Raw genomic sequence first — 461,373 nt, 5'->3', positions numbered from 1 at the left:
CACTATGCCAATGCGTGTTGATTACATAAGAAGCCTTTCTACCCGTGAGGTACTCAGCGGCTGCTTGCAAATCCTCTGCAGCCTGTATCGTCGTAAATGTGTCCACAACTAGCGTTTCATCGCCTAAGTCAACGATTGTGGCATTGCCCAATGAACCTGTACCGGGAACTGCAATCGCAGCAAATACACCCTCGGTAACCTCATTCAATCGGAAATGCCTTGAACCTGTGAATGCCCCTATTCCGCGCATTATGGATACCTCTCCTTTCTGAATCAAACGTCATTATATACTAAAACGATCGATTAACCCAGTCTGAATCGACAGCGGTTTTCTCAACCTCTTTCTGGTATAGCCATAGGCTATAGCTAGATATAACTTAATGGAATTACATTATAACTCCGGATATGTGGTAACTTTTTGGTAACATATTGTAGAGGAGTTTTACGTCATGGCAAAAAGCAGTGTATTGGGATATCCACGAATTGGTGCGGATCGGGAATGGAAGAAAGCCTTGGAGGCATTCTGGTCAGGTAAGCTCGAAGAAACAGATTTTCAAGCAAAATTGCAGGAGATTCGGTTAGATCACCTGCGCAAGCAGCAAGAAAAAGGTATCGATCTTATTCCTGTCAATGATTTCAGTTACTATGATCACATTCTGGATACTGCCGTTATGTTCGGAATTGTTCCAAAACGGTTTGCATATGACGGTGGCGCTGTACCTTTGTCCGTCTATTACGGAATTGCACGGGGAACGAAAGATGCAGCAGCAAGTGAAATGACAAAATGGTTTAACACGAACTATCACTATATCGTGCCTGAACTGGACGGTGCTTCCCCTGCCCTTACGGAAAATAAACCACTTATTGCTTATCGCGAAGCTAAAGAGAAGCTCGGTATTGAAGGAAAACCGGTTCTTGTCGGACCGTTGACCTTCCTGAAGCTGTCCAAAGGATATGATAAATCCGAAACGAACGCTTGGCTGGACCGCCTGCTTCCGCTCTATGTACAAGTGCTTCAAGAGCTTGCAAATGAAGGAGTTCAGTGGGTACAGATTGACGAGCCAATCCTCGTTACCAAAACAAGTGATGCTGACCTAGAGCTGCTGAGTAAAATTTATGAGACGTTTGCATCTGCTGTACCAGGTCTGAACATTATGCTGCAAACCTACTTTGAATCCGTAGAGAACTATAGCAACATTGTTGCCCTACCGGTTCAAGGTATCGGACTTGATTTTGTACATGGAGCTACGGGTAACATTCAGTCCATTCAAGCGTCCGGTTTCCCAGCGGATAAAGTTTTGGGTGCTGGGGTTATTGACGGCCGTGGGATCTGGAAAGCCTCTTTGCCAGGAAAACTGAAGCTGTTGGATGAACTGGCTGAACTCGTGACACCTGAACGTTTAATCGTGCAATCCTCATGCAGTTTGCTTCATGTTCCGGTAACGACAGAGCGTGAAACTAAACTCACATCCGAACTGAAAAATGCTCTGGCGTTTGCAGATGAAAAGTTGGACGAGATCGTTCTGTTGACGAAAGCATTGTCTTCAAGAAACGCTGAAATCATCGCTGAAATTGAAAATTCCGATCGTACGATCCAGGCTCTCCAGCAATCTGAAGAGCGCAATCGTGTTGCTGTTCAAGAAGCCGTGGCTACACTCAGCGTTCAACAGCCGGAACGTTCCCGTCCGTTTGCCGAGCGTCATATCGCGCAGCAGGACAAATGGAAATTGCCACTTTTCCCAACAACGACTATCGGCAGCTTCCCACAATCCGCAGAAGTGCGTAAAGCACGTCAATTGTGGCGTAAGGGTGAGTTGAACAATGAGCAGTATGCTGCCTTCATCCGGGATCAAATTGATATCTGGATCAAAATTCAGGAAGACATCGAGATCGATGTTCTCGTACATGGTGAGTTTGAGCGTACCGACATGGTAGAGTTCTTTGGCGAAAAACTTGCAGGGTTTGCCTTTACACAATTCGGATGGGTTCAATCATACGGTTCCCGTTGCGTAAAACCACCAATTATTTTCGGAGACGTTGCATTTACCGGAGAAATGACCGTTGAAGAAACCAAATATGCACAGTCCCAGACACAACGTCCTGTAAAAGGTATGCTGACTGGACCGATCACCATCATGAACTGGTCATTTGTACGGGAAGACATTCCGCGCGAGCATATCGCATATCAATTGGCGTATGCACTGAGACAAGAAGTCGAAGCGTTGGAACAAGCAGGTATTGGTATGATCCAGGTCGATGAGCCAGCGGTTCGCGAAGGACTGCCGTTGAAGGAAAACGAGCAAGCCGATTATCTGGCTTGGGCTGTCAAAGCTTTCCGTATTTCCACTTGCACGGTTCAAGACACGACTCAAATTCACACACATATGTGCTATTGCGAATTCCATGACATGATCGATTCCATCGAAGCGATGGATGCCGATGTTATTTCGATCGAGACATCCCGCAGTCACGGTGAACTGATTCACAGCTTTGAGTTGAACACTTATAAACTAGGTATTGGACTTGGCGTATATGATATCCATAGCCCACGTGTTCCAAGTGTAGATGAAATGACGAGCATGATTGAACGCGCCTTGCGTGTATTGGACCCTAAATTGTTCTGGATTAATCCGGATTGCGGTCTCAAAACTCGTGGACTCGAAGAAACCGTTGCTTCCTTGCGAAACATGGTTGATGCAACCAAGATTGCTCGTGAAAAGCACGTTGCAACAACGGTTTAATTGGAATAGATAAAGAATTCAAAAATTCGTTTATAAAAGGCGTACATTCCTATGTTATGGAATGTACGCCTTTTAATATCATCTTTTCGCTGTCTGCTCAGCAAAATAATGATCTACTGCGTATTTAAATGAATCAATAAAAACTGAAACTGCCTTTTTACTTACTTCTGCATTGGGTTGAATAATATCAAAGCCATGATAGCAGCCTTTGTAGAGTTCGAAATCAACAGGTACACCTGCTTTTCTTAAGTTTTCTACATATTGAATCGTTTCGTCTCGAAATGGTTCCAAATCACCAACAAAAGTGACTGTCGGAGGAAGATTGCTGTAGTCGGTAGCTCGGGCAGCAGCCGCATAGGGAGGTACATCCTTCCCTACCAATTCGCCAAGATACAATTTCCAAGCCCACTGATTATAATCAGAGTTCCAAATGGGGGCATTATTGTCCTTAGCGGATTCAGTAATCATTCTATCATCGATCATGGGATACAGCGGCATTTGAAATGCAATGTTTACTTCTCCCTTATCTCTGGCGTAAAGAGTAAGTGCAGCGGTTAGACCACCTCCAGCGCTTTCTCCGCCTACCATGAGTTGATCCTCTCTAATCCCAAGTTCTTTCACATGGCTTTTCATCCATAAAAGGGTATCATAACAATCATTTAAAGCTGCTGGATAGGGAGCATCAATCGATAATTGATAATCTGGTGCAACGACTACACAGTTCCCTGCATCAATTAATTTTTTGTAGGTTGCCCCGAATTGCTCCGGGTTTCCCATGGCATATCCCCCTCCATGTATCCAAAGGACACCTGGCGCATTACCTTTGGCGTGTAGAGGTTTATAAATTCGAACACGTATCTTGGAGCCATCACTTGTACGTGGTATCCATTCTTCACTACACTGTAAACCGTCGATGTCTTTCCCCGCTGTTGAATCCGATCTTTTTTTGATTTTCCTCATCGAGTTAAGCCACTTTTCTTCATGAGAAGATTTCATTAATAAATCAATAAGTTTGCCTTTCAATCTTAATTGTTTATCAATCATTTTAGTTGTAACTCTTATCATATTCGCCATCCTTTCAGGAGTTTTCTAAAATCCGGTTCGCAAGTAGTTGAACATGTCATCCAAATATTGATCCAGCGTCATCTCCCTAGGAGAATTTGTTGTCCCTTGCCCTGGAAGCAGCACGTTGATACTTCCATCGAATATCGCGAGGACAGCGCCGTATACAGCCCCCGAAAGAAGATGGGAGTATCCTTGGGGATACCGTCCGTGGGATAAATCGGTTAGTGTTTCCTGAGCCGTAGCTTGCAAACGAGAAAGCACACTGAGAAGATACGGTTCGAGCGTTGGATACTGTTTGGAAAGCAATACGAGTTGACGCATTTTGGAAACATACTCTGCGGTTAGTGATCTCTTTATCAATACATATAGAGCATCCAACGGCAGTATGTTTTGTTGTGTAATTTCATTGAATGGCTCGTCATCGTAATGGTCTGTTGTAAGTATTGCCGCCATGGCTATCGCTTCTTCTTTACAAGAGAAATGGTTGGCAAACGTTTTTCTGGAGTACCCAGCCCTTTGAACGAGATCATCGATAATGAATCCATCCAATCCCCGCTCAACCGCAAGTTCAAACGCTGCGCTGGCCAGCGCTTTTGTGGTTGCCTCTCTTTTGATATCACGCAAACTTGGTTTATTCATCGCTAAATAATGCCCGCCCTTCTGTTAGGGTAGATTTAGTCTTCATTCCTTCATGATAATATGATTACCCATTGTGTATTATTACACAATGGGTAATCAAATATTTCTTTTCAGTTTTATGTTCCACTTGGCCGCTCTCAGTTCTCATCAATGGCAAGCTCTATGAGCTGGTTAAGAATATCTGCATAAGTCATGCCGCTAGCTTGGAGCATGTTAGGATAGCGGGAATTCGACGTGAAACCAGGTATCGTGTTAACTTCATTGAACACCATTCTTCCGTCAGTGGTCAGGAACATATCTACTCGCGCAAACCCTCTGCACCCAAGCGTTTTATAAATAGTCAAGGCACTCTCTTTAACCTTCATTGCAGTGTCCTCATTAATGCGGGCTGGCAAGTGAATCTTCGAACTGATCAAGGAGTACTTTTCCGAGAAGTCAAAAAAGTGCCCCTGTAGTTCAATCTCATCAATCATGCCGATTTTGGGATCAGAATTGCCCAATACAGCACACCCCACTTCAAAACCATTAATATTCTGCTCAATGACAACTTTGCTGTCGTATATGAAGGCGTGTTCAATTCCAGTAATCAACTCTTTCCTATTGTTCACCTTCGATATTCCTAATGACGATCCTGATCTAGCCGGCTTAACAAAGAGTGGGAAACCCAGTGCTTCTGCTTCTGATAGCACTTCTTCCATCCGTTCACTCCTATGTATTGTAAGGGAACTCGGTGTATCTATGCCTGCTGCCTGCACCAGTTTATGAGCCAGTTCCTTGTCCATACACAAAGCAGAGGATAACATGCCACATCCAACAAACGGTATGCCCGACAGTTCCAATAAGCCTTGCAAGGTTCCATCCTCACCGTATTTGCCGTGAAGCACTGGAAATACAACATCAATCGTTGTTACATGATATTCCATATGAACTAGCTCAATGAGTCCTTTGACTTCTCTGCTAGGTGAGAAAAAGGATGGGATACAACTCGGATGCAAATGCCACCGATCATTGCGAATATCCTCAACCGTTCCACTATATCTGAGCCAAGAGCCTTGCTGTGTAATTCCAATTAACACAAGATTGTATTTTTCGGTATCCAAATTTTCAATCACTGAAGCGGCTGAGCTCAAAGAAACGTTATACTCACCTGAACATCCGCCAAACAATACCGCAATCGACTTCTTCTGCATCGTAAAAGCCTCCTAAAATGTGATATGAATCTAAATCACCCTTATTGCTATAACTTAATTTTTGGAGAAAGTCGTAACAATGAATCCTTCACGATTCGTCCCTGATATGCGATAAGAATCACAGCTCAAGATCGGGATATGGCTAGATGTCCCTTTATCCGCGGAAACATAATATATCTGGATTGTCATGTCCTTTTCTTTAATTGTAAGCTGCTCTCCAGAGAACCGATATTGCTGTACAAAATCGATGTACTCCTCTAAACATAGCTTGTTTTCTTCCATGATTTTGGAATGGGGATATCCTACATATCTAAAATGCCAGGGCTCATAAGCAATACGAGTGATCGATTCTTTTTCTTGTTTATATCGAAGGATAAAACCGAATTGTATGGCATGTTGTCTGAAGGACTTGTAAATGCCCGTGTCCGGAAAGGAAGGAGCAATAAAATCGATATTCGATTTCAATTTACCCACATCGATAGCCAACCCCGTTTGGTGTTCACTATGGTCAGGCAAGGCAACGTATTTGGAAGTATATTCCGAACCCTGTTCTATCAAACAATCTTGATAGATCTGGACTTGATCTTCTTTTGTTCGATATGCGCTGACGGCGACAATTTCATCCGTCCCCCCACAAGCTTTAAGCAGAGCATGAAATTGATTGAAACACTGCTTCTCCAGAAGCATCTCCTTATTTAACTTCTTTATTGAAGGCAAGGAATCCAGTGACTCTAGTTGATGGACTTGTACTTGCCTTCTGATTGGGTTTTGATCATTTATTAACACTAAGTGTCCTTGAAACCGTTCTTCGTTACTTACGCTGATTTCAATATGTTTTTGTACGACTTCCCGTGATTTCATGATGAACTTCCCCACCTTCTTTATAAATTCGTAACACTCTGTCCGTGATGGAACTCGTTATTTCTTGAGAGACACCACCGATATGATTGGCCAGTACCTGAATCGGAATTTCCTGCTCACCTGAATAGCCAATGAAGGTCAACTTTGATCCTTCCGGAAAATACATGGGAAGCTTGACCATCAATTGATCCATGGAGATTTTCCCTATAATTTCTGCACGAACCCCTTCCACCAACACCTCCGTATTTTGCATTCTCTGCGACCATCCATCGGCATAGCCGATAGGCACTGTTCCGATCCATTGATCTGAGTCTGTTTGATAAGCATTGTTGTAACCCACATATTCGCCTTTTTTTAATCTTTTCGTTTGCAAGAGTCTACTGTGTAAACTGAATGCTGGTTTTAGTTGGATGTTAGGTACTAATTTTTCCGGATAAAAGCCATAGATTGCAGCTCCTATTCGAGCCATATCCATGCACAATTCCGGAAATCGAAGTGCTGCCACACTTCCCGCACAGTGATAATGATTGATTGGAATCCGTGACATACTGCTCCACTCTTTCATTTCCAGGAAGCGTTGAATCTGAAGCTGTAGATAACAGTTGTCTGCCTCACCTGCAGTCGCGAAGTGGGTATAGAACCCGTCGAATACTACATCTGATGCTCTGAGCCAAGGAACCATTTCTTGCCACTCTTCTTGCGTGCGTATACCGATTCGCCCAAGTCCAGTATCCATTTTCACATGCACAGATAACTTATGCGGGGTATGAACAGGCTTGTATTTTCTCATCTCCTGAAACCAAGACGCTTGTGTAACGGTAAGCATCAAATCATGTTCCAGAGCCAAAGGTACAAATTCAGGACGAATCGGAGTCAAAATAAGAATCGGTTGTTTTAAGCCCGCATTCCTTAGGCGGATGGCTTCTTCAATGAAGGCACACGCTAAATAATCCGCGCCTGCCTCTACTGCTTCTTTGCTCGTCTCGATATCTCCATGGCCGTATGCATTTGCTTTAACAACGGCCATTAGTTTGGTCGAACGTGGTAGAAATTTGCGGATCTCTATGATATTTTTGCGAATTTGCGTTAAATCTATTTCAGCCCAAGTATCTCGGTACATCCGAATGATTTCCTCAACCGAATAGATAGCTTGTTTTTACTTAATATTTTCAGTAGATCCGCATATGCACTTTTCATTGTTTGGCCTCCTAAAGGTGTAAATGTAGTGCGTTGAATTGATTTAAGTGTATATTAAGGCCACTTCAGCTCCTATCGATCAAACTTACACAAAACTGACAACGATGTAAGATTACAGATTTACACTTCTCATAGTTACAACAAAAAAAGTCGCCAAAAGGGCGACTCGTAAAAGATAACGGAAATGAACTTCAATAATAAAGTCTACAAGAAGAAGCCTGCGTTAAGGCAGGCCACTTTCATTATTGCGGATTTTCATTACTCATCCAGCTGTCGACATGCAGTGGTTCACTGTATTCTTCTCGGTCAGTAAATTCTTTCAGGTGTTTCTCTGCATCTGCCCGGTTATCGAAGGCACCCATAACGACGGTGAATTTTCCATTTTGGGTCTGCACAACGCTGCTGCCATCGGCAGAATACTGTTCAGCCAACATAGCCAGTGCTTCACCCTGCTCCATGTCTTCGCTCCGTACAAAGAAAAGTTCATGCGATTGCGTTGTCTTCCCGTCTGAAAAAAGCTTCAACTGAATATATCCAGGTTGCTGATACTCTGACACGGAATAATCCACATCATCTTTAAGTTCAACCACAAAGCCAATCGCAGAATCATCCAAAATGATATTTTGATAGACATCTTTTACATTCTTAAGTGCTTTAATATCCTTCTCCAACTTGTCATAATCCAGATGACGTACCCCATTGAAGGTGAAGATCAGACGATTCGGCCCTTCTTTGTGATCCACAGTATACGATGGAGCAGAGGTGATCTGTTCACCATCGATCTGAAAATTAATGTTTAGTGTATCCGATTCTTTGGTCGTTGTAACCGAAACACCATCTGTGCGCTCCCCGCCCCCACCAACTTGCAAAATTTTGACGACAGAACCTATAACAGGTACATCGGATAATGCCTTGGCTACACCCGGAACGTTAGCTGTTATCATCACCGCAGCACAGGCAGCAACCAGGGATGAACTACGCCAGATCATCATTTTTCTTCGCTTTTGGTTTCGTGCGCGCTGACGGGCTTGCTGAATAACTCCGGAAAGGCCGGATGGGATATTGATCTGTTCATATCGTTCTTTTCCTGTCATGTAAAATCAACCTCTTCCTTGGTCAGATATTTTTTGAGTTTGTTTAAGATCTTATAGAACCTGGTCTTCACCGTGCTTTCCGGCAGGGACAGTACCTCCGCCATATCCTTGAATCGCTGATCCTGGAAAAATTTCAAAACGATAAATGCCCTATCTTCGGGATGCAGATGATCAAGTGCTTCGTATAAATCCCATTGCTCTTCAAGCCCCATGGAACTCTCCTCGGCTGCAAACGGTATTGTACTGTCTTCCATATACGTGTATTTCTTCTTTCGTCTGATGTGATCCAGAGAACAGTTGATGACGATCCGGGTCATCCAGGTTTCAAAATAATCAGGACTTTTCACTTTTTCATAAGATAGAAAACCTTTATAAGATGCCTCAGATATAATTTCCAAGGCTTCCTGTTCATTTTTCACATAAGAGAACGCGAAGCGATAAAGCTTTTCTTTACATGCCTCCAGACGATCACTGAACTGCTGTTCAGTTAGTGCTGTACTTTCCTTACTCAGTTTGTCCACCCCCGTTGCGACTGTATATTTTGATTATTGCCGCATTTTTAATAAAGCTTACTTTGTATGTTGTTTCGCATGTTAGACAGCTGAGAGTCGAAAATAGTTTTAAAGAAATGAATTTTTTTTATTTGGGAACAAGAACTTATATCGTCCCAAACGAAAAAAAGCCGCCAATAGGCGACTTCTTTTCTCTTTCTTCATTAGGGAGACCAGCAATTGAAAATCAGACTGAAACAGCTGTTTTCATATTGTTATGGAGGTCTTATCTAACGTCTTCTCTTTTTGAAAATGACTTATACCCGGGCGATCCAGCCCAAGATGATCACGAAGCGTGCTGCCCGTATAATCCGTGCGGAAGAGTCCACGTGCTTGAAGAATCGGCACCACATGATCCACAAATTCATTCAAATCTCCCGGCAGAACAGGTGGCATGATGTTAAATCCGTCGCAACCATATTCTTCAAACCATTGTTGCATCAAATCAGCCAGTTGTTCATAGGTCCCCACAAACTGCATGTGCCCTCTTGCCCCTATCAGCCTCCGACCCAGCTCAAGAATGGACAACTTATCTTTTCGTGCCATGTCCATAATCAGCTGTACCCGGCTTTTCATGCCATTGGAAGCTTCCACGGGATCAGGAATGTCAGGCAGTTGGCCTTCGACAGGATATTCCGAAAGGTCAAACTTAAGCATCCCGGATAACATACCAACTGCAGCCGCCGGAGGGATCAACTCCTGCAGTTCTTGATATTTCCTCTGAGCTTCCTCCTCCGTCTTACCCAGAATCGGTGATAAACCAGGCATTATTTTCATACTGCTTTGTTCGCGTCCATATAGAGCGAGTTTGGATTTGACGTTATTATAGAACTCTTTCGCAGCATTCAGAGACTGTTGGGCCGTGAAAATCACTTCACCATAGTTGGCAGCAAAATCCTGTCCCGGTCCGGATGATCCAGCTTGGATGAGTACAGGGTATCCTTGCGGCGAACGAGGTACATTGATCGTACCTTGGGTGGAATACCACTGCCCTTTATATGAAACTTCCTTTAATTTAGATGGGTCTGCAAATAGTCCAGCCTGCCGATCCACAATTAAGGAGTGATCTTCCCAACTATCCCAGAGCAGAGTGGCTACTTCGACAAATTCCCGCGCCATTTTATATCGAAGCCCATGCTCAGGATGCTCTGTTCGTCCATAGTTATTTGCTTCAACATCCAATTGGGAGGTCACGATGTTCCATCCTGCGCGTCCTTCACTGATATGGTCCAATGTGGCAAATTTTCGAGCTACGTTATACGGCTCGTTATAGGTAGTCGACACCGTGGCGGTCAAACCCAGCTTTTCTGTATCCGTAGCCAATGCCGACAGGAGCGTTAGCGGGTCCAGCATCCCTGCAGCCGATTGATCAGCACCCATTACATAGAGAAGATCAGCCAGAAACATCATATCAAACTTGCCTCGTTCAGCTGTCTGTGCGATGGATCGGTAAAATTTATAATCAAAAATCTGTTCAGCTCCTGAATCCGAGCGGCGCCAGCCATAGTGATGATGACCTGTATAATAAATGAATGCCCCTAGATGAAGCTGCTCTTGTCTAGTCCCCATATATATCTTCCCTTCTTGTTTCGATTTTTGGATTATCCCTTGAACGTATCTCGCCAGCTTAGCCATCTGTCTTCAAGCAGTCGCACAGCCGAATCCGAGAGCTTGCCTACAACCGCAAAGACTACAATACCGACAAATACAATATCCGTTTGTGAGTAAGCACGAGCATCCTGTATCATGTAGCCGACGCCTGCACTGGTTCCCATCATTTCAGCAACAACAAGGACTAGCCACGCCGCGCCCAAAGACAGTCTCACTCCTAGCAGAATATTAGGAAGTGCCGCAGGGATAATGAGCTTGCCAAGGAGCTCCCATCTTGAATACTGGTAAATCCGGGAGACTTCAATCAGCTTCATATCAACGTTTCGTATACCGAGAAATGTATTCACATAAACAGGAAAAAACGCGCCTAGCGAGATCATTAGAATTTTTGAAAACTCTCCTACACCAAACCATAAAATGAATAATGGAATGAGGGAAAGAAGCGGGATCATCCGCAGCATTTGTAATGAGGGGTCAAGTGTGCGCTCCGCTAATTTCCCAAGCCCTGTAGATAGACCAAGCATGAGCCCGGTAGCTGTTCCAAGCAGAAAACCCAAGCCCGCTCGATAGGAGCTGATCCCGAGATGTTCCAGCAACTCGCCGTTCAAGATTAGACGGATGAACTGCTCTGCAATCTTGGAAGGAGCAGGTAGCATGGTCGCTGAAACCAGCTGAAGGGCAGAAGACAATTCCCAGATGAGGAGAATAGCCAACGGAATAATCCACCCGTGAAGACGACCCGGAATTCTGCTCAGCCAATCTCCTGCTCGTTCGGTTTGTTTATCAATCTCCAGCTTGCTCATTTTGCTTCTTCTCCTTTAAAACCGTCATGCCACCGTAGCGCTCTCGCCTCCAGAAGCTTAATGATAGAATCTGACAGTTTGCCGACGACAGCAAAAACAATGATTCCCACGAACACTACAGTGGTGAGTGAGAACGATCTAGCATCATTGATCAGATATCCCAAGCCTGCACTAGAACCCATCAATTCGGCAACGACCAGACCCAGCCAGGCGACACTGACGGATAAACGTATCCCCAGAAAGATATTCGGCAGAGATGCTGGAAGAATTAACTTCGTGATCATCTGCCATTTGCTGAATTGCAGCACCTTTCCTACATCAAATAACTTGCTGTCAACGGATCGGATACCCAGAAAAGTATTAACATACAGTGGAAAGAAAGAGCCTTTGGCTATCAGCAGCAATTTTGAAGTTTCACCGAAACCGAACCACAAAATGAACAAGGGGGCAATGGCCAAGTGCGGCAGCGTCCGCAGCATTTGAAAAGAAGGGTCCAACAGTCGCTCTGTCTTGTAAGAAAATCCGACCCACAAGCCCATGCTTAGACCAAGACCGCCTCCAATCAGAAAACCAAGCAGAGCTCTCCACGTCGATATGCCCAAATGCCTCACAAGTTCACCCGTCTCCGTCATGCTGACAAGCTCTTTCCATATGCTGCTTGGCGTTGGAAGCAGAACCGGGTTCAAATATCCCATAGCCCCGGCTACTTCCCACACGATTAACAAAGACACCGGAACGATAAGCCCTAGTACCATATTGCTAGCTCTTAAGTAAAGCTTTCGCCTCTTAACCGAGTTTTTCTTTTGAATTAAAGGGGGAATAACTGCCTTTTCTGCACGCATTTGCATCTAGTGAACGCCTCTCTTCTATAGGGGTCATTATGTTTATTTCAGTGGATCCTTGAGAGCTGCGTCGATATATTGATTGTCCGTTATAGTTTTGATCACAACCTGATTCCGAATGTTCTTCACTTTATATTGAAAATCCGCTGTTTGCTGCATTTCATCTACGATATCTTCATTAACTGGCGTGTTAATCATCCGGGAACGTTCGAATGTCCCACTAATAACACTGGCAGGAACATTACGTTCAGCTGCATATCTGTCGATCGCTTCGGTTTCATGCTCGCTTTCCCACTTCAATGCTTTATTAACTACCTTCAAGTACAGAGTAACAAGCTCTGGATGCTCCTCTGCAAAATCAGATCCCGCGATCGTAAACGAAGGAGACAATACGCCAAGCTGCTCTCCGTCAGACAACACTTTTCCTTTTCCCGTTAAGGTATTAAGTGTAATGTAAGGGTCCCATGTCGCCCAGGCATCCACACTGCCGGTTTCAAACGCAGACTGTGTCTCGTCGGGCTGTAGCTGAATGATTTCAAAATCTTTATCTGTTAAACCGGACTTCTCCAAGCCACGGTATAGAAAGTTATATGCATTGCTTCCTTTTGTCACGGCAATCTTCTTGCCTTTCAAGTCACTAAGTGACTTGGCGGTACTACCGGCAGGTACAATAATTGCAACGTTATTTTTTCCGTCTAGAACTTGCGATACGATTTTGAAAGGAATATTCGCTGCTTGTGCTGCGATAATTGGCATGTTCCCCAGGCTGGCGATATCCAGCTTATTGGAAGCAATAGCCTCTGTCATGGGCGGTCCGCTCTGAAACTCAATCCACTCCACTTTGGCCCCTGTTTTTTCAAATTCTTGTTCAAACCATTTTTCTTCACGTGCTTTACCGAATAAGCCCCCACTTCCCTGAATCCCAATTTTGACGGTTACATTTTGGCTCTTGCCTGAACCACTTGCGTTTTCATTTGAACTTTTGGTTGCACAAGCCATAGTCAATAAAGACAACGCGAGCACCATAACAAGAACTAGATGAGATTTTTTCATATAAACCACTCTCCCTTTAATATGCTGTACATTCTTCTTATCCTTTGGACAATGCTATATACCGCCGCCTACATCATATAAAGGCTCATCCACTTTTTCGAACTCATTTAATACCAGTCTCCGCATCTCCTGAAATGCACTGCTTGATCTTTTTCGAGGAAAAGGTAAATCAATCGAGAGAATACTCCGAATATGACCTGGACGCGGATTCATAATGACGACTCGTTCCCCTAGGAAGACGGCTTCATCGAGATCGTGGGTTACAAACAACATTGTTGTTCCATTGCGTTGCCAAATATCAAGCAGTACTTCCTGCAAATGAGACCGAGTAAATGCGTCGAGCGCTCCAAAAGGCTCATCCAGCAACAATACATCCGGGTTACGCAGCAAAGCTCTGGCAATGGCGACGCGCTGTGCCATACCTCCTGACAATTCACGAGGATATGATTTTTCAAACCCTTTTAAACGGACCAGTTCAATTAGTTCCTCCACCTTTCGGCGGACAACAGGATCTCTAAGAGAGAGATTGGCTGCAATGTTTTTCTCCACCGTTAACCATGGAAATAGCCGGGGCTCCTGAAAAATGAATCCTTTCTCTATGCTGGGGCCTGCAATCGGTTTGCCGTTGAGCAGCACAGTTCCCGTATACTGTGTATCTAAGCCAGCCACAATTTTAAGCAAAGTGCTTTTTCCACATCCGCTCGGACCAATGATAGTTACTAATTCACCTTTTCGAACTTTGAGCTGAATGTTGTTTAACGCAATGATTTCGCCTACAGGGGCGACAAACGTTTTGTTCAGGTCACTGATCATAAGCATATCCCCAGACATTAAAGACACCCTTTCACATTTAATCAATAATACTTACATGTTTACTTGGTTTTGAGGCAAAAAAAAGAGATTTACCCCTTTCCACTGCAAATAAAGCGGGGCAGTGTAAATCTCTACGATTGCAAATCAACAAAGTGAATTTCGGTTCGTTTTGTTATACGATATATTACCAATACCATTTCTTACCTGTCAAACATTTTTTTATTTATGTAACTTAAATCGTTATTTCCTTCAAATAGACCAGCGGTTGATACCACTGTTTCTGGTTCCATAAAAAGACGAACAATTTTTTGGGGGTCAATATCTACTTGTATTTCATAACCGGGAGCGAGCTGCAAGGTCAGACCTTGAATCAGACTTACAAAATAAAATGCAAGTTGTCGAGTATCTCCTTGTATGATGCCGCCCGCCTCCTGTCCTTGGCGAAAAATCTCTGCCAAAGGTTCCAGATTGTCCGTAAATCTCTGGGTTGCAGCTTGTTTTATTTCAGTGCTGACGGCATGATTTGTTCGTATACTTTGGAGCATGATGGTGAAGGCCCAGTTACTCTCGTTTGATAACCACCCTTTGCTAATCTCGAATAGTTTTTCACGAGGATCTATATCCATGTCTGCTATTTGTGCAATAGTCCTCCCATACATCGTTTGTCCTCGACGCAGAACCTCACTGAAAATTTCGTCCTTCGAAGTAAAGTAGGTATAGATATTGCCTACGCTAAGTTTTGCTTCCTTGGCAATATCTTTAATATTGGTTGAATCAATCCCACGTTTCGCCATGGTTTGCAAGGCTGAATTTAAGATATGCTCAATGCGTTCCTTTCTCATTTGTTGGTCCTTCAGAATGTTTCTGGGTGACATTTGAATCCTCCTCGTTTTATTACCAATTATTGATCTATGATTATTAATTCTACGCCCAGTTACCGTTACGAAACACAGGTTCCAGGCCTCCATTTGCAAGTTCTCCGTCAATGTCCATATTAGCCGATCCAATCATAAAATCGACATGAATGAGGCTTGAGTTCACACCGTTCGCCGCCTTTTCCGCTTCAGTCATTTCGTTCCCTCCCTCAAGACAGAATGGATAAGCATTACCGATCGCGAGATGGTTGGATGCATTTTCGTCAAAGAGAGAGTTGTAAAAAACAAGCCCTGAGTCTGAAATCGGAGAATGATGCGGCACCAACGCAATCTCGCCCAGATAGACCGCACCTTCGTCGATGCTAATTAATCTTTTTAGCACCTCAAGCCCTTGCGTTGCTTGAATATTAATAATTTTCCCATTTTCAAACGTCAAGGAGAAATCATCAATTAGATATCCTTCATAACTTAGCGGCTTAGTACTGCGAACCGTGCCGTTCACCCCTTGCTTTAACGGAACAGTCCATACTTCTTCTGACGGAATGTTTGCCAAAAATGAAACACCCTTTTCGTTGATGTTATCCGCATCACTTACCCAGATATGTTTAGGCGACAGTTCTATCCGCAGATCCGTACCAGGTCCACGGTACCGAAGTGCTCGATACTTTTTACGATTAAGCTGCTCCGTCTTGTTTCTAAGCAGCTCAAGATGTGTCTTCCATGCCTCAACGGGGTCTTCCGAATTAATCCGCGTAACGTTAAAGATAGCTTTCCACATCGTATCAATCAAATGCTCCTCGGCAACATCAGGAAACACCTTGGCTGCCCAAGCCGTTGATGGAACCGTAACTATAGACCAACTGACCTTGTTGGACATGCCGTAGCTGCGAAATTTGGCTAATGCCTTACCTTTGGATGCATTCAAATTCATGATCCGCTGTGGATCTATTCCATGTAGAAGATCGGGATTGGGTGCTGTGATCGTCAGGAAAGCAGCATTATTTTCGGCAAAATTCTCCCAACCGGCTGCACGGAACACCGGATATTCATGGAACACCGAATCAGGAGCAAGTTCATATTTTAAACGCGTAATCTCATCGTCATTCCACTCGATATAGACATCATGAGCGCCGGCCTCATAAGCATGTTTCACAACAAGTCGAACAAACGGAGCAGCCGATATTGGCGCGGTTATGACAAGCGTTTGTCCCCTCTGAACATGAACACCCACGTTGACCACGAGTGCTGCGTAACGCTCTAATTGTTCACGGAAGTCCAATCGCATTCTCCTCCTCCTGACTAAAATTAATATACCTGTTTTAATTATTACTCTTCATAATATCATTCGTTAATATTCCAGCCTATGATTTACTACCCTGCCAATATAAATCCTTCGAACCAAATAGAAAATCAGAAGTTTCTGTCCGAAGGGACAATTATTGCTCCGCCCATTTAATCCAACAATTAGGCGTATACATAAGTATACAGAGCATGATTAACATATGTTGAAATAAAATTGATTCTCGGGGTGACGTCGTGGCCAAAGGCAAAAGAAATAACCTGATGAACGAGGAGCTAACTTCCTTGGAATTAGCTAAAATCGGACTAACGTTAAACGTGATCGGGGATATACTTGGTTATTTCTCGATCCTCAAAGCGGAGGAAGAAGCAGCGAATCTGGCTGCCGATACGAATAAAATGGGTAATACCACAGCTGTAAAATGAGCATTCAACTTCCTCTGATTTCATTCCCTTTAAAAATAAAAAAATGGAAATGCGATTATGCGCAAAGAAACCGAAATTGTACGAATTTCCGTTTCTTTGCGTATTTACTTTAACCCATCATATCTTGTAATTGGAACTCTATGAAAATTTTGCTATACTATTTTATGCTAGATTACGATTCAGATGAGATGCAATTCTACTATATTTGATGAGTTGGAGGAATGCAAAAAACATGTTACATACACGAATAGGAAAGACTGCTGCTGCCACTATTCTTGCCATATCCTTACTCGGAACCACTGCAAACCTTAATGATGCCTATGCTGCACCGGCCATTTCGGTCTTGCTAGATGATGTTCCTCTGAAATTCGATGCAGCCCCTCTGATTGATAAAGGTGTTACCTATGTCCCTTTCCGGACGGTTGGCGAAGCCCTGGGAATTAGCATTACATGGAACAGTAAGGCGCAAACCGTGAAAGCGATTGGAAAGGTAAAAGGTCAAGCGACAGAAGTCCTTCTTCAAGTGGGAAGCACCACAGCAACCGTCAATGGAGAAAAAGTTAAGCTCGCAGCGCCACCCGTTCAGCGGGAAGGTCGTGTGCTTATTCCACTTAGTTCGTTCAGTAGTCAGTTCGGTGTTAATGTAGGCTGGAACCAGTCAACTCGTACCGTCTCTCTTGTTTCACCTCAACGTGAAATGCATTTGAGAGCCTTCTATGCGCTGCAATCCTATAAGGAAATCGATTTGGTACCATCCATGAACTCCGTCGCTTTTGGCTGGAGTCGCATCGATCGTGAAGGTCAATTTACGCTTCAGGGTGATGAGTATCAAATTCCTGCTGCTGCCGGTGACGTTACACCTAAATCCATCGTTGCTGATACAGCGAAACAGAGTATTAAACCGTATCTTATGGTTTATTCTTTGGATGGAAACGGGGAACTGACCAAGGTGTTGAGTGACAGCAGCATGCGCCAGAAGTCCATTGAGGGCATAACTGCTGCCATAGCTGAGAATGGTTTCGGAGGGGTTGTTCTTGATTTTGAAGGACTAGGTTTTAAGCTAGACGCAGTAGAGCAGCAGAAGCTGCTGAACAATTATGTCAAACAATTGAAGGATTCCTTGCCTAAAGACATCGCTTTATCTTTGGCTGTACCTCCATTAAATAGTGCATATAAAGGCTATGATTACAAAACGCTCGCTTCGTTGGCAGACGACATCATCATTATGGCTTACCAATATAATCCGGTCGGCACCAAATCGCAGGTTCCTGAGCCAAACAGTCTTGTGGATCAGGCCATCCAGCTTGCGTTAGATGCTGGCGTTTCCAAACAAAAGCTTTTGCTCGGTATTAGCTTAAATAGTGAAACCTCATCTTCCATAGATGATAAACTGGGTCTTGCCAAGCGGTATGATCTAAAAGGGGCAGCCTTTTGGCGCCTTGGCTTATTCCGTACCTACAATAATCAGATGGAAGACGCTGTCAATGCCTCTGTTATAAAAGAGTAAAGGAATTTAGATATTCTTGATTCCATTAACTTTTCACACACCAAAAAAACGAACCGAAATCTCTGGATGCTGACAAGAGATTTCGGTTCGTTTGTTATAGATGATATCTATGCGTTCAATGAGGAATGCTCGTTTCTTTGGGTTGCACTGAGTACCAGATCTTTCTGATAAGCAAGTACTCGATCCCAATCCCCGTGAAAAATCGGTATCCGATAGTACCCAACTCTTTCATAAAGGGCCGCCGCCTCAGGCTGTTTGGGGCCAGTCTGCAGCTTCAGATTGGTGTAGCCGAATTCGAGCGCAAGACGTTCTGCTTCGGCCAGAATGGCCTGGGCCACACCTTTACGACGGAAATCCGAACGTGTATACATACGCTTGACCTCCACAGATGTATCATCAAGGGGCCTGATGGCTCCGCAGCCTACCGGATATCCATCCAAACGCGCGACAATAAAGGCTGCTCGCGGTGTCTCCACATCGGATGGCTGAAATCCCGCTGTCCCATCGCCGCCATATAACAATCCCAGTTCTTCGCTTAGCTCCTTGATTAAAAGTTCCGAATCCTCGCTTCGAATATCTTCGGCGGCAGCAAGTACGATCGACGACATTGCGTAAAACCCCTTTCCCTCATTGGATTTATTGGATTTTGTGATTTATATAAATTATCACGAACAGGTCCTAAGCGTCAATTCCCCATCGATTGAATATTTCAATAAGCAAACTGACGAATAGATTCAGAACAAAAAAGTCGCCAGATTGGCGACTCTCCCGACACTTTTATGGTTACAATTGACGGATGACTTCATTCCAAGCCTCTGCTTACCCTTCAACCACATCGGATCGCAAATCCGTTGCAACTTCAATCATTTGCGGAACGACAGCTTCATTGACAATGGCAACATACAGATCTCCCATATACAGACGAAATGGAATCTGCAGGTTCTCATACGTCCACATGAAGAAATCCCCATCGATGGACATGACGCTCTCCGGTCCCTGGACGGTAAGAACAGGTGAGTACGTGAAGTCCGGTTTGGATGCAAAATACTGTTTGCATTCTTCCAAGGAGATGGATTGCTCCTCGTTATTTTCTTGCATGGATCGAGTGATCCGAAAACGTTGATTCATGAAATATGCCTCCAATTAGAATTTGTGCAGAACCTGTCCCAGAATTTCGATGCCCTTCACAATTTGCTCATCGGAAGGTGTTGAGAAATTAAGTCTGATGGCATTGCAGGGTTCGTTCTCATCGACGAGAAAAGCTGTTCCCGGAACAACCGCTACACCTTCCGCAGCAGCTGTTTTGGCATAATCCAGCATCGGGATATGAGCCGGCAGATCACACCAGAGGAACAGCCCTCCATCCGGTTGAGTAAAGGTAATGGACTCACCCATATGCTCCTGCAGCTTGTCAATCATCAAGGCAGACTTCCTGCGATAAATCGCACGGATACTGCTGATATGCTCTGCATAGTTATACTCAGTCATGAACTTGTGTGCCAGAATCTGCGGCAGCATGGCTGTATGTACATCCTCTCCCTGTTTGGCAACAACCATCTTCTGAACAACCTCGGAAGGAGCCAGAACATAACCAACACGCAAGCCAGCGGACAGAATCTTGGAGAAGGAACCTACGTAAATAACCAGACCTTCATCATCCATCGACTTAATTGTCGCTACATCTTCTCCACGAAACCGAAGTTCTCCGTAAGGGTTATCTTCTAGGATCATAACTCCATACTTCTTGGCAAGATCATAAATTGCCTTGCGCTTCTCCAGGCTGGTGGTAAAACCTGTAGGGTTTTGGAAGCTCGGAATCACATAGATCATCTTTACATTCTGCTCGGTTTGCAGGGCATGCTCCAGCTTCCCGATATCCATACCGTCCGTCTCCATCGGAACGCCGACCAGGTTTGCACCTGAAGCCCGGAAAGAGTTCAGTGAACCGATAAAGCTCGGGCTCTCACAGATAATCGTATCGCCTTCATTGCAGAATACTTTACAAGCAAGTTCAATTCCTTGCTGTGCTCCAGATACAATGAACAGTTCATCCGATGCTTTGCCCGTGTCAAAGCCTGTCTTCAGATGTGTAGTCAATGTATCACGCAGCGGGGCATAGCCTTCGGTAATTCCGTATTGCAGTGCTGTTACCGGGTCCTGTTCCAGAATCGATTGAGTGAATGTGCGAATCGCCTCAATAGGGAACGTCTCCGGAGCGGGATTCCCCGCAGAGAACGGAATTACATTTTGGCCCGAAGAAGCCTTCAGGATCTCACGAATGATGGAAGGCTGCAATGCAGCAATCCGGTTGGAAAATGAATAGTTCATCTTAAAATAATGCCTCCCGAATTCAAGTCTAACTCTTGTCTCTATAACTACAATTAGATTCTATTATACGAGTATTTGGCAGAATTCTAAACGGTCTCGTCAAAATCGGCAAAGAAACAACAAAAAGAGGCAGGCATAAGCCGCCCCCTACTCCTACGGATTTTACTTTATGGATGTCACTTTGCTGCCATCTATGATCGATGGACAAGATTGATTTCTGATAACCGTGTTGCCTTCACCAGATAAGTCGCCAGACCAGGTACCATCCGGGCCAAACCAGGATAGAATTTATTCGTTTTGGCAAAAGCCAGCTTCTGAATTCTTCGTGCACGCCGGAGCAGTCGGGAGAATTCAAGATTGGCTTCTTTCGAATACTCTTGCTGCCATTGCGTAAAGCTGATCTTCCTTTGAAGATACCTGTCAGTCCATTCAGCACACAGCAGTGAGGAACGAAGTGCAATGGACATCCCGTCACCACACAGGGGAGGGATCATCAGCATCGCATCCCCAATATGAGGATATTGGGACCACGGTTCAGGAACATTGGATAGATGGAGTGGTGCAATCGAGACCTGTGTTCCTGGAACTGGGCTTCCCTCAGCAAGCCTCGCGGCCAATCTTTCGTTGGTTAGGGACGCTGCCTGCAAAATATCCTCTACAGACTTGCCGCTTCCCCGCACCGTATCAAGTGTCAGCAATGCAGCTACATTTGCGATACCCTCCTCAATCGGTGAAATGCCGACATACCCTCCCTTGCAAAAATATAACTCTACCCGTTGCGGGATGGTGATCCCCCGATAGTGTGATTTGACACCAACATATGCTGTTTTATCCCGCAGCTCTGCTGGCGAGGTCATCCCGCGCGGCTTCTTCGCGCCATGGGCTCCAATAACGGTTTTTGCTCTATACTGAATTCGTTCATGTCCTTGTTTGGCTTCGATTTCATAGCTACAATCATCTAACTGCTGAATGTTGGTTATCGTTGCCTTCGTAACGATCTCAACGCCTGCGGCTGTAGCCTGCTCGTGTAAAATCCGATCCAGCTCATATCTGCTAATCCCATAGGCCAATCCCGGCAAAGGCGCCACGATCTCCCCGCCCTGAGGCATAATGATCTTGGCATGATCCAGCGTACTCGGCTTTATCTCTTGTTCACTAAGGTTGATCCCCAAATAATCCAGCATCTCCGTTGTCTCAGGCGACATAAATTCACCGCATGTTTTGTGACGTGGAAATTCCTGCCGATCCAGCAGCAGTGTCCGATGCCCTTGCCTGGCAAGCTGCAACGCACAGGTACTGCCGGCAATTCCCGCTCCGATGACTATGGCATCCAATGGTGTAGACACGTAAGAACACCCGCCTTTCATTGTCCATTTATGATAACTGCCTATTGATGTAATGATGCTATGATAACGTCCCTTGATGGGGTATCACGACAGAATAGCGGAACAACGGCTTCCATTCATAGGTCAGCGTGTCATGGTTCAACTGCTGTTTCAATTCTCGCCAATCCCTTCCCGTGAAGCCTTTTGCAACAGACAGCGGTCCATCATGACGAATATACCGATTGCGTGAGATAATTCGAGTGGTTACCCAGACAGCCGCATAAGATATGGGATGCCGATGGATATCGTTAATGACAACGCCATATTTGGAGGCACGCAGCATATGCGAGACCATCTCCACGAGTTGCTTTCCTTCAAAATGATGGACAAATTGCGAGCCGGTTACGATGTCTGCTGAGGCATCCGGCAATTCCTTGACATCGGCACGCCGAACCTTGATTCTCGGTTCATTCCGGAAAAGGTTTCTCGCTTGCTCACATGCCTCCTCTGTCAGATCGACCAGAGTAATCTCAAGCTTAACTCCCTTCTGGTCCGCCCAGCGCAATAACTTCTGGTTTACATCACCTGAACCTGCTCCCACATCAAGAAGGGTCAGCGTAGTTGGACTGCCAATCGCTTTCCATAACTTTTCCACCCCTGCGCGGGTTGGAGCGGGAGCAGCAAATATTTTGTTCAGCCTTCTCAGATGTTTGAGCGCTTCGCTCAATTCTTCTCCCCCCATGGAGAAATCGTCCATCAACTCGTCTTCCTTTGCCCGTACGGAAAGTGTTCTAAAGAAGGACATGATCCCGCTCCTTTACAGCTGTATATTGTGAATGATTTTCTCCAATTAACAATTATCCCCTTAACCAAGCCTTATAATCGTAAGCACTGCGATATGTTATTTTACGAAGACTTCCTCCATCTCAGAATGCTTAATTCCATTACACTCTAAAACGAATTTATTCGATGCTGCATTGCCAGATAAAAAATAAAGAAGCCGCCAATTAGGCGACTTCTGTTTGTATATGTGATGAACCTGTTAATTTACGTTTTTTCCATCTTCCTTATCCAATCATCTTGATTATTGATGACCAACAATTCGGTGAGGCACATAGGGTTCTTCTAACGATGCTATTTCTTCAGGTGTTAGCTTAATCGAAAGAGCGGCTACGCCATCCTCCAGATGCGATATTTTGGTAGCACCAATGATGGGAGCTGTGACTGGTTCCTTTTGCAGTAACCAGGCAAGTGCGATTTGTACACGAGGAACCCCATGCTTCTCAGCAATCGCGGCAACCTGATCAATGATCAATCGGTCGGTATCTGCAGTTGCATCATATTTTTGCTTTGCAATCTGATCGGTTTCGGAACGATGTGTTTTTTCCTGAGGGTCTCTTGTCAATCGGCCTCCCGCAAGCGGACTATACGGAATCACACCGATTTTCTCAGCTTTACAGAGCGGAAGCATCTCTCTTTCTTCCTCACGATAGATAAGATTGTAGTGATCCTGCATGGATACAAAGCGGGTCCACCCATTTTGCTCAGCTACATGTAACGCTTTCAAAAACTGCCACGCGTACATCGCAGAAGCGCCTATGTATCTTACCTTTCCTGCTTTGACCACATCATGTAAGGCTTCCATCGTCTCTTCAATGGGTGTAGTGTAATCCCAACGATGGATCTGATACAAATCCACATAATCTGTTTCCAGCCGCTTCAGGCTTTTATCTATCTCACTCATAATGGCCTTACGGGAAAGTCCGGCACCATTTGGGCCTTGGTGCATACGACCATTAATTTTCGTTGCAAGTACAATTTCATCTCGATTGGCATAGTCACGTAAGGTGCGCCCAATCACTTCCTCGCTGGTTCCAGCTGAATATACATTTGCTGTATCAAAAAAATTGATGCCTAAATCCAACGCCTTTTTAATAACGGGACGACTGTTCTCTTCATTAATGACCCATTGATGGCCTCCAGGAACGGCTGTACCAAATCCCATACAGCCCAAGCACAGACGGGACACATCCAGACCTGTATTGCCAAGCTTCACATAATCCATTTGCGTATTCCTCGCTTTCGGATGGTTTTTGCTACCTTTGCAGATAGCTCTGATGCCTGCATAAGATACACACGGAAGAATAACTATTCTTGAGTATAGTATTAAGCATGAGAAAAAATCTCGCAATTCCCAAATGGCTATAAAACGTGCATTAGTAAACAACACGATGGGAAATGTTCATTATGTGGTAAGCAAGATGATGAATAATGAACATTTCCCTTTTGTGTATGTCACTTAAGGTTGCTTAGCTTACATGTTGTTTTTTACGGGGTCAAATAATCGAATTCTCAGCAAAATGGATAACAGACTTAGTACCAGGAACAATACACCTCCAAGCACGATGTACTGTGTGCCAATCCCCGAGATGAACAGCCCGCCTACAGCAGTTCCCAAGGTTATTCCCAAATTACCGCATGAAAGGAACAAACCATTCGAGAAATCGGGCGCTTCTGGCGCGGCAGAGGTGATCCAATACTGACCAATTAGATTGCTTATTGCATAACATACTCCCCATAAAATCACGGTTAAAATCATAGGTCCAGTGGACGTGCCCGTCCAAAAGGATAAAAGATATACGATGCCCAATACTACGGGAAAAAGTATAACGGTTTTACGTGTGTTTTTAGAAAGCAGCCTGCCTCCCACCACGTTTCCCACTAGACTGGCTAAACCATATATAAATAACACGATACTCAATGTTTTTCCCGAAATATGAGTGATAGAGCCCAAGTACTCTGCGATGTAACTATTCACACTTGCTGGTGCCGAAGCCATAAGGATCACTGCAGCGATGGCTAGCCAAGTGATACCTCTTTTTAAGATTCCCAATTGTGTTCCATACGCAAGTTTTTCCTTAACAGGCATAGAGGGGATAAATATCCATGTACCCAGAAATGCCAACGCGTTTACGATCGCAAAGAATACCATTGCCATTTCTACCGATGTTCCATTCGCGATATAGTTTGTGATTGGTACGCCAAGTACCATTCCTGCGGTGACTCCAAGCATTACTTTAGATACCGCTTTGGGAGCTTCTTCACAGCTTACAGAGGTCGCTGCTACGGTCAAAGCCAATGAACAATAAATGGGATGGAAAAAGCCCGGAATGATACGAGCCACGAGGGCAACGGTGAACGTTGGTGCAAAGATGGAAATAATATTACATACAACAAAAATACCGAGCACGAGTAACATCACTGTTTTACGGTTTATACCGGAAAATAATAAAGGCATCGTAGGACCCGCAATCGCAACAGCGAGTGCAAAGAGACTCACGAGCAAGCCAGCCTTGGAAACACTGACATGAAAATAATCAGCTATTTGAGGTAATATCCCAATGACGCCCATCTCTGTAGTTAGGATGCCGAAAACACCGATAATTAATATATACATGAGTACATGATTTGATTTGACCACAAGCAAAACTCCTTCACTATTTCTGATTCATTCTCTAAACTTACGAATGGCGCAGATAAAAAATAAATGCACAAGAATGTATTTTTGCGCTTATGTGTATTATTATAGAAAGTACGTCTTATCTACAATGACTAAAAGATGATGATTTGTGCATTAGTGCACAGATCGTGGAAATTTGGATACAAACAGAGGAAAGTCAGGTGACTCGAAATGCCCAAAGTGGATCGAAGAATACTCAAATCTCAAGATGCCATTAAAAAAGCGTTGATTGAACTTATGTCTCAAAAGCATTTTGACCAGATTACGATTCAGGATATTTCCGACACAGCGAATGTTAGCCGCAGAACCATCTATCTTCACTATCTGGATAAGTATGATTTACTGGATAAGCTCATCGAGGAACATGTGAACGAACTACAGGTATTGTGTGAATCCGAATCTGAAACGAATGCTACAGATGGGGGAATGAGCTGGTTTGAATACTTTGAGAGCAACTATTTATTCTTTTCAGCTATGTTAACAAGTAAAGGAGCACCCTTCTTTCGCAGCCGTTTTCTCCAATTTGTCATCGAGGATATAAAGAACGGATGGGACATGAAAGAGGGAAAAAATCGCGGGATAAGTGAAGATATTTTGCTTCAATTCTTTGCGCCAGCGTATGTGGGAATTGTGGAATGGTGGTTTATAAACCAAATGCCCTATCCACCTCATGTCATGGAAGAACAAGTAAATACGTTATTGGAGCTGAATCTTTCATAAATAAAAACTCACGCTGAACCTTTCTGATATTATAAAAAAAGTCGCCACCAGGGCGACTTCATAACGGTATAGCATTTTCCTCGCTTATAGCGGAGTTAACAATGCTAAGCTATTTTTTTAACATTTGCCCCTGACTATCATTATCATTGGCATTTTCTTTAAAATAAATTTCGTTCAGAACGTTGACACGAACGTTGATCTTTTGCTCCAGCTTCGGAAACCACTTGGTTTTCCATTCCTTTAATTTCCCCTCCGACAGTTGGGGTCGAAATATCATGCCTACACCCAATACATCCGATTTAAAAGATTGAACCTTCCTTACCGTTTCATTAAACTGTTGGCTGATCTGTTCTTTCATTTCTTTCTCAATCACCGCGTTACCCTTACTTTCAGGGCTTTCCGTAATCACTACATTGAGAAGAATATCCGTCAGGATGGATGGCCCGTTCTCCGACCAGGAGGTCTTGTGTTTGATTTTGGTGTCTTGAATAAGAACACTCGTGTTCTGTGCCACTTCAATGGTTCCCCCTGAATATTTGCCTTTAAATAAATTAAACAAAAGTGTCTCTTCCTGATTGAGCGTTCCTACCATGCGGTCATCCCGCATCACGGCCGTGCCTTTAAAGGTGAACAAAGTTCGATCGCCGTTTTTGAGCATGGGGATGGCCATGTCTTCCGTATATGAATTTTGGTTTTGATAAGCTTCCCATATTCGGACGATGGATTGATTGGGCGTCCACCCGGCATCCTGGCTAAAAAAGTCGTAGGAAGAAATTTCAGGTGTTGGCGAAATTTGATGATACATCGTCTTCTCAAAATCACCGTCAATAACCCCTACCAAGCCTTTAATCGAGATATCATTCGCTCTCACAGCAAAATTGATGATGTTATCAATTCCCTGCTCTGCGACTTTCCTGTCGATTAGCAATAATCTCAAATGTACCAATTCGATGCTTTTTTCGGAATCCGTGCGAATCAAATCAATGGCTTTACTGATGGATTTCGCTTCTTTGTCAAGAATTTGGGTTTTGCCTGATGCATCGGGTATTTGGAGAATGATCCTGTATTTTTCCGTGTTTCCCTTTCCCACTCCCATGACAACAGGCAGATATTGTTTGTTAATATCCTTGGTATCCCAACATCCCGGAAGTAACATCATCATAGATAAGCCTACAATCAGAGTCTTGATGATGCGCATGTTCATGTACTCACCCTCTTTCGCTGCCATTGCGCCGCGAGGAATACAATGATTGGAAAACCGATAACGCTATAAACGCAAAAGAAAGAATTCAGGTACAGGTATGAATTCAAAGCGTTGACATCCGGTATCATGAGACTGAACACGTACAAGGTGAAGCACACCACGGAAAGAACCCATAATCGATTGATTTTCGGCATAAATAACTGATTCAGCAGGGACACCAGAATCCAGAGTAAAACGGAAACCTTTAGAACACCCAGCGCACTGGAGGCTACCACGTAGAAGCTTGGAAGCCAGTCAAATACAACCCACTCTAGATCAATGGTATCCGATGCCATAAGCATGGGATATTGCAAATGAATTACCGTTTCCTGACCGAATACGAGAAGCGGAACATATACAGATCCCAAAGCAAACACAAATATGATACCAACCGCAGCAGCTGCTTTACCAAAACTAAGCCGTTGCTTGGAGGGAATCATGCCAAGGAATAGGAACCCGGCTGAAATGACCGTACATACATAGAAATCCGAATTGGAGAAAAACGACATTCCACTATCCCAAATCGGAAAAATGTAGCTGATTCTGAAATTCTGGATGCTGATCATCATGGAGAAAAAAATGAATGGCATCAAGAGAATACACAATCCGATGCTCGCCCGAATCATGACCTCGAGTCCCTTCCAAACAGCATAGAAACACAGAACGATAAAGAGAGCTGATGTTGCTACTGGCGGTGTTCTCTGTAGTAATACAGCTTTGATTTCGACAGACTGGAAGTACATAAGCAATAACAGCTCGATATATAGGAAGATCAACATCGGCAGAACGATCAGTCTCGTTAGCCATTTGCCCAGTGATTCATTACAGATATCCACCACTGTTTTCCCCGGAAACTGCGACAACGCTTTTAAGTACATCCATAGAACCAGTAGCTCTGCCAAGAAGAGGATCGTTATGGGTTCCCAGTGTCCTTTTGAAGTCGCAGAGATGATCCGTTCAGGAAAGATGGCAAAGATCGAAGCGAGGTGAAGCAGAACAAACATAGTAAGAATCTGGGCTTTATTCATCCTGAGCCTTTCCTTTCACACTTAAACTTAAGTAGGGAACGGAGCAAGTACTCAACGAGGAAAAATACAATATAATCCAAATCATCGCAGCCTCAAGACCCCATATCCCAAAGAAGGAACTGATGATCATGACAACATATTTATACATTCGTATACCCGTCGTATTCATATAACCCGCCAGCACAAAATTAGCGATCGCAGAGGCAACTAGAATAATAATTAATAGATTACTGACAAGTTTAGCTTGGACAATGGCTTGACCCAACAGAATACCGCCAATCATGGTTATGGTGGGTCCGATGTTCTTTGGTAGTCGAATCGTGGCTTCGATAATCATCTCCAGAAGCAACATTACCAGCAGCATTTCGATCAACGAAGGATAAGGGACCCCTTCCCTGCTCTTGGCTACCGTGATGGCTAACTGGATTCGCAACAGTTCCGGGTTTACCGAATTAAGCACAATATACAGACCTGGAAGTGTGATAGCCAAAAGTGCACCAATCGCCCGGATGGTTCGTAAAAACACCTGAAATAGATACGGGTAGTTGACGTCCAACGTAGTTGACCACAAATCCGTTATGATCGCTGGGAAAGCAAAAGCAAACGAATATTGGTCAATCAAAATAACCACTTTTCCGTTCATCATATTCTGTACCATCTCACCCGGTAGCTCCGAAGAGATATACGTTGGCGTTATTGAGAATCTGGGATGCCCCAGTATACTAAGCAGGTCCCTTACCGTATTCAGTTCCTTATCTTTATTTTGTTCCAGCTTATCCCGAATTGCCGCAATGACTTTCGGTTGCGCAACTCCCTCAATGTACACCATGGCAATTTTCTTGGTAGACTGAACCCCTGTCTCTCTGCTTTCGATCACCAACTGGTCGGATATCATTTTTTTTCGCAACAAACCTATATTTTTATCAATATCTTCTGTAAAAGCATCGAATGCAGATTGAAGGGGATTTTCGCTCTCTGGCGAGCTTACGGACCGTGAAATTCCAGGAGGTTCCGGTTCAATGACTGCTGCTAATCCTTTTGTGCTGAACAACACAAGTTTCCCATGCAGGAGATTGTTGCATAGTTCGTCCAATGACATGGATGCTTCTTCTTCAAAAGGACTGAACATTTTCAGAAAAGATTCGTTCTCATTACCACTTGCCGCTTGATTTATTGTGGACAACGTTGTCGGAAGATCGACTAGCGTTTTCACGAAGTATGCTCTGAATTTCTGATTGGCGATAAGCACGTCTTTATTGCTGAAATCCGTGCTCTTTTCGAAACGGTCATAGAGTTGCTTTTCAATATCGTGAAGATCCTGTTCATGGATTCGCTGCAAATTTTACCACCTCTTCTGAAGTAGTATGTCGTTAAGAAAAAAGTTTATTCAGAAATTAACCTTGATTTACACTGTAATTTAGAAGCTTTTGTCTCTCTTTTATCACGTATAGATCCCTTCCTAAATAATTGTTTTCAATATTTTTGAACTGGAAACCAAAATTGAATATAATATTGTAATGCACCAATGGGTGGGAGGATAGGCCATGAATAAAGAGGAACAGGTCTTAGTGGGTTTCAGGGACTTATATAACAAGCTGGTTTGGCTTAATAAAGATAAGATGGAAGAAAGTCTTAAGGGGTATAAACCTTCTGAAGTACATTGCATCGAATACATTGAAAAAAATGCAGATTCCAATGTAACAAAGCTTGCAGAGTCCTTTTATATGACTAGAGGTGCGATAAGTAAATTAACGAAGAAGCTCATAGAAAAAGGCCTGATCGAAAGCTATCAGAAATCGGATAACAAGAAAGAGATCTATTTTAGGCTTACAGAGCAAGGGAAAGTCATTTATCAAATCCATGAGGATCTTCACAACGAGTTTCAAGAGCGAGATAAAGTTGTATTCGAACAGGTAACCGACGAACAATTTGACAGTATGCTTAACTTCGTGGACAAGTATAATCGGCATCTGGATGCAGAAATAAAGAAGCTGGGTACAGATCTGAAGTCGGAATAAATCTCAATAATGAAAGTTAAACTAAAGGCAGCCGGACTCTATTTGAGAACAGGCTGTTTTTTTATTGTTATTATTTTGTTGACAAGGAAACAAAGCAGTTGTACGATATTAATGTTTCCAAGGAAATAAAATCACGACGTTTGAGAGGAGAATTTAATGTTTAAATCACGATCACATCATACACAGAACACAGAACAAACCATAGACAAACACGCTTTATTATTCGGTCTGATCTCTGTGTTTCTTTGCGGAATAGGCTTCAGTATTATCGCGCCTGTTGTCCCATTTCTAGTACAGCCTTATACAAGCAGTCCAGGAGAACAAGCTATCGTTGTTACGCTGCTGACCTCTGTTTATGCCTTTTGCGTATTTTTTGCGTCTCCCGTGCTTGGAGCTCTGAGCGATAAATATGGCCGTCGTCCATTGCTCCTGGTATGCCTTTTGGGTTCCGTAATTGGATACTTGGTTTTCGGCATAGGCGGAGCCCTATGGGTACTCTTTGCGGGGCGTATAATCGAGGGTATCACAGGAGGAAGCATAGGTACAATCTTCGCATATTTTGCGGACATCATCCCACCCGAACAGAGAACCAAATACTTTGGATGGGTGAGTGCGGTTGTAGGTGTAGGCACCGTCATTGGCCCGACTGTAGGCGGATTACTCGCCAAGATTGATTATTCTGCACCCATGTATTTTGGAGCCATCATAACTTTGGTGAATGTTATATATGGATTCTTTTTTATGCCTGAGAGTCTTGCTAAGACACATAGACTGAAAGAAATTACTTTGGTGAGACTTAATCCATTCATACAGCTTGCAAACCTGCTTTCCATGAAAAACTTAAACAGACTACTTATCTCAGCCTTCTTACTTTGGATACCCAACGGATCTTTACAGGCCGTTTTCTCACAATTTTCAATGGATACTTTCAATTGGAAGCCTGCAATCATCGGACTTATGTTCTCAATTATGGGTGTCCAGGATATCATCTCACAAGGTCTCATCATGCCTAAGCTTTTGAAAAAGCTTAGCGATAAACAGATCGCCATTCTTGGAATGATTTCAGAGATAATAGGCTACAGTCTCATTGCGTTATCTACTTTGTTCTCATTCTATCCACTGTTTATCGTGGGCATGTTTATCTTTGGTTTTGGTGATTCGATCTTCGGGCCTTCCTTCAATGGCATGCTCTCCAAATCTGTCGATTCTAGTGAACAAGGCAGGGTTCAAGGCGGTAGCCAATCTATTCAGGCTTTAGCTAGAATGATTGGTCCTATCATTGGAGGTCAAATCTATGTATCGCTTGGTCATGCTGCACCCGCCATTATGGGTGTGATCCTTATAGCAGCGGCAATACCCGTTTTGTATAAGCGAAAACAAGTAATTATTTAAAATGCCTGCTTTCATCAGGCAAATATCGGATTGATTGGTAGTCAAGACACCATAGAACAGAGAATAGGGTTTCAGAACTTAGGTACAGGTTCTGAAACCCTATTTGTCTACAGTCCGGGATGTCGAGACAATCGGTCTACCTTTCCAAACTCCAGTACATAGATGGATGAAGGACGTAATGCGTAACCACGCTGCCAATCCTCGGTCAAAACACTCCGTTCTGTGCACTTGATATGATTGGGTTGAAACACGGAGTTGATGTTATTGTACGAATCGCTGGTAATCTCATATAAGGTCCCCTCTTCACTCGCATCGAAAACTTGTAAATCCAGCTCAACCGATACTTCCTCCAAGCTTCGGTTCACAATAAACAAGGTGACCCTGCTGCCATCAACATTCGTTCCGGCTACAACATCCAGATCGGGGAGTGCATCCAGCTCTACAGGCGTTTTTTGGTTTGAAGTTACAGAGAATGTTCCACATTCAGCTTCTACAGGCAGGATATGATGAATATCCCGATTCGCGTAAAGCTTTAATACTTCATAGGTTGGAGTTCCATAGATCGTGAGTGGGTGTCCACTCCATCCAGCATGCTTGCCCCGATATTGATCCGCATAGAAATCCCCGACACGGATACATCCCCCAAGCCAACCATTGACCAGATCGGAGAAACTGCCAATTTGCACGCTATCGCTGCAACGAATCATTTCATTCAGATTGGCGGCATTCGCCACGGCTGCTCCAAGGGTATGCTCGTCTGGCAGTCCTTTTCGCACAGTGTTTGGATAGTACATCGTGTTATATTCGGTGATGGCCAGCTTCACATGCTGATGTTTGATGTCGGAATGAATGACCTCCATTGTTTGGTGTATATAGTGCCGGGTCCACTCGGGATAACTAGCCATTGCTTTATACCGATCCTCAGCCGGTGTATCCCGATTCATGCCAAAGGGACCGTAGCCGTGGTATAAATGTAATGTTAAATAATCGATATACTCCCCTGCCAGAGCAAGCACAGTTTTATTCCAATCCTGCTCGTAATGTCCACAGGCCAGCAATACAATGGAAGGATCTGCTTCCTTCATCGTTTTGGCAAACTGCACGGTCCGCTCCGCAAATTGCTCCGCAGAGCAAGCTCCAACTTGCCATTGCCCCCACACCTCGTTGCCGATCTCCCAATACTTCACATGATATGGTTCCGGAGATCCGTTCTTCGCCCGAAGAGCCCCCATTGGGGTATCTACACTTCCATTACAATATTCAATCCATTGGGCGGCCTCTTGAGGTGTACCCGATCCATCGTTCACACAAATCAGAGGTTCCACCTGCAGCTCGTAACAAAAGCGGATAAATTCATCCGTTCCGAAATATTTGCTGGTCCATCCTCCCCATGCCTCGTTGTACATGACTGGCCTCTCCAGAATCGGCCCAACGCCATGCTCCCAGTGATAGGCGCTAATGTAGTTCCCTGCAAGTCTCATCATGCCTGCGTTTAGTTCTCTGGTCATCTCTATTATTTCGCTTTTTACCAGAGCAATATGATCCACAGGCAATAAAGACACATGGTCCAGCCAGAGCATTCCCGTGGAGACATGATCGATCCATCTTGGATGCTCTGTCGGAACATACACCCGAATCTCTGCATCTGAACAAGCACGTAGGATCGTCAGCCGTCCTTCATAATCCTGCCAGTTATGGCTGTGCAATTCGATTTTCAACTGACCGAGCACTTCTTCCGTACGTCTATCGACCGCCTCCACCATCAAATACTGGAGTTCGATGGAGGATCGCGCAACTATACGAACGGTGTAGTCCATAGGCCCTTTCAATGCGCAGCTTTGTACAATCCCGGCGTACGCTTCATCATCACTAAAGATACGAATACGCTGAGCGCGACCCGAATGTCTGGGAGCCGGGGCTTCCATTGCATATTGCGTATTTCTTCCGTTGGTGTAGGTACTCCAGCTTCCCGATACAGAAGCGCTTGATTCAGCCTCGCTTTCAAAGTCCATATCCTTCAATGGAAATGCAAGCATCGCTTCCATATGGTCTCGGATGTCTTCCACAAAATGCCCAAACAAAAAAGGGTTGACCGTGTGTTCGCTTACACGACTACAATCTATACTAATTCTGGCGTTTGATTTCAACATAAGTCCTCCATCATTGTGGTTGATATGGATTTAACCTTTAATCGATCCAATCATGACCCCTTTAACAAAATGGCGCTGCACAAAAGGATACATCAACAGTACAGGCAAACTGGAGACGATAATCACCGCATACTTGATGCTCTCCGCGAGCAGGATTTTGTCTTCCAATCCAAGGCTGCCGTCCACGGCATCGGATTGGCTGATCAGCAGAATTTCGCGCAGTACCAACTGAAGCGGATGCAGATTTTCGTTACGAATATAGATGAGCGCGTTAAAAAAAGAATTCCAATGGCCTACGGCATAGAACAGCACCATTACGGCCAGAATCGGCTTGGACAGGGGCAGGATAATGCTCACAAGCAACCGCCAATTGGAGCACCCATCCATATGGGCAGCTTCTTGCAGCTCCCAAGGAATACTCGACTGAAAATATGTTCTCATCACGATCAGATTGTACGTGGCGATTACGCCGGGAATGATCAGAGCCCACATCGTATCCACCATGCCCAGATTTTTGACCAATAGATACGTTGGAATTAATCCTCCACTGAAGAACATTGTTAGCGTGATGAAAACCATGATTACATTACGTCCAGGAAGGTCAGGTCTGGAAAGAGGATATGCGGCCAATACGGTCATGATAATGTTAATCACAGTGCCCACAACCGTATAAAATATCGTATTACGATACCCCAGCCAAATCTTCTCGTTGTGTAGAATATTCGTGTAAGCATCCAGCGTCAGTCCTTTGGGTAGTAACCAGACTTCTCCGTTTAATACTTTTGTGGGATCACTGAACGAAGCACTCACGATAAAAATCAGTGGGTACAGCACAGCGATGATAATGATTGAGGCTATGATGTAGATGATTACATCGAAAATCCGTTCATTGGAACTGGTTTGTATTGTCGCCTGCTTGGACATGGGATCTTACCCTCCTTTACCATAAGCTCGTCTCAGACGTCTTGCGCGCAATCCGATTGACCAGTAAAAGTAACAGCAGATTAATGATTGAATTAAAAAGCCCGATAGCAGCTGTATAACTGTATTCTCCCTTGAGAATACCTGTCGTATAGACAAACGTGGAAATGACGTCGCTCGATTCCAGATTGAGATTGTTTTGCATCAACAAAATTTTCTCAAACCCGATGTTCATGAAATGACCGATATCCAATATGAGCAAAATGATGACGACTGGAGCGATGCCGGGCAGCGAAATATGCCAAATGCGCCGCAGCCTTGATGCTCCGTCCATCTTGGCAGCTTCATACAGATGCGGATTCACTCCGCTCAAAGCTGCAATATAGATGATGGATTGCCAGCCCATGTTCTGCCATATATTCGAACTGATAAAAATGGTTTTAAACCAACCTGCTTCCTCAAGAAAACGGATCGGTGTACCTCCGAAAGCCTCAATCAACAGATTGACTGGACCCGTATGAGGCGAGAGAAACACATTCAGTATGCCAACGATAACGACCACTGAAATAAAGTGGGGAATATACGTAATATTTTGCAGCCACTTGCTGAAGGTTTTATTGCGAATTTCGTTAATAATTAGTGCTAGCAGAATCGGAATCGGAAAAGCAATTAATAAGGAGAACAAGTTAATTGACAATGTATTCCATAGAAGTCTCCAGAAATAATAGGAATCAAAGAATCGTTCGAAGTGTCCAAAGCCTTCCCAGCTGCTGCCCAGAATCCCTTTAGCCGGATTGAAATTTTTGAACGCAATTTGCAGTCCATACAGAGGGGCATAGTGGAATACCACATACCAAGTGACTGGCAGAAGCAGCATAAGGTACAGGTCCAATCTTTTACCCATTTGTCTTAACAGGCCTGAACTCTTTTTCGGATGGCTTCGTGGCATCGTCATCGTTGTATCGGTTTTGACGCTTTTCATAGGCAACTGCTCCTCATCCATGATGTTTCAGCATTATTTCTGCATCTTGTCAAAGGCATCCTGATACAACTTCTCCAGTTCCTCAACTCTCATCTTTTTGAGCGTGGCCTGGAATTGCTCCCACTTGTCAAAACCGATTGCACCGACTATAAATTTTGTACTCTGTTCTTCGTAATATTTATCGATATCATTTCGAAGGATGTTAACTTCCTGGGCGGTTTGCTCATCAAACATCGGAGCCGCATAGCGAACTTTTGGCATGAACGGATCGAGCTTTTGCTGCGCCTCCTGCACCTGAGGTGGATTGATAAAGGAAGCAACCTGTTCACTGATGAGATGTGGCGCGCCTCCGCCGGCATAAGGCGTAATTTTGGCCTGGTTACTGATTTCTTTTAGGAAGTCCTCTTTATAGTAAGGAATACCATCCTTCATCTCGTAATGCTCGCCTTCTCTTCCGAATCGGAGCAGGGTAGAACCCTCGTCACTGTAGAAATAATCAATCCAACGCATCGTGACTTCAGGATATTTATTGACGGATGTGATTGCAAAGGCTCCAAAATCCCTGGCTACTGGCAGAGCATGACTCTGTAAACGGTCACCTTGTGGACCTTCCAGTGGGGCGATACCAGTATATTGGTCTTTGATCGACAAGAAGTTATTATTCGTCTGGTCAAAGAAAAAACCTGTATTTCCCGATCCCTGCTTGGCCAGATATTGCGCTTCCGTATGTGAAAATATTTCCTGATCCAGCAGCTTTTCCTTATACAGCTTATTTAAGTACATCAGCATTTCTTTATTCTGGTCGCTGCCCATCCAGATACTAACTTTGTCATTTTCAATATTAATGTTATAGCCGAGCTGTGAATCCAATCCGAATGACCCACTCATCGCGTTTACAACAGCCAATCCTACGCGGGCTGTCATCGGAAGTTCATCCTGTTTGCCGTTTCCATTCGGATCACCATCACGGAAGGCAAGCAATACATTGTAAAGTTCTTCGGTGGTCTCCGGCACTTTCAGATTCAGCTTGTCCAGCCACATCTGATTGATCCATTTCTTATCCGTACGCGCCGCACTTAGCGTAACAATACCCGGAATTGTATAAATGTGGCCCTCTGGTGTAGTAATACCCGAGCGAATTTCGGGATATTGTTCCATTAATTTCTTCAAATTCGGAGCATATTCATCGATAAGACCTTCCAGTGGGATCAATTGGCCGGCAGAGCCATAGCGGATGGCTTCAAGCGGGGAAATACCTGAACGGAACAGGGCATCCGGCAGTTCATTCGAAGCAAACAACAGATTTTTTTTCTCCTGAAAACCATCCGTCTGCGCTTCAATGAATTCCACCTTTACATGGCTTAATTTCTCGTAATCCTGGAAAACCGGCATCTCCTTGAAAGGGCCATTTACGGGTGCAATGCGGGTAAACATCTTGAGATTCACCGGTTCGTCCACAATCGGAAACCCGTTCGTATGAACGTCGTTCTTCGAAACCTCTGGTGAAGCTTCGTTATTGCTTCCACCGGAATTGCATCCAGCCAGCATCAAACTGGAAGCGATCATCATCATGATCATATTTCTTCCCCAGCGTTTGCGCATAAAGTTGTGCCCCCCACAATTCTTTATCACCAACGTAATTTGTAAGCGTTCACGGTTGGTGTGTGCTCATTATAATTCACCGGGCATGGAAGGTAATTACAATAATATGACCCTTTACTCCACATATTTTACGAGTTTAGAGTTCTGCTCTTATCTGCCTAGTTTCCCAAGTGCAAAGTCGGGAGTTTCGTTTCGTTCTTCCTTTTTCCTGGATTGCTCAAATACGCTTGCGGTGTTAAACCCGTTATTTCTTTGAATACTTTGAAAAAGTAGTTGTGTGTCGTAAATCCCACTTGCAAGCTTATTTCTTTAATCGAGTATCGGCCGCTGTCCAGCAGCTTGCACCCTGCGTCAATCCGAACCTGATTCAGATATTCTGAAAAAGTCCGCTGCGTCTCCTCCTTGAATATTCTGCTTAAATAGGAGGCATTCAGGCCGATAACGCTTGCCGCAATCTCCAATGTGACATAACCGGAATACCTCTCCAGAATGAATTGGATCGTCTGCGTGACATGGCGAGAATAGGAACCGATTACACGATGTTGATTCAACAAATGAAACAGACTGGAGAAAAAGGACTGCAGGCCTTGCTCCAGTTCTCTTATCGTTTTCATGCGCCCAAGCTCGCTTCTTGAAGGCAGATTAGCTACCGCTGGATCTGTGGAAGGCAAGCAGGTCCTCCATGCTTTATCACCCGTTTGCATGAGCTCGCTGACAATCATCTGAACCGTATGTGAATGGATAGGCAAGTGGTCAATCGAAGCAATAATAGTGGAAATCAATTGATGCACGCCTTGCTTGTCAAACCTTTCAATGGATAACAGAAGCTGCTTGTGCTCCTCAATGGTCAGAGAAACTCGTTGACTCTGATCGTTTTCATGTGAACGCTTGTCCGAACATGGACTTTTAACTTGGAGGGTATGGCTTCTGAGCGTTTTCACAGACGAAGATCCATCGAGTTCGTATTCGGCGGAGCAGTAACTGGATGCAAGCTGTGATAGACTGGTGCATATTGGCCCTACTGCGGTTACACTTTGCAGATTCAGGAACAGTTCCAACGCATGCTGAATCTTCCGCAGTTGTCCATCTACCTCACGCTGCATGATGTGCTCGCTTCGTTCCCTGAAAGAAAACACGATAACAAATCGCCCTTCCTCAACGTACACCGCTGTCCGCTCATGGATATCACCCAGGCTCTGCTGCATCATATCGACCACCTGCTGAACCAGACCATTGGTCTGCACGTCACTGTACGACTCTGTCAGCAGCAGGAACGGAACAATCTGTAAAGCTGCGGTTGCATATCTGGACGCATGCGGATACAGATTGTCTTTCTGGGAAACGTCTTCAAACCCGTACGTTGTCTTCGTCTGTCTTTTGAGTAAATACAGCAAATACTCGCGCATAACCTCGGGACTCACTTTCTCGGCCATGGCACTCTCGGCGACCTGTTTCTCACGCAACCGATCTTCCTGCTGCAATTCCGATACGGCTTTATTCAGGATGTTGAGCAGCGTTGACTCATCCAATCGATGCTTGAGCAAATAATCAATGGAGCCATTGTTCAGGCAATCTCGCACATAGTCATAATCGTCATAACTGCTGAGCATAACGGTCTTAATCCACGGAAAACGTTCCTTGATAGCCCGATTGAGCTCTACACCGTTCATTTCAGGCATATCTACATCAATAATGACAATATGCGGTGGCGACTGCTCAATCATCGTTAAAGCAATTAACCCATTATGCGCCTGACCGCATAATTCAAATCCATAGTCAGCCCAGTCCAATAATGTCCATAGATTATGGTATACTAAGGGTTCATCATCGACGAGTAGCACCTGAAACATGGCTTATATCACCTCTCGTTTGGTATTTTCCATACTTTTCTCCAGTTTGGGGAGCCAAATTTCAGCTTTGGTGTACACCCCCGGTTCACTGCACAAATGGACACCATATGAGTCGCCGTATGTGCGAACGATTCGTTCGTGTACATTACGTACACCCATTCCACTAAAACGTGATGTTTCTCCGTTTGTACCCGTACCTTTCAGTAAATACTCCCGTTGCTCCTCCGTGATCCCCTTTCCGTTGTCCACCACATCAATATTGAGATTGTTTCCTTCTTCATACACCCGGATCAACACGAATCCATCCTGTTCAAGTGGTCCGATTCCATGAATAATTGCATTTTCAACCAGGGGCTGCAGCATCAGCTTCAGCACCCGACATTCCAGCAATGCGTCATCCTCAATTTCGGTAATCATCCGAATCGGCTTCATATATCTGTACTTCATGATGGAAATGTAGTGCTCAACATAAGCCAATTCTTCACGTACCGTAAGAAATTCGCTTGAATTACCAAGGACACTTCGCATGAGCTCAATCAACGATCCTGAGACCGCTTCAATGTTTGGAACTCCGTTTAGCCTGGCCAGATACTTGATCGTATTGAGCGAATTGTATAAAAAATGAGGATGGATTTGTGCTTGGAGCGCAGTAAGCTCAGCTTCCCGCTTCTCTTTCTCGCTGACGCGGATTCCTTCGAGCAGATCTTTCAATTCTTCCACCATACCGATAAAGACATGGTACAGTTGTCCTGTCTCATCTTCACTTTTAATCTCATTTTGGGGAAGTGTCAGATTTCCGTCCTTCACCAACATCATCAGTGATTTTAGTTTTCGGATATTCAGGGTAATTCGGGAAGAGACTTGAAGTGAAACGATCAGTACAACGACAAACACAATAATGGACACCTCTGCCAGCAGGTTGCGCAGCTTCACTGATTCGGTCAGCAGAGAATCCATCGGAACCAAAGAAATAGTACTCCACCCAGTATAGTCGGATTGACGGCGAACAACGATATATTCTTTTCCATCAATGTAGCGCCTGACCGCTTCACCATTCGTTGTAAATTGCTGATTGATCTTCTTAATTTGCTGATAAGATGGAGTAAGAGGTGAGTCAGTTCGGGTTTCATAGATGAATTGATTTCCCTTGTCCAGCACATAGATCATGCTATCTGTAGTTGGTCTCACGTCATATGTTTTCTGGATAAACTCATAATTAAGATCCACCATGACAAACCCTATGGTCGCACGGTTATAACGAATCTCCCGACCAATGGTAACCGCATTTGATACTCCTGTCTGCTTGAAATATGCGTGCTTTGATCCATTTTGCAGCATGTAATTCATCATTGGCGTACCCAAGATGGTCCTGTCCAGCCAAGGTCCACCTGAGAAAAAAACTTTCCCGCTCAGGCCCACAACGGCTATCCGTGAAATGTAAGCTTTATAATCGATCAGCGACGATAGAAATTCATCCATCCGCTTCTGTTCCTGAAACCACTCATAGCTGATCTCTTCATTCGGACTGAGCAAAGTGTCAATGACCGTGTTTTTGTTAGTCACCACGACCGTATTCAGACGGTCGATCTCTTCCAGCATTATATTCAATGATTCATCCGCCTGCCTTATGCTGTCCGAAACCGAAGTAATCGCATTTTGCGTAATCGTTTCACGCATGCTCATATAAACAATGACCGTAATTAAAATAATGGATACTAGGGTAACGGCAATAAAAGCGATAAAAATTTTCCCTTGAATGCTGCGTTTCGGTGAAATCCATCTCTGCAATGTAGAGAGCTTCATTGTGGGAGTCTCCTTTTTCAAGATCCAATAAAAAAGTAAGCGTTCTCCGTACTGGACATGCGTTTTTTCAGGATCAGCTTGAGGCTCTCCGCATCATGATTGGAGGTACTTTATAATAGATTTTGAATGCTCTGGTAAATGAATATAAATTCGGATAACCGAGAGACAAAGCAATCTCCGTAACGGTAGCATCCGTATCCTTTAGAAGCTGTTTGGCCTTATCCATTCGTATTCTCTGCATGAATTTTAACGGAGGCAGTCCAACCTGAGTGGTAAACATGTTGGAGAAGTATGAACGATGTACCCCTGCGAAGTCGGCGACCTGCTGCACGGAAATACCCTCTGTTGCATGCAATTCCATGTAATCCATGCATTCATGAATCCAGCCCGCTAGTTCTGTAGGCTGTGCGTAGTTGGTGTCTGGAACAAGGCTGGCTAACAATCCATATACCAACCCATGCAACTCCAGCGATACTGCTGGCTTCCACCGTTCCACACATGCTAATGCATGAATCAGTCGTTCGGACGTTTCCTGGACCTGTGGAGAAAACATCTGTTTGCCAAACGGACTTTCCGGAGTTAAACCAGCCAGCTCCAATAAAGGTTTGACTTTAGGCCCATCCAATGCCAGCCAGTTCATTTTCAGCGGAGATTCCGAGGGAAGCATGTGATAGTAATAGGTTCTGCCGGGAAACAGACAAAACAGATCATTCTTCTGCAGGTCCACTCGCTTGCCATCAAATTCAAGCCTGACCCTACCTTCATGCACAAAATGAAGACTGTAACACTCGATACGTTTGGGGCCAACTCGGTAATTGGATTTGGCTATACTTCGCCCTGCCCGGACTGGCCAGATGTGTTCTTCTTTATCCAAATAACCTGGCTTATAGTAGATGAATTCTGCATGCTCATACTCATATTCCTGCATCGTAGGGAGTTCCCTCCTTCTCCTATTTTGTTTGATCATAACAAAATGACAATAAAAATATAACACCGGGCTATTTTTATAACTCGTTTTTTTCAATATCATCTTACTAGGAGGCGATTACACTTGTCGAGAACACCTAACATTTTGCTAATCACTAGTGACCAGCAGCACTGGAACACGATCGGAGCTTTTCAGTCTGAGATTTCCACGCCCAATCTGGACCGTCTTGCCCGGCAAGGAACAACGTTTGATCGGGCTTATTGCCCAAACCCTACCTGTACCCCTAGCCGTGCTTCTATTATTACAGGTATGTATCCCAGTCAGCATGGAGCCTGGACGTTAGGCACAAAACTGCTTGAAGACCGTCATACCGTCGGGGACAGTTTCCAGGAGGCAGGTTACCGCACTGCCCTAGTAGGTAAGGCACATTTTCAGCCTTTGAAATCTACGGAGGAATACCCGTCGGCAGAAGCGTATCCCATCTTACAGGATTTGGAGTACTGGAGACATTTCCACGGTCCATTTTACGGCTTTGACCACGTAGAGTTAACACGTAATCATACGAATGAAGCGCATGTCGGTCAGCATTACGCGCTATGGCTGGAAGAACAGGGATGTACGAACTGGAGGGATTACTTCCTTCCCCCAACTGGGACGATGGACCCTTCCGTAACGTATACGTGGCCCATCCCTGAGAAATATCACTACAACACCTGGATAGCCGAACGAACCAATTCCCTTTTGGAGCAATACACCCATGCTGATGATCCATTTTTTCTGTGGGCCAGCTTTTTCGATCCGCATCCGGAATATCTGGTACCGGAACCTTGGGATTCGATGTATGACCCCGATGATCTGACGATTCCGTCGATAACACCTGGAGAGCATGATCGTAACCCACCCCATTTTCAACTGACCCAGGAGGAGAATCCGAATTTTGAGCATCTGGTTGAAACCGGCTTCGGCATTCACGGTTACCGTTCCCATCATTATTATGAATATGGCGACAAATCCCGGCTAACGGCGTATGACAAGAAAAAATTGGTCAGCGTGTATTACGGAATGATCAGCATGATGGATAAATATATTGGCAAAATTCTCGATAAGCTGGATGAGTTGGGTATTGCAGACGATACAATCGTCGTTTTCACAACCGATCATGGTCATTTCTTCGGACAGCATGGTCTTCAGGCCAAGGGTGGATTCCATTACGAAGATCTTATCAAAATCCCATTTATCGTAAGATACCCTGGTGAGGTGCCTGCTGCGAAAAAATCAAATGCCATACAATCGCTGGTCGATCTGGCTCCTACCTTCTTGTCTCTTTGCAACATTGCAATTCCGCACGCCATGACGGGCATCGATCAGAAGAAAGTGTGGATGGGCGCCAATGAAGCCGTGCGTAATCATGCTCTCTGCGAATTCCGACATGAACCCACGACGATTCATCAAAAAACATATGTCGAACAGCGGTATAAAATCACCGTCTATTACAATCAAATCTATGGTGAACTTTTCGATCTTGAACAGGATCCCGATGAACGTTTTAACTTGTGGAATGAACCTGAGTACACCCAGCTCAAGTCTGAGCTTCTGCTCAAATACATCTGGGCTGAGCTTGGCAAGGAGTCCATGCCGATGCCTCGAATTCATCATGCGTGATGGAAAGGATAAGGGTAGCATCCAAAACCTGAAAGAACAATTTATGTTACTGATCCAGCTTTTTTGGACTTTCTTTTGCATCGGTCCTTCCACATTTGGAGGCGGATATGCGATGCTGCCAATTATTGAACGCGAAGTGGTGAACAAGAAAAAATGGATGCAAGAGGACGAGATCGGTGAGCTTATATCGCTTGCCGGCTCTGCTCCCGGAGGAGTTGGCGTCAATGCCGCTGCGATGATCGGACATCGCCAGGCAGGAATTGCGGGAGCTGTGTCTGCCGTCATGGGCGTGACATGTCCCACGTTTTTGATTGTGATCCTGATCAGCGTGTTCGCCATCCTATTTCGTAACCAACCCAAAGTTGAAGCTGCTTTAAAAGGAATGAACGGTGGAATTATTGCACTAATTAGCATGGCAGCTTATCGGACGGCCAGGTATTCTATCTTAGATACAACAACAGCGATAGCTGCCATTGTGACCGTAGCTGTTCTTCTGTTTGCAGGAATTCATCCCCTCTATCTTATTATTACGGGATTGATATGCGGCATGGCCGTGATTCGGATCAAAAAACGGCTGGGCCTTCAAGTGAAAATGGAGAAGAAGTCTGTAACAGGCAGCTACCCGGAACTCGAATATTACATTTAAGTAAGACGAATCGGAGCGATTGAGATGTACTGGGACCTGTTCATGATGTTTATACGTGTAGGCCTCGTTTCATTTGGTGGCGGTTACGCCGTTATCCCGATCATTCAACACGAGGTAACGGAAAAAGGATGGCTGACAAGCGCTGAATTCCAACAAACCGTAGCGCTGGCCGGTATGGCGCCAGGCTCGATTGCAACCAATGCCGCAACGTTGATTGGTTATCGGACGGCAGGTTATATCGGAGCCGCTGTCTCTACTGCAGGTATGATTTTGCCTTCACTCGTGGTAATTGTGCTACTCTCCGCCTTATTTTATCGGATGCACGACAATTCATGGGTAAAGTCCTCTTTATATGGCTTGCGCCCCGTAACGACGGGACTCATTATCTATGCTGCCATTCATTTTGGATATCCAAGTGAAAACTCAGGCATAAGCTGGGTATGGATTGCGACACTACTTATTAGCGGAGTTTGTTTGTTTCTTCTGCTCAAGTACAAGCTTCATCCCCTTCTGATTCTTAGTGTGGCTGGAGCAGCAGGCATTATCTTATTTTAAATTCACTTTGGCGACGACAGGCTGAATTCACTTCCTTCAATGGTTTTTAAAAGGAGCAGCGATCACAGCATTAGCTGTCCTGGCTGCTCCCCTTCATCTTTATTTTTACGAATGACGCAGATATAATCTGCTCGTTTCCTCCCAGATTTCTCCCGGCTGCAAACTAAATAATCCAGCTTCCTCGGCCTGCATACCCAGATTTGGTGCATTCACAAGATTAATCTGTGGTTCGGGACAGAAAAACCCTTCTTCCGCATGATTGTTCCAGATCATCCATTGTTTATAGGAAGTTCCCACATCGTAGATCAGTGTCATTCCATTCCTCGTATCCTGAAGCTCCATCCGGTTTCTCCCATTTTGCGGTACAGCAGTATAATGATTATCCATTTCTGCAAAGAACGGATATACCCCGGAGTCACGCATCTGCTCTTCCTCCTGAATCAGGGGCTGAAAACGTGTCGTTGGCAGCATACGTTGATCTAATTCCCATCTGTCTCCAATGGTTAGCTTGAGCTTGTAATCACGAGCCGCTCCCCCCGAATTAAATGGAGCGTTAATTGAAGTATGAAAAGCGATCAGGCACGGCATGCTGGAGCTTCCATGATTGCGAATGCGGACATGCTGCATTAGTCCATCACTGCTCAGCGAGTAGCGTAATGTAATACTGAATTGAAAAGGAAAGCATACGTATATCGGATGAGTTGCGTCAACAGTTATGGACACCGAGACATGGCTTTCATTCTCGGTATACCCATACTCATCCACAACCCAGGGCGTATTATACAAAAATCCATGCAAATGATTGCCTGTTGCATCCTCATTGACCGGAAACTGAAGCGTCTGCCCGTTCCAGGCAAACCGCCCGTCCTCATAGCGATTTGGCGGAAACAGAACCGGGATCCCGTGAATCATGGGTCTTGCCTTGAATGAATCCATCTCTTCCGCTGAAGGTTCATGAAGGAAGCGAAGCCCCCGCTCAAGATCACGATAAGCGACCAGATTACCACCGATCTCCGGCAGCATAACTGCCTCACTGGAACCAAAGCGAAGGTAAATGGCCTTTTCCCCTTGAAAATCGCCTTCCCAGGATCTACTTGTCTCCTTTGTGTTCAACACATATTCCCCTCCTTATTCGCCGGTCGACGATGGATAATGTCCTTCAATAATCGCCCGAATCTGCTCCATCGGCATCTTGGGCTGTCTGTCATACGTCAGCAGACCGTTAATCTCCTGTTCCACGTCCGTCAGCTGTGTGTAACAAAATCCTTCTACAACTGGAGAATCCAATAGCGGCTGTACTACGGCATGTAATCGCTGTGCAAAATCCTCGTCATTTTCCGCTCCGGAGTAACCCCAGCCCTCCCAGTCACTTTTCTTATACCCGATTCCACCGAATTCGGTAATTAATATGGGCTGTCCTTCATAACGATAGTTACCCACGCTAAGCTTTCGACTGCCCGGAAGGGCGTTTACCGCATTTTCACGAGTGCGGTAGCGTTCCTCCAGAACCTCTCTTCTCCATTCATAATCATGGATGTTATACAAGTCGGTCTGAACCATCTCCCAGCCATCATTGGAAATGACCGGACGGGTAGAATCCAGTGACTTGGTCAAATAATACATCGACAAGGCATGATACTGCTGCTCCTTGCTGGTCAGGATGTTCGGAACACCCCAGCTTTCATTAAGAGGTACCCAGACCACAACACATGGATGGTTGTAGTCCCTTTCCAGCGCCTCCTGCCATTCCCTTGTTATCTGGGCGACGTATTGATCCGAGAAATCGTACGCATTCGCCATCTCTCCCCACACCAGCAGTCCCAGTTGATCACACCAGTACAGATATCTCGGATCTTCAATCTTCTGGTGTTTTCTGGCGCCGTTAAACCCCAGTTCCTTCGTTAATTCCACATCACGCTGGATGGCCTCGTCACTCGGTGGAGTCAGATTTCCATCCGGGAAATACCCTTGATCCAGAACAAGCTTCATATAATAAGGACGGTTATTCAGAAACAGCTTACCTTGTTCAATAGAGATTTTGCGCATGCCGAAATAGCTATCGACCTCATCGACAGGCACACCATCCACCAATACAGTGAAATGAATGTCATACAGATTGGGCTGCTCTGGTGACCACAGCCTGCCAAGGCCATGCTCGTTAAAGGTGTGAAGTCCGATGGTACGGGTCTCTGTCCTGCCGCTAATCCGATATTCATCCTCAGACAGCTGCTCTCCTTGATAGGCAATTTGTACACGGAGCCTGACATCCTGTGCGTGCCAATCCCTTGGTTCTGTTTGCGCCCTCTGAAGATGAGCAGTAACTTCGATCTCGTTGCGATCAACATCGGGAGTCATGCGCACCTTCTGCAGATGAACGGGTGCGACAGCTTCGAGCCACACCGATTGCCATATTCCAGTTGTTCGGGTATAGAAAATTTGGGCAGATTGCTCCTGCCAGAACTGCTTCCCGCGCGGTAATGTTACATCCCTGCTATAATCTATCGCTTGTACGGTCAGCGTATTGTTTCCTTCCAGCAGAGCATCCGTAATGTCGGCATGAAAAGGGGTGTGTCCCCCTTCATGCCGGACCACCAGTTTTCCGTTCACCCATACAGAGGCTTCATAGTCCACGGCTCCGAAGTGCAGCAGCAGCCGTTTGCCAGTGAAGCTCTCCGGAATGTCAAAGGTTCGTTTATACCATACATTATCGTGGAATTCCGGATCTTCAATGCCACTAAGTTGACTTTGAAAAGCAAATGGCACTTGGATTCGGCGGCTGAATGCTTGCTTGCCCTCACTCCATTTTTCCGAACGTCCCTTGTTATCATCATCGAATTCAAATTCCCATTCCCCATTCAAACTCAGCCAATCTTTACGTACAAATTGAGGCCTTGGATAATCCTGTCGTAGCATGATGTTCAGCTCTCCTGTCACCCCAGATTTATCTTGCGGATCACTTCCAGTGGCACTTTCGGTTTACGGTCTTCCGTCAACAGACCATTAATCTCCTGCTGCACATCGGTGACTTGTGTATAACAATAGCCCGAGATATAGGGAATGGCTTTGATCGCTTCGGTGATGGATCGGAAACGTTCAATAAAGGCTTCAACTGAGTCCACCTGATTGCCATAACCCCAGCCTTTATCCGATTGGAAAGCAATACCGCCGAATTCACTGATGATAATGGGTTGTCCTTTATAGTGGTAACCTTCAGCAAATGCAAACTTCCATCGATTGGAAGCAATCTTGTTATTTACGATCAAGTCCTTATCCTGATAGCGTTCCAGAAAAGCTTCTCCCGTCTCCACATAATCATGGATTGTCAAAATATCCGATACCGTATGCTCCCATCCGTCGTTGGTAATGACCGGACGATACGGATCAATGGCTTTGGTTAGATGGTAAATGGATTGCGTGAATTGCTGCTGCCTTACCTCGTGACCAATCGTCGGTATTCCCCACGATTCATTAAATGGCACCCAGGTAATGATGCTGGGATGATTGTATTGCTGGGGAACAATTTCAAGCCATTCTTTGGTGAATCGGCTCACTGCCTCATCATTAAACTCGAAAGTTGCTGCCATCTCTGACCAGACCAACATGCCTTTTACATCACACCAATACAAAAAGCGTGGATCTTCCAGTTTCATATGTTTACGGATTCCGTTATATCCCATCTCGGCAATTTTATCGATATCCTCAATCAGCGCTTCCACTGAAGGTGGGGTCAAATGGCTCTCTGTCCAATAGCCCTGATCCAGAATCATTCTTTGGTACAACGGAGCATTGTTCAGCAGAATCTGCCCATTTTCAATCGATATTTTTCGCATACCAAAATAGGAATGAACCCGATCGATTTCTTTCTCATCTTCGTACATCACAAACTCGATATCGTACAGGTTCGGTGAGCCCGGTGACCATAACGACTGTTTCCACGGACCGCCTGCTTCATGTTTGACACTAGCTTCCACGGTCATCCAGGGTCTGTCTGGAGATAGGATAATGGTTTGTACGTGCTGACCCTTTAACTCAATCCGTGTCTCCAAACGCAAGTTGTTCTTGCCTTCAATCCCATTCAATTGAAAGTCCAAACGAATCATATGACGATCGATATCCGGTGTCATCTTAACTGCTTCAACCCTCGCTTCACTCACATGCTCCAGCCAGACACTTTTCCATATCCCGGTACTTTGCACATAAAAACATTCAAAATTGTCATCCACCCAGCGTTGTTTCCCCCGAGGCTGCATCGCGCTCTGACTGTCTTCTACTTCAAGCACAATGTTATTCTCCGATCCGTAAGTGATATAAGGGGTAATGTCGAATGAAAACGCTGCGTACCCACCTTCATGTTCACCAACAACCGTTCCGTTCACCCAACATTTTGCGCGATAATCCACTCCCTGAAAATGCAGAATGCTCCGTTTTCCTTTTGCTTCCTGGGGAATCTGAACACTTCTGCGGTACCAGACCAGAGGATGAAATGTCTCGATTCCGATACCGCTCGCTTGGGTCTCATAGGTAAAGGGAACCTTAATTTTCGTCCCTTCCGGAAACTGATTCTGGTCGTACCACTGCTCGCTTTCACCCGCCTGATTATCATCAAAACTAAAATCCCATTCTCCATTCAAATCCAACCACTCATTGCGTACAAATTGCGGTCTTGGATAATCCTTGTTATAAAATTTAGTTGTCATCTTGTTCTCTCCGATCTCCTCTGTATTTGGCTCATAGGCCTGAAAAAGTGTTAACCCTTAATACCAGACATGCTGATGCCTTTAACAATCTGTTTCTCAAAAATGATAAACAATATAATGATGGGAACAGAGGCCACTGCATTGATAACCATTGGTTTGACGTAATCTTCTGAATACTGACCCATTAGCGTTGGGATACCCATTGGCAGCGTAAACAGATTATCATCGGTTATGGAAAGGAATGGCCATAAGAAATTGTTCCACGAACCAATAAATGTCAGAATCGCCATCGATGCCATGGCCGGACGTGTCAAAGGCAGCATGATGCTGGTAAAGATTCGCCAAAAGCCTCCCCCGTCAATTTGCACACTCTCCAGCAGATCATTGGGAACCCCATCGAAGAAGCTTTTGAGCACGATGACAGCTACTGGTGAAGCCAAAGCAGGAATAATCAATCCACTGTATGAGTTCAGCAAATGCAAATCCTTGGCTACCTGATAGAGCGGAATAATGGTTGCTTCACCCGGAATCAGCAGTCCGCCAAGAATGAAGAAAAAAACAAATGTACGGAAACGAAACGGTACTTTGGACAGAGCGAATCCAGCCATGGCAGCGAAAATCACAGTCAGTACTGTTACAACTACAGCGACGAACAGACTGTTAACCACCCACTGTGACAGCTTTGTCGTTGTCAGAATTTCGTTATAGACGGCAAGTGAATATGGCGGTTTAAACCAGTCCAGGACCGTAATAATCTTCATGCCTTCTTCTTTGATGGAGACCATCAGCATCCACACAAGTGGGGCCGCAAACATAACCGCCATCAACGCAGAACCTGTGCGATATAACCATTTCATCAGTATTCCGCCCCTTTCCGGTTAGTCATCCAGTATTGCAGCGCCGACAGCACCAGCAGGATCACGAATAAAATATAGGACATCGTTGCGGCATAGCCCAGGTTGTTGTTCTTGAATCCGGTCTGATAGATTAACTGAATAATCGGACGTGTCTGATCCAGCGGTCCCCCGCCTGTAATGACATAAATCTGCATAAAGACCTTGTAGGAAGCGATAATCTGCAACATGGTAATGGTTTTGGTCAGTGGCTTCAGATAAGGAAGAGTAATCCTCCAAAATATTTGTGTATCACTCGCACCATCCAGCCTTGCTGCTTCATAAATTTCATCCGGTATTTCCTGCATGGCGGAAAGATACAAAATAAAGTTAAATCCGACTGTCCACCACAAGGTAATTACGGTAATAACGACCCAGGCGAGCCCCGTTTCCGTCAGCCAGAATATTTCGGAATTTTGAGGCAATAACCTGACAAGATGCAGGACGGAATTGACGAATCCCGTATAAGGCTGAAATACGAATAAACCCAGATAAGCTGCGACGGCAACGGAGAGTACGCTTGGTATAAAGAAGATGATGCGGTAGAACTTTTGTAAAGACGATTTTCGGTTGGCAATCAAAGCCAGCAGAATCGCGAGTATAATCATGGTCGGTGTACTCAAGAAAACAAAGAAGGTTGAATGCCAGATCGCTTCCCAAACCTCTCTGTCCTGAAAAACTTTTCGGAAGTTATCCAGGCCAACAAAATCCATTTTCTTGATCAACGTCCATTTGTAGAAGGTCATCTCCACACCTTTAATCATGGGCCAGATCGTAAATAAACCATAAATAATTAAGAATGGAAGCAGAAATACCAGCGCTTGCATATCCGCTCTCATTTTTTTGATCTTCATATGCGTCTCCCCTTTGATTGGCACGCAAGCCGGCGATTTCTTGTCTAGAGATGGTGATTACGCAGGCTTGCGTGACCCGTCTTCCTTCTATTCGCTCAGTATTTTCTGAATGGCTGTCTCCATGTTGTTCATGGCATCCGCAGGAGTCATTTTGTTCATCCATACTTCATTCAAAAATTTAAAGGCAGCTTCATCGCGGATTTGTGCATTTTTGGTGGAATGTTTGCTGAATTTAACTACACTCGCAACTTCGGAATAATCACTGCGGTATGGCAGATCCTTGAATTCCTGTTTTTCCAGCACGGATGGCTTGGATGGAATATGTCCGGCTTTCGCCCACACTTGACCATTGTCAGCAACCCAGTCGGCGAAAGTCATCGCTGCTTTGCGTTTAGCCGGGTCCTCATCCTTAGTCAGTGGCAAAACAATGGTATGAGAATCTCCCCATGTTGCTTCCTGGTCGTAGAATTTCGGAATTGGCATAGCACCAAACTCAAGTCCTTTGGTGGATTCCCACGTTCCTGTCGTCCAGACCCCTGTCATGATAATAGCGGCTGTTCCACTTTGAAAATTTTTATAGAAGTCCGGATCATTCTTCTTGATATAGCCTTCGGTATAAAGCTTCTGGATATAGTCAGCGGCTTTGATGCCTTTCTCTTTATCAATGGCTGCGGACTTCAGATCATCCGACACCACGTCGTTACCACCCAACTGGGAGTACAGCGACCACCACAAGCGGTAAGGGTCATCATTATTATTGGACAATGCAAACGGGGTCGTTTTGGCAGGCAACTTCTCTTTTAAAGTTTGAAGGAAACTCAAAAATCCGTCAGCCGATTGCTCCAGAATCGGTTTTCCGTCTTCACCAAGCAAGCCTGCATCTTTTAGCAGTTTTTTGTTGTAGAACATGATAAAGGGATGTGTGTCAATGGGGACTGCATAATGTTGACCTTCTACAGTAACCGCATCCAAGAGATTCTGGTTATAGGTGCTCCAATCCACACCTGCATCCGTAGCCGGAGTATCAAGCTCTGTGACAACCCCCTGATTGATCAGATCGGGCAGTCTGGAGGAATGGGAAATCCCAATGTCCGGTCCATTACCGTTACCAACAGCAGTAACGAGCTTCGTATAATACTCGCCCCAGGCCAATTTGGTATTCTTCACTTCTATGTCCGGATGGGTTTTGTTGAATTCATCGACTAATGTCTGCATGTTTGCGCCATCACCACCATCGAACAATGTCCAGAATGACAATGTCACTTTTCCATCACCAGTGCCACTCTCACCCGCCTCATTACTGCCTCCGCTACATGCACTTAACACGGTTGAGAATGAGAGCAATAATGTCAGTGCTAACCTGCCGATCTTTTTTTTCATGCGAGTATCCCCTTTACTCTAATTTGTAGATACAAACGATATAATTGTTTTATTACATTATTACTGTATCTATAGGGGATTATATAAGGGTAATTATCTCTTGTCAACGCTTTCAAACATATTTAGTGTAATTATTAAATAAAAAAAGACCTTAGTTACATAATATCTGCAACCAAGGCCTTTCTTCTTCATCTCATTCTAATGAACAGCATAATGTACAGTCATCTTGATATTTTGGTCATAATCTCCAAATTGTCTCCCAAAGAGATTTACGCCTCCTTGATGAACCGCATCCGGCTTCATACCGATCCGCACCCTTAACTTATGGCTGTTTTGAAGGTTAAGCTGAGCCAGATCCACTGCTGAAATTCTCTCCATATCCAGCGTCGTCTTATTTTTGTCCACCCGCCATGTCTTTAATAAACCATACTGTGTTGACCATTCAAACCACCACGCCGGGTTGAGCTTGCCGCGCCGATCTCCAAAGTCACCAGGACATGTCCACATACCAATTTCCACACCGTTAATCCATACGGAAATATCGGAAGGCCAATTATGATCATAGTTTGGCGCTTCAGAACATATTTCCATGGACAGTTCCAGCGATTCGATTACCGCTTCTGCCGGAATCTCCAGTGGCATCAAATATTCGACATATCCCTTACGAAACCACATAATCTGCGCTCCGACATGCTTCGGATGATAAAAGCTGGCGGGTTCATCCTCACGAATAATCATGCCCTCGCCATTCGCCATGCCGCAAGTGGGTGACACTTCACAATCACTATAATGACCGATAGGCATATCCACTTCGTATACCTGAATGTCGCCTTTGGGAATTGCTTTCTCCAGATTAAGAGCAATATGAATATCATCGTAATTGCGGCTGCATACCTTCATCGCCCCGCGAGAGGCAGGCAGCAGTTCGGTATTAATCAGCCTTGCTGCTTCCAAAACCTTGATGTTGCTGGCTACTGTGGATACGGGAAGTTTGAGAGCTTCCGCGATTTCAACGATATTCAGGTTTTGGGAGATCAATAGTCGGAGAATATCCACTCTGGATCGAGTCGATAACGCATGCGTGACCGTGACCAGTTCATCCGGATTATCAAAACTCAGCTCAAGCATTCGTTCACCACCTCTTATGTATTTAAGAAACAGGAAATTTAAACGTAAAGTTTAATTCAGTCGATAATATTGTAACAAATCATTTATTTTGTATCAAATTGCTTTTCACTTCATCATTCTTCTTCGTTTTTCATACAATTTCCGGGTAATGTGCGCAAACCAATATGAAAATCCCTTATATCAGCAAGATAAAGAACATCGTATCCGATGCCTCTTTCAATTTATCACTCATCAGGTGCCAGGCTTCTTCTGCAACAGCCAGATCACCAAAATGTGTGAACCCATGAGGTGCACCCTCGTATTCCTTATGAAAAACCTTCACACCGGCTTGTTTTAACCGTTCTGCATAGCTTCTTCCTTCTGCTGCAAGTGAATCTTTTTCTGCTGTAATGATCAACGCTTCTGGAAGACCCTCAAGAGATTCTGCCATTACAGGCGAAGCGAGCGGATTGTGAGCGTCTTTTGCCGTTTCAACATACATGGCGTTAAAGGTTTTGGCTATTTCCGCCGGAATCGCTTCTTCGAAACTTGGCTTCTCCGCTGGATCAGTAACTAAATCCAGCGGTGCATAATCAAGAATTTGCAGTACAATCGGAATTCCCGCCCCGTGCTGTTGATTGAGTAAACATACTGCTGCCGCCAAGTTTCCACCCGCACTATGCCCTCCGATGGCAATAAGGTCGGCATGGGTGGAGAACTGCGCCGGATGTTCATGAACCCATGTTAATACATCGTAACACTCATACACAGCAGATGGAAACTTATGCTCAGGAGCAAGACGGTAATCCACATTTATGACCACACAGCCCGCTTGATCGGCAATCAGGCGGCACCAGGGATCATCCATCTCTGCTTTTCCGAAGATAAAACCTCCACCATGCATATTGATATATACAGGTAGTGGAGTAGACAGATCAGAGTCAGGTCTGTACACCAGTACCCGAGTACCCCCTGTCCTAGTTGGAATGATCACTTCTTCCGTTCCTACAGAAAAACTCGAGCTTGGCTGAAGTGCCGAGCCTGTACCTACAACATTTTCACGTAATTGTTGTACCATTTTGAGTTGTTGATGATGATTCATCATATAACCTCCATTGTTTTTAACTATTCATACGTCGATATCTTGTGAGGGATTATTTCGTGTTTTTCGCAATCAGATCCTGCAAACGGATACTGGAATGGTTGATTTTGCCCATGAATTCGTAGATGACGTCCATATTGCTTTTCTGCTCCTGAGCTGTTACCAGGACGTCTTCAGTCGCTGCAGCATGCTTCTGCGAGATATTAGAAATATGATCCACTTGTTGACGAACTCGATTAAAGATTAGGCTCATCTGATCCGTCATATCCAATTCCTTCGCTATGTATTGATCAATATGCTCAAATGTAGACTTGATATTGTCAAAGCTTTCAAGTACCTGAATAGAGATGGCTTTACCTTCTTGCACTGCTTCACTTCCGTTCGTCGCTTTTTCAACCACAAGCTGTGTCTTCCGCTTGATATTATGAATGATTTCGTCGATTTGTTTAACCGTGTTGGAACATTCCTGCGCGAGCTTTTTGACCTCGTTGGCTACGACGGCAAACCCCGCTCCTGCTTCCCCTGCTCTGGAGGCTTCAATATTTGCGTTTAAGGCCAGCAGGTTGGTCTGATCAGAGATTTGGTTGATGGCTGTTAGGAAGGTATTCACTTCATCCATGCTTTTGTTCAATTCCTCAACGGTCGTCATTGACTCTGTAACTGTGGCATTAATAATAGCCATCTGATTGCCCATTTGAACAATTCGATCCGAGCTTTGGCGAACAACCAGACCATTTTGTTCTGAGATGTCGGCGAGCAGATGTGACATTTGATAGATTTCGGACATTTTCCCATCAGCCTTGTTTACCTCTTCACTAATTTGTCCAATGCTCCCGGATTGATCGCGTATGCCTTCCGTCACTCCCTGAATATTCGTGGTTATCGTATTGCTCATATTTTTCAACATACGAATATCATTATTGCAGCTCGCAATATCCGTGTTCAGCATGGATGTGTTCTCACGAATGACCCCTACCATAGTATCCAGTGCCGTCACAAGCTCTCTTGCTTCCGCTTCCTTGTTAAGAGCAACCTGAATCAGATCTCTGCCGCGTTTACATACAAAATATAGAGCAACGATCGTCAGTTCGATGAACCCAATCGTCATGAAAAAAGTCGAATCATATTGCTGATGGCCTGAATAATACATCACTATATAAGCAATGTTGTACATCGCCCCAAACCCGTATAGCAGAACTCTATTCAAATAAAGAGAAATCACACAGAGAACAACCATAATGAGCATGCCTGCAGCAGGTGATTCAATATATGGCGTCGTACAGGTCAGTATGGCAATCATCAGAACGACCATCGTCAAGACTGGTTTTTTGCGAATAATTAATACGGTGGCAATAGACAGCTCAATTAACAGGGAGCACACGACTTCGAGTTGAACCTCATTGCTGGCAATGAAGAAACAGAATGATAGCAGGGTTAACCATAAAATCGTGACGATAATGTTGTTTATTTTAGTTGTATTGTTTCTAAAAAAGCTGTTGTCCATGATGGTCATGGTTTGTTCCCCCTCAGCGACTTGTGAACTTCTCTTTGATGATTTTTATCAGGATTAGACAGATGTTAAGCAGGATTACATACCATAGTTCCATGTTCATCCCTCCGTTACAGGCTCTTTTTTCTTATGGAGCATCATCCGTACCCCGATAAAACAAAACATCACACTGCACCCCATGCCAAAGCAGGCACTCGTGTTTATTGCATGAGGTGAGCCTTCCATCGTCAGCAACGTGGCTTGAGTGACAACAATGGATACCATGGCATCGGTAAAGTTAATCAATTTCAATGTGGAGATCAAGGGATTTTTCAGATGCCGATTAGCGATTGTTCCGGAAATACCAAAAGCCAGCTTGGTAAAAGCAACGGCGGCTACAAGATACACGATATAACCTTTAAATACAAAAGCTTCACCAAGCAAATACATTCTTAGACAAACCAACAGATAGGAAACGCCCAGTATACACAGCAGAATTCCTCCGCGTTTATACACTTGAATCTCCAATACAACCCTTTCCTGAGGGGATTCGATTCTTTTGGCTACGTTATATTGATGGAGCACTTGTGCTTTGGCAACACAAAGGATCAGATAATATACCGCATTCGTAATAAACCATCCGGAAAGGAGATATAAACCAAGGATTAACTTGCCTATGCCGATCAAAGCGTTGATGACAAGAGAGGCAGCGTTAGACATGGCAGCTCGATCTTGCTTGTTTTCGAGGTACTGAACAAAGATTGCCTTAATATCTATCTTCCTTTCCGAATGCATTTTTCTTACTTGGCCAGCAAACCATTGGCCTTCTCGCATACTTCATAGATTTCGTCATACTTCTTGTCAATAAAAGGGGTTACTTTATCTGTCTTTTTACGCCGAATACCACTGAAACTAAAATACGGAATGATCCAGCCCGCAAAACCGGGAATGGCAAGAATGACAGACAGTGGTAGCATATTGTCCAGATAGGCAAATACGGAGCCAGCCATACATGCCGTTCCTACGAGACCGATTCCATAGGCAACGATAGAAGCACTCGTGAACTTTGAACGTTCCAACGTTTCAATGTCGGTCACACAGGCTTCAAACTGGCGCTGAAGACGAGTCAGCTCCGCCTTATTGCGGATTTTGCGATCACGCTTGAATTTCATTGTTACGGAACCCACATTCTGAAAGGGCGTCGAGGTGCCTTCCAACTTCCAGCCAAAATGGGTATAGCCATCGGCATAAACGGACTCGGAGTCCTTTTTTACCGTAATGTCCTTGTATTCATAGCCTACAAAGTTATGTTCATTTTTAGTTAGTTCATTCATGGTTTTTCAACACTCCTTCAAGTTTTTTGCTTCATCCTGTATTGGATGTTCCTATCGTAGCGGTAAGTTGTTTATAAGTTGCTTATGAAATGTTAACGAAATATTAATAAGGGCAGCCTGAATTCGGATTGTATCGAATTCAGGCTGCCCTTCTGCATTGCATATCAACGTTTAACTTGTAATTGGACTGTAAATGTCGTGCCTTTGTGAGGTTCACTTTTGACGGATATAACGCCTCCTACCAGCTCAATAACGCGGAGCGAAAGAGCAAGCCCCAAGCCGTTCCCCTCCGCATGATGGGAAGCATCGCCCTGATAGAATTTATCAAAGATATGCCTCATCGTTTCCTCATCCATCCCGCAGCCTGTATCGGATACCATAACCGTGATCGTATCTTCATCCGAACTCTGCTTCAAGGTAATTGTTCCACCGGAGGGTGTAAATTTAAGCGCATTGGAAATCAGGTTATGCCATACGATTTCCAGCATACTCTCTTCAGCATGAATCATCGCACGATCCTCAATATCGACCACAAATTCAATATTTTTTTCTTCCCATGCATTTTCAAAATATATTGCGCAATCTACTAGCTGCCTACATACATCATACGGCTCGGCAGCAGGCAGAATCTCCTGGTTCTCCAGCTTGTTCAGCTTGAGGATGTTGACGACGAGCGTCGCCAGCTTATTGGTAGAGGAAATAATAGTATCCGTATATTCCTTTCGAAGATCGGGTTCCAAATCATCCTGCTGCAGGGCCGTGGCGTAGCCATGAATGACCGACAACGGTGTCTTGATTTCATGGGATACATTCGATATAAAGTCGTTTTTCAACGTCTCAATGCTGTTCAATTCCTCCACCATCTTGTTAAAGTCCTCAAACATGACATCCACATAGTTCAGCTTGTCCGCTCTATGAATCGGTTCGAGATATACTGAGAAGTCGCCTTCTGCCACCTGCTTTGCAGCCTCACTGAGTTTTCGCATAGGCTTATCAAACGTTTTGTACCTTTGTCGTGCGGTAACCAGGCAAAAAATGAGACTCACAATGCTCCAATATCCCGAGATTCCGAAAATGTATTGCCACGGCACAACTTCCACCGGTAAATACGCATCATAGATTAGCGCTTGACCCGCCGTCAGGATCGACAGCAAAAGGTAGGTAAATAGGAACTCTTTCCATGAAAAAAGATGGGACTTGATTCGTGCATCAGGTTTCTGCTTCTTGTTCATTGCAGTACGGCCTTATAACCCAGACCATGTACCGTCATGATCTTGAAATCTTCACAACTGGAGAACTTGTCGCGAAGTTTGACAATATATACGTCCACGGCACGCAGGCTCGTCTGACTTTCGATACCCCAGAACTCATCCATAAGCTGAGCTCGTGAGAAGGTATGTTTCGGATAAGATAACAATTTATATAGAATGTTGAATTCCCGGACTGTCACAGGAATTTCTTTGCCATCCACCGTGGTCGTCATATCATTAGCGTCCATCAGCAGACTGCCTACAATCAATTTCTTCTCATGTGCGATATTGGCCCGCCGCAGGAGAGCACCCACACGCAGAACCAATTCGTCCAGATCCACCGGTTTGACCATGTAATCGTCGATGCCTGCAAGGAAACCTCTTTGTTTGGAGGAAATATCATCACGGGCGGTAATAAAAAGAATGGGAATGTTCTTATTGATGCCTCTTACGGTCTCCGCAAATTCAAAGCCATCAATCTCTGGCATCATCACATCGGAAATGAGAAGATCGTACATCTGGTTATACATCAAATCATATGCCTCACGTGGATTAAAGCAGCCTTTGGCCTCGTACCCATTATTCGATAGATAGGTGCAAATAATTCGATTGAGTTTGGTATCGTCTTCCACAACAAGTATATGGATCATATAAAAAACATCCTTTCCAGCTGACTGAATGGGGTCATTATAATAAAAAGTTGTTAACAAATTGTTTATGGCGGTGCACACCGCTCTATTATTTTCAATTCATCATTTTAATTCATATCTCTCAAACATCTTGCTAACAACTTGGAAACATCCGTACTTCATGATTGTCCTATCGAATCGTTCATAGGCAGCATCAGCAAATGGACGATAATCAGTCATAAGGAGTGAAGTCATGATGAAAGCAGCCATCTATTATGGTAAAAATGATATTCGTGTTGAAGAAAGATCAATCCCGGTCGTAGGTCCCCGAGATGTTCTGGTCAGAAATGTGCGGGCCGGCATCTGCGGCACTGATATTAATATTGTAAAGGCTGGCAAAGGTGACATGGGCATCAGCCTTGGTTCAGAATTTGGACATGAAATGGTTGGTGATATTGTCGAAATTGGCTCAGAAGTTTCTCCAATGATAGAAATCGGAATGCGCGTCGGGATCAATCCCATCACTGCCAAAAAAGCAGGAAGACGCAAATCCCTGGAATGCTCCGGATTTTCCCAGTATGTATTAATAGAAGACGCCGAGCTTGATTATAACCTGTACAAAATGGGTAAAACGGTACCCGCAGAAGTCGCTTCACTGATTGAACCAATGAGTGTTGGGCGACACGGCGCTTTCAGTACCAGCCCTGAGCCCGAAGACCACATTGTCGTGATGGGTGCAGGTCCGATCGGCTTGCTGGCCGCTGCCAGTTTGATTGCTGAAGGTATGAAACATGTCTGCGTAGTTGATATGGACGAATGGCGCTTGGCTAAAGCTGCCGGACTTGGGGCTCTAACCGTGAATACAGGTGAAACTGCACTTGAAGAAGGGTTGATTGGACATTACGGTTCTGTGAATGTTTACGGTGTTGACGTCCCGGATGTCGATGTATTTATTGATGCGGCAGGCGCTCCGGCTTTGTTTGAGAACATGATGAAGATCGTCAAACCTAAAGCCAAAATATCGATTATTGCCGTGTATAAATCCGAAGTACCGATCAGTTTACATCAGGTCATGTCCAAAGAAGTTCAGATCAAAGGCTCCAGTGGCTACACCCACGAGGATTTTAGCAAGGTGGTGGAGTATCTGACCAGCTTCCAAGAAGAACTGTCCACACTGGTCACTCATGTATATAAGCTGGATGATATTCAGGAAGCCTTTACTACGGCCATTGAAGCCAAAGAAACCGTTAAAGTGGTAATCGATCTAGCATAATATCAAACAGCTTTATTCCTGGAGTGTTGCCTATCGTCATAAAACTTATAGCCTAACCCAAGAAATCCGCCAAACATGGCGGATTTTTTGGGTATATATTTTTTTCTTGCCGATAGAAGCTAGCTCTAACTCTTGCTGCTAAAATGCGACAGGTAAGGCAGCCAGGCTCTGCGAACTTAGCGCCAAATGCCACTCAATGTTTTCCCGAGGAATATTAAGTCGCAGATTAGGCATGCGTCTTAACAATGTTGTAAAGGCGATATCTCCCTCCACACGAGCAAGTGGAGCTCCCAAGCAGGAATGAATGCCATGACCAAAAGCCAGATGACGATTAATATGACGTGTAACATCCAGATCCTCTGGCTGTTCAAATTGAAGTTCATCCCGATTGGCTGATTTCAGCACGGGGATGACCATATCTCCCTTTTTGATCTGTTGCCCTGCCAGCTCTATATCCTGAGTCGCAAAACGAGGTCCAGCAATGGTTGCAGGCCCGTTAAAACGCAGCAATTCTTCAACAGCAGAAGGTGCCAGACTAAGATCAGCCTTAAGCTTCTCCAATTGTTCAGGATGATCCAATAACATCATTGCACCCGTAGCAATCAGATTGGATGTCGTCTCATGGCCAGCAAAGATCAATAACGTAATCATGGATAGCAGTTCTGGTTCACTTAGTCGATCGCCCTCTTCTTCTATAGCAATCAATTGACTGATCAAATCATCCGCAGGATGTTTGCGTTTCTCAGCTACCAGTTGTGCGGTATAGTCACCGAAGGCTTTGAGGTGTTCCTCCACTCCTGGTTCACGCACTCCGAGGCCCAGACCGTGTGCAATCGCGGAGGACCAGGTCTGGATCTGCGGGCGATCTGCTTTAGGTACTCCCAGCATATCGGATATCACATGAATCGGTAAGGGAAAGGCGTAGTCCTTGACCAAGTCCATCTCACCCTGGGATTGAACCTGATCCAGTAACTCATCAGCGATCTGCTGCACACGTGGACGAAGACTTTCCATATATTTGGGGGTAAAGGCTTTGGAGACCAGTCGACGTAATCTCCGATGATCAGGATCATCTACAGAGAGCATTGATTTTCCGGTAAAGAACGTTGGAGGAGCATCTGGATCTACGTTTTCCACATAGGCTTTCAGAATATTCTCATTGCCGTCGATGGAGAGTGGGTCTACCGTGAAGTGGGCATGATCTTTGAGTACCTGTGACGCTTCTTCCATTCGTGTGACCAACCATTGCCCGCGATCTGTACCACCCATTGGCAAGGATACTGGAATAACAGGACCTGTTTCACGCAATTGCTTGATCAGTGAAAACGGATTTTCACCACTTTCCCCACTAAACAGGCTCAGTGCTGCTTTTTGTGAAACATTAAGATCTAACTCACTCATAATTACCATCCCTTCGCTTCGACCATTTTATTGGTTTACATTAATGAATTTATCCAATCATCTACTGTCAGCACATCAGCTTGTTTGGGGAATACGCTCTCTACGAGAACTCGATGAACTTCAGGGTCCCTATCCAGACAAGCATCAGAAAGTACAGTCAGCGCGTAATCCTTATCCGCCGCCTCACACAAGGTAGACAGCACTACTCCACTTGTTGCGATACCGCTAAGAATAAGTGTATTAATGCCATGGGATTGAAGAAGGTTTTCCAGGTTGCTTCCTGAGAATCCACTGACGCGGAACTTGTCCACAATGTGCTCTCCTGGAAGCGGCTGTACCGATTCGTGAATGTCCATTGCCATTTTCATCGCCGGATTGGCTGCGTTCTCTCCACCACGGCTCGACTTTTTTCCAAACAATTTGTTGCGCTCACTGATTGGAGGGGAATCCTGGCGATGACCAACCTTCACAAAAATCACAGGTACGTTATGTCTGCGAGCTGCTTCTATCGCTTTCTGAAAAGGGAACAGTGCATCCTCGTGCTTCGCATATTGCGATACAATGATGTTCTGCATATCCATGACCAGAAGTGCAGCTTGGTTATGATGACTCTCCATGGGTTGCACATTCCTCTCGTTTTGATTAAGATTAAAAGGAGAACTCTCCGCTTAACCTCTTCTTGATATTAAACGGAGGGTTCTCCCCTTGTCAAATTTTGGACGTTGAAGGATAGGAAGTGACAGACAGTGGATAAAACCAATACAACCTCTCGTTCGGAGCGACGGGATGCTGCCGAGAATCGCCAACGTATCTTGGATGTGGCTAGCACATTATTCGAGCTGCACGGCGTGGAGCGGGTCAGCATGAATCAGATCGCTTCCGAAGCGCAGATTGGAGCGGGTACCTTATACCGCCGATACCGCAATAAAAGTGAGTTATGTATGGACTTGATCAAAGATAACGCAGCGCTGTTCTTCGATGATGTGGAGATATATTTGCAGGAAAACGCACAGTATCCACCAACTGAGCGATTGCGGGGTCTGCTGACGTTGTTTATCCAGTTTAGAGAGAAAAATGCGGAGCTGCTCTCGGGCATCGAGAATGCAGTATATCAAGGATCAGAGTCCAGAACCTCAAGTCCTCTTTATGACCAATTGCATCAACAGCTATTTGGATTATTCGAAGAGATGGCAACAGAGAGCGACGAATCGCAGGCCATCAGCTTGTTCAAAACGGACATGCTTCTGACTGCCATGAGTAATGATTCGTATCTGTTTCAAAAAAACGTACGCGGCAACTCTCCTGACCGCATTGTAGAGCAGCTCTGTTTGACGTTTCTTTAACGTAAATGGGTATATAAAATGCTCAAAAAGCCTAATTCATCGTCGGCAATCTGCCGCTTGAACTAGGCTCTTTGGCATGAGTTGTGGAATTTATAATGTTTTGATATACCATGCATCACAAGCAAAATGCTCCGTTGCATTTAACGGTTCTTCTAAAGGAATAAAACCGTTCTTGATATAGAACTTGTTGGCCGCAACCATATTGTTAAGCGTCTCAAGATAACATTGTTCATAGTGTTCTTTGGCAAAATCAAGGGAAATCTGAAGCAATTCATATGAGATTCCGGTGCCTCGTGCTTCTTTTAAGGCATACATCTTCTGCAACTCACAAATATGTGAAAATCCCTCCACGGGTCCGATACCGCAGCCAGCTACAACGGTTGAGTTATGCTCAACCACCCAATACCTGGAGCCCTCGCGTTGATAAAGATGATAAAAATCGCCCAGATTCGGATCAGCCCACGCTGTCCCAGATTTATTGGCCCCGAATTCGATCAAACAACTTCGAATCAGAGACTCTACTTCTTGATTATCTCTTTCTTCTATCTCTCTAATGAACATGCAGTAAGCCTCCGCATCCTGAAATAATTGCTGCTCTTAACTGCACAAATTATACTACAAATTTGATTTAACACACTACCATTCAACTACAATGAAACGGAATCACTCGTTTTGGCAGGCAGTGTCTGTTTGATTTTCAACAACCGTCTTACGTAGATCATGAAAAGCAGAAAAGAAACCAGGACCGACAAGGCACTAACCATAAACAATATGTGATAGCTCATGTATTCAGAGACCAGACCCAAGACCATCGCACCCAGTCCGATACCGAGATCAGTCGCCGTTGAAAAGAAAGCATTGGCTGCCCCTTTCCGATCCTCGGGGGCAAGGCGGAGCGTAATGGCCTGAAGAGCTGGCTGAGCGGAACCAAAGCCGATCCCGTACAGAACTGCTGAAGCGAGCACGCCAAGTAAACTGGTTGCAAAGCTAAGCACAATCAAAGCAATGATCGTAATGATAAGGGCCGGGAGAATGACTGCTGTCTCTCCTTTCTTATCGGACAGCTTCCCCGCAATGGGCCGGGATAGTGCAAGTGTCGCGGCATAGACCAGAAAGAATGTGCCAGAATTGACTTTGATCTGCTCCGCAAACAAGGGTACAAATGTAGTAATTCCACCATATGCAATGAAAAGAAAAAAGATTGGCGCCATCACAGGCAGGACTGATTTTTCGAAGATTTGGATTTTCTTTCTGTCCGTATGTGGTTGAAATGGCATTTTGGCTCCTAGCGTCAAAAGCAGGGCCACGACGGACAAACCAACAGCAAAGAGAAACATCGTCTGATATGATGTGCCTTGCATAATCCCCAGACCAATCATGGGGCCAACCGCCATTGCCAGCGTCATGGAGGTGCTAAACCACCCCATACCTTCCCCGCGCCGAGCCGATGGAATCATGTCAGTCACAGCTGTCATCATGGAAGTTGTGGATACAGCCCAGCTCATTCCATGCACGATACGAAGTCCAATCAGCATGATAATTCCACCAACCCAGTTGTACATGTACATCGCCAATATAAATAAAATCAACCCTCCGATCATAAACGGACGTCTGCCGAATCGATCCAGTAGTCCACCAACAAAAGGACGAAGGATGACGGAAGATAACATTAAAGCTCCCATAGCCAAGCCCAGCTGTTTTTCATTGCCACCCATCTCTTTAATGAAAAGTGGCAGTGTGGGATACAGCATATAAAATGCAGTAAATAAAAAAAGCAAACCCAGCGTCATTAGAATAAATGACTTTGTCCATAAACGTTGCATCATTCATCCCCCACTCTAGTTATGAAATCTATGTTTTGACCTGTTTTTGTATAAAAACAAATATTGATATATTAATGAACATCTGTTAATAATTATAGACAGAATAAGAAAGCTTACCATTGTTAATTGAACGCGTTTCGTTAATTAGTGAACATTAAACATAAATTTGTTTATTATCTTTAGAAAGTTTGGTGAGAATCACATGACCAAAGTGGATCGAAGAATTCGAAAATCACAAGAAGCCATCAAAGCAGCAGTGATTGAATTGATGTCAGAAAAAAATTTCGATGATATTACTCTACAGGATATTTCCGATAGAGCGGACGTTAGCAGAGGCACCATTTATCTGCACTACGTCGATAAGTATGATCTGTTGGACAAGCTCATTGACGGGCATATCCAAGAATTAAGTGAAATTTGTCATTCGGTTTCCGACTTGGAATGGAAAGAATCCATCGTTCCCTGGTTTACCTATTTGGAACAGAATTACTTGTTCTTCTCGACGATGATGGCCAGTAAGGGAGCGGGACAATTCCGCAACCGCTTGGTTGAATTTCTTAATGAGGATTTTAAGGAGGAAGTACACTTATCTCAGGCCAGAAAATCCGGATTAAGTGAGGATATCATTCTCCAATATGTGGTCATGTCTTATGTGGGGGTCGTTGAGTGGTGGATCAAGAACGAAATGCCCTATCCACCCGAAGTCATGTCTGAGCAATTAGGAGAATTAATCAAAATGAATTTGGGATAACTTGCAATGTGCACGTAACTAAAATAGCGGTAGTCTCAGGATACGAAGTTAACACCCTGGGACTACCGCTATTACTTTTGAAAAAAAGCTGATTTTTCTGCAATTGGCGCCGACCACCTGCTGTCTAAATTGTTATTGCATGTGGTCTAATTAAGATATGTGGATTCCAAAAGACTCTTGGACAGCGTTTTGACAACCAAATCGTACGAATGATCAATCATGACAAAGATATCCTGCTCCGACAAGGAGCCATCTAGAATAATGGTATTCCAATGCTTTTTGTTCATATGATACCCCGGTTGAACAGCTTCATGCTGCTCTCTCAGGTTTTCGGCAATGATCGGATCACATTTTAAGTTCAAGCGAACGTTTTCCGCCTTGTCCTCAAAAATAAGCGCAAACATTTTCCCTGCAATTTTCATAGCAACAGGATCGGCTCCGAAGGGATAATCCTTTGTTGCACCTTTTTTCTTCAAACAGTACTCTATAATCTTATTCTTCAATTCAGTATCTCTCCTTTGCGCAGAAGACAACAACTTTCCCTACCCAATCTAATGATACCGAATGTACGTTTGCATGTAAATATCAAGCATTTCATTTTCAACTATTCTTCCTGTATCACAGGCATCATCTTCTCAGACAGCTTCCTTGATCGCTACGCAACTTATATGGACATACAACAAAAAAAACCGACTCCATGAAATAATTCATGAAATCGGTTTTTCATCATTCGAACTATGCATTCGATACTCTAGCTGTCTTCACTTTCTGTACTTCGTACATATTTACCGTAGTGCTAATCAGATACTCGGGTTTCTCCTGTCCTCTTTTCTCCTTATGACCTTTAATATGCACATCGCTTTTCTCCCAATTCTTCCAGTCTTCTTCCGACTCCCAACGAATCAGCACCATCACTTCTTCGTGTTCTTTACTCTTTTTGTTAACCATTACACTGAAATCAATCAGTCCCGGCATTTCCTCTACAGGGCTAGGGGCACTGAAACGTTCCACCAGTTTATGACTATGGCCTTTTTCGACTACCATAACGCGAGTTTGAATGAACATGAATTACGCCTCCTGATTGCCTCAAGTCACTGCTTGGATACAATGGCCTTGGGACATTTTTTAAGTTCCTCTCTATTATTCTATTCTTATTGAAAATGATTATCAATATCGTATCGATTTTGTGTTCATAAAAAAAACCTCCTCCACGAAATGGAGAAGGCATTTGCTCGTTATTTTAGAGAGCTTTATTCACTTTGCTGCTCTTTGGTTTACTGTGACTTGTGCTATTGTGGTTTGGTTTACCGCTATTTGGCTTACTACCGTTTGGCTTACTGTGATTAGCTTTACCGCTCTTCTTAAACCACTCGGATTTAGGTTTGCGAGCCGGATTCGCTTTTGACTTCGCGGGTTTATCGGCTGCAGATTTATGAGATGCAGACTTCGATGTTTGATTCGATTTTACAAAAGCAGGCACACTTGTCATCGGATAAGGATGATTTTTCACTTCAGGAATGGTCTTCTTGATTACTTTCTCGATATCCTTCAGGAACGGAAGCTCTTCCTTTTCACAAAAGGAAATCGCCATTCCGCTATGCCCTGCTCTACCTGTACGGCCAATTCGGTGGACATACGTTTCCGGAATATTAGGAAGGTTGAAGTTGATTACATGTGACAGCTCTTCAACATCAATGCCCCTTGCCGCTATATCCGTCGCCACCAGTACTCGTGTAACTCCACTTTTGAAATTATTCAAGGCTCTTTGACGCTCATTTTGAGATTTGTTGCCATGAATGGCCTGAGCCGTAATATTCACTTTGGACAAATCGCGAGTTACACGGTCAGCTCCACGCTTTGTACGAGTGAATACCAATGCCGAAACAATAGATTTATCCTGCAAGATATGATTCAACAGACTCTGTTTTTTGCCATTTTCTAATAAATACACAGACTGTTCAATTCGATCCACAGTGGAGGAGACGGGTGTAATTTCTACTTTTACCGGATCAACGAGCAGTGTTTTTACCATTTTTGTAATTTCCGGAGGCATTGTAGCTGAGAAGAATAACGTCTGTTTCTTGCTCGGCATCTTCGCAATGATTCGCTTCACATCATGAATGAAGCCCATATCCAACATGCGGTCTGCTTCATCAAGAACCAGTATTTGCACATGTTTCAGATCAATACGCTTTTGATTGACCAAGTCAATCAGTCTACCAGGCGTTGCAATAATAATATCTGCACCTTGATTGAGCGCACGCTCCTGGACTTTTTGTGAAACGCCTCCCACGATTGCGGCACAACGAATATCGGTAAAACGGCTATATGCCTTAATATTATCTGAAATCTGAATCGCAAGTTCTCTTGTTGGTGTTAAAATCAATGAGCGAATATGGCGTGCGGCTTTGGGGCCGTTCGACTTTTCGCTTAATAACTGAATGATAGGCACAGAAAATGCTGCCGTCTTGCCTGTACCTGTTTGCGCACAGCCAAGTAAATCTCTGCCTGCCAATACGGCCGGAATCGCCTGTTCCTGTATAGGTGTAGGGGCAGTATAGTTTGCTTTGCTTAAGCCTTCCAAAATTGCGGGTATAATATTCAAGTCTTTAAATGTCATTAGGTCTCCTTAATTTACGCAACAAATATTCATTTGACGTATATCTCATTTCAAAACGTAACACATAAGGATAACATTAAAAAGCACTTCTGTATATTAATATTTTGAAAATCCCGCCCTAAATACCATTTTGGCTGAACATACATTAGCTCTGAACAAACGATGAAACATCAATCGATTAACTTACCAGTTTCAACCCTACTGCTGATCCAAGCACCATGGCAATAAACAGAATTCTTAACGCATTTCGAGGTTCTCCATAAAATATCATGCCGAGAATAGCTCCCCCGGAAGCTCCGATTCCCGTCCATACAGCGTATGCCGTTCCCATCGGAAGAGTCTTCATCGCCAGCGATAGGAACAGAAAGCTTAGTCCAAAACCTGCAACCAACAGTATGATTGACATCAGGTTACGATCTTTGTGCAATTTATTAATCATCAAAACCCCAATCATTTCAAAGACACCTGCCAAAATAAGAAATACCCAATTCATGATTCATGTACCTCCTTTGTTTTTCCTTTGCTAAGCATTTTAAGACCGATTACGCCCAGTAAAAGAACCCCAATGAGCAGCATTTTCCCGGATTGAATCGCCGCATCAAACAATATAATCTCTGCCAGTACAGTCCCTGCTGTACCCAGTCCAACGAATACCGCATATACAGTCCCTACATCAAGTGAGCGGGAAGCCGCAATCATCAAGGTGAAACTGACAATAATCGCGATCAGTGTAGCCCCCCACTCCAGAAAACCACTGGCATGTTTCAATCCAATGACCCAACCGACCTCAAATAAAGCTGCAATAACGACGGACAACCATGTTTTGTTCATTTCTGTCACACTCCTTATCAAATTTTGCTACGTGTATTATTAGTTACATGAAGCCAAAATAAAAAAGCCCGGGAAACAAACTGCATTAAGCAGTTCATCTCCCAGGCTTTTGTCCCTCCGTGACACAACCAATAGGTTGTGAGTTTTCTCTCGGACCAGACCGACATAACTGTCGCGGAACCCTAGAAAACATTTGAGTATTTTGATGTGACTCCAATTATACACAATTCTTTTTGATTGGCAACCCTTTTTCGCTACTGGGCTAGAGGGAACTTACATGCCATATATTTTGTGTGGTACGTAGTATTCCTCCAAGCTTGCAATCTCCTGCGCATCTAGCTTTACGGACAAGGCTGCTACGGCATCCTCCAGATGATGTTCTTTCGTTGCACCCACAATTGGTGCGGTGACACCTTCTTTTTGCAATAACCATGCCAGTGCAACGGTTGCTCTGGAAACACCTCGTTTGTTCGCAATATCAGCGACAGTCTCCACTATTTTACGATCGGCATCAACCATTCCCGCAGCAAGTCGGTCTCCTGCTTCGTCGTTCGATGAACGGGCTGTTTTCTCATCCCAATCCCGAGTAAGACGCCCTTTGGCAAGAGGACTCCATGGAATTACACCCACTCCCTCTTCACGACAGAGAGGCAGCATTTCCCGCTCTTCTTCCCGATACATCAGATTCAATAGATTCTGCATGGAGACAAATGGGGTCCAGCCGTTGCGTTCCGCCGTATGCTGAGCCTTCATAAACTGCCAGGCGTACATTGAAGAAGCTCCTATATAACGGACTTTCCCCGCCTTAACAACATCATGAAGGGCCTCCATCGTTTCTTCTATTGGAGTACTGCTGTCCCATCGATGGATCTGATACAGATCCACATAATCGGTGCCTAGGCGCTTCAAGCTGTTATCAATCTCATTCATAATGGCTTTTCTCGACAAACCTGCACCATTTGGCCCCGGCTTCATGCGGAAGTAAACCTTTGTTGCAATAACAACCTCATCACGACGAGCAAAATCCTTCAACGCACGACCCACGATTTCTTCGCTTGTACCATCCGAATAGACGTTGGCTGTATCAAAGAAGTTAATACCCAAGTCCAGCGCTTTTTGTATAAAAGGACGACTCTCTTCCTCATTCAACGACCATGGAGCGATTCCGCGTTCAGGAACTCCATAGCTCATGCAACCAAGACATAATCTCGAAACGTCCAGTCCGGTACGACCCAATTTTACATATTCCATGTTAAAACACTCCTTTATGAAGTTAATTTTATCCAATAACTGAGATACAATTCTTTGAAAATCGGATTTTCTTCCCATTTGATCTGGGACTCCAATCTCTCGATTACAATTTGTTTCACTTGGTTAGATAAGCGTTTACTCAACCTTTCCACCCATCTTTCTGGCATACTAAAATGGATCAAAGACCCGTTCTTCTCTCCAATTCTTCCGTATATCTAGAACCCATCAGGGTGATTTTTGAAGCTGCTTCATTAATGCTCTGTACATCTTCGGGTGTAAGTTCAATGTCCGCCGCACCCATATTTTCTTTGAGACGACTTGACTTGCGCGTTCCCGGGATCGGTACAATCCATGGTTTTTGGGCCAGCAACCAAGCAAGTGCGATTTGCGCAGGGGTAGCTTGCATCTTCTCCGCCTTCTCTTTCAACAGATCAACCAGCACTTGATTGGCCTCGAGCGCCTCGGGCGTGAAGCGTGGCAGAATATTACGCAAATCCCCCTGATCAAACGTTGTTTTTGCATTAAAACTTCCCGTGAGATATCCTTTACCCAAAGGACTAAAAGGGACAAACCCAATACCGAGCTCCTCAAGCGCTGGAATCAGTTCTTCTTCCGGACGTCTCCACCATAAGGAATATTCGCTCTGAACAGCAGCGACCGGCTGAACGGCATGTGCACGTCGAATCGTGTTCACGCCAGCTTCCGATAACCCCCAATGCTTCACTTTACCTTCTCGAATCAGATCCTGCACGGCTCCGGCAACCTCTTCAATCGGTACATCCGGATCAACACGGTGCTGGTAAAACAAATCAATTTCCTCGATCTTAAGTCGTTTAAGAGACTCTTCAGCAACTTTCCTGATCTGCTCAGGACGGCTATTCATCCCGCTCTGTTTGCCACCTTGAATGTCAAATCCGAACTTTGTCGCTATGACAACCTGATCACGTACAGGGGAAAGTGCTTCGCCAACGAGTTCTTCATTGATATATGGACCATAGACTTCGGCGGTATCAAAGAAAGTTACACCGCGTTCAACAGCTTCCCGTATGACCGCAATCATTTCCGTTTTGTCCGAAGCTGGACCATACCCGTAACTCATTCCCATACAACCAAGCCCAATTGCCGAAACTTCCAATCCGCTATTTCCCAGTGTTCGTTTTTGCATCATAAAACTTCCTTTCTTCATTCAAATGATGTGAATGTGAACTAACGTACATGAATTTATTATCTCCATTTAGGAGTACACTGAATTAATGGGGTTTACTCACACCAAGACTGCGTCGTATTTCCAGTTCTGGTGACTCTGCCAGCTTAACCACCAGAGCGGCCACGCTTTTGCAGGATACTTCGCTTCCTTTGAAAGGCTCGCCTTTCTGGGTTATTTCATAATCAATCTCGTTTGATCTGGTAAACCACGCTGGCCGTAAGACTGTATAATCTAGATCTGAAGCTTCAACAATGGAAGCTGCTTTACGATAAGGGTCCAATATACTGCTGTACTTCTGTCCAGGCAATTCATCGTAGATCCCCATAGAACTGATAAAAATTAGTCGTTTCACTCCTGCAGATTTCATCGTTTCCACGATGGTTCTGGCGTACTGTTCCAGATCACCTGCAAGATTGACATAGACAACGTCCACGCCATTCATGGCGTCTTTCAATTTGACTTGATCCATCACGTCACCGTCGATCACACGCGCACGATTCGAATCGATATTTCCAAGCCTGCTGGATTTCCGCAAATAGAGTGTTAGCCTGACATCGGTTTCCTTGAGAAACAAGTCTATCGCTTCGCGGGCGATTTGACCGTTGGCACCCAAAACTAATACATGACTCATTCCCATACCTCCTTTTGTTCAGGATAAATTTTCTGTTTTCGTAGAAGTACTACAGGTTTGCTGGCTGATTGCCTTTTTGCGTCCCCTTGCTTGATTCTGCGAGCCTAATATTATTATGCCGAACTGAAGGAGCGAAGCGGTATATCATTTGTCTTAATTGATTGCCTGATCCTCTCAGTCCCACTTTTGTCTAAGGTCGTTAAGTCTTATAATTAAGCAAGAACAACTTGCAAGGAGGATATGTATGTCCGATAACGCAGTGCAGCAGAAACAGGAACTCACCGAACTAATCAAGCGCCATTCCATTCATAACAGCTCTAAGGAAACGGTAATCCCTTCCCTGTATGTCTATCAGCATTCCAGCATAAGTGAGCCTGCTTACAGGGTTTACAAGCCTTCCTTTTGTGTGATCGTTCAAGGCTTGAAAGAAATCTTGCTGGCACAGGAAAGATTCGAATACGGACCATCCAATTATCTAATTGCTTCCATGAACCTTCCAGTGATTGGTCAGATTATAAAAGCATCCACTGATATGCCTTACCTGAGTCTGAAGCTTGAGTTTACACAGAACCAGATTCTTGAAGTACTGAATGAATGTAATATTAAGGTCACGTCTAAAGAAAACGCCAGACGCGCCCTATTTGTTGGACAGATGGAGCCCTCCATTCAAGATGCTGTACTTCGATTGGTTCGGCTGCTGGATACACCAGGAGAAATCCCGTTCCTTGCCCCACTCTATACGCGGGAGATCCTGTACCGGCTTTTGCAGGGACCTTATGGAGCTGAACTGGCCCAGATTGCAGTGGAAGGCAGCAGTAGCTACCGGATTCGGGAAGCCATTGAGCATATTGTTCGACATTGGGAGCAGCCTTTTCGAATCGAAGATCTTGCGGAGACAGCCAATATGAGTGTGTCCTCGTTCCATCGACATTTCAAAGAAATTACCGCCATGAGCCCACTTCAGTTTCAGAAGCAGCTGAGGCTTCAGGAAGCACGTCGTCTCCTTATGGCTGAGTCAGCTGATGCTGCGGATGTAGCATTCCGGGTTGGTTACGAGAGTGCGTCGCAATTCAGCCGGGAGTACTCCCGCATGTTCGGCGCGCCGCCGAGAGCAGATATCAAACGTTTGAAGGAAAAATATGATCATGTTATGAGTGAATAAGTACACCGGCTGAGAAGTTGAAATGTTAGGGAAATGGATAGCATTATGCTATCCATTTTTTAATTTAAAGAGTGAATATCTAATTCTATTCCCATCCTTATATTGACAACTTGTGATTCATGGAACTATAATCCATACTAAACCAAGTTACATACAATGTTTTATAAAGGAGAGGTATCGGATGGCTAATGTTCAGACTTTCAAAGCTACTGCACACCTACAAGATGGGGTTAAAGTAATCACCAAAGCAAGACAATTCGAACTGATCATCGATGAGCCAACAAACCTCGGTGGTACGGATACAGGAATGAATCCTGTAGAAGCTTTACTTGCCTCCCTTGGCGCATGTCAATCCATTGTGGCCCGGATCTATGCATCCAAATTCGATGTCGTCCTTGATGATTTCAGAGTTGAAGTTGAAGGTGAACTGGATCTTGACGGATTTTTTAACCGATCTGATGTACGCCCCGGTTATTCCGATATCCGATACACGTTTTATATCAAAACCAGCTCATCTGAAGAAAAAGTTGAATCATTTGTACAATTTCTAGAAAGTAAATGTCCTGTGGGTGATACGATTTCCAATCCGGTGAATACCAAGCTCAATCGCGTCATTATCGAAAATGGGATATCATTGTAACAAAACGAATGAACCAGGTACAAAAAGATATAAGCAATACAAAAACATACAAACAATACAGAAAGGCTGCTTCCCAGCAAGTTAAACTTGCTGGAGAGCAGCCTTTTTAAAATCTTGGATTTATTTTGTGAATTGTTTTGTCAATTGAATAGTTCTTTCGATGAGTCCAGCGGCTTCTGCGCGAGTTGTATTCCCTTTTGGCTTCAATGTTCCGTCTGGATAACCGTTAACAAGCCCATTAGTAATGGCGGCAGCAAGTGCTGAACGTGCCCAACCGGATATTTCAGCGCCGTCGGAGAAGCTGATATTACTGTCTGAATCAGCGATCTGCGCTGCACGAACGACCATTGTCGCCATTTGCTCACGGGTCACCAATTCATCTGGACCAAAGGTGTCATCACTATATCCATTTACAATGCCCAGACCTGCCGCAGTGGAAATTGCGTCTTGCGCCCAATGCGTCGTAGTATCCGCAAATCCTTTGTCAGCAAAGCCTTGCAGATGTAAAGCCTTAATTATAAGAGTAACAAATTCGGCTCTGGTAATTTTTTTATCCGGTCTGAAACTGTTATCCGGATAACCCTGGATCACACCGAGTTCAACCAAATCCATAATACTGCCGGAAGCCCAATGTCCTACGAGATCCGTGAAATTCTTGGTTCCTTCCGGAGCTTGCGTTACGGTCTTATCGGATACCAGAACAGCAAACTTGGTAAAATGATTTATGGTTCCTGATACCGTTCCATTCATTTGATCCACTTTCATATTATCGAGTGAAACCCACTTTTGGGCCTGCTCGTTGAACCAATACAATCCCACTATTAATTTGTCAAAGTCCACCTTGTTCTTGTCGAATGGCAAGGTGACAGTTACCGGTTTGCTGAAATTCCCGCTCTTGCTTGCAGTAATCTCATAGACATCTCCGAGCAGTTTCAATGTGGAATCGGTAAACAGATTCAACGTTTGGCTTACTATATTTACGGAAATGACGATGCTGCTTTCCATCGCTCCGGCTGGCACATTGATTTTGACCCCGCCCAAGCTCAACGATCCACCATTAACACTAATCGTTCCACTGTTGGCATTGGTACCCGTTTGATCACCATTCGTTCCTCCAGTTGGAGTTGAAGGAGTCGAAGACGTTGGTGGAACCGAGGTGGAATCTCCGGCTCTGACGACAGTTATACTGTAAGTCTTGCTTGATCCATTACGTGCTTGCACCGTAATTGGAATTACATTTTTTCCAACAGACAACCCAAAAGATTGATTTATTCCGTTTGCATAGGGTTCACCTTTAGCAGACAAAGTAGCTTGGCTATCCGTAGCCTTCGCCGTAATACTGATGGAGTCTGTTGCTTGTTCAACATTCAGAGTATACGCCGTAATTGCAGGATTGAATGCTGGAGTCAAGGAGCCTTGATCAACAGATAAATTATCCAATGTGGAAACGTCAATCAGCTTCCCTGTTCGCATATCTTCCTTTACAAGCGCAAAATCTGCTGCGACCTGGTGGGAGTAATCCTCCGCTGCATTAAGAATAAAGTTCTGCAAATCATCCCAGATGGGTACGATATTTGTTACAAAACGTTCCTCAAAACGGTAGTTCAACTCATCGGATACCTTGTCCAAGCGCGAGCTTGCATAAGCGTAAGCCTTGGCTGCATCGACCAAATACTGCTCCAGCTCTTGCTTGTTCTTAAACGGCTTATCCGTGTAATCCCCTTTAAAAGGTGAGACTTCCTTGATCAGATACGAGCGATTCATTGCTTCGAGTACACCCAGATAAGAATCGGGATCAACTGAAGTTTTAAGATAAGCATCTTTCGATAAATTGGCGTCCCGGGTCTGCTCTTTCACGTCGAGCAGAATATCATCCGTATTGGCCTCACTTGCTCCTTCGATTAACACATTGTAGCGTTCAACCCCAATGCTGCCAATTCCCTGATGAATGCGGCGTACAATATCCTTTATCTTAAAATAGGCATCGAATTCATCATCGCTCAGATTGAGGAAATTGCTTCTGACTTGCAATTTGTATGCTTCCCAAGCGTCTTGCAGGGAAGATTTCTCCGCATCTGTAGCGGCTTCAAACTTATCGGAGTTGCCGGCAATGTTTAATTTTCCATCAAGTGCCCGCTTCCCGAGCAACTTTTGCAATGCTTCCTCATAAGACACTTTGGAGACTTTGTCCATGACCTCTTTCGTATATGGAGTTACATTGCTTTTGGTCAACTTAGTGTTTTTGGGGCTTATCTCGCTATTAATCTCCATCAGAGTATCCTTATAGGTATCTAGAAAAGTACGAGATACGTCCCGGAAATCGGCGTCCTGCAGATTGGTAATCGCAGAGCTGTCTTTTTCGTATTTGACTACATAAATACTTGTAACAAAGCGAATCAGATCATCATAAAAGCTGCCGATGCCGGAAGAATCCACATCGTTCAAGCTGAACACCATTTGATTAGTACTGTCGTTAAAAGTTCCCACATTCTGAATATGGGCATCGCCTTGCGTGTACGTAAGGATGTCCTTCTCATTCCAGCCTGGAATGACCGAATTCGGTGAAGGAATAAGACCCGCTGCCAGATCAGCCTTGAATAAGGAATGTGTACCACGCAGGAAGGTATATTCATTCGCTCCCATGGCGTCACTTCCATATTTATATTCTTTAGTGGCAGGGTCATTAAAACCTGTATTGTCCGCTATGATGCTGTTTTCAACGACATGTTTGCGATTCTCATCAGCAAGAAGTGGTTGACTGTACCGAAGCAGGGGGACGCTGATCACTTCCGAAGCCAGGCAGTCCGGATCCTGCACAGCCTCAGCCATTAACGTCACATTCAACATGACGGAGTTCATGACAGCAGAAGTGGATATACCCGAAATGGATAGCGTAATTGTACGATCACTGCTTCGGCCCTCAGCCTGGATACTCCAGTCTCCCTCAGGAAGGCCCGTCACACTGTAAGCATTCGAGTCCAATACCCCATCCACGGGAACGCCGGCGCTAAGATTGAGTTGGATCGTGGTATTTAAGTCCTTCGCGCTGTTCATACGAATGTTGGACGATGAGGAGTCCAATGTTGCTACAATCTTATTGGATGGTGTGAATTGAGCCAAAGTTACGGTGTTGCTTCCTTGATACACCGTTAAGGATGAGGTTGGTCTGTGTACTTGATCCCACGCACCAGGATGAATCTCAAATGTCAGAAGACTGTCTGAAACCACATTCCCGGTATCGTCTCCAGTTATGGTCACTTCGATCTGATCTCCGTTCGCATTGGCTTCAGCAGTGAATCCTGCCGGGAGGCCGAGCACACTGAAGTCATCGGATGACCATGGTCCCTGCTTTACCAAGCCTCCAAATGCATTCAACACAATCTTGTTATGTACAGGATCTACGCTCGAAGCCGATTGCATTTCTAACCTTTGATTACTTTCCAGAATGACATAGGCGGAAGTTGTGCTTGAATTGCGAGCCTTCGCCCCTTTGACCTTCTCAAAGTCATTTCCGTTATTCCGAGTGTCCCAGTTGTTTCCGCGATTCGGAAACGCAGCTTCTTTAGTGGATTTCTCCGGATTTAGCGGATCGAACACCAATCGTTGCATGGTGTTTTGTTTGCCAGCTTGTGGAGCCGGACTTCCCCAATAAGCATCTGCATTATATCCAACAAAATCAACCACATGTTGCTGTAAAGCGTCAGCCATCGGATCATTGGCCGTCAACAGTTGTGTCGTATTCAACAAAACCAGCTTTCCATTGTTGTTATCTAGTTTAAATGAAGCTTCAGTCGCATCCGGCTGTGGAAGCTGCTCCCCGACATTACCATTGCTGCCAAGCGCAATCAGATAATAACCAAATGCCGGAATCTGGGCAGTCATTGTCCCTAGCTGAGCTACTTTCCAGTTATTCTTTTGGTTATCAGCAAATTGTATAGACCAGTCGTTCAGCGAAACAGGTTCTGCTGTCGGATTATATAGTTCTACAAAGTCGTTGCCGTACACGTCGAGTACGTCGTCTTTTTTGCCTCCATAAAAATGGCTGATCACCACGTTTTTCGCTAAATTGCTGGTGTTAAGGTTTTCTGATGCTGCAGCATGTCCGATTCCTGCAAATGTCCAGAATGATTGGATAACCATTACTGCCACAAGGATCGTCGCTACCCAGCGTTGATTGATGTCTTTCAAGTTGTCTAACCCCTCTCCCATATAAAAGCTCAGGCTAGTATATCAACCCAATGTAAGAGGACAGTTAAACTAAAAATTCATAATATTAAAATTGTAAAATCCTTGAATATGTAAAAATCACAACAAATGTATACGATGGATGATCTTTAAATAAAAACAAATGAAAAGAGCCGCGACTGCTCGCGGCCCCTAGCTTGTTGGATGCGGGAATCTGAATTCCTGCTACCCCTTAAGAAACATTTCCATTCCATTTATACGTCATAGCGGACTTGCCTGGAATAGTGACAACGAAGCTTTGGCTGCCCCATTGGATCTTCACATTTTTCGACGAGCTGGAAGAGTTGTAGGCAACTACCACTTTGGAACCGTCCGGATTGCGGAAAGCCACATTTTTGACTTCAGATCCAGTGTTGCTGTCAATGCGGTATGCATTGGGTACTACAAATTTACTAAAGTGACCCAGCAAATAATATTGTTTGTGATATGTGACATTATTCTCAGGTGCGTCATTACGGTTGTCCGAGTTGCGGATTGTAATCATGCCTTTGTTCGTGTTGTTCGGTGATAGCAATGCTGGACCGTCTTTTTGATCCAGGGCAGCATTCCAGAGAATGATCGATTTGGACCAGTTTCTCGTAATATTAATGAACTCATTCATCATATTATCGAAACCAGATGAGGTACCATTCTGCGGATCATTCCAGTTGCCGAAACCACCCTCCGTGAACCAAACTTCCTTGTCCGGGTGACTGTTATGCATGGAGGTCATTGTTGATCCGTCCCCACTGTCATAATGGTGGAATGCGCTCCCGGATACGTAACTACCCTTGCCTGCGTTCTTCAGATTCGTAATGACCTGGTTCGGGAAGGTCCAGTTCAGAAAGTTATGGTCGAATGCAATAATCTTGGTGTTGATTCCGGCATTGCGGAGTGTTGGTCCAAGATAATCGCCGATAAAGCCCGTCTGATCCTCTACATTCATACCCATGGAAGGATAATGGGATGGCTCGTACATTGGCTCGTTTTGCAACGTAACAGCATAGATGGGTACCCCTTCAGCCTGGTAGGCTTCAATGTACTTTTTGAAATAATTCGCATATGTTCCGTAGTGTTCTGCTTTCAGTTTGCCGCCGTTCAGATTGTTGGAATATTTCATCCAGGCAGGCGCACTCCATGGGGAACCCATTACTTTGATATTGGGATTCTTGGCGATTGCCGCTTTGACCATGGGCAGTATGTAAGCCTTGTCCCGGTCGATCGTGAATTGGCTGAGTGAAGTATCATTTGCCGTATCGGCATAGGTATAGGCGGCCCAAGCAAAATCGGAGCTTCCGATCGGCTGTCTCAATAAGCTAAGTCCAATGCCTGTGTTGCCAAACAGCCTCTCCATCACTTCCGCGCGCTTATTATTATCCAGCTTGTAGTTCATGAGCCATGCGGAAGCATCCGTTAATGACACCCCAAAACCATCCATCTGCTGATACGTTTGGTTTTCGTTGACCGTAATGGTAACATCCGCATTGCCTGAGTTGCTGCTGAAGTTTTTTGATGCAATCTTGGTGAGTCTGGCATCTGTTCTAAGCCCCACTGCTGGTTCAGAATTAGGGTCTGAAGTTGAAATCCATACCTCCACCTGTTCACCCGCTGCATGCGCAGTCTTGGGCATATATGAACCATATGAACCCGCCGTTACCAGAAAAGTGGACAGCAACACTAACGCACTCTTTTTCCATATCTTCATAAACATATCTCCTTTGATTTATGATAATTTGGACTGCCGAATATCAAATACTACAAAATGAAATCGATTTCATTTTAAAAATCATAAAGTCCTTTTTTCAGTTATTGCATGTCGTAGTACTTTCACCTCCTTTTTGAAGGGTATCGGAGAAAGATGTAGATCAAAATCTTGTAAGCGTTAACAAAGATATTTATACACTTTATTGGAAAAAATTTCAACACTAAATTTTATTTTTTTATATAAAATTGTAGAAAATCCTGAAATGGACTGGATTCTACGCTCATTCTGCTCCTCATTTCCCCCTGATTGCCATCATATAATACAAAAATGACGTCCTCTGGAGGTATCCCTGGAATGAGCCATGTACTGAGCGCAATTGATGAGGAAATAAATCGGATCATGACTTCCTTGCTTCAACAGCAGCAACAAGATGGTTCCTGGCATTTCTGTTTTGAGAACGGTACGGTAATTGATGCTTATGTCATCATTCTCTTTCGGATATTGGAAGTCCCGAATGAAGCGCTGATCCGGGAGTTGCATGATCGTATCCTTAACGAACAGCAACAGGATGGATGCTGGAAATTGTACGCCGATGAAGAGGATGGAAATTTATCCGCATCGGTTGAAGCGTACTACGCCCTGCTATACTCCGGGTACAGCCAGAGTACGGACGAGCCAATCCAGCGGGCCAAACAGTATATTCAGTCCAAAGGAGGTATTGGAAAAGTTAGCAGCATTTTGACCAAAGCCATTCTTGCCGCTACCGGACAAATGAAATGGCCTTTATCCATCTCTATGATCCCCCTGGAAATACTGATGTTCCCTACCTATTTTCCCATCAACTATTTTGAATTTTCCGGTTATTCCAGAGTTCACCTCACTCCCATGCTCATTATGGCCGACTTGCGCTTCGCTCTTACACCCCCCCATGCGCCCGATCTATCTGATCTGACCGACTCACGAAATGTTGGAGATGAGCTAACGACTCCGGGATATCAGGAAATGCAGGACGACATTCTAAGCGGGAGCAGCCGACTGATCGGTAACCCTCGCCACATCCACGACACTGCACGAAAAAAGGCAGAACAGTTCATAATAGAGCGGATTGAGTCTGATGGCACATTATACAGCTACGCCAGCAGTACAATTCTCATGATCTTTGCCCTATTGGCCCTAAAATACGATAAGCAGCATCCCCTGATTACAAAAGCCATAACCGGACTCACGGCAATGCAGTGCCGTTCTTCTGGAGGTCAAACAACGATTCAAAACTCCCCCTCTACCGTATGGGATACGGCCTTAATCACCTACGCATTGCAGGAGGCTTCTCTTACCGATGACCATAAGGCTATTCAACTCGCGGCCTCCTATTTGCTCTCCCGTCAGCAAGATAAAAGAGCCGACTGGAGCATCCATAATCCGAATACCGTCCCTGGAGGATGGGGATTTTCGGAGTCGAATACAATCAATCCAGACGTGGATGATACAACAGCAGCTTTACGGGCTATTCGAAGCTTGTCCACTACTCTTCCAACGTTTCAGGAATCCTGGAATCGTGGGCTGAATTGGGTCCTGTCCATGCAAAATAAAGACGGCGGCTGGCCGGCATTCGAAAAAAATACGAACAAGGAGATGCTCACCTGGCTCGCCATCGATGGTGCCAAATCTGCGGCTACAGACCCTTCAGAGGCTGACCTAACGGGACGTACCTTGGAGTACCTCGGAAACTTTGCCGGGCTTGATACCAGGCTTGAATGGATCAAACGTGGAACAAAATGGCTCATTCGAAACCAGGAGAAAGAAGGCTCATGGTACGGAAGATGGGGCGTATGTTATATCTACGGTACCTGGGCTGCATTAACCGGTCTTACGGCAGTTGGACTACCAGCAAGCCATGTTACATTGCAAAAAGGAGCGCAGTGGCTCTTAAGCATCCAGAACTCCGACGGTGGCTGGGGAGAATCCTGTCAAAGTGACCGACTCTTGCACTATGTGCCATTAGGGGAAAGTACTCCTTCCCAGACCGCTTGGGCACTTGACGCGCTCATTGCAGTTCAACCCAAGCCTACACCTGAGATGAATCAAGGCGTTCTACGGCTTATTGCATCAATGCACGAGAACGATTGGAGAACCTCATATCCCACAGGCGCAGGTCTTCCCGGGAACTTTTATTCCCATTATCACAGCTATACATATATTTGGCCTCTTCTCACGTTAAGTCACTACAGAAGCAAATATGGGGTATCTTAAAAACTTACTTTACGGGCTATTTTTCAATATTTCAGTTCCCGATCAATGTTCACCCATACTTCATTAAATTAACCTAAAAAAACAGGGAACTCATAGAGCTCCCTGTTTTTGTTTGAAATAATTTATTGAATGATCAAATTAAAGCCATTTTGAATCTGATTCACATTAGGGTTGGCAATGTTGCTTGTTGTCAGATTATTGAATGTGGCAGAACCATTACCGGTATAAGTGTATATTGCTGCACCTTTATGTGGGGTTGTGAACCTAGATGTCTCAATTCCGTCCAGACCGGTACCATTAATGTTGATGTTATTAAACACAATATTCTGGAAACCGCCGCCGTATCCGAATTGAACAGCACTGCGCTGCGTATTGAGGATGTCAATATTGGTAAACGTAACGTTCTTGATGGAATCATTGGAAGCTTCAAGATCAATAGCTCCGCGTTCACCATTGTACAGATCTTTACTCGTGCCGCTGTTAATAATCGTTGTATCGGAGAACAGAATACCTGTGTTATCTTGGAAATGGTATCCAGGGAAAACAGTGTTCATCCGGATCGCCGAACCGCCAACCGTGTCAACAATCAGGTTGTTGGTTGCCTTATGTCCACTGCCACCAAAAAATGCAATGCCTGCTGCGCGCCAGTTATTCTCAATCGTGTTGAACGAGAATGTGTTGTTCACACCGGCAGGAGCACCATTCACGTTGCTAGTCCATACGGCCAGACCATCATCACCATTGTTGCGGACACTGCTGTTGCGTACAGTCGAATTGCTCGTGCCTTGGGCAAAGTTGACACCGTCAGCAAGGTTATTCCGAATACGACTGTTCTCGATCACTAGGCCATCGGCAATGATTGCAGGTGTGTGGGCGTAATCCCCTACCCAGAAACCACATTCAAAGTGCTCAACCCATACGTTGCTAACCTTTGAATTTTTACCGAAATTGTCCATAAAACCTTTGTAAACTGCATTCTCGTTATAGCGCGAACGCAGCATGGAATTCATATAAATATTGCTGAAATCCAGCTTACCCTGCACACGGAAAGAAATTCCGCCTGAGGCTGCATTAGGGTTAGTAAACTGAATGTTCGTATGCCAGATGCCTGCACCTACAATGGTGAGGTTGTTAATCATATTCGTCGGCGTACCAATTTTCCACATATTGCCCAGATGGAACGTGCCCTCAGGGATATATAGAGTCTTGCCTGTAGATACCGCGGATTGGACTGCCGCTTCGAATGCGGCAAGGTCATCTTTTCCATCATTTGCAATCGCACCAAAATCGGTTACAGAGACAGAGTTAGCCGGGCGCGGGATCACCGCTTGAACGGGTTCGATTTCGAGGAAATCCACACCGTATTCCAGGTTATCTCCATTGTTTTTCTGAATACGAATGGTATCTCCAGCTTTTAGAGGTGTATCCAGTTTCCAGTGCACTTCATCAAAACGGAACAACGGACGTCCTGCACTTGGCGTATCCCCCGGATGATCACTGGAGAAGTACTGCCAATTGTAGTAGGAGGTCAAAGGAACCGTTTTGGCCTTGGTCCCGTTAACATAAACGTCAAGTGCGCCGTTAAGACCCATGCCATCTGTGGAATCCGGCATCGTGAATCGCATGGTTACACCTGCGCCTCCCTCCCCTTGTCTAACCGTCCATTGAGCATAAGAACCGTTGGAAGGAAGTGCGATATAGCGCTGGCCAGAGGCTTCCGAAGCCGTAAGAGCCTGATCAAAGGTTGGTGCGGATTTCAGTGTGGCACTGCCACCACGCGTAGCATCATCCGTATCATACCGGGTATAAGGCATGCTTGCACCACGAGCTGAATATACGTTCAAACCTGTTGTAACGACGTTATTCGTTTGTTTGACCGGAGCTTCATTGTTGTCCACTGCTACGGTAGTTGTCACATTGTAGTTACCAGTTACTGCAGTCCAGGTACCTACATTGACATTGACCGAAGCTCCAGGTGCCAATGTACCGGTATAGGAACCACTATACGTCTGAAGTGTTGCTCCGGCAGCGTTCTTGAGAACCACTGTAACTCCGTGTGCACCACCTGCGGAGGCCATGTTGCCTTGATTTTTCAGATTAACTGTAAATGTTACTGTGCTGTTTGCTGTAGGGGTTCCTGGACTCCAAGAGACCGTGCCTACCAGATCAGAACTTGTAATCGGTGCAACCACCAAAGAAGAAGCGTGTGTGTAATTATTGTTTCCCTCATTCTCTTCAATGATCTGGTTATTCTCATCCACCTTGGCACTGAGCGTATATGATGCAGCTGCTTTATTGCCAGCATTAAGCGAGACCGTAGTCGAAGCCCCTGCTTGCAAAGCAGCTACTGGTGAGGAACCCGCCAGTTCATTGTTTAGATAGAAGTTGACGCTAGAAGCTGGAGAAGCAGCGGAACCAATGTTTTTGACGATGGCATTAAGGGTGATGGCATTGTTCTCCACTGGAGAAGATGGAGACCAGGACATGCCTGTAATCGTCAGATCAGGATTAGGTGCAGGTGTGCCGATTACCTGAAATTCAGCAATTTGCCCGGCAGGAGCGCCCGAGTTCGTGGTAATGTTCAGTTGCAGACGTTTAACCGTGGCTGTAACGGGAATGGTCACCGTGTTACCTGAAGCCGGGTTGAATGTATATGATTGGGCGGAAACCAGATTGCTGAAGGTGGTTGTATCCTGGTTATGTCCAAGCACTTGAATGGTCTGTGTTCGGGTGCTCCAGACCGGATCCGGGTTTAGTTTAAGTACAATGGATGTAATCTTATGATTGGAGCCGAGATCCAACGTCAGTGAGCTTGGATTGCTGCCCCCTTCCCAGTACGAATTGATATTGTTATCGTTTGCATTCGCAGCTACGAAGGATAAGGTACTGGACGATGCAGTAATCGACTTACCGATGGCGATGTTGCTTCCCTCTGTAGGGATGATTGGGGGATCCACAGGATCGGGGCCAGGTAGCGTTGGTCCCTCACTGGCTGGACCGTAAATTTCAAATGTCGACAGTTGAGCTGCCGGCCACTCGGAATTGCCCGTTACGCTTAAGCGAACGTACCTTGTCTCGACAGCAGGAAAATCGATGGTAACCGAGTTCTCCCCAACGGTTGGATTAAATACATAATCTGCAGAACCCACGATATCCGTGAACGATGAACCGTTGGTGCTACCTTGCACGGTTATCGTTTGGGTTCTCTTTTCCCACACTGTCGGAATCTTCAATACGATTTGGTCAATGTTGGTGCTGGTGCCAAGATCCACTTGAATCCATTGGGGGAACGCGCTATTCGTACTTTCCCAATAGGTTGCTTGGTTACTGTCAATCACATTGGTCGGGCTGTATGTTTGGTTGTACCCGCTCGCGGTAACCTGTTTGCCCTGTGCCAGGTCCGGTCTTTCGGCTGCTGATACAGGAGATGGAAATCCGACAGTCAGGAATACGTTCGAGATCAGCATCGTTAATACGAGTGACCACATAATGTACTTGTTGCGCAAATTCAATACCTCCTCAGGTTATTAGCAAAATGGTTTTTCAATGAAAATGGACGGTTGATCTGCCTTATTTTTTCGCTGCGCCGATCATCACCCCCTTATCAAAGTACATGACAAAAAAATAGCAAAGGCATTCAAAAAGGATTGTGAAACCATAATATTGGGTCGCTACTTACCTTGAGGAGTTTCTTGGATAAAATGATTTGCTTTTCTGCTTGGATTTGTCATCTATGGAATAGATTAAGTATAAACCGCTTCCAATTCTCCTTATCGGACCCCTAGAGACGGTATTCGGACTTCTGATGTTCCATTTTGGATGTTAACGAGCAGCCTTAAGGCTTGCGAGCAGAAAATACATCGTTATCCAGACTTTCCTGTGTGTATTTCGGACGTTTGAACCAAAAGAGGGAAATATTTATAATTTTTCAAGCGATGGATTTATACTATTCCTTTCGTGTTCATTCTGGATCTAATGACCAGCATCTTTCAAACAACAAAAAGCACGCATTGATCCACTTAGGGTCAATGCGTGCTTTTTGTTAACGTCATTTAGGGGAATACCTAAGTTTGAACACACGCCTTAGTTCAGGCCAAAGCCACAAACGAGCATGAAGCCGAGAATGGACAACACAATAGAGCCCAGTAATCCTGCCAAAAAAGGTTTCTTGCCTAGACGACGGAAGGTTGCAATATCCACACCCAACCCCAATCCAGCCATCGCCATCGCCAGCAGCATATAGGACAGAACCAGAAGTCCCGAGATCATCTCTTGTGGAATAATGCCCAGCGTGTTTAATCCACTCATAGCCAGAAACCCGAAAATGAACCAAGGCACTGGCAATTCTCGCCAGCGGATACCTTTAGATGATTTTTGCTCTCCACCACGCGCCTGTCGTGCACTCCACAAACCGATGATCAGTGCAATCGGGACCAGCATAGCGACCCGGGTTAGCTTGACGATAACTGCCATATCTATTGCCGCTTGCCCTCCTGGTGCAGCCCCAGCGATGACGTGTGCCACTTCATGCAGTGTAGCTCCTGTGAATAAGCCATATCCTTTCGCACTTAAACCCAATACCGGGTATAACAATGTGTATGCAAGGGTGAAGATTGTTCCCAATATAGCTACCGTGGCCGCACCTACTGCCGTTTCTTCATCTTTGGCCTTGATCTGTGGCGCAATCGCGACCACTGCCGCTGCACCGCAGATGGCTGTTCCACAAGCAGTCAGCAGCCCTATTCGTTTGTCGATCTTTAACCATTTGCTCAGTCCGTAGACAACAAAAATCGTAACAACAACATTAATTGCCGCTAGCGCAACGACTTTGTAGCCTGCATGGACAATATCCAGAAGGTTCAACTTCAAACCAAGCAGGATGATGCCAAACCGCAGCAATCGTTTTGCCGAAAAGGAGATCCCTGATTGAGCGGTCAGCGGAACGCCACGCACTGCCCGGTACAGGATACCTAGCAGAATTGCAATAACCAATTGACCCATAATATTTAAAAGCGGTAGATAACCCAGCAGCTTGGCGATAAACGAGAGTAATAAAGTCAGTCCGATCCCCTGCAGAAATCCCCTGTTCCTAACACCTTTTATGTTTTTAACGAATCTCAATTGGGTCTGTAAAATCATAGCTCCACACTTCCTTATTGGATAAAGTATATCCTTACTATAGAAGTAGACAGGAAGGAAGTGAAATATGAATCTGCGATCCTAATCATTACAAAAACTTATGATTGATTAGGTATCTTATGCTAAAATGAGCTCAATAGGCTTATAACCAAGAAAATACACTGTTCAAATGAGGAATTCTAATGATAACTGATGCGTTAAAAGTCTTCGCTACCGTTGCGGAACAAAGCCATTTCTCCAAGGCCGCAGAACTGCTGAATCTGTCCCAACCTGGGGTAAGCCTTCATATCAAAAATCTGGAGAATGAGCTGGGAGCCAAGCTGCTGCATCGTTCTCCAAAACAAGTGTCCCTGACTGAAGCGGGGGCAATCCTCTACAGACATGCCAAAGTCATTCAGGCCCGCTACGATGAAGCTCGGCAGGAAATTCAGATGCTGCGGAATGAGGTGACCGGAAGCATTCAGATCGGAGCCAGCTTCACCATCGGTGAATACATTTTGCCTAAGAAATTGGCAGAATTCGCATCACAGTATCCGCAGGTCAACATTCAGGTTACGATTGGCAATACCCAAGAGATTCTGTCTGCGGTTAGGGGAAATCAACTGGATATCGGATTTGTGGAGGGTGAAGCTCAAGCCTCGATTGACCTTGACGTTATCCCTTACATGAAAGATGAGATGATCGTTGTAGCTCCTTCCGGTCATCCCCTCACCGGTTCCGTCGTGGTAGAGCAGAATATGCTTCAGGATCAGGTCTGGGTTCTTCGTGAGTTGGGTTCGGGAACACGCGCGTTTAGCGATCATTTTATGGAACTGACTGCAATCCGTCCCAAGCGGTCCTATGTTTTCACCAGCAGTCAGGGTGTGAAGGAAGCTGTTGCTGCGGGACTCGGAATTGCTATGGTATCCAAGTGGATTGTTCATAAGGAGCTGGCAACCGGGGAAGTCGAAGAACTGCGAATTAGACAGCTACATCTGGAACGCAGCTTCTCCATCATTCGTCACAAGGAACATTCACATTCCATGGCGCTTGATGTTTTCTTGCAAAAGCTTCTTTTTGTCAAAAAAGAGGGTTGAAGGCTATTCGCCATCAACCCTCTTTTGAAATTACACAAGAAGATACATCCTTGCTTCATAAGGACGAAGTGCGTTTTCTGAAACAACGTCCGAATAGTTACTAATTAATAATCTTTTATCCCCTGCAAATTCGCTTGGAAGCTGGAATGGAACAACTTTGCCATAGAAGTTGCACAGGACTAGCAATTTGGTATCACCAAGTGTTCGTGTGTAAGCAAAAAGGTTGGTGTCTTCCGGATACAACAGTTCATAATCCCCATAAATGATCACTTCATGCTCTTTTCGCAGCTGAATCAGTGTTTTATAGTAATGGTAAATGGAATCTGAATCATGTATAGATTCTTCCGCATTAATCTCCGTGTAATTCGGATTTACCAAAATCCATGGTTTGCCTTCCGTAAAACCCGCATTTTCGGAAGCATCCCACTGCATCGGCGTACGTGCGTTATCACGGCCTTTTGCATAAATGGATTCCATCACTTCTTCCTCTGGATACCCATTCTCGACCCGTTCCTTATACAGATTCAGCAACTCAATATCACGGTATTCTTCAATTGGGTAACGTACGTTCGTCATGCCTAACTCTTCACCCTGGTACACATATGGCGTACCTTGCATGCCATGAAGAAGAGTAGCCAGCATTTTGGCAGACTGCACACGATATTCCCCGTCATTTCCCCAACGGGACACGATCCGCGGAAGGTCATGGTTGTTCCAGAACAAGCTGTTCCAGGCTTCTCCTTTCAGTTCGGTCTGCCATTTGGATAACACTTTCTTTAATTGAAGCAGATCCAGCGGCTGGAGATCCCACTTGCCTTTCCCCTCCTGCTCATCCAGGCTAATATGTTCAAATTGGAAGACCATGGATAGTTCACTGCCGTCCGGGTTGCTATAAAGCTTGGCACTCTCGGGCGTTGCTCCCCAGGTTTCTCCGACGGTTAGCAGATCACCCTTCTGGAATGTCTCTTTACTGAGTTCACGCATATATTGGTGCAGATTTGGCCCATTTCCTGTAATTTTGAGGTCAGGCTGCTTGCCAATCAGATCGATAACATCAAGACGGAAACCACCTACGCCTTTATCCATCCACCATTGAATCATATCGTATATCTCCTGCCGTACCTTGGGGTTCTCCCAGTTAAGATCCGGTTGTTTAGCAGAGAAAAGATGCAGATAATACTGTCCCAACTCGGGGACCCATTCCCAGGCCGATCCACCAAACGTTGAACCTAAATCGTTGGGAGGTGTTCCTTCCACACCATCTCTCCACACATAATAATCGTGGTACGGATTATCCTTGCTTTTCCGGGCTTCCTTGAACCAGGGGTGCTCGTCTGATGAGTGGTTAAGCACCAGATCCATGATAATTCGGATGTCCCGCTTGCCCGCCTCCTGAATTAGCAATTCCATATCTTCAAGTGAACCAAACATCGGATCGATATCCTGATAATCGGAAATGTCATACCCGTTGTCATCTTGCGGAGACTTGCACACTGGTGACAGCCAGATCGCACCGATGCCAAGATCCTTCAGATAATCGAGTCGGGATAATACACCTTTCAGATCCCCGATTCCGTCACCATTGCTATCTTGAAAGCTGCGGGGATAAATTTGATATACGACAATTTCTTTCCACCAATTTTTATTTCCCATAACGCACCACCTTTCTCTTGAACCAGATTCTGCTTATCCAATATCCGTTTCATTCACTATTATTCTTTTACCGACCCCACAACAATTCCGGTTACAAAGTATTTTTGCAGCAGCGGATAAATCAGCAGCAGCGGAATGACAGCCACTACGATTTTGGCTGCATTTAGATTTTTGTTCGAAATCTCAGTCAGATTGCTGAGCTGAGCAGAGTTTGTGCCGGATTGCAGAAGTTCAGCAATATTTACGTTAAGAGACTGTATGTAGGTCATTAACGGATAATTGCTGACTTTGGTCATATAGATCAATCCACTAAAGAAATCATTCCATGTGCCCACGATACTGAATAGGGATACAGTCGCCAGCGCCGGAATAGAGACGGGCACATACACTTTGAACAGAACCTGCAATGCGTTCGCTCCATCGATAAAAGCCGCTTCTTCAAGCGCTTTAGGTACTGCGGCGAAGAAGTTCATAACAAGGATGACACTGAATATCGGGACAGCACCTGGCAGTACAAGCGACCAAATTGTATTGAGCATATCCAGGTTTTTGATCAACAGATAACTAGGGATCATGCCCCCACTGAACAGCATGGCAAAAATCATGACATTCATATATATATTTCTGCCCTTAAACTCCCTTTTCGATTTGGAGAGCGGGTAAGCCATCAAAACAATAAGAATCATGTTGAGTATAAGGGATAGAGCCACACGTAGAACGGAAATGCCAAAGGATCGCCAGAACTGCGCATCCTCAATAATTTTCGAATAAGCGGCTGTTGTAAACTTGACGGGTAACAGACCTACGGCATTGGCCGAGACGGCCTCACTGCTGCTGAATGAAATCGCAACGATATTCCATAATGGAAGGAGGCAGATCAAAGCCAGCAATATAACGATGGCGTAGATGACAAACCGGCCCATTCGGTCTTTCAGGCTTGCGGAATAAGACACAAGTTTCGCCTCCTTAGAATATTTTTCTGTCGGTGTATTTTTTGGCCAATTCGTTGGCGGACAATAATAGAACAATACCGATCACTGACTTGAACAACCCAACAGCCGTACCAAAACTATACTGTCTACCAACGAGACCAATCCGGTATACATAGGTATCCAGAATATCGCCCGACTCATAGACAACCGGGTTATACAGATTGTAGATTTGATCGAAGCCTGCGCTCAAAATATTGGTCAGACTCATGACCCCCATGAGCAGGATAATAGGCAGCATACCCGGCAATGTAATATGCCATACTTTTCTCCACCAGCTCGCTCCATCTATGCCTGACGCTTCATATAGGCCGGGATCAATCGAGGTAATTGCAGCCAAATAAACGATGGAACTATAACCGAATTCCTTCCATACGTCCGTCCCGATAATTAGCGGTTGGAACCAGGTATTGCTTCCGAGAAAATTAATATTTTCCAAGCCGAAAAAGGCTAAAATCTGATTTACACTTCCATCCAGGCTGAACATGTTAACGACCACGGAGGCCAGAACGACCCAAGACAAAAAGTGAGGCAGATATACAATGGTCTGCACGGATTTTTTAACGAATTTAAAACGGATTTCATTTAATAAAATGGAAAAAATGATGGCCATCAGTGTCCCGAGTAGAATCTTGGCGATGGCAATCACCAACGTATTGCTGATCACTTGGCCGATGTCCGGCAGTTTGAACATATAAATAAAATGCTTGAGTCCAACAAACTCGGAGCCAAACATACCTTTGGCTGGTACATAATCCTGAAACGCCGTAATGACACCAACCATTGGAATGTAGCTGAATACCAGCAAAAATAAAATGCCTGGCAACATCATCATATGATACATGGCACCCGTGCCCAAGCGGTTTCTTGCTTTATATTTTTCCTGCTTCATGGATGAACCCCTTTCCTGAAGAAAGGCTGCTTAGCGCAGCCTGTCAGCAGTGTTAGCTTAATTATTTTTGGGATGTGGTCTCGGCTTCGATCTCCTGGATCACTTGATCGCCGCCTTGTTTCTTCCAATTGGTGACGAATGTTTCGAAGTAATCCAGCGGTTCTGCACCCGTTATGATTTTGATGAAAGATTCCTGTTCCATCTTGGTCAGGTTAGCCCACGTCTGTTTCATGCTTGGTGTAGTTCCAGAGAACGCTGGCGTCATCCAGTTAAATTTGCCTTCTTGGGTCAACTTATCAATTAGCCCCACTCCGTTCATACGTGAGTGATATTTCGACCAAGCTGTTACATCATCCGTATCCTGGTCTTTCAAGTACGTTTGGATACTGCCAATATTGTTCTTCGATTCTGTTGTACGAACTTGATCCAAACCGATCTCGCCTTTAATTCCACGAACGACGTCGGAGTAATCATCCAGCAGTGAGGTTGCCGAGTTGACTTCGATATTAAAAGGTCTGGTTGAACCGTCTACGCCGCTTTCCAAATACTTGGCTGCCTCTGGCATGGTAGTTGCGACATCTTTGTCATTTGCCAGTTTATCGTAGAACAGATTTATAATTTTAATCGCGAGTTCCGGGTGTTCATATCCTTTTCTCACTACGATAAACTGACCGGATGGATTGGCGTGTGCCACGTTTACCTTGCCGTCTGCATCTTCCAGCGTGTAAGCCGTGAATTTCGCATGTTTATCCATCTGTTTAACACTGCTCAATCCCCAGTCTGGAATGTGCCACGGTCCAAAAGCAATTCCGCTCTGACCGTTTGTGTATAGTGCATTGATATCGTCAAATGTACGGGTTCCAAATTGCGGGTCAATGATACCTCTCTTGAACCAGTCGGCCATAACACCCAGCATCTGCTTGGTTTCCTCTGTAGTTGAACCATAAACGATGCTGCCGTCTTCACCCTTCATCCAGTATTGAGGATACGCCCCTTCGGTTGAAGCAACACCCAGCATGGTGTAGGCAGAACCATTATAGTCCGTCGTATTCAGGGTGTTCACAAAAGGAATGCCCACCGGTTTCCCGGTTTGCCCAGGATCTTTTTTCAGGAACTCTTCTGCTGTTTTCTCTACATCTTCGAGCTTGATGGCACCGTCTCCGTCAGCATCTAGTTTGATTCCCAGCACATCCAGCCAATCTTGACGAACCCAAACCATAGTTGGTGCGGAGTCCAGAGAGGTTGCTGGAAGGCCCATCAGTCGGCCATCAATCGTGGCATTGTCCAGTGCACGGCCATCGTAGGAGTCGTAAACCTGTTTGATGTTATCGGTGGCATATTGTTTGTATACTTCCGTCAGATCTTCAATCAGATCATTATCAACAAGTTCTTTAAGTTCATCCTTGGAATCGACACGCATCATATCGGGCAGTTCCCCGGAAGCGATTGCAAGAGAAACTTGACGACTGTAATCTTCACCGTTAGCCTCAAATTGGTCCTTAATTTGTGCGTTAAACGATTCTTTAACCAGACGGGTATACGCATTGTTCTCATATGTATCTCCAGCCGGTAATTTCGGGTTCGCCGTCGTAACACGCCCCATCGTTACCGTCACTTCGTCTTTATAGGCACTGAACGGATCTCCAGGTGTTACCTCATATTGGCCTGCATCCTCAGCAGTCGGTGGATTGGAGGATCCCCCACAGGCTGCAAGGACGGAAACCATCAATGCGGACATGGACAGCACAGCCAGTCGTTTCGTCAACAGTTTGCTTTTTATTGACCAATTATTTCTCATCAAATTCAACTCCCCTTCGTTCTGATTATTTCTCTATCATGTTGTTTGCGCTTTCATTATAAAACTTGGAGAAGCTTAATCGAGATAGGGATTAAACGCTAGTTTGGATAGAGAAATGTATACAGTTTTCACTCGGATCAACGAGCAACATGGAGGTTGTGAACATTTATCTTACCTACTGACTTACATTTGTCTATCCTCGTTAATAAGGGAAGGTAGCACAGCGAGTGTGGCACAAAGAAAAACCGACAAACTCCTCAAACAGGAGTCTACCGGCTATGAATGATTGAATTGAGTACAAAAACGTGTGGAATTCAGCGTTGTAAAGGTTAGCTCTTCAGCGTTGATTCTGGGATGCAGTCACTTCAGCAGTTACTTGATCGCCGCCCTGTTCCTTCCACTCCTGTACAAATTGATCGAATGAATCGATCGGTGCAGCGCCTAAAATAATTTTCAAAAACGTATCATGTTCCAATTTGGATAGTTTAACCCACGAGCTCTCCATGGCTGGCGTGCGTTTGTAGGTAAGGCTTCGAACTTTATGAATATTCGGATCAAAGAAGTTTCTTCCACCCACGAGTAATGAATAACCACGCATAAAGTTCTCACTGTGCTGATCCCAATACGAAATGCCAAGTTGATCATAAGGCTTTAGCTTGGTTTGTTTTATCGTCGAAACCGTATTTTCCAACAGCTTATATTCGGACTTGTCCTTGAAATCAGCTGGGGATTTGGTTCCGGTCAGAATCTCCTGCACGGCTTTGGATTCAAATCGTGCTTCATCTGCTGGAGCAAAGAAATTGCGGCTCAGCATAAAACTCGTACCATACTTGAACTCATCCCGGAGGTACAGATTGTTTATTTTAATGATCGCTTCCGGATGAGCATACCCTTTGCGAACCACAAGGAAAGAACTTGAGGGATTATCCACCTTCACACGAAATGCTCCATTTGCATCCAGTGGGAGCGCGTAAGCCTGCCAGTTCGCCTTGGGATCATTCAGCCAAGCGCTTGGGAGCGGCCAGTAGCCTGCAAAGAAACCTTGAAAGAACATCCCCGCCTGTCCGCTAATAACAGTTTCCTCTGGCTCTTTGCGAATGCCCAGATCTGGATCAAGGAGACCTTTGGCATACATATTACGAAGCCTTACCAAAGCGTTCTTTGTCTCTGGTAGAATCGAACCGTATGCAGGTTTTCCATCTTTTTCGAGCCAATATCCGGGGAAAGCTCCATAAGCCGAGAAGATCGGTGTTAGATCAAAAGCAAAAGCACTGTTGTTGAAATCGTTAAACAGACTTGTGCTTGAGGCAAGCCCGATCGTATCCCGTTTTCCGTTCCCATCCGGGTCCTGCTCCACAAAGGCCTTCGCGAACGCTTCCAATTCGTCCACCGTTTTCGGTGGTTTCAACCCAAGACGATCCAACCAGTCCTGCCTGATCCAGAGCATGCTGAAGTCTTCCGCCGTCACAGACGGAACAGCCATCATTTTCCCTTCAAAGGTCACTTGTTCCCGTGCCAATCCATTAGTGCTGTCGATAATTTTCTTCATCTCGGGTGAAGCGCTGCTTGCGTATGCCTTGGTTAGATCTTCAATTTCTCCCGCTTTGACCATCTCATTCAACTGAACCTGATTAACGATCATCGCATCTGGCAAATCATTGCTGGCGATAGCCAAATCAATTTTCTGACCGAAATTCTCTTTGGATACCTGCCACATGACTTCAACATCAATGTTAAGGTTTTGTTTAATCGCCGTTTTCCACATGTTCTTTTCTAATGTCTCTCCTTCAGAGAGATCCGTACCAGTTGGGTCGACCACATATCCCAACCGGATGGAAACGGGATGTTCATATTTGCCAAATGGATCGGTGGAGGCTGTGTCAGGTATAGATGTTGTTGGTCCAATAGGCGATTCCCGAAAGTAAGAAATACTGAAAAATACGATACCTGCAATCAAGCTGACGACAACAACACACGCAGCCATCTTCTTGATCATTGCTTTCCCTTCTTTCACCGGATTGTCAGTCGGTTATGTGGAGCGTACACTATTTGTCCGCTCTGCCTAATTGTCGATATTCACTAGGCAGCACGCCTGTCAGTTCGCGAAAGATTCGGCTGAAATATTTCTCATCCGTATAACCCACCCGCTCTGCAATCCAGAAAATCGTGTTGTTTGTGTTCAATAAATACTCTTTCGACTTCTCCATTCGGATATATCGGGAGTAATCATTAAAGGTTTTTCCCATGATGTCCTTGAAGCATTGGCTGAAATAACTTCGACTAATGTTGAGTTGCTGGGACAGCCCTGAAGCTGTAAAAGCCTGATCCAAATCATTTTGCATAATCATCACGGCTTTTTTCACACCATCTATCATTTCCTGAGAATACGAAGTCTGTTCATCCGCCTTTCGAATACTCTCAGAGGTCTGCTTGATCCATTGTTCCACTTCGTACCAGGATTGAAAAGAATGGATCATTGAGATTCTGCCCAGCGTAGTCTGGGCAAAAAGATGGTTCCACTCCATGACAAGGGAATACAGTAATCCCATCAATTGCCCTTTTTGCAGCCTTAGGGATTTAAACTCTTCAACAAGCTGGTTATAAAAATTGTCGTTATGCGTCCACGGAGATAGAAACCAACTTCGCTTAATTCGATCCATGTCCTCATCCTGAGGTTCTGTTGGAGAAGTGTCTTGTTCATTCAAGGAAACGGCAATAACCGGATCTTGGGGTTCATACGCATAAAATAAGGACGTTTCTGTATAGTTTATAATCCAGTTTTGAATTTGCGACCATGTCCGTTCTTGAACATCAGACAACACAAGTAGGGCTCCTTGGGGAATTTGATCCAAGTATCCCTTCAATCTATCGAATAGCTGATCCTCTCCATCCAGGGATGCCGCCCACATCCAGCTGTTCCGTTCCACTTCAAATAGGACCTCGTCTACATTGGATTCGAGTCCAATGGGCCAATTCTGGCCGGACTTTCGGTCCAGTGAAACCAGAGCATACACTTTACGGTAATGGATATTAGTTTCACCAAGCTGCGGCAGCTTTCGTCTTGTATTCGCGAGCTCACCAATCCGGGTATGTATTCGATTCAACACATGTTCGAACTGCTCCTTCTCGAGCTGAACTTTGGCTATATAATCGATCGCTCCCAGCCTAAGTGCTTCCTGGATATAATCAAAATCCTGATGAAGAGTAAGCACGACAATATGAAGTTCCGGGTAGAGCTGCCTTGCAGCGCGCATCAGTTCAATGCCAGACATCACCGGCATCGCCAGATCCGTTAACATCAGATCTACCGAGTTGGATTCCAGAAAATCCAATGCCTTAGCCCCGTTACTTGCTTCTCCAACTACCTCCATGCCGAACTCGTTCCACGGCATCGCGGAGCTTATTCCTTTTCGTACCAATTTATCGTCATCCACAATCAATACCTTAATCATGCCGAGATATCTTCTCCTTTGATCGGAAGTATAAGCAATATGCTTGTCCCTGTTCCCAATTCACTCTCAATCACCAGTTGAGCTTGATCACCGTATTGTGCTTTTAACATGCGGTGAACGTAATTGAGCCCAATGCCCATCCCTACTTTTTGATGTTCAGCTACACGATTGTTTAGAAGTCTCTCAATCGCTTCCTCCGTCATGCCTGCTCCGTTATCCTGAATCATAATGTTTAGCGTTTCTTTGCGTGTGACTTCAATTTGAATAAAACCTTCGTCGCTCAGTCCGTGATAAAGTGAATTTTCAACCAACGGCTGTAGTATAAAACGAGGTACAGGTATTTGAAGCACTTGCTCATCTGCGGAAATACGCACATCAAATTCAAAATCATATCGGATTTGCTGCAGGATCAAGTACTGTCTAAGCGCGTCAATTTCCTCTTCCATCGTGGAAACCTGTCCTAATTTACCCAAATTGTAGTACAACAACTTATTCAGGGACTGCACCAGCTTGTCAATCTCCCCTTGTCCATTCATTACCGCCAGCCAGTGTACCGTATCCAGCGTATTCATCAAAAAATGAGGATTAATCTGATACAACAGCTTCTCTACTTCAAGGTCTGCACGAATTTTCTCTTTCTGCTGCACCTCTTTAAAGAGGTCACCGATTTGATGCTGCATATTCGAGAATTCGCCTAACAGAAAATCAAATTCGGGAATTTGCGTACGGGTCTGACTGCCTGCCGTTTGTGGATTTTGAGACATTCCGTTGATTTGCGAATGGAACAGACCGAGGGGTTTATAAACCATCTTCCACAGCAACCAAGCCAGAAATACCGTAAATCCAAGGAAAAATAAAGCGACCAGTAATATTTGAAGCAACCATTGGTTTTTCTCCTGTTGATACTTGGCCTGCGAGATCACCGACACAACACTCCAGTTCTGAGTGGAATCCTGTCTGAACCAATGATGACCGCGAGCTATACCGTCCGATGCTGCACCATTCGATAAGCTGGAGAAATTCTCCCCGACTTTCATCGCTTCAGGGATCTCACTGTACACAATGTTTCCCTCTCCATCGAGGATCAAGTGGGATAAATCTCCTTTGTACTGATTGTAACCCAATATATCCTGCGCAAGGTGAAAACCGGATTCAACGTAAATATAAGCATCGTCCCTCTGGGGTAATTTTACCTTCCGCATGGCGGATAAGACGAGTTGATCATCAAACCGGTTCATACTGACATGAGGACCATAGTAGGTGATCCCATATGCTTTGGAGAGCACAGGCAAAGATTCGGGTGAAAAACGGTCCTTTATGGGAAAGTTTCCGAACTGTGTGGAGCCATCCTTCTGAAAATAATACAATGTCAAACCTATATTCGGGTTGGTAAACGTTACGACATTTAATTCGCTCTTTAATTCATCCCGCGTTTCAATCAATTCAAATATATTGGAGGATGGTTTCAACACCTCATCCAACTTTTTACCTAATGTACCACTGTAAGACAATTGCTGAGTAACATGATTCAGGTTGGTGATCGAATTCTCCAGTGAGGAAGTCACCTGCTGTAAATTGCTCCGAATGCCATCATCGATCTTGTTCGCAAAAATGGAATCAATGGTGTAGTAGGAAATTGCAAATATACTAATGAAGGGAATAAACGCACTGAGAAAAAACAGCAAAAAGATCCTTTTTTTAAGTGTCATTCCAACCTATTCTCCTTAACTTCATCCATTCTATGTTGAATGCATAACTCCATAATTATAGATTGATAATTCTATATGTCAAACGCTTTCAAATTGTAATCATGACAAAAAGACCCTGCCAGCGGAATGCCAGCAGAGTTGTTCATAAGGTAAAGGAATTAAACCAGGAACGCTTTAGAGATGATGACCAACAAGATGAACAGAACAAGGATTGCACCGATGGATGTGAAACCACCGTATCCACCAAGACCTCCAACATTTCCATATCCTACTTCACTCATGTAATCTCCTCCTCTTTTGTGTTATGTCATAAGGTATTCAAATCGTTGTGTATTGACAAGGCTTTTGAGCCAATCATCAAAAAAAGGGCGCTATCCGCTTATGCAGCAGACAGAGTCCCCCATCACACACTCATCATTGTCTTCTGACAGTTACTTCAGTTTCATTAAAGAATTCAAGTGCAGAATAGTACCATTTTGGTTTGGGCTGTAACTCGCCATCCACATAGACATCGACTTGCTCATTATAAAACGACATCGATCCAGCAATCTTTGGAATTTCAGGAATTGGATTTAGATAGCTCCACACGATATTCTCATAGGTCTGTCCATTGAGAACAGCCGTCCAGTAGGATGCATCACCTTTATAAGGGCAGGATGTCTGCTTGTCATTTGCGGTGAGCACATTCTGATCCACGTCTTCAATCGGAAGATAATAGCGAACGGGGACGCCCGTTTCAAATACAATCATCGGGCGGCGGCTATCTGCAAGCTTGATGCCATCTAGAACGATCTGAACATGGCGGGAACTTTGGATCGCATCAACTCGCTTGTATGGGTCACGCGGGTGGACGAAGATCTGCTCTTCTTCTTCATACCAGGCGTCCACCTTGTTCCAATAGAAAGCCACAAAACCTTTGATCGACTCGATGTCCTTAAGTGGATTCTCATAACCCCAGACTACATTTTCAGAAATACGCTCACCCACTTGAATGGTCCAGTAAGAAGCATCCCCTTTAATAGGGCAGTGGGTCTGCAACTCGGTCTTCACCAGAAATTGTTGCGACACATCTACTTGTGGAAAATAATATACCGGTAGCTTGCCGCGCTCATGAAGTGTAATAACACGTGTGCTGTCCGCAATAGTCTCACCAGCAAACGTGATGTGGACCCGGCGCGGATTTAGATCTGCCTTCAACATTAGTTTATCTTCCTGACGCAGAGAGCAGGCAATAGATGAATTCAGATGATTTACCATTTCACTTTACCCCCATCCTAAATTGCTGTAAGGAAGGCGATCATCAGCAGATAGGGACCACTTTACTCCATCCACATAGAGCGCATCCACTGACTCATGATAAAAGCATAACAGTCCTTCAACTTCATGAACTTCTGGTAATGGGTCCTTATAGCTCCAAACAAGATTATTGTATTCTCTTTCATTAACTGAAGCAGTCCAATAGCTGGCTATCCCTTTATAAGGGCAAGTTGTGGTTAAATCAACGGGCTTCAACAAATCAAGGCGCACATCCTCCTGATGAAGATAATAACGTGGGGTCAATCCTGTCTCATAGAGAATCACAGGTCGCTTGCTATCAGCAACAATTACTCCATCTAACTCGATTTGAACATGACGTGAGGCTGGAATCGCATCCACCCTGGAATATGGGTCCCGCGCATGAACGAATACTTCTTCCTCTTCTTCATACCAGGCATCTACTTTGTTCCATGAAAAAGAATAATGATTCTGCAAATAGACCTCTTCCTGTTGCACACCCGAATAGCTCCATACCGCATTCTCTACCGTACGTCCACCGCTGCTAATATGCCAAAACAATTGATTTCCTTTATACGGATCATTCACCAGCTTTTCTGAAGGTATGAATACGTCAAGGTTCACATCTTTCTTCGGAAAATAATAAACGGGGAGTCTACCTGTTTCGGTAACAACGAGAACTTCCTTGCTGTCTGCGATAAACTGCCCGTCAAATTTTACGCGAATCCACTTTGGACTGACCTCCGCACGAATTTGCCAGCTCTCATGGGAATGGTCCCGTAAAGACCACTGGGGATCAACATGTGCCATTGTAACTTCCTCCTCTTTCCATCATTATTGAGAGAATTAATTCATCTTCCCACGAACTGCTTTCAGCCATTTCCCTTCCTTAAGCAGAAGGTAAGCACGCTCTATATCTATGGTTTGATTACGGTCTTCTGACAAAAAAGGAACCTCGGAACGCAACAGTTCATAACCTGCTCTTGTCCCCTCACCCAGAGTCATATCCATACGCAGATCAATAGCTTGAGCAGCATGGAGCGCTTCAATCGCCAAAATATAAGTAACACGATCAACAATCTCTCTTACCTTGCTTACAACGTAAGGAGAATTGGCTGCATGATCCTCCATGTCTCCCGCCAGTGAGAAATAATCAGATGAAACCGGATTACTCAAATGACGAATTTCTGCATCCAGTGAGGTTGCTGTTTTCTGAACCGTGCAGAAACCGACGGAGCTGCTCGAATCAGCAGTTAAGAAACGGCTTAACCCTGTAAAGTCCGGGTCACCCAGCTTGATCATGCGATAGCATGAACTTTTGGATACATGATGCAGCGCACTTCCAAGCATCTCGAAGCCTAATGTCCATGTTATGGGATCATAATTGGCGCAGGACAAGATTCTCCGCTCTTCCGTCAGCACACAGGGGTTATCGTCCGAGCTATTGAGATGAACTTCAAGCTGCTGGCGCGCATAGGCATAAGCATCTCTTGCCGCACCATGAATCTGGCAAGCGTCACGGAAGCTCAGCGGGTCTTGCAGCGAATCAGGATTAAAACCATTCCAGAGTCCGCTGCCACGCAGACTACGCCGGACCATGGCCAGGCTCTTTAACTGCCCTGGAAAAGGACGCTTGAGATGAACCGCTTCATCCAACGGACTAATATTTCCCCGGATGGCTTCCAAAGACAGCGCGTATACAGAGTCTGCGGTATCCAGTAATTCTTGGATGTCGAAGAGCGCCAGTGCTCCGTTTCCGGCTGAGAGAGCATTGGAACTGACGATAGCCAGACCGTCCTTGGGGCCAAGGCGCAGGGGTTCCAAACTCATTACCATTAACGCATCGCTCGCTGGTATCCGATTGCCTGCCATGTTCACTTCACCTTTACCAATCATGGCCAGACCGATATGCGAAATCGAGGTAATATCCGCCGCACCCACAGATCCGCGAAGCGGTAGAACCGGGTGAATACCCATATTGAGAAAATCTGCATAACGTTTGGCAATATCGGGCTGAGCACCGGTAGCTCCTGCAAGCAGGCTATTTAACCGGGCAAGCATCACAGCACGAACGACATCTTCTGTAGCCTCCGGCTTCACCCCAGCACTGTGAGATAACAATAAATTCCGGTTATAATCTTCAAAATAATCATCTCCGATGACCTTGTCCTTATTCCAGCCTACTCCACGATTCAGTCCATAGACAGGAACGCCTTCTGCAGCTAGTTCATAAATTACTTTACGTGCAGAGACTAGTCGTTCCCAGGCTTCATCTGCAATCACTACGGATCTCCGCGAACGAGCCACACTCTCCACATCCTCAATGGTCATGCGGCTTCCGTCCAATACAATTTGGTTAGAGCTGAGCAAGAGAATGCTCTCCTCAAGCATAGATTGTTTTCTCCTTGTCAAAAGCATAGCTCTGCAAATCGATGCCCAGCATTTCTTCCACCTCGGGATATACGGTGGGGTCCTTTACACTGGAACTCAGTGGTACCTTGGATTTATCAATGGCGAAGACCGCTATTTCCATACCCTCTTCAACATCTCCTACACTCACAGGCAGACCCTTCTTCAGGTCAAACGTAGTAATTACGTCCGGGAACGTGGTCAGGCGTGTACCTTCATCGTCCTCAACAGCCATATATTCATTCATCACATGAAGTGTAAGCCTACGGTTGGGGATGGATACTTCGATCGTACCCACATCGAAAGCACCTGAATAATGAACATTTTTTGTCGTCACCGTCCCTCTGCCGAGGATTCTTCCATTGGTCTTGTGTACCACGGCCTCTAGCACCGCTTCCGGACCATCCGGCTCTGCCTCCATAATGACACGGCCCAACTCAATCGCTATCGAGATGCCACCGATCGCAGCGTGCTTCTTAATATGTTTGATCGGGAGCGGGTGCCGTGCGGCAGCAATAAACCCACCCGCCATGTCCGAAGCAGTACGCAGTATATTGGAGGTCCGTGCCGGAGTTCCCTTAACCACAAGTTCCATGTAGCTGCCAATCTCTGGTTTGCCGCCAGCCACTGCTTGTATCGTCTCGTAATCAATAGAAGACGCGAGGCCAAGTGAGCCCATCTTGCCTGTCGGATGTGCGCGGATATCTCCAGTAGCATCAATAACAGCAAGACCAAGGGCTGCTGCTGGCAGCCAACCGTTAATGGTGCTGGACATACCATTCTGCGGAGTCATGACCCCGGCTATTTTGCCATCATAGTTTTCAATGATTAGCTGTACAGCCTTAATGTAGTCCTTTCCAAGCATTTGCCAGTCTCGTCCGGCAGGTGCCCCAATTGCGGTACATGTCAATATAATGGCGTCATCCGGCAGTTCATCTACCGACAGGAGCTTCGGTCGTCCGATACTCAGTGCCGCGTGTCCAATCTCCAGTCCATGATCCACCCAGCCTCCGCCGCCGCTGGCAAATACAGAGCCGCCTTTGACAGCAGCGTTTACATCATCTCTTGTTAATTCCCGCATAAAATCTCCTCCTAGATGAAAATTTCGTTGAACCATTTCCCGATGTTATTTTACAGTGGATGAAATGGTTTCATATTGATGGGTATCAATTCGGGCAATCCCCTTTGTTTTAACCTCGGCCAACGATTGCTCATAACCGGCATCCGCATATCGGAGTACGCCAAGACCAGTATCATTGTCAAGCGCTGTACGAAGACGTGCATCACTTGCCTCTGATCCGTCGGCTACAATGGTGACTCCCGCACTTGTCATATAACCAGAGTAGCCCCCTCCGCCGGAATGAATCGCCACCAGATCAGCCATGGATGCACAATTGAGCATGGCATTCAACAACGGCCAGTCCGAAATCGCATCGCTTCCGTCTTTCATTCGCTCGGTCATAATGTTGGGATGAGCCATAGCTGCTGCATCCAGATGATCTCGGGAGAAGGCGACTGGTCCTGCAAGTTTTCCTTCTCGAACCAATTGGTTAACCGCGAGTGCCAGCTTGCTGCGGTCTTTATGCCCAAACCAGCCTATACGGGCCGGCAATCCCTCAAACGGCACATACGTATTCGCGAGTTTGATCCAATTGGATACGATGTCATTATCACTAAATTCTTTCAGGATATAATCGTCAATGATTCGTATATCCTCTGCCTCGCCGCTAAGAGCGATCCAGCGGAAAGGACCGATAGCCCGCGCAAAAAGGGGACGAAGAAAAGCTTCCGTAAATATATCGATCTCAAAAGCATTCGTAACTCCATATTGCACTGCTTGTGAACGGATATTGTTACCATTGTCAAAAACAACCGCGCCCCGTTGTTTGAATTCCAACATCGCCTTTACTTCATTCGCAATTGAAGCTCCGGCAGCGGCTTGAAGCTCCGTCGGATGTTCTCGTCGTGCCACACCAGCGGATTCAGGTGAGTATCCGCTTGGAATATAGCCGTATAACAAATCATGTGCAGATGTTTGGTCAGTCACAATATCCGGCTGGACACCTCTCCGAAGCAGCTCAGGATAAACATCCGCAGCATTTCCGAGCAGTCCAACGGACAGGCTTGTGCCGGTGTTTACAGCTTCATTAATCCATAGCAATGCTTCATCCAGGCTATCTGTCTTTCGCTGTAAATAACCGGAAGTGATTCGTTTGTCTATTCTCTCCTCCGCAACTTCTACACAAAGGATTGCCGCATTAGCCATATAACCTGCTAAAGGCTGCGCGCCCCCCATACCTCCCAAGCCAGCGGTTAGAATGAAACGTCCTCGCAAATCGCCGCCGAAGTGCAGCCTTGCGATACTTTGGAAGATTTCATAGGTTCCCTGTATGACACCCTGTGATCCGATGTATTGCCAAGCAGCCGCAGTAAGGCCTCCCCAAATAATCAGACCTTTATCTTGCAACTCATAGAAATTCTCGCTGGTTGCCCATCGGCCGACCAGATTGCAGTTAGCCATTACGACAAGTGGTGCTTGTCGATGGGTTCTGAATACACCAATCGGTTTGCCTGACTGAATGACCAGTGTTTCGTCTTCCTCCAATTGCTTTAGGGTATCGACAATTGCCAGATAGGAAGACCAGTTACGGGCGGCCTTTCCAAGGGAGGCATAGACGACCAGCTCCTTCTGGTTCTCACCGTTCTCGAGCACGTTCTCCAGCATGCGCAGCAACGCTTCCTGACGCCAGCCTTTGCACCGCAGCACGCCGCCTCGTTCAGCAACAATCCTTTTCACAGTCACTCCTCGCTTTCCGTCTCCTGCTAAATCATCACATTAGAGCTATTTGTACTTCCTCGTTGAGTTATCTTTCTGCCGTTCCTAAAGTAATCTTTTCTTGTGAATAGCGGTTCTCTGGTTTGCTGAGTCCAAAATGGTCCCTCAGTGTAGTTCCTTCATATTCTAGGCGCAACAAACCTCTGTGCTGAAGAATGGGCACTACCTCTGCTACAAAATCATCCAGAGCACCAGGAAGGTGAGTAAAGGCAATATTGAATCCATCCGCAGCACCATTGTTGAACCATTCCTCAATATGATCGGCAATCTGCTCGGGAGTTCCGGCAAAAGCCCGTTTGCTTACAATCCGTTTGGCAAGCTGAATCAGCGTCAAATCTTCTTCCTTGAGGATACGTCGGATACGTTGTAAACCACTTTTACTCTGGTTAAAGCCTTCTACTTCAGGTAGAAAAGGCAGCGGTTCATGCAGCGGATAGCCGGAAACGTCTACCCCGATGTAATGTGATAGCAAGTCCAAAGCCAGTCGGTCTGGAGTAAGATTCTCCACAATAGCAAGCTGCTCTGCTGCCTCTTCCGCAGTAGCACCAATAATGGGCATCAAGGCAGGCAATATCTTGATCTCATCGGGAGAACGTCCATATTTGGAAAGCCTTCCCTTGATGTCTTCATACAGCGCTTTCCCTTCTGCGAATGTGCCACCAGGGGCAAATACAATTTCGGCCGTTGCCGCGGCTACCTCTTTACCGGCTTCCGAAGCTCCGGCTTGGATCAAAACAGGATACCCTTGTGGTGGACGGGAGATATTAAGGGGTCCTTTTACTTTAAAATGAGTACCTTCGTAATCCAGATTGTGCAGCTTGTTCTTGTCTGCAAAGTACCCATTTTCCTTGTCGAACAGCAGTGCATCCTCTTCCCAACTATCCCAAAGTCCTTGCGTTGCCTCTACAAATTCTTTCGCACGTTCATATCGCAGCTCATGCTGCAGATGGCGTTCCTTACCGAAGTTCCGGGCCTCTTCGTCCGTCTGAGACGTCACAATATTCCACGCGGCTCGCCCGCCACTGAAATGATCCAGCGTCGCCAGCTTCCGGGCAATATGATACGGATCGTTATAGGTCGTCGAGATGGTCGCCGCCAAACCAATATGAGACGTTACCGCCGCCAGTGCGGACAGTAGTGTGAACGGCTCCGGCCGAATGCTATTGGCATGGCTAATACCGGATTCGAATCGATCCCAGACGTACAGTTCATCGGCGTAGAAGAACATGTCGAATCTTCCACGCTCCGCCGTCTGCGCAATTCTTTTGTAATAATTGAAATCAAGGAGTCCCTCTGCTTCAGACCCGGGATGTCTCCAACTTGAAATATGCTCACCCGCCGGAAAAAACATCATTGCCCCCAGCGCAAGCTGCCGTTTATCATTACTCACAATGCGTCACCCTCTCTTATTAACTCGTTGTTAGACAACGTAATTACCATTAATTATTGATCTATCATGTAGGAATTCACTTGATTAGCCCTTGGGCTTTCAGCCAGTCCCTCGCAACATCAAGTGCCGGTTTCTGATCCTGTTCCACCTCTGCATTCAACTTTTGCATTGCCTTCTCATCCAGTTTTCCTGCCAACTTGTTGAGGACTTCTTTCAACTCCGGATGTTCATCCAGCGTCTGCTCACGAACCAGTGGAAATGCATCATACGGAATAAACACATGCTTGTCATCCTCCAACGCTACGAGGTCATTGGCCAGGATTTGGCTGTCCGTTGAATACGAGAGCTTCACATCAATCAGCTTTTGCTTTATCGCCTGATACTGCAAGGAAGGGTCCTGAATGGACTTTGTCTTCTTGAACTTTGGTTTGTATATGCTCTCTACATAAGGCCAGGCATCTGGGCGATTCAGAAACTCCTCACTGGCTCCAAAAACCAGTTCACCTGATTTCTCAGCAAGTTGAGAAGCTGTCTTTAGCCCATACTTCTCAGCGGTTTCTCTACGTACTGTAAAGACATAGGTATTGTTGAACCCTAGGGGGTCTAGCGCAATCAATTTGTTCTTTTCCTTGAGTTGGGTTACGACTGTTTTAAATGCTTTATCTGCATCAAATTCTGGTTCCTGCTTCAAAATATTGATCAAGGCCGTCCCGCTGTACTCTACATAGGCATCCACATCCCCTGAGTCAATGGCATTCCAGAGCAGTGTGTTGTCCAGCTTCTTAATCTCTGTCTTCAGCTTCGTGTCATTCTCAACCAAGAGTTTGAAGGCGTTGGCCAAAATATCAGACTCTGCGAATCCTTTCGTGGCCAGTACGATGGTATCGTTACGCCCGGACGCATTGGAATTCGAGCACCCCACTGCTGTCAGCACGGTTGTCAACACCAGCCCAAGGGTGATAAGTAGCCTGCCTCCTTTGGTTACATTCCATCTTTTTTTGTTGGTGGTTGTCATGATTGGTGCCCCTCTCCCTAGGTAAAAGCTTAAAATTTATTCAAATGCCGCAACCCCTTTGGGGTAAGTGCCCTGTTAAGAAGCAGCAAAATGAAGTTAACGGAGATTACCAGCAGCGAGACGGGGATGGCCCCTTCCATAATGGTAACCGTATTGATCATGGCAATGCCTCTTGTGATGATATCTCCCAGTCCTCCTGCGGCAATATAGGTCGCAATTGTCGTAAGACTTATCGTTTGCACCGCGACGAGTCTTACGCCGGCCATGATGACACTACGCGCAATCGGAAGCTGAATCATCTTCATCATCTGCCATTTGGTCATGCCCATCCCGGTTCCTGCCTCAATCAGAGAAGGATGAACTCCATTAATACCGACATAGGTGTTCTGGAGCATCGGAAGCACGGCATATAAGGTCAATGCAATAATGGCAGGTGTTGTGCCGATGCCTACCAGCGGAATCATGAATCCGAACAACGCCAGACTTGGAATGGTCTGGATGGCAGAGACTACAGTAATGATTGTATCCGCCATCCGCTTGCGGCTGGTCAGATAAATACCAAGGGGTATTGCAATGATTCCCCCCATGAGGACGGAAATGAGGGACAGATACATGTGCTCTCCCATTTTCTCAACGATCATCGGCCAGTCAGCAGCTAACGTATCCCATATATGGTTCATGCACTGGTCTCCTCTCGGTGAAAGTGTCGACCAATGGCTTCAATAACACCTGAACGGGTTACCGTACCGATTAAACGGTTCTGATCATCCACGACAGGCAATATTCGTTGACTTTGCATCAGTTCGAATACATCAGAGATCGGTGTGTTCTCAAAGAGGGCGCGGGTCCCATTTTTCACAATATCACCGACCTTCATTTTGCTGTCATGCTGCAGATGTTCGCTGATTTCTTCGATTCCTACAATACCCAGCAGTTCTCCCCAATTCCCGGTCACAGCAAGAGCATCAGCCTGATTCAAGCGCAGGAGTTCAAGTGCCTCTGAGATTGTTGAAATATTACTTATCGAGATACCGTCAATCATAATATGCTGTGCCATCCCACTTGGAAAAGAAGGACGAAACCTCTCCTGGCCGATAAATTCGATCACAAAGTCGTTTGCCGGATGGGCCAGCAGCTCCGCAGGTGTACTGTTCTGAATTACCTCACCCTCCTTCAGTAGAATAATCCGATCAGCGATCTTCAACGCTTCTTCAATGTCGTGGGTGACAAAAATTATCGTTTTATGCAGCCGCTGATTCAGCTGGATCAGTTCTTTTTGAAGCTGGACTCGGCTGATGGGATCAAGTGCGCTAAAGGGTTCGTCCATTAAAATAATGGAAGGGTCTGACGCCAATGCACGGGCTACACCGATCCGTTGCTGCTGCCCGCCACTAAGCTCATGGGGATAACGTTTGCTATATTGTTCAGCTGGGAGACCGATCAGGTTCAGTAATAGATCAACCCTCTCTTTTCGTTCTTCCTTTCTCGCTCCCTTAAGCCTCGGAACAATGCCAATATTCTCTTCTATGGTCATATGTGGAAACAAGCCAATTTGCTGAATTACATATCCGATATCGCGCCGGAGTTGGACTGCATCTGCAGCTCCTACATCTCGCCCTTCGACAAGAACTCTTCCCTGACTCGGCTCCTCAAGACGATTGATCATTTTGAGCAGTGTAGTTTTGCCGCAACCCGAGGGCCCAATAATTGTTACAATCTGACCTTTCGGTACCGTAAGATTAAAATCATGCAGCACACTGCCAGAGCCATAATTTTTATTTACATGCTGGAATTCAACTGCCACTGCTTCAGTCATCGTTCTTCCTCTCCCTCCAAAATACAGTAAACAAATTTGTTAACTCGGATAAACAAATAAATTTTTTACATCCTTCAGTCTTCATTTAACTATTATTGCGAATTCTTGCTAAAAAAGAAGAAGGCCTTATTTCACGCCAATAGGCGAAAAACAAGACCTCCACTGTTATGGTCAGCCATTTATTATTAACATGCGATAATTAAATTTCTTATTTCAATAATATTACCAAGAACATTCTTTTGTCAATCATTAATTCCACTATTTCTATCGGGATTAATTGTGATCAGTGATTTTCTTCTATTCCCCTCCAAGTAGATTGGAGAGATGCTTGGACGATTCCATAACGCTATTAATCATTTCGGGTATCCTCTCTTTCGTCCCGCGAAATAAAGGACCCGCAATAGATAGACTTGCCACGACAAGACCATGACTATCCAATACCGGTGCTCCAATCGCAAATACATCGGGATCATATTCTCCTTCAGTACAAGCGAAGCCCTGTTCCTTGACAGCTTTCAAACTATCAATCAATTCCGATCGGTTCCGATCGTTTGTAATATTCGCTACAACCTGCTCAATCGTCTTCTCATTTTCAAAAGCCAGGATACTTTTTCCAGAAGCTCCTTGATGTAAAGGCAAACGTCTACCGTTTTCGATTACAAATTGAATAAGACCTCGACCTTTCACATGTTGAATGCAAACAGCATCATTTCCAGTTCTAACGAACAATAACGAAGTTTCCTGTGTAGACTCCATCAGATTGATCATAATAGGCAATGCAAGTGACAACAACTCACGATGAATTTGTTGATTCAAGCTACGAGCTAAATCCAGAATACGCAAACCAAGTCCGATCTGATTTTTGCCCCTACGCTCCACAATCCCGTTCTTTTCAAGCGTTTGCAAAAAACGATAGGTTGAGCTTTCTGGAATGCTGACCTTTTCTGCGATCTCACTAACTGATAATGTTCCATTCGCCTCAGATAACGCAAATAAAATATCCAAAGCCCTTCCAAGAGTGTTTGTTCCACTTTTCCGATCCAAAGCGACGCTCCCTTTCATTGAAATCATCCATTTCTTTTATCATATAGTGAAAGATTGCGGAAATCACTATCGTTTTACTCGTTTGTATAAATGACATACAAATAGAATGCATACCCAATAGTTATATACAACTAACATAATGAACAAGTTCAAGATCATAAAATTACATAGTAATTCTAACCGTAGGGAGGCTCCCAATTCTTATGCCTGACAAGATAAAACTACAAAAATTCGTGGATGAACTGCCTATTCCAAACACATTATCTCCTAGGAAGCGAAGCAGTAATAGTTCTTATTACGAAGTGACTATGAAGGAGTTTTCTCAGAAGCTGCATAGAGACCTCGGGCCTACCCGTTTATGGGGTTATGACGGAACATTTCCAGGTCCTACGTTTGAAGTGATGAAGAATGAAACCGTGTTTGTTAAATGGATGAACGACCTGCCCAATAAGCACTTTCTTCCCGTTGATACTACGATTCATGGTTCGGAAATTACTGTTCCAGAGGGTAGGAGCGTTGTGCATTTACATGGAGGAAGAACGCCAGCTCATAGTGATGGCTACCCCGAAGCTTGGTTTACGAGAAATTTTGAGCAAACGGGACCTTTGTTTGAACGAGAGGTTTATACGTATCCAAATATTGAACGAGCTACAATGTTATGGTACCACGATCATACAGTAGGCATTACAAGATTGAACGTCTACGCAGGACTCGCGGGATTTTATTTCATTCGAGACCAAAATGAACAATCCCTTAATCTTCCGAAAGGAAAATATGAAATCCCTCTACTCATTGTGGACCGATCTTTCAATCCGGACGGATCTCTAAACTACCCCAGCAAACCGGATCAAAACGATGCAAACTTGCCTCATCCTTCCCTTGTTCCTCCTTTTGATGCGGATACCATTCTGATAAACGGCAAGGTTTATCCATTTTTGGAGGTAGAACCAAGAAAATACCGTTTTCGAATTTTAAACGCATCCAATAGTCGAATCCTTACATTAAAAATGGAATCCAATCAACCATTTTATCAACTTGGAACCGATAGCGGCTTTCTTGAGACAACAATAAGAATAAACGAATTTGTACTTTTAAGTGCCGAGCGTATAGATGTGATCATTGATTTTTCTCAATATTATGGTCAAACTATTATTCTCAAAAATGTCACCAAGAGTGCGTCCCCTGAAACAATAGATATCATGCAATTCAGAATAAGTGTCCCATTAAAAAGTATAGATACCAGCTCACTTCCATTTTATTTAGAAGCATTCGATCGACTCCCAAAAAGTATGGCAAAGAGAACAAGATATTTAACACTTGTCAGAGTGAAGGATCAATATGGTCGCTCTTTAAATCTATTAGATGGAAAAATGTGGATGGATCGAATTTCCGAAAGAATTGAAGTAAATACGATTGAAATCTGGCGTATCATTAATATCATTGATGATGACCCTCACCCCATTCATATTCATTTGGTTGATTTTCAAATTCTTGATCGTCAACCTTTTGATGTTTCTCATTTTCAGAAAACCGGAAAACTTATTTTCACAGGCCCCCCCACTCCTCCTAATCAGTATGAAATGGGATTAAAAGATACTGTAGCAACCCCCTTCGGTTACGTTACAACGATTATTGCTCGTTTCGGACCTTTTACCGGGCGTTATGTATGGCATTGTCACATGCTTGAGCATGAAGACTACGAAATGATGCGACCGTTTGATATTTTTTAGCTCACTCCAGCACTGCAATGAATGAGTGGACATATCCAAAAAAATCACTAAAAAAGAGATATGTACCAGCTAACGGAACTTATAACGAACAAGTAGTTGTCCGTTGCCACCATCAGGGCCGTTACGATCTAACTGTAAAAAATTGCTGCGGTCAAGTTGTTCTACTTCGTCAAATTGAGCGACAGGTGCCTTCCGAGGTCATAGCCCTGTCACATAGACAATAAAAAAAGATTTTTGAAGCGGCGACTTTTTCCCGGATTCAATTGGGAAGAGGTCGCCCTATTTGTTTTGGGAAGATGACAAAAGTCACCTTAAACGAATTACTTTGTACACTGATATAAATTTTAAATATCCTCGATACTTAGGTTACACAAAAAACAGACGAGGTGCTTACCATGAATCCAATATCTTTAACAATCTCATTATTAATTGTCGTGCTTATCTTAAGGGGCGTTATCCAGGGCAGCAAGAAGCCATTGCACGAATCAGGCCGGAAATTATTAATTCCGATCCTTTATATCTCTTCATCTTTGTTTGAATTGTTCGACCCTACATTGGTGCTTACATCAGGCAGAATGATCAGTTCGATCGCTATAGGTGCAATTCTGTCGATCCCATTAATTCTGGTGACGCAATTCGAGCGGAAATCGGATGGCAAGATGTATTATAAAAGAAACGTATCTCTTTATGTTTTAATTATTGTTATCTTCTCGATCCGATTCTTTGACTTCTTGTTCATCTCAGGCATTGATCCCAAGACTCTTGGATTCCTGAATAATGTAGTTGCCCTGTCCTATATTGCCATTTGGCGAATAGCTAGCTTCATTAAATTTCATAATTCCAAGTCTAGTACGTTCAGAGCTTGGGACAAAACTGCTTAATCGTACGATTAGCTAGAGCTGGTTGACTTGGCATATCAAGCATGTTAACCTAGGCCGAGTATTAACAATGATTGTCAAACCCTCCTACTCTTATAATGATGAAAGGTAATTCAACAAATGATGATTTATAGTCGTCTCGCCATCATGATGCCCCCCTTTCCCTAGCTAGGCTCATATTCTTGTTGTCATAACAGAGTATAAGCTTGTAGGAGGGCTAATATATAATGAAGAAATATGCTGTACCATCTTTGCTTTTAATGATTGTTCTTATCGCTTTTCCACAAATCAGCGAAACCATCTACACTCCATCTCTGCCAGATATCGCAGCAGCACTTGGTGTATCTAATAGTTCCGTACAATTCACGTTAAGCATCTATTTTATAGGATTTGCATTAGGCGTTTTCTGCTGGGGCTGGCTGTCCGACTTGATTGGTCGCAGACCTGCAATGCTGGGCGGTCTCATCGTATATGGGATCGGAAGCTTGATGTGCTTTTATTCGGAATCAATTCAGTTGCTTCTCGTCAGCCGTTTCGTACAGGCTTTCGGTGCCGCAACTGGCTCGATTATCACCCAAACCATGCTTCGCGAAAGTGTATCGGGAGATCGAAGACATGCGATGTTTGCCCAAATCTCTGCTGTCATTGCATTTACACCGGCAGTTGGACCACTGATTGGTGGTTGGATTGATCAGGCCCTTGGCTTCAGATGGGTATTCTTTGCGTTAGTACTGATGAGCGTTTTGTTGTTCATATATGCTTTTATTAAACTGCCGGAGACAACGAACGTTTCTTTACGATCCAAGGTGGCTATACTTCCGGTTGTTAAAAAGATGCTCGCCATGCCGCGCGTAATGGTGTTTGGCGTATTGATCGGTGGTATTAACGGAGTTTTATTCAGTTATTATGCCGAAGCTCCCTTCATCTTCATTGAACACTTTGATCTGTCGCCTGGCGTTTATGGTTTTCTGGGCATTATTGTGGCCTTGGCATCGGTGTTCGGTGCAATGATCTCCAAAAGATTATTGACCGTTTACGCACCGGAAAAGATTATTCGTTTGGGTTGTCTGGTCATGACCAGCGGGGCTCTGCTCCTAACCCTTGGAAGCAGATTGTCTATGCTGCCCAATCTTTTGCAAATCATCTGCATGTTAACTGCCATGTTTGTTCTGTTGATTGGCGCAGGTATTGCTTTGCCCAATTGTCTAAGTCTTGCGCTTGTTCATTTTCAAGATGTAATTGGCACAGCAGGTGCCATATTCAGCTTGGGCTACTATTTGCTGGTAAGCCTTACGACATGGGGAATGGGTGCTCTGCATAACGGTTCATTGCTGATAATGCCCTTATATTTTCTAATCATTAGCGTCGGAATGTTGTGGCTTGGCAAAAGATTTATCTCAGAAGAATAATTTATTAGGGTAATTCATTTGTATTATAAATAATACGAAGAAATGTCCCGGGGCACATTTCAAAAAAATAGAAGCAGTCCAGTACTTTTATCGTATCTGGGCTGCTCTTATTCATATTGTTGAACACCACACCATATTCTGAAAGCCAAATCGGCTTATCAAACGCTTTTTAATGTTTTATATCCATATCTGCAACCTTAACTTTGAAGATTCCACGCATATACGGAAGCAGCGAAATTACACCTACCAAAGCCAACACAACCCCGACCCAGATCGGCGCAACCAGGCCGTAACCGGCACTAATGGCCAAGCCACCAACAGAAGACCCTACCACTACACCAAAGGTGACGATCGCGGTATGAACGGTGTTCACCATCAGACCACTTCCTCCCGCGCGTATCACTCGCGCGACCATAGGCGGATTCATTGGAACCCCGACCAACCCGATGATGACTACAGCAGGAATAACCACGGCAGCTGTATGTACGCCAATGGCGAATGTCAGAAGACCAAACGTCAAGAGAACAAGCCCTATCGTTAGAATCAGCATGGTGTATCGGTCCGCCAGTCGACCAGTAATCAGATTACCAACAACCGTAGCAGCTCCATACACAACAAACAATAGTGGCACCGCGGACGTTGAAAAGCCCGTCAGCTCTGTAAAAATTGGAGCAAAGTAGCTGAATGCTGCAAAGGTAGCTCCTATAATAAGAAAACTTGTCAGGTAAGCCGCCCATAGCTTGCGATTGCGAAAAGATTTCATTTCATGACGCAAACTTGTGGGCTCCGGTCTAGATAATACAGGGATCAACCTCAATGCAGTTACTCCTGACAGTAGAACAAGAATGGCGACCGCCCAAAAACTGAAACGCCAGCCATAAGCATCGGCCACCCACGTTGCAGCAGGTGTACCCAGAACCGTGGCGATCATAAGACCACCGAAGATTATCGACACCGCCCGTCCCCGCTGGTTTTCTTCCACCAGCGAAGCAGAGATCGAGATTGATACGCCAAAAGCAGCCGAGGAAGCAACACCTGCTATGATGCGTGAGGCCATCATAACCTCATAGCTACCTGCGATCGCGCCAAGCAACTGTCCAGCGAGAAACACACCGGTTAGCATAATAAATGCTTTTTTCCTAGGCATATTCAGCAGAGCAGCGGTTAGTAAGGGACCTCCTACGACCATCCCCGCTGAAAAGGCTGTAATCAAATATCCTACTTGCGAGACAGATACTCCAAATTCCCCCGCAAGTGTATTCATCATTCCAGCTACCATAAATTCTGAGGTAGTCATGCAAAAAATAGCCAAGCTAAGCACATAGATTGCCAATGGCATCTTCAATTCCCCTTTTCATATGAGTTATAAAACCACACTATTGTAATGATCGGTACAAAACTAATGCAAAAAAAAGTGCCGGATTACCCGGCTAGTAAATAGCTGCCAATGTACCTTCTACAATACTTTTTGCCAGATCACGGTTCTGTGAAGAACTGTTAAGCACGCGAAGTCCGTAATAGCTGCTTAGGAACAGGCTTGCCAGTTCTTTGGCTGGTCTCCCTGAAGTAATCTCTCCTGTCTGGACACCCTGCTCCATCAGATTATAAAGTGCATCCTCCAACAATCCGATATGCCGTGTCACCACTTCTTCAACCATAGGATCAACCCGTGCCCGTTCCATTGCTGCATTAATTAGGAGACAGCCTCTTCGCCCTGATTCCGAGAAATCTTCCTGTACACCCCACTCCAGCAGGCCGCGTAATCTTTCTTTCAACGGTAAGGGGCTCTGTAAAATCTCGCTTTGCTCCCGTATTCCTTCCTCATGGTAACGCTGGAGTACCTTTTCATATAAATCATGTTTGCTACCAAACGCATTATATAAACTGCCCTTCCCGAGACCGGTCTGTTTACATAGATCCTCAGTAGAGCACCCTTCGTATCCGTTCAACCAAAAGGCATCCATGGCTGCGTCAATCACAGCCGTATCCTTAAATTCTCGTGGTCTTCCACCTCTGGTCACTTCATTTCCTCCCTTCTCAACGAAATAATAAATCTTAGTATAGGTAATTTGTAACGTTCAGTCAAGAAGTTGTTTACAGCTCTATTGTTCTCTGTTACAGTGAAGAGGTCATACCATATTAAATCGGGAAAGGAAGTCGGAATAAATGAAAATCGCAATTATTGGAACGGGAAATATCGGTGGTAATCTCACCCGTCGTCTCACCAAACTTGGTCATGATGTCTCGATTGCTAACTCGCGCGGTCCTCATACCTTGACGGATCTAGCTGAAGAGACAGGCGCAAAACCGCTTGAAGTAACGGACGTCGCCCATGGAGCCGAGCTGGTCATTGTAACGATTCCACAAAAGAATATTCCGGATCTCCCTGATGGTATCTTAGACCAAACTGCACCTGGTGCTGCCATTATTGACACCGGGAACTATTACCCCCGTCAGCGTGACGGCTTTATTGCCGAGATCGAGGGTGGCTTACCTGAAAGCCGCTGGGTCGAGCAATTCTTGAAACATCCTGTCAACAAAGCCTTTAATGGGATTTCCGCTGTTAATCTGCTTGAACGTGGACTGCCTGCCGGCTCACCGGATCGACTTGCTCTCCCGGTAGCTGGTGATGATCCGGATACAAAGAAAATTGTACTTCAACTTGTCGAAGAGTTGGGATTTGACGCCATAGACGCCGGCGGTTTGGACGAATCGTGGCGCCAACAACCGGGGACTCCTAGTTACCAGGAGCATGGAGCGGATAGTCTTCGGCAGGCCTTATCGAATGCTAGTCCTGTACGAAGCGAGGACTTTAAAGCTTGATCATTTGAAATTCCAGGACATTGAATACGTCATCATCCACCGCCCTTTCGGGCGGTTTTTCGTTTGATCATGTCTATTCCATAAAATACAACTGATGCTTCTTGCGGTACTCTCCAGGCGTAAGGGAGGTTTGACGTTTGAACAACCGAGTAAAATAGTTATGGTCCTGCAGTCCACACAACTCGCCGATACGCTTCAGCGGAAGCTCCGAATGTGCCAATAACCGCTTGGCCTTCTCCATTTGCAGGTGATGCCTGTATTGGAGCGGGCTCATCCCCGTACACTGCTTCAGGCAGCGGGCCAGGTAATCAAAATGATAAAGCAGATCACGCTCCATCTGTCCTGAATCAAACGGCTGATCGAGGCGTTGACCAAGATAAGTTGCCACCTTCTCGCTTAGAAAATAGGAACGAGCCTGCGGGCTGTTCTGTCTCATTCCCTTCTGTAATTGCAGTAGGAATTGGCCCAACAGAACATGAAGCTCGAAGGAACGCTGACGGGTGAGTACATGGTGCAGCTCAAGCATTTCTTTCAGTATCGGCTCCAGGTTACGTAGATCCACCGCGGCGAATTTGGGAATTTCAATGACTCCTGGGGGAGCCTCAATATCCTGGTCTGTTTGTTGAAGCAAAGGCTGCTCCCAAGTCGTCTTTTCTTTCAAAATCATCTTTTGCACAGAGGGAAGCTGGAAATGAATCCAGTATACTTCCGTCTGCACATCCGTTGGTCTATAGCCACGGTGGTCTTTGCCAGTTTCAAGAACCAGCATCATACCTTCCGCAATCTCGTAACGGAGGCCATCTTCCTCCATGTACAGCGCTCCTTTGGCGCAAATAATAAGATCGAACACATCAAAGCTACGCTGGGCATGCTGCATCCCCGGTTGCCATTCGGTGTGCCCAATGGCTGCTAATAGCGGAAACGGCGGAACTTGAAGTTCAAGTACAAGCATGAGATCCCTCCTTTGTTCAGAATGTAGAGAATGTGCTATATGTAGTCGTAATTGTCAGCTGTATCGGAGCTGAAGATCGATTAGAGTGGTAGATATAATATGATTCTATCATTTAATGACCAGGGGGATGCAAGCATGAAATTTCGTCAAATTCATCTCGATTTTCATACGTCAGAAGCCATTGAAGGCATTGGCCGTGATTTTTCGAAGCAGCAATTTCAGGAGATGCTTAAGACTGGATACGTCGATTCCATCACCATTTTCTCCAAGTGCCATCATGGCTGGGCCTATCACCCGACAACCGCCAATCAAATGCATCCACATCTGAATTTCGATCTTCTGGGTGCCCAGATTGAAGCTGCTCATGAGATAGGTGTGAAGACACCGGTCTATCTCTCTGCTGGCCTGGATGAGCGACTCGCCCGCAAGCATCCTCAGTGGCTCATCCGCAATCAGCAGGAGCAAATCAGTTGGACAGCCGACTTCATGACACCGGGATATCATCAATTTTGCATGAATACCCCTTATCTTGACGTGCTTACCCTACAGGTCGAGGAAGTCGTAAAGAATTATGATGCGGACGGCATCTTCCTCGATATCGTTGGTGTTCGGGAATGTTATTGTCAATATTGTGTTGCCGAGATTCGCTCACAGGGCTCCGATCCACGAAACATTCAAGATATGAAAAAACTGTGGGAACAGACGTATGCTCGTTATGCTAATCGAATGAACGAGACTGTGCATGCAGTGAAACCCGGATTACCAGTGTTCCACAACAGCAGTCACGTCGACCGAGGGCGGCGGGATCTCGCCCATGTGAATACCCATCTGGAGTTGGAATCGCTACCAACGGGCGGCTGGGGGTACGACCACTTCCCCCTCTCTGCACGTTATGCGCAAACCCTGGGCATGGATTTCCTCGGCATGACCGGAAAATTCCATACTTCCTGGGGCGAATTCGGTGGATACAAGCACCCCAACGCGCTGCGTTATGAAACTGCGCTGAGCCTTGCGAACGGAGCTCGCTGCTCCATTGGAGATCAGCTGCATCCAGGTGGTCAGATGGACATTGCCACGTATTCGTTGATCGGGGAAGCTTACCGTGAGGTAGAAGCAAAGGAAGAATGGTGTCGCGATACTACCGCTATGGCCGATATCGCGTTGCTGTCAGTGGAAGCAGCCTTATGGGAATCCGGAGGCGATCCTCATAACCAGCACAAACACCACGATACCGGTGCTGTAAGAGTTTTGCTGGAAGGCCACTATCTCTTCGATGTAGTAGATCTGCAGGCTGATCTATCCAAATATAAAGTTGTTATTTTGCCGGATGCCATTAGCATTACAGAGTCAATCAAAACCAAACTGACAGCCTTTCTTGCCGGGAGCGGCAAAATTCTCGCCACTGGCCGTTCCGGACTCTCACCGGATGGAACGGGCTTTGAATTCGATTGGGGTGTAGAATATCAGGAGGTTTCCCCATTCCGTCCCTCCTATTTCCGTCCGAGTTTCGAGCTTCCTTCCCTGCGTACAGCCTCTTTTGTCATGTATACCGAAGGACAGAATACAGTGCCAACGAGAGACGGCATTGTACTTGGTAGTAAGGAGAATTCATATTTTAACCGTGACTTGTTCACGTTCTGCTCTCACCAGCATACCCCTTCTGATCTGCAGGAATCGGGAACTGGCATGGCTGAAGGTCAGGATGGAATCTATATCGCGTGGAATGTTTTTGAAGATTATGCGACGAAGGGGAGCTTGGCTGTCAAGGAAATCATCTGTTACGCGCTGGACCGTTTACTGAGTAACAACAAGTCGCTGATGACCAACCTGCCTGCCCAAGGGGTTACGACGCTGCAGGTGCAGAAGAACTCGAACCGTTGGGTGAATCATCTGCTGTATGCCTCTCCAGTACGTAGAGGACAAGGTGTGGAAGTTATCGAGGATATCCCTTCACTTATCAATACAGAGGTGACGGTTGCGGCGGCTGAAAAAGTACAGGACGTGTATCTCGCTCCTCAGAACCATAGTCTCCCATTCAGTCAGGTGAACGGCCTTGTGACCTTCACGATACCGGAGTGGTCCTGTCATCAAATGGTCGTGATTCAATTTTAGAAGTACATTCATGGAACATATAACAGCAAACAAAAAAAGAAGTCGCCATCAACATGGCGACTTCTTCTTTGGCGTTTTACTCCGCCATATATACTAACCTTTAGTGATTAATGATTACACACAAGCTTTCAATTTGTTCAGAGCCTGGGAAATATCACGAATCAGTGAGTCCACATTTTCCCGCTGGGTTGCCCAACTGGTACAAAAACGAACGACGCTGTGTGTATCGGACACCTTTTCCCAGAATGTGAACGAGTAACGGCTGCGTAAATCCTGAAGCAGATCATCTGGCAGAATCGGAAATTGCTGATTGGTTGGTGAATCATATAGGAAAGTAATACCTTGCTCCGCAAGCGAATCATGAATTAACATGGCCATGTCCACCGCATGCTGGGAAATTTCAAGATACAGACCATCTTCAAACAGCGTTTCAAATTGAATCCCCAACAATCTGCCTTTGGCAAGCAGGCCGCCTTTTTGTTTGATCATATAACGAAAATCTGGCTTAAGCTTGTCGTTCAGGATGACTACCGCTTCTCCCATCAATGCTCCGATCTTGGTTCCGCCAATATAGAATACATCACATAGGCGTGCGAGATCAGCGAGAGTCGTATCACAATTCCGGGAAGCAAGAGCATACCCAAGACGCGCCCCATCAATAAAGAACGGGAGACCACACTGTTGGCTCACATTAAATAATGCTTGCAGCTCTGCCTTGCTGTACATCGTACCGTTCTCAGTAGGCTGGGATATGTAAACCATTCCGGGCTGGACACAATGTTCAGGTGCTGCATCATTCCAATGGGCATCATAGACCGCTTTGACCTGATCTGACGTGATCTTCCCATCCTCGCTTGGTACCGTGATCACTTTGTGACCTGTGGCTTCGATCGCTCCCGTCTCATGGACCGCGATGTGGCCCGAAGTCGCTGCAATCACGCCTTGGTATGGACGCAAAATGGAGGCAATAACCGTTGTATTGGTCTGTGTACCACCAACCAAAAAATGCACATCCGCCTGTTCATTTTCACAAGCTTGTCGAATAAGGCTTCTCGCCCGATCACAATGGGCATCTTTACCGTAACCGCTCGTTTGTTCCATGTTCGTTGAAATTAGTCTTTGCAAAATGCGCTCATGCGCGCCTTCGTTGTAATCACATTCGAATCGTATCATCGTCTTGTCTCTCCTGCTCTTTTGTTCAACTTATCCTGAATATTCATCATTGAAGCGTAAACTTCTCTGATCTCTTCCTCATCCAAACCTTGCATTAACTTCACAATCTGCTGATCTGAACGTTCATTCAACTCACCGTAAAGCTCCTGCCCTTTTTCAGTCAGGCGAATCAAACTAACGCGGCTGTCAGCAGCTGAATCCACTTTCATCAGCAGCCCTTCTCGGGTCAGTTTACTTACAATTCGGCTCATGTAGCTGCGATCAATGGTCAGTGTATCCACCAGATTGTTCGCAATGCTCTCCCCTTGAATGCCAATTTCAATAATGACCCTTGCTTCAGCGAAGGAGTATCCCGTTCCCAGGATATGTTTATCGAGTACACCGAGTATATTGGTATAAAAACGGTTAAAACGCCGCATTTCAGTCAACATATCTGCATTTATTTGCTGAGAGTCGATGTGAAACCCTCCCTTTTAGTGGACATTGTCAACATTATAATAATCAGTTTAGTGGACGTTGTCAACAATATATAATATTGATGAACTTTATTGTTCAAATGAATGTCACTTTATTGAAAAACAAAAAAAACAAAAAAACAAACCGCGCAAATGCACGGTTTGTTTTTTGGCTATTAAGAATGGCTGTATTGCACCTGGTGAAGTCTGCTGTATATGCCTCCGGCAGCGACCAGTTCCTCATGGTTACCCTGCTCTGCGATGCCATCCGCATTGACTACAAGGATGCGATCTGCATTCTTGATCGTTGTCAGTCGGTGTGCAATAACAAGGGTTGTTCTGCCCACTGACAGTTCCGCCAAGGACTTCTGGATTAATGCTTCGGTTTCGGTATCCAGAGCGGACGTTGCTTCGTCCAGAATGAGAATCGGTGGATTTTTCAGGAACATCCGAGCAATGGACAGGCGCTGTTTCTGACCTCCGGAAAGTTTGACACCACGCTCACCAATGATCGTATTGATCCCTTCTGGCAAAGTAAGAAGCAACTCTTCCAAAGATGCACGACGGGCTGCATCCCAGATTTGCTCGTCTGTTGCCGTTAAATCGCCATAAGCGATATTTTCCTTAATTGTGCCTGAGAAGAGAAATACATCCTGTTGAACAATACCGATATGTTTGCGCAAAGATTCCAGCTGAACCTCACGAATATCAACTCCATCAACGGTAATCCGACCTTCCTCTACTTCATAGAACCGTGGAAGCAGACTGCAAATGGTCGTTTTACCTGCACCGGAAGGACCCACAAATGCAACGGTTTCCCCTGGATTGATGGACAAACTGATATTATTCAGAATACGTCGATTTTCCTCATAACCGAATGAGACATTTTCGAAGCGAATATCTCCACGGACGCTTTTTAGCTCCACGGCATTTTTCGCATCGGCGATTTCCGGCTCGGTATCAATGATTTCCAGATAACGCTTGAATCCAGCGATCCCTTTCGGATAACTTTCGATTACAGCATTTATTTTCTCAATCGGGCGGAAGAAGATATTAGACAAGAGCAGGAATGCCATGAAATCACCCATATCAATTCTGCCATCGATAAAGAACCAAGCACCGCTGATCATAACGAACACAGTAACCAAACGCATCATCATGTAGCTGACCGATATACTCTTCGCCATCGTTTTGTAAGCAAGCAGCTTTGTTTTACGGAAGTTCTCGTTATCTACGGAAAATAGTTTTTTCTCATGCTCTTCGTTAGCGAACGATTGAACGACACGAATTCCGCCTACGTTGTCTTCGATACGGGAATTGAAATTCCCCACATCTCCGAAGAGACGCCGATAGGTCTTCGTCATGCGACCACCAAACACGATAATGACCCAGGCCATGATAGGAATAATGACAAAGGTGATCAGTGCAAGCTCTAAATTAATGTTCGCCATAAGCCAGAAAGATCCAATTAGAGTCATAATCGCGATGAATACATCCTCAGGTCCATGGTGAGCAACCTCTCCAATATCGTTGAGATCATTGGTAAGGTGACCGATCAGATGACCCGTCTTGCGATTATCGAAAAACCGGAAGGATAACTTTTGTAAATGAGCAAACATCTTCGAACGCATGTTGGTTTCAATGTTAATGCCAAGCATATGTCCCCAGTAGGTCACGACATAATTCAAGACGGTATTCAGCGCATAGATCGACAGCAAGACAATACATGCGAGGATAATGAGTGGCCAATCTTGACCTGGCAGCAACTCATTAATGAACTTGCTTACAGCAAGTGGAAATGCCAGCTCTAGTAAACCAGCTAGTACTGCACAACCAAAATCAATTAAAAATAGTTTTTTGTAAGGACGATAATACGAGAAAAAACGACGAACCATTCTTATTCACTCTCCAGATCCTGATTAGGGCTTTCTTCTTCATTTTGTAATTCAAAAAGTTGGATGTATTCATCAATGACCTGATCAATGGCTTTCAGTTCACCACTTATCATCTGATGAATATTCCAGAACTCCTCCTGACCAAGCTGTCTGGCCAACGTAGCTCTTCGATTCTGCATTTGTTCCAAAAAGACTAAAATTCTTCCACGGCGAAACGTTTGTGCCCCATTGCCCCGTTTTCCGTGATGCTCTCCATGCCCTCTCCCACGTCTTGAACCTTCACCTTGTCGCTCTTCTTCCCCACGACCCCGTCTGGACCGCTCTCCATGGCGATCAGGTTGTTCGTTCACATTTATATGTCTTTCTCTCATTTTTGAAGCACCTCCATCTTCGTATACATTTGTATACAAATTGTTTATGTATACGATTGTATACGTAAGGGATTTTTCTGTCAACCCGTATTTTTCCATTTTATTCTGGCCCAATTCATATTCAGTTCACCGTCCTAGAGTACACTAACTTACGTACCACCACAGAGATACCTAATCTACAGATAAGACAGGAGAAGATGAGATTGACACTGAAAAAACGAACTTCATTAGCCGCTGTAACCCTGGTGTTAACCATGTTAGCCCCAATGAATGCTCTCGCCGCACAGGCAAACAGTAACACCAGTAACCTCACGTATAATATGACCCAAAAAGCGGTGATGGAGAAGGCCAAGCTGCTTACCGAAACATATGGTACAACAAGTGTGCAGTACGCACTCATGGATGAGGGAGAGATCGTAATCTCCGGACAAGTAGGCAAAAACGACCCGGAGAACCGTATCCCCCTTTCTTCTAATACAATGTATGGCATCGGTTCAACCAGTAAAATGGTGCTTACCGCCTCTGTGATGAAGCTGGTTGATGAAGGCAAGATTGATTTGGATGTGCCGGTTGTGAACTATATCCCTGACTTTAAAATGAAAGATAACCGTTACAAACAGATCACACCTCGTATGTTGCTGAATCATTCATCCGGGATTCTTGGAACCTCAAGCAGTAGTGCCATACTGTATGGGGACAATGATACCTATGCACATGATACATTTTTGGATCAATTGGCCGAGCAAAATTTGAAGGCAGATCCGGGAGCCTACTCGGTGTATAGTAACGATAGCTTTACGTTAGCTGAAATTCTGGTCGAAAAGATTAGTGGCATGAGCTTTAGCCATTTCATCCAACAGAATTTCACCGAACCCTTGGGTATGAGCCACACTAAAACGCCGCAGGATCTGGTTGACCCTGACCAAATGGCAGTAACTTATTCGCAGCTGAATAAGGAAGAACTTCCACTAGAGAACACGAACATGATTGGCTCTGGAGGCATTTACTCTACTGCCGAAGACCTCGTCAAATTTTCGCAAATCTTTACGGGAGAGGTCAAAGGTATTCTTTCCAGTGAGTCGTCAAAAGCCATGACGCAAGAAGAGTACAAAAAAGGTGTGTGGCCAGAGGATAGCGATTCATCGATTTCGTACGGGTTAGGTTGGGATAGTGTAGACTTGTTCCCATTTAGCGAATACGGCATCAAGGCAGTTACCAAAGGTGGCAATACGATTGCTTATCATTCGTCATTAATTGTGCTTCCGGAATACAACATGGCTGCAGCCGTTACCTCTTCAGGTGGATCAAGCACAACCGACCAATTGATTGCGAGCGAGCTGTTGCTTAGCGCACTTGAGGAAAAAGATATGATTAAAGAGCGGAAGCCGGAAAAATCATTTGGCGTACCTGTAAAAACAACCATGCCAACGGAACTAACGCAGTATGCAGGCATTTATGGGGCTGTTGGCAGCTCGTTATTGAAGTTGGAAGTGAATGATGAAGGGCAATTAACAACGTCCCTGCTATTGTCGCCGAACAGTACGGAACAAAAGTATACGTATACCGCAGATGGCTCTTTCGTGAATGAGCAAGGTACAGAAAAGTTGAAATTCACTCAAGAGGATAACGGGAATACATACTTGTGGTCCCGTTCGTACCAGTCGGTGCCAGGGCTTGGACAGATCGCCTCCTCGGAATACAAGGCAGAAAAGCTCGAAACCAATTCATTATCCGAAGATGTAACAGCCGCTTGGCAGAAGCGTGAAGGCAACATTTATTACCTGGTGAATGAAAAATACACCTCAACGGTATATGACAGTGCAACGCCGATCATCCCCATTCATATGTTCGATGAAGCACCAGGTTATGTCTATACTAATAAAATTATTGATGCTAATTCGGCCGTGAACCAACTGCAAATTCCAGGCTTGGCGGGCCGGGATACGATGGAGTATAAGTTCTTCGAGAAAAACGGCGTAGAATACGTTTCAGCAGGAGGAAAGGTCTACGTCAGTCAAGAACTAGTGAGACCGCTCTATTCGGGGAAACAATCGAAGACAACGATTCAAACGAATGGTTATGCGACATGGTATTCGGTACCGGCAGCAGCCGCAGGTAAAGTGATGACAGTGAAGATGCCTTCGAAAGGTGCTTTCACTGTATATGACCAGACGGGTATCAGTACGAATCATACTGTGGTTAGTGGTGAAAATGAAGTTACATTGCCTGAAAACGGTACGATTGTATTTGCTGGTGAAGCTGGTTCAAGGTTCGAAATTTCGTTAACAAATCAATAATAATGAGTATGGAAAATACGCCCGTTCCCCTGTGTTCTACTGGGGAACGGGCGTTTCATTCTTTCTGAAATCCATTCTGAAAGATACTACGTTTGTTCTAAGTTTATTTTACTTCATTCATAAACTTCCTGAAGTTTTCGGCTATTTCTTTGGATCGGGTATGGTGTAAATAATGCCCGCCTTCGAATGTCATCACTTTACCATGTACTGAATTTTTAACTTGCTCTTCATGCAAAGGTATCCATCCTTCCGTTTCGGTATCATTCGCTTGTAAAAAGAAAATGACAGGCAGATCTTTGGGGAAAGTCAAGCCTTCAGCAGCTTTGAAATTGGGACCAAAATTTTCGCCTTCACTTAAGTTGTTCGGATTAAACGTATTTTTGAGTGAAAGCATTCTAATTTGTTCTCTGGTTTCATCATCAACAGCTGGTGCAATCAGTTGATCAGGGGCCAGTTTCATTAACAATCGGTAGAACCCTGATTTTTTGAGCAGTTTGTACACATCTGTTGGGAATGGATCATCGTTGCCTCCCTGCGTTGGAACGCTGCTATCAATCCCAACAAAAGCATTTACTTCGTTTGGATATTTGTTTACATAATCTAGTCCGTAGATTCCTGAAATGGAATGACCCATCAGCGTGTAATGAGTAATATTAAGCTGCTGTAGAGCTTCATGAATTTCACTGACCATATTTTCCGTGGTACGCTCTTTTTCAGTTATGTCACTTAATCCATAACCGAAAGGTTCAATGACGACGACTTTGTAAAACGGAGATAGCTCATCAATTAACGGTTTAAAATCGAGGGCTGGGGCAGGTGTTCCGTATCCCGGAAGCAATACCACGGTTTCTTCACCTTTTCCTTGGATCAACACATTCATGTTTTTCCCGTCAACCGCTACGGACTGACCATAGGGTTTTATTTTCCCTGCCTCCGACTTGTTGCTAAATACATTTACAAAATAGACAGTGGCAATAAATAATGCAAAAGCGATAACTATGGCTCCGAATATTTTGAGTAAAATGATTAATATTTTTTTCATCATGATGGTTTTCTCCTGTTGAGTTTGTTTGTCGTACAGCCGTTTGCAAATCCGTTAATTTACTTTTTTATTGAAATTTCAAATTTGGATCCAGCCTCACCTACAAATACAATGCGGCCATTCTCTGGTAAGACAACTTTATTCTTACCGCTGACCACGGTGTGATTAATACAAATTCCGTTCTGATCATAGATAGCAAAGGCTCCATTTGCAGGCAACTTCACTGTCATGACTTTTCCTTTCGCAGTAGCGGGTACCGAAAACCATTTGGCATATCCATCTGCTTGAATGGTTGTTGCGGATTGTTTACCGGAATAGATTGGTTTTACCAATCCCTCACTGGCGAATACATAACCTGAAAATGTAAGATACTCTCCTGCGTTCTTTTTGGAGAAATGAATGTCCATCGGATCTCGTCCGGCAACACCCGGAATCTGCAATTGATTGGCTGCTTCGTCTGCTCCAATAATTTTATTATTGGACATATACCCTGGATTCTCTTTACTCATATGAATAGGCAGGATCGATGAAGCATTCAGATAGACCATTGATGTGTATTTCTCATTCACTAGATAATATTTTTTACCATCGCGCTTTGCCCATGCGGCGTTAATCTCCTTGGATAATGTATTGGCTTCAAGCTTCTCCGCATTATATTCTGAGAAAGCCAGCTGTCCGAGTCCTGGAACAGATATATAAGATCGTGACCACAAGTAGGTTTTCCCATTTTTCTCCACAACGAATTTCAACTTATCTGTACCTTCGTTGTTAACAAAAGTACCATCTGCTGTATATGTGTATTCTTGAACCGGATTACTCGGAGCTGTAAGTGAAGATACAGTCATTTGTCCAGTCTTATTGATGTTGATCTTCGTAACTGAATTATTGCCACCATATATACCTGCAAACTTGGATATTCCCTTAGGCATATTGGCCTTTACGGGTACGCCAAATGATTTTTCCGGCTTCCGTTCTTTAATAACGCCCTTTTCCTCAAGTGCGCTGAGTAATAATTCATTGGCAATGAAATGATTGGTTAAGCTTGACCCGCCTGAGGAGATAACGGCTGCAGCCATGTTGTATTCCGGGAGTACCACTAATGAGGACTGATAAGATAACGTATCTCCTCCTTTCATAATGGCCTTAATGCCGTATTCATTGAATGGGAACAAGTTCACACTATCCCACCCTAACCCGTAAGACATCAGCGTATCGCTATCCTCTGGCCACATTCCTTTTTTATATTCTTCTTGCCCCATTTCTTCTACAGACTTGCTGGAAAGAATTCCATTGACTTCTCCCGTGAAGATTCTAGAAAATTTGACCAAATCTTCAGCGGTGGAATACAGACCTCCAGTACCGATGATATTATAATTCTCTTTTGGAAGTTGTCCCTCATAAAAAGGGGAATAGATTCCCGCCATTTCTGCCGGATTAACTACATCCTGTGGTGTCTTGGTATGGTTCATGTCCAAAGGCTCTGTGAAATACTTGTGTATAAATGCGGTATAACCGATGCCGCTAACTCTTTCGACCAGAATCTCGGCTAACGTAAAGCCATCGTTGCTGTAGACTGAGTATGCGCCGGGATCTGCTTTAAGGTTTTGATTCGCCAATTGCTTCAAAAACGTATCATGTGAATACGTGTCATTATCTCCGTACAATGTGGCATTGCTGGTTGAGGTGCCCAGAAGACCGGCTGAATGATTCAACAGCATACGGGGTGTGATCTGTTTGTATCGGTTATCTTTCATTTTAAAGTCAGGCATATAGTTCATAACAGGCACATCCAAATCAATCTTGCCTTCGTCAACCAGCTTCATTACAGCGGCGGTAAGCATCATTTTACTGGTTGAACCAATGCCATAGATCGTGTTCGAAGTAAGAGGTACCTTGTCGTTTATATCGTTCTTGCCCGTTTGACCGGAGACCACAATCTCTCCATCATCGATGAGCGCATATTGCAGACTCGTCGTACCATACGTCTCAGTCAGTAATTTGGCTTTTTCCATCACGGTTTTCTTCGTTGCCTCATACGTAAGGTTGCTGTTGTTCATGGCAGCCGGTGTGGCCATTGCAGATAATGGGGCTAACATGGTTAACGCTAGCGTTAAAGCTGCAATTGAAGTTCGTTTTTTGACTGTTCTCTTGAGCACTTTCATTTTCTCTTGTTGTATCATTTGCATCTTCTCCTGTCAGTATCTCTTTATTAAAGTATCATAGCTTTGGTACTAAAATAAGCTTAACCAATAGAAATGTACTCTTCGTGACGTCTATATGAACCGAGTATGAATAGGCAAAATAATTTGAGTACATGATGATTCACGATCCTTGATCCTTCCTTTTTACGTCATAAAAATATCCCCTTTAAGTAGACACTTAAAGGGGATAAAGACTTTGTCTATTTCAATGAAATTTCAAATGTGGAACCGACCTCACCTGCAAATACAATACGGCCGTTTTTGGGTAAGACAACCTCATTCTTACCGCTGACCTCGGTGTGATTAATACAAATACCCGTCTGGTCATATACGGCAAAGGCTCCATTTGCAGGCATCTTAACCGTCATAACTTTTCCTTTCACAGATGCGGGTACCGAAAACCATTTTGCATATCCATCTGCTTGAATGGTTGTAGCGGAGTGTTTACCGGAATAGAGTGGTTGTACAATTTCCTCACTGGCGAATACGCTACCTACAGCTGTAATGTACTCCACTCCGTTCTTTTTGGAGAAATAAATTTCCTTTGTATCACGTCCAGCCATGCCAGGGATTTGCAGCTCAGTGACTGCTTCGTTTGCTCCAATAATCTTATTATTAGACATATACCCTGGTGTCTCTTTATTCGAATGAATAGGAATGATTGGTGACGAATGGAGATAAACCGTTGATGTATATTTCTGATTCACCACGTAATATCTTTTACCTTCACGCTTTTCCCACGAGGCGGTAACATCCTGGGATAATTCATTAGCTTCCAGCTTCTCCGCTGTATATTCTGAGAAAGCCAACTGCCCAAGTCCTGGCAAGGAAATATAAGATCGAGACCACAGATAAGTACTTCCATTCTTCTCCGTAACGAATTTCAACTTTTCTGTGCCTTTATCGTTAACAAAAGTACCATCAGCTGTATATGTGTATTTTTGAGCCGAATCACTCGGAGCTGCGAGTGTGGATACAGTCATTTGTCCAGCATGATTCATTTCGATCTTCTTAACCGAATTATTGGCGCCATACATACCTGCATACGTGGATATTTCTTTAGGTATATCTGCCTTTACTGGCACCCCAAATGATTTTTCTGGCTTCCGTTCTGTAATAATACCCTTGTCCTCAAGTGCGCTGAGTAATAATTCACTCGCAATAAACTGATCTTTTGCACTTGTCCCACCTGATGAGGTAACGGCTGCAGCTAAATTGTATTCCGGCAGTACGATTAATGATGAGTGATACGATATGGTATCTCCACCTTTCGTAACGGCCTTGATGCCGTATTCACTGAATGGGTACAAGTTCACACTATCCCAACCTAACCCGTACGAAATAGATGAATCGCTGTCCTCTGGCCACATGCCTCTTTTGTATTCTTCTTGCGCCATGGCTTCTACCGACTTACTGGAAAGAATACCTTCGACCTCTCCCGTGAAGATTTGTGAAAATTTCACAAGATCTTCAGCGGTAGAATAAATACCTCCAGTAGCGATGATATTATAATTCTCTTGTGGAAGCTGGCCTTCATATAAAGGAGAATAGATTCCCGCCATTTCAGCTGGCCCAACCACATCCTGTGGTGTTTTGGTATGATTCATGTCCAGAGGCTCTGTAATATACTTGTGTATAAGAGCAGTAAAGCCCATGCCACTAACTCTTTCGACTAGAATTTCCGCTAATGTAAAACCATCGTTACAATATACGGAGTACTCTCCTGGATCGGCTTTTAGAGTCTGTATCGCCAATTGATCCAGAAAAGTGTCATGTGAATACGTGTCATTATCCCCGTACAGTGTGGCATTGCTGCCGGAGCTGCCCAGCAGACCGGAGGAATGATTCAACAGCATGCGTGGTGTGATTTGTTTGTAGCGCTTATCTTTCATTTTAAAGTCAGGGATATAGTCCACAACAGGCTTATCCAAATCAATCTTACCTTCGTCAACCAGCTTCATTACAGCCGCTGTAAGCACCATTTTACTGGTTGAACCAATGCCATAGATCGTGTTCGAAGTAAGAGGCACCTTGTTATTGATATCGTTCTTGCCCGTTTGACCGGACACCACAATCTCTCCAGCATCGATTAATGCATATTGCACACTGGTCGTACCGTACGTCTCAGTAAGGATCTTCGCTTTCTCCGCTACTATTTTCCTGGTTGGTTCATACGTCAGATCGCTGTTGTTACTCGTAGCTGGTGCGGCCATGACTGACATTGGAGCTAACATCATTAACACCAGAGTTAAGGCGGTGATTGAAGTTCGTTTTCCCGTTTGTCGTCCCATTCACATCATCTCCTGAGTTTAAATTAGAGTTCTTTCGGATCTATAAATTTCACCTCTGGATACAAGTCGCTCGGCCCCTGAATTAGAGTTCCGCCCGATCCTTTCAATTGCTTATTAAAGAAATCAAGTACATATTGATTTACGATGTTTGACCCTCTTTTACCATTGATGTCTCCTGTAATTCCGGACAGTTTAATCAGCTCCGAATAGAATTGAAGATCCGTGAAATTGAAGTGCTGGGTTCCTTCTATATAAATCACATTCCCCCCCTGATTGATAACCGTTTTCATAATGTGCAGCTCATCTGAAAGAAACTTAGTTACTTCGTCATCCGAATTTCTATCACTTTCAAAATTGGCTAACCAGTCTTCAAAATTTCCCGATCTGATAAACATAAACGGCTTGTTTATATCATCTCTATCTTCTACTTCATTCAGTGACCCATCCATATTAACCCCGGCCTTGATTCGTTGATCTAAATACGTTGCATTAAACGCCGTTGCTCCCCCAAAAGAATGTCCCATCGCGCCTATGTTATTTAAATCGATCTTCCCTTTAAATTGACTTTCAATTACACCTGAATTTAGCTTTTCGATTTGATCGATAACAAACTCAACGTCTTTTGTCCATATATCCCCAACTTCACTGCGGTCATCTATGGTTGTCATTTTTGTTGTATAGCCCGTTACACGGCCATCCGGAAAAAGGGTAGCAAAGGTGCTGTACGTATGATCGATTGTGACCACGATAAAACCATGACTGGCCAGATTCTCGGCCTGTGATGCTTGTAGAACTCTACTGGTTCCCATACCATGAGATAGCAGTACCACGGGATAAGGACTTGTGGAAGGTAATATTTCTACATTTTCATAAGAGTTGGTTTGACTATACTTCAAGTAGTCGAGCAAAAATTCGGGCAGTTTTAAAGAAGCAGAGAAGCTCTGAATATACGTTTTGAACATTTCTTTATCATTTGGAAACAGCGTGTCACGCTTGTTGTTATTCATGTTCTCAGTAGGATACCAGAATTGGACCATTAACTCCCTCTTGTCGCTTTGATCTTCAGTTAAGACTTCAGCTCTATTCTGGTCTGTAAAATGAAATGTTTGAGTACCCACTTTCTCTGGACCATCCGGCTTCGGCAAATTAAAAACAGGTAGGTATACAGACAAGGCAGTAGAAACAACCAGCAGAATGACGATTAGGGAAGATAAACTATATTTCAAGAACTTCCCTATTTTTAGATTCACCATCTTTTCGGAATGTCTGAATAAAACGATGAGTATGAATAGCGCCGTCATGATATATACCAAAAGCAGCTGCCATCTGTATCCCTCAACAAATAATTGAACTAATAATATAACGCTACTTCCTATACCCAAACCCAAGCCTAATTTCTTGGCACTTCTTTTAATAAACAATAGATCTACGAGTAAAGCGAAACAGGATAAAACTAAAAGTATTTCAAATAATCTCATTTGAATTCCTCTCTTTCATCACGGACATCGGCCGAATTGGATATACTATGGAAAAACCGCCCCACAGGACGGTTTTTTCATATTCATTTATACACATCTGTAAAATCTCGAGTAGACTTATACAGGATATTTACTTTGCTTCGTTCATGAATGCTCTAAAGTCCTCAGCTATTTCTTTAAATAACGTATGGTGTAAATAATGTTCGCCATCCATTGTGATTACTTTTCCGTGTACCGAATCTTTGATCTGACCTTCATGCAAAGGTATCCAACCTTTTACACCTTCATTATTCGCTTGAATAAAGAGAAGAAGTGGAAGGTCTTTGGGGAAGGTTAAACCTTGAGCATCTTTAAAATTGGAAGCAATATGGTCCATCTCATTTAACATCGTGGAACTATTCGAGTTTTTATTCGACAGCATTTTCATCTGCTCTACGGTGTGCTCATCAAATGCGAGTCCAGCGTAAGGGTCACCACCAAATTTGACTACTAATCTTTGGAGACCTGATTTTTTAAGGAATCCGAACATTTTTGTAGGTAATTTGGCATCCATACCCGGTTGTGTTGAAACACTGCTGTCGATTCCGACAAATGCAGTCACCTCGTTTGGATATTTGTTCACATACTCAATGCCGTAAATGCCTGCAATGGAGTGGCCCATGAGGATATACTGGTTAATGTTAAGCTGTTGTAAAGCTTCATGAACTTCTGTTACGATATTTTCTGCGGTTCGTTCTTTTTCAGTTCCATCACTTAATCCATAACCGAAAGGTTCAACCGCCACAACTTTGTAATATGGAGATAGCTCATCGATGAGCAGCTTAAAATCAAGCGCTGGCGCAGCTGTTCCATAGCCTGGCAGAAGCACGATCGTTTCTTTGCCTTCGCCTTGAATTAACACATTCATATTTTTCCCGTCTACAGATACGTGCTGGCCGTAAGTCTCTATCTTTTTCGCCTCTGAATTGGTACTGATCACATTCGTGATATAAACAATACCTAGAAACAGAACAATGACGATTACGATTGCTCCTAGTACTTTAAGTATATTGTTTCTTACCTTTTTGGCCCTCGAGCCATTCTTCGCTTTCTTTTCCTCTGGTTGTGTCACTCTCATCTTCTCCTGTCTTGAACTGTTTGTTCGGCTTTCTTCTGTGCTACTGATGTAATCTTAACCAATGAAAATGTACTCCCCGTGACGTCAATATGAACTGAATATGAACAACTAAATAAATTAATATTTACTGGGACGTCATAAATGCTCTGAATTTTCCAGCAATTTCTTTGACATGGGAACGATACAAATAATGATTTGCCTCCAGCAGTACCACTTCACCATGTACAGAATCCTTTATTAGCTTCTCGTGCTCAGGGATCCACCTGTCTGTTGCCGGATGATTCTTTTGAATAAAGAAAAGAACAGGGAGATTCACAGGGAACGCCCCACTGTTTCTTCTCTGTTTCATGTGTCACACTCATCTGCTCCTGTTCTCATCTGTTTAATGGCCGTAACAAGCCGTTAAATCAAGCCTAACCAACCAAGATGTCCTCATCATGACGACAATATGAACGAAGTATGAACTAACAAAAAAAGGCCACGTTTCACATGCAAAGAAGCTTGCATGTGAAACGTGGCCTGAACATATGGTTTAGACAATCGGGTGAATATTCTACATATCCACCCCTTATCCCTGTAAGCCTAACTATTCTAGGGGTGGAGTGATTGGCAACGTGACAATAAAGGTTGTTCCCTGACCAGGTTCACTTTCTACTCTAATATCCCCTTGATGAAGCGATACAATCTGTTTAACAATAGCAAGCCCCATACCACTGCCGTCATACTTGCGACTGTGAGAACGATCCGACTTGAAAAATCGTTCGAATATACGCTTCTGGTCTTCAAGAGGGATACCGATACCTGTGTCGGAGATTCGAATAGTCACGTTCTTGATATCCTGCTTGGTGCTGACGTGAATTACGCCGCCATCCTTGGAAAATTTGATACCGTTGCTGAGAATATTCGTCCATACCTGGTTCAACTGATCGTGATCAGCCAAGACTTTAACGCCTTGGAGATCAAGCTCAAAGTGAATGTTGCGAGCAGACCATTGTGGCTGGAGAGTTACAATAACCCGCCTGATCTGTTCATCCAGGCTGAGTGTGCTAAGTCGCGGTTGCTGTGACTGTGATTCAAGCATACTCAACTTGAGCAGATTATCACTCATTTTGGACATCCGCTTCGCCTCGGCGATAATAATCTCAAGATATCGGCTTCGTTCTTGCTCTGAGAGGTTTACTTGTTTCAGTGCTTGAGCATAACCGGATATCGAAGTCAGCGGAGATTGAACCTCGTGCGACACATTCGTTACAAATTCCCTGCGCATCTGTTCCAACTGCTGCAAATCATGCATCATTTCTTCGAAGCTGCGCGCCAGTGTGCCCAGTTCTCCGGTTTGCTTGATATTCAGCTTGACGTTGAAATCTCCAGCAGCGATCCGCTTCGTTGCTTTTGTCAGTTTTTTAATCGGTCTAACCAAGAATATGGAAGCAATCAGAATGATAATACTTCCTGCAACCAATGAACAGGTTGCAAAGATCGAAGCCCATTTGACGACAAACGAGGAAGAAGGTGGAGCGAGCGTCTCCAAAAACATTGCTTTCGTTCCCACTTCCGTTTTCACCGGCAACCCTAAAAGAACTGTAGCAATACCGTTCGGATTGTCCTGGACTACGCCTCCATCTAACACTTTCTTTAGTTGCTCTTTCGTCACGGCGGCCGATTTATGTCCGTTAAGCTTTCCATACGACTGGAACTGACCCGTTGCATCGTAAATTCGAATATGATATGAATTCAGTAGCTTCATTTCACTAACAAACGATTCTGCTTCACTTAATGGAAGGGTCTTGTAAATCTGCACGACATCTTGGCCGAAGTTACGTATGTTAATTTGAGCATTTTCATTCAATTGATCTTCGAATATCATCGTGGACATGAAAAAAGAAATGACCGTGCCGGCGATGACGGAGACCAGAAATGTCAGGACCACACGAATATATAACGATCTAATCATTCGTAAACCTCAAGCCGGTACCCCAGGCCTCGCACCGTTTCGATCCGAAAATCGGGTGTTGATGCGAACCGTTCACGCAGGCGTTTAATATGTACGTCTATCGTTCGATCATCACCGGCGTAATCAATACCCCAGATTTGATCGATCAATTGCTCACGTGTATAGACTTGTCCGGGTGTTCCAGCGAGTTTATAGAGCAATTCGAACTCCTTCAGCGGCAACGTAAGCGACTCTGTTCCGCTCGTCACCTTGTAGGTTTGTCGATCCAGGATGACGTTGCCGAAATGGATCGTCTGTGTGGAGCCGATTTTGTATCGTTTGAGTAATGCTCGGACGCGAGCCGTGAGCTCCAACGGATCAAACGGTTTCGTTAGATAATCATCGGTCCCCAGTTCGAATCCTTTCACCTTTTCCCAGGTCTCACCTCTCGCCGTCAGCATGAGCAGCGGAAGATCAGGATTGGCTCTTCGTAGCTCCTTACATAACGTCCAGCCATCCATGACAGGCATCATGATATCAAGCACAACAAGATCGACATGTGTTGAGCCGTAAACGGTCAGTGCCTCCTTGCCATCCGCAGCTTCAGCCGTTTCAAATCCGTCATTTCTCAAAAATAAACAGACGAGTTCACGAATATTCGGATCATCGTCAGCAACCAGTATTGTAGGCATTTGTTTCCTCTTTTCCTGTTTCCATGTCATGTAGTCGTAATCATTATACTATTATTGAATTTGTAAAAAGCAAGTAAGAAGTTTAATCTCGCCATTCCCTCAGAATGTTCTGCATCCCCGACTTCGTATGAAGAAACTGTTTCACACGAGAGCCATTGGCACCAGATGGATGAGGAAATCCCCATAAAATCTTCTCTTCATCTACCCGATGTTCATCAAGCAATTGATGTAGTACAGCCTCCACCGACTTTCCTAATGGAATAATAAGAGGATGCTTTAACTGTTCCAATTCAGGCAGAAATGACTCAAGTACAGCTTGATACAAAAATTCACTTTGAGGAATGGAAGGCTGATGTCCATTGTAATTTTGCTTATTCACCAAGACTGGATATCGAATCAGAGAAGTTGTATGTAACAATGTACAGTCTGCTTCAAATAACCTTTGTACATGGGGCACTCTTATATATTCATGCAAGCCTATTTCCTGGAGCATTAAAATCAAATTGGTACGCATAGAGCCGGCCATTCTTGCCGCTATTTTGGCTTCTTTACAGGCTTGCTCATATGATTTGTGTGCTTTCAAAGCTTGGATAGCCGTTCTATAAGCAATCTCCATTTGCTGCCAACCTGGTGTGATGCCCACAAGCATGACTTTTGCGGCTGCATTGATATATTCATTATGTGGGGAATAGAACATCTCCACCTCTCCTGAAGAGCTTAATTTCAGCTCATTAATCAGCAGCTGTGCTTTGGAGTACTTGGGTTGTATCGGGAATGATTTCATCACGTCAATCAGACGCTGTTGTTGAGTGGGAGATATCAGCAGAATTGCTCACTCCTTACGGCCTTTATGTATTAGCTACCCTGCAAATTATCGCTTATATACCTTATTTTGTACAATAACAGCCGAATTAATTGAAATAAAAAGGGTAATTGACGGACAACATCCATCGATTACCCTTTTTATTATTATAAATGGACAGGTAGCTGTACAATAAATGTCGCACCTGCTCCTGGTTCACTGAACACGGAGACAGTACCCTCATGCATCTCCACAATTTTATGCACGATGGAGAGGCCCAGTCCACTGCCACCCAAGGCACGTGTGCGGGATTGATCCGCTTTGTAAAAACGTTCGAATATGCGAAGCTGATCCTGCTTGGTGATGCCGGGTCCACTGTCAGAAATACGTACACTGATCTTGCCATCACTTTGTGTAAGGAAAACATCAATTTTTCCGCCTTCTGGCGTGAACTTGATTGCATTATGAATAAGGTTGATCCACAACTGAATCATCAAGTCCTCATCAGCAAAGATTTCAACTTCTTCCAGCTCTACGTTCATATCAATTTTTTTGTCATCCCATTGGGGTTCACAGGCTAGAACCAGAGTTACCAGCTGCCGATCCAAGCGGTAAGATGTTTTATGTGATGCATGCTCGGATGAATCCAGAACGGCGAGCTTCATTAAATTATCACTCAGTCTGGACAAACGAACACATTCCGTCTCAATGATCGTCAGATACTTTTCCCGTTTTTCCTGGTCCATATCTTTATTTTTCAGCGCCCTGGCGAAACCGCTGATTGACGTGAGCGGCGATCCAATCTCATGTGATACATTGGAGATGAATTCCTGACGCAAATCTTCCATCGCTTTGAGATTTGCCGCCATGTCATTGATGCTTTCAACCAACTGCACAAACGGATGGGGATTTCTCTGTCTCCCGTTTCTATTGGCAAATTCCGCATCCAGATTCACACGAAAATCCCCCCGGGAAATGCTTTTCAAAGCCTGAATCATCTCATTAAAAAATTCATATTGCCTGCCTTTAACCAGCGGACCGATCATTGTAATGCATAATCCAAAAAAAATGAACCCCAGCATGGCATTAATCAGAAAAGCAAGCAATTCATGCGGTTCCCATGGGACAAAGGAATACACATATCTCGTAAGGTAGAAAGCTGCTGTCCAGCAGGCAAACAGGGCCAGAGATACCAGAATGACGTTTCTGGAAACATGAAGAAATCCACCCTCCTGCTTCATTGCCTTACCTCTAGGCGATAGCCCAAACCCCGCATAGTACGAATGACGAAAGCATGCTCTTCCTCCGGAAACCGTTCACGAAGTCGCTTGATATGCACATCAATCGTTCTCTCGTCCCCTTCGTAATCATACCCCCAGATCTTTTCGATTAACTGATCACGGGTAAAGGTTTTGCCAGGGTAACTCGCAAGGGTGAATAGCAGTTCAAATTCCTTGCGTGGCAACACAATATCCTGATCACCTTTCTTGCACTCAAACGTATCACCCCGCAGGACCAGTTCACCAAGCAGGATCACTTGTGAAGTCATAATCCGATATCGTTTCAATAAAGCCTTCACCCGAGCAACCAGCACCAGCGGATCAAAAGGCTTCACCAGATAATCATCCGTCCCCAGGGTAAATCCTTTGATGATCTGCGAGGTTTCCCCTTTGGCCGTTAACATCAGGAGCGGCAGATCCGTCTGCTGCCGCAACTGGCGGCATAGTTCCCATCCGTCCATGCCTGGCATCATAATATCGAGAACGACCAGATCTACCTTATGGTCAGCGAGTAATCGCAGTGCATCCAAACCGTCAACAGCCTCGATTACGTGCAAACCCTCCTGCTGTAAAAAATGTCCTACCAGCTCTCGGATATGCGGGTCGTCATCAACGACCAATACGCTTGTCAAAGTGACCACCTCCATTTTTTCAACCTTGCCTTATACTCCACATTCTGTCAAGAAAAAGACCTTATACCATGAAGGCATAACATCTCTTTCCTGACATGCTACACTTGTTTAGCAAAATTTGATGATTTCCAATTACGTTCTGCGCATATATGCCCGCACTGTCAATGGTGCAAAAATGGCTACAATAACCGCTGCTCCGGCAAGGCTGGTCACCAGGTCTGTGCCCATTGTCCCTTGATTCGCCAATTCGCGTACAGCTGAAACCAAATGGGATATCGGATTGACATTAACTACCCACTGAAGCCAATTCGGCATCGTATCTACCGGAACGAAAGCGTTTGAAGCAAAGGTGAGCGGAAACAATACGAGCATGGAAATCCCTTGTACACTGGACGCAGTACGTGCAATAACACCGAGAAAAGCAAAAATCCAACTGATGGCCCAAGCGCAAATAATAACCAGCAATCCTGCCAAGGCAACATGACCCAATCCACCTGCAGGGCTATATCCCAATAAATATCCAATCGTAAAGGTAAGGAACGTTGCAATGGTATAGCGTATAGTGTCTGCCAGCAATGCTCCGGCCAGTGGCGCAATACGTGCTATAGGCAATGATTTGAATCGGTCGAATACCCCTTTATCCATATCCTCACGCAATTGCACACCAGTCACGACGGAGCTTGTAATTACCGTCTGCACAAGTATACCCGGAATAATGACCAACAAATAAGCTTGAATATTTCCCGAGATCGCACCACCAAAAATGTACGTAAACATCAATGTGAAAATGATCGGCTGTAGTGTAACATCGAATAATTGCTCTGGTGTTCGTCTAACCTTCAATATCCCGCGATAAGCCATCGTTAAGGAATTCCGGACGGTTTGCCCAAAGCTTGTGTATTTTCTCAGCTTACGGCTTGGATTTTGTTTCGCTATTGTACTGTTCATACTTGCAACTCCTCCACTGCTTTTGATTCTTGAGACGTATGAGACGCATTGCCACTCGCATCTTGGCCCGTAATGGTGAGAAATACTTCATCAAGTGTAGGTTTCTGGACACTCATCTCTGCCAGATCAATGCCTGCGGAACGAAAGGCAATCAGTAGATCTGCTGCAATATTAGCATTTGCCATCGGTGCAGTAATCTTCCCCGCTTCCGCTGATACGCTGGATTCTGTTCGAAGGATCTGCTCTACAATCTGACGGGCGTGTTCAATCCGTGTCGGTTCCTGGATGCGCAGTTGAAGTGATGCAGTGCCAACGGAGGCTTTCAAATCATCCACCGTACCTTCGGCCACAACATGGCCCTGATCAATTACGGCAACACGGTCGGCCAGTTGATCCGCTTCATCAAGATATTGTGTTGTAAGAAGCACGGTTGAACCAGTCTTGACCAACTGGCGAATCGTATTCCACATCTGTGCACGTGTCCGTGGGTCAAGTCCAGTTGTCGGTTCGTCCAAAAAGATCAGCGGCGGCTGAGCAATAAGGCTTGCTGCGAGATCGAGACGGCGGCGCATGCCTCCGGAGAACCCTTTGATTGGACGTTTCGCCGCCTCCGTCAAGCCGAACTCTTCGAGCAAATCGGCTGTTTTGCGTTTCGCTTCTGCGCGGCCAAGACCCAGCAGCCGTGAAAATATCATCAAATTTTCGTTGGCACTCAGTGACTCGTCAACCGATGCGTATTGTCCTGTAAGTCCAATCAGCTGGCGTACGATATGTGACTCCTTCACCACATCATGCCCAAATATTTTGGCTGATCCTCCATCGGGCCGAAGCAGCGTGCCCAGCATCCGAATGGTTGTTGTTTTCCCTGCTCCATTCGGACCCAGTACGCCATAGATCGTACCTGCCTTTACGTTCAGATTCACACCATCCACTGCACGCTTATCTCCAAAGATTTTTACAAGCCCCTCTGCTTCAATGGCCCAATCTCCAAGTTCATTACCTGTTGTTCTTTGCTGTGTATTATTCAATTGTGGTTCCTCCCATATCGTTTATAGGGGAAGAATATCGTACTTTTATGAACTGAATATGAATGGAATCGGAAAGTTTTCCATTTCAAATCACAAAACCCCGCCAAGGTCCAAATGGACACCGGCGGGGTTCGGATCGGATTATAATACTCTAATTTGCAGGTTTGATATCAAAGAAGTCCAGTTCTCCATATCCTTCACCTTTGGAGAAACGAATTTTGTTCACACCAGCCTTTAGCTGAACTCTCGCTGTGGACAGTCCCCAGTTCTCCCATCCCTTGTTCGTAATGTAGAAAGGACTGGCTGTGCCTCCATTCACACTCAGCAGCAGGTTGGACCAGTTGCCACCTGCTGTGCCATTCGCTGTCCTCGCCAGGAGAATATATGTGCCCGCAGTTGCTGCATTGACGTTAAATTCTACATAGCTGTCCGCCGTATCGATATGACCAGCTTTCATGCCGCCTGAACCAGAAGGACTCTGGGATGCATAAGCGATCCCACCAAAGGTTCCCTCTTCTCCTTCATATCGAACGATTGACTTTTCTCCCGAAGGTAGAGCAATAGGTACGTTGGGATTCACCGGTGTACCCAAATTCGGGGTATTGTCGGCATTCCAGGTGAACTTCTGTAAGCGAATCTCACGATTCCATCCGGAATTATTGGATTTCGCTGTGTGGTACATGATCCAGTCCTCAGTCCCGTCAGGCGATTTCGTAAAAGAATGATGACCCGGACCGTACAAGCCGTTCCCCGATTGGAAGATAGGCTGACTGCGCTTGCTCCAGGATGCCGGATTCAGCAAGTTGCTTGAGGCGTTAGCGGTAATAAGCCCCAGACAATAGTCGTTGGTCCAACTACCACTTGCCGAGTAGACTAGACTGATAACTCCGTTTCGAACGATCACCTGCGGTCCCTCATTTACATTCGGGGAATGATTGGTTTCCCAGGCGTAGGTTGGTCGTGCAATTTCCACGCGATTTGAATCGATCGTCCAGGGATTACTCATATGGGCAATGTACAGATTCTGCCTTACATTCGTATCTGCTTCCCAGCCCGACCAGATGAAGTAGAGCTGTCCGTTTACCTGTAATACCGTCCCGTCGATAGCCCACTTGTTGGTGTGATCCGTAATCTGCCCTTTGTATTGCCAGGTTCCCTGTGTCGGGTCAGCTGACGTGTTTTCCATGACATACATGCGGTGATTGACGTTGTCTCCATCATCCTTCGCATAATAGATGTACCATGCACCGTTGATGTAATGAAGCTCTGGAGCCCAGATGCCGCAGCAGCCGGTATTCACCACAGTGGTTGGAGCCGCATCAATGGTTGTTAATTGAGCTGACTTCCAGATGGTAACGTTACCACCTGTTGTTTTGGTGAAATAATAGAATCCGTCAGTGTGTTTGTAGACCCATGGATCAGCTCCATCCTGCATTACGACATTATAGAAATTATTCTGAACGGTCGCTGCATGCGTCGTCTGTCCCATCGGGAAAATAAGAAATGCACATAAGGCCAGCAACAATTTGTTCCTGTAATTCATTATTTTCATCTACAGTCACGCTCCCTATAGGATTATGAATCATGCGCGTACCTGACCTGCAACGTTCAATCTTCGATGGCAGCCTTGCGGGAATTAATGCGACGAATCGTTTCCGGGTCGAATTTCGGACGGCGGTCATACGTGTACAGTCCATTCACTTCCTGTTCCACATCATATAGCTGGGTATAACAAAACCCGAACATCTTCGGATGGTCCAGCAGGACATTGGTTAGTCCCTCATAACGTGCAATGAAAGCTTCTTCGGATTGTGGTCTGTCCCCGTAACCCCAAGCTTTCTCATCTTGCTGATCCGGATTCCACCAGATACCGCCATACTCACTGATAAAATATGGCTGCCCTTCATACGTCTGCCGCTCTGGAAAGGTATTAAATACTTCCCCACCGCTTTTCATCGGTTCATATCTGGCCCGGAACGTATCCGGGTTCTGATCATAGTCATGCAAATCGAAGATATCCGTCACCACATGAAAGTTACCGCTGGTATCAATGACAGGACGTGTCGGGTCCATACGTTTAGTCATCTCATAGACAATGCGCAGCACGTCGTTATCCTGCCGGGTTCCATCGCGATCCCACGTTTCGTTGAACGGACACCAGCCGATAAGCGAGGGATGATTAAAGTCACGTTCCATACCTTCCATCCATTCCGGTAGGAACCGGGCAAGGCTTTCGGTCGTTGTAATATCCTGTCCCCAGTTGGCATGTTCTCCCCATACCAGGTAACCAAGCTGGTCAGCCCAATATAGGAAACGTGGCTCAAACATCTTTTCGTGCAATCTCGCTCCATTAAAGCCAAGCCCCATGGAGATCTCGATGTCCTTGCGCAGATCTTCGTCGCTAGGTGCCGTGTAGATGCCATCCGGGTAAAAGCCCTGATCTAGTATAAGCCGCTGAAAAACGGACTTCTCATTGATACGAAATGCCATGCCATCCAGCCTTACCGTCCGCAGTCCGAAATACGAGTCTACCGTATCGATGGTCTGATCCTGCCCATGCAGCTTCAACTCCAGATCATACAATTTGGCATGCCCCGGCTCCCATAAATGGATTTCGGATAATGGGACGGTAAGCTTCACAGCAGGTCCATGAACAACCGCCGTTGCCGATCCAACATCCTTGCCGCCAAAGCGGACAGTTGCAGCCAGCTCTCCTCCAGCAGCGTTACCGCATATTTTCACTTCAAGGTGCACACATGCATTATCCGGATCAGCCGCGACTTTCATGTCGGAGAGATACACCTCTGGCACTTGCTCCAGCCACACCGTTTGCCAAATGCCAGTAGTCCGCGTGTAATCGCAGCCATGTGAGTGGAATCGTTCGCTCTGTTTTCCTCGCGGCTGAAGTCCAGAACGCACATCATCTTCCGCATAAACCGTGACTATATTCGTTCCTGACGAAACATGAGATGTGATATCAAAATGGAATGGCGAATAGCCTCCCCGATGTTTGCCAACCGCTTTTCCATTGACCCAGATCTCGGCTTCGTAATCAACAGCGCCAAAATGAAGCAAAATGCGTCCATTCATCCAGGCATCCGGGATAGAGAATTCCCGTTTGTACCATACCGCAGCCATAAAATCGGTATAGGCCACCCCGGACAGTTTACTCTCTGGACAGAACGGAACAGTGATTGTCCCAGAGAGATGATGTTCGGACTGTTCATAACCTCGTTCTTTTCCACTTTTGCCATGATCCATTTCGAACTGCCAAGTTCCGTTCAGATTGATCCAATGGTTACGCACCCACTGAGGGCGAGGGTATTCCGGGCGTGGTGTTAATGTCATCTTGTCTTTATTCATACGTAAATCACTCCTATTAGCCTTTGATTGAACCGGTATATACTCCTTTTACAAAGTACTTTTGCAGGAAAGGGTATACCATCAGTATTGGAATGGTGGACACAACAATGGGGCAATATTTGTTCTGTATTTGAATCAAAGTATAATTACACAATAATTAGATGTCAACGTTTTCAATTTATTTTCTTGTAATAAAATTCGTCTGGTATTATTGCTTAGATTTCCTTCAAACAGCATGGGAAAGTTAATTATCCACCGAATAACACCATTAAAATACTGTTCCAATGCGGAAAAATCCAGTTCAAGCCAAAATAATTATTACTTTCTTCGTCTAATGAGAGCATTCGTTTTCACCAAATCATTTATCTACTCCGCCTTTAATTACAAAATAGTTGTAATTATACGCATACCCAGCCCCTATTCTCGAGTCTTCTGTTTTACTCTCCCGATGGAACTTGGAGCGCATGATCATCGCTGAAAGGCACACCAAAATCAGGTGTTCCATCCCAGTTCCATTCAAATTTTTGAATGCGTGTTGCCCGTAAACGCATAAAATAATAATAACCATCGGAGTGCCTGTAGACCCAAGGGTCCGCGGATTGCAATGCCACCGGATTACAAAATGTACTGGTTGTCATCTCTTTTCTCTCCCTTCATATCGTGCTATTTTCTTATTATCTGGCAGAATTTGTTTGCAGACAATTGCGAAAACGCTTTTATTAAGTTGTAAAAAAAGACAACCTTCAAGCGATTTCGTCGGTCGAAAAAAACCGTCCTGGAGACGGTTTTTTCCTGTTGAAGCTTTACTGAATGCTTTGCATCCGCCATTCCAGTGGGGTAACCCCGACAGATCTGACAAAATAATCATAAAATCGGCTGGACGAAGTAAACCCTACTTCCGAAGATATCATTTCGACTGCCTTGTTGGTTTGTTGTAACATCCGTTTGGCTTCCATTAGACGAAGATTGATAATGTATTGCTTCGGAGAAACCCCCACCGATTCCGTGAATTTCTTTCGCAGATTGCTTTCTGACAGAAAATGTCGAGAGGCCAATTCACTAACCGTAATCGGCGTGTAGTAAGACGAATGGATCTCTTTCAGGACTTCCTAAACGATGCATTGAACCGTTGGATCGTTGACAGCATGAGGAGCTTCGACTGAGCAATTCCGCTGAAACAGTAGCAGTGCAGCATGTGAATGGGATTTGAATAAACCTTCACCCTGCTCCAGATGAAACAAGTTCGGTTTAAAACGCTTGATACTCACGATACATGAGGAACCGTTATTTGGCATATCTCGCATCCTGATCACCCGCATTCATCGTATACCTTACCTGCATAATAATGTTCTGTTCATGATCTCCGAACTCATTGCCAAACAGGTTCATGCCTCCCTGATGCCTAGCATCCGGATGAATTCCAATGCGTAATCTTAACTTGTGTTTATCCTCAAGATGAAGATCTGACAGGGACACATCCGAAATTTTCTCCTTGTCCAGCATGGTCATGTTGTCGTCCACACGCCATTTTTTGAGAATGCCGTATTGTGTGGAACCATCAGACCACCATGCCGGATTCAGTTTACCTCGGCGGTCGCCCAAATCTCCGGGACTAGTCCACATCCCGATCTCAGTGCCATTCACCCAAATGGAAATATCCGAGGGCCAATCATTGTTATAAGTTGCTACTTCAGAACAGATTTCCATGGACAATTCCAAAGATTCAATCGTTGCACCTTGCGGAATATCCATTGGAAGCAAATATTCCAGATAACCTTTTGCCAGCCAAATGATCTGAGCATCAATATGCTTAGGATGATAGAAGCTTGCCGGGTCGTCTTCCTTCAGAATCATCTCCTCCGTGCTCGCCATGCCGCATGTTGGCTCAACTTCACAGTCGCTGTAATGCCCTATCGGCATCTGTACTTCATAAACATTCGTATCCCGTGTGGGAAAGGAAGTCACTCGATCCAGGGCGATATGAATATCATCATAATTGCGGCTGCAAACCTTCATGGCCCCACGAGAGGCTGGGAGCATCTCCGTATGTATTAAATGGGCTGCCTCCAGCACTTTAATATGGTTGGCTACCGTTGACACGGGCAGGTTAAGTGCTTCGGCAATTTCAATAATGTTTAATTTATTGGCATTAAGAAGCTGGAGAATGTCAATCCGGGAACGAGTCGACAAGGCGTGGGTTACAGTTACCAGTTTTTCCGGGTCGTTAAAGCTGAGTTCCAGCACGTATTTGCTCTCCTTTGGAAAATATTAATTAAAATAATTCTACTGAATAACAGGAATAAACACAATGTTGCTATGCTCCATCTTGCTTTCGGAGGAATCCATCTGAGAACATTTTCCACGTAATCTTTCCTATAACGAAGGCAATGAATAGAAGTAATCTGCATTTCTTGTGAAAGGAAGAGTTATACGTGATAAGTGAACTCAATAGCTGGATCAGGCATATTGCCTCTAACTATATATTGATTATTACGGCAGCTGTTATTTTCTTCGCGATTAAGGCTGTAATCGGATTCTACACCTACAAACATTACAACAAACAATTGGACCATTTGCACCATAAAGTCGATCTGCTCATCAAGGAACAGCAGCTTCTAGCTCAGCAGTTCTCCGTTCCCAACGGAAACAGAGACATGATGCACAAAGAAGACCACTTCGAGTCTTCATCGCAACCTCCTCTAATGTGATCTTCTCATTTGTCTTATGTGTGAGATGGCCCTTCCCCTCTGTTAAATCAAATCAAAGCAAAGGCTTCCTCACTCACCGTAAGAGTCGACTACGTTGTTCTGATCAATCTTGTTTTATTTTTCGATTCTTTCCTGACAGAAAAAGGCCTTGAACGTTATAAAAGCCGTTGATCAGATGTTGTTAAACATCCAATCACGGCTTTTTTATATTGTCTGTAACATATCAATCTATATCCTAATGCACAACCTTCATAGGCAAGTACGTCAGCGACTGACCTGGAGCCGAGACGGTAAGGTTGTTTTCCAAATCAAATGATTCAACCGATTCGATGAAAGGTACCCTTTCTACGAATGCTGTCAAAGCAACAATCAACTCCATTCTCGCCAGCGGAGCACCCAGACAGAAATGTGGACCATTTCCAAAGGTAAGGTGTTTTTTGTTATTGGGACGGTGAATGTTCAAGTCGAACGGATTTTCAAATATAGTTTCATCCATATTCGCCGCACTCATCCAGGAAATGACGACATCCCCTTTTTTCAATTCTACACCCAACAGATCATTATCCTTCTTAACGGTCCGGTGTCGCTTGGCGTTATGGAAGCGATAACGAAGCATCTCTTCCACAGCAAGTGGGATCAGCTCAGGGTTCTCTCGTAATTGCACATACAGGTTGGGGTCATCATAGAGAAAAGAATAAAATGTATTAGATACCATGTGACTGGTTGTTTCGATACCGGCCCCGAGCAAAAGCATTGTGGTTCGAACAATCTCATCATCGGAAAACTTCTCGCCGTCTACATCCACTTTCAACAGATCTGTAATGATATCATCGCCAGGCTGACTCCGTTTCTGAACGACAATAGGGTACAGGAATTGGTAATACTCCTGCGCTGCGACCTGCTTTTTCTTTTCCATTGCCTCTGCATTTTCTCTATTGGCAGGTTGAAACAGAATATCTACCCAACTTTTGAAGCGGTGGCTGTCCGTCAGCGGTATGCCCAACAAATCAGACATAACCATGGAAGGCAATGGTGCTGCCAGTGCTTGCACAATGTCGATTGTTGTATTCAGCTCGATATCCTCCACCAGTTGCTTCGCAATGTTCCGAATCCGTGGCTCCCAGTTTTTCAGACTGCGGGGTGTAAAAGCAGCTGAGAGCAACGAACGGCTTTTTTGATGACGTGGAGGATCTATGCTCGAAATATTCATTTTGTCCGGCGGTGTGCCTTCCTTGTTTTTAGCTCCGACTGAAATGGTAGTTCTTGAGCCTTCGGATGAAAAATATTCATGATTGCTTAGTACCTGCTTGACATCGTCATATCTGAACACATTCCATGTGTCCGTATCCTCATGATAGTAGACAGGTTTCTCTGACAACATTTTCCGAAACCAGTGAAGAGGAAAAAACTCTTCCGATCTGGACTGGAAATTGGTAATATCGTGAACACGAATCACTTCTTTGTACATCCAGTACACCGCCTCTCGAACTATTTTATCCAAAGGAAAGAGGGATTTCTTCCATGCCTCTGATAATCATCACCAGCGCCACTTCAGTTCTTCGGCTCCCTTTGATTCCTCCTTTGTTGCACATGAATTGACAGTTCAGCGCACAACCAATTTTATACTAATCGTATATTATTTGGAATGAAACTTTCGAACTATATTCATTTTATGGAAAATTCAAGGCATATTTTTATACCATTCGTATATTTAATGACGAGAATTAAGTTCTTAAGGGTTATGTATTTTTGGGCAAAATAAACAAGCTCAAGAAATGAAAACATCATTAATCTGGGATTACAGATAGGTAGGGATGAACATGTCTAAACCTCATACGTGGACCATATGGTTTACTATGGTATGCTTGAACACTAGACTCATTCTTTGCACATCAGGGTTTCGTTCGGGAGGGATACAGTGAATTGGATACGTCCAGTGAATAGAGGAGAATCTGTTTTTAAAGTTAAAAATAATCGAATTATCTACTTTGCAAAATTATCTATTCCACTTAATGCCCTTATCGCAGTTGGGAAAATACTTTTAGGAATCTTTACGCTCTCCTTCTTTTTATGTATTAACGCCTTTTATAATATTGGCATCGCTGTTGCTAAGTATTACGCAGCCAAAGCACATGAGGACTCGAATCTTGATGATTCCAGCCCGGAGGAAATCCTAAAAAAACAATACGCGGCATACCGATTTATAGGTAATATTGTGCTCGCTTCAAGTGCGGTGTACATCATTTATTGCAGTAAGTTATTATTTGTTACAGGCAGCAGAACGCATTATCCTCACTATGCCGCCTTCATCATTGCTGCCGTTACTTTTACCGAAATCGCAGTATCTCTTGGGGGCGCCATTATGGCGAGACGGAATAATGAACCGGTCATTGAAGCCATCAAACTGACGAACTTCTCTTCATCATTGATCTCACTTTCATTAACACAAACTGCGATCATGTCATTTTCATACAAAGGAGATCCCACCTTTTACAATGGACTGTCCGGCATCATTTTTGGTGCTCTGGCAGCACTCATCGGGCTGTATATGATTTTACGAACTCCGACAGGAGATTAGCCCATTTATAGTCTGTTGAAAAGACATCTGCGTATAGTTGAGTCTAACTAAAGCTGGATGTTTTTTTGTTATATCAAGTCATTGTAAGAATAAGCACGAATTAAAGAGAACTGTTTGGCAAGGAAATGCGGTGCATAGGGCATGTCATTACGAAGCCAGGATACAATGGTACCAATCAGAGCTGAGGAACTGTACCAGATTGCGATCTCCTTATGAATACCCGCTTGTGAAAGAGAGCTTCCCAGCTCCAAGCTTTCGATCTTGGCCGAAACGAGTGTCGTTAGTAATTTCATGAGCCTCTCCGTAAAAATGGGGGTTCGTCTGGAAGCGAGAACGACACGATAGAATTTGGAATGATCAGCAAAGTGTTCAAGCAATTTTACAAGCACTGGCCAACCATCGTCTTTGGCAGCATCTTCAAATTGAGGAGCATATTCGTCCACAATTCGTTCAATGTGCTCGATCATCTCGTCCGCCATTTTCTCCATCATGTCTGTGATGTCACGATAATGCAGATAGAAAGTCACGCGGTTGATCGTCGCACGTTCTGCAATTCGATTGACGGATAGTTTCTCGATGTCCATTTCCTGCAACAGATCTACAAAAGCATCACGAATCAACTGTCTTGTACGAAGTATACGAGGATCTGTAGCAGACTTCTTTTCATTTTTCATGCAATATCACTCCTCAAATTTTAAAAATTACAATTTTAAATGATCAGTCGTTTATTTCCGAATTAGACGACATATTTTATTATTTCGTAAAATAAGCAACGAAAATACCCAAAATCGTAAATTGTAATCTACGGGAATATGTATATAATTCAATAAATACAATGTAAACTATACAACACGTTGTAAATTTAGTCACGTGTGGATTGAAAGGATGGAATGGATTGAGTCAGGCTAGATTAAAAGAAAGAGATGACGTAAAAAAGGGCCCCATACTGTTTGTTATGATTTTGGGTGCATTTCTTGCCACATTGAACCAAACCGTTATGAGCGTGGCAACTCCGGAGCTGATGGGGGATTTTAATATCTCGGCAGCAACAGCCCAATGGTTTACGACAGGCTACATGCTGGTGAATGGTGTACTCATTCCCATCACGGCCTATTTCATGCAACGCTTTTCGACACGGCAATTATTTCAAGCTTCGATGTTTATTTTCCTCATCGGTACGATTATATCTGCCCTTGCGAGTAATTTTGGTACACTGTTGACAGGACGTATGGTTCAAGCAGCCGGTGCTGGTATTATCATGCCATTGTTAATGCATGTCATTCTTACCTTGTTCACTCCTGAGAAAAGGGGCGCCGCGATGGGGATGGTCGGCTTTGCCATCATTTTCGCTCCAGCGATTGGGCCAACCCTTGCTGGATATATTCTTGAGAACTACACATGGCAAACGATGTTTTACGGGATGATCCCACTAACCGTTATTGTTATTGGTTTTGCGTTTGTATATCTCAAAAATGTATCGGAACGAATCAATCTCAAGTTCGACACACTCAGCGTGTTGCTGTCCACGATTGGATTCGGCGCATTGCTGTATGGCTTCAGCCGGGCAGGAACTCTGGGATGGTCAAGCGCAGAAGTAATCATATGCATTGCAGCAGGAGTCATTGCTCTTGGACTGTTCACATGGAGACAACTCGCGTCTGCAAATCCGCTGCTCGATCTGCGGGCTTTCAAGTATAATATGTTCTCACTGACCACAATCATTAATATCGCGATCACGATGATCATGTATGCTGATATGATGTTGCTTCCTTTATACCTCCAAAATGCACGGGGTTACACTGCATTGGAGTCCGGATTATTATTGCTTCCAGGGGCGCTTGTCATGGGCTTCCTGATGCCGATAACGGGTAGATTGTTTGACCGGTTTGGCGCAAAATGGCTGGCGATTATCGGGATGGTCATTACGATTGTAACCACCATCGGGTTCATCGATCTAACGGATTCTACTAGCTATACTTACCTAGTATTGATGTCAACAGGTCGCCGAATTGGTATGGCCTTGCTTATGATGCCTATCCAAACAGCAGGTTTGAATCAACTGCCACCAAGACTAGGACCACACGGTACAGCAATATCAAACACTGTCAGACAGGTAGCTGGCGCTGTGGGTACTTCATTGCTCGTAAGTGTAATGACCAGTCGCACAACAGCACATGTTCAAGATATGGTTGCAACGGGTGCAGCCAAAGGCTTAACCCAGCAGCAGTTGGGAATGGAATCCATGATCCAGGGAATTAATGATGCTTATGTTGTCATTATTGGCATTGCCGTTCTCGGATTGCTCCTTTCCTTCTTCATCAAACGTACCAAACAAGCGACGGAGGAAGACTCCAAGCAGCCTGTAAGACAAAAAGTCTCGATGAATACAAATTAAGAACAATATTTACATGAATTACATCATGTAGAGCCTATTGTATCTTATATAAAAAGCGGCAGATCAGGACACTAAGTTTTATGTCCAATCTGCCGCTTTTTTGTGGTGTATTACATAATATAAATGAACAATTTGCCTGCACACGTAAGTAAGAACAGCTGCGTTAACTCGTTCTCTCCATGAGGATCTGCCTGAATTGTTCGAGATACGATCTGCAATCTTTGACAATCCTGTTTGTCTCACACTGAAGAGAAGACGATTCAAATTCCGTTTGAAACGCCTGTAGCGTTACTTCCAACATGGAGATATTGATCTCTTTCTGCTCAACTAAAACAAGCAGCCCTTTGGTCAGTTCTTTCGCTTTAATAGGTACTTCCAATTGGAGAATAGAATGACTGAATTTCTGAAGACCTGCAATCAGGTTATTTTTATCCAACACAATTTCTTTGGAATCAGGAGCGATCATCAAAAGACTTGGAAAATCAATAATATGCTCTTGTCTTTCCAGCATGGAACGAAGCAAGATTTCAATGTAGTTCAGGATTTTGGGCACAAGATGGTTCCAATCCGGTTGGTCAAGATGGAAGTTTCTCCACATGTTCGAGATTTGATGGATCATGCCAAAACCAAAAATAGCCCCTTCATAAGCAAAAGGTTTTAATTCTTTCCCAAATACCTGTACCAGTCGTTCAGATAACCAATTTAACTGCATGCGAGTCAAGTTTTTCAGATCGCATTCTCCAGAGTAGAAGCCTGTCCAGAATAGCTCCACAACAAGCTTTTTTTCTGGCAAAATCATCGGCACCATAATCTGATCCACCAGTAAATCAAAATCGGAAGCATAGCTTTGGCTCTCCAAATCTTTACGAATCATCATATCTTCCTGTACACGTTGCTCCAGAATGGCAAGAATACAATCATCCTTCGAGCCAAAGAATTTATAAAATGTTCCTTTGGACACACCTGACTCGTCTAGGATCATTTGTATGGAGGTGTTGGTCACTCCATGTTTCCCAAAGAGTACAAGCGCTGAGTCCAATAACATTTGTTTCCGCTTATTCATAAGTTCCCCCTGGATGATTTAGGTGGTTCACGTTACGATATCTAGTAACCTATTGCAAATCCACTGCAAACATCATATGTTCCTTCCAAATCCCCTTGATTTTAATATTCTGCCGGTCCGTCTCCTGAAAGCCCGCCTTGCGAAGCACTCGAATCGATCCGGCATTGTCGGGCAGCGCACCTGCCTCCACTCGTTTTATACCCGCTTCATTCATAGCAAAATCCAGTGCTAGCTGAAGGGCTTCACTCATATATCCCTTGCCATTCTGCACCTGATCGAGCACATAACCAACAATCCATTTGGTGGTGGAATCCAGTTCAAGCTCGAACAGAGAGATCTCCCCAATAAGCTCATGCGTATGGTTCAGAAAGATCCCGAAAGAGTACCGTTTCCCCTCTTCCCTCGCCTTGTTCCAACCTTCGAGAAGGGCTACTTGGCCCTCCAATGTATAGAATGTATCCGATCGTTCGCTTGCCGATATTTCTTCGAAAATAGCCCGGTTACGGAACTGCAAATCCAGTAGCCCAGCAGCGTCTTCCACGTTCAAAAATCGTAAATAGATGCGTTCTCCACGATTGTTCATCTGTATGTTCATCCTTATCTCTGGTTGTAGTAGATTGCATTCATCAGTACGAGAGTTGCCGTTTATAAGCCATATCCCAGAACAGATATTCAAATTCAACACTTCTTCTGAATATGTCTTCAATGGCCTCCAGTTCCGGCTCTGTTTTATGTTCACATAATGCATCCAGTGTATCATAGAACCATTCGAATGAGTCGCGGAATTCATCACTTGCATAATTTTCGATCCAAGTCTGATAGAAATTGCCCTCTAATGAATCTCGATATTGTTCTTTTAATCTTGTGGCATAGTCGTAATACGTCCACGCACAAGGGAAAATGACGGCGATGATTTCAGCAACCCCACCTGTTTGTGCAACACTCATCATATTCGACGTATAGGCCTTGTTATAAAGAGAGGGTTTGACAGCATGATTTTCATCCAGCGTAATCCCAAATTCATTCATATAATTTCGATGCAAATCCATTTCTTCGTACAGAATAGCGTGTTGAATAACCGTAAAGTTCGTCATCATTTTTTCATCTGTCGCCTTGACCGCACCCATGGCAAAAATCTTCGCATATTCAATCAGATATGTATAGTCCTGAAGAAGATAAAACTTAAACGCTTCCTGATCCAGTGTGCCTTTCCCCATTTCATGTAAAAAAGGATGGTTGTATCCATCTTCCCATACGGTTCTGGACTTATCTATTAACGTTCTTGAAAATGACATGATCATTTCTCCTTATATTAAAATTATAATGTTCCCGCTTCACATCCAGCTATCGCGTTCTGTCATCCAAAATGCAGACCAAAAAGCCCTTGTCCTATTTTCGGCAAGGGCAAAATAACATGAGTACATGTCATTTGCTCCCTACGTCAGTATTAACTAACAGGTTCAAAGGGTCAGGTTTTAACCTTCTCAACTGCGAACAGTCCCCCTGCAAATAGCTCAGGCTTATTACAACATGTGTTTTTCCAAATGTCAACTATTCCTATTAATCTTCAAGTTCCTCTAACTCTTCTTGCAAGTTTTTAAGTCGAGTGCGGATATCCTTAATCATACTTTGCAATTTGTTTAACTCATCCACCCATTTTTGCTCATTAGAGACGTTCGTCGCTGAAGTTGCATGATACGCCGGAGACGTCCTTAACTTGTCTAAATCCGATTCGTAACCCCTCCGCTCTTCCTCGGCTTTTGCTAGTTCCTCCTCGGCGATGCCAATCTGGTGCTCCAGATAAATAATGTCTGATGAGTTACCGTGAGTTAAGCGCTGTGAATACGTCATCGTTCACCTCATTTCTGATAATCCATTGCTTTTCCAAGGTCATATGGCTGAATATCGATATCCAAATCCAAACCCATAGCCAACTTGGCCAGTTGACTTCCAATAAAAGGCCCCATCGTGAGACCAGACGCTCCAAGTCCATTGGCTGTGATCAAGCCCTCCCAACCAGGAACAGCACCCATTACCGGAAGAAAACCTGGTGTAAACGGACGGAAACCTACTCTTACTTCCTGAAACGTGCTATCGGCTAAACCTGGAGCCAGTTCCAATCCTTTATTCAAAATTTCCTGCATTCCGCCTGCGGTTACTCTTATATCATAGCCTTCAATATCATTTTCGTGAGTCGCCCCGATCACAATCTTCTGTTGATCAAAGGCTAACAGATATTGATCCGAAGGAGGCATGACCACAGGCCATTTCCCAGTGTCTTCTCGATCATGAACCTGCAAATGCATAATTTGCGCCTTCTGATAATGAACCTTAAAATCAATGCCCAAGGGCTTCAACAGTTCACTAGCCCAAGCGCCGGCACACACAATAACCTCGTCAGCCGATATGACTTGACCGTCAACAACCACTCCAGTTACTCGGTCCGATTCATATTGAAGTGTCGCGTCCCCATTAATCAGGACCGCTCCATTTCGCTGTGCCGATCGGATTAAGGCATCACGCGTTGCACGTCCATCGATACGCGCAGCTCCGCTGATGTAGACGGACTGAAAGTTCTCCTCCAGGAGAGGAAAACGCTCATGGGTTTCTTTTGCATCCAGACGGGTAATATCGGCAATCTCCGGTGCATCTTCTTTACGAAGGTGTGCTCGCTCCTGCATCTTGTTGATTTTCTCTACTTCCGTATGAATACTAAGAGCACCCACTTGAGCGTAACCCGTTTCCGTTTCCCCTTCACTCTTGAGTTCTTCAATTAAACCGGGATAAAAACGTGCACCCGCCTTGGCAAGCTGATACCAATCCTGATTACGGCGCTGAGATAACCAGGGACAGATGATCCCGGCAGCAGCATCCGTAGCCTGCCCTCGATCTTTCCGGTCTATAATAAGAACTTCCGCACCCCGTTTTGCCAATTGATATGCTGTGGAAGCCCCAAGAATTCCTGATCCTACGACGATGACTTTCTTCATGACTGCATCCCTTTCCTAAATCACTGTATCCATTATAGCGTATACTGTTTGGTCTGATAATGGCAAGGCATCGACATGATGATACATAATCCTAAAAGGTTTTCGATAAGTCGTTCATCGAAGTAAATAGTTCGTTTAAATTAATGTTATTTATGTAATATAATTCAAATCAGGTTTCTTTTAACTCTGTATCCGCGCCATTTACGCACACGACCTTTAACGAAATGAGGAATAACACAACGATGCCGAAACCTAGTACGGGGAATTCACTGGATACCGATATGCCGCTTATGATTACAGGTCAAAACCAGCTGACCGTAGATGAATTAATGAATTGGAACGGCCATTCACGGGATTACAGTATTGTGCAGTGTATCGGGGGAACAGGGAAAATTGCAGCCCAAAATCATGAGTTTTCGATTCGGAAAGGAACAGCTCTTATTATGTTCCCGGAGGTCACATACCGTTACGACAATTTGAGTGATTCATTGTTGTTCGATTGTTTGTCCTTTAATGGCTATTTATTGCCCCGGTTTCTGCATACCTTGCAGATCGGGGAGCTGCGCGCCTTCAAGCCGGATGGGATGCTTCATATCCTGTTGCATGAAATAACGTTGGCGCTACAGTCCCGGCACAAGGATCAGATCTGGCACGTATCCGCATTGCTATACATGCTACTGGTCAGGTTAACCATTGATGGAGATCGTTATGGTGCTTATGAACGCTCGGATGCCCGATTAAAGCTGACCGGACTGGTTACTTTTATCAAGCAAAATTATGATCAGGATATCTCGCTCTCCATGCTGGCTCAGCAAATGGACGTCACCGAACAGCATTTGAATCGGATATTCAAAAAGGAATTCCAAATGACTCCGCTTGATTATCTGACACGGTATCGGTTATTGAAAGCCAAAGAAATGCTCGTCCATGACGCCGGAATAACGGCCCACGAGATCGCCCGGGCTGTTGGTTTCAACAGCGCCAGTTATTTTGGATCCGTATTCAAAAAATATGAAGGAATCTCCCCTATCGAGTTACGCAAGCAATACCAGAGTTAAAGGATTTCCATCGTGATCTCTGCCAGCGAGGTTAACCGCAGATCATACTTCGAGAATTCCAGATTACGCGTTACCTCGTTAGGCACAATGACACAGCGAATCCCCGCGGCTTTGGCTGCCTTCAGTCCATTCGGCGAGTCTTCGAACACAACCGCTTCGGATGCCCCGATCCCGAGACTCTCCAGGGCGAGCAGATACAATTCCGGGTCCGGTTTAACCCTCTTGACGTCCTCGGCTGTATGAATGACATCGAATAGTTCGAAAATGCCGAGTGTGCGCAAATAACCATGAACCCAATCCCGGGTAGAGCTGGAAGCAACGGCAAGTTGAATTCCCTTTTTACGGGCAGACCGGAGCAACTCATGCACGCCTGGAAGAATTGCTGCCTGTCCCAGGTATGCTTCGTATTTCTGTTCAGAGAGCAACTTGATATGATCGTGATCGATCGGTTTTTGCAGCGCTTGCTCCAGGTATAGAAAAGGGTGAAATTCTTCAAACGATGTTCCTACGTTTTTCGACCAAAGCTCTAGCCCAAGTTCAAGTCCATGCTCTTTATAAATATCGCGAAAAGCATAGAACCAGGGAGTCTCCGTGTCCACAATAAGTCCATCAAAATCCAAAATAAAAGCTTGTACCATTCCGCTTTTCTCCCTCCAATGATCAGCCGATTGGCGGGAAAATAGGCTTAGAAGCGTGCAGTCACGTCCGGACGGGTAACATTCATCGATAAAAAGTGACAGGTGCATCCCGTTCCGGCTGGTGACTGTCCAACAACTCCAGCCCGGATCTCTCCCTCTATCGGCATGCCGAAATATCGAATTAATTTCCACTCCACCCCATCGGGTGAATAAAAGAATGAAATGCAGTCCTCCACTTTGCGTATGCGCAGATAAGGATTCGTTACGGGAACTTCAACCGAATTGCAATCGTCGGATGAACCTTCCTTCGTTACTACCGACACAATGGTAGCCGCTTTTCCATCATACTCAAAACAAAGCTTGCACCAGTTTCGCTCATCCGCCATCACCATCAAACATCCGGAATCATACTGATGTTGCATGTTCACGGTTAGCTGGGTCGTCATTTCGAAATCATTAGGCACCGGCATCGACAGAAATGGCGCGGTTGCACGGATGTGTTTACCCGCTGGGTCCTGGAAAAAGTCCGTATCAGCCTGAGCTTCTACAATTAGAACGCCTTGATCGGTATAAGACCAGGTCTGTGGCTCATTGATCCAGTTCATTTGGTTTCTTGATTCTGTTGCAAATACGTTTGTCATTTCTATGCCTCCCAGGTTCATTTTCTGTATTATATATTCGTTTCATATACAGAAAACCCCTTCTCCTACATATTTTTGTAAGTACTGATCACTTGGGAGTGTTTCTGGGGATCAGGGAGGAATAACATAATGACCATGAGTACGATGTAAAATATAAGAATAACACTGAATAACAGCACAGGATTATAGTGATACAGTAGCCCTGTCAGGTAACCTGATGGAATCGCGGTTAACGTCATGACGGTCTGCACTGCCGAGAACATATCCGCTTTTTCATGTGTACCCAATCGGTTCATTAGCAGTGAGTCCCGGTACGTTTGTAAGATGAAATTGCCTGCCGCCAGTACAATTAGAGTCAGAAATAACATGGCTATATTTCCCGCAGGGATCAACAGAAAAAGTATTGCCCCCACTGTACTCAAAATGATCGAGAAACTGACATACTTCTCTTCTGAACGCCGTTTCAGACGCGGGATAATGACCAAATACAAGAGCATGACGGTTACAGCGGTGACGACCGGGATAAATGAAATAATCTGATCATTGAATTTTAATTGTTCCTTGAAAAAAATCACCTGAAAAAAGTTCAGCTGCAGGATCAGATTGGAAAGCACCGTGATGAGAATAATCGGTAAAAGTCTCCGTTTGTAGAATGATTTGCCGAAAAGTCGCATACTGGAAGCCAGACTCTGGATCACCCCGGTCTGGCTATGCATTCCCATAAGTTCCTTCCCTACTGCGGTCTCATCCGTATATCGGTTGCGAATGAAGAACATGACGGTCATGAGGATGCCACCGACAAAATAAATACTGGCTAGTGTTGGCACAATGCCAACATCAGCAATCACTACCCCGGCGATCGGTGTCAGTACTCCAGCACCAGTAATGATCATGTTGAGAATGGCGAATACCTTGGATCGTTTATGTTCCTCAACATCCTCAATAATTAGACAGTTGAAGGAAACCGTCACAAATTTGGAGGTTGCATTCAGCAGGTAAGCGATCAGAAACAACCAAAAATTCTGGGAGAAAGCCCAGATGAACATGGGAACACTCCAAGCAATCAGATCAAAAATCAGTGTTGTTCGCTTGCGGCCAAGCTTATTCGTGATTGAACCCGCAAATAACTGAAATATAAAGGCAAAATAAAGATTCACCGAATTGATCAAACCAATTTCAATATCCGAAAGTCCGGCTTCCTTCATATATAAGGGAGCATAAAAAAGAACAATCGTGCCCGGAATGGCCCATACCGGTTCAAGTAAGATGGAGTACCGCGGATTTCTCGGCAAATCCTGTAGCAGCTTCAATCGATATCTCCCCCTTTTCTGCGGTGGTTTTCACCGCTGCGAACTCCTTCTTTTCGCAGCGGCTCACCCGATAATGTCTACATGCTTACAAGATCAGAGCTGTTTTAACCGAATTCATGGGCAATTTCTCTCCGCTACGCAGATGATACCCAATTGTCCCATTGAATGCCTGTTCATAATCACTCAGCAGTTCCTTGGAGGTAACCATTTGCTCCAGTTCCGGAATACTTTGTGCAAATTTCAATGCTGTACTGATCATCGAGTGATTAGCTACCGCACCAATGATACTAATACCATCATTAATTACGGCAGTTGATTTGAACGTCACCTCATAGCTGTCGTCATAACCCATAGGAATGATCTTGCCGCCTTTGGCAATCATCTCAAATCCCACATGAAGCTGGTTACCAACCGCGTCCACTACAATATCAAACTTCTTGTTATTATTGATCTCGTATACTTTATCCAGTATCAGATCCTGAGGATAGAACACATGATCCGCGATCTCTGAAGCGAACTCTTTGCGGAATGGATCAACTTCCGTGCCTACAGTAAGCCTTGCCAATCGTTTGCTCACAAGCTGACACAGAGAACCGATTGCACCAGAACCGAGGACCAGTACAGAGTCACTTGGCTTAGTCCCTGCTTTCATGAACGTCTGAAGTACACATCCCAGTGGTTCGATCATCATAGCGGTTTCCCAGCTCATGGAATCCGGGATGGCATAGATATACTTCTCATCCCCTACGTAATATTCTGCAAATGTACCGTGCGTCGTCATCCCTACTTGATAGTCATCAAAATTCTCGCAATAGATGAAAAGACCTTCACGGCAATAGGAGCAGGTACCGCAAGATTGCGTGGGATCAACCAATACCCGATCACCTATCTTGAAACCACGAACTTCGTCGCCCACCTCAACCACTGTACCTACACCTTCATGACCAATAATCGTTCCTTTATTCGCCGGTACTTTGCCTTTGACAATATTCAGGTCTGTACCGCAGATGCCTGAACCATAGATTTTAATTTTTACCTGGTTTGACTTTTGTATGGTTGGCTCATCAATATCCTGATAAGTCACCTGTTTAAGATCCTGATATACGAGTGCTTTCATTGAATATTCCTCCTAGTCGATGTTCTTATTTGAATAAAATTTTAAACGTTTTCGTAAATCTCAATTCGAAAGGTGTTGCTGTTTCAGCATTTCTTTCCAGTCGGAAAGTGTCTGCAAGAGAGCTTCCTCCACCCACAGTAATTCATCCCGGGTATGAGCATCTGAAAAAATAAAGTACCCTTTGGTAAAAATTCCGAAGTGGGCCATTCTTTTGACCATAAACTCACGGAACGGATCGGTATGAAAGTTTTCCTCCGAAATAGAGCTAATGGAGAAGCTCGCATAGGTACCCTTCAACACCAATTGATCGGTTAATCCAAGAAGTACGAGTTCAGCTTCAATCAGATCCATAATTCGAATGGTGGCCTCGCGCCAGGTAGGCCATACTTTAGCGCTTTTCATCAATCGCTCACATGCAATCGCTGCCGCAAGCGCAGTGGTCTCGCTGGAATGCGCATTGCTGAATCTGACCTGTCCTGATAATGACATCAGATGTTCTGGTCCCATTACGGCTGCGAGTGGCAGTCCATTTGCCATGCCTTTGGAAATACAAAGCAGATCCGGCCAGATGTCATACTCCCCAGCTGTAGCTTGCTTGCCCATTCGAATGCCGGAGGTGACTTCATCAAATATGACAATGATATCCAATGACCGACATAAGGATACAACTTGCGCCAACGGCTCACGTTTCCATTCATTTGGACAAAGGACAATGCAGGCGATATCATCGGGAGAGGATTGGATTTGGGCCCCGATACGCTCTGGTGAGGGCTTATCTATCCAGATTGTTGTGCGTTCGATATCCACGGGGATGCCTCGTTCTTTCGTTTCACGGCCATAGTATCCATACGCAGACCAGTCATGCCAGCCATGATAGGCCGTCGCGATGACCCTGCTTTTTCCACTTCCCGCACGAGCCAGACGTACGGCTCCACTGACTGCATCGGCGCCGCTTTTGGTGAAACGTAATGAGGGGTAGCGGCCTTCAAATCGTTCCAAAATCAGTTCAGCGCATTCAAGTTCAATGTCAGCAGGAATAGAATAACTTGTCCCTTTTTTCAGCTGATGGATGACGGTTAGTTGAACTTCATGCCGTGCATGTCCCCATGGCGCCGTACCCATGGCCATTTCACAATCCAGCCATTCATTTCCGTCGATATCTATAAAACGGGAATTGCGTGCCTCTGCGCAGCATACGGGTGTATATCCCGGAAATAATCGTTCTGGTGCTTTGGCTAACGTACTGCATCCGCTCGGAATAACCTTCTCGACATGTTCCAACCACTCCAGATTCCGTGTAAACCTTACGGCACGATCAAGCGTGCTCTCTTTTGATTTCACCTTTGGTTCCTCCCTGTTTACTTGGTTTGTGAGTTAGCGAACTTTGGAGCCTGGCCAGCAGCCATCATATATGCGATCCATAGTGATGACATTGCCATACAGATCAATAATCAGATCTTTAGCCCGATGAGCATGTCTCATCTCGATCCAGTAACGGTTTTCCAGCAACCGGGCGAAATTGTCCACCAGAAACAATAATCGGTTCTCGCTATGAATCAGCTCCTTGCCCAGAACCTGCGGCAGCCAGATCGCTCCATTAGAGTTAAAACGATTCGAATAGTCACGTACCTCAGCAACAGGTGCAATGTCAGCTTCCTCCAGCTTGGTCCAGAACGTATCCGCGTCACTGCGAACTTCTGCAAGATCAATGCCAACGATCGGCAGATGTTGATATTCACTCTGGCTATCCAGCTGTTCTTTCAGATGACCGAATACGAATGGCCAAACATCGGCCTCAATTTCCCCACCCCACTTTTTCCAGAAACGTGCCAGATTGTTTTTCCGGTTAAAGTTGCGATGAATGCCACTGCTCCGTTCCCAGTGATAGGCGAGAATATTCGGATTAATGACCGTATCATATCCGGCTGCCCGTGCTCGCATCTGATAATCAAAATCCTCATATCCGTTAAAGAACTTCTCATCCAGCTCGCCTACCGTTTCATACACTTCTCTCTTCATGCCGAACATGGCGAATACAACAAGCTGAACTGAAAATGTTTCCTTCGGAATGTCTTCAGGCGAAGCGTTCAGAAATAAGTGGCGACCAAATGTATCGGCAAATGCAATACCACAATGCTGCACACCTCCCGTTTGCGGATAGAGCAGAACACCGCCAATCATACCGATCGTAATGTCGCTGTCCATCGTCTCTTTCATCATTGATTGCCAGTTCGGTTGAAGAATCGTATCGGAATCCAGGAAGAAAATATAATCTCCCTCTGCTCGCCGAAGTGCGCTATTGATTGATACAGCGCAACCGAGTGGAAAATCATGCTGAAGAATTTCAATCGTTACACCTTCTTTAACCTCTTGTTTCAGTTTCTCCAAATGCTGTAAGACAGCAGAACCGGAACCATCGTTGATAAAAATGATTTGAGTGGACGGGCTTACTGTCCGTAGCAATGAGTCCGTGAAAAGGTTCAAAATGTTATAGTCCTGGTTAACTGGCACAATAATGGTGTAAAGCATGGAATCCCTCCTGTTGGATATGATGGAATGAGTGCTAAAGCGAGTTGAAACGTTATCGAGTTCAGCGCAGATTATCGACCTCCTTGTCGCAAATTCACTGTCTTAATTTGGTAATGATTTGAATCTACTAGAAATTTATATCATTTTTTGTAAGTTTGAAATCTTAAATTCTGAACTCTGTTAAAATATGAATATGTACCGAAAAGAAAATATGCACCTTTCAATTAGCGCCGATAGCTAGCTCTCCACGCAAAAAAACACCTCCACAGTGAGTCTCGTATCCAATGACACGACTGACTCCACAATGGGGTGTTATATTGCATTATTGTATGTGGTTATAAGGTAGAGCCTACTTATCTGGCCCTAAAGCCATGATAGAACGTATCCACAACCAGCGAAGCTGCTGATTTACGCGCAATGTCACCACTTACAACCTGCTGCCACGTCAGAAAGAGGATAGAATATAGCACATCTACAATCCAGTTTTTATTGACATCCTGACGAAAATAATTCTTTTGCTGCAACAAGCTGACCGCATGCAGTATAGGCTCTCTCAGCTTCAAATCTGCTCCCTCAATCTCAGGGTTATAGTGTATAGCTGCATCATGGGTAAGGAAAAATATTTTATCTCCTAACGGAATAAGCACTTCAATTAATTGAGGAATATATGTTTCACAGTTTTCCTCATCCAGCTGAATGTTTTGCATGGCCTCACTGACCACCTCGATCGCACGCAAGCCCAGATAAACCATTAATTGTTCACGACTCTCCACGTAACGATGAAGGGTCGCAATGCCGATTTTTGCAGAGTCTGCGATATCATTCATGGACGCATTGGGCTTTTCAATCAGCAGTTTGGTTGCTTCGTCCAGGATGGAATTAAGTCTCGTTTGCTTCATCGATGTCATTTCTTTTTTCAACGGGTTTACACCTCTTGGGGAGTTTATTCTATAAATTGATTCAATGATCCATCATTTGATTAGTTGTGACTATAAAATTATAGCATAGTTGCTCATAATTCCGATGTCTGAACACTAACAAACATCACCTATGATTGGTTATGTATTGCAAAGATAGATGTGATGATTAAAAGCCGCCAAGCGGCGGCTCTTAGAATTTATATCTTTTTTCTTTCCCTGTTGCTTATAGCTCGATAATTCTTGTTGCAATATTTGCGCAAAAATCACTGTCATGCTCTACAAACAGAAGGGTTGGGGAGTACTCCAGCAGCAAGTCTTCAATTTGCATGCGAGAGATGACATCTACAAAATTGAGAGGTTCATCCCAAATGTGCAAATGAGCTTGCTCACTGAGACTTTTAGCAATCAGCACTTTCTTTTTTTGGCCAGCGCTATACGTTGAGATATTCTTCTCCAATTGCAACCTAGAAAAATCCAGCTTTCTTAGGATGGATTTAAACAGGCTTTCATCGATTCCCTGCGTGACAGCATAGTCAGATAAATGGCCGCCGAGATTCGAAGTGTCCTGCGACACATACGAGATTTTAAGCTGGTGATCCTTTCGAAAATAACCTGTATAAGGGATATTCTCATCACAAATCAGTTTAAGGATGCTTGATTTCCCCGATCCGTTTTTACCATAAAGCGCAATACGATCCCCTTGTTCAACTGTGAAATTCACGTCCTTACATACCATATTGGAGCCGTATGCAATCGACACATGTTCCAATTCGACAAGTTCTTTTTTGTGAAAATCCAGTTGATGAATCTGTAGACGTTCTGCACTCTCAATATTTTTCAGAAGTTTGGACTTCTCATGAATGGCGGATTGCTGTCTCTGCTCGATATTTTTGGAACGTTTCATCATTTTGGCAGCCTTGTGTCCAATATAGCCTTTATCCACCTTAGAACCGGAATTTCTCGTACCATTTTTGGTTCTTTCCACTTCATGCGACCATCCACCCGTCCGTTTGGCAGAATCGGATAAACGCTTGATGTCCTTTATTAATTTTTCATTATTTGCAAGTTCAAACTGATCTTGCCTTTGTTTATTTTCCCACCAAGCGGAGAAGTTCCCTTTCTGAATCTCGATGTTATTTTTATTAATGGACAGGATGTGGTCTACGCTGTTATCCAAAAAGGATCGATCATGTGACACCAGAATAAATCCACTTTTGCTGCGAAGATAATTACTAACGAGTTTTCTGGCATGAATATCGAGATGATTGGTAGGTTCATCAATGAGCAAAAATCGATTATCCTTCAGAAACAAGGCAGCCAGCATCACCTTCGTTTGTTCTCCGTTAGACAAGGAATCGAAAGGCCGATACAGGATATCTTCCGAAACTTTTAACAGGTTAAGCTCACGCACAAGCTGCCATTGTAAATATTCAGGATAGACATCTTCAATGATATCGAGGGTCATAGCTCCTTTATTCTCAACCTGAAAAGGAAAGTACTCAAAGCTGACATTCGCAGAAATAGTTCCGCTGTATTCATATTTACCAAGCAGCAGTTGGAGGAATGTCGTTTTACCTCTGCCGTTCCTTCCGGTAAAGCCCAATTTCCAATCGGAGTCCAGCTGAAAACTCACATTTTCAAATATATTATCGTAACTGCCATCATAGGCAAAGGTTAGGTTGGTAACGTTGATTAAAGACATAAAGATCATCCTTTTTATGTGAAATATAAAAGTTAACCGACGGGGTATTTACCACGACATGGTCCCTCACTTTATATTTGAACATAATCAGAATTTCTGTCCGCCCTTGAATGAATGACACATTCCTTCTGTCATAGTGATTAGAATATCCTCAAATGAAAAAACGCAAAAAAGCCCCCATTCACCGGTGCTTTTTTGCGTTACATCAACCTGACTATACGATAAAGAAACCTGGCGTCCAAAAATTTAACGCCAAGATGATCTATGCATAGGAGGATAAAGTGCCGGATTCTGATTAGTTATGTTGTGAACCATGTCAGTGTTCATGTTCGTTGACAGGTTCACATAAACATCTACAACCTCTAATTCAGTCATCGCTCTATCCCCCTTTAAAAGCTCCACAATTTAATATCAGAAACTTAACATGGAATACAGCCATGGGTCAAGGCGAGAAATCATGTCGATCCTTTTAAACTCCACCTTACACCCGACCCTCATGGATTTATAGTCACCATGCGCTGTATTCAATTTATTTCAATTTTTAAACGGCCGCATACAGCGGTTTGTACACCGGATGCCACATGGCAGCTTTTACCGCCTCTTCAACGTCTTTCAGCTCTACACGCGCAACGCCATCTTCCACTGCCGCCTTAGCGACCGCCACTGCAACTTTGTACGAAACAGCATGTAGTTCTTTCACTCTGGGCAGAAGTGGAGCACCTGGTGCAGAGGAATCTACCGAATTAGCTACGGCCACTGCAGCTGCGGTGAACATGTTTTTAGTGAATTTAGATGCTTTTGCAACAATCGCTCCCAGACCCAAACCAGGGAACACAAAAGCATTATTCGATTGACCAATTTCATATAAAGTGTCATTAAACATGACAGATTCAAATGGACTGCCTGTTGCAATCAATGCTTTGCCATCCGTCCATTCAATCAGACTTCTTGGTGCTGCTTCGGCAAGTGAGGTCGGGTTGGACATTGGCATAATGATTGGACGTTCCACATGCTTCGCCATTTCTTTGATAACTTGTTCATTAAAGGCACCTGTCACACCAGAAGTGCCGATCAGAATCGTTGGTTTGATCTGTTTCACAGCTTCCAGCAAGCTGACCTGCCCTTGCTCATTCAATGCCCAATCTTCCACTTCCGCAGCTTTACGCACATATGGTTTCTGGAATTCAAATAGGCCTTCCGTCTCATCGGTAAGGATTCCACGGTAATCGAAAGCCCAGAACCGGTTCTCCGCTTCCTCCCTCTTAAGCCCTTCTTCCATCATGGCGTCAAGAATCTGATCCGCGTTACCAATACCAGCGGCCCCTGGTCCAAATACAAGGATACGATGCTCACGAAGTGGCACACCCGTCACTTGAACTCCGGACATAATCGCCGCAAGTGTAACCGCACCCGTTCCCTGAATATCATCATTAAACGTAAGCAGTTCTTCCCCATATTTCTGTATAATATTTCTGGCATTCACGCTGCCCAGGTCTTCCCAATGAAGCAAGATATCCGGGAACCACTTTGTTGTTTCTTTCACAAAGGCTTCGATAAATTGTTCATATTTTTCCCCGCGAATCCGTTCATGACGGTTGCCCACATACAATGGATCATTCAGTAATTTGGGATTATTGGTTCCAACGTCCAGCACAACAGGCAATACGCGGCTTGGGTCAACGCCTACGGCTGCTGTGTATACCGCAAGTTTACCAATGGCAATTTTAATGCCGCCAACGCCCCAGTCTCCGATGCCCAGAATACTTTCCGAGTCGGTCACCACAATCAAATCCACATCTCCAGCATGTAATCCACTGTTGCGGAAAGCTTCTTCCAGTCCATCCATATCATTAATGGATAAATATAAACCACCCGGTCTGTGGTACTGATGGCTGTATTCCTGGATGGCTTGTCCGACCGTAGGTGTATACACAATCGGCAGCATTTCACTAAGGTGATCCTTCATTAGACGGTAGAATAGTACAATATTTCGGTTGAACAAATCACTAAGCATGATGCTTTTCCGCAAATTATCCGATTCATTCTGCAATTGCTGATATACTCGACTCACTTGTTCTTCAATATTTAAAACCATCGGTGGCAAGATGCCATTCAGGTTGAGCTCTCTTCTTTCTTCTTCGTTAAAGGCAGTACCCTTGTTCAACATGGGATTGGACAGAACATCCTTACCTTTCAAAGAGGTTTTTAAGTTTCCATTGGAATCCACAAAAAATGAGTTCATTTACTAATTGCCTTCTTTCATGATGTCTCTTGACGTTACGTCTTTTTAATGTATTTTTAACACTTAATAACTTTTGGTTAGTTATGGTTCTTCCGATGACAATTATAAAATATTTTCTATGGTATGTAAACGAACTCATGAAACTTTCATGAATGAAATTCAATTTCATTTCGATAAATAAAATTTATCACTTTGTCATTTTTCAACAAATTCATTTTATAATCAGATTATCGTAGAATACAAAAAAAGCCACGAAATTTCGTGGCTTCAGTGGATTTAATTTATAGTTTTCCAAATGATGGACGAGGTCCTTTGGTTGGATCTTCCCCTTCAATGAGACAGTATGCTTCAAGTGTGATTCCACCTGGCGCCTGAAGATAAAAGGTGTAGGAACCATGAACAATAGCCGGGCTTTCTACCTGAATTCCATCGTTCTTGAGACGTTGGTTCAAGTTATCCACCTCTTCCTTACTGTCTTGTGGGAACCCTACATGGAAAGTTTCTGGATATTTGATATCCTTGCCATACATTAAGTTTAATAAAAATCCATCGTCGTCGGTCATAGCCGCAAATGCTTTACCTGCATTGACGTAACAGGTTAATCCAAAATATGTTTCGAGAAAATGTTGAACCTCAATAACGTCAGTTACCGTTAAGTTTAAGTGATTAATTTTCATATGAACTGCCTCGATTCTTCTATCAATTTATCTCGAAAATAAAGTATCTAGATTATCAAGATAAATTAATTCTAAACCAGTTCATACTTCTAGTCAATGTAGAACCTGAATCATTTTAATGGAAGTATTTATCCCAACGCTGCGTTCAACAGTCAAATTCACGGAACATAGGCATCCTCTACCTCAACCTTTCGTTCATTTCCGTATACAATGTATCTTACGTGAATGACATTTCCTTTCTGAAATTGGGGAATATGTGTAACCGGGATATATGTCTCTACAATCGTGGGAAAGGTACGGCCGTCAACTTGGGTTACGGTCAAATCCAGTCGCACTCCAGGCCTTCCATCCATACTGGATGAAGTTTGTGTAATATCATGAATAACCGCCTCTGCGGGAATTCCCTCCGTTAAAATACTTTTTCGAAAATGCTGTTTGTGTTTATTGTTACGAAGCAGTTTAAATATCATAACCATAGTGATTGTGCCTGTTATAATCCCAAAACCAATAACAGCAACAATAGTAATTAATGCAGTCGTCATAATGGCCTCCTTTTATTTGAAACTTATGTTTACTATTCCTTGGTTATATCTCTTATTCCTTCAAAATTTGTTTTAAATGGAAATCATTCATGCCAAAAAAGCCACCTTTTTGGTGGCTTCATACAGTTTATGACGTTTTTAAAGTTTTGAAGTTTCTATAATACTGGCCTAAACTGTAGCAGTATATGTTCAACTTAATCTACTTTCGCACCATAAGAGCGTACAAACAGAACAGCTTGTTCGCGATCCAAACGTACGCCTTTAATATCCAATGATTTCAGATCGATTCCTTCCAGATTAGCGCCTCTAAGATCGGCCCCTTGCAGCTTGGCTCTGCTTAAAACTGCTCTTGTGAGATCACAGTCTCTCAGATCCGCTTTGGTAAAATCCGTGTCCGTAAAGTCGGCTTCAAAGAAACGAATTCCTCGCAAATCCTGTTTGCCCAATCGGGTATGTCTCAGATTCGTATAAGACCAATCACCCTGACTTAGTGTAATACCATCCATTTGTGCACCGGAAAAGTCCGATCCCGTCATCTTGCAGGAGGTGAATTTGGAAGCAAATAGATTAGCACCACCAAATAAGCAGTTTTCAAACGCCGATTCTCTATGAATGGAGCCATTCATGGAAGCACCTTTAAAGTCACATTCGATAAAACGGCAGTTGCTTGTCTCGATTTCTTCCATCGAAGCGTTCATAAAGGTACACTGTTTGAAAACACAGCTGATTAGTTCTCCATAACGCAAATCACGTCCCTCAAAATGTACAGCTTCATATTCCTGATCCTTATATTGATACATCACGTACACCCCATCTTGTATGATTATCATGTGTTCACCATTAAAAGAGCTTTTTATAATATACCATACGGATGTCAAGTACCTGCTTAAACGTCTGCAAAAGTCAAGTCACTTTTTTATAGAAAAAGGAGCTGCTTCAAATAAAAAAACCGCGAAAATCGCGGCTTTTGGCTCCATAAATGTGTTTAGCTAGTACTTTAATCGGATATGAACAGGGATACTTAACGATGTGTCTCTGTCCTTGTCTCTCTGGTCTTTACCTTGTTCTTCTTGCACAATCCACTGTCTGCCAACTAACAATTGCAGCAACTCGGTCTCTTGCAAGGTCAAATGAATATCTTTCAGTGTCAGATCTTCCTGGATATAATCCTGATCTGCCTTGAGATCGAACCGGAAATAGAGCAGTCTTTTCAGGGCGTTAATATGCAAAAATTTGAATTCATAAACCCTGCTGCGTATGGCCTCTTCCCAGTTGTCTCCCACTTCAGCTGCTGTGTCCAGTCTCTCCACCAGATCCATCGTTGGTTCCTTGATCTTGGATAACAACGAAGAGAACTCTTTTCTCTGTAAACGATCAATGATTAATTCGCTCGGTTCACCGCTCGTCAGAACATTTTCGACTAGCAGAGCTACAGGAATGGATAACTGAACACGGCTCATGCTCCGCCCTCTCCATCTTTGAGATATTGATTAAACCAGGCATTGACCTGTTCAAAGCTATCCACGCGAAGCGAGGGTTTTCCGCTTTTGAGCAACGTGTGATTGGAGCCTGGATATCGAATCAGTTTGGTCGTTTTTCCATATCGTTTTAACGTAGTATATAACTCCTCCGCCTGTGCGATCGGTGTACGATAATCCTGCTCTCCATGCATAATCAGAAGTGGCGTTTCAATCTTGTGCGCATGAGCAAGGGGAGAACGGGCCCATAAAATGTCTGCATGTTCTGTCGGATTGCCGCCAATTACCCCCTCCACATAGGAGATTCCAATATCACTGGTTCCATACAGGGACAACCAATTGGATATACAACGCTGCGTTACTGCTGCCTTAAATCGAAGGGTATGAGCTACGATCCAGTTAGTCATGACGCCTCCGTAACTGCCTCCACCAATACCAAGACGTGTTTCATCCAGAAAATCATATGTTGCCAGTGCATAGTCCACCGCCTCAAGCAGATCACGACAGTCTCCCCCGGCAAAATCTCCTCGGCAAGCTCTGGCGAATTCCTGCCCGTATCCCATACTTCCCCGGGGATTTACCCATAGAACGGCATATCCCTGTGCAGCAAGTGTCTGCATTTCGTGGCTGAAGATGCCTGTATACATGGCGTGCGGTCCACCATGAATCTGTAATATCATCGGCACTTTCGTGTCCGATTTCTGCATAACCGGCTTCATCAACCAACCTTGAATGGGCCATCCGTCCGACGATGTAAACTCGACACGCTCAGGTACATTGACTTCCAAGCCTGCCAAAAATTCATCGTTTCGCCAGGTGAGTCTGAACACGTCACCACTGTTCATATCCACACGGTACAATTCTCCAGGGTGATCCTCAGTCAATGCGCCAATGACCAGCGTCTTACCATCAGGTGACAGGGTATATTGGTATACATCCTTCTCCCCACTTCCCGTCACGGCTTGGCAATACCCATCCTCGGTGATTTGATACACGTCCACATTTCCACCCTGTGTACCCAGTACATATGCCTTACGTTGCGCATGATGGTCATCCATCAGTGGCGACGGAGATGGGCTTGCCGATTTCATGTCCCCAAGTGCTGCGTTCCCCAACTGCAAATCAACATCAGGTGCCAGCTGCTTTGGAATACCTCCACTACTCGGCACTTCATATAGTCTGTTGTGACTGCCACTTCCGTACTCTCGGTCGCTGGCGATCAGAATCAGTTGCTCTCCGTCGGGTGAATATGCGAACTGGCTCACCTGAAGACTGGAATCCGTTACTCTGCGCTGCTCACCGCTTGCCAGATTCACGTTATGTACATCCGCAAAGTACAACAGATCGGCATCCAGCCCCTCATCCTGTACCTGCTTGGAAATAAAGGAAATAGCCTGACCGTCTGGCGACCATACCGGAGCAGCAACATTCCATGATCCGGTTGTTACCTGTGTAATGGTTCCATTTCCGATCTCATATACAAACAGATGGCTATACAGACCATCCCACCAGCCGGAGCCTTCTGCCTTGGGTGTCGTGCGCTCAAAGACCTTGCCTCTCAGGGGAGTTACTTTAACTTTAGGTGATTCGTTTGTCTTTAATGGTTTTTCTGTCTTTGATGTTTTGTCAGTTATCGCTTCATCTTTGCCTTCCACAACTTTGCTTGTAAATGCAATATATTGCCCATCCGGGGACCAGACAAATTGTAAAAGCTTGCGCTCAGGCGAGATGAGATTTATAGCCTTTGTATCACCTGACGCAAGGGTCCATAAGCCTTTACCCCCACTTTCCAATCGTAAAAAAGCGAGCTGTGTTCCATCTGGTGACCAAGAAGGAGATGAATCCTTTACGCCGTCTGTAAGCGGCTTGTCCCCACTACCATCAAGTGAAACGCCACGAATTTGCGTAATATATTCATTTTTCTGCTGATCAATCGTCTGTTCAACGTATGCCACCTGACCATCTTGATTCATTACAGGCTGGCTAACCCAGCGGTAATGAACTAAGTCCTGTGGCAAGATCGGTTTTTTATTCATGTCCATGGCTCCCTTCTCCGTTCCTCTTATTTCTTGTTTGTATCCGTACGTGGATCAAGTACATCGCGCAGCCAATCTCCCAGGAAAATGACACCAAGAACCGTCAGCGTAATTGCTAGTCCAGGGAAAGTTGCCACCCACCAGCTTGTTGCAACATATTGTCTTCCATCACTGAGCATGCCTCCCCAGGAAATGTCAGGTGGTTTAATGCCCAGGCCCAGGAAACTGAGCGAAGCTTCCATAATAATCGTGGTCCCAACATTCATACCGCAGATCACGATAAAGGAAGATAAAATATTCGGCAGAATGTGTTTTAGAATCAATCTCCCATTCTTGGCACCGATTGATCTGGCAGCGTGTACAAAGTCCCGTTCCTTGATACTCAACACTTCACTGCGGACCACACGGGTGAAAGGCACCCAGTTCGTCACACCGATAACCAAAATCAGCGTCGTAATCCCTGGCCCTACAATAGCCATCACAACGAGCATAAACAGAATCGTAGGGATAGCCATGAATGCATCACCCACGCGCATAATAACCGCATCCAGCCATTTTCCGTAAAATCCGGACAAGAGACCAAGAATAGCACCAATGATTCCGGACACGATGACTGCTCCCATACCTACAATTAATGAAACCCGCGCACCATATACGATTCGGCTCCACATGTCCCTGCCCAGATTATCCGTACCCAGCCAGTATTCAGCCGTTCCCCCATCAAGCCAAGCTGGCGGTTTAAGACGATTGAGAGGATTCACTGCACCAGGATCATGACCCGTTAACAGAGGTGCACATATGGCGATTAACACAACCAACAATACGAGCACAGCGCCAAATATTCCGGTCTTGCTGATGATCAGTTGTCTCCAGATATAGCGAAGTCCTGTTGGTGTACGTACATTCTCTTGTTCCTGTTCTGCACCCGGAATTGGCTTTTCATTGCTGCCTGTCATCGATTGCACCTCCTTCTAATCGTATTTAATGCGTGGATCAAGCAGTCGGTAGGCCACATCTGTCAAAATATTGGTTACAACGACGATAAACGCAATGACAAAAACGGCGGCCTGTACAATCGCCATGTCATGGGTGTTGACTGCAACAACCAGCAACTGACCTAGCCCGGGCCAGGAGAATACCGTCTCCGTAATCAATGTTCCACCAATTAAGCTTGTGAACTGCAAACTCATAATCGTCACGACCGGAATCAATCCGTTGCGAAACGCATGTTTGCCAATCACGACCATCCGGCCAAGCCCTTTGCTCCGTGCTGTACGGATGTAATCCTGACTCAGAATTTCCAGCATGCTGGAGCGAATCAGACGAGTCATTTGTGCAGCAAGCCCTACCCCTAGCGTAAAGGCTGGCAATATCAGATGTGATACTCCGCCGCGGCCGGATACAGGTAAAACTCCCCACATCACGGAAAATAACAAAATGAGCATGATACCCATCCAAAAATTCGGCATAGCTTTACCAATGACCGATATCCCGGAGATGATCAGATCGGTAAACGTATTTCGTTTGACTGCTGAGGCAACTCCAAGCGGTACAGCCATAACAATGGCAAAAAACATCGCTGCAACAGCCAGTTCAAAGCTGGCCGGCAATCGTTCCAGTACAAGCTGTAAAGCCGGTTCTCCATAACGGAAGGATTGACCAAAGTCTCCCTGCAAGGCGCTGCCAAGGAACTTCATATACTGCGTGTATAACGGCTGGTCCAGTCCGAGTGCCTGCGTTAATACAGCGCGGTCTTCTGCAGTAGCTGTTTCGGGCAGCATCAGAGCTACCGGATCACCCGTGACGCGGACCAATATAAATACGATTAACGAAACAATGAACAGAACCGGTATAACCTGCAGTAGTGACTTCAGTACATATTTGCCCATTTCTCTGTCCACCTCCTTTTAAAAAAGAACGACAGGAACGTGGTGCAGTCCCTGCCGTTCTCGGCTTATCGTTGTCATAACAGGTTGTTCTGTCTGAAGTTACTGTGCAGGTGTAATCTCGTCAGCATAGAACATTTCATCACTACGCGGCTTGAAGTTCACACGGCTATCGGTACCATAAACCCCTTCCATCTGGTACAGATACACAGCTGGGCGATCTTCAGCAAGAATTTGCTGTACTTGCTGGTACTCTTTCTCCCTGGAAGCCGGGTCCATGTTGATCAGTGCAGACTGGAGCAATTTCTCCACTTCCGGATTGTTATAGTCCGACTCACCTTTGGCCTCTTCCAACATGTAACGATTGTAGTTATTTGAAGCATCAAAGAGGGAATTACCAATTCCGATCATGAAGATTTCCTTGAATGACTTGGAACTGTAACGTTCACTGAAAGCGCTTGGTTCCAGCACGTCCAGGTTAATTTTGAAGCCCACTTGCTCCAGCATCGCTGCCACGACTTCGGCAGGCTCTTTGTATTGAGAGGATACCGAGATGGTCATCTCCGCTTCACCTTCTGCATAACCTGCTTCCTGCAACAGTTGCTTCGCCTTCTCTTGATCATAAAGCGATGTTTTGTACAACGAAGGATCTGCCCCAAAGTTGCCAGGCGTTACGGATGTGCGAGTCACAATACCTGCACCTCCGGCAATGCTGTCTACAATGCCCTGCTTGTCAATCGCCAGATCAATGGCCTCCCGAACCTTCGGATCAGCTGTGACGCTGCCCTCTGTTTGGCGGAAAATCAACTGAAGTACACGCTGAATCGGTGCTTTGACGATCTTTTTGTCTGCTTCGCCTTCAATGCGAGCAATATCTGTCGACGGTATGGATGCTGCGATATCAACACCACCAGCCAGCAGTTCCGATACACGTGTGGAAGCTTCCGGGATGACACGGAATACAACCTCATTCCATTTCGGTTCACCATCGAAGTAATTTTCATTTTTCACCACTTCAACGCGATCATCTTTTGTCCATTTGCTGAATTTGTATGGACCTGTGCCAACCGGTTGTTTCAGGAATTTATCGAACCCATTGTCCTTAATATATTTTGCTGGCAAGATGCCTGCCCCCATTTTGGACAGACGGTTAAGCAGCAACGGATCTGGTCCGTCTGTAATAATATCTACCGTATGTTCATCGATCGCTTTCACTTCAACAATGTTTTTGAAGTAGCTGTTTTGTTTCAGTGTGCTGTCTTTAGCTACGCGCTCCAGTGTATACTTCACATCTGCTGATGTGAATGGATCACCGTTATGGAAGGTCACGCCTTCACGGAGCTTAAAGCGCCATGTGGTGTCATTCACTTGCTCCCATGAAGTCGCGAGACCTGGAACCTTCTTCTGTTCACTATCATTTTTGATCAGATAATCATATACGTTGACCAGTACTGCTTCACTGGATGTATTATTGTTGTTGTGCGGGTCAAAGCTCTCAATATCCGTAGCAGCTGCGATTGTAAGTGTAGTGCTGGCAACAGTACCGCTGCCAGATTCACTGGATGCCGAATTGCTATCCGTACTCTTACCACCGCAAGCGCTCAGTACCAGTACTACAGCCAATAATGTGATCCACATGCTAGTCCATTGTCTTTTTTTCATTTTCCATGCTCCCCCTAAGAAGTTGTATGTCTTGCCAAATATTCAAGCGCTACGGCGGACAGCATGCCTACACCATAAGGCATGACCGTCTCATCCAGATCGAACATCGGATGGTGAAGCGGGTAACGGGTTCGCTCTTCCTCGTTCCCTGAACCCAATCGGAAGAAAACACCCGGAATCTGTTCACAATAGAATGCGAAATCTTCGCCACCCGTAGATGGCGGAATACTACTCCATCCCTTCGCCCATTCGAGTCCATCAACGGTCTCCGCAAGCAGGTCCACCATGCCCAGATCGTTAACCACAACGGGGTAGCCATCACCATAGATGACTTCATGGTCCGCCCCGAACGAACTGCACACACCACTTACGACCTGTTCAATCAAGGCTGGCATGCGTTCACGAATGGCAGGGGAGAGTGTTCGAACCGTGCCGATCATCTCAACCTCCGGTGCAATGGCGGTTCCCATGTAGCCTCCAGTTATTTTACCGATCGTTACCACAACCGGCTCCAGCGGGTCTACCATACGACTAGCCAGGTTCTGTAGTGCAGTGATGACCTGAGCAGATACGGCAATGGCATCGATACCTTCATGCGGCCTCGCAGCATGTCCACCCTTGCCAAGTACCCGAATCACCAGACGGTCTGCCGAGGCAAACGCCACACCTTTGCTTACCCCGACGGTACCCGTATCTTGTCCCGGAGTCATATGCAATCCTGCAATCGCGTCCACTTTCGGATTCTCAAGTACTCCATCCTGAATCATGGCACGTGCACCTGCCAATCCTTCCTCCGCAGGCTGAAACACAAATTTGATGTTGCCCGCTTTCGGTCGGCCGAGGCTCGTTAGCAGCTCCGCCGCTCCCATCAGAATGGTTGTATGTGCATCATGCCCGCACAGATGCGCCTTGCCTTCTACTTGCGAACTGTACTCAGCCGACTTCTGATCTTGTATAGGCAATGCGTCCATATCTGCCCGAAGTGCAAAAGTGGGGCCCTCTGTCTCTCCTCTCAACAAGCCTACAACTCCGGTTTTTCCGACATTACGCGTCACTTCAAGACCCAGACTTTCCAAGTGTTTGGCTACGATCTCTGACGTTCTGAATTCTTCATAGCCGATTTCCGGATGGCGATGGAAATCTCTCCGCCAGGCAATGAGTTGGGGCTGCAATGCTTGTGCACGTTGATATAGTTGTGATTGGTCCATTAGTTCTCATTCCCTTCTTTGTCATCCGATTCTGATACCAGTCGGGCATAGATCGCATCAGCCGAGAATTCGATGTGTCTTTTCATGGTCTCCCGGGACTTGATGCTGTCATGTGCTTTCAGTGCTTCAAGAATCTCCATATGTATCCCATGATTGACGGAGCGGATTCGGTCATCATATGGCATTAGGTCCAATGCCGGATTAATTTTTGTTCGGATCTGTCTCACGGCCGCCTCGCAGTATGGATTCCCGGATGCCTTGGCAATGGTTAGATGGAACTTCACATCCAGAGCCCGAAACCATTCCCTTGTACAATGAGGTTCAATGCTTTGCTCCATATAAGCTTCCAGCAGCTCCAGCTCGCCTGCGGTAATCCGCTCAGCAGCCAGAAAAGCCGCTTCCGGCTCAATAATGGTCCGGTATTCAAACACTTTCAGCATCTGTTCCCAATCCCGTTTAATTTCTTCTCTTGTGCGTTTATGAGAATTGGCTGTCAGAGGCAAGACAAACGTTCCACCCTTAGCCCCCACGCGCTTCTCTATCAGACCTTTGTCTTCCAACGTAGATAAAGCCTCACGTACCGTAATGCGACTTGCATTAAAAATCTCGGCCAGTTCTCGTTCCGAAGGAAGCTGTTCTTCACTCATTAATTCTTTGAGTATGATGGCTTCTTCCAGTTGTTCTCTAATAAATTCACTGACCTTTTTGGTAGATACTTTTTCAAAACGAAATGAAAACGTACTGGACATGCAAACACTCCGATCTGTAAATGGTCTAGACCTTATACCATTAATATAATTCCGACTAAACAGATATGCAATACTTTTTTTGAATATATTTAAAAATAGTTTTCAACTCGACCCGTTTTCCAAATAAAAAAGATGCATCTGCATTAGACAGAAACATCTTTTTAATTTGGATTGTTCTCTCTATATACGTACAGAAGTAAGGCACGGTATAGACAAATGGATAGCGTATAAAAGAACAAAAACCTTTATCCTCCTGATGAGGATAAAGGTTTCTGGAATGTATTTTAGGCTTAATTGGATTCGTTCATGTAAACGGCTTTACCTGTACGAGCGGACTCATAGAGTGCCTCCAGGATCTGTGAAACCACCAAAGCCTGTTTAGGAGTTACAACCGGCTCCAGATCTTTATCGATCGCTTCAATCCATTTTCTCATCTCTACATCCGGTGCACTTTCACTTTTTCCATCGTAGAAAGCGACCCCGCCTGCACTCAGTTCAATTTCGTTGGTATACAAACGGCTGAATTTCTCTCCATTGATGCGCAGGCCATTCTTCATATCCGCGCCCGCTTCGCTTCCGCTCAAGCTGCATTTCGCTTCATCCACGTCCAGTGAATTGAGCGCCCAGCTGGATTCCAACATGATCGTCGCGCCATTCTCCATTACAATCATACCAAAAGCGGAATCTTCAACCGAGAATTTTTTCGGGTCCCACGGGCCCCATGCATTCGCTGCATTTTCTCTTTGTGAAAGCTCGTGATGAGTTGTGCCCAGAACAACCTTTGGTTGATAGTTATCCATCATCCACAGCGTCAGGTCAAGTGCATGTGTACCGATGTCAATCAACGGTCCGCCACCTTGTTTCTCCTCATCAAGGAAAACACCCCAAGTAGGTACCGCTCTTCTTCTGATCGCATGTGCTTTGGCAAAGTAAATCGAACCCAGTTCGCCAGCTTCACACAGCTGCTTCAGGTACAAGCTGTCTTCTCTGAAACGGTTATTGTATCCGATGGTCAGTTTTTTACCAGTACGCTCGGCTGCTTCAAGCATTTTTTGCGCTTCAGCAGATGTCTTGGCCATTGGTTTTTCACACATGACGTGTTTTCCGGCTTCAAGTGCAGCAATAGAAATCTCTGCGTGAGAGATATTTGGCGTAAGAACATGAACAATATCAATCGTTTCATCCTGAAGTAATTCTTGATAATCCGTGTATACCTGTGCTTCGGAACTACCATACTTTTCTTTGGCTTCTTCTGCACGTTCCTGAACGATATCACAGAAAGCAACCAGTTCTACATTATCAAGCTTGCTCAAACTTGGCAGATGTTTGCCGTTTGCAATCCCGCCACAGCCAATAATCCCTACACGATACGTTTTACTCATATCTAATCACCCTCACTTTTGGTTTGGTTGTTTCATTTTACGGAAAGCCGATGGGGTCATCCCCAGACGCTTTCGAAAAACAGCATGTAAATAATTAGCATTGGTAAACCCTGAAGCCAGGGCAATTTGTTCGATGGAAACATGACTTTCTTCCAGATTGCGGCACACCGCGCGCAGGCGGATATCCTCCAACACACGGCTGAAAGGCATTTCCGGCTGAACCTGATAAAAGATTCGTTGCAGTTGTCTGCTGCTAATATGTAGCTTCTCCGCTACATTCTCCAGCGTTACTGCTGAGGGATGATTTGCCTCCATATACTGAATGGCATAATCGTACCTGTACACAGACATGTCTCGCACAGGAGCCTCCGCCCGATTCCCCCCGATATCGTAGGCTCGGACGGTCTTCAGCAGAATACTGATCACCTGCTGCTTAATGGACGTGTAATATCCAATTAGTTTACGGTCACAAGCCTCATAAGCTTCCAGGAAACAGTTCATGGCGCGATGATAATCATGTACCGGAGCAAGAGGAAGTGTTCTAAGCTTTTCGATCGTTTCCTCTGACTCTGCTGCCTCCCACGGATCTACACCCTCTCTGGGATGTTCAATGATATCCACATGCAGGCATAGTTCATCCATGGCCTCTTGGGAATCCGCCTCCTGATAATGAACAAGACCCGGACCCGTTAAATACAGCATGCCTTCAGAGAGCGGATGCATCTCATCCCCCAGAATGACTTTTCCTTTCCCTCTCGGGATGAAATGTAACTCGAATTCCGCATGGTTATGAAAATCAACGATTCTGCCTGCTGGAAAAGAAGTCAGATGAAATCGCAGAACTCGTATCTCGTAGTGTCCCCACAGGATCGAGACATCCAATCTTTCCAGGATATCCTGTCGTTCAAGCATCTTCTCAAAAGGATATCGGCTCAATGCGGCACCTCCCAAACCCTATCCCTGTAACTCCTTCAAGGAGATTTTGCGCCCTTCCTTCGCAGAAAGGTTGGCAGCCTCCATCAGGCGAGTCAATTGAGTAGCCGTCTGCAAATTCTCGGTAGCAATCGTATCATTCTGAATATGGGATACCCACTGGCTGAATGCGCTTTCTCTTCTGTCCAGCAAAGGAATCTCTGTCCATTCCTTCTGTTGATCTGAACCAACATTCGTGCGGATTAGCAGCTTATCCTCTGGTGTTCCGTATAAAAGTGTGCCTTCCGTACCATGAACCTCTATCGCAAACGGCGAATGACTGTTCACAAACCCAGCCTCGACTACACCGATTGCTCCGGAATCCGTAAATAACGTAGCAACCGCGTTATCTTCCACTTCTTTTCCAGTAACATATCCGAAATTAGCATTAACCCCAGTCACTTCTTGACCTAGGAACAGATTCGTCAGATACATCGGATGACAACCGAGGTCAATTAATGCCCCGCCCTGACAATCTTCCAGATGATAAAAATGCTCAGGCAGCCAATTGCCAATCGCACCGTTATGCGATAAACGCACACGAACATAAGTCACCTTACCAAGTAGTCCTTGGTTCAGAACATCTTGAATAGTTAATGTATATCCATCGTTCAAACGCGGTAAAGATACCGTCATTTTCACTCCGTTATCCTGTACATCCGAAATGATCGTATTTACTTCTTTAATCGTTGAAGCGATAACTTTTTCTGTGAAAATGTGTTTGCCCGCTTTCGCAGCAGCAGTGATCACATCTTCGTGAAGACGTGTCGGTGCATCCACAATGACGGCATCGATGTTGTCCTGTGCCAGCATATCTTCCAGAGAAGCATAGAATGGCACGTTCAAACGTTCAGCAGCTTCCTGTCCGCGCTCGGCATCTTCATCCCATACAGCAGCCATCACCGTATCTTCGTGCTCCTGAGCCTGTTTAATATAATCCCAGGCATGTACGTGCCATAAGCTTATTTTACCTATTCGAATGGTCACTATGATTAACCTCCATACTATATGATATTCTGACATCTAACTATAAATTAACACAGACCTGATCTAATTTTAATAGGAACTTACGACAATAACTATATAAAATTACGACATGAATTAGAATGACCTTCTTAAGAAAACAAGCAAAAAAGCTTCCTGCTCACCAAGTCGTGATAATAGGAAGCTTTCTCTGCATGTAACAATTCGGAATCAAGGATGTCCAAAGTTAAGCTGAAGATATTTTATGGCTTATGATCTGTATGGCGGAAATACCGAATTACCTTGCGATACATCGTCCTGTCTTTTAATTGTTTAAAAATATAAGGGTCCGGCTTGGCATTCACTTCAATGACCCAAGGTGTCAGACTTTGATCCAGTCCAATATCCACGCCAATTGCCTTCAATCGCTTGTATTTCTTGTTCATATGACGAGCTATCCCAACACCCAGCTTATTCATCTCCTGAATCAGTTCATTTCTGCGCTTTGCGGACACATGAGATTCCAGAAGCTTATGAATATCCATTGGCTGACCGCCGTTATGATAATTGGTTACTATTTTTTTGGAATGTCCAAGTCGACCGATAACCCCCGTTGCTTCCCACTGCTGTTCTGGGCTTAACTGTACCATGACCCGGATGTCAAAGCGCCTGTTGTTGTGTTTTAGCAAATGTATTCCTCTTTGAATGAGATAACTTCGCTGTTTCACAACGTGTGCAAGACTTTTATAGAACGAATCAAAGCTATTAAACGTCAGACGTTTTTGATTCATCTGATACGCAAAATCATGTTGATTTTCCATCTCAGCCTTAATGACGCCCACTCCATGAGTTCCTATTTCAGGCTTGATATATAACATTCCATATCTGGCTATCATGGATTTTAGATTCACCTTGTTAAACTTTTGTGTATCAGGTATGAACGGTTTTATTGAATCATTATTGATAAGCTGCTTTGTTTTTAGCCATTTGCTTCTTAACGGTTGTGATTTCTCAATACCCACAGATCGTTCCTCCAGTCTTCATATTGAACACATATCGCTGTTTCATTAAGTTCATGCATCATATGCAATATCATTGAACGAATCTTAGGCAATACTTCTTGAATTTACATACAAAAAGCCGACAAGCCCCTCTTCTTTGGGCTTGTCGGCTTTTCACTTTACATTTTCAAATCATCGTTTCTGTTTCAATTTGAAGCTGGATTATAAGCATCTCCGTGATGCTTCGATTAAGGTAACAGATTTTCGTCAACTGGCACATTCGTGTCGGGAGCTTCTGCTGCAGATACGAATAACCGTCCTGGCGCTTCCACTTCGACTTTGTTTCCTGCTGCATCCTGAGCACGGATCACGATCACTCCACCCTCAAGCACCAGCGAAGATGCAGTGGTATAGGTCCCTGTATAATGACCAGGTTCCGTTTCCAACAATGGAATCTCTGCGCCAGCCTGTGTGCTCAAATTGGATGGCAGTTCAATCCGGAAAGAGGCCTGTAATTTGGGGATACTGTCGAACGAAACCGTTACAGTTTCTCCTGCCACAATCCGTACATCCTCAGCCGGAGAGATATTGGTCAGTTCAGGCAAAGACGTTTCCACATAAACAGTCCGTGTCACGGTTGTTTTATTGCCTGCAATATCTGTCGCAATGATTGTAATCGTGTTCTTGCCCTCATTCACAAGTACGCGGTGATTAAAACTTCTGTCTTGCTCCAATTTCACCTTCTGTCCGTTAATGGTCACTTTGTCGAGGAATTGGTCCTGTACATCGCCCGTCACATGAACCACTTCTGTGTTAGTTCGACTTGCTTCTTCAGGTGTAAGGACAGTTAACACAGGTGCTGTCTGATCCAAGATGATCACAACTGGAAGGGAGCGATCGGTCGTTTTCCCGTTAACTACCGCCTCGGCAGTAATGGCATTAACCCCTGCACGAAGTTTAACATTCAGCTTAAATTTTCCATTCTCCACTGTCGTTGTTCCCGCTACTTCTTTTCCATTATATACCTTGATCTGGGCTCCTGAAGCTGGAGAAGTTCCAGACACAGTAAATGTCGACTGATTGGTATAGGTGCTCGTCGGTTGTGTGAGTACAGGTGCATTCACTGGATATTTCACGACTGCACGAATCATATAGTTACCCTCTTCTGCTGGTGCAGTACTCCATACGCCACCTACACGCTGCCAGCTCCGCCCTGCATTCACACCGTTTTCATCGGTTGCGAGTCCAGGTGCGCTCGTTCCAACAGCAGTCTGTACATACACGATATAGAAATCGCCTTGTACCACTACTGGCTCAGGAAATTCAACGGTTGTCCACTGATCATTGCGCAATGCCGTACCGTCGAAAGGTCCTGCCAGCAATCGGCCTGGCGCTCCACCCGATCCGGAGGCATCATAGACGGCATATTTGAATGCTGTTCCACCTGGTACAGGCCATTGTGTATTCCAGAATCGAAGTGATGCACCTGTAAGCTGTGCTGTCTCTAGTTCTGGTGTCATACGTACAGCCCATGCGTTATCTGCGGCCACAAAGGCTCTTGCATTTTCAGCCGTTCCATCGTCATAAGCGATTTCACCAGGAAATCCGATAAATGGTTTTAAGGCAACTTTCGCTTCGACTGTACCGTTTCCAGGTACTGTTACATTTACCGTTTTGCTATAGTAGTCCGTCGCGATGATCGATAACGTATAGCTTCCTTCCAGAACATCCAGAGCAAATTTACCGTCTGCTCCTGTGCGTACAGCACCTACTTGAGCATCTTCCAACACGAGGACGGATGCTCCAGCGATAGGTTTCCCTGTCCGTTCATCGCTCACAATACCTTCAATCTTTCCTTGAGGAATGGTTTCCAGATTGAAGTTGGCTGTTGCTCCACTTCCATCCGTGATGGTTACCGTCTTCGTTTGAGGATAATAGCCATAGGCCTCAGCCTTCAACGTGTAATCACCCGCCACGTGAGTGAAACTGTATTTGCCTGTCGTCGGGTCCGTCTTCACTGAACGTCCTGTTTCCAGAACAGTGACCGTTGCACTTGCAGGCAAACTTTGCGGCGTTACAGAACCTGTTCCAGGTTTCTGTACTTCGGGCTGTTCCTGTTTGGTTTTATTAAATTCGGCCTTGTCCGTATTTGAAATTTTGTACCAAGAAGTATCATATTCCGGCTTAGGCTTGTCGCTGTTCAGAACAACTGCCGTATCTTTTGTAACCGTCTCAGCGGCGATACCCAGAATGCGGAAGTCATCGATGTACCAGCCTTGCTTGACGACACTGCTGTCTGAAGTCAATCTGAACCGGAATTGAACTTCATTCCCCTTCAAAGCTGCCAGATCGTAAAATACCGGAGTCCATTGTTTTCCATTTGAAGAATGAGAGAATTTACCGAGCTCCGACCATGTGTTGCCACCGTCTTTCGTGGCTTCAACATAACCGTAATCGTATCCACTTTCGATTTCATACCAATGATTGAACGTCAGCGTAGCTTGATCCACCTGAGTTAGATCCACGACTGGCGATACCAGAGAATAGTTAGAACCGTTCTCATAGGTACTGTCCAGATCAGTTGCCCAAACATTCGGCGGAGAAACCGCACTGGCAGGTCCAACGACAGGTACTCCGCGTTCCCACTCGTCCTTGGTGCCGGAATGAGTCCACTCATTGTCACTGTTGCCATCAAAGTGATCGATGAAGATATCTTCAGGGACCTCCACGGTCACGGATACCTCATTCGACTTGTCACTCTCATTGCCACTATAATCAAGAGCGGCTACCGTATAAAAATAAGTCGAATCTGTTACTGTAGCCGTATCCGTAAATGTCGTTGCAGATGTATTTCCGAGCAATTCATAACCTGTGCCTGAATTCGTTGAACGATATACGTTGTAGGATTCCAGATCCTCATCGTCCGATCCCGTCCAGGACAAGTTTACATTCCCCAGTATGTCGGCAGAAGCGGACAATCCGCTTGGTGCTCCCGGAGCAATATCATCTGGAGCTTGTACTGAAAAGTCATCGATATACCAACCAGCCTTCTGAACGGAATTGTCACTGGTCAGATTAAACTTGATAAATACCTGTTGACCGGCGTATTCACGCAAGTCAATATATTGCGTTTTCCAGCCTCCACCGGCACCTGTAAAGCTCAATGCCTCTTCAAATACGAAGTCACCATCCTCTGTTGCAATGTACACTTTGCCAAAATCGATATTGCTCTCCAAATCATACCAGTGCTTGAAGGATAACAATGCTCCCTCAGGGCTCTGGGTAAGATCAATTGGTGGTGCAAGTAAGTAAGCATTACTGTTGGCTGCATAAGTCCCAGTCAGATTAGTTGCAATCACTTTGTCACCAGAGTAGGCACTTCCCGGTCCACTTGTTGGTGCTCCCCATGCCCAAGTGTTGCCAACTCCACCCGAAGTAAAGCCCAGATTGTCTTCCTCAAAATCTTGCAGATACCCAGGCTGGACTCCATTGGAGACAGCAACCTTGTAAACTTCACTCTCGAATCCGTTGTTGCCATAATCATTGACCCGGATATAGTACTCCAAACCCTGTGACTCGATTAGAAATGCCGGAATTGTCGCTGTATAAGTTCCATCTTTGGCATCCCCAGCTACTCGATTCATCGGCAGATATACGTATTGGCTCGTGCCCGTTGTTTTGGCAAATGCCTCCACTGTGGTTACACCGACATTATCGGTAACACGTGCAGTCAGTGGAATATCAAGCCCCGTAAAGGCAGAATTGACAGGCGTATGTTCCAGAACCGGCGCTTCCAGATCGTCACCAGCTGTGACAACCCTGCCAGATACCGTGCCTATGCCTTCGAGGACAGAGCCCACAGCATCCAGTGCATTGATAATGCCATGACCGTAACCGTTATTTGGCGAATTTGGATACCGGCTGTCTGTTCTCGGTGTAGCTGTATCCATAATGATCTGCTCTAACTGATCAACCGTAAGGGAATGATTAGCTTGAAGCAGGAGTGCGGCCAGTGCAGTGGTATGCGGGCCTGCCATGGACGTGCCGTTCCAGCCACCCTCATATACTCCGCCCGGAACAGAGGAACGGATGTTAACACCTGGAGCCGAAACTTCCGGCTTAATTTCCTCATAAGGGGAAGGACCAAGAAGGGAAAAAGAAGCCAGATTCCCGTTGATATCCGTTGCTCCCGTAGCGAAGCTCTCTGGATAGTTCGCAGGGTTCGCCACCGAACCTGGACCTCCCGGATTCGTCAGTGTCACATTCCCGGCTGAAAATTCCGGAAAGATCTGTGCATCACGCCAAGCCTGTACCATTGGACGGAACCACTCGTCCAATCCTGGACCACCACCCCAGGAATTGTTAACCACATCCGGGGCAAGCTCAGGATGCAAGTTTCCTTCAGCATCCACTGGAGCAATCAGCCATTGACCGCCATCCAGTATAATGGCATCCGTGGTACTCGGATTGAAAATCCGAACGGCAATCCATTTTGCCCCTGGAGCAACCCCAATCTTGTTGGTGCCGTTCGCTTCGGAGCCTACCATCGTACCCATGGTATGTGTACCATGACCGTCTCCATCCGCAGGAAGCGAAGCATTGCTATGGGGATCGTACCAGCTTAGTTCGGGATCAACGATATTTCCCGAAGCATCAAGCCCTCTCCATTTGCTCCGAAGCGCTGGATGCGTGTAATCGACCCCGCTGTCCAGGTTGGCAACAACGATTCCTGTACCGTCGATTCCTTTATCCCAGACTGCTGGCGCGTTGATAGAATCGATATTCCATTCTACGTTCTCTGTCTGCAGGCTCTTATCGTTAGCCGCTGCGCTTTCTTTCGCTGGCGACTCTTTTGCCGGGATCGTTGTAGTGTCTGCCGCAGGGGCTGCGGTTGCTTTTTCATTACTGACCTCGGTTTTTTGCAGAAAACGCTCCTCATTTGGCAATATTTTATCTACCTCAGGCAGAAGTGCAATCTGTTCCATGACTTCTTTGGTGCTCGTTACTGCCAGTGCATTAACGATGAAATAGCTTTTATATTCTTTGACCTTGCCAAGGTCAAGTTCCTTTTCAAGAAAACTTTCAAGTGTGTACTGAGATCGCGAGGCCGTTTCCCGCAGAGAGCTGACAACGGTGCTTCGTACCGACAGTTTCGTTGCCGAAGCCGTTTGCTTTTCGATTGTTGCCTTTTGCATGGCTTGTTTGGAGACAGAGGCAGTATCTACCTGTTCTTTCATTTTCACCAGATAAGTTACATAATCATTACTCTCAAATTCCTTGCTTAATTTGGCGTTGACTTTGGAAGTAGTGATTTTGTCCGAACTGGATTTCATGTCAATCTTCTGCGATGCGGCGTTTTCAGCTGAAACCGGTTGTATGATAGATAATGCAAGGAGAAGCGACAGGCCCATGGACAGCGGCTTGCGTAAACGATTCATCTTTATCAAACTTTTCCACTCCTTTTACCCGGTTTTTGTAATACAGTGATTTACTGTATCCATTTCTAAAAATGAAAACGATGAAACGGCCTCAACATGGGCAGACGTGTTGCGTTCATTTACATCAAGCCTCACCTCCTTTACAGGACAGGTTATTAAATTACATCGCATGTGAAAGATTATAGATAGCCAAATTTAGCGTATATGGAAGAGGTGAATTTCAGATCAATTAATCTTGTGGGTGGAAGTTTATTCGCATTCATTAAGGAGGGTAATCACCGGCGTTAGCAAGAACGCTTACTTTACATGGGAGTATGATTGCTCTGGATAGATCAGGAGATTTCTTGAATATGTACAAACACTCTTAAAATTACATATAATATAAAATTTAGAATCTAATTGTATATTTATGGTATATTATAGAGTCATAAAAAGAGATATACAAGCACTTTTATAGAAAATAATAGAAAATAAGCCTTTTTAATGCTTTCATAAGTCTAATGACTCTCCGTTAACCATATGTTTTTCGCAAATGTGAATACCACGGCTTTTTAATTGATCCAAACAGTTCTTTATAACTATGACTGATTCACTCTGATAGTAAAAAGAACGACGCGAGAAACTTCGCGCCGTTCTTTTGGTGTTCTCCCAAACCAATCGTGTCATGTGCGTTGTTTCAGACGATCCAACACCAGATACACAACGATGGCATCATCCAGATAACCAATCGGAAAGAGATAGTCCGGGATCAGATCCGCAGACGAAATAAAGTATAACAATGCACTTCCAATCAGAGAACGATCGTTCTCTGGTGTAATCTCATCACAGTATTGAATATGCATTTCCTTCAAATGTTCAATGAACGGTCCTGCACCGTTTATCTGATTGATTTTTAGATCAAACTCCTTACATATTATTCGATGCCCTTCATCTGTACGTGCATATTGTTCGTACTTAACCATTTCCTGTTCTATCCGCTCTGTTGTCACATCGAGGTCAAATAATTTCGTATGTTGCAGGACCGTCTTGATCGATTCAAGCGAATCCAGAATCCCCCGCTCTGCCCCTCTTTTTGCGTTATCGATTTTGAAGCCTGCAGCCTCAATGAGATGATCCAGAGATACATCCAAATGTTCGGAAAAGATCTGTAAATGCGTGAGCTTCGGTTGCTGCTTTCCGTTCAGAATCCGAGAAATGGTGGCCGTGTCCATTCCGCACAACGTACTGAATTTGCGCATCGAGAGAGAGCGTCTGGCAAGCAGAGGCTTGATCAAATCTCCGATATGGCAATCCTTTGTTTGATCATTTGCTCTCACCAGCATCCCTCCAGAGATATGATCGATAGTCTAGTATATGGGACAATGTGGTGAAAGTTTACTTTATTCTTTCTTCATCAGCAGCGTTTTGTTGCATTTTTCTCAAGGACGGGCACATGAATCTCAACACGACATACATTAAGAGCAGAATACAGATCATGAGGTGATTGTATGGCGTGGATGCTCATTCTTGCTTTGGCCGTCTCTTCGAGTCTTGACAATCTGGGTGTCGGACTATCGTACGGGATCAGAAAAATCAGAATCAGCCTATTTTCGAATTTTTTGATTGCCGTTGTTTGTTTGTTGTTCAGTTATTCAGGCATTTTGTTCGGAAAATGGATTTCGATCGTACTACCTGGCGTTTTCCCTATACTACTGGGGACATTTATCCTACTCGTTATCGGTTTTCGTATCATCTTGTTATCCGTTCCCCGCAAGAAGAAAGATCACGAAGAGACCGATTCCCAAACCCTCGGGATCGGGTCTATTTTACAAAATCCGGAACGTGTAGATTTGGACAAATCGAATCATATTGGAGTTCTGGAGGCGTTGATTCTGGGTGTTGCCCTTTCGACAAACGCACTGACGAATGGCTTAAGTGCAGGGCTGATGGGCTTATCCCCCTTGTATATTTCCCTTACCGCAGCGATCGGCAGTTTTGTTACCGTATGGTTTGGCGTGTGGATGGGGTCCAAAGCGGCAAACGTTCGTATTGGTTCATTCACATTGGGACAATTCGGAACGCTTGTCAGCGGGGTTCTCTTGTTGCTGATTGCAGCCAATAATTTGTTCTGATCATGTATGCAAATTCCAAAAAGGAGACATCTGATCAGATGTCTCCTTTTTGAGCATGTTAAACCTTTTCTTAACGGATTATTGTCTTGTCCGAATCCTGGGTTATTTACCGGCTCATCTTATTTCAGTGCCGTAACCACTTCTTCACTGGAGCGAATCCGACCCAATCTGGGGAAAATGGTTTTACAAACGTAGTCATGCTCTTCCTTGGTTGCAGCTGTCATTGCATCTTCTACAAAAATCTGTTGATAACCGTGCTGATAAGCTTCTCTGGCTGTAGTATCTACACCGATTGACGTAGAAACGCCACATAATACAATGGTATCTATTCCCCGACGTCGCAACTGGAGGTCCAGATCCGTACCGAAGAAAGCACCCCATTGACGTTTGGCAACCGTATGATAAGGAGTATGGGCAGTCATTTCAGGCACGAATTGATCCCAGTCTGCGCTAAACTGAATCGCTCCCCGTTCCATATCCGTCTTTGGTTTCAACATGTCTTTTCCATCGACTGAAGAGACTTTTACAAGCACCACAAAAGCTCCCTTTTCCGTGAAAGCCTGTGCTAACTTGGCCGCATTCTGCACCACCTGCTCACCTGTATGTGGAGACTGTAGCGGGCTATTCACAATCCCCTTTTGCAAATCAATCACGACCAGCGCTGTTTTTTCAGCTGTAAGCTGTTCAGCTTCTGCTTTTTTCAAGTTTTCCATGATCTTCTCTCCCAATCGTTTCAAGTTTTTTGTATACCTTAAAATACACCCAGCCAGCATTAATCAATATCAATGCACTGGTAATCAAGAACACATATCGTATTCCCATCCAGGCAGCCACTTGTCCGCCTAAAACAGCACCGCCGAATACTCCCAGATATCCTGCTGACATGTTAAAACCGAACATTCTACCAGTCAGGGAAGCTGGTGTAATTTTTTTGATCAGAGTATTCACCGAAGGAATTAGCCCAGCTGCCGCCAATCCCAATAAGAAACGCAGGCCCATCAACTGCCACGGACTCGTTACAAACGCCTGTGCTATGAAGAGAATTCCGGCAGCTAGAAGAGCAACCAATATGACCTTCTGTGCACCTATTTGGTCCGAAAGCTTACCCAGTCTTGGCGCAGCAATGAGATTGGCCAATCCTGATGCCGAGAACACGATTCCAGCCAACAGAGCAACATGCGAAGTGTTACCGGAAAGCTGCGTAATATATACGGTAATGATAGGCTCCACCGAATATAAGGCCACAGTGAGTACAAAAAAAGTAACAAACAAGTTAATCGTCAGACTTTTCTCGGGCACTTTTCGCCATACTTCCCTAAGACCAAGCACCACCTTGTCCTCTCGCGTGAACGATTCTTTCACAAACAAAGCGGTCGTAATAAAGGCAATCATCATCAGCCCACCCGTTATAAAAAACGAATTCTGGAGCCCCCAATTTACCCCTATGAATCCACCAATTGTCGGACCGATCAAGGAACCTGCGATGTTGGCGGTTGAAAGTGTGCCCAAAGCATAGCCCGCATGTTTGGAATCGGTTTGGGTCGCTATCAGCGTTGTACAGGCGGTGCTATATCCTGTGATGACACCCTGTAGCAGCCGAAGTCCAATGAGCATATACACATTTGTTGAGAACCCCATACAACCTACCACTACAGCCATCCCCAAACTGGCTCGAAGCAGCATTGGTTTTCTCCCCCATCGGTCGGCAGCCGCTCCCCATATGGGGGAGAAAATGGCGGAAAGTATAAATGTGATGCCAAAGGCAATTCCGGAGAATTGGGCAATCGCTGCTGAGTCATTCACACCAAGCTGCTTGATGTACAGCGGCAAAATCGGTGCGATCTGACTCATGCCTACTCCGGTCACAAACATTCCGAACCAGCATACAATCAAATTTCTTTTCCACAGCGGCATATCAACAAGCCTTCCTCCCGCTTCAGAATCATATCCTCATCTTAGCGATCAGAACGGCTATGCACCATGCATTATGTTAAACTCCATGGACATTTTTGCTGTAAAATTCCGTTGGACTCATGCCTTCCAATTGTTTAAATAGCCTACTAAAATAGAATTCATCCGTGTAACCGAGTACCTGCGCCACCTCTTTAACTTTGTTGTTTCCTTCCAAAATGATCTCTTTTGCTTTATCCATCTTCAGTTTGTTAAAAAACTCTATGATGGAGTATCCTGTAATCTCTTTGAAAGCTCTTGATAAATACGGGGCTGATAACTGTACCAGCTCAGATAGTTCGGTCAAGGTGACTTTACGATGCAAATGTTGATTCATATAGTTGATGATCTTTTCCACTTTCAAGGATGTCGCATAATTACGATGCCGCTTTTTTATATTTTGGCCGATCGCGATAAGCAATTGCTGTAGTAAGGACTTGGTGCTAAACTCATAACCCGGTAGTTTCGTATGCCAGGTGTCTACCATATGTTTAAATACTTCTTCCAATTGATAATAATCCTGTAATTGCTGGACAGCTGGTAAGGGAAACATCTCGACGTCCTCGTTTACAGTCCATGTATTGTCATTCTGCTCGATTCGGACATAACTGAAGTGAACCGAAAAAAAACTTATGGGATTCTTAAAGTCAATCTCTATCAAGTGAGGCACATCCGGTTGAAGGTAGATCAGGACGCCTTCCTGAATGGTATGTCTTTTACTCTCAATAGTAATCTCCGCTTTGCCGCCTGTAATAAAAATGAGTTCATGATGCTGAAGCGTTCGCACCCCTTTATTGGAAAATGTCCGAAGTTCATTCGGCTTCCTTGAGTTGCAGTATAAAATATGAAAAAAAAGCTGTTCTATATTCATGGTTCCCTCCACGCACATATCGTTCTTGCTGTCTCATTCGCTCTTCCGGTTCACCTGTTCAGGATTTCCAAAGAGTGGCATGTTTAGTATACAGGGGTTTCAGCTGAGGATGGTTTTTCAGTTGATTCATTCAATCCTGTTTGTGACGAAGATAAACCTAAAAGAACAAAAAAACAAGCTGTCTCCAATACAAATGGAGCTCAGCTTGTTTCCTGACTTATTTATTCTCATTGCGTGTTAGTAAATCAAGTAATATTCAAGCCACCACTTGCATAGCCGACAACGGTATTCACAAGTGTGAGTCCGGCAGCTGTCGCCGAGAACACCAGCAACAGACGTGTCTGTGCAGTCACCGGGATAGCCAATCCGGTTGTTATACCATTGGAGATGGTGCCCAATGCGATAATACCTGTAAGTGGAGGTGCCAGTGTCACGACAGCTCCAGGCACAGCCGTAAATGCATTGTCTGGCGTAGGCGAGCTGAACAGTTGTGCTGTGATGGTTACCGTTGAACCGACTAATGACAAGGCTGCGGTTGTGCTAAAATACGCAGCAATGGAAGTTATAACGCCATCCCTTGGAGCCGAAAATGCAAAGTTAATGAGTGGCCCAACTACTGACCCTGTTAAATCAATGGTGCCTCCGACCAAGCTTATTCCCGTTGCCGAGCTACCGAAACCAATCAGGCTTGTAGTACCAACCAATCCACCAACGAGTGTTGTCAAAATGGCTGGACCACCAGAAGCAAACGGAATGATGGCTCCCGAACCTGTAGCTCCCGTTACGCCAGTAACACCAGTTACTCCGGCCAATCCCGTAGCTCCTGTTATACCAGTAACCCCAGCTAATCCTGTCGCTCCTGTGACACCAGTGGCTCCGGCCAATCCTGCGGCTCCCGTATCACCAGTCACACCGGTGACTCCAGCTACTCCTGTCGCTCCAGTCACACCAGTAGCTCCGGCCAATCCTGCGGCTCCCGTATCACCGGTAACGCCAGTAACCCCGGCTGTTCCTGTCGCTCCAGTCACACCAGTGGCTCCGGCCAATCCTGCGGCTCCCGTAGCACCCGTTACTCCCGTCGCACCCGCCACTCCAGGATCACCCGTAGCTCCGGTTACGCCTGGATCACCTGTGGCTCCCGTAACGCCCGCTGCACCGACAGCTCCGGTCGCACCCGTTACGCCTGCCGCTCCTGCAGTTCCTGTCGCTCCAGTCACTCCGGTGGCTCCAGTTGCACCACCTGCTGGACCTGCTGCACCCGTTGCTCCGGTTGCACCCGTAACTCCGTTCAGACCAGCTGCACCTGCTGGACCTTGGCTACCCGCCGGACCGATCGGACCAATGGGTCCCGCAGGCCCAGGGTTACCCTGCGATCCCGCTGGACCTACCGTTCCTTGAGGACCAGCAACACCTTGAGATCCGGCCGGACCGGCAGGTCCTGCTGGTCCAGCGGGTCCAGCAGGACCCGGAATTCCTGAGTTTCTAAGTGCGTTGGCAAGAGCTACCTCTACTGCTCTGATGGCAATGACCAATTGATCTTTGTCCGCAGAATGGATGCATTCCTGTAAAACAACAGACAACAGCGTATCAAGCAACTGCTGCAAGTTGGTGCCTACGCTTATTGGAGAGAATGGGATGACCTCCGCTGAAGCAATGGAAAGTTCCAAGGCAGCTTCCAAGCTGGCCTTGTTTCCTTTCTTTAATTTCAAATGATGAACCAAAGCCAGCAATTTGCGCAGAATTTCAATCAAAACAGAAACATTAACCTGAGTTGGATTAGCAAATACCTGTACTATGGCAGCTTTCAATTCGCCAATTAATTTGAGGAGTAAATGGGCTTCTTCCCCAATACCTGTGAGATGTGATTCTCCTCCACCTTTTCTAAAGCCGCTTCCGCCGTGCACACTGCGTTTCTTGTACTTCATCTTCCATAATCTCCTCCTTGGGAGCCCTGTTAATGTCCGCAGGTCGGGCGAACATCACTTGCTTGATGTCAACAATATATTACCAACATCAAATTTTGTGATGAATTCATCTAAAATTATTGCAATTTAATTAATTCAATTTGTTAAACGACCATCTTTGTGCATCCGTACCGTTATCATTCCATTGCTGGATTGCAGCTCCATCCGCCGTTGAAGAGCTCGAAACATCTACCGCCAATCCATTCACCTTGGAAATGATTTTATAGAAACCGTTACCCGCATCCTGGATGCTCCACCTTTGGGCGTTAGAGCCATTATCATCCCATTGCTGGAGCTGTACGCCGGGTGATGCTGTTGAGTTAGGCACATCCAGAACTTTTCCACTGTGAACCGCCGTGAGTTTATAGAAACCATCCCCTGTGCTGTCGACCCTGAACGTTTGGTTGCTCGCACTGTAGTTGGTCCATTGTTGTACTTTGGCTCCGCTTGCCGTGGATACATCCACAATATCCAACACTTTACCGCTTGCTTTGGAACCGATCGTATAGAGACCCCCGCTGACAATGTTCGGTGTACTCGCTGCTTGATATACCCGCACATAATCCACCAGCATTTGTGATGGGAAAGGTGTCGCATTATTAGGGCTGCCAGGCCAATTCCCACCCACAGCCATATTCAAGAGGAGGAAAAACGGACGTTGGAACTCCTCCGTGTTGCCTGTTCCATTTTCGATGTAAAACTCATTGAACTGTTTGCCATCCACAAACCATCTTATATATTTGGAATCCCATTCGATGCTGTATACATGAAATTGGGAAAAATCAAGATTCTCCGATATCTTTCCATAATCGGCATGCCCGTTAGCATCCCAGTGTACGGTACCGTTTACAAAAGCATTGTTGTTGACCCGCTCCATAATGTCGATCTCTCCGCTCTTAGGCCAGCCGACGGAATTAATGTTGCTTCCCAACATCCAAAAAGCAGGCCACAGCCCCTGACCGGACGGCAGCTTGATGCGTGCTTCAACTTTCCCGTAAGTAAAATCCTTCAAGCCTTGGGTTTTGATTCGTGCGGAGGTATAGCTGCTGCCATTGTAATTTTCTTTGCGTGCAGTGATGACCAGATTGCCACCTGTAACTTGCAGGTTCTCGGTGCGATTCGTATAATACTGCAATTCATTATTTCCCCATCCGCCGCTGCCGGTACCAATCTCTGCAGACCAATTCGACGTATTCAGAGAACTTCCATTGAATTCGTCACTCCACACCAGATTCCAATTGGTCGCTGCGTTTGTCGTCGTGCCAGGCAGTAAAGCGATTAGGAAACTGAACAGCACCAGCGTACTTACGATTTTTCTTTTTCTCAACAATCTTTTCCCTCCCCATATTAACGGACTGATTCTGAACGGGGATACCCCATTTTTCTCAATCCGTAACAACGTTTACATTAAATGTATTCTGTCTGCAACTGGATTATTTCTAACAGCGAACAGGATATTCCATGGACAAGACGGCATTTGAAGTATTTTATCAGGCCTGTGCGAATGAACGGTTCATACCTTGTGACCTTTAATATATTAGGGACATGGCAAATGGTTTGTTCTCAACGTGAGGAAGGAGTAAGCGGTATGAGCAGGCAAGTAATCATTAATGCGGATGATTTCGGGCTGTCGCCCGGCGTTAATCAGGGGATTATTCAAGCATATCAGGCTGGTGGAATTACGAGTACTTCGATGATGGTGAATATGCCGGGCTTTGATCATGCACTGAGTTTAGCCCGATCGCTGCCGGACCTCGGAATCGGATTGCATTTTAACCTGACTTACGGGAGACCCGTATCCGATCCGGCTATCGTGCCTTCTTTGGTGAATCCTGACGGTGCTTTTCATCAAGGCCAGTGTGGATTAATACGAGATTCCACTGATATTGCCAAAGAACTCGATGCTCAATGGAACGTTTTGGCTCAAGCGTCACTTTCCCCTACACATCTCGATTCCCATCAGCTGCTTCATCAAAACGATCCCATCATATTCCAAATCATGGCGGAGAAAGCTGTCCGGGAAAACATCCCGCTTCGGCGATCTCAGGTCCGGCATGCAAGCCCTGAAATGCCAGTGCCTCGGATGACGGATACGATTCTGCTGGATACTTACGGAGATCATGAGGGTTTACAGCGATTGCTACAACATTTATCTAAGCTCCCAGATGGCATTACCGAGATTGTATGTCATCCCGGATATGTCGATGATGCTCTGCGTGAAATTTCCAACTGGCTGGACATCCGCGAGCATGAGCTTGCAGTATTTGTCGATCAGGAAATCCCCCGAACGATACAGACGCTGGGTATTGTGCCGATAAGCTACAGAGCCGTGATGGATACCATGGAAGAACCATGCGAACTGCCACCAATACAAATGACATCACCTTTCAAACCAGTAGAAAAAAGACGACCTCGTCATGTGCGGCAGCGCTTGTTGAAGCGGCAGCGTTTGGCGAAAGTACATCGCTTGTCCAAAAAACGAAGAACACTCCGTCGATCTTCTTCAACCCGTAAACGAGTGTAATCCATTACAGAATCGCACAAAGAATAGGACTATAACCAGTACATATTACTGTTGGTTATAGCCCTTCGATCTCATCTCTTAATCCAGTTCTAATTTAAATACGACGGGTGAGAAGCTATGCACGTTCCTTGTCGTTATCGTCAAGGACTCTTCCGTCCTGCTCCATTCCGGTTCTTCGTCAAAGCCCAATACCTGAATGTCCCTGATCAGTCCATGGAAATGATGAGAATTCTCTTTCAGCGAACGAATATGAACGATTCCGTTCTCCGGGTAAGCCATAACCGTGGCATAAAGGCAGCTTTCTTTTACAGTGAAACGAATGTCCTCACTTGTAAAGATCTTGGTCTCTCCATCTGTAAATTGTCCTTCCTTCACCTCGGTCGGCCCTTCCCCATACGTCCGCCAGAATGTCGTGTCATAAATCGCCTCCCCATTCACGTCCAGCCATTGACCTATGGCAAGCAAAATATCCCTGTCTTCATTCGGGATACTTCCATCTGCCTTTGGTCCAACATTCAGCAGCAGGCTGCCATTTTTACTCACAATATCGACGAGGTCCCTGATGATCTCATCCGCTGTTTTATAGTTGTTGTTTTCTGTATAACACCATGAATTCTTTGCTACAGCGGTATCTGTTTGCCAGAAATACGGTTTCAAATCGGCGAATTGCCCACGCTCCACATCCGGAACGGCACAACCGAGCATAAAGGCATCGTGTTTGTAGTTAATCGCTACCGGAATGCCCCACTCATCACCTTTGTTATAGTAGTAAGCGCTGAACTTTTTCAAGTAAGGTTTGAACGCTGCCGTCTGGATCCACCAGTCAAAATAAAAAATGCTCGGCTGGTATTGATCCACCAGTTCACAGCAACGAAGCAGCCAATCTTCCAGATATTCATCCGTTGGAGGTGAGCCGTATAAATCCTGATGATCCGGTTCAGGCATGGCGGGCCAGTAGAAATCACCGCGTCTGAGCGGCTCCTTGACATCTGAATCAAAGTTTTTTCCATGGGACATGAAAAACCAATGTTCAGCACGGTGTGACGAGACACACAAGATAAGTCCCTGCTTCTCATACGCGACCTTCATCTCACCCAACAGATCCCGTTTGGGTCCCATTTCAACTGTGTTATAGTGAGAGATGGAGCTTTTGTACATTTGAAAGCCATCATGGTGCTCAGCTACAGGCATCACATAACGGGCTCCTGCCTTTTTAAAAAGCACGGCCCACTCATCTGCGTCAAACTTCTCTGCAAGAAACATCGGAATAAAATCTTTATAGCCAAAATCCTTCGGATGACCATAAACGCGAAGGTGATGTTCATAAGCTTTGGAGCCCTCAATATACATATTTCGTGAATACCATTCACTGTCAAACGCAGGGATCGAGTAAAGACCCCAATGAATGAAAATACCGAACTTGGCGTTCTTGTACCACTCGGGCACCTCGAATGCGCTAAGTGAATTCCAGCTGTCCTTATACTTTCCTTCGGCAATGGTCTTTTCGATCTGTTGCAAATATTCATTTTTATCCAGCATTGTTCTCATTCGATTCTCATCCCTTCCGTTATCGGCTGCACTTGTATTGTAGTAGCTGGTTGAGCAGATAGACATGCAGAACGTTAACTTTAGGATGGACAATAATAACCTTTGTAGGGAGTTGAGGATAATGAACCATAAGACGTTGCTCACAAACCACTTATCCAATCTGCAGGTTGATTTGTTCATGGTCAACTTCAATCGCTGCGATACGGATTGGCGAGACCTCGATTACACACCCGATTACAGCAAATTTTATTTGATCTGTGAAGGCGAGGGCTGGCTCAAGATCGGCGATCAGGAGTATTATCCTGCACCGGGACAGCTTTTTTTGATGCCGGAGGGGGTCACGCAGTCTTATTCAGCCATCAGTGATCGTCCTTTTCTCAAATACTGGTGTCATTTCAGCGCGAAGGTTGGAGGGATCAACCTATTTCAAATTCTGAATTTCCCCCACTTCTGTTCATCGGATCGGCCCGAGCTAATACAGGAAATATTCAACAGCATTCTTGATTACGCCCGATCCGATGAAGTCTATGCGCATATGATGGCAAAAAGTAAATTAATAGAATTGTTGTCCCACTACATTATGCATCTGGATCTGGAACAGATCTGTTATACAAATATACCTGTTATGGAGAAAATCTCTGCAATACTGGCCTATATTGATTCCAACATTGAAGAAAATATTTCTGTCCGGGATCTGGCTCAGATTGCCTACATGCATCCTAATTATTTTATTCGTTTCTTCAAACAGCACATCGGCGTTCCACCCATCCACTACATTGCCAGCAAAAAAATGGATAAGGCAAAAGAACTTCTGACCTGTACGCCAAAAACAGTCACAGCAATTGCCGAGAACCTTGGGTTTAGTGACTTATATTATTTCTCAAGGCAATTTAAAAAGCATACAGGTCTGAATCCAACGGAGTATCGCAAACAAATCATGGTATGAATTTCGATAAGCTGGCATGATTGCACTCACCCAAAAACAAATGGAGCCCCACAAAGGGAACTCCATTGTCATAACTTGCTGCGTTTTCTCTCTCCTTGCTCTACCACTCTTTTGACCTCTCTCAAATAGGCGTACCCATAATCGTCATCCGGTTCAAGGTACGCTCCTTCCGCCCACTCATTCCATGCGTTAACAAACAGGAAGCCACTCCCGTTCAATTCCCGGGCTCTCGTCATCTGTCGAGATAAATACAATCCGAATTTTTCAGGTGTTGCGCCTACAGTACTCTGTCCATCAACCGACCGGCGCGGCGTATTGTCCCAATTCACAAATGCACCAGGATATACAACTTCCCCGTTTCGATGAGGTGTTCTTTCGAGAATGGATGACCATACTTTATCGTAGTTCACCACAATGTGCTTCTGCCCCTTGATATCCAGTTCAATCCATATTCTTCCATTCATATGACCATGCGCAAACGTATAGTGGGGCTCAAATTCCATGCTTGCGTCAAAGACGGGACGATTAAAGGTAGGAAATCCACCGATCGTCTGCACAAAATGAATACCTTCCAGCCCATGTTCTATCGCAAGCCTACGCCAATAATGAATCATTTCCTGGCATCGAGGTATGCTTGCAGGCCTATAAATCAGAAATAGTGGTTTTCCCTCTACACAGATGTATCGTTTATCCTTAAACGCTCTGACCAGATAATCGAAATGTTCTTTCCAATCGCTCTCGTCCCCGTAGTCTTGCGAAATAAGAATATCCTCTTCGCGCCCGTCCCATTTGCGTGTCCAGGTTTCATTGGCCCATGACAAACAAAAAGGAAAATCCGGTTCCCCGCTGTGCAAAATCTCATCAAACGGCTTTTCAAGCAATCGTTTTCCTTTAAACCAGTAGTGATAATAACAGAATCCGTATATCCCGTGATTTTTGGCCGTTTCGGCCTGCCATTTGCGTACCTTGGGGTCCGTTAAATCATAGTAGTTCTGATGCAATGGCTTCTTGGGTTGTAAATGGCCTGGATAAAGGGGAGTTGTTTTTTTTACATTGGTCCATTCTGTAAATCCGTCTCCCCACCATTTGTCATTCTCCGCAATCCGATGAAATTGAGGTAAGTGTAAAGCAATAAGCTTCAAGCAGGACTCCTCCAATTAACAGACATATTCATTGGAAAATAATATCCATAAGTTGCAAACTTTTATGAAGATAGGATTGATTGTACTTTATATAAGAAAGTGCCTGGGAGGCAGCCAGTCTTCGTTGATCCACATGGTCCCAATAATGTTCAAGCTTCTGTATGAGTTCTTCAAATGTTGCATAGCGTTGGAAATCATCCGTGTTCGCGGGACCGCTTGAGGAAGCCAAAATAAGTTGAAATGTACCGCACGCAGCTACTTCCATGATACGTCTAGCGGATGAGTTGTCCTGAACAACAAGTTTGGCGCCGTTGTATAACTTTTCCCGAATCTCCTGATGTTGCACGGGCACAAATGCACCGAACCTCTCCCACCCCTGTCCTTCAACTCGCACTCTTTTATCCGATAACCACGCGTGAGTGGCAAGATCAAATAGGCAGCTATCAGGGTGTGCATCCCCAATGATATAAACATCGGATTCATATTCTCTTCCCACCACCTGTGGACAGAACAGTGTGGGGTTCGGTGGAAAAGGTATTTCATGACATGAGATATTCCCCATATGCCGATCGGAGGGAATGTGGGTCGAATGCTGTGTAAACACATAATCAAAAAAAGGGATGATCGATTCCATCTGTTTTACATCCGACTGGTCCGACAACCATATCGCCTTTTGGGCAGAGGAAATCCTCAACGCTTCCAAATTCTGATTCGACAAAGCATCTTCTCCATCCAGTACCAGAATCAAATCCAAATCCTGCCCTGTCGTATGATCTGCAACGGACTGAATCGTTTTGATTTCATTGACATGTTGAACCAAATGCCTCAAGCTCTGTTCAATCAAAATAGAGTTCGCAGAGCCTGCTCGTTCCATAGCAGGAGTAATCAGTAGGACCTTCAGCTGTTTATAATGAACACGGGGAGAATCCAAAACTTTCCCACTGTCTTTACTTTCCATTCTCTGTTCCTTGCCGTCCTGAATCATTTTCATAAGATGCTGCTGCAAATCCGATTGCTGTACCACCAGATGATGCCGGATTGATTTGAGTTTTCGGTTCAATGTAGCGTTCATTTGTCTGAGGTATACCTGATTGGGATGCTGGACAGGACGTCGATTCTTTTGGGACTTGGCTGGCATACGCCTCCTTTTTTTGATGACCATACCCTCCAATCACGAAGCGGATTAACTCTCATTGCCTACAATATGCATCTGCCTTTGGCTAGGTTTCTATCGCCTCATTTTTAGGTGTTTAACTACTCAAAGATGGGCTTCACCCGTGTCTTTAAATGTGCCACAACCCCGTGTCCATCCGGTTCTTGTCCTCATAAAATATATCAAACCAGATAGGAGTTGATATGATTGCCAACATTCGATAGCATTTTTGTCACAGGAAACCAGACCATTAATCAGGATTTGCAGGTAAACGGTAATGAAACGATTGGATTGGACCTGCAGGTGAACGGAGACCAGACGGTTGCTGGCAGCTTGCAGATTAACGATAGCTCCTCCATTACAAATAATCTGGGTGTCGGTGGGGTTATCGAGGCGGGAGACAGTGTAAAAGCAACGACGCAGCTAATGGCCATGAATCAGCCGACTCTTCCAGTTGCCTTGCCACTCATCCAGCAACTGTTATATTATAATCCCGGTATACTGAATCAGCCGGGTCTAGTGTTAACAGGCACTAGTGGGAATAAATATGTTCTGTTTATTGATGAGAGCGGAGGAACACCAAATCTAGCGATCCAAAGAGTATAGACTCACTGGATGCAATATAAAAGGCGATACTCAGAGTTAATTCTCTGAGTATCGCCTTTTCTTTCATTACAACATTATTACCCTTGGTTAATCAAAATGGACAAAGCACTTTTGGATTCGAGTTGGAAACTTAACAATTCTTCTTCTCTTAGCTGAACCTGCACATTTCCTGTCTCTTCTCCGTCATTGAAAAGCACGAGAGCAATCGAACCATCCGTATTTTTGAAGGCTACGGAACGAATGGATGCCTCATTGGAGGACGAGTCAATGCGTACGGCTTTGGGACGAATCAATGCACTGAAATGAGCCAGAGCATAATAGTCCAGTGTATAGGTAAGCTCTTTCGTTTGCTGGTTAACCTTCACAATGCCGCGGCACGTACTTTTCCCGAAGCCAGGAACGGTAGGACCGTTGTTCTCATCCAGTGCCATATTCCAGAGCACAAAAGATTTGCTGTAATTGCGAAGAATCTCAATACCCGTTCTGATCACATTGGAGAAAGCTTGTTCGAATGGAGGGATCCATTCTCCTCCTGATCCTTCGGTGAAGTGTACCTCTTTACCGGCGACAGCTTCATACACCTTTGTTTGTGCCGAGGCTTCGCCCCCATACCAGTGCCAAGCGACTCCATCTACCTCTTCTGCCGCCTCATCAAGTACTGTCAGCGGGTAATCCGGACGATCCCAGTTGTGATCATAACAGAGGATTTTGGACTGAATGTCATTTCTGACCAAAGCCGGCTTGAGATGATTTTTGATAAAGTCTGCTTGCGCTTCAGCTGGCATCAACATGCCGGGATAATGACCTGGTTCATAAAGTGCTTCATTCTGTGGTGTTACTGCATGGATAGGCAATCCATGTGATGTGTAGGCTTGGATATATTTCACAAAGTATTCTGCATACGCCGGATACCACTCATTTTTCAGTTGACCTGTAATCATCGAGCCGCTTGTTTTCATCCAGCCCGGAGCGCTCCAAGGTGAAGCGAATAGCTTCAGCTCAGGATTGAGCTCCAAAGCCTTTTGAGTCAAAGGAATAACATCCGCTTCATCATGTGCAATGCTGAACCCGGATAATTCCGGGTCCGTTTGATTTTCTGGCAGATCATTATAGCTGTATACCGTTCTGGCATAGTCTGAAGCGCCCATCGGATTGCGGATGACCGACAATCCAATGCCTTCCTCGGGATGGAACAACCGAGTCATGACTTCCGCTCTCTGCTCATCGCTTAATACCTGGTTAATCAGATAGGCAGATGAGTCGGTAAAAGAAGCCCCAAAACCATCCATTTCCTGATACGTTTGCTGATCATCCAGAAGGATAGTCGTTGTTTCCTTGGCGGAGTCCTGCGATTTCAATTGATCCTGGGACACGGATACAAACAATGCATCTTCTCCCGTGGATTTGTACATTTTGAATTTCGTCATATGCTTTCCCTCCACATTCCTCTTATTGGATACCCAATTTCTCTTTATTCTGTTTCATTTTCTCACTACGGACCTTCAGGATATCATCCCAACGGTTTTCACCTAAAAATGACTTGTAAGCGGCGAGCGCATTGTCAAAAGAGGCATCATCTTTGGCACGTACCATGCTTACCAGGGTTGAATTCCACTTGGCGTTGATCGCCGACAACGCACGTGCTTCAGGTGTTCCTTGATTCGGACTAATATTCTCCAGAATGAAGTGTGGTTTCAGTTTGCCTTTGCCCCACTCTTGCATTTGTTTAATCGCTTCCGGGAAAGCATCAGCACTCAGTGCTTTGTAACGGTCATGGCCAAAGAACATGAATTCGCCCATCCGGTATTCCTTCTTGAATTTGTCCGCATTATGAAGTTGCAGGTCTTTCACAGCTGGCATCAACTCAACCGTACCATCTGCATTCTTTTTATACGTCTCGCCTTCAATACCATAGTTCATCAGAAGCTGACCTTCTTCACTTAGCAGGTACGTAAAGATTTGAATCGCTTTGGCTGGATCTTTGGCGTCCTTGGAGATGAAGTTGATCATCCAGCCTGTAATACCGGATTGATTAAGTGTCGGTGCATTACCCTTGGTGCTTTGTGGTCCATCAACGGCAACATACTCTTTGCCTTCATTGGCACTCAGATAAATTTGCAGATTTCCTCCCTGTTGAGGTGTACCATCCAGCAGCATCGTTGCATATTTTCCGGATTTCACTTTTTCCTCAAAGGCCGTACCATCATCAGCAAAGCTGTCATCACTGATATTTCCGTCTCTGTATACCTTATTTAAAGTCTTCAGCCATGTAAGATAATCTTCATCCTGATTGCGATCATAGAATTCTCCATTTGCAGTTTCAAGCGGCACGCCAATGAAGTCTTGCAACACGTCTCCGAGTGAACCTGTTCCTTCACCGATAGAGTTAAAACCAAATGGAATCAGCGTTGGGAACTTTTCCTTGATCTGTTTCATCACACTTTCGAATTCCTCTGGTGTTCCCATGACAGGACTTCCCAAAGCTTCGTATACATCTTTACGGATGATAAATGCCGTTTTGGCTGGGATGTTGCCGCTATCATAATCGGCTTGCGTATTGGAGTAGTTTGGATAGCCATACGTCTTGCCATCAGCCTGCTGGAACCAGTTCAGGGTATCGGCAGCTGCGACTTTGTTGAAGTATGGATCATATTTCTCCGCAAGATCATTCAGCGGCATAGCCCAGGTTGCGGCTTTTTGCACCACAGGAGAGTTAGAGTCAAATACTGTCAGCAGGTCAGGCATATCTCCACCGGCAAAGAACGTATTTAACTTCGTGTCATCACCTGTAATGAATTTGATATTGATGTTCAGATCTTCCTTGATCTTTTTGGTTACAATGTCTTTGCCGAAATCCGTGTTCCACCAGTCGGCATTAACATACCAAGTTAGGTCTGTAGCTTCTTCCTTTTTATCCAGCTGCCAAGCTGGTTTTTCCGGATCGACTGTATAGCGATCTTCAATGGAAACCCAGTTTCCTTCGCTCGAACCCCCTGATCCACTACTGCAGCCTGTAATCATGATCACCGCTGTCAGCAATGCCGCGCACAGTTTAACTCCTTTTTTGCCTGCTGCCTTATTCATCTTGAACATATTGTTTCCTCCTTAAAGTTAGGTGAGAAATATTGAATAGAGCGAACTTTCTAACAAGCTTAGATTCCTCTTACTCCTTGACTGCTCCCAGCATCATACCCGAGATAAAGTATCTTTGAAGGATAGGATAGATCAGTATGATCGGCAGAGTAGTAATAACAATCGTAGCCAGTTGCACCCCTTTAGTCGTTGTTTCAATGACTGCCGAGCCGCCCACATTTTGCATGGATTGCGTTTGGGACTGAACAATAATCTCGTACAGCATCATCTGCAGCGGATACAGCGACTGATCGGTAATGTACAACTTAGTTGTCATAAAGTCATTCCATTGCCCTACTCCATTGAACAATGCAATAGTTGCCATCGCTGGCATGGACAGCGGGATGAAGATTTTGAGGAAAATATGCCAGTCTCCTGCACCATCGATTTTGGCTGACTCCTCCAGGGAATCCGGTACATTCCGGAAGAAATTCATCAGAATGACGACATCATAGAAGCTGAACAATGCCGGAATAATGTACACCCAGAAGCTGTTGAGCAGGCCAAGTGATTTGATCAATAAGTACGTTGGGATCATTCCGCCAGAGAAGAACATCGTGATAACTCCCATGGCTACGTACAGTTTACGGCCACGTATGTGCTTTTTGCTCAGACCGTAACCGACCATGGCACAGAAGAATACGTGTGTAACGACTCCGATTGTTGTTTTGGAAACGGAGATGAAGAACGCTTGCCAGATGTTCGAATCGTTGAATACGGCTCTATAATTCTCCAGCGAGAACTCCGGTGACCAGAAGATGAACCCGCCTTCCGCCAAAGCCTTGCCCGAGCTAAAAGAAGAGATAATGACATTCCAGAGCGGAACCACAATAACGACAGTACAAATAGCGAGTAAAATAATATTTAAGGTATCAAAGATCCGACTATCGAGATCTTCTTTAGCCACCTTTCCATTCACACGGGATGCCTCCTTCTACAGCACAGATTGATTATCGTTTAATTTGCTCGTAATTTTGTTCGCGGTGACCAACAGAATAACGGACACGATCGAGACGCCCAGACCAACCGCGGTAGCATACGAAAAGTCACCCTGTGACATCCCCATACGATATACATACGAATTGATAACTTCTGCCTTGTCACGGTTTTGCGAGTTCATCAGAACGAGCGTTTGGTCCAGATTGGAACCAAGTAAACCGCTTACAGTAAGAATCAGATTAAGGCTAATGATTGACTTCATGTTAGGCAATGTGATATTCCAAATTTGTCTGAGACGGCTTGCACCATCAATTTTGGCTGCCTCGTAATACGTAGGATCAATCTTGGACATAATCGCCAAATACAGAATCGTTCCCCAGCCGGCCTCTTTCCAAATATCGGATAAAACTGCAATCCACCAATACTTGCCTGCATCCAGCAAAATGTTCTGCGGTTGCGAGATCACTCCCAAGCTGAGTAGCAGCTGATTAAACAATCCCGTTGTTGAAAACCAGGTGATCAGCATGCCGCCCAATACAATCCAGGACAGAAAGTGAGGTAGATATGAAATCGTTTGCACGAACTTTTTGAAACGTCCGCTGTTTAATTCATAGATCATGATCGCCAGGATAATGGGAATGACAAATCCGATACCCAATTTCAAAAAGCTGATCCCCAGCGTATTCACTACGGCATCCCAGAAGTATTTGTCTGACATAATGATTCTGAAATTTTCCAAACCGACCCATGGTGCGCTAGACAGCGTATCAATAACGGTGTAATTTTTGAATGCAATCGTCAATCCGTATATCGGAATGTAACAAAAAATAATCATAAAAATGATGCCGGGTATAATCATCGATTGAATTTCCCATTGTCTTCGATAATCGATGACGAACTCTTTCATTCTTTGTCCGATTGGCTTCCTTCCCCCCGGTCTTACAGGCTTTTTACCGGTTGACGACGTCTCTACGGCTAATTTACTCACGCTCTTTTTCTCCCCTCCAACTTAAGCATTTCCTCATAAAAACGTTTTTATTTTATGACAAAAAAACCCCCTATTATCAAATCTATAATTAAAAAAGACCGGAAATGATTGAATCAGTTATGTTAAAAAATCACTCCGGTCCATCTTCACATGACTTGAGCCCCGTATGATAAGTTCACCCGCCAGTTTTTGTGAAACCCCATGTTCCTTCTTCTTGATCATGCGAACCAGGTGATTGATCGCCAGGATACCCTGCCTTGCAATCTGGTTTCGTACGGTACTTAATGGCGGGGAAAAATATTGGGCAATATCAATATCATCGAAGCCTACTACACTTACATCTTGAGGAACCTCGAAGCCATGAGACTTCAACGCATGGATGCAGCCGATTGCACTCACATCATTTCCTGCAAGAAAAGCATCAGGCAGCTTGGCAGGATGCAGATGAAGAAAAGATTTTACAGCACTGTAGGTGCCCTCTTCCTCAAAATATCCCTGTAAGATGTAATCATCATCCAACGGAAGCTGGTACTCACGCAAAGCGGCCAAATATCCATCTCTACGCTGATTACTGTCAAACATGGTGTCCACGCCGGATATGTAAGCAATTTTCTTGTGCCCCAGTCCAATTAAATACTTGGTTGCTTCGTAACCCGCTACATAAGAGTCAAATATGACGCTTCCCATAGTATCGCTCTGATAGACCCGATCCAGAAACACAGCCTTAATCTTGTCTTTCTCCATAGCGACAATATCCTGCTCATCAATCCGCAGTTCTTCGTAGATGATAACGCCATCCACACGCCGTCCCAGAATATTACTCATAATGACCTGCTTATCCTTGGTCACAAACACATTCAGCCCGTAGCCCAGACGATCGCATTCGCGAGACATGGATTCAACCAGCTTATAAAAGTATGGACCCGACACACTTGTGGTGAAAAAGCCCAGCATTTTGGTTTGCCCGGATTTTAGCAGCTTGCCGTTCAAGTTGGGAACGTAGTTTAAACGCTCTGCCACCTTCAGGACATGTGATTTGGTCTCTGGGTTTAAGACATCCACGCCGTTCAAGGCGTTGGAAACCGTAGAAATGGATACCCCGGCTTCCCTTGCAACATCTTTAATTGTAATCTTTCCCATAATTTTTTGGTCCTTTGCTATAAAAACGTTTTTATATATTTTAAATTAGCATAAAACCGTTTTCAATACAACACTTATTCACTGATTTTTTTTGCTACTCATTTATTTACGATTTTTGGCATGGTACAAGATACTACGAAAGTATACGTGTAGAGACTAACTATGCGGAAGGAAGATGATAATGGCCTTTATTGAAAGGTATGCGATAAATGAAAATGGTGCAGTGACTTTCACAGGCAATACGCTTGGACTTAGCCGCTCTGAAACTGTTGGTGTTCCCGGGACAGTTGACAGCATCGGGGCTTATATTACGACGGATACCACACAGCAGTTTGGAACATATCCACCAGGAACAACGAATCTTTTTCAGAACAACAGCTCCTCTGCTGTACTACAAATCCCCGCAGGCAGCAGCATCCTGTATGCCGAATTAATCTGGGGGGGTACATACATTGACAATACGGAGAACAATTCCGCCTTTATCAATGATGCTGTACAGTTTACAACTCCAGCAAGTCAGACCAGTGTTTTTCCGGACCCGGCAACCAGTTTTGAAGTCATCTTGTCCACCGCTTCCGGATTCCCCACAACCTATGCCTATGTTCGTTCTGCAAACGTTACAAGTCTAATCTCTGCTGGAGGAGCAGGAACCTATACGACCAGTGGAGTAGTTGGAACACTGTCCATACCCGATCCGACCTCCAACCATGCGGGCTGGACACTTGCGGTAGTGTACCAAAATGCTGCCTTGCCTTTGAGAAACATGTCCATTCGAGTGAATGCCGATGTCATTCTTTCCACTTCGGGTCCTGTCAACATGATTATTGATGGATTTGCCACACCATTCATGGGTCCACTGGCAGGTCGGGCACAATTCAGTACACAGGAGGGTGATGCGAACAAGACCGGGGATCAGGCTCGTTTTGGACCGACCATTGCCACTGTGACGAATCTGTCAGGTCCGAACAACTTCTCCGACAACTTCTTCGCTTCACAGATCAATGATGATGCCGGAAACCTCGATACCTCTGGTACGTTCGGGACAAGGAATCAGATCAATGGAACCCCTGGTACAAACATCGTTGGTGGTCGTCAAGGCTGGGATATTACGAACGTGGACGTCGGATTTACATTGCTCAATACACAGACTCAAGCTGCCTTCCAGCTTACAACGAATGGAGACGGCTATCTTGTTGACGGCAACGGATTACAGATCGATATCAACCTCCCTGCCCTTAATGCCGTCAAAAGTGCCAACGTAACTGATGCTGTCGTCGGAGATACGGTAACATATACCATTATCATCTCTAATACTTCATTGGTTAATGCAACGAACGTTATGTTCTTTGACAATATTCCTGCAGGAAGCTCCTTCGTAACGAATAGCATCACACTCAATGGGGTTTCACTGCCGGGTACAGATCCGGTAACCGGATTTCCGATTGGAGATCTCAACTCGGGAACCTCCGCTACCGTGACCTTCCAGGTATTGGTCACATCCGTACCTGTACCGGCTCAGTTGTTTAACCAAGCCAGAGTCGGTTATACTGCCCCTACCGTACCCGATGGTCCGATTATTAATACTGCGGTTACCTCCAATGCAGTGGTGGTTCCCATCTATGAACCCAATGTGGCTATTGTCAAAAGCGCAGACACAACCAATGCTCTTGTCGGAGATACAGTTACCTACACGTTGGTCGTAACCAATACGGGAAATATTGATGCCACAACAACCGTCCTAGACAATATACCAGACGGTTCCGTCTTTGTACCGGGCAGCGTAACCGTCAATGGTGTTTCTCAACCAGCTTCTGACCCTGTTGCAGGAATACCTATTGGTCCGGTTGCACCCAACGCAACCTCTACAGTCACTTTCCAGGTAAGTGTTGTTAGTCAGCCAGCTGGATTGCAATTGGTCAATCAGGGAACAGCCTCCTATACCTTTCAGCCACCAGATGGCCGTGTAATTCCCGGATCTGTTACATCTAACACGGTTGTCATCCCTGTCTCGCTACCTATGTTGAGTGTTGTGAAATCAACTGCTGCTACAGATGCAGTGGTTGGTGATACCGTTACCTATTCCTTTACAGTTACCAATCAGGATGCCAGCAGCATTACCAACGCTGTACTGACCGATAACATTCCAACGGGTTCCTCGTTTCTAACTGGCAGTGTCACGTTAAATGGTGTACCCCAGCCTACAGCAGATCCTGTTTCTGGTATCTCTGTCGGTACTCTCTTGCCTGGTGCATCAGCCACAGTCACTTTCAGTGTTCAGGTAAATACCCTGCCCTCACCACCTCAACTAACAGATCAGGCCCAGGTGAGCTTCGACAGCGGTACCTTTAGCGGAGTTTCCTTTTCCAATATGGTCATCATTCCTGTGTTCAAGGCCATTATAGCCGTTGCTAAGGCTGCTACACCTACGTTTGCTGTAGTCGGGGAAGCCGTGACCTTTCAGTTTACCGTGACCAATTCAGGAAATATTGGCGCAACAACCACATTAACGGACATCATTCCGCCAGATGCCACCTTTGTTGCCGGAAGTGTACTCGTAAATAGCCTTCCGGTCCCTCTTGCCGATCCGAATGCCGGCATTTCTCTAGGCCTCGTACCGACAGGTAGCTCGACCCTGGTCAGTTTTCAAGTCGTAATTACATCATTACCGGCTTCGTTTCAGATTGTTAACCAAGGTAATGCCAGCTTCACCTTCACTCCACCGGACGGCCGCATTATTCCTGGCAGCAGCAGTTCCAATCTAGTCGTTATTCCCATTTCGGCAGACAATCTGACCGTAGTCAAAACAGCAAGTGAGCTCCAAGCCGTTATTGGGGATATTGTCACATACACGCTAGTTGTTCAGAATAATGATCCGGTTGACGCAACCAATGTCAGTCTCACAGACCCTATTCCTGTTGCTTCTGTTCTGGTTCCGGACAGCGTAACGGTGAACGGTGCATCTCTCCCAGGAGTCGATCCTAGCACAGGGGTCCCTATCGGAACAATTCCAGCCAACGGCTCTGCAACTGTCACGTTCCAGGTCAGTGTGGTCGGAACAGCTCCGCCGGTTCCTTTTCCCCTGTTCCTGGTTGACCAGGCCACCGTTACGTTTACAACCGGAGAATTCACTGGAACGGCCTTATCCAATATCGTCAATGTCCGGGTGTTTGAACCCGTCATTGCGCTGGTAAAATCAGCTGTCCCATCGACTGCTGTTGTGGGTGATATTATTGCGTATACCGTTTTGGTGTCCAATGAAGGTAACTATAACGCTGACGTTATCCTGGTTGACCCATTACCGGCAGGAGAGGCTTTTGTACCGAATAGTGTGCTGATCAGTGGTAACCGTTGGAGCAGTGCCAACCCTATAACCGGAATTAACTTGGGAACGATCCAGCCCAATTTTCCGGTGACGGTTACTTTTCTAGCCACAGTGACATCCGTGCCAACTCCACCCGAGCTTGTCAATCAGGCTACTGGAGATTACACCTATACTCTTCCTGACGGGCGGATCATTCCGGGTTCATCCTTGTCCAATACGGTGACGGTTCCCGTGTCCGAACCGGGGGTTCTGTCCCTTGCCAAATCAGCTGACGTTACCGCCGCGGCCCCAAGAGATATTATTACGTATACGCTGCTCGTTCAGAATCCTACAGAATTGCTGGCAACATCCGTCTTTCTTACGGACCCGATTCCGGCTGGGTCAAGTTTTGTGCCTGACAGCCTCACCCTGAATGGTGTAGCTCAACCTGAGGTTAATCCCTCCACAGGCGTAAGTATCGGCACTATAGGTGCAGGCAGCTCCACGACAGTGACGTTCCAGGTCAACGTCAATGCACTTACACCGCAGCCTGTGACCCAGACGTTAACCAATCAGGGCACCGTTACCTTTGCCATAAACGGAGTAAGTGGAAGTTCGCCGTCCAATGTCGTTTCCATTCCTGTCTATAATCCTGTCATTACCATTCTTAAATCCGGTACCCCCGATGCCGTAGATCTTGGAAATACCGTGTTCTATCAGCTTGTTGTTCAAAATACAGGCAATATTGCAGCCGATGTAACCGTTATTGATCCAATTCCACCTGAATCATTCTTTATACCTGGATCTTTAACCGTAAACGGAGTGGAAATAAGCGATAATCCGGTTAGTGGTATTCCATTGGGGGAAGTGGCACCAGGTGAAACATTCACGATTAACTTTCAGGTAAATATTCTGTCATTCCCATCGAATAATCAGGTTGTGAACACAGCGATAGTCAATTATAATTTCACTCTTCCTGATGGCAATGTCATTTCCAATTCTGTGGAGTCCGATTCAGTCACTACTTTTATCAGCGATCCTCTTCTGGAAATTGTCAAATCTGCTTTGCCGAGTCAGGTCGTCCCGGGAGAAACGATTACGTTCTCCTTCCTGCTGACGAATGGTAACAATGTCCCGTTTAGTTCCATTATATTTACGGATCGAATCCCTGAAGCAACTACTTTTGTTAATAACAGTGTTACGATCAGAGATGTGAGTGTACCCGGAGTCAATCCGATTAATGGATTTGAGGTAGATAATATCGCACCCTTATCCGCGATTCCTATCACCTTCCAAGTCATTGTGAATCAAGGAATTGCATTGGCTCAGATCACCAATCAGGCCAGTGTTTCCTATACATTGGGCGAGGTTTCATTTAACGTTCTGTCCAATGTCGTTCTCATGCAGGTGATTTTCCCAGTTCCACCAGTACCGCCAGTACCACCCGGGCCTCCTGAGCCTCCAACGCCGCCGTTACCACCTGTTAATCCGACTACACCAACAACGCCTGGTTCTTCACAACCGTCCACCCCATCCGTTCCTTCCATACCAATCTCAGCACCTGTGATTCCTGTCCAGAAGACGGCAAGCAAAAGCATTGTTGAGGTAGGAGAAAGCGTTGATTATGTGGTCCTCATTCAGAATACGAGTGCATTTGCAGCCAAAAATCTGGTTCTCACGGATCAACTGCAATCTGGCGTTACTTTGGTTTCTGGTAGTGTCACAATACAGGGTATTGCTCAACATAATTGTAGTTTGGCGAGTGGAATCTCCTTGGGTGATCTGCTGCCAGGAACATCGGTGGAGGTTGGATACACAGCCATAATCAAACATCAGCCATCCAACGGAAAGGTCATGAATCAGGCTACAGTCTCCCTTTCCTTTGTTCTTCCAGACGGCAGTTTAATTCCCATTACGCTGGCTTCCAACAAGGTTATCGTCACTGTTGTTGAGGCCGAAGAGTAAAATTCAATCTCTTTTCTTTTTCCGCTTTGGTGATCGCATATTGCTTTTGCGTCCGGACTTTAAACGACGGTTACCTGTCGTGCCTACACTCCTCTTACTGCGTTGCGGTAAGGGGAGTTTTTTCTCTGGTATTTCACGCTTCTCTTGCCCTAATGTGGGAGACAAGTGTTCCAGATAAAAGGGCTTCTCCAGTCCTTCCTGATCCTGATATTGAATTCTTTGCTCTTTGATGTAATCCGGCTCCTCCAGCAGTTCGCTTGATTGGTATCCAGCAACTTCGGCATCTGAAATCGGCTGCTTTACAACAAGGAGATGATACATAATCTGATAAGCTACATTCAGTTGGGAGTGTCGTAACAGTTCCAGTTCCGTTTCATTGTATAAACCGTGATAGGAAGGGAAATAGAAAAACTCCATGTTGAGCAACCTGAAATCGATAGGGGATTCTACTGTCTCCTCCTGAAGCTGCAGGCGATCTGAACTATACAAAGGTGACTTGTCATCATGTATTTCATTGACCTGAGAGGTCCAGAATTGGGGCATGTATTCATTAAACAACTGCTTGAAATGGGGATTAACCATATGCGAGGTTACATGTGCATAGGGGGCTACGATACAGACAATCGCTTTGTGTGTACTAATCCTATATATTTCCTCCATCACCTGCTGCAAATGATCAACATATTGCAAGCTGTGTGAACACATCACAAATGTGGCACAGTTATCATCAATCGGGAGGGGCGAATTGATATCGTGAACAATGTTAGTCGTGGGATATGCTGTTCGATCAATTCCCGTACAATTTTGGTGTTTATTTTTTCCGCTACCCAAATCGATTCTCAATCCGCTCACTTCTTCCTCATACAATTTAATACTGTATTTTATTCCAAAGTGGGACTACGTGTATAAGCGTTCACCCTATGTTCATGGCATATTATGCAAAAAAAGCAGCTCATATATGAGCTGCCGATAATCATGCTTCTAATTCCCCATTCTGGGTGTACATACGATAAATTTGTTGTACCTGCTCTTCCAATCGATCAAAGCGAACAAAACGATCGGCTCGAATATACTCCTTCTGCTCCACCAACATAATCATCGTGGGAACTGTGAAAATAAGAAACCTGGACGCCACCTCTTCCACTTGGTTAGCATTGATGTGGGCCAAGTGCACCATTGGATACGGTTCAAGTAACTCCCTAATCTTAGGGAGTAAGGCGTGACATACACTGCACTCTGGCCGTGATACGTACAAAAAAACCAATTCATGTTGCTTAATCATTTCTTCGATCATTTCTATGGATGTTAAAGTATGGAGCTCTTTCATAAGGGTCATCCCTTTCGGTCAGTTGGCAACTATAGTTAAACTATAGTTTATCACGAATGATTGACTGTACAAATCTCGCACTCACCTAAACATTTTCTTTTCAAACACAGCCTATCTGCATTAAAATGAAGTTGGAAGATCATCCCAAATGAAAAGAGGTTTTTGTATGAAAAAATCATTTGTTTTTCTGCTTACTGCCCTGATTGCTGTTATCTCCTTCTCCGCGTATGCACCTGCATCTGCATCTGATGCCTCTGGTGATATTGGAGTTAGCCTGCTATCAGATCGTCAGCAAGGCACCGTAAAATAAGCGTTCGCACTCTTTCCAAGAAAGAATTTGTACAGAAAATCAGCAGGCGACCAGTTCGGATAACATCCAGGTTGGTCGCCTGCTGTCATTGTCATTGTTCTTTTCAGCAATCTTTACTTCCAATCCCTCTTGCGAAGATAGGATTCGAATACAAATGTTCCAAAAGGCAATAAGCCTGCTACCAATCCCATGAACCAGCGTGAAGCTTTCCACTTCTTCACAACTGCCAAATGCACAAGTGTAATTAGATATAGCGGAAAAAGAATACCGTGAATCATACCCATAATCATTACTGGGGAAGACATATCGGCTAAATATTTTAGCGGCATGGCTATAAAAATCAACAGCAGCAATGATACACCTTCCCAAATGCCTGCAATTCTGAATCGACCCGTCACTGTCTTCATCCTGTTCAATCTCACCTTTCCAGCGGCTAGTTTGTGAAATGTGTAACTTGTTAAAACATGTTTCAACTTGAAGCCACATCATCTGTAATAATGCAGCTTCTCTTGAAACGTCTTGTTCAGTATACCGCATGGTTCTGGTCCGGAAATGCTTCAATTTTGAATAATTAATGACTGAACTATACGTGAATGAAATGTTGAGTCTTAAATTCAAAAATCGCATCAACAGCATAATGATATCCGCCTGATTTTCGAAAGGATTCCCTCAAATTCGCAGCAGCTTTCTCAAAAGAAGGAGCGCTCAACACATGATCCACAGCTTCACGCAGCTGACTGGCAGTCAAGGTTTGCATTTGTAAACTGATACCTGCTCCTCTACTAACAACCTGCTCTGCGATGATCGGCTGATCCGCGCTTTGAGGGAATATAATGAGGGGAACCCCATAATATAAACCTTCATTGGTACTGTTCATCCCGCCATGTGTAATAAATAATTTAGCGGACTGCAATACATCCATTTGTGGAACATAACGTTTAACCATAAAATTCCCCGGAATTTCTCCCAGATCCGTAATTTGTGTTCTATCCCCTACAGACATGACGATTGTATGATCGGTATTCCCCAATGCTTCCAAGCAAAGCTTATAGAAATCAAGAGCTTGGTTAAAAATTGTACCCAGTGAAATGTAAATAGGTCTTTTCCCTTTAATTGCTGTCAGGTCGAAGTCTTCATGCGTTAATCGCGAGAAGATGGACGGACCTACAAAATGATACGTGTGGTCGAATGCATCTCCATAAGGCTGGAATTCCCTTGTTGTATATACGATGGTAAGCGGCGCGGGATTGCAAAACACTTCGTAGGGAGAAGCAATCTCCACATCATATTTTTCCTGTAACCTGATCGTCAGGCTATGGAATGTATCGTTTATAGGTTGGGCGATTTCGGTAGGAACATTTAAGAAAAAGTGTTGCATCAAATGATCGAAAGATTCTTCGGTCTGCGCAAAAGAAGTGCATGAATTAATTGCAGGCAGCTTCAAAATTTGCGCAAACAAACGTCCGCAGCCAAACATAGAATCATGGATGATGTAGTCAAAATGTTCACCCTGGATCTGTTCAAGCACGCTCGGAATGACGATATCTGCCGTAAGTAAAAGACCGTTGACTCGCTCGAGCACATAATCTCTGCCACCTGAGACAAAGGCTTTAATGAATTTTTGACCGTCAAAGGTTCGGACTATAGCCCCCGTCTTTTCCATACGTTCCCGATAAGCTTCTATAGTGAAGTACACGACCTCTTCCCCGCGTGAAATAAGCTCTTGTACGACGCCAATCGTTGGATTGACATGCCCCTCTGATCCACCGTTAATAAATAAAACACGTGCCATAGCGATCCCTCCTTTGCTATGCTACGTTCTCTAAATGGTGTAAGAATTCGTATGCAATGATGTGCTTTTCCCCAAAAAAATTTAGGTGGTTGCACGTTCTATCAGTTGAAATTCCAATTGCTGAGGCTGTAGCTCCTGCTTGCCAAGGACGGCCCATAATCGATGAAAGGCCTGCGTAGCTTGTTCTGCAATTGGATTATGTATGGTTGTTATTCCAAGCACACGCGACAACTCAATGTCATCGAAACCAACAATAGCAAGTTGTTCGGGAACTTGTATATTCTGTTTGCGTGCTTCGGACCAGATTCCGATTGCTGCATAATCATTCGAACATAACACCGCTTGAGGAAGTTCTGGCCCACTTGCCATTCTTCGCATCGCCTCTTCTCCGTCAGACGAACTGAACACGGAATATTGATAAGCTTCACGTAATACAGGCAGACCCTTATCTTCCATAAATGATTCATAGGCTTCACGCCGACTCTGGGTATTCAGACTTTCTGCTCTGCCAAAGGCATTGGCAATGCGGGTATATCCTTTGGACACCAGATGTTCAAGAGCCAGCTTGTAGCCTTGCGCCTGATCCATAGCCACTGACGGAATTTCGTCATCTCCCATCCGCTGCCAAGATACAATCGGACCATACTCGCAATAGGCTTTCAGTTTGTCTGGATGATTGACACAGGTCATAATCACCAGTCCATCTACTCGTTTACTCCGCAGATCCTCGAACGCCTGCAATTCAATCTCTTTATCTCCACGCGAAGTATAGATCAGGGTCTGGAATCCATAATCCATCGCTGTATCAATGAATTGATTCATGAACGTAATAATAATTTCGTTGGTTGCGGATGTGACAATTCCAATTTGCTTGGTCTGTCCGGTAGATAACGAAACGGCATTTCGGTTCGGGATATAGTTGAGCTGTTTCATGATTTGCGTTATTTTCTGCCGGGCCTCGTCACTCACATGTGGTGAATGATTAATTACTCTGGACACCGTGGCCTTCGAGTAGCCGGACAGCTTCATAATTTCATCGAACTTGGACACATGAAGTCTCCTTTCTTGCTGACTTTCTATGATGATTTACAGTTTGCCTCAAAATAAATAAAAAGTAAAACTTGACGTGTAACCCGTTCCAACGATTAAGCTTTTTTTATGCAGTGCTGCTGTATGTAATATTCACAATGAATTCATAACGATTGGAGCGATACACATGACTCATTCTCAACATCCATCATTTCATTTCCCTGAAAACTTTCTGTGGGGTGGTGCGATTGCCGCCAACCAGGCTGAAGGTGCATATAATCTAGGTGGCAAAGGTTTGTCCACTCAGGATGTGGCTCCCAAAGGTATCATGGGTCCCATTACTGAAGAACCGACTGAAGATAACATGAAACTGATCGGGATTGACCTCTATCACCGTTATAAAGAAGACGTGAAGCTGTTCGCTGAGATGGGATTCAAGGTATTCCGTACTTCCATCGCCTGGTCCCGTATTTTCCCTAAAGGCGATGAGCTGGAACCCAATGAAGAAGGCCTTCAATTCTATGATGATCTCTTTGACGAGTGTCTTAAATACGGAATCGAACCACTGGTCACCCTTTCCCACTACGAGACACCTCTCCATCTCTCCAAGGAATATGATGGCTGGGTTAATCGGAAGATGGTCGGCTTCTACGAGCGTTATGTGACTGCTGTATTTAAACGTTATCAAAATAAAGTGAAATATTGGCTCACGTTCAACGAAATCAATTCGATTCTGGAAGCACCATTCATGAGCGGTGGGATCTACACACCAAAAGAGAAATTGAGCAAGCAGGATCTTTATCAGGCAATACACCATGAGTTTGTAGCCAGCGCTTCTGCTGTGAAACTCTGTCATGAGATCATTCCAACTGCACAGATTGGTTGTATGATGCTCAGTATGCCGACCTATCCACTAACACCGAATCCCGATGACATGATTAAAGTGATGGAATTCGAACACAGCAATTATTTCTTCGGAGATGTACATGTGAGAGGCCGCTATCCTGGATACATGAAACGTTACTTCCGTGAAAATGGAATCCAGATTCAGATGGAAGATGGCGACGAAGACATGTTGCTCCATACCGTCGACTTCATTTCTTTCAGCTATTACATGAGTATCTGCCAAACGGCTGATCCGGATAAACAAGTTGCAGGTGAAGGTAACCTGCTTGGAGGTATACCTAACCCTTACTTGCCTGCAAGTGAATGGGGATGGCAGATCGATCCGCAAGGACTGCGTTATGTTTTGAATATGTTCTATGACCGTTATCAGAAACCACTCTTTATTGTGGAAAATGGGTTGGGCGCTGTGGACGAGCTTATTACCGGATCTGATGGTGAAAAGACAGTTGAAGATGACTATCGCATTCAGTACTTGAATGATCATCTTGTTCAGGTCGGGGAAGCCATTGAAGACGGCGTTGAAGTTATGGGTTATACGTCCTGGGGATGTATTGATGTGGTCAGTGCTTCGTCAGCACAATTGAAAAAGCGTTATGGTTATATCTATGTTGATCGCCATGATGATGGTTCAGGAACACTCGAACGGTATCGCAAAAAGTCGTTCCACTGGTACAAAGATGTCATTGGCAGTAACGGCAAGAGCCTAAAACGTTAAGGAATTGTTACAGCTGTAGCAGGTGCATTCCTGCTCTCCCCCAGCAGAAAACAAGGACATGCATTGGTATACAATGTGATGATGTATTGTTTTCTGCTGAGGGATTTTTATTATTACGGGAGTCCGTCTTCAGTTGAATTGGACCAGGTCCGGTTCCAATGCTTTCAATGTTAACCATCGCATCCCTGCTTCAAAGTCTTCCTGGAAGGAATCGATCAGAATGATGTCAGGATAAGATGGCATCGACAGATCGCCTTGATACATTTGCCACGCTTGAACCACTGCATCTTCTTCAACCATCTTCTGATAAATCACCACCTGGTCTGGAGCAAGAATCGCATTTATTATTTGAATCATTTTGCATACCGTTGCAATAAACGCTTCCTTTTCCACTGTATCATACCAATCAATTCCCATAGGAAGGTATTTGACTTCCCCGGCCATGCCACGTTTTCCTTTGATCACTTTACCGTCCACATAAATGCCCATGCCTGGAGGATATTTGGTTGGAAAATAAATTCCGATGACACACTGATCCTCGTCTAACTCTCTTTTTGCGCAATATCCGCTAATTGCAGCGTTCACATCATTTTCCACCATGACTGGTAATCCGAACTGTGCTTCAAGATCTTCAATCATGCGGACACCTTCTAACTGCCGGTGACTGCTCACCGTAATTTCTCCATTCACGGTTTGCCCCGGAATACCGATACCGATGACTTTAATGGAAGCATGTTGAGCTAGTACGTTCCCAATGATTTCATAGAAGTGTCTCTGGTCAAAGGCGGGCATCGTATATTCTTCTCTGAACACCATGTTATCCTCTAAGTTAATGACAGTGGCTGTGATCAGATCCTGCCCCTGCTTTTCGTTGATATACATGACCAAAGCCAAGCTAAAATCGTAATTATATCTGTAGGTTAATGCAGGTCTCCCCCCGTTGGAAGGTACTGTCTCGTCCTCAAACAGTTCACCCAGTTCACACAACTCTTTGACCAGTGAATTGACGGTTACTACACTGAGCTTGGTCAAGGAGGCCAGTTGTGGCTTCGTTGCTGTTTCTACCCGTTTCATGACCTGGCGTACATGGTTTATATTAATTTCTTTCATCAAATACGCGTTCGCTATTTTCATAAGCACCCCTACTCCATAGTTTCTTCTCCAATGTAGTAACTATACAATATCTCCAAAGGGTTTAAAAACACCCGATGAAAAAACATCGGGCATTCTGAGGGTTCGTATACATTTGTGTTAGCTTTTTCTATACTTCGTTTTGTCTGCTTCCGTTATTTTGCGAATAACTCTGCATGGATTACCCGCAGCAATTACATCCGAAGGAATGTCTCTGGTAACTACACTTCCTGCACCGATGATTGTGTTATCTCCAATGGTCACACCCGCAAGCACAGTCACGCCGCCACCAATCCATACATTATTGCCCACTGTGATGGGACCTACAATTTCAAGTCCTTCGTTACGTTGTTCCACATCATAAGGATGACCAGCAGTGTAGAATCCACAGTTCGGAGCAACAAAAACGTTGTCACCAAACCGGATTTTAGCTCCATCCAGCATAACTATATTATGATTGCTATAGAAGTTCTCGCCAATTTCAATGTTATAGCCGTAATCACATACAAATGGCTGCTCAATCAGGAAACGATTCGTCGTTTTTCCGAGCAACTTTTTGAGCAGCGCCTCTCTCTCAGAGATCTTGCCTGGATGAAGCTGATTGTACTCGTAACAAAGTCCCTTCGCGTACAACCGCTCATCAATTAATTCTTTGTCATAATTCGCATTATACAGTAGTCCCAGTTGTGATTTCTCTTTTTCTGTCATGAATTCTTATGCCTCCAACTCTTCTGTCCAAAATGAATAGATTAAAGCTCTATCTCTCTAATGATTCTAGCAGGATTTCCACCAACAATCCTGTTATCCGGGACATCTTTTGTAACTACGGCACCGGAAGCAATAACGACATTGTTCCCAATGGTGACTCCTGGATTAATAACTGCCCTGCCTCCGATCCATACATTATTTCCTAAGGTTACTGGCTTACCATACTCTGCACCTGTTATCCGTTCGAATGGATTCAAGGGATGGGTAGCGGTATATATGTGAACATCAGGTCCCATTAAACAGTTATCCCCAATGCGCACTTCACATACATCAAGTATCGTACAGTTAAAGTTGGTATAGAAATGCTCTCCAACATGAATGTTGTATCCATAGTCAAAATGAATATTCGGTTCCATGCTCAGGTGTTCACCCGTTGATCCTAATAGCTCTTTTAATAGCTTTGTACGGAGCGCACCATCTGTTTCTGTGGTCTGATTGTACATGCGTGTCATTTTTCTTGCATATTCCCGGTCTTGATACAATTGGGGATCGGAAGCCAAGTACAGCTCACCATCGATCATTTTTTGTTTTTCCGATTTTGTTGTAATACTGCTCATGATTGTTTCCCCTTTACGTCTATATTAATTTTTGAACCGTTAAATTAAGATACTTTATAAAGCTATAATAATTATATGGGATAACCTAAATAAATCAAGTTCCTTTGCAAATTGAATATAGAGATATTATGCCTAATGTTATTAAAAAAACCTCTGCGATCCAATAATTATTGGATCGCAGAGGTTTGCTGAAGTAAAAAAATATATAGCAGTTTGCAAAGACAACTTTTAAATCAACACATTATCCAGCCGCCTGAACAGTTTGCTCCTTGCGACTAATTGCGTAAACGGCCGACACCAGACCCATAAGGATCAGAACCGATCCCACCCATCCTGTATACATAATGGACGAATGATCGATAACCATCCCACCTATATAGGTTCCCAGAGCAATACCAGCATGTGCAATGCCTGAATTGGTGCTAATTAACGTTTCAGCCGTTGCCGGTGAGGTTTTGATAATCAGACTATTCTGTACCGGTGTAACGGTCCAGCTTAATGCACTCCAGATACTTAGCAGAATCAAGAAGGCAATTAAAGGCAACCCGGTACTAAATGGAATAACCGCCATGCTTATGATAAAGGGTATCAGCACGATAATAATGGCTTTGGCTGGGTGCAAGCGATCTGATAATATGCCGCCGATTCCTCCCCCTGCCACAGCAGCGATACCAAACATCATATAGATAAAGGTGACCATTGTTGAGCTGGCTCCCAGCGCTTCCTGGAGAAATGGTGTGAAATAAGCATATAACGTTAAGTGTCCTGCGAGCACAAGCAATGTTGTAACATGGATTGCCAGCATTTTCGGGTTCCATAGAGCAGTAAGCTGCTTCTTCAGGGATACTGCCGGAATCGGCTGCACACGATCCATGGCAATGCCAATGGCAACCATGACTACTGCAGTCAAAATCGCGATCAACATAAACACTTCACGCCATCCTGCGATATTACCCACAAAGATTCCGAGAGGTACCCCCAGAATCAGTGATGCACTTCCTCCCATCGTGATTATTCCCACAGCACGCCCTTTATATTGGGGCTCCACAATACGAGCTGCGAGCGTCAAAGACAGGACAAAAATCAGCGAGCCCGTTGCAGCCCCCAATGCTCTGCCTGCCAAAAGAATATAGAAATTAGCACTGAACGCAGAGATGAGATTGCTGATTAGAAAAACGAATAAAGTGCACATATATACTTTTTTACGTTCGAATCTAGCCGTCATATTTAACAAAATAGGCGCAGATAACGCATAGACAAGGGAGAAGATGGAAATTAAATACCCGGCTTTGGCCAAGGTCAGATGAAGATCTGTTGCAATCAAGTCCAGAATCCCGCCTAAAATGAGTTCAACGGTACCAACCACAAATGCCGCGATTGCCAGGACATATACTTTTTTATTCATTTTTGAAGCCTCCTCGAAAGTTACAACTACGATAGTAACTTAATCAAGAGAAGATTTCAATACAAAAAAGCTATTCTCCGAAAGAATAGCTTTGGAACCATCGTTTTAATAAATTAATCGCGCCAGCAGACGTGCGATTTCTTCGTCCTGAAGCAGCTGGTCACCATATTTTTTGGTAATTTGAGTAAGAGCGACGTCATGATAGAAATAATCCGTCATTGCTTTAACAATCGGTTTGGACGTTGTCTTGATGGCCTTCCATGAATCATGTTCGATTCCTGCAAACAAGAGATAGCCATGGTCAACAATGATTAGCTGCGAGGGCTCAAGATTACTGTCCTCAAGCATCGGAATTAACGAATATTTATGGGTTAGAGACGTTTGCAGTCCTCCTACAGCCAAGACCTCTACATGTACCCCTTCGGCCTCTTTTCTCTCCAGAAGCTCCCGGTATTTCTCCATTTGCTCGTTCCAGGCCAGAAAAAGGATATACGAATCCGCTTCCTCAATGAGCTGTTCAATGTTCGATGCAATGGATGATGCATCCTTCAATGTCCAGATATGTTCATCTGTGAATGTACGTTTGATTTTATATGTCTTTAATTCCTCAATATCCTTCTCAAAGTCAGCCCTAATTTTGAGGATAATGGACTGAAGATCAACCGCCATGTACAATTTTTTCTTCCCATGCATAGTTGTTAGGACGATTCCCTTATCAATAAGCCGATTAAGCACTTCGTATATCTTAGCCTTGGGTACATTGGAGTAATTAACAATGGATGTGGCATCGAGCGGTGCATCCTGCGCAAATATGGCCTCATATACCTGACTTTCATATTGTGTAAAACCGAATTTCTGCAACATGGTTCGATTCGGGCTCCTTCTTGTTTGTATCGTTCTATACAGTTTAGACGCCTGAACTTCCCATGTCCAGTTTATCCCACCGACGTTTCATACTAGTCGTAATGATATTACTGTAAGAGTGGAGCATCCAAATATAATGATCTTCCAATGGTTATATTAAGATTGATTCAGGCTACACATTTTGATTTTCTGAAGGAGGTTTGCTTAAACATGGAGAGCACCCATGATTTTGTAAAGAAAGTGAATGAGAACGCCGAAAAAGCACGTCATAACAAAAACAATGGTAAAGGTACACCAACAGATAAACTGCCGGCGAAGCAGCATAGCACCAATAAGTAAGACTAAAATCAATTGCAGCAAATTAGGGAAATAGCGCTCTTATTTTTTTCAAGCACAAGAAACAAGAAAAAGGATCTCTAGTGAGGTCCTTTTCTTGTTATTTGAGATCTACTCGTTGAAGACATTCAATCTGCTACGTTCGATCCCAAAAGCGTTGCTGGGTCATTGCTTGAATGAATTGCTCTGCAAACGCCGCTGGTTGTTGTTCCACAATGACGCCAGGTTTGCCGATAATACCGACTGGCTGGATCAGTGCCTCCCCCGTCGGTGTAGCTCCTACCGGTTTAAAATGATTGTACGTTTCAATGGCATAGGATCGGGTGTATTTCTGAAAATAATTATCTTCCTTCTGTCCTCCAACAATGAATAACCCATCATATACTAAAGGTGATCCGGTCAAAAAGCTGTCATCCACTTTCAACTCCACACCGCTCGTTCCATGGACCACACCTTGTCTTTCATGAACAATGACTGGACGAAGTCCCGCGCTCTTAAACTCATCCAAAATGTATTGTGTGCTGGGACCATCAAATCCTTCACCGACAATCACCCCGACGCGCAGTGTCTTGGGAGAAAATACGGTATTGGCCATGCTTAGCGCAGGGGAGGATTTTGTCACCGTAGATTCGGAAACCTTAGGTACAGCGACTCCAAGCTCGCGAGCCAGAATGGTTGCCAGCTCTGTGCTGATATTCCCTAACATATCGACGACCTGTTGGCGAATCGAAACATCTTTTACTTTCCCAAGCTCAAACGTGAGTGCCTGAATGATATGACCCTTCTCCACACCAGTCATGCTGTTCCAGAATAAACGTGCCTGTGAGAAATGATCCAGGAAACTAGCTGCCGTTTTTCGTTCCTTGAGACCTTGCACCGTGGAAGGATACGTTACAAACCCACCTTTTGTACCGGGCACAGTATAGGGAGAATTATTGGCAAGAGAGTTATCGTGATAGGCGACTCTTCCTCGATCAATGGTGTAGCGGGAAGCACCGTCTCTCTGGTTGTTATGTACAGGGCACACGGGACGATTGATCGGCAATTCCTGATAATTCGTGCCCACCCTTGCCAATTGTGTATCCGTATACGAGAATAGCCGGCCTTGAAGCAGTGGATCATTGCTGAAATCAATGCCACGTACAATGTTGCCAGGATGGAAAGCCGACTGTTCCGTTTCCGCAAATACATTCTCGACATTTTGGTTAATCGTCATTTTGCCAATGATTCGTACCGGAATGTCTTCTTCTGGCCATAATTTCGTTGCATCCAAAATATCAAAATCAAACTTGAATTCATCCGCTTCCTCCAGCACCTGTATTCCAAGTTCGAACTCAGCAAAGTTACCTGCATTGATATTCTCCCACAGGTCCCTGCGATGAAAATCCGGGTCCGCACCGCCCAGCTTCTGCGCCTCATCCCACACAAAAGAATGCATGCCAAGTACAGGCCTCCAATGAAATTTCACGAATCTGGATTTGCCTTCTTTGTTCACCAGCCGGAAGGTATGTACTCCAAATCCCTGCATCATTCGAAAGCTTCGCGGTATCGTGCGATCCGACATAATCCACATGACCATCGCTGCCGACTCCTGATTATTGGCGATGAAGTCCCAGAAGGTATCGTGCGCAGTGGAGCCTTGTGGAATTTCATTATTGGGTTCCGGCTTCAGTGCATGAATCAAATCCGGGAACTTGATCCCATCCTGAATGAAGAAGATCGGAATATTATTGCCGACCAGATCAAAGTTGCCTTCTTCGGTATAAAACTTCACTGAAAACCCACGCACATCCCGATTCGTTTCGTTCACTCCTTTGGAGCCTGCAACCTCGGAAAAACGAACGAATAGCGGTGTCTTCACACCGGGATCCTGAAGAAAATGTGCCATCGTTAACTCTTCAAGTGACTCATATAACTCAAATTCACCGTAGGCTCCATATCCCCGGGCATGCACAACTCTCTCCGGAATGCGTTCCCGGTCAAAGTGAGACAGTTTCTCACGCATCAGAAAATCTTCAAGCAGCGTGGGTCCGCGATCCCCCGCTTTTAGCGAGTTACTATCATCCGATATTTTAACCCCTTCGTTGGAAGACATCTCTTTTCCGTTATTATCCCGAAGAAAGGCATTTCGCTGTTCTATCTTTTTGTTCTCATCCATGGGTTCCTTGCTCATTCCAATCACCTCCAGCATTATATGTATGGGACTGGAAGTACACTTATGATTGACTGATACACCATACTTTGGTCCGAATCATGTGTGTGAATTACAAATATGAATTGCATGAACTTATCAATGGGTATAACTGGGGATTGTCCCATTTATGAAATATCGCGTCCTTTGTCTAGCACCTTCCTCATTCCCTTTTCATTTACTATAAAGAATCTAATAGAAAAGAGATGATGAGGATGGCTAGTGTAAAAGCTGTTCCACAACCGGATTTGGTATTGATCTACTGGTCCAGAAATCCGCTCGTTCCCGGTTCTGCTCGCCGAATCAGAAGTGTGCGTGTGATTGGGAACACATCCCCTTGTACCTTCACACTGGTGCGTGGTGCATTGCTGATTAATGCCTTAAACTGTTTGCTGGACAATGATATTGGTTTTAAAGTGGTGTATAGCAAAAAAACATCGAGCATCAGTGGCGTTTTATTATTGAAACGCAGATCTTAAACGAACAAACAGGTGCCCTCCTTCAATAAGGAAGTGCACCTGTTTGTTATTTAATCAATGAATGATGTGACTGAACTCCACTCTATTTGACGTTCATATAACGTTCGAAGGCATCATTACGGATGGTCAGTAACTGTTCAAGTCCCATATCATTCAACTTTTTGATATAAGCATCCCAGCCGTCTTCGATGCCGCCTTTGGTTACCCACTGAGCTCGCATCGTCGCTACATAACCGTCAATATCCGTTGTCAGCGTTGGCAGCTCCTGGAACTCTTCAGCATTGTACATAACCTTAGGATAAGGTGTCGTTACATCGGCACTGCCCAACTGATCAATTTGCAGCTTGAGTCCGTCACCAGCCTTCGGATTAAGCTTAATTTTTTCTTCAAAGGAAGGGCTTACATATTTGGGTCCGAAATCACGCAGGGATTGATCCCAGTACCAAGCATCGGCGCTAGTGCCTGCTGGCGGGTCCATCAGCGTATATGTGCCATCATCATTTTTCTTAATTACAGTTCCGATCGCACCCCAGAAATTCTGAATGCTGGCTTCGTTGGAATAGAACTGATCAGCCCAGCGTGCCGCTACTTCTGGAACAGTACATGAACTTGTAATCAGCAGTTCATTACGGGCCAGATTCATACCGCCTGGATCACCTGGTTGATAACGTTTGCCATCAGGTCCGGCAATAGGCGCAATCGCTTCATATTCGTCGCTCCACTTGCCAAATACCGCATCGGGTGTCCACTGGTTGCTGAAGCCGACGATTGGAATGTCTGCATTTTGCCATTTGGCTGATGTCATTGTATTGTCTTGTGTGAACAGTTCCTGATCAATCAACCCTTCTGAATACAGCTTGTGTGTATAAATAAGAGCTTCTTTATAGGCGTCAGTCGTTGGGAAGAAGACCGGTTTACCGTCCTGCACAATCATACTGCTGGCATTAATGTCAGTGATTCCAAATGGATTGAGGAAATCCACATTCAGACCCGTTTCCGTGTACGGAATTTCGTCCTTTTTTCCATTTCCATTCGGATCTTTTTCCTTAAACGCTTTCAACACTTGATACAGTTCTTCTGTTGTCGTTGGTGCTTTCAGCCCCAGCTTATCAAGCCAAGCCTTATTAATTACAGGCTGGTTCCGGCTCTTCGGACGGGCAGGCAGTCTTGTTGGCATGGAATAGATTTTGCCATCAGGAAACGTACTGATTTTCTTCATATCTGGCGTCTCTTGCATAGCAGCCTTCAAGTTGGGCATATACGAGTCAATGTACTCATCCAGTGGACGGAAATAGCTCAGGTTGTTTACAATGTCCGAATCGCTGAACACCTGGTCACCCAAGATAATGTCCGGGAGTGTACCACTGGCAAGCATAATGGATTTCTGCTCCCCCCAGTCATTAGAGGACATGACCTGCCACTCAATCTTCACATTGGAATCCTTCTCCAAATCCTTGAGCCATTGGTTCTGTGTAAAAGTGTCTCCCATATTCCCCCAACGAACCGTCAGTACCTTGAGTGTGACCGGTTTATTGACAATCGGAAGACCTTCCTTGTTAAAATCACTTGAAATCGTAGTCTCCGCAGGTTCACTACTATTTCCACTACTACAACCAACAACGCTGACCAACATGGCCGACACGAGAAGCAGGCTGTTCATTTTGGTGAATAACTTCTTGCCTATCTTTTTCCCCATTTGGGAACCCCCTTGATTCGTAATGAATTTCAACCCGCCTTATTCCTTCACTGCGCCGATCATCACCCCCTGATTGAAATACTTTTGGATGAACGGATACACACACATGATCGGAATTGTAGCGATGATAATAACGGAATACCTCATCAAATTGGCAAGACGCAGGGCAACTTGTGCTGCTTCTCCTGTACCCATGCCAGACTGCATCTGATTCGTGATGAGGATATTACGTAAAATTAGTTGCAGCGGATACAGATTCGGATCTTTTAGATAAATCAGGGCATTAAAATATGAATTCCAATACCCTACAGCAATCCATAGTCCGAGGACGGCGATAATTGCTTTGGACAGCGGTAATACGATGAGTACAAAATACCGCAGGTTACCACAGCCATCGATCTGGGCAGCTTCCCATAAATCTCCCGGAATACTGGTCTGGAAAAATGTCCGGGCGACGATCATGTCGAAAACCACGACGGAGAACGGAAGCACCATCACCAGGAACGTGTTATAGAGATGGAAGTCGCGGATCGTCAGGAAGGTTGGAATCAAGCCGCCGCTGAAGAACATCGTAAAGATAAAGAACAGCGAGAAAAATTTGCGCCCGACCAGATCTTTTCTCGATAATGCGTAAGCCGCCGAAATATTAACGACAAGCCCGAAGAGTGTTCCCACCACCGTATACAGAATGGTATTTCGATATCCGATCCAGATATTTTCGTGTCGCAGCAGTTCCCTATACCCTTCAAGCGTGAAACCTTTGGGGAAAACCCACACCTGTCCGTTAGCCACAGATGAAGGATCACTGAACGAGGCGATGACAATAAAATAGATCGGATAAATGATAGCAATCAGAAAAAGAACAGCAAAGGCATACAGTACAACTTCTGCAACCGTAACACGTGGTCGACGTTTTGTACGGGGAGTTCTGGTCATTGCTGCCGGTTCCATAACGCTCATCTTGTTTGTCTCCCCCCTACCATAGACTGTTTTCACTGTATTTCTTGGACAACTGGTTGACCAGAATAAGCAAAATGAAATTAATGACGGTATTAAACAGGTTTATCGCTGAGGAGAAGCTGTATTGGCTGCTCAGTAACCCGATTTTGTATACATAAGTAGACAGAATCTCACTTGAGAGAATGTTCAGGTCATTCTGCATCAGATACACCTTCTCAAATCCTACGCCCAGTAATCCGCCTACCCGCAGAATAAGCAGCGTGATGGCAGTCGGCAGCAGCATCGGAATATCAATATAACGAACCTTGTGCCATCGACTTGCCCCATCAACCGTGGCCGCTTCATAGAGGCTTGGGTCTACGGCAGACAGCGCGGCAATATAGATAATGCTATCCCAACCGACATGCTGCCACACGTCAGACCATACATACACACTGCTGAACAGAGCTGATGAACCCATTAAGTCCGGTGCTTGTGCTCCAAACAGCTGATACATATTGCCAACGAGCCCTGTACTTGGCGAGAACAGGATCAGCATCAACCCAACCATAACTACCGTTGAAATAAAGTGAGGCATATAGGAGACTGTCTGAAAAAGCCTCTTGAATCTTCCTGCTCTCATCTGGTTCACCAGTAGTGCAAGCATAATTGGGATCGGAAAAGTAGCCAAGCTGTACAGACTGATCACAAGTGTGTTACGTATCGTATTGGTAAATTGATAGGAATGAAAGAATTTCTCAAAGTATTTGAATCCAGCCCAAGGGCTGTCTCCGATTCCCAACGCCGGACTGTAGTCCTTAAAAGCGATTAATACGCCGTACATCGGCTTGTAGGCAAATAAAAGTGTCAACAGAACCGCTGGAAAAAGCAAAACGTAAAGGCCCCAGTTTCGCCTGATTCTCTCCAACGTTCTTCCAATATAAAGTGGATTGGTCCTCATGGTTCTTCCTTCCCTCCTGTAAATATACTGATGCTGCTCTCCCGTAGGACCTGTCATCTCTGGAATAGCTTCAGTATAAACTGCTTCACATTGGGTTTACCGGACCGCTAAGGACGTTATTCGGACTTCTATGGTTCCATCCATGAACTTTACAAGTAACCAAGATGCTTACAAGCAAAAATCATATCGTTATCCAGACTTTCGTGTGTGTAATCCGGACTTCTGAATCAAAAGATGCAAATCTTTATGTTTTTTTCAAATAAAGGTTTTATACTATTCCTGAGATATTAAAGCGTATTCATAACCAAGCAATCAAGAAAGTGGTGCATTGTTCCATGGCAAACCTGAACACCATCAAACCCTACCCCATTCGGCATTATATCCGCATGATGTTCGTCATTTCCTTTGTCGTGCTCATCTTGGATCTTGTGATCAGCATTGCTTCCATATCCATGGTCAAACAGCAATCCACCCAATACTTGCAGGATGCAGCCGATCTGTATATCAATCGCATTAATCACGATTTTGCGTACATTAATCATTTCATGGGGTGGACACTGGCCAATGACGAGAATCTCGACAACATGAATACATATGGCGTGAACAGTATTCCGTTCCTAAAGGCCAACGAGAAATTACATTTGCTCTTTGCCGAACTACAGCGAAACTACGGGCAGTCGTACAATTTCTTTTATTACTTGGAGAATAGTGAATATTTCCTCAACTGCGCTCCAATAAGCATCTCCTATTCGGATTATTCAGAAGTGAAGAAGCAGATCATTACGCTAACCCGTGATAAAGGTGTGTATGAGAAGTTCTATTCCCATTGGACACCAATTCACGTGAACGGCACTTCTTATCTTATCAATATTGTGCCGTACTACAACCGTTATCTTATTGCCTTGATATCCGCAGATGAACTGATCGCCCCTCTCCAGCAGATTAATCTGGGGGCCAACGGATACGCCTCTCTGGTAGACGAGAATGGAGTGCAACTTTCTGGACCTGCCGGCGGGGATCACATACCAGAAGTGAGACATTCATTTCTCGATCTGTTCCAGTCTCATAATATTGTCAGCAGCGACTTCTCCAATGCGGCATTCAGCGTGCGCATGGCCATCAAGTTTGGTGCATTCGAGAAAATTATGGTAGCTCAGCTGCTCATTATGCTGCTTTTTCTGATTGTTACCTCCACATTAAGTGCAATCATCATGTTTTTCAGGAGAAATCTGCTTGTTCCCATTCAGCGATTCTCCAAAAATTTGGCGCGTATTAACGAAGGGGACGAAGCGACAGACTTCAAGAGCAGTCGGATTATGGAACTGGAGCAGGTCAATGCACAGTTTAAAGAACTGGTAGCCCAGATTAAACGGTTCAAGATCGATCGCTACGAGCAGGAATTAGAGAAACAGAAAATACGATTGGATTATATGAAATTGCAGATTAAGCCCCATTTCTTCCTGAACTGTCTGACGAGCATGTACAGTATGGCACAGATGCAGATGTACGAGGAAATTGAGAGTATGGCCCTAGCTACGTCCCGATATTTCCGATATATCTTTCAAAGTGGGGAGAATTTCGTTCTTCTGAAGGATGAGATTGAACATGTGAGGACATTTCTGGATATCCAGAAGTCGCGTTACCGCGATGCTTTTTCCTACCGCATTGAACATCCAGATGTGATCACGGGCATCGCTGTGCCACCACTCGTCATTCAGACATTCATCGAGAATGCCGTCAAATATGGGGTCTCCCGAGATCGGGAATTATGCATTACTTTATCCGTAACGGAACAACGACAGGAAAATGGCGATCATGTGCTGATCCGGATTTCGGATACAGGTCCAGGATTCAGCCCGGATGTTCTTGACGCACTGATGCGTGGAGAAGCGCTGGAACAAACCGGTGGTAACCGGATTGGCATTATGAATACCATACAACGTTTGGAGTTGTTATATCGGGATGAAGCGAATATTACCTTTGCAAACGATGCAAGTGGCGCCCTGATCACGCTTTCCTTGCCTAAAATGATACTGAATTCAGATACTTCGGGAGAGGTGACAAACCATGAATGCATTGCTGGTTGATGATGATTATTTTGTAGTTATGGCTTTGGAAAAGAAAATCGATTGGAAGGCCTTGGGGATTCATACGATATTCACAGCCTACAATATTGCGCAGGCCAAGGAGGTTTTGCAAAATCATCCTGTTCAAATTCTCATATGTGATATTGAGATGCCCCAGGGCAGCGGGCTGGAATTACTCGCATGGGTCCGGGACGAATCGCATAATGTACAGACGATATTTCTGACCAACTATGCCGATTTCAATTATGCCCAGAAAGCAATTGAGCTGCAAAGCTTTGATTATTTTCTGAAGCCTATTGAGTTTGACAAGTTAACGCTTATTATTCAAAAGGCGGTTGCCAAAGCCCGAGACCAGCAGTTCATTGAGAAAGCCATTCATGAGGGTGAACTGTGGCAGAAAAATCGGAGCAAACTGATTGAGGATAGCTGGCGCAGGCTGATCTCTGGTAAAGCCTTTCCTTCCGGCCCTGCCGACGTCTCTGCCTTTTTGACAGAACAAAACCTGCCTTATGAAACAACAGATCTGTTTCTGCCTATCCTGGTTAACCTGTTTCCGTATGATCATACGCTGGGCAAGACCGACAAGAACCTGTTCGATTACGCTTGTTTGAATGTGATGGTTGAACGGTTTCAGGACACTCTCTTCTCCATTGAAGCCATTACCGAGATCAAGGATCATAACTGGATGATTATTCTAAAATGGAACAGAGCGCCGGATGCACAGCTGATCGAATCCATGTGCGGTTCGTTTATCCCGGAGGTTAATAATTACCTGAAGTCGGATGTCTGCTGTAGTATCGGGTTCTCTCTGCCACTGGGTCAGATTCGTCATACCATCAACGAGTTGTTGCTTATGAATGAAGAACGAATCAAACACCGCAACCAAACCTTTTTACTGGAAAACTATAATAGACCTGAATTGAATTACACACCGCCTGATCTGGGATTGCTGGAGAAATTGTTGAATGAAAATCGCTTCCAGGCGTTTCTGGATGAAACGGGGCGTTATATGCATCAACTTGTCCGTGAAGAGGTGGTAGGCACCGCTGTTCTAAGTCTGTTGCGTCTTGATCTGGTGCAACTTGTGTATGCCCAATTGAAGAGTAAGGAGATCGAAGTGCACAAGCTGTATATGGGCAAAACGAATGATCAGTTGTTCATGCAATCTCTGCATTCTATTGAAGACATGCAATCCTATATCGCTTACCTGGTGAATACGGCTGCGGAATATCTGAATGTTGCCGAGCAGCCCAAGTCGGTTGTACATGAGATTACCCATTATATACGCACTCACTATGGAGAAGATCTAACGAGGAATAACCTGGGGGAGATGGTCTATCTTAATCCAGATTATCTAGCAAGACTGTTCAAGAAAGAAATGGGCATTTCACTGGGCCATTATGTCATCCATACTCGTCTTGTGGCGGCCCGACATTTGCTGGAGACCACCGCACAATCGGTGCATACCATTGCTGGAAATGTCGGTTATACCAACTACTCTCACTTCACCAAACTGTTTAAGCAAGAGATGGGCTGCAGCCCCAATGAATATCGCAAAAAGCAGAAAGAAAACTCTCATGAAACAGGATGACCTTTCTCCTGTAATACAAAATGCCACCCTGCGTATCGCACGCAGAGTGGCATTTGCTGTTTTGCTATGCCTTATTTATTCGCATTAATGACTTCATTCACTTCCTGAGTGATCTGGTCTCCGCCAAGCTTTTTCCAATTTGCAACAAATTTATCGAACTCGTCAATAGACAGGTTGCCGTAGATGATTTTCAGAAACGTCTCAGCTCGCAGTTTATCCAAGGTTGCCTGTTTGGTGTTCATGGTTCTCGTCGGGGCGTAGATAAATTCATTCATGACAATGAGATCGTTATCCCGATAATATTTAATGACGCCCTGCGAGCTTTCCGGTCCAAAAATACGTTCCATATGCCACTTATCCAGATTTCCATTGCGGTAATCCATAATATCATCGTAGAACAGCTTTGCTTCGAGCTCTAATCCGGAAGTATCTCCCGTTTTGAGCGCCTGCTCGACTTCATCTTGTGCTTTTACGTTTTTGTTAGCAGGCAGATTGGATACGGTCGCATTCTGAAAACCGAGTCCGGTTACCCCGTTCAAATACGCAGCACGCTCTTCCTTGGCCGACTCACCGAACATTTTCTCTGCTTGGAAATTCAGCAGCTTGATTAAGGCTTCCGGGTGCTCATAGCCTTTACGAACGGCGAATATACCGCCCAAGCTGAGGTGGTTCTGCGTTTTGGCAGGCTGATCATCAATAGATTGAACCGGATAAGGCAGCCAGTCCACGTTCTTATCCTTTTTGATCATGCTGCTGACTTGAAATGGTGCCCATTGTGGCAGGAAGAATATGCCTGACTTACCCCCGTTGACATCCTCCATCATTTTTGCAAAGTCCTTCACTCCAAACTCAGGATCAATAACGCCCTTCTGGTACAGATTTTGCAGTTCTCGCAATCCTTCCTTCACTTCAGGCTGAACGGTACCATTCACGACCTGACCCGATGCGTCCTTGATCCAGGTTTCAAGATAACCATGATAACCGAGCAGGAAGCTGTTGATTGGCAAATCCTTGTTTAATGCAATACCGTAGGTATCATCTTTACCATTTCCGTCCGGATCTTCAAAGGTAAAGGCTTCCGCAATCTTAATGATATCCTGCATAGACTTTGGCGCTTCCAGTCCCACTTTCTTCAGCCAGTCCTGACGAATCCAGACCATATCTGAGGAATCAAGTGAGCCTGGGAAACTCACCATCGCGTAAATTTTCCCATCCTTGGTTACCGGTTTCAAGCCTGCTCCATCCTCAGCAGACATAAATTCCTTGACCAGATCGGATGCATACTTATCATAGACCTCAGTCAAATCTTCCAGCATCCCAGCTTCATGCAGCTGCTCAAACTGCACAGCACTTACTTTCAAAACATCTGGCAAATCGCCACTCGCCAGGGTGACGTTCATTTTGTCGTTGTAATTGGCATCTGGGACAATCCAGTCATAGGTGACATCGATCCCAAGCTCGTCCTTGTATCCTCTGGTCCATATGTTATTGGCGTGTGTATCGCCTTCGGCGAGCGTTTCTTTCCCTGTTTCATTCATAGTTGATGTTAATTTGATGGGTGGATCATATTTCGTAAGCGGGCCTCCCGCATCCTGCTGTTTGTTCGGTTGCGCTTCATTCTCAGCACTACCCGTACCCGATGAACAGGCTGCAAGCGTGGTTGCCAGAACCATGGTTAACGTTAACAATGAGAATTTCTTTAATGACATGTTCATGCGAATCCCCCTTTTTATTCCCCCGTGAGGTATAATTTTATTGTATAAAGAAAGCGCTATCACTTCGAGTGTACCCCGTTGACATCTGGTATCTTTGATTTACCATTTCAGACTTGATCTAACTTTTTTGATCCCGATATTCCTGCGGCGTGCAGCCGGTGGCCTTTTTGAAGAAACGATAAAAATAATGCTGATCACTAAATCCGACCTTAGCGGATATTTCATGCATTTTGCAGGTGGAGCCGAGAAGTAATTCCTTGCTGCGCTCAATGCGCCGGTCATGGATATAGTCGGATATGCCTTTGCCTGTTATGCGCTTGTACCAACGGGACAGATATGACGGATTAAGGGAAACCTCCTGTGCAATTCGGGTTAGCGATAGGTCATCCTCCAGATGGTGCTTGATATAATGATGAATCGCAATTAGAATCTGCGACTGATCATGGATACGTGTAACACTTCTTTTGGAGATAATCCATTCATATGCCGATTGATAGAAAACCACCAGATCAGACCAAGGCGTATGGATGTCAAAATAAAGCATACGAGATAACGCAATTTCCTCCATCGCTGATTCGTACAAGCCCAGTTCATGAAGAAGCTCGATCAGTCCATTACCTGCTCCTGAATAGATCTTCATTCGAAAGAAGGGGTCCTGAAGTCCTTCTTTTGAAGCCTCTGTCCATTTGTGAAACGACTCCATCCACTCCCTGTCTCCTGTTGTAACCCGCTGCCTGATCTGATCCAGATGAAGAGCTGCAACACTCTGCTGATTCAAAATATTGGGGGTGTATGGCGAATCATGCTGCACTTTGACCCGAAGAAGCTTCTCCATCCCAAGTCCAGGGCCCTCATGGATCGACAGGCGCAGCTGTGCAATCGCCTGACTTAACTCCATCCACTCCACCGCCTGTTCGCTCACCATAATGGAGACGGACAGATTCAGACAATCCGCACAGGATTGCTGCACAGACTCCAGCGTTCCATAGACGAAACGTAGTGTCTGTTCCCACTTCTCCTGCTGTCCTGTATGGAAGCTCGATGGCTCCACCTTTGGCTGAACAAAGCAGGCGATCACCTGATAATCCAGATCAATAGCCTTGACCTTGGCCTTATCCTGAAGCAGCTCCTCCGCAACGTTGGCAACCGCATAGCGAATTAAACTTCGGTCCGCCTGGGATTGATAGTTGTTCCACTCCTCAACCCGTATAATGACCGGAATTACAGGCTCGTTGGACATGAAAGGTAACTGGACCGCATCCAACTCTTCCTGAAGCGAGGCGGTATCATGTCTTTCCGTTCGTTTTAGGAGATCCAGCAGTAACTGTCTCTGTAGCTGCGGCAGCGCTCTGGGCAGCTTGCTGCGGAACCAGGCATGCTGGTAACGGAAATCATTTTCCTCCGATATTTGTGTTAACGCCCGCTCTACCGCTGCGCGAATATGACTCATGCCCTCTGTCTTTAACAGGTAATCCACAACACAAGGGTTACGTATTGCTTGGTGTGCATAATCAAATTCGTTATGACCTGTCAGCAATAGCACTTTGCATCGTGGCCAGCGATCCATAATCTTCTCGATCAGTTCCATGCCATCCATGCCTGGCATACAGATGTCGCTGAGCACGATATCAATTTTGACAAAATTCAACCACTCGATTGCTTCAAAGGCAGAGTATGCCTTAATGATCTCCATATCCTGAAAATCCGCTTTTTGAAAGAACGCATAAAGACCATCCAAAATAACCGGTTCATCATCGACAATTAACATGCGCTGCATACGATTACTCCCGTCTCCATGGAATATTTAAAATCATGCATAAACCGCCCAACTCACTACGCTGCGCACAAAGACCATAGCCCGTCCCGAACTTGATCCGTAAACGTTGATTCACATTCATTAGTCCCGTAATCTCTTCATCCCCATGTCTCGGGTTCGCAGATTCCTGAAAGGATGCTTGCAGGCTGCTCAGGATTTCATCCTTTAATTGATCACCATCATCTTCTATCCGAATGGACAATTTGTGATGGTCCACTTGATAGGATAATTTCAGAATTCCTCCCTGACTGCGCTTGGCAAGGGCATGCTCGAAAACGTTCTCCACAATCGGCTGAATGATGACTCGAGGAATGGCGATGTCTCGATACTCCCTACTTAGTTCCTCCAATTGCAGTTGGACTCTTGAGCCAAATCGAATTTTCTGAATAGAAGCATAGACCAAGGCATGGTCCACCTCTTCACCGAGCGATACCTCGGAATGAGAATCCCTGGACATATACCTGAAATATTGACCCAAATAGTCGGTGAATTCCTGAATTAATTCAACATTCTCGACCTCGGCCATTTGCTTGATGCTGAACAGACTGTTATATAGAAAGTGAGGCTGAATCTGGGACTGCAAATGTTTGAGTTCTGCCTCGCTGGTTCGAATCCGGGCAACATAATTTTCATCAATCAAAATATGTAAGCGCTCTATCATGTGGTTGAAGCGAGAGTATAAATAACCGAATTCATCGCGTCTGGATTGCGGAATATGAATATTTGTCTGGCCCTGCTCCGCCATTCTGAACCCGCGAATGAGCACAGATAACGGCTTGTGAATTGACCTGTAGATCGAAAAGGAGAAGATCATAATGATAACAATTGAAATAAGCGTCAACGTCCACAGCCATAGGTTGTATTGTTCCAGCGGAGCTTGGAGCACATCATTAGGGATACTGGCTGTCAGCGTGAACGAGTGATCGGGATCATAAAGCGAATAATACAGATATGGATCGGATTGAAATCTCGTCACTTGCATGGATACAGGTGATACCGGTGATACCCGTTGCAATAATGCCGCCGACGTAGGTTCGTCTGAAGAGGAAATGGCGACATTGTGCTTCTCTCCGAAGCTCAGCGTAATATCACTGCCTCCTGTTTCCGCGAGCTGCTGTAATCTGTGCTTCAGTTCTTCTGCAGACAAGCGTATGCCTAATATAAAATTGGGTGGTTCTTCATGATTCATGTTATACGGATTGCTTTTGAGAAAATAAAGATTGTTATCCGAATAAGACAACTCACCATTCAGATTTCCCATAGTTTCCAGCAGATCCTTCCATTCTGTATCCTCTACATTGCGAATTCCGTCCACCGCGCTTACTCGTTTATGCAGAGCCGGAACGTAATACACAACATCGCTGATATAGGGACTCGTCACCATGATCTGCCCCAGCTTGTTGTGGATATTATTGAGACTGGAAGTCACCTCATATCTACTCATAATCGCAGCTCGTGTACTTAGGGTGGACATCGTTTCATCAAACGAAAATTCGGTAACAAGCCCGCTCATTCGCTCCAGTTCGAATTGCAGATGATTGTGGTAAAAATAAAGCTTTGATTCATGCGCCTTCTCCACTTCCGTCTGCATTTGCTTGGAGCTGGTATGCGTGATCATAATGCTGATCCCATATAGGGGCAGGATGACGAGCACAAAAGCAATCATCAGTTTGACGACGATGGATGCATTTTTCCAGGTGCCCACCGCGAATCTCATTTCACTTCACTCCTCTCCTCAACGGCAAAAAGGAGCCGGAAATCGGCTCCTCCCATTGGTTTTCCTCCATCGATCTTATCCCTTTACACTACCGACAACAAGTCCATGAACGAAATACCTTTGCAGGAACGGATACACGAGCAGAATGGGTATAACAGACAAAAAGATTTGAGATGCCTGGGTCGTTCTATCCGACACCTGACTTAATAGTGTTGCATCTTCAAGGGTCATCATCTCACTTTGAATCATCGTCACTTGCTGAAGCATCGATTGCAAATACGTGGCTAGCGGATAACCTTCCGGACTTTTCATATAAATCATGCCATCAAACCAGGCGTTCCAGTGTCCCACCATGGCAAACAATGTAATGGTTGCGATACTGGGCAATGAAATGGGAAGGTAAATGCTCCATAGCGTACGGAAATGGCCTGCGCCATCCATCCAAGCCGCCTCTTCCAGCTCCTTCGGCAAACCCCGGAAGAAATTCAGCATAAGCAATACATTAAAGATCGGAACCGCTCCCGGTAATATCAGAGCCCAGATGGAATCCAAAAGGCCTGCTTCCTTGACGATCAGATAACCCGGGATTAATCCTCCACTGAATAGCATGGTAAAGACAAAAACCCACGCATAGAACGTTCTGGAACGAAACTTTGCTGCCTCTTTGGAGAGCGGATAGGCTACAAGAATCGTGAAAATCAGGTTGGTCGCAACTCCGAGTACCACACGGAGAAGACTTGTACCGAATGAATTTAGAAACTGCTGATTTTCGAGAATGTATTTATACGAGGAGAAGGTGAAGTCCACCGGCCAGAATGTGACACTCCCCGCCTTGACTGCATCACTTGAACTAAACGAAATTGCCAGAATATTCACAATAGGAAACAGACATAGCAAGGCAAGAAGGGTCAGGATGACATAATTGATTCCCAGAAACCAACGGTAGGCTCTTGAAGCGTGATGCATGTTCTTGCCTCCTTTCTAGAAAATCCGATAATTGGCTAATCGATAGGCTAGGAAATAACCAAGCCCGATAAAGATAAACGAAACGACTGACTTAATGAGACCCAATGCGGTTGATACCGAATACTGCGCATCTTGCAGACCGATCCGATAGATCATCGTATCCAGAATGTCTCCGGATTCATAGACCAGTGGATTGTAGAGGTTGAACACTTGGTCAAAACCACCGTTAAGCACGTTACCCAGACTCAGTGTAACCATTAGAATCACGATGGGACGAATGCCAGGCAGCGTAATATGCCAGGTCTGCTTCCATCTTCCTGCTCCATCCATGACAGATGCTTCGTACAGGGATTTATCAATGTTTGTCAGTGCGGCCAAATATATAATCGTGCCAAATCCGAATTCTTTCCATTGGTCCGTAATGACGAGTATGTAAGGAAACCATTCGTTACTGGCCAGGAATTGAACAGGTTCAACCCCTATCGCCTTAAGCAGCATATTTACAATTCCTGTACTAGGGGACAATACGTCTACAATGATACCGGCCAATATAACCCAGGAAAAGAAATGCGGCATATAGATGACCGTCTGAATTGTTCGTTTAAAACCTGTTTTGCGCACCTCATTCAGCAGCAAGGCCACAAGTACGGGAATGACCAAACCGGACACAATTTTCATCGCGGAAATAAATACCGTATTCCATACGACCTGACCGAACCCCGGCAGATCGAATAGATACCTGAAATTGTCCAGGCCGACCCAGTTCATATTTTTGAATCCGGCAATGGGAGAGAAATTCTGAAAGGCAATGGAGAGTCCCGCCATCGGAATGTAACCGAATACAATAATAATGATCAATCCAGGCAATATCATGAGATGAAGCGGAACGTTTCGTATAAATTGTCTGTAGTTGGAACGCATGAGCTGTCTCCTCCTTCAAATTCATTATAGAATCCGTCAGGAATCGGCAATAGTGTAGGCTATTTACTTTAGGTATCTTTTGTTGACTCTCTTCCCGGAACACCAAAAAACCGCGAGTATCGCGGTTCTAAGGCTGCATCAGGTTACTATTGAAATATTAAAACTTATTATTTCTGGACATCCATAACCAATACATTGACCGAATGAGCAGGAAGCTGCAAAACAACCGAATCCTCCTGCAGATGAATCACTTGTTCTTGTGGAACAATTTTCTCATCATTTTTCTGGTTCACATTAGGAACATGTAGCAATTCTTCATCTCCGCCAAGTGTTATCCATTTCGCAACAGAGGTAACGTTTAGATTTTGAAGGTGAATTTGGGTTGCTTTGTCCACCCCATCTGCGTTCACCAGCTTCACATACACATGCTGCGCATCTCTCGTAACAGAATGGAATACATCCCGGTTGTACGCTTCCAGCTTGTAATCCAGAATTCTGTTGGTCGTGTGACCATCGGTATAAGAGCAGATCAGATTCTTCCCTGTATCGCCACCATAATCGACAGTAATCGTATAATTCGTATCGTTCGCCAGCGGTTCATAGTTGGCTGCCCGGAGATTCCCCGCCGCTGAACTGGAAGAATAATCACCCAGAGTGTAGCCTTCTACACCTTGTTTATATACTTTGACTCCCGTTGCATTGCCGCCATATCCGATTGCGTATTCGATGACATCCTTTTTCTCAGGTGATATATCCGTCAATCCAACACCGATGGTGAAGCCATCCTCACCCGCTATACGCTGAGCCTCGACTTCCACTTTATAATTCGACCATTCATCGTTCAGAAGGAATAATCCATTCAGTCCGCTTGACTGGGCTTTCAAAATCAGTCCTTTTTCCTTCTCCAGCGTGTATCCTGCCGATCCCGGAATCGAATTCCATGCCTCATTCAGAGCTGTCCGCTCCCTGAAATCTTCTGTAAACAGCACGCTGCCATCCTGGTTCGATGTGACCGTAATCCGTTTCACCACAATATCGGCATTGCCTGTCGCAATCTCGATGCCGCCACGTGGAATGAGTTCCATCGGTTGACCCTTGCTGTACGTTGTAAATGAAGTGCCCAGCACCTGCTCACCCACATACTTGGCAAAAAGCTGCTGCACATAATAATTCGGTGTATACCACACCGTTTCATCATCAAACCAGATGCAGTCCGGCGTCCAGCGGTAAGTGCCATCCGTCAGTACTTTGTTGAACAGCGGCGCATAGGCAGCCAGACGAACAACGTCCGCATTATTTTCAAAACCGGTCATGACTGCAGCTTCTGCGATCGCACCTGCCAGTGTATTTTTGTCCGTGGATGCATATTCTCCCACAAATACCTTGGATGTCTCTGTCCAATCCATACTGCCGTCTTCATGATAAGCCCGCTCATAATAGTTGTACCGATCCACGTTGTTCAGCAAATAGTCATTGGAGCGATAGTAGTGCTCATCCGCAATGGTATCCATATAGTTGTCCTGGTTCTCATACCAAGTGACCGTCTCCTCGATGACCTCTTTGCCATCTGCAAAAGCAACCTGAGCTGATCCGGTCAGATTGCCGCTCAGGAATTTCCAGCCCTGTTGGTACGCATCATCGTCCGCCTGGGCGCCGACTGTCGAAATGATATGAAGCTCATGATCAGGATAATTACGTTTCATATACTCATCAATTGACGTCTTGAATACTTCAAAGTTGGCAAAAAATTCGGTTCCCCAGTTCTCATTACCTACGCCAAGATAACGTAGATCGAATGGTTCAGGATGTCCCATGCTGCTTCGAATGGCAGCCCATTCATTATGTTCAATATCCGTGCTGAGCGCGAAATCGATCAGGTCTGTAAAGTTTCGGATATAGTAATCCCTCAAAGCGCCACCCGCCGGATGTGCGTAATCCGATCGAGCCTGGCACAGAACACCACAGGCCATAACCGGAACCGGAGCAGCATTCAAATCTTCTGCCAGTTGGAAATACTCCATATAACCTAGACCCATCGTCATCATGTAACCCCAGACGTTATAGTTCTCTTTGCGAAGCTCTACCGCTCCCACCGAATCCTTCCAGTCATACACATTGTCCCAAATGAACGAACCTTCGGAAATGCATCCACCTGGAAAACGCAGAAACTTTGGATGCAGATCAACAAGGGCTTGAACCAGATCTTTCCTAAGCCGATAGTTCGGATTCCCGGTGTAGTTGGCATGTGCTGAAGCGGATACTCCCTGCTCTTTCGGATCGGCTCCCCATACATCCTGCGGAATCAACGACACCATGTCTATGGAAATGTCTCCTTCAAAGGAAAGTACCAATTGCCCAAGCGCGGTCTCCGTTCCGGTCAAGGTCACGTTTGAATGGGTGATGTTGGGAGAGCTGGAGTGAGTCAATACATGGCTGCCACTTGCATGACCGCTGAATTCGGCATTAGCCACAAGGACACGGGTATCGGAATAGGTGATCCCGTACTTCTTCCATGTGTTACCGCCCTCAACTTGCAGGGTAACAGAATCGCTGATGGCATCACCGTTCCCGTCCTGCAATTGAACCGTAATCGTTCCTGCGGATACTGCCTTGGCCCAGACGGTAAAATCATATGCCTCTCCTTTCTTGATGGACATGGCACAATGCTCATTGGAATCGGAGAATCCGCGATTTCGAATGGTCGCACCCGTCTGAACCGTTACATAATAAGCGTTCACTTCCGGGTCTTCTACGTTAAGATGAGTGTTTATTCCATCGGTATGCTGTACGATCATTTTCTCGGTATCCCCTGACCAGGCAAACAAAGGATCACGGTTCCGGCCTGTCGAACAACCACATTCGCCAGAGTCATGCGAGTACGTATCGAATGCAAAGGATTCGAACGAACGGTTCTGAACTAACTCCGCATAGATTCCCCCATCTGCTGCATTGTTGATATCCTCGTAGAACAGGCCGTACATCACTTCACTAATATCCGCCACATGCTGGTCCCCATGGATTGTAACGGTATAAGGCGGAAGATGTTCTGGCACAACGGACACATCAAAACTTTTGTTCAGCGTATTTCCACCTTTGGTTAAAAGTGCGTTCAAACGAATCTCCTGTGCTGAGCTCAGGGGTTGAACTTGTCCATTCGCTGACAGAACTTCTGGCTGACTTGATTTCCATTGAACGTTTACCTTGCCCCCCAGCAAATCTACAGGCAATGACACGTCTTTGGTAATAATCCGGGCTGGAGCAGACAAATATTTATCTCCTGCCAGCTTCACAATCTCTTCATCCGTCAGGGACTCGCACATGACTTCGATCACTTCATCCATGGACAGAGCCGCCTGATAAATCCGAAAATCAGACAGTGAGCCTGCAAAATCCACATCTGCCACGTACTGAGAACGTCCAATATAATTGCGGCTATAATTCGCAGGATCCACGAACGAATCAAACCATCTGCGCAGCTTGGCATAGTTGCCACTAGACGTCTGACTGATGGAGCCATCCGCTACTTTCTCTCCATTCACATATACAACCGGACCCGCACTGCTGCGTGTGCCGCCCTGACTACCTGCTACTGACAAAGCAACATGCATCCATTCCCCACTGGCAAATCCACGTCCCGGGTCTACAACCAGATCATCGCCTGCATATAACGTGCCTCGCATCTGACGAGTCAGAAATAAATAGGGGCCCTGTTCTCCTTTGCCGAAGTCGAAAATCCGCTCCCACACGTTCGATCCCTTGCCTAAATGGACCCATGCTGCAACAGTTACTCCAGTGTTGTCGCTTACATTTTGCAGCAAATTCGAAGGCAATTCCATATAGGATGTTCCGTTCGATCCTCCAGTAAAAGTAACCGCCCATCTGCCATTCACTTCGGAAATGTCGGGTATTTTCTCTCCTGCGGCGCCTCCAACGTGCCCATTTCCTGAACTATCCTTGCCAATGTCGGCTGCATCTTCAAACTTGTAGTGTGCAATTAGTTGATTATGAAATGTATTCATGTTCATTCCTCCTATGTAGCGTAAATTATCGTAGATAAGCTTTCTTTAATTCGTATAAATATAAATTGATTGATAAATATATAAACACATGATCTAATCGTATAGTATCTTATTCCGAGTAAAGATTTCAATCCCAAAATTACAAAAAATCCGTTATATCATAGGAATTATTTCGAATACATCGACCTTTTGCTTATCTCCCTCTCCATCCTAAAGTCACCCTAACCCTGATATTTATAGTTTACAAATATATAAATTGATTGATAATATAGCAAATGAAAGCGCTTGATAATTTATGAGAACCAAAAGGAGGGCTGTCAGAGCAAATAACGTTTGCGGCAATGAATAGGGTGATTTTTCATTTCAGGTATTGGAAAGGGGAAACGTATGAAACGTTATTGGGTAAGCGTACTTAACATTTCTTTACTGAGCTCTGCATTACTTACGACAACAGCTTTGGCTCCTGTCTCCGTATTCGCGGATAGTCCGGGGGCAATCCGTTCCAACCCGCAAGTTTCCACATCCATTGAGAATGCGGTTCCAGCATTCAGGAATGTTTCCGTTCATGACCCTTCCGTTATTAAGGTGGGTGATACCTTTTATATTTTTGGTTCACATCTTCAAGTGGCAAAGTCCAAAGATTTGATGAATTGGGATTCGGTCGCCTCCGGGGTTACGGATGACAACCCTGTTGTCCCTAATGTAACCAAGGAATTCGCTGAAGCCCTACAATGGGCGCAGACCGATACATTATGGGCAGCAGACGTCATCCAGTTGGCGGATGGAAAATTTTATATGTACTACAATGCGTGCAAAGGGGACTCTCCCCGCTCTGCGTTAGGTGTTGCTGTGGCAGATAACATTGAGGGCCCTTATAAGGATCAGGGTATTCTGCTCAAATCCGGCATGTGGGATGAGATTAGTGAGGATGGCACCATATACGATGCAACCATACATCCGAATGTGGTCGACCCTGATGTATTTTTCGATAAAAACGGCAAGCTCTGGATGGTATACGGTTCCTATTCCGGAGGGATTTTCATTCTGGAGATGGACGAAACAACGGGGAAACCTCTCCCTAATCAGGGGTATGGCAAAAAACTGACCGGAGGCAATCACAGCCGAATTGAAGCACCTTATATGCTCTATAATCCCGAAACCGACTATTATTATCTGTATCTGTCCTATGGCGGATTGGGTGCTGACGGAGGATATAACATTCGCGTAGCTCGCTCCAAAACACCGGACGGCCCTTTCCTCGATGCTGAAGGAAACGATATGATCAACGTCAAGGCGGACAAGGACAAACCCTTGTTTGACGACCGTTCGATCGAGCCTTTTGGCGTCAAATTACTAGGAAACTTCCTGTTTCAAAGACAGATCGGTGACCCCGGCACAGGTCAAGGTATCGGCTATGTATCACCAGGACATAACTCCGCTTATGTTGACGCTGAAACGGGAAAACAATTTCTGATCTTCCATTCCCGCTTTCCAGGACGCGGCGAAGAGCATGAAGTCCGCGTCCATGAGATGCATATGAACTCGGAAGGATGGCCTGTTGTTTCTCCCTATCGCTATGCGGGCTTAGAAGAGGATACTGCCGCATTGAAAACCCAGGATATTGCTGGTCAGTACAAATGGGTGAATCACGGAAAGGAAATCACGGCCGAGATCAAATCTTCACAGACCGTTCAGTTCACAGCAGATGGGCAGATTAGTGGTGCGGTGACGGGAACTTGGAGTCTTAAAGAAGACAATCAGGTGCAAATCACATCGAATAATGTTCTGTATAAAGGAGTCTTCACTCATGAATGGGAGCCAGATTCCCAAAAGACGGTTCTGACCTTTAGCGCTCTCTCCTCCTCGGGCGTGGCAATCTGGGGAAGTCAGATGGCTGCACTGAAGGATCAGGATATTGTTAATGCGGTGAAAAAGGATCTGAGTATCGGCGACACAGGGAACATATTCTTCAACCTGTCCCTCCCGACCAAGGGAACTCGTGATGCAGAGATTACGTGGAAATCTTCCAACACCTCTGCGCTGTCCGCTACCGGAGTAGTGAATCGTCCTCGCACTGGTAAGGGAGATGCCAAGGTGGCATTAACGGCAACGATTCGCAAAGGTAGTGCGGTAAGCTCCAAAACGTTTAACGTTATCATTCCACAGCAAGCGGTTAGTCCTTTGCTTGGAGAATATACGTTTGAACAAAAGAAACTTGCAAAAATCGCACAGGATTTCAGCAAAAATGAATACCATGGCCAAGCCTTTAATGTGGCGACTTCTGCTATTAGCAGCAAGAATCAGGCTGCTGCTTTTAATGGAACCGACAGCTACATCCAGCTGCCTGGTATCATTACCGATACGACGGATTTCACCTTTAGTGCATGGGTCAACTGGAGCGGTGGTGGAGATTGGCAGCGAATTTTCGACTTTGGAAATGGCCTGAACAGACATATGTTCCTTACTCCCGCCCAGCATACTGGAGCTCTGCAATTCACCATTCATGATCAGGGACGGGATCAGAGCCTGATTGCTGCTGAACCGCTGCCCTCCAATCAATGGGTGCATGTCGCTGTTACCCTTCAGGGAGATACCGCCACTCTGTATGTGAATGGAAAATCCGTAGCAAGCAGCACGGAAATCACGTTTAACCCGAAGGATCTGCAAGTAACGGAAGCTTATTTGGGCAAAAGCCGCTATACAGCTGATCCTTTCTATAAAGGCTCAATGGATAACGTAAAAGTATATGATAAAGCGTTAACCTCTACAGAAATTCAGCGTCAGGCAAAAGAAAAGCCTTAATCAGGATACCTGCCGGAGGTGTTGGATCTATAAAACAAATACCAATAAAGCAGCCGATTTCTCAGGCTGTTTTATTGGTATTATCATTTAAATCTTCTGTATTTATTCCTGTGGTCCGGCTGCTGCAATTTCCGCAATTCGTTCGTTTACATTCCCTTCATACCAACCACCGTGATAACAGAGGATTTTTTCGATGTCATATGCAGCAAATTTGCTTAGCGATTCGTAAGCTTGCTTCAAATCCGGTGTCTGCACGGGGTTAGGTCCTTGCAGTTGTCCCCCGCGAATTAACATGGCATCACCAGCAATTAATGTTTTGGAAGCAGGTTGGTACAAACTGATATGCCCAGGTGTATGTCCTGGCGTCTCAATAACAATGACTCCGCCACCGAATGCCAATTCGTCGCCATCTTCAACAGTATCTGTAACGACAGCTCCAGACACTAAAGGGAAATGGGCCGTTTTGAGCTGCACTGTTGGAGGCATTTGTTTTAGAAGGGGAAGCTCTCCATCGATATAAGGACGATCAGCAGCATGTGCATACACCTTTTTACCCGGATAGGTCTTGATGATTTCGGTTAGATTGCCAATATGATCCGGGTCCTGATGCGTGAGCAGAATACCTGTTAACTGTTCAATGGAATATCCAGCTTCCTTCAACTTGGAGGATACTTCTTGCACCATTCCCGCCACGCCTGTGTCCACAAGAATTAATTCATCTTCCGAATATAACAGCGAAGGCGTGAATGTCCACATGCCTTGCGGAAGCTCAATACCGAGTTCGAGAGAAATTACACCTGATTTTTTCATTTTTATGATCTCCTTTTACGCTTGGATTGTGAGTTCATTCATTAGTTCACATAATGCTTCAATGGCATTGTCCGAGAAAAACAATTCCATGTTGGACTGGGTAACGGTTGCCGTTTCCGCCGCGTACTCAAACATCTTGGTTTCATATTCCTGCACGGCTTTGTCAAGATCAGCATGATTTATAATGGAATTGGCAAGCTCGGCAGCATCCAGCATCGCCAGATTGGCCCCTGCTCCCGCAAAGGGAGACATCAGGTGGGCGGCATCGCCTATCAGTGTAACGCCAGATTTATGTTCCCACTGGTGAGGGACAGGCAGCATATATATTCGTCTGGGTGTGATTGCCCCGTTAGCACATCGGATATAACTCTTCAGTTGTTCGTCCCAATCTTCAAATAACGGCAATATCTCTTTCTTCGCTTCTTCCAAGTTCTCAAAAGGAATATTGCTCTGTTCCAGCCAATCTCGTTCCACCTGGAAACCCAGGTAAACCCGAATCCGTTTGTCACCATTCAGCTGTGCCATAATTCCTTTGTGATCGCCCAAGGCATACATACTTCCCATCCCATTAAATGCTGCAAGTTCGGGAAACTGGGCTGCGGCATTCAGGATGTTAAGTTCAATCATGCTCACACCCGAATATTCTGCGGTTGCATCACTGACCAATGGACGAACTTTGGAAAAAGCACCATCTGCTGCAATGACCAGATCAACGGTTTCGGTAAACCCATTTTCAAACCGCAGTTCATGTTTTCCCTGATCAAGCGGTACAGCCTTCAACAATTTATACCCCCATTGAATGGAATTCGGCTGCAGCGAGTCAAGCAGCATCGTCCGCAGCACGGAACGGTCAATTTCAGGACGGTCATGTTCTGTAGGATCAAGGTCTCCCTGGGCATCAAGCAGAATGTTTCCTCTTTTATTCGAAAGTTTTAATGCCTGTCCTTCAAAACGGCAAATGGCATGGAACTGATCGAGTAGTCCGGCCATCTGTAATGCTTTTTGACCGCTCTCCTGATCCAAATCAAGTGTACCTCCTTGTTCGCGAAATGCAGGATATGGATCACTTTCATACACGACAGGACTGTAACCAGCCTGCTGCAAAATTCTTGCCAAAGTGAGTCCGCCAGGACCCGCTCCAATAATAGCGATACGTTTATGTTGATTACTCATAGCAATCACTCCTAGATTTATTATTTAATTTCATGTTGTTTCCTGTTCACAAACTTATCTTAGCGCTTGAAGTTAAACGGAATTTAAATGGATAAAGAAATCAGCATATTCATCTTCTCGTCAGAATGTTTCACATCTGAAGATCTGACGAAAAACCAAAAAAGCACCAGTCGTTAAACGACTGATGCTCCACTAAATCCGATCCCATATTCCACACATTCAATCTAATTTCAGGATTTTTCAGTGATCAGGGGTAAACTCACAACAAATTCCGATCCCTGTCCCAGCTCACTTTTGGCAGTAACTTGTCCGCCATGCATCTTCACAATTTTTTGGACAAGAGACAGCCCAAGTCCATTGCCTCCCAGGGAACGGGTTCGAGCTTTATCCGCCTTGAAAAACCGTTCAAAAATGTGCAGCTGATCTTCTGGTGAGATGCCCACGCCATTGTCCGTAATCGTACATACAACCTCATCTTGATGACAATCAAGCGTTACCCCAATGGTCCCCTCTTCAGGTGTGAATTTGATTGCATTGTGCAGCAGATTGATCCACACCTGACTTAGCAAATCCTCGTTCCCTATAATCGTGGTCACAGGCATAGATACATCCAATTGAATTTGTTTTTCAGCCCATTGGGGTTCCAGCATAAGAAGGATGTTCTCAAGTTGTCTGTCCAAACGATAAGCTTTCTTCTCCATGGAAGTATAATCGGACTCCAATGCGGAAAGACGCAACAAATTACCACTCAGCTTGGATAATCGCTTACTCTCCGTTTCAATAATATCTGCATATAACACGATTTGCTCTTGATTCACACTTTTATTTTTCAGCAACGAGGCATACCCACTGATGGAAGCGAGCGGGGACTGGATCTCATGAGATACATTGGATATAAAATCCTGGCGCATCTTTTCCACCGAGCCAAGTTCTCTAGCCATGGTATTTACGCTGTCCACCACCTCCTGATACGGGCCCTGTTCGACCTCCATCTTCACAGATACATTGAAATCTCCCTTGGCAATCCTGCTCATCGCTTCAAGCAATTCTGTACGTTGTTTATTGAAAATGAATCTGCGATCCTTCCGTTCTTCGCCACGGATCCATGCCCACACGTAACCTACCAACGGCATAAGAGCCAAGCCAACAATCGCAGTAAGAAGATGGGCAATCAGTTCCGGGGGATTCCCAGTCACCTTATAGATCCACTGCATTAGCACATATCCAACACATAGAGATACACAGAAGAGCACCAGGAAGAAAATCGTTCGCCTTATAAACATATCCATCTCCGCTCGATTGAAAGCCCCTTCTTTCTTCAAGGTGTCTCCTCCAATCGATAACCCAATCCTCGAATGGTTGTAATCTTGAAACCTGCCGTCTCCGGTTGATAACGTTCTCTCAACCGATTGATATGTACATCCAGTGTGCGTTCATTTCCTTCAAAATCATACCCCCATAAATCCTCAATCAACTGATTACGGGAGAGTGTTTTATTGGCATTACCCGCAAGCTTAAATAACAATTCAAACTCTTTCATAGGAATCGTATGATTATTCCCCTCCATAATGACAGCATAACTGCTTCTGTCTAGCGTGATTCGTCCAACGGTAACCGATTGGGAGGCATTTATTTTATAACGCTTCAGCAATGCCTTCGTACGGGCTATCAGTTCAGCAGGTTCAAACGGTTTGGTGAGGTAATCATCCGTACCCATTTCAAATCCTTTGACTTTTTGAGTGATATCCTCCTTCGCAGTTAGCATTAAAATCGGAATATCCTCATGATAGCGCCGAAGCTCGCGACACAATTCAAAACCGTCCATATTTGGCATCATAATATCTATAATGCAAAGGCTTGGATTCACTTCTGCTACTTTTTGCAGCGCATCATGTCCATCAACCGCTTCAATTGTAAGAAATCCCTCCTGTTTCAGGATCGTACTTACAAGTTCGCGGATAAAAACATCATCATCGACAATTAGAATTTGATTCATTACCGGACCCCCTTTCACTCATTCAGGAAGATCGTACGACACGAATTTAAACAAAATATAAATAGCGTAGAATCTATTCGTATGACCATCTCATTTTGAATAATGGATGACCATGCTTAATTTATTCGCAGAGGCACCCGAATTTTTATAGCCATGGGGTTTGTCCGCGCGAAAACGGATCGACTCCCCTTGTTTTACCGTATAATCCTCTGCACCAACCCGAATCGTAACTTCCCCTTCAAAAACTGTAATAAATTCCTCTGCTCCTTCTATATGTGGTTCAGCATTCAAAGAAGACTCTTCATCCATTTCCATCATGTACATTTCAAAACGGCGCCCCTCTTCGAAGGGAAAATGGGGATATATCCGAATCTTTCCCTCATCCTCCATCAATGCTTGAATATCACTGCCCGTTACAACTGTAGTGTCCGACTTTGGCTCGTGGATTAAGGCAGTGAACGAAATTTTCAGGCCATTCGCAATTTTCCATACCGTCGCTATTGTAGGGTTGGATTCACCACGTTCTATCTGACCCAGCATCGTCTTGCTAATTCCAGACATCTCAGCAACCTTGTCCAAACTAAGCTTTCTTTGTTCCCTGAGCTGCTTCAAATTCTGAGCCAGAACAACATTAATGTTTTTCAATATACTGTCACCTCTGTTTTAAAAGATTATATTGTGCTATATAGCGTACATATTGTACAATTATAAAGAACGTACGTTATATCGCACGTTTCAGTTAAATATAACATACAACAAGAATGAAATGTGGAGGACTTATGAATATCATTCCGTTACTGACTTACGCAATCGTTGCTTCATTCACACCGGGTCCCAATAACATCATCGCCATGACTCACGCAAGAAACGAAGGATTCAAAAAAATTATTCCGTTTATTGCCGGCGTAGCAGCTGGCTGCCTGCTTATTATGTTCCTGTCTAGTTATTTCAACCTTATTCTGCATCAATACATCCCTAGGATCAAACCGGCCCTGAACATATTGGGGTGTGTATACATGATCTATTTGGCGATCAAAATCATGCGAAGTAAACCTGCAAATGCCAAAGATCCAAAGGTGAATCGTTTTACGTTTCTCTTTGGCTTCACCCTGCAATTCATAAACCCTAAAGTCATTCTGTATGGTCTTACGGCCATCTCGGTATTTGTTATGCCTCTCGGAGACTCTCATGTTCATATGATCGTATTTTCGTTACTTCTAACCATCATTGGCATTAGTGCCAATATGACTTGGGGGTTATGCGGTATGTTATTTCAGAGCTTTTTATTGAAATATGAACGTCCTTTTAATATTCTAATGGGTGTTTTGCTCATCTATAGCGCCCTATCGATTTTAAAATAAATGCAAGAGAAAAAGCGTCCTCCCATCGAATGGCTGGACGCTTTTATGTTTATTTCAAATTACCTCAGTTTGATCTCCACCACGGTTGGCTTGGGTAAGCTCCCGTATGCAGCACAACCTTCTCACCGATTTTGGGTGTTGCAATGGTGACATTCAGGGCATGTGCAGCCTTGGTGATCCGTTCAATCGGCTCGTTCCAGGCATGATAGGCCAACGTAAATGCGGCCCAATGAATCGGGATGAGCAGCCCTCCTCTTACATCCAAATGAGCCTGTACCGTTTCTTCCGGCATCATATGAATGTTGGACCAACGCTCATCATATTGTCCGCATTCCATCAGGGTCAGGTCAAAGGGTCCATACTTACTGCCGATTTCCTTAAAATGAGGACCGTATCCGCTGTCGCCGCTAAAGAAAACCTTCGTTTCTTGTCCAGCAATAACCCACGAACACCACAGTGTCGAATTGCGGTCCAACAACCCTCTGCCCGAGAAATGCCGCGCCGGCGTGCAGGCTAATGTCAGACCTTTGAAGGATAGCTCATCCCACCACTTATGCTCGGTAATCTGTTCCGAGGGCACACCCAGTTGAATTAGTCTTCGACGCACGCCGAGTGGGACGATAAACCGCTGTGTTTTATTTTTCAATCTGCGGATAGAGGAATAGTCCAGATGATCATAATGGTCATGCGATATAATGATCGCATCCAAAGCTGGAAAGTCCTCGGGTTGAATTGGCAGGTTAGTGCTGTATCGTTTCGTACCCGCCCAAGATACAGGAGATGGACGGTTGCCCAGCATTGGATCAAAGAGCAATCTGTGTCCTTCGATCTCAAGCAAAAAAGCCGAATGACCGAACCATGTTACCTGCGGATGATCGGATACATTTAACGATTCCGCTGGTTCATATTTTTCTACGGGAATGTTACCCGCAGGTCTTCGCTCTATACTTTTCCGCATGGAATCTTTCAACATGCTCACGAGGGAGCTGAAGCTCATACCTGCGGATGTCGGAACCTGATTTTCGTATTTTGTCATTATTCATACCTTCTGTTCTCTATAATCAATCATTCGAGCGATCATTCAATCTTGAGTAAAACAGGAGCAATATTAGCCTTTATATTAAATCATTGCTCGTTTATAATCAATTCGCCTTCGGTTATCTGAATGTAATATTTCAATTAACTTCATTTCAATGGAGCCAATGGACCAATTCGAAAATTAAGGTGGAATTAAGACTCTGTTTTCTCTCCAATAAGATTGGGCATATATGATAGAGAAAATACAGAGAGAGTATGTGAGAGATGATGAAAAAATTTCGCAGAAGATTATTTAAGACGTTTATATTCGGAGCAGTGGCTTTACTTCTCCTTCTGGTTACGGGCTTGATCTATCAACAAGTGAGTACCCGTCAGGATCAGAAAACATTTATTCCGCCTGGCAAGCTCTACAGCATACATGGTGACAATATGCATTTATATACGGGTGGTCAAGGAGATGCAACAGTTGTCCTTGCATCCGGGTGGGGCACAGCTGATCCTTATGTAGACTTTTATCCGCTCTACGAAAAGCTTGCACCCTATACGAAATTCGCGGTTTACGATCGCTTTGGTTATGGTTATAGCGATATGACCGATAAGAAACGCGATGTCGATACCGTGGCAGATGAATTGCACGAGTTATTAGAGGTATCTGGGCAAAAGCCACCATACGTTCTGGTGGGCCACTCCCTCGGTTCGCTGGAAACACTCCGGTTTGCGCAAAAATATCCGGATGAAGTTCAAGGTATTGTCATGTTAGATGGGGGAAGTCCGGAATATTACGCCAATGACACTGACGATATAGCAAGTGTGATTGGTGGCTTCATGAACCAATTCCGGATCAAAACCGGTTTATTTCGGTTGACTTTACAATCTGACGCTGTTGTGGAAGCTTCCAATGCCAATCGCAACGGCCTGAAGTTTGTACCAGATGATCTGAAGAAAATAGATACCACGGCTCTATTGCTTAACTATGGGAATGCCAACACCGTGGATGAGTTGCGTGAAATGACAGCCAATGCCAAGGTTGTCGTCGACAACAAAAAGCCCTTCCCGTTTCCGCTTACCATACTGACAGCAGATTACTTCGGAGCCAGTGAGCCGATATGGGATAAAACCCAAGCTGAATTTACGTCCTGGTCGGAACATTCCAAACATGTGACCGTTAAGGATACCGAGCACTATATTCATCAATATCACCCGGATCTTGTTGCCAATGAAATATTGGAACTGGTCAAGAAGTAGATTGCCTGAACAAACGCTAAACAAACAATACAATTCGTTTCAAAATAAAACCCTAACGATTCTGGTAATCGTCAGGGTTTTTATTTCGTTAGTGCCGTTACTGTGCCAGTGCCATCCTCGGTGTTAGCGATCTGAAATTTACTAATGCCTCTTGGACCTCCGTGGTCGTGAGACCGTGTCGATCAAAATAATGCACGATCTCCCCCAGGTCAGCTCCATCACCGCTGTATATCCGCTCAATCTTTCGAATAATCTCTTGTTGTAATCGCTCCCGTATCCGCAGGCAACTAACAGGTTCACATAGCCAAAAATCAGTTCGTTTGACCTCCCTTATGTCAGTCCATAGCAAATTCTCATATCGAATGACATCCCAATCACGATAACCTGCCTGAATCTGCTGAAGTTCTGTTGAAAACATATCATATATTAGATTGTGCGGTATGTGTCCATACGTTGCCCGATATTGTCTCAGATTGAATCCTTCGATCCATTCTGTCAGCACAAATTTCCCAGGAGCGTACGCATACAGTTCGGGAACATGAAGGTTGTTTTGCAATGACAAGAGCGCCTCACATTCCAATTCTCCATCCACTTTTCCACGAGGCGTATATACCTTAAGGCAGTACTCTTGTAAACGATAAACAACCGACTGCTTTCCCATTAGTGAAGCTTGCATGGTCAGATGACCATTTTTCTCATAACGATCTAGCAATTGTTCAATATTCGCAGGAATTGATTTAACGATTCTCATAAAGACGTCTCCTTGATTATAAAATACACTCTAAAACGTTTTCCTCTATCCGTTATCATTCATTAATCTACTCTCTATATTATCTTTAAAATTCCATATGAACATATACAATTTCACCAGAACATGAACTATTTGCTTCCAACATCGAGATTTATTCTTTTCGACTGGCAGGTTTATTTTCACTCTAATGGATGGAACCCGTTTCATGTCAAGGTACAAAAAAACGATGCCCTCTATTGAAGAGAGAGCATCGTTTCATTTCTTATATGACTTTCAATTAATGCATAGGACCTTGTTGGCCCTGCTGAGCACCGACCTTAACTCGTTTTACGAAGAGTGAAGTGATCAGACCAATGATAGCAAGTACCAGTGCGAAAATAAATGCATTTTGTACACCGGATGTGAAACCTGCCAACTGATTCTCTGGGCTCTCAGGATCCGTCACACCGCTCAAGAAGCGGGTCTGACCTGCGCTCAGTATACTTACCGCAACAGCTGTACCAATAGCTCCGGATACCTGCTGCAATGTATTCATAATCGCCGTTCCGTGAGGATAGAAATCAGGTGGCAATTGATTCAAGCCGTTGGTTTGTGCAGGCATCATGATCATTGAAATCCCGATCATCATGAAGATATGCAGCGTAATAATCTTGCCCAGAGTCGTTGTCGGAGTGATTCCAGTGTACAAGAAGAGTACAACAGTTACGATCGCAAGACCGATAATCACAAGCCACTTCGGACCGAATTTGTCAAACAGACGCCCCATAACCGGGGACAAGAATCCATTCAGCAAGCTGCCCGGCAGCAGAACCAGACCGGCAGTCAGAGCCGTGACCGCCATACCTTGTTGCAGGTACATCGGCAGGATCAGCATGGATGACAACATCATCATCATACAAAGGAAGATCAGAATCAAGCCGACTGTAAACATTGGATATTTAAATGCCCGCAGATCCATCATCGGCTGTTTCATTCTCAATTGACGGATGCTGAACAGCAGCAAAGATAATACTCCAATAACCAGTGTGGCTACAACGATAGGACTGGTCCAGCCACCGCCACTTTCCCCATGTCCTCCTGCACTGCTGAATCCGTACACGATACCACCAAAACCAAGTGTGGAAAGCACAATGGAAAGAACATCAATTTTGGGCTTGGTCAGCTTCGAGATATTCGGTAAGAACAGCAAGCCGCATACCAATGAAATAATGAAGAACGGCAAGGAGATCCAGAAAATCCAGTGCCAGCTCAGATTGGCCAGAATCAGACCCGAGATACTCGGTCCACTTGCTGGTGCAAACATGATAACCAAACCGATCAATCCCATGGCAGCGCCACGCTTTTCAATCGGGAAGATAACCAATATAGTGTTGAACATTAGTGGCAGTAACAGAGCTGTACCTATAGCTTGCAATACCCGCGCCACCAACAGAATTTCAAAGCTCGGTGCAATAGCAGCAACTATCGTTCCTGCAATCGAAAAAATCAGAGAAGTCGTGAACAACTGTCTCGTCGAAAACCATTGTAACAGCATACCGGAAACCGGCACCAAAATACCCAAAACGAGCAAATAACCTGTAGTTAACCACTGAATGGTAGTAGGTCCAACTTCGAGCAAGCCCATAAGCGGTGTCAATGCCACATTTAGTGCCGTTTCACCGAACAGACCAATAAAGCCGCTAAGTAACATGGCGAATAAAATCGGAAATACTTTATATTGTTTTGTTTCTTGTTGATCCTGTACAGAACCAGCCTTCATGGAAGCCTCCACGATCCCATCCTCCTCAAACAATCTGACGATTTCTATTTCTCTTTACGAAGCTTATTGCTTCTCTTTTGCATTCTTCGCCACAACGGACAAATAATCAGCAGCCGTCAGCAAAGGCTGTTTGTCCTGGTTGGTCAGGCTGATAATTAATGCGCCCTCCATTAAGGAAATGACGAGTAGTCCCATCTCTTGTGCTTTCTTTTCACCTATGCCATCCAAAATCAGATGTTTCGTAATGATTTGCTGCCATCCTGCAAACACGTCCTGACAGGCAATTCGCAATTGTTGACTGATGCACGAGGTCTCCACGGCTGCCCAGAAACTAAATGGAAGAAAACCCGTAAAACCTGCCGCCTCCGTTTCAATGGCTAAGTCATGAATAAATTGCTGAATGGCATCCCCCGTATTATCATGAGCAGCAAACACTTCTTCAAACTTCTGCAGAATGTTTTCATTGGCTTTTTGAATGCACTCATGAGCGAGCTCTTCTTTGCCATGTGGGAAATAATGATATAACGAGCCTTTTGGCGTACTGCTCTCCTTAATAATCTGATTTAGACCGGTCGCATGATATCCTTGTGAAAAAAACAGTCTGGCTGCTGTGCTGACGATTAGTTCTCTAGCATTAGACTTTTCACTCAATAAAGCCACATCCTTAAATGAATTATAACAATCGGTCTATATAATTAAAACCGTTTCAAAAAACACTGTCAACCCTTATATTTCGGCCAATATTCGTGATAGCGCTATCAATTCAGTGCACGGAAAGAACAGGAGCGAATTATCCTTGATAACATTTTAAAAACATAATATCCTATTGAAATAGTATGCATTAACCATGATATACTGATCATTACAATAATGAATAGAAAGGTGTTTGCCATGGAAATGCGAATGATCAAGACCTTTCAAACGATTGTAAAGCTCGGGAGCTTTCAACAGGCAGCAGAAGCTTTGCAGTATTCACAACCCGCCATTACACTGCATATGCAGAAACTTGAGGCTGATCTGGGTATGAAATTACTGGATAGAGGCAAAAAGATTAAATTGACGGAAGCGGGGAAAATATTTTACGCCAGAGCCGATCAGCTTCTGAAGGAATACGAGTATTTGACAAATACGATCACCGACATTCAACAGGGACAAGCGGGGTTTGTACGAATTGGAGTATCCGAGCCAACAGCCAGCCATCGGCTTCCTGCTATTCTGTCTTCTTTTGTAAAACAGAATCCGAAGATTAAGCTCAGCGTGCGCATCGGGGACAGCAAGCTTCTTAATGAACTGCTAATTGATGAGCAGCTTGACTTTGCCGTCTGCCCTTCTCCTGAGACGAGTATGGAAACCGAGTTTCAACCGCTGCTTTTTGAACCGATGGCATTGCTGTTGTATGATTCACATCCATTTGCTCAGGGTGATGAAATCCATTTGGCAGATCTGAAAGGACAACAATTTCTGTTCACACCCCCCAATTGCCCGATTCGCATCCGTATTGAGCAGCTATTGGCCGAGAAAATCAACAGCGATTATCAGGGAATCGAAATAAGTAATATCCGGTCTCACAAATATTATGTACAAGCCAAATTAGGCATAACTATTGCTCCGATTGCAACAATCTGCCCAGCCATTCCCGGTACTGTTATCCAAAAAATTGCCGATCTCAAGGTTGGGCCCATTGCAGGCATTTTGCGTAAGCGAAATATACCGCTTGGTTCCGCGAGCGAAAAGCTGATGCTCGACATTCGAGCTGCGCTGCTTCAGAGCAATTTATATGTTCCTGAATTTGAACTCCCTTCCCAGCTGGCTATGCCATAGCATTGACTCACCAGCTGCCATTCTATTTTCAGGATGCAAACTGTTACTTGAGTCTGCCTGCCGTGCGTCCACCATCTACTGTTAATATGCTGCCTGTAATAAATGAAGCCTGGTCAGAGGTCAGATACAATATCGCTTGGGGAGCGTCATCCGGACCTGATGTCCGGCCTAGCGGTGTAATGTTGATCATATGTTCTGTATGCTCCTTCGTCATCACACTAACCTCGCTGCCGGGTGCATAACCCGGCACAACCGCATTTACCCGAATGCGATAGGGGGACAACTCCAGGGCAAAGGTTTTGGTCAGCATCTCGATTCCTACTTTCGAAACCGAATAATTCCCCATGCCGACACCTGCGGTGGAAGCTGCCCCAGAACTTATATTAATGAAGGAACCTTCGACCTCGCTCGCAATCATCTGTTTGGCAAAATGCTGAATAAGCAGAAATGGTGCTGCCAGATTTAGATCCATCGTCTCATTCCAATGTTGAAGCGTCATGTTCATGAGTGTGCGGTATGGATATATTCCCGCATTATTGATGACGATATCCGGCGCTTTCCATTGCTGTTCGACCACTTGAACCAATTCATTAATGGACTTTTCATCCACAAGATTCGTTACATGCCAGTGAACATCCACTCCCTCCTGCTTCAGCTTATCTACTGTATTCCTTAGGGCATCCTCGCGGATATCGGACAAATAAAGGCTTGCGCCTTCGGCGGCGTATGCTTGTGCAATCCATTGGCCAAATACACCTGCCGCTCCGGTAATGACTACCTTTTTCCCTGCAAATGTTCGTTCCGGCATGACTGTCGCTCCTCTATACCATGATGTTCTTGCTGTAAACAGGCTGCTTCACCTTGGGTTAATTCCAAACGAGATTCTTTTCGGCCTCCACGACAAGTCGCTCTGCCTGCTTTATCTCATAGCCAATTCGATTCACCTGACGTATAAGTGATGTTTGGAGTCTGAAAAAGGCTTCACTTCCTTCTTCGGCTACCGCCAGAAGCTCGATGTCTGACAGCGCAGGCACAAGTGAATGACTGCCTGCGGCGTCATGATCATACCGGCTGCCTCGAACATAATTAATGGGAACCAGCCATCTGCTAAGTGACAATATCGTTCGGTTCGCTTCTGTAACAGAAGCATCCGGGAGGGACGAGGAACCTATCCGGTTATAGAAATGATCCGTGGCTTTCTGTAGCTGCTGGACCCTGCTTGTTAAGCGCGAAAGATCAAGCTTGTCTCCGATAAGCTCTCTATAATAGCCCATTCGTTCGGAAAGGGTTCGGATCGCGTGTCTCTGATCAATTGGAATAATGGGAGCAGAGGCAGCATTATAGACGGCAGCTACGTACACTTTGCAATCACGGGCCAGATAATCTCCATCAATTTTATCCAGCGTATCCTCTGTCGTATGCCACCACCAGCCAAACCAGCCCTCAGGCTGATAGGACAGCCCCATAAAAGCAGACGGAAGTCCAGCACCCCAGAAAGACTGATCTCCCGACCTTCCAAACGGAGAACCGCGAAAAGGTTCATCCGTTACGGTGCGTATGGCATCAGCACATAGTGTCCGTGTCTCTGACATTGTATTGGCTGCACCGAGGTGACTCGCTCCCTTGGCGCCCACGGAATCAATATTGATATGCAACACCCCGTTTTCGTGCAAATCTTCCCAATGAAGATCGCTGTATAATGCAGAGCCGGCATATCTGCCGTGGGAATGGCCTGACCAAAATGCGAACCGAACGGAGCGCCGCAGCGTGTTACGATGCAATGATAATACCCGTGCCGTCTCCACCATGACGGCATTGGCGGAGCCGTTATCCATCGCCCCATAATGCCATGAATCCACATGTCCGCTAAACAACACAAAGGATTCTGGTTCTTCCGTCCCCTTTATCTCAGCAATCAAGGTCGGAATGTTCACCCAGTCTGTGCGCACTTCCGCGGTCAACGTAATCTCTACATTCTCTCTTTCTTCCACGGCGATTAAAGACTTGATCTGCTCTCCATCTGAATGGTTGACCGACAGAACCGGAATAGACGGATAGCCATCATCCTCTGGTGTCGGATTTCCCCACACGGAGGAAACGATCATTTCATGCGTGTACGGACCGCTATTGATAAATATGACCGCTACTGCACCCAACTGCTGCAAACGATAAATCGTGGGCCCATTCGCAAGCCCATGAACGACCACCGCATGACCTGTCACTTGATTGGCCCAGTCGGTCTGGTCTATATCCATTAGCTCAATGAATCTCAGAAGTGTGCTCAACTGTTCCGTCTTGGCTGACATGGAGTGCGTAATAGCTGCAAAAGAAATGCCGCCGACCTTAAGTTCTGCTCTGACAGGGATACTGATGTAGGCTTTGTTAAACGTAAGCTCGGTGGTCAACCCAAAATCCTCAAGCTGTTCCTTAATATAATGGAAAGCCCGTAGTTCCTCTTCGGAACCCGACAAACGAATCTCCTTCGCAATCTGTCTGTTATATTCAAGCAGGAGATCACGGTCGATCTCATGCAGTATGGAGTGCACCTCCGACTGTTGCTTCAACTCAGTCATGTCGATTCCCTCTCTCCTCATTGCCTGCAGCAACACCCAGGGCAACCCTTGATTCATCATCACTGCTCTGGTTCAAATAACGGATGGCTGTTTCTCCAAGAACCGATATTCCTGTAACAATCGCTTGCTCATCAAAAATAATGGAATCACTGTGAAGGGGAAGCTCTGAACGGGCATCTTCTTCTGTTATTGTGCCGAGTCGGAATATGGCACCCGGCACAAATTCGAGATACGCACCAAAATCTTCGGCGCCCATGGATGGCTCCTTCAGATACACCACGGCCTCCCGGCCAATAGTATCTTCCGCTGCCTGTTCAATCACATCGACGATATAATCATCGTTTATTACAGGAGAACCGCCGCGGTAGTAATCAAATTCCGCTTTACCACCGAACCCTTCGGCAATGGCCTCAATGAGGCGCTTCATATATACGGGCACAGCTTCACGCGTCTCAGGATTGTGCGTACGAATGGTACCTCTGAGTTGAACCTCCCCAGCGATAACGTTATACGCATTGCTATTGCTTTGCAGTTTCGTAATCGAGATGACGGAAGAATCAAGTGGAGACAGGTTTCGGGATACTACCGTTTGCAACGCAGTTATAATCTGGGCAGCAATGATGACCGGATCGATGGTTCGATGTGGATAGGCAGCATGTCCACCTTTTCCCGTCACTCGAATATCAAAAGCATCTGCCGCTGCCAGCATGGCCCCTTTTCTCAAACCAATCTTGCCAGCAGGCAAATCCGGCCACACGTGGAGCGCAATGATCGCATTCACTTCCGGATTATGCAAAACACCTGCAGCAATCAGATCCGTTGCGCCTCCCTGAACTTCCTCTGCAGGCTGGAATATAAACTTCACTGTTCCCTGAAGCTCATCCCTGTGCTCACTTAATGCCGCTGCTGTTCCAAGAAGAATGGCAGTATGCACATCGTGCCCACAAGCATGCATCACCCCTTCGCGAACGCTGGCAAACGGCAATCCTGTCTGCTCTACGATAGGCAGTGCATCCATATCGGCACGAATTCCAATGGTTCTTCCCTCGCGTCCACCTTTCAAAAGCCCAACAACCCCTGTGCCGCCTACACCCGTCTCTACTTCGAGACCAGCATCCTCCAAAAATTGAGCAACCAGCTTGGCTGTTTCAAACTCCTGGTGACCAAGCTCAGGATTCTGGTGAATATGGCGGCGAAGCCGTATAGCCTCGTCCTTCCACTTTTCGGCTGAACTACGAAAACTCATTGTTTCATTCCTCCTCTATTCATCGTATAAATGACACTGCACTTCACGGTCTGGAGCGACGAATCTTTTCTGTGGAACGACCTGTCGGCATGTCTCCATAACGTATGGGCATCGGGTATGAAAAACACAGCCCGCAGGTGGATGAAGTGGCGATGGAATCTCACCGCTTAATACAACTCTTTCCCTTTTGGCACGGGGATTCGGGATCGGTACCGCAGACAATAATGATTTGGTATAAGGATGCAGAGGATCGGCGAACAAGGCTTCCGCGGGCCCCTGCTCCACCATCTCGCCCAAATACATCACACCAATACGGTCGGCAATATGGCGTACAACGCTAAGGTCATGTGCAATGAATAAATAAGAAATGCCGAGCTCTTCTTGGACCTCTTCCAGCAAATTAATGACTTGGGATTGAATCGATACGTCCAGCGCTGATACGGGTTCATCACATATAATGAGCTTCGGTCCAAGGGCCAACGCTTTGGCGATGCCCAGCCTTTGACGCTGACCACCTGAGAATTCATGGGGAAACCGCTCATAATGTTCTTCACTGAATCCAACTTTGCGCAGCAATGACATGGCTGTTTCCATTCTGTCCCGTTTGTTGCCCTTCTTGTGGATTAATAACGGTTCTTCAATGGAATATCCAATGCGTTTACGAGGGTCCAGCGAGGTGTACGGGTCCTGAAATACCATCTGCATATGCTGCCTGTAGCTTCGCAGTTCTTTTTTGCTTAACCCCAGAATATCCGTGCCCTCATAAAATGCTTCCCCTGATGTTGGCTCAACAAGTCTGAGAATCGACCGACCGAGTGTGCTTTTACCGCAGCCGGATTCGCCCACCAGGCCAAAGGTTTGTCCTGTGTGGATGTCAAAGGATACCCCGTTGACGGCCTTGACTTGCCCCTTGGTTCTGCCAAAAGAAGATCGAACAGGGAAATGTTTGTTCAGATTGCTAACCTGTAGCAGCGGCTTCGACTCAACCAATGATTTCGAGTTCATGTGTCTCCTCCTGAATCGTTGCTATTCCGGGATACCAGCAGCGTACCGAATGGTTTTCGTCCACCTGTTTTAAGGAAGGCGCTGCCCGTAAGCATTGTTCATCCGCATAAGCGCATCTTGGAGCGAATCGGCAGCCTGTTGGAACCTGATGTAGCGCGGGTACCGTTCCCTCAATGACGTGAAGCTTGCTGTGCTGTTCGCCATCAATACGAGGAATGGATTTCATTAAACCTGACGTATACGGATGCTGGGGATTGAAAAATAAATCGTCCACGCTTGCCTCCTCCACGACCTGTCCAAGATACATGACAGCCACTCTTGTACACGTCTCTGCGACTACACCCAGGTCATGTGTAATCAGGATGACACCAAGTCCCGTCTTCGCTTGCAGACTTTCGATTAGCTCCAGGATTTGCGCCTGAATCGTCACATCCAGCGCCGTCGTTGGTTCATCCGCGATAAGCAGTTTCGGATTACAGGCAAGTGCCATGGCAATCATGACCCGCTGTCGCATCCCTCCCGAGATTTCATGCGGACGCTCATCTACCCTCTTTTCCGGTGAGGGGATACCAGTCATACGCAGCAGATCCACGGCAGCAAGACGCGCCTGTCTGCCATTCATGCCTTGATGCAGCCTCAAGCTCTCGGCAATTTGTTTGCCAATCGTCTGAACCGGATTCAGGGAAGACATGGGGTCTTGAAAGATCATGGAGAGTTCATTGCCACGTATGCGTTCCATTTGTCTTTTGGACAAGCTTAAGAGATCGGTACCTTCGTAGAGGACTTCACCCGAGTAATCCACGTAATCTTCGTCAAACAGTCTGAGAATGGATTCGGCGGTTACGCTTTTCCCGCAGCCGGACTCACCTACGATGCCCAACGTCTCCCCGGCAAGGACGTGGAAGGAAACGCCTTCCACCGGGTGAATGGTTCCTTTTTCGGTTGAAATGGACACTTTCAGGTCCTTCACCTCAAGCAGCGGTTGTTTTCCCACGACGTCTCCCCCTTTTCACCTTATTCGCATGTGGGTCGAGCAGATCTCTAAGGCCATCGCCGAACAGGTTCAGACCCAGTACAACGAGCACCAGGAAAATACCCGGGAAAACAGTCATCCACCAAGCGTTGTAAATCACCGTTTTCCCGTCAAAAAGCATATTCCCGAGACTTGGGGACGGGGAAGGAATACCTGCTCCAAGAAAACTTAGAGAAGCTTCCGTCAGGATCGATACGGCAAAAATAAAGCTGGATTGGATAATGAGCGGAGACAGCGTATTGGGCGCCATATGAATCCAGATGATGCGCCAGCTGCTTGCTCCCTGCGCATGCAACGCTTCAATATAAGTTAACTCCCGAATGACCAGCGCCTTGGAACGAATAATCCGGGCCATCGATGGAATGAAGATAATACTTAGGGCGATAATGACATTGCCCGGATTCGGGCCAAGAGCCGCCATGATGGAGATGGCAAGCAAAATGGACGGAAAAGCAAACAAACCATCACAGATGCGCATAAAGATGTGATCCAGCACCGAATAACTTGCAGATAAAAGCCCAACAATCATACCGATCAAAGAAGACACAACCGTAACAGCGAAACCAACCGCAACTGAAATACGCAAACCGTAAACGGCGCGAGTGAATACATCACGTCCAAAGTTATCTGTGCCAAATATGTGCTGCCCGTTGGGGCCTTTGAGTCGATTTACCGGATCAATCTGTAACTGCCCGTATGGTGTAAGCATCGGCCCCATGATTACCAGAAGCACAACTACAAGCAGAATTCCCGCCCCTGTGGTTAACAACTGATTATGCATAAAGCGTCTGAATACGATGCACCTGTTCTTCCTTTTGTGAAGTCCTGACGTAGCGATGGTGGTATCCGGATTGGTTATCAAGTTGTCTCCACCCCCTTCATTTCTTGCTTAATCGAACTCGTGGATCGACCAAACCATACAACAAATCAACGATTAGATTTACAAACACATAAGCTACCGTGACTAGCAGCACAGAGCCCTGAATAACCGAGTAATCTCTTCGACTAATCGAATTGACGATGAGCTGCCCCACTCCCGGAATATTGAATAGCGTTTCTATAACCGCTGCACCAGTAACGAGCCCACCGAACGATTCACCAATAACTGTGAGAATAGGGATGAATGCAACGCGTAACGCATGTGTATATACGATCGTTTTTTCTCTGACACCCTTGGCTTTGGCGGTTTTGATAAAATTGCCGGACATCACATCCAGGATGGAGGATCTTGTCATTCGGGTAATGAGCGCTGCCTGAATGATGCCGAGCACGATGCCAGGGAGCAACAGATACTTGATATGCTGCCATAGCCCCTCACTTAACGGTTGATACCCTGCAACGGGAAGCCAGCGCAGCTTCACGCTAAAGAACATGACCAGCAGTGAACCCAACAGAAAACTCGGAATGGAGATGCCCAGCATGGAGAAACCCATCACCGATTGGTCCACGATGGTCCCTCTTCGCTTGACCGCTGTAATGCCGAGGAACAAGGCAAGAAACACACCAATCACCTGGGCAATGATCGCAAGGGACAATGTAGGCGCCAGTCGTTCAAAAAAAGCCTCTGTCACAGGCTTGTCCAGAAAGATGGACTCCCCCAAATTGCCGGATAACAGCCCCAGCAACCAAATACCGAATTGCTCATAGATCGGTCTGTCCAACCCCAGCTTGCTTCTTAGTTCATCGATATCCGCTTTGCTCGCCTCTTCACCCAGTAGAATCGCAGCGGGATCACCAGGTGTGACATGAATGATAGAGAACACAACGATTGCCACCACAAAAAGGACAGGTATCAAGGACAATAACCGACGAACAATATATCCACCCATATGAGGGCCACCTCACTTTCCAATGGCAAACGGAAAGGCGTATTCCTGTGGAAGCGATGCTACGCCTTTTCATCCGCTGCCTTCCTTTTAACTACTTGTTATTGGTTGTATTCCAGAAGATCGGGCCCAATATGTTCTGGAAACCACTGATATTTTTCGATAGCGCTGTAACCTGTTTGGTATGGCCGATCTGAGAGAATGGAACTTCGGTCCATACAAATTGCTGCAATTCATCAATGAGCGGCCTTGCGGCCTCTACTGAATCGGACGTCCGGATTCCTTGAAGTAGCTCGCTCAGTTTCTCGCTTTTTAGCAGCCCTGCACCGCCTCCCCAAAACGCATACTGGTAGAACGTAGGCCGGAATGCATAACTCATCGGGTAGATATCCCACCCTGTGCCTGTCCCGAGTTTTTCTTGCAATGTAGGCCAATCATAGACATCCAGCTTAACCTTGACGCCAATCGACTCCAGCTCCTGCTGCAAAACAACCGCTACGTTATATTGATCCACATAATCTCTCGTCGTGAAAATTTTGATTTCTTCGCCGTTATAGCCTGCTTCTTGTAGCAATTGCTTTGCTTTATCCGCGTTAGCCTGGCTGTACGATTCCTTACCTGCTTCTGAATACCAATTCGGATATTCGGGTAGAACCAGAGAGGATGTCTTCACATAAAATTGTGGATCACGGAATGCCGATGTTAGTATGTCATCGACATTCTGAACGGCATTGACAGCCTGACGAAGTTTGACGTTCTTGAACAAGCCGTCATTACTGTTATAGAAATATCCAATCATGCCTCCCGGACTGAGAAAGGTTTGCAACTCGGGATTGTCCGCGATCTGCTGTTCATTATCCACAGAGATATTCAGTGCAATGTCATATTCCCCGGAAGTAATCCCGGCAAGGCGGGTTGACTCGTCTGTTACGAATCGGAAGTACAGGTCATCGACCAACGCTTCCTTTTTGCCGCCTGCTCCATCACTCGGCTCGGTCCGGGCGGAGTAATCGTCATATTTTTTCAAATGAATATATTGATCCTGCTTCCACTCCTCCAATTGAAACGGACCTGTACCGATGAATGATTTGATACCTTTATCATCTGCTTCATCAACCACTTCTTTCGGATAAATCGCCGCTGAGGGAATCGGATCAGCAAGAAGTTGCAGTGTTAGCAGAAAAGGTGTTTTCAATTGAAGTACGACAGTATACGGGTCCGTTTCTTTGGCCTCGGCACCCACAAAGTTCGCTTTACCATGACTCGACAGTTTGATCCAGCGATTCAGGGAAGCGACAACGTCCTCCGCTTGCAGTTCCTTGCCATTATGAAACTTCACACCTTGGCGCAGATGGAATGTATAGGATAACTTGTCGTCGCTGATCTCATAGGATTCAGCCAGCAGCGGAATAACCTGTGCATCTTTATCCAACGTTACCAACTGCTCGTAGATCTCGCGTGAAATATCCTTAACCGCTGTATTGGAAGACACATGTGCATCCAGTGTGACCGGTTGTGTTGGATAGCCAATGTTCAGCGTCCCGCCTGTCTTTCCTTCAGCCAATGTCTGCTGTACCGGAGTTTCACCGGTTGTTGAAGAGGCCTGAGTATTCTGCTGGCCTTCACCACCTGAAGCGCAACCTGCAAGAAGCAGGAATGCCAGAATCATCATTAAAGCAGGCTTGGTATGTTTTCTCATCATGTAACCCCTCTCGCTCTCATACATAATGTTAAATCCAATTTCACTGTCCTAAATGATATACAAGTGTTCATGTCGGATTAGTAAAAATTGGTATTTTCAGGCTAAGGGAACAGAGGTCTTTTGTAAAATAAGCAATCGTAATGTGTTGATTCATTTTTTGTAATCTACGAAAAAGCGTGATTCTCTGTACTTCCAACTATTCCGATGGTAATATACAACTTAAATTTCATCCTTTATCTGGAAGGAGTCACGAACATGACAACGATACAACGCTTGGATGCTGCACTTGCGGCACATATCGAGAAGGTTGAACATTATAAACAGGTACAAACCCTGCTTGCCTGGGATGCTCGCACAGGGGCACCTCGAAAGGGCGCATCCTACGCCGCACGAGCCAAAGCAACATTGGCTGGAGAACTATTCAAGTTACAGACCGATGCTGATTTCGGTTTGCGACTAGAGGAAGCAGCACAACAAGAGGACCTTGATGAGCTATCCAAGCGAATTATTGCAGAGCATTGGAAAACGTATAAACGCTGGAGTGCCATTCCGATAGAGGAATATCAGGCATTTGTACAGCAGCAAGGTTTTGCAAACGCCGCTTGGCTGGAAGCCAGGGCTGCCAATGATTTTTCCATTTTCGCTCCGCATTTGAAACAGATCTTTGATGCAAGCTTGAAGTTTGCCGGATACTGGGGATACGAGCAGCATGCATATGACCCACTCGTGCAGCAGTTTGATCCTGACCTGGATAAGGTAACGTTGGATCGCATTTTCAGTGAGCTGAAATCCGCTCTAATACCGCTGATCCGTCGTGTCACCTCTTCCGCTAAACAACCGGACACATCCATATTCAACCATCCCTTCCCACTTGAACAGCAGCGGCAGCTTGGGATCGAGCTGTTACAAGCCATTCGCTACGACTTTGATGCCGGGCAATTCGGTGCAACCGTGCACCCATTCAGTTCTGCCATCAATCCGTACGATGCACGTCTCGCAGCCAAATTTGTTGAAAATGACGTTCGCGTTTCCTTGTGGAGTGCTTTACATGAAGGAGGCCACTCGCTCTATACACAGAATATTGACCCCAACCTGATACATACTGGACTTGGGATCTTCACTTCGTACGGCATTCATGAATCCCAATCGATCTTTTTCGAGAAATTCATTGGCAGACATAAAGGCTTCTGGGAAAACAACTATTTTATTTTGCAAAAAATCAAACCTGAAACGTTTGGCCATGTGAGTTTGGATGACTTTTATTTTGCTTTAAACGCAGTAAAACCAACGTTTAACCGTTTTGAGGCCGATGAACTTACCTACAACCTGCATCTCATTATTCGATATGAGTTGGAGCAAGCCATTATTGCTGGAGAAGTGGATTACGAAGGATTGCCTGAAGCATGGAATGATAAATATGAGGAATATCTGGGGATTCGTCCCCCGACTCATCTGGAAGGCATTTTACAGGATGGACACTGGAGCGCAGGATTTGGATTATTCCCTTCCTATACACTCGGGTTTGTCTATGCAGCACAAATACACAAAGTCATCCGCCGCGAACTTCCCGATTATGATCATTTGATTGAATCAGATCATATTGAGACGATTACCGGATGGCTAACTACTCATATTCATCAATATGGTAAATCAAGATCGGCGGACGAGCTAATCAAGTCCATCACCGGTAAAAGAATTGATACCGCTCCATTGATTCATTACTTAACAGATAAATACGAGCAGCTCTATGAACTGTAATGATTGTGTGATTCTGCACAACAAAAAAAGCGAGAGAAGTTCCTCGCTTTTTTTGTGTATCATTTTTTAAATGGAATGTTGTATGGATTGTTACCTCCTACCAGCTCTACCCATTCAAAATCCTTTTCTTCAAAATACGATTCACTTGCTCCGAGCTGGCCAGCATCAGGATAAGGAAAACAAGTACAACCATCGGGAAAAATCCGATATTGGTTTTCGCAGCGAGAACGCCAAAAAGCGGAGGAAGCAAAGTCGTTCCTGTGTACGCCAGTGCCATTTGGTATCCCATCAATCGGGCAGAATTCGCTTTGCCGAATCGAGTTGGAGTTTCATGCAGAAGTCCGGGATAGATGGGTGCAAGCCCCAATCCAATTAGCATAAATCCAGCCAGTGCAAACGAAATCGATAATGGAAGCAATAAAATGATTCCACCCACAATGGCGGTCACTTGACCCGCCAGAATTAACACTCGATTTTTTATTTTTAACGTGATAAAGCCTGTTATCAATCTGCCTATCGTAATACCACCGTAGTATAAGGAGATCCATCCTGCAGCCGTTTCCGCCGAGATGTTTCTTGCTCCTACCAGATAGCTGGCTCCCCATAAACCGACCGTCGTCTCCACGCCACAATAAAACAGAAATGCAATCAGTGAGTTTTTGACTCCCTTAATCTTCAATACATTCCGTTCGGGTCTGTTCTCACTCTGTACTAACGTGTTGTCCGCTTGCACAAGATCTGATTCGTTGTTCATACTTGCACTCTCCCGACTTGCAGCAACACGCTTCCACAACGGCAACGTGGCAAACAAAATCAGGACGAGACAGCACTGGACGACGGCTACAGCTGTATACCCGCTTCTCCAGGAATGATGTTCCGCAATGTAATACGACATAATGATAGGCCCTGTCGTCGCGCCCACACCCCAGAAACAGTGCAGCCAGTTCATATGGTGTGCCTTGTAGTGCTCTGCTACATAATTATTCAGCGCAGCATCAACGGCTCCAGCTCCAAGACCCAGAGGAATGGCAAGAATGACGAGCCATACCAATGAAGGTGCGAAGGAAAATCCAAGGAGTGCTCCGGCAGTCAGACAACAGCTAATTAACGTAACCTTGCCTGTTCCCCATTTTTGAATAACCGTGCCACTGGCCAAGCTTGAAACGATGGTTCCCGCTGCAACAACCATTGACAGAATTCCTGCTGACCCAAACGAAGCGCCAAGTTCAGGCCACATGACGGGCCAGGCTGAACCTAGTAGGGAGTCCGGAATCCCCAGACTGATAAACGCAAGGTAGATAATGATAAGAAACCAAGTTGCCATAAGTAGATCCCTTCCCTGCATATAAATTAAAAGTAAATGAAACACAATAATGCTGATTAAACTTCTTTATTTATATACTTTATAAAGTTCATTTATTATATTGCGTCAAAAATTTTTCTTTGTCAATAGATCGTATCAGCCAAATTAAAACAGCCGCCGATCTGGATGAGAAACTCCAGATCAGCGGCTGTTTTTCGGATAGGTAGCATTATTCAATGATTAATTGATTAATAGGTGACATAGCCCTCATAGGTAACAGTCCACGTATAGCCTGTCTGACCATCGACTGATTTTAATGTAAGTATTCCCCTGTACGGATCAACATTATAACTTGCTGTCACCGGGATATCACCAAGCGTTGGGAATTGAGATTTGGGTAGAATGGTCTGCCAGGTTATATACTTTTGTGCGTAAGGAACTACTTGTGTACTTTCTGGTAAACTACTTGTTGAAGTTGAAGGTACACTAGCTGCAAAAGATGTAGAGCCTAGCGTGAAACATGCAACGACAGTTAAAAGACCGACCATAAGTTTCTTTTTCATCTTCATCATCCTTTCGTTTTGGAGTACAGTTCTATCATATAAGACAGGCTTCTATTAAAATGTAATATTTGTCATATAGTGAAAATATTTGATGTAAAATGTGTGAACTATTATTTGATTTTTAAGTATATAACTTAGTTGATGTGAACACATACTGATCTTTTCTCTTCTCACATCATCCTACAACATAAGAAAAAGGCGGCTTATCGCCGCCTCCATCTTAACGTGTCTCAAATTACAGGAGCTTTAGCCGATTCAACGGGTCTTTTACCTGCCCACACGTCCTGAACGTAACGGCCCTCCGCCTGGAGCTGATTGAGCCAATCTTTTGCCTCCTGAAGGGTTGCACCTTTCGCCTTCTGGTATGCTTGCCTCAAAGTCTCTTCGACGGCGGGAGCCATTTGGCTTCCGTCACCACATACGTAGATTCTCCCTTTTTCATCAAGCAAATGGAGCAACTGCCCCCACTCCTGATTCATCAGATGCTGCACATACGTTTTGGGCTTATCCTCCACACGTGAAAAAGCTGTGTGCAGCTTGACGATGCCTGCCTGTTCGTATTGTTCAAGTTCTTGACGATATATGAAATCCGAATCATTCCTGCAACCAAAGAACAAATGTGCTTCGCTCAGTGGCAATCCTCTCTCTTTTAGCACAGATCTGGCCTGGAGGAAACCTCTGAACGGTGCAACACCCGTCCCTGGACCCACCATAATAATTGGAACATCCGGCTCTTCTGACAGCTCAAATCCGGGTTCTGGCGTACGTACAAACATCGAAATACTCTCTCCCGTCTGGCAGTCTGCCAGATAGGATGAAGCCACACCACGGATTTCACCGTTGCCGCTCCAAGCAGGCTCTTTCACAACGGACACTGTGATGCTCGCCTGCTTGGCATTAAAGTGTGGAGAGCTGGATATAGAGTAATACCTGGGTTTGAGTGGAGACAGCAGTTCAAGAAATCTTTCGAACGGCAGTTCACAGGCCTCATACTTTTCCAGCAGTTCCAGCATGGTAGTTCTGTTTTCAAGTATATGTTCCCTGTAGTTGTTCTCTTCGAGCATCGCCTCCATCTCACGCTTATGAGGAGGGCATACCGTATGGTTCGCCAGCTCCTGCAACTGCGTTCTTGTAACAGGTGCTTGCAGCTCAACGCAGGAACGGAGCAATTCATTCACTTTGACAGGACGGTTCAGAGGAAGATGTGTCAACTGTGTCTCGTTCGAAGTTAATTGGATCTGAACGTCCCCTTTTAATCCGAAACGGTGCAGGATGCGATTCACGATTTCATCTGCATTTAGGGGCAATACGCCAAGATGATCGCCTTCTTTATAGGTCATGCCTTCAGGCAGCAGCATCTCAATATGACGTGTACTCCGCCCACTATCCATGGCCTGAAGCTCTTCATTTACCACTATAGTGGCATAGCTGGCATTGTAGGTTCGTGCAAGTGGCAGATCGGCTTTCTCGGGAACAAATTCCATTTGAATTGTACTTCGTGAGGAGTGCTCCATAGATTCCTCGCTAATCCCCAACGCTTTTAACATTTGGGGCCACAACATCCGCTGCCAGTCTTCCACTTGTTTCTCCATATCCCCGCCTGCATCGGCTTCTCCCCGAGGTAACAGCCTGTTGCCTCCCAAGCTCACAAGCTTCTCATCGACCAATCGAGGAATGCTCTGGTAGGTACTGGACCAGCTCCGATCCCCGCAGCCCAGAACTGCATAGGTTACACCTTGCACCTTCTCTGACTCGGCTTCCTTTAACCACTCGATAAATGCCGCTGCATTTTGCGGAGGTTTACCATTGTACGAAGCTGTCACGATGAGAACGATCCCCTCTTTGGGCAGACGGCCAATCCATTCATTCAATGTTGCGGCTTCGCTTGGAATTCCATAGGAACAGGCTTTCTCTGCAAAAGCTCTGGCAATGCCTTCTGCCGTCCCCAGGTTGGAGCCGTATAGAACCAGTATGGTTGGATTGGCATTTACGGAAGTCGTCATCGATTCCTTCATAGCACTATGACCAGCTACATTTGTATGCATACCCTGATCCTGATTCGGCTTTTCAACCGAGTGAGCAACAGATGTACTCAGTTTCGGTGAAACGGTCCGTGCTCTCACCTGTATTCGAAAATCGCCTGGTTTTAACGTTAACGTTTGTTTCACATCCAACTGATAGTTGCTATAGTCTACCAGTTCAAAATGTTTAAGTACCATACCGAGTACAAGGGTTGCTTCATATAAAGCAAACTGCATGCCGATACACGCTCTCTCCCCATTGCCAAACGGTTTATACGCATGGTGAGGAACTTGAGTCGTATCTTCAAAACGTTCCGGGCGGAAAAGCTCTGCATCCTCTCCCCAGGCGCCTTTGTCACGGTGAAGCTGAGGCAGAAGAATACTGCAACTCTCCCCTTTTTTCAGTGGATATTTGCCACCTATGACGGTGTCTTCTTTGGCATAGACGTCAAATCCCGGGGCGGTTGGCCATAGACGTAGCGATTCGCTAAGAATCATGCGGATATAAGGAAGCTGAAGGATTTCTTCGTACTGTGGTGAGTCACTCACCAATACCCGGTCTACCTCATCATAGGCCTTTTGAAGTGCTTCTGGATTGTTCAGCAAAAAATAAAGGGCAAATGATAACAAACCACTCGTCGTTTCATGTCCGGCAATGAGGAACGTAATAATCTGATACCGAATGTTCTCATCGTCCAGCGTTTCTCCGGTTGCCGGATCTTTGCCATTCAGCATACGAGCGAGCAAGTCAACCTCTTCAGGAGCAGCACTTGCTTTACGTTCCTCAATAATCTGATCAACTAATGAGAACATCGTTTGGATGTCTTCCTCGAACTGTCGTTTGGTTTTCACCATTAGCAGATTTTGGATTTTCAAACGCGAGCTTTTCTGCATAGCTTCATTTAATGCACGGACCATACTTTCGATAAAAGGACTGTGGTCCTGTCTGTAAAAGCTGTTAAATCGATAATTGAAACCGCATAGTCCAATAGTATCCAACGTAAGTCGTGTCATGTCGTCTGCTACATCAATGGTGTCGTTGGAATTCAAACGTGCCCATTTGTTTATCAATTGTTCGGCTATGTCGACCATCATCGGATGATAACCCTTCATCGCCTGTTTACTAAAGGTGGGAAGCAAAATATTATGTGCCTTTTTCCAGTTCGGCTCGGATGTTCTGCTTGTAAATAAACCATCACCGCCAAAGGCACGTACATTTTCGAGTTCATTGTATACAAATTTATCAAAACGAGACACGTCACATAACTCAGCCACCAAATCTGGGCCAGATACAATCAATCCGGAATAACCAGGAACGGTCAGTCGATATATCGGTCCATATTCCTCAGCAAGCTGTCCAAGGGACAATGTTGGTTTCTCTTTATCAATCAAGGGCAGATTCCCGAGCGGTCCGTACATTTTGGGCTGTGGAACGTTAGTTGCAATGCTCATTTTAAACACCCTCTCCCAGAGTTTAAAATGATAGTATTATCTATCATTTGATACAATAATAAACCGTTAACGGATGAAAATCAAATATTGGGCTTATGCCAATAACGGACGGAACTAGTCCAACTTAGTGACAGAGAAGACCTAGTAAAAGATCTACTAAACACAAAAAAGGAATCGCGTTTGCAATCCCCTTTTTGATCTGATCTATTTTGTTGACTTATCGTTTGTGCAAAGTACTGGACAAGAAACCGTACATCGTTATTCTACGGGTTTAAATGTTTACCGCGCTCATCCCAAGCTTCCATATTAAGCTCACTGTTAATCGTTACAGCGGTTAATGCACCAAGGGATGCCGCAGTAATGGCCTGGTACAACTCCGATGCTGCATCTCCAGCGCTGAACACACCCGTTACGGTCGTTTTGCCGAAATCATCTACAACGACCGTACCCGCATCCGTAACCTCACAGCCTATCGTCTGCGGAAGTTCTGATCCAGCCGTTAGTTTCGGTCCAAAGAAAATCCCTGTGCACGAGATTTCGGTACCATCTTCTAACACCACTTGCTGCACCATACCATCGCTTGATTCAATAGATTGAATTGGAGAGTCCCATACCGGGACACCATGCTGCTTCAATTCCTCCCTCTGCTCATCCGTTAATTCATCAGGTCCATTCGTGCAAATGGTAAACTCGCTTGTCCAGCCCGAGATCGTCTTGGCCATATGAAATGCCTTGGCTCCATTCACAATGATGACAAGCCGTTGATCTCTTAATTCCCATCCATCGCAATAAGGGCAGACAAAAGCACTCTTGCCATATACCTCTTTCAACCCGTTAATATCCAGTGGGAGGTCTTTTTTCCCCACTGCAAACAAAATTTTCTTCGTGCGATAGACGACTCCTTGGGCCGTTGTAACTTGAAAATCACCATCTGTTCCTGTCACTGAAGTCGCTGTGTCCCCTACAAAATGAACAGACGGGTAAGCGCTAATCTGTTCTTTCGCAACCTTCCGAAATTCACGTGGACTTGCTCCATCTCTCGTCAGAAAACCGTGCGTTTCACGCGTAACCCAATTGCGCGGGCGTTCATCATCTATGACCACAACATGTTTGCGAGCTCGTCCTAGTACAAGTGCAGCATTAAGACCCGCTGGTCCTCCGCCTATAATTAATACATCCATCTTTTGATCCATATTTAACACCCTTTCCAGATATTCAATGTCCTTTATCGTTACAAAAAAAAGCCTATACTGATTATACCTTGCCGCTTGCAGCTATTCTCTAATAGCAAAAAACGTAAGAGGAGATCACTCTATTTCTTTAAAGATCTCTTATGTCTACAATAAACAAAACAAACTCAACATGCAAGAAAATATTCTTTTCTTGTTATCGCTGCTATTTGGTTTCAATGACCTGTATCACAGAAAATCATTTTTAACAATTAAAAAAAACCGTGTTTTTAAATTGTTCACAATCAAATGACATTATTTTAAAACCTAAATCGTTAATTAATTCACATAGTGTATTGGATGCTATAATAAGACCACGAGATATATAAGAATAGATATAGGAAGTGAGTTCTTGAAAACATTGAATAAAGGGTCACGGCCCGAAATCAGCCTGGAGTATACTAGCTCGATTCCGAAAGTATTCTTTGATACGATCAAGATCGGAATTATCAAATCCAATCTGATCGCCATGTTTGCCGGTTTAAGTTTGGCTTTGTATGTATTTGATGCATCCATTTTAGCTAATATTGTACCCATTATCCTCTCTGTCATCGGGTCTTCCCTGATTATCGGAGCGGCAGGGGTGTTTAACAATTTGTATGATCGGGATATCGATGCGATCATGGAACGCACCAAAACACGTCCGACGGTAACTGGTCGTGTAGATACCAAAACAGGTTTGATCCTCGGTATTGCCATTACGATTATCGGGGGCATCATGTTGTATATCGCTTCCCCTTCGGCTGCCGTATTCGGCATATTGGGACTGTTGTTGTACGTGTTCCCTTATACGATGTGGACCAAGCGGACAACGGTATACAATACGGAAGTAGGAAGTCTTTCAGGCGCTGTTCCTCCACTCATTGGTTGGGCAGCCATTTCGCCAGAACTGGGTCATTATGAAATTTGGGCTTTGGTTGTTACCATGCTGTTGTGGCAGATGCCTCACTTCTATGGCATTGCCATCCGGAGATTTGACGAATACAAAGCGGCTGGCGTTCCCATGCTTCCTGTTGTAAAAGGAATCAGACGGACATACATCCAGACAAATGTTTATCTGGTATTGTTGTTATTCTCCAGCTTCTTGTTCTGGCCGCTGAGCCCGTTCATTGCCATTGTTGCGTTTCTGGTAAGTTTGGCATGGCTTATTCTTAGTGTGGCAACTTTCGATAAGAAAGAAACCAAGAAATGGTCACATAAAATGTTTATTTTCTCCATTAACCACATCACGATTATCTTCCTGGTTATCATTGCGTATTCATTGATTGCACAGCTGATCAAATAAAGATTGACCCAATTAGGAATAATAAAGCCGTACAGATCTTAACTCTTTCAAAAAGAGTTGTCTGTACGGCTTTTTTCATTTTTATATATCGTATATCTTATCTTATCCCACTTTAACCGGTGTTTGCTCACCTTGCCATAGTAATTGCATCTCTTCATTTGTAGCAAGCAAATCTGATAAGCTGCCCTCGGCCTCAATTCGTCCATCCTTCATGACGATGATATGATCTGCCTTCGCAAGTGCTGCTCTGCGGTGAGACACCGCAATACATGTAACATCCGGCTCCTGGAACAAACCTTCCCAGACCTGTTGCTCGGTTTCCACATCCAGTGCACTGGACAGATCATCGAAGATGAACAAGTCCGCTTCCGTCATCAGCATGCGCCCAGTTGCTGCGCGCTGGATCTGACCACCAGACAACATGACACCTCTTGGACCTACGGATGTTTCGAGTCCTTGATCCAGGTTTTGAATATCCTTATCCATTACAGCCAATCGTATGGCTTTTGCAAGTGCGACTTCCGTACGGCCCTGTTTGCCCTGAACAATATTCTCTTTCAGCGTATCACTGAACAGTCGAGGTACTTGCGGCGTATATGCTGCTCTGGGCGGCATCAGGAAGGTAGCGGGATCTACATCTTTACCATTCCAGCGAATCGTGCCCTCTTGTTTGGGCAGCAGTCCCAGAAGTGTGCGGACCAGAGTCGATTTGCCAGAACCGATCCGTCCAGTGATGACCAGAAATTGTCCCCGCTTCACACGGAAGCTGATATCCTGTATTCCATTTGCAGAATGTGGATATTGGTACGCCAGATTGCTGATCTCCAGCTCTCTTAGCTTCTCTTTGGGATCTCTCTGTTCATTAGGAAGCTCAGGCGGATCTTCATTCAGATAAGTCTCTCTGAAATCCATGATCCGGTCTTCCTCACCAGGACGAAACAGGGTTCTCATCCGGTCAAATGATACTTTGAGCCGTTTATGCTGAAATACCATATAGCCAAACAATGAGATACTAAAGCCAATATTCGCTAGATAACTGGTGAACAAGGCAAAATTACCTACGGTGAAATTGCCAGATTTCATCTCAGCTGCACACATCAGGAGAATGAGACCTGTACAGATACTGAGCACATGCTGATTAAGTGATCTCATCCACTGCTTGAACAGATTATCCCGGAGTGCGGCTTGACGACGTTCTTCATTGAGTTTGTTAAAACGAGTAGAGACATGCTCTTCTGCCTGCCCAAGTTTCAGTGCCTGCACCGCTCCAAAGGTTTCGGCAATGAAACTGGTAATTCTCCCTGTCGACTCACGATTGACCTGAGCATATCGACGAGCCCGATTACCTGACAAGTTATTCAGCAACGTCACGACTACTAGGGGCAATACTGCAACTAGAGTGATTTTCCAGTTAATGTTCGCCATGATGACGATGGATACGATAGCGAACACAAGCCTTCCCCAAAAATCCACCCAGGATTCTACGTACTCAACCACTTCATCTACATCATCCCGAAAGCGACTCATCGCCTCCCCCGGTGAAGCTGGCAGATTACGTCCTGGCCAGCGCATAATCCCAGCGAGCATGTTGGTACGCAGAATGGCCTGAATATGGTAGATATACGTGATCCATGCATAGAATGCGGCAAAAAACGTGCCTACTCTTACCGCTCTGATCAAAGCAATGAAGATCAGCGGAGCAGCCAGCCACATATAATCACTGGAACCCGCCGTTGCCCGGTCAAAGAACCACTGCATGCCGATCCCTATTGCCAGCGGCAAAGAATGAAAGATGCACCATGACAATCCGTTAATCAAAAATAGAAAAGGCCTGAATCGAAACAAACGGCCTATAAATCCTGTTACATTCACGCCAATTCCTCCTCTCGCCCTGTAATCAGCAATCTGGCATAATGTGAAGCCGGATCGCTGGCGAGTGCTTTTCTGGCTCCGAATTCCAGTACCTTGCCATCACCCAGTACCATAATCTGATCGACCTTCTCTAAAGTAGCCAGGCGATGCGCAATAATAATTCCCGTACATTGCTTCATCAACTGATCGATGGCAGACTGAAGCATGCTCTCTGTAGCGGCATCCAGCCGTGAGGAAGGCTCATCAAGAATAACCAGGCTAGGTTCAGTCAGAAATACTCGCGTCAAGGCAAACAATTGAGCTTCCCCAGCGGACAATGAAGAACCACCTGCCTTCAGATGTGTATCCAACCCTGCCGGTTGTGATTCAATCCAATGACTTAATCCAAGTCGATCCGTTGTCTCCTTAATAATTTGATCCGAGACATCCTGGTTGAACAGCGTTAAATTATCTCGCAACGTACCGTCGAACAGCTGTACATCCTGCGTAACCATACCAACCCTGCGGTAGAGTGCAGGTAAGGTAAGCTCTGTAATATCTTTGCCACCCACACGAATTGTTCCGCTATCCAGATTGTACAAGCGTAGAAGTACCCGACTGAGACTTGATTTTCCGCTACCAGTACGACCGATGATGCCCAGCCGTTCGCCAGGTTTAATGGCAAAGTTAATATTCTGCAATACAGGTTTATCCTCGTTATAACTGAAGTTCACCTGCTTGAATTCCAGACCAAGCGGCCCTTCTGGCAGCTGATCCTCTCTTCCGTTTTCGATCTCACTGCGCAAAGACAACAATTCTCTCGAACGAAGCATACCTGATTTCGCCTTCTGAAACTCTTGAACCTGATCACCCAACATCTCAATCGGATCATTAAGCATCTGTGTGTATTGATATATCAGAAACAGCGTTCCGATGCTGATGATGCCTTGCATGTAGTAATGAACACCGAGCAGAAGTACTGCCGTGACTGCAAGGGCGAACAGAATGACCGTCGTATTCCACGGAATAACCCGAAGTAGCCAGGCTTTTCTTCCTTTTTGAAATACAACACGCATCGTCCGATAAAAACGATTCATCACATACGGGACATGCCCGTTCGCTTGAACATCTTCAATTCCCGCAATACGCTCTTCAATTAATCCGAACAAGGATGCACTCGCTTCCCGCTCATTTTTGGAAGAGTTTACTCCCAAATTCCGAATGAACACCATAAACAGAATCGATAACAATGTAAACACCGTCATGACGATCGCAATCGGTACGTTTACGCTGAACATAAATCCGAGGATTCCGGCAAGCAAGACAAAGCTTCCAACCACTTGCACAATGAACATCGCGAAGAAGTTGGAGATACTCGTCACATCACCATCCACCCGTTCAATCATCTCTCCCGGTGTCTTCACATTATGAAACCGCATATCCAGACGCAGACAATGCTTCAGGAGATCTCCCCGTAATCGGTTCGTTGCCCGCCAGGCCACATCGTTACCCAGATAACTTACGGCTACTGTAATCAGTTGATTTACAACGGCAACAACCAGAAACAATCCGGCAAGCTGGAACAGGTTAGAAAGGACTCCCCCACTTGCGGCCGTATCAATGAATCGTTTGATAATTTGTGGATTTAGGAGCTGCAGTCCCGTTGACGTTAGCAACATCACCATAAGCAAGGCCAATCGGCCTTTAACGGGTTTTAGATATTGCAGCAGCCAGGACATGGAGCGTTTCTCTGTTTTGGGCATAGCCCCTCACCCCTTCGTATAACATTTCTATTTCATTTTTGTGATTCAAAGCATTTTGGTTCCTCACTAAGATGAATCATACATAATAACAATAAATGCAACATTTCCAACCCGTGGATGAATCTTACCAAGTGTGTTTACCATTTAACATTCTCCCAATCCCTCTGGCATTCTTCCCGAAATCTTTGCACCCATTGTTCAGAAATCTCGTCTGCGATCGGGTCAAAGGACGGGGGCGATACGGCAACACCGTCAGCTTGAACATCCAAAAACTCTAGCACTTTCATAACGGTCCCCTCGTAATCTGCTATAAAATCCTCATAAACAATCGTCAGCGGCACAATGCCTGACTCGGACAAGAAATCTTCAATTGCTGCTTCGCACATGTTACTCTCCACAAGCAGATGTTTAATCGCATCAAAGTTATATTGATCAGCAATATCTTGTAACTGAGGGCTGTCTCCATGCTTGCGGTGCCATTCACCCGAGACGATGGCTCTCCACCACGACACAGCCAATCTGACTTTGTTGCGACGCGTCATGTAAATATGCTTGGTGCAATTAGGGAAACCCGTACTCCATACCTCAGCCCGAGATAACGCTGTTGGCAGACTATAGAGACTGCGGAATGCGTCAATCCATCGTTGTTCAAAATTAATTTTGATTCCGAATACTCCGTTCGACGTTGTTCCCTGATCCCAGATCTGCTCTAGATCTTCACGCTTTAATGTGTCTGGGCTCTTATGCTGATAATGCAGCCACTCCCTCGGATATCCTGCCACCCCCGTAGAACTTAAGGCTTCACCCAGCAGAGTACTGCCGGTTCGTTGGGAAAACCAAATGGTATAACTTTGAGTAGGTTGTTTCATATCGCTGCCTCTCTTTCTCCCCTTAAGGGTAGTTTCATACCAAAAAGCACTGCAAAATCTCCCTTCCATGTGCAACAAATTGGGTGGAATGCATGCAAAAAAGCCATAGATGAACTAATGTTCATCTACAGCTTGTAACAATAAGAGAATCATATGAAATAAGAAGCGTTTCCGGATTTCTCCTCTGCACGCAATAATGATGAGCGTCCACGACAGGGGTGCACAAACATGACTGTCTAAACGCCAACACAAAAAAACATTGGTTAAGTCACTTGCTCATGCGTATTCAGTTATCGATTTAGAATTCGCCCTGTCTGGAACATGTTCATCTTAACCACCCGTCACACATATTTGTTGTTTATTGTATTCGCTCCACCGTAATCCGTCAAGATAATATTAACTCAGTTGTTATTTTCTTCATATCACTGAACATCATATGCTGTGATTTCAACGATCATAACCCAAATAGGGAATTTCTCTGAGATTAAACATTAACTGATTCACTTTCCATACACCATGACTGTATACTAGTTCAATATTTCGATCATTTACATAATGAGAATCACCCGTTAATGTATTTCCGATTACGAACGATTGGGATAACGTCGCTGTTGTACTGCTTGTATAATAAACGGAAGTCTCTGGAGCATCATATACCATCCAATCACTTACTAGATCCTGCCTTTTGAGAATAAATTGGATTAAATCTTCAGTGAAATAAGGCTTGAAATACGTACTGACCTGCTTTATCTGAGACAAGCCTGAAATTTCATTCAATTTCTCTGACAAAACATTTATTCGTCCCTTTGTTATTTTCACAGAATCAGGTATTTGGATGGTCTCCTCTTGCATACTTACAATCATGTTTTGTTTATTCAAATGGATGGTTGCCTGTTTAGTTTGTGGATTCCACTCTAGCTTGGCTCCTAACGTTTGGCTAACAAATCGCAGCGGAACATATGCTGTATTTCCAATTATTTCAACAGGAGAATCCATTCTAATGATCTGTTCATTCACTTTCGCATTTTTAAAGTTAACCACAAGCCAAATTTCTTTTTCATCCGTTTGAATTCGAATGCTCTTCCCTTCCTTATACCACGTTACTTCTGCTCCCAAGTTGCTGGACACAACCCTCAAAGGAATTAACACCCGGTTATTGGACAATACGCCAGTCCCAATCTCTAGCGTCGCTTCCTCAGCTGAACTCGGCGTTGAAAACGCAGCAAACATAACACACGCCAGTAATGCTAAAGTAAACTTTTTTAATATCATTTGGAACCCCCATGAGGAAATGTTTAACTAATTAACGCTGATTTCTCAATGAAAGTTACTTTTCTCCAAAAAAAGTTAAAAAATAGCTAAAGCTTATATACCATGCAACTGTCATCGCTCAAGCTAGGCGCTCACTTGTATGGGTGGTGTTTCCCTCTCCCTGACGACAAGGCGTTTATGCGCTACGATAAGAAAAGGCAGTCCAAGTGCAGTGGTCAGTGCCAGCGGTACAAAAACGAACAGGCCATTCCCCGTCCCATATTGAGTTAATAGGAGCCCTCCAAGAATCGGTGCCATGACGCTTCCCAAGTTGTTGAATCCAATTGTGCCAAAGTAGGTCCCTTTCCATTCAGGTTTGGCAATCCGGTCAATCAGCACATCCATCATGGTGAACATGAGCACTTCCCCAATGGTGAAGAGAATGACACTGAGCATCAGCAGCATAACGCCTTCAGCTATGCCAAACAGGAACAGACTTGTTGCGACCAGCAAGTTTCCAAGAATGAGGGGCACAACCGGCGGGAATTTGCTGGCCACCCGCACAATCGGGAATTGGATTACAAGCACAGTCAACGCATTAAGTGAAAGCATATAGGAAAACACTTGACTTCCATGTTCAAAAAGAGGATTCTGGGCCACATACTGAGCTAGGGTTGAGCTAAAATGCCCATACCCGAGCACGCAAAACGTAGTCCCGATAAGTACTGGCAAAAATACACGGTCGCGTCCCGTAGTAGCGAGTGCATCTCGTAAACGAGGTGCACTGACCTGAACATGTTCCGGCAGATTTGTGCGTTGCAATCGAAATTGCAGGAACAAAACCAAACCGTAAACGATATATACCAACCCGGAGATCATAAACGGAAACGTAGACTCCGCTGATCCAAGCTGAAGACCGATAATCGGTCCAAACACAACCCCCAGATTAATGGCCGCATATCTGAGGTTGAAGACAAGCAGTTTATTTTGCGGTGGAGTAATATCCGATAGAAGTGCACGTGACGTGGGCTCAAACACGGCGCGGCATAATCCGTTTAACGTATTGGCTACAAAAAATACCCACAGATGCTCAGCTGCTGAAAAGATGAAGAAAACACAGGCCCAGCCAAATACGGAGACCATCATGACCACTTTGCGGCCGATTCGATCCGAAATATAACCTCCATAAAAGCTGACCATGACCCCCGCTAGAGAACTAACCGCGACGGTAATTCCAGTCTGTGTGGGTGTAGCTCCCAGTACCTGAGTCAGATAAATGGATAAAAACGGGATGCTCATGGACGTAACAAGACGTCCAAACATCGTTCCAACAATAATTGTCCAAGCTAAAGGGTGAATTTGACGTAAATGTTGCTTCATGCGTATGGTTCTCCTTCTCCTGTTCTAGATGTTTTTGTCTCAGATGGGCTACCTTTGCCCTATCCCTTTATGTATAATTGTATGGATAAAAGGGGGAAATAAAAGTGTAAGAAAACGTGAGCACATTTCACCCTTTAAGAAGGAGCACTTCATATGGATACAGCAACAACCCATTATCTGCGTCTTGCCACAGCAAAAGAACTTTCTCTTAAATTTCATGAAGCGGTTCCGGTAACGATTGAGAGCCTTTCTGCTGCCCTATGCTGTACTCCACGCAACGTGAAGTTTATTCTGCGCAAGCTGGAGGAACAAGGCTTTATACACTGGCAGCCCGGGCGTGGCCGGGGTCATCATTCTGAGATGACATTGCTGCGCAGTGTGAATGAGGCGCTCGAGGAGAGTTTTTTGGAGCTCATGGGCAGAGGCAAAATGAAGGAAGCGATCGAGTTGATCGGCAGCACAGAGAAGAATGATGCTCTCCGGGAGCGACTGCTGAATTCGTTGAACAAGCAGATGGGATTCCACAGTCATGCCGAGAGCTCTTCCGGTCAGGACGTGCTTCGCATGGTGAGGTCACGAAGGTTGGCAGAGCTGGACCCTGCTTTTGTGTATACTGCTTTTGAAACCTATCTGCTTGGGCAGGTATGCAGCACGCTAATCACCTATGACGCCAAAACAGGAACCTTCTTGCCGGATCTGGCGCATATGTGGGAGTACAACGAGGATCAAAGAGTTTGGATTTTCTATCTGCGCAAAGGTGTGCGATTCCACCATGGTCGGGTAATGACATCCCGAGATGTCCAAGCTACATTAGAGCGCTTGCGCACTGTAGACAGTCCATTCATTTGGCTATACCGGGATATTGAGCGTACCGAAGTTGTCGGGGATTACTGCATACGTTTTTATCTAAGTCGGCCTAATCGTTTTTTCCTGAACTTGCTTAGTTGTGTCTCCATGACGATTCTCCCCTATGATGTCGATGTAACCCAACAATTAATCGGTACCGGGCCTTTTCGGATCAATGAAATAAATGAAACGGTGTTGATCATAAGCGCATTCGATGCCTATTATGGAATCCGTCCTCATCTGGATCGAGTAGATATCTGGTTTGTGCCCAATCTGGGTCCTTATGAACGTCATTATGAGTTACCAGGAACAGACCGACTTAAATTGGCTACAGACGATACGGGGAGCAACAGTGTTGATTATCCAGCAACAGGATGCCGATATATGCTGATTAATTTTCGTAAAGCCGGTATTCACCATCAACTGGAATTTCGGCAAGCCATGCGCATTGTTTTCGATCCAGTCGCTTTGGTGAGGGAACTTGGCAGCAATCGAATTACACCGGCAAACAGCTTTCTTCCCTGGAAAAGCGCAGAGCATGCTTGGCGCGAGTCTTCACTTGAGGATGCCCGTGAGCTCCTGTACAGCAGCGGATACCAGGGAGAAAAGATCATACTTGCTTATACTGTAGCTAAAGATCAAAAAGAAGCAGAATGGCTTAAACAACGCGGAGCCAGCATCGGTTTATGTATTGAGTTGCAACCCTTCGTTGAATTTCCCAATGTGAGAGAAACAAGCGAAGCCGATTTGATTATCGCAGAAGAAGTTTTGGAAGATGACTGGCAATTTGGCATGATTAATTTTTTCATCAACAAACGTAACTATTTTCATATTTGTTTATCACCCGATTTACAGTCCATATTTTATCGAAAGATGGAGAATTTCCTTCAGCAGAATGAAGAGCAAAGGTCTGTGATGCTCAATGAAGCCGAGGATTTGCTTCGCGATAACTGCTGGATATTGTACGGCTGCCACATGAATAAAAAAGCCCTGCTTAATCAAAGTCTCTTTGGCCTTCATACCGCTGAGTTTGGGTTTATGGATATCTCCAAACTATGGATCAAAAATCAGTAATTTAGTCATTCCCGGAATGGGACAATAGCAAAAAGGCCGTTAACGTATCCATGGATAAGTTAGCGGCTCCATTGCCAATCAAGAATCCGTTCCTACGGAATGTTGAATTCAATTGTAAGTAGTGGGATATTTCTTTATTTTGTAGAATTCCTCCATCACTTGCATAATGGATTCACTTTTAATTGGTTTGCTTACATACGCATCCATTCCAGCCTTCAGACATTTGTCCATATCCCCACGAACTGCGTTCGCAGTAACCGCAACAATATAAGGGCATGCCTCTGGCCGCATTAATTCCTTAATGGCTTTGGTCGCTTCGAATCCATTCAGTCGAGGCATGTGCACATCCATAAACACAATATCGTACGCACTTCTTTTGACAGCTTCCACTGCCTCTATTCCATTCACTACATAATCGACAAGATGTCCCTTCTTCTCAATCATCCGACGCAGAACAAGCTGGTTCACCTCATTGTCCTCGGCAATTAGAATTCGAAGTTGATCTGTTTTATTCTTTTTCTGTTGTAAATCGTATCTGTTGAACTCCTCCATGTTGCTGGCTTTAAACGACACCGTAAACATAAAGGTAGTCCCCGGATCGTCGGACTCTTCAATCCAAATATCACCGTGCATAAGCTCTACAAGCTTCTTGCTGATGGCCAGTCCAAGTCCAGTACCTTGAGGCTTGCGCGTCATGAAATTCTCCAATTGGTAGAAGGCTTCGAATAAATGCTTTCTTTTCTCCACTGGAATTCCAATCCCTGTATCCTTCACCTTGAACTGAAATTGAACGTCATTGTATTCTTGTCCGGTAACCTTCACCTCGATCTCAATACTGCCTTCCGGGGTGAACTTTACTGCATTACCAATAATGTTGGTTAGGACCTGTTTTAGACGGTAAGCATCTCCGAACAAAGGAACAGGAATGGCTTCATCCAGGCTTAAACGAAGATCCAACTGTTTCTCCCGAATCATTGGCGTTACGATATTAACCGTCTCTGTCACAATTTCCTTAAGATCAAAGGGCTCATCCACCAGATCGGTTTTACCCGACTCTATTTTGGAAAAGTCCAGAATATCATTGATAATCGCAAGCAACGAATCCCCACTTTTTTGGATGATTTCAATGTATTCCTTTTGTTCTCCGCTAAGACCAGGCGTATCCAGAAGCAAATCCGTCATCCCAATCACGCCGTTCATAGGTGTACGGATCTCATGGCTCATCATCGCCAAAAACTCACTTTTGGCCTTATTCATTCGTTCGGCAGTCTCTTTGGCTACAAGAAGCTTTTTCTGTTCAGTTATATCTTTGGCAATGAGGTAGAACCCTACGTTTTTATCATTAATAATGATTGGCGCAAGCGTTGCCAAAACTTCTGTCTCTGAACCATTTACGTGCTGAACGGCATTCATTTCTTTTTCAGCCATCTCATACTGGCTATTTAGAATCAATCCTAGATGGTAAGGTCCGATAAACCGACATATACTTGTTCCAATCATTTCCACAACCGGGCATCCAGTCATTTTCATAGCTACCGGGTTGGCATTTATGATATTGCCGTCCATATCAAAAGAAATGATGGCATCATGATTATATTTTTTGAGTGAAGTATAACGTTCCACCGATTCCTGAAGTTTAAATTCGACGAGTTTACGCTCCGTAATATCCTGCAAAGTTCCGTTCAGCTGAATCGGTTGTTGATGCTCATCAAAAGTAACTAACCCTCGCAGATGAATATACTTTTCTTTACCAGCTGAGCCCAAATGCCGATATTCAAAATCAAGCGGTTGGCCTGTTTTCACCCATTCAATACAGTCCTTCAACCGCTGCTCCTCCGCCTGTTCCATGAATGCAAAGATATCGCTAGCCATATACTGCTTGTTGTTATCAATTTCAAACATCTCGTATATCTGATCGGACATGGAAACATGGCCACTCAGCATGTTCCACTCCCAACTGCCGATCATGGCTATCCGTTCAGCCTCTGCACTAATTTCCTCATGTTTCTTTCTCTCCGATATATCGCGACCAATGGCAAGGATTTGTTGTTCTTGCCCAGGCTCCCCGATAACCTTATAGGTGGTCTCAAACCAAAGAGAATGCCCATCTTTATGGCGAGCCTGCAGATTCAACATATGACCTGTGCTCAAATCGATTTGCGAGACACGTTCCAGGTCCTGCGGGTGGAAAACAGCGGTATTGTTCTTGCCCACCACCTCTTCTGGTGAATAACCAAGCAGATTATAAATGGAAGGAGAACAATAGCGACAAATCCCGTCAATGGTCGCAATATAGATGATTTCTTGTGCATTATCAGAAATAAGTTTGAACATTTCTTCCGTTTGAAGCAGTTTTAGTTCGGTTGTTTTATGATCCGTAATATCTACAACGTGGCAAATAAAATACAACGGTTCACCGCTGACCTCGTTTCGAGCCAATGATATATGCAGCGATATCCATAAAATATCTCCATTTTTCTGAATATAACGCTTTTCGTATTTGTACTCACTCAATTTACCTTCACACAGTTCGCGCTCGTACATCAGATCCTGTGCTAAATCATCGGGATGGGTGATCTCCTGGTAATGAAGATGGATTAATTCTTGAGCTGTATAACCCAGCATACTGCAAAAAGCAGGATTCACTTTCATCCACTGTCCTGTTGGAGCAACAAGTGCAATCCCAATAGGTGCTTGATTATAAATCTGCTCAAACAATTCGTGATGATCGACCTTTTGAACCTGCATCTTAAGCTCTCCTTTTGGTGTATAAACACAATATTTGCTTAATACCCGAATTTTTAATTGTTGAAACATCTCATTTTCTAAACGTTTGTGTCATTAAAGCAGAATAGACCTGGATTCTATTCGCATGGAATCCAGGCAACTTTGTTTCATTTCATATAAACCATGTTGAACACATGGGAATGGGTTTTAGTCAGAAACGATTTTACCGCTCCCGTCCAATGATGTAATCCAACAGATGTCTTAGAAAAGAAATCGGCTTTGGCATTTCGTTCAGCGCATCGGTTGCGAGACAATAGTGCTCCCACATCTCTTTCTTCGCGCCATCTTCACCCAGAATGGATACAAAGGTTGAGCTGTTGTTCCGTACATCCTGACCTGCCGGTTTACCGAGTACCTGATGATCTCCTTCCAGATCCAGCAGGTCATCCTTAATTTGAAAGGCGATACCTGCATGATACGCAAACTTCTTTAAGGAGGCAATCTCCACTTCCTTCACCTGAGCCAGAATGGCTGGCATCACAAGTGCAGCCTCGAAAGCAATACCTGTTTTGTAGAAACAGATCATGTTCAATTGTTCCAGGGTCAATGCTTTGCCTTTGGCATTCAGATCCATCGCCTGTCCCATACACATATCTTCTGCTTTTTCAGCGGAATATTGAATCAGGGTAAGCACGGTTGCGGCATCAAACTGATTGAGGGAAGATTGCTCGCCAATGGCTTTTTGAATGAGAAATAAACCTGTCAATTCTGCTGTTGCGCTGTTATGCACCTGATGTAAGGTAGAGCGCCCCCGCCTGGTCGAAGCATTATCCTGGGTCGGCAGATCATCAAAGATCAGTGAAGCCGTATGCATGTATTCCAGTGATCTTAGAAGAGGAATGATAGATGATTCATGCAGACCATATTCGCGCACACCCATCACCCAGGTCAGGATGGGCCTTAGCCGTTTTCCATCTCCTTGTAAACTGTAATTCGCTGCATCAATAAGTGTGCCTTTCATCTCCGGAAGTCCACCCGGCTTGGATATCTGCAATTCAATATTGATCTGTTCACGAACCGTGCGAATCGTATCCAGAAAATCCTGTTTTTCCTGCTTGTCATTCTGCAATTGAAGGATGACCTGATCCCGCAGCAATTTATCCAGGAAATCCACATCATCGGCTTTTCGCACCATTTGCTGAATGAGGCGATTGAATTCAGGTTGTCCGGAGGCAAAGATGTTCATCACTTCGTTGTATTGTTCTTGACCCAAACGCTCTCTACAACGCTTAAGACCATTAATAGCCCGATCCAGTATGACCTCCCGGGTCTTCGCATCTGAATGGTACACCTCATGAATCAGATAAGAGATAACCGCCCAGTATAGTTCATACGGATTGATCAGATCGGGCCGCAGGTCACGATACTTCAGATAGTAAGTATAAGGAGTTACTGCCTCCTCCTCCATATCGTCAAACATATCAGCGAAATCGTCCGCGAGCTGATTATAAATGCCATAGTAGAATGTCCGCAGATCAAAACCTTCATCCGCAGATGCACTGAGCACGGAACGAACAATGAGTCTGGAGGATGAGGATTTAATAATGATTGGAATATAAAGTTCTTCATTAGAATAATTCGCGTTCGTTAGTTTCTTGGCACGGTCTATTTCCTGAGATTGAAAGAATACATAGGATTGCTCGAAGAATGTGCGCTGCGTCTCAGGGCGCTGGTAGTTCTTGATATACTCGAACGCATCACGCAGCTCGGCATGAACATATTGAATGACTTTGAGATTGTCTCCCTTCCATTCGCCAATATCCGGCACAATCCCGGTGAGAAGCGCATTGCGAATTAAGAGAGAATACTGTTCCTTCTCTTGCGCAGTCAACGCCTGCGAATCAAGCAGGTCATCAATAAATGGATAGGTCAATCCGTAAGAATAACCGAGCCTAATCGCAGCGTCCAGCCTCTCGGAACGTTCTACCTGGGGAGTCTCATCATTCATATCATCGTTCACATGCAGAACAACACCAAGAATGATCTTGAGCAGCTTGCGCTGTGCCTGTTCTGAATCCAGTTCTTTGGGAATATTGGAAGCAACATTTTTCAATTTGCTGATCACCCAGATAACAGCTGTTTCCACGTTCTCCTTCTGGGCCCAGCGATACAAAGCGGCCAGACTGATATAATTCGGGCTTCCCTTGCGGTGGGTTGTATTTGAACGCATAAAATACGCTTTGGTATCCTGAGCGACACGCTGAATGCGTGCTTGGGTATCCAAGGAGTCCAGGGCTTTGCCCAGATCTCGCATATAAATGTAAGAAATACTGCGATCCAAGTAATCATCCAGTTTGCCTGTAACATTAAGCCAATGGATATATCTATGAGCATCCCGGGAATCCGGTTTTCTTTGACTTGGTGATAAAAAAGATAACCAGGAAAAAGGTTGAATATGTTTTTTTTGCCACAAGTGAATATCTTGCGTAAGTGCAGTGGTATACGTGTTATTCAGAAGTTGTTCATGAAGAGAAGTAAAATACTGAGCTGCCTTCTGCTCAGCCAACCGATATCCTGCATCAGCCTGATCTGTGAGTACGTTATTCATAGGATGGATACCTCAACTTCTCATAATGTTAAACATGTATCCATGAAAGGAGTTTGAGGGTGCTCCATGGACGAAAACTGATGTGAATTCATGCAACAACAAATTCGCCAGCTCATGTTCATAACCTTTATACGGCATTCCATCCGTTTGGTTACGAAATCGTCATAGACGCTTCAATCCTATGTGGTTTTACAAAATCGAAGACCATACCTTCACTGCTGTAATGGCGATAAGAACCATCAGTCCATACCGAAGCAGTCTCACATTAATCATTGAACTCACTTTGGAACCGAGTGAAGCACCGAGCAGACTCCCGATAACCGTATAAATGATGGGCTCCAACGGAATGTCCCCACCCAGAATTTTTCCCACCACCCCACCAATGGCGGAGATGAACACAATCGCAAGCGAAGAAGCAATGGTCGTCCGGGTAGGGATCTTAAGCACGGTGAGCATGATCGGAATCAATATAAAAGCACCACCCGCACCGACAATTCCCGACACGATCCCTACGGCAAAAGCCGATCCCGCCGCAACATATGTGTTAAATGTCACCTGACCAGCCGAGCCTTCTGTTCCCTTACCGGGAATCAGCATAAGTACAATCGCGATAATGGCCAGAATGCCATAGATCAGATTGATGACTTCTCCATTCAGGTGACCGGATATGAAGCCGCCAATCAGACTTCCGACCAGAATACTGGAGCCCATGTAAGCCACCAGACCTTTATGAATGAGAACTTCGCTCTTTTTCCCGTTCCCTGCTCTTCTAAGGTAGGCAATCACACCAGCGAGCGAGGCAAAAAACACCTGAAACATGCTGATCGACGACACCTCATGTGCCGAGAACGGTTCCAGCCCCATGAGAGAAGGTACATACAACAACAGCGGGTAATTAATTATGGCTCCACCTATACCCAACAAACCGGAGAAGAAGGAACCGACCAGACCCAGTATAAACATGATGACAAAAAGCAGAGTATCCATCGGTTTTTCTTCCTTTCTTGCGGTGTAAAAAATGATGCAAAAAACAGTATACGCAGTTAAAATAATCGGCTATAATAAAAACCAAGTAAATTAATCCGAAATGAGTGATTAAGCATGTTTAACGTGTTGAAGACTCTTTTTGAAAATAAATGCCCGCAGTGCAACGAAAAATTACAAGTTCACAGTGATGCGTTATGCGCTACAAAAACATGCTCCCAATGTCACTACAAAGAAGAGAGCTATGGCTCTCTCGGTGTGCGTATTGTCTATGACACCACAAAATGATAAAAGACGCATGCCTGCTTATTGTATCATGATCTCTGAACTCCCGGGATGACTATATAGAATTATTTTCATAATAAATACTCTTCTTATATTGATTGCAAAAAAAACGGTGCAGAACGATTTATTCGTTCTGCACCGTTTTTTCTTTTATTTTTCAGAGACGGACTGCACTACCTTACTGCTCAAATCTTATTTTGTTTTGAAGCTGAGGAATCCATCATCTACCGCAACCGTTGTACCATTCACTGCACTGGCAGCGTCACTGAACAGGAAGGCTACAACACTCGCAACTTTCTCCGGTTGAATGAGCTCTCCGCGCATATGTTGGGTGGCAAGCGCATCTTTCATCGCTCTGTCATCACCCAAAATCGGTGTCTCAATAAAGCCTGGCGCTACACCAACCACACGAATACCATGTTCGGCAAGTTCCAAAGCACCGGATTTGGACATCATCACGACAGCTGCCTTGGCTGCATTGTAGTTAAAGCTTCCCACAGCGGCAATGCTTCCATAGATCGATGCTGTATTTACGATGGTGCCTTGTACATTCAGTTCAACCATTTTTTTGGCGCCATAATACATACCGTAATAGACACTGTGCTGGTCAACATCGATTACTCTGTGATAGGATTCCGGGTCCATCTCCAGAAATGGCTTCACGAGTCCAATGCCCGCGTTGTTGAAAATACCGCTCAATGTTCCGTATTTCTCTACGGTCCAGTCGATCAGGGCTTTGATCTCGTCTCCTTTAGACACGTCCACTTTGTATGCTCCGGCTGTGCCACCACCTGCTTCAATCTCAGATGCAAGCTTTTTGGCACCCTCTTCGTTATAGTCTGCTACAACAATCGTTGCACCCAGATCCGAAAGCTGAAGCGCTGTTTCTTTACCAATACCACTCGCTCCGCCGGTGATAATGATTACTTTTCCATTTTGTTCAGACATAACGTAGGTCTCCTTTGATAAGAACATATTGTCATATCGTGCACACAAATCCATTACATAGTCTTGCTAGTGTGAAGCTAAATATTCATCTGACTCGGATGCAGGGTCAAATTTTTCCTTACTCATAAACCAAGCAGCCAATAGAGCAATAACGGCCGGAATGATGGCCCAGGCAAACGTATGAACGATGGATGAGGACAATGCTTCTGTAATCTTATCCAACATTGGCGCAGGAATATCAGCACGAGTGTCCGGTTTTAGGACTAAGCTAGGATCACTCAGATTCACGCCACCACCCTGCTCACTACCATTACTATTTCCAAAGAAGGAAACCAATTTACTTGCAAATACGTGACTCTGTACGATACCAAATACCGTAATTCCTAACGTCATACCGAGTTCCCTATTGAAGTTAAGGGTTGAGCTGGCAGAACCGCGCTGTCTTGCTGAGAAACCGTGAATGGCTGCATTGCTCAATACAGAGAACGAAGACCCAATGCCCAGACCAACCAGAATCATGAAAATGGTCACCATAAATCGGGAGGAATCCGTCGTTAACGTTGTCAGCAAGGCGATACCAATGACCAGCAGCGCAAGTGTGGGTAACATGATGGAGCGGTATCTGAGCTTGGTAAGCATGGCTCCTCCACCCGCAGCTGTTACAACTGATCCAAGCATCATCGGCAGCAGAACCAGACCGGAGTTGGTAGCTGATCCACCAAGTACGCCCTGAATATAAATGGGGATATAGATGGAAGCTGTAATAAAGGCTGCACCGCTAAATATAGCCATTAGATTACTCGTGGAATACAGCCGGTTTTTGAACATGCTGAATGTAATAATTGGTTCTGCCACACGCCGCTCTATGAACACAAATGCAGTTATCAGCACGGCGAACGAGGCAAACAAACCCACGATCATACTGGAATTCCAGGCATATTCCTTGCCTCCAAGTTCAAGTGCAAACATGAGACACACGATGGAAGCTACCAGTGTGAATGCGCCAAAATAGTCAATTTTCTGTTTGGAATGCTCTACGGATTCTTTATAGAAGAATGCAATCATGACAAAGGCGATCAGACCAAGTGGCAGGTTGATATAGAAAATCCAGGACCAATGAATGTAATCAGTGAGATAGGCTCCGAGAAGTGGTCCGAAAATACTGGATAAACCAAAGACTGCACCAAATAGTCCCCCCACTTTACCCCGTTTGTCTGCGGGAACGACATCGAACATAATGGTAAATGCGATCGGCATCAACGCTCCGCCGCCGATTCCTTGAATCGCACGATAAATGCTGAGCTGAATGATAGAATCCGCTGTCCCGCACAATGCAGAACCAATCATAAATACAATGATTCCAAAAATGAAAAATCGCTTGCGGCCATACATATCCGATAGTTTACCGAAGATCGGCATACCCGCCATCTCCGCAACCATATAGGCAGAGGTGACCCACATTAATTTATCAAATCCGCCAAGATCACCCACAATGGTACCAATTGCAGTGGCTACGATGGTGTTATCCATCGAAGCCATGAGAATGGCAAGCAGCAAGCCTGCAAGAATAACGCCTAATTTATTGCTTTTTACCATGATTATTTTTCCCCTTATCCATTCTGATTAAAGCCCCTCGGCTAATATACGCTTCAAAAATTGTCCTGTATGGGAGGCTCTGACCTCCGCCACCTGCTCCGGCGTGCCTTCGGCTACTAGCTCACCACCCGCTGCGCCACCTTCTGGGCCAATGTCAATAACCCAATCGGATTCCCGAATCAATTCCAGACTGTGCTCTACAACGACAACGGTATTCCCCGACTCAACCAGCTTATCCAGCAAAATATGGAGTTGCTTGATGTCTGACGGATGAAGGCCGGTTGTTGGCTCATCCAATAGATAGAGCGTGTGTTTTTTGGTCTTTTTACTCAGCTCTTTTGCCAGCCTGATCCGTTGACCCTCACCGCCTGACAATGTTTTGACGGATTGCCCCCATTGGAGATAACCAAGTCCAACTTCACACAACATCTCGACGAGATCGGCGATTTTGGTCTGACTTTTCAGGACAGGCAGACTTTCGGCTACTGACATATTCAGTACATCGGATATCGAGAATCCTTCGTATTGAACCTGTAACACCTCATCCATGAATCGTCTGCCCTTACAGTCATGACAAGTTACCTCCAGATCAGGCAGGAAGTTCATGTCCACAGACAACACTCCCAGGCCTTGACAGGTTTCACAGCGCCCTCCGGGCGTATTGAACGAGAAATGCTTCGCAGTAAGCTTTCGTGCCTTGGCATCTGGCAAACCAGCGAACAGTTGGCGCAGGTGCGTAAATACATCTGTGTAGGTGGCAACATTCGACCGTTGCATTCTGCCCATTGGCGTTTGGTCAAAAATAACGATATCACCTACGCTCTCCAACCCTGTTATCTCTTCACAACCTGATGGTTTCTGAAGTGATTCCATTCCCTGTGCGAGGATATCAAATACAAGCGTAGATTTGCCGGACCCTGAAACACCCGTTACGGAGATCAGCGTGCCTAATGGAAAAGATACAACCGGAATATCAATGTTGCGCAAATGCGCTCCCCGAATGGCAAGATGCTGCCCCGTACCTGTTCTTCGGTTATAAGAAGGACTAGCCACAGATTCATTTCTCAGATAAGCTCCCGTAACCGAAAGCTCACTTGCCATTAAATCCTCCAGGCTCCCTTCACCAACAACCATCCCTCCATTGACTCCAGCACCAGGTCCAATGTCGATCACATGATCAGCAGCACGCATCATCTCAATATCGTGTTCAATGACGAGGATCGTATTGCCCAGATCACGAAGCTCCTGAAGTACGCGAATCAGGCCAATGGTATCTTTCGGATGAAGCCCTGTCGTCGGTTCGTCCAGAATATACAATACGCCCGTTAAACCAGAGCCTAGAAGCGATGCAAGTCGTAATCGCTGAGCTTCACCACCAGATAAAGTTACGGTCTGACGATCCATGGAGAGATAGCCAAGTCCAACATCCATAATGCGTTTCAACTTGGTGGGCAGATCATGAAGGATTGGATCAAGCAGGTGATGTGCCTCGGGTGAGATCACTTCTTGTAGGCCTACCGTCCATTCCAGCACTTTACTGAATGACCAGTTGGTTACGTCGGAGATGGATGCGCCAGCTACGCTTACCAAAAGAATTTCTTTTTTCAAACGAGCACCCTGACATTCAGGACACTGCTGTTGATGAAAAAAACGTCCGTCTTTTTCCGTTCCGCCACCTTCTCCTTCCTTTTCTTTATATCGTCTCCACAATCCGGGGATCACACCTTCGAACTTGGTTCCCTGAATGGGCTTGATATTAGGGTAATGCTGCTTAAACGCTTCGCTCTCGACGCCGTAGTACAGCAAATCGCGCTCGATTTCACCAAGGTCCTTCAATGGACGATCCGGATCGAATCCGAATCCAAAATGCTGTCCAGCTGCAACCAGAATTCGGATCTGGATATCCCGATGCACACCATTTAACGAAGCAACACCTCCATCCCGCACACTAAGCTCAGGATTGAATACAGCCGCTTCGTTGATTGATGCCACATGACCAAGCCCACTACATACATCACAAGCACCCTCCGGTTTGTTGAACGAAAAGTGTGACATGCCCAACTTCTCAAGCACGGCATTGCAATGTGGACAATGTATAGTCTGATGACCCATGTATTCGTCTTCCTCGGTTAAATGACCAGCCGCTTCCCACGATGGTGATATGGTGCCATTACAGGATGGACATATACGCTCCCCAAGTCTGGAAAAAATGAAACGAACGTAAGTGTAAATGTCTGTCACTGTTCCTACTGTTGAGCGTGGATTCCGATTAGTAATGTGCTGTCCTACGCTGATGGATGGAGAAAGACCTGTGATGGACTCCACTTTCGGTTTGCTGATCGAATCCGATGTTAATCCCATCGATTCCATGTATTGTCTCTGGCATTCTCGCTGAAGGGTATCCATTGCCAGCGTGGATTTGCCGGAGCCGGACGGTCCCGTTAGAACCACCAACTTATACTTCGGAATCGAAAGTGAAATATTCTTTAGGTTGTTCTCCCGTGCTCCTTTAATCATCATTGTTTCTCTCAAAATCGATCGTCCCCTTTGCAAATAAGTACAGAGTTCGTTAAAATAAGTTGAAATTAATCATACGTTAATCTAGTATCTCCAAAATTTATTATCTCGTTAATCTAATATCTCGATAATCAAGATATATGTCATCTTAAGAGGAGGGTTATCTTTTGTCAAGAGAACATCAACAACAACCTACCGAATTACAGGAGAATTTTACGTTGCGAATGCGGAGCCTGGGTACCCGAACCGTTTTATATCAGCAGCATGTGGCTGCCTCTTTGGGCTTGTACAATAACGATTTCATATCCGTGGATATCCTGCGCGAGAAGGGGCCAATCACTGCAGGTGAACTGTCAAAACTTACCGGTCTGGCCACCGGAAGTGTTACGACATTAATTGACAGGCTTGAGAAGAACGGCTTTGTCCGTCGAGAAAATGACCCCAATGACCGCCGTAAAGTCATCATTGTGCCTTTGTACGAAAACAAGGAAGAGGTCAGCAGCACCTACCTCACCCTTCATGCAGCTATGGTTAATCTGGCTTCCACATACACAGAGGAAGAGCTGGAGCTTATTACAGGGTTCCTAAGTAAAGCAGGAAATGTTCTGGATGGACAGATTGAAGATCTAAGCTCCAAAATCCGTGGCAAATCATCATCGTGATCCATGTTTATATTTTGTAAAAAATGTGAGTTATATTAGAAAAACAAAAAGGACGATATCCGCAAGTGATCAAAATCACTCCGGTATATCGTCCTTTTTGGGGATGAAGCCGCTTTATACTCAAGGCATTTCCTGGTTTAAATCTTAATTGGCCTCGATTCCAAGACCGCTTAACGGATCTTTTAAACCATTAATATTGGTGATCAATTCAGGAATACCTGTCTTCTCCCAGTTTTCTGCCGTAAAACCCTGCTCTGCAAGCGTGTTCTCAAATTGACCCACAACTTCGGTTAATTGATTGTTGTAACTGACCAGATTTTCATGAATGCTTTCCCCTATCGCTGGTGCTGTCAGCTGAGAGAATTCGCTGGCTTCTGCCTGAATCCGGTCTATTTTCTCCTGTACCTGAGTTGTTATTTCAGGGTTACTCACCGCTCCTGATGCGAGTTCCTGCAGATCGGCTCCGGCGTTCGATACTTGCTCTATATAATCAGTAGCCCCACTAACGTAATTCAAACTTTGATTCGCTTGTTCTACAACGGAACAGGCCGATATCATAAGAATACTTGACGCAATGAGGCCTGCCATCATCATTGTGTGCTTTCTTTTCCGTTTAATCATGACCATCTCCCCTTCTTCATATTGAAGTGTTTCTTCCAGATTTATGATAACTGCTCCGTATGCTTCATTGCAAATGGGTCTACATTCAGCGTTATTAACATGTATAATAAAGGAATCATACGGTAAAGGGATGTCATGAATATGCTTCAGGCCTTAAATGTACGCTTGAACCGCATCATGCCACTGATTACTCCAATCAGCATTATTATTGGCGTTCTTTGCGGGAGTCTTCTTTCTTCTTATACCTTTTTGTCGCCATGGCTTTTTGCGTTCATGACGTTTGCGGGAAGCATCAGTCTCGGGATACGGGATTTTGTGAACGTGCTGAAGAAGCCTTTTCCACTGTTCGTTTGTCTGTTTATTCTGCATCTGGCGATGCCTCTGATTGCTCTTGGCATGGGTCACCTGGTCTTCCCAACGGATGCCTACACGATAACGGGCCTTGTTCTGGCTGCAGTTATTCCGACAGGTGTGAGCAGCTTTATCTGGGTCAGTATCTATCGGGGCAATATCGCTCTGACGCTGTCGATTATCCTGATTGACACCATGCTTGCTCCTTTCGTGGTACCCGGCGTATTATCCTTGCTGATTGGCACTAGCGTATCGTTGGATATAGCAGCCATGATGAGCAGTCTGTTCTGGATGATCGTTGTTCCCTCCTTGATCGGGATGCTTTTGAATGAATGGACCAAAGGGGCCATTGTTCCAGTCTGGGGGCCAAGACTGAATCCGTTCTCCAAATTGTTCATGGCAGCGGTTGTCGCGATTAATGGCTCTGTTGTTGCGCCCTATTTAGCTGACTTTAACTGGCAGCTCGCTGGTCTAGCAGCCATCATTATTTTTCTGGCCTCATTTGGCTATGCTCTAAGTTACTTCGTTGCCCGATTACTCGGTTGGAATGAAGCCGATCAGGTCGCACTTGTATTCAACGGAGGCATGCGCAATATTAGTGCGGGAGCGGTGCTTGCCGTATCGTATTTCCCTCCACCGGTTGCCGTCCCGGTTGTACTCGGCATGGTATTCCAGCAGATGTTGGCCTCGCTTGCAGGATACCTGCTTGGCCGCCGCTCGCAGACTCTTCACAATGCTGATAAGACGTCCGCAGCCTAGTACAAAATAAGCAAATCAAAAACGCCGACAGTATTGTCGGCGTTTTTTTAAAACTTTATCAAGCTACGTATTCATAAACCTAGTAATCCGAGAGCGAAATTCCAGCTCCAATGATAAGTACGAACACAAGAATATACACAACAATCCCGATTGCTGCCCACAGCAATGCTGCTTTGGCATAATTGGCTTTCGAAGGATTCGAATCTCCAAATGCCCATACAAACAACATAATAATGTTTACAAGCGGAATCATCATAAGGAACAACGTGAGCATCCAACTACCGAAACTTACTGGCTGTGGTCCTGGCTTATGTACTCTTTGACTAGCAACTTCTGACATAATATTTCTTCCTCCATTCTCCTTCATTTCAATTGCTACCTGCTAAGACAATCTACTTCTACTTTATAAATAAAAGTTTGCCGTTAATAAAAATACCGGAAATCTCATGAATTTACAATGTAATATTTACCATATTAGTTTCAACATAAATTTTTTATAATATATCCTGATTCTGTATAACACAAAGGACCTGCAATAAGTGACACTTATGATTAAAGTGCCTACCCTGCAGATCCCCATTCACTCTATTTCTCTTTTCCTCACACTAATTCACAAGGTATCACAACGATTTCAAAAAGCCCACGATTCTGGAGGCAATTCTTTCATGTCCGGCCTGGTTGGGATGGAGCCCATCCGGTACACCATTATCACCTGTAAAATATAATTCTTTGTGGATTGGCAATAATGGCTGGATTCCAGCAATGTTCCACAGATCACAGACCGGGATGGAGTACAACGACGCGACCTCTCTAATCGCAGCGACATAGTCACTGTATATCCGTCTGGTTACCGTATTGGGCAGGTCTTCTGGGACAGCTTCACTTGATCCATGGGGCGGAGTAAGAAACACGATCAGCTTGGTTGGATAGCGCTGGATCAACTCTTCTGCTATATGTTTAAGCGCCCCATAAAAGGTATCCTTCGAATTGGGCGAAGTACTGATATCGCCAAATGCCGTCATACCACTGGAGAAGTCATTTCTTCCGCCCATGAAAAAGATAACATCCGCTTCCGCGTGCATCTGCCCAATGCGATTACACATCGGTTCAAACCCTCCGTCCGCCACACTGCTTCCGGAAATGCCATGATTCTCATGGGATTGAAATCCCAATGCGCTGCAAACCAGCTCCGGATACGGATGTTCCCCTTCCTGAAGTCCATATCCGAAAGTTATGCTGTCTCCTAGAAAAACAGCCTTTTGCCCTTCATAGGATGATGATTGTGACGACATGAGCAGATCCCTTCTTCCCTTGTAACAGATATGTATAGTAACGATGTCATCCAAATACCGAAGCAAAACGGCCTTTCCAGCCTTTCATCGTTCGCTACACTATTGTAACAAAAGTTTTCGTGCCACACGATACCGAGACAATCTTAATAGAGAAGAAGATCAGCATCTATCGCTCTACGTTCCAGGCATTCTCCACTAAAATATTACCTTGTTACATCACGCACGGTGCTGTTCCTCGCCTGGATGATGTCTCCAGTGGAAGCCATTGGTGTATCACCTGCTACGGTATGCGCCAGCATTCCGGCTGTCGCAGCAAAAGAGATTGTCTCCGCTGGCATCCACCCCTCCAGTTCACCATACATGATACCGCTCGCAAACGCATCGCCCGCGCCGATCCGGTCATAAACAGAAAAGGTCAGCGGCTCGGAATGAGCAAACACCCCTTCCTTGAACATATAGCCCTGTAGGCAGTGTCGGTTATCACTGTATATGGTACGATGCGTTCCAGCAAGGGTACGCACGCCATACCGTTCAGCAACCAGGGGAATGAGCTCAGTCAGTTGCTCTTCCCTTTGTACTTTGTCCGTATTTAACCCCAGAATATGAAGAGCATCCCGCTCATTCATCAGGACGATATCTGACAAATGCAACATTTCCTCATAATGCGGCTTCGCCATGGCATAACCCTGATCCCCCCATAAAGCAGGACGATAATTACAATCAAAAACAACTGTGCCGCCTTGTTCTTTGACCACCTGTGCCAATTGTTTCATCGCCAGTCTCACCGAATCATTCATCGCCAGCGTGATTCCGCAGAAATGAATAGCGTCCATGCCTGATGCAACTGCCGCAAAGGGATACGTGCCTTCAGGCGCAATATTAAAGCTGCTCTCCAGCCGGTTAGAGTAAGTCACCCGCCCAGGTCTGGCCCCATAACCATTCTCCAGAAAGTACATCCCGATATACTGCCCTCCGCGAAGCACATACTCGGTGCTCAGGCCCAGTCCGCGCAAGTAGGATTCGGCGGCATCACCCAAGGGATTGACTGGAAGCCTCGACACCAGCAGGCCTGCATATCCGTAACGTGTCATCGCCGATACTACATTGACCCCACTGCCCGAAAAGGAGTATTTCAGCCGATTACTCTGAATCAACAGATCATGTCCCGGAACTTCAAGTCGCATCATGACTTCGCCAAAAGCCCCTACGCGTTTAACCATACTTCTTCGCCAGCGTCTTCATTGATGCATATAACGACTGCACATCACTTACAATGGTCAGACCCTCCTGATCAATAATGGAGGAATACACATGTGGAATAACTTGCGGAACCCCCGCCTCCAGTGCGATTTCGAGAATCGCTTCAAAATTATCCATATCGATGCCACCGGTAGGCTCCAACGCAAAGTCCGCTTCTGCACACGCTTTCGCTACCGCTCGCAGTTCATCTTCCCTTTTTAGCCCCTGCATCGGGAAATACTTCAGTGCATTGCCACCCATATCCCGTACCAATGCAATGGCCGCGTGTACAGGCACCACGGCAAGCTCGGATTGGGCAGCGCTCACTGGACCCGTCGAAATATTGACAAAGCCCGGCTGACCAGTCGGGGAGACGAGGCTGTTAATCCAGCTGTCCCGGTCCCCGAGATTCGCTCGGGTAGCGCCAACTGCCGGAAATACCTGATTGATATGACTGCCTGGAAAATGCTTTACGATTTCGGCGACGACAGCAGCCTGTCGATTGTCTCCGGCACCTAGTCCAATTGAAACGGCATTGTCAATTTCCCGCCCATAGGCTTCCATCGCTTCCACCGCTTCAGCCACAGTGGCATAATCCTTGGAAAGAACACCAACCAGAACATGGCCCTCAGCTGCATCAAAAACCTCTTTTGCATTCGTAATGTTCTTGGCGAGCACATTCAAAGCCACCCGATTGTTATAAAATCGTTTTGCAATCTCAGACATTTCCTTCTCCTCCTGTCAATTGTCGAATTCGATCTTCAATGACCCGCATGTCATCCCCCATCAAGGGACGGGGATCGATATCGAAATAACCTTGCCTTACGCCATAATCACGAGTATAAATGGCGATAGGACCGCCTCTCAGCTCCTCATTAAGCTGTTTGGCACTGATCCCCGCCTTCGCTTCGTCGACCTGGATGCGCCCCCTGTAAATCGCTCGGCCCGCTTCGTCCTGGACAATCGATACCTGAATCCCGGCTATCTGATTGAGTGACATTAACTCCTGCAAGGAAGCCTTTTCCTGCTCACTATGGTCAGCTTTGACTGCATATTCATCCAAAGCCTGAAGCAGGCCAAACGTAGTTTCTTTACCAACTTTCATGCTGCGCCCAATCCCGTGAAGCTGAACCTTCAACCATTCGATATAGGTTCGTTTACCTGCCACAATGCCGGAAGTTGGGCCTTCAATGGCCTTGGAGCCGCTGTATATGGCTAAATCCGAATACTTCACATATTTGTGCAGGTCCTCTTCCGCAGCCGCATCAACAATGAGGGGTACCTCACACTTCTGGGCAACCTGCCAGGCTTCCTCTATGGAAATCATGTTTTTCTGTACCGCATGATGGGATTTGACGTATAGGATCGCAGCCGTTTTGTCTGAAACCGCATCCGCGATATGCTCCGCCCGACCTTCATTGGCATATCCGGCTTCGATCAGCTTCCCACCACCAAGGTAAACCATCGTCTCCACGGGAGCTCCGTATTGTACATTGTGGCCTTTCAACATAACAATTTCATTGTTCGTAATGACTTCCTGATGTAGCTTCAAACTTTCGTGGCGGTTGCCCTTTGTTACCATGGCAGCTACGGCGAGCGCGATGCCACTAGAAGCGGAATTGACAACAACGGCCGCTTCGGCACCGATTAGACGGGATACATAGTCCCCTGATTTGTCTACAAGATCTGCGATCTCCACATAACTCTGCCCGCCTTGCTTCATGGCATCCATGACTGTGTCCGTCGGTGCAGATACGCCGAGGATACTCATCCGCCCGCTGGCGTTGATAACACGTTTCAGTCCATATTTAACATTCAATGAATTGGTCACCCACAATCACTCCTTTTACTTCAATTTGACGGCTGCCTATCTTATTTACTCCCTCGGAGTCCACAAGCGTTACAGGCTTGTCTACTACTTGGAAAAGAGTCAAATTGGCTTCATCACCTGCTTGAATCCTCCCCAGCTGCGGTCTGCCCAGCCACTCTGCTGCCCGTACGGTCACCCGATCTATCGTCTCGTTCAACGAGTAGCCAAGGGCCAGAAACTTACTTAACAGATTAGCCATGCTGTAGACCGGACCGTTCAGACGATTGCCCCTGTAAATATCCGTACTGATCGTATCCGGGTCAATGCCATGCTTCTTGGCAGCTTCTGCAACCTGAAATGAAAAACTCGCAGTCCCATGTCCCACATCCAAATGCACACCGCGCTTGATGGCATCGTTCAATACATCCAGCGGCGCGCCTCTATCATCGAACAAATTATTGTTTTTTCCATTCAAATAGTGAGTGACCACATCACCACCCTGTAAGAGCGGCATGACCTCACGAATATCAGGTGGGGCTGATCCAATGTGAACCATAAGCGGCAGGCCTGTTTCCTGCGAAAACTCTCTTGCCAAATACAGCGGCCGCAGTCCGCTTTTGCCAACCACACTCCCACTGATTCTTGCTTTTAATCCCACGATGAATTCAGAATATGCCCGGGTAGCCTGTAACAGCTTGTCCCGATCAATCCAGTCCAGATTCGACAATTCGTCAGTACGCAGTAAGCCGAGGCAAGATATGTTCAAAAAGGCAAACACCCGGGTAGCCGCCTTATGAGTGCTTATCGCCAGATCGCCAATTCGATCAGCACCGCAGCTGCCTGCGTCCACAATCGTAGTAACGCCCTGTTTTACACCGATTTCATCAATGTCGTCCCCGTAAGGATCAAACTCTGGAAAAGCATGCACATGCATGTCGATCCATCCGCTGGATATGTAAGCTCCAGGCGATTCCCATATCCGATCTCCGGTTGCCGTTCCACCAGGAGCGAATTTCACAATCCTGCCTTCATTGATAACCACATCCACCTCTTCACCACTTGTAAGACGGACTCGACGCAATACCAGCTGACCGTCCATCACAATCCCCTTCCTGTTCTGGAATATTGGATTCACGTGTTCCTGCTTCATATGTATTGATATGAAAATACCCCTCTGTTCAACAAAAATAAATTCATCTTCCCAGATGCTCATACTCTTGTCTACTAAAAGGGGTAGCCTGTCAGTAATATTCTATTACTTTTATTCCTATTTCCACAATGCCTGTTTATTTCGGCTGAATATATCCTTCAGCTTTGAGCAATTCAGCGATCAGAACAGCACCGCCTGCTGCTCCGCGCAGCGTGTTGTGAGACAGTCCTACAAACTTGTAATCATATAGGGAGTCTTCGCGCAGTCTGCCCGTTGAAACGCCCATACCGCGCTCGATGTCACGATCCAGCTTCGTTTGTGGTCTGTTCTCTTCTTCAAAATACGTAATGAACTGTTTCGGTGCGCTTGGCAGACCCAGTTCTTGCGGACGACCTTTGAATTGCAGCCAACGGTCCAGAATTTCTTCTTTGGATGGTTTTTTCTCAAAGGATACAAATACTGTCGCCAGGTGACCATCTGTTACCGGTACACGGATACATTGTGTTGTAATTAATGGTGAGGACGCTTTTACAATCTCATTATTTTGAATGCTTCCCCAGATGCGCAGCGGCTCCTGTTCACTTTTCTCTTCCTCGCCACCGATGTATGGAATCACGTTATCCAGCATTTCCGGCCAGTCGGTAAAGTTTTTACCTGCGCCTGAGATCGCTTGGTATGTGGAAGCCACCACTTGAGTTGGATTGAACTCGCGCAACGCGTGAAGTGCAGGTACATAGCTCTGAATCGAGCAGTTTGGTTTAACTGCGATGAATCCGGTTTTGGTTCCGAGACGTTTGCGTTGAGCTTCAATCACGTCCAGATGTCCTGGGTTAATTTCCGGAATAACCATGGGTACATCCGCTGTCCAGCGGTGAGCCGAGTTGTTGGAAACAACCGGAGTTCCCGTTTTGGCATAAGCCTCTTCGAGCGCTTGAATTTCATTCTTTTTCATATCTACAGCACAGAATATAAAATCAACCTGGCTTGCAAAAGCTTCCACTTGGGAAGCATCCTGCACAACGATGTTTTTCACTGCTTCCGGGATCGCAGCAGCGAGCTTCCATCTGCCTTGTACGGATTCTTCGTATGTTTTGCCTGCCGAGTTAGCACTTGCTGAAATAGCCGTTACTTCAAACCATGGGTGTTCATTGAGCAGATCCACAAAACGCTGACCTACCATCCCCGTTCCTCCGACGATACCGACTTTCAATTTTGCTGACATAAAATCATCATTTCCTTTCGGTGTGAGTTTCCCCTTATTAAACACTATTCAGGCATTTCCAAAGCGTGTAGCTAACATCCCGGAAAAACCAAAAAATCCCATCCCCAAGACAAAAGTCTCAGGGACGAGATTGTTACACTCGTGGTACCACCCAGATTCGCCAATATGTCGCCATACCAGCCTCTTCGAGTTAAGGATAACTGCATTCAATTATGCCGCATCCGCATATACTCTCGCTCTATAACAGGAGCTCCTGTCACACCATCCCTCAAGCCTTAAAGTTCCGATGTGCTGCTCTGAGTCTTTATTCAACAAAAAATTCTTTACCCCTTTTCAGCTGCCGGAGCTCTCTGTAAAAGAAACCTTTTATCTACTCATCTCTTCGTCGCATTTGATATTGCGATTATAATATCAAAATTACCATCGTGAAGTAAACACATTTTTTTAGATAATGGAATTTATACGTTTTCAGCGGAGCTGAACAATTCAATTATCGCAAGAAAAACTTCAGCAAAACGCGGTCTGTCTTCTGTGAAAGTACGTCGATAGACGTTTTTCTTATAAATTACTGCAAATGGCTATTTCTTTACTGCTTTTTGGCAACAATCGCATACGTTCCCAGTGGACTCCCAGGCCTCGAGACATGATGAGTCCTAAGTAATTTCAATTCGGAAAGAAGAAGTGATTTTACCTTATTCGGAATCGGAAGCATCTGCAGTTCCATAGGCGCTTCTGCCAGTGTCATTTCGGTTTCCCAGCGACCGTCCTGCAGCTCGGGAGAATGGATCGAAATCTCTTCCTTAATCGTCCAGCCCGCCGCAGAGACAAGCTCTTGAATATCCTCCGGTGTAAAAAGCGTGCGCACATTGGAGAAGCTGTTCTCCTTGTAACATTCGACCTGGGACTGAATCAGAACGGATAACCAATGTGAGAGCTGGCTCACATCTGTAACTCGTGCATCCCATTCGGCGAAACATAACTGATGCCCCCACTTCCTAACCTTGCTAAGAATCTGGGCGAGTTCGTCAAATGATTTCAAGTACCAAGAACAATGGGAAAGTACAATCACATCAAACTCATTTTCGCCGAATTGGGCCTGATCACTTAGAATGTCAAAATCATAATCCATTCGAATTCGGTCACCCAGCGGAGATTTCCGCAGTTTGGCTGCCGCTTCACCTACGGTCAGTGGTGCACCATAATCCTCTGGTGCAATGTCTACACCATGAACATACCCGTGCTCCCCCACCAGATGTGCAAGCACGGCCGTTGTATCTCCCTGACCACAACCGATTTCCAGAACGCGGCTGCCTTCCCGGATCCCCCAAAAGAGTCCCAGTTTCATCCGATGCTCGGTCTGAATGTATTGAATGGCGGCATTGTCCTCCACGTCCATATACTTAATAAGGTCACTGATGATAGCCTCACTCATGATTCCTCACTCCTCAAAGAGCAACTTGAACTTCTTGCTCATTGTATCGTGACAGTCACCATTGTACAATGCTGGAGTCTATGCCAGAACCATGACACAGAGGAGACTCCGTCCTACAGCAGATATAAACTTCTGCTACATATCAATCCCTATCCCCACTGCGTTGCAAGCTTCTGAAGATATGGTGTCAGCATGGGCTGTAATTCCTTACGCATCAGTCCGATCTCCAAGATCGCCTGAATATATCCAAACTGATCACCAATATCGTAGCGACGCCCCTCCAGCTCAAGGGCCAGCAGCTCTTCCACCTGGCTTACTTCTTTCAGCGCATCCGTTAGCTGATATTCCCCTCCAGCCCCTCTCTCGATTTGATCGAGAATTGGAAAGATGGAAGGTTTCAGAATGTATCGTCCCATCACGGCTGTTCGGGAGGGTGCTTCTGCCATTGAAGGTTTTTCTACCAGATTGGTAATTCGGTGAACCCGATCCTCTGCGCCCTGTGAATCGATAATTCCGTATTTACTCACGTCAGCATCCTGCACTTGCCGTACACCGACAATCTGGCTGCCTGTCTTTTCATATAAATGAATCATCTGTGCGAGCGCCGGAGGATCAGACACCATAATATCATCTCCAAGCAGTACGGCGAACGGATCATCTCCCACAAACTGACGAGCACACCCAATCGCATGGCCCAATCCAAGCGGTTCTTTTTGACGGATAAAATGAATACTCGCCATTTCGCTGATCGCTTGCACTTCTTCCAATAGAGCTTGCTTGCCTTTGGCATACAGGGAATGCTCCAATTCAACCGATTTGTCAAAATGATCCTCGATCGATTTTTTATTGCGACCGGTTACGATAATGATATTTTCAATGCCCGATTGTACCGCTTCTTCCACAATGTATTGGATGGCTGGTTTGTCCACTATCGGCAGCATTTCTTTGGGTTGAGCCTTGGTTGCTGGCAAAAATCGGGTGCCAAGCCCCGCTGCCGGAATGACTGCTTTTTTAATTCTCATATCATGAAACACTCCTTTCATTAGCATCAGATGAAGGATCAGATCCTTGAACGGGCTCTGCCCGGAACACCCAATACCGACTGGCAATATAGTTTATAACCATGCCTGAGAGAGTTGCCAGTATTTTACTCATTACAACACTCCAACCTAATGTGCTATTGCAGATATACAAAATCAGGGAGGATAAAGACAGTACCACCAGATTGGTGATTACAAAACGCATGATTTCGTTTTTTTTGCCCTGTCTTCCCGCATCCTGGAAGGTCCACCTGCCGTTCCACCAGTAACTGTTCACGACCCCACAGCTATACGAGATCACCTGAGCAATTAGAGCAGGTGCGCCTGCGGCAGCGAGCAACGTGAATACCATTGCATCCACCGCCGTATTCAGGACACCCACAATTCCAAACTTAAATATAGTGACCAAACGATTAGTCATGATGAGCAACTCTGCCCGTTAACCGTGACTGACTCGACTGACTTTCCACCTGATACACATCTCTTACGATATATAGCGGGCGCGCCTTCGTTTCATCATAGATTCGGCCAACATACTCGCCAAGAATGCCCAGCATGATCAGAATGAAGCCGTTAAAGATCAGCATGATGCTGACCATTGAAGGCCATCCTTTGATCGTTGAATCTGTAAATATCGCTGAAGCGATGACACTTAGCATATAGATGAAACCGCCGATGGATAGAACAGCTCCTACGTAACCTGCCAGCTTGAGTGGTTTGTGTGAGAATGAGGTAATGCCGTCCAGACTCAGCTTCAACATGCGTTTCAGCGGGTATTTGGTCTCCCCTGCTAAACGTTCATCCCGTTCGTACTCAATGGCCGTCTGACGGAACCCCACCCAACTGACCAGTCCGCGAACAAATCGATTTTTTTCCGGAAGACGTTTCATCTCATCACATACCTTGCGATCAATCAGACGAAAATCGCCGGTATCCACTGGAATATCCGTATCCGTCGACGCACGCAGTACGCGGTAGAACAGGCTTGCCGACCATTTCTTGAAGCGGGTCTCCCCGCTTCGTCTGGTCCGACGGGCATAGACAACCTCATAGCCCTCTTTCCACTTGGCGATCATGTCCAATATCAGCTCGGGAGGGTCCTGAAGATCCGCATCAATAATGACGACCGCATCGCCTGCTGCATAATCCATCCCTGCTGTAATCGCGATCTGGTGACCGAAGTTGCGTGCAAAATCAATCAGCTTCACACTCTCGTCCCAACGGGCGTAGTCACGAATCATCTGTGCACTTTGGTCCACGCTACCGTCATTGACAAACAGCAGCTCGTAGCTTTCTCCCGTACTGCCCATCACTTTTTTCAGACGCCGATAAGTCTCCTCAATCACCGCTTCTTCGTTATACATCGGAATGATAATGCTGTAACGGCACTTTTGAGCCATGTTCGTTCCCTCCCTTATACCAATCGATCACGCTTATAATTTCACTTCATATAAAGTGGTTTGACCACCGAAACCGGAACCGCTGTCCGTACCTGTCTTCCACTCTGACGTTGGAATTTCGGTACCATGCTCCTTGATCCAGTCACCGATATCAGAACTTCCACCTCGGCCGCCCATGCCACCTACCATGAAGTATTTCACTTGTCCACTCTTCACAAGTTGTTCCAGTTTTTCCGTGGTATACACCGGATCTGAGCCCGAGAACCCCCCAAGCGTAATGACTGCTTCATTCTCATCGATGATATATGGAGCTGCCTGGTTATAGTCCGTCGTTGCGAAGAGATAGGTTTCACCTGTGTTATGCTCTCTCAGATAATTCAGTGTTGTGGTGTCCACTTCTTCGTTGCGGTTTCCCGCTCCACCTCGACCACCTGTCGTAGGCATTCCTCCTCCACCATTCATGTTTCCTTCTGAATTCGGAGGTGTTCCCATGCCCGCATTATTCGGGTCAGCTTCATCGGATGATGGGAAAGCCTGATCGGTGTCGGTGTCATTTGATGCGTTCGGCAGAACCATATCGCCACCAATGCGATCACCTTGTCTATCTCCCATCGCCATGCCCATTCCACCGAACATCCCATTGGAACCTGTAGGTCCAGCTGCCGGAATCATGCTGTTACCTCCATATGTGATAGGGGTAAATGCCCAATAGGTCGGACCGATCAGCATGACCATGAAGCCTGCGATAATCAAACCCTTTTTCCAGGGGTGTGAACGATTAAGCATCACAATCAGAATAACCGTGATCAGAATGCCTGCGATCAATTCACTTATGGACCAAGCTGCCCCGATCGTTTCGTTATACACCTGCATGATGTACCAGCCGAAGATGGTCGTAAGCAGTACGGATATCGGAAGCAGCCAGGCTTGCCAGCCATTGCGTTCACGATACGCCGTCCACATGGCTGCAAATCCTGCTCCGGTTAATGCCGCTACAGGAGGTGCGAGCATAATCAGATAATATTGATGGAAAAAACCAGCTACACTAAAGAAAGCAGCTACCGGAAGCAGCCAGACCAGCCAGAACAAAGCTTCCTTGTGCTTATCTGTTATATTTCTCCGTCTTAATCCTGCAAAAATCGCGATGCAGCCAAGTAATACCATCGGCAAAAGCCAACTGGCCTGGCCGGACAGTTCGGTCTGGAATAAGCGCAGAGGACCTTTTTCCCCTGTACCAAACATGCCACCCATGCCTCCACCGCCGCCATTACCGCCTCCGAAATTCCTTCCATTAGGCATCTCGCCACCGTTTGGCATCTGACCGCCCGGGAAAGTCATTCCGTTCATGCCACCCATTTCACCATTTCCCGGTGCATTGACTGTTGGAGCCGAGCCGCTGCCCGACTGATCGGATGCTGATGTCTGGGAAGTTGCGTTGCCACGGACCTTGCCTTCATCAGAGGCGTTTGGCATGCCTGCATTCGCTGATCTGTTCTGTTGTCCCGTGAGACGGGATAAGCCGTTATATCCAAAAGCCAGCTCCAGCACCGAATTGGTTTCACTGCTGCCGATATAAGGCCGTTCATCTGTCGGTATAGAATCCACGGTAACTGCCCAGGATAAGGAAACAACTGCCAGCACTGCCGTACTTCCGATCAGCAGGATGATTTTTCTTCTCCACTTTGCATTGAATGCAAGCAGATAGAACAAGTAGAAAGCCGGAAGAATCATGTAGGCTTGCAGCATTTTCATATTAAAAGCAAGTCCAATGAGTGCAAAGGCAACCAGGATGCGCCACGTACTACCTTGCTTGCTTCCCTTGAACAAAAACCATGAACCCAGCAGCAACGTGAATACCAACATGCTGTCAATATTGTTGGTACGACTGACCGCTGCCACAACAGGAACAGTCGCCATCGCAAGTGCCGAGATTCGCGCCGCGGCAAGACCAAATGTAGGCTTGACCATGAAATATATCAGCAGCACCGAACCGATCCCCGCTAACGCTTGCGGTAAAATAACACTCCATCCATGTAATCCAAATACGTAAGCAAAAGCGGTTTGAATCCAGAAGACAACCGGTGGTTTGTCTACGGTTACCGAACCAGCCGAGTCAAGCGATGCGTAGAAAAAGTTATGGAAATTTCTCAGCATGCTCCCGACGGCGGTCGTATAATAGGAATTGGCATATTGGTCGTTCCAGATGCCATACCCGTTCAGAAATGCCGCCAGTAAAACAATCGGCAGAAGGACAAGGTCAATCCTTCGTTTGGCGTTATTCAATCTCAATCACTCCTTCAAGTTCTTCATGTCTACTATTGTGACATGCCAAAGTAAAACTGGGATGAGTGCCCGCTGAATGTTGCCTGAGGATAACTTGCAAACTTTTCAGCTAATTTTCAGTTTGGCGAGCGATAATACAGCATATAGACCTCTAGATTTGAGGGTATGTAATCGATGGATTTAACGGGAGGGAACGCCTGCTTATGAAGCTAAGTACTGGCATTAAAATACTATTGGCAGATGATGAACCACATATTTTGCAATTTCTGGAGCTTGGGCTAAGCAACGAAGGATTTGACGTACGTACGGCCCCGGATGGAGCCGCTGCGCTTGAATTGGCACTAGACTTTCGTCCACATATGGCCATTCTGGATGTCATGATGCCCGAGATGGATGGGTTTGAGGTTGTTGAGCGTCTGCGCAAGAGCGGGGCTCAGGTCGGGGTGATCATGCTGACAGCCAAAGATGAAGTCGAGAATCGGGTAAAAGGCCTATGGCTTGGTGCTGACGATTATATGATTAAGCCTTTTGCGTTCGATGAACTGCTTGCACGGATTCAGGCAAGGCTGCGTAATCAGTTTCCTTTATTAATAGGGGCAGTGACTCATGGTCCATTCCGAATTGATGATCAACGCAAAGAGATTACCTATCACGATCAGATTCTGGAGTTATCTCCAACCGAATATGAACTATTAAAATTCATCGTGCTTAATCATGGCATTGTCCTGAGTAAAGCGACCATTCTGAACCGCGTGTGGGGATACGATTTTGGTGGAGAAGAGAATATTGTGGAGGTGTACGTCCGCTCCTTGCGTGACAAACTGGGGGATAAAGAACATAAGCTCATTCGTACACTTCGAGGTGTCGGATACAGGGTGGATCTCTAATGACCTCTTTATTAAAGAAAGATAAACATTTTTGGACATGGCTTCATCAATGGATATCGCCACATTCGCTCCGCTCTCAATTACTCGCGCGATCCCTGTTTATTATGGCTGCTCTGTTATTGTTAATTGGCATTCTTCAATTCTGGATTATGGAAAGCTTTCTGTATCGCAACCAGGCGAAAACCATGGAAGAGCAGCTCATGTCCATGCCTCCTGTGTGGCTCGGATCGTCTTCACGAAGTGGTGCGACGAACAATCCTTTTGGTGGGCAATCTGGATCAGATCCAAGAGGATCAGGCAATCGTTTCTTATACATTCCTGATCGTTCACTCGCCTTATTTGATAATCAAAGTGGCTTCGAGGACATTTTTGGTGAAGACGGTCTGATCGCTCCTCGCTTGACATCAGTTGAATATCAGAACATTACAGATCGGATCAACGATAAACAACATGTTCCGTACCGGATTGTAACGGATAACCAGGGCAATGAGCAGCTAATCGTCTTCTCCTCGCCTGGACCGCGTAATCGCGGCTTACCCATGGTGCAGATGGGCACTGCTACGAAACCGCTAAAAGATTTGATTGTGAAACAGCTTCTGATCTTCTTGATGTTATCCCTGCTGGCTATGGTGGCTGGACTCGTTCTATACGCCAAAGCACTTCGCCGGACACTGATTCCCTTGTCCAGTATGGTAGATACGGTGCAACGAATCGATGCAGGCAGCCTGGCCGAACGCCTTCCTTCTGTCCAGGGACAACAGGAAGTGGATCAGCTGGCGCTTTCATTTAACGGCATGCTCGAGAGGCTTGAAGACTCGTTTGAAGCAGAGCGGGAATCGAAAGAACAGATGCAGCGTTTTCTGTCTGATGCTTCCCATGAACTGCGTACCCCTCTTACCTCCATTCACGGATTTATTGAGGTGCTCAAGCGCGGCGCAGCTTCCAACAGCGAGCAATTATATAGCGCTTTGAACAGCATGTACGGTGAATCGGTGCGGATTAACAAACTTGTAGAGGATCTGCTGATGCTGACCAAGCTGGATCAGGCGCCTCAGCAGGAGCAGGAAGTCATCCAACTTGACAGTCTGCTGCTCGAAATGCAGCCACAGTTGATCATGATGGCTCAGGAAAGACAGGTTCATCTCGACCTGACCGCTGAAGTTCATGTAATGGCCGATGCTCACAAACTGAAACAGGTTGTACTCAATCTGTTCCACAATGCAGTACAGCACACCGATTCAGATCGGGGAACCATCAGTATTTCGTTGTATGCCGCTCAGCATAAAGCCGAGTTAACCGTCAAAGATAACGGCTCAGGAATTGAACCGGAGCATCTCCCTCATATCTTTGAACGCTTCTATCGCACAAGCTCTTCCCGTTCTAGAAAACAAGGAGGCGCGGGTCTCGGCCTTGCCATTACCCGTTCGATTGTGGAATCGTATGGAGGGAAAATTACAGTGCGTAGTCAATTAGGTGCAGGAACGGAATTTACGATTTTGCTGCCTTTGGTCAAGAGTGAAGCCCTAGGCTGAACGAGGCTTGTTAGACGAAGCTTTCCGTTTTATTGCGACTCTTATCATATGACAAATGCCCCTTTCATTTCTGCGGAGAAATGAGAGGGGTATTTGTTTGGTATCGGATCGGTAGAATGGTGAAGAGTGCATATGTATCAAGGATTATCGTTGGTCTGCGAGCCATGCGTCAATTTCAACAATCCATTGATGCTGTTCATCCGCAAGTAATGTTTCCCAGCCCAGCTCAGCAGCAGGCTTCAAATTTTTAGCCTGATCATCCACATATATAACAGGTACATCCCTGTGTAGATGAGATTGTACAAGTTTATATATCTCTATATTGGGCTTGCAATATCCGACCTGATTGGAAATGGTTATGCTCTTGCAGTACGGTTGGATCAACGGCAAAATAGATTGAATCCATTCATGACAATGATTGCTCAAGAGATGAAGTTCTGCCTGCTCGCTCCATCGTTCAAGACAATGCATGGCAGGTAGCAACTCTGTTGTTTGTTCAAGCAATTCATAAGCATACATCTTTTCAATATTGGGATATTGTGTTTGCATCCAGATCCAGAACTGTTCCTCCGTCAGCCTCCCTGTCCACAAGTCCTTGCGTATACCGCTTAATTGCTCGATTAAAACATGAAAAGGCGTACCTGCATACCTAGCAAGCTCCTGCCAGAATGAAGAGGAAAGATTGGTGATCAACACACCCGCCAGATCTAAAACAAGCTGCGGTTTGGAATCCATGGGATCACTCCTGTACAGTCATCTTGAGCCAATTACAGTAGGGTTATCGTTGGTGCTTCAACAGTTGATAATGGTTGTACGGTTCATTCTCGATTTCGATCAAATTCAGCCATTCGAAATTGCATTTCTGTATTACCTTATTCGATGCCTGATTCGTTAATAAAGCAATGGCATTCAATACTTCAACGTTTGTATTTTCAAATAAATACTGTGTTATGCCTTGTACTGCCTGCGTTGTATAGCCACGGTTCCGGAAGTGTTTCGAAATGCCGTACATAATCTCCCGATTGGGCGCTGGCAGTTCATCCTTGATCCCCGAGCAGCACCATCCAATAAACTCATCATTTTCTTTGAGCACGATAGCCATACGTAAACAGAGGTCTCCAATGTCCCCTTCCGCCAAAACAGCTTGTTTAAAATTCTGATTCTCAGGGATTTCGTATTGAGTGAGCCAAAGTGCTCTATCTTCAACCGCAGCATTCCATCCCGGCAAAAATTTGTAAACCTCAGGTTGCCAGGTGATTTCCTGCAATTTCTTCAAATCCTCAAGTCGATACTCGCGCAAATAAATATCTTTGCATTCAATGATTAATTCATCACTTTGGTTGGATTGTTTCATAATGCCTCCTGGTGTACATCTTATCTACCCTTATGCGTTCACTTTAAAGCTCGATAACAAAAAATCAATTCAAATTATAAGCTCGTATTACGTTGTTCTCTTCATCAAGAGCATACACATTCGTGAACGTTGTCATTAACATCATTTTGTCTTCACTCTGGTAAGCTTCCGGCATTCTCATGATAAACGTATTATTGCTTGACTCAACCTCCTGAGTCTCACCATTTGTGTATTCAATCTTAAACTTGTGTACAGGCATATCGGAATATAAAGCGCCCCATATAAAATTCCCTTTGTTGTTCTTCGGTTCCGCTTGTACCAAAAAGGCGGGCCCCACATCTGAACTCGCTGTCCAACCTGATTCACTATCGGTATCATAGTGATATCTCCCATTCTTATGTTCATAAGCAGCGAAAACATATTGTGTTTGGTCCAGTGACAAAACCAGTTCATTTTGCTGATCTACATTAACCACTTGAAGGGGGTATTTCCATGTAGACTGAACAGCCTTCTCTAACGTTTTATATCCAAAAATATCATTCCAGAAGAATACACAAATACTAACCAGTACACATACAACAAAGCACGAACTTATCCATAACAGCTTCCTCATATTCCCCCCCCCTTGCACATTGCCAGTTACCCAACTAACATTGGCAGACCATAAACACCGTACCACTTTGATTTAAAATGGGACTCACGCAAGTTCCTCCTTTTTCATGAACTCGTCTTTGGTTAATCCGAACAGGATCATATCCTGGTATTTCCCATCGGTATAAATCACCTGACGACGCACGCCCTCCTGCACACATCCAAGCTTTCTCATCATCGCTGCAGAAGGTTCATTTCCTTCCAGAACATAATCATTGAATTTATTAAGCCTGCGCTCGAAAAAGGCATATTTCAACAATATTCGAATGGCTCTCGTCCCGTATCCTTTTCCGCGATGATCCCTGTCAATTTGAATACCAATACTGAAGGTTCCATTCCGCTCATCGATGCTGTTCAGGTTCACGCCCCCAACATTCTCACCATCCATATTTTCAATCGTGAACATGATCCGTCCTCTGTCTAGAGAGAAATCGGAAAAGGCTTCCGTAAATTTCTTCGCCTCAGCATTCGTAGGTGGCAGCTCTACTGCACATTCCAGTAAACGACGAGCGTGTGAATCAAACCGGTTATAATAATGATCCTCCCAATCTTCCTCACGCAAAGCACGTAATCTGACCTTATCATCCTGCCAAAAATAATCGCTATAGTTAATCTCTCTCATTCTGATATCCCCCATTATTTTAATTTTCTAGCTCTACAAATACATCTTATTTGTTCCTTAGATCTTCAATAATTTGCTTGTGTGTGGGTAAGAAATGTTCTGGTATGGAATGTATATCAAAAAATCGTGTTTCTATGGACTCTTCACTCTCTTTTATCGTTCCACAAAAGTCGTTGCTTTTGAACATTACTTGCACCAATGCAACTTCATCTCCATTACTATAAACGACCTCGTATTCAGGACCTGAGTATATCGAGAATAATTCTATTGAATTCAGTGTTAAACCTGTTTCTTCATATACTTCTCTTTGTGCTGTCTCCTGAACGGTTTCTCCTATCTCCATAAATCCACCTGGAAACCCCCAGAATCCATTATCCGATCGTTTTTGTAATAGAACTTTGCCAGTCTCATCGATTACGATAGCCCCTGAAACCACCATGATAACTTTGGCGTTCCCCACAAATGACCGCATATACTGAATATAGTCCTGATCCATGGTTATCTCCTTATATTGTTAGAAATGATATATCAGAAACTTTTTTAATATGAACTACGCCTATGATAACCCATATTGTGGAATTTGAGGAGATTTGTTTTCATAAACGGTACAACTAAAAATAGCCCCCGGTCAGGAAAATCCTGCCGAAGGCTATCATCTATTTTATATAATACGTCATTACAATTCTTCTTCTTCCGGGTACTGAGGCTTGGTTACATTATCGGGGACCGTTTCATCGTAGACGTCCTGACCGGGATAATCCCGAACCTCCCCTTCGTGCAGCTCATGATTTTCATAATCGAAACGATGCGCGGTCCTTTGATCCACTCGCCACGGCGAGCTTTTGCCAAGAGATTCAGACATTAGAGATGAGCCGTAAGGACCTTCAGGGAACTCTTCGAGTGTGATATCATTTCGCTGCGACTCCACCGTGGACACATCGGTATATTCTTGTCTTTCTTCTTGCAAAAATTTATCCTTCATCGTTCGTCCCTCCATATCTGCTTCGTGGTGATCAAAGCATGTTTATTTTGAGCGGAAATGAAAGGATTTATGCATGATCCATGGCAAACACTGCGTTTCAGTCTCTGATCCAGATATAAAATACAAAAACAATAAGTCCGATTATGCAAGTCCATGTATCTCGTTTGGACCATACCAATAAGGAGGAACGTGCTCCAAGCAGGGAATTCTCTCTAGCTTTCCGCATTTCCATCGCAATCGTCATATCTTCTGCACGCTGAAACAACGCCATGAGCAAGGGAATGACCATTGGGCCAAGATCACGTAACCGTACCGTATTCGGTCGTAATGCAGCTTTGCCGCGTGCCCGGACGATCAGCGAGAATCGCTGCCATTCACTCCAGATCATCGGGATAAAACGAAAGATTAAAGACACGGCGAGTGCAAACGACGACACGGGCAGCTTGATTTTTTCGCCGATACCAAGTACCCAATTCAGTCCCTCGACCATACGGCCATAAGGCGTAGTCAGTGAAAACCAAAGACTTGCTAACGTAACGATAAACAAACGATACACATTGAGTAACGTCCCCTCCGCCTGTATCAGGGAAAATCCGAACTGTAGGCCGCCACCTTCTGTAGAAAGAGTTGTGCCCGACAATGCAGTTGATACGAGAAAGAACAGTACGAGCGGTTTCATTAATTTCAAGCATCCCATCAGAGCCTGTCGTGGCAGCACAACGAGCGCCAAGATGACTGGCACCAACGTAAGAGATAGACCTAACCAGTGGTGTTGAAGCATCGCAGCGGTCACGAGCAAAATGTATAAAATCCATTTCAGACGCGGGTCCATGGCACCATACAATCCTCTGTTGGATCCTGATTCTGCGTGGGTGTGTATGACCCCCTGTGAGCCTTCTCCTCCCAAAGTGTCGGAGCTTGAAAAGGTAAGCTTCGCTTCATCTGTGAATTGATCCTCATTACCAATAACATCAACCTTCTGCTCTAAAGGCGCATTGACGGACTGAACAATACCTTCAGCCATTTCCTCCGGGGTCAACGCAGTAGAAGGAAATTGAATGCCCGCCGCCGCAAATTGTTGTGCCAGTTGCATAGAAGGTGGCAGACCAATTCCAGCAAGCTCCAGCAGATCTGGCCTTGTATGAAGTTCCCGTGGTGTGAGATCAGCAACCATACGCCCCTCCTGCAACAAAAGAACCCGATCTGCATGTGGTAAAAATGTGTCCAGGTCGTGTGTAGCCACAATAGCTCCCTCACCTGCAGTTCGATGCTGATTCAATGCATCTAGCAGCATGAGCACACTTTGTGCTTCCAATCCGGCGCTGGGTTCATCGAGCAATAGCCATGAAGGCTGCGTAGCAGTTCCCAGGGCAAGCCCCAATCTTCTCCGTTCTCCCCCGCTTAGTGCAAAGGGTGATCTGTCCGAATGGAATCGTTCTTCCCCTCCCTGACCCGCTGGGGAGTCCCAGCGCTCCAGCGCTTCGGAAATCTGCTTTTTCTTTTGTTCATCTGGTAGACGATATGGACGCAGGGAATAAGCAAATTCACGGCCAATGCTTCGGGCGAACAGCTGTTGCTCTGGGAATTGAAAGACCAAGCCCATTTGCAACAAAATGGAATGTGGCACTTTCCCGTTCTGCCAGAAAAGCTCTCCGTCCAGCTTAAGGTTACCCTCATCTGGAGGTTTTAGGCCAGCGATCGTTTGCAGCAGTGTGGTTTTGCCTGATCCTGTGCAGCCTAGCAATAAAGTGATTTCTCCACGGTTCAGTTGGACATTGATATCTTGAAGCAGCGCTCTTTTGTCAGCCTGTGACGAAGCTATACCTACATGTTCTAGTTCGATTGCCAAAGGGCTACCTCCTTAACCAACTGCTCTGGTCGCAGAGGTGTCGCATGTTGCAGCAGACCTTTCCGTTTTAGGAGTAGAGCCGTCTGCACTGTAAAAGGTGGAGCAAGCCCAAGCTGTTCGCAGGGTGATGGTTGTTGTGCTTCTTTTCCAGAGTCAGCCGTCGTCTCTTCCTTATCTTTTCCATAAAAGAAAGCCGCAGGCACTCCATCGTAAACACAGCGTCCCTGTTCCATGGCAAAAATTCGATCGCACAGCGTCGCTTCCTCCAAATGATGCGTAATCCAGATTACCGCCGTCCCTTGCTGGACAATGGCTTGAACTACCGCCTCCATTCGTTCTCTGGCTCCCGGATCAAGCATGGCCGTAGGTTCGTCCAGAATGAGTACATCCGGTTTGGCCGCCAGCGCTACCGCGATATTAAGCAACTGCTTCTGTCCTCCAGACAGCATCGATATTGCCGCCTCCGGCGAGTGCTCAAGTCCTACCGTATGTAATGCGTGCTCTCTCCGTCGTAATTGTTCATCAGGAGATTCCAGCAGCGAGGATAAGGAAAAATGAAATTCCTCCTCAATGGTGTCTCCAAGTACCTGCGCATCAGGCTGCTGGAGGACTCCACGAACAACCAGTTCCGAAGAAGCCTTCCTTTCCCCACCGGATAGCGGAGTGAATCCGATTAGCAGCCCTGCCAGCGTACTTTTGCCGCTACCATTGGCTCCCACAATACTTATCCATTCTCCCGGAGCTAATTCCAGCGAAACTCCATCCACTGCCTTACGAACAAGTCCTGACTCCGACGCATAATGAACACGGACATTCTCTAGTTTTATCAAAGGTGTAACGTCTTGCATCGCAAATTGGTCCTTTCCCTTTTGAATCTTTTGTGGTACGATCCGAATCGTTAACCACATCCGTTTAATCGGTTAACAATAAGATTACCAAAATTGAAAGGAATGTTCAAACATGAAATTATCTTTGCGAGGTATTGTATTCAGCGCACTGATGGCAGCCATACTTGTTCTTTTTGGTTACATAAGTATTCCCATTGGTTTCTCTCCTGTGCCGATTACGCTGCAAACTCTTGCGGTTATGCTGGCAGGCGGACTGCTTGGCCCATTATATGGTTTTCTAAGTGTCGCTTTGGTCGTGGTCCTGACTGCAATTGGCTTCCCGCTTCTGCATGGCGCAGGCGGACTTGCAGTACTCCTTGGGCCTACCGGGGGATATGTTATGATGTGGCCCTTCTCCGCATTGCTCATTGGACTATTGCTCAGCAGAATCAAACTGAACGGATTCGTTGGTTATTTCCTGGCCTTTATTGTATTTGAGGTGTTTGGTTCAATGTTGATCTATGTTTCGGGCGTGCCCTGGTTGGCCTATGCCTACAAAATGTCATTACCTGAAGCCATGATACAAGGGTTCTATCCCTACATCATCGGTGATCTGGTCAAAGCCTTGTTCGCTGCGATCATCATCGCACCTGTGCGCATGGTCTTCCCTCCGCAACGACTGACAGGCAATATGAACTCAACGGTTGTGCGAGCAGATTCTTAGGACATCATTGGATCGTGAATAAAACGAAACAAATGCCTCCAAAATTAATTTTTGGAGGTATTTTCTTTTGTGCCAGAACGTCATGTCCATATTTTCCATGCTTCAAGTCCATATTCAACATGTTCTTCAAAAGAAGTCTTGACTATAATAATTGATAATGATTATCATTATAAAAGAAAAAGGGGATTTCATTATTATGTTGCGTCATCCAAATAAACTCCAACTTTCGTGCATTATCCTTGTGCTAACCTTGCTTCTCTCCGCTTGCGGTCAAGGGAAACAAACATCATCACCTTCTACTGAAGGTAATTCTGCACAGCAGACAGAAACGTCAACCGATACTGCCTTAGAATCGGCAACTCGCGTATATAAGGATGCTCTGGGCCGTGAGGTAACGATTCCAGCCCATCCCCAACGTGTTCTCACTACACAATATTTACCGGAAATGCTGGCAGCAGGACTTAAGCCCGCTGGGGCAGCATCTCATCTGCTTAACAACTATGTCTCGATTCAAGATCAATTGGAAGGGATCGAAGATATCGGGGTCTCCAATAAGCTGAATTTGGAAAAGGCACTCGAACTGCAGCCGGACCTCATCATTGCTGCAGAGTGGAATGAGGATCAATTGGAGCAGCTGTCCAAGATTGCCCCTACGGTTGTTGTTCAATGGGAAGGTGCCGATGCATTCCAACATTTCAAGTCAGTGGCTGACGTTATTGGCAGAAGCGAACAGGCACAGGAATGGATTCAAGCATTTAATCAGAAATCCGAAGAGGCACGGACCAAGCTTTCTTCCTTCGTTTCACCAGATGAGACATTCGGTGTTGTGGTTATTGGCGGATTTGAAAAAGGTCAACTCAGAGTGTACGGGAACGCTAATGTCGGTTATACCTTATATGATGCTCTGAAGTTCAACATGACGGATACCGTCAAAGAGGAATGGGCAAAAGGGAATCATGAACTCGGCATCAACATCTCTCTTGAGAAACTGCCGGATTATGCTTCAGCAGATCGACTGTTTGTGGTAAGATTCGATAATGATCCTGATTTCCTGAAAGAGGTGGATGATAGCCAGTTGTGGCACTCACTGCCTGCCGTCAAAAATAATAAAGTTTACGTGGTTGATGAGAGCCTATGGTTCTCTTACGACGTGATGTCTCTCAGTGCTCAATTGGATGATGCCGTTCAATTGCTCACCAAATAAAAGATATTAATCACATCATATACAATAGAGGAGAAGTTCTTCAGCGATCCTGCCTGAAGAGCTTCTTTTCAGCTTTTGAGGAGGGATACCATGATTTCGCTGGTCTATATACTTACAGGGACATACTGCGATGCGATATCCGGTCCGTGTACAAAATCAATACACCGTCATACATTGATGATCATCACCGAAGGGCGTGGTAAAGTCCATTCCATGGATAAACAGACTGAGGTTATGCCAGGAAACTGCTTTCTATTTCATCCCCGTATGGAAGTGCAGCTTGAAAGTCTATCAGATCTTCCTTTGCAAGTATACAGCGTTGAATTCGAACCTCTGCCCGTGCCTGTTCAGGGTACGCCCCGAGTGGCTGCATTAGCGCAAGGACAAGTATACCCTGAACATGTTTCTCGCATGATTCAATTGGTACACTTACTGCATCCCGTGGAGGATCTTCGCGATGAAAAGGAAAACTACAGCAAACATGTGCTGTTTCAGGAATTGATTTTACTAGTCATGAAAGCCGACACGATGGATAAAGAGCATCGCAGCATACAGGCCGTGGATACACTCCTTCAACGGTTGGAACAATCCGTTACACTTGACTATACTTTGGATCAACTTGCCGCAGAGACTGGGCTATCCACACGCCATTTTTCACGTCTTTTTCGTGAGCACACCGGACAGAGCCCTATCCAATATTTGAATGCCTTGCGAATGAATCGTGCCAAAAAACGTCTGCTGGAATCAAATGATTCGATTCAGGAAATTGCAGGACACATCGGATTCCGCGATCCTTTTCATTTCAGTCGTAGCTTCAAGCAATATACAGGTGTATCCCCGCGTTTATACATTCATTTAAGAAAGCATACAATGCGTGTCGCCTCCTTTCAGTTCCTGGGTGAGCTGCTGGCGCTCGGCATAACACCGATTGGTGCACCTTACCAATTGCTGGACTGCCGTTATTACCAGGGTCATGTGCGAGGTGTTCCTTCGATTGGAAATTCCGTGGTAACGCCATATATGGATAAGATATCGGAGCTGAAACCCGATCTCATCGTGACTTTTAACGGGCATCATTATGCCGAATACTCCAAAATTGCTCCTACACTGGATGTTCCCTGGTCCCTGCCCTTCTTTGAACGCTTTCGTCTTATTGCGGATTTGACTGGAAGGACATCTGTGGCAGAAGCCTGGATGGAAAGCTATATGAACAAGATTAAGGAAACCCAAAGAGTCTTGTCTCCTCTTCAAGATGGTGACCAAACAGTTTCATTCTTCTGGATGAGAGGACTTCCCGCTACCTTCCAGGTCTACTACGACGTAGGTGTGTTATATCGTGATTTGCAATTAAAACCACCTGCTCCGGTGCTGGCAGCCCAGCAAAATAAATCTCATCCGTTCAAAGAAGATATTCCTTTGGATCAATTGCATAAGTATGCGGGTGATCATCTCTTTATCGTTGTGTCGGGCGACCCGGAATCCATCAGACAGTTTGAACAGCTTGAACGCAGCAAGTATTGGCAGCAGCTTCCTGCAGTGCAGAACGGTCAGGTTTACCGTATGACGGAAGACTGGCTTCGGGAAGATCCAATCTCCATGATGGGACAGGTTCAGGATCTGATGAATTTGATTGGGTAACAGCCAAAAAAGCCGCGTCCACGTAAACAGAAATCGTTCTGTTCCACCTTAGACACGGCTTTTGTTATTTTTACTCTTGTTCCTGTCCCTTTCCTCCATACAGGGTAAGTAAAGGCTCTTGAACCCGAACTTGTCCCGTAGTCAAAGGAACCACTTCCTCATAATTCGCAGAATTCGTTACAATTATAGGGGTTACCGTATGATAACCAGCGCCCTTGATTGCAGCGATATCGAATTCCAGCAGCAAATCTCCTGCTTTAACCCGATCACCTTCCTGAATATGTGATGTAAAGTGCTGACCATCGAGCTTGACGGTATCCACCCCAACATGAACCAAAATCTCCGCACCTGTATCCGAAACAACAGCTAGGGCATGTTTCTTTTTGAAAGCCACGGTAATAGTACCGTCAAAAGGAGCAACGACTCGGCCAACTGCTGGCTCAATCGCAATGCCTTTGCCCATCGCGCCGGATGAAAATGCCGGATCTGGCACCTCAGTCAGTTCAACAATGGTTCCCTCAATCGGGCTAAGAACTTCTTGATCCAAGGAATCCGCTGTTCTTACTGATGCATTGGTGGATTCCGTGCTTTTTTCTTGTTCTTCCTCTTCCACCGGATCTTTGAATCCCATAATGTACGTCAATGCAGCCGAAACAACAAAGGATACACAGATCCCAAGAATCAGTCCAGGGAAGCCCTCTCCACCTGGTCCATAGAAGATCGGCAAAGTCAGTAATCCTGGAGCGCCCGAAGCAAATGCCTGAGTACCTGCCTGACCAATGATGGCCCCACCAACAGCCCCCCCGATCACTCCTGCGATGAATGGACGTTTGAGTGGCAGAGTGACACCATAGATGGCAGGCTCGGTAATCCCGAACAAGGCCGTCAATGTCGATGAACCCGCCAGCGTTTTCAGCTTCTTATTTTTGGTTTTCAACATAACGCCGAATGCAGCTCCGGTCTGTGCGAAGATGGAAGCCGTCGCAGCCGGTTTGACACCATCGCGTCCATATACAGCAACGTTGTTAATAAATACGGGAATGAGTCCCCAGTGAATTCCGAAAATAACGAGCAGCTGCCAGCTTGCACCCATAACTGCTCCTGCCAATAGCGGACTGAATCCGAAGGCGGCCACTAGTCCTGATGCAATGGCATTACCTACATATACTCCAAATGGACCGAATACGAGCAAGGTAAGAGGTACCATAATAACAAGCAAAAATAATGGAGTGACAAAATTTTTCACACTTTCGTGAAGAACTTTATTGAAGAATTTCTCCAATTTGCTCATAACGATGACTGCCAGAATAATAGGGATAACGGTAGATGAATAATTCATCAAAATCACAGGGATACCGAAGAAATCGGTTGGCGTTCCCTCCGCCTTGAGCGTGACGATGGAAGGATAGATTAATGCGCCAGCAATGGTCATCGCCACAAACATATTACCCTGGAATTTGCGAGCGGTTGTAACCGCTAACAGCAAAGGCAGGAAATAAAACAGGCTGTCTGCTGCTGCAAATAAGATCTTATACGTGGTTTCCGTCGTTTCCAGCCAGCCGACATTGCTTGCAATGAGCAGCAGCCCTTTCAAGATACCGGCTCCCGCCATAACGCCTAGCAGCGGTGCAAAAATACTGGAAATCACATCGATAATGCCGCCTAAACCTTTCGCGGACTTCTTAGGCTTTTCCTTTTCGGAAGAGTCATCCAAAATGTTGCTGATCTGACCAATGGCGCTATATACCTCAGGCACCTTATTGCCCACGACCACCTGAAACTGACCCCCATTTTCCTTGACTGCGATGATTCCTTCTGTCTTTTCTAGCTTGGCTTTGTCTGCCTTCGCGTCATCCTTCAATACAAACCGCAAACGTGTTGCGCAATGTACCAGTGATACCACATTCTTTTCGCCGCCGACCAGCTCGACGATCTCTTTTGCGAGTTTTTCCTGACTCATGATGTGCACCCCCATATTTACTAAAACAGGCACCTTACCGATTTTTTTGCACGCAAAAAACCTAAGCCTTGAGTAAGGTTTGGACACATTGGTCCTGCCTTCTCATGACTTAGGTTTTGCCTGCATAAACAGTAACAATCCCAGTTAAATCGTATTCAATTCCTGTTAATCTCATATTATTATGATTTAACCAAATTTGTCAACATTTTAATTATTATCGATTAACGACTCGTTCAATGTGGACGGTCAGATACAATTTCTCTTCGTTGGTGAGCTGATGGTTATATTCCTTGTTGACGAACATTTCGATTTTCTCCGTACATGCCGCCGCTTCCGGGTGCTTCTCTTTGATCATGTCGTAAAAGTGATCATAATTATTGTCATAATGCGTGCCGCTTAATACCCTCTGGGAGAAGAATTTCAGATGCGTAATGAAGCGAAAATAGCTGAGAGACTCTTCATCGAATTCCATCTTGAAGTGATATTTGGCTATATTAATAATTTGCTGAATAAACTTGGTGATGTTCATCGTTGTAATGACTTCTTCATTCATCTCCGCATTGACAATATGCAGGGCAATATACGCTGCTTCATCCGGTGGAAGCTCGATATGAAGTCTGGACTTAATCTGCTCCAGCGTTTTCAGACCCAGTCCGAACTCAGCCTTGTACAGCTGTTTGATTTCCCACATCAGTGCATTTTTGATTTCTATCCCTTCACGATATCGTTCAATCGCAAAGTTAATATGATCTGTTAGGGAAACGTAGATATTTTCATTCAGATTACGGCCCAGATTCTCTTTGGCGTAGGTAATAATTTCTTCCACAATTTCGATCAGTTCCATTGGGACTTCGCGCAGCAGCATTTTGAAATTGTCGGATGTCTGCTTGTTTTTAAGCGCAAATACTTTCTGGATGCGGGTCTCGTCTACTTTATCCCCGGGCTTTTTCTTAAAGGCAATCCCACGCCCCATCACTACAAGCTCTGCTCCATCCGCCTGATAGATGCTAATGACGTTATTGTTGATAACCTTTGCTATTTTCACTTCAATCCCCCCGTCACGATCCACTCTCTTGGCAGTCATATATCGCCTTTTGGGCATACAAAAAAAACCTGAAGCATCACAAAATAAACAAGACATGTACGTCTGTTTTTTTGGTGCTTAGGTTTTGCCTACTTCAAGTAGTAACAATCCCAAAACGATATAATTGCGTCAAGTATAGCGCGAAGAGACACAAATGTCAACGCTTTCAACGAGGGGACAATCGGAAGTTCCATGAAAAGTGGTCCTTCCGATATGATCATGGAGAATGTCCCTGTTTTTTCCCTGCTTATTCCTGTTCTAAATTGCTGCCATCTGATTCAATCACATTTTTGTACCAATGGAAGCTCTTTTTCTTGATCCGCTTCAAGTCACCCTTACCTTCATTGTCACGGTCCACATAGATGTAACCATAACGTTTTCTCATCTCTCCTGAAGAAGCGCTGACAATATCAATTGGCCCCCAGCTTGTATAACCAATGATCTCTACACCATCCTGAATAGCTTCACCCATCTCGGCAACATGGCGTTTCAGATAATCAATCCGGTACGCATCATCAACCTCACCTTCAGGGGTAACCACGTCATTGGCTCCAAATCCATTCTCTACAACAAACAGCGGTTTTTGATATCGGTCGTGCAGTTGATTGGCTGTAATACGGATGCCTTTGGGATCAATCGTCCAGCCCCATTCCGATTTTGCCAAATATGGATTCGCTACAGAACCAAATACATTGCCGCTCGTCATGTTTTTGACGACTTCCGGGTCTGTGGAGGTTGTACGACTTGAATAATAACTAAATCCGATATAATCAACCGTATGGTTTTTCAGAATTACCGCATCACCAGGCTGCATGTTAATATTCAACCCATGATCCTTGAAGAAACGTTTGGCATAGCCCGGGTACTCTCCACGCGACTGAACATCAATGAAGAAATAAGACTCCCTGTCTTTCTCCATGCCCTGGAACACATCATCCGGATTACAGGTATAAGGATAAAAGCTTCCTGCCGCAAGCATACAGCCGATCATTGCGCCCGGGATGATCTCGTGACAGGCTTTAACCGCCAGTGCACTGGCCACCAATTGATGGTGCGCTGCCTGATACTGAATCTCTTTCACATGATCGCCATCCTTGAAGACCAGACCCGCACCAAGGAATGGCAGATGCAGCAGCATGTTAATTTCGTTGAACGTCATCCAATATTTCACCTTGTCCTTGTAACGGCTGAATACGGTTTTCGCGTAGGTTTCGAACAGAGTCACCAACTCACGGCTTCTCCAACTGCCATATTTCTCAATCAGATTAACGGGTACATCGAAGTGAGCAAGTGTTACTACAGGCTCGATACCCTGCTTCAACAGTTCATCGAATAATCGATCATAAAACTGCAAACCCGCTTCATTCGGCTGTGCATCTTCTCCAGTTGGGAAAATCCGCGCCCAGGAAATGGATACACGCAGCGCTTTGAAGCCCATCTCGGCAAACAGCGCGATATCCTCGGGATAACGATGGTAGAAATCAATTGCTTCATGCGAAGGATAAAACTCGGTTTCCAGCGGGGTTAATGCAGGAACATTACCCTTCATTATGCTTCTGCGATTCTCTCCTGTCGGCAGCAAGTCAACAATGCTCAGCCCTTTGCCATCTTCCAGATATGCACCCTCTGCCTGATTGGCAGCAATGGCTCCACCCCACAAAAAGTCTTTGGGAAACTTAAAATTAGTCATCCTTATTCTCCTTCCAAATATGTAATTCTGTTATCCGCTCAAATCGCAAGAAACATTAATAAGACAAAATAGAAAAAACCCGAACCAGCCCGGATACACGTTGCAGTGTATACAAGCCAGCTCAGGTTATGCCCATATCGGTAACATTCCCAGATCACAATTATGCGGATTGGATAAAACTTTAGCAAGAATTAGGGCCATTGTCAATTTAATAAGCGTGATATATATTCTGCATCTGCATGGAACGTTGTCCCTGCAACATTCGAAGACGCATCGAATACTAAGCGAAGACTAGAAGGATCAGTAATCGATCTCAAGTAGAGTTCATGCTATTGTCCACGGAGGTTTTTCATGCAAAAAAACCCGTTTCGTGCACCACATATAATATTCCAAAATTGTAATAACCACTAATTTTTATATGAAATATCAACCAATTATACTGGTATTATCTTCTATTAAAGCATGATATATTTCAATTCAGAAAACGCTTTCAGTAATTTTGATTTGGAGGTGATCCGCGTTTTTAACAAGCTTACGGCTTGTTTTTTGTTGAGCTTTATTGCCAATCTTTGCAAGCATCCTATTTTAGTTCAACGATTATAACTCAAAGGAGAATATGTTAATGAAAAACAACCGCAAATCGGCTCTCTCACTCACGCTCGTGACTGCGATGATCCTGTCCCTCTTCTCATCGGCCATCGCTTCTGCTGCTACTGATGACTCGATTCAGGCAAGTTCAGCCGCTGCTCCAACCAATATTCAGTCCTATGTTACTGCGATGGAGCCGGGCTGGAATCTGGGTAACTCGCTGGACGCTGTTGGTGCAGATGAGACGGCATGGGGTAACCCGCTGATTACTCAGCAACTGATTCAAAATATCGCCAATCAAGGCTACAAGAGCATTCGTATTCCAGTGACCTGGCAAGCTCATATAGGTGGAGCTCCTAACTATACTATTGATACCGCTTACATGAACCGTGTACAACAGGTTGTAAACTGGGCGCTTGATGCCAATCTGTATGTCATGATCAATATCCATCACGATTCATGGCAGTGGATCAGCTATATGGAGAATGACCATGCCAATGTCCTTGCACGTTATAACTCTGCCTGGACTCAAATTGCAAACAAATTCAAAAACTCATCCACTAAGCTGATATTCGAAAGTGTAAATGAACCACGCTTCACCGAAGGTGGTACAACGAATACCGCTACAGCGTATGCTTTGCTGGATGAGTTGAATGTATCTTTTCATAACATCGTGAGAGCATCCGGCGGCAACAATGCAACACGTCCATTGGTCCTCCCAACGATGCATACTTCTTCCGCTCAACCAGATCTCGATGCATTATCTCAAACAATTGCGAAATTGAATGACCCTAACATTATCGCTACCGTTCACTACTATGGTTTCTGGCCATTCAGTGTGAATATCGCAGGTTACACCAAATATAATGCTGAAGTGCAACAGGATATTACGACTACATTTGACCGAGTGTACAATGCATTCACAGCCAAAGGTATTCCGGTTATCGTCGGTGAGTATGGCTTACTCGGCTTTGATCAGCACACAGGTGTCATCGAGCAAGGTGAGAAACTGAAATTCTTCGAATTTATCGGCCAATACCTGCGTCAGAAACAGATGACCACCATGTTATGGGATAATGGACAGCATTTTGGCCGTACCAGCTTCACCTGGTCTGATCAGGATCTGTATAACACAATGAAAGCAAGCTGGACAGGTCGCTCTTCCACAGCTGAATCCGATCTGGTTTATCTGAAAAAAGGGGCTGCAATTCAGGATAAAACAGTAAAACTGAATCTCAATGGCAATACATTTAGCTCTCTTGCTAATGGCAGCACTACCCTTGTTCAAGGTACAGATTACACGATCAGTGGTGATGTGCTGACATTGAAATCAAGCCTGTTAACCAGACTGACCACCTCAGGCAATCTTGGGGTTAATGCCAAGTTGACCGTCAAATTCAACAAAGGTGCAAACTGGAACCTGAATATCATCAAGTATGACACGCCTAAACTGAGCAATGTAACGGGCACAACGAGCTCGTTTGCGATTCCGACTACCTTTAACGGCAATCAGTTGGCCACCATGGAAGCAACTTATACAAGTGGCGGAAACGCGGGTCCGCAAAACTGGACTTCATTCAAAGAATTTTCCTACGCTTTCAGTCCGAATTATAGTAGCAACGTCATTGAACTGAAACAAAACTTCTTCAACGAAACGAATAATGGAGAAGTCATTCTCAAGTTCCACTTCTGGAGCGGAGACGTAATTACGTACAAAATTACAAAGAATGGTTCCAGTGTTGTCGGAATCTCTTCCTAATTGGATTTTACAACTCAATCTACAGCATATTGGAATTCACGAAACGTTCTGTCCAGGGCAAGAGGCTCTGGGCAGAACGTTTTTCATTATTATACTTGGTTAATCTGACTGGCGACGAGGAGCCACTATCGTACCTTTACAATAAAAATGAAACATCTCCACTCCGGCTGTGAATGACATATGTTGCTCCCAGACCTTTATAAACAAGCTCAACAGGTGCCCTGTTGGTAGAAACGACATAGAGTTGTTGCGGACACAAGCTGCGACACAGCTCAATGTCCTGGCAGCACTGCGGCAAGCTATTTTCGAATACAAAGGCGTTTTTCACTACAAATTCTGGCGGAAGCTGATTACGGAATGCCATTTCCTGAATGTAGCGCACGGTGACTGCACCAAGCGACTGGAGTTGTTCCCCCTCTTCTTCGCTGTGTACAAGCACGACAACTGCAAATCCCCTCTTCAGTAATACATCCACAAAATTCTTTCCCGCCTCACCGTGTCCTGTCGATACCACCATCATTGCTTCATCCATTGCCGCCAACCTCGCCTTCACATCAGATCCTGCAAATGCCATCTGGAGTACGTTATGTGCGAATCATAGTCCTCTGTCTGCATCTCTGCAATTCAACTGCATCCGATTTCTGCACCGTTCTGATCGATTCCAGACAATCCAGGTGAGCAATTCTTGCCTAATCTCCTCTTTTCGCAGTCATGCGGCATGTTGCTCTGTCTGTCATAAGCGGAAGAAAAAATCGAGTTATTCGTGTCCAAAACGAAGATATATCACTTGTTAATCGCTTACATGTGTGAATTCTATACCAAAAATCGGAAAATCAGGCGTATATCCATTCCGGTTGATTTTACTTGAGCTGTGTTCAGTCGTAATATAATCGGCAGGATAACAAAAACAATAGAAAACAATAAGATGATTTTGCCTATGGAGGTTGGAGCGTGTGATCGCAGATTGTGATGTGGAAATTCGAACGGAGATTTGTGTTGATACCCGAATTAGTTCCATGGAGATTATTCGGTACGATATGCGAAAATTACCCTTCATAGCGCAGGAACGTTCATCCTGCTACTGTGGATTGTTCAAAATCTCATGCGGGAATGTTCATGGTTTTGCCGAATTTGAATTGCCTGTGGGCTCCCATCCCTCTGATCTGGTAAAATGGGCTTCGGTGTTCAGGGCCTTAAAAGGTATGGAGCTGTCACAGGTCATGCATTATATCCAGAAGCATCAAGAGCTATGGGGAAATGAACGCATGCTTTTCCTGCATGAAGCCGTCAGCAATTTGCTTCTTAACCTGGAGCAAGCCAGCACATCTGATGTGATGTTAAACCGGGAAGAAATTCGTGCCTTTATGATGCAATACGCACTGACGTATTATTCTTTTTGACACCTTCCGTTTAGAAGAAAAGATACATAAAAATGCAAAGAAACCCTGGTGATATACACCGGGTCTTTTTGCATTTTTCGACCTGTCTTTTTCAAAAGTTTACGCTTATTGCGGTTCAGTAAATTTCACAACGATTAGTGCTTCTCCATTAGCTTGAACAGGGCCGGTCGTAGTTGGCATCACCTGTTCGATCTTTTCGTTCCCATTCGGGATGAGCACAGGTGTAATCAATGGCAGCCCGGCAGCCTGGATCGCTTCCATGTCAAATTCAATCAACAGTTGACCTGCGGTTACGGTGTCTCCGCTATTCACATATGCGGTAAAACCTTCACCCTTCAGTCCAACGGTATTAATTCCAATATGCACAAGCATCTGAACACCGGTTTCATGTTCCAGGATTACGGCATGTTTGCTTTTATTCATCACATGAGCGATGACGCCGTCAAAAGGTGCAAATACTTTGCCCTCAGAAGGCTCGATAGCGATCCCTTCTCCCATATGCTTTTCCGAGAATGCAGGATCAGGAACCTGCTCCAAAGCAACAGCTGTGCCTGTGATCGGTGATGCAATTTCCAACAAATCTACCTTGGTGCGATGGTTAGCGGCCTGGCTGGCAGAGGAGTTTGACTTTTGCGACAGAACTTCCGTCTTGCTCTCATCTCCAGCATTGCTCGGAACTTCCTCCGCAACCGGCTGATCCTTATATCCGAAGAACCAGGTAAGTGCAAATGCAATTCCCATGGCCACCACGTTGGACAAAATGTACAAAGGCAATTGACTATTCAAATACAGCAGGGTGCCCGGAATAACCGTCACCGCCATACCTGTACCTTGCAAATGGAACAATGACGCGATAAATCCACCGACAGCGCCTCCGACAAGGCCCATGATAAACGGTTTCATATACCGCAAGTTAACCCCGAAGATAGCAGGTTCGGTAATCCCTAGAAATGCAGAGAATGACGAAGGCAGTGCGAGTGCTTTCAGCTTTGTATTTTTGGTCTTCAACCCCACCGCCAGACAAGCTGCTCCTTGCGCAGCCATAGCGCATGTAATAATCGCGTTGAACGGATTAAAGCCCGTTTTCTCCAGCAATTGAATCTCCAGAAAGTTAAAGATGTGATGTACACCGGTAACAACAATAATTTGATGGAAGAAACCAATAATAATGCCCGCAATACCAAATGGCAGTCCCAATACGGCTGTTGTTCCATGCAGAACCCACTCCTCCAGGGAATGGAAAACCGGACCAATCGCGAAGAGACCAAGTGTAATCATGACCGTCAGTGTAATAAAAGGGGTAAGAATTAAATCAAGCGCCTCTGGCACGCGTCTTCTCAGAACCTTCTCAAACTTCGCTCCGATCAATCCGACGAAGAACGCAGGCAGTACGGAACCCTGATACCCGACCACTGGTATGAATCCGAACATATGCAGCGGTTGTGCTGATCCATCTGCCACAGCGTATGCGTTCGGCAGCGCCGGATTCACAAGCATCAGACCCAAAACGATGCCGAGAACCGGACTCCCGCCAAACACGCGGAACGCAGACCAGGCTACCAGTGCAGGCAGAAATGCAAATGCCGTGTCCGTCAGGATTTGAGTAAATAATAAGAAATTGGGCGAAATGTCCTCCGGTGTTGCACCAAATAGCGATAGAATTTCATTTTGAGTGAGCAGCCCGCGCAGACCCATGAAGAGCCCCGTTGCGACCAGCACAGGAATAATCGGTACAAAAACGTCACCAAACGTGCGAATGGCCCGTTGAAAAGCATTGCCTTCCTTTTTGCCCTGACTCTTCACGTCTTCCTTGGAAGACCCTTCGATGCCCAGCTTCTCAACCTCTTCAAATATCCGGTTCACTGTTCCTGTTCCAAAAATGATCTGATACTGGCCCGAGTTGAAAAAGGCCCCTTTCACTTTGTCGATGTTCTCGACCTGCTTCTGATCGATCTTGTCCTTGTCATTCACCATGATCCGAAGACGTGTTGCACAGTGTGCAAATGATGCGATATTTTCTTTGCCCCCGATGGCACGAATAACGTCCTGGGCAATCTGCTGATTATCCGACATGGTTCTTCATTCCTCTCACGTTATATCTAATAATCCCATTTTGATGCCTGAAATCCTGCTTTACCCCTATGTGCAAAGAAGCGAATCTCCACACTTTCCTTGCTTGGGAAGATACGGCTTGTGAATACCTCTTCTCCATCATTGACAAAGATCTCAACAGAAGAAGAATCCACAAAGATATGGAACTTCAGCACGTCTGCATTCAATGCACAGCGCCGAATATTCCCGTTCTGATCCGCGAGCGTGGCGCCTGACTGCGAACGATTCAGGGTTACTTTCTGAGTCAACCGATCATACTGCAACACGGTCTTCTCTTCTGCACTCGCCCGCAATTCAATGCCTACAACCTCTGCGTCAAAATTACGGATTTCACATTCCAATTCATAAGCCATTCCAGCAAAGTCTGCGAAAGATCGAGTCTCATGATCCATTGTGAATTCCATGTGAGTCCCTTCAGAATCCCCACGCAGCTTCACCATTTCAGAGACTGGCTGCTGAATTAATTTCCCCTCCCGGAGTGACAACTGCCGCGGAATTGTTAGGCAATGTGCCCATCCACTCTTATCTGTCGGATACTCCAAATCGGGAAGTCCCATCCAGCCTACCAAAATTCGTCTTCCATCTGGCGCCTGCATCGTCTGCGGGGCATAAAAATCAAATCCACGATCCAGCTCCTGAAACGGACCATGGTCGAAGTGCCTTGTCTGAAGATCCAGTGGTTCGCCAATCAGATAGCCCGACTGAAAAATGTTGTGATACTCATCTCCCTGACTCTCTATTCCTTGTGGCGAAAAGATCAGCACACCCTTACCCTGCATCTCCATATAATCGGGGCACTCCCACATGTAACCAAAGTTAGGTAGCCCAGTATGAATCTCTCCAAGAAACGTCCAGTTTCTGAGATCTGACGAGCGATATAATACGGTGCATCCCGTTTCATCTACACGCTGGGCTCCAATTACACAATAATAAGTGTCACCCTGCTGCCAAACCTTGGGGTCTCTGAAATGTTCCGTGTAGCCAGAAGGTACTTCAGAGATCACAGGTTGATGCACTTTGGTTATTGAACCGCTTTCATGCATAATCGCCAGACACTGATACGGATGCCTGATCCAGTCCTCATCTCTTGTATTGCCTGTGTATAGCAGATTGAGTTGGCCATCTTTTTCAATAGCACTGCCCGAATATGCCCCGTGTGAGTCATATGTGTCGCCCGGCTCGATTCCGATTCCGACTTCTTCCCAGTGCACCAGATCCGTTGAACGGGTATGGTACCAATACTTCATTCCATGCTCGGTCCCGAGCGGGAACCACTGATAGAACAGATGATAATATCCCTGATAATAAGAGAATCCGTTAGGATCGTTAAGCAGTCCGGTTATCGGCTGGATATGGTAATGCTGTCTCCACGGACAAGCAGAGATCAAAGCTTCCAGCTTGCCTATTTCTCCAGGCTCTGCCTGTTCGATTCGTCTGTAGCGTTGCTCTCTAGTCATTTTCATAAAAGTGTTCTCCATCCTAGCGAAAAGTAAAACCTAAATCAGAGGAACCGGTTCCAACACGCTCAAAAAAATAATTCCATATAGCTTTTTCGCCTGCCACCGTGTTCCCATATCCTTAATGGATATTCGGAGTGGAACCGGTTCGATGGAATTATCATAAAGGATTCATTTATATCTTGTCAACGCTTTCTCGTGGAATAATCTCCACATCAAGAATCGTGCACTGCTCCACCGGATCGCCTTGTACCAGACGAATAATGTGCTGGGCTGCCACTTGACCTGCCTCAAAATAATGATATTTTACTGTCGTTAGTGTAGGATGAATCATCTCGGTAATTTCATAACCACCAAATCCGGTAACCGATAAATCCTGCGGGATTTGTATCTTATTGGAAAAAGCAATCTTCATCACACCCAGTGCGATGTTATCTGTTGCGCCCACAATAATCGTCGGTTTGCTTTTTTTCAAAATCGCTTCTGCGGTAATGATCGCCTCGGACATTTTAAAGCTTGTCTCGTAATATGTCACATCACATCCACCGCATTCGTCGATCGCACGCTTGAACCCCTGTTTGCGATGGATACCCACTGCCTGATCTCTCTCGGTAACACCAATATAGACGATTTTCCGATGGCCCTTTTCCACAACATGTTTACCCATCTCATACCCCGCCTGATCATCATTATGAACCAGACTGTGTAACTGTTCATGCTGCTGCCCTACCAATAGCACCGGAATTCCGATGTCTTCAACAGCTTTGAGATGTGCATCGGTCACTTCTGCGGCAAGCAGAATAATGCCGGATACCTTCTGTCTGGCAAAGTCATATATGGCATCAATCTCGCGCTGCATATCCTGGCTCGTATTCGCGATTAGCATCTGATACTGATTATTTCTTAATTCTTCATCGATGCCGATCAATGTCTGAGAGGTTGCAAAGGAATCCAGACGAGGAACAACCGTTCCAATAATACTGGTTTTTTTGGCTTTAAGACTCTGTGCGAACGTATTGGGAACGTAATTGTATTGTTTAATAATGCGCTCAATTTTCTGCCGTGTATCGTCACTAACAGAACCACCATTCAGGAAACGAGAGACGGTGCTCTTCGCCACGCCTGCCATTTGGGCGATATCCGAAATCGTTTTATTCATAACATCTCCTCTTATTCTCATTCGCTTGAATTCACTTATATTACCTTATATTATACTTCGAATGGCAAACCCTTGCGAATACTATTCCCATGGAGATATTAGTAAATCTCCGCAACTCTGAACGTGCATGTGCAATGCGTCACGGTAAAGCGTTATTGATGCATGGCATTAATTCAGCTTCTTGCAGACAATGAACATGAGATGCTAGTATAACTTCAATTCATAACGTGCATCATGAAATACAGAACCGAATATCATTATTCATACAGGCTATGACGGAAAGAGTACGCGGAGTTATCGTTCATTACAGGGACGTGGTGCCGAAGACTGAGAGCACCCGAAAGGAACATGCCGCCGAAGTTCACTCCCGAGCCGATTGCTGAAGAGCTGCTCCTCATGGATATAGCTTCTAGGACAATCCGTTCCTTGCGTTAAAAGGTCAAAGTGAGAAACAGATCGGCTGTATTCAATCAGCAGGACCGTTTCTAATTAGGGTGGTACCACGGCTTCTTCGTCCCTTACGGATGAAGGGCCTTTTTGTGTTTTTTCATAAATTTAAATTGAAGGAGTGGATCAGCATGGATCAAAGCATGAACTTGGAACAATTAAGAGGCCGATTGAGTGAGATTAATCATAACCTCCTGCACTTGTTGTCAGAACGGGCCCAAATTACACAGGAAATTGGTCAAATCAAGGAAAAACAGGGTGTACCCAAATTTGATCCGGTTCGCGAAAAAGAAATGCTGGAGGAACTGACTGCTGCCAATCCTGGGCCTTTCCAAGACGATGCCATCAAACTTCTGTTCAAACAGATTTTCCAGGCTTCCCTGAACCTTCAGGTCGACGAACACAAGAAACAGCTGATCGTTAGCCGCAAAAATCAGCAGGAAGATACTGTCGTCTCCATCGGAAACGTCAAGGTTGGCGCAGGCAAACCCATTATGATCGCTGGCCCATGCTCGGTTGAAAGTTATGAGCAGGTACGCGAGGTCGCAGCAGCGCTGAAAGCGGCCGGCATTACCGTAATGCGCGGAGGTGCATTTAAACCTCGTACTTCTCCATATGACTTCCAGGGACTCGGAATCGAAGGATTGAAAATTCTGAAGGAAGTTGCCGACGAGTTCGGACTGAAGACAATTAGTGAGATTGTGCATCCAAGTCATATTGAATTGGCTGGCCAGTATATTGATGTCATCCAGATCGGTGCCCGTAACATGCAAAACTTTGAACTGCTCAAGGCTGCCGGGGATGTTAAGATTCCTATTCTGCTGAAACGTGGTTTGGCGGCAACCATTGATGAATTCGTTCATGCTGCGGAGTACGTTGTCTCCCGCGGGAACAAACAAGTTATGCTGATTGAACGCGGCATTCGCACCTATGAAAAAGCAACACGAAACACACTAGACATCTCTGCCGTGCCGATTCTGAAACAGGAAACCCATCTGCCTGTGCTTGTGGACGTCACCCACTCTACAGGGCGCAAAGATATCCTTGCCCCTTGTGCCAAGGCAGCACTTGCTGCGGGTGCAGATGGCGTTATGGTTGAGGTTCATCCGAATCCGGCCGTAGCCCTCTCGGATAGCGCGCAGCAATTAAATATCGAGCAGTTCCACCAATTCCTCTCCTCTGTGAGACAATCTGGATTGCTGAAGGATCAATAGGTTAGTTAACAATAAAAGCCTGACTGAAATGTGTGGTTCATACGAAAAACGGTATGATCCTACATTTCTCAGGCTTTTGACTATCTTAATCTTAATTTTAATCCACATCTTAATCTCTATACATCGGCTCTGCTCCACTTTCTCAAACCTCAATAATAATGGGCAGAATCATTGGTCTTCGTTTTGTCTGGGCGTAGATGTAATGACCGATCTCGTCTTTCAGCTTTCTTTTGATCACATTCCACTGATTCGCTCCGCTTCCGGTTAACTCATCCATCTTGTTCTGAACCAGCTCATGAATCTCTTTCATGAACTCCTCAGAATCCTTCACAAACACAAAACCTCTGGAAATAATCTCAGGCGCTGTCACCATATGTTTCTCCGTTTTGCTCAGCGTAGTCACAATCACCAGCATTCCATCGGATGACAGTTGCCGGCGATCACGCAGCACGATATTCCCGACGTCGCCCATGATCAGACCGTCGACCAGACTGTTGCCTGAAGCAATTTTGGGACCAGGAGATGCCACGCTGTCTTTGTACTGAATCATATCCCCATTGTTCACGATGAATACATGATCCCGTTCGATCCCCACGGACTCCGCCAGTTGTCTATGCTGATACAGCATGCGGAACTCACCGTGAACTGGAATTAGATAATCAGGCTTCATCAGGGTCAGCATCAGTTTGAGTTCTTCCTGGCTGCCGTGTCCTGATACATGCATGCCTGCTGCTCCGCTTGAACCGTAAATGACGCGTGCTCCGAGCACATACAGATTATCAATGACATGCGCAAGATTGCGTTCGTTCCCCGGGATCGCCCCAGCGGCAATAATGACGGTATCTCCAGGTGCAATCTTCACATGAGGATGTTTGGAGGCCGCCAAACGGGATAAAGCAGCCATCGTTTCACCCTGACTTCCCGTACAGAGCACAACGACCTCATCAGGTGGAAACTGGTCCGAATCAATGGCCTCAATGAGCAGCCCCTCTGGTACATCCAGGTATCCCAGTTCACTAGCTACGGACACTACATTAAGCATGCTTCTACCCAGCAGAGCCAGCTTGCGCCCCGTCTCGAACGCTGCATTTACAATCTGTTGAACCCTGCTTACGTTGGACGCAAAGGTAGAAATAAACACTTTTTGTTTGGCACGAATAAACGCGTCCAATATGTGGTCACCTACGACACGCTCGGAAGGGGTGAACCCCGGTCTCTCTGCATTGGTGCTCTCGGACAACAGCACGTGTACACCTTGTTTGCCAATCTCGGCCATACGGTGCAGATCGGGATACGGCCCATTTACAGGTGACATATCAAACTTGAAATCCCCGGTATGGACGACATTTCCTCCAGGTGTTTGAAAGAAAATACCCAGGCAATCCGGTATGCTGTGACTGGTCGCAAAAAAAGAAATCTGAATTCCACCCAGCGTAATGCTGGATTTGGAATCAACCGTATGCAGATCTGCTTTGCGCAGCAGCCCATGCTCTTTCAGTTTCAGTTCAATTAATCCTCGTGTCAGTCTGGATGCATACACCGGGATATTGATTTGTTTTAACAAATAGGGAATGCCGCCAATGTGGTCTTCATGTCCATGGGTAACCACAAGCGCCCTTACCTTGTCCTGATTTTCCAGCAGATACGTCACATCCGGAATGATGAGATCAATGCCCGGTAGGGTTTCATCCGGGAATTTGGAGCCACAGTCGATGACAATGATGTCCTGATTATATTGGATCAGATACATGTTCTTACCTATTTCATTCAAGCCGCCAAGTGCCGCGATATACAATTTGTTGTGGGCGAGATTCAAATCGGATGCATCCTCCTCTACGTTGCAGTACTAGCATTGAAGCTTTGCATTTTTCTATGTATTTTTAGTATGGAAATTCTGACCGCAGTTATGCATTTCGCAGCTGTTTCCATGCAAAAAAGCCACAGTGGAAAACTTCTCCACCGTGGCCTGCATCATCCTATACGAAAGATTTATCTCGTTGAAGTAAAACTTCCTGCTCATAGGTTTTGATCTCAGCAATCCACTGTTCACGTACAGGTACTTGCTGCTGGGCGCAATAATAATCCCAGATCGCGCCGAAAGGATAGGACTTAAACTCTTCTGTCAAAGCAAGACGAAGGGTGTAATCCCCTTCCAGCTCCGCTGATTTCAGAGCATCCACAGGTTCCAACATCGCACGTAGCAATGCTTTAATGGTGTTGCGTGTGCCAACTACCCACGCAGCAACTCGATTGATGCTTCCATCAAAGAAATCGAGTCCGATATGTGTCGTTGGAAGCAGATCATGACGTACCAATTCGCGAGCAATTTCCAGCAGCTCATCATCCATAATGACAACATGGTCACTGTCCCAACGCATTGGACGGCTGACATGCAGCAGAATGCCGTTGGTAAACAGGGCCAGTGAAGATAGTTTGTTAGAAATAACTTCCGTTGGATGAAAATGTCCGGCATCAAGGCAGATTAACGTATCATTTTGCAGTCCATAGCCCATATAGAATTCATGAGAACCAACGACATACGCTTCTGAGCCGAGGCCAAACAGCTTACTCTCGACCGCATCCAGATGATACTTGGGATCAAGCTTCTCGGCAAATACCTCATCTAGTGAATCCTTCAGCCGCTTCCGCGGTGTCATGCGATCGACCGGATTATCCTTGAACCCGTCCGGCACCCATACATTGGTTACACAAGTCTGGCCCAGCTGCTCGCCAAAGTAAGCGCCAATGCGGCGGGATGCTTTGCAGTGATCAATCCAGAACTTGCGAATCGCCGGATCGGAATGACTTAGCGTGAAACCGTCACTTGATTTTTCATGTGAAAAACAGGTTGGATTGAAATCCAGACCGAGCCCTTGTTCTTTGGCCCATTTTACCCAGTTCTCATAATGCTTCGGCTCAATCCGATCCAGCTCTACTTGTTCGTCCGTATCCGCATAGATCGCGTGTAAATTGACCTTATGTTTGCCGGGAATCATGGAGAAGGCTTGCTCCAGGTCTGCCCGAAGCTCTGCGGGTGTCGTTGCAGCCCCCGGATATTGACCTGTAACGGATATTCCACCCGTAAGTTCCCCATCTTTATTCAGAAAACCTTTTACATCGTCCCCTTGCCAACAGTGAACAGACACTTTGATCTCCGCGAGCTTCTTCAGCACTTCATCCGTATCAATTCCATGCTGAGCATATAATGATTTGGCTGCTTCATATGCTTGCTTGACCTGATTTTCCATGTGCGAGAACCCTCCTTATTATCGTGTAAATGCTGCTGGTACACCGCCATCAATCGTCATCATGCAACCGGTTGTTTTTTCTGATTTGGAAGAGGCAAAAAAGGCGATGCCTTCCGCAATATCTCTCGGATAAATATTGACGAGCAAAGTTGTACGTTTGCGATAGTACTCTTCCAGTTGATCTGGTTCGATACCATAGGCTGCTGCACGTTCATTTCTCCATGAACCGTTCCAGATCGCTGAACCTTGCAGGATGGCATCCGGGAGAATCGTATTTACACGAATACCGTATTCCCCACCTTCCGCCGCGATGCAGCGGGCCAAATGAGCCTCAAGTGCTTTGGCCGAGCTGTAAGCTGAGGCGCTTTTACCCGCATAGACTGAGTTTTTGGACCCGATAAATACCATACTGCCGCCAATCCCCTGTTGTTTCATCAACTTGAAAGCTTCACGTGCCACGAGGAAGTACCCAGTACCCAGCACATTCATGTTCAAGTTCCATTCTTTTAACGATGTTTCGTCAAACGGACTAGAGGTGGCCAGGCCTGCATTGTTCACGATAATATCCAAGCCGCCATATTGTACAGCAACTTCGGCATACGCAGATTGCACGGCTTCCTCATCCGTTACATCCATCTTCAATGCATATGCTCGATTGGCACCATATTGGTCGTTAATTTCCTGAGCTACCTTCTGTGCTCCTTCAAGGTTGAGGTCCGCGAGAACGACATGTGCCCCTTCAGATACCAATCTGCGTGCGGTTTCACTTCCAATTCCACCGGCACCCCCGGTAATAAACGCCACTTTGCGGGAAAACTCAGTCTCCGCCGGAGCCAGCGATAATTTGTAAAGCTCAAGCGGCCAGTACTCCACATTGTAGGATTCATTGTCGCTGAGGGATACGAATTGGCCCAGACTTGTCGCACCCCGCATCACGGCAATGGCTCTATGATACAATGCCCCGCTCACCTGGGACAGTGCCCAGCTCTTGCCTGTGTTGATCATGCCCACACCTGGGATAAGAATGACGCGAGGTGCAGCTTCGAACATCACGTCACCATCATTTTTGTTGCTCTCAAAATAGTGTTGATATTGTTCTTTGTAGGCGGCTACGCCTTCCACCAGTTTGGATTTCAGCCCTTCAATATCCTCCGCGTCCGGTGTCCAATCGATGAATAGAGGTACCACTTTGGTGTGCACCAAATGATCCGGGCACGCCGCGCCTACCTGTGACAGCTTCGGCGAATCCACTCCTCCAACGAAGGCAAGCACATCCTCCTGATCGTCAAAGGACAAAATCATTTTTTTGCTATCCGATACCGCTCCCCGAATGGTCGGCATTACTTTGGATACGATCTGGCGACGCACTTCTGCCTCAAACGCAGGATGCTTCTCTCCGCCAAACAGGCTTCCTTCGTCAACACGTGCTTCAATGAAGGCTTCCGCTTCATTAATAATTTTGATCGTCTGGGCGTAACATTCTTCCGATGTTTCTCCCCAAGTCACAAGTCCATGCTTCTCCATCAGAACCAGTTCGGCATTGGGATTCGAGAATACGCTTTCAGCAATCATCTTGGATAGTGTGAATCCTGGACGCACATAAGGAACCCATACAAATCGATCCCCGTAAATCTCTTTCGCTAGTTCTTTTCCGTTATCTGCACAACACAGACTAATAATCGCATCTGGATGGGTATGGTCCACATGTTTATATGGAAGGAATGCATGCAGCAACGTCTCAATGGATGCACGCGGGTGTTTGGAATCGATCATGCAATGACCCAGGTATTCGACCATCTCTTCATCCGACATGGATTCCCGTTCAATTAATGGACGAATATCTTCGAGTCCAAGGCCTGTAAAATGCTTCGCCTGCATAGAAGCCAGATCAGATCCGCTGCCTTTTACATACATCACTTCTATATCACAGCCGCGAAAATCTTTCACCGTCGTTTTGGTAGACGTATTGCCTCCGAAAATGTTACATACACGGCGATCTGACCCAATCAGATTGGATCGGTAGACCAGTTGCTCCAGTCCGGTTGTTTTCTCCGAAGCCTGTGATGAATTCCATAAACTCTGTACCATTTGTTCCCCTCCGATAATGTTTGTTTTATTCCTAATCAGAGTTTATCATCTTTGTTTTGTTTTGAAAACAAAAGATTTTAAATATAAACGGAAAAATTCAAAAGAGTTTCTGTTTTGATGATTTTTTTTTCAATAAAAAACACCCTGACGTGTTGGTCAGAGTGTTTGGAAGAGATTTTCTTGCACAGAACATGCTCAATGCTTCTCGTTGAGTAGATGAATCTTTTTAGAAAAGCTAGACCCTATAGACCCTAGTAGATCCCTGCTTTTTTTGAAGTATTTTTGATTCCGTAAGTGTCGTTTACAACCGTGTTTCCAAAGGATGTCAAACTTCCGTTAGGACCCGTAGCTAAGTCCAAATAGTTCAAATCAGAGCTGTTGCCATACCAGGACCATGCGAGCCAGCCTACCCCTTTTTCCTGACCATATTTCATGATCGCATATTCATCGACATCTCCGTTCGTGTGATATCCACCGAATTCACCGATGATCAGGGCCAGACCTTTGTTTAATACGCTTTCCATGTTGGCTTTTACGGTTGCCGCGTCTTTACCGGCATATTCATACATGTGAATCGAAAACACAGTATTTTTCTGTGTATCTGCTGCAAATACACTTTGTCCATAATCCACGATGGATTGCGGGTACTGCCCCCAGCCCGCTGCATCCACGATCAACGTATTGTTAATCCCGGCATTTCTCAGCTTCGGAATTGCTTTTTTGTATCCATCAGCCCAAGCACTACCGTTCCATGTTCCATACCATTCGTTCGCGATATTTACGATAACTCTGTCTTCTTTGCCAATGAGTGCTTCCTTGATGCTAATCCAGTAATTCACTGCTGCATCCAACGAATTATAGTCATCCTTACCTGTTGCATCATGTACTTCAAGCACCGCAATCATTTTGTTTGCGCTTACAACATTAATGATGTTTTTAACGGAGTTCAGATCGTCTTTGGTGTACTGCACGCCATTGGAGAGCACAATCCGTACGGTGTTGGCACCTGTTTTGGCAATTGCAGGAATAGCCGTGTTCAGGTCGTTCTTAAACCATGAATGTCCATGATTGACACCTCTCATAACAAATGCCTTGCCAGTGGAATCGTACAATTTGCCTCCGCTTACATAAAATCCTGTAGCAGCAGACGCTTTGGGTGCAGCACTCCCCAGAATCACCAACATAAGTGCAGCTATTACGGTAAAGACTGTACACTTTTGCAACTTGACCATTCGCTAGAACCTCCTACATTTTTTTATTTATTTCAATTAACCCTGCTCAAGGCAATAAGTTAACTAAAATCAAGAGTATCCCATAATTTTATAAAGTTATTATTTATAAATAAATAACTTTATGTAAGATACATAATTTAATTTTATTTACTTAATCGTTAAGGTTATGGACATATAATAAAACGAAAACGCTTACCGGTCAAGTTATTTTTACCATGATAAGGAATTTATTTTGTACTCGCTACCTCCCCATCAACACTCCCTATTTGGCTATCGACCCCCTAAACACTTCAAATCGTTTTCAAAACAAAGAGAGCACCTCGTTCACCCCTAAAAGAAGTGAATAGGTACTCTCTGTTTCATATCCATGGTCAATGGATATCATCTACGCCGGGCAAAGTCCACAAATCTGAACTTGTCCGGGCGATGCCTTGCCTCTGTGAACTGGAATTGACTTGCATCCTCCAGGTAAACCTGACTTCTAACCACAACTACATTGTGGAATCCTTCGAGATCAAGCAATTCCCTATCCTCAGCAGTGGGCTCCTCCACCAATATTTCCTTTTTGGCAAAAGAGATGGTCAGCCCGAGCTCTTCCTCAATGTACTCGAAGATGGAGTCATTACATATTTCCTTGCTCAAACCGGGAATAAGCCTCTGGCTTATATGGTCCTTGTCGAGAATGACATGTTCGCCATCCACTTGCCGTACACGTCTGATCTCCCAGACCTTTTCATTCAGGCCAAAATTGATTTTCTTGAACAAGGCCTGATCAACCTTTTTTTCTTCAAAAACCTTAACGTACGTTTTGGCCCGATGTCCCATTTTTTTAGCCAGTTCCTTGAAGCTGACGAGGCCCGAAATAGGAAAATCAATTTTACGTATATCCAATACAATGGAGCCCTTACCTTGAATTTTCTGAATATAACCTTCTTCAGACAGCATTTTAAGCGCTTTGCGAATTGTCTCTCTAGACGTTTGATAACTTTCCGATAAATCAAGTTCCGAGGGAAGCAGCGTACCTGCTTCAATTTCTCCAGTCCGAATACGAGCTGCAATATCTTCATAGATTCGGATAAATTTATTATTCATCATTCATCACCACTGTCCATTACCCTTTTTTATATCATATTGGCAACCTATTATAACATTAAAAGTCGAATAACGGATAATGTAGCTACTGAGGATGATGAAATGATAAATTTCCATGTGATTCAATCCTAGTTTTTTTACTCCAATTTTGACATGTTAGCCTTACCTTCTATATCAATACTCGTTCCTTTATCATCCATAGTTCGGTTCTCTTCCTCCATAGTTTGACCTTCTTCTATAATACGGATCAGTTTGTTCAGTCGGAAGATCAGGGCTGCGGCTTCAGATCTGCTCAGATGCTGCATGGGTCGGAAACTGCCGTCTTCGTACCCGGTAAGCATGTACATTCCAGCAAGCTCTTCAACCTCTTCTTTGGCCCATTCGGACACATCCATCTGATCCGTAAAAGCACGACGTGAAGTTGCGGATTCCGGCTTAATTTTGCGAATAACATTCGCAATGATCTTCGATGCCTGTTCCCGGGTTACCAGCTCATATGGAGCAAATTTACCATTACCCATGCCATGTACCATACCAAGACTTACGGCTGCTTCGATCTCAGGAGCAAACCAATCCTGATCGTTCACATCCCGAAAAGCATGCTGATAATCGGCAGATGTATCCAGACCCATTAATCGCACAATAAGTGCTGTGAACTCAGCTCTTGTAATGGGACGACGGGGTTCGAAGCGGGTTTCACTCACACCTTGAATGATGTTTTGCTCTGCCAGCCATATAATCTGATCTTTATTGAATGTTTGACCAATATCAATGAACTTAACCTCTTTCTTGGCTGTTGTTTCCGCTTTGTCATTTTGCTCAGGTTGAGACACTCCGGACGACTGAACATCCTCCGGTTTAGAGGAAGGTGTAGGTGAACCAGCTCCACTTCCGCTTGGAAGTGGATATGGCAGAGTCACGGCAGTGGCCTGCTGGCTTTCACTTTTTTCCCCGGCTGAATTTTCAGTCCACAATATGACATCATAGCGCTGTCCGCCCGTTAGTCCTGTCCAGATGTAGCTTCGATCTTTTCCACGATAGATCTCCCGCCCACTACTAGAAAGCACGATCGTTTCATTAAAAGATTCCAATTTCCAGCTCAATGCAATGCTGCTTGTGCTCTGGGAGTTCGCTGAAACGGTGAATTCTTCTGAAGGCAATGTCTCGAACTCGGGTACATCGACTGTCTTTCCGTCTCCCGCCTCATTGAAAGGCACAATAGAAAAGTCGGAATAGACCTGGGCACTTTTCAATTCAGTTATATGTATCGATGTTTCCATTGTTGTTGCAATCAGCTCGTCTTCCTGATAGATGCGATAGCCTGCTGCACCAGGAATCATATCCCATATAATATCTGCACCATGCTGAGCGCGTTCTTTCACTTGAGGTGGAGAAGGAATTTTGCCTGGCAGCGTTACTGCTGTTAGATTGAATCCGCTCTCGCTCTTACCGGAAGCATTTACGGTTTTGATGGTATACACATAATTTACACCTGGCTCAAGCCCATGGTCTTTGTAATAAGGCTCGTCAACAGACACTCGGCCGATCTCCGCACCGTCACGTTCAATGATGAATTGCTCAACCCCCTTGACATGGCTCTTTTCGAACTGAAGTTGTATGCTCTCCTGTGTCGAACGATATTCCACTTCCTTGGGAGCTTCCGGTTTGGTCAAGAGTGTATATTCTAGCTTATGAGATGTATCTCCCCGCCCGTTCTCGGTATACAGTTCGATGTAGTAGTTCGTTCCGCCCTGCAGCTCATTTACGATATACTCTTTTTGTTTGCCTCTATACAGCTCAATACCATCCATTAGAACCACAAACGTTTCGTTTAAATAAGGGAAATCCCACTCCAGTCTGGCATGATCCGTCTCCGGATATAGCTTCATCTCAACAGAATCGACATGAGGCAGCGTGAAAAATGGAGCAACGACCATTGGAATTCCATTACCCACTGTATTATAAGGAACGATCTGTACTTGATCATATTGGGCTGCACTGACTAGCCCCTTAAGGATAATTTCAGTCAAATCACTCTCTGTAATTGTTGTAAATTCGTCATCCGCTATCATTACAATGTAACCCTCTGCACCTTGAACCTTTGTCCACTTAATCACTGCCTCCGTCTCTTCAATCACGTCTGGGTGCAGCGTTTCCGTAATTGTTGCAGGCAGCGTACGCAATTGAACATCAAATCCCGTATCGCTATCGCCGGAAGCATTCGAAGTCTTAACCGTATAAGTGTATCTCTCTCCCGGCGTCAAATTCTTGTCCTTATAAGAAATACTCTCAGCCGGAATACGGTCAATTTCAATACCATCTCGCATAATGATCAATTGTTCTGCGCCTCGTGTGGCGCTGCCACTCAGATCCAGCGTTGCCGATTGATCGGTTACCGCAGCAATACTTGCTGTTTGTGGGGATATGGGTTTGGTCAACAAAAGAACCTCAACAGGAGAAGAACGGTGACCATCCTCATTCAAAACAGTAAGTTCAAACGTATACGTTGTGCCATCCAATAAACTGGCGAGATGGACCGATGGTTCGGACACAGTCTGAACTTCCCCCGTTGTCTGATTGCGAATTTCATATGCGGCTGCTCCCTTTACTGCTTCCCACGCCAGATCAAACGTGTGCGTTCCCTTGATCACTGTAATCCCATCTGGTGATAGTGGCAGGGTTTTAGTTGTTATTCCATAGACAAAGGAAGCACCCGAACCACTTGCATTAACCGCCCGGATCTTGTACGTATATTTCGTGCCGGGCGACAAATCCTCATCTACGAATCGGGTTTCACTCGCATCCATGCGAGCAATCTCTCGCCCATTGCGTTCAATGATGTATTCGTCTGCACCCTTTACCCCTGTTTTGGTAAAATCCAGACTAAGACTGTTTTCCGACACTTCCGTTGCCTTAATCTCAACTGGCTTCTCAGGCAATGTAAGTATGGATATACCCGTCGCTTCGGATGGGGTCCCTTGTCTGTTCACTGCAACAAGTGTGTAATGATGCATCGTTCCATCCTCAAGTCCTGAAATAAAGGTCGTCAGCTCTGTTCCACGGTAAATCTCTTTGTTCCCCTGCTGAATTACATACTCCGAGGCACCTGCTACCGAATCCCATGACAAGGTGGCTTTATGTACTCCTGGTTCAACAACGATTTCTGAAGGGGCGGTCGGTTTGGATAATCGAATCAAGCTGGCGGACTGACCGACTCCAGACGTGTTCACGGCCTGTACTTCCACTAAATACTCCATACCTGGCAACAATTCTTTAGCCGTATAGGCAAGTCCCGAAGTTCGCCCCACTTCCGTCCCATTGATACTAACGATATAGGATTCGGCTGTATTTACAGATTCCCATTCCACCCCAATACTCGTTTCATCCGTACGTGTTACTTTGAGCCCTTTAGGTCTGGTTGGCAAAGTAAGCAGTTCACCGCTTGTGGGTGCACCATAACCAGCAGCATTTCCGGCCTCCACCTGATACGTATAGTGGCGGTTGCCTGATAACTGATGGACTTCAATCTGTGTATCTGAAATCTCATAACTCTGCCCCTCAAGAACGACCCGGTACTTCGTCGCGCCGGGGACTGCATCCCATCTGAGTGTTACTCCTGTTTCAGTCGGTTGAACGAAGTGAAGACCTGAAGGACTCTCGGGAAGCGTCGTTCCAGATACTCGATTGGATTGACCTTGTCCACTTCCATTGCCTGCCTGAACGTCCACCTGAACCAACGTTCCCGCAGTCAATCCCGTTAGCAGATATTCATGGGTTCCAGCAAGCAGCGTCTCCCGCTTCTCCCCATTCACAAAGACTTCGTATCGCTCCGCGCCTCTTACAGGATCCCAACTGAGATGCATGCTCGTTGTTGTAGCATTATCTATACTCAAGCTTTCAATGGCCCCCGGCAATGTCAGCAGCTTCTGCAAACTTGTTACTGGACCTTCTCCTGTCTCGTTTGCGGCCAGCAATTCATAGCTATACTCTGTTCCACTATCCAGACCTGCGTCCACATACTCCGTTTCCAATCCTTCGTAGACTCCAGCTCCACTGCGTGAAAGGCTGTAATACGTAGCTGAAGTTACCGTCTCCCATCCCAGAGAGATCTCATGCTCCCGAATCTGCACTGCCGCAAATTCACCAGGTGCTGCAGGCAATGTCAGGAATCCCACCCTGCTGCTTTCTCCCGTACCACTCTCATTCAGTGCTGTGACCGAAATCGTATGAATGCTCCCCGGGACCAGATTGGTCATGTACGGAATATTGGAAGAATCGGAGATCGTCTGGTCAAATACAATACTTCCATCCGAAGTTGCAGCCGTGATACGGTACGCAGTAGCACCTTGAACCGAATCGAAATGTACTTCTGCCAGCTCAGGCTGGGAATCGACTTTTCGAACTTGTAATGATCCCGGTGCCGCGGGGATTGTCAGTGCACGGACAGATACTGCATCACTTATGCCAGTATGGTTTCGAACTCTCACTTCGTAATCATAGACTTGCCCACCACTTAGGGAGTGATCAATGAGCGTATGTTTAGGATAATCCAGTGTCCAGGACTGGCCTGTCGTATGGTTTATGATTTCATACTGATACCCGTCGGTATACCATTCTCCTGTGGGCAGATCCCACGTAAGTTCTGCCGAAGTCTCACTGATCTGTGTAACGCTCGCATTTCCCGGCTGCTGTGGCTTGCGCTGGATCTGATAAGGTGCTGATACGGTCTCATATGTATTCCCTGCCATATCTATTGTTTTGGCATGGATATACCAAATGCCTTCGGATTCAATTGAAATTACAGGCTCATTCGAGCGGGCTTCATTCCAGTTGTCTGGCGATGCGGTACTGTTGGTCACACTGTACAATCGCGAATTCTCATTGATACCCGAATCAGAATCTTCATATTGAACGGTAGCAGATATATTAGTGTCAATCCAGCCTTGTCCATTCGGTGTAAATGTAATCGTTGGAGCAACCTGATCGACATAAGCCGTACGACTGACCTCCTTGCTAACGTTTCCGACAGCGTCTCTCGCTCTGGCTCGAATTACGTTGGGACCGTTTGAACTCACTGTACCTGAGTTTCCTACAATATACGGGGCCCCATTCAAACTATATTCATACGAAATGGCATGTTCATCTACGCTGCCAGCAATCGTAAATTGTATAGCTTCCTTGCTCCAGCCAGACTGACTTAATGTAATAACCGGCTCTGTTGGAGCAGTCTTATCCAGTCGAATGAGTGCTTTTGTAACAGTACTTACATTCCCTACCCTGTCAAGCGAGCGCGCATAAACTGTGGTTTGTCCTTCTTCGGTAACCTTCACTTCTCCAGTGTAATCGATCCAGGGGCCTTGTTCGTTTAGACGATATTGGCTTTTGGCAAGTCCACTGCCTGTATCTTCACCGCTGGTTATTTCAAAGGATACATCCTGATTCGTCCATTCATCAGCACTGAGTGTAATCTTTGGCTCATCAGGCCCTGTCTTGTCAATCCGGGCATTGGCTGAAGTTGACGCACTGACATTAGAGGCCCGATCCACACTTCGCGCCTGAATCTCGGTGATTCCTTCCGTATTGATGGTAAATGGCTCTCGATAATCGACCCAAGTTCCTTCAACTCCAAGTCTATATTGCGTAAGACCCACTCCACTTGCTTCATCCGTACCTGCCGTTAACGTCACCGTTACTGCCGAATGGGTCCACTCCGTCGGATTTAACGAGATGACGGGAGGTGTCGGAGCTGTACGGTCCACTCGTGCTGTAACAGAAGCCTCCTGTCCTGTATTGCCAAATGCATCTATGCTGCGTGCAATAATGAGTGTATTTCCTTCAGAAGCAACCGTAATGGGAGCAGTGTATTCCTTCCATTCTCCCCCAATCCCCAGCTTGTACTCAGTCTTCTGTACACCACTTAAGGCATCCGAGCCTGCTGTAATCGTAACCAGGACATCTTCCTTGGTCCAAGAAGAAGGATTGACTGCTATCGAGGGAGCAGTGGGACCGGTTGTGTCCTTTGTGATCTGACCTGCAGAGGTAAATGCAGTCTGTATGCCTTCTCCATTCAGTGCTGCTACATATACGTTATATAATCCGTCTGCAAGTCCAGTTAACGCAAGTTCAGTCCGAGTTGATGAAGTTGTACCCGATGCAAGCACTTGTCCGACGGAGTTACGTATTTCCGTTTTGTAACTCGTTCCCGCAGGATTGCCATTGTTGTTCCAACTAGCCGTAACGGAGTTACCTGACTGGCTCACAGCTGCATCGCTTGGTGCATTGGCTAGTGTAAATTTGCTAGCTGGACTTGAATACCCCGTATACGAACCCACTGTATTTTTAGCGCGCACAGCAAAAGAATATTGAGTATTCGGTGTAAGCCCGGTCACCTGCCGACTATTTGTTGTACCCGTATCAAAGGTTTGATTCGTCGTTACATTTTTCAGTTCATACGTCACGGTAGCATCATTCGCCTTTTTGTCCCAGTTGACCGTCAGATTATTATTGTTAACAGATGTAAATGACGGTGTTCCCGGAACAACGAAACTTTTCACCGTGAAGTTGACAGTACCCGCTGAGGAGACCCCTCCCTTGTCATCCATTACCCACACCTGCAACGTATGTACGCCATCTGCGAGCTTGTCTGGCAATGTGTAATTCGTGTTAAACGACTGATTGGAACCTGTAGCCGTCATCTGTGTCAACATGTTTTCGGAGCCTCCGTCGATTGACCATTTGACAGTCAGAAGATCTCCCACATCCGTATCCCGGGTTGTACCGGATATTTGAAGCTGTTCTCCTTTGTAATAGGTCTGGCCCGAAGACGGTGCCGATAGTGCAAATGAAGGCGGTGCATTTTTGGGACCAATCCCCACAATCGTCGAAAATTTGCGTGAAGCCTGGTTCGCGGTTGCTTTGCCGTCCCACCAAAACTGCGCAGCAGTATCCGTTGCGGTAACGGTCTGCCCTGGCGTAAAGGAAGATGGAGAAGAACCACCTGTCAGCTGCGCATTGTCCGGGCTATTGTACTGCCCCATGAAAATGCGATCTGCGTCCACAACGTTATACGTGTTGGCATAAAAAGCAGTTACCTGAACACCTCCACTGTAATTGCGCCAGCCGTTCTCAATCACTTCAAACGGAGAAGCATCGTTGCCATTCACCATCGTATCCCAATAGAACGTACCTCCCAGATTCAGCGTAGAGCCGCTGCGGTTAACAGCCTCCAGCTCCACCTTCATATAACCGCCCTGAGATGTGGCATTAACGATGGACACGCGCAAAATATACTCTACGTTGTCTTTCTGCCTGGACATTTCGATTACATTATTATTGATTCGATAATAATTAAGGGGCAGCGACTTAAAATTAACGGGTGTTCCGTTATGATCAATAATGGTGGATACATTCCCGGTATCGCCACCGTAGAATACGTTTGTATTAGGAAGCAACACAATTCTATATTTGCCATCACTATTCATCTCCACTTTCACCTTGGAGGATTGAACAGCCTTCATGCTGGAAGTATCGGATACAATACTGATGGTTTCCACAGCTTCAGCCATAATGGCCGTTGAACCCCATTCGACCAGCAAGGCTTGGGGTGACAGCAGAGCAAATGCAAGTACCACTTTGGTAAGCTGCTCGGCCTGTTTTTTAATACGCTTCTCAGATTTCTTCAACGTCTGCTCTCCTTTTCTGCACACAAAAAAAGGAGGCACCCCAACAAAGGAACAAAGTCCTCTGTTGGGGTGCCTCCCCTAACAAGTGTCATTTTTTCTTGATTATAACGATTCGAATAACGAAAGTAAATACTTAATAATGCTGAATATTGTCAATTACGAACGATTGATTGATTATAACGTATGGCTGAGAAACCACTTGTACAATTCCGGGTTGTCATACGTTTCGGTCCAAGCATCATGATTACCTTCAGGATATATCGTCAGCTTCACATCCGCGTTCAACGCTTCAAGCGCATGAACAATTTTCTCGGATTCCGTAACATAAACGATGTCATCCTTGGCACCATGGAATGCCCAGATCGGTATATTATGCAGTTCTTCCGCTTTGGAAGGGTCTGCTCCCCCACATACAGGAGCCAATGCAGCAAATGTATTGGGGTAAAACAGTGGCAGATCCCAAGCACCATACCCGCCCATACTCAGACCTGTAAGATACACCCGGTTCGGGTCAGCAGCTTCGTTTTCCAAAACATGTTCCAGAAGAGCCATAACAGCTTCGCGATGCATACCCCAAAATTCGTCCACAGGGCATTGCGGTGAAATCACGATAAACGGGAAACTCTTGTCCTGATCGGCAATAAGCGGAACCCCGTGTGCTTTAAGCTTTTCCAGATCATTTCCACGTTCTCCAGAACCATGAAGAAACAAAATGACAGGCCATTTCTGGTCCGCAGCAAGCGGTTCCTCCGTCTCGGGAATGTGCAGCAAATAGTCCAAAGTGACGGTTTTGGTGATTTCCTTTACCAGTCGATGCCCGGTTTGGGACATATGCTCGCCTCACTTCTCATCTCTAATTTTCAGCAACGCTTCATCCAATACTCCAACCACCTTGTCACACCATGCATCAAATTCGGGATCTTCGGTCTGCAATTCAGGATGTGCAAGAATATATTCTATGGTGCTCCGGATTCCTTGATCGGCCCTGATCGTTGCCACAAATTCTGGAACAAGCCTTTTTAGCTTACTGTTATCAAATACAACCGTATTCGCCTTGTCTCCCAGCAGACCGCCTCGAAGATCCTGATCACTGCACGCCGCCAAAAACTCGGAAGATACATGAACCGCATGAAGCTTGACACCAAGCACTCCTGCAATAATCTCATAGATCTGATTCCAGGTTACTGACTCGTCCGAGGTAATATGTACCGATTCACCAATGGCGTGAATATTGCCCATAAGGCCAATAAATCCTTTGGCAAAATCACGGTTATGCGTTATGGTCCAGAGAGATGTACCATCTCCATGAATGAGTACGGGTTTATTTTCACGTATGCGCTTGAGGACCTGCCAGCTTCCCTCTGCCCCGTGTACACCGAGAGGTACAGAACGTTCACTATACGTATGGCTTGGACGCACAATGGTTACCGGAAATCCTTCTTCACGATACTGTTTCATCAAATAGTCTTCACATGCAATTTTGTTGCGTGAATATTCCCAATACGGATTGGATAAAGGCGTACCTTCCGTGATCCGATAATCAGCAAGTGGTGTCTGGTAGGCAGATGCCGAACTGATAAATATAAACTGCTTTGTTTTGTCTTTGAACAAACGGTAATCTCTCTCCAGCTGGGAAGGTACAAACGCAATAAAGTCTGCGACAACATCGAACTCCAGGTCGGCAATCAGCTCCGCAACCCGTGCTTCATCGTTAATATCGGCTTGCAGCACTTTGATTTGCGCAGGCAAATTATCATTTTGATTACCCCGGTTGATCAAATAAAGTTCACAGCCTTGCTTGGCAAGCTGATCGGTAATTGCTGTACTGATGGTACCTGTTCCTCCAATAAATAGCGCTTTCATATTTGGCCACCTCCAGATGAAATTGATCACTAGTCCATGATATCATGCACACAAAAGAGGAGCAAAGATTCAATTGAAGAATCTTTGCTCCTGTCCACTATATGACCTTAACCGTTCCGTAAATCATGTACATGCCACAGTGAATTTCATATTCCCCAGGCTGGAGATCTTTGTCCAAGGTGTAGTAATTATCACCCTTTTGCATGTACATATCCATGCCAAGCTTACTTGATGCCACCGATTTAACGTGTGTGACCTGCCGAGTAAGAATAAAGTTGATTTTGGTAGGGACTCCGGATTTAACTTCAATAACATCAGGTTCAAAACCGTCATTGCTTACGTTAACATTAACAACTTCATATCCCTTCAAGTCCTCCGGCGTCTCGGCTTTGGCCGTTACGGCACTTCCTGAGCCTGGGGACATGTCCTTGCCCATAAAATACACCATAAAAGATCCAAGCAGCACAACTACAGTAATTCCCAGCGTAAGCCAAGGCCAGGTTTTGCTAATCCAGCTTTTCATCTCAACGCTCCTCTGTCTATGTTCCCATTCTATTGCAACTCTTCTTCAGCATACCCCATCCGGTTAAAATTGAAAATGACTCGAATGGGCCATATCGATGGGACATCACTTAGCCCAATAAATATATTCATCAAAAAAGAGCCTGAATCACTCAGGCTCTTTCAGCTATAGTTCTTGTCTTTATCATTCTATCTAATTCCACTCAGGAATATAGAGGTGTATTTCGACTTCGTCTCATCCGTAACTTATAGATCTCTGGCAGTGCTACACCAATTAGCACCACAATAACCCCGAGCCATTGCAATGGGCTCACATGCTCGTGAAGCACAATGGCTGAGAGCAGCACCGCGATTGGGAGCTCAACTGCACCAAGAATTCCGGCCATGTCGCCCCCAATATGAGGCACACCTACTGCGAACAGTACTGGTGGGATAAAAGCTCCGAAGAAGCCAAGCAACAATCCGAAGACAAGCAGCTGGCTCCAAATCAATCCGTTAAACAGGAACGTCGGCGGGAACAGGATGCACAGCAAGACCAGACCTCCGGTCACCATCCATGCACTGCGAAAAGCCGGATGTGCTGATGGAACCGCTTTACCACTGAACATTACAAACAGGGAGTAACTTACAGCCGCCATTAAGCCAAGCGCTATGCCCAAGCCGTTAAACTCTCCGAGTCCCTGTTCCAGGAAACCTGCTGCCAGCAATGTTCCGCCAAACAGGATAATCAAAGTCAGGAACGTTACTTTGTCAGGACGCTGACGTTTGCTCACGGCCTGAATCAATACGCTAATCCACGTAAATTGGAACAAAAGAATAATGGCAAGTGACGCGGGAATGTATCGTAAAGACTGATAATAGACAAGACCGGTAATCACCGTCGGCGTCCCTGCAGCCATCAATATCAAACGTTGCTTCCACGTTAATTTCTGAAATGCTTTTGCCACGGCAGCTGATGTTTTTCCATCTGCCTGTGATTTCCGTTTCATTCTAAACTTCGAGTATAATGCCAGCATCCAGGACAGGATGAAGCCCGTGATCAGCTGTGTGCCCACGACCTCTCCAAGTTTGTACCCTTCGCCGTAAGCCAGAACCACAATTGTGGATAATATGCCATAGCTCATCGCTCCTGCGAGAACGGACAGATAATATTTCATTGTAGATAAACCTCCTGATGATCGAAAAATGCGTCCGCATGTTTGATCCATGCCAAGGTCACAGACACCATCCAAATGCAAAAATCCTAACTACGAGCAAGGAATACAATGATTCCTGGCATCGTAGTTAGGAAGTATAGGCTTCCCGTAGAGACCCTCGCCCTGTGTACACTTTCGGCCTGCGAGGTTATACGAAATGAAATATGCATTTGTTGTTTGCGATTCGTGTGTGACGACTTTTCATATATTACATGGCAGGTGAGGTGGTGTCAACCCTGATTCACAATTTAAATTTTTTTAATTCAAATTAAAAACAAAAGACATACGTTATTACGTCATTTTATAGATGAAGAATCCCATGCTAACGTTTGCTGCAATCCTTCTTTGAGACCATTTAAATCCAATCCATCCACTGCAAAGGCCTCTCGGATCAAAGGAGGAGCCACAAATTCATCGTATTTACCAAGATACGGTGCTTCATCTTCTGAAAGTAACGCAGATGCGTCTTCCGCTGTTCGACATTCACTCATGATCTCGGCCAAAAGTGTGCGACCATCCACTTTGCCTGACACGACAAAATAATAAGGCTCCATAGGTACAACAGATCGCAAGGCAAGTTTGTCAGACAAATTGTGCTTCATTAAACGTTCCAGTGTGCGGAAAGACTTGCTTCCCACCCAAGGTAATACATACAAGGAATCTCCTCCAGCTGGAATGACAACCTGTTTCAGCAACCCACTTTCACGTGCAAGTCGACGGGCGCGTTCCAATCGATTTACCGCTTGCGGAGACAGATACGGATATATCACCGTGTCGGACAGTACTTCACGCATTTTCTGGACGACCGTCGTATGAATGTCCCCACCCGCACCCAGCCATAACGTATCCACTTTGCCTTTGGCCGCCTTCACATACACAGATTTATGCTTGTGATCGACCTCTTCCACTTTCCACAGTTTCCCGGCAAGAGAGAAACAGTATCCAGGAGGCGGCACGGTTGTAATCGACCCGATCTCCTCGGAACCGTTCAGCACTTTGTGCTCTTCATCATCTTTGAACACCGCATAAAAGCGATAGTTATTGACGGTTTTCTCACCCGTAAGCCCGATGATTAAAGTCCGATCTTCTGTCCATTGCAGATGATCAGTCTCAATCAGATAATTTAGAAAAATCTGATATTGATCTGCACGAATCTCCTTGAATGGTGCGAGCGAAAGCATGGCCTCAGCCAATTCTTTGGGTTCAGCCTCCCCCATGCTTTTCAGTATGCTCATCGTCTGATGATAGAGCACACCCATCGGCATCTTCCGGGCCTCAAGTGGTTCAACCCACTTGGTCTTTACATACAATTCAATAACAGCAATAGCCCGCATGAGTGTCCATGGCATCCGAGCAGGCAATTGAGCTTCCTCATCCTCTTCTTCCGGACATACAAATAGCATCTCGGAAGCCATATCCTCACGCCTGCCTGACCGTCCAAGGCGCTGAACAAAGCTCGATGCACTATAAGGTGCTCCAAGCTGCACAACTCGCTCCAGTTCACCCAGGTCAATCCCCAGTTCCAACGTTACGGTAGCCGCAGCTACTGCTGGCCTTGATCCGGTTCGTAAGGCGGCTTCGGTCTCTTCTCTCAACATGGCGGAAATGCTCCCATGATGAACATGGAATACGTCCCGCTCCTGTCTCCGTGCGGCGACACGCCGCATCTCAAGTATAGTGACTTCGGCATCCGTTCGACTATTGGTGAATATCAAAGCTTTTTTGCGATGTGTACTCTCATATATGAAGTCGTAATAGAGTTTACGTGCGTTATGCAGATGTTCCGCCTGTTCTTCATCCCGTGCATCTGGAAACGAAAAATGCTCCACCCGCAAACGCAGCTTGCGACCACCGGGGGAAGAAACCACATCCACCCCCTGATTAGTTCCAGCAGCGAGCCAGGCTGTAGCAGCATCATAATCACTTAGTGTCGCAGATAATCCCACTCTTCTCGGTTTACATCCAGCCATACGTTCAATTCGCGCCAGCTCACTCAGTACCTGAATGCCTCGATCCGCTCCCATGAATGCATGAACCTCGTCAATGATGACATATCGCAGATCATGAAATAGCGCCGGAATGGCATTGGGACGATTCATCAGCAAACCTTCGAGCGATTCAGGCGTAATCTGAAGCACACCGGATGGACTTCGCATGAGACGTGTTTTCTCTGCCTGAGGCACATCTCCATGCCAGTGCCATACCGGAATATTGCCCTCGGACAGTAGGTCCTTTAGTCGCTCGAATTGGTCATTAATCAGTGCCTTAAGCGGCCCGATGTACAAGATGCCCACGGATTTGGAGGGACGTTCATGCAGCTCGGTCAGTGCAGGAAAAAAAGCCGCCTCCGTCTTGCCGGAGGCTGTACCTGCCGCAATCAGCATATGATGTGGGGTATGAAAACAAATATTACAAGCTTCAATCTGGACTGGCCGAAGTGATTCCCATCTTTTTTTATAAATAAATTCCTGTACAAAAGGGGCCAGTCGATAGAAAGGGTTCTCACTCATAATTCAAACTCCGCCAGAAAATCATCCAAATCGTCAGCAGATGATGAAGAATCCGTTCCTTTTCCTGTTTCCTGCGGTTTGACTGCTCGCTCACCAAGCAATTGAACATAGGTCACTTCAGGATTCTGATGGAGCGTGTGCAGCACATCCATGAAGTCCCGTACCACTTCACGTGTGGTCAGTAACTCATCCGCGCCGAGCCTGTTGACCGCTGTTTGCATAAAATCAACTAAATCCTCATCCGTTAGACTAGCACTATATCCAAAATGCAGGGCATGAATCTGACGCAGCTTTTGCAACAGAATCAAAATCTCTTCATGGGACAACATCGAAAGTTTCAGGATCGGTCCGGTATAATTCGCATATTCTCTTGCCGCATAGCGGCCATCAATGAGTCTCGAACGAAGTGCTTCATAACTGAAGAGTCCGCGTCTTTCATCTTCCACAAATTGTGGTGTGCCGCCTACAAAGATACCAAGGTGTTCTGCTTTGCCCTGCATCGTATCATTGAACATGGTAAGCAGCTTCTCGTAGTTGCTTTGCCGGGATATGCTGTTTGTAATTTTGTACAGATTCACCGCTTCATCTATGAACAACAGCAGTCCTTTGTAACCGATCCGTGCCGTAAATTCGGACCATAATTTGAAGTAGTCATACCAGTTATCATCATCAATGATGACGCCGACAGCTAGCTCTTTCTTGGCTTCCGTCTTGGTTGCAAATTCGCCTCTCAACCAGCGCAGCGCCGCCTGTTTTCGGTCATCATCCGCCAATTTATAGCCGTTCCAGTATGAAGCAAGCACCTTGGCAAAATCGAATCCATGCACCAAATTCTGCATTTCGTTCGTCACCGCATAGATCTGCTTCTCGACTTCAGCAGGAAGAGCCGGATCATCCGGGCGCAAGCCCTGACTTTGCATCGCTTGCTGCTGAAGACCAGCGATCCATTTTTGCAAAATCGGTTCCAGTGCCCCGCCATCCGGACGTGTACGAGTAGACAGACGAGTCATCAGCTCACGGTATGTTGCAAGCCCCTGACCTTTGGTTCCCACCAGTCTGCGCTCAGGTGACAAGTCCGCGTCCGCCACAACAAATTCCCGATCCATCGCATAGTTACGAATCATCTGTAACAGAAAACTTTTTCCGCTTCCATACCTTCCTATAATCAGCTTAAAAGCTGCCCCGCCTTCCGCAATGTTGTCCATATCCCGCAAGATCGCGTCCACTTCAGACTTCCGACCAACAGCAATCTGCTCCAGTCCGATTCGTGGCACAACGCCCGCTGTCAACGAATTCACTAGTGCGGTAGTCAGCCGCTTCGGTATTTTAAGTTCTGCCACTGCCCAATCACCTCTTCACATGTTCAAACACATTTATATAATCCGAAACCATCCGATCACCTTCAATCAAAAGGTCACCAATCGTTTCCATGGCCATATCATTAATTTCATCCAACAGGAGTGTAGGCATCGTGCCGTATTGCTCAGCCACCCGCATCAGCTCCGTATCCGGGTTGACGCCAAGCAAGGCGTGAATTGCCTGTACATGCTGCTGAGATAGCATTTCAGAAAACTGTATCCACTCTTCATCCAGATCAGCAAAAAAATCCGCCTCCCATTGTAATGATAATGGCTCGTTAATCCCGTTTTCTTGTCCTCCATCAGTATTAAGCGCTCCCTCAACGTCAACCTCCTGTTGGTTAGACTGCTTAGCACTTTCAGCTTCTTCCGTTGAATTCTGGATCACGGTAGTGGGTAGGCTGCTCACATTGTTTGCATCCTCATCTTCCGAGGTATGATTTTCTTCGATCATGAGTGCTCTGCGCACATATTCGCTTTCCTTTTGCAGCGAAGCAAGTTTCTCTGCATCAATCCGGACTATCGGTTGCTCTACAACTGGCATTTGCTCGACTGCAAATGCCTTGTCCAGGTAACGTTCAATCACGTTTGCAAGCTCAGGTTCAAGCGTCTTTCCACGAAGTCGCCCTCTGAAACCGAGCAGTTCACGGCATTTATTTTCCGTGCATCGAAAAACTCGGGTTACAAACTGGACAAAATCTGCATGCTCTCCAATCGGAACATATGTCATTTGAACCGATTTTCCATAAATGGATTCGTCATATACAGCTTTTCGAAACAGCGTACGTTCGATAGTCCTTTCATGATTTAACTCAAACTGATCCAATATGCCTGCCTTGCGTGTACGCAGTAGATAAGAATCCACCAAAACCATAACTCGGGGAATGTACTGTTCCAGAACCTTCATACCGCCATCTCTGTAAAATTTACTGAGCGTAATGTCGTAGTCATAATATCTTTGTAACAACTTCAGCGAGATATCCGATATATTGCTGCTCAACAGCCGTTGCAATTCCATATCCAGAATCTCCGGTGGAAGATAGCCACTCGAAAGCTCCACCATCTCGGATAATGACATGTTCAACTCATGGACTAGATCATAATCAATAATCCAATCCTGCATGTACACATCCAACTGCGGAAGCCGTTCACGATAGTTGATCCATAGTTCTTTTAATTGGTCGTAACCTTCCTCAGGTTCCTGCCAACCAATTCCGTTTATCAGCTCATAAATATGAACAAACAGATAGGACAGATCCGTATCAGGGAAACGTCCTTGCCGGACTTCCGTCCTCCAATACATATACCACTTGCGCTGGGGTTCGTTCATTACACCATAAGTCGGCCAATAACTCATAAAAGGAACAAAGGGAGCCTGCTCCCCTTCCACTTCAATGAGTTGCCTTGCTTCCTCTACAAACCTTTTCTCAGAAGACAATATGCCGCCAGGTAATCTTATATCAAAATCAGCACGGACAATCGTTGAACGATCAGGAACCGGGACTGCCGCTGTGATAGGCTCTTCGCTCAGATCTATCTCCATAAATTCCAGTTGTCTTGAATCCTCTTTCATTGAATTCCGTTTCACCGTCCTCTGCGTGTGAATACGAACAAGTGTATCCATATTCATCATTATAACACTTGTCCCTGTGCCTGCAGTGATGAAAATAATACTTTCCTAATTAGCAGAAAAAAGAAAGACATTCAAACTGATATCCAGTTTAAATGCCTTCCCTCTATACCATTTTGCTGCACCCTTTACAGTAAGGCTAGTAAAACCTCGTATCAAACCATGATAGCCCGATTTTTTCCGTCACTCTTGGCTTGAGCAAGGGCCTGACTGGCTTTTTCAATCAGATTCGACATCATCAGCTTTTCTTCAGGAACCATTACCGCACCGCCAACGCTAACAGTGACCACGTCACTCGGGCTGGACAGATCTCTCTGAATTTGAAGTGCAAGCACATGTTGTCTGATTTCTTCGGCAAGCTCCGCTGAACGTTCTGATGTTGCATTCTTCAGTTTCAACATGAAGGTTCCTCCCCGAAGACGGGAGATGATGGCATCATTCTGCTCACTGACCACCGCCAGCACTTCTCCAATCCACTGCAGGCACAGATCGCCACCTTGAAGTCCATAAGATGCATTATATGAACGGAAATCATCGATATCTATAATAAACAGTCCCAAACTGCATTTCTCCTGCAAACATTCATTCCAATCATCCTGAAGTTGAGATTGGAATATGGTTTGAAGCGGCATGTCTGTTAACGGATCTGTATTGAGATAGTTCTGGAGCTGACTGGTTGTCTCCGTATAATGATCCTGATCATGATTCGATGCGCCACCGTTCAGAAGGACCATCACTGAGGGTTTGCCTGCATGTGTAACAGAAGCCAGTGTAATCTCAAGCAGCAGGGACGTGCCCGTTGCTGTGGTGAAGTACGCCTGGTTAGTAAACAGACGCGTATTATTGAGCTTCAGTTCCTCCAGGTTTTGCTGCAAAATCGTTTTCGTCTTATCAGGTACAAATTCCCTGAAGTCCTTGCTGATGAGATTTTTAGAATTTTCATAGCCAAGCAATTCAGCTGCCTTGTTATTGCAATAAATAACGAACCCGTCCGTCAACGTAAAAAACGCCACCGGGGAAAACTCCATCAACTGTAAGTAGCGCTGCTCATTTTGACGCAAAATACGTGCATTCTGCAACGCCTGCTCCTCTGCCTGAACAAGCTGGTTCTCCGTTTGACGGCGTACGATGCTTTTGAGCAATGGAAGCACATTCAGCTCCTTCGTTGTCCACGGGTAGGAGGTCGATTGGACAATCTCTCTCCATTTCTCGAAGGATTTCCGGGGGGACAGACGCATGCCATCATCGGTTTTGATCACGGCTTTGGCTGGATCACCTGCCCAATCCACAAGCTGAACCACTTCAGGCCGGAACCAGATGATATAATGATGCTGCCCAGGGGATATGGCAACATAAACAATACCCGATGCTTTTTCCTTGTAAGCTTTAGCAGGATCATACTCCAAACTCAGCTTGGAGGTGTGATAACTGTAATCTACCGACTTGCCCGCTAGCCATGCAGCCAATTCCCGTACTTGCTCTCGTGCCGGCGTATCGCCATATAACAGCAGCTTGTCCTGATAACAGATCGCAGCTCCCGAAGCATCCATCAAACTCAATAAGGTCTGCTCTTCGCCCTGCAATTCCTCAATAATCCTCACTGGGCTTGTATTCCCAATAAAAATATTGGCAATTTGGGTAGCCGCTTCACGTGACCTGATTTCAGCCTGATATTCATCCAGCTGCTGACGTTGAAACAGTTCACTTGAGAAGAATGAACCCAGGAAGTTACACAAATTCCGAACACGATGAGGTATATATCTGGCTGAATAATGATGACATGTAATCAGGCCCCATAGTTGGTTGTCATGAATCAGAGAGATGGTTACGGTTGCTCCGACACCCATGTTCTGCAAATACTCAATATGCAACGGGGATACACTACGCAGAACCGACAAGCTCAGATTAAGTGGTTTGCCCGTCAAGGGTTGAAGCAAGGGCACGATCTCCACTGGCTTATAATTTACGTTCACGATGGTGCGCAACCAATTACGCAGGTACAACTCGCGTGCCTGTTTGGGAATATCTGACGCTGGATAATGGTGCCCGAGAAACGGTTCGAGCTCTTCCTCACGTGCTTCCGCGATGACCTTTCCATTCCATTGTTCGTCAAATTCATAGATCATAACCCGGTCATACCCGAGCATTTCCTTCAATTGTTCGGCTGCTACTTGACTCGCTTCCACCCGATTATCAGTACTTTTAAGTCGGCTGAAGAAGCTGGAAATCCACTCAAAATCATTCCCTTCCATATTTCCTTTTTCATAGGAAGGCTCCATTTCCAAAATTAACAGGCCTTCACTCTCATGAATGACAGAAGTGAAGACCTGCTCATTTCCAGATACGTTAATCGTGAGATCCATATATTGCAGGTCTGATGTTACAGATGCACTGAAGGTGCGTGCCAGTACCTGCCTTATATTATCCTTGCCAATCAGATGTCCGAGTGGAAGGCCCAGCACCTCTTGCGTAGTAAGACCGAGATGTTCCACCGTATTTTGGCTGCATTGTACAATAGTCGGTATATTGTTGGTGCTCACAGCCAAGAGCACACCATGAGGTTGAATGAAGCCGGGGATATGAATGGGTTCTTTGTCGCAATTGTTTAGATCAATTGGATCATTGGTGTACGTACCCTGATTAAGCAATGTACGGTTAAGCAAATTATTTTCTTTCTTGGACTTCGATTCGGGCATAGCCTGAAAAATCCCCTCTCATGATGTGATAACTCTATTTTCAACTTACAGATTATCCGTATTTGTATTGATCCATTGATCAAGTAATCGGAATGTTTCCGAAGCCGTGTGCACCATGATGTCGTGATCTTCTTCCCCCGTGATGGATTGACGCAGTAGTTCCGTGAACTCTGCCCATCTCGTTCTGGTTTCCGTACCGTAGGCATTAAAATATTCCAACCCCCGATCTGCTTCAATCGGCAGGAACTGCGACAAACGTTTGGTCATGATCTGACCTCCGTTCGTAGATCCTTCAATGACATATAAATAACCGAATAACCTTGCTGGTGTCGATATATCAGGAAGATCCTTACATAAAGGAACCTGTCTGATTTCCTCTTCACTGGCGCCCAGATTCCGCAGGTCATTTTCAAGCAAATTTGCTTTTCCTCTAATCCCGATATCCAGTCCCGTGCTTTCCCAGAAAGGCTGCTGTACAGCTTGTTCTTCCAATGGTTTCAGGAACCCGTAAAATTTCTCCAGATATTTCTTATACTCTCCCAAGCTAACGGTTTGATTCATAATAGCCTTGGCATACTCGTTCTGTTCCACTTGTCTGTGATAATGAGCTGTCTCACTCTTCAGACGCTCCATAATGGTACTGGCTGTCATGTAATCATCGCCCTTCTAAGTCGGATCTCTTCATCAGAATTAAGACTTATACTTAACTGAATGTTCAGTGTAGGTTAGAATGGATACTCCATTTCATCTAGATAAAGACTCTATGTAAGTATACTTTTTCTTGTACGAGAAAACTATATGAATCCAGCATCGTTACATCTTTATTACGTTTGTTCGATTATACTAACCAGCTTGAACTCTTTAATTCTATTTTATAGGAAATAGTAAAGACGACCCCTGACATATATTGATCAGGAGTCGTTAGCTAAGCATAGATTAATATTAATTATTTATTTTCATCTGATTTAGATCCCCAATTCGCTAACTTATGCAATAGACTGATCAAAGCGGGTAACAAGATTGGGAGCATCACAAAACTGAGTAATACCAATCCAATGATGACAGATATAGCAACTTCAATCAATGTAACTACACCGGAAGGAATCAGGGCAGCAAAGGTACCTCCCAAAATAACAGCGGCAGAGATGACGACTCCTCCGATATTGCGGGAAGCCTCCGTGATTTTATGAACCGGATCACCTTCAATCTCGCGATATCTCATCATGAGGAAAATGCTGTAGTCCACGCCAAGTGTAACGATCATAATCAGACTGAAGAAAGGAACGTTCCAACTCAGATAATCCACGTTAAGCGGCCCCACTACTAACAATTCATTTAGACCAAGCGCAACGTAATACGTCAGGAACAACGAGCCAACAATGATTACGGACTGCCAGAATGAACGAATGATTACCAGAAGAATGAGCCCAATCCCAATCAACATAATCATGGAAGTTCTGCTCAGGTCACCTCCAGCTAATTTTTGTAGATCAAGATTTTGTGAAGGCACCCCACCAAGCGCCACTTTGGCTTCGCTCAAATCCGTACCAACAAGGGCTGTGTTCAGTTGGTTGCTCAGATTTTGGACAACATCCATCGCCTCTTTAGAGTAAGGATTGTCTGTTAAAATGATGGATATTTCCGCAGTCTTCCGGTCATCAGACATATAAGTATCTAGCGATGCTTGGAACTCCTCTCCTGTTAATACCTCTTCAGGAATATAGAAACTTTTGGCTGCATCGGACTGTCCCAGATTGCCCAAATACTCCTCTGCATCCCCAAGACCTTTGGAAACATCTGTAAGCCCTTCTGTACTTGCGGTGAGTCCCGATTTCAATTCACCCATCTTCGCTTGCAAATCGTTCAGACCGGTCAATAACTGATTTTGTCCTTGATTAATTTGTACTAGTCCTTTTCCAACTTCAGACGTTTTCCCAGCGATCTGCTTGCTGCCACTTGCACCATTAACCAGACCTGCAGATAACTCTCCGGCTCCACCTTCAAGTTGACCCACACCCGAAGTCACCCGAGTTAAACCTTGGTTAACCTGAGCCAGGGCTTTGTTCGCTTCCTTGAATGAACCCAGAGCACCATTGTACTGCACCATCAGCGGGTCCATCTGTGTGTATAACTTGTTCAGATCACTTTGAGCCTCCTGGGTAATGCCGATGATTTGTACCGCATCTTCTTCCTGCTGTAACTCAGGATGATTCGTAATGAGTCTTGTCATACTACTTTCGATTTGAGCGTAGGCATCTAGTGCACCCTGAATTGCTGTTTTCATACTATTAAAAGTATCTCTGAACGAACCTAGTCCCTGTTCAAGATCAGCATATCCTTGATGCAACTCAGTTGTACCTTTAGATAGTATATCTACTTTTTCTCTGAGGGTAGCCAGGCCATTTTTCAATGTATCTGCGCCTTTCCTCCCATCGTTCAACCCGACTGTCACCTGATTCATGGCTTTCCCCAGAGCTGCCACTCCTTCTTGCAACTGGCTTGTACCATCAATCAGCTGCTGCACATCACTCAGATCATTGGAAGATTGCAATTGGCCTGCAGCAGAAGATAATCCTTCGTTGATGGTGCCTAATCCATTGTTCGCTTTCCCAATACCTTGATTAAGCTCATCCGCCTGATCATTGATATACAATTCCTTAATTTTTGTTCCGGTTGGTCGGGTAACGCTATAAACTACGGACACACCATCCATTTTGAATACTTTATCCGTCAGATCATCCAGTGCTTTTAAAAACGTTTGGTTATCCATCGACTGCTTGGATTGTACAACCAGTGTGGTTGGGGCAGAGAAACCTGGTGGGTAATGATCCATGATCAGATTAATTCCCTGTTTGGATGTATAATTGTTATTGACCTCAAACAGATCATTATAACTAAGCCGGTTACTGTAGCTGAACAAAAACGGAATGCTGATTACGGCAACAAAAATGATTGCAAGAACAGGTCTACTTGCCGCGTTCCGAGACAAGAATCCCCATAAGCGGCTATCTGCGTGACCTTCAAATTTCCTCGATGGCCAGAACATCTTTTTGCCTAATACAACCATGAAGAATGGATTCAACGTATTCAGGACGACAATGAGAACCGCTACTGCAAATGCCACTGAAGAGGTTGCCTGGTACAACTGAAACTTGGCGAGCATCAGAGCAAGGAATCCGATGAATACAGCAATACCACTATATAACACAGTACGTCCTGCCGTTCTAAACGTCGTTTTGGTTGCGAGAAGTACATCCCCGCCCTGTCTGCTTAACTCTTCCTTAAATCTGGTGTATAACAAAATATTGTAATCCGTACCGATCCCAAACAAAATCACAACCATAAACACTTGGGTAAAGTTAGAGAACGGAAAGTTAAACATGTCTACAAGATGACCCACAATCGCTAATGAAACAACATATGATATACCCACCGTAAGCAGTGAGATAACGGGAATGATCGGTGATCTGAAAATAATAATCAAAATAACGAGGATAAAAATAACCGCGATAATTTCTGTTTTCTGTACCCCATCCTCAATCGATTTGCCAAAGTCATCACCAATCAGATCTGCTCCTGTCAGATATGTATTCACATCTGAGATGGCTGTCGCCTCATTTAACTGACTCACCACTTCCGAAAGGGGAATATCCTCATCCTTAGTGACTGTGATTTGGGTTAAAATCGTGGTTTCGTCCTCGGATATAAGTCGATCAGCTTGCTCTTCACCATCCAGATGGGTTGTGAGCGTCTCTATATTCAGTTGTTTTTCCTGATTTTTCAGGTTGGACAAAACAGATTCGATTTCCGTCTTCTGCTGCTTGGTTAATGCCTGTGCACCTTCTCCACTGTTAAATACAGCGATGATTGAATAGGTATTCCCACTATCCTTATCCATGTCTTTCATCATCGTAGCTGCAATTTGGCTCTGAGCCGTTTCAGGAATTGAAATTTCTCCTTTTTCTTTGACCAGCTGACCAAAATCAGGCATCGTCATTACAGAAACTACGGTAATAAGTATCCATAAAATCAAGGAAAGCGTTCTGGGGTTTCTAAGTTTACTCATACTTTATCCTCACACACCTTATGTCTAGTATAGGAATGAACATTCATTCCGTTTATGTTGTAAAAAAGGCCAATAGAATCAATGGACTCTAATGGCATTCCACAGGCACTCCTCAAGCTGGTTCATTAACTCCGGCGTTGCTTCTAAAAGACCTTTGTTAAAGTGTTCAAACAAATGCATAGAAGCACCGTAGACAATGTTCATTAACGCTTCTGTCGGCAACATAAGAATAGCTCCCTGCTGCTGCCCCTTATGGATGCATTCATTCAGAAACCCCATAAATTCATTGACGCTTTCCTTGCTTTCATCGTGAAAATGCAGTGCATTACCAGTAGAGTTAATAAACTTTAGCCGATCCGGGTTGGACTCAGCGAACTTAAACAATCCACGGAATATATGATGAAACTGCTCACGTACGGAAATGGGTTTATCTGGAAAGCCTTGCCTCAAGGCATCAAGGAACTCCCTGATACTTTTCTGAAAGAGTTCATTCAACAATACTTCTTTATTCGTAAAATATCGATATATGGTTCCCGCTCCTACCTGAGCCGAATCCGCAATCATCGGCATGGTTGTTGCATCGAACCCCCGTTGGGCAAAAAGCGTTAAAGCAGCTGCATAAATATCATCTTTTTTGCTGCCTTTAGCCATGAATCTATCCCTCCTTATTTTAGGAATGAACGTTCATTCCGTTTCTTTTGGTTAGTATAACCTCTTTTCCCCTATCTAGCAAGTCTAATCTAAAGTGCCGTTCTTACTTCAAAATGGTAAACTAATCCTATATCCTGTCACTGGAGGAATTATACCTATGAACATAACGATTCAAGACATTATACAACATCTCACGGAAAATGTTGAGTTACCTGAACACACCGTGGATCAACTGATTACGGGTTCACCCAACCAAACGGTCACAGGCGTTTTTGTAACTTTTATGCCTACACAACATGTGATTGAGCACGCCATAAAGCGTGGAGCTAATCTAATTATCGCTCATGAACCTCCCTTCTATAACCATCATAGCCATACCGATTGGCTGGCTGATGATCCGGTCTATGAAACCAAGAGAACGCTAATCGATAATGGTGGAATTGCGATCTATCGTTGCCATGATGCAATTCACCGCTTTCAACCGGATGGCATTACGGAAGGATTGGTTCAGGCATTAGGATGGTCCCCTTATGTGGTACAGCGTAAACCGGAAGCTGACATTCTATCCTTTCCGGAAGGAATGACAGTTCAGCTTATTGCAGAACATATTAAACGTTCGCTTGGAATCGAATATATACGCCTGGCTGGTGATCCAAGGTTGGTATGCAGACAAGCAGCAGTGCTTGTAGGTTTTCGAGGCAACGGCAATCTGACCATTCCTCTGCTTCAACAGGAAGAGCTGGATCTGATTATCGCAGGTGAAGGATTCGAATGGGAGACACCGGAGTACATACGAGATGCTGTGCAGCAAGGAAAACAAAAGGCTCTTCTTATGATCGGCCATGCCGAGAGTGAGGCTTCCGGAATGAAGCTTTTGTCTGAAAGATTGGCTACAGCTTTCCCGGAATTGCCTGTTCATTTTATTGGTGAGCAACCGGTGTTTCAAGTATTGTGATCTTCAGAATGACGAGCCATCCTGAGTCCTGTCTGGATTTTGTAGAGGGTTTAATGTACTCTAAATGCTATAACTTCTGAGCTGAGGACATTTGTCCTTGGCTTTTCGAGTGGATATATCATTTAATAGAAATCGAAGAAGTAATGACGCGACAAGGAGAGTACAACCATGAGAGGAATTATTTTTGCACTATTAGGCGGTGCATGCATTACCCTGCAAGGGGTTGCCAATACCCGAATCAGTACGGACATGGGCACCTGGCAAGCCGCAACCATTACCCAACTCACCGGGTTCATTCTGGCGGCTCTGATCCTTGTATTCGTGCGGGACATCAACCTGCAAGGATTGAAGCAAGTGAAGCCCATGTACCTGGCGGGAGGCGCGTTTGGTGCAGTGATTATTTTCAGTGAAGTCACAGCAATCCAGCAAATTGGGGTAACTTTTACGATCTCCGCCCTGTTGATTGCACAGCTTTTCCTGACCTTTCTGGTCGACAGTAACGGATGGTTTGGTGTTGTGAAGCAGAAAATGAAACTACCGCAATTTCTGGGTATAGCATTAATGGTTACGGGCGTCATTATTATGAAGCTGTAGCTGGTCGAGTATATAGTCGGGGGTGAAAGACGTTATGGAAGAGTTTCAGAATGAGCATCAATTATTGCACTATTTAAAACAATATCAACTCGAATCGGTATTTTACCAGCCCCTGCGTCCGCATATGACGTTATGCCACTTCGAGAAGTGCGAATTAATCTGCCGTGAAGGCGAAACATCCGAATATTTATATGTGCTGGTCGAGGGGAAAGTCAAAATCTTCACGACCTCACCACAGGATAAAACACTCGTTCTTTGTTTTAAAACACCGCTTGAAGTGGTTGGTGATATTGAGTACGTTCGGGAGAGTAACATCGTGAACACCGTACAAGCGGTCTCACCTGTCGTGATGCTACGCATTCATTATCAATGGTTAGTTGAACTCGCTAGCGATTACGCACCCCTGTTGAAATTTTTACTCAAAATTATTTCCCACAAGTTTTACATTGATTCGAACTTCTCCAACTTCAACCTGATGTATCCGGTCGAGGTTCGATTAGCCAGCTATCTGCTCTCCATCTCTACCGAAGAAGCGGGGACTGTTGTCCACGAAGAACTGGACGCCTTTAATTTGACAGATATCGCGAATCTGATCGGTACGAGTTATCGGCATTTGAATCGGGTGATTCAGAAGCTGTGTGCAGATGGATTAATCATGCGGGATCAGGGCTTTATTATGGTCAAAGATCGGGCAGGTCTGGCAGAAGTGGCGGGTCACAACATCTATGAATAAGGAGATCTCTATCCTATGATCATTACAGGTATTTTACTAGCGTTACTGGCAGGTTCTCTTGTCAGTCTGCAGACCATCTTTAATAGTAAGGTAAATGAACGTACCGGCTCGTGGTCCACGACAACGATGGTGCTTTTCACCGGGTTTATTGCATCGTTTCTGATTTCTCTAGTGGTGGAGGGCAAAAATACGTTCAGCTTCCAACATATGCAGCCCTGGTATTGGCTTAGCGGAGCCATCGGTGTTGGGGTGGTCTTCTGTCTCGTTCAAGGGATGAAGCTGCTCGGTCCCACATTTGCGATCTCCATCGTACTTACATCCCAGTTAAGTTTCGCCTTGCTGTTTGATTCCATGGGATGGCTTGGACTGGAGCAGATCCCATTCTCGTGGAACCAGCTTCTTGGCGTTCTTGTCATCGTGGGCGGTATCGTGTTGTTCAAGTTTGGCGGTAGCAAATCGGCAAAATCGAAAAAATCTCCTGGTGCATTGCAATCCGATTCATAGGAGAACAATAAAAAGAGTGTCTGTCCAATCCGTTGATTGGCTAGACACTCTTTTTGGCAATCGAATCACGTTTCGCTTAATTCGTGTAATTCGCTTAAACGAACTCTACGTTGTGATACACTTGCTGAACATCTTCAAGGTCTTCAAGCGCATCAAGCAGTTTCTCGAACTGAGCTTGTGCATCCTCTGGAAGTTCAATATGGTTTTGCGCAAGCATCGTCAGCTCGGCTACGGTAAACTCAGTAACACCGGCAGCTTTAAATGCTTCCTGTACAGCGTGGAATTGATCCGGTTCTGCATATACGATCTATAGTTTGTTACTCTCACTTTTTGTATGAAATTGTATACGTTTATCATATCAAATAAAGAGTAATTTTACTACAAGAGATTGCATGTTTATCCTTCATAAATAGACCTTTTTGCACTCAAAAAAGAGATATATCAAACTACTGCTTTCTTTCTCAAATTTCTCTTATTTTACCAAGCAGACCACCAATTTTTTTGAGTTTTAATCGTTTTGGTGATTTCAAAATCATTAATTCTTTTGCTTTTTTCAAATGCATTTTCAATATACATATTGGGATTAGAAATAAATTCATCTTCTGTTACCAAAGATATATATGAACCATCTAAAGAACTAACACTCTGACAAGTTGGACAAACATATACAGGCCTTTTCAGATTTGTACGATTTTTAATGATGATGTCATACAACTTACTATTATCAATATTCCTTGAACTACAACCATCGGAATTTGTAATTGAATTTAGAAGCCACCCATATCCGCCAAAATAATAATCTTTTTGTATTACTCCTACAATACCATTAACTCTTGAGGTCTTATCCCCTCTAGTGACCTCCTTCAGGGAGTATTCAATCTCCCAGTCAATCCAATTGCTCTGCTTCATATTGGGAGATATAACAACGATGGTCACTGAAGAATCAAATATCATGTTCTTAAGATGGTGTTTAATAGTCTCCGTCTTCCTATCCATCAAATTCGGAGATGAACTAGTTTCACCTTGGTAGTAACGAGCGTCTACTCCAAGCGCACTAATTATTTTATCTCGTGTTTGCCAAGCTTCACTGTATTTATAGGAAATGAATGTTTTACGTGCCATAACTATCTCCCTTTATCACTTTTTTCTTTTTTCAAGTTTATTCACAATCTCAATTACAGTTTTTATCATAATTTCGTCTGTTTGGCTTGCATCTCCCAACAGTCGATACTTATCTATAAGTTCAGCATCTGGAATGTACTGATTAAAATTGTTCATTACAGTCTCCCATATTTTTTTAGCTGTAAAGCCTGTCGCTCCAACTGGGACTGGTATTCCCCCATGAATCAAGCTTATTTCAAATTCTTCAAACATGCCATCCGCATCGATAACATTACCTGTTGCATCATCAATTTTATTACCAAACATAAAAACTGAAATCCCAACATTTTGAATCATGTTATTACGATGTATAGTCCATAAATCCTTTATAGGTACCTGGCTAGTACTGTTTTGCGGAAACGGTCTTGATATCAAACGTTCTTCTACCCGCTGATTTCGAGTCTTATAAATCTCTTCTAATGCTCCTGAGATTACACAACTTCCCACTCCAAGCCCAAAGCCAGTTACAATATTATTCCCGTTGTTTATTAATGCTTTGCTGAGGTTGCTAGAGAACATTAAGCAACGTTTTTCTCCCCAATCTCCATAATCGGTAGCGCTGCCGGAGACAAATATATTTCTTCTCTTGTATTGCAACTCCAATTCCTTAAGTATGGCAGTAATATCATCATACCGATTTACCAAAAGTACCTTTATGCTGTATCTTCTCAAATCATTAACTTTCAATTTCTGTTTTATCTGAGCATATAGAAACTCCGATTCTTCCTCAAAGTCCTCTCGTTGCACTTGTTTCATAAAACAGTAATGGGTCCTTTGATTTTGTTCCAATAGAATCCTTATTCTACTCAGTATATATTCCAAGTTGGGATCGTCAAAGCTGAATCCAATGAACAACATTGTTTTTGAAACTAAATCTCCTTGTAGCGCTGTAGTAAACAACTGTCTCTTGTTATTGTAGTTTTCATAATCATCCTTGGTTAATACTGCTTCATGAGCTAATGAAATGTCTCCATGCATTTTATAAACCTTGGCATCGCTATTTGTTTTGGTTGTCGCTAAATTTTCAATGGTTATTTTGGCGTCTATTCTCTTACCTTCCCTCTTTAGAGCTTCTTCAATTAGAGTATCGTAATTGGTCGTCCAGTATGTATTTATAGGCAACCTTGACAGAATCTTATGATTTTCGGTGATTTCAGCATCTTTAGTGAATTCATCGATAAGTGTTTGATTTACTCTTCCTCTATTTCCTCCATTTTCATTTACATGGTATTGTGCTACCGCAATAAGGTCACTTTCTATATCAATATTTAAATTGATCTCTTCAGCAATATCTCGGAGCAATTCCTTCCAGTCTACGAACCCAGCAGGTTTGGACAAACCCGCACCAGCAAATATAGCCGCATTAGATTCTTCAATAGCTGTCTTATAAGTTTTCAGAAACTCTGCAACATTTGTATCCATAAATGCCCCTCCTATAATCATGAATTTAACCAACTCTCCAAAGTAACACCTGTTTCTACTCCTTGTTTAAAAACACCCCATCGACCATCAGCAACTTGTTCAACATAATTGTATAGACCATAGTATTCTCTTTCGTCCCAACTTGTATCTTTTTACATGAGCGGAAGGATCGCTATTCTATCAAGACCTTTCACACCATCAGCAAGCCCAAGCTCCCACGGAATCCAAATTGATTGAATGCTACGAGGTGTTGCTAACAACACAAATTTATTTGATCGATTTATTCTGTCTTTCAGCTTTTCTGCCGTTTCAGAAGATGTCTGGCTAGGCATACTATGGTCAAGCCAATCAATATATGTCTTTTGACCAAATTGTGCTAAAAATCCTACTGCCTTCTTGACTTCTTCTTTATCGTCATGACGATGGGACAAAAAAACAGTATTAGAAGTGCTGAAATGGTAATTTTCGTTGAGTGATTTCTGAATTGATTGAGACATATTATTCAATTTGTCGAATGTTAGATATGACATAAATATCCTCCCAGTTTATGTTAGAAGACTCAATACTGACTAACAATTTCACATATCTCAACTTTCATGGCAACTTATCTGGAATCTACTTCCCCTCATTTTACTCGTTTTAAAAAGGGTAAAAGTATTACGACTCAACACAACGTTCCGTCCATATTTATCAAGTTACTGATAATATGCGAGCCATGAGAAATCAATGGATATAAGTGTACGTACATTAATAGCTTACTGAAGCCGAAATACTATGGCGCCTTGGCTTTCTCTATTCTCGCTTATGCTTAAAATCCTTGAATATCTCATTCGATAGTTGTTTGTCTCTTTATCAAAACTAGTCGAAATTCTCAGCATCATTATCATCTAAATAAATGGCAGCAATGCATAGTCTGTCATTTCTGATATCCCTTTTCTGACTCTTTTTGACGTGCATGCCAAGTCTCCCACTCCCTCTTTTCATCATCGAAAGCTACTTTGTCTACGGTTCTTGGTAGGATTTCACTAATCTCAGCGATAGGCTTCGATCCAAAAACATGACGATGAGCATTTTCAGCAATAAATCGATTCAGATCAGTGGCTAACTCTCTTGAAACTGTATTGATTCTGGTGTTGTTGCCCACCTGGGTATATAATAATAGCTCTGGGGATATAGGGTAAATGATTTCGCTCCCCTTGTTTCCCCACCCCCCTTTAAAATCGTAGGAGCCTGCTTTGTAGTAATTTAACTTCAAAACAGGGTTGTCGCTTGTGATCCACTCCATTCCTTCAGGAGCATGGAGTATGCTCCAAACGTGCTTATTCAGTACCTTGTAAGTATTTGAAAGTAAGTGACGAATAGAGAACAACCATAGCCCTCGTCCTAACAATACCTCTGTTTTTAAAAGCCCCACTTCGGACTTATCTTCAATTTCTTTTGTTACTCTCATAGGAATCATCTCAGAATCAGGATTCGTCTCAGATACTGAAGAATGTGTTCGATACTGCTCAGCTTCAATTTTGCTTATCACAGATTGCATTGCGCCCTCAACAATACCCCTGGCATCTCTAACCCCCAGCGCTTTAAATGTTCTATGTAGCTTGCAGGAGAACGAATATCGTGGAGAGCAACAAATCTCAGTAAGTGCTCCAGCTCATGTTTATTTAGAGCAGAGTGCGAACGTGCTTTTGATAAAGCAATTTGTGCTGGAGATTCGATTTCCTTATCCATCCATTTTTCAAACTCATCAGAATCATTGCCCATTATGTTCCGTGTAAATAGATGCTGATGGTTGGCTATACTCCTAATTGACGATTGCTCCCACTCTGGAACGGCACTATGTGACACTAATATCCGATAAGTCCAAATTCTATGATGATTATGTGCCCAAGCTTTCAAATACGATTGAGAAACATAGTGATGATTCTTTCTAATATTATCCAATAGTCGTTTCCTCGCTAACACAATAGTCTCCTCAAAGGATGATATCCTTCTTTAACCAAATCTCCTAAATCCCTTATGACTTAATTATAACGAATTCTCAGTTTGTATGTTCAGAAAAAAAATCCTTACATCTCATGATCTTCATAAATATTTCTAGCGAATTCATTTCCGCATAGACCCTTCATTGTTTTGAATTTGGGAACAGGCTACAATCGGTTTCAAGAGGTGATAACAATGTTAAAAGCAGAAATACTAAAACAAGCCCAAGACACGGAAATAGTTCTTAGTGCAGATATGTTCGAACGATACTATGAATATGGTTTGATCGTTAGCGATAAGACTGGGCTGGGATATGTTCGTGGTGTAAAAACTCAATATCACGAACGGACTCTGGAAGCAATTGAACTGATCGATAAACTTAAATCCAGCAGCCTGTATAAGCATCAGAAGGACTACATATTCATTTTGTACTGGAAGGGCTTTCCCATCCAATGGGACAAGCTTAAAGCTCGTCTTATTGAATTCCACACGGAAGTCATTAATAATTTCAAAGTGATCGCCAACTACACTGAAAATACTAATTATAGTGAAATTATTGATGATATTGTGGCCGACGAAGCAGAGAAAAGACCGAAAGCGGTTGGACGCCCTACGAAGCAGTCTATTGAAAAACAAAAAATTGAAGCTCAGGAATCAGCCAAACGATATGTACTAATCAGTAAACTTTTCTCTGAAATATTCACTAACGGAAACATTTCTTTGGATGTATTTAATAGCTTTAACCAACAAAACTCCATCGAGTTCGAATTCACGGATGATTCCATTCTGTATTACGCTAATAGCTGGCTCCAGATGAAAACCTGGCGCGATGCAGTCAAGCACTCCGAAGAAATGAACTACCAAGAAACATACAAGCTGATCTCATTGCTTAAAGAGTATTGGTCAGATTTAGTCGAAAATTACGGGGATGTCTACAACGTACCGCTCATAGGTGGATTCATACAAAAGCTAGAAGAGGATTTCCAAATAAACGTTTTTAGCGATAGGCCATGGTTCTACAGGTTTGTTATCTTGATCTTAATTAGTGGTGGCTTCCGCCAGCACCTCATGAAATTCTTAACCAATCCTGAAACCAAGAATAACTGGAAACACTTCATATCCAAAATGTCAACTCTTCTTGCTAATTCTTCAGGAGAGGAGGTGACATTCAATGGGTAACGTCGGCATCGCTCTAGGCGGCGGCAAAGCATTCTCAGCACCTGCATTGCTCGTCTTGTTGATAATCTTTTTTACAATTATCGGTATTGGACATATTTTAAAGAAGGCTAGGACTTAGGGTATCAGAACATGTAACAGCACCTGTTCCTCTTAGGAAAAGGTGCTGTATTTCTTTCAATAAAAGAAATTCACAAACTTCACCTCCATACACTGAATCCTTAGCCTTTAACGCAGTGCTTTTTACAATTCAAGAAACCAACAACCCCATGTTCGTTGATAAAACAGTAATCTTTTGGTTCGACTTAACCTATAGAGATCATTTTACACTCTAGATATTCTAGGTATATCTGCATAGTTTTTTGTGCATAACTGATTGAACTTAACGTTTCTCTTTTAAGCATTTATACAACGCTAAAAAACAATTTCATTTTACTTTATAGATCAAGATATCCTTAATGTTTCAGCTTAATGGGCATCAATATTGTTGTTGATTTTATCAAATTAACTACTACAATTGATATATTCGTAAATATTTAATACAAGTGAGGGATAAACTATGAGCAAAGAACAAAATTATGAAGATTCAAATAACATTGATCCAAGTAGCGCTAAAAAGCCAAGATTAGTTGACATAGTTGGTATCTTATCCCGCTCTATACCTGTTGAAATACAGGAACAAACAAAAGATAAAACATTTGATCAAATTAGAGAAGAAGCCATCATTAAACACTTTCAGGAACAGTATGAAAAGCATAATTCATCCCTTGAGAAAGATAATGAAACAAACTAGTTGAAGTGATCAGTAATGTAAATGAGGATAAAGCTTACTTCCTACTTCGTTCATATTATTACACGTAAAAAAACACTAATAGCTCAATGCTAATAGTGTTTTTTACATAAAGTAAATCAAAAGACTATCTAACGAGATTGTTCTTCCACTCTTTCCAAGAGTTAGAGTTGATTGGAGTACCTGATTCGGAAATTTTCACAAACTCTAAAAACTGTTCAAAGCTAGCAGAAGGATTCTTCTCTGAATATTTAGTAACGAATTGTACCATAGCTTTATATGCGATCAAGTCCAGAACGGAGTATGTTGGTTCTTCAACAGATGTATCTGTTTCCTCTGAGTAAGTAACTTCATACATATGATTCAAACTCGATTTACTCTGGAGAAATGTTATAGCTTTGTCCCAATTTCCATTTTTAGAAGAAACAGAATAGTCAATACTATGCTCACTTACTGGTTGTGTTTTGTCCTTGGAGATTATAAAAGCATCAATTCCTAAGATGCTTAAATTATTATCCTTACAGTAAGTAATTAGATCAATTGCATCTGAAAAGTTATATAAATACAAACCACCACGTATTGTCGCTTTGTCTGTAATGTTATTCTTTGAAAGACTCAAATTTTTCTCCTTTCTTGGCAGATATGGATTTTTTATTGTACTGTCTGGTGCCCATTCTGGGTCGTTCCTATTGCTAACTTGAATGATCAAACCTGACTCATTCTCAACAGTAACATAACTGCCATCTTCGTTAAAATATGCTGTTGCTTCTTTACCATTTGCTTTGTTTTCAGCTTCACTTGTTTCGTGAGGTTCGTTTACTGTTGACTCGATTGAGTCTTCAGTCCATCCTCTTTTTTTCATTTGTTTATTTATTTTGTCATTTATCTCAACTTCTAGTTTAGCAACCACTGGTGCACCAGTAACTGCATCAGATTTGCTAAATGTCCCCACATCCCCTACATAAGTAGGATAACTTATTGCAACATCTCCATTGATACTATTCCCTACTCTTCCTATGTTAGGTTTCTCTAATGATGTTATTTCACCTTGACTATTGACAATTCCTTTTAGAGCAGGAATTGTTAATTGAGTAGGGAAATTGTTTGGAACAGCTAAGGGCTTAAATTGTATATGGGAACTGTTGTTATTGTTGCTTAAGATAAAGATTGGCTTAACTGTTTGGAAGGTTTTTTCAACCTTTAGCTCTTTTACTACTGTATTATACGCCACAAGAGCATTAGGATACTTCTTATTTGTAACAACATTAGGCCATATTGTTTCACGCGGACTTGAACTAATTTGTATGTTTCCAAGGGGGTCAACGTGCACACCAGTTATATAGAGATCGCCGTAACTTCTTTTCCAAATTCCCAAGTCCTTATAAGAATCATAACTAGGATACGATGCTTGAACTGAGGAAGGGAGAATTACTGAATTAATTGTAGCTATTTTTTCAATTTTACCTGTTGTGGGATTAACATAGGCCCCTGCCGCAAAATATTCATTCCATTTGTTGTTTAAGTATGCTTGCGCCTCCGAAGACCACTGCAAACTATATTTTTTACTAGTACTCCATATTTTATCCATACCACTAATAGATGATGCTATAGCTTGACGTGTTATTTCATCAGCATCATTCCATGCTTGTTCACCAAACTTTTTAACTTCGTCCATCAATTCTGGATCAAGACCAACCGCTGTCCCTGTTGCAGCTACTAAAATAGCTCCTCCCCAAAGCATTATAGCTCCTGCTTCTAAACCACCAAGTCCAATAGCTGGAGCAAAAGCAATAGCGTTCGCTTTAGGTTGAATAGATAAAGAAAATAAAAGGACAATGATATTGAACATTAAGAATAATTTCTTCATAAAAGCTGATTTTGTTTTAGGTTTCATATGTACTCCTTTAAATGATATTACAGTCTTTTAAAAGACTATTTGTTACATGCTTTAAATCCATAATTCCTTTCTACACTTTACTTACTACTCATAATTCCATTGCAGTGTGACCTATGATCTCCCCCCCTTATTTCGACTAGGTATTCGGACACGAAATATTATCTCAGATATTCCCTTTATAGTAAATACAGATTATACCAATATAAGACTTTAGACTTAAAGAAGAGGTGACGATTGTGATAAGAGACCTAATGATTGCTGAGAAGAACGGTTATACAATTTGTTTGTCCATTGATGATGGAAGTACATACAAAGGAAAGATAGAGTTTTCCGAAAATAAAAAACTCATTAAAGTTAAAACAGACTATGAAATTGTATGGTTTCCTATGGAGAATATATCTCATTATTCGATTATCTATAATTTTAGTAAAGATGAGAAAGAATCATGACATTAGAACATTTTGCAGTTGCTATTGTTCCTACACTGCTAGTATTTATGTATATCATTCATTTAGTTTTTAAAAATATATTCAACAATTACTGGCGTGTAATAAGAAAAACTTTTCTTCGTTTTTTAGTTATTTCAATGCTAATATCTGTCTTGTTTTCATTCATTTACGCTATGATCTTTACATTCGAGCTTGCTCATGCACTTGAACTAAAGAGCACAACGCTTTCCAACATTACTGGTTTTAAATTCCAAGGGACTACTTGGTTTAATTTTATTTTAGAAATATTCTTGTTTAGCTGCTCAATCTTTTTCCAATTCCCTAGCAGTGTTACATTTGAAGGCCTTTCTCAAATCATCTTAATTATTCAACGAGTTTTAGGCATTATGGTACCGTTGGTTACTGTTGGCTATACATTCCTCGAAGAGAATAAAAAGAATAGTGGTAACGCAATCCTTTATACATTTTTAAATCGTGGATGGAATATCTTAAGAATACGTAATAGTTATAGTGGAAGTTATAAAACTTTAGAATTAATTGGTCCAGATTTGTCAATTAATCCAATTCTTATAGAAGACCAGAAAAGCATAAGAGAAGAGTTAGATTACTTTACGCTTGATTGGTCAACAGTTGACAAGTATGTTTTACCTTATTCTTAAAGGTTGTTGACGAACCACTAATAAATAAACGTAGTAAACTATGGAGTGAAACTATAAAACTCTTCATTAATAAAGATATTGAAAATTTAGAATATTGCAAAAGATACAGGAACTTATTAAAACAAATAGGTAACGAATTTCTTAATCTTGGAGAAATAAACATCCATAATGATATCATTACGGTTATAAGTAGATTAAATGTTATTCTAAATGATGAACTCACTACAACCATTGATGATACTAATGAGGACAATAGTCATGCGTGATCAGATTATTAAAAGGCTAGTTCTATTTTCAGTTAAATTTGCAATACGATCTGAAAAAGGTAGGTTATATGGGATGATTTTGGGAAGTCCCAGGTGGGTTAGTGGATTAATCTTTGCTATAAGTGTGTATCAGCTTAGCACCCTTAACACCTTAAATGCTGATCTTCAACAAATAATATCTCTAATAATAGCTATAGTGTCATTTATCAACTTCGCAGTAGACCTTCTAAGTGAAAAGAGACAAAAGTTCAATGAAAAACGTCAACGATGTGATAATTTACTAAGTGAATTATCGACTCTGTACATAAATTTAATAAATGATAAGCTTAATCATGATAGGTCTTCAGAAACTCTAAGTGTCTTGGAAAATTATGAAAAAGAATTTTCTAAAGAGACAGCATTTTTTTATTTCCTTAGTGACAAACGTACATTGTAGAGCTTTTTAAAACGAGAAGATTCATATTACTGGATTAAAGATCACTACCTACTAGACAAAAATAACCCATACTCTAAAAACTAGTTTCTCTAGAGTGTGGGTTATTCCTTATTTATATTACTTGAGAGTAATTCATTTTATTTTACATTTGTTAATATTTGTAATTTATATGCTTTCGATATATACTTATTCCTAATAGGAGAAGCGGCTAACAAACAGTTTATTTATAAGCTTTTGGAATATGTAATTCAAATAATTATTTAGCTAAGAAAGAAGGAACACAAACTATGAGTAAAAAATTCAGTGATTTTCTTATACAAAATAAATCAAAAATTAGTAAAGTTCCTAATAACAATGTCACATATATTGAAACGACAGATATCTCTCTAGCAACACACTGGAGAACTACCGAAGAAACTACGGCTGGAACAGATGTCACGCTTGGTAAAGTGTATCCTGTTCTTTATCACAGACACGAACAAGAAGAAGTTATTGTTGATGATTCTGGTAAGTTGTCATTAATCTATTTAGTTCTAAAAGGAGAATTCCTTATTCTAAATTAAAGAGGTTCCACTCTCCCACCCATATTAGAAGGTTAGGATTCATTATACTAACAATATAGAGGATATACACTTTTCAAGCAGTATGCTAAAGAAAACCGCTGAGAAATCAGCGGTTAGATTAAACAAATAATTTACGGTAAATAACAACCAAAAGATAAGCAATCAAGTAGCATGACAATGCTGATCCTAAGAAATTAGAGATGTTAAATTCGAAGTTGTCAGCTACACTCACTACTTTGAATATGTTTAAGCTGCCTGTCATTGGTTCGACAATTCTCAGCGAAAGGAATGGGAATACTGCCCCATAATTGTACTCGTTGAAAAAAGTCTCGTGATTAATTGTGTAATCTGCTGGACGAAGCAAAGAAACGATCATGATGATACTAGCTATTATCCAATAGTGCTTGTTCTTTAAATACTTCATTTAGTATCACTCCCATTAAAATTTCAAACAAAATTTGGAAATCAACTCTTACTTCAAGAGTGTGACAAGAGAGTTACCTTTACGTCATATGGTCAGTAAATCTCTTGTCATAACGTCTGCGTGTTTTTATGATTCTAACGCAACACCTATCTGCCAGCTATTGTTAACTGTCCCTCATACAACAGTGCGTTGTATGGTCTCTCTACCTAAAGAAGAAGCGTAATAATTTGATAGATTCCATTTGTGAATCATGGTTTTGACAAATGATACTTGTAAAAGAACACCAGTCGTTTTTTCATAACGACTGGTGTTCTTTTGGTTTGTTTAAATCAAATACGATCCGTTCTCCAGTACCAGAACTTTGAGCCTTGAGAAATGACAAAACGCTGTAGCCATGTCTCAAAGTTACTGTAGAAGCTACCTGTATGCTCAACAGAATATAAACTCTCACAAAGTAACAGATATTGTTCATCATGAGAGCGCCAGCGGTCTAAATCAATCAGTATTCGATCATCAAGGATGTTGGCTACCACAATCTTACTATTTGATGCTTCATTGTAATGCATGACATCTTGGGCTGAGTATAAGAAGTTTTCGCCGCCATATTCAGGGTCTTCAAACAAGGATGCTCCATTGCATAGTCGTAAGAAGCTTATGTAATCTGGAGGTAGTGGAGTAGAGAAATAATTTGAAAGCTCTTTAATCTTTTCTTCGGATGCACTTGGTCTGAATTTGTTGACAACAGTCGTTTTCCCAGTAGGAACAAGTATTTCAATGTGACTATCGTTTTGGTCTGACCATTCTTTGAATGCACTGAATGTATTCATTTAATCAGTCCTTTCCTAAAAAAAATGACTATGCGATCTAGCCTGCAAAGTCAGTTTATCATCTTAATACGAATCACCTTAATTCCTTCATTTGTTGTTAATAATGTATTAATGCATCTATGTAATGTGTATGATGAGATAGCTTTTCACCCTCGCTTAATAAGTACGCTCAATACTCCATACCAGTGATTAGCTTTATTTGATGCATCAATTGCCTTTTTGTCTTTCTTAAGAATTTCCTTTTTCTCATTCAAAAAGTCTACTGTTACATTAGGTCGCTTTATATCGTTTACCATCAACTTCAGATAAACCCTTTTAACTTTATCGTTACTTGTAGTCTTTTGTCCAGATAACCCACCAATGACAGCCCCTACTCCACCAGCAAGTACACTTCCTACAATTGCTCCTCCTACCTGGCTACCTCTTGTTGTTCTTGTCAATTGAACATCATCCTCTACTAACTCCAATTCCAAAATATCACTTGAAGAAAACACTCTGATTTCAGAATCAATTATACAAAGCTTATTGCTCTGATCATCAATAGCGATAGCTGTATCATGCTTTTCATTTGCGAAAACTTGTGAAGAAATAAAATCTGGTAAGCCATTCATCAACCCTGTTAGCTTCTCTTGCCTTGCTGCATTAATTCTTCTTTTTGCCTTTCCATCAGGATCAGAACTTAGTCCCATAAAAACACATGACATAATAATGGTTAAAAAAACAAAAAATCCATGAAAATCATGTTTAGTTATAAAACGGAATACCAAATAAAAAAACAATAACAACAGAAAGGAACTAGCTAATATTGAGAATATTTGAAATGGAGTTAATTTGTTGATCTCCTCGCTTGTAATTCTTTCTTCATCAACCCGAAGCAGACTTTCTGTACTTACCATAATTACACTCCAATATGATTTTATTTTACATTTGATACAAGTAGTAATCTTATTATACCAAATTAAATTGTATATTTAAACCATTTTGAATCATATAGTGTGCAGCAATTAATCTTTATTGAATATGATAATTGTACTAAAAGGAGTTCTTCCTTTGCACATTGAGGCCATCTTCGGAAAAGTACTTAAAAGTCTTCGAATTAGAAATGATTTGTCCCAAGATAAACTCGCTGAACTCTCAACACTTGAGAGAACGTTCATATCCAGGATAGAACGTGGTAATAGTCAACCATCATTAACTACTATATTTGAGTTGGCTAAAGCGTTGAATATCAAGCCTTCAGAACTCATCCGAATGGTGGAACTGGAATACGAATCAAATAACTAACACAAAGCAGAGCCGTAGGAAACCCTACAGCTCTGTTTCATGTTTGATGGATAGTCTTATTTCCTTATTTGAAGGCTGATCGACCTGTTGGTGTGCATAGCACTTCTAACAGCCAATAGGCCAATTCTAAAGTTGTAACCATCCCCCCACTAGTACATAAATGAAATCTGGATTTCATTTATAGGAATTCACATTCGAGCGTTAACGCATTAACGTACAAACCCCATAAATAATCAGCCTAAATATACTGACAAATACAGACCCAAATACTTATAAGTAAAACGCTAAAGTTATACATAAATTTAGTTAGACGTAGTTTTGAAAGGTTTTGCCATCTGATGTTCACCCTAACTGTAATCCAATTAAACTTCTAATCGTTATGTGCAACTACAAGAAACGGACCTTTCAATGATAACTGTGAGCATTTTACGTATTTTTCAATTTTCATTCGTCCTGGATGTCTTGGACGCTTTGCAACAGTCAGTATGTTCTTATGTTTTTCTGACTTCAATATGTATACAGACTTTAACTTCTTGTGTTTCTTTATACATTCATACACATAGCTTACTTCCTTATTATGATTAGCCGCAGCTATTCCTTTAGGTACATTCCCCCAAGCTAAAATAATATAATTCGAATTAAAAATCGCCTCATCAATGCTCGTTTTATTCTTTTTAGAACTGTACTCTCTCTCACAATCACTAATTCCACTTAAAAGGCTCTTCAATTTTGTTGAGTTAGGTTCATATAGACAGAATAAATTAACTACAATTACCTTTCCAATTTTCTTTTGCAGTTTCTTAGCTGCAAAGTTGAGTACAGTATTTACTGTTGTGTCCGATTGATTCTTATCTGCCTTGCTTGGGTTCATCATGATATAGGTCATTATATTTTCATAATTTTTATTTATAGGAATAGTCAAACTATATCTGGCGTCAATTTGATTTGATAGAGATTCGAATTCACAATCAATATTAGTAATAGTCACAAACTTTGGATATTCCATAAAACACCTCTCATTTTTATAATGATTTCCTTAGATTTTCTAATCTTTTAGCACATCATTGTAACGACAGCATCTACGAAGCAATTATTTTTTTCAATAAACATCTCAATTTCTGACTTTTGACTGTAGTTCTGAGACTCTCTTCATTTGATCCAAGATATAATCTTTAAAGACAGGTTGTAACTGATTAAACAGCGTAATCACTTCTTCGATTTCCTTGCTGTTAGATTCTCCCACTAATATCATTTCACCTTCACCCAAAAGCAGCCATTTTTCATTAACAGAATAACGCTCACATAAATGTTTGATAAAAAGTTCTTTGGGCTGAACACGATTGTATTCTATATTGCTTATTACATCTCTACTCACACCTAATCTCTCACCAAAAACACTTTGCGATAATCCAAGATATTTTCTAATAGCTTTTATTCTGTTATGCACTATTCCGTTCCACCTCTTCTTTAAGTTTCATATACTGAGTCAACATTACAACACAAAAAAAATGTAGTCAACACAATAAAAACAGGAATTTCGTGTTGACAACTCAAATAATTAAAAATATACTGTGTTAAAAGCACAACAACAGTTAAAATAATGCTTTTCACTAGGGGGAACTATCACATGGAAATTATTAAAACTCTTACTCATAATAATTCAATATCAGCCTATGCCTATGGAGGCTCAACACGCTCGATACAACAATGTAAAAAAACTATGGTCGCTCGTGAACTCATTATTACCTTTGACAGTGGAGAAGCAATGCTACAGGAGGATGTGAGACTCGCTACAGGTGAAGATATTAATTGGTGGGCGGAGGTTAGCGATGAGATACCCAAAGACAAATATGTAATCTGTCAAGACGGAATATACATATGGAAAGAAATTCGTGAGTGGGATGGAGAAGATTTCGATGTAGTAGATATGAGGTTTGAGAAGATCAGCTAACTATAGAGCTTGGGTGCTTTAATAGCTCTTGAACTTCTAGAGCGTAAGCGAGAGCTACCTACTTACTCCTTTTATGTTTAGTAAGTTTTTCTTTTTATTTGTTTTTATGTTTATACTTAGCAATAACGAGTCAAATTTCACTTCATTTTGAGATTTCATTTTCAGAATCCAGTTAAATTTGACTCTATTTATAATTTGCTACACAAAAATGTTGTCAAATTTGACTCAATTTTGAGTTAATCTAAAATATGTGCATAATCTTTAGTCTCTTTCTTTTCATATGTGGGTTCGTAGTCAGTATAATTCTGCATTTGAGACGAAATCATCGTATCGTATAACACTTTCTGACTAGCCTCCCTTTTCACTCTACTCTCTTCTTTAGCTAATAATTTTCGTCCTTCTTTTTCAAGTTCATTATACTTACTAGGATTTATTTTTCTTAAGGCATTAAAACGTTTATCTCCTATTTCTTTTGTTGCTTCGAATTCTGTTGTATGCCACACATGCCAACATGCTGGTGTCAGCCATCCTGTATTCAAAAGATATGTAGTGTCTATCCTAGGATCATGACTGTACGAAGCAACTTCTTCTAATTTAGCAACAATATTAATTTGTTTATCGATTTCTTGCTTAGTTAAATTGCCATCCTGCCTTCTTTCACGTTCTTTGCGCTCTTCTGCACTCACAGTTTTGTACTTATTCGGCAATTGCCTTGGTTCTCCTTTTTCATCAGCATAGTATTCCCCTGAAATCTTATCAATTAAATTTAACTCATTAGCCTCATTTAAGTACTTAGCTGCTGTATTTTCACTGGAGCCTAGAACACATGCCCATTCTTCAAAACTGATCCGATAATCAATACCTTTACGCCATTCTGAGTAGATTAGAATTCTAAGGAACCATGGGTTACCATTACATGATTTAAACATCTCTTCCGAGACTCCTACCCACCCTTGATGTTTAATCACTTTGGTCTTTTTTGGTAAATAGCTTTCTGCAACTTTTTTAGCATTAATACCATTTGCATCAGGGATTTTAATAGTCAATAAGGTATCATACTCAAGTGTATCTTCATTATATTCCATTTCTATATATCCTTTTTCATTGAGTGATAACAGAAGGTGTTTGATTTCCTTCCTGTTATCACTTTCTTTCTTCTTATTCACTTTAGTTTTTATTGGGACTTGTTTACTTAGTGTGACAACGGTTGTTTCAACTGTTCCCCACCAATGACTGTGTTGAGATTGCATACTTAGCATATAATAAATAACGTAAGCATATATATCTTCTTTTGGTATAAATAGCTCTTTCTTATCGAACGCGCTCATTAGCATTGGAAATGCTGCGAACGGCGGATTTTTAGTTAGTTTATCATTCATTTACTTTTCTCCTTTAAATATACACCTATTTACTTTACACTCGTGCTGTAGGACTGTATTAATTAATTTCTTTATAACGCTGACTATATACTTTCAAATAACTATCCAATTCTTCTGTTCGTCTAAACTGCCAAAACTTATCTAAAGTTCTCTCATGTAAACCTGAACAAATATAATTAACCTTCATATCCATACGAAGAAATTTGAATAACTTGAAACTATAGCAATAGAAATATTCGTCTTTGTTTTCCATACACCTTACTCCTCCCACTAATACTGTTGTTCTATCATTTTTTTGATTTGGATGCCACTTACACCTAGCTGAAGTTGAGTTTTTTCAGTAATGATTTCTTCATCTCTTTCGATGTCAAGAATAGTTCTAGCTAGATTCCATATCATCCGATATTTGCATTCAACATCTGTCTTTAGCTCACCTTTGATAGTTTGGATAAGTAAACCAATTCCGTTTCCAGCATCTATTATTGATCCATGATCAACTTGATTTAGAACATTGATAGGAATGTGATATCTGCGAATTAAATCCTCCTTAGCTTCACCTATTCTTGAATAGTTCATCTTGTCGTTTAGCCTCAAATCTTTAATTACATATACTTCACATTCACGTGATGCACCATCTGTCACGTTTTTCCAATATGGCAGGACTTGAAGATTTACTTTTTCGTAACCCTTCATGGAATCAACTCTGTCTAAAGTTGGTCTATCTTTGTATATACCACTATTCTCAAAAATCATGGATTGTTTTATCCAACATTCACGGAAATCATCGTCATTCCAAAGGTCAGACCAAAACTCCTTTGCACTCATGTAACTTGTTGTTACATGAGCATAACCATCTTTGACATACTCAGGTTGACTTCTTCTAAACGCAGCTTCGCATGATTTTTTCAACAATTCTAAAGCTGGATTTGCTTGGTATTTGCGCTTTCGTGATTCCTTCTGATAGGCAGCACTGCACTCTTTGCAATAGCTGCCCTTACCATCTTTGCTCTGAACTGATTTGTTAAACTTTTTCAGTGAATGATACTGTTTGCATTTGCTGCACTTCTTTTTATTTTTCTTCATAATAATCATCCTTTCTTTATCCAAAAACTGCTGTCATTCCTTTTACCTTAGCATCTGTAAAATCTACTGTTCCTCTGAATTGTGTCTTTCCATAAGTGGATGCTTGAACAATAACGTCTCCCATTGTTGATTGTAGTGAGATGTTTGCCGCTGCTTGGGATAGCCCCCCTCGTTTCTCACCTCTATAATAGAAATCTAGCGAAGAGAAATTCCCACTATCAACACTTACTCCATTCTTCTCTCCCCAGAGGTTGTAAGAATTAAATCCATTACGTGACAGTTCAATTCTGTCTGCATTTGCCCCAGCTGTACGTATTGTTCCACCAGTTATAGTTGAGCCATCAATAGTACCTGAAAACATTCCATTCACTGCTGTTAACTTTCCATCCATACTCACTTTAAAGCTAGCGCTTTCAAAAGCAGTGTGTCCTAAATAAATACCTCTATTGTCTGCCTTGAAGATGTTGTTTCCTGATCCTATGGCAATTGTACCGCCGAATATATTAGGAGAGTAGATTTGCGTTGCATTAATGTATGTTGACTGAATGTAATCTGGTAATCTAGGAATAAAAGGCTGGTTTGCAACCTGATCCCATGAAATACTTGCATATGGCCCCATTTTTACATTTCTACCCAGATACATGATAGAACCCCCTGTTATATTCGTAGATACCGCTAGGAGTCACAACATGAAGAATTGTATCTCCCCCAACATATTTGTTATAACTATTTATGTGTTTAAACAAATTAAACACTGTTTCAACAATGTTGTTTTGATCTATCTGATTGTTATGGAAGAATGATAATACTCCCTCCCTATCCTCTCCTCTGACTGTAACCATTGATCCAGTTGTCCTCCGTGTCTTCTCTTTATGAGAAAACTCAATAGTTCCAGTCTCATTTTTAGATACGTCATAATAACCTAATACAGTTGATAGTGGAGAAAATTCAGGATTCTGCACTAAATACATTGGATTTTCTTTTTCGAATTGTTCTTGAACACCTCTACTAACTTCTTCAATAATTAATGCAATTTCATCAATGCTTGTGTCATTATTCACTCGTTCAGAAACTTTTCCTCTTAAAACTTCACAATAGTCCTGTGCCCCAGAACAGAACATTGAAACATGATGGGTAAGTTTAGTTACCTTCAAGTGGTTATCCCTTACCAATTCGCCGTTTTTAGTGACTCTTCCATCCCCAGCAATAATGGCAAATTTACTGTATGGATTGTTCAATGCAATACATAAGCTCATACAAGCTCACTCCCTTCATGGTTATCGATATACTCTTTGTATTTTTGAATTTTTTCTTTTGACATAGGATATCCATTATTCTCAAAGTGTCCCACTGTCCCACGATGACATCCTAGATGCACTGCAATTTCTGTGATCTTAATTCGTTTAATTATCCTTTTTGCTCTGTACACTTCTCTTTCTCTTAACTCCATAAGAACCTCCTTTATTTGGTGAATAACAAAGAACAGAGACTTAAGAATGCCTCTGTTTTGCGATTAGAATTTGTAATTAAGTTAGTAGTCTAAATGAAACCTCTTCCCTTAACTACAACTTAATTATACACCATAAATATAAAATTGTAAAATAATGTAAATATCTAATGTTTTATTGGTTTTCCTCCTTCTTTATCATACTAAAGTGTTAATCTATCTCCATATATTCTCTTCGAGACGCTTCTGCATACAGTTCATGTAATTCACTCACAGTTTGTCTTTGCTTGTCCCACTGGAGCTTCAATTGCTCAGTAAAGTTCTTATCAGGGTTCTTTCTTAAAAGAATGTACAATTGTTGTAACATGTTATTTTTAAGTTCAGCTTCCTGCCATTTAACGCTTGCTTCGAACTCCTTTCCATAGTAAGCAGCATATTTGTCACTTAACCCCTCTCCTCCTTTATTATCTGCATAGAGAAGAAGATTCCTTGTACCCTCATAAATATGCTTTTTAGGGGTCACCTGACCTTTTAAAACTGCAACGTATAGGGTTTGGAAGCGAGTCTTTTCTTGAATAATCTCAATGAATTCATTAACAACTAGAGTTCCCTCTTTAAATATAAACTTATCTGCAATAAGTACATCTCGATCCATAGCAAGAAGTTTTGAGTCATGTATAATCCTCACTTGCACGTATGCACAACCTTTTAGCTCAATATCCTCAGTAAAAGTAGAGAAAATAAAGGAGTAATTCTGCAAATTCCTGTATCCATACCAAGGAAAAACATTTAACTTCACTATGCTATGCGTCCCACTAAAGTTAAAAATATTACTCATTGATAATGCACCTGTCCTTTGAGATAAAGTTTCAAGACTACTTCTTCTTTGACTCCCTACAGATTCATAAGCGGACTAGTTGTCTTAGCCAACTCCAATATTTGTTCATCTTGAATTGACTGAAGATATCTGTTGGTTATTATGGTGCTCTCATGGCCTAATAATCTACTGAGACTGTAAACATCCAAACCTAATCTTAATTGTTTTTGAGCAAAATAATGTCTGAGCGTATGGGGGCTACAACGAATGTGATCTCGTATCTTGGCTTCGTTTCCTGCTTTCTTCATCATCACTTCAATAGCAGTAACGGTTAGAACCTTGCCATTTTGAGATAAAAAGAAATTGGAATCAATCATGAATTTATCTTTAAAATAAGCCTCTTTCATTCTTTCATACTTGATGATGTATTTCTTAAGAAAAGGGGAAATGTATAAATTTCTTTCTTTGTTTCCTTTACCATGTATCTTGATGACACTTTCTCCTACATCAAGAGAGCCAAGTGAACATAATTCCAAATTTCTAATACCTAAGTCTACAAAGAACATCAGAATCAATTTGTTACGCATACTCAAGTAGAAGTCACCTTTATATGCATTGATCAAGCGTTTCACTTCATCATCGTCGAAAGTTTTTATAAGAACTTTAGGTTCTCTCATCCATTTCAAACCTAGCACTGGATTTCTCTTTTCAGCGATATACCCTTCCTCCACTAAGAATTTGAAAAATGAACGGATATTCTTTTGTATTCCATTGATGTAGGACTCCGATAATCCTTTCATTTTCAAGTTCATAAGATATGCTTTGATGTGAGAGGTGTTGATTTCTTCTACCTCAACAACTGAAAATTCATTACATAAGTAATTTAGAAATGCCCTATTGTTGTTACGATATCCTTTTATAGTGCGAATACTGTAGTTCTTGATCTCCAAATCAAAAAGAAACTCTTTGTAAACATCTTCAAATAACATAAAAAAACTCACTCCTTATATGGATATTTCCATACAAAAAGTGAGTTTAAATACAATACAGGCTATGAAAACGTACATCATCACATGAATCACTTGGTGATAGCATGTATACCCTCGCTGAGTGATAATATGGATGGTTTCTATACATTTTCAAATCCCTAACTGGGTTAGAAAGACTCTAAACCACCTATCGAACCACGTATCGTTTAGTTCGCTTAAACGAACTCTACGTTATGGTATACTTGCTGAACATCTTCAAGGTCTTCAAGCGCATCAATCAGTTTCTCGAACTGAGCTTGTGCATCCTCTGGAAGTTCAATATGGTTTTGCGCAAGCATCGTCAGCTCGGCTACGGTAAACTCAGTAACACCGGCAGCTTTAAATGCTTCCTGTACAGCGTGGAATTGATCCGGTTCTGCATATACGATCACAGCATCGTCTTCGTCCACGATATCACGTACATCCACATCTGCTTCAAGCAGAAGTTCCAGTACTTCCTCGGAGTTTTTGCCTTCTACCCCGATTACCGCTGTAGGATCAAACATATAAGCAACTGAACCACTCACACCCATATTGCCCGCGTTTTTGTTAAATGCCGAGCGCACTTCCGGTGCAGTACGGTTCACATTATTGGTGAGGGCATCCACGATAACCATGGCACCATTGGGCCCGAATCCTTCATAACGCAGTTCTTCATAATTTTCGTCCCCGCTGCCTTTTGCCTTTTCCATGGCACGGTCAATAATTGCTTTGGGTACGTTATACGTTTTGGCACGTTCCAGCACGACTTTCAGTGCGCGGTTCGCTTCCGGGTCCGGTTCGCCCTTCTTGGCAGCTACATAAATCTCAACGCCGAATTTAGCATAGACCCGGCTAGTATTTGCATCTTTTGAAGCTTTTTTTTCTTTAATATTATTCCACTTACGACCCATATCGTTTCCGCTCACTTTCAACATATAATCTGCTTTCTACTTTGTCATTATATCTTGTTGGGCGTACTTCAACAAGTTTAGACTCACGAAAAAATGGTAAAAGACAAGTTGATTTCACCTTACCACGTTCAGAAATCCCAAAGAGAAACGATCCAAAAACGCCAAAGAAGCAATTCCCTAGGGAATGCTTCTCTTCACGAATTCATCTAATTAGGCATGAAACTGTTGACCGTCCAGCACTTCAGGCACATAACCGGCACGAATGACGAAATCTCCAAAATGCTCACCATCATTGCGCTCTTTGGCATATTGATTCACCATTGGAGTCAATGTATCCAAAATTTCGGTTTCGCCAATATTTTCTTTGTACAATTTGTTCAAACGATGCCCGGTAAAACTTCCACCCAGATACATATTGTATTTTCCCGGAGCTTTGCCGATAAACGAGATCTCGGCCAGCATCGGTCTCGCGCAGCCGTTCGGGCAACCCGTCATACGAATGACAATCTCTTCGTCTCTCAGCCCCGCTTCGTCCAGTACAGGCTCCAGCTTGTCGATCAGTGATGGAAGATACCGTTCGGATTCCGCCATGGCAAGACCACAAGTCGGAAGCGCCACGCAAGCCATAGAACTTCTGCGAAGCGCCGAGTAATGAGCACCATCGGTCAGATTGTATTGCTCAATCAGTGCCTCAATCTTTTTCTTCTTCTGGCTGCTGATGTTCCCGATCATGAGATTCTGATTGGCTGTGAGACGGAAATCTCCAGTATGGATTTTGGCAATTTCACGCAGACCTGTCATGAGCGGATAACCGTCCACATCCTTCACACGTCCATTTTGAATGAACAAGGTGTAGTGCCATCTGCCGTTGCTGCCTTTCACCCAACCGTAACGATCTCCATTATGTTCAAAATGGAACTCGCGCGCCGCATCCAACTTCCAGCCGAGACGACTCGTCAGTTCTTCCACAAACCAGGCGAGGCCGCGGTCATCGATTGTATATTTGAAACGGGCATGTTTACGTACTGCACGATCCCCATAATCACGTTGAATCATAACCGTCTTCTCCGCAACATCAATCATTTGCTCTGGTGTACAGAAACCAATGACTTTGGACACCTGCGGATAAGTCTTCGGATCACCATGAGACATGCCCATACCACCGCCGACAGAAACGTTAAAGCCTTGCAGCTTGCCGTTCTCTACAATAGCGATAAATCCGAGATCCTGCGAAAACACATCTACATCATTGGATGGTGGAACAGCAATCCCAATTTTGAACTTACGCGGCAAATACACTTTGCCATAAATCGGTTCTACCTCTTCATCTGTGTCTTGTGAATCGATAATTTTCTCTCCATCCAGCCACAACTCATGATACGCACGAGTCCGTGGATCCAGGTGATTACTCACCTGGCATGCCCATTCATATACTTCAGCATGAATATCTGATTGGTCCGGATTCGGATTACACATGACGTTCCGATTGACGTCACCACACGCAGCAAGAGTGCTGAGCAACGAGTCGTTTACTTCACGGATGGTATTTTTGAGGTCCCATTTGAGCACACCATGCAGTTGAAATGATTGGCGCGTCGTCAGACGAATGGTCTCATTCGCATATTTATGCGCTACACGATCCATCATCAACCACTGTTCGGGTGTAACAATTCCTCCGGAAGCACGCACACGCAACATGAATTGATAGGCAGGCTCCAGCTTGGATTTATTCCGCTCATTACGCAGGTCACGGTCGTCTTGCATATAACTGCCGTGATGTTTCATCAGACGGTTATCGTCCTCAGGAATCGCACCACTGATCCGATCCGCCAGCGTTTCAGTCAGACTTCCACGCAAGTAGTCACTTTTGATCTTTATATCTTCCACATCACTGTTCGTGCGCTGCGGGTTAAGTAAGTTATTATAAGTCATGCTGCTATCTCCTCTCGTATCTCCGGGATGCCTTATCCGGCATATAATCTGTAATTAATACACATCCCGCTGATAACGTTTTTCCTGCTGCAAACGTGTCAAATATTCCGCTGCCTGTTCAGGGGTTAGGCCACCCTCTTGTTCAAGAATGGTCGCGAGTGCAGCATGAACATCATGTGCCATTCGTTTCTCGTCACCACAGATATATATAACTGCACCTTCCTGTAACCATTGATACAGCTCTTTGCTATGTTCCAGCATCCGATGCTGCACATATACTTTCTCTTCTGCATCACGGGAAAAAGCGACATCCATCTTCGTAAGAACGCCGTCCTTGAGCCAGCGCTGCCATTCGGTCTGATAGAGGAAATCGGTGGAGAAATGCTGATCGCCGTAGAACAGCCACGTCTTGCCTTCTGCACCCGTCTCTTCACGCTCTCCAAGGAAAGATCTGAACGGAGCTACACCTGTACCTGGTCCAATCATAATGATTGGAGCATCTGGGTTCTCCGGCAGTTTGAAGTTTGGATTTTGCTGAATGAATACAGGTAATGTATCACCTAATTCGACTCGTTCAGCCAGATGAACAGAGCATACACCATAGCGCTCTCTACCACGTGATTCATAACGTACTGTTCGAACGGTAAGATGAACTTCATCCGGGAAAGATTTCGAACTGCTTGCGATCGAATATAGACGTGCCGGGATTTTGCGAAGCACAGCTACGAACGATGCAGCCGGAATACCTTTAAGCCCATAATCCTGTACCAGATCCAGCAAATCACAACTGTTCATGACTTTCCTGAATTCCGAATCATCTGCGAGCAGAGCGGGCAACCCGCTACCCGGGCTCAGCTTTGCCAGCTGCTCCACAACGGGTCTTGTGACAGCAGTAATTTCGAAGTAACGCAATAACGCTTCACGTACAGAAACCTGGTCTCCACTTTTATTAACCGTAACGCGCTCATCCGCATTCCATTCCATTGCTGCAATCATCTCATCGACCAGGCGTGGATGATTCTCAGGGAATACACCGAGGCTGTCGCCCGGTTCGTAGTCCAGATTGGAACCTTCCAGAGACAATTCAATATGACGTGTCTCACGGTCCGATCCTCTGCCGTTCAGGTTAAGATTTTCCAGCACTTCCGCCTTGTATGGATTCGTCCGGTTGAACTCAGATTCACCGCTACTTACTGCGGCTCCAACCGCTTCACTGGTTACCACTCCCGTAGCAGCCGGTGTGCTGCTAAGTGAAGCAAGCACATCATTCATCCACTCTGCAGCCGCTTCATCAAAATCAACATCACAGTCCACACGTGGTACAAGCGCTGTTCCGCCAAGCTCCAGCAAACGAATGTCAAAATCCTTTCCTGTCTTACAGAAGTACTCATACGAAGTATCTCCCAAAGCCAATACGGAGTACCGTAAACCATCAAGCTTCGGAGCCCGTTTGCTATGCAGGAATTCATACAACGGAATCGCATTATCCGGCGGTTCGCCTTCTCCATGTGTGCTGACAATAATGAGAAGATTCTCTACTTTTTTCAGTCCGTTCGGTTTGAAATCTCCCATTGACGACAGGGTCACCTGAAGCCCCTGCTCTTCCAGCTTTTTCGCCAGTTTCTTGGATAGTCCACTGGAGTTCCCGGTTTGTGATCCAAAGAGTACCGTAACTTCCCTGGACACCGCAACAGGTGCACTTTCAGGAGTAATACCTGCTGAAGATGCAGGCTGTTGTTCCACACCAGCAGGTGCAGCTACAGCCGCAAATCCCTGAATGGCTGTCAGATATCCGCTAAGCCACGTTTTCTGTCCATCGTTCAATGTAGGAATAAGGCGATTGAGCAGCTCAACCTGTTCCTGATTAAAAGGGCTGTTTGTCACTTGAAGTTCCACCATTTGCCACCTCGCGCATTACGTCAATTTTAATTCCTACTAAAATGATCATATTAATTTCTACTCTCTTGAACCTACCATACCCAATGGTAGGGGTCAATTTCGATGATTTTATGGTATTTATCAGTTTCACTGATAAAGGACAAAAAACAACAAATACCCTCCTCCTCGATTCAGGAAGGTTTTGTTGTTTTTTAATCTGGGAGAAGTTTAGTTCGAAGTCGAAAGCGGAATATATTCGCTAAAATGATTCTCCAGCACTTTGTTTTTATCTCCATATACTCTGTCCAGATGATTCTCTCCCCACATACAGATGCGATCGATGATTGCCTGCAGTGTAAAGCCATACTCGGTCAGCTCATACTCTACTTTGGGTGGAATCTGGGGATGAATAATTCGATGGATGATTTCATTCTTTTCAAGATCACGCAGCTGCTGGGTAAGGACCTTCTGAGTAATGCCAGGGATAGCTCTGCGAAGTTCGCTTGTTCGTTTTTTACCTGTTATCAGTTGATGCAGAATAAGAATCCTCCATTTCCCTCCGACCAGTTCCAGCATTGCCTGCACACCACTCTCATATCTTTTCAGTTCCTGTTCCACTGGGAATCCCCCTTAAATCACATATATGTATATCCATTATTATAAGTAACCGAAGAACCTTAAGGTATCTACAGCACTCGAAGGTGCGTACTTCTCAATAAGATGTCATGAAACTTATAATAACATTGGTCAGAACGTTAAACCAAAAAATGAAGGAAAAAGGATGGTCACTCATACATGAAAATTAAACTGGTCGTTACTCACCCAAGACAGGATTCTCTAACATTTGCCGTGATGAATCGTTTTATAGAAGGTCTGAAGGAGAATCACCATGAAATTGATATCCTTGATCTGTACCATGATGGATTCGATCCGTTATATAGCGTAGAAGATGAGCGAGATTGGCAAAATCCCGATAAGCAGCATGCCCCTGTAATTCGCAAAGAGCTGGATCGCGTGCTCGCGGCTGATGCCATTGTCTTTATTTTCCCGGTATGGTGGTACAACGTTCCTTCCATGCTCAAAGCTTATCTGGACAAGGTATGGAACATGGGGCTGCTGAACAAAGCAAACTCCAAAAAGGCACTCTGGATTGCACTAGCTGGAGGAACGGAGGCTTCATTCCATAAGTACGATTATTACAACATGATTTCGAATTATCTGAATAATGGGATCGCTGGTTATGCAGGATTGCAGGAATCCCGAGTCGAGTTTCTCTATGAAACCATATCCGAATCCAAAACGCATATTGAAGGCTTGCTGGAGCAAGCGTATCAAATTGGCAGACATTACAAGTAACCTCTGCAACGCAAAAAGACAGCGTCCATTTAACCTTGGCGCTGTCTTCTGTATGCTTGTTCATGTTTCTTCTAGTGCAGGCACTAAAATTAAAATACCTTCGTTGTCCACGACTCACAATTCCATATCTCCGTAACCACATCACGATAGAATTCAGGTTCGTGAGAGATCAGCAGAATGCTGCCTTTGTATGCTTTGAGTGCGCGTTTCAACTCTTCCTTCGCATCAACGTCCAAATGGTTCGTCGGCTCATCGAGTACGAGCAGGTTTGTTTCGTTATTGATCAGTTTGCAGAGACGAACTTTGGCTTTCTCGCCACCGCTCAGTACCGCAACCTTGCTCTCAATATGCTTGGTAGTCAGTCCGCATTTTGCAAGTGCAGCACGCACTTCAAATTGAGTATAGGAAGGGAACTCCTGCCAGATCTCTTCGATACAGGTATTGTAGTTGGCATCCTTCATCTCTTGTTGGAAATATCCAATCTCCAGATGTTCACCGCGCTGAACGGTACCTTCCAACGCCTGAATCTCGCCCAGAATGCTGCGCATCAGGGTTGTTTTACCGATACCATTCGCACCAACGAGAGCGATCTTCTGACCACGCTCCATGCGCAGGTCCAGTGGTCTCGACAACGGCTCATTGTATCCAATGACAAGGCCTTTTGTTTCGAAAATGAGCTTACCGGACGTTCTTGCATCACGGAAGTTAAACTGTGGTTTCGGTTTTTCCTTGGCGATTTCGATGACATCCATCTTGTCCAATTTCTTCTGTCTGGACATCGCCATGTTGCGTGTAGCCACACTTGCCTTATTACGGGCCACAAAATCCTTGAGATCAGCAATTTCCTGTTGTTGACGCTTATACGCCGACTCCAGTTGCTGTTTTTTCATCTCATGGACTTCCTGGAAATGACTATAATCGCCCACATAACGGGTGAGATCCTGATTTTCCATGTGATAGATCAAGTTAATTACACTGTTCAGGAACGGGATATCATGCGAGATCAGAATAAAAGCATTCTCATATTCCTGCAAATAGCGTTTCAGCCATTCGATATGCAATTCATCCAGATAGTTCGTAGGCTCATCCAGGAGCAGAATATCCGGTTTTTCAAGCAGCAGCTTGGCGAGCAATACCTTCGTACGTTGTCCACCACTAAGGTCGTTAACGTCCTTATCCAGACCGATATCGGTTAGACCCAGACCGCGTGCTGTCTCGTCGACTTTGGCATCGATCATGTAGAAATCCTGGTTAGTCAGCGTATCCTGAATCGTACCTACATCCTCCAGCAGCTGTTCTAATTCCTCCGGAGTTACATCGCCCATCTTACCATACATATCATTCATTTCTTGTTCCATGTCAAACAAATACTGGAATGCTCCACGAAGGACATCACGAATGGATTGTCCCTTGCTGAGCACAGCGTGCTGATCCAAATATCCGACACGCATACGTTTGGACCACTCCACTTTACCTTCATCTGGCTGGAGTTTGCCAGTAATAATGTTCATGAAGGTAGATTTCCCCTCACCATTGGCCCCGATCAGACCAATATGTTCGCCTTTCAGGAGGCGGAAAGAAACGTTGTTAAAGATAGCACGGTCACCAAAACCGTGACTTAATTTTTCGACATTTAATATGCTCATTCATGACACCTTTTCTATATAGACTTAATTCTTTGTATATTATAAGCGTTATATCATGCACAACTCAACGCCCTATTGTAAATTTAGCACCATTTTTCGATGAAATGTCCTTCGTTTTGACCCCGGATCCACTCAAACTGATATCAATGGCATTTGCCTTATAGGTATGGATGAGTTAAAATTTTTCCTTAAACGACTTACTACTATAAGAATGGAGCTCTCTTGGAGAGCATCAGGTGAAAATCATGATTGAAGTGAAACAATCCAAATTGGGTAATGGCGAATTTAACCGCGGCGTATTTGCGACCGTAGACATTCCAAAAGGCCAACTGATCCATCAGGCTCCAGTTGTCCCTTATCCAAATGAAGACCACGAACATGTTGAGAAAACAATTCTCGAAGATTACGTATTCGAATACGGAGCCAATCATACGGCTATCCTGCTGGGCTATGGCAGTTTGATCAACCATTCCTACGAGCCTAACGCCACCTATGATATCAACTTTGAAAACCACACTTTTGACTTCTATGCTTATACAGATATCAAAGCCGGCGAAGAAGTATTGATTAATTATAATGGCGAGGAAGATAACATGGACCCATTATGGTTTCTGGATGATTACGAAGAACGTATGCGTGAGTTGAACGAAGTAAGTGATGGTGCAGAGGATGCTGATGGCATCGAATCTGACTCCAAGGATACGGACTCAAGCAAATAAGACCTTGAGGATAAACGACAACAGTAGTGCAACTTCATGTGGACAAAACTTTAAAAAATTCACCATAATCCGTTGTAGGCTTGGTAATTCAACCTATGCCGCTGCCTAATGCAAACGAAAACAAGCAAGTCCTCCACCAAGGAAGACTTGCTTGTTTTCGTTTGTTTCGATAGCGTCACATTTCCCAACCAACCCCATATTAATCGGCAATGGGAGGGTCAGTGTGCAGATCCTGATCCGGTTCAGTCAATTTCCATTTGGTAAACGCAACCTCGAACCCGGCACGCTTCGGAGAACAGAGAAACGGGCCTGCTTGCTTGTTCGTCGGATAGGCAAACCTCGCGACCCGAATGGTACGCCAAGGATGCTCATCCGTGCGGGCACGAATAACTACGGCTTCGTCATGGTATGAAGCCCGAATGGTAACGATGCGTCCACCCCACTCCGGTACAGGTGAGAGCGACCAATCGGAAAAACGATCCGTTACGACCGCTCCTACATGAGCCACGCCGTCATTTACTTCAACCCCAGCCTTGATCCATTGATCCTGTCCATGCCAGAGCATTAACCCTGCCTGATCATATAATTCCGTGAATGAACTCAGATCAAATGATACTTCGATTGCCTTGGTTCCATCCCATGGAGCAAGCATGGCATGTCCATTCTGATGGCAGAAACCATAGAAGGTCTTCTCCCAAAAGTCACTGCCCTCCTGTGCCTCCACAATAAGACGGTCACCTTCCGTTCGCGCTTGGACCGGTTCAGTTGTCCATTCGGCATCATGAATCCGATGGAAATTAATTGACATGATTCTTCCCTTCCTTTCACACCATCACATTAAAATAAAGAGCCCATATCCGATGCGGCTGTAGGATATGCAAAATTCATGGTGTTTAACTGATCGGTCGTCAAATCGAACTGAATTGCCATGGCGAACAGGTTAATCAGTTCTTCTGTTTTGCCACCCAATACATGGGCACCCAGGATGCGTCCTGTTGCCTTGTCGACTACAACTTTGGCCATGGCAAATTTTTCATTCGTACGTTTATAAGTATACCATTTCGACATGTCATTTACCTTCACCTCATAGCCCTCTTTCTTGGCCTGCTCGACATCAAGGCCAACAGAACCCAGGGATGGCACGGTAAATACAATGGAGGGCATTACTTTATAATTAGGTTTGTTATGATTGCCTTCAAGCAGATTCAAGGATACTGCGCGTGATTCCTGGCCTGCGAGCGGAGTCAACGGAAGTCCTTCCGTTGCGGTAACATCGCCGGCCGCGTAGACTCTTGGATTGCTTTCGCTCTGCAAGTACTCATTAACGGAGATGCCTTTTTTCGTATAGCTGACATTTCCCTTCTCCAGTTCAAGCCCCTCTACATTCGGAATACGCCCTGCTCCGTGAACGACAAGTCCACATTGCCATTGATGATCAGCCCCATTGCGGGTTCCACTGACCACATATGTGTTTCCCTGCTGACGAATTGCCTTCACTTCCGCATTCAAGTGTACATGAATGCCTACTTCTTCGGATTTTTGCAGCAGCATGTCCACCAGTTCCGAATCAAACTGTTCCAGCGGCTGTTCACCTCGATGAATAATATGGACTTCCGTACCAGCTCTGGCCGCAATATGTGCAAATTCAAAAGCAATGTAACCTCCACCTACCAGAACCAATTTATCTGGCAGCTGTTCCAGATCAAGAAAATCATCGCTGTATTTCAGATGCTCTACACCATCAATAGAAAGTGGTGCTGGACGCGCTCCTGTTGCGATGAGAATATGTTTCCCCCGCAGTACTTCGTCCCCTACACGAATATGATCTTCGTCGACAAAAGAAGCCTTGCCATGGAACGTATGCATCCCGGCCTGCTTGAACTTATCCTCACTTGCTCTCGGAATACTCTCCGTAAATGTTCGCTTGAACGCCATAAGTTCCGACCACTGAATAGAAGCGTTACCTTCCACTCCTTTGCCCTTCATTCGTTCATTCCAGTCGATCAGTTCAGCCGCTCCTGCAAGTACTTTCTTGGGATCACAGCCCCTTAATGCACAGGTTCCGCCAAACTCTCGTTCATCAATCACGGCAATTTTCCATCCGGCTTCGGCGCAGCGGGATATAACAGAGCTTGCAGCGCTCCCGGTTCCAATCGCGATCAGATCATAAGTTTGTGTCATGTTAGTTCCTCCTCTTCATGTATAACCGTAAATATCAAGCTACAGTAACCCTGCTTTTTGCAGATAATCCGTTGCCACTTGCTCTGGAATCGCTCCATTAACGTTCACTTCGTAATTCATTTGACGCATCTCATCGTCCTTGATCCGACCTGCAAGTTGATTCAGTACCTCCACAAGCTGCGGATATTGGTCTGCCGTTTCTTTGCGGAGCATCGGCGCCCCCTGATATGGCGGGAACAATTCCTGATCATCCTCCAACACAACGAGTTTATACTGTCTCAGTTCACTGTCTGTGGAGTAAGCATCCAGCAAATTGATATCTCCACGCTGTACGGCTGCATAACGCAGTTTCGGTTCCATTGTGGCCACGTTCGGGAATTTGATGCCATACTTCTTCTGAATACCAACATATCCGTCTTCCCGATCAGAGAATTCCAGTGTGAATCCTGCCTTGATCTGCTGCTGTACCGACTTGAGATCTGATATCGTCTTCAGATTATACTGATCCGCAACCTTCTGAGGCACAGCCAACGTATACGTATTGTTGTAATCCATCGGGTTCAGAAGAACCATATCGAATTGGCTCAACATCCCGTCTCTTGCCTGTTCATAAACTTCTTTACGATCAGTGCTAACTGCGGTTTCCTTCATAAATTCCGATATGGCGGTACCCGTAAATTCCGGATAAATATCAATATCACCTGATTTCAGTGCATTGAACAGAAATGTGGTTTTCCCCATTCCTGGTTTCAATTCAACCTTGAGATCGGTATCTTTTTCAATGAGCAATTTGTACATATTAATCAGAATCTCTGGTTCGGCACCCAGCTTGCCAGCAATAATCAGATCTTTTTGCCCTCCACGGGAGAGCCAAGGAATTGTAATTACCAGAACGGCCACCAGAGCGAGTGTTCCGAGAGTGACCAGCGTTTTCTTGAATGATAAACGTTGGAACTGGCGGAGCAGCACATCAAACAAAATGGCAAGCAATGCGGCTGGGATGGCCCCCAGAATAATCAATGCCGTATCATTTCGATCAATACCTAGCAAAATGAGTTCACCCAGACCCCCTGCACCAATCAGGGCTGCAAGCGTTGCTGTACCTACAATCAGAACCATTGCGGTACGAATGCCTGCCATAATGACAGGCATCGCGAGTGGCAGCTCCACTTTGGTGAGACGTTGACGACTGTTCATGCCCATCGCATTCGCTGCCTCGACCATGGAAGGATCGACTTCCGATATACCCGTATACGTGTTGCGGAGTACCGGAAGCAGGGCATACACTACAAGGGCAATAATCGCAGGAAATGTACCGATGCCGAATAAAGGAATGAGCAATCCCAGTAGGGCCAGAGACGGGATCGTTTGCAGTACGGCTGTTACCCCAATAATCGGCTCAGCCACTCTTGGCTTGCGTGTCAGATAAATGCCAAGCGGGATAGCGATCAGAACGGCAAAGAACAATGCGATAAATGAGATCTGAATATGCTCAAGGAGGGCAGACAACAACTGTCCTTTCCGCTCGCTGAACACTTCCGTAAATCTACTCATGTGCTTCACCCCGTTCCTGCAACTGTCCGGACCAGTACCGGATCAGATCGGCTCGACTCACCTGTCCTATAATCTGGTGGTCTTTCTCGACCAGTAAATGATCATGAGAAGCCATGATTTCCACAAAATCCGGCAGCGTAATCGATACGGGAACAGCCGTTTTGGCTGACTTCGGCACATGCCCGGGTGAGAGCGGGGACATGATCGATTCAAGATCAAATATTGAAGTCAGTCGTTCTTGTTCGCCGGAGCCCGCTCTTAATTCATACATTGGGTCGTCCCCATCAGATACAGGCTGTGAACTCCTATCCGAACCAGAACCGCCAACAAAGTCACGTACAAATTCATTCGCTGACTGCTGGATTAGTTCTTCCGGGGTGCCTACCTGTAACACTTGCCCATCCTTCATGATGCAGATACGATCACCCAGCTTCATCGCTTCCTGAATATCATGGGTAACAAATACAATCGTCTTCTTCATCTGACGCTGAATATCCAGAATATCGTCTTGCAATTTCTCGCGGCTCATCGGGTCAAGTGCACTGAACGGTTCATCCATCAGTACAATTTCGGGATCGGCAGCGAGTGCGCGCAATACACCGATTCTCTGTTGTTGTCCACCAGATAGCTCAGCAGGCTTGCGATCACTGTATGTGGTACCTTTCAGTCCGACCATGTCCAGCAAAGTATGTACGCGATCCTTGATTTGCTCTGACTTCCACTTTCGGAGTTCAGGAACAACCGCAATATTTTCGGCAATCGTCATATGTGGGAACAACGCAATCTGTTGTAGCACATATCCGATATTCCACCGCAATTCATGAATGTTATATTCATCGATAGGTCGTTCATTAATTCGTACGGTCCCATCTGTCCGCTCGATCAGACGATTGATCATTTTGAGCATTGTGGTTTTGCCGCAACCGCTCGGACCAATCATGACGAACAGCTCTCCCTTGTTAATGTTGAGATTAACCTGACGCAGAGCATGGGTTCCATCAGGGTATTGCTTGGATACATTTTCGAACTGAATCATCCGTTCTCTTCTCTCCTTTTTATCAAACATTCATTCTCATCTATTTCCCCAAAAGCGTACACGTATAATCACCATGCTGGATTGGGGTATTGTTAAAGGTTGAACAATCAGCAAAAAAGACGGGCGTTCCGGCACCGTCTTCTTGTTATTCAGCAGAATTTGCTTCCAATATTTTTATAATAATTCTTATATCATTTCCCTTAATGCATATGCTGCCTAATAAATTGCTCCAGAGAAACCGGGCTTTGCCCTGTGACTTTCAATACCGTCTCCGTCGTTTGATCTTCTCTTCCTTCCTCACGGATGAATACATCCAGCCCTGCCAGAGCCGTGGCGTAATCTTCTGACATTCCCGCCTGAATCAGGCTATTTCTCAGTTCTGCATCCGACAATGATTCATGCTGAATACGCTGATCCAATAAACGACTAATGATGTCCGCAACTTGCCCATAAGACAATGTCTCTGGCCCCGTAATGATATGAGCTGTATTATGGGGGACAACATCTGTCAGAGCAAAGAAGGCAACTGCTGCGATGTCATCTGCGCTGACAAAACCAATTTTACCATCACCAGCAGCACTGTAGATTTTACCCAACTGCTTCATCGTCTCCCGATGCGGTCCCTCTGTAAAGTTCTCCATAAAATAGGAAGGCTGTAGTACAGTCCACTCAGGAGCAAGCTCCTTCAAGCTTTGATGTACTTTGCCAAATATAGGTCCGTCTTCATCAACGGAAGCACTGCCAAGCAAGACGAATCGTTTAACGCCGCTCCATAACGCTTCCTTGATGAACGGAATCATTATGGCTTCCAGACTGATCAGTCAAGAAAATACATGCTTTGATTTTTGCCAAAGTGGTATAATGACATTAGAAGTTGAATTAATCCATCTACCATTACAATCGTGCCAACATATAAAGGAGTGTAGCGATATGCATATTCAAATTACAGATTTGGCTGCTGCGCGATTAACTGAAAGCCTGAATGATCAGCCCGGTTATTTCAAAGTGATCTATGACATGGAAGGTTGTGGCTGTAACGGAATTATCGCCATACTTATCGTGGATGAACCCGAAGCTCTAGATGTACAAATTGAAACCAATCTGGTGCCATTCTATGTCGATCCGAAACAACAGTTAAACCTGGAGCAGCACATGAAGCTGGACACGGAACTCAACTATCCTTCCTTCAAACTAAGCAGTGATTCCGGTGTACTCAGCAGCAATGTCCGTGTTCGGGATGCTCGCGCTGTGGCTGCTGGAAGCTCCGGCAATTCTGTTTCATGCGAGCTGTAATTCAAAAGTTTGTGGCTGAAATAATGAGCATTTGATTCGCCTATCTATGTATACAGAAAGACTTTGCACAAAAGGTGCAGAGTCTTTTTGTATGCTCTTTTTCTCGTCAGACAATTAAAAGCTATGAATCTCGCAAACTTTGTTTACAACTCGGAAACAATTGGAGAACCTATGGATATAATCCTCTAGTATACTCGGTATATACCAAAGAACGAGATTGATATAACCCGAGGAGGAACACACATCATGAAATCTTTTACACGTAAATCCATCGTATCCACGATACTTATAGGTTCTGTCGTAGCAGGCTCAGCATTCACAACGCTGCCCTTCACTAAGGAACTGAATCCGGTCGCATCTGCTGCCAGCTCCAGCTTCACTCAATTCCTGCACGATAATGCACCTGGACGCACAATCAAAACGAGCAGCAGTGGCCTGGCAACGGTAACGAATCTATCAAGCACGGTTGTGCTAGTGAATAAAAAGAGAAACTTGCCTTCAACCTATGCCCCTCAGGATCTGGTTGTTCCTAACATCCCATTTAGCTTCTCCGGCTCCAGTCCGAAAAAGCAAATGCGTAAAGTAGCCGCTACCGCAATTGAGAACTTGTTCGCAGCAGCAAAAAAAGACGGCATTGATATCAAAGCCGTGTCCGGTTATCGCTCTTATGCTACCCAAAAATCCATTTTTGACCGTAATGCAAGTATCAAAGGCGAAGCCGTTGCGAATAAAACCAGTGCTCGTCCTGGACAAAGTGAACATCAGACGGGTCTTGCGATGGATATCTCCAGTGCATCAGCGGGATATGATTTGCAACAAAGCTTTGGAAACACCAAGGAAGGCAAATGGCTGAAAGCCAATGCACATAAATACGGTTTTATCATTCGTTATGGCAAAGATCAGGAGAAACTGACAGGCTACTCTTATGAGCCATGGCATGTGCGTTATGTTGGCGTGTATATTGCGGGGGAAATTACGAGCCAGAACCTTACACTTGAACAGTACCTTGAACGCGCTAAATAAACAGTAAAAATCTGATGACAAAAGGTATTCATTCCACTCTCATATGACTATCGTATGTAAATGATAGATACAACTAACAGGACGGGGCCCGATTTCGGGGCCCGTCCTGTTAGTTGTATCTACCACATTTAATCGTTCTCCAAATCGAATAGATAAGGGATCAGCTCAACCACATTGATGTAAAGGTTAAGTTCGATTCATAGCAGATTTAAGGTTTACTATTCAGTTCTGTGCTCCATTCCTCTACAGCATCAACGACCTGTTTTAATTGCTGCTCTTCCTCAATCGCTGGATCATTGTCCCCTTTTTGCTTCCCATAGGAGCCAAATTGGCCATGGTTTCCTCCTTCTAGACTGACATACAAAGTGTCATCAGGTAGATTGGTTTTGGCACTTTCCCAAGCTTCTTTATTGAGAACTCCATCTGCTGTACCTGTAATTTGCAAAACAGATAAATCAGTGTCTTTTATGGATCCGCCCTTATCCGCATAAGATGCCAAGAAAAATACACCCTCAAGCTTCTCACTGTGTTCTGAAGCATATCTAGCTGCGAATGAACCTCCTAAAGAGTGTCCCCCAATAACAAATGATTCGTCTGGGTGTTCTTCAAGAAAGGAGTCCGCTTTATTTTGACCGAAAATGGCTAGATTCAGTGGCATTTCCGCAATATATACGCGATGCCCCCGTTGAGCCAGTTCTCTGGCAAATGGTGAGTAGCTTTCCGGTTCTACTAAACCTCCAGGATAAAAAATAATATTCGGTTCAATTACTTTCCCAGTTTGTGGCTCAAATTTATAACCGTCTTTGACCTCTGTTACTTTGACCTGATTATCATTCTGAAAAGCGAGTTCCGCTTGATTGGAAGGACTGTAGGTTATCGAATTGAGGTATACCAATAAGCCAATGATTACAATTACAATGAGGGAAACTCCCCATATCAATATTTTAGTCCATTTGTTTTTTTTCTCTGTTTTTGCCAAAGTTAAAACCTCTTTCAATATTATTTTGGATTAGGTTATCATTGAATTGTAGCTTCAGTTCTAGTAAATTATATTTACCGGTAAGTAAAATTACAAGTCTAATCTTATTCAATGGATAAGTTGTCATTAAATATTCACGGAGGTAATGATGAAATGAATACAGATTCACAACGCTTACCAGGAAGACCCAAACAAGCAGAAGATGATTTACCCGTACAAGAAATAATTCTTCAAACGGCCGCCAAACTCTTTATGGAGCATGGGTACGAACCTGTTTCACTCCAACAAATCGCTAAAGCTTGCAATGTGTCTAAACCATCCATTTATTATCACTTCACCAGTAAACCGGAACTTTTTAAGATCGCGGTTACGACCATGTTTAAACATGTGCACCAAGCTACGTCACGATTATTAAGAGAAGCAGACAATCTGGAAACAGGACTGCTACATGTGGCAGAAGCAAGGTTAGCTAATCCTCATGCGGAGATTGAGACTCTGCTCAAAGATGCGGAGAGATATTTGAGTGAGAAACAGATTGAGGAAATCAGAGCAGCGGAAAATAAAATTTACGTAGAGCTGGCTGATTATTTTAAAGATGCGATGGATAATAACCTTCTTCGAAGCAACAATTCCATGCTTCTCGCGCAAACTTTCTCAACAATGATGGTCATCGGCAATAAGGTAGATACATTAAGAGAACATGATTCCACTTTAAATTTAGGTAAGGAGATTGTCGGAATTTTTTTGCGGGGTACAATGGTGAGATGACTGGCCGCCAGACTTATATAAAAATGGCGTTCCTCTCTCCTCGTTCGGGGTTGGAGCAGAAGACATGGAGTGTAAAAAAAGATGAGACGTGTATGAGAGGTTGAAGAAGCGCCTGCAAAATGCTAAGGAACCTCAGACACGTTATAACGGGGTTTAGACCATATGTAACGTTTTTGGAGCATTTTAGAAAATAACGTGTCCGGTGTCCCTTGCAATTGAAAAAGAGAGCCAGGGGCCCATAAGCCGTCTATTCCTTAAGTAAAGAACGTGCTCATGATCCCTGAACCTTCCTGCCGACCTGCTATTTTTCTGAAAACGACTGGCAGCCTCTTCACACTTTCCGTTCCGGCCCAGGAACCAACGCCAGCAAGAAGTGCATTATGAAACCAAAAAAGCGCAACATTGTAGGCAATGGTTCCCAATACCATCTCCACCACCAAAAAACGTTTTAGCGTGGAAGATTCGATGACGTATACCTGAAATTCATTTCGCGACTTTCCAGCTCTGTACCTTGTGATGAATGTTTTCATGAATCACCTCTTCTGTTTTATTTTATCGTATGGCAGGCAGATCTTGTCTTATTCAAAAATAATACTTACATAAAGTAACTTAGTGTGTTATAGTCAGTTTATAAACCATACATAAGCGAGGGAAACTACCCATGAGTGAATTGGAGAATCTGGTCAAAAACCGTAGATCGGCCGTTATTTTTGAAGAAGGAATTGAGATTCCAGAGTCAGAATTGCAAGAGATGTTTGCCTTGAACAAATTCGCACCTTCCGCCTTTAACCTCCAGCATACGCACTATCTTGTGCTGACGGACCCGGCTCAGAAAGAAAAAGTCTATGAAGCTTCCCAGCAATATAAAGTAAAAACGGCCTCTGCGGTCATTGTTGTCCTCGGCGATGTCAACGCACACCATCACATCCGCACAATCAATGAGGGCCTGCTGAACCTTGGTGCGATGACTCCGTTTCAATACGAGCAAGAATCACAGAGTGTCATCGAATTTTACGAAACGCGGGGAAGGTTCTTCCAGAGAGAAGATGCAATTCGTAATGCCAGCCTGTCAGCGATGCAATTGATGCTTATCGCTCAGGATCGTGGTTGGGACACCTGCCCCATGATTGGCTTCGACGCGGAAGAGTTGCAACGCAGTCTGGATATTCCCGACCATTATGTACCTGCCATGCTAATTACAATCGGCAAAAAGTCCGAAGCCAAACAACGTCCGCGCGGATACCGCAAACCGATTAACGAATATGTAAGCTTCAACAAAATGCATGCCGAATAAATTGGGAATGTGACATCCGTAACTTTTCACTGATTCCATTACAAAAGAGAGGCCGATGATCAGATCATCGGCCTCTTTCCTATTTCCCCAGAATAAACAAATCGCACGTCAAACCAATCTCTCTTTCGCCAAAAATACAAATGAATATTTTTTTATACCATGATAGCATTCGAGATGTAACCCATAATCGTAACGAAAGGAATGAACTCCAATGGAATTTCACATCGAAAACCTGCCAACCTCCCGAATTGCTTATGTACGACAAGTCGGTCCGTATGGTCCCGCCAACAGTCACGCGATGGAAACATTAAAGACCTGGGCAAGATCCCAAGGCCTGCTTACAAGCTCGACCATCTTGTTCGGCATTCCGCAGGATAACCCGGAAACCACCCTCCCCTCTCAATGCAGGTATGATGCATGTATTGTCATATCAGAGGATTACTCCTTGGATGAGTCGACTCCCCAACTTGAAGAAGCTGAACTTCCTGGCGGGCAATATCTGGTTTGCAAAGTCAAACATACAGCAGAAGATGTGCAGCAAGCCTGGACCGAGATTTTCCCGTATTTGCAGAGCAATGGTTGTATTATGGACAACAAACCCATTTTGGAAAGGTATGCCGGTGATCTGCTTCTTCTGGATTTTTGCGAAATATGTGTACCCGTTAAGCCGCTATAAATCATTTAAAGTTGTGGATGCCAAAAACAACAAAAGCGACTTCAACGTTGAAGTCGCCTTTGTTTCTAACTTATTGCCTTGTTTTCACCAATTAAAATGCCCAGTTCCCTTTGCGGAATACAGGTTCCACCGTTCCATCCTGCAACTCACCATCAATGTCGAGCTCTGCGGAGCCGATCATAAAGTCCACATGGGTCAGACTAACGTTGCATTCATGTTTCAGCAATTCCTCGTTAGACATCGTCGTACCATCTTTCATGTTGAACGGGTATGCACTTCCTACAGCCAGATGGCAAGATGCATTCTCATCAATACCGGTATTATAGAAAATACGATTCAAGTTGGAGATTGGCGAATCATGCGGCACGAGGGCAACTTCGCCAAGATAACGTGCACCTTCATCGGTGGCAAACAGGTTTTTCAGATGCTCTTCACCCGAAGCTGCTGTAAAAGCAACGACCTGTCCATCCTTAAACGTAATTCTCATCTGGTCCACTAGTTGACCATTCAGGTTCAGCGGCATCGTGCTGCTGACGAATCCGTTGACTCCACTGCGCTTCGGCATTGTAAATACTTCTTCTGTCGGCATGTTCGCAACGGTATACACACCTTGCTTGTTTTCGCTACCGCCGCCACCCCAGATATGGTTGTTCACCAGCTCAATTTTCAAATCCGTTCCGGGTGCGCGGTAGTGCAGGCTTTTATAATTTTTCTTGTTCAGCAAATCACTCATAGCATTCAGGGTGTCCAGATGTTTTTTCCAGTTCTGAATAGCATCTCCGCCATCGACACGGTTCATTTTGAAGATGGTTTCCCACATCACGTTAATGCGATCTTCCTCTGGAATGTCGGCAAATACTTTGTTCGCCCACGCCTTGGTTGGCGCTTTGATCAGACACCAGCTAATTTCGTGGTTACGTGTATATTTCGAAAATCCGCGACGTGCATGAGCCGCCGCTTTGGTTGCACGCGAAACATTGTCGGAATTGATGCCTTTGTATAATTCAGGGTCAGGTACTTTGATCGTGAGCGTAGCGCCGCCTGCTTCTGCAAACTTCTCCATCATTTCCGCCTTCCAGGCCGGGTAATAATCAAAACTGTCATCAGAGCCATGTTCAAAACGGCTGCGTGTAATATCGTCATCATCAAAATCAACCTGTACATACTTGGCGCCAGCCGCATACGCTTTTTGCACGATCAGACGGGTGAATTCCAATGTTTCGATGGGTGCCGTTACGAGCAGATCCTGTCCTTTCTGAATATTTACGCCGACTTTGACAACCAGCTCTGCGTATTGTTCCAACGATTTTTCAAAGGTTTGTTCAAAATTACTCATGGTTGTGTTCACTCCTGTTTCATATTTGAATACTATTGCTGCTGCACAATCATTTAAGCCTTGCGTTTCTCCTGCTCACGCAGCTCGATCCGGCGGATTTTTCCTGAGTTTGTTTTCGGCAGATCGGCTACAAACTCGATTTTACGTGGATATTTGTAGGGTGCTGTCCATTCCTTCACATGGTTTTGCAGTTCACGCGCCAGTTCTGGTGATGCGAGAGACTTGTCTCTCAGCACTACAAATGCTTTCACTACGTTACCACGGATCTCATCAGGACTCGCTACGACCGCACATTCCTTCACGCTGGCGTGTTTCATCAACGCTTCTTCCACCTCGAACGGTCCAATCGTGTATCCCGAACTGATAATGATATCATCACTTCGACCTTCAAACCAGAAGTAGCCTTCTTCGTCTTTGCGTGCGCGGTCACCTGTTACAAAATAATCCCCACGCTGATTCGCTTCCTTCCGTCCCTCATCCTGATAATAGGCACGGAACAAGGCTGGCATATCCTTATGCACTGCGATATCTCCTACTTCACCAGCAGGTACAAGTTGTCCCTCTTCATTGACGATCTCAATAAGGCCTGGTGTAATGGACTGCCCCATAGAACCAATTCGTACGGGAGCATCTTTTAAGCTGCCGATCAGCAGCGTGCTCTCGGTTTGTCCATATCCGTCCCGGATCGTCAGGTCAAAGTGACGCTGGAAAATTTCAATTACTTCCTGATTCAACGGCTCACCAGCAGACACGGCGCTGCGCAGTGCGGACAGATCATGGTGACCCAGATCGTCTGCTTTGGCCATTAACCGATATTCCGTCGGCGTACAGCACAAGACGTTGATCTGATGCTCCTGCAACAGTTCCAGATAACGTTTGGGTTGGAATGATCCATTGTAGACCAGTCCGGTAGCCCCTCTTCCGAGTACAGACAGGAACGGACTCCAGATCCATTTTTGCCATCCCGGTGCTGCCGTTGCCCATACCGTATCCGAAGGCTGAATATCCAGCCATAACGATGAAGCGATCCGTAAATGGGCATACCCCCAACCATGACTATGTACTACGCCTTTTGGATTACCAGTCGTACCGGAGGTATAAGCGAGAATAGCCATATCGTCACGATGTGTTTCCACCGCAGCCATCGTATCGGATTGGCCTTGCATTAACTGGTGTACATTGACCCAGCCTTCTCCAGGTACGCTATCATCACCATTTGGTGATGCAACGATGCGGTGTGCCAATGCCGGCAGATCTGCATCTATTTTTTCAACTTCAGCAGTCGTCTCGGACCAGACAATGACAGCCCGGGCCTCGGAATGCCGAAGACGATACTCCAGATCTTTCGCACGCAGCATCTCGGAAGAAGGAATAACAGCAATCCCCAGTTTCAGGCAGGCAATGTATATAACATAGGCAATAATTCGGCGTGGTACCATGACCAGCACCCGGTCGCCCTTCTCCAAACCAAGATCACGCAAGCCTCCAGCAAGACGATTTGCCTGCTTCAATAACTCACCATAAGTGATCTCTTCCAATTCTTTATGATCGCTCAGCCATCTAAGTGCAACCCGATCCGACGGGTGATTCTCCATCTCGGATGTCAGGTTATAGGTTTCAGGCGAAATCCACTGTTGAAAATTCAAATGGAGCCTCTCCTTCATATTTCAAATGTATAGCATCTATATATTATACCCTAAATCCTAGGACCTGGTGCTATGATATGAAATAGTTTAAGAAAAAAATAAACATAGGTCAATTAAGCCGAAGCTCTAAAAGGTCTATCTCTACATATAAAGAACGATAAGTAAGAAAAAAAAGTGTCCTCCCGACTACAGGAAGACACCTTAGTTATCCCAACATATCTATATCATAGGGATCAAATTAATCATTGTAGACATGACTCTGAATCTCCAAAGTCGTATCTCTGCGTTACAAGTTTACCAAGCGTAGTTTCCGATGCCATCCAAGATGCTTTCGATTTCATTCAGCTCTTCTGTCGTCAGATCTGGTGCCTGAAGGGCCGCTACGTTTTCTTCAATCTGGGACACACGGCTTGCGCCGATCAGAGCGGAAGTAACTCGGTTACCACGCAAAATCCAATTCAGCGCCAACTGGGAGATCGTTTGACCTCTACGTTCAGCAACCGCCTGAAGTGCTTCGAACTTGGCGATCCGTTCGTCTGTATAGGCTTCTTTTCTCAGATTGCCTGTTGGATTAGCGCGCTCTTCCTTGATCTTGTCCACATATTTATTCGTCAACTGTCCCCGGCCAAGCGGACAGAATGCGATCGATCCTACGCCGTGCTCATCCAGCACATCCTGCAATCCATCCTCAATCCAGCGATTCAGCATCGAATAGTTTGGCTGGTGAACCAGACAAGGTGTTCCGAGACGACGCAAAATAGTAACTGCTTCTTTCGTCTGTTCGGCATCATAGTTGGACAAGCCTACATACAGGGCTTTACCCTGTCTAACGATATGATCCAGTGCAGTCATCGTTTCTTCGAGCGGTGTCTCCGGATCTGGACGGTGATGATAGAAAATATCTACGTAATCCAGTCCCATCCGGCTCAGACTTTGATCCAGACTAGCAATCAGGTTTTTGCGAGAACCCCATTCGCCGTATGGACCGTTCCACATATGATAACCTGCCTTGGTTGAGATGAGCAGTTCGTCGCGGTAAGGACGCAGATGTTTTTTGAGAATGACACCAAAATTCTCTTCGGCTGATCCTGGAGGTGGTCCATAGTTGTTGGCCAAGTCGAAATGGTTAATCCCCAGATCGAATGCGCGCAGGATCATCTCTTCCTGAATATCCAGGGTGCGGTTTCCACCGAAGTTCTGCCATAAGCCTAGTGCTATTTGCGGCAGTTTAATTCCGGTTTTGCCAGAGCGGGCATATTTCATTTCACTGTATCGTTGTTCACTCGCAGTATAAGGCATCGTTAATCTCTCTTTTCCTGTAAAAGTTATTGAATACCCTTTCATCTTAGACACTTTCCATGTAAAACGATATGGCATTTCACTACAACGATATGGAAAAATGATTGGTATCTTCATCAAATGATATTCATAAAACGATCCCTTTTCACCTTTTATATGTTAAAATGCAAGGTATAACGACCTCATAACAGGAGTGAATAGCCTTGATTACGTATATGTGCAAAAACAATCACTTTCAGGAGCTGCAGCTCCTTCATTACGGCACAGAAGCTTGCGCACCCGGTCACCACTTCGGCCCGGCAATGCGGGATTATTACAAAATCCATTACATATTGGACGGCAAAGGTACCTTCGAAGTTGGAGGCAAAAAGGTTACGCTGCGCAAAGGTCAGGGGTTCCTCATCGTGCCTCATTCTGTCGTTCATTATGAAGCAGATCAGGATGATCCGTGGGAGTATAGCTGGGTTGCTTTCCAAGGAAGCACCTGCCCTTCGTTATTACAGCAGGCCTGCCTGTCTGAGCACCATCCGATCTTTGAGATGGGTAATGACGATGACGAGATGCGCTCCTGTCTGCACCGCATGATTAGCTCTCGCAACACCCATAAGGGATGGGAGATCAGCATGACGGGATTGCTCTTTCAGTTTTTTTCCATTTTGATTGATCGAGCCGGTGAGGACAGACCTATTCCGCTCCAGGACTATACGAAAGAAACTTATGTCACTCAGGTGATGGATTTCATTGAGATTAATTATGCTAATACCATAACCGTACAGTCCATTGCGTCTCATGTTGGCTTACAGCGCAGTTACTTGTGTTCTCTCTTCAAAGACAAGATGGGCACCAGCATTCAGTCTTATCTGGTCAATTACCGCATGCGCAGGGCGGCTGAGCTGACGCTGGATCCGGCTTTGACCATTGGGGATATCTCCCGTTCCGTTGGATATGCCGACCAGCTGCTTTTCTCGAAAATGTTCAAAAAAGTTATGGGCGAAGCCCCTACGTATTATCGCAAACACAAAACAGCACCTTCCCATTTATGCAGCTAATGGGAAAGTGCTGTTTTTGTATTTTTACACAGGATATCACTACCTGCTTATGACTGAATTCCATTCGTTCGTTCTATTCGTTCTGCTTTAAACTTGCTCCTGCATGGTCACGCCTACCACTTGTACTTTAATTTCATTCACCATAATGCCTGTTAATTGCTCGACAGCTTGCTGCACATTATGTTGAAGTTCCTGACAGACTTCATGCATCTTTTTGCCAAACTGAACATTGATTCGCAGTTGGATAGATGCCTGGTCATCTTTGATCGCAACGTCAATCCCTTTCTGCAAGCTCTTTCCGCTGATACTCTTGGCGATTCCTTCGGTAAGACCAACAGACATGGAGGATATTCCCTCTGTAGTTTGAGCGGCCATGCCAACAATTTTGGATACTACATCGTTGGAAATATGAATGGCGCCCATTTGAACAGATTGTGGCTCAATATACTCAGGTTCAGTGTATGGTTGTGGGATGATTTCAGACATGATTTCCACTCCTTCTATATCATTTATAAATGTTTAAGCATTCTGCCATTTGTCCTTGAAGAATAGCTGATAGATTCGAACCAAAATAATCTTAACGATCATGTAGACAGGGATGATAATCAGAATGGCAATAATGCCGCCCAGATCCCCTGCACCCAGCACCAATATAATGGTGGTAAGCGGGTGAATATCTAGTTTTTTGCCGAATACATACGGTGCAACCAGATTATCCTGAATTTGCTGCGCTACCAGAATAATAATGAGTGACCAGATCGCAACCGAAGGGGATACCACCAGTCCCATAATAACAATAGGAACGGAAGACAGGATCGCCCCGATAAACGGAACAAAGTTCATAATGACCGCAATCACGGTTAACAGCAGTGCATACGGGAGACCGATGATCAGGAAACCGATATACATCAGCACGCCCAAAGCCAGATTCACGAGAACTCGTCCCACGATAAAGCCGCTTAACGCCTGATCGATCTCAAGTACCACATCACGACTGTCTTTTTGGAAACGTTTAGGTGCAATGTGCACCAGCTTACGACCGAATTTCTCTCCCTGCTTCAACATGTAGAACAAAATGATCGGGAAGGTGAACAGAACAATCGCAAAGCTTGAGATGAGTGAGAAGAATCCACTCACATAGTTCGTTACAAAGGTGAAGCCTTTGTTAATGTAATCCGTAATCTGCGAAAACGGGGTCGACCCTTCCGGGAACAAAGCCGTAATGGCACCGTTCTGCTCGAGCTCTTTAAGCTGCAAACTCAGTGAATTGATTAAATTTGGTGCGTTTTCTACCAGGTTGATCAACTGCTCGCGTAGTGAAGGCCATAACCCTATAATAAACAGGGCGAACAGTATACCAAACACCAGATAGATCAACAAAATGCTAAGTGTGCGATTCAGCTTCTTTTTTTCCATGTAATTGACGAGCGGCCGCAGCAGATAATAAAAGAATACGGACAACATCATCGGCACGGTAATCACCGTAATCATGGTAACAAGCGGTTGGAAAATAAAGCTGACACGTGATAACAGATAGATATTGATCAGTATCAGTGCCAGTGCAATACTGAAACGTACAAACGAATTTACTTTGAACAAAAAGTTTCCCCTCCACTTAACCTTTTCTATATGAGCATTTTGCAAATGGTGATCAGAATGACAAATGTTTATGTCAACCTTATCCTTTATGTCGGTTCTTTATTTCGGAATCTGTATAGTGAACACCGTCGTCTCTCGTCCACGCTGGGAAAGTGTTAATCGTCCACCCATTTTCTCGGTGTTCCGCCGCGCAATTGCTAGTCCAAGCCCGGTACCCCCGGTTCCCGTACGAGCCTCATCCCCTCGCACAAATGGATCAAAGATGGTTGCCCACAACTCTTGAGGGATACCCACACCGGTATCAGCAACCTCGATAACCACATGGTTGTCCAGTGGGATTAACTCCACACGCAGCTCCGTCCCCCGCGGGTTGTAGGACAAGGCGTTTGTAATCATGTTCTGAATCACTCTGGACAACAGTTCCGGATCATACCTTGCATAGATCTCTTCATCAGGAACGAGCACATGCAGGCCAAAATGGTTCTGCTCAATCTCACCATATGTGTCGGCCATAATCTCACGTACAAATTCTCCGATTTCCCGCTGCTGAATGTGCATACGGAAGTCAGGTGAATCTACTTTGAGCAATTCCAGCATGTTCTGAATCATGCGCGCGACCTGAACGGACTTGTTGTATATATATCCCAGATATCGCTGCTGCCTGTCCTTATCTTCCCCCCGCCCTTCCACCAAAGCCTGGGCGTATCCTTGAATACTCGTGATCGGGGTCTTGAGATCATGTGACAGATCCACAATTAAGCGCTGTTTGCTCTCTTCGGCATAACGTTTCTCCGCAGATGTATTCTCAATGACGTCCGCCATATAATTGAAGGTTTCTCCAATCTGGACAAATTCCCTCTCTGCCGAGATGGACATGCGCGTACTATAATTCCCCTGGATCATCTGGGTAAGACCTAGAGAGAGAATACTCAGCGGTTTTTTGATTCGACGGGCGACCCAGTAGCTGTATACAAATATCAGCAGCAAGACCAATCCGATCCCGATCATAATGTAGAACGATAACGGATGCTTCAAATTGGTAATCAGTTGATTATCATTAATTCGTACACTGACCAAGTCACGCGGAATCTTCAGCAAAACGTACTTTGCAGCTCCCTCTGTTGAAAGCGGACTAATGGAGTAATAGTAAAGCTGTTCATTTCGGTTTTCGAGTCCTGCATATAGCTCAGCTTCACTGTACTGAGTGAACGTATCCTGCTTGTCCCCGATATAACGAATGACCCTGCGATCCGCATCCAGCACTTCAATCCATCCCCCACTGTCCTTGAGACGCTGAATTTCGGTATTATTGGTCTCATCGGAACTACCGGACAACCATTCGTTCTCCAGTTCTGTCACGTACACATGTGCCTCCACATTCAGATCAGGATCCACCACCTGATCCGAAATGCGGAAATCAACCACATCCAGATTAATGATAATGTACACGATGGCTACCAGTAAAAACAAAAAGAAGTTGAACAGCAAAAAGTCCAGTGTCAGGGACGTTTGCAATAGTCTCTTTTCTCTAGCTTTCCATGGGCGCTTCAATTTTGTATCCCAGTCCCCTTATCGTTTTTAAATATTCCGGTTGCCTGGAGTCGCGCTCGATCTTTTCCCGAATGTTACTGATATGTACCATTATCGTGCTGTCCTCGTGAGCGTAATAATCTCCCCAAACGGCTTCGTATATTTTTTTACGGGTGAAGACACGACCTGGCTGCTCAAGCAGAAGCTCCACGATTTTGTACTCTGTAGAGGTCAATGTCACAGGTTTACCCGAGCGAAAAAGGATACATTGGGATCGATCAAGCCTAAGCTCACCCAGCTCAAGATTTAACTCCTTAGCAGCAGGCACGTCAGGTGCATCAAATTGATTGACTCTTCTGAGCAAAGCTTCCACTCTGGCGACAATCTCCAAAGGATTGAAAGGTTTGGAGATGTAGTCGTCAGCACCCAATCCGAGTCCAAGGATTTTGTCATGGTCCTGGCTTTTGGCCGACAGGAACAGAACAGGCATATGATGTGTGGACCTGATTTGTTTGATCAGCTGGAGTCCATCCATTACAGGCATCATAATATCCAGTATGACCAGATCAATCTGAGTTGAACGGATACACTCTAGCGCCTCTACTCCATTAACGGCTGTCACAATGTTGTAGTCCTTCTCAAGGTACAGCTGAAGCAGTTCCACAATTTCGGGTTCGTCATCTGCAATTAATAGTGTGTATCTCATGCGAATCCTCTCATTCCTATTTCAATAAATTCAGTTTTCATTCGAATTCGTATCCGTACATTCCATTTGTTATTGTTCATATGTCTATACGTTACTACTATATACTACGTCTCTTAAATCAATCTAAACCATTTCTAAAGATAACCTAAATAAAAAGCCCAGGCATCAGGCCAGAGCTTCAAATATAAAGCTAAAATAAGTAAAGATTCAGTACCATTCATCACTTGCTACGTAACCAGGGTTCAACCCGGGCATATAATCGGTCCTTATCATATTGCACATACTGACTCGCCCGATTGCGTACCGGGTCACCGGCATAGAAACGTTCATACAGATCATGTCTGGCTCCCAGCGGACTTCCTGTCAGCTCCCAGGCGAGCTGGAATAACCGAATCTTCTCTGGTGCCTGCATCGTTACGCCTCCAAGATACTTGTTCATCATAGGGCTGATACTTCCTTCCAGCTCCAGCTTCCCGGAAGGGATCTGAATAAGGCCACCTGCGGCTATAGTCTTCAAAATCTCAACAGCGCGCGGGTAATAATGGTTCCCCAGATTACGGGCTGTTTCGATATATTTGAATGATGGTAGCCAGTTCCCATGAACATCCGGGGCAGCTTGTGCCTCAGATGCGACGATGAGTCCTTCAATCGTATGCATCTGGCTGATCATCTCCCCAAGCTGTTCCTGTACATTCAGGAAGGCATCCACTCCAATCTCCTTGGCGATGGAAGACGTGATGGCTGTAATGAATTCCAGCTTCGAATGTAGCCGAATAATGCTCTGATGATAAGCCAGACTGGAGGATGCCACGTTGCAGCGAATCTGCCATACCGCTTCCGGATTGTTGTGCAGGAGTACACGCTCCCAAGGTACAAATACGTCGTCAAAAAATAATACAGCATCCATCTCATCATACTGACTACTGAGCGGATGAGCAGTATCTGAATCTAATGTTGCAAAAGATTCTCTACATACCATATGTAATCCTGGACTTCCTGCTGCCACAATAACCATATGCGCCAATTCCGGGCGATGTCCAGGAATGCGCTGAATCGGATATGCAATGATATCGTCCGCATATGGAGCAGCAGTCGCCACCATCTTCGCCCCACGGAGGACAACGCCCTCTGTATTGGTACGAATGATTCGAAGCATTGCATCTTCATCTTCCCCTACAGGCAGAGCACGATTAATCTGCGGGTCACGCTGGACAATGGTCAGGAAGGCATCCTTCCGTTTTGCCTCATCATAATAGGTAGCGATTTTACCTCCATATGCCGGGTCATATGCAGCCATCGCATCCCGTGTGGCGTACCATCCAGTCAGGCGAGATCGCGCGTAATCCGAGAGACGGCTCATTACCCCGTAGGTACGATCAGACCACAATCGAAAGGCTGCCGCCCTGCTGCTGATCTCCTGAGCATTGCAGGGTACTCGAAAAGCCTGGTGTACATATCCGTTCGTCTGCTCATCCCAATAAGCCACTGTTTCTCTCGTGTCCGCATCATCCACCAGATTGAACAGACTTTCAATCGTTTGTAAGGTTCCCCGGAAGGCAGAATGCTCTGTTACGCGAATACGTTCTCCATCCAGCCATACATTCCGTTCATCGTTCAACCGTTGCAGATAAGCTTGTCCACGGGACATTGTTATGCTCAATGTAATCCTCCTTCTCAGTTAGAAAGGCTAGGAAACTCAATGGTGATAATGTTTTAATCATTTCGAGACTCAAGTTAACTAAAATGATACATATTGTATCTATTGAAATAGTACTTTGCTTTGGAGGAAAAAGTCAACAGACACCAAACCTAAGGTCCGGTGTCTGTTCTATTAGATTTATATTAGATCAATTTGGCATACATATGACGCAGATAGCGCCAGCGTACCAGAAGGAAGAACAGAATCTGCATGGATGCAAATACGAGGAAAATGCGCAAAGTATAACCCATAACAGAGAAATCAACCAACTGCTGTAATGCAACAAATGCAACAGAGCTGTGGATAATGGCCAAGGCTATTGGCAGGAAAAACATCAATACCAGTTGTCTGGTTACGATGTTGCGAAGCTCCGGGCGACTCAGTCCCATCTTACCAATCATGCGGTACTGCTCTTCATCCCGTTCCAGATCAGCATATAACCGGAAGTAGGTAAAACTTGCAGCAAAGGTGAAAAAGACAATGCCAATCAATCCACTTAGAATTAGGATAATACCATTAGTTTGTTTGGAATTAAGCCAATCCAGCACGAGAGCGCTGATCTCGAAGTATCCCTGACCATCTGAGTCATTTTGAATGGATTCAATCAGATCAGGAGCAAACTTCCGCGTTCCCATCCAATCTGTCACAACAAATTGAGTTTTTTTATCGGGATAATAATTTTCATCAGCCTCGATTTGAATATTAAATTCCTTATTCATCTTGTCGTACAGCTCATTGGATACCACATAAACTTCCCTTTTGAATTCAACAGGGATGACGATATCGGTTGCAGGTGTTGTTAATCTGACCTTTTCCTGAACTTCCCACATACTGATATTTTTCTGAGATGAACCCTGCCCGGCTTCTGCTCGTAATGTCTTGCGACTCGTAAGATTGCCCGGAGTCATAAAGGCATCGTTGACATTCTCCAAAGTTCGCTCTTTGTAACCAAGTGCCTTGGCAAGATGATTATATTCACTGAGTTTGATAATATAGTTGCCCTCGTCATCAAATAGCGGAATATAACTTCCTTTCTGATACGGAACTTCATTATCAATTAAAGTCTCTTCGATCTTCCTGATGTGCCGTTCTGCGCCAGGTGTATCCCATGAATTTTGGTAGGTAAACGCATATGGATTTGACATCGATGACAATCCCGGATCAGCGATCGCCAGCATCGTACCAATGCCTGTAAAGGCGGAAGCCGAGATCACACTCACCATAAAAAACATGACCGCATTATCTTTCATTCGATAGGTAAGTTCGGACAGAAACAGCAAATTCGTTTTGCGGAAAAACAAACGCTTATTGCCTTTGAGCGCCCGAATGGCATACACACTAAGTTGGGTGAATAACAGATACGTGCCTGCAATAACCAAAACAACACTACCAAGCAGCAAAGGGAAAGAGTATGTGATCCATACAAAGGCAAATACACCCGCATATCCACCCCCAATGAGTATGACGGAGAGAAGTGCTAAAAGACGAGAAGCCTTTGGCTCGAGTTTTGGTTTTTCCTCTGATTTTACAAGGTCAATCAATGACCCTTTTCGCATCAGCAGCGATGAGCTCAGCGCAATCACAACAAACAGCAGCAGAAATGCTCCGACAGTAAGTGCGATTGCTTTTAATGGAAAATAGAATCGGAGACTTTCTTCCACCGCCAGCATCGAACCGCAGATCAACAGGATCAGCTTGGCAAAGATCATTCCTAATCCAACGCCTGCCACAATGGCGGCGAGTCCAATGCACAAGTTTTCCATAAATAACAGTCGGTTCATCTGTTTACGTGTCATGCCAATGATTTGAAATATGCCGAATTCTTTTTTACGCGTCTTTAGAAATGAACCTACGGAATAGAGCAGAAACAGAAACGAAAAGATGAAAATAATGATCTCAGCAATCAAAAACCCCTGATTCGCAAGCATGGTCACTGTCCCACTTGAACCCTTCAGTCCATCCTTCAGATCCGGGTGAAACAAAAGAAGTGCATACGTAAAAAAGATCATGACGGAAAACGTACTGCTCAGAAAATGGGCCAGGTAAATTCGTTTGTTCCGAACAACATTATTAATGGCGAACTGGCGAAAATTCATGTCCAGAGCCTCCCATCAGGGATAATACGTTGATAATTCGTTGATAGAACGTCGATCGGTTATCTCCGTAATGAATCTCGTTGTACAGTCGTCCATCCTTAATAAATACAACCCGGCTGCAATAACTTGCCGCAACAGCGTCATGCGTGACCAGCAGCATGGTGGCTCGATCTTCCTGGTTGCGACGTTCCAGCATCTCCATTACATCACGCGCTGCCTTCGAATCGAGATTTCCTGTAGGCTCATCGGCCAGCACCAGCTTGGGGGAATGGATCAGGGCTCGTGCGATTGCTGTCCGCTGGGCTTGACCTCCGGAAATTTCATACGTGCGTTTGTTCAGAAGAGATGCGATGCCGAGCTTCTCTGCGAGTCGATCAACGCGTTCATTCATCTCCTCAACCGGTACTCCGTCCAGCGTAAGCGGCAGGACAATATTTTCTTTTACCGTGAGTGTGTTGAGCAGGTTAAACGACTGAAATACGAACCCCAGCTCTCGGCGTCTGAACAGAGCCAGTTCATCGTGATTCAGTTCAAACGGGTTCTTACCTGCAATCTTCAGTTCCCCTGAAGTAGGGTGGTCAATGGTTGAAATCATGTTTAGCAACGTTGTTTTGCCGCTGCCTGATGGACCCATGATGCCAACGAATTCCCCCTCCTGAATACTGAGATCAATTCCTGACAAGGCTTCGTATGACACGATCCCTTTATAAATTTTGCTAATCTGTTTCACTGAACATATTTCCATAGGTTAATGGCTCCTTTTAGATTTCGGATTTGAATTAAACAAAGTTGAACTGAACTTCATCGCAATTCGAGGTCGTTCTCTACTTTCTGACTTCAGTCTATCGAAGTTTCGACCATTCTCCTATGGATTAACCTTTCATCTTCATGACATTATTGTAAGGTTATATGTCTCGTCGCCCTTTGGCGTGTTTCTTCTATGTAGAAAATGAGAAAGACGCCGATCCCTGTCAGGGCACCAGACGTCTTCTCAATTCGTTCCACATTATGCGCTTTATATTTAAATTTCAAATGTAATGGTTACCGTTGTCCCTTCTCCCTGAATGGATGTAAGATCAATCCGATGGTTCATTCGTGTCAGGACATCCTTAACAATATACAGTCCCATCCCCGTGGATTCTTTAAAATGTCGCCCATTCTCTCCGGTGAAAAAAGGCTGGTACACTCGGTTGAGATCCGACTTGGGAATACCGACTCCCTGATCCTTCACTTCAAGAATAATGGATCTTGTGGATTCATGGGCCTGGATGGTTACCTTTTGCCCGTTCCCCCCGGAAGAGTACTTGATGGCATTGGATAACAGCTGCACGAGGACAAACCGAATCCACTTCGCATCCGACTGAACCATTAACGCAGAATCAATTTTCATCTCGGGATACACGTGATTGCGAATGAAGAACCGTTTCAGCTCATGGATGGCTTCTTCTCCGGCCGCCTTGAGGGATACGGGCTCCACACTGAAATCCTGTTCAAATGTCTCCAGCCGCGCCATGTATAGCACGGTTTCCAGTCCTCGTCTCATCTGGTCTGCTTCCTCTCGAATGCTGATGAAACGGGGGTCCTCATCCTCCTGATCCTCAACCGTCAGTTCAATGACGGACAAAGGTGTCTTCATCTGATGAACCCATTGATTCATAAAAGTCAGATATTCCTGTTGACGCTGTTCCAGACGATGCAGATGCGCATAATAATGACCGTACTGTGAGTCCAGCAGTTCTGACAATGCCTGTGGCAAGGGAGCAGGCTCATTCAATGGAACAAATTCTTTCAGATCATTCATTCGATGGGACATCCGGGAATAAAACATGCGATGGGACAGATACCGATAAATGAGGTAGGCTGCGTATAGGACTAACCCCAGAGATACCGCATACGTGGCCGTTAACCAGTGGTCATAGCCGTCGTACCAGAAGACCGCAACCACGGTGAGCAGCACAACGATTACCCAACAAGTCAGTACAATATGTTCTTTGATAAACAACTTCATGAAGGCGACGATGCCTTCCAATTACTGTTGAGTCGATAACCTGAACCTCTTACCGTCTCCAGAGCATCTGTAATTCCCAGCTCAGTCAATCGTTTACGAACGCGGGTCACATTCACGCTAAGTGTGTTATCATCCACAAACGAATCGTCCCACAGCTTTTCCAAGATGGTTTCACGGCTAACCAGTTTGGGACTGCGACGCAGCAACGTCTCCAGCAAAATGGTTTCTTTCTTGGTCAGTTGTATCTTGCGGTCACCGAGCTCCATCTCCAATCTTTCCAGATAAACAGTTAGTCCATCCAGTTCCACCTTGCGCTCTTCATGACGCGTAGCGTAATCGCCATACACCCGGCGCAGCTGACTTCGAATTTTGGCCATGACAATCTCATGCTCAAACGGCTTCGTAATATAATCGTCCGCACCGTTCTCAAGCGCCATGACCTGATCCATCTTGCCACTTCGGGCCGAGATGAAAATAATCGGACATGTGGAAATGGAACGAATTTGGCGACACCAATAGAACCCATCGTAACTCGGCAAGTTGATATCCAGCAGCACGACATGCGGCTTAACTTGTTCAAACTGCTGAACGACTTGCTCAAAATCCTCAACCGCAACGGCCCTGTCACCATATCGCTCGATATGGGATTGAAGAAGACCCGCAATCTTCGGATCATCTTCAATAATCATTATCGTATACATAAAAAGGTCTCACCTCTAACCTGTCGTAATGGAATATGCAATTCTCTTTCCAAAATCATAACACAGGTTGGTACTATCGGGCATCGACCTGCTTGCGCCAATCCACAATGTCAGCGTTCAGCTGCTTCAAATCGCCAGACGGCTGCTCCTCATCGGACAAGTTATACTTCTGTTTCAAAGCCAGAATTCGATATACACTTTCATTAATTCGGGATTCTGAAATCTTCCCTGACTTCACCGCACTCTTCAGCGTATCAAAAATAGTCTTGGCACTCTCATAACTGTGAGCTACTAGCAGAATATCGCTCCCTGCTTGAACCGTCGCTACGGCGGCATCGTTCAACTTATAATTTTTCGCGATCGCGCCCATGCTCAGATCATCTGTGATGACCACACCGTCATACTTAAATTTGCCACGCAACTGCTGACCAATAATGACGTCCGACAAGGATGCCGGATGGTCGGGATCAAGCTTGGGAAACAGAATATGAGCTACCATAACCGCTTCCACCTGTTCCTTCACCGCTGCCTCAAACGGAATCCACTCCAGCTGGGCAAGTTGCTTCTCCGTTTTGTTCACGACAGGCAGATCCAAGTGGGAGTCCACTGACGTGTCTCCATGACCGGGAAAATGCTTCACCACCGGAATAATCCCTTCGCTGCGCAGCCCTTTCATCTCAGCTATGCCCATTTGTGAAACCAGACTGGCCGAACTTCCAAATGAACGATCCCCAATTACCGGGTTATTCGGATTACTATTTACATCCATCACTGGAGCAAAATCGACGTTAAAACCTACCAGCTGAATTTGTCTTGCTAACAATTTGCCCATCGTTTCAGCCAAATCAGCATCCTTCGTCTTCCCCACTTTCCCATTGGAAGGTATAGACTCTACCGTTTCTGGCATTCGACTAACTTTGCCACCCTCCTGATCCACACTCATGAAAATTGGAACTGGATTGGAACGATTGGCATCCTTAATGGATTGCACGAACTTTGCCGTTCCTGGCACGGTCGAGACATTATTCGCATAGAAAATAATCCCTCCCACCTTCTGATCCGTGATCATCTGTTTCGCTTGAGCATCCAAAGTGGTTCCCTGAACACCCGCCAGAATCATTTGTCCGATCTTCTCATCCAAAGACAATTGGTCGAGCTGCTCTTCTACCGGATTCTTCTCTTCCTGTGGAGGCACTGTATTCTGTTGATCATCCTGATCATTCTGATTGTTTGCACCTGTGTTTGAATTCGCATTGGTCTCCGTTCCGGCATTATTGTTATTTTGCTCTGACGAGGAAGGCTTCTGTGACTGCCCACATGCGGATAAGAGCAGCATTATTCCGAATAGCAGGCACAACATTTGAAGCGTGTTTATGTGTTTGTTTTTTAACTTGCGATTATCGATATACAAGGATGGTCATCCTCCTTAAGCATTGTTGTCATTCAGTCTGAATGTGGTTCAGGCATAACCTTATCATAAGGTGGTTCATTTTCAAAATGGAGACGGCTCCAGTACAAATTCTTATGATGCAACCTAAAAACGCAAAAAAATTTCCCTTTTTGGGCTTAAAGTGTGGTACTTCATGGTGTTGTTTCTTAGGGCGTGTGTGATTGGAGGGGATGAGAAAAGGTGTCAGCGGTGCGAAAAAGGGTTTTCTATTGTGAATTTTTCATATGTTGAAATTATTATTATAGGGAGGTGAAAAAGCCGCCTTTCGGCGGCATCAGGTTTGTTTTCAGTTTAGAGTGTTTTCAATGCTTCTGCTGTAAAAGGAACAATTTCGGACAGGCGCCCTTCGCGAACTTTGTTTGGCCATTCCGGATCACTCAAAAGTACACGTCCCAACGCGATCAAGTCAAATTCATTATTTTCCATTTTCTCGTTCAACTGATCCAGATGAGCGTCACCTGTTCCCTGGTTTTCGTTCGCTCTGTCCACGAATTCCGCTTCGAGACCTACCGATCCAACGGAGATCGCCGGCTTGCCACTTATTTTCTGTGTCCAGCCTGCAAGATTCAGCTCTGAGCCATCAAATTCCGGCAGCCAGAATCGACGGGTAGAGCAGTGGAAAATATCTACACCTGCAGCCGTGAGGGGTGCAAGGAATTGCTCCAGTTGTTCTGGTGTTTCCACCAGCCGTGCGTCGTAGTTCCCCATTTTCCATTGGGAGAAACGAAGTACGATCGGGAAGTCAGGACCTACTGCAGCGCGACATGCTTCAATAACCTCAACAGCAAAACGCGTGCGCTGTGCCAGATCGCCTCCATATTTATCCGTACGACGATTGGTTTGCTCCCAGAAGAATTGATCAATCAGGTAGCCATGAGCCCCGTGAAGCTCAATACCATCAAAACCGATGCGCTGCGCATCTGCTGCTGCTTGGGCAAACGCCTGGATAAGACCCTTGATCTCGTCCTCTGACAATGGTTCTCTCTCAGGTTCACCTGCCATGCTTATTCCCGATGGGCCTACCGGCTCAGCTTCTGCATTAGGCAGGTCCCCTGAACGGCGGGCTGTACCCACATGCCACAATTGTGGCATGATTTTGCCACCTGCCTCATGGACTGCTTTGACTACATTCGCCCAACCCTGCAATGATTCTTCGCCATGGAACAGCGGAATGCTCGCGCCACTAATGGATGAAGGGTGGTTAATACCCGTTCCTTCCGTAACAATCAGCCCTACACCTCCGGCTGCTCTGCGACGATAATATTCCACGACCTCTGGTCCGGGTACTCCTTCGGGTGAAAATCCACGAGTCATGGGTGCCATGACGATCCGGTTAGACAGGGTAAGCTTGTCCGAGGTAAATGGTTTAAACAAAGCTGACGGTACATTCATTGTGTATTGCTCCTTTACGATTAGATTGGAAGAAAAGATGTACACTTTCTTGCACATGCTATTGTATAACTACCACAGATGTTAATCAGTGAGTTGGCTAAGATATATCACCTTTCTATTTTATAGTTTCTGATTTTATTTTCAAATTTTCGATTTACAAGGATTATTAATCTCTTGAACATAAAAATAGAGCAAGCTCGATGTAGCTTCATCTAAGAAGTTCTACGATCTTGGCCTGCTCTGTACAATTAACCTAAACGGCTCTCTCTGTAACCAAAAATGTGGATGAAGCATAGTATATAATCCATAATCTTCCTTACATTTAATTAGAATTAACAGGGATATCATTGCGATTAACTCTGAGTAATTTGCCTGATGAAGTCGATAGAACGTCGGGGTCTGTGCCCAGCCCAAAGTAGAAATCACCTTCGTGTTCTTCAAAAGACTTGGCGTACGTGTCCTGGTTAAAACGGAGGATTTCATTCCATGTGTTCAGATCTGTCGATTGATACACCCGGTTTATATAGAGATTTGCACTTTTGCGAGTGTAGGTAAGCACATAGACTTTCCCTTCTCGAAGCAGTAGATCCGTAGGAAGAGCTAGAGTATCTGGCAAAATGACGCGCGCTGCCTGATTAATGTCGGTCATCACATTCAAGGATTTGGGTAACAGTTGCCCATCATTGAATACCCCTCCGGCAATATAAAGCAGCTTATTGTTAAAATTAATATTTTTCCCTATTTTATTATACGGAACTGTGCCCGTTTGATAGGATAATCCTGGGAGCATTTTGCTACCATAAATGACCACGTCTTTCTTTTCAAGCTTCTCATTAATCTCTAATACATTAGTCTTATCGCCCCAAATTTTATTGGCAGGATACATCATGCCTGATGCATATAATTTGCCCTTGATTTCAAATAGCGTATATGCCCTGAAGCCAAACGTATTGATGGTGGCGAATTTTTGCCAACTTTCGCCTTGATCATGAGAGATTAATACGGTCGGTTTCTGCTCGGTACCCAGCGCTGCAAACAGTTTGCCCTGATAGGACGCCAAATCGTATACGTGTACACCTAGCGGCAGATTCCGATACTTTGTCCATACATCTCCATCTAACCGGTAGAAGTTTCCCATATCCCACTGCTCACCATCCGAATCATTTCCGGGAATATACAATTTGTCGTTCAGCACTTTATAAATATCAATCTGTTCCTCATCTACGAATAATTTGGTCGAAGGAACGATGCTCGGATTGCTATTGGTGACGGACTGGGTTATAAATTTGGGATTGGCTGTATCGTAATAAATGACTGGAATAGGACCCGCATTAGGTGAAACACCTAAATTACTGCTGTTCCCATGACCCATATATATTTTTCCTCTGTACAGCTGCAAGTCCCAGACATTATTGGCATATGGTGCTTTCTTAAAAGGTTTTCCAAGCAACTCGATCTTAGACGTCACATCAGCGGATGTGATAGGCGCACTGGACACCTTGGCAAGTACCCGTTCGGCAGTTGGCTGATGATCGGTTGAAACATTGTTTTTGGGTTTCGAATTACCCATAAGCAGCCAGCCCATGCCTGCAACAATCGTCAAAATCACGGCTGCCCATTTTGTATTGCTCTGCATGTCCGCTTCCTCCTTCATTTTTATGAAATAACACCTTTACATCAAAATGATACAAATTGTATCTTTTCATATTATGTAAAACGAAACGTACTTGCAACAAATTCCGCCCGTTCTGTGCAAAAAAAATAGACAATCGCATCCGAAGATGCGTTGTCTATTTGTCATTCATTCATTGTGGTTGCCTACCGCTTGCACATCAGTTCCAGTTGAGTTCCAACCGGGCACGTGTTGCCATCCGCTGACTTCCACTATATTACTTGGCTTGTGATTCGCTTGGTAAATTTACTCAGCTTTCACCAGAATTTTAACCTGGTTTTTCTCTTTCAGCAGTGCTTCAAATCCATGCTCTACCACTTCATCCAGGCTGATTCGTTTGGTTACCAGCTTGTCTGCCGGGAAGAAACCTTTAGCCATCAAGCTAATCACAGCCGGGAATACGTCACGGTAACCGATAATGCCATTGACCGTACGCTCCTTCATGACAATGGAGTTTGGCAGGATCGGTGCTTCCTGTTCAAAAATGCTGACGATCATCAATTCACCGCCAATACGTGTTGAATCAATCGCTTGTTGCAGCACCCGTGGAACACCGGTTACTTCATAAGCTACATTCACGCCACCTTGGGTGCGTGCATGAATTTCTTCCACTACTTTGTATTGTGTAGGATCAATAACAATAGCGCCAAGTTCTTCCGCTTTGGCTTTACGTTCTTCGGATAATTCCACAACATAAATATCCGATGCACCAGAAGCTTTCAACGCTTCAATAACCAGCAACCCGATTGGACCTGCACCAAAAACAGCCGCAGTGTCGCCAACTTTCAGTTTGCTTTGACGAACAGCATGAAGAGCTACTGCGGAAGGCTCCACCAACGCTCCTTGCTCGTACGAGATGGAATCAGGAATGGCATGAACCATATATTCCTCAGCCGTTACATACTCCGAGAAACCTCCGCCTCCCCCAGCCAGACCCAAGAAACCCATCTGATCGCACAAATTATATTTCCCTTGTTTACAGGCTTCACAATGACCACATGCATAGATCGGTTCCACCACAACGCGGTCCCCTGCCTTATAACGTGTCACGCCTTCTCCTACTTCAACGACTTGTCCTGAAAATTCATGCCCCATCACAACAGGTGCTTGTTCCCCTGTTAGCGGATGCGGTGCTTGAGCCGGAATGAAGATCGGGCCAGCAGTGTACTCGTGCAAGTCACTGCCACAGATACCACACCACTCCACTTTTATTTTAACCTTTCCCTGTTCAGGGCGGGGTTCATCAATATTTTCGAGACGCAAATCTTTTACTCCATGCCAACGCAATGCTTTCATTTGTTTCATCTCCCAGATCATAAGTTTTGATATAATCGGAAACGTTTCCGTAAGTTAAATATGTCACATTTTAAATAGGCTGTCAAACATAATTTGTCACACATATGTCTATCTTATGAATTTTACGTCGATAATTCTGGTGTAATAACAGCGTTTTCAATATATCGATCATTTTTTGCTCTGTGGCTTTCTGTCCGTTCTCGTGTATATGTTTAATTCAATGGATATAGAATGCGCGATTTATCTCTATTTATCCGTTCGGTTCTTTTGGAAAACCAACAGACATCTCTGTCCTTTCAATCGTATTCACGGGATAGTTATTGGCTCAAATGTTATAATCAAGGTATAGGATTGTCTTTCCATTCGTACATATTTTCAAAATTCGGAATCGTTTCCGATGAAGTGAGGTTAACTAAACGTGAGTAAAGATCAGAAGATTACGATCAAGGACGTTGCAGAACTTGCAGGTGTAGGTATCGCTACCGTCTCCCGAGCCATTAACAATTCCGATGGCATCAGCAACAAAACACGGGATAAAGTCTTGCAGGCCATTGAGGAGCTTGGATTTGTCCCCAATACCTCTGCCCAGAGTTTGAAAATACGCCAGACACATCAGATCGCACTGGTTGTTCCCGACATACGCAATGCTATCATTCCCGAGATCTCTTGGTCTGTTGAACAAACGGCTAAGCAGCATGGGTATCATGTGGTTCAAATCAATACGGCTGGTAATGCACGAACGGAACTGGAAACCATTCGTACGATCAAAAAACTGCATGTGGACGGGCTTATTTTCATGCCTTTGGCATATCCCAAAACGTTGCCTGGCTTAATTGATAAAGCCCCCCTTCCCATTTCCATGATCAATTACGGTAAAAAGCTGGACCCTGGCATGAAAGCAGATGTCGTTTCTCTTTCACAGCCAGAAGGGAAACTGGTGATGGAACATCTGATTAAGATTGGACGGACCCGCATCGCATACGCCGGTGCCCCCAAAGATATTATTGAAGAACGTTATCGAGCTTATGAGCAGGCACTGGGACATGTAGATATCTCGCTTGTTTACTTCGGAGAAGATTTCTCATTGAATACGGGAGCTAATGCAGCGGATTATTTCTATGGGCTGACTCACATGCCAGATGCCGTATACGCGATTAACGATATGGTCGCGATCGGACTGGTAAATCGGTTTAAAGAACTCGGCGTTCGTGTCCCTGAAGATATCGCTGTTGTGGGTGTCGATAATAACCAATGGACTACCGTTACGTCTCCGCAGATCAGTTCTGTCTCGATTATGGGCGAAGAAGTGGCCCGACTTGCTACGGAATTGCTGTTAAAACGGATTCGAGAGATGAGCACCACGGATTACGAACATATTCAATTTGAGCCACGGTTAATTGTGCGCGGCTCCAGCGTTGCCATGATCCGCTCATCTTCACAAGAACCACCCGCAGAAGAATGATTTTAATGGACAATCCAAACCTCCGATAATCACAAAAAAGGTGTTCACCAGGAATGAACTTCTTCCTGAGAAACACCTTTTTTTATCTTCATTCACACCCTTTTATATCAAACCCACCTCCGAGCAACTACTTCTTCGAAAGCAATTGTCTAATTGGTGTTCCTTTCATAAACATCTCAATATCCTCTACGGTATGGTTAAAATAAATGGCATAGTTGCCTTGAGTCACATAACCCAGGTGCGGCGTTGCCAGCAGATTGGGCAGTGTACGCAACATATGATTCACAGGAAGAGGTTCCTGTTCATATACGTCCAGACCTGCCCCGGCAATCCACTCATTCTGTAAAGCTTCGACCATCGCCTCTTGATCCACAATGCCTGCACGGGACGTATTGATCAATAAAGCGGTATTTTTCATCCGTTGCAACTCGGCTCGTCCGATCAGATTACGAGTGCGATCACTGAGCACCAGATGAATGGAAACAATATCGCTTTGTTCAAGCAGCTGTTCCTTGGTCTCTGCCCATTGGACTCCCTGTTCCTCTGCTCTTGCCTGTGTCAAATTCTCACTCCAGGCGATCACGTTCATGCCAAAGGCTTGTGCAATCTCTGCCATTCGGCTGCCAATCTTGCCTAAACCGAGCAATCCCAATGTCTTTCCGTACAAATCCATGCCAACTGTACTCTGCCAATTCCGATTGGAGCGCAGTGCGTTATTTTCAGTTACCAGCTGTCTGGACAGACCCAGTATCAGCGCCCATGTGAGTTCAGTCGGAGGGTTCGAGCTGCCTTCCGTGCCGCACACGATTACACCGTTTTCTTCCGCAGCCTGGAGGTCAATGGAGGCATTGCGCATGCCGCTTGTAATCAGAAGCTTAAGATTGGGTAATTGAGTAATCACGGATTCAGGAAAAGGTGTACGCTCACGCATCAAGACAATAATTTCAAAATCCTGCAGTTCCTGAACGACCTTCTCTTCTGATCCCAAGTAATTATTGAACGTCTGAACCTCAACTCGATCCAGGATAGGAGTCCAATCCGCTGAAGAAAGGGCTACATTCTGATAATCATCCAATATGGCACAACGCAACTTCGTCTGCATGGTTGAATCTCCTCCTCATATATGTGCATCATCAAACATTCTTTGAACATGTTACCCGAATATGTAAATCATAGTATACACCCTAATTTAATCTATACCCTATCTGTATTGTATCAACTCAAGCCCTCATCTGCCCAATGTCCTCAGACACAAAAAGAGCAGGAACAGATTCCCGCTTGTCGCTCTCACTTCAGAATAGCTTGAAAAGCAGCGCCGTGATCAGTATGGCCATCGCCACTTGAAGCAAGGACCGTATTTTCCAAAAAATCGTATCTAATTTTGATTGATCATTCTCTGTCAGCGAACCCACAATAGCAATAAAAGCAAGTATACCAATCACAATCAAACTGAACTGGATAATCCCCATCCCGCCGTATGTTGTCAGCAGCACACCTATAATATATAAAACGACAAGGTAGATCCTATGAAAATAACGTTCCATATGAACACCCTTTCTAAAAATGAAATTCTTCCCTCATTCCTCAAGCAACGATAACGTAACCTTAATACTCTGCTGCACAAATGAGCGATCTGGCTCCGATTTCATCATCACGGTCAATCCAATCATCGAAACAACCAGAGATTTGGACAACGCACTTGAGTCGAGATCATTAGACAATTCCCCTGTTTCCTGCCCCCGTTCAATCGTCTCCTTGAAAATCGCCGCCAGATACATCTGGTGCTCGCGTGTCAGGACAGCGAATTTGGGGTCATGCGGAGCCAGTTCAACCATCGTATTGATGCAAAAACAGCCGTGACGAGTATCTGTCACATCCCCTTCTGCTCCAATATGTTCAAATAAGGCACGGAAGGCTTCGTTTACAGAGGATGTATGTTGAAGCCTGGATCTGACCTGAGCGGCATGCAAAGTTGTATATCTGCGAAGTGCCGTTTCAAACAATTCCTTTTTGTCACCAAAAGCCGCATATAGACTGGGGCGCTGAATCCCCATAGATGTTGTCAAATCACTTAAGGATGTCGCTTCAAAGCCCTTATCCCAAAAAATCTGCATTGCCGCTTCCAATGCCTGATCCGTATCAAATTCCCGTTGTCTAACCATGTATTCACCTTCTTTATGTATCGATCAGTATATAACTATTTTATCTAGATCCAATTCTCATGTCAAATCCATCTCGATATATAAAGAAGACAATCAAACATTTCAATTCAACTCTTGACATCGCGTCAAAGCGTGAAGTATGTTTATTCCGAATCATAATGTACTGATCGGTATATTTAAATTCAACAGTGTTCCTTCTGCTCCCCTAACTTAGCACATTCGAATACAGAAAGGTGAATCATCCATGCAAAATGCATCTCATCAAGCACATCCCTTCAGCGAAGGACGTTCAGGCATGTCCCGCCTTGTCGCGCTTTTATTCGCCCTATGCAGCGGACTGGCGGTAGCCAACATTTATTATGCCCAGCCTTTGCTCGACTCCATTGCTGAAGAGTTTAGTATCTCTCATTCCTCTATTGGAATCGTTATTACCGTAACCCAGATTTGTTACGCCCTCGGATTGTTATTACTGGTCCCTCTTGGTGATCTATTAAATCGACGCAAGCTGATCATTATCCAGATGCTTTTATCCGTAATCGCCCTGATAACTGTAGGTACCTCATCATCCAATCAAATCTTATTTATTGGAATGGCAGCGATTGGGTTGCTTGCCGTGATTACACAAACACTCGTTGCCTTTGCCGCCTCCCTGGCTGCACCTTCTGAACGAGGGCGTATCGTCGGTCTGGTCACAAGCGGAATCGTCATTGGCATATTACTGGCGCGAACTATAGCAGGCACCTTGAACGATTGGATCGGCTGGAGATCAGTCTATCTCTTCTCTGCCAGTCTGACATTACTCGGGATTATCGCCCTGTTTCTGGTACTCCCAAAACACGAACCCAAACGAGAGAAACTCAGCTACACCCAATTGATCGTTTCTGTCCTGCAACTATACCGAGAGCTGCCTATTCTGCGGACACGCGGCGTTCTCGCCATGTTGATCTTCACAGCCTTCAGCATTCTGTGGACTTCCATGGTGTTGCCACTTAGCGCTCCGCCACTTTCCCTGTCACATACTGCTATTGGAGCCTTTGGTCTTGCGGGAGCTGCTGGTGCCCTGGCTGCTGCACGTGCCGGAAAACTGGCTGATCGGGGATTGGGACAAAAGACGACGGGCGTCGCTCTTGTCATATTGCTTCTATCCTGGCTGCCCATTGGCTATGTTCACCACTCATTATGGCTGCTTATAGCTGGGGTAATTATGCTTGACCTTGCCGTGCAGGCCGTACATGTCACCAACCAGAGTCTGATCTATGAAGTCCGACCTGAGGCGCAGAGCCGTTTGACGGGCGCCTACATGATCTTTTATTCAATAGGAAGTGCTACCGGCTCCATTGCTTCTACTCAAGTGTACGCATGGGCAGGTTGGACTGGCGTTTGCTGGCTGGGTGCAGGCGTTAGTGCCGCTGCGCTTCTGTTCTGGGCCTTTGATCGGTATATCCATCGAAATTCGGATCAATAAATGAACTTAATCCAGCTTATTCCATACCACGATAAACAGAGTGGCTAACGGACCAAATAACAGGGAAATCAGAAACCAGTTACGACCACTTCTGTTTTTTCCCTGGGCAAGTCCGGCATTAATAAGAGCAAGTGTACCCCAACCCACAAAATATTCGTTTTCCATCAAACATCATCTCCTCCTGACAGATCGGCTCTATTTATTCTCTAGTAACGCCTTTAGCTTCAAATTTCGGCTCTCCAGGAAAGCCTGCATATACCTCTTGAGTACAATGCGCTCTGCGACCCAACCCAGAACACCAAGGGGAGCTTCAAATCTCAGTGTGTCCCTCATACAAGTGGTCTGCTCGCCAAGCTTGCTGAAACGGTGTTCATGTCTCATGCTCTTGAAAGCACCTTTCTCCATCTGATCCACAAAGAGATACGGCCGATTGTACTCGGCGATCCGGGAAGTCAGCTTCTGCCTTATCCCAAAATGGCTCGCTTCGAAAGTTACCGCATCACCTTCACCAATTCTGCCCGTTGTCACACCTGCTACAGCCTGCTCATGGGTATGTTTCCAGACCGTCCGGGTATGAATATCAATGTCCCGCGCATAGTCAAAGCATCGCTCGATGGGCGCATGTATTGTAATCTCGGTTACCACTTCAATCAAGGACGATCACTCCTTTTCCGCTTCCTTTGCCTAAGGCTATGTTAAATTCTAATGTTGATATTTGACCATAAGAAAACCGCATTCGTTGAAAAGGCGGTTTATTGCTATCGTGTCCCGTTAGCGCAAGGACTTACTCTGTTGAATTTCGTGTTCCTCAACATAAAGCGGCATCAGAGAAGGCGGATCGTACCTTATCGCGGCCTTTAAACGACAAAATGGTGCCGATAGCCTAGCCCCACAGCCGAAACGAAATAATGAGTCTAATCCGACAGTGCCCGCATGATGTTGGATTTCGCCTCTACAGCAATCGCTTCATTCCCATCATCGACCGCTTGCATTAAGACCAGTATGGGGATGTATACCGCGATCAGCCGTGCCAGCAGCTTCGTTTCCTCGTCCGCTCCTCCGTACGTTTCAAAAAACACGCCGCGAGCGTAAGGTGGTAAAAAGCTATAAGCAACGCTCAAATCGCAAGCCGGATGGCCTACGCTCAGATCGCCCCAATCAATGATGCCGGAAACGATCCCGTTCTCATTTACAAGCATATTTTTGAAATGAAGATCGCCATGTAGCAGTGCATTCACCGCCTCGACACGGTCCTTTTGCAGCCTGCTAATATACGCTTCGATCACACCGGACTCCTCCGGCGACAAGTGTTCAACCACCTTCGATAGAAAGCCCTCCAATTTCACTTTGCGCGATGCTATGTCCGTCAAGTTTCGATGATCTTGCTGAACTCCGCACTTCAGCGCCGCCTGCACCGGAAACTCATGCAATTTCCGCAAAAATTTCGCCAACGTCTCTGCCGATAAAGCCCGGCGTTCTTCCGTCAAACCGATTGGGAAATCTCCTGACACGTAGGCATAGCCAAGAAATGGTGCCGGGTATTCGCCACTTGCTTCGCCATAAAACAACGGTTTCGGATAGGGGATGGTCATATATGCCTCCAGCTTCGGCAGCAGCTTCCCTTCCATACGAATAGAGCCAACTGCAATCTTTCTTCTTGGAAACCGGAACACATACTCGTCACCGATGAGAAAAACCGTATTGTCCCAGCCCCAGCCCAATCGCTTTACTTGCTTCGATGACAGCTGAGGGAATTGTCTGCCGATCAGCGTCCGCGCCTGCTCTTCGTTAACCTCCCACTCCGCATCCCATACATTCGTTCCTCCCATGAATTGTCTGCCTCCTCGTTCCTTACGTTATTTAGATGTTTACATTCCCTGGAATTTACGCATAACTGCCCGTTAGCTTAACAAGAATAAGTAGAAAGCCGAGTCGGTCACAGTAAACAGACACAATTTGACCAACATATTTTTCTTATTCGACGCGGTATTCTCATACTTGCTGTCTAAGTAACGAAACCACGCCAAGTAATTCTGCAAATACTTTGTTGCAACACCATTGATGCGATCCATCCATTCCTTCAAGCGGCTGTGGTAGCTGTTGGTTCGGGACTGCAAAAAGTAGATAAGTTCTCGCTTACCATTATCGTCCAACGTATCAGCAAGCTTTTTCAGTTCGTTTAAATCCATGGGCAAATCATCTCCGAACAGTTATATTGCCCTTATTAAAGAACACTTGTTCGTATTTTTCAAATATCAACAACAAAGTTTAACATACTCTTGCCTAAAAAGGAAGATTAAGGTCTTTGCAAAGTATACTCCTGGTCACCATGAAGAACAATTCAGTGCATGATCTAAATTAAAAACGGGTCCCCTGTTATCTTATAGGAGGCCCGTTTTCTGTATGAATTCATTTGTTATTCAAACTTAGATAATTAATTCATTAATGGCAAGAGTGCGTTCTTTGGACAGATCACGATATTGTTCCGATTCCACCTTGATCAGTGGTTTAAAAATATCGGATGTATTGTTCATGACAATAACACCCCGCTCGCCGTTGCTCAGCAGTACTTGTTTACCAATAAAATTAGGAAGCAGATGCTGCATCAAGGCTTGAACCGGCTTCTCATTCAGTTTGCCGAATCCCATCGCATAAATATCGCGCAAGTTATTGATCAGGTTCGGATTGCTGCTTCCGTGACTGCCGGATCTCATCCCGATGTATATGTCAGCGACTGATACGATCTGTGTATATGGATGAATTTCGTCTTTCTTCAGTTGCATCGGATATCCGGTACCATCCTCCAGTTCATGATGCTGAAGAGCTACCAGCGCTGTAGCCTCATCGGTCATGGAACTTTTGATAATATCATGTCCATAGATCGTGTGACGCTGCAATTCGAGCTGTTCATCTGCGGTTAACGGTTCCACCTTGTTGCGTATCCGATGAGATACCTTGCATTTGCCAATATCGTGAAGATAGCCACCACGACTGATCTGATAACTTTCTTTTTGGGAATAACCAAGCCAGTTAGCTAGGTAAAATGACAACAGTCCAACCTGAATGGAATGTGTGTAGTTATTGACATCATCCCGTTCCAGCATCATCAGGAGATGCACGACATCCTTTTGCTCGTCCAATCCCTCCACCATCGGTTGAAGCGCATCGTCCACCATTGTTGCGTTGAACTTGCCCACAGTCAGCGCTTCGAGAAACGCGGATTGATAATTATGTACAGTTTGTATAAATTGGGATTTCATTTCTTCTTCAGGCGGTTCTTCCTTGGTGCTTGTGCTTGTGCTTGCTCCAGATGCAAATTTTGCTGCAGCAGCAAAGAATTCCGCTTCCGTGATCTCTTCCTCGCGTGGTTCAATATCCACATAGTCTACGCGGTGCTGCATCAGCAAGGTGATATCTTCACTTTTGATCACAGTACCCTGACCCAGAACGTGTAATCCCGCTTCGCTGAATGTATCCGCAGTTAGACGGTCTCCATCTTGCAGGTTCATAATATGGATTCTCAAATCGGTATTCCCCCTGAACAATCATTTATAGTCAACAGTACCCGTTAGATCGGGTCCCAAAAATCCCTATACTACTTTATATCGATAAATACATTCTTTTTCTCCATAGTCCAAACGACCTTAATCGTAAAAGGAAATACGAACGTATAAGACTTTATTCTCAGTCCCATTTTCAAAAAAGTCCCGGTTTGAATTTGTATTTAGATATCTGGCATATCGCTTTACACATATATAACCAAAAAGCCCAAAAAAATCTTTGGGCTTTTATTGAATTCAACTAAATTTTGATTGAACTCAGGCTCGCTCCCTGTACGAAAAAGCGTTCAATCCCTTTCTCAACAGATGGGTCCGGAATTAATGGTGGTGCCTGATGCGGCTTCACTCTGGCATCGATAATGATCTGGTCACAGCCCCAATGTTTATAGTTGTAACTGCTGTTCACACCGTACATATCATGGGACGGATTACTGCGGGTAAATGTCGCCCACAAGAAGTTGCTGAGATTCGCACTCAGGAAAGAACTATCGTCACATAATACAATCATTGGACAAGAAGACAGGTTTCCTTTTTCCTTCAGCATGTCCGTAAATGCCTTCATTTCTTGTTCTGTATCCGCATAACTATTGAATGGCGCACCCTGAATAGCTACAATTCCTGGCATCACGAGCTGCGGATTACTATAACCCCGGATATCCTTCAATGTCTCCGGTACTTCACGGCACAATTCCCGTTTCTTGTCCCCATAGGCTGCAAATACAACCTTACTGCCGCTATTCAACCCGGTTCCCGAGTAATCCAGCGTATCGATCGTTGTGTTGGTATGAAAATGAATGTCCCGTTGCAGATCCATTCGTTCCAGGATATACGTCAGGAACTCCACTTCTCGGTGCGTATCCAGCGGTTGCTGATCTTCTGCTGTGATAAACAAATACTTCGCCAGACTGAGCTGGCCTGTACCCAGAATACGACTCGCAATCGTCAGCAGCTCTGTTGGCTGTTTTACCGTCTGATAGGGCGTATACCGCTCACTTCCGATCGCGAACAGAAGCGGATGCACTCCTGCTGCATCGACAGCATGGACTTCTTTCACACCGGGAACTTCCTGTTTAATGGCATCACCCGTAATTTCGTGAATCAGATCCCCAAATGCAGTATCCTCTTGCGGAGGACGACCCACCACGGTAAATGGCCAGATCGCATTCGGCTTGGCGTACACTTTATGCACTCTCATTAGTGGGAACGGATGGGTCAGACTGTAATATCCAAGATGATCACCAAACGGTCCTTCAGGCTTCGTCTCGTCCGGGTAAATATCACCCGTGATGACAAAATCGGCGTCATTGCTGATGCAATACCCATCCTTATAGCTGTAACGGAAACGCCGGCCGGCAAGTAGCCCCGCGAAAGTCATCTCACTGAGTCCTTCAGGCAAAGGCATCACTGCAGAAAGTGTATGTGCCGGCGGACCCCCAATGAATACACTCACTTTCAGGGGTTCTCCCTTTTTGACTGCTTTGGCCTGATGAATACCAATTCCGCGATGGATCTGATAATGAAGTCCAATTTCCTTATTCAGTTCATAATCATTACCACTTAGCTGTACCCGATACATGCCCAGATTGGAGTTCATGATGCCTGGCTTGTCTGGGTCTTCCGAATAAACTTGAGGCAGCGTAACGAATGCTCCACCATCCATAGGCCAATGCTTGATCAACGGCAGATCTGAGATTTGAATCTCTTGCGCGGTTACAGGCAAACTGATGGACTTCTGCTTAGGTAGAGCCTGCCACGCGGCAAGACCGGTGCTGATATGCTGAAAAGGCGTCTTGAGTGCCTTCATTGGATCATCCCGGACAGCCATGACACGTTGTACACCTTCAAGCGTTCCACGGAACATGAATTTGCTTCGTTCCAGTGTACCGAACAGGTTCGAAACAGCCTGGAACTTGGAGCCTTTCACATTTTCGAAAAGCAGAGCTGGGCCTTTCGCCTCATGCACTTTCATATGTATCGCTGCCATCTCCAAATGAGGGTCCACTTCTTCCTTCACTCGAATCAAATGTCCATGCTGCTCCAGATCATTAATGCAATCTTCCATATTGCGATATTTCATTGGATGGCTCCATTCTGTATATAATAAATTGTTATGTTCATATATTCACATAGATGTGCAGGGGTAGCGGATAGAATAAAACGTTGAATCTAATTCACTCTCGTCACCATATAAATGGATTGATACTCACATCTCTTCTATCTTATCAAATCATCTGCCACTAAACAAAACAATATATCAGATCTTTCACGCAGTGCTCACCAAAAAGCAATATTTAAGCAACAGGGTCTTGTATTCTAAGGACCAAGATTGCTTCAATATTGCTAATTGAGCTTACTTAAGATGTAGTCGAAGGTCTGGGATCGTAACCGTAAACTGCGTTCCTTCTCCAACCCTGCTCTCCACATCAATTGTACAATCATGCAATTTCAAAATTTTAATCACGATGGAAAGCCCTAATCCATTGCCTCTAAGAGCACTGCTCCGTGCTTTGTCCACCATATAAAATCGATCGAAAATATACGGAAGGGCCTCCTCGGGTATTCCTTGTCCTGAGTCTCTAATCGATACCTTCACGAATGACGTGGACATCTCGATTTCGATGTGAATGGACCCAGCGGTACCCGTATATTTTATCGCATTGTTGATTAAATTCTGCCAGACCTGCTCAAACAAATCTTTATCGACCGTGATCTCGCAAGGCAATAAATCCAATTCAATCCTGATATTTTTGTGCGCCCACTGGGGTTCTGCTAATACGATCGTTCTTCTTAATTGCTCATCTAATTGGAACGTACTGGGATTAAACGGATGGTGCTCCGAGTCCAGCGAGGCTAACCGAAGTAAATTATCACTAAGCCTGGAAAGGCGTAATGTTTCCTCGTATATGATATCCAGATGCTCTTTCTGCTCTTCCAAAGGGATGACACCATCTTGCAGCGCTCTTGTGAATCCTCTAATCGATGTTAGTGGGGACTGCATTTCATGAGAGACATTACTGACAAAATCATCACGCACTGAGTCTATTTTTTGCAACTCACGGGCCATATGATTAAAGCTCTCCATCAGCTCACCAAACTCATCTGGATTATTATGTTTCAACCGGACAGACAGATCGCCTGAAGCCATTTTCTTAGCTGCAGCAGTTAGCCTTTTGATCGGTTTCACAATGTACCCAGACATGAACATGATTAATAAGCTTCCTATGACTAAGACAGTTAATAGCGATATAAATAATGTACGTTTCACATTATGAAAAATCGATGAAAAATTAATTTTGATCAGGAGCGCATCTTTTTCTTCATTCATCCTGGGAACACCAACAATCGCTGTCTCATCTTTATTGGATAGAATAAACGCTTCCGTGGTATTTTCATCGAATAATTCATGAACTTTATCATCTGGTAGTGAAGCAAGCACTTCACTTTGTTCATTCACGGAGTTTATGTCCAAGCCGTATCGTGCAAAGATATCCAAGCTTGTTTTCACTTTTTCCGGATCATCAATCAGATTTATCATCGTAGCTATGTCTTCGGCAATCGTAACCATAGAATGATTTGGTGTGTTTTCCTGAGATCGCATATTTAATATAAAGGAGAGAATTAAACTGACGATCACAATACCAAAAAAGGTAACTACGATTCGTAGACGCAGGCTTTTCCTCACGATTTTCATACACTCTCCAAACGATATCCAAGTCCTCTTATCGTCGAAATGATCAACTTAGGGATCGGTTCAAGCCGTTCTCGTAACCTTTTGATATGCACATCAACGGTACGCTCATCACCTTCATAATCGATTCCCCATATATCTTCTATAAGCTGTGTACGTGTGAATATTTGCCCTGGCAAACTCGCCAGAGCAAACAACAATTCACATTCCTTCTTTTTCAATTCAACCGTTTGAGCTCCTGCCTCCACTGTCAAATTGCTCAGATCAATCGTTGCACCGCCTATATGAATAACATTCGATGAAATCTTGTTGTATCTCTTCATTAAAGATTTTACACGCAAAATTAACTCCACAGGATCAAAAGGTTTTACTAAATAATCGTCTGACCCTGCATTGAATCCTCTGACTTTATCCTTGGATTCTCCCTTGGCAGTCACCATCAGAATCGGAATATCCATATAAGATCGAATGTCTTCGGTCAGTTCAATACCATCTACTCTTGGCATCATCACATCTACAATAGCTAAATCAATTTTGGTATGAGACAAAATGTTCAGTGCTTCTTGGCCATCCGGCGCTTCCACGACGGAAAACTGATTTTTTTCGAGATAAATTCGGATTAATTTGCGGATATGGGAATCATCATCCACCACAAGAATCGTGTTCATGTATCCATTATCCTTTCCGCAATTTTCATTATTCACAACTTAAATTTATTCGTATCGTAAGGATTCCATCGGGTCCAGCTTGGCAGCCTTCGATGATGGCATCAAACCAGCGATGATACTAATCACTGTACTTACAACGATTCCGAACACAATGTAGTATCCCGATAGATTTATTAGCTTAGCTCCAAAAGCGTTGTCCAAGAGAATATTCAACACATAACTAATAATTATCGCAAATACTACCGCAATGATACCACTGAATACCCCCAATAGAGCAGATTCAGAAAAGAAAATTCGCTTGATGTCCTTCTTTCTTGCTCCAATCGCACGAAGGATTCCGATTTCCTTCGTTCGTTCCACGACACTAATGTAAAGCACAACCAATATCATAATACCGGATACGATTAACGAAATGCCTGCAATACCAGACAGAACGATCGTGGCCATGTTCACGTATGTCGTGATATTTTCCATGATTTTTGCCGTCTGGGAGCCTGAGAAGCCCGCATCAACAGCTGCTGCATTAATATCATTGACATATTTCATATCGGTTGCATAAGCGTTAACCTGAATTGGCCCAATCGTTATTCCTTTGTCCGCATACATTTGCTCCAACGTCTGTGATGAAATGTAACCCGGTGATTGCTGCATTGGTGATCTTTGATCTGACGCTTCATAAATACCAGATATGGTTATTTCTTTCTCCAAAGTTACGGGTTTATTATTGCCATCCATCTCATTGATATATAGAAACACAGACTTGCCGATCATGGATTCAGCTTGGTCATTTCCACTTAATTTATTCGCCGTATCGAGGGGTAACAACATCTCATTTTCTACCGGAAGCTTACCCGTTGTTAGCGTTGCTGGATCAAAAGCATCCGTTAACGTCGTTAACTGCGTAAGTGCCACACTTTGCTTTGAATTAACCATAGTCGATTTGCCTGTAATGGTAGTGATGGTCTCTACATGATCCACATTAGGGAATTTGCGAATAGTCTCAATGTCGGCTGTTGTAAAAGGTTCGCCTGCTGCCATCAAGGCTTGCGGGCCTTGCATATCTTTGGCATCTGCACTGGGCTTCGTTATATCCACAAGCAACGGGTCCATACTTGAATTGATTTCGTCGTTCATATATGTCGTTATTCCATTACCCAAGGAGAGCATCAGGAGTACACTTAAAATCCCGATCGACCCACCCAATGCAACCAGTACATTACGCTTGCCGTTGAGTTTCATATTTTTGAGAGCCATTTTGAAAGAAGCCAGTAAGCCCAAGTTTCTGGAAGCACCACGACTGCCTTCATAAGTGGTCAAGGAACGATCTTTTAGATGGATATCATCCTTAATCCGTCCCTCCTCAACCTTCACAATACGCGTACCGGAATCAGCTACTTTCTGCGAGTGAGTTACCGCAATGACCAGCATCCCTTTTTGCGCAATACTGTCCAGCAGAGCCAAGATTTGATCCCCGTTTCCCTTATCCAAAGCACCTGTTGGTTCATCCGCCAAAATAATGTCTGGATTGTTCGATAGTGCACGAGCAATGGAAACCCTTTGCTTCTGCCCACCCGACAGCTGGTTAGGCCGTTTGTTCAGATGACTCTTCAGCCCGACCTCGGTCAAAATATCTATAGCGCGCTTATTGCGTTCCTTTTCACTTGTGTCCGTCATTTGCATGGCAATCGTAACGTTCTCCAGCACAGACAGATGCGGGATCAGATTGAAATTTTGAAACACAAAGCCGATATTATTCTTCCGATAATCATCCATTTCCTTTTCAGTCATAGCACTTAAGTTCTTTCCACGAACAAGGATCTCCCCTTCAAAATCGGAGTCCATTCCACCAATAATATTCATAAGGGTTGACTTTCCACAACCCGATTCACCAAGGATCGAGACGAATTCTCCTGTCTCAAAGCTCAAATTCACATCATGGAGCACAGGAACCTTTTCCTTACCATACAGCGTGTATGATTTCTTCACATGTTTTACTTCTAATATAGTCATCTTGATCTCTTCCTCTCCAAGTCATACACCCTATCTATATTGGCCATTTCACATTCTAACAAATTTGTGTGAACTGATAATGAACTGGACAATTCGCGTCTGCCTGGTAAAAGAATTGTAGCTGTCAAAAATCAATATGTAAGGAAAAGCAAACGGAGCCCTACTTTCATTAGGACTCCGTTTGCTTAGTTCCGCTTGGCACATTAAATCCCTTCCACAATACGCTTCGAACGAACCTCTACCTGACGGAAAAGTTCTTCCTCATCTATCGTTAGCAGCTGCCTGCCTCTCATCAACACACGACCATTCACAATGGTGGTATCTACATCGGCGCCATTCACGCTGTATGCAAGCAATGATTCCAACTGGTGAACCGGCTGCAAATGCGGTTTCTTCAGATCAATCAGAATCAGGTCGGCCTTGCGCCCAACTTCCAGCACACCTACTTCATCCTGAAGGTTCAACAGACCTGCACTTCCCCGTGTAGACATGTGTAGTACCTCTCTTGCCGACAACCGGGTAGGATCACCATAATCCAGCTTTTGCAGCCAGGTCGCAGCCTTGATCTCTTCAAACATATCGATGGTTGTCGCACTGCCTGCCCCGTCAGTTCCAAGACCCACATTAATTCCCTGTGCAATCATCTCGGTAATTGGGGCAATTCCGCAGCCCAGCTTCAGATTGCTGACCGGATTGTGCGCTACTCCACCACGCATGCCTTTCAGTCTGCCAATATCTCTGCGATTCAGGTGTACACCATGGGCAAGCAGTACGTGTGCTTTTTCGAACATACCTGCCTCTTCCAAATACTCCGTTGGCGTCATGCCATAGCGTTCACGAATTTTCACAACTTCCTCTTTCGTCTCAGCCAGATGAATGTGGATAGGCACATTCTCCTGTTCCGCCATCGCAATGACTTCCCGCAAAGGTTCTACTGGGCAAGTATAGGGAGAATGCGGGCCATACATCGTCGTAATTCGACCCTCAGCCTTACCCGACCAACGTTGTACCAAATCGACCGCTTCCTGTAATCTGCGCCCTCCGTCATCCTCCACGAATACCATTCCGCGTGTGAGCGATGCCCGAATGCCGGTTTCCGTCACCGCTTCTGCGATTTCATTCATGTGAATGTACATATCAGCGTAAGCTGTAGTTCCTGAACGGATCATCTCGGCGATGGATAATTGTGCTCCCCAGTATATATCTTCGGGTGTCATCCGGGCTTCTGCAGGCAGCATCTTACGGTCAAGCCAGTCCATCAGCTTCAGATCATCCGAGAATGCTCGTAACAGACTCATCGGTGTATGCTGGTGAGCATTGATCAGGCCTGGCATGGCCAGTTTATGTTGACCATCCATAATGTCATCACCCGGTTGAGCCTGAATGTGGGGAGCAATCTCTGCGATACGGTCGCCTACAATGCGAATATCCCCCTTAAAGGGGGAATCGGTGTCTTTCATCGTTAAGATTGTGGCTTGCTGGATTAATATACTCATTCGTTTCACAACTCCTCTAGGTTTGGATTGCCTTACTTCCAAATCCGAGGATAAGCCTTCACGTAACGGCAAGGTCAAGACTAAGTTAATTTTTGAGTCGTCATCGTTCTGAAAGTTTGGATAAAAGGCTTGGGATCTATGTTGACCATATAAGGATAGACTCCGGTGCTGGTATGTAGATAGAAAAAACCACCTTCATTCCCCATTCTCCGAAAGGACATGTCGAACACTTCCGTAATATTAAACTCGCGGTATTTCGTTACAATCTTGTCCGAGTACAGGATCATGGACCGATCGCTATGCAGTACTTCCTGTGCGAGCCCCGTCACTTCTCTCTGTACTTTGTAATAAGGCAATACAGCAATGCAGTTCATGATCTGCCTCCGTTCTAGCATGATTATTTGTTCCATCATAGCAGATCGGAGAGCCTGAGCAAAAAAATGATCCAACAACATATATGATTTACGTAATCTTCGTTGTTACTTTCAATGGAAAACGAAGTGCTTCCTGAATATGCTGCAAGGAAAGGCATTGTTCAATGTGAAAAACGCCATGCGGTAGTTCCGTCCGATACATTCTCTCCGCTACCGCCGCCGCAACTGCTGCTGTTGCATCTGCTTCACGCTCGCCAACCAGCAGCTGCTCGAAATGGACTTGTTTGCCCTTTTTCCATCCCACTGCATCTACCTTGACTGCAAACATCGGCTCCCCTCCGGGAATAACCCCAAAAGCCTTGACCGTACCATTACGAAGGGAGGGAATACGCAGTAGTGTGAACAGCCCCATACGTTTCGAAATTGCCATGGATCTAGTCATCCAACGGGAATCGAGACATAACCGAGTGGAAACCGTTGGAATATCAAGTGTACGAGCAACGACGTGTTGATCCGAAAAGTTAAACCGATATGCTTTCCTGCGGCCCAAGTCTGCGCCAAAATCAATCCATTTACCATCGTGAAAACTTTGCACTTCCGCTGGCTTACCTTTTTTCATGACCTGATAGGTAGCATTCATCTGATCCACAGTCCACTCCACCGCGGCTTTTCCGTGTTTTTCACCCAGCCCCAGCATGACAGTAATGTCCGCTTCGTCTACTTGCTCCATATGGGCACCTGCTTCACGCACAAGCAGATTGGTCACCCCAGGCGACAGTCCCACACTAAGCATGGCTGTTGCTTTGGAACGCTGCATTTTGGAATGCAGCTGTTCGACCTGACCCAGAAAGTCATAATTGGCTGAAATATCAATATAATCTGTCTCTGCTTTCGCACAAGCCTCGACAAATTGGGTATCCGCCTGGTCCACACACATGATCACCAACTTGACCGATTGAAGCACAACAGGGTCAATCGCTTTTCGTACATCCAATTGAAGCGGCTGGACTATACCACCCGTAGATCGGCTGAATTTCTCAGCCCGATTCATCCGCGTACCTGCCGCCCATACCTTGCCGGGAAACAATCGTCCCAGTTGCGTACATATCATTTGCCCCACCTGACCGTATCCGCCAACAACCCAAATCTGGTCTTTCACAGAATCTGTTTTAGTCTCGTTTCGCATAATATCCCTCCACCCAAAATGCTCCGAAATAACGTGTAATGTGCGAGAATCCACATTCTCTCATCAGCTCTATCATTTGTTCAGATGAGATGGGGTCCGATTCTCGGCCAAGGGAAGCTGCAAACCGCTCCCATTCTTCAAGCTGAATACGATTACTTAACATGTGATCCTGCCAGGCTTGCATCATGGTTGGATATACAGGCGAATGAAGATCGGCATTCACTGCTGCAATAATGAGTGGCGCCCCAGGCTTGAGTCTGGCCGCTAGATTGGACAGAAACCGTCTTTTGGACTCGATCCCCTGAATAAAATGCAGCATTAGCATACTTGTTGCCCCGTCGTAGACCTCACCTTCCGGTAACGCTTCAAGCGTAATGGATTTAAGTTGCACTCTGGCTTCGATCCCCGCCTCCCGGACTCTTCTCTCTGCTAACTGAAGCATCCGCTGGGAAGGATCTACTCCAGTAAACGTCCATCCCGCATGGCGAGAACCAAGCAGAGCTAATTCCTTACCTCCACCTGCTCCGACAATTAGTATCTCAACTTCGTTGTTATCCGTGATAGAAGCGGCAAGCAGTTGCTCCATCAGATCATGCATATGAGAATAACCCGGAATTTTCAGGGCTATCGATTGTTCGTAACGGTTTTCATCCGCCGTATCCCAGTTCAAAGATGGTTGATTGTGGTCCATCGATACTACACTCCTCATGGATTCAAGTTAGACTTGACTCTTCGTTCGTCTAATTTCATTATAGAATGATACGCAGAGCGTACAATCCCAGAACAATGGGATATCTGCATGTGGAGAGGAGAAAGCTTTATGACATCACGCATGGAACCGAACCAGCGACTCATTACTTCTCTCGAAAAAGGAACCTGGACCTCGCGCACCTACCGGGAAGCTGTCCTGAAACAAATTCAGAACATCGTTCCCTATGACGCGTATTGCTTCACAACAGTTGATCCACAGACTCTTCTCTCAACAGGTGCCGTGACGGAAGACGGCATTGAAGCCATTCATGACCGGCTGTTCGTTAATGAATACATGGAAGAAGATATACATAAGTATGCTGATTTGATTCACAGCGGCGACTATACAGCGATCCTTCATGCATCGATAAGCGAAAACCCTATTGTAAGCACTCGGTATCATAACATCCTTCAACCCGCAGGTTTCGGTGATGAACTTCGGGCTG

Annotated in this window: 386 protein-coding genes, 3 pseudogenes, 2 riboswitches and 1 other annotated feature (2 of these 392 only partly in view); of the genes and pseudogenes, 78 read left to right on the top strand and 311 right to left on the bottom strand. The window is 44.8% G+C overall.

The genetic code is table 11. The annotated features are described in order from the left end of the window. Positions 1–250 carry the 5' end (the start) of an MBL fold metallo-hydrolase gene (locus PTQ21_RS20245; RefSeq protein ID WP_274566903.1) on the bottom strand. Its footprint begins 716 nt before the window's first position, so the window shows 250 of its 966 coding nt (coding positions 1–250); it begins with the start codon at positions 248–250; its stop codon lies off the left edge, out of view. A gap of 199 nt (positions 251–449) precedes the next feature. Here PTQ21_RS20245 and metE point away from each other — a divergent pair, with 199 nt between their 5' ends. Continuing rightward, positions 450–2,741, top strand: a complete 2,292-nt coding sequence (metE, locus tag PTQ21_RS20240) for a 5-methyltetrahydropteroyltriglutamate--homocysteine S-methyltransferase (RefSeq protein ID WP_274566902.1) — start codon at positions 450–452, stop codon at positions 2,739–2,741. A 78-nt stretch (positions 2,742–2,819) separates the two neighbouring features. Here metE and PTQ21_RS20235 read toward each other — a convergent pair whose 3' ends face one another. From PTQ21_RS20235 to PTQ21_RS20170, 14 genes are all read right to left on the bottom strand, one after another. Then, positions 2,820–3,785, bottom strand: coding sequence for an alpha/beta hydrolase (locus PTQ21_RS20235; RefSeq protein ID WP_274566901.1), 966 nt, complete (start codon positions 3,783–3,785; stop codon positions 2,820–2,822). Positions 3,786–3,830: 45 nt separating this feature from the next. Beyond that, on the bottom strand, positions 3,831–4,445 hold the full coding sequence (locus PTQ21_RS20230) for a TetR/AcrR family transcriptional regulator (RefSeq protein WP_269056729.1): 615 nt from the start codon (positions 4,443–4,445) through the stop codon (positions 3,831–3,833). A 137-nt stretch (positions 4,446–4,582) separates the two neighbouring features. Beyond that, on the bottom strand, positions 4,583–5,635 hold the full coding sequence (gene vanG, locus PTQ21_RS20225; RefSeq protein WP_274566898.1) for a D-alanine--D-serine ligase VanG: 1,053 nt from the start codon (positions 5,633–5,635) through the stop codon (positions 4,583–4,585). A 54-nt stretch (positions 5,636–5,689) separates the two neighbouring features. Then, on the bottom strand, positions 5,690–6,496 hold the full coding sequence (locus tag PTQ21_RS20220; protein ID WP_274566897.1) for a D-alanyl-D-alanine carboxypeptidase family protein: 807 nt from the start codon (positions 6,494–6,496) through the stop codon (positions 5,690–5,692). Then, positions 6,462–7,616 (bottom strand): alanine racemase, encoded by a 1,155-nt coding sequence (gene alr, locus PTQ21_RS20215; protein WP_274566895.1) that lies wholly within the window; start codon positions 7,614–7,616, stop codon positions 6,462–6,464. The genes PTQ21_RS20220 and alr overlap by 35 nt, the downstream gene beginning before the upstream one ends. A 319-nt stretch (positions 7,617–7,935) precedes the next feature. Beyond that, the gene (locus tag PTQ21_RS20210) at positions 7,936–8,787 is read right to left on the bottom strand and encodes a hypothetical protein (protein ID WP_079696117.1); all 852 of its coding nucleotides are present in this window, start codon (positions 8,785–8,787) and stop codon (positions 7,936–7,938) included. Next, positions 8,784–9,308, bottom strand: coding sequence for a sigma-70 family RNA polymerase sigma factor (locus tag PTQ21_RS20205; protein ID WP_274566893.1), 525 nt, complete (start codon positions 9,306–9,308; stop codon positions 8,784–8,786). Before PTQ21_RS20205 ends, PTQ21_RS20210 begins: the two co-directional genes overlap by 4 nt. A 237-nt stretch (positions 9,309–9,545) precedes the next feature. Next, on the bottom strand, positions 9,546–10,907 hold the full coding sequence (locus PTQ21_RS20200; RefSeq protein ID WP_090806215.1) for an LLM class flavin-dependent oxidoreductase: 1,362 nt from the start codon (positions 10,905–10,907) through the stop codon (positions 9,546–9,548). Positions 10,908–10,939: 32 nt separating this feature from the next. Further along, a complete protein-coding gene (locus PTQ21_RS20195; protein ID WP_079696120.1) occupies positions 10,940–11,752 on the bottom strand; it encodes an ABC transporter permease in 813 nt (270 codons plus the stop codon). Next, positions 11,749–12,594 carry an ABC transporter permease gene (locus PTQ21_RS20190; protein ID WP_090807487.1) on the bottom strand — a complete coding sequence of 282 codons (846 nt, stop codon included), beginning with the start codon at positions 12,592–12,594 and terminating at the stop codon, positions 11,749–11,751. Before PTQ21_RS20190 ends, PTQ21_RS20195 begins: the two co-directional genes overlap by 4 nt. A gap of 42 nt (positions 12,595–12,636) precedes the next feature. Continuing rightward, positions 12,637–13,647: an aliphatic sulfonate ABC transporter substrate-binding protein gene (locus tag PTQ21_RS20185; protein WP_063565090.1), complete on the bottom strand. Its 1,011-nt coding sequence runs from the start codon at positions 13,645–13,647 to the stop codon at positions 12,637–12,639. 54 nt (positions 13,648–13,701) lie between these two features. After that, positions 13,702–14,478, bottom strand: coding sequence for an ABC transporter ATP-binding protein (locus tag PTQ21_RS20180; protein ID WP_063565091.1), 777 nt, complete (start codon positions 14,476–14,478; stop codon positions 13,702–13,704). A gap of 182 nt (positions 14,479–14,660) precedes the next feature. After that, positions 14,661–15,335 (bottom strand): TetR/AcrR family transcriptional regulator, encoded by a 675-nt coding sequence (locus tag PTQ21_RS20175; protein ID WP_063565092.1) that lies wholly within the window; start codon positions 15,333–15,335, stop codon positions 14,661–14,663. 49 nt (positions 15,336–15,384) lie between these two features. Next, a complete protein-coding gene (locus tag PTQ21_RS20170) occupies positions 15,385–16,614 on the bottom strand; it encodes an aminopeptidase (RefSeq protein ID WP_420800379.1) in 1,230 nt (409 codons plus the stop codon). A gap of 305 nt (positions 16,615–16,919) precedes the next feature. Here PTQ21_RS20170 and PTQ21_RS20165 point away from each other — a divergent pair, with 305 nt between their 5' ends. Both PTQ21_RS20165 and PTQ21_RS20160 read left to right on the top strand, forming a co-directional pair. Beyond that, the gene (locus PTQ21_RS20165) at positions 16,920–17,060 is read left to right on the top strand and encodes a hypothetical protein (RefSeq protein ID WP_157258453.1); all 141 of its coding nucleotides are present in this window, start codon (positions 16,920–16,922) and stop codon (positions 17,058–17,060) included. Positions 17,061–17,292: 232 nt separating this feature from the next. After that, the gene (locus PTQ21_RS20160; protein ID WP_274566886.1) at positions 17,293–18,567 is read left to right on the top strand and encodes a stalk domain-containing protein; all 1,275 of its coding nucleotides are present in this window, start codon (positions 17,293–17,295) and stop codon (positions 18,565–18,567) included. Between the two features lie 107 nt (positions 18,568–18,674). Here PTQ21_RS20160 and PTQ21_RS20155 read toward each other — a convergent pair whose 3' ends face one another. The 7 genes from PTQ21_RS20155 to PTQ21_RS20125 all read right to left on the bottom strand — a co-directional run bounded on the left by PTQ21_RS20155 (position 18,675) and on the right by PTQ21_RS20125 (position 25,701). After that, positions 18,675–19,175, bottom strand: coding sequence for a GNAT family N-acetyltransferase (locus PTQ21_RS20155; RefSeq protein WP_072732788.1), 501 nt, complete (start codon positions 19,173–19,175; stop codon positions 18,675–18,677). A gap of 211 nt (positions 19,176–19,386) precedes the next feature. Next, on the bottom strand, positions 19,387–19,695 hold the full coding sequence (locus PTQ21_RS20150) for a hypothetical protein (RefSeq protein ID WP_063565096.1): 309 nt from the start codon (positions 19,693–19,695) through the stop codon (positions 19,387–19,389). A gap of 15 nt (positions 19,696–19,710) precedes the next feature. Then, positions 19,711–20,895 (bottom strand): aminotransferase-like domain-containing protein, encoded by a 1,185-nt coding sequence (locus PTQ21_RS20145; RefSeq protein WP_063565097.1) that lies wholly within the window; start codon positions 20,893–20,895, stop codon positions 19,711–19,713. A gap of 191 nt (positions 20,896–21,086) precedes the next feature. After that, positions 21,087–22,241: an NAD(P)/FAD-dependent oxidoreductase gene (locus PTQ21_RS20140; protein ID WP_269056312.1), complete on the bottom strand. Its 1,155-nt coding sequence runs from the start codon at positions 22,239–22,241 to the stop codon at positions 21,087–21,089. A 58-nt stretch (positions 22,242–22,299) separates the two neighbouring features. Then, complete coding sequence (locus PTQ21_RS20135) at positions 22,300–23,025, bottom strand: SAM-dependent methyltransferase (RefSeq protein ID WP_063565099.1); 726 nt, start codon at positions 23,023–23,025, stop codon at positions 22,300–22,302. Positions 23,026–23,304: 279 nt separating this feature from the next. Further along, positions 23,305–24,285: an aldo/keto reductase gene (locus PTQ21_RS20130; protein WP_064638520.1), complete on the bottom strand. Its 981-nt coding sequence runs from the start codon at positions 24,283–24,285 to the stop codon at positions 23,305–23,307. Between the two features lie 249 nt (positions 24,286–24,534). Continuing rightward, the gene (locus PTQ21_RS20125) at positions 24,535–25,701 is read right to left on the bottom strand and encodes an MFS transporter (protein WP_274566883.1); all 1,167 of its coding nucleotides are present in this window, start codon (positions 25,699–25,701) and stop codon (positions 24,535–24,537) included. Between the two features lie 210 nt (positions 25,702–25,911). Between PTQ21_RS20125 and PTQ21_RS20120 the strand changes: the two genes are divergently transcribed. Beyond that, entirely contained in the window at positions 25,912–26,460 is a 549-nt protein-coding gene (locus PTQ21_RS20120; protein WP_274566882.1) for a TetR/AcrR family transcriptional regulator, read from the top strand. Positions 26,461–26,569: 109 nt separating this feature from the next. Here PTQ21_RS20120 and PTQ21_RS20115 read toward each other — a convergent pair whose 3' ends face one another. Genes PTQ21_RS20115 through PTQ21_RS20105 form a run of 3 tightly spaced genes read right to left on the bottom strand, consistent with a single transcriptional unit; the run spans position 26,570 to position 30,070 of the window. Further along, complete coding sequence (locus tag PTQ21_RS20115; RefSeq protein ID WP_063565103.1) at positions 26,570–27,664, bottom strand: Ger(x)C family spore germination protein; 1,095 nt, start codon at positions 27,662–27,664, stop codon at positions 26,570–26,572. Next, entirely contained in the window at positions 27,661–28,731 is a 1,071-nt protein-coding gene (locus tag PTQ21_RS20110) for a GerAB/ArcD/ProY family transporter (RefSeq protein ID WP_063565104.1), read from the bottom strand. The genes PTQ21_RS20115 and PTQ21_RS20110 overlap by 4 nt, the downstream gene beginning before the upstream one ends. Continuing rightward, complete coding sequence (locus tag PTQ21_RS20105; RefSeq protein WP_063565105.1) at positions 28,724–30,070, bottom strand: spore germination protein; 1,347 nt, start codon at positions 30,068–30,070, stop codon at positions 28,724–28,726. Before PTQ21_RS20105 ends, PTQ21_RS20110 begins: the two co-directional genes overlap by 8 nt. A gap of 205 nt (positions 30,071–30,275) precedes the next feature. Between PTQ21_RS20105 and PTQ21_RS20100 the strand changes: the two genes are divergently transcribed. Beyond that, positions 30,276–30,749 (top strand): MarR family winged helix-turn-helix transcriptional regulator, encoded by a 474-nt coding sequence (locus PTQ21_RS20100; RefSeq protein ID WP_063565106.1) that lies wholly within the window; start codon positions 30,276–30,278, stop codon positions 30,747–30,749. Positions 30,750–30,905: 156 nt separating this feature from the next. Beyond that, positions 30,906–32,141: an MFS transporter gene (locus PTQ21_RS20095; protein WP_090806195.1), complete on the top strand. Its 1,236-nt coding sequence runs from the start codon at positions 30,906–30,908 to the stop codon at positions 32,139–32,141. A 107-nt stretch (positions 32,142–32,248) separates the two neighbouring features. Here the strand turns inward: PTQ21_RS20095 and PTQ21_RS20090 are convergent, their stop codons facing one another. The 7 genes from PTQ21_RS20090 to PTQ21_RS20060 form a co-directional block, all read right to left on the bottom strand. Then, on the bottom strand, positions 32,249–34,288 hold the full coding sequence (locus tag PTQ21_RS20090; protein WP_274570536.1) for an alpha-L-arabinofuranosidase C-terminal domain-containing protein: 2,040 nt from the start codon (positions 34,286–34,288) through the stop codon (positions 32,249–32,251). 33 nt (positions 34,289–34,321) lie between these two features. Further along, complete coding sequence (locus PTQ21_RS20085) at positions 34,322–35,215, bottom strand: carbohydrate ABC transporter permease (RefSeq protein ID WP_274566877.1); 894 nt, start codon at positions 35,213–35,215, stop codon at positions 34,322–34,324. 16 nt (positions 35,216–35,231) lie between these two features. After that, positions 35,232–36,194, bottom strand: coding sequence for an ABC transporter permease (locus PTQ21_RS20080; RefSeq protein WP_274566875.1), 963 nt, complete (start codon positions 36,192–36,194; stop codon positions 35,232–35,234). Positions 36,195–36,227: 33 nt separating this feature from the next. Then, positions 36,228–37,796, bottom strand: a complete 1,569-nt coding sequence (locus PTQ21_RS20075; protein ID WP_274566874.1) for an extracellular solute-binding protein — start codon at positions 37,794–37,796, stop codon at positions 36,228–36,230. A 158-nt stretch (positions 37,797–37,954) separates the two neighbouring features. Further along, entirely contained in the window at positions 37,955–39,646 is a 1,692-nt protein-coding gene (locus PTQ21_RS20070; RefSeq protein ID WP_274566873.1) for a response regulator, read from the bottom strand. Between the two features lie 3 nt (positions 39,647–39,649). Beyond that, entirely contained in the window at positions 39,650–41,449 is a 1,800-nt protein-coding gene (locus tag PTQ21_RS20065; protein WP_274566871.1) for a sensor histidine kinase, read from the bottom strand. Positions 41,450–41,522: 73 nt separating this feature from the next. Then, a complete protein-coding gene (locus tag PTQ21_RS20060; RefSeq protein WP_090949808.1) occupies positions 41,523–42,377 on the bottom strand; it encodes an AraC family transcriptional regulator in 855 nt (284 codons plus the stop codon). 123 nt (positions 42,378–42,500) lie between these two features. Here PTQ21_RS20060 and PTQ21_RS20055 point away from each other — a divergent pair, with 123 nt between their 5' ends. From PTQ21_RS20055 to PTQ21_RS20045, 3 genes are all read left to right on the top strand, one after another. Then, positions 42,501–44,039: a sulfatase family protein gene (locus PTQ21_RS20055; RefSeq protein WP_274566869.1), complete on the top strand. Its 1,539-nt coding sequence runs from the start codon at positions 42,501–42,503 to the stop codon at positions 44,037–44,039. 112 nt (positions 44,040–44,151) lie between these two features. Then, positions 44,152–44,685 carry a chromate transporter gene (locus PTQ21_RS20050; RefSeq protein WP_338020282.1) on the top strand — a complete coding sequence of 178 codons (534 nt, stop codon included), beginning with the start codon at positions 44,152–44,154 and terminating at the stop codon, positions 44,683–44,685. Positions 44,686–44,709: 24 nt separating this feature from the next. Further along, positions 44,710–45,240: a chromate transporter gene (locus tag PTQ21_RS20045; protein WP_274566866.1), complete on the top strand. Its 531-nt coding sequence runs from the start codon at positions 44,710–44,712 to the stop codon at positions 45,238–45,240. Positions 45,241–45,345: 105 nt separating this feature from the next. On the opposite strand, the gene PTQ21_RS20040 is transcribed toward PTQ21_RS20045, so the two are convergent. The 13 genes from PTQ21_RS20040 to PTQ21_RS19980 all read right to left on the bottom strand — a co-directional run bounded on the left by PTQ21_RS20040 (position 45,346) and on the right by PTQ21_RS19980 (position 59,996). Further along, complete coding sequence (locus PTQ21_RS20040) at positions 45,346–46,356, bottom strand: aldose 1-epimerase (protein ID WP_274566865.1); 1,011 nt, start codon at positions 46,354–46,356, stop codon at positions 45,346–45,348. A gap of 12 nt (positions 46,357–46,368) precedes the next feature. Next, positions 46,369–48,153 carry a glycoside hydrolase family 2 protein gene (locus PTQ21_RS20035; RefSeq protein WP_274566863.1) on the bottom strand — a complete coding sequence of 595 codons (1,785 nt, stop codon included), beginning with the start codon at positions 48,151–48,153 and terminating at the stop codon, positions 46,369–46,371. A 17-nt stretch (positions 48,154–48,170) separates the two neighbouring features. Further along, the gene (locus PTQ21_RS20030; RefSeq protein WP_274566862.1) at positions 48,171–49,937 is read right to left on the bottom strand and encodes a glycoside hydrolase family 2 protein; all 1,767 of its coding nucleotides are present in this window, start codon (positions 49,935–49,937) and stop codon (positions 48,171–48,173) included. A gap of 50 nt (positions 49,938–49,987) precedes the next feature. Continuing rightward, complete coding sequence (locus PTQ21_RS20025; RefSeq protein ID WP_062318999.1) at positions 49,988–50,794, bottom strand: carbohydrate ABC transporter permease; 807 nt, start codon at positions 50,792–50,794, stop codon at positions 49,988–49,990. Then, positions 50,794–51,684 (bottom strand): carbohydrate ABC transporter permease, encoded by an 891-nt coding sequence (locus PTQ21_RS20020; RefSeq protein WP_076288454.1) that lies wholly within the window; start codon positions 51,682–51,684, stop codon positions 50,794–50,796. The genes PTQ21_RS20025 and PTQ21_RS20020 overlap by 1 nt, the downstream gene beginning before the upstream one ends. 87 nt (positions 51,685–51,771) lie before the next feature. Further along, on the bottom strand, positions 51,772–53,064 hold the full coding sequence (locus tag PTQ21_RS20015; RefSeq protein ID WP_063565120.1) for an ABC transporter substrate-binding protein: 1,293 nt from the start codon (positions 53,062–53,064) through the stop codon (positions 51,772–51,774). 198 nt (positions 53,065–53,262) lie between these two features. Next, positions 53,263–54,192 (bottom strand): ArsR/SmtB family transcription factor, encoded by a 930-nt coding sequence (locus tag PTQ21_RS20010; RefSeq protein WP_090949794.1) that lies wholly within the window; start codon positions 54,190–54,192, stop codon positions 53,263–53,265. Positions 54,193–54,367: 175 nt separating this feature from the next. Next, positions 54,368–55,273 carry an alpha/beta hydrolase gene (locus PTQ21_RS20005; protein ID WP_274570535.1) on the bottom strand — a complete coding sequence of 302 codons (906 nt, stop codon included), beginning with the start codon at positions 55,271–55,273 and terminating at the stop codon, positions 54,368–54,370. A gap of 52 nt (positions 55,274–55,325) precedes the next feature. Next, the gene (locus PTQ21_RS20000; protein ID WP_269056046.1) at positions 55,326–56,786 is read right to left on the bottom strand and encodes a methyl-accepting chemotaxis protein; all 1,461 of its coding nucleotides are present in this window, start codon (positions 56,784–56,786) and stop codon (positions 55,326–55,328) included. A 96-nt stretch (positions 56,787–56,882) separates the two neighbouring features. Then, positions 56,883–57,482, bottom strand: a complete 600-nt coding sequence (locus PTQ21_RS19995; protein ID WP_274566857.1) for a hypothetical protein — start codon at positions 57,480–57,482, stop codon at positions 56,883–56,885. An 80-nt stretch (positions 57,483–57,562) separates the two neighbouring features. Next, complete coding sequence (locus PTQ21_RS19990) at positions 57,563–58,096, bottom strand: hypothetical protein (RefSeq protein ID WP_274566856.1); 534 nt, start codon at positions 58,094–58,096, stop codon at positions 57,563–57,565. A 164-nt stretch (positions 58,097–58,260) separates the two neighbouring features. Continuing rightward, positions 58,261–59,328 carry a HAMP domain-containing sensor histidine kinase gene (locus PTQ21_RS19985; RefSeq protein ID WP_072732771.1) on the bottom strand — a complete coding sequence of 356 codons (1,068 nt, stop codon included), beginning with the start codon at positions 59,326–59,328 and terminating at the stop codon, positions 58,261–58,263. After that, positions 59,325–59,996: a response regulator transcription factor gene (locus PTQ21_RS19980; protein WP_072732770.1), complete on the bottom strand. Its 672-nt coding sequence runs from the start codon at positions 59,994–59,996 to the stop codon at positions 59,325–59,327. Before PTQ21_RS19980 ends, PTQ21_RS19985 begins: the two co-directional genes overlap by 4 nt. A 232-nt stretch (positions 59,997–60,228) precedes the next feature. On the opposite strand from PTQ21_RS19980, the gene PTQ21_RS19975 reads away from it, so the two are divergent. Next, a complete protein-coding gene (locus tag PTQ21_RS19975; RefSeq protein WP_244552067.1) occupies positions 60,229–61,248 on the top strand; it encodes a zinc-dependent alcohol dehydrogenase in 1,020 nt (339 codons plus the stop codon). A gap of 138 nt (positions 61,249–61,386) precedes the next feature. Here the strand turns inward: PTQ21_RS19975 and PTQ21_RS19970 are convergent, their stop codons facing one another. Both PTQ21_RS19970 and PTQ21_RS19965 read right to left on the bottom strand, forming a co-directional pair. Continuing rightward, the gene (locus PTQ21_RS19970; protein ID WP_274566855.1) at positions 61,387–62,649 is read right to left on the bottom strand and encodes a cytochrome P450 family protein; all 1,263 of its coding nucleotides are present in this window, start codon (positions 62,647–62,649) and stop codon (positions 61,387–61,389) included. Between the two features lie 35 nt (positions 62,650–62,684). Beyond that, positions 62,685–63,266, bottom strand: a complete 582-nt coding sequence (locus PTQ21_RS19965) for a cysteine hydrolase family protein (RefSeq protein ID WP_064638560.1) — start codon at positions 63,264–63,266, stop codon at positions 62,685–62,687. A 129-nt stretch (positions 63,267–63,395) separates the two neighbouring features. Between PTQ21_RS19965 and PTQ21_RS19960 the strand changes: the two genes are divergently transcribed. Beyond that, entirely contained in the window at positions 63,396–63,992 is a 597-nt protein-coding gene (locus tag PTQ21_RS19960; protein ID WP_064638562.1) for a TetR/AcrR family transcriptional regulator, read from the top strand. Between the two features lie 90 nt (positions 63,993–64,082). On the opposite strand, the gene PTQ21_RS19955 is transcribed toward PTQ21_RS19960, so the two are convergent. Further along, positions 64,083–64,553: a GNAT family N-acetyltransferase gene (locus tag PTQ21_RS19955; protein ID WP_072732766.1), complete on the bottom strand. Its 471-nt coding sequence runs from the start codon at positions 64,551–64,553 to the stop codon at positions 64,083–64,085. Between the two features lie 86 nt (positions 64,554–64,639). Beyond that, positions 64,640–65,815, bottom strand: coding sequence for an MFS transporter (locus PTQ21_RS19950; RefSeq protein WP_274570534.1), 1,176 nt, complete (start codon positions 65,813–65,815; stop codon positions 64,640–64,642). A 202-nt stretch (positions 65,816–66,017) separates the two neighbouring features. On the opposite strand from PTQ21_RS19950, the gene PTQ21_RS19945 reads away from it, so the two are divergent. Then, positions 66,018–66,566: a TetR/AcrR family transcriptional regulator gene (locus PTQ21_RS19945; RefSeq protein WP_274566854.1), complete on the top strand. Its 549-nt coding sequence runs from the start codon at positions 66,018–66,020 to the stop codon at positions 66,564–66,566. 146 nt (positions 66,567–66,712) lie between these two features. Here the strand turns inward: PTQ21_RS19945 and PTQ21_RS19940 are convergent, their stop codons facing one another. From PTQ21_RS19940 to PTQ21_RS19905, 8 genes are all read right to left on the bottom strand, one after another. Beyond that, positions 66,713–67,069, bottom strand: coding sequence for an MmcQ/YjbR family DNA-binding protein (locus PTQ21_RS19940; RefSeq protein WP_274566853.1), 357 nt, complete (start codon positions 67,067–67,069; stop codon positions 66,713–66,715). Between the two features lie 232 nt (positions 67,070–67,301). Next, positions 67,302–67,631: an antibiotic biosynthesis monooxygenase gene (locus PTQ21_RS19935; RefSeq protein ID WP_063565129.1), complete on the bottom strand. Its 330-nt coding sequence runs from the start codon at positions 67,629–67,631 to the stop codon at positions 67,302–67,304. A 175-nt stretch (positions 67,632–67,806) separates the two neighbouring features. Further along, a complete protein-coding gene (locus PTQ21_RS19930; protein ID WP_274566852.1) occupies positions 67,807–69,186 on the bottom strand; it encodes a DEAD/DEAH box helicase in 1,380 nt (459 codons plus the stop codon). Positions 69,187–69,364: 178 nt separating this feature from the next. Then, complete coding sequence (locus tag PTQ21_RS19925; RefSeq protein ID WP_064638568.1) at positions 69,365–69,679, bottom strand: DMT family transporter; 315 nt, start codon at positions 69,677–69,679, stop codon at positions 69,365–69,367. Further along, positions 69,676–70,017 carry a DMT family transporter gene (locus PTQ21_RS19920; protein ID WP_063565132.1) on the bottom strand — a complete coding sequence of 114 codons (342 nt, stop codon included), beginning with the start codon at positions 70,015–70,017 and terminating at the stop codon, positions 69,676–69,678. Before PTQ21_RS19920 ends, PTQ21_RS19925 begins: the two co-directional genes overlap by 4 nt. A gap of 96 nt (positions 70,018–70,113) precedes the next feature. Next, a riboswitch (guanidine-I (ykkC/yxkD leader) is annotated at positions 70,114–70,214 on the bottom strand. Between the two features lie 76 nt (positions 70,215–70,290). Then, positions 70,291–71,268, bottom strand: coding sequence for an aldo/keto reductase (locus tag PTQ21_RS19915; RefSeq protein ID WP_090806169.1), 978 nt, complete (start codon positions 71,266–71,268; stop codon positions 70,291–70,293). 178 nt (positions 71,269–71,446) lie between these two features. Next, positions 71,447–72,433: an aldo/keto reductase gene (locus PTQ21_RS19910; protein ID WP_274570533.1), complete on the bottom strand. Its 987-nt coding sequence runs from the start codon at positions 72,431–72,433 to the stop codon at positions 71,447–71,449. Positions 72,434–72,518: 85 nt separating this feature from the next. Beyond that, positions 72,519–73,106 (bottom strand): NAD(P)H-binding protein, encoded by a 588-nt coding sequence (locus tag PTQ21_RS19905; RefSeq protein WP_274566851.1) that lies wholly within the window; start codon positions 73,104–73,106, stop codon positions 72,519–72,521. A 244-nt stretch (positions 73,107–73,350) separates the two neighbouring features. Between PTQ21_RS19905 and PTQ21_RS19900 the strand changes: the two genes are divergently transcribed. Further along, positions 73,351–74,268: an AraC family transcriptional regulator gene (locus PTQ21_RS19900; protein ID WP_063565135.1), complete on the top strand. Its 918-nt coding sequence runs from the start codon at positions 73,351–73,353 to the stop codon at positions 74,266–74,268. Between the two features lie 181 nt (positions 74,269–74,449). Then, positions 74,450–74,908 carry an OsmC family protein gene (locus PTQ21_RS19895; protein WP_274566850.1) on the top strand — a complete coding sequence of 153 codons (459 nt, stop codon included), beginning with the start codon at positions 74,450–74,452 and terminating at the stop codon, positions 74,906–74,908. A gap of 120 nt (positions 74,909–75,028) precedes the next feature. On the opposite strand, the gene PTQ21_RS19890 is transcribed toward PTQ21_RS19895, so the two are convergent. Both PTQ21_RS19890 and PTQ21_RS19885 read right to left on the bottom strand, forming a co-directional pair. Next, positions 75,029–79,096: an S-layer homology domain-containing protein gene (locus tag PTQ21_RS19890; RefSeq protein WP_274566849.1), complete on the bottom strand. Its 4,068-nt coding sequence runs from the start codon at positions 79,094–79,096 to the stop codon at positions 75,029–75,031. Between the two features lie 229 nt (positions 79,097–79,325). Next, positions 79,326–80,837 carry a glycoside hydrolase family 30 protein gene (locus PTQ21_RS19885; protein ID WP_072732756.1) on the bottom strand — a complete coding sequence of 504 codons (1,512 nt, stop codon included), beginning with the start codon at positions 80,835–80,837 and terminating at the stop codon, positions 79,326–79,328. A gap of 354 nt (positions 80,838–81,191) precedes the next feature. On the opposite strand from PTQ21_RS19885, the gene shc reads away from it, so the two are divergent. Further along, positions 81,192–83,087 carry a squalene--hopene cyclase gene (gene shc / locus PTQ21_RS19880; protein ID WP_090949762.1) on the top strand — a complete coding sequence of 632 codons (1,896 nt, stop codon included), beginning with the start codon at positions 81,192–81,194 and terminating at the stop codon, positions 83,085–83,087. A 122-nt stretch (positions 83,088–83,209) separates the two neighbouring features. On the opposite strand, the gene PTQ21_RS19875 is transcribed toward shc, so the two are convergent. Further along, positions 83,210–86,593: a galactose-binding domain-containing protein gene (locus tag PTQ21_RS19875; protein ID WP_274566847.1), complete on the bottom strand. Its 3,384-nt coding sequence runs from the start codon at positions 86,591–86,593 to the stop codon at positions 83,210–83,212. Positions 86,594–87,170: 577 nt separating this feature from the next. Beyond that, positions 87,171–88,226 carry a YeiH family protein gene (locus PTQ21_RS19870; protein WP_090949757.1) on the bottom strand — a complete coding sequence of 352 codons (1,056 nt, stop codon included), beginning with the start codon at positions 88,224–88,226 and terminating at the stop codon, positions 87,171–87,173. Between the two features lie 182 nt (positions 88,227–88,408). On the opposite strand from PTQ21_RS19870, the gene PTQ21_RS19865 reads away from it, so the two are divergent. After that, positions 88,409–89,302: a LysR family transcriptional regulator gene (locus PTQ21_RS19865; RefSeq protein ID WP_274566846.1), complete on the top strand. Its 894-nt coding sequence runs from the start codon at positions 88,409–88,411 to the stop codon at positions 89,300–89,302. Positions 89,303–89,332: 30 nt separating this feature from the next. Here PTQ21_RS19865 and PTQ21_RS19860 read toward each other — a convergent pair whose 3' ends face one another. The 18 genes from PTQ21_RS19860 to PTQ21_RS19775 all read right to left on the bottom strand — a co-directional run bounded on the left by PTQ21_RS19860 (position 89,333) and on the right by PTQ21_RS19775 (position 111,580). Continuing rightward, positions 89,333–90,955 carry a glycoside hydrolase family 13 protein gene (locus PTQ21_RS19860; protein ID WP_274566845.1) on the bottom strand — a complete coding sequence of 541 codons (1,623 nt, stop codon included), beginning with the start codon at positions 90,953–90,955 and terminating at the stop codon, positions 89,333–89,335. 59 nt (positions 90,956–91,014) lie between these two features. Continuing rightward, positions 91,015–91,908, bottom strand: coding sequence for a carbohydrate ABC transporter permease (locus PTQ21_RS19855; RefSeq protein WP_079697595.1), 894 nt, complete (start codon positions 91,906–91,908; stop codon positions 91,015–91,017). 13 nt (positions 91,909–91,921) lie between these two features. Next, the gene (locus tag PTQ21_RS19850) at positions 91,922–92,836 is read right to left on the bottom strand and encodes an ABC transporter permease (protein ID WP_063565144.1); all 915 of its coding nucleotides are present in this window, start codon (positions 92,834–92,836) and stop codon (positions 91,922–91,924) included. 61 nt (positions 92,837–92,897) lie between these two features. Then, on the bottom strand, positions 92,898–94,634 hold the full coding sequence (locus PTQ21_RS19845; protein ID WP_072732750.1) for an extracellular solute-binding protein: 1,737 nt from the start codon (positions 94,632–94,634) through the stop codon (positions 92,898–92,900). A 337-nt stretch (positions 94,635–94,971) separates the two neighbouring features. Then, the gene (locus PTQ21_RS19840; RefSeq protein WP_274566844.1) at positions 94,972–96,630 is read right to left on the bottom strand and encodes an extracellular solute-binding protein; all 1,659 of its coding nucleotides are present in this window, start codon (positions 96,628–96,630) and stop codon (positions 94,972–94,974) included. Positions 96,631–96,679: 49 nt separating this feature from the next. Continuing rightward, entirely contained in the window at positions 96,680–98,086 is a 1,407-nt protein-coding gene (locus tag PTQ21_RS19835) for a response regulator transcription factor (protein ID WP_072732748.1), read from the bottom strand. Then, a complete protein-coding gene (locus PTQ21_RS19830; protein ID WP_274566841.1) occupies positions 98,083–99,795 on the bottom strand; it encodes a sensor histidine kinase in 1,713 nt (570 codons plus the stop codon). Before PTQ21_RS19830 ends, PTQ21_RS19835 begins: the two co-directional genes overlap by 4 nt. A 158-nt stretch (positions 99,796–99,953) precedes the next feature. Continuing rightward, on the bottom strand, positions 99,954–100,076 hold the full coding sequence (locus PTQ21_RS19825; protein WP_079697598.1) for a sporulation protein YjcZ: 123 nt from the start codon (positions 100,074–100,076) through the stop codon (positions 99,954–99,956). Between the two features lie 133 nt (positions 100,077–100,209). Then, positions 100,210–101,052, bottom strand: coding sequence for a DUF427 domain-containing protein (locus PTQ21_RS19820; protein ID WP_274566839.1), 843 nt, complete (start codon positions 101,050–101,052; stop codon positions 100,210–100,212). Between the two features lie 6 nt (positions 101,053–101,058). Beyond that, positions 101,059–101,880: a DUF427 domain-containing protein gene (locus PTQ21_RS19815; protein WP_274566838.1), complete on the bottom strand. Its 822-nt coding sequence runs from the start codon at positions 101,878–101,880 to the stop codon at positions 101,059–101,061. A gap of 36 nt (positions 101,881–101,916) precedes the next feature. Continuing rightward, positions 101,917–103,461 carry an HAL/PAL/TAL family ammonia-lyase gene (locus PTQ21_RS19810; protein ID WP_090806142.1) on the bottom strand — a complete coding sequence of 515 codons (1,545 nt, stop codon included), beginning with the start codon at positions 103,459–103,461 and terminating at the stop codon, positions 101,917–101,919. Then, positions 103,454–104,560 carry a thiohydantoin desulfurase gene (locus tag PTQ21_RS19805; protein WP_063565151.1) on the bottom strand — a complete coding sequence of 369 codons (1,107 nt, stop codon included), beginning with the start codon at positions 104,558–104,560 and terminating at the stop codon, positions 103,454–103,456. Before PTQ21_RS19805 ends, PTQ21_RS19810 begins: the two co-directional genes overlap by 8 nt. A gap of 45 nt (positions 104,561–104,605) precedes the next feature. Beyond that, positions 104,606–106,276: a thiourocanate hydratase gene (locus PTQ21_RS19800; protein WP_274570532.1), complete on the bottom strand. Its 1,671-nt coding sequence runs from the start codon at positions 106,274–106,276 to the stop codon at positions 104,606–104,608. A gap of 67 nt (positions 106,277–106,343) precedes the next feature. Beyond that, positions 106,344–107,705 (bottom strand): LLM class flavin-dependent oxidoreductase, encoded by a 1,362-nt coding sequence (locus tag PTQ21_RS19795; protein ID WP_274566837.1) that lies wholly within the window; start codon positions 107,703–107,705, stop codon positions 106,344–106,346. Between the two features lie 76 nt (positions 107,706–107,781). Further along, entirely contained in the window at positions 107,782–108,720 is a 939-nt protein-coding gene (locus PTQ21_RS19790; protein ID WP_274566836.1) for an ABC transporter substrate-binding protein, read from the bottom strand. A 29-nt stretch (positions 108,721–108,749) separates the two neighbouring features. Then, the gene (locus tag PTQ21_RS19785) at positions 108,750–109,400 is read right to left on the bottom strand and encodes an ABC transporter permease (RefSeq protein WP_274566835.1); all 651 of its coding nucleotides are present in this window, start codon (positions 109,398–109,400) and stop codon (positions 108,750–108,752) included. After that, a complete protein-coding gene (locus tag PTQ21_RS19780) occupies positions 109,397–110,536 on the bottom strand; it encodes an ABC transporter ATP-binding protein (protein ID WP_274566834.1) in 1,140 nt (379 codons plus the stop codon). Before PTQ21_RS19780 ends, PTQ21_RS19785 begins: the two co-directional genes overlap by 4 nt. Before the next feature lie 297 nt (positions 110,537–110,833). Next, positions 110,834–111,580 (bottom strand): IclR family transcriptional regulator, encoded by a 747-nt coding sequence (locus PTQ21_RS19775; RefSeq protein WP_244552066.1) that lies wholly within the window; start codon positions 111,578–111,580, stop codon positions 110,834–110,836. Between the two features lie 203 nt (positions 111,581–111,783). Between PTQ21_RS19775 and PTQ21_RS19770 the strand changes: the two genes are divergently transcribed. The 3 genes from PTQ21_RS19770 to PTQ21_RS19760 all read left to right on the top strand — a co-directional run bounded on the left by PTQ21_RS19770 (position 111,784) and on the right by PTQ21_RS19760 (position 115,597). Beyond that, the gene (locus tag PTQ21_RS19770) at positions 111,784–113,310 is read left to right on the top strand and encodes a multicopper oxidase family protein (RefSeq protein ID WP_274566833.1); all 1,527 of its coding nucleotides are present in this window, start codon (positions 111,784–111,786) and stop codon (positions 113,308–113,310) included. A 395-nt stretch (positions 113,311–113,705) separates the two neighbouring features. Then, positions 113,706–114,191: a CcdC protein domain-containing protein gene (locus tag PTQ21_RS19765; protein ID WP_063565158.1), complete on the top strand. Its 486-nt coding sequence runs from the start codon at positions 113,706–113,708 to the stop codon at positions 114,189–114,191. 224 nt (positions 114,192–114,415) lie between these two features. After that, positions 114,416–115,597 (top strand): multidrug effflux MFS transporter, encoded by a 1,182-nt coding sequence (locus tag PTQ21_RS19760; RefSeq protein WP_274566832.1) that lies wholly within the window; start codon positions 114,416–114,418, stop codon positions 115,595–115,597. 169 nt (positions 115,598–115,766) lie between these two features. Here PTQ21_RS19760 and PTQ21_RS19755 read toward each other — a convergent pair whose 3' ends face one another. Both PTQ21_RS19755 and PTQ21_RS19750 read right to left on the bottom strand, forming a co-directional pair. Then, the gene (locus PTQ21_RS19755) at positions 115,767–116,936 is read right to left on the bottom strand and encodes an MFS transporter (protein ID WP_090806129.1); all 1,170 of its coding nucleotides are present in this window, start codon (positions 116,934–116,936) and stop codon (positions 115,767–115,769) included. 91 nt (positions 116,937–117,027) lie between these two features. Further along, a complete protein-coding gene (locus PTQ21_RS19750) occupies positions 117,028–117,618 on the bottom strand; it encodes a TetR/AcrR family transcriptional regulator (RefSeq protein WP_072732740.1) in 591 nt (196 codons plus the stop codon). A 145-nt stretch (positions 117,619–117,763) separates the two neighbouring features. Here PTQ21_RS19750 and PTQ21_RS19745 point away from each other — a divergent pair, with 145 nt between their 5' ends. Next, positions 117,764–118,420, top strand: a complete 657-nt coding sequence (locus PTQ21_RS19745) for an NADPH-dependent F420 reductase (protein WP_063565162.1) — start codon at positions 117,764–117,766, stop codon at positions 118,418–118,420. Positions 118,421–118,493: 73 nt separating this feature from the next. On the opposite strand, the gene PTQ21_RS19740 is transcribed toward PTQ21_RS19745, so the two are convergent. Continuing rightward, a complete protein-coding gene (locus PTQ21_RS19740) occupies positions 118,494–119,372 on the bottom strand; it encodes a helix-turn-helix transcriptional regulator (protein WP_274566829.1) in 879 nt (292 codons plus the stop codon). Between the two features lie 135 nt (positions 119,373–119,507). Between PTQ21_RS19740 and PTQ21_RS19735 the strand changes: the two genes are divergently transcribed. After that, complete coding sequence (locus PTQ21_RS19735; RefSeq protein WP_274566828.1) at positions 119,508–121,484, top strand: alpha-amylase family protein; 1,977 nt, start codon at positions 119,508–119,510, stop codon at positions 121,482–121,484. Positions 121,485–121,598: 114 nt separating this feature from the next. On the opposite strand, the gene PTQ21_RS19730 is transcribed toward PTQ21_RS19735, so the two are convergent. From PTQ21_RS19730 to PTQ21_RS19715, 4 genes are all read right to left on the bottom strand, one after another. Then, on the bottom strand, positions 121,599–122,657 hold the full coding sequence (locus tag PTQ21_RS19730) for a threonine aldolase family protein (RefSeq protein ID WP_064638608.1): 1,059 nt from the start codon (positions 122,655–122,657) through the stop codon (positions 121,599–121,601). Further along, positions 122,654–123,088, bottom strand: a complete 435-nt coding sequence (locus tag PTQ21_RS19725; RefSeq protein WP_231952523.1) for a MarR family winged helix-turn-helix transcriptional regulator — start codon at positions 123,086–123,088, stop codon at positions 122,654–122,656. The genes PTQ21_RS19730 and PTQ21_RS19725 overlap by 4 nt, the downstream gene beginning before the upstream one ends. A 200-nt stretch (positions 123,089–123,288) precedes the next feature. Further along, the gene (locus PTQ21_RS19720) at positions 123,289–125,007 is read right to left on the bottom strand and encodes an ABC transporter ATP-binding protein (RefSeq protein ID WP_064638610.1); all 1,719 of its coding nucleotides are present in this window, start codon (positions 125,005–125,007) and stop codon (positions 123,289–123,291) included. A gap of 2 nt (positions 125,008–125,009) precedes the next feature. Next, complete coding sequence (locus tag PTQ21_RS19715; protein ID WP_274566825.1) at positions 125,010–125,357, bottom strand: hypothetical protein; 348 nt, start codon at positions 125,355–125,357, stop codon at positions 125,010–125,012. 218 nt (positions 125,358–125,575) lie between these two features. Here PTQ21_RS19715 and PTQ21_RS19710 point away from each other — a divergent pair, with 218 nt between their 5' ends. Further along, positions 125,576–127,675 (top strand): serine hydrolase domain-containing protein, encoded by a 2,100-nt coding sequence (locus PTQ21_RS19710; protein WP_274566824.1) that lies wholly within the window; start codon positions 125,576–125,578, stop codon positions 127,673–127,675. Between the two features lie 103 nt (positions 127,676–127,778). On the opposite strand, the gene PTQ21_RS19705 is transcribed toward PTQ21_RS19710, so the two are convergent. The 20 genes and pseudogenes from PTQ21_RS19705 to PTQ21_RS19610 all read right to left on the bottom strand — a co-directional run bounded on the left by PTQ21_RS19705 (position 127,779) and on the right by PTQ21_RS19610 (position 148,726). Continuing rightward, positions 127,779–128,720 (bottom strand): alpha/beta hydrolase, encoded by a 942-nt coding sequence (locus PTQ21_RS19705; RefSeq protein ID WP_090949726.1) that lies wholly within the window; start codon positions 128,718–128,720, stop codon positions 127,779–127,781. A 56-nt stretch (positions 128,721–128,776) separates the two neighbouring features. After that, positions 128,777–130,897, bottom strand: a complete 2,121-nt coding sequence (locus PTQ21_RS19700; protein ID WP_274566822.1) for a serine hydrolase domain-containing protein — start codon at positions 130,895–130,897, stop codon at positions 128,777–128,779. A 221-nt stretch (positions 130,898–131,118) separates the two neighbouring features. Further along, positions 131,119–133,209, bottom strand: coding sequence for a serine hydrolase domain-containing protein (locus tag PTQ21_RS19695; protein ID WP_274566820.1), 2,091 nt, complete (start codon positions 133,207–133,209; stop codon positions 131,119–131,121). A 23-nt stretch (positions 133,210–133,232) separates the two neighbouring features. After that, complete coding sequence (locus PTQ21_RS19690; RefSeq protein ID WP_274566819.1) at positions 133,233–134,687, bottom strand: alpha/beta hydrolase family protein; 1,455 nt, start codon at positions 134,685–134,687, stop codon at positions 133,233–133,235. A 130-nt stretch (positions 134,688–134,817) separates the two neighbouring features. Continuing rightward, positions 134,818–135,798: an alpha/beta fold hydrolase gene (locus tag PTQ21_RS19685; RefSeq protein WP_063565171.1), complete on the bottom strand. Its 981-nt coding sequence runs from the start codon at positions 135,796–135,798 to the stop codon at positions 134,818–134,820. Between the two features lie 130 nt (positions 135,799–135,928). Further along, positions 135,929–136,153 carry a hypothetical protein gene (locus tag PTQ21_RS19680; protein WP_338020281.1) on the bottom strand — a complete coding sequence of 75 codons (225 nt, stop codon included), beginning with the start codon at positions 136,151–136,153 and terminating at the stop codon, positions 135,929–135,931. Positions 136,154–136,390: 237 nt separating this feature from the next. Further along, on the bottom strand, positions 136,391–137,758 hold the full coding sequence (locus PTQ21_RS19675) for a sensor histidine kinase (protein WP_079694321.1): 1,368 nt from the start codon (positions 137,756–137,758) through the stop codon (positions 136,391–136,393). After that, a complete protein-coding gene (locus PTQ21_RS19670; protein ID WP_063565174.1) occupies positions 137,755–138,429 on the bottom strand; it encodes a response regulator transcription factor in 675 nt (224 codons plus the stop codon). The genes PTQ21_RS19675 and PTQ21_RS19670 overlap by 4 nt, the downstream gene beginning before the upstream one ends. Before the next feature lie 82 nt (positions 138,430–138,511). After that, positions 138,512–139,126, bottom strand: coding sequence for a hypothetical protein (locus tag PTQ21_RS19665; protein ID WP_090949717.1), 615 nt, complete (start codon positions 139,124–139,126; stop codon positions 138,512–138,514). A 272-nt stretch (positions 139,127–139,398) separates the two neighbouring features. Then, positions 139,399–140,472 carry a sensor histidine kinase gene (locus tag PTQ21_RS19660; RefSeq protein WP_072732732.1) on the bottom strand — a complete coding sequence of 358 codons (1,074 nt, stop codon included), beginning with the start codon at positions 140,470–140,472 and terminating at the stop codon, positions 139,399–139,401. Further along, positions 140,469–141,143 (bottom strand): response regulator transcription factor, encoded by a 675-nt coding sequence (locus tag PTQ21_RS19655; RefSeq protein WP_090806109.1) that lies wholly within the window; start codon positions 141,141–141,143, stop codon positions 140,469–140,471. Before PTQ21_RS19655 ends, PTQ21_RS19660 begins: the two co-directional genes overlap by 4 nt. 132 nt (positions 141,144–141,275) lie before the next feature. Then, entirely contained in the window at positions 141,276–142,091 is an 816-nt protein-coding gene (locus tag PTQ21_RS19650) for an ABC transporter permease (RefSeq protein ID WP_063565177.1), read from the bottom strand. After that, a complete protein-coding gene (locus PTQ21_RS19645; protein WP_064638632.1) occupies positions 142,088–143,119 on the bottom strand; it encodes an ATP-binding cassette domain-containing protein in 1,032 nt (343 codons plus the stop codon). The genes PTQ21_RS19650 and PTQ21_RS19645 overlap by 4 nt, the downstream gene beginning before the upstream one ends. A 151-nt stretch (positions 143,120–143,270) precedes the next feature. Next, the gene (locus tag PTQ21_RS19640) at positions 143,271–144,671 is read right to left on the bottom strand and encodes a family 43 glycosylhydrolase (protein ID WP_274566817.1); all 1,401 of its coding nucleotides are present in this window, start codon (positions 144,669–144,671) and stop codon (positions 143,271–143,273) included. Positions 144,672–144,727: 56 nt separating this feature from the next. Beyond that, positions 144,728–146,482 (bottom strand): glycoside hydrolase family 2 protein, encoded by a 1,755-nt coding sequence (locus tag PTQ21_RS19635; RefSeq protein ID WP_274566816.1) that lies wholly within the window; start codon positions 146,480–146,482, stop codon positions 144,728–144,730. A 16-nt stretch (positions 146,483–146,498) separates the two neighbouring features. Further along, positions 146,499–146,603, bottom strand: a pseudogene (locus PTQ21_RS19630) (carbohydrate ABC transporter permease); the annotation flags it as partial. Between the two features lie 316 nt (positions 146,604–146,919). Next, a complete protein-coding gene (locus tag PTQ21_RS19625) occupies positions 146,920–147,120 on the bottom strand; it encodes a hypothetical protein (protein WP_274566815.1) in 201 nt (66 codons plus the stop codon). A 165-nt stretch (positions 147,121–147,285) separates the two neighbouring features. Next, positions 147,286–147,480, bottom strand: coding sequence for a helix-turn-helix domain-containing protein (locus PTQ21_RS19620; protein ID WP_274566814.1), 195 nt, complete (start codon positions 147,478–147,480; stop codon positions 147,286–147,288). A gap of 111 nt (positions 147,481–147,591) precedes the next feature. After that, a complete protein-coding gene (locus PTQ21_RS19615) occupies positions 147,592–147,750 on the bottom strand; it encodes a hypothetical protein (protein WP_274566813.1) in 159 nt (52 codons plus the stop codon). Between the two features lie 16 nt (positions 147,751–147,766). After that, the gene (locus PTQ21_RS19610) at positions 147,767–148,726 is read right to left on the bottom strand and encodes an ArsR/SmtB family transcription factor (RefSeq protein WP_274566812.1); all 960 of its coding nucleotides are present in this window, start codon (positions 148,724–148,726) and stop codon (positions 147,767–147,769) included. A 188-nt stretch (positions 148,727–148,914) separates the two neighbouring features. Here PTQ21_RS19610 and PTQ21_RS19605 point away from each other — a divergent pair, with 188 nt between their 5' ends. After that, positions 148,915–149,190 (top strand): hypothetical protein, encoded by a 276-nt coding sequence (locus tag PTQ21_RS19605; RefSeq protein WP_063565183.1) that lies wholly within the window; start codon positions 148,915–148,917, stop codon positions 149,188–149,190. A 235-nt stretch (positions 149,191–149,425) separates the two neighbouring features. On the opposite strand, the gene PTQ21_RS19600 is transcribed toward PTQ21_RS19605, so the two are convergent. Then, positions 149,426–150,658 carry a cytochrome P450 gene (locus PTQ21_RS19600; RefSeq protein ID WP_274570531.1) on the bottom strand — a complete coding sequence of 411 codons (1,233 nt, stop codon included), beginning with the start codon at positions 150,656–150,658 and terminating at the stop codon, positions 149,426–149,428. A 450-nt stretch (positions 150,659–151,108) separates the two neighbouring features. On the opposite strand from PTQ21_RS19600, the gene PTQ21_RS19595 reads away from it, so the two are divergent. Beyond that, positions 151,109–151,768 (top strand): hypothetical protein, encoded by a 660-nt coding sequence (locus PTQ21_RS19595; protein ID WP_063565185.1) that lies wholly within the window; start codon positions 151,109–151,111, stop codon positions 151,766–151,768. 68 nt (positions 151,769–151,836) lie between these two features. On the opposite strand, the gene PTQ21_RS19590 is transcribed toward PTQ21_RS19595, so the two are convergent. Further along, positions 151,837–152,442 carry a TetR/AcrR family transcriptional regulator gene (locus PTQ21_RS19590; RefSeq protein WP_064638644.1) on the bottom strand — a complete coding sequence of 202 codons (606 nt, stop codon included), beginning with the start codon at positions 152,440–152,442 and terminating at the stop codon, positions 151,837–151,839. Between the two features lie 281 nt (positions 152,443–152,723). Between PTQ21_RS19590 and PTQ21_RS19585 the strand changes: the two genes are divergently transcribed. After that, positions 152,724–154,163 (top strand): DHA2 family efflux MFS transporter permease subunit, encoded by a 1,440-nt coding sequence (locus tag PTQ21_RS19585; RefSeq protein WP_063565244.1) that lies wholly within the window; start codon positions 152,724–152,726, stop codon positions 154,161–154,163. Positions 154,164–154,326: 163 nt separating this feature from the next. Here PTQ21_RS19585 and PTQ21_RS19580 read toward each other — a convergent pair whose 3' ends face one another. The 5 genes from PTQ21_RS19580 to PTQ21_RS19560 all read right to left on the bottom strand — a co-directional run bounded on the left by PTQ21_RS19580 (position 154,327) and on the right by PTQ21_RS19560 (position 158,216). Further along, positions 154,327–155,226 carry a TetR/AcrR family transcriptional regulator gene (locus PTQ21_RS19580; RefSeq protein ID WP_274566811.1) on the bottom strand — a complete coding sequence of 300 codons (900 nt, stop codon included), beginning with the start codon at positions 155,224–155,226 and terminating at the stop codon, positions 154,327–154,329. 49 nt (positions 155,227–155,275) lie between these two features. After that, a complete protein-coding gene (locus tag PTQ21_RS19575) occupies positions 155,276–155,809 on the bottom strand; it encodes a GNAT family N-acetyltransferase (RefSeq protein ID WP_274566810.1) in 534 nt (177 codons plus the stop codon). A gap of 43 nt (positions 155,810–155,852) precedes the next feature. Then, positions 155,853–156,521 (bottom strand): thiaminase II, encoded by a 669-nt coding sequence (tenA, locus tag PTQ21_RS19570; RefSeq protein ID WP_274566809.1) that lies wholly within the window; start codon positions 156,519–156,521, stop codon positions 155,853–155,855. Between the two features lie 121 nt (positions 156,522–156,642). Beyond that, a riboswitch (TPP riboswitch) is annotated at positions 156,643–156,741 on the bottom strand. Positions 156,742–156,786: 45 nt separating this feature from the next. Continuing rightward, on the bottom strand, positions 156,787–157,077 hold the full coding sequence (locus PTQ21_RS19565; protein WP_274566808.1) for a hypothetical protein: 291 nt from the start codon (positions 157,075–157,077) through the stop codon (positions 156,787–156,789). An 8-nt stretch (positions 157,078–157,085) separates the two neighbouring features. Then, entirely contained in the window at positions 157,086–158,216 is a 1,131-nt protein-coding gene (locus PTQ21_RS19560) for an NAD(P)/FAD-dependent oxidoreductase (protein ID WP_274566807.1), read from the bottom strand. Positions 158,217–158,458: 242 nt separating this feature from the next. On the opposite strand from PTQ21_RS19560, the gene PTQ21_RS19555 reads away from it, so the two are divergent. After that, positions 158,459–159,274 (top strand): AraC family transcriptional regulator, encoded by an 816-nt coding sequence (locus tag PTQ21_RS19555; RefSeq protein WP_274566806.1) that lies wholly within the window; start codon positions 158,459–158,461, stop codon positions 159,272–159,274. On the opposite strand, the gene PTQ21_RS19550 is transcribed toward PTQ21_RS19555, so the two are convergent. The 25 genes from PTQ21_RS19550 to PTQ21_RS19430 all read right to left on the bottom strand — a co-directional run bounded on the left by PTQ21_RS19550 (position 159,271) and on the right by PTQ21_RS19430 (position 191,689). Next, on the bottom strand, positions 159,271–159,912 hold the full coding sequence (locus tag PTQ21_RS19550; protein WP_274566805.1) for an HAD family hydrolase: 642 nt from the start codon (positions 159,910–159,912) through the stop codon (positions 159,271–159,273). The genes PTQ21_RS19555 and PTQ21_RS19550 overlap by 4 nt on opposite strands. Positions 159,913–159,959: 47 nt before the next feature. Beyond that, positions 159,960–160,553, bottom strand: a complete 594-nt coding sequence (locus PTQ21_RS19545; protein ID WP_274566804.1) for a DUF1349 domain-containing protein — start codon at positions 160,551–160,553, stop codon at positions 159,960–159,962. A gap of 65 nt (positions 160,554–160,618) precedes the next feature. Next, positions 160,619–161,863: an MFS transporter gene (locus tag PTQ21_RS19540; protein ID WP_274566802.1), complete on the bottom strand. Its 1,245-nt coding sequence runs from the start codon at positions 161,861–161,863 to the stop codon at positions 160,619–160,621. 85 nt (positions 161,864–161,948) lie between these two features. Beyond that, positions 161,949–162,980 carry a zinc-dependent alcohol dehydrogenase gene (locus tag PTQ21_RS19535; protein ID WP_274566801.1) on the bottom strand — a complete coding sequence of 344 codons (1,032 nt, stop codon included), beginning with the start codon at positions 162,978–162,980 and terminating at the stop codon, positions 161,949–161,951. Positions 162,981–163,040: 60 nt separating this feature from the next. Then, on the bottom strand, positions 163,041–164,321 hold the full coding sequence (locus PTQ21_RS19530) for an aminotransferase class III-fold pyridoxal phosphate-dependent enzyme (protein ID WP_274566800.1): 1,281 nt from the start codon (positions 164,319–164,321) through the stop codon (positions 163,041–163,043). Positions 164,322–164,354: 33 nt separating this feature from the next. Next, the gene (locus PTQ21_RS19525; protein WP_274566799.1) at positions 164,355–165,509 is read right to left on the bottom strand and encodes a glycosyltransferase family 2 protein; all 1,155 of its coding nucleotides are present in this window, start codon (positions 165,507–165,509) and stop codon (positions 164,355–164,357) included. A 353-nt stretch (positions 165,510–165,862) separates the two neighbouring features. Next, a complete protein-coding gene (locus PTQ21_RS19520; RefSeq protein WP_063565199.1) occupies positions 165,863–166,429 on the bottom strand; it encodes a TetR/AcrR family transcriptional regulator in 567 nt (188 codons plus the stop codon). Between the two features lie 223 nt (positions 166,430–166,652). Then, positions 166,653–168,131: an Lsa family ABC-F type ribosomal protection protein gene (locus PTQ21_RS19515; protein ID WP_274566797.1), complete on the bottom strand. Its 1,479-nt coding sequence runs from the start codon at positions 168,129–168,131 to the stop codon at positions 166,653–166,655. A gap of 541 nt (positions 168,132–168,672) precedes the next feature. After that, positions 168,673–170,373: an NAD-dependent malic enzyme gene (locus PTQ21_RS19510; protein ID WP_090949684.1), complete on the bottom strand. Its 1,701-nt coding sequence runs from the start codon at positions 170,371–170,373 to the stop codon at positions 168,673–168,675. 281 nt (positions 170,374–170,654) lie between these two features. Continuing rightward, complete coding sequence (locus tag PTQ21_RS19505; RefSeq protein ID WP_063565201.1) at positions 170,655–171,050, bottom strand: VOC family protein; 396 nt, start codon at positions 171,048–171,050, stop codon at positions 170,655–170,657. Between the two features lie 158 nt (positions 171,051–171,208). After that, positions 171,209–171,592, bottom strand: a complete 384-nt coding sequence (locus tag PTQ21_RS19500) for a hypothetical protein (protein ID WP_274566795.1) — start codon at positions 171,590–171,592, stop codon at positions 171,209–171,211. Between the two features lie 194 nt (positions 171,593–171,786). Next, a complete protein-coding gene (locus PTQ21_RS19495; protein WP_063565203.1) occupies positions 171,787–172,392 on the bottom strand; it encodes a pentapeptide repeat-containing protein in 606 nt (201 codons plus the stop codon). A 189-nt stretch (positions 172,393–172,581) separates the two neighbouring features. Then, positions 172,582–173,052, bottom strand: a complete 471-nt coding sequence (locus tag PTQ21_RS19490; RefSeq protein ID WP_063565204.1) for a hypothetical protein — start codon at positions 173,050–173,052, stop codon at positions 172,582–172,584. Further along, positions 173,049–175,106, bottom strand: coding sequence for an alpha/beta hydrolase family protein (locus PTQ21_RS19485; RefSeq protein WP_274566794.1), 2,058 nt, complete (start codon positions 175,104–175,106; stop codon positions 173,049–173,051). The genes PTQ21_RS19490 and PTQ21_RS19485 overlap by 4 nt, the downstream gene beginning before the upstream one ends. 26 nt (positions 175,107–175,132) lie before the next feature. Continuing rightward, entirely contained in the window at positions 175,133–176,062 is a 930-nt protein-coding gene (locus PTQ21_RS19480) for an ABC transporter permease (protein ID WP_274566793.1), read from the bottom strand. Between the two features lie 15 nt (positions 176,063–176,077). After that, entirely contained in the window at positions 176,078–176,995 is a 918-nt protein-coding gene (locus PTQ21_RS19475; protein ID WP_063565206.1) for an ABC transporter permease, read from the bottom strand. 99 nt (positions 176,996–177,094) lie between these two features. Then, positions 177,095–178,654, bottom strand: coding sequence for an ABC transporter substrate-binding protein (locus PTQ21_RS19470; RefSeq protein ID WP_063565207.1), 1,560 nt, complete (start codon positions 178,652–178,654; stop codon positions 177,095–177,097). A 14-nt stretch (positions 178,655–178,668) separates the two neighbouring features. Continuing rightward, on the bottom strand, positions 178,669–179,862 hold the full coding sequence (locus PTQ21_RS19465) for a M20 metallopeptidase family protein (protein ID WP_274566791.1): 1,194 nt from the start codon (positions 179,860–179,862) through the stop codon (positions 178,669–178,671). Further along, on the bottom strand, positions 179,862–180,611 hold the full coding sequence (locus PTQ21_RS19460) for a FadR/GntR family transcriptional regulator (RefSeq protein WP_079694345.1): 750 nt from the start codon (positions 180,609–180,611) through the stop codon (positions 179,862–179,864). Before PTQ21_RS19460 ends, PTQ21_RS19465 begins: the two co-directional genes overlap by 1 nt. Positions 180,612–180,901: 290 nt before the next feature. Further along, a complete protein-coding gene (locus PTQ21_RS19455; protein ID WP_063565210.1) occupies positions 180,902–181,993 on the bottom strand; it encodes a Gfo/Idh/MocA family protein in 1,092 nt (363 codons plus the stop codon). A 12-nt stretch (positions 181,994–182,005) separates the two neighbouring features. Then, positions 182,006–182,929, bottom strand: a complete 924-nt coding sequence (locus PTQ21_RS19450; RefSeq protein WP_024634223.1) for an AraC family transcriptional regulator — start codon at positions 182,927–182,929, stop codon at positions 182,006–182,008. Positions 182,930–182,947: 18 nt separating this feature from the next. Further along, positions 182,948–183,952, bottom strand: a complete 1,005-nt coding sequence (locus PTQ21_RS19445) for a Gfo/Idh/MocA family protein (protein WP_231952525.1) — start codon at positions 183,950–183,952, stop codon at positions 182,948–182,950. 239 nt (positions 183,953–184,191) lie between these two features. Beyond that, entirely contained in the window at positions 184,192–184,950 is a 759-nt protein-coding gene (locus PTQ21_RS19440) for a YheC/YheD family protein (protein ID WP_274566784.1), read from the bottom strand. 227 nt (positions 184,951–185,177) lie between these two features. Continuing rightward, positions 185,178–190,376, bottom strand: a complete 5,199-nt coding sequence (locus PTQ21_RS19435) for a S8 family peptidase (protein WP_274566783.1) — start codon at positions 190,374–190,376, stop codon at positions 185,178–185,180. A 653-nt stretch (positions 190,377–191,029) separates the two neighbouring features. Further along, positions 191,030–191,689 (bottom strand): DUF1232 domain-containing protein, encoded by a 660-nt coding sequence (locus tag PTQ21_RS19430; protein WP_420800335.1) that lies wholly within the window; start codon positions 191,687–191,689, stop codon positions 191,030–191,032. 165 nt (positions 191,690–191,854) lie between these two features. On the opposite strand from PTQ21_RS19430, the gene ytaF reads away from it, so the two are divergent. Continuing rightward, the gene (gene ytaF, locus PTQ21_RS19425) at positions 191,855–192,478 is read left to right on the top strand and encodes a sporulation membrane protein YtaF (protein WP_063565214.1); all 624 of its coding nucleotides are present in this window, start codon (positions 191,855–191,857) and stop codon (positions 192,476–192,478) included. Positions 192,479–192,597: 119 nt separating this feature from the next. Here ytaF and PTQ21_RS19420 read toward each other — a convergent pair whose 3' ends face one another. From PTQ21_RS19420 to PTQ21_RS19400, 5 genes are all read right to left on the bottom strand, one after another. Beyond that, on the bottom strand, positions 192,598–193,191 hold the full coding sequence (locus tag PTQ21_RS19420; RefSeq protein WP_063565215.1) for a hydrolase: 594 nt from the start codon (positions 193,189–193,191) through the stop codon (positions 192,598–192,600). Beyond that, positions 193,163–194,392: a multidrug efflux MFS transporter gene (locus tag PTQ21_RS19415; RefSeq protein ID WP_072732703.1), complete on the bottom strand. Its 1,230-nt coding sequence runs from the start codon at positions 194,390–194,392 to the stop codon at positions 193,163–193,165. Before PTQ21_RS19415 ends, PTQ21_RS19420 begins: the two co-directional genes overlap by 29 nt. 76 nt (positions 194,393–194,468) lie before the next feature. After that, positions 194,469–195,299: an AraC family transcriptional regulator gene (locus PTQ21_RS19410; RefSeq protein ID WP_072732702.1), complete on the bottom strand. Its 831-nt coding sequence runs from the start codon at positions 195,297–195,299 to the stop codon at positions 194,469–194,471. Positions 195,300–195,544: 245 nt separating this feature from the next. Continuing rightward, the gene (locus PTQ21_RS19405; protein ID WP_274566778.1) at positions 195,545–197,224 is read right to left on the bottom strand and encodes an exosporium glycoprotein BclB-related protein; all 1,680 of its coding nucleotides are present in this window, start codon (positions 197,222–197,224) and stop codon (positions 195,545–195,547) included. A 130-nt stretch (positions 197,225–197,354) separates the two neighbouring features. Then, positions 197,355–198,593, bottom strand: a complete 1,239-nt coding sequence (locus PTQ21_RS19400) for an RICIN domain-containing protein (RefSeq protein ID WP_063563599.1) — start codon at positions 198,591–198,593, stop codon at positions 197,355–197,357. 258 nt (positions 198,594–198,851) lie between these two features. Between PTQ21_RS19400 and PTQ21_RS19395 the strand changes: the two genes are divergently transcribed. Continuing rightward, a complete protein-coding gene (locus PTQ21_RS19395; protein WP_177031113.1) occupies positions 198,852–199,787 on the top strand; it encodes a carbohydrate deacetylase in 936 nt (311 codons plus the stop codon). Between the two features lie 78 nt (positions 199,788–199,865). Here the strand turns inward: PTQ21_RS19395 and PTQ21_RS19390 are convergent, their stop codons facing one another. Then, positions 199,866–201,401: an alpha-L-fucosidase gene (locus tag PTQ21_RS19390; protein ID WP_274566776.1), complete on the bottom strand. Its 1,536-nt coding sequence runs from the start codon at positions 201,399–201,401 to the stop codon at positions 199,866–199,868. Positions 201,402–201,456: 55 nt separating this feature from the next. On the opposite strand from PTQ21_RS19390, the gene PTQ21_RS19385 reads away from it, so the two are divergent. Continuing rightward, the gene (locus PTQ21_RS19385) at positions 201,457–202,281 is read left to right on the top strand and encodes an AraC family transcriptional regulator (RefSeq protein WP_274566775.1); all 825 of its coding nucleotides are present in this window, start codon (positions 201,457–201,459) and stop codon (positions 202,279–202,281) included. 68 nt (positions 202,282–202,349) lie between these two features. Here the strand turns inward: PTQ21_RS19385 and PTQ21_RS19380 are convergent, their stop codons facing one another. Both PTQ21_RS19380 and PTQ21_RS19375 read right to left on the bottom strand, forming a co-directional pair. Continuing rightward, complete coding sequence (locus PTQ21_RS19380) at positions 202,350–203,423, bottom strand: glycosyltransferase WbsX family protein (protein WP_072732700.1); 1,074 nt, start codon at positions 203,421–203,423, stop codon at positions 202,350–202,352. A 28-nt stretch (positions 203,424–203,451) separates the two neighbouring features. Continuing rightward, a complete protein-coding gene (locus tag PTQ21_RS19375; protein WP_274566774.1) occupies positions 203,452–204,561 on the bottom strand; it encodes a glycosyltransferase family protein in 1,110 nt (369 codons plus the stop codon). A 222-nt stretch (positions 204,562–204,783) separates the two neighbouring features. Between PTQ21_RS19375 and PTQ21_RS19370 the strand changes: the two genes are divergently transcribed. Next, entirely contained in the window at positions 204,784–205,182 is a 399-nt protein-coding gene (locus PTQ21_RS19370; protein ID WP_274566773.1) for a hypothetical protein, read from the top strand. A 77-nt stretch (positions 205,183–205,259) separates the two neighbouring features. On the opposite strand, the gene PTQ21_RS19365 is transcribed toward PTQ21_RS19370, so the two are convergent. The 5 genes from PTQ21_RS19365 to PTQ21_RS19345 form a co-directional block, all read right to left on the bottom strand. Then, the gene (locus PTQ21_RS19365) at positions 205,260–206,609 is read right to left on the bottom strand and encodes a glycoside hydrolase family 30 protein (protein WP_274566772.1); all 1,350 of its coding nucleotides are present in this window, start codon (positions 206,607–206,609) and stop codon (positions 205,260–205,262) included. A 22-nt stretch (positions 206,610–206,631) separates the two neighbouring features. After that, a complete protein-coding gene (locus PTQ21_RS19360) occupies positions 206,632–208,275 on the bottom strand; it encodes a type 2 periplasmic-binding domain-containing protein (RefSeq protein ID WP_072732697.1) in 1,644 nt (547 codons plus the stop codon). Positions 208,276–208,345: 70 nt separating this feature from the next. Beyond that, positions 208,346–209,233 (bottom strand): carbohydrate ABC transporter permease, encoded by an 888-nt coding sequence (locus PTQ21_RS19355; RefSeq protein ID WP_063563591.1) that lies wholly within the window; start codon positions 209,231–209,233, stop codon positions 208,346–208,348. Positions 209,234–209,248: 15 nt separating this feature from the next. Next, a complete protein-coding gene (locus tag PTQ21_RS19350; protein WP_052016450.1) occupies positions 209,249–210,160 on the bottom strand; it encodes an ABC transporter permease in 912 nt (303 codons plus the stop codon). A 198-nt stretch (positions 210,161–210,358) separates the two neighbouring features. Next, positions 210,359–211,381 (bottom strand): LacI family DNA-binding transcriptional regulator, encoded by a 1,023-nt coding sequence (locus tag PTQ21_RS19345; protein WP_063563590.1) that lies wholly within the window; start codon positions 211,379–211,381, stop codon positions 210,359–210,361. Positions 211,382–211,562: 181 nt separating this feature from the next. Between PTQ21_RS19345 and PTQ21_RS19340 the strand changes: the two genes are divergently transcribed. Next, the gene (locus PTQ21_RS19340) at positions 211,563–216,647 is read left to right on the top strand and encodes a DUF11 domain-containing protein (protein ID WP_274566771.1); all 5,085 of its coding nucleotides are present in this window, start codon (positions 211,563–211,565) and stop codon (positions 216,645–216,647) included. Between the two features lie 3 nt (positions 216,648–216,650). Here the strand turns inward: PTQ21_RS19340 and PTQ21_RS19335 are convergent, their stop codons facing one another. Beyond that, positions 216,651–217,352: a hypothetical protein gene (locus tag PTQ21_RS19335; protein ID WP_274566770.1), complete on the bottom strand. Its 702-nt coding sequence runs from the start codon at positions 217,350–217,352 to the stop codon at positions 216,651–216,653. 268 nt (positions 217,353–217,620) lie between these two features. Beyond that, on the bottom strand, positions 217,621–217,929 hold the full coding sequence (locus PTQ21_RS19330; protein ID WP_306454171.1) for a thioredoxin family protein: 309 nt from the start codon (positions 217,927–217,929) through the stop codon (positions 217,621–217,623). 211 nt (positions 217,930–218,140) lie between these two features. On the opposite strand from PTQ21_RS19330, the gene PTQ21_RS19325 reads away from it, so the two are divergent. Then, positions 218,141–218,284 carry a hypothetical protein gene (locus PTQ21_RS19325; RefSeq protein WP_269056662.1) on the top strand — a complete coding sequence of 48 codons (144 nt, stop codon included), beginning with the start codon at positions 218,141–218,143 and terminating at the stop codon, positions 218,282–218,284. 113 nt (positions 218,285–218,397) lie between these two features. On the opposite strand, the gene PTQ21_RS19320 is transcribed toward PTQ21_RS19325, so the two are convergent. From PTQ21_RS19320 to PTQ21_RS19310, 3 genes are all read right to left on the bottom strand, one after another. After that, complete coding sequence (locus PTQ21_RS19320) at positions 218,398–218,691, bottom strand: DUF3817 domain-containing protein (RefSeq protein ID WP_064638677.1); 294 nt, start codon at positions 218,689–218,691, stop codon at positions 218,398–218,400. Positions 218,692–218,867: 176 nt separating this feature from the next. Beyond that, positions 218,868–220,076, bottom strand: coding sequence for a macrolide family glycosyltransferase (locus PTQ21_RS19315; protein ID WP_274566769.1), 1,209 nt, complete (start codon positions 220,074–220,076; stop codon positions 218,868–218,870). Positions 220,077–220,157: 81 nt separating this feature from the next. Next, on the bottom strand, positions 220,158–221,126 hold the full coding sequence (locus PTQ21_RS19310; RefSeq protein ID WP_274566768.1) for a LacI family DNA-binding transcriptional regulator: 969 nt from the start codon (positions 221,124–221,126) through the stop codon (positions 220,158–220,160). A 166-nt stretch (positions 221,127–221,292) separates the two neighbouring features. Between PTQ21_RS19310 and PTQ21_RS19305 the strand changes: the two genes are divergently transcribed. Continuing rightward, positions 221,293–222,726: a glycoside hydrolase family 1 protein gene (locus tag PTQ21_RS19305; protein ID WP_072732692.1), complete on the top strand. Its 1,434-nt coding sequence runs from the start codon at positions 221,293–221,295 to the stop codon at positions 222,724–222,726. Between the two features lie 129 nt (positions 222,727–222,855). On the opposite strand, the gene PTQ21_RS19300 is transcribed toward PTQ21_RS19305, so the two are convergent. From PTQ21_RS19300 to PTQ21_RS19280, 5 genes are all read right to left on the bottom strand, one after another. Then, complete coding sequence (locus PTQ21_RS19300) at positions 222,856–223,860, bottom strand: ROK family protein (protein ID WP_274566767.1); 1,005 nt, start codon at positions 223,858–223,860, stop codon at positions 222,856–222,858. A 117-nt stretch (positions 223,861–223,977) separates the two neighbouring features. Continuing rightward, positions 223,978–224,565, bottom strand: coding sequence for a sugar O-acetyltransferase (locus tag PTQ21_RS19295; protein WP_274566766.1), 588 nt, complete (start codon positions 224,563–224,565; stop codon positions 223,978–223,980). 41 nt (positions 224,566–224,606) lie between these two features. After that, complete coding sequence (locus tag PTQ21_RS19290) at positions 224,607–225,182, bottom strand: sugar O-acetyltransferase (protein WP_274566765.1); 576 nt, start codon at positions 225,180–225,182, stop codon at positions 224,607–224,609. Positions 225,183–225,423: 241 nt separating this feature from the next. After that, on the bottom strand, positions 225,424–226,587 hold the full coding sequence (locus PTQ21_RS19285) for an MFS transporter (RefSeq protein ID WP_090806041.1): 1,164 nt from the start codon (positions 226,585–226,587) through the stop codon (positions 225,424–225,426). 105 nt (positions 226,588–226,692) lie between these two features. Continuing rightward, complete coding sequence (locus PTQ21_RS19280) at positions 226,693–227,451, bottom strand: TrmB family transcriptional regulator (RefSeq protein ID WP_064638684.1); 759 nt, start codon at positions 227,449–227,451, stop codon at positions 226,693–226,695. Between the two features lie 210 nt (positions 227,452–227,661). Between PTQ21_RS19280 and PTQ21_RS19275 the strand changes: the two genes are divergently transcribed. Continuing rightward, a complete protein-coding gene (locus PTQ21_RS19275; RefSeq protein WP_036664828.1) occupies positions 227,662–227,790 on the top strand; it encodes a DUF4023 family protein in 129 nt (42 codons plus the stop codon). Between the two features lie 133 nt (positions 227,791–227,923). Here the strand turns inward: PTQ21_RS19275 and PTQ21_RS19270 are convergent, their stop codons facing one another. Further along, the gene (locus tag PTQ21_RS19270; protein ID WP_371129217.1) at positions 227,924–229,960 is read right to left on the bottom strand and encodes a catalase; all 2,037 of its coding nucleotides are present in this window, start codon (positions 229,958–229,960) and stop codon (positions 227,924–227,926) included. Between the two features lie 233 nt (positions 229,961–230,193). On the opposite strand from PTQ21_RS19270, the gene PTQ21_RS19265 reads away from it, so the two are divergent. Further along, positions 230,194–230,457: a hypothetical protein gene (locus PTQ21_RS19265; RefSeq protein WP_063563578.1), complete on the top strand. Its 264-nt coding sequence runs from the start codon at positions 230,194–230,196 to the stop codon at positions 230,455–230,457. A gap of 82 nt (positions 230,458–230,539) precedes the next feature. On the opposite strand, the gene PTQ21_RS19260 is transcribed toward PTQ21_RS19265, so the two are convergent. Genes PTQ21_RS19260 through PTQ21_RS19250 form a run of 3 tightly spaced genes read right to left on the bottom strand, consistent with a single transcriptional unit; the run spans position 230,540 to position 234,053 of the window. Next, the gene (locus PTQ21_RS19260; RefSeq protein ID WP_274566761.1) at positions 230,540–232,153 is read right to left on the bottom strand and encodes a type 2 periplasmic-binding domain-containing protein; all 1,614 of its coding nucleotides are present in this window, start codon (positions 232,151–232,153) and stop codon (positions 230,540–230,542) included. 39 nt (positions 232,154–232,192) lie between these two features. After that, positions 232,193–233,089: a carbohydrate ABC transporter permease gene (locus PTQ21_RS19255; RefSeq protein ID WP_063563637.1), complete on the bottom strand. Its 897-nt coding sequence runs from the start codon at positions 233,087–233,089 to the stop codon at positions 232,193–232,195. Between the two features lie 40 nt (positions 233,090–233,129). Continuing rightward, positions 233,130–234,053, bottom strand: a complete 924-nt coding sequence (locus PTQ21_RS19250; RefSeq protein ID WP_063563576.1) for an ABC transporter permease — start codon at positions 234,051–234,053, stop codon at positions 233,130–233,132. Between the two features lie 335 nt (positions 234,054–234,388). Here PTQ21_RS19250 and PTQ21_RS19245 point away from each other — a divergent pair, with 335 nt between their 5' ends. Together PTQ21_RS19245 and PTQ21_RS19240 are read left to right on the top strand one after the other, a co-directional pair. Then, positions 234,389–236,140 carry a sensor histidine kinase gene (locus tag PTQ21_RS19245; protein ID WP_064638688.1) on the top strand — a complete coding sequence of 584 codons (1,752 nt, stop codon included), beginning with the start codon at positions 234,389–234,391 and terminating at the stop codon, positions 236,138–236,140. Beyond that, positions 236,121–237,731 carry a response regulator gene (locus tag PTQ21_RS19240; protein ID WP_090949646.1) on the top strand — a complete coding sequence of 537 codons (1,611 nt, stop codon included), beginning with the start codon at positions 236,121–236,123 and terminating at the stop codon, positions 237,729–237,731. Before PTQ21_RS19245 ends, PTQ21_RS19240 begins: the two co-directional genes overlap by 20 nt. 71 nt (positions 237,732–237,802) lie before the next feature. Here PTQ21_RS19240 and PTQ21_RS19235 read toward each other — a convergent pair whose 3' ends face one another. The 6 genes from PTQ21_RS19235 to PTQ21_RS19210 all read right to left on the bottom strand — a co-directional run bounded on the left by PTQ21_RS19235 (position 237,803) and on the right by PTQ21_RS19210 (position 248,885). Beyond that, positions 237,803–239,446, bottom strand: a complete 1,644-nt coding sequence (locus tag PTQ21_RS19235) for an extracellular solute-binding protein (RefSeq protein WP_072732684.1) — start codon at positions 239,444–239,446, stop codon at positions 237,803–237,805. 118 nt (positions 239,447–239,564) lie between these two features. Next, positions 239,565–241,223, bottom strand: coding sequence for a response regulator transcription factor (locus tag PTQ21_RS19230; protein WP_274566758.1), 1,659 nt, complete (start codon positions 241,221–241,223; stop codon positions 239,565–239,567). 4 nt (positions 241,224–241,227) lie between these two features. Beyond that, positions 241,228–242,979: a sensor histidine kinase gene (locus PTQ21_RS19225; RefSeq protein ID WP_274566757.1), complete on the bottom strand. Its 1,752-nt coding sequence runs from the start codon at positions 242,977–242,979 to the stop codon at positions 241,228–241,230. A gap of 75 nt (positions 242,980–243,054) precedes the next feature. Next, a complete protein-coding gene (locus PTQ21_RS19220) occupies positions 243,055–243,945 on the bottom strand; it encodes a carbohydrate ABC transporter permease (RefSeq protein WP_063563570.1) in 891 nt (296 codons plus the stop codon). A gap of 15 nt (positions 243,946–243,960) precedes the next feature. Beyond that, positions 243,961–244,866, bottom strand: coding sequence for an ABC transporter permease (locus PTQ21_RS19215; RefSeq protein WP_064638694.1), 906 nt, complete (start codon positions 244,864–244,866; stop codon positions 243,961–243,963). A gap of 167 nt (positions 244,867–245,033) precedes the next feature. Beyond that, positions 245,034–248,885, bottom strand: coding sequence for an alpha-L-arabinofuranosidase C-terminal domain-containing protein (locus PTQ21_RS19210; protein WP_274566755.1), 3,852 nt, complete (start codon positions 248,883–248,885; stop codon positions 245,034–245,036). Between the two features lie 387 nt (positions 248,886–249,272). Here PTQ21_RS19210 and PTQ21_RS19205 point away from each other — a divergent pair, with 387 nt between their 5' ends. Beyond that, the gene (locus PTQ21_RS19205; protein WP_274566753.1) at positions 249,273–251,687 is read left to right on the top strand and encodes an arabinan endo-1,5-alpha-L-arabinosidase AbnB; all 2,415 of its coding nucleotides are present in this window, start codon (positions 249,273–249,275) and stop codon (positions 251,685–251,687) included. Positions 251,688–251,789: 102 nt separating this feature from the next. Here the strand turns inward: PTQ21_RS19205 and PTQ21_RS19200 are convergent, their stop codons facing one another. The 5 genes from PTQ21_RS19200 to PTQ21_RS19180 all read right to left on the bottom strand — a co-directional run bounded on the left by PTQ21_RS19200 (position 251,790) and on the right by PTQ21_RS19180 (position 256,311). After that, positions 251,790–252,497 carry an MBL fold metallo-hydrolase gene (locus PTQ21_RS19200; protein WP_072732679.1) on the bottom strand — a complete coding sequence of 236 codons (708 nt, stop codon included), beginning with the start codon at positions 252,495–252,497 and terminating at the stop codon, positions 251,790–251,792. 15 nt (positions 252,498–252,512) lie between these two features. After that, on the bottom strand, positions 252,513–253,670 hold the full coding sequence (locus tag PTQ21_RS19195; protein WP_063563565.1) for an FAD-dependent oxidoreductase: 1,158 nt from the start codon (positions 253,668–253,670) through the stop codon (positions 252,513–252,515). 230 nt (positions 253,671–253,900) lie between these two features. Then, the gene (locus tag PTQ21_RS19190) at positions 253,901–254,992 is read right to left on the bottom strand and encodes a sensor histidine kinase (RefSeq protein WP_274566751.1); all 1,092 of its coding nucleotides are present in this window, start codon (positions 254,990–254,992) and stop codon (positions 253,901–253,903) included. Beyond that, positions 254,989–255,666 carry a response regulator transcription factor gene (locus PTQ21_RS19185; RefSeq protein WP_274566750.1) on the bottom strand — a complete coding sequence of 226 codons (678 nt, stop codon included), beginning with the start codon at positions 255,664–255,666 and terminating at the stop codon, positions 254,989–254,991. Before PTQ21_RS19185 ends, PTQ21_RS19190 begins: the two co-directional genes overlap by 4 nt. A gap of 90 nt (positions 255,667–255,756) precedes the next feature. Then, positions 255,757–256,311 carry a helix-turn-helix domain-containing protein gene (locus PTQ21_RS19180; RefSeq protein WP_063563563.1) on the bottom strand — a complete coding sequence of 185 codons (555 nt, stop codon included), beginning with the start codon at positions 256,309–256,311 and terminating at the stop codon, positions 255,757–255,759. Between the two features lie 134 nt (positions 256,312–256,445). Here PTQ21_RS19180 and PTQ21_RS19175 point away from each other — a divergent pair, with 134 nt between their 5' ends. Continuing rightward, a complete protein-coding gene (locus PTQ21_RS19175; protein ID WP_063563562.1) occupies positions 256,446–257,027 on the top strand; it encodes a LysE family transporter in 582 nt (193 codons plus the stop codon). 64 nt (positions 257,028–257,091) lie between these two features. Here the strand turns inward: PTQ21_RS19175 and PTQ21_RS19170 are convergent, their stop codons facing one another. Next, positions 257,092–258,063: an MBL fold metallo-hydrolase gene (locus tag PTQ21_RS19170; RefSeq protein WP_274566749.1), complete on the bottom strand. Its 972-nt coding sequence runs from the start codon at positions 258,061–258,063 to the stop codon at positions 257,092–257,094. 266 nt (positions 258,064–258,329) lie between these two features. On the opposite strand from PTQ21_RS19170, the gene PTQ21_RS19165 reads away from it, so the two are divergent. After that, positions 258,330–259,310 carry an alpha/beta fold hydrolase gene (locus PTQ21_RS19165; RefSeq protein ID WP_240321308.1) on the top strand — a complete coding sequence of 327 codons (981 nt, stop codon included), beginning with the start codon at positions 258,330–258,332 and terminating at the stop codon, positions 259,308–259,310. Positions 259,311–259,407: 97 nt separating this feature from the next. Here the strand turns inward: PTQ21_RS19165 and PTQ21_RS19160 are convergent, their stop codons facing one another. The 3 genes from PTQ21_RS19160 to PTQ21_RS19150 all read right to left on the bottom strand — a co-directional run bounded on the left by PTQ21_RS19160 (position 259,408) and on the right by PTQ21_RS19150 (position 262,471). After that, positions 259,408–260,061, bottom strand: coding sequence for a protein kinase family protein (locus tag PTQ21_RS19160; protein WP_274566747.1), 654 nt, complete (start codon positions 260,059–260,061; stop codon positions 259,408–259,410). Positions 260,062–260,338: 277 nt separating this feature from the next. Continuing rightward, positions 260,339–261,820: a DHA2 family efflux MFS transporter permease subunit gene (locus PTQ21_RS19155; RefSeq protein ID WP_090807450.1), complete on the bottom strand. Its 1,482-nt coding sequence runs from the start codon at positions 261,818–261,820 to the stop codon at positions 260,339–260,341. A gap of 63 nt (positions 261,821–261,883) precedes the next feature. Continuing rightward, positions 261,884–262,471, bottom strand: coding sequence for a TetR/AcrR family transcriptional regulator (locus PTQ21_RS19150; protein WP_063563558.1), 588 nt, complete (start codon positions 262,469–262,471; stop codon positions 261,884–261,886). 219 nt (positions 262,472–262,690) lie between these two features. Between PTQ21_RS19150 and PTQ21_RS19145 the strand changes: the two genes are divergently transcribed. Continuing rightward, positions 262,691–263,641, top strand: coding sequence for a LysR family transcriptional regulator (locus PTQ21_RS19145; RefSeq protein ID WP_274566746.1), 951 nt, complete (start codon positions 262,691–262,693; stop codon positions 263,639–263,641). A 43-nt stretch (positions 263,642–263,684) separates the two neighbouring features. Here the strand turns inward: PTQ21_RS19145 and PTQ21_RS19140 are convergent, their stop codons facing one another. The 8 genes from PTQ21_RS19140 to PTQ21_RS19105 all read right to left on the bottom strand — a co-directional run bounded on the left by PTQ21_RS19140 (position 263,685) and on the right by PTQ21_RS19105 (position 273,026). Next, positions 263,685–264,449 carry an SDR family NAD(P)-dependent oxidoreductase gene (locus PTQ21_RS19140; protein WP_274566744.1) on the bottom strand — a complete coding sequence of 255 codons (765 nt, stop codon included), beginning with the start codon at positions 264,447–264,449 and terminating at the stop codon, positions 263,685–263,687. Positions 264,450–264,507: 58 nt separating this feature from the next. Continuing rightward, a complete protein-coding gene (locus PTQ21_RS19135; RefSeq protein ID WP_274566743.1) occupies positions 264,508–266,214 on the bottom strand; it encodes a M28 family peptidase in 1,707 nt (568 codons plus the stop codon). After that, positions 266,207–267,460 carry a M20 metallopeptidase family protein gene (locus tag PTQ21_RS19130; RefSeq protein WP_079694384.1) on the bottom strand — a complete coding sequence of 418 codons (1,254 nt, stop codon included), beginning with the start codon at positions 267,458–267,460 and terminating at the stop codon, positions 266,207–266,209. The genes PTQ21_RS19135 and PTQ21_RS19130 overlap by 8 nt, the downstream gene beginning before the upstream one ends. Before the next feature lie 15 nt (positions 267,461–267,475). Further along, on the bottom strand, positions 267,476–268,465 hold the full coding sequence (locus PTQ21_RS19125; RefSeq protein WP_063563553.1) for an ABC transporter ATP-binding protein: 990 nt from the start codon (positions 268,463–268,465) through the stop codon (positions 267,476–267,478). Next, positions 268,443–269,459 (bottom strand): ABC transporter ATP-binding protein, encoded by a 1,017-nt coding sequence (locus tag PTQ21_RS19120; protein WP_274566742.1) that lies wholly within the window; start codon positions 269,457–269,459, stop codon positions 268,443–268,445. Before PTQ21_RS19120 ends, PTQ21_RS19125 begins: the two co-directional genes overlap by 23 nt. After that, positions 269,437–270,357, bottom strand: coding sequence for an ABC transporter permease (locus PTQ21_RS19115; RefSeq protein ID WP_274570530.1), 921 nt, complete (start codon positions 270,355–270,357; stop codon positions 269,437–269,439). Before PTQ21_RS19115 ends, PTQ21_RS19120 begins: the two co-directional genes overlap by 23 nt. 19 nt (positions 270,358–270,376) lie before the next feature. Continuing rightward, positions 270,377–271,327 (bottom strand): ABC transporter permease, encoded by a 951-nt coding sequence (locus PTQ21_RS19110; protein ID WP_079694385.1) that lies wholly within the window; start codon positions 271,325–271,327, stop codon positions 270,377–270,379. 91 nt (positions 271,328–271,418) lie between these two features. After that, a complete protein-coding gene (locus tag PTQ21_RS19105; protein WP_274566741.1) occupies positions 271,419–273,026 on the bottom strand; it encodes an ABC transporter substrate-binding protein in 1,608 nt (535 codons plus the stop codon). A gap of 255 nt (positions 273,027–273,281) precedes the next feature. Between PTQ21_RS19105 and PTQ21_RS19100 the strand changes: the two genes are divergently transcribed. Further along, positions 273,282–274,784: a carboxypeptidase M32 gene (locus PTQ21_RS19100; protein ID WP_274566740.1), complete on the top strand. Its 1,503-nt coding sequence runs from the start codon at positions 273,282–273,284 to the stop codon at positions 274,782–274,784. A 106-nt stretch (positions 274,785–274,890) separates the two neighbouring features. Here PTQ21_RS19100 and PTQ21_RS19095 read toward each other — a convergent pair whose 3' ends face one another. The 4 genes from PTQ21_RS19095 to PTQ21_RS19080 all read right to left on the bottom strand — a co-directional run bounded on the left by PTQ21_RS19095 (position 274,891) and on the right by PTQ21_RS19080 (position 281,316). Continuing rightward, positions 274,891–276,108 carry an MFS transporter gene (locus tag PTQ21_RS19095; protein WP_072732667.1) on the bottom strand — a complete coding sequence of 406 codons (1,218 nt, stop codon included), beginning with the start codon at positions 276,106–276,108 and terminating at the stop codon, positions 274,891–274,893. Between the two features lie 227 nt (positions 276,109–276,335). After that, a complete protein-coding gene (locus PTQ21_RS19090; protein ID WP_063563548.1) occupies positions 276,336–276,650 on the bottom strand; it encodes a hypothetical protein in 315 nt (104 codons plus the stop codon). Between the two features lie 230 nt (positions 276,651–276,880). Then, on the bottom strand, positions 276,881–280,123 hold the full coding sequence (locus tag PTQ21_RS19085; RefSeq protein WP_274566738.1) for a bifunctional cytochrome P450/NADPH--P450 reductase: 3,243 nt from the start codon (positions 280,121–280,123) through the stop codon (positions 276,881–276,883). Between the two features lie 263 nt (positions 280,124–280,386). Continuing rightward, positions 280,387–281,316: an NAD(P)/FAD-dependent oxidoreductase gene (locus PTQ21_RS19080; RefSeq protein ID WP_072732665.1), complete on the bottom strand. Its 930-nt coding sequence runs from the start codon at positions 281,314–281,316 to the stop codon at positions 280,387–280,389. Positions 281,317–281,704: 388 nt separating this feature from the next. On the opposite strand from PTQ21_RS19080, the gene cyoE reads away from it, so the two are divergent. Next, positions 281,705–282,637 (top strand): heme o synthase, encoded by a 933-nt coding sequence (gene cyoE, locus PTQ21_RS19075; protein ID WP_063563545.1) that lies wholly within the window; start codon positions 281,705–281,707, stop codon positions 282,635–282,637. Positions 282,638–282,739: 102 nt separating this feature from the next. On the opposite strand, the gene PTQ21_RS19070 is transcribed toward cyoE, so the two are convergent. The 5 genes from PTQ21_RS19070 to PTQ21_RS19050 all read right to left on the bottom strand — a co-directional run bounded on the left by PTQ21_RS19070 (position 282,740) and on the right by PTQ21_RS19050 (position 289,751). Further along, positions 282,740–284,509 (bottom strand): ABC transporter ATP-binding protein, encoded by a 1,770-nt coding sequence (locus PTQ21_RS19070; RefSeq protein WP_063563544.1) that lies wholly within the window; start codon positions 284,507–284,509, stop codon positions 282,740–282,742. Beyond that, positions 284,506–286,251, bottom strand: coding sequence for an ABC transporter ATP-binding protein (locus PTQ21_RS19065; RefSeq protein WP_063563543.1), 1,746 nt, complete (start codon positions 286,249–286,251; stop codon positions 284,506–284,508). Before PTQ21_RS19065 ends, PTQ21_RS19070 begins: the two co-directional genes overlap by 4 nt. Positions 286,252–286,388: 137 nt before the next feature. Then, on the bottom strand, positions 286,389–287,120 hold the full coding sequence (locus PTQ21_RS19060; RefSeq protein WP_274566737.1) for a Stf0 family sulfotransferase: 732 nt from the start codon (positions 287,118–287,120) through the stop codon (positions 286,389–286,391). Between the two features lie 447 nt (positions 287,121–287,567). Beyond that, positions 287,568–288,392 (bottom strand): stalk domain-containing protein, encoded by an 825-nt coding sequence (locus tag PTQ21_RS19055; RefSeq protein WP_274566736.1) that lies wholly within the window; start codon positions 288,390–288,392, stop codon positions 287,568–287,570. A gap of 123 nt (positions 288,393–288,515) precedes the next feature. After that, positions 288,516–289,751 (bottom strand): MDR family MFS transporter, encoded by a 1,236-nt coding sequence (locus PTQ21_RS19050; RefSeq protein ID WP_274566735.1) that lies wholly within the window; start codon positions 289,749–289,751, stop codon positions 288,516–288,518. 153 nt (positions 289,752–289,904) lie between these two features. Between PTQ21_RS19050 and PTQ21_RS19045 the strand changes: the two genes are divergently transcribed. After that, on the top strand, positions 289,905–291,671 hold the full coding sequence (locus PTQ21_RS19045; RefSeq protein WP_274566734.1) for an ABC transporter substrate-binding protein: 1,767 nt from the start codon (positions 289,905–289,907) through the stop codon (positions 291,669–291,671). A 108-nt stretch (positions 291,672–291,779) separates the two neighbouring features. On the opposite strand, the gene PTQ21_RS19040 is transcribed toward PTQ21_RS19045, so the two are convergent. From PTQ21_RS19040 to uvrA, 6 genes are all read right to left on the bottom strand, one after another. Beyond that, entirely contained in the window at positions 291,780–294,419 is a 2,640-nt protein-coding gene (locus PTQ21_RS19040) for a PAS domain S-box protein (RefSeq protein ID WP_274566733.1), read from the bottom strand. 202 nt (positions 294,420–294,621) lie between these two features. Continuing rightward, complete coding sequence (locus PTQ21_RS19035) at positions 294,622–297,006, bottom strand: polyprenyl synthetase family protein (RefSeq protein WP_274566732.1); 2,385 nt, start codon at positions 297,004–297,006, stop codon at positions 294,622–294,624. A 189-nt stretch (positions 297,007–297,195) separates the two neighbouring features. After that, entirely contained in the window at positions 297,196–297,993 is a 798-nt protein-coding gene (locus PTQ21_RS19030; RefSeq protein WP_274566731.1) for a sulfite exporter TauE/SafE family protein, read from the bottom strand. Between the two features lie 474 nt (positions 297,994–298,467). Further along, positions 298,468–299,223 (bottom strand): SDR family NAD(P)-dependent oxidoreductase, encoded by a 756-nt coding sequence (locus PTQ21_RS19025; protein WP_063563536.1) that lies wholly within the window; start codon positions 299,221–299,223, stop codon positions 298,468–298,470. A gap of 66 nt (positions 299,224–299,289) precedes the next feature. Further along, positions 299,290–300,819 carry an MDR family MFS transporter gene (locus tag PTQ21_RS19020; RefSeq protein ID WP_063563535.1) on the bottom strand — a complete coding sequence of 510 codons (1,530 nt, stop codon included), beginning with the start codon at positions 300,817–300,819 and terminating at the stop codon, positions 299,290–299,292. A gap of 27 nt (positions 300,820–300,846) precedes the next feature. Next, a complete protein-coding gene (gene uvrA, locus PTQ21_RS19015) occupies positions 300,847–303,351 on the bottom strand; it encodes an excinuclease ABC subunit UvrA (protein WP_274566727.1) in 2,505 nt (834 codons plus the stop codon). Between the two features lie 209 nt (positions 303,352–303,560). On the opposite strand from uvrA, the gene PTQ21_RS19010 reads away from it, so the two are divergent. Further along, positions 303,561–303,998 carry a MarR family winged helix-turn-helix transcriptional regulator gene (locus PTQ21_RS19010; protein WP_170867822.1) on the top strand — a complete coding sequence of 146 codons (438 nt, stop codon included), beginning with the start codon at positions 303,561–303,563 and terminating at the stop codon, positions 303,996–303,998. A gap of 144 nt (positions 303,999–304,142) precedes the next feature. Here the strand turns inward: PTQ21_RS19010 and PTQ21_RS19005 are convergent, their stop codons facing one another. Further along, a complete protein-coding gene (locus PTQ21_RS19005) occupies positions 304,143–304,619 on the bottom strand; it encodes a DUF6376 family protein (RefSeq protein WP_274566726.1) in 477 nt (158 codons plus the stop codon). 141 nt (positions 304,620–304,760) lie between these two features. Here PTQ21_RS19005 and PTQ21_RS19000 point away from each other — a divergent pair, with 141 nt between their 5' ends. Continuing rightward, positions 304,761–305,729 carry a bile acid:sodium symporter family protein gene (locus PTQ21_RS19000; RefSeq protein ID WP_274570529.1) on the top strand — a complete coding sequence of 323 codons (969 nt, stop codon included), beginning with the start codon at positions 304,761–304,763 and terminating at the stop codon, positions 305,727–305,729. Between the two features lie 79 nt (positions 305,730–305,808). Here PTQ21_RS19000 and PTQ21_RS18995 read toward each other — a convergent pair whose 3' ends face one another. The 12 genes from PTQ21_RS18995 to PTQ21_RS18940 all read right to left on the bottom strand — a co-directional run bounded on the left by PTQ21_RS18995 (position 305,809) and on the right by PTQ21_RS18940 (position 318,597). Further along, complete coding sequence (locus PTQ21_RS18995) at positions 305,809–306,069, bottom strand: hypothetical protein (RefSeq protein WP_240321307.1); 261 nt, start codon at positions 306,067–306,069, stop codon at positions 305,809–305,811. A 280-nt stretch (positions 306,070–306,349) separates the two neighbouring features. Then, complete coding sequence (locus tag PTQ21_RS18990; RefSeq protein WP_063563530.1) at positions 306,350–307,021, bottom strand: SGNH/GDSL hydrolase family protein; 672 nt, start codon at positions 307,019–307,021, stop codon at positions 306,350–306,352. A 203-nt stretch (positions 307,022–307,224) separates the two neighbouring features. Beyond that, positions 307,225–308,241, bottom strand: a complete 1,017-nt coding sequence (locus tag PTQ21_RS18985) for a sugar kinase (protein ID WP_274566717.1) — start codon at positions 308,239–308,241, stop codon at positions 307,225–307,227. Further along, positions 308,234–308,986: a 2-dehydro-3-deoxy-phosphogluconate aldolase gene (dagF, locus tag PTQ21_RS18980; protein WP_274566716.1), complete on the bottom strand. Its 753-nt coding sequence runs from the start codon at positions 308,984–308,986 to the stop codon at positions 308,234–308,236. Before dagF ends, PTQ21_RS18985 begins: the two co-directional genes overlap by 8 nt. After that, a complete protein-coding gene (locus PTQ21_RS18975) occupies positions 308,979–310,091 on the bottom strand; it encodes a DgaE family pyridoxal phosphate-dependent ammonia lyase (protein WP_274566715.1) in 1,113 nt (370 codons plus the stop codon). Before PTQ21_RS18975 ends, dagF begins: the two co-directional genes overlap by 8 nt. Then, a complete protein-coding gene (locus PTQ21_RS18970; RefSeq protein ID WP_274570528.1) occupies positions 310,069–311,169 on the bottom strand; it encodes an amidohydrolase/deacetylase family metallohydrolase in 1,101 nt (366 codons plus the stop codon). Before PTQ21_RS18970 ends, PTQ21_RS18975 begins: the two co-directional genes overlap by 23 nt. Before the next feature lie 187 nt (positions 311,170–311,356). Continuing rightward, complete coding sequence (gene asd, locus PTQ21_RS18965; RefSeq protein WP_063563527.1) at positions 311,357–312,442, bottom strand: aspartate-semialdehyde dehydrogenase; 1,086 nt, start codon at positions 312,440–312,442, stop codon at positions 311,357–311,359. A 117-nt stretch (positions 312,443–312,559) separates the two neighbouring features. Beyond that, positions 312,560–312,837: a binding site (T-box leader), on the bottom strand. A gap of 191 nt (positions 312,838–313,028) precedes the next feature. Then, positions 313,029–313,874: a class I SAM-dependent methyltransferase gene (locus tag PTQ21_RS18960; protein WP_274566710.1), complete on the bottom strand. Its 846-nt coding sequence runs from the start codon at positions 313,872–313,874 to the stop codon at positions 313,029–313,031. 149 nt (positions 313,875–314,023) lie between these two features. Beyond that, positions 314,024–314,896 (bottom strand): UTP--glucose-1-phosphate uridylyltransferase GalU, encoded by an 873-nt coding sequence (gene galU, locus PTQ21_RS18955; protein ID WP_072732648.1) that lies wholly within the window; start codon positions 314,894–314,896, stop codon positions 314,024–314,026. A gap of 1 nt (position 314,897) precedes the next feature. Beyond that, on the bottom strand, positions 314,898–315,335 hold the full coding sequence (locus PTQ21_RS18950; RefSeq protein ID WP_079694407.1) for a GtrA family protein: 438 nt from the start codon (positions 315,333–315,335) through the stop codon (positions 314,898–314,900). Next, positions 315,328–316,314: a glycosyltransferase family 2 protein gene (locus PTQ21_RS18945; RefSeq protein WP_079694408.1), complete on the bottom strand. Its 987-nt coding sequence runs from the start codon at positions 316,312–316,314 to the stop codon at positions 315,328–315,330. Before PTQ21_RS18945 ends, PTQ21_RS18950 begins: the two co-directional genes overlap by 8 nt. Positions 316,315–316,347: 33 nt before the next feature. Further along, positions 316,348–318,597, bottom strand: a complete 2,250-nt coding sequence (locus PTQ21_RS18940) for an ArnT family glycosyltransferase (protein WP_274566708.1) — start codon at positions 318,595–318,597, stop codon at positions 316,348–316,350. A 203-nt stretch (positions 318,598–318,800) separates the two neighbouring features. Between PTQ21_RS18940 and PTQ21_RS18935 the strand changes: the two genes are divergently transcribed. Both PTQ21_RS18935 and PTQ21_RS18930 read left to right on the top strand, forming a co-directional pair. Further along, complete coding sequence (locus PTQ21_RS18935) at positions 318,801–319,484, top strand: response regulator transcription factor (protein ID WP_063563521.1); 684 nt, start codon at positions 318,801–318,803, stop codon at positions 319,482–319,484. Next, positions 319,484–321,016 (top strand): sensor histidine kinase, encoded by a 1,533-nt coding sequence (locus PTQ21_RS18930; protein WP_274566705.1) that lies wholly within the window; start codon positions 319,484–319,486, stop codon positions 321,014–321,016. Before PTQ21_RS18935 ends, PTQ21_RS18930 begins: the two co-directional genes overlap by 1 nt. Before the next feature lie 144 nt (positions 321,017–321,160). On the opposite strand, the gene PTQ21_RS18925 is transcribed toward PTQ21_RS18930, so the two are convergent. The 8 genes from PTQ21_RS18925 to PTQ21_RS18890 form a co-directional block, all read right to left on the bottom strand. Continuing rightward, positions 321,161–321,751 carry an HAD-IA family hydrolase gene (locus tag PTQ21_RS18925; protein ID WP_274566704.1) on the bottom strand — a complete coding sequence of 197 codons (591 nt, stop codon included), beginning with the start codon at positions 321,749–321,751 and terminating at the stop codon, positions 321,161–321,163. Between the two features lie 43 nt (positions 321,752–321,794). After that, on the bottom strand, positions 321,795–322,370 hold the full coding sequence (locus PTQ21_RS18920; RefSeq protein ID WP_274566703.1) for a GNAT family N-acetyltransferase: 576 nt from the start codon (positions 322,368–322,370) through the stop codon (positions 321,795–321,797). Between the two features lie 64 nt (positions 322,371–322,434). After that, entirely contained in the window at positions 322,435–322,983 is a 549-nt protein-coding gene (locus tag PTQ21_RS18915) for a hypothetical protein (protein WP_274566701.1), read from the bottom strand. Between the two features lie 84 nt (positions 322,984–323,067). Beyond that, positions 323,068–323,643 carry a GNAT family N-acetyltransferase gene (locus PTQ21_RS18910; RefSeq protein ID WP_269056660.1) on the bottom strand — a complete coding sequence of 192 codons (576 nt, stop codon included), beginning with the start codon at positions 323,641–323,643 and terminating at the stop codon, positions 323,068–323,070. Between the two features lie 46 nt (positions 323,644–323,689). Beyond that, positions 323,690–324,139: an NUDIX hydrolase gene (locus tag PTQ21_RS18905; protein WP_063563515.1), complete on the bottom strand. Its 450-nt coding sequence runs from the start codon at positions 324,137–324,139 to the stop codon at positions 323,690–323,692. A 180-nt stretch (positions 324,140–324,319) separates the two neighbouring features. Next, entirely contained in the window at positions 324,320–324,625 is a 306-nt protein-coding gene (locus tag PTQ21_RS18900; RefSeq protein WP_063563514.1) for a hypothetical protein, read from the bottom strand. Positions 324,626–324,722: 97 nt separating this feature from the next. Then, complete coding sequence (locus PTQ21_RS18895) at positions 324,723–326,474, bottom strand: ATP-binding cassette domain-containing protein (RefSeq protein WP_274566699.1); 1,752 nt, start codon at positions 326,472–326,474, stop codon at positions 324,723–324,725. Next, positions 326,459–327,322, bottom strand: coding sequence for an ATP-binding cassette domain-containing protein (locus tag PTQ21_RS18890; RefSeq protein WP_274566698.1), 864 nt, complete (start codon positions 327,320–327,322; stop codon positions 326,459–326,461). The genes PTQ21_RS18895 and PTQ21_RS18890 overlap by 16 nt, the downstream gene beginning before the upstream one ends. 112 nt (positions 327,323–327,434) lie before the next feature. On the opposite strand from PTQ21_RS18890, the gene PTQ21_RS18885 reads away from it, so the two are divergent. The 3 genes from PTQ21_RS18885 to PTQ21_RS18875 all read left to right on the top strand — a co-directional run bounded on the left by PTQ21_RS18885 (position 327,435) and on the right by PTQ21_RS18875 (position 330,867). Beyond that, a complete protein-coding gene (locus PTQ21_RS18885) occupies positions 327,435–328,025 on the top strand; it encodes a biotin transporter BioY (RefSeq protein ID WP_269056657.1) in 591 nt (196 codons plus the stop codon). Between the two features lie 157 nt (positions 328,026–328,182). Then, positions 328,183–329,229 carry an ABC transporter substrate-binding protein gene (locus tag PTQ21_RS18880; protein ID WP_274566697.1) on the top strand — a complete coding sequence of 349 codons (1,047 nt, stop codon included), beginning with the start codon at positions 328,183–328,185 and terminating at the stop codon, positions 329,227–329,229. A gap of 90 nt (positions 329,230–329,319) precedes the next feature. After that, entirely contained in the window at positions 329,320–330,867 is a 1,548-nt protein-coding gene (locus PTQ21_RS18875; protein ID WP_274566695.1) for an AraC family transcriptional regulator, read from the top strand. 70 nt (positions 330,868–330,937) lie between these two features. Here the strand turns inward: PTQ21_RS18875 and PTQ21_RS18870 are convergent, their stop codons facing one another. From PTQ21_RS18870 to PTQ21_RS18860, 3 genes are all read right to left on the bottom strand, one after another. After that, complete coding sequence (locus PTQ21_RS18870; RefSeq protein ID WP_274566694.1) at positions 330,938–332,827, bottom strand: beta-glucoside-specific PTS transporter subunit IIABC; 1,890 nt, start codon at positions 332,825–332,827, stop codon at positions 330,938–330,940. A 214-nt stretch (positions 332,828–333,041) separates the two neighbouring features. Then, positions 333,042–333,872 carry a BglG family transcription antiterminator LicT gene (licT, locus tag PTQ21_RS18865; RefSeq protein WP_079694910.1) on the bottom strand — a complete coding sequence of 277 codons (831 nt, stop codon included), beginning with the start codon at positions 333,870–333,872 and terminating at the stop codon, positions 333,042–333,044. Between the two features lie 286 nt (positions 333,873–334,158). Continuing rightward, positions 334,159–335,601, bottom strand: a complete 1,443-nt coding sequence (locus tag PTQ21_RS18860) for a 6-phospho-beta-glucosidase (RefSeq protein WP_274566693.1) — start codon at positions 335,599–335,601, stop codon at positions 334,159–334,161. A gap of 622 nt (positions 335,602–336,223) precedes the next feature. Here PTQ21_RS18860 and PTQ21_RS18855 point away from each other — a divergent pair. Continuing rightward, positions 336,224–337,948, top strand: a complete 1,725-nt coding sequence (locus PTQ21_RS18855) for a cellulase family glycosylhydrolase (RefSeq protein WP_274566691.1) — start codon at positions 336,224–336,226, stop codon at positions 337,946–337,948. A gap of 136 nt (positions 337,949–338,084) precedes the next feature. Here the strand turns inward: PTQ21_RS18855 and PTQ21_RS18850 are convergent, their stop codons facing one another. Next, positions 338,085–338,522, bottom strand: coding sequence for a hypothetical protein (locus PTQ21_RS18850; RefSeq protein WP_072732634.1), 438 nt, complete (start codon positions 338,520–338,522; stop codon positions 338,085–338,087). A gap of 379 nt (positions 338,523–338,901) precedes the next feature. Between PTQ21_RS18850 and PTQ21_RS18845 the strand changes: the two genes are divergently transcribed. Next, a complete protein-coding gene (locus PTQ21_RS18845) occupies positions 338,902–339,348 on the top strand; it encodes a hypothetical protein (RefSeq protein WP_083584564.1) in 447 nt (148 codons plus the stop codon). Positions 339,349–339,453: 105 nt separating this feature from the next. Here the strand turns inward: PTQ21_RS18845 and PTQ21_RS18840 are convergent, their stop codons facing one another. The 3 genes from PTQ21_RS18840 to PTQ21_RS18830 all read right to left on the bottom strand — a co-directional run bounded on the left by PTQ21_RS18840 (position 339,454) and on the right by PTQ21_RS18830 (position 344,076). After that, complete coding sequence (locus PTQ21_RS18840; protein WP_063563504.1) at positions 339,454–341,421, bottom strand: sucrose-specific PTS transporter subunit IIBC; 1,968 nt, start codon at positions 341,419–341,421, stop codon at positions 339,454–339,456. Between the two features lie 26 nt (positions 341,422–341,447). Then, on the bottom strand, positions 341,448–342,923 hold the full coding sequence (locus PTQ21_RS18835; RefSeq protein WP_274566689.1) for a glycoside hydrolase family 32 protein: 1,476 nt from the start codon (positions 342,921–342,923) through the stop codon (positions 341,448–341,450). 169 nt (positions 342,924–343,092) lie between these two features. After that, entirely contained in the window at positions 343,093–344,076 is a 984-nt protein-coding gene (locus PTQ21_RS18830) for a LacI family DNA-binding transcriptional regulator (RefSeq protein ID WP_063563502.1), read from the bottom strand. Positions 344,077–344,654: 578 nt separating this feature from the next. Between PTQ21_RS18830 and PTQ21_RS18825 the strand changes: the two genes are divergently transcribed. After that, entirely contained in the window at positions 344,655–345,737 is a 1,083-nt protein-coding gene (locus PTQ21_RS18825) for a bifunctional 3-deoxy-7-phosphoheptulonate synthase/chorismate mutase (protein WP_274566688.1), read from the top strand. 142 nt (positions 345,738–345,879) lie between these two features. Here the strand turns inward: PTQ21_RS18825 and PTQ21_RS18820 are convergent, their stop codons facing one another. From PTQ21_RS18820 to PTQ21_RS18740, 17 genes are all read right to left on the bottom strand, one after another. Then, entirely contained in the window at positions 345,880–347,553 is a 1,674-nt protein-coding gene (locus PTQ21_RS18820; protein WP_090949566.1) for a ribonuclease J, read from the bottom strand. Positions 347,554–347,713: 160 nt separating this feature from the next. After that, positions 347,714–348,985, bottom strand: coding sequence for an L-rhamnose isomerase (gene rhaA, locus PTQ21_RS18815; protein ID WP_064638766.1), 1,272 nt, complete (start codon positions 348,983–348,985; stop codon positions 347,714–347,716). Between the two features lie 18 nt (positions 348,986–349,003). After that, complete coding sequence (locus PTQ21_RS18810; RefSeq protein WP_274566683.1) at positions 349,004–351,073, bottom strand: bifunctional aldolase/short-chain dehydrogenase; 2,070 nt, start codon at positions 351,071–351,073, stop codon at positions 349,004–349,006. 251 nt (positions 351,074–351,324) lie between these two features. Beyond that, on the bottom strand, positions 351,325–352,257 hold the full coding sequence (locus tag PTQ21_RS18805) for a glycoside hydrolase family 5 protein (RefSeq protein ID WP_371121417.1): 933 nt from the start codon (positions 352,255–352,257) through the stop codon (positions 351,325–351,327). 429 nt (positions 352,258–352,686) lie between these two features. Next, on the bottom strand, positions 352,687–353,397 hold the full coding sequence (gene treR, locus PTQ21_RS18800; protein ID WP_079694432.1) for a trehalose operon repressor: 711 nt from the start codon (positions 353,395–353,397) through the stop codon (positions 352,687–352,689). A gap of 137 nt (positions 353,398–353,534) precedes the next feature. Further along, positions 353,535–361,079, bottom strand: coding sequence for a fibronectin type III domain-containing protein (locus PTQ21_RS18795; protein WP_274566681.1), 7,545 nt, complete (start codon positions 361,077–361,079; stop codon positions 353,535–353,537). 174 nt (positions 361,080–361,253) lie between these two features. Next, entirely contained in the window at positions 361,254–361,910 is a 657-nt protein-coding gene (locus tag PTQ21_RS18790; protein ID WP_063563494.1) for a carboxylesterase family protein, read from the bottom strand. A gap of 9 nt (positions 361,911–361,919) precedes the next feature. Next, positions 361,920–362,942, bottom strand: coding sequence for an SDR family oxidoreductase (locus tag PTQ21_RS18785; RefSeq protein WP_064638770.1), 1,023 nt, complete (start codon positions 362,940–362,942; stop codon positions 361,920–361,922). A gap of 97 nt (positions 362,943–363,039) precedes the next feature. Beyond that, positions 363,040–363,465, bottom strand: a complete 426-nt coding sequence (locus PTQ21_RS18780) for a cupredoxin domain-containing protein (protein WP_063563492.1) — start codon at positions 363,463–363,465, stop codon at positions 363,040–363,042. A gap of 202 nt (positions 363,466–363,667) precedes the next feature. After that, entirely contained in the window at positions 363,668–364,621 is a 954-nt protein-coding gene (locus tag PTQ21_RS18775) for an EamA family transporter (RefSeq protein WP_274566678.1), read from the bottom strand. A gap of 335 nt (positions 364,622–364,956) precedes the next feature. Then, positions 364,957–367,170 (bottom strand): DEAD/DEAH box helicase, encoded by a 2,214-nt coding sequence (locus PTQ21_RS18770; RefSeq protein WP_274566677.1) that lies wholly within the window; start codon positions 367,168–367,170, stop codon positions 364,957–364,959. After that, positions 367,167–368,510: an ATP-binding protein gene (locus PTQ21_RS18765; RefSeq protein ID WP_274566676.1), complete on the bottom strand. Its 1,344-nt coding sequence runs from the start codon at positions 368,508–368,510 to the stop codon at positions 367,167–367,169. The genes PTQ21_RS18770 and PTQ21_RS18765 overlap by 4 nt, the downstream gene beginning before the upstream one ends. A 7-nt stretch (positions 368,511–368,517) precedes the next feature. After that, the gene (locus tag PTQ21_RS18760) at positions 368,518–370,101 is read right to left on the bottom strand and encodes a TerB N-terminal domain-containing protein (RefSeq protein WP_274566675.1); all 1,584 of its coding nucleotides are present in this window, start codon (positions 370,099–370,101) and stop codon (positions 368,518–368,520) included. A gap of 212 nt (positions 370,102–370,313) precedes the next feature. Next, positions 370,314–372,854, bottom strand: coding sequence for a diguanylate cyclase domain-containing protein (locus PTQ21_RS18755; RefSeq protein ID WP_274566673.1), 2,541 nt, complete (start codon positions 372,852–372,854; stop codon positions 370,314–370,316). 45 nt (positions 372,855–372,899) lie between these two features. Next, on the bottom strand, positions 372,900–373,505 hold the full coding sequence (locus tag PTQ21_RS18750) for a biliverdin-producing heme oxygenase (RefSeq protein WP_063563486.1): 606 nt from the start codon (positions 373,503–373,505) through the stop codon (positions 372,900–372,902). 295 nt (positions 373,506–373,800) lie between these two features. Beyond that, positions 373,801–376,920 (bottom strand): MMPL family transporter, encoded by a 3,120-nt coding sequence (locus PTQ21_RS18745; RefSeq protein WP_274566672.1) that lies wholly within the window; start codon positions 376,918–376,920, stop codon positions 373,801–373,803. Between the two features lie 78 nt (positions 376,921–376,998). After that, the gene (locus tag PTQ21_RS18740) at positions 376,999–377,571 is read right to left on the bottom strand and encodes a TetR/AcrR family transcriptional regulator (protein WP_063563484.1); all 573 of its coding nucleotides are present in this window, start codon (positions 377,569–377,571) and stop codon (positions 376,999–377,001) included. A gap of 157 nt (positions 377,572–377,728) precedes the next feature. On the opposite strand from PTQ21_RS18740, the gene PTQ21_RS18735 reads away from it, so the two are divergent. The 4 genes from PTQ21_RS18735 to PTQ21_RS18720 all read left to right on the top strand — a co-directional run bounded on the left by PTQ21_RS18735 (position 377,729) and on the right by PTQ21_RS18720 (position 380,357). Continuing rightward, positions 377,729–378,526 (top strand): Nif3-like dinuclear metal center hexameric protein, encoded by a 798-nt coding sequence (locus PTQ21_RS18735; protein ID WP_072732619.1) that lies wholly within the window; start codon positions 377,729–377,731, stop codon positions 378,524–378,526. A gap of 168 nt (positions 378,527–378,694) precedes the next feature. After that, positions 378,695–379,120, top strand: coding sequence for a DMT family transporter (locus tag PTQ21_RS18730; protein ID WP_024633836.1), 426 nt, complete (start codon positions 378,695–378,697; stop codon positions 379,118–379,120). Between the two features lie 34 nt (positions 379,121–379,154). Further along, positions 379,155–379,853, top strand: coding sequence for a Crp/Fnr family transcriptional regulator (locus tag PTQ21_RS18725; RefSeq protein ID WP_274566669.1), 699 nt, complete (start codon positions 379,155–379,157; stop codon positions 379,851–379,853). Between the two features lie 18 nt (positions 379,854–379,871). Further along, positions 379,872–380,357: a DMT family transporter gene (locus PTQ21_RS18720; protein ID WP_063563626.1), complete on the top strand. Its 486-nt coding sequence runs from the start codon at positions 379,872–379,874 to the stop codon at positions 380,355–380,357. 94 nt (positions 380,358–380,451) lie between these two features. Here PTQ21_RS18720 and PTQ21_RS18715 read toward each other — a convergent pair. The 6 genes and pseudogenes from PTQ21_RS18715 to PTQ21_RS18690 all read right to left on the bottom strand — a co-directional run. After that, positions 380,452–380,664 (bottom strand): annotated as a pseudogene (locus tag PTQ21_RS18715) (YebC/PmpR family DNA-binding transcriptional regulator); the annotation flags it as partial. 170 nt (positions 380,665–380,834) lie between these two features. Continuing rightward, positions 380,835–381,479: a TIR domain-containing protein gene (locus PTQ21_RS18710; protein WP_274566668.1), complete on the bottom strand. Its 645-nt coding sequence runs from the start codon at positions 381,477–381,479 to the stop codon at positions 380,835–380,837. 15 nt (positions 381,480–381,494) lie between these two features. Further along, positions 381,495–382,940 (bottom strand): SIR2 family protein, encoded by a 1,446-nt coding sequence (locus PTQ21_RS18705; protein WP_274566667.1) that lies wholly within the window; start codon positions 382,938–382,940, stop codon positions 381,495–381,497. Positions 382,941–383,092: 152 nt separating this feature from the next. Continuing rightward, positions 383,093–383,470: a toll/interleukin-1 receptor domain-containing protein gene (locus PTQ21_RS18700; protein WP_274566666.1), complete on the bottom strand. Its 378-nt coding sequence runs from the start codon at positions 383,468–383,470 to the stop codon at positions 383,093–383,095. A 386-nt stretch (positions 383,471–383,856) separates the two neighbouring features. Beyond that, on the bottom strand, positions 383,857–384,480 hold the full coding sequence (locus tag PTQ21_RS18695) for a DUF4238 domain-containing protein (RefSeq protein ID WP_274566665.1): 624 nt from the start codon (positions 384,478–384,480) through the stop codon (positions 383,857–383,859). Then, the gene (locus PTQ21_RS18690; protein ID WP_274566663.1) at positions 384,468–384,905 is read right to left on the bottom strand and encodes a DUF4238 domain-containing protein; all 438 of its coding nucleotides are present in this window, start codon (positions 384,903–384,905) and stop codon (positions 384,468–384,470) included. The genes PTQ21_RS18695 and PTQ21_RS18690 overlap by 13 nt, the downstream gene beginning before the upstream one ends. A gap of 213 nt (positions 384,906–385,118) precedes the next feature. Between PTQ21_RS18690 and PTQ21_RS18685 the strand changes: the two genes are divergently transcribed. The 3 genes from PTQ21_RS18685 (at position 385,119) to PTQ21_RS18675 (ending at position 386,892) form a co-directional block, all read left to right on the top strand. After that, on the top strand, positions 385,119–386,102 hold the full coding sequence (locus tag PTQ21_RS18685) for a hypothetical protein (RefSeq protein ID WP_274566662.1): 984 nt from the start codon (positions 385,119–385,121) through the stop codon (positions 386,100–386,102). Next, positions 386,095–386,220, top strand: coding sequence for a hypothetical protein (locus tag PTQ21_RS18680; RefSeq protein WP_274566661.1), 126 nt, complete (start codon positions 386,095–386,097; stop codon positions 386,218–386,220). The genes PTQ21_RS18685 and PTQ21_RS18680 overlap by 8 nt, the downstream gene beginning before the upstream one ends. A gap of 438 nt (positions 386,221–386,658) precedes the next feature. Beyond that, positions 386,659–386,892 (top strand): hypothetical protein, encoded by a 234-nt coding sequence (locus tag PTQ21_RS18675; RefSeq protein ID WP_274566660.1) that lies wholly within the window; start codon positions 386,659–386,661, stop codon positions 386,890–386,892. A gap of 124 nt (positions 386,893–387,016) precedes the next feature. Here PTQ21_RS18675 and PTQ21_RS18670 read toward each other — a convergent pair whose 3' ends face one another. Further along, complete coding sequence (locus PTQ21_RS18670; RefSeq protein ID WP_274566659.1) at positions 387,017–388,783, bottom strand: colicin E5-related ribonuclease; 1,767 nt, start codon at positions 388,781–388,783, stop codon at positions 387,017–387,019. Positions 388,784–389,022: 239 nt separating this feature from the next. On the opposite strand from PTQ21_RS18670, the gene PTQ21_RS18665 reads away from it, so the two are divergent. The 4 genes from PTQ21_RS18665 (at position 389,023) to PTQ21_RS18650 (ending at position 391,159) form a co-directional block, all read left to right on the top strand. Continuing rightward, a complete protein-coding gene (locus PTQ21_RS18665) occupies positions 389,023–389,235 on the top strand; it encodes a hypothetical protein (RefSeq protein WP_274566658.1) in 213 nt (70 codons plus the stop codon). Next, the gene (locus PTQ21_RS18660; RefSeq protein ID WP_274566656.1) at positions 389,232–389,894 is read left to right on the top strand and encodes a hypothetical protein; all 663 of its coding nucleotides are present in this window, start codon (positions 389,232–389,234) and stop codon (positions 389,892–389,894) included. Before PTQ21_RS18665 ends, PTQ21_RS18660 begins: the two co-directional genes overlap by 4 nt. Before the next feature lie 258 nt (positions 389,895–390,152). Continuing rightward, entirely contained in the window at positions 390,153–390,596 is a 444-nt protein-coding gene (locus PTQ21_RS18655) for a hypothetical protein (RefSeq protein WP_274566655.1), read from the top strand. A 287-nt stretch (positions 390,597–390,883) separates the two neighbouring features. Continuing rightward, positions 390,884–391,159: a hypothetical protein gene (locus PTQ21_RS18650; protein ID WP_274566654.1), complete on the top strand. Its 276-nt coding sequence runs from the start codon at positions 390,884–390,886 to the stop codon at positions 391,157–391,159. Positions 391,160–391,912: 753 nt separating this feature from the next. Here PTQ21_RS18650 and PTQ21_RS18645 read toward each other — a convergent pair. Together PTQ21_RS18645 and PTQ21_RS18640 are read right to left on the bottom strand one after the other, a co-directional pair. Then, a complete protein-coding gene (locus PTQ21_RS18645) occupies positions 391,913–392,410 on the bottom strand; it encodes an SMI1/KNR4 family protein (RefSeq protein ID WP_274566652.1) in 498 nt (165 codons plus the stop codon). Between the two features lie 146 nt (positions 392,411–392,556). Continuing rightward, a complete protein-coding gene (locus PTQ21_RS18640; protein ID WP_274566651.1) occupies positions 392,557–393,306 on the bottom strand; it encodes a hypothetical protein in 750 nt (249 codons plus the stop codon). 124 nt (positions 393,307–393,430) lie between these two features. Here PTQ21_RS18640 and PTQ21_RS18635 point away from each other — a divergent pair, with 124 nt between their 5' ends. Beyond that, complete coding sequence (locus PTQ21_RS18635) at positions 393,431–393,694, top strand: helix-turn-helix domain-containing protein (protein WP_274566649.1); 264 nt, start codon at positions 393,431–393,433, stop codon at positions 393,692–393,694. Between the two features lie 370 nt (positions 393,695–394,064). Here PTQ21_RS18635 and PTQ21_RS18630 read toward each other — a convergent pair whose 3' ends face one another. Next, positions 394,065–394,700 carry a DUF1643 domain-containing protein gene (locus tag PTQ21_RS18630; protein WP_274566648.1) on the bottom strand — a complete coding sequence of 212 codons (636 nt, stop codon included), beginning with the start codon at positions 394,698–394,700 and terminating at the stop codon, positions 394,065–394,067. Positions 394,701–394,805: 105 nt separating this feature from the next. Next, positions 394,806–395,141 carry a helix-turn-helix domain-containing protein gene (locus tag PTQ21_RS18625; RefSeq protein WP_274566646.1) on the bottom strand — a complete coding sequence of 112 codons (336 nt, stop codon included), beginning with the start codon at positions 395,139–395,141 and terminating at the stop codon, positions 394,806–394,808. A 180-nt stretch (positions 395,142–395,321) separates the two neighbouring features. On the opposite strand from PTQ21_RS18625, the gene PTQ21_RS18620 reads away from it, so the two are divergent. Further along, positions 395,322–395,645 carry a hypothetical protein gene (locus tag PTQ21_RS18620; protein ID WP_274566645.1) on the top strand — a complete coding sequence of 108 codons (324 nt, stop codon included), beginning with the start codon at positions 395,322–395,324 and terminating at the stop codon, positions 395,643–395,645. Between the two features lie 236 nt (positions 395,646–395,881). Here PTQ21_RS18620 and PTQ21_RS18615 read toward each other — a convergent pair whose 3' ends face one another. From PTQ21_RS18615 to PTQ21_RS18560, 12 genes are all read right to left on the bottom strand, one after another. After that, positions 395,882–397,024, bottom strand: coding sequence for a hypothetical protein (locus PTQ21_RS18615; RefSeq protein ID WP_274566644.1), 1,143 nt, complete (start codon positions 397,022–397,024; stop codon positions 395,882–395,884). A 58-nt stretch (positions 397,025–397,082) separates the two neighbouring features. Beyond that, a complete protein-coding gene (locus tag PTQ21_RS18610) occupies positions 397,083–397,277 on the bottom strand; it encodes a hypothetical protein (protein ID WP_274566643.1) in 195 nt (64 codons plus the stop codon). A gap of 17 nt (positions 397,278–397,294) precedes the next feature. Continuing rightward, entirely contained in the window at positions 397,295–398,107 is an 813-nt protein-coding gene (locus PTQ21_RS18605) for a hypothetical protein (RefSeq protein ID WP_274566642.1), read from the bottom strand. A gap of 16 nt (positions 398,108–398,123) precedes the next feature. Continuing rightward, complete coding sequence (locus tag PTQ21_RS18600; protein WP_274566640.1) at positions 398,124–398,750, bottom strand: hypothetical protein; 627 nt, start codon at positions 398,748–398,750, stop codon at positions 398,124–398,126. Next, positions 398,737–399,363: a hypothetical protein gene (locus PTQ21_RS18595; RefSeq protein WP_274566639.1), complete on the bottom strand. Its 627-nt coding sequence runs from the start codon at positions 399,361–399,363 to the stop codon at positions 398,737–398,739. The genes PTQ21_RS18600 and PTQ21_RS18595 overlap by 14 nt, the downstream gene beginning before the upstream one ends. Beyond that, the gene (locus PTQ21_RS18590; RefSeq protein ID WP_099859402.1) at positions 399,360–399,557 is read right to left on the bottom strand and encodes a helix-turn-helix domain-containing protein; all 198 of its coding nucleotides are present in this window, start codon (positions 399,555–399,557) and stop codon (positions 399,360–399,362) included. Before PTQ21_RS18590 ends, PTQ21_RS18595 begins: the two co-directional genes overlap by 4 nt. Positions 399,558–399,765: 208 nt before the next feature. Next, positions 399,766–400,392 carry a hypothetical protein gene (locus PTQ21_RS18585; protein WP_274566634.1) on the bottom strand — a complete coding sequence of 209 codons (627 nt, stop codon included), beginning with the start codon at positions 400,390–400,392 and terminating at the stop codon, positions 399,766–399,768. Between the two features lie 56 nt (positions 400,393–400,448). Beyond that, positions 400,449–401,360: a tyrosine-type recombinase/integrase gene (locus PTQ21_RS18580; RefSeq protein ID WP_274566632.1), complete on the bottom strand. Its 912-nt coding sequence runs from the start codon at positions 401,358–401,360 to the stop codon at positions 400,449–400,451. 215 nt (positions 401,361–401,575) lie between these two features. Then, complete coding sequence (locus PTQ21_RS18575; RefSeq protein ID WP_064640900.1) at positions 401,576–402,292, bottom strand: YebC/PmpR family DNA-binding transcriptional regulator; 717 nt, start codon at positions 402,290–402,292, stop codon at positions 401,576–401,578. A 210-nt stretch (positions 402,293–402,502) separates the two neighbouring features. Beyond that, complete coding sequence (gene cysI / locus PTQ21_RS18570) at positions 402,503–404,224, bottom strand: assimilatory sulfite reductase (NADPH) hemoprotein subunit (RefSeq protein WP_063563481.1); 1,722 nt, start codon at positions 404,222–404,224, stop codon at positions 402,503–402,505. A 54-nt stretch (positions 404,225–404,278) separates the two neighbouring features. Continuing rightward, positions 404,279–406,120 carry an assimilatory sulfite reductase (NADPH) flavoprotein subunit gene (locus PTQ21_RS18565; protein WP_274570527.1) on the bottom strand — a complete coding sequence of 614 codons (1,842 nt, stop codon included), beginning with the start codon at positions 406,118–406,120 and terminating at the stop codon, positions 404,279–404,281. Between the two features lie 210 nt (positions 406,121–406,330). Then, a complete protein-coding gene (locus tag PTQ21_RS18560; RefSeq protein WP_090949545.1) occupies positions 406,331–406,720 on the bottom strand; it encodes a winged helix-turn-helix transcriptional regulator in 390 nt (129 codons plus the stop codon). A gap of 177 nt (positions 406,721–406,897) precedes the next feature. On the opposite strand from PTQ21_RS18560, the gene PTQ21_RS18555 reads away from it, so the two are divergent. Continuing rightward, positions 406,898–407,458, top strand: a complete 561-nt coding sequence (locus tag PTQ21_RS18555) for an NAD(P)H oxidoreductase (RefSeq protein ID WP_063563477.1) — start codon at positions 406,898–406,900, stop codon at positions 407,456–407,458. An 89-nt stretch (positions 407,459–407,547) separates the two neighbouring features. Here the strand turns inward: PTQ21_RS18555 and PTQ21_RS18550 are convergent, their stop codons facing one another. After that, positions 407,548–409,104: an ABC-F family ATP-binding cassette domain-containing protein gene (locus tag PTQ21_RS18550; RefSeq protein ID WP_274566629.1), complete on the bottom strand. Its 1,557-nt coding sequence runs from the start codon at positions 409,102–409,104 to the stop codon at positions 407,548–407,550. A 245-nt stretch (positions 409,105–409,349) separates the two neighbouring features. On the opposite strand from PTQ21_RS18550, the gene PTQ21_RS18545 reads away from it, so the two are divergent. Further along, on the top strand, positions 409,350–409,823 hold the full coding sequence (locus tag PTQ21_RS18545) for an SET domain-containing protein (protein ID WP_063563624.1): 474 nt from the start codon (positions 409,350–409,352) through the stop codon (positions 409,821–409,823). Between the two features lie 199 nt (positions 409,824–410,022). Here PTQ21_RS18545 and PTQ21_RS18540 read toward each other — a convergent pair whose 3' ends face one another. The 5 genes from PTQ21_RS18540 to PTQ21_RS18520 all read right to left on the bottom strand — a co-directional run bounded on the left by PTQ21_RS18540 (position 410,023) and on the right by PTQ21_RS18520 (position 415,394). After that, positions 410,023–410,631, bottom strand: coding sequence for a DUF1349 domain-containing protein (locus tag PTQ21_RS18540; protein ID WP_099852616.1), 609 nt, complete (start codon positions 410,629–410,631; stop codon positions 410,023–410,025). A 29-nt stretch (positions 410,632–410,660) separates the two neighbouring features. Continuing rightward, entirely contained in the window at positions 410,661–412,004 is a 1,344-nt protein-coding gene (locus tag PTQ21_RS18535) for a dihydrolipoyl dehydrogenase family protein (RefSeq protein ID WP_274566628.1), read from the bottom strand. Positions 412,005–412,043: 39 nt separating this feature from the next. Continuing rightward, the gene (opuFB, locus tag PTQ21_RS18530) at positions 412,044–413,558 is read right to left on the bottom strand and encodes an osmoprotectant update ABC transporter permease/substrate-binding subunit OpuFB (RefSeq protein WP_274566626.1); all 1,515 of its coding nucleotides are present in this window, start codon (positions 413,556–413,558) and stop codon (positions 412,044–412,046) included. Then, complete coding sequence (locus PTQ21_RS18525; RefSeq protein ID WP_274566625.1) at positions 413,551–414,594, bottom strand: ABC transporter ATP-binding protein; 1,044 nt, start codon at positions 414,592–414,594, stop codon at positions 413,551–413,553. Before PTQ21_RS18525 ends, opuFB begins: the two co-directional genes overlap by 8 nt. Positions 414,595–414,794: 200 nt before the next feature. Then, positions 414,795–415,394 carry an NmrA family NAD(P)-binding protein gene (locus PTQ21_RS18520; RefSeq protein WP_176854319.1) on the bottom strand — a complete coding sequence of 200 codons (600 nt, stop codon included), beginning with the start codon at positions 415,392–415,394 and terminating at the stop codon, positions 414,795–414,797. 130 nt (positions 415,395–415,524) lie between these two features. On the opposite strand from PTQ21_RS18520, the gene PTQ21_RS18515 reads away from it, so the two are divergent. Together PTQ21_RS18515 and PTQ21_RS18510 are read left to right on the top strand one after the other, a co-directional pair. Next, a complete protein-coding gene (locus PTQ21_RS18515; RefSeq protein WP_072732612.1) occupies positions 415,525–415,887 on the top strand; it encodes an iron-sulfur cluster biosynthesis family protein in 363 nt (120 codons plus the stop codon). A 246-nt stretch (positions 415,888–416,133) separates the two neighbouring features. Further along, the gene (locus PTQ21_RS18510; protein ID WP_064638795.1) at positions 416,134–416,910 is read left to right on the top strand and encodes a M15 family metallopeptidase; all 777 of its coding nucleotides are present in this window, start codon (positions 416,134–416,136) and stop codon (positions 416,908–416,910) included. Positions 416,911–417,118: 208 nt separating this feature from the next. Here the strand turns inward: PTQ21_RS18510 and PTQ21_RS18505 are convergent, their stop codons facing one another. Continuing rightward, a complete protein-coding gene (locus PTQ21_RS18505) occupies positions 417,119–417,889 on the bottom strand; it encodes an alpha/beta fold hydrolase (RefSeq protein WP_274566622.1) in 771 nt (256 codons plus the stop codon). Between the two features lie 153 nt (positions 417,890–418,042). Between PTQ21_RS18505 and PTQ21_RS18500 the strand changes: the two genes are divergently transcribed. Beyond that, positions 418,043–418,657, top strand: coding sequence for a TetR/AcrR family transcriptional regulator (locus PTQ21_RS18500; RefSeq protein ID WP_240321306.1), 615 nt, complete (start codon positions 418,043–418,045; stop codon positions 418,655–418,657). 254 nt (positions 418,658–418,911) lie between these two features. Here PTQ21_RS18500 and PTQ21_RS18495 read toward each other — a convergent pair whose 3' ends face one another. After that, positions 418,912–419,187 carry a hypothetical protein gene (locus tag PTQ21_RS18495; protein WP_274566620.1) on the bottom strand — a complete coding sequence of 92 codons (276 nt, stop codon included), beginning with the start codon at positions 419,185–419,187 and terminating at the stop codon, positions 418,912–418,914. 131 nt (positions 419,188–419,318) lie between these two features. On the opposite strand from PTQ21_RS18495, the gene PTQ21_RS18490 reads away from it, so the two are divergent. After that, positions 419,319–419,951, top strand: coding sequence for a nitroreductase family protein (locus tag PTQ21_RS18490; protein ID WP_063563466.1), 633 nt, complete (start codon positions 419,319–419,321; stop codon positions 419,949–419,951). Positions 419,952–420,162: 211 nt separating this feature from the next. Beyond that, entirely contained in the window at positions 420,163–420,627 is a 465-nt protein-coding gene (locus tag PTQ21_RS18485; protein ID WP_064638800.1) for an AraC family transcriptional regulator, read from the top strand. Positions 420,628–420,718: 91 nt separating this feature from the next. Here PTQ21_RS18485 and PTQ21_RS18480 read toward each other — a convergent pair whose 3' ends face one another. From PTQ21_RS18480 to PTQ21_RS18470, 3 genes are all read right to left on the bottom strand, one after another. Next, positions 420,719–421,963 (bottom strand): aminopeptidase, encoded by a 1,245-nt coding sequence (locus tag PTQ21_RS18480; protein WP_064638801.1) that lies wholly within the window; start codon positions 421,961–421,963, stop codon positions 420,719–420,721. A gap of 53 nt (positions 421,964–422,016) precedes the next feature. Beyond that, positions 422,017–423,558, bottom strand: a complete 1,542-nt coding sequence (locus PTQ21_RS18475; protein ID WP_274570526.1) for an acetate--CoA ligase — start codon at positions 423,556–423,558, stop codon at positions 422,017–422,019. A 345-nt stretch (positions 423,559–423,903) separates the two neighbouring features. Then, positions 423,904–424,908, bottom strand: coding sequence for an aldo/keto reductase (locus tag PTQ21_RS18470; protein ID WP_072732606.1), 1,005 nt, complete (start codon positions 424,906–424,908; stop codon positions 423,904–423,906). Between the two features lie 203 nt (positions 424,909–425,111). On the opposite strand from PTQ21_RS18470, the gene PTQ21_RS18465 reads away from it, so the two are divergent. Further along, entirely contained in the window at positions 425,112–425,957 is an 846-nt protein-coding gene (locus PTQ21_RS18465) for an AraC family transcriptional regulator (protein ID WP_063563461.1), read from the top strand. Positions 425,958–426,044: 87 nt separating this feature from the next. Here PTQ21_RS18465 and PTQ21_RS18460 read toward each other — a convergent pair whose 3' ends face one another. The 13 genes from PTQ21_RS18460 to PTQ21_RS18400 all read right to left on the bottom strand — a co-directional run bounded on the left by PTQ21_RS18460 (position 426,045) and on the right by PTQ21_RS18400 (position 442,106). Beyond that, positions 426,045–426,443, bottom strand: a complete 399-nt coding sequence (locus tag PTQ21_RS18460) for an Asp23/Gls24 family envelope stress response protein (RefSeq protein WP_053782092.1) — start codon at positions 426,441–426,443, stop codon at positions 426,045–426,047. 33 nt (positions 426,444–426,476) lie between these two features. Next, entirely contained in the window at positions 426,477–427,556 is a 1,080-nt protein-coding gene (locus PTQ21_RS18455; protein ID WP_063563459.1) for an AI-2E family transporter, read from the bottom strand. Between the two features lie 99 nt (positions 427,557–427,655). Beyond that, complete coding sequence (locus PTQ21_RS18450; RefSeq protein ID WP_274566612.1) at positions 427,656–429,107, bottom strand: sensor histidine kinase; 1,452 nt, start codon at positions 429,105–429,107, stop codon at positions 427,656–427,658. Then, positions 429,085–429,792: a response regulator transcription factor gene (locus PTQ21_RS18445; protein ID WP_064638805.1), complete on the bottom strand. Its 708-nt coding sequence runs from the start codon at positions 429,790–429,792 to the stop codon at positions 429,085–429,087. The genes PTQ21_RS18450 and PTQ21_RS18445 overlap by 23 nt, the downstream gene beginning before the upstream one ends. A 220-nt stretch (positions 429,793–430,012) precedes the next feature. Continuing rightward, on the bottom strand, positions 430,013–431,440 hold the full coding sequence (locus PTQ21_RS18440; RefSeq protein WP_274570525.1) for a 4-hydroxyphenylacetate 3-hydroxylase family protein: 1,428 nt from the start codon (positions 431,438–431,440) through the stop codon (positions 430,013–430,015). 194 nt (positions 431,441–431,634) lie between these two features. Beyond that, positions 431,635–433,587 carry an FtsX-like permease family protein gene (locus tag PTQ21_RS18435; RefSeq protein ID WP_274566611.1) on the bottom strand — a complete coding sequence of 651 codons (1,953 nt, stop codon included), beginning with the start codon at positions 433,585–433,587 and terminating at the stop codon, positions 431,635–431,637. Then, positions 433,562–434,332, bottom strand: coding sequence for an ABC transporter ATP-binding protein (locus tag PTQ21_RS18430; RefSeq protein WP_072732602.1), 771 nt, complete (start codon positions 434,330–434,332; stop codon positions 433,562–433,564). Before PTQ21_RS18430 ends, PTQ21_RS18435 begins: the two co-directional genes overlap by 26 nt. Before the next feature lie 276 nt (positions 434,333–434,608). After that, on the bottom strand, positions 434,609–435,595 hold the full coding sequence (locus PTQ21_RS18425) for a sensor histidine kinase (RefSeq protein WP_274570524.1): 987 nt from the start codon (positions 435,593–435,595) through the stop codon (positions 434,609–434,611). Then, positions 435,592–436,296, bottom strand: a complete 705-nt coding sequence (locus PTQ21_RS18420) for a response regulator transcription factor (RefSeq protein ID WP_072732600.1) — start codon at positions 436,294–436,296, stop codon at positions 435,592–435,594. The genes PTQ21_RS18425 and PTQ21_RS18420 overlap by 4 nt, the downstream gene beginning before the upstream one ends. A gap of 73 nt (positions 436,297–436,369) precedes the next feature. Next, entirely contained in the window at positions 436,370–437,707 is a 1,338-nt protein-coding gene (gene nagZ, locus PTQ21_RS18415; RefSeq protein WP_274566609.1) for a beta-N-acetylhexosaminidase, read from the bottom strand. 330 nt (positions 437,708–438,037) lie between these two features. After that, positions 438,038–439,138 (bottom strand): NADH:flavin oxidoreductase, encoded by a 1,101-nt coding sequence (locus PTQ21_RS18410; RefSeq protein WP_090949519.1) that lies wholly within the window; start codon positions 439,136–439,138, stop codon positions 438,038–438,040. A gap of 322 nt (positions 439,139–439,460) precedes the next feature. Further along, complete coding sequence (locus PTQ21_RS18405; protein ID WP_274566607.1) at positions 439,461–440,774, bottom strand: hypothetical protein; 1,314 nt, start codon at positions 440,772–440,774, stop codon at positions 439,461–439,463. Positions 440,775–441,056: 282 nt separating this feature from the next. Continuing rightward, entirely contained in the window at positions 441,057–442,106 is a 1,050-nt protein-coding gene (locus PTQ21_RS18400; protein WP_063563450.1) for a 2,3-butanediol dehydrogenase, read from the bottom strand. Between the two features lie 418 nt (positions 442,107–442,524). Here PTQ21_RS18400 and PTQ21_RS18395 point away from each other — a divergent pair, with 418 nt between their 5' ends. Next, positions 442,525–443,568 (top strand): LacI family DNA-binding transcriptional regulator, encoded by a 1,044-nt coding sequence (locus PTQ21_RS18395; RefSeq protein ID WP_274566606.1) that lies wholly within the window; start codon positions 442,525–442,527, stop codon positions 443,566–443,568. A 127-nt stretch (positions 443,569–443,695) separates the two neighbouring features. On the opposite strand, the gene PTQ21_RS18390 is transcribed toward PTQ21_RS18395, so the two are convergent. The 3 genes from PTQ21_RS18390 to PTQ21_RS18380 all read right to left on the bottom strand — a co-directional run bounded on the left by PTQ21_RS18390 (position 443,696) and on the right by PTQ21_RS18380 (position 445,730). Further along, positions 443,696–444,670 (bottom strand): D-2-hydroxyacid dehydrogenase family protein, encoded by a 975-nt coding sequence (locus tag PTQ21_RS18390; protein ID WP_076291036.1) that lies wholly within the window; start codon positions 444,668–444,670, stop codon positions 443,696–443,698. Positions 444,671–444,860: 190 nt separating this feature from the next. Then, a complete protein-coding gene (locus tag PTQ21_RS18385; RefSeq protein ID WP_099852673.1) occupies positions 444,861–445,112 on the bottom strand; it encodes a hypothetical protein in 252 nt (83 codons plus the stop codon). A 33-nt stretch (positions 445,113–445,145) separates the two neighbouring features. Continuing rightward, a complete protein-coding gene (locus PTQ21_RS18380) occupies positions 445,146–445,730 on the bottom strand; it encodes a TetR/AcrR family transcriptional regulator (RefSeq protein WP_274566605.1) in 585 nt (194 codons plus the stop codon). Between the two features lie 244 nt (positions 445,731–445,974). On the opposite strand from PTQ21_RS18380, the gene PTQ21_RS18375 reads away from it, so the two are divergent. After that, positions 445,975–447,195, top strand: coding sequence for an MFS transporter (locus tag PTQ21_RS18375; protein ID WP_274566603.1), 1,221 nt, complete (start codon positions 445,975–445,977; stop codon positions 447,193–447,195). A 6-nt stretch (positions 447,196–447,201) separates the two neighbouring features. Here the strand turns inward: PTQ21_RS18375 and PTQ21_RS18370 are convergent, their stop codons facing one another. The 13 genes and pseudogenes from PTQ21_RS18370 to PTQ21_RS18310 form a co-directional block, all read right to left on the bottom strand. Next, entirely contained in the window at positions 447,202–447,363 is a 162-nt protein-coding gene (locus PTQ21_RS18370; protein WP_157258459.1) for a hypothetical protein, read from the bottom strand. Between the two features lie 27 nt (positions 447,364–447,390). Then, positions 447,391–447,840, bottom strand: coding sequence for an SRPBCC family protein (locus PTQ21_RS18365; RefSeq protein WP_338020327.1), 450 nt, complete (start codon positions 447,838–447,840; stop codon positions 447,391–447,393). Positions 447,841–448,109: 269 nt separating this feature from the next. Next, positions 448,110–449,024 carry a phosphotransferase gene (locus PTQ21_RS18360; protein WP_072732593.1) on the bottom strand — a complete coding sequence of 305 codons (915 nt, stop codon included), beginning with the start codon at positions 449,022–449,024 and terminating at the stop codon, positions 448,110–448,112. 107 nt (positions 449,025–449,131) lie between these two features. After that, positions 449,132–449,300 (bottom strand): annotated as a pseudogene (locus PTQ21_RS31495) (IS1595 family transposase); the annotation flags it as partial. Positions 449,301–449,621: 321 nt separating this feature from the next. Next, on the bottom strand, positions 449,622–450,719 hold the full coding sequence (locus tag PTQ21_RS18350; RefSeq protein ID WP_090805833.1) for an HD-GYP domain-containing protein: 1,098 nt from the start codon (positions 450,717–450,719) through the stop codon (positions 449,622–449,624). A 277-nt stretch (positions 450,720–450,996) separates the two neighbouring features. Continuing rightward, the gene (locus PTQ21_RS18345; RefSeq protein ID WP_072732591.1) at positions 450,997–452,832 is read right to left on the bottom strand and encodes a UbiD family decarboxylase; all 1,836 of its coding nucleotides are present in this window, start codon (positions 452,830–452,832) and stop codon (positions 450,997–450,999) included. Between the two features lie 273 nt (positions 452,833–453,105). Then, positions 453,106–454,446, bottom strand: a complete 1,341-nt coding sequence (locus tag PTQ21_RS18340; protein WP_274566601.1) for a sensor histidine kinase — start codon at positions 454,444–454,446, stop codon at positions 453,106–453,108. Then, positions 454,443–455,111: a response regulator transcription factor gene (locus tag PTQ21_RS18335; RefSeq protein ID WP_072732590.1), complete on the bottom strand. Its 669-nt coding sequence runs from the start codon at positions 455,109–455,111 to the stop codon at positions 454,443–454,445. Before PTQ21_RS18335 ends, PTQ21_RS18340 begins: the two co-directional genes overlap by 4 nt. A gap of 45 nt (positions 455,112–455,156) precedes the next feature. After that, a complete protein-coding gene (locus PTQ21_RS18330) occupies positions 455,157–457,121 on the bottom strand; it encodes an ABC transporter ATP-binding protein/permease (RefSeq protein WP_274566600.1) in 1,965 nt (654 codons plus the stop codon). 203 nt (positions 457,122–457,324) lie between these two features. Then, positions 457,325–458,617, bottom strand: a complete 1,293-nt coding sequence (locus PTQ21_RS18325; RefSeq protein WP_274566599.1) for an amidohydrolase — start codon at positions 458,615–458,617, stop codon at positions 457,325–457,327. A gap of 80 nt (positions 458,618–458,697) precedes the next feature. Beyond that, positions 458,698–458,991, bottom strand: a complete 294-nt coding sequence (locus PTQ21_RS18320; RefSeq protein ID WP_064638826.1) for a hypothetical protein — start codon at positions 458,989–458,991, stop codon at positions 458,698–458,700. An 88-nt stretch (positions 458,992–459,079) separates the two neighbouring features. Continuing rightward, positions 459,080–460,177, bottom strand: coding sequence for a saccharopine dehydrogenase family protein (locus PTQ21_RS18315; RefSeq protein ID WP_274566598.1), 1,098 nt, complete (start codon positions 460,175–460,177; stop codon positions 459,080–459,082). Next, positions 460,161–460,868, bottom strand: a complete 708-nt coding sequence (locus PTQ21_RS18310; RefSeq protein ID WP_274566597.1) for a class I SAM-dependent methyltransferase — start codon at positions 460,866–460,868, stop codon at positions 460,161–460,163. The genes PTQ21_RS18315 and PTQ21_RS18310 overlap by 17 nt, the downstream gene beginning before the upstream one ends. A gap of 129 nt (positions 460,869–460,997) precedes the next feature. Between PTQ21_RS18310 and PTQ21_RS18305 the strand changes: the two genes are divergently transcribed. Further along, on the top strand, positions 460,998–461,373 hold the 5' end (the start) of the coding sequence (locus tag PTQ21_RS18305; RefSeq protein ID WP_274566596.1) for a helix-turn-helix transcriptional regulator. It continues 740 nt past the right edge of the window; the window shows 376 of its 1,116 coding nt (coding positions 1–376); its start codon is at positions 460,998–461,000; its stop codon lies beyond the right edge, outside the window.

It is taken from the genome of Paenibacillus marchantiae (assembly GCF_028771845.1).
Taxonomy (GTDB): domain Bacteria; phylum Bacillota; class Bacilli; order Paenibacillales; family Paenibacillaceae; genus Paenibacillus; species Paenibacillus marchantiae.
Note: the sequence above shows the minus strand (reverse complement) of the source record. Positions and strands in the feature narration are given on the sequence as shown.

Coding starts and splice junctions, on each gene's coding strand:
- metE (WP_274566902.1), top strand. CDS start 450: ATGGCAAAAAGCAGTGTATTGGGATATCCACGAATTGGTGCGGATCGG.
- PTQ21_RS20235 (WP_274566901.1), bottom strand. CDS start 3,785: ATGATTGATAAACAATTAAGATTGAAAGGCAAACTTATTGATTTATTA.
- PTQ21_RS20230 (WP_269056729.1), bottom strand. CDS start 4,445: ATGAATAAACCAAGTTTGCGTGATATCAAAAGAGAGGCAACCACAAAA.
- vanG (WP_274566898.1), bottom strand. CDS start 5,635: ATGCAGAAGAAGTCGATTGCGGTATTGTTTGGCGGATGTTCAGGTGAG.
- PTQ21_RS20220 (WP_274566897.1), bottom strand. CDS start 6,496: ATGAAATCACGGGAAGTCGTACAAAAACATATTGAAATCAGCGTAAGT.
- alr (WP_274566895.1), bottom strand. CDS start 7,616: ATGTACCGAGATACTTGGGCTGAAATAGATTTAACGCAAATTCGCAAA.
- PTQ21_RS20210 (WP_079696117.1), bottom strand. CDS start 8,787: ATGACAGGAAAAGAACGATATGAACAGATCAATATCCCATCCGGCCTT.
- PTQ21_RS20200 (WP_090806215.1), bottom strand. CDS start 10,907: ATGGGGACTAGACAAGAGCAGCTTCATCTAGGGGCATTCATTTATTAT.
- PTQ21_RS20195 (WP_079696120.1), bottom strand. CDS start 11,752: ATGAGCAAGCTGGAGATTGATAAACAAACCGAACGAGCAGGAGATTGG.
- PTQ21_RS20190 (WP_090807487.1), bottom strand. CDS start 12,594: ATGCGTGCAGAAAAGGCAGTTATTCCCCCTTTAATTCAAAAGAAAAAC.
- PTQ21_RS20185 (WP_063565090.1), bottom strand. CDS start 13,647: ATGAAAAAATCTCATCTAGTTCTTGTTATGGTGCTCGCGTTGTCTTTA.
- PTQ21_RS20180 (WP_063565091.1), bottom strand. CDS start 14,478: ATGTCTGGGGATATGCTTATGATCAGTGACCTGAACAAAACGTTTGTC.
- PTQ21_RS20175 (WP_063565092.1), bottom strand. CDS start 15,335: ATGTCACCCAGAAACATTCTGAAGGACCAACAAATGAGAAAGGAACGC.
- PTQ21_RS20160 (WP_274566886.1), top strand. CDS start 17,293: ATGTTACATACACGAATAGGAAAGACTGCTGCTGCCACTATTCTTGCC.
- PTQ21_RS20155 (WP_072732788.1), bottom strand. CDS start 19,175: ATGTCGTCGATCGTACTTGCTGCCGCCGAAGATATTCGAAGCGAGGAT.
- PTQ21_RS20150 (WP_063565096.1), bottom strand. CDS start 19,695: ATGAATCAACGTTTTCGGATCACTCGATCCATGCAAGAAAATAACGAG.
- PTQ21_RS20145 (WP_063565097.1), bottom strand. CDS start 20,895: ATGAACTATTCATTTTCCAACCGGATTGCTGCATTGCAGCCTTCCATC.
- PTQ21_RS20135 (WP_063565099.1), bottom strand. CDS start 23,025: ATGTCCTTCTTTAGAACACTTTCCGTACGGGCAAAGGAAGACGAGTTG.
- PTQ21_RS20130 (WP_064638520.1), bottom strand. CDS start 24,285: ATGGATTATGTGAAGCTTGGCAATACAGGTCTGGATGTGTCCCGTCTG.
- PTQ21_RS20120 (WP_274566882.1), top strand. CDS start 25,912: ATGCCCAAAGTGGATCGAAGAATACTCAAATCTCAAGATGCCATTAAA.
- PTQ21_RS20115 (WP_063565103.1), bottom strand. CDS start 27,664: ATGAACATGCGCATCATCAAGACTCTGATTGTAGGCTTATCTATGATG.
- PTQ21_RS20110 (WP_063565104.1), bottom strand. CDS start 28,731: ATGAATAAAGCCCAGATTCTTACTATGTTTGTTCTGCTTCACCTCGCT.
- PTQ21_RS20100 (WP_063565106.1), top strand. CDS start 30,276: ATGAATAAAGAGGAACAGGTCTTAGTGGGTTTCAGGGACTTATATAAC.
- PTQ21_RS20095 (WP_090806195.1), top strand. CDS start 30,906: ATGTTTAAATCACGATCACATCATACACAGAACACAGAACAAACCATA.
- PTQ21_RS20085 (WP_274566877.1), bottom strand. CDS start 35,215: ATGTCCAAGCAGGCGACAATACAAACCAGTTCCAATGAACGGATTTTC.
- PTQ21_RS20080 (WP_274566875.1), bottom strand. CDS start 36,194: ATGAAAAGCGTCAAAACCGATACAACGATGACGATGCCACGAAGCCAT.
- PTQ21_RS20075 (WP_274566874.1), bottom strand. CDS start 37,796: ATGCGCAAACGCTGGGGAAGAAATATGATCATGATGATGATCGCTTCC.
- PTQ21_RS20070 (WP_274566873.1), bottom strand. CDS start 39,646: ATGTTTCAGGTGCTACTCGTCGATGATGAACCCTTAGTATACCATAAT.
- PTQ21_RS20065 (WP_274566871.1), bottom strand. CDS start 41,449: ATGAAGCTCTCTACATTGCAGAGATGGATTTCACCGAAACGCAGCATT.
- PTQ21_RS20060 (WP_090949808.1), bottom strand. CDS start 42,377: ATGCAGGAATATGAGTATGAGCATGCAGAATTCATCTACTATAAGCCA.
- PTQ21_RS20050 (WP_338020282.1), top strand. CDS start 44,152: ATGCTGCCAATTATTGAACGCGAAGTGGTGAACAAGAAAAAATGGATG.
- PTQ21_RS20045 (WP_274566866.1), top strand. CDS start 44,710: ATGTACTGGGACCTGTTCATGATGTTTATACGTGTAGGCCTCGTTTCA.
- PTQ21_RS20035 (WP_274566863.1), bottom strand. CDS start 48,153: ATGCTACGACAGGATTATCCAAGGCCTCAATTTGTACGTAAAGATTGG.
- PTQ21_RS20030 (WP_274566862.1), bottom strand. CDS start 49,937: ATGACAACTAAATTTTATAACAAGGATTATCCAAGACCGCAATTTGTA.
- PTQ21_RS20025 (WP_062318999.1), bottom strand. CDS start 50,794: ATGAAATGGTTATATCGCACAGGTTCTGCGTTGATGGCGGTTATGTTT.
- PTQ21_RS20020 (WP_076288454.1), bottom strand. CDS start 51,684: ATGAAGATCAAAAAAATGAGAGCGGATATGCAAGCGCTGGTATTTCTG.
- PTQ21_RS20015 (WP_063565120.1), bottom strand. CDS start 53,064: ATGAAAAAAAAGATCGGCAGGTTAGCACTGACATTATTGCTCTCATTC.
- PTQ21_RS20010 (WP_090949794.1), bottom strand. CDS start 54,192: ATGCTTGAGCTGAGTTTTGATAATCCGGATGAACTGGTCACGGTCACG.
- PTQ21_RS20005 (WP_274570535.1), bottom strand. CDS start 55,273: ATGAATCATCATCAACAACTCAAAATGGTACAACAATTACGTGAAAAT.
- PTQ21_RS20000 (WP_269056046.1), bottom strand. CDS start 56,786: ATGACCATCATGGACAACAGCTTTTTTAGAAACAATACAACTAAAATA.
- PTQ21_RS19995 (WP_274566857.1), bottom strand. CDS start 57,482: ATGTCTAACGCTGCCTCTCTTGTCATCAACGCTTTGATCGGCATAGGC.
- PTQ21_RS19990 (WP_274566856.1), bottom strand. CDS start 58,096: ATGAATGAACTAACTAAAAATGAACATAACTTTGTAGGCTATGAATAC.
- PTQ21_RS19985 (WP_072732771.1), bottom strand. CDS start 59,328: ATGAACAAGAAGCAGAAACCTGATGCACGAATCAAGTCCCATCTTTTT.
- PTQ21_RS19980 (WP_072732770.1), bottom strand. CDS start 59,996: ATGATCCATATACTTGTTGTGGAAGACGATACCAAACTCAATCGAATT.
- PTQ21_RS19975 (WP_244552067.1), top strand. CDS start 60,229: ATGATGAAAGCAGCCATCTATTATGGTAAAAATGATATTCGTGTTGAA.
- PTQ21_RS19970 (WP_274566855.1), bottom strand. CDS start 62,649: ATGAGTGAGTTAGATCTTAATGTTTCACAAAAAGCAGCACTGAGCCTG.
- PTQ21_RS19965 (WP_064638560.1), bottom strand. CDS start 63,266: ATGGAGAGTCATCATAACCAAGCTGCACTTCTGGTCATGGATATGCAG.
- PTQ21_RS19955 (WP_072732766.1), bottom strand. CDS start 64,553: ATGTTCATTAGAGAGATAGAAGAAAGAGATAATCAAGAAGTAGAGTCT.
- PTQ21_RS19950 (WP_274570534.1), bottom strand. CDS start 65,815: ATGCAACGTTTATGGACAAAGTCATTTATTCTAATGACGCTGGGTTTG.
- PTQ21_RS19945 (WP_274566854.1), top strand. CDS start 66,018: ATGACCAAAGTGGATCGAAGAATTCGAAAATCACAAGAAGCCATCAAA.
- PTQ21_RS19935 (WP_063565129.1), bottom strand. CDS start 67,631: ATGTTCATTCAAACTCGCGTTATGGTAGTCGAAAAAGGCCATAGTCAT.
- PTQ21_RS19930 (WP_274566852.1), bottom strand. CDS start 69,186: ATGACATTTAAAGACTTGAATATTATACCCGCAATTTTGGAAGGCTTA.
- PTQ21_RS19925 (WP_064638568.1), bottom strand. CDS start 69,679: ATGAATTGGGTATTTCTTATTTTGGCAGGTGTCTTTGAAATGATTGGG.
- PTQ21_RS19920 (WP_063565132.1), bottom strand. CDS start 70,017: ATGAACAAAACATGGTTGTCCGTCGTTATTGCAGCTTTATTTGAGGTC.
- PTQ21_RS19915 (WP_090806169.1), bottom strand. CDS start 71,268: ATGGAATATGTAAAATTGGGTCGTACCGGACTGGACGTTTCGAGATTA.
- PTQ21_RS19910 (WP_274570533.1), bottom strand. CDS start 72,433: ATGCAAAAACGAACACTGGGAAATAGCGGATTGGAAGTTTCGGCAATT.
- PTQ21_RS19905 (WP_274566851.1), bottom strand. CDS start 73,106: ATGAGTCATGTATTAGTTTTGGGTGCCAACGGTCAAATCGCCCGCGAA.
- PTQ21_RS19900 (WP_063565135.1), top strand. CDS start 73,351: ATGTCCGATAACGCAGTGCAGCAGAAACAGGAACTCACCGAACTAATC.
- PTQ21_RS19895 (WP_274566850.1), top strand. CDS start 74,450: ATGGCTAATGTTCAGACTTTCAAAGCTACTGCACACCTACAAGATGGG.
- PTQ21_RS19885 (WP_072732756.1), bottom strand. CDS start 80,837: ATGAAGATATGGAAAAAGAGTGCGTTAGTGTTGCTGTCCACTTTTCTG.
- shc (WP_090949762.1), top strand. CDS start 81,192: ATGAGCCATGTACTGAGCGCAATTGATGAGGAAATAAATCGGATCATG.
- PTQ21_RS19870 (WP_090949757.1), bottom strand. CDS start 88,226: ATGATTTTACAGACCCAATTGAGATTCGTTAAAAACATAAAAGGTGTT.
- PTQ21_RS19865 (WP_274566846.1), top strand. CDS start 88,409: ATGATAACTGATGCGTTAAAAGTCTTCGCTACCGTTGCGGAACAAAGC.
- PTQ21_RS19860 (WP_274566845.1), bottom strand. CDS start 90,955: ATGGGAAATAAAAATTGGTGGAAAGAAATTGTCGTATATCAAATTTAT.
- PTQ21_RS19850 (WP_063565144.1), bottom strand. CDS start 92,836: ATGAAGCAGGAAAAATATAAAGCAAGAAACCGCTTGGGCACGGGTGCC.
- PTQ21_RS19845 (WP_072732750.1), bottom strand. CDS start 94,634: ATGAGAAATAATTGGTCAATAAAAAGCAAACTGTTGACGAAACGACTG.
- PTQ21_RS19840 (WP_274566844.1), bottom strand. CDS start 96,630: ATGATCAAGAAGATGGCTGCGTGTGTTGTTGTCGTCAGCTTGATTGCA.
- PTQ21_RS19835 (WP_072732748.1), bottom strand. CDS start 98,086: ATGATTAAGGTATTGATTGTGGATGACGATAAATTGGTACGAAAAGGA.
- PTQ21_RS19830 (WP_274566841.1), bottom strand. CDS start 99,795: ATGACACTTAAAAAAAGGATCTTTTTGCTGTTTTTTCTCAGTGCGTTT.
- PTQ21_RS19825 (WP_079697598.1), bottom strand. CDS start 100,076: ATGAGTGAAGTAGGATATGGAAATGTTGGAGGTCTTGGTGGATACGGT.
- PTQ21_RS19820 (WP_274566839.1), bottom strand. CDS start 101,052: ATGGTAAATCATCTGAATTCATCTATTGCCTGCTCTCTGCGTCAGGAA.
- PTQ21_RS19815 (WP_274566838.1), bottom strand. CDS start 101,880: ATGGCACATGTTGATCCCCAGTGGTCTTTACGGGACCATTCCCATGAG.
- PTQ21_RS19810 (WP_090806142.1), bottom strand. CDS start 103,461: ATGCTTGAGGAGAGCATTCTCTTGCTCAGCTCTAACCAAATTGTATTG.
- PTQ21_RS19805 (WP_063565151.1), bottom strand. CDS start 104,560: ATGCGGGAATTAACAAGAGATGATGTAAACGCTGCTGTCAAAGGCGGC.
- PTQ21_RS19790 (WP_274566836.1), bottom strand. CDS start 108,720: ATGACAACCACCAACAAAAAAAGATGGAATGTAACCAAAGGAGGCAGG.
- PTQ21_RS19785 (WP_274566835.1), bottom strand. CDS start 109,400: ATGAACCATATATGGGATACGTTAGCTGCTGACTGGCCGATGATCGTT.
- PTQ21_RS19780 (WP_274566834.1), bottom strand. CDS start 110,536: ATGACTGAAGCAGTGGCAGTTGAATTCCAGCATGTAAATAAAAATTAT.
- PTQ21_RS19770 (WP_274566833.1), top strand. CDS start 111,784: ATGCCTGACAAGATAAAACTACAAAAATTCGTGGATGAACTGCCTATT.
- PTQ21_RS19765 (WP_063565158.1), top strand. CDS start 113,706: ATGAATCCAATATCTTTAACAATCTCATTATTAATTGTCGTGCTTATC.
- PTQ21_RS19760 (WP_274566832.1), top strand. CDS start 114,416: ATGAAGAAATATGCTGTACCATCTTTGCTTTTAATGATTGTTCTTATC.
- PTQ21_RS19755 (WP_090806129.1), bottom strand. CDS start 116,936: ATGCCATTGGCAATCTATGTGCTTAGCTTGGCTATTTTTTGCATGACT.
- PTQ21_RS19745 (WP_063565162.1), top strand. CDS start 117,764: ATGAAAATCGCAATTATTGGAACGGGAAATATCGGTGGTAATCTCACC.
- PTQ21_RS19740 (WP_274566829.1), bottom strand. CDS start 119,372: ATGCTTGTACTTGAACTTCAAGTTCCGCCGTTTCCGCTATTAGCAGCC.
- PTQ21_RS19735 (WP_274566828.1), top strand. CDS start 119,508: ATGAAATTTCGTCAAATTCATCTCGATTTTCATACGTCAGAAGCCATT.
- PTQ21_RS19730 (WP_064638608.1), bottom strand. CDS start 122,657: ATGATACGATTCGAATGTGATTACAACGAAGGCGCGCATGAGCGCATT.
- PTQ21_RS19725 (WP_231952523.1), bottom strand. CDS start 123,088: ATGTTGACTGAAATGCGGCGTTTTAACCGTTTTTATACCAATATACTC.
- PTQ21_RS19720 (WP_064638610.1), bottom strand. CDS start 125,007: ATGGTTCGTCGTTTTTTCTCGTATTATCGTCCTTACAAAAAACTATTT.
- PTQ21_RS19710 (WP_274566824.1), top strand. CDS start 125,576: ATGAGATTGACACTGAAAAAACGAACTTCATTAGCCGCTGTAACCCTG.
- PTQ21_RS19705 (WP_090949726.1), bottom strand. CDS start 128,720: ATGATGAAAAAAATATTAATCATTTTACTCAAAATATTCGGAGCCATA.
- PTQ21_RS19700 (WP_274566822.1), bottom strand. CDS start 130,897: ATGATACAACAAGAGAAAATGAAAGTGCTCAAGAGAACAGTCAAAAAA.
- PTQ21_RS19695 (WP_274566820.1), bottom strand. CDS start 133,209: ATGGGACGACAAACGGGAAAACGAACTTCAATCACCGCCTTAACTCTG.
- PTQ21_RS19690 (WP_274566819.1), bottom strand. CDS start 134,687: ATGAGATTATTTGAAATACTTTTAGTTTTATCCTGTTTCGCTTTACTC.
- PTQ21_RS19680 (WP_338020281.1), bottom strand. CDS start 136,153: ATGAAACAGAGAAGAAACAGTGGGGCGTTCCCTGTGAATCTCCCTGTT.
- PTQ21_RS19675 (WP_079694321.1), bottom strand. CDS start 137,758: ATGATTAGATCGTTATATATTCGTGTGGTCCTGACATTTCTGGTCTCC.
- PTQ21_RS19670 (WP_063565174.1), bottom strand. CDS start 138,429: ATGCCTACAATACTGGTTGCTGACGATGATCCGAATATTCGTGAACTC.
- PTQ21_RS19665 (WP_090949717.1), bottom strand. CDS start 139,126: ATGTTCTATTCCCCACATAATGAATATATCAATGCAGCCGCAAAAGTC.
- PTQ21_RS19660 (WP_072732732.1), bottom strand. CDS start 140,472: ATGAAGCAGGAGGGTGGATTTCTTCATGTTTCCAGAAACGTCATTCTG.
- PTQ21_RS19650 (WP_063565177.1), bottom strand. CDS start 142,091: ATGAACAGTACAATAGCGAAACAAAATCCAAGCCGTAAGCTGAGAAAA.
- PTQ21_RS19640 (WP_274566817.1), bottom strand. CDS start 144,671: ATGAAAATAATGAATTACAGGAACAAATTGTTGCTGGCCTTATGTGCA.
- PTQ21_RS19635 (WP_274566816.1), bottom strand. CDS start 146,482: ATGAATAAAGACAAGATGACATTAACACCACGCCCGGAATACCCTCGC.
- PTQ21_RS19625 (WP_274566815.1), bottom strand. CDS start 147,120: ATGACAACCAGTACATTTTGTAATCCGGTGGCATTGCAATCCGCGGAC.
- PTQ21_RS19600 (WP_274570531.1), bottom strand. CDS start 150,658: ATGTACAAAGAAGTGATTCGTGTTCACGATATTACCAATTTCCAGTCC.
- PTQ21_RS19590 (WP_064638644.1), bottom strand. CDS start 152,442: ATGAAAAATGAAAAGAAGTCTGCTACAGATCCTCGTATACTTCGTACA.
- PTQ21_RS19585 (WP_063565244.1), top strand. CDS start 152,724: ATGATTTTGGGTGCATTTCTTGCCACATTGAACCAAACCGTTATGAGC.
- PTQ21_RS19580 (WP_274566811.1), bottom strand. CDS start 155,226: ATGAATAAGCGGAAACAAATGTTATTGGACTCAGCGCTTGTACTCTTT.
- PTQ21_RS19575 (WP_274566810.1), bottom strand. CDS start 155,809: ATGAACAATCGTGGAGAACGCATCTATTTACGATTTTTGAACGTGGAA.
- tenA (WP_274566809.1), bottom strand. CDS start 156,521: ATGTCATTTTCAAGAACGTTAATAGATAAGTCCAGAACCGTATGGGAA.
- PTQ21_RS19565 (WP_274566808.1), bottom strand. CDS start 157,077: ATGACGTATTCACAGCGCTTAACTCACGGTAACTCATCAGACATTATT.
- PTQ21_RS19560 (WP_274566807.1), bottom strand. CDS start 158,216: ATGAAGAAAGTCATCGTCGTAGGATCAGGAATTCTTGGGGCTTCCACA.
- PTQ21_RS19555 (WP_274566806.1), top strand. CDS start 158,459: ATGCCGAAACCTAGTACGGGGAATTCACTGGATACCGATATGCCGCTT.
- PTQ21_RS19550 (WP_274566805.1), bottom strand. CDS start 159,912: ATGGTACAAGCTTTTATTTTGGATTTTGATGGACTTATTGTGGACACG.
- PTQ21_RS19545 (WP_274566804.1), bottom strand. CDS start 160,553: ATGACAAACGTATTTGCAACAGAATCAAGAAACCAAATGAACTGGATC.
- PTQ21_RS19535 (WP_274566801.1), bottom strand. CDS start 162,980: ATGAAAGCACTCGTATATCAGGATCTTAAACAGGTGACTTATCAGGAT.
- PTQ21_RS19525 (WP_274566799.1), bottom strand. CDS start 165,509: ATGCTTTACACCATTATTGTGCCAGTTAACCAGGACTATAACATTTTG.
- PTQ21_RS19515 (WP_274566797.1), bottom strand. CDS start 168,131: ATGTCTTTAATCAACGTTACCAACCTAACCTTTGCCTATGATGGCAGT.
- PTQ21_RS19510 (WP_090949684.1), bottom strand. CDS start 170,373: ATGAACTCATTTTTTGTGGATTCCAATGGAAACTTAAAAACCTCTTTG.
- PTQ21_RS19505 (WP_063565201.1), bottom strand. CDS start 171,050: ATGAAAATTAATCACTTAAACTTAACGGTAACTGACGTTATTGAGGTT.
- PTQ21_RS19500 (WP_274566795.1), bottom strand. CDS start 171,592: ATGACGACTGCATTAATTACTATTGTTGCTGTTATTGGTTTTGGGATT.
- PTQ21_RS19495 (WP_063565203.1), bottom strand. CDS start 172,392: ATGTATCAATATAAGGATCAGGAATATGAAGCTGTACATTTTGAGGGA.
- PTQ21_RS19490 (WP_063565204.1), bottom strand. CDS start 173,052: ATGAGCCGTGTTCAGTTATCCATTCCTGTAGCTCTGCTAGTCGAAAAT.
- PTQ21_RS19485 (WP_274566794.1), bottom strand. CDS start 175,106: ATGAATAAAAAACCGATCTTGCCACAGGACTTAGTTCATTACCGCTGG.
- PTQ21_RS19480 (WP_274566793.1), bottom strand. CDS start 176,062: ATGACAGGCAGCAATGAAAAGCCAATTCCGGGTGCAGAACAGGAACAA.
- PTQ21_RS19475 (WP_063565206.1), bottom strand. CDS start 176,995: ATGGGCAAATATGTACTGAAGTCACTACTGCAGGTTATACCGGTTCTG.
- PTQ21_RS19470 (WP_063565207.1), bottom strand. CDS start 178,654: ATGAAAAAAAGACAATGGACTAGCATGTGGATCACATTATTGGCTGTA.
- PTQ21_RS19465 (WP_274566791.1), bottom strand. CDS start 179,862: ATGGACCAATCACAACTATATCAACGTGCACAAGCATTGCAGCCCCAA.
- PTQ21_RS19460 (WP_079694345.1), bottom strand. CDS start 180,611: ATGTCCAGTACGTTTTCATTTCGTTTTGAAAAAGTATCTACCAAAAAG.
- PTQ21_RS19455 (WP_063565210.1), bottom strand. CDS start 181,993: ATGAGTAAAACGTATCGTGTAGGGATTATTGGCTGTGGCGGGATTGCA.
- PTQ21_RS19430 (WP_420800335.1), bottom strand. CDS start 191,689: ATGCTGGTGAGAGCAAATGATCAAACAAAGGATTGCCATATCGGAGAT.
- ytaF (WP_063565214.1), top strand. CDS start 191,855: ATGGCGTGGATGCTCATTCTTGCTTTGGCCGTCTCTTCGAGTCTTGAC.
- PTQ21_RS19420 (WP_063565215.1), bottom strand. CDS start 193,191: ATGGAAAACTTGAAAAAAGCAGAAGCTGAACAGCTTACAGCTGAAAAA.
- PTQ21_RS19415 (WP_072732703.1), bottom strand. CDS start 194,392: ATGCCGCTGTGGAAAAGAAATTTGATTGTATGCTGGTTCGGAATGTTT.
- PTQ21_RS19410 (WP_072732702.1), bottom strand. CDS start 195,299: ATGAATATAGAACAGCTTTTTTTTCATATTTTATACTGCAACTCAAGG.
- PTQ21_RS19405 (WP_274566778.1), bottom strand. CDS start 197,224: ATGAAGTACAAGAAACGCAGTGTGCACGGCGGAAGCGGCTTTAGAAAA.
- PTQ21_RS19395 (WP_177031113.1), top strand. CDS start 198,852: ATGAGCAGGCAAGTAATCATTAATGCGGATGATTTCGGGCTGTCGCCC.
- PTQ21_RS19390 (WP_274566776.1), bottom strand. CDS start 201,401: ATGTCTATCTGCTCAACCAGCTACTACAATACAAGTGCAGCCGATAAC.
- PTQ21_RS19385 (WP_274566775.1), top strand. CDS start 201,457: ATGAACCATAAGACGTTGCTCACAAACCACTTATCCAATCTGCAGGTT.
- PTQ21_RS19375 (WP_274566774.1), bottom strand. CDS start 204,561: ATGCCAGCCAAGTCCCAAAAGAATCGACGTCCTGTCCAGCATCCCAAT.
- PTQ21_RS19365 (WP_274566772.1), bottom strand. CDS start 206,609: ATGACGAAATTCAAAATGTACAAATCCACGGGAGAAGATGCATTGTTT.
- PTQ21_RS19360 (WP_072732697.1), bottom strand. CDS start 208,275: ATGTTCAAGATGAATAAGGCAGCAGGCAAAAAAGGAGTTAAACTGTGC.
- PTQ21_RS19350 (WP_052016450.1), bottom strand. CDS start 210,160: ATGAAAGAGTTCGTCATCGATTATCGAAGACAATGGGAAATTCAATCG.
- PTQ21_RS19345 (WP_063563590.1), bottom strand. CDS start 211,381: ATGGGAAAGATTACAATTAAAGATGTTGCAAGGGAAGCCGGGGTATCC.
- PTQ21_RS19340 (WP_274566771.1), top strand. CDS start 211,563: ATGGCCTTTATTGAAAGGTATGCGATAAATGAAAATGGTGCAGTGACT.
- PTQ21_RS19335 (WP_274566770.1), bottom strand. CDS start 217,352: ATGTGTTCACACAGCTTGCAATATGTTGATCATTTGCAGCAGGTGATG.
- PTQ21_RS19330 (WP_306454171.1), bottom strand. CDS start 217,929: ATGATTAAGCAACATGAATTGGTTTTTTTGTACGTATCACGGCCAGAG.
- PTQ21_RS19325 (WP_269056662.1), top strand. CDS start 218,141: ATGAAAAAATCATTTGTTTTTCTGCTTACTGCCCTGATTGCTGTTATC.
- PTQ21_RS19320 (WP_064638677.1), bottom strand. CDS start 218,691: ATGAAGACAGTGACGGGTCGATTCAGAATTGCAGGCATTTGGGAAGGT.
- PTQ21_RS19315 (WP_274566769.1), bottom strand. CDS start 220,076: ATGGCACGTGTTTTATTTATTAACGGTGGATCAGAGGGGCATGTCAAT.
- PTQ21_RS19305 (WP_072732692.1), top strand. CDS start 221,293: ATGACTCATTCTCAACATCCATCATTTCATTTCCCTGAAAACTTTCTG.
- PTQ21_RS19300 (WP_274566767.1), bottom strand. CDS start 223,860: ATGAAAATAGCGAACGCGTATTTGATGAAAGAAATTAATATAAACCAT.
- PTQ21_RS19295 (WP_274566766.1), bottom strand. CDS start 224,565: ATGACAGAAAAAGAGAAATCACAACTGGGACTACTGTATAATGCGAAT.
- PTQ21_RS19290 (WP_274566765.1), bottom strand. CDS start 225,182: ATGAGCAGTATTACAACAAAATCGGAAAAACAAAAAATGATCGATGGT.
- PTQ21_RS19285 (WP_090806041.1), bottom strand. CDS start 226,587: ATGAATAAAAAAGTATATGTCCTGGCAATCGCGGCATTTGTGGTTGGT.
- PTQ21_RS19280 (WP_064638684.1), bottom strand. CDS start 227,451: ATGTTGCAGAAATTCGGTTTTACACAATATGAAAGTCAGGTATATGAG.
- PTQ21_RS19275 (WP_036664828.1), top strand. CDS start 227,662: ATGGAGAGCACCCATGATTTTGTAAAGAAAGTGAATGAGAACGCCGAA.
- PTQ21_RS19270 (WP_371129217.1), bottom strand. CDS start 229,960: ATGAGCAAGGAACCCATGGATGAGAACAAAAAGATAGAACAGCGAAAT.
- PTQ21_RS19265 (WP_063563578.1), top strand. CDS start 230,194: ATGGCTAGTGTAAAAGCTGTTCCACAACCGGATTTGGTATTGATCTAC.
- PTQ21_RS19260 (WP_274566761.1), bottom strand. CDS start 232,153: ATGGGGAAAAAGATAGGCAAGAAGTTATTCACCAAAATGAACAGCCTG.
- PTQ21_RS19255 (WP_063563637.1), bottom strand. CDS start 233,089: ATGACCAGAACTCCCCGTACAAAACGTCGACCACGTGTTACGGTTGCA.
- PTQ21_RS19250 (WP_063563576.1), bottom strand. CDS start 234,053: ATGAGGACCAATCCACTTTATATTGGAAGAACGTTGGAGAGAATCAGG.
- PTQ21_RS19245 (WP_064638688.1), top strand. CDS start 234,389: ATGGCAAACCTGAACACCATCAAACCCTACCCCATTCGGCATTATATC.
- PTQ21_RS19240 (WP_090949646.1), top strand. CDS start 236,121: ATGAATGCATTGCTGGTTGATGATGATTATTTTGTAGTTATGGCTTTG.
- PTQ21_RS19235 (WP_072732684.1), bottom strand. CDS start 239,446: ATGAACATGTCATTAAAGAAATTCTCATTGTTAACGTTAACCATGGTT.
- PTQ21_RS19230 (WP_274566758.1), bottom strand. CDS start 241,223: ATGCAGCGCATGTTAATTGTCGATGATGAACCGGTTATTTTGGATGGT.
- PTQ21_RS19225 (WP_274566757.1), bottom strand. CDS start 242,979: ATGAGATTCGCGGTGGGCACCTGGAAAAATGCATCCATCGTCGTCAAA.
- PTQ21_RS19220 (WP_063563570.1), bottom strand. CDS start 243,945: ATGCATCACGCTTCAAGAGCCTACCGTTGGTTTCTGGGAATCAATTAT.
- PTQ21_RS19215 (WP_064638694.1), bottom strand. CDS start 244,866: ATGCGTTCCAACTACAGACAATTTATACGAAACGTTCCGCTTCATCTC.
- PTQ21_RS19210 (WP_274566755.1), bottom strand. CDS start 248,885: ATGAATACATTTCATAATCAACTAATTGCACACTACAAGTTTGAAGAT.
- PTQ21_RS19205 (WP_274566753.1), top strand. CDS start 249,273: ATGAAACGTTATTGGGTAAGCGTACTTAACATTTCTTTACTGAGCTCT.
- PTQ21_RS19200 (WP_072732679.1), bottom strand. CDS start 252,497: ATGAAAAAATCAGGTGTAATTTCTCTCGAACTCGGTATTGAGCTTCCG.
- PTQ21_RS19195 (WP_063563565.1), bottom strand. CDS start 253,670: ATGAGTAATCAACATAAACGTATCGCTATTATTGGAGCGGGTCCTGGC.
- PTQ21_RS19185 (WP_274566750.1), bottom strand. CDS start 255,666: ATGAATCAAATTCTAATTGTCGATGATGATGTTTTTATCCGCGAACTT.
- PTQ21_RS19175 (WP_063563562.1), top strand. CDS start 256,446: ATGAATATCATTCCGTTACTGACTTACGCAATCGTTGCTTCATTCACA.
- PTQ21_RS19170 (WP_274566749.1), bottom strand. CDS start 258,063: ATGACAAAATACGAAAATCAGGTTCCGACATCCGCAGGTATGAGCTTC.
- PTQ21_RS19165 (WP_240321308.1), top strand. CDS start 258,330: ATGATGAAAAAATTTCGCAGAAGATTATTTAAGACGTTTATATTCGGA.
- PTQ21_RS19160 (WP_274566747.1), bottom strand. CDS start 260,061: ATGAGAATCGTTAAATCAATTCCTGCGAATATTGAACAATTGCTAGAT.
- PTQ21_RS19155 (WP_090807450.1), bottom strand. CDS start 261,820: ATGAAGGCTGGTTCTGTACAGGATCAACAAGAAACAAAACAATATAAA.
- PTQ21_RS19145 (WP_274566746.1), top strand. CDS start 262,691: ATGAATAGAAAGGTGTTTGCCATGGAAATGCGAATGATCAAGACCTTT.
- PTQ21_RS19140 (WP_274566744.1), bottom strand. CDS start 264,449: ATGCCGGAACGAACATTTGCAGGGAAAAAGGTAGTCATTACCGGAGCG.
- PTQ21_RS19135 (WP_274566743.1), bottom strand. CDS start 266,214: ATGACTGAGTTGAAGCAACAGTCGGAGGTGCACTCCATACTGCATGAG.
- PTQ21_RS19130 (WP_079694384.1), bottom strand. CDS start 267,460: ATGAGTTTTCGTAGTTCAGCCGAAAAGTGGAAGGACGAGGCTATACGG.
- PTQ21_RS19125 (WP_063563553.1), bottom strand. CDS start 268,465: ATGAACTCGAAATCATTGGTTGAGTCGAAGCCGCTGCTACAGGTTAGC.
- PTQ21_RS19110 (WP_079694385.1), bottom strand. CDS start 271,327: ATGGGTGGATATATTGTTCGTCGGTTATTGTCCTTGATACCTGTCCTT.
- PTQ21_RS19105 (WP_274566741.1), bottom strand. CDS start 273,026: ATGATGAGAAAACATACCAAGCCTGCTTTAATGATGATTCTGGCATTC.
- PTQ21_RS19100 (WP_274566740.1), top strand. CDS start 273,282: ATGACAACGATACAACGCTTGGATGCTGCACTTGCGGCACATATCGAG.
- PTQ21_RS19095 (WP_072732667.1), bottom strand. CDS start 276,108: ATGGCAACTTGGTTTCTTATCATTATCTACCTTGCGTTTATCAGTCTG.
- PTQ21_RS19090 (WP_063563548.1), bottom strand. CDS start 276,650: ATGAAAAAGAAACTTATGGTCGGTCTTTTAACTGTCGTTGCATGTTTC.
- PTQ21_RS19085 (WP_274566738.1), bottom strand. CDS start 280,123: ATGAGCATTGCAACTAACGTTCCACAGCCCAAAATGTACGGACCGCTC.
- PTQ21_RS19080 (WP_072732665.1), bottom strand. CDS start 281,316: ATGGATCAAAAGATGGATGTATTAATTATAGGCGGAGGACCAGCGGGT.
- PTQ21_RS19065 (WP_063563543.1), bottom strand. CDS start 286,251: ATGCCCAAAACAGAGAAACGCTCCATGTCCTGGCTGCTGCAATATCTA.
- PTQ21_RS19060 (WP_274566737.1), bottom strand. CDS start 287,120: ATGAAACAACCTACTCAAAGTTATACCATTTGGTTTTCCCAACGAACC.
- PTQ21_RS19055 (WP_274566736.1), bottom strand. CDS start 288,392: ATGATATTAAAAAAGTTTACTTTAGCATTACTGGCGTGTGTTATGTTT.
- PTQ21_RS19050 (WP_274566735.1), bottom strand. CDS start 289,751: ATGAAGCAACATTTACGTCAAATTCACCCTTTAGCTTGGACAATTATT.
- PTQ21_RS19045 (WP_274566734.1), top strand. CDS start 289,905: ATGGATACAGCAACAACCCATTATCTGCGTCTTGCCACAGCAAAAGAA.
- PTQ21_RS19040 (WP_274566733.1), bottom strand. CDS start 294,419: ATGCAGGTTCAAAAGGTCGATCATCACGAATTGTTTGAGCAGATTTAT.
- PTQ21_RS19035 (WP_274566732.1), bottom strand. CDS start 297,006: ATGAATAACGTACTCACAGATCAGGCTGATGCAGGATATCGGTTGGCT.
- PTQ21_RS19030 (WP_274566731.1), bottom strand. CDS start 297,993: ATGGATACTCTGCTTTTTGTCATCATGTTTATACTGGGTCTGGTCGGT.
- PTQ21_RS19025 (WP_063563536.1), bottom strand. CDS start 299,223: ATGTCTGAACAAAATGGAAAAGTAATCATTATCACCGGCGGAGCGAGT.
- PTQ21_RS19020 (WP_063563535.1), bottom strand. CDS start 300,819: ATGGTAAAAAGCAATAAATTAGGCGTTATTCTTGCAGGCTTGCTGCTT.
- PTQ21_RS19010 (WP_170867822.1), top strand. CDS start 303,561: ATGCGGAGCCTGGGTACCCGAACCGTTTTATATCAGCAGCATGTGGCT.
- PTQ21_RS19005 (WP_274566726.1), bottom strand. CDS start 304,619: ATGATTAAACGGAAAAGAAAGCACACAATGATGATGGCAGGCCTCATT.
- PTQ21_RS19000 (WP_274570529.1), top strand. CDS start 304,761: ATGCTTCAGGCCTTAAATGTACGCTTGAACCGCATCATGCCACTGATT.
- PTQ21_RS18995 (WP_240321307.1), bottom strand. CDS start 306,069: ATGTCAGAAGTTGCTAGTCAAAGAGTACATAAGCCAGGACCACAGCCA.
- PTQ21_RS18990 (WP_063563530.1), bottom strand. CDS start 307,021: ATGTCGTCACAATCATCATCCTATGAAGGGCAAAAGGCTGTTTTTCTA.
- PTQ21_RS18985 (WP_274566717.1), bottom strand. CDS start 308,241: ATGGTTAAACGCGTAGGGGCTTTTGGCGAAGTCATGATGCGACTTGAA.
- dagF (WP_274566716.1), bottom strand. CDS start 308,986: ATGTCTGAGATTGCAAAACGATTTTATAACAATCGGGTGGCTTTGAAT.
- PTQ21_RS18970 (WP_274570528.1), bottom strand. CDS start 311,169: ATGGACGGTCAGCTGGTATTGCGTCGAGTCCGTCTTACAAGTGGTGAA.
- asd (WP_063563527.1), bottom strand. CDS start 312,442: ATGTCAGCAAAATTGAAAGTCGGTATCGTCGGAGGAACGGGGATGGTA.
- PTQ21_RS18960 (WP_274566710.1), bottom strand. CDS start 313,874: ATGAGTGAGGCTATCATCAGTGACCTTATTAAGTATATGGACGTGGAG.
- galU (WP_072732648.1), bottom strand. CDS start 314,896: ATGAGAATTAAAAAAGCAGTCATTCCGGCAGCGGGGCTTGGCACCCGA.
- PTQ21_RS18950 (WP_079694407.1), bottom strand. CDS start 315,335: ATGACTAATCGTTTGGTCACTATATTTAAGTTTGGAATTGTGGGTGTC.
- PTQ21_RS18945 (WP_079694408.1), bottom strand. CDS start 316,314: ATGGCTCAAAAGTGCCGTTACAGCATTATCATTCCGATGTATAACGAA.
- PTQ21_RS18935 (WP_063563521.1), top strand. CDS start 318,801: ATGAAGCTAAGTACTGGCATTAAAATACTATTGGCAGATGATGAACCA.
- PTQ21_RS18930 (WP_274566705.1), top strand. CDS start 319,484: ATGACCTCTTTATTAAAGAAAGATAAACATTTTTGGACATGGCTTCAT.
- PTQ21_RS18925 (WP_274566704.1), bottom strand. CDS start 321,751: ATGGATTCCAAACCGCAGCTTGTTTTAGATCTGGCGGGTGTGTTGATC.
- PTQ21_RS18920 (WP_274566703.1), bottom strand. CDS start 322,370: ATGAAACAATCCAACCAAAGTGATGAATTAATCATTGAATGCAAAGAT.
- PTQ21_RS18915 (WP_274566701.1), bottom strand. CDS start 322,983: ATGAGGAAGCTGTTATGGATAAGTTCGTGCTTTGTTGTATGTGTACTG.
- PTQ21_RS18910 (WP_269056660.1), bottom strand. CDS start 323,643: ATGAGAGAGATTAACTATAGCGATTATTTTTGGCAGGATGATAAGGTC.
- PTQ21_RS18905 (WP_063563515.1), bottom strand. CDS start 324,139: ATGGATCAGGACTATATTCAGTATATGCGGTCATTTGTGGGGAACGCC.
- PTQ21_RS18900 (WP_063563514.1), bottom strand. CDS start 324,625: ATGAAGGATAAATTTTTGCAAGAAGAAAGACAAGAATATACCGATGTG.
- PTQ21_RS18890 (WP_274566698.1), bottom strand. CDS start 327,322: ATGCAAGACGTTACACCTTTGATAAAACTAGAGAATGTCCGTGTTCAT.
- PTQ21_RS18885 (WP_269056657.1), top strand. CDS start 327,435: ATGAAATTATCTTTGCGAGGTATTGTATTCAGCGCACTGATGGCAGCC.
- PTQ21_RS18880 (WP_274566697.1), top strand. CDS start 328,183: ATGATTATCATTATAAAAGAAAAAGGGGATTTCATTATTATGTTGCGT.
- PTQ21_RS18875 (WP_274566695.1), top strand. CDS start 329,320: ATGATTTCGCTGGTCTATATACTTACAGGGACATACTGCGATGCGATA.
- PTQ21_RS18870 (WP_274566694.1), bottom strand. CDS start 332,827: ATGAGTCAGGAAAAACTCGCAAAAGAGATCGTCGAGCTGGTCGGCGGC.
- PTQ21_RS18860 (WP_274566693.1), bottom strand. CDS start 335,601: ATGACTAATTTTAAGTTTCCCAAAGACTTTTTGTGGGGTGGAGCCATT.
- PTQ21_RS18855 (WP_274566691.1), top strand. CDS start 336,224: ATGAAAAACAACCGCAAATCGGCTCTCTCACTCACGCTCGTGACTGCG.
- PTQ21_RS18850 (WP_072732634.1), bottom strand. CDS start 338,522: ATGGCATTTGCAGGATCTGATGTGAAGGCGAGGTTGGCGGCAATGGAT.
- PTQ21_RS18840 (WP_063563504.1), bottom strand. CDS start 341,421: ATGTCGGATAATCAGCAGATTGCCCAGGACGTTATTCGTGCCATCGGG.
- PTQ21_RS18835 (WP_274566689.1), bottom strand. CDS start 342,923: ATGAAAATGACTAGAGAGCAACGCTACAGACGAATCGAACAGGCAGAG.
- PTQ21_RS18830 (WP_063563502.1), bottom strand. CDS start 344,076: ATGAATAAAACGATTTCGGATATCGCCCAAATGGCAGGCGTGGCGAAG.
- PTQ21_RS18825 (WP_274566688.1), top strand. CDS start 344,655: ATGGATCAAAGCATGAACTTGGAACAATTAAGAGGCCGATTGAGTGAG.
- rhaA (WP_064638766.1), bottom strand. CDS start 348,985: ATGGAAAATCAGGTCAAGCAAGCATATGAAGCAGCCAAATCATTATAT.
- PTQ21_RS18810 (WP_274566683.1), bottom strand. CDS start 351,073: ATGGTACAGAGTTTATGGAATTCATCACAGGCTTCGGAGAAAACAACC.
- PTQ21_RS18805 (WP_371121417.1), bottom strand. CDS start 352,257: ATGTTGGTGATTCTGGGGAGTGCTGCACCCAAAGCGTCTGCTGCTACA.
- treR (WP_079694432.1), bottom strand. CDS start 353,397: ATGAATAATAAATTTATCCGAATCTATGAAGATATTGCAGCTCGTATT.
- PTQ21_RS18790 (WP_063563494.1), bottom strand. CDS start 361,910: ATGTCCCAAACCGGGCATCGACTGGTAAAGGAAATCACCAAAACCGTC.
- PTQ21_RS18785 (WP_064638770.1), bottom strand. CDS start 362,942: ATGAAAGCGCTATTTATTGGAGGAACAGGTACCATCAGTACAGCAATT.
- PTQ21_RS18780 (WP_063563492.1), bottom strand. CDS start 363,465: ATGAAAAGCTGGATTAGCAAAACCTGGCCTTGGCTTACGCTGGGAATT.
- PTQ21_RS18775 (WP_274566678.1), bottom strand. CDS start 364,621: ATGAAATATTATCTGTCCGTTCTCGCAGGAGCGATGAGCTATGGCATA.
- PTQ21_RS18770 (WP_274566677.1), bottom strand. CDS start 367,170: ATGAGTGAGAACCCTTTCTATCGACTGGCCCCTTTTGTACAGGAATTT.
- PTQ21_RS18760 (WP_274566675.1), bottom strand. CDS start 370,101: ATGAAAGAGGATTCAAGACAACTGGAATTTATGGAGATAGATCTGAGC.
- PTQ21_RS18755 (WP_274566673.1), bottom strand. CDS start 372,854: ATGCCCGAATCGAAGTCCAAGAAAGAAAATAATTTGCTTAACCGTACA.
- PTQ21_RS18750 (WP_063563486.1), bottom strand. CDS start 373,505: ATGACAGCCAGTACCATTATGGAGCGTCTGAAGAGTGAGACAGCTCAT.
- PTQ21_RS18745 (WP_274566672.1), bottom strand. CDS start 376,920: ATGAGTAAACTTAGAAACCCCAGAACGCTTTCCTTGATTTTATGGATA.
- PTQ21_RS18740 (WP_063563484.1), bottom strand. CDS start 377,571: ATGGCTAAAGGCAGCAAAAAAGATGATATTTATGCAGCTGCTTTAACG.
- PTQ21_RS18735 (WP_072732619.1), top strand. CDS start 377,729: ATGAACATAACGATTCAAGACATTATACAACATCTCACGGAAAATGTT.
- PTQ21_RS18730 (WP_024633836.1), top strand. CDS start 378,695: ATGAGAGGAATTATTTTTGCACTATTAGGCGGTGCATGCATTACCCTG.
- PTQ21_RS18725 (WP_274566669.1), top strand. CDS start 379,155: ATGGAAGAGTTTCAGAATGAGCATCAATTATTGCACTATTTAAAACAA.
- PTQ21_RS18710 (WP_274566668.1), bottom strand. CDS start 381,479: ATGGCACGTAAAACATTCATTTCCTATAAATACAGTGAAGCTTGGCAA.
- PTQ21_RS18705 (WP_274566667.1), bottom strand. CDS start 382,940: ATGGATACAAATGTTGCAGAGTTTCTGAAAACTTATAAGACAGCTATT.
- PTQ21_RS18700 (WP_274566666.1), bottom strand. CDS start 383,470: ATGTCATATCTAACATTCGACAAATTGAATAATATGTCTCAATCAATT.
- PTQ21_RS18695 (WP_274566665.1), bottom strand. CDS start 384,480: ATGCAATCTGTGATAAGCAAAATTGAAGCTGAGCAGTATCGAACACAT.
- PTQ21_RS18685 (WP_274566662.1), top strand. CDS start 385,119: ATGTTAAAAGCAGAAATACTAAAACAAGCCCAAGACACGGAAATAGTT.
- PTQ21_RS18680 (WP_274566661.1), top strand. CDS start 386,095: ATGGGTAACGTCGGCATCGCTCTAGGCGGCGGCAAAGCATTCTCAGCA.
- PTQ21_RS18675 (WP_274566660.1), top strand. CDS start 386,659: ATGAGCAAAGAACAAAATTATGAAGATTCAAATAACATTGATCCAAGT.
- PTQ21_RS18670 (WP_274566659.1), bottom strand. CDS start 388,783: ATGAAACCTAAAACAAAATCAGCTTTTATGAAGAAATTATTCTTAATG.
- PTQ21_RS18660 (WP_274566656.1), top strand. CDS start 389,232: ATGACATTAGAACATTTTGCAGTTGCTATTGTTCCTACACTGCTAGTA.
- PTQ21_RS18655 (WP_274566655.1), top strand. CDS start 390,153: ATGCGTGATCAGATTATTAAAAGGCTAGTTCTATTTTCAGTTAAATTT.
- PTQ21_RS18650 (WP_274566654.1), top strand. CDS start 390,884: ATGAGTAAAAAATTCAGTGATTTTCTTATACAAAATAAATCAAAAATT.
- PTQ21_RS18645 (WP_274566652.1), bottom strand. CDS start 392,410: ATGAATACATTCAGTGCATTCAAAGAATGGTCAGACCAAAACGATAGT.
- PTQ21_RS18640 (WP_274566651.1), bottom strand. CDS start 393,306: ATGGTAAGTACAGAAAGTCTGCTTCGGGTTGATGAAGAAAGAATTACA.
- PTQ21_RS18635 (WP_274566649.1), top strand. CDS start 393,431: ATGATAATTGTACTAAAAGGAGTTCTTCCTTTGCACATTGAGGCCATC.
- PTQ21_RS18630 (WP_274566648.1), bottom strand. CDS start 394,700: ATGGAATATCCAAAGTTTGTGACTATTACTAATATTGATTGTGAATTC.
- PTQ21_RS18620 (WP_274566645.1), top strand. CDS start 395,322: ATGGAAATTATTAAAACTCTTACTCATAATAATTCAATATCAGCCTAT.
- PTQ21_RS18615 (WP_274566644.1), bottom strand. CDS start 397,024: ATGAATGATAAACTAACTAAAAATCCGCCGTTCGCAGCATTTCCAATG.
- PTQ21_RS18610 (WP_274566643.1), bottom strand. CDS start 397,277: ATGGAAAACAAAGACGAATATTTCTATTGCTATAGTTTCAAGTTATTC.
- PTQ21_RS18605 (WP_274566642.1), bottom strand. CDS start 398,107: ATGAAGAAAAATAAAAAGAAGTGCAGCAAATGCAAACAGTATCATTCA.
- PTQ21_RS18600 (WP_274566640.1), bottom strand. CDS start 398,750: ATGTATCTGGGTAGAAATGTAAAAATGGGGCCATATGCAAGTATTTCA.
- PTQ21_RS18595 (WP_274566639.1), bottom strand. CDS start 399,363: ATGAGCTTATGTATTGCATTGAACAATCCATACAGTAAATTTGCCATT.
- PTQ21_RS18590 (WP_099859402.1), bottom strand. CDS start 399,557: ATGGAGTTAAGAGAAAGAGAAGTGTACAGAGCAAAAAGGATAATTAAA.
- PTQ21_RS18585 (WP_274566634.1), bottom strand. CDS start 400,392: ATGAGTAATATTTTTAACTTTAGTGGGACGCATAGCATAGTGAAGTTA.
- PTQ21_RS18580 (WP_274566632.1), bottom strand. CDS start 401,360: ATGTTATTTGAAGATGTTTACAAAGAGTTTCTTTTTGATTTGGAGATC.
- PTQ21_RS18575 (WP_064640900.1), bottom strand. CDS start 402,292: ATGGGTCGTAAGTGGAATAATATTAAAGAAAAAAAAGCTTCAAAAGAT.
- cysI (WP_063563481.1), bottom strand. CDS start 404,224: ATGACTTATAATAACTTACTTAACCCGCAGCGCACGAACAGTGATGTG.
- PTQ21_RS18555 (WP_063563477.1), top strand. CDS start 406,898: ATGAAAATTAAACTGGTCGTTACTCACCCAAGACAGGATTCTCTAACA.
- PTQ21_RS18550 (WP_274566629.1), bottom strand. CDS start 409,104: ATGAGCATATTAAATGTCGAAAAATTAAGTCACGGTTTTGGTGACCGT.
- PTQ21_RS18545 (WP_063563624.1), top strand. CDS start 409,350: ATGATTGAAGTGAAACAATCCAAATTGGGTAATGGCGAATTTAACCGC.
- PTQ21_RS18540 (WP_099852616.1), bottom strand. CDS start 410,631: ATGTCAATTAATTTCCATCGGATTCATGATGCCGAATGGACAACTGAA.
- PTQ21_RS18535 (WP_274566628.1), bottom strand. CDS start 412,004: ATGACACAAACTTATGATCTGATCGCGATTGGAACCGGGAGCGCTGCA.
- opuFB (WP_274566626.1), bottom strand. CDS start 413,558: ATGAGTAGATTTACGGAAGTGTTCAGCGAGCGGAAAGGACAGTTGTTG.
- PTQ21_RS18525 (WP_274566625.1), bottom strand. CDS start 414,594: ATGATTCAGTTCGAAAATGTATCCAAGCAATACCCTGATGGAACCCAT.
- PTQ21_RS18520 (WP_176854319.1), bottom strand. CDS start 415,394: ATGATTCCGTTCATCAAGGAAGCGTTATGGAGCGGCGTTAAACGATTC.
- PTQ21_RS18515 (WP_072732612.1), top strand. CDS start 415,525: ATGCATATTCAAATTACAGATTTGGCTGCTGCGCGATTAACTGAAAGC.
- PTQ21_RS18510 (WP_064638795.1), top strand. CDS start 416,134: ATGAAATCTTTTACACGTAAATCCATCGTATCCACGATACTTATAGGT.
- PTQ21_RS18500 (WP_240321306.1), top strand. CDS start 418,043: ATGAATACAGATTCACAACGCTTACCAGGAAGACCCAAACAAGCAGAA.
- PTQ21_RS18495 (WP_274566620.1), bottom strand. CDS start 419,187: ATGAAAACATTCATCACAAGGTACAGAGCTGGAAAGTCGCGAAATGAA.
- PTQ21_RS18490 (WP_063563466.1), top strand. CDS start 419,319: ATGAGTGAATTGGAGAATCTGGTCAAAAACCGTAGATCGGCCGTTATT.
- PTQ21_RS18485 (WP_064638800.1), top strand. CDS start 420,163: ATGGAATTTCACATCGAAAACCTGCCAACCTCCCGAATTGCTTATGTA.
- PTQ21_RS18480 (WP_064638801.1), bottom strand. CDS start 421,963: ATGAGTAATTTTGAACAAACCTTTGAAAAATCGTTGGAACAATACGCA.
- PTQ21_RS18475 (WP_274570526.1), bottom strand. CDS start 423,558: ATGGAGAATCACCCGTCGGATCGGGTTGCACTTAGATGGCTGAGCGAT.
- PTQ21_RS18470 (WP_072732606.1), bottom strand. CDS start 424,908: ATGCCTTATACTGCGAGTGAACAACGATACAGTGAAATGAAATATGCC.
- PTQ21_RS18460 (WP_053782092.1), bottom strand. CDS start 426,443: ATGTCTGAAATCATCCCACAACCATACACTGAACCTGAGTATATTGAG.
- PTQ21_RS18445 (WP_064638805.1), bottom strand. CDS start 429,792: ATGAGATACACACTATTAATTGCAGATGACGAACCCGAAATTGTGGAA.
- PTQ21_RS18440 (WP_274570525.1), bottom strand. CDS start 431,440: ATGTCCCGTGGACAAGCTTATCTGCAACGGTTGAACGATGAACGGAAT.
- PTQ21_RS18435 (WP_274566611.1), bottom strand. CDS start 433,587: ATGAATTTTCGCCAGTTCGCCATTAATAATGTTGTTCGGAACAAACGA.
- PTQ21_RS18430 (WP_072732602.1), bottom strand. CDS start 434,332: ATGGAAATATGTTCAGTGAAACAGATTAGCAAAATTTATAAAGGGATC.
- PTQ21_RS18425 (WP_274570524.1), bottom strand. CDS start 435,595: ATGAAGTTGTTTATCAAAGAACATATTGTACTGACTTGTTGGGTAATC.
- PTQ21_RS18420 (WP_072732600.1), bottom strand. CDS start 436,296: ATGTATACGATAATGATTATTGAAGATGATCCGAAGATTGCGGGTCTT.
- PTQ21_RS18410 (WP_090949519.1), bottom strand. CDS start 439,138: ATGAATGTACCGTCAGCTTTGTTTAAACCATTTACCTCGGACAAGCTT.
- PTQ21_RS18405 (WP_274566607.1), bottom strand. CDS start 440,774: ATGCAGAGCAATACAAAATGGGCAGCCGTGATTTTGACGATTGTTGCA.
- PTQ21_RS18400 (WP_063563450.1), bottom strand. CDS start 442,106: ATGAAAGCATTGCGTTGGCATGGAGTAAAAGATTTGCGTCTCGAAAAT.
- PTQ21_RS18390 (WP_076291036.1), bottom strand. CDS start 444,670: ATGCAGACGAAGTTGCGTTGTGCCATATTGGATGATTATCAGAATGTA.
- PTQ21_RS18385 (WP_099852673.1), bottom strand. CDS start 445,112: ATGGAACGTTATTTTCATAGGATCTACCTTGTCGTTTTATATATTATA.
- PTQ21_RS18380 (WP_274566605.1), bottom strand. CDS start 445,730: ATGGTTAGACAACGGGAATTTGATACGGATCAGGCATTGGAAGCGGCA.
- PTQ21_RS18375 (WP_274566603.1), top strand. CDS start 445,975: ATGCAAAATGCATCTCATCAAGCACATCCCTTCAGCGAAGGACGTTCA.
- PTQ21_RS18360 (WP_072732593.1), bottom strand. CDS start 449,024: ATGGGAGGAACGAATGTATGGGATGCGGAGTGGGAGGTTAACGAAGAG.
- PTQ21_RS18345 (WP_072732591.1), bottom strand. CDS start 452,832: ATGAAATATCGCAATATGGAAGATTGCATTAATGATCTGGAGCAGCAT.
- PTQ21_RS18340 (WP_274566601.1), bottom strand. CDS start 454,446: ATGAAAATCGTGAGGAAAAGCCTGCGTCTACGAATCGTAGTTACCTTT.
- PTQ21_RS18335 (WP_072732590.1), bottom strand. CDS start 455,111: ATGAACACGATTCTTGTGGTGGATGATGATTCCCATATCCGCAAATTA.
- PTQ21_RS18330 (WP_274566600.1), bottom strand. CDS start 457,121: ATGACTATATTAGAAGTAAAACATGTGAAGAAATCATACACGCTGTAT.
- PTQ21_RS18325 (WP_274566599.1), bottom strand. CDS start 458,617: ATGAGTATATTAATCCAGCAAGCCACAATCTTAACGATGAAAGACACC.
- PTQ21_RS18320 (WP_064638826.1), bottom strand. CDS start 458,991: ATGAACTGCATTGCTGTATTGCCTTATTACAAAGTACAGAGAGAAGTG.
- PTQ21_RS18315 (WP_274566598.1), bottom strand. CDS start 460,177: ATGCGAAACGAGACTAAAACAGATTCTGTGAAAGACCAGATTTGGGTT.
- PTQ21_RS18310 (WP_274566597.1), bottom strand. CDS start 460,868: ATGGACCACAATCAACCATCTTTGAACTGGGATACGGCGGATGAAAAC.